This is a genomic window from Ruegeria sp. HKCCA5839 (assembly GCF_013035585.1).
Taxonomy (GTDB): Bacteria; Pseudomonadota; Alphaproteobacteria; order Rhodobacterales; family Rhodobacteraceae; genus Ruegeria.
The window spans coordinates 399,057-842,543 of the sequence record NZ_WQIE01000002.1 but is presented as its reverse complement, the minus strand read 5'-3'; the positions used below and the strand labels follow the sequence as shown (position 1 = coordinate 842,543).

Below are 443,487 nucleotides of genomic sequence, written 5' to 3'. Positions count from 1 at the left end.
CCCACGGATGTCTGCCAAAGTAGACCAAGCATCTCTGGATCGACCATGCCGTCAACTCCGCCTGTTAAGGCGGCTCCACGAAGCATGAAACCAACAACCGTTGCGGCGAGAGCGAGCCACCCTAAGGCCTTAGCTTGGCGCTTTATCCCGAGGTTTTTCGGTGCGACAACGCCGGAATAGAGGCAACTAACAATTACAAGCCCGGTGGACCCCGTAAAGCCGATGTAGAGCCCCAGCTTTGCGAGGATCGTGGCAATACCCCAAATGTCTGGCATGCTCATTCCACGGTAAAGGAAAACTCGCCCTGCATGGCATGACCGTCTTCACCTAAACCACGCCATTCGATGACATAGGTGCCGGTTCCATTGCTCGGCAGAGGGATCGTGAACTCCTGACCAAAACTTGTCTGGTCGCCCAAATCAAGGCTTACTGCCGAGTGTTCTTTATGGGCCATCTCTATCCGTGTCAGCCGGATGTCCTTAGAGAAGTTGAGGCTAATTTCAGCGGGCACAGTAGTTATTGTGGCTCCGTTGGCAGGGGTTGTTTCTTCGACCTTGGAATGCGCCAGTACGCCGCAGGGAAGAGCAGCCATGAGTGCGAGCGTTATTATCTTTTTCATGGTTCTGCCCTCAATTTATCCCGTTGGCACGTCGAATTTCACGAATGTACGCGATCACCGGATAGGTTCGCAGTTTCCGCAGCAAACTGAGACTGGTTCGAATTAGTCTGACAGCACCCGTTATACGTCCGTCAGACAATGGCCCGGAGATCATCACTCTGCTTCTCTAAGTATTGTACAGTCTTACCTCGAAGAACGTCATATGAAATGACGATGCTGCAAAGCGCAGCGAAGAAACACCACACCGAAGGTAGAACAAACAATTCATAACCGAAGAGCGTGACGAGAAACGACGCTGTAAGCGCTAGGCCAAACTTGAAAGCGGTGGGGTTCGATGAGGCTGCTAGCGCAGTACATGCAGTAAAGAAGTAAATGTATTGGATGTTTGGGATAAGGGTCATACCTTGTAGGTACAAAATATGCCCTCCCCATTCATCGCTAGAGGTGGGAAGTACGGGGTTATTGATTGCGTTTAGCATTAGGTAAGTTCCCACAGCCAAACCACCAATGATAAGTCCACCGAATAAGTGTTTACGCCACTTTCGCTTTTCGATCAGAAAACCTGCAGTTGGGCCAGCAACAGGCCAATAGAAAAACGCGAAAAAAATGAAGCCATAGTTTACTATCGATAAAAGTCTCAAAGACAATTGGTCGGATATCCCGAGCCAGACCAAACCCTCAAGACTTTGTTGTAAACCGAAAACTAACGGAAAAGATGACAGGAATATCAGGCCACGCCCCAACTTCTGTCTGCATGCAGAAATCATGGTAGCTGCACCGGCAACGGACAATATTCCCCCAGCGACAAAACTTGCCGTAGCTGAAAAGCACATCTTTAACTCCATTCAGTACATATATCTCTAGCCAGCATCATATGTCGGTGATTGTAGCAGCCAAGCTTTTCATCTCACTATAGTTTAGGTGTTATCTACACCGTATTCGCTGAATACGAACGACAAGCCCAAGCTAGAACTACATCGTTTGGATCAGAAACGGAGTTGTAGAAGCAGTATATTGGAACCAGCCCCTGACTTCGCGCTCGCGAAATAAGTGTCTGAATCTGGGAGGAAGGAGAGGTCTCCGACAGTTTCAAGGCGCTGTATTCTTCGGAAGGGCGATACAACCTCTTTGCCTGTACTCTCCACCCGATACCACTTTGCTCGCTCTTATCGATGAACCAAAACTCCCAATCAGCACCGAGTTGTTTCTCCTGAAATTTAATGAAACTAACGACCCCTATGTCGAGCGGATGCCGAGCCTTGAGTTCAAGCAAAATAGTCTCGGTTATGGTCTCCTCGTTAAAGGGTGAGTTGAGCAAGAAGCTACGTTCTAATTGAGACTAGGTCCATTTCGATAAATCCTGAAAGGAAACGCAAAGGCTCACACTTACTCTCCACCATCCTGATCTTGTGTGAAGTAGTTCCAGGACTGCTGCAGAGCCTGACCAATACTTCTCCCTGCATCTTTGAGCGGCTCCGTAGTTTCAAGTATCACGCTGGCGCCACCTGTTGCCAAAGCCATCGCCCCTGAAACGCAGAGTTTGCCTGCTTGTTGACCAGCGCCTGCTACAAACGCCTCTTTGAATTGCGTAAACAGGGTCTTTCCTTGTTCTCCTGCTTGTGGCTCTGGCGGCTGGATTTCAGCAAGTGCCTGTTGCGCTTGCTCACGCTCTTCGGCACTCAAAACCGACAAACATAGTAGTAGGTATTTTTCGCCGGAAAGCTGAAGTATCGCCGAGTTAAATGAACCATCCACGATCCCAAACTCAGAGCGAACAAGCTTCTCTGCGTAGCCGCGCAAGACAGCGTCATCGAGCTGGATTTTGACCATGCCATGATCACTTGGTAGCACTTCCGCCCGCTTCAGCTCCGCGCGGAGACTAGAATTCAGATAGTCTTCACTCCTGGCCTCGCGGAACGACACCTCGTCTCTCAGTCCGCGGATCTTGCGCTTTGTTGTGCGAAGCATGAGAGCCGCGTCAAAGTCCGACTTGGCATGAAAACCTGAAAGGTGTTTTTGGAGCAACTGAATCAGTAGCAGATCAACCTCTCGCTTCGACAAGGCTCCGAAACCAACCGCCGTATACCGATCAAGAAAATCGCGCGCGAATGCCACTGCACTGGCAGAATTGTCTTCCTTAAACATTTCCCCTCCAAAGTTTACTCAAATAAATTCAGGACAGTAAGTCGTAGTCTAGCTATGCCACAGTTGAATTTACATCCGAAGACTTCGGTTTGCAGCGCTAATCTTACAGCGTCGGCACAGTAGCATTTCCAGAAATAGCTTAGAACGACAAGAAAAAGCTGTTTTTGAAATATGAACACTTGGGGCCGAGAAGGCGCTGACCGAGCTTAAGTTGGAGCGTGATTGGATCATCGTGGATCGGGCTGCCAGCAATCAAAGACGCGATAGACCAACTAAAATATGAAATTTTTAAGAGACGCGCGAGTGTGGGAGTGGACACTACATCCGAAGGTGCAAATTTTTTCCCCACCCCCCCAAATGAATTACCCCCCGGGGTGCTAAACACGAGGGGCCATTTATGCTCTAAACGCTGATCGCACACTTGAACGATTGCCCTTACCGTTGACCAACTTGGGGGTGTCCTTTGCGGCATTAGGCCAATCGATAGCCGCGTCGATTTGTTCGATCCTGTCGAAAACGCCGTCGGTGGACCGAAGCAGAGCTTTCGCTATACCATCAATCGTGGTTCTAGTTACGGGGTGCATGCCCTGCAGACCGCCGTTGTCACAAAACAGAGAGTTGTCTAAAGCGCCCGCCAGACCACGCGCTTCCATAGCAAGGCCCAGTGTATCGTCACAGATTTCTTTGGGAGATTCTTTTGTCATCTTACTTCCTTTCCAAACGGTCCTGAGAAACCAAGTGGTGGGAAAGATGGCGGGACAATCAATCCGTTTTTCGGATTAATACTTTTAAATCATACTCCTAAGGTCTTGGGTTTGGTGGAGCCTAGGGGAAACGCCGCCGAACGCCTAATGCACTGATAGTAAACACTATTGTAGTGTGTTGGTTTGCAGTGTGTCTCACCATAGTGTCACACATAGAAATGCACAACCTGCTGCGTTGAACTGTGAATGTCCAAACACACACCAGACTACTGTCTCCTATTGGTGCGGAAGGTTGCGGCTGGTCTGCATTTGCTGAACATCCTCGGGCCAAGTGGAGCGTATGTAGGCCAGCACGTCCCATATGTCTTCGTCAGTCAGGGTGCTTTCAAAGCCGGGCATGCCACTGTTGAAGTCTTTAATGCCACGTGCTGCCAATGCGTCTGCTCCACCTAGTTTGGTATACTCAAACAGTAGCTGGTTATCATGGTGCCATGTGTGCCCTGTCACGTCGTGTGGTGGTGCAGGCAACACTCCGTCATCGTCGGGTGTCTGCCAGTTGGGTTGGCCTTCCAGATTAGCTCCATGGCAAGAGGCACAGTGTTCTGCGTAGAGTTCCTGCCCACTCGCTAGGTCTCTGTCAATCAACTCATGATCCGCAGCGACGCTAGTACCAATGCTGCATATAGCGAGTGCACACAGATGTTTGGTCATCTCTACCTACCTTAACTCGGAAGTGTTAGTACGCTGGTGAGTGTCGCCGTTGCCGCCAAAACCACTAATACGACTATTGCCTCGACCTCGATAGATCGAGCGAGGTGTCGCGCTGCTTTAGCCTCTCCTCTTTGCATGGACGGAACAAATCGGAGCTTGTTCGCTGCGGCGAGGATCAACAACAGCCCCACAAGGAACACTTTGAACAACAGTGCCCGCCCGTAGCCAGTGAACAAGAGCCCTTGGAGATTGCCGATAAGTAACCAAGCAATCCATAGGCCCGCACCGATTAAAGCCAGCACAACCAATGCAGCAGTTTGCCCAAACCTATGACCTAGTTCAGCTGCATCTGTCAGGTGTTCAGGCATGAGAGCCATACTCCGCAGCGGGCTAAAGATGCCCACCCAGAAGGCTACACATAGCAGGTGCAACAGGAGCAAGAGTTGGACGCCAAAACTCACTAGTTCGGGCACGTGCCCGATCTGTGCAAAGGACCACAAAGCCACTGTGCCACCCAACAATGCGATCCATAGACCAAAGCGAGGAACAGACAGTCCCACAAGGATCATCACTGCGCCGATAAGGCGGTAGACAAGGACGTCGCCCACGGATGTCTGCCAAAGTAGACCAAGCATCTCTGGATCGACCATGCCGTCAACTCCGCCTGTTAAGGCGGCTCCACGAAGCATGAAGCCAATTACCGTTGCGGCGAGAGCAAGGCACGCTAAGGCCCTAGCTTGGCGCTTCATTACCCGGTGTATCGGTGCGACAAAGCCGGAATAGAAGCAGCTAACAATCATAAGCCCGGTGGAGCCCGCAAAGCCGATGTAGAGCCCCAGCTTTGCGAAGACCGATGCAATACCCCAAATATCTGGCATGCTCATTCCACGGTAAAGGAAAACTCGCCCTGCATCGCATGGCCGTCTTCACCTAAGCCTCGCCATTCAATGACATAGGTGCCCGTTCCATTGCTCGGCAGTGGGATCGTGAACTCCTGACCAAAACTTGTCTGCTCGCCCAAATCTAGGCTTACTGCCGAGTGTTCTTCATGGGCCATTTCTATCCGTGTCAGCCGGATGTCCTTAGAAAAGTTGAGACCAATTTCAGCGGGCACAGTGGTTATTGTGGCTCCGTCGGCAGGGGTTGTTTCTTCGACCTTGGAATGCGCCAGCACGCCGCTGGGAAGAGCAACCATGAGTGCGAGCGTTATGATCTTTTTCATGGTCCTGTCCTCAATTTATCCCGTTGGCACGTTGAATTTCACGAATGTACGCGATCACCATAGCAACGTCACCTCGCGTCAGATCTTCTACTGGCGGCATGTCTCCAAACTGCCAATGGTGGCTTCTTACACCTTGTGAAACCGCCCGCTGAAAGGCTTCATCGGCATGGTGGCTGGGTTCGTATATTTTGTGGATCAGAGGCGGTCCTGCGCCTTCAACACCGACCGCATTGACGCCGTGGCAGGAGGCGCAGGAGACCTCAAAGACACGCTGGCCGACTGCGGCATTACCCTCTATGGGCGGCATCTGAATTGCGACCATAGCATCGCCTTCAAGTGGTTCCTGAGGTGCGGCCTCTTCGATTGAACCGGGCCGAAGAGTTATGAAAGCGGCGACGGCAGCGACGGTGCATGCGCCGACTAGTAAGTAACTTTTTTTCATGGATTGGTCCTGACATTTTGGAAGCTGGTAGTGCTGCGACACATCGCGAATAGCCGCACGTGCCGTTCGCTTACGTCCGCAAGGATTTACGCTGCTTCAAAGGTCAGGGGGCCTGTAAGGGCTGTCTGGTTCATTCAGCTTGGATTGGGCTTTAATCTGGAACTCAAGATCAATATCACGTTGATCCTGCTCGGCTTCACGGTTGTGGGAGAGCAATACAACTGCGTGGCAGATAAAGGGATTGCACTCTCCGGTTCCTGAACTCTCCGGGTCATGATGATGACTTGGAACCGAGACGTCACCGCTGCTCTTTGCCACTGCAGAGTGTTCAGTAGGTAGCACATGGTCCTCACAGTGAAGGCCAACGCAACCATTTGATAACGCGTCAGCGATGCCGCCAAGGCTAGTCAAGATGACCAGAACGCTAGCCAATAGCACAAGTGAGTATCGCCGGATGACCATGGTGCTGGACGCTACTGCACGGGAGCGCCCGTGACAACGCTATACGGTTCATCTCTCGTTAGAAGGTCTCTCTTCTGCAGTCTACAGTACATAGGATTGGCTAGTATCAGCTATGCTTTCCTTTACCCAGTGCAGTCTCTTTGTGGTTGGGAGGCTGCTATAGTCAGTGGGTCCTTAGTTGTGGTTTTTAACCGGATGCAATGATGTTAGGTGATGTAAAACAAATAGATATGCTGTTCTAGTTAGGTGTATATACCAAGTATACTAATCTTCATGCTGATACTGGCTAACCATCCAGCGCACTAATCATTGTGGTGTATAGAGCTACTGTTGGTGTGATGTGCTTTTTGTATATATAAGTACTATACAATATTCGACACCTATTACTGATGAATATCTAGTGCCGATACAGCTAGCATGTATTCTATGTAGAGCTATTGGTATATTATATGTATATACTATCCGGTGCGCTAAATTAAGTATATATGTGTACAATGCTATGCAGTAGTCATATTGTTTGTATATACTAATGATATAGTAATGCTGTATTTTTACTCATTAGGTATAATCTGGAACATAACCTTGCAGAGGCAGACAGATCACACATTCGGAAACGTATATCTGTCCTCAATCTTGTAGTAGTCCAACGGGGCAAACGGATGAAGAATGCAAAAACATGAACGCATCCGTTTATTGGTTCACAAGAGGGAGGGTTAAGCAAAGCATGAGTGTTTCCGTTTCTTCCCTCATAAGAGGAAGGGGCTAGCAATCCCCGAATTGAACCTTAGAACATTGCCGAATTGCAAAGAAGACAGATTGTCCGGCACAAGCGTAAATCTGTTCAGGTTCAGATTGGCACCTGTCCAGCCCGCCAACATCAGGGGTAGCAGCGGTTAGCTTTGGTATGCATTGAGTATCCGGTACACCGATGCGCGGCTGATACCGAGGTCTTGAGCAATCTTGGTGGCGCCGATGCCTTCACCTGCCAGAACAAGCACCTCGTCCGACTTTGCCAATGCGGTTGGTTTGCGCCCTTTGTACTTTCCGGCAGCTTTGGCCTTGGCAATTCCTTCACGCTGACGTTCCAGCATAATCTCACGCTCAAACTCGGCCACGCTTCCCAACAGGTTCAACATCAGTTTGCCTTGGGCAGTGGAAGTGTCGAGACTTAACCCCAAGATCGTTAGGTGCGCCCCAACGGCGTCAAGCTGGCTGCGGATTTCCATCAGGTGGGCCATAGAGCGCGCCAGACGGTCCAGTTTGGTGACGACTAGGTGATCGCCCTCTCGGATGAAGTTGAGCGCCTCTGTGAGCTTCTCACGCGCTCTCACATCCACTGAGGATACCTGTTCGGTGAATACCTTCTCGCAACCGGCCTTCTCAAGTTCACGGAGTTGAGCATCAAGCCCAGCCGTTTGATCCAAAGTGGAAGTCCTAGCATAGCCAACAAGCATGATCTGTTCCGTCTCTCAAAGTCTTAGATATTGAGACACATACTGTCTCAAAAAGCAAAGTCAATATCTGTGAGACACAATTTGCAGGTGTGCCAGATGTGTCGCTGGAGCAGGGTCTATTGAGGCGGGGGACTTGTGGTTCCTTCCCTGGCCAAAGGCAGCATCTTGACCAAAGAATGGCATATCGAGAGCCGGAATGTTGCACGGGAATAGTTGCATTGCGGGTGCTCCCTCCCCCCCCCGCGGGGGGGCATTGCTGAAGGCTGTTGTTAGATATCACCTCAAAAAAATTTGCAGGTTTTCTGCGTTGCGGGAGTGCTCCTTCGCAAGACCAAAGCAACAGTGCAGGTTAAATAGTGGGGGATTTCCAGGCCTGGAATAGATAAAAAAGTATCCTGGATGATATTTTTTTATTTTTTCGGGTTGATAAAAGTATCCAGGATAGTTTATCAGCTAAACCAGGGTATGAAAATAGTAGCAAAAAATATGGAAGGTTTTAGTATGCATCCATCTCGCGAAGGTCTGCCGCAACCACTGTCGAAGCATGAGGCACTTGATGACCTTGATGATCTCGACGCATCGGGCAGCATTCAAGAAACACCGTTTAACGTTTTTATTGGGCATAATTTGGGACACAGAGTGTTCACTATGTCTGTGAAATTCAAAGATTTCCACGACTTGTCCGAGGTAGCAAACGATCGCGAGGCAGGACCGGTCGCGCAAAGGCCGCTTGATGTCAATCATGCGAGAAACTTGGCCAAGTACATGCTGCGCGGTTTGGTGTCGGCAGCAGCTATACGTCGTGAAATACAAGGCAAGGAACGGACGGACGCTTTTGAAGCTATCCTGAATGCATTGGGCAACCAGCCCTACTTCTCCCTCCAGCCAATAGTGTGCAACGTACGAAACATTCCATTTGGCGGAAAAGGGCAAGGCAGCATACGCGGCATTCGTCTCGAAACGTTGAGTGGGGAGACTGCTGCATTCAAAGTCTTTCTTTCTGAGAAGCACGTACTATGGGTAGTTGATGGCCAACACCGGAGAGCAGCCGCTGAAATGGTCATGAATTTTATTCAGATAGTCAGGCAGACCGGCAAGTACCCAGCTAAGGTTCCCGTCTTATTTCCCGACAAAGGCCGAGAGGTGACGACGGAAGAAATGGATGTTTGGAACGAGACCTTTGACGCCGCGAGGTCCTATGCGACCCTTACTGTGGAGGTTCACTTAGGCCTTGATATTGCGCAGGAGCGCCAGTTGTTTCACGACCTCAACAAACTCGGCAAAAAAATCAATACTAGCCAGGCTCTCCAGTTCGACAGTTCAAATCCCGTTACACAGTTCATAAAATCGCAGGTCATTGCGAACGGGTTGGTCCAAGTCAACGATACTGAGATCAAAGACTGGACTAAAGATACGGGCGAGTTGCCTATGAAAGATGTTGTGGCTGTAAGTTCGCTTGCATTTTTGAATAAATCGAATGCGTCAGGGGCCACACCTGCGGTAGTAGAGCCGCGGCAAGAAGTTGTTGGAAAACTCTGGTCAGCAATTTCAGACATAGAAGGTTTTGGTGAAGAACGATCAAAAGAAAAGACGGTCGCAGCTCAGCCTGTCGTCCTGAAGGCTTTAGCAAAGCTCGCTTATGATCTGAACTTCAATAACAGGCGCCCAGATGCTGGTCCGGCGCTGTTCGAACAGATTATAGACCGGTTAGAGAAAGTCGACTTCTCTCACAGCAACCCGATTTGGCGTTACTACGAGTTGTCTGACGAAGAACGTGAACGCTTTGGCCTTTCCGATCTGTACCTTTGGCTTCCGGCAACGGAAGGTACCGCAAATCGAGACATCGGGTCTTACCAAGCTGGTTTCATGCGTTTTGGTGCCAAGCACAATGATATCTTCCCAATAATCGCTGACATGATCCGTTGGCAAACTGGTCTGCCGAGCAGGCACTCTCATGAGCCCGAACGCGACTTACTTTCTGAAGCATGACAAGCATCCTGGCTCGCTGCAAACGGATATTAAGTGGCGAGCCAGGCCCAATCTAAAATATGAATGAGCACTAAGTGCGTTGGAGCAGGACATTGTTTTACCTGGATTTTATTGACGAAGATGTTGAATGCTTTCGAGCGATATCCACATCGGCAAGTTGGGAGCCTTGGCTCAAGAGGACTATACCAAGCGACTGGGACGCAACAGTTAAACGTCGTTTGGTTTCAAACCTAAAACACACCTTAGCGGGCCTGGAAATGAAGGCGGGTTTGATTGTACCCCAAGAAGTTGCGCGTTGTGCAGGTCGGCACTCCGTATTGTTCGAACCGTATTTTCAGGTGCTAACCTTTGAGTTCTGCGTAGGTACATTCTCTGTCTGCGAAGGGATTGGTTCTTCACTTTATTTGTCGACAACTGGCGGTGACGCCGAACGACGGGTTTACGTGAGTGATTGGAAGTCTGCACTGGTGCAACATTTTGACGCGAAAGGTCGCGCGTGTTTGGATGAAAACGTCGGAAGAGTAAAAGCAATCCGAGATAAAATGCACCAGGATAAACTGGGCGCAAGAGAGAACATCGACTGGCACGAATTTGGCTACGAAGGGGCTTTTGTTCCAGCTAAACGTGTTTTGGAATGCTTGCTTCGAACTAACGGCGATCGAGTGCCATCGACTTCAAATCTCGGCTAAGACGTTGAGGTTGCTGTCCTTCAATCTGCAAACGTAACCTAGTTTACGTGATTGAAAATTGCTCCACATCGAACTTGGACTGACGTAGGGAATAGCCGTCTTTCAAATAAACCCGATGCGTTACGCCCTGTCGCTCGTGGCCTATGATGAATTGTATGCGTTCAGTTGCTACGTCCGCGCGAGCTAGCCTAGTTGCGAAGGTGTGACGCAACCCATGAAAAACATGAGCGTCCGACTTGATGCCAAGGCTAGTGGTGAAGGTTCGATTGAACCACTTGCTGAGTTTGTCACCGTAGCCATGTTTTAAGCTATAGGTATAGTCTGGGAATAGCCTATTCTGGTCCACTAAGCCGCGATTAGAAATGAACTCCATTAGGCCAAGCTCAATTAGCTTCGAATGTATCGGAACGCTGCGGTGAGCGGCATCACTCTTGAGCCGCTTTTTATTCTCGCCGTCCTCAGTAATGTCAAACAGCCATATGCCCTTTTCTTGCCTAATGTCGCTCAACTCTAGTTGACACACCTCGTTCAATCGAGCGCCGCTGAACATAGCTATAAGCGTTGCCCACCGGTGGCTCTCTTTCCTGTAAAACTTGCTTTCCGGTTCAGTTAGCGCCTTGTAGGCTTTGCTTAACGCATCTTGCGTGTAAGCTTTTCTTTCTTTGGCTTGCCCGCCTTTTTTCCCAATAGTTAGCCCTTGAAACAATGCCTCTGTAGCGCAGCCATGTGCCTCTGCCCACGCCCAAAAGTTCTTGTAAGTACTCAGGTAGCTGTTCACCGTGGCATTGCTGATCCTAGGAATATCTTTGACGTCTATGGCCTCACGCAGTGTCAGCCCTTGCGTCGCAGCAGCTTTCGACCTGTTGGCTGGCAATGTCAGAATAGCGTTCTTGAGTTCTGCCGCTTGCTGTTTGCCGATTTGGTTCATTTCGCAATTTGCACCAAACCACTCAACTGCAATCGCCAATCCAGCCCGGCGTTTCTGAACTGTTCCGGGTGTCCAGTTCGCGATCTTTGCTTGCTCGGTGAAATAGGCTTCTACAGCTTGAGAAAGCGTGGGGCCGTCGTGCTTAGGTGGCGGCGCTGGATCGCGTGCCTCAGTGGTTACCTCTGGGGCTAAGAAATCGTATTTCTCAAAGGTCTTGTCGTGTTCCAGTAGGGCCTTGGTTAGTGCCAATTGAGCTTTCTTGATTTCACCTAAGATCAAAAAGGCTTCTTCTTGTGTCTTCGGTTGCCCGACCCCGGTACCGTTACATAACTTATCTAGTTCTGAGCGGGCATAGTCTCTGCCAAGCATGTCCCAATAGTCTTCATTAACCGCCTCATGAAGTCGGATGGTGTCAGCGATGCGTTCTTTCTCTAGTTCGGTATAGGGGCCGAGTTCATCCCTACGTGCCTTTGCCTTCTTTAATACTTCCGTGAAGTGCTCATGCACCTTTTTGCGTAGTTCGCCGTAGTTCATGCCCGAATGTTCTATGTGCTTTGTTATTGTGTCGCCGCACACTGCAAGACGCCGTGCCAGAGTACCAGCCTCTTTAGGGCACCTTGTACGCAATGACACTCGAAGGGTCCTACGTGTGGTGCATATTCTATTGTGGTGTTTTGGTCTTGTGTCAGGCAGTGGCCAGCGGAAGTAATAGATGCCGTGTCGGGACAGTGAGAGATACGCATGCAGCTTCATTTTGTGTCACACCTGTGTGTCACACCGCTCTAATGCTTGCTATCTAGTTGTATTGTTAGGTTTTGGTGGAGCCTAGGGGAGTCGAACCCCTGACCTCTTGCATGCCATGCAAGCGCTCTCCCAACTGAGCTAAGGCCCCATGCAGGTACCGCCGTTGCGGTGGACGGACGTTTAGGAGACGTCGCGGGCGAGTGCAAGAGTAAATCGCGAGATTGGCGAAAATCTTTCACTCGATCCTGCAAACAAAGAGGACGGGGCGAACAGGTCGCCCCTGACCGGATCAGGACTCGTCTTCTGACGACATATCGGTGATATCGTCCAACGAGACGTTGTCGTCCTCATCGTCTTCCAGCAGATCATCGTCCAGTTCGACATCGACGTTATCGTCGTCATCATCCAGCACAATATCGTCTTCCGACGACGCCTCACGCGCTTTGACCGAGGCTGCATCTTCCGCGTCAGCGGCAATCATGCGGCTTTTGCCGGTTTCCAGTTCGACGATCTCACCCGTGTAGGGGCTGACGATCGGGTCCTTGTTCAGGTCGTAAAACCGTTTGCCAGTGGTCGGGCAAACACGCTTTACGCCCCATTCTTCCTTGGGCATATCAAATCCCCTTGATATCAGGTGAATCCTATAAATGATTCAGGTCACCTGCCATAACAGGCGGGGACTGTCAAAGCCTTTACGCAAAGGGAAATCGACTATGGGGCATCATGCGCTGCCCGGAACACCTCCGGTGCCTCTGACATTGCGGAAATCGGCCCGCGCGCGGCGCATCTCGCTGCGGATTTCCCAGTTGGATGGGCGGGTTACACTGACCTACCCCCATGGTGTGGCCGAGACCGAAGCGCTGAGTTTCGCACAGCAGAAAGAAGGGTGGATCCGACAGCATCTGCAGGACCAGCCCGACCCTGCTCTGGTGCAAATCGGACAGTTGATCCCGATCGAAGGGGCCGAGCGACGAATCGTGCACGCAACCGGTCGCAGGGTAGCGCTGACTGCACATGAAGTGGCCTTGCCAGAGGGCTCGGAAGGGCGGCGTCTGGCGCGGTTTCTAAAAGAACTGGCGCGGGATCGATTGACCGAAGCCTGCGACGACTATGCCGCCATATTGGGTCGGTCTTACACGACACTGACACTGCGCGACACGCGGTCTCGCTGGGGATCGTGCAGTTCTGTGGGCGGGCTGATGTTCTCGTGGCGGCTGATCCTGGCGCCCTCCGACGTCCTGCATTATGTGGCCGCGCATGAGGTGGCGCATTTGGCTGAGATGAACCATTCCCCGGCGTTCTGGGCGCAGGTCGAAAATATCTTTGGGCCCTGCAAGGCGCAACGCCGCTGGCTGCGCGAAAACGGTGCGGCCCTTCATCGGTATCGCTTTGAGTGATCCGGCTGTTGACCCGCGAGAGTTTTGTGATCACATAGGGAAATGAACACCCCGCGCACCTCTGACTCTCAGCCCGCAACCCATGACCGGGTGTATCGCGCATTGCGGTCGCGCATCATGCATGGCGAGATCGCACCCGGACACGCCCTGACCCTGCGCGGGATCGGCAAAGAATTCGACGTGTCGATGACACCGGCCCGCGAAGCTGTGCGCCGACTGGCCGCCGAGGGCGCGTTGTCATTATCCACGTCGGGGCGTGTCTCGACGCCCGAGCTTAGCAATGACCGTATCGAAGAACTGGCCGCCTTGCGCGCGTTGCTTGAGGTTGAACTGGCCAGTCGCGCCCTGCCCCGCGCCCACATTGCGCTGATCGACCGGCTGCAAAGCATTAACCTGAACGTGGCTGAAATGGTCACCAAGCGCGACGCGGTTGGCTATATCCGCTCCAATCTGGAGTTTCACCGCACGTTGTACCTGCGTGCGCAAGCGCCGGCGATGCTAGCTATGGCCGAGACGGTTTGGCTGCAATTGGGGCCCACGATGCGCGCTCTATATGGACGCCTGCGAAGAACCGAACCCCCGCGCTATCACAAACTGATCATTGCGGCGCTAAAAGCGGGTGACGAACCGGGGCTGCGGCTTGCAGTGCGATCCGACGTGACCCAAGGCTTGCGTATGCTGGTCAGCTGAGCAGAGACCCGCCCATTACAAAAACCTGAACCTCAACAGCCGACAGGTTCTGGCTCGGATTCAAAGACTGCGCTAGTATATGGGCAATCATCAAAACAGAGCAGTCACCGAACATGATTAAACGACGGACATTTTCCATCGGGCTTGGGGCGTCTTTTGTCGCCGCCTGTACCGGAGGCACACCTTCGAATAGCCAGGCCCCATCGCGCATGCGTGCCGTTCCCAATCCGGGCTATGACGCGTGGGTCGCCAGTTTCAAGGGGCGCGCGGCGTCGCAAGGGATCTCGCAGGCCACAATAGACCGCGCTTTCCAAGGCGCCGGCTACCTGCCCGGAGTGATCGAGCGTGACCGTAATCAGGTCGAGTTCAAGCGCTCGCTTGAGGATTATTTGGCCATCGCAGCCTCGGATGAGCGTATCAGCACCGGTCAGGCGATGCTGCAAAAATACAATCGAACGCTCAGCCAGATTGAACAGCAATATGGCGTCGACAAAGAGGTTGTCGTGGCTGTTTGGGGGTTAGAGAGCCGATACGGTGCGCGGCGCGGTGACGTGCAGGTCGTTTCGGCACTGTCGACGCTCGCCTATGACGGCAGGCGCGGGCAATTTTTTGAAAGCCAGTTAATCGCCGCCATGAAGATCATTCAGAACGGCGACACCACGCCTGACAAGATGACCGGCAGTTGGGCCGGGGCGATGGGCCATACGCAGTTCATCCCGACCTCATACCTGGCCTATGCGGTGGATTTCACCGGCGACGGGCGGCGCGATATCTGGTCGGATGACCCGACAGATTCGCTGGCTTCAACCGCCGCCTATCTGTCGCGCGCGGGTTGGGTACGCGGGCAGCCTTGGGGCGGCGAAGCTGGCACGGTGTCAGGCACTCCGGTCGCCGTATTGCAACCGCAAACACCGGGCCCGCGCATCGCTGTGTTTCGCAACTTTCAGGTGATCAAACGGTATAACAACTCAGACAGCTATGCGATTGGTGTCGGCCATCTGTCCGATCGCATCGCAGGCGGCGCACCGTTTCAGGCCTCATTCGGTCCCGATGCCACAGGGCTGACGCTGGATGACCGAAAGGCTCTGCAACGCCGCCTGACCGCAGCAGGCTATGACACGCAAGGCGCAGACGGTGTGATAGGGAACAATACGAAATCCGCAATCTCGGCCTATCAGCGTGCCAACGGGCTGCCCGTGACCGGAGAGCCCTCGGTTGCTTTGTTGCGGCGATTGGGTGGCTAATGCTTAGGCCGCCAAGCCTTTTGAGCCGATATCCAGGAATTTTTGGCGGCGGTCTTTAATAAGGGCCGCCGCATCCTTCCCGTCCAGATCTTTCAGCATCGAGGCAATGGCCTTGCGCACCGATGTCATCGCCGCCAGTGGGTCGCGATGCGCGCCACCCTTGGGCTCGTTGATGATGCGGTCGCACACACCCAGTTTGTACAAATCCTGCGCTGTCAGGCGCAGCGCTTCAGCCGCTTCGCGCATCTTTTCAGCGTCTTTCCAAAGAATCGAGGCGCAGCCTTCTGGCGAAATCACCGAATAGACCGAGTGCTCCAGCATCGCGACCCGATTGGCTGTTGCAAAGGCAACCGCGCCGCCTGATCCACCCTCACCGATGATGACCGAGACCAGCGGGACACCGATCTTCAGGCACATCTCGGTCGAGCGCGCGATGGCCTCGGATTGCCCACGCTCCTCAGCGCCTTTGCCCGGATAGGCCCCTGCAGTGTCGATCAGAGTGATCACCGGCAGACCAAACCGCCCAGCCATTTCCATCAGGCGTACAGCCTTGCGATACCCTTCCGGGCGCGCCATGCCGAAATTGCGTTCGATCCGCGATTTGGTGTCCGAGCCCTTTTCATGGCCAATCACCATCACAGGCCGATCTTCGAACCGCGCCAAACCACCGATCACCGCCAGGTCATCCGCAAAGTTCCGGTCGCCTGCCAGCGGTGTGAACTCGGTAAACAGCGCATCCACATAGTCATTACAATGGGGGCGCTCGGGGTGCCGCGCCACCTGACATTTCCGCCACGGGGTAAGGTCAGCATAAAGCTCATCCAGCAGCTTGGCCGCCTTGGCATCCAGCGCCGCGGCCTCTTCGGCCACATCCATTTCCTCATTGGCACGGGCCAGCGCGCGCAGCTCTTCAGCTTTGCCTTCGATCTCGGCCAATGGTTTTTCGAAATCCAGATACTGGGTCATGACGCCTCTCAACGCGGAATTTCCCTGCTATATGACCTGACGTTGCGCAGGATGCAACTCAGCAAGATTTGTGGAGCGTGGTCATGCGATCCAGAACAGGCAAGGAACAGGAAGGATGCCAAATGGCAAACGGCTATGAGAAACGGGTGCTGCGAGTGTTGTCGTATATCTATGACAACCCTGCTGGTGATCTGTCGCTGGATGCCTTGGCCGACGTCGCCGCGATGTCGCGGTTTCACTGGCACCGGGTGTTTCGCGCGCTGACAGGCGAGACCTGTGCACAGGCGGTGCGCCGGATCCGTTTGCACCGCGCGGCCTGTTGGCTGGTTCAAACGAACACGGCGGTCGACAAGGTGGCGGCAGATATTGGCTATCCTAACCTGAAATCCTTTGCGCGGGCCTTTTCCGAGGCCTATGGCAGCAGCCCGGTTGCGTTCCGCAAATCTGGGCAATTTCTGCCCGCCAATCCACATTTCAGAACCGGAGAATACCCAATGCATCCTGTAGAAACACGGACCGAACCTGCCCGGCGCGTTGTCGCCTTGCCCCACAAAGGCAGCTACGCCGAGATCGGAAAGAAATTCGAGGCCTTCGGTGCCTTGTGCGAGGCGCGTCAGCTTTGGCCGCAAGTTGGCCCGGTGATCGGCCTATACCTCGACAGCCCTGACGCTGTACCCGAAGACCAACTGCGCAGTTATGCCGGGGCAGAGTTTCGCGGTGACGCCACGCCTGAAGGGATGGAAAATCTTGAAATCCCAGGTGGAAAGACGGCCGTTCTGACCTTCAAAGGCCCCTATTCAGGGCTGCACGCGGCGTATCACAGCCTGTTTGGCAATTGGTTGCCGAAATCAGGCGAAGAACCTGCCGATCAGCCGTGCTATGAGATCTATCTAAACGATCCGCGCGAGACCGCGCCCGAGGATTTGTTGACCGAGATCTGCCTGCCTTTGAAATAACTCAGGTCGGCCAAAGGACTGGATAGAGCGACGCGATCAGCAAAACCGCCATGGCCCAATTGAAGATCACCAACCGGCGCGGGTTCGTAAGCACCCGCGCCATTTGCTGCCCCAGGATGGTCCAGGCGCTGACCGAAGGCAGGTTGATCGCACCAAAGACCAAGGCCACAATCAACACGGCATAAAATGTCTGATCCGGCGTGTAAGCAGTTGTCGCAGTCAGCGCCATGGCCCAGGCCTTGGGGTTCACCCACTGAAAACTCGCAGCCTGCAGGAAAGTCATCGGTTTGCCCGCTGCGCCGCCCGACTGTACAGGTGCTGCATGGGCAATCTTCCAGGCCAGATACACAAGATACACGACCGAAGCGACCTTCAGCACCGTGTAGCTGACCGGAAACCGGTCAAAGACCTGAACCAGCCCCGCCCCCACCAGAACCACCATCAGGGTAAAGCCGATGCCGATCCCCAGCATATGCGGCACGCTCAGCCGAAAGCCGAAATTCGCGCCCGAGGCCATCAGCATGAGGTTGTTGGGCCCCGGCGTGATCGACGAGACAAAGGCAAAGGTCATCAAGGCAAAGAGCAGATCATATGTCATGCGGTGCATAATCTCTTGGGTGCAGGCAAATGAAATTGCCTTTTCATGCACAGATCTCTAAACCTCACAATCAATGACCAAGTTTGACGATCTAAACCGCAGAATATTGCACGAGCTTTCGCGCGACGGGCGGATCAGCAATCAGGATCTCGCCCATCGCGTGGGCCTGTCGCCCTCTGCCTGCCTGCGTCGGGTGCAGGAGCTGGAGCGGGCAGGCGTGATCTCGGGCTATCGCGCGGTTCTGAACCCGGTGGCGCTTGGTGTCGGCTTTACCGCCTATATCGGCGTCGGACTGGGCGAGCACACCAAAGCCGCGCAGGAAGGGTTTGAACGGGCCTTGCAAAATGCGCCCGAGGTTGTCGAATGCCATAACATTACCGGCACAATCGAATACCTGCTGCGCGTTGAATGTGCGGATATGTCGGCCTACAAAACCTTCCATACCGATGTGTTGGGGACCCTGCCCCATGTCACCTCAATCACTACCTATGTGGTGATGGATTCACCCAAAGACCTGCGCGCATAACGGAAAAACTGTGAATTTAATCATCTTGCGAGGTTAAAATTCACAGCTTAGTGTCATCTGAAAATAGCAGCCTTATCGTTGAAAAACACCAAAAGAGGCGCACAGTCAGGGAGACCAAAGATGAACTACGCACGGATGGGAGCAATCGCGACCTGCGTTGCCTTATTGGCCGGAGCGGCCTTTGCAGCACCGCTCAAGCTGCAACCCGCCAGCCCACAACCCTCGAACCCGAAGGCAGGTCTGGACGTCAAATATGCCTGGGAAGGCAACCCGCCACGCAAAATCCAGAATTTGGCCAAGGTAGAGCATCTGCTTAAGAAAGCTCAGCCTGGCCCTCCGTTGAGAGGGCTGGACTACCGAGAAACCAATGATGGTGATCCAGTATTGACCTACGACAAGGCATACAATGTGGCTGCAGAAATCACCGGATATATCCGCTTTGACGCACCCGGTATTTACGAGCTGGAAACCTGGTCAAATGATGGCATTGATGCATGGATCGGTGGACAACAAGTTGGGTATCTCAACAATCGGCAGCCATGCGATCGCAACCAGCGGACGGAAGTGGAAGTTCCCCAAGCGGGTTGGTACCCACTGCATATCAAGTATTTTCAGAAGTACGTCGCGTCTTGTCTAATGATGAAATGGGGCAAGCAAGGCGAGCGGCTTACCTGGACGCCAAACGATGTCTTTGGCCGGTAGAATGGACAAAAGGCGCTCGACCGAGCGCCTTTTTTGATCAGCCCCCGGCGGCAATCAATTCGGCCTGCGTCACGATCACCTCGGCCTGTTTGATTGAGGCGATATCGACAAGGCGACCTTTGTAGACGGTCGCGCCCTCCCCGTTGGCTTTGGCCTGTTCCATCGCCGCCAAAATCTCGCGCGCCTCAGACACCGCTTCGTCTGACGGGGTGAACACCTGATTGGCCAGAGCGATCTGTTTCGGATGAATCGCCCATTTTCCAACCATCCCTAATGTCGCCGAACGTTTGGCCTGCGCGATATAACCTTCGTCATCCGAGAAATCGCCAAACGGGCCATCAACAGGCAGAACGCCATGGGTACGGCAGGCGGCCACGATAGCAGCTTGCGCCCAATGCCACGGGTCCGACCAGTGTTTCTCGCCCTCGCGCAACATGTAATAGTTCTCTTGCGTGCCACCGATCCCAGTCGTTTGCATGCCCATTGAGGCCGCAAAATCCGCGGCACCCAAGCTCATCGCTTGCAAACGGGGGGACGCGGCAGCGATCTCTTCAACATGGGCGATACCGGCCGCGGATTCGATGATGACTTCAAAGGAGATAGGCTTGGTGCGTCCCTTGGCGCGCTCGATTGCAGTGACAAGCGCATCAACTGCGTAGACATCCGCAGCGCACCCCACTTTGGGGATCATGATCTGATCGAGACTGTCACCGGCCTGCTCGAGCACATCCACCACATCGCGGTACCAATAGGGTGTGTCCAACCCGTTGATCCGCACCGACATGTATTTCGAGCCCCAATCAACCGTATTGAGCGCTTCGATCACATTGGCGCGGGCCGCGTCTTTGTCGGATGGCGCGACCGAGTCTTCCAGATCAAGGTTGATCACATCCGCTGCCGAGGCCGCCATTTTGGGAAAGAGTTTGGTGTTTGATCCCGGGCCAAACAGCTGGCAGCGATTAGGTCGCGCCGGAGCGCTGGGTTGGATACGGAAACTCATCTGGGCCTCGTGCAAGCAATGAAATTACGATTTCGTCACTCGATTGGGTATTAAATTACCAAGACATGCGCAACCACCATTGTGCGACTGCGGCAATGCGCCTGCAGCAAAAGTGGCGAACGGAGCCACTTGAGGGTGATGAAAGTTTGATCACTTTGAAAACTTCGAAGAATTTCGCGTTTATTTTCCGAAAAGCAGGAAATTTTCCCACTCCTCCGGTCAAAGCCCGGGCAAATAGCGAAGCCTTCGTTGAGCCGCTTCTTTACCTTGTCCCGGAATCAAAGGAGTGCAGCGCGATGATCGAGACACCGTATCTGTTGTTTTTGGGCGATGCGCCCGACATGTTGGCGGCCAAAGTGGCAATTGGCATTAGGGACTGGCGTCCGGAAAACGCTGTGGGTCAGTTGCGGATGGAAGGTTGCCAAGCCGATCTTGGCTTGACCGACATGACATTGGCCGAAGCCAAAGAGGCCGGAGCCAAAACTCTGGTCATCGGTGTGGCCAACCGTGGTGGCATCATCAGCGAAGCCTGGAAAGAGGTTTTGATCGCCGCGCTTGAGATGGGATATGATCTGGCCTCGGGCCTGCACAACCTGCTGCGCGACGAAGGCGATCTGGTGGCCGCAGCACAAACCCATGGTGGCACTTTGCATGATGTGCGGGTTCCGACCGTTGGTTATCCGATCGCCAATGGCAAAAAACGCAGCGGCAAACGCTGTCTGGCCGTAGGTACCGACTGTTCAGCGGGCAAGATGTACACCGCGATGTCGATGGATGCCGAAATGCGCAAGCGTGGAATGAAATCGACCTTCCGCGCCACAGGCCAGACAGGCATTCTGATCACTGGGCAAGGGGTGCCTCTGGACGCAGTGATCGCGGATTTCATGGCAGGCTCTGTCGAATATCTGACGCCTGAAAACGATGCGGATCACTGGGATCATATCGAGGGTCAGGGCTCATTGTTCCATGTGTCCTATTCCGGCGTGACCATGGCGCTGATCCATGGCGGCCAGCCTGATGCGCTGATCCTGTGTCATGAACCCACGCGGACGCATATGCGCGGCCTGCCCGAATATTCGTTGCCGACTCTGGCACAGCTGCGCGACACGGCGCTGCCGCTGGCGCGCGTCGCAAATCCCGATTGCCAGGTTGCCGGTGTTTCAATCAACACACAGCATCTGAGCGAGGACGCGGCGAAAGACTATATCGCCAAGGTCGAGGCCGAGATGGGCCTGCCCGCGACAGACCCCTATCGCTTTGGCGCTGGTAAACTGGTGGACGCGCTGGCCGCGTTGTGATCTGAACGGCGCGCTGGTTGGTGGGTGTTGATCCGCCTCCGGCGGCCGTATTTGGAACGAGAAGAAGGACGGGGTGCGTGCAGGTAGAAGTCTCTCGCGATGTGTTTCAGCTGGCGCAGGTGTTCACCATCTCGCGCGGATCCCGGACCGAGGCAAAGGTGCTGACGGTTCGGATCTCGGACGGGGAACATCAGGGCTGGGGCGAATGCGTGCCCTATTCGCGCTATGCTGAGACGCTGGAGTCGGTCGAGGCCGAGATAGCCGCCCTTCCCGCAGAATTCACACGGCAGTCGTTGATCGACCTTCTGCCCGCTGGCGCGGCGCGGAATGCGGTGGATTGCGCCCTTTGGGATCTGGAATGCAAACGCGCAGGGAAACGCGCCTGGGACTTGGCCGGGCTTACGGTACCGGGCCCTGAAATCACGGCTTATACTTTGTCCTTGGATACGCCAGACGCGATGCGGGCACAGGCCACTGCCAATGCCCATCGCCCGCTGCTGAAGATCAAGCTGGGCACCCCCGACGACATGCCGCGTCTTGAGGCAGTGCGCGCGGGTGCTCCGAAATCCACGATCATCGTTGACGCAAACGAAGGTTGGTCCGCCGACGTCTATACCGACCTGGCCCCGCATCTGGTGCGTCTGGGCGTGGCGCTTGTAGAACAGCCCCTGCCCGCCGGGGAAGATGACGCGCTGATCGGGATGGAGCGTCCGGTGCCTGTCTGTGCCGACGAATCCTGCCATGACCGCGCCAGCCTGCCCGCGCTGAAAGGCAAATATGACGTGGTGAATATCAAGCTGGACAAGACCGGTGGCTTGACCGAGGCTTTGGCCCTGCGTCAGGCGGCGCTGGCCGAGGGCTACAAGATCATGGTGGGCTGCATGGTCGGCAGCTCTTTGGCGATGGCGCCTGCAACACTGCTGGCACAGGGCGCGATGGTCACAGACCTTGACGGCCCGCTTCTGTTGGCCGAAGACCGCTCTACCCCGCTGAGATTTGATGAAGCAGGGGTCCACCCGCCTGCGGCCACACTTTGGGGCTGACCCAAGCCTTCGAGACGAAAAGGAACAAGCATGACCCGCACCGTTTACGTAAATGGCGAATACCTGCCCGAGACCGAGGCCAAGGTTTCGATCTTTGACCGCGGCTTCCTGATGGCGGACGCCGTCTATGAGGTGACAAGCGTTCTGGACGGCAAGCTGATCGACTTTGAAGGTCACGCGGTGCGCCTGAAACGCTCGCTCGACGAATTGCAGATGGCCGAGCCGTGCGGCAAGGACGAGTTGCTGGAGATTCACCGGAAGCTGGTGGACCTGAACGAGATCGACGAGGGGTTGGTGTACCTGCAAGTGTCGCGTGGCAGCGATGGCGACCGGGATTTTGTGTTTCCCTCTGCGGATACCAAGCCAACGCTGGTTCTGTTTACCCAAAACAAACCCGGCCTGGCCGACAGCCCGGCATCGAAGAAAGGCGCCAAGATCATATCGATCGACGACATCCGCTGGGGGCGTCGGGATATCAAGACCGTGCAACTGCTCTATCCATCGATGGGCAAGATGATGGCCAAGGCCGCGGGCTGCGATGACGCCTGGATGATCGAAGATGGCTATGTGACAGAAGGCACCAGCAACAACGCCTATTTCGTGAAAAACGGCAAGATCGTCACGCGCCCGCTGTCAACTGACATCCTGCATGGGATCACTCGCAAGGCCGTGCTGCGGATGGCGCAAGAAGCGCAGATGGAAATCGAAGAGCGCCTGTTCACCATCGACGAGGCGAAAGAGGCAGATGAAGCCTTTACCACCTCGGCCAGTGCCTTTGTCATGCCTGTAATCGAAATCGACGGCGTCGCGCTGGGGGATGGCACCCCGGGGCCGATTGCCAAGCGACTGCGTGAGATCTATCTGGACGAAAGCCGCAAGGCAGCGATCTAATTTAGAAGCCCGCCTAATTGGCGGGCTTTTTGTTGCAGCCGTTAGCTTTCTTTGCCGACATTCTCTTCGAAGGCCACTTTGAAGGCTGCCTGTTTGTCCGGGCTCGCCTCGGTCTGATAATTGGCTTTCCAGTCATCCATGGTCATGCCGTAGAAAATCTGACGTGCTTCGTCCTTGCCCATCTCGATACCTTTTTCGTTCGCCGCTTCCTGATACCAGCGCGACAGGCAGTTGCGGCAGAACCCGGCCAGATTCATCATGTCGATGTTCTGGACGTCCGTGCGATCCTCCATCAGATGCTTTTGCAACCGCCGAAACGCGGCAGCCTGAAGTTCGATTTCCGTTTGCTTGTCCATGGTCCGGCTCCGATTGCGTGGCGTATTCTGTTGGAGGTAGCAACCAAAGGCCCACGTTTCAACTGACCTATAGTCCGCTGCGCCCAAGCGCGTCTTGCAGGATCACGGCCAATCGCTCGGCCCACTCCCGCTGGCCCGCGTGGTCCGCGATCAGATCATTGCGCAGCTCGATCAGGACATTGGGAATGCCGTGTTTGGTGCAATGTCGATCTATGGCATCACCAGGCAGGACCCCTGCATAGGGTTCATTCACTCCGACACACAGGTCATTTTCTTGCTGCAACCGCGCAATCAAAGGGGCCGAGAACCTTTCGTCCGGTGTATGCAACACCCCAATATGCCAGGGGCGCGGTTCGCGCCCGCGCAATTGGCGGGTGAAAGAATGCATCGAGACCAGAACGGTGCCGGGCCGAGCCAATAACTGGCCCAAGGCCGTGTCATAGGGCCGATAACACAGGTTCAGACGACGCGCGCGCTCGGCCGTATCCGCATGTCTGTTTCCTGGAATGATCGAGCCGTCATATAGCTTCATAAGCAGGGTCGGATCGTCTTCGCCCCGGTTGGGATCAATGACCAAGCGCGAGAAATTTGCGGCCACGACAGGCGCGTTCAACATTTCGCCCAGATGCTTTGAGACTTCATAGGCGCCGACGTCATAAGCAATGTGGCGCTCCATGTCTTCCCGCGGCAAGCCCAGATCGCCCTCGCAGATTTCGGGCGGGACGGTATTGGTGGCGTGATCGCAGCTTATCAACCAGCGCGACGGACGGTCAGCGCCGTGAACGAAGAACGGAGAATATGTCATGAGCCTGTTGTCTAGTTTGCCGCAGGTGTAGGACAGTTGCTTCAGAAAGGGAATTGCGCAATAAGCAGCTGAAACACTGTTTGCGGTAACATTTGGGACATGAGGAGAGCAATACCTATGCGACGCCTGAGAAGTGTGAAAATCGTGGCGACGCTGGGACCGGCGTCGAATGATTACGATACCATTCGCGCCCTGCATGAGGCGGGTGCGGATGTCTTCCGCCTGAACATGAGCCACGGCAGCCATGACGAGATTCGCGAACGGCATCGCATCATTCGTCAGATCGAAAAGGATCTGGACAGTCCGATTGCAATTCTGGCCGACCTTCAAGGGCCCAAGCTGCGGGTTGGCGTCTTTGCCAATGACGCGGAAGAGCTGGAGGAAGGTGCAAGCTTCCGTCTGGATCTTGATCCCGAACCCGGCGACGCATCGCGCGTTTGCCTGCCCCACCGCGAGATTTTCGTGGCGCTTGAACCTGGTGCCCGCCTTTTGGTCAATGACGGCAAGATTCGCCTGATCGTTCAGGAGTGCGGCGAAGATTTCGCAAATTGTACCGTCGAAGTTGGCGGCACGATCTCGAACCGCAAGGGTGTCAACGTGCCTGACGTTGTTCTTCCCTTGGCGGCCCTGTCGGAAAAAGATCGGGACGACCTTGAATTCGTTTGCCAACTCGGCGTCGATTGGCTGGCTCTCAGCTTTGTGCAGCGCGCCAAGGACGTGTTCGAAGCGCGCGCATTGGCCGACGGGCGCGCGGCGATCCTGTCCAAGATTGAAAAGCCCGCAGCGGTCGAAGACTTTGCCGCTATCCTTGATGCCTCTGACGGGATCATGGTGGCCCGTGGCGATCTGGGTGTTGAACTGCCAGTATCCGCTGTTCCACCGATCCAGAAACGCTTGGTGCGCCAGTGCCGAAGTGCGGCAAAACCGGTGATTGTGGCAACTCAGATGTTGGAGAGCATGATCGACAGCCCGATGCCCACGCGCGCCGAGGTTTCGGACGTCGCAACGGCGATCTATGAAGGCACAGACGCCATCATGCTCAGCGCTGAATCTGCTGCTGGGTCGTACCCGATCGAGGCGGTTCAGACGATGAACAAGGTCGCGATAGAGGTCGAGGCCGACCCTACGTATGAACAGATCATTGCCTCCTCTCGCTCCGCGAAGGGCACGACAATTGCTGATGGCATCGTAGCGGCGGCCCGTGAGATCGCTGAGAAAACCGACATCAAGGCAATCTGCTGTTTCACCCAAAGCGGCACAACTGCTTCGCTGACAGCGCGGGAAAGGCCCGGTGTTCCGATCATCGCCATGACATCTCAACGCACTACCGCCCGCAGATTGTGCCTCAGCTGGGGCTGTAACTGTGTGATGACACCGGTGCTGGAACGGTTCAAAGGTGCAGTGGTGAACGCAGCCCGCGCAGCGCGCGCCGGTGGGTTCGCCACCGAAACCGATCAGATCGTTGTCACTGCGGGTGTTCCATTCAATGTTCCCGGAACAACCAACATTCTACGCGTGGCACCTTGTGATGAACGCCTGATCTACAGCACTGACCCGGAATAGCCACAAGCCTTCTTTTCAGATCAGATCTTCCTGACGCAGGAAAAACCCAAGCTCGCCCTGTCCGAGTTTGGGTTTTTGCATTTGGTTCAAGCCGCTCAGTGCCTAAAAAATAAACAAAATTTGACCGCCAAACACGAGTTTGGCACAATGCGACACATCTTCAGGTGGACAGTCTTGAAGGTATTTCTACGAGCAGTCTCAAATTAGTTCCAAAATCCGGCTGCTCGGCCGGGGGCACGGGCCCCGGAAAAACAAACAAAAAAGGAAGTCGAGATGACAACAAAAATTGTCATAGGGTTGGACGGGACACCATCCGGAGAACGCGCGATCGCCTTTGCCAAAGATCTGGCAGAGCGTATCGGAACTTGCGAGCTTCTGGTGGCCTACGTGATCGAATGGTCCCCATTTACATTTCAGACACCAGAGGAGAACGCACAGCGTCACAAACGGCGTGAGGAAGAGATTGAACTGGCCACTACGCGGGTGATTACACCAGCAGTAGACGCTTTGGGCGCCGCAGGTTTCACCGCCCGCGGCATCGTGCGCCACGGTGACGTTGCAGAAACTCTGAACAAAATCACTGTCGAAAACGGCGCTTCTCAGATCGTTGTTGGTCGCGCATCCGCAGATGGGATCAAAAAACGCCTGTTTGGCAGTTCGACCCAGTATCTGGTGATGCACGCAGATGTTCCAGTAACAGTCGTCAATTGATGGGGGCGAACATGAACTTTATCAACAAAATTGGCGTCTTGCTGGCGATGATCTTCACGTCCAGCGCCGCCGCTGCGCAAGACGCACCAGGGCTGGACGAACGTATCAACCAGGCTTTTGCCGACTTCACCGGGCCATTTGTCAGCTTCATTTTCGCACCGTTCCCAGGGACAGGGTTCCCATGGATCGTGGGGTGGCTGGTGATTGCGGCGACAGTGTTCACGCTGTATTTCGCGTTCGTGCAGCTGCGGTTCTTCAGCCATGCGATCAGCCTTGTGAAAGGTGATTACTCTGACCCCAATGACGCTGGTGAGGTCAGCCACTTTCAGGCACTGGCCACCGCGCTGTCGGGTACAGTGGGTCTTGGCAACATCGCTGGTGTGGCGGTTGCCGTTGGTATCGGCGGGCCGGGGGCGACCTTCTGGATGATCGTCGCGGGCCTTCTGGGCATGGCGTCGAAATTCACCGAATGTACGTTGGGCGTGAAATACCGCAATGAATACGAAGATGGCACCGTCTCGGGCGGACCGATGTATTACATGTCCAAAGGGTTCAACGAGCTTGGTCTGCCAGGCGGCAAGATCCTGGCGGTCCTGTTCTCGATCTTCTGTATCCTGGGCGCTTTGGGCGGGGGCAACATGTTCCAGGCCAATCAGGCCCATGCTCAGATCGCAGGAATTACCGGGGACTACCCGGGCTGGATCACCGGTTTGGTCTTTGCGGGTATCGTCTTTGCGGTGATCGTCGGTGGCTTGAAATCCATCGCGCGCGTGACCGAGAAAGTCGTGCCGTTCATGGGCGTGATGTATGTGCTGGCCGCGCTGGTTATCATCATCATGCATGCAGATCAGATCGGCTGGGCCTTTGGTCAGATATTCGCCGGGGCCTTCACCGGGCTGGGCGTTGCTGGCGGCATGGTTGGCGCGCTGATCCAGGGCTTCCGCCGGGCTGCTTTCTCGAACGAGGCTGGCGTTGGCTCTGCGGCCATCGCGCACTCGGCTGTGCGGACCAAAGAACCGATCACCGAAGGCTTTGTCTCGCTACTGGAACCGTTCATCGACACTGTGGTGATCTGTACCATGACTGCGCTGGTGATCATCATCACCCAACAGCTGATCATCGACCCAGAAACCGGCAAATACATGCTGAACGAAGCAGGTACCGCAATCGCGACTGTAGACGGCAATTCGGGCGTCAGCCTGACCTCGGCCGCCTTCGCAAGCGCCTTTAGCTGGTTCCCCTATGTTCTGGCCATCGCCGTGGTTCTATTTGCCTTCTCGACCATGATCAGTTGGTCCTATTACGGCCTCAAGGCCTGGACCTATCTGTTCGGCGAAGGACAGACCACCGAGTTGGTCTTCAAGGTCATCTTCTGCGTCTTCGTGGTGATCGGTGCGGCGGCCAATCTTGGCCCGGTTATCGACTTCTCGGATGCGGCGATCTTTGCCATGGCGGTTGTGAACGTCTTTGCGCTCTACTTCCTGATGAAAGTGGTGCGGCAAGAGTTGGCCTCCTATGCTGAACGTCTGAAAAGCGGTGAGATCCGCAAGTTCGGCCATTAAGCCAAATCACCGGGGCGGCACTTGTCGCCCCGGTGCCGGGGCCACCCTGCGAAAAACGCAGATTCTGGTCGCTCCCCCCTTGCCAGCTTGATCAAACTTGCGTAAACGGCGCCTCTGATCGCGTGACCGGCCGAGATGGCATGCCGAGTCGCGTTTGGAACCGAACCCGGAAAAGGAGACGGAAATGCCTAAGATGAAGACGAAATCGAGCGCCAAGAAGCGCTTTAAGGTGACTGCGACCGGTAAGGTCATGTCGGCCCAGGCCGGCAAGCGTCACGGCATGATCAAGCGGACCAAGAAATTCATCCGCGACGCCCGTGGCACCACCACCCTGTCCGCCCCCGACGCCAAGATCGTCAAGGGCTACATGCCCTACGACCGCTAAGAGGAGATACCGATATGTCCCGCGTTAAAGGTGGAACCGTAACTCACGCCCGTCACAAGAAGATCATCAAAGCCGCAAAAGGCTATTATGGTCGCCGCAAGAACACGTTCAAAGTTGCGTCTCAGGCCGTCGACAAGGCCAACCAGTATGCAACCCGTGACCGCAAGAACCGTAAGCGCAACTTCCGCGCACTGTGGATCCAGCGGATCAACGCAGCTGTACGTTCGCATGACGAGGCTTTGACATATTCCCGCTTCATCAACGGCCTGAACCTGGCCGGTATCGAAGTGGACCGCAAAGTTCTGGCTGATCTGGCCGTGCACGAACCGGAAGCGTTCGGCGCGATCGTTGCCAAAGCTCAGGCTGCTCTGGCCGCCTGATCCTCTTTCGAGAGACAGTGAAAGAAAGGCCGTTCCTTCGGGAACGGCCTTTTTCTTTGCGACTGAGCGAAATAGTGAAAGCTAGGCTTTGCGCTGCTCAGCCATCCAGGCCTCAAGATCTGCAATCTGCTCTTCGCTCAGCCGCAAGCCCAGCTTGTTGCGCCGCCAGACGATATCCTCTGCGTGGCGCGCATATTCCTTGGCCATCAGCCAGTTGACCTCTGCCTCGGTCAATGTCGCGCCAAAGTCGCGCCCCAGATCCTCAGCCGACTTGGCGTCGCCCAGCACGGCCTGTGCCTCGGTGCCATAGGCTCGGATCAGGCGACCGGCCCAATAGTCGCTGAGGAACGGATAATCCGTCTTCACCTGCGCGGTCAGATTGGAAACGCCATCCACCGGAAAATCCCCACCGGGCAAAGCCACACCCGCCGTCCAAGGGCCACTGACGTTTGGCAAATGCTCGGCGATATGCTCCAGCGCGCTTTCGGCGAGGCGCCGGTAAGTGGTGATCTTGCCGCCAAAGATATTCAGCATCGGCGCACCGGTGCTGGTATCCACTTTCAGCGTATAATCCCGCGTCGCCGCGGTGGCACTGCTGGCCCCGTCATCATAAAGCGGTCGAACACCGGAATAGGTCCAGACCACGTCATCTTGCGTCAGGTCCTGCTTGAAATATTGGTTGGCAAAGCTCAGCAGGTAATCCCGCTCTTCCGGGGTGCATGTCGGTTTGACAGAGGGGTCGCTGTGTTCGGCGTCGGTGGTTCCGATCAGCGTGAAATCTGTCTCGTACGGGATCGCGAAAATGATGCGCCCGTCAGTGCCCTGCAGGAAGTAGCACTTGTCATGGTCAAACAGACGCTTGGTCACAATGTGGCTGCCCCGCACCAGCCGAACACCTTCGCGTGAGTTGACGCGCACTTTGGTCTGGATAATATCGCCGACCCAGGGCCCACCGCCATTCACCAACATGCGCGCATGGTGCGTTTGTGTCTGCCCGGTTTCGGTATCGCGCGTTTCGATGCGCCAAATACCGTCTTCGCTTTCCGCCGACAACACCTGTGTTCCGACCAGAATACGCGCTCCACGGGCTTCGGCATCGCGTGCGTTCAAAACAACCAAGCGGCTGTCTTCGACCCAACAATCGGAATACTCATAAGCCTTCTCAAAGCGATCCTCCAAAGGCACGCCCTCTGGCCCAGATCTCAGATCAACGGTTTTGGTCCCTGGCAGCACCTCGCGCCCGCCCAGATTGTCATACATGAACAAACCCAAACGGATCAGCCAGGCTGGTCTGCGCCCCTTCATCCACGGCATCACGGTGTTGAGCAGTTTGGACGTCGGCGTATCCGACTCGAACCGCATATCCTTATGGTAAGGCAGCACAAATCGCATCGGCCAGCTGATATGCGGCATCGCTTTCAGCAACACTTCCCGCTCGATCAGCGCCTCACGGACAAGGCGAAACTCAAAATACTCAAGATACCGCAAACCGCCATGGAACAGCTTGGTCGAAGCAGACGAGGTGGCCGAGGCCAAATCGTTCATCTCAGCCAGTGTCACGCTCAGGCCACGCCCCGCCGCATCACGCGCGATGCCGCACCCATTAATGCCGCCACCTATGATGAAAAGGTCCGAAACTTCGATGCTTTCCGAATGTGCCACCTTTGTCTCCTTTTCAGCGCGCTTGCACGCCTTTAACTGCGGTTTTCGTTCTTTTGCAAGAATTGTTTTTCGATATTTTTCGTTTCTGGTCTTTTTGGGTGAAACTTCGCCAAACCACGTAACTTTTCGCGCGGTATCTTGGAAAACCGAAAGAACTTGGTTGCCTTTTCCGGCGTATCCAGCAAATTTGAGCACGTAGGCTTGTTTCCGAGTTTCGTCGTGAAAGACACCAAATGACCCAGACTTTTCGCCATCCCGAAATCCTCGACATCGCACGACGAGACGGAAAGGTAACAGTCGAAGGTCTGGCGTCTCACTTCGGCGTAACGCTTCAAACGATCCGCCGCGACTTGACGGATTTGGCGGAAGCTGGCCGCCTTGAACGCGTTCATGGCGGCGCGGTCCTAAGTTCTGGAACGACAAACATCGGTTACGAGGAACGTCGCGCGCTGCATCGTGACTCCAAGCGCGCCATCGCACGCGCCTGCGCTGCCGAGATCCCAAATAACGCATCGCTGTTTTTGAACATCGGAACCTCTACCGAAGCTGTCGCAGAGGAGCTGCGGTATCATCAGAACCTTTTGGTTGTAACAAACAATATGAACGTCGCGAACATACTGGCCGACAGCCCAGGCTGCGAAATCATCGTGACCGGGGGTACTCTGCGTCGGTCAGACGGCGGGCTTGTCGGAAACCTTGCGGCTGAAACAATCCGACAATTCAAGTTTGATCTGGCCGTTATCGGCTGTTCGGCTTTGGACCACGAAGGCGACCTGTTGGATTTTGACATTCAGGAAGTCAGTGTCAGCCAAACCATCTTGCGGCAATCCCGTTCGACCTTTCTGGTGGTTGACCAAACAAAGCTGTCCCGAAGCGCTCCGGCGCGCATTGCATCGCTTGCCGATATTGATGTCGTCTTTACAGATCACGCATTCCCTCAGGACCTGTCGCAATCTTGCGAAACCTGGGGCACCAAGCTGGTTATCGCAACCGCCTAAATACCGGCCAAAGCACAAGACAATGCTGCGTTTTAACTATTTAAAGCGGGCTTCCGGAACGCTCAGTCTGATATGAGACACCTTTTGGTTTGAGCGTCAGAGGGTCAGTCCAAGCTGACTATCGCAACTAAGCTTTGCAAAGCCCGATAAAACGACCAAACTGGCCCCCAAGAATAAGCCAATCTGACTTTTCCATATGCCCGAACATACGGCACTTTGTTCTTTGCAGCCCGAGAAACCACGATGCCGACACGCCGAACCTTTCTAAATCAAGCTGGCGCCGCTACTGCGTTTGCCTTCGCGGCACCGGCAGTTCGGGCGCAGACCAGGACAACGGACCTGGACATCGCAATTGTGGGCGGCGGGGTGGCTGGACTGTTTTGTGCAATGCGATTGAGCGAAGCACCCAACACAAGAGTAGGCGTTTTTGAAGCGACCGATCGGATAGGAGGACGCCTCCTTTCGCTGCATTTCCCCGACTTGACCTCTCAAACGGCCGAAATCGGTGGTATGCGGTTGCGCCACACAGACAAACACGCGCTCAAAGTCGTTGATGAAATGATCGGGCGCGAGAAACTACAGGACTTTGCCTACCCGATCACGGGCTATTACCTGCGCGGGCAGCACTTCTCAAAGCTTTCTGAAGCTACGTCCGTTCCTTACGGGTTGTCTGATCGGGAACGCGCAGTCATCGCGCGCGGAGATGACCTTCTGACGCACGTGATTGACGACTTAAACAAGAGAGCGAGCGAAGGCACTCTGTCTCTGAAGGACACGGGGTTGTGGGAACTCTTGCTTCAACAGCGTAGTCGCGAGACCTATGATTTCGTGCGCGACGTGCTGGGTTACAACTCTCCTTTGTCCAATTGGGACAGCAAAACAGCAATCAGTTGGTTTGAACGCGACTTCGCGTACAAAACCAAGTACTTCAAACTGGATCATGGTCTCGAACAAATCCCCAAAGCTCTTGCCAGAGCCTACGTGTCGAACGGGGGGAAGGTTCATCTGGGACATAAACTGGTCAACCTCAGGCGGCGGCCTGATGCGGGTTTTGATCTGACCTTCCAGACGGAAGCTGGGCAAACGAGCCTGTCGGCCGCGCGGGTGATCCTGGCAATTCCGCCAATTGCCTTTCCATCCTTGATCAATACCGAAGTGTTTTCTGGCGACACCCGTTTTGCACGCGCCGTGAAGAGTGTTCACAAAGTGCCACTGGCCAAGGTGCATCTTGCGTTTGATCAGGATTGGTGGACGCCCCGAAACCTTTCTGTCGGGCGCGTCATCACGGATTTGCCGGCAAGACAGATTTATCGCTGGGGTGTAGACGACCTGTCAGGCCATGCTTTGTTGATGGCGAGCTATCACGATGGTGAGATGATCGAGTATTGGGAGGCCTTGTCCCAAGGGTCGACTTTCGGTGCACCGGATTGGATTGATCGGGCGACCGGACCTGACGGAGACCCCATTGCGCCATCAATGCGCCAACTTCTGCCAGCGTCCGACCGGCTTGTGAAAGAGGTTTGGAGCCAGGTCCGCAAATCCCATAATTTGAGTGATGACTTGCCCAATCCTGTTGCCGCCACCTACCAGAACTGGGGGCGCGAACCCTGGGGTGCTGCCTATCACCTGTGGGGAATTGGGGCGGATCCGAAAGAGATCATCAGCTACATGCAAGAGCCCGTTCCGGGCATGCACATTTGCAATGAAGCGTGGTCTGTCTCTCAGGGTTGGACAAATGGGGCCATGCAATCGGCCGACAGCTTGCTTGTCACGAAATTCAAAATAGACCCGTTTGTATAGGTCAGCTTAATCGGCTTTTGAGGTCAAAGAGTTGTTCGGTAGCAGCTCAGGGTTAAGCAGTCTGTTTCCAGGAGTCCCGCGCATCAATCGCGAAGTATGAGTAGATGAGAACCATCAGTGACGCGAATGCAGCCAGCCAAAATACCGCCGCATGTGACGACGTCACCGCCAGCGCTGTGCTAGACAACGCCATGCCGACGGTCCCCCCAATCAATTGGCTTGAAAGTACAATCCCGCCCGCCTGTCCCTGCATATTCGGAGGGACCGACATTGTGACAGCACGCTGCGACGGTACAAACATCAGCGAAACGGCGGCACCAAACAAAACAAACCCAACGAAAACAACGGGCGTCGTCTTAAGCATCATTCCAACCGCGACCAGGCAGAGACCGACAGTGATGGACACCAACCCAGCAAGTGCAGGCCAGCGGGTACCGCGCTCGTCAGATAACTTACCGGCAATTGGCGCAAAAAAGGTTGTGGGTATGACAGCTGGCAGCAAAGCCAATCCGGCCCAGAATGGCCCCCAGTCTTCAACCGTTTGCAGGTACATCGACCCAAAAACAAAGGTGGCAATCTTTCCATATTGGGCGACACCGACAATTAGGTTCGAGGCTGTGAAGGTCGGATTCTGGAAAAGAGCCACCGCGACCAATGGATCTCTGCGCCGGTTCTCAACAAATACGAATACCGCAAGTGCGAGAACGCCAGTGATCAGGGCAGCGCGCACATTGCCTTGTTGCCATCCAACGTCAGGCCCCTGCATTATTCCGAATACCAAAAGCGAAAGCCCGAATACCAACAGAACCATACCTGTCAAATCGAAACGCTCTTTGATGTGTCTTGGAGGATCGCGCCATAACCGCCAAACCACAAAGGCGACGCATGTAACGACCACTGGATTGATCCAGAAGATCCACCGCCAGGAGAGACCGGAAGTAAGCGCACCGCCGACCAAGGGGCCGGCTGCCAGGAAACATGTTCCGATCGCTCCATAGATACCCAAAGCTTTGCCGCGCTCGGCCCCATCAAATGACAAGGCTATCAATGTCAGAGACAACGGAAAGATTGCGGCGGCGCCAACGCCCTGAATGCCACGCGCTATAAGCAGTGTTAGCCCGTTTGGAGCAAATCCAGAAACAACTGAAGCCACTCCAAAAACAAAAAGCCCTGCGGTCAAAAGCCCCCGAATTCCAACTATGTCCCCAATTCGACCCGTAGCCGCTGCCAAACAGGCCAATGTCAGAAGATAGATATTGACCACCCAATGAGCAGATATCTCTGAAAGTCCCAGTTCTTGGCGTATTGTTGGAAGCGCGACGCCAACCGCAGTTTCGTCCAACAAGATCACCCCGAGAATTGCGCCCATCGCACCCAGAAGCCACCAACGATCAGTGTTGCCAGTTCCCAATCCAAATCGCTCCTACAAAACTCTGCGCGACGCGTCGGTCGGTCCAGAGTAATCATAATACATGATTGAAGGAGTTGCGTCACAAACCGCTTACCCACCATACGCTGTTGGCGCGCATTCGTTGGAAAAGCGGTTTCACCGACTGCGTGGCAGAGCTGCCTCGCTCGACGCCCGCTCTGCAATTTTCTGGTCTCGCAAGCCCTGTGTGATATCCATGTTGAAATGTGATCAGGAACTGAGGGCAAGTTGTGCCGGACTCACAGGATAACGTCTATAGACAAAACCTTCGAGCCGAACTTGCGCGCGCGCATGACCGCGAGGCCGCGACGCGCGAAATCCTGACTGTCATAAGCCAAAGCCGCGACGATGAGACACCAGTTTTTCAGACAATCGTAGAAAACGCCGCGCGGTTGTGTAGTGCTCCGATGACCTTTGTGGTTTTGATCAATGAGGACCATACCGAGTGGAAAATAGCTGCTGCCACGGGGGAAGCGACTAATATGATGAAGGTCGGCAACGTCTTTCAAGTCGGCCGAGAATTCGCGCCTTACAAAAGCGTCAAAACACGCCGGATCGTCGAAGAACCTGACATACGTGAGACGGAGTTCTACAAATCCAGGCATGTGGATGCGATAAAATTGGTGGACGTCGATGGTATCCTGTCGCGTGTGTTTGTCCCGCTTGTTTCGCAGGGTAAATCTCTCGGCAATCTGGTTCTGCTGCGACGAGAGGTCGGCAAATTCGCACCTGACGACCTGCTTTTGGTCGAGAACTTCGCCACCGAAGCCGTCATCGCCATCGAAAACGCGCGACAGTTTAGAGCCTTGGAAAAGCTGAATGCAGAACTTGGAGACCGCGTTGAGAAACAGGTGGGCGAAATTGAGCGAATGGGCCGCCTTAAACGCTTCCTTCCCACCGCTGTCGCCGACACGGTGATCTCTTCAGGCTCTGAGACCATGCTGAAGAGCCATCGCGCGCTTTTAGGCGTTATTTTCTGTGACATTCGTGGGTTCACCGCGTTTTGCGAAACTGCGGAACCTGAAGAAACCATCGAGGTGCTGCAGACCTATCACGAGGAAATGGGGAAGTTGATCAACGCGCATGGTGCGGGCGTCGACCACCGCATGGGCGACGGGATCATGGTGCTGTTCAACGACCCGTTGCCCTGCGACGACCCTGCCGGGGATGCGGTTCGGCTCGCGGTTGCGATGCGGGCGAAAATGGTTGAGTTGTCTCAGCGATGGAAACGACTTGGTCACAGGCTTGGGTTTGGCGTGGGCGTATCGCTCGGATATGCAACCGTAGGCATGGTCGGTTACGAAGATCGATCAGACTATACCGCCTCGGGCACCGCGATTAATGTGGCGGCACGACTCTGCGATATGGCCGAGGACGGCGAGATATTACTCAGCACCCGCGCGGCGATCGCTGTGGAAAACGAATTCAAGTCAGTCTCAGCAGGAGAGGTCAAGCTAAAGGGTATCCGCGAACCGGTTGAGGTTTTTCGAATGGTTCAGGGAACTTAGGGTAATGTAACGGGCATGGGGGAAAGCAATACTGATGGCTGCTTTGGGCTCAATTGCGGATCCTGAAGCAATCGCAGCATCAATTGATGAGCCCGCCCCAGCCTGAGCATAGGTTCGGCCCAGAGCCAAGCTCGCGTCCCCTCGTTCAATACTGCAATTGCAACTGCGTTTCTACTGATCACTTCGAGCGCGCGAACTCGAAACATCGCAACCCTATGATCCGGAGGGCGAAGCAACGCATGTCGTCGCAAACCAAGGTTCGGCCACTCTTTAGTTAGCCGGTCACCGAACTGTATGGTTGAACAAAGACGCAATTGCCGCTGATGCGATGCGTGTTCGCGTGTCGTCAGCCCGGCTGGTCAGCATGATCGGAACTTGCGCCCCCAATACGATTCCCGCAGCCTCAGCACCGGCAAGGTACATGAGCTGCTTTGCGATCATGTTCCCAGCCTCAAGGTCCGGCGCAACCAGCACATCTGCCTGACCGGCCACATTGGACTTGATGCCTTTGGTGCTGACGGCCTGCATAGAAACAGCATTGTCGAAGGCCAATGGCCCATCCAGAATACCGCCCGTGATTTGGTCGCGATCCGCCATCTTGCACAAGGCACCTGCCTCGACCGTGGATTGCAGCCTGGGCGTGATGGTTTCAACGGCGGACAGTATTGCCACCTTTGGGAGTTCAATGCCTATGGCGCAGGCCAGGTCGATGGCGTTCTGGACCATGTCAGCTTTTGTCTGCAGGTCAGGCGCAATATTGATGGCCGCATCCGTGATAAGCAGAGGCTTGGAATAGGTCGGAACGTCCATGACATAGACGTGGCTCATCCTGCGTTCACTGCGCAAGCCTTGGGTTTTGGATACGACCGCCGACATGACTTCGTCTGTGTGAAGCGCGCCCTTCATCATTGCGCCTACCCGCCCCTCTCGTGCCAATTGCACAGCCTGTTCCGCCGACGCGTGGCTGTGCGGCGCGTCGATGATTTCCAGACCTGCAATGTCTAATCCAACAGAGTCAGCCACGTCGTGGATCCGATCCCGTGGACCGACGAGAATTGGTTCCAACACTCCCAACTCACGGGCGGACAGCGCGCCTTCAAGCGAGCTTGCGTCGCAAGGATGAACCACCGCCGTGGGCAAGGTGGGTAAGCGCTGTGCTGCACTCAGCAAGCGGTCATAGGTTGCTCCTCTGCGATGCAAAACAAGATCGGGCATGGTAACGCGCGGCCTGCGGATTTTTTTGGCCGGTGCAATCACGATCGCCTGACCTACGATGACTGGCTTGTCGTCTCCGTTGGTACAGAGACAGTCCAGGATCACACGCTTTCTGTCTTCCTGTTTCTCTGCAACGGTTACCCGCACCGTGACCGTATCTCCGATGCCCACAGGTTTCAGGAATTTCAGGGATTGATCCAGATAGATGGTCCCCGGTCCAGGCAGCTGCGTGCCCAATACATTCGATATCAGCGCACCGCCCCACATGCCGTGCCCAATTACTTTGTGGAAAATCTCATCCTGGGCGAATTCCTCGTCGACATGGGCCGGGTTCACATCTCCTGAGACGACTGCAAATGCGTCAATATCCTGCGCAGTCAGCGTGCGTGACAATTCGGCTGTGTCACCGACACTAAGTTCATCAAACGGGCGATTTTCGATATAGCCGATGCCAGCGCCACGGTCAGACGACATGATGTCCCCCATCGATGTAAGCCGTATTTCCACTAACCGAGCGAGCAAAATCCGACACAAGGCAGACCGCCATAGCACCAATCTCTTCAATTGTTGTCAGGCGATGCAGCGGTGCGTGCTGTTTGGCATCTTCGATCAACTCGTCAAAATGGTCGATGCCCGAGGCCGCCCGTGTTTCAAGAGGACCGGGCGACAGCGCGTTCACCCGAATATTGCGCGGACCAAGTTCGACCGACAGATAACGCGCCGTAGCTTCCAGCGCGGCTTTCACCGGCCCCATGACGTTGTAATGATCGACCACCTTTTCGGCGCCATGGTACGACACAGTCAGGATCGTACCACCTTCTCTCATTAGCGGTTCAGCTTGTTTTTGCAAGCCTGATCAGCGAATGGACCGATACGTCCATCGCCACCCCAAACCCTTCGCGCGAACAGTCCACAACGCGCCCGTGCAGATCGTCACGTGGACAGTAGGCAATCGAGTGGATCAGAAAGTCCAGTCGCCCCCATTGCTTGCGGATCGCATCGAAGACTGCCTCGATCTGGTTGGCGTCGGTGACGTCCAGTGGCTCTACGATATCAGCAGCAACCGCATCGATAACGGGCTGAACAAAGCGCAGCGCTTTCTCAGACTGATAGATCATGGCAATGTCAGCCCCTGCTGTGCGACAGGCCATCACATATCCCGCAGCAATGGACTTGTCATTGGCCACTCCGACCACGAGGCCTTTTTTGCCCTTCAGAAAACCTGTTTCCGCCAGAATGTTTTACTCCATCAAGACATAGGTGCCTGGCGCTTCGTTCAGCACCGTTTTCAATTCAGGCGGGTTCTGCCGCCCGCTCGACTGCTCGGACAACCACCGTGTCCATGAAGGCCACCAGCTGCCCTCTTGCAGATCCGCCACTTCAAGCCAGTCTTCAGGAGTCAATGTTCAGTCCTGATCGCGGGTCGTGTGCTGTCGGAAAACCGACCATTCGCAACTAAGATATGGAGGTTTCGAGACGCAAAGAAAAAATGCTCTCGTACTCCGAAATGGAAACGTTTGATTTCGAAACTAGGCCTACCAATTACACCTTAACGAGGCCTACAGTGTTGCGAGCTCAGGATGCAGATAGGCCTCAGGGTACGACATTGGCTTGAGTGGACCATTGGGCACCACGCAATTCCAACTGCGACCGAAATAACCCTGGCGGCAGTGTACAAGAGACCCTGCTTCGGCAATTCCGGGCAACGCGTATACACGGCATAGCCACCGCCACAAGTATGGGTAATCCAGGATTCGGGCACCATTAAGTTTCATTCGCACATAGTAGACCGGATCGTGACGATAGAGAGTTGGGAACAGGCGAAGATCTGCTTCTGAAAAGTGGTTGCCTGTCAAATACGGCCTGCCATCTGAGAGATGCTCCTCCAAATATTCGAGTGTCTCGAAATAGGCTTCAAAAGCTGTTTCATAGATCGTTTGATCAGACGAAAACCCGGCCTTGTAGGCACCATTGTTAATCGCTGTATATATCCGTTCGTTCAGGTCTTGAATTTGATGACGCGGCACTTCGTCTGGGTAAAGGCTAACGCGTTCAGCTGCCGGGATTGTGCTGCCAAGTGAATCCGCCGCAGCGTCCAGCATTCGGACAATTTCAGCGCTTTCGTTGTTAACAATGCGCCCTTGTATCTTGTCATACAGGATTGGAAGGGATTGCTCTTCAGAGCCTTCGGCACGATAGATCTCTTTGGCAAGGCGAAATCCTTTGCCGGTGCCGGTCTCGCTCGTGCATTCTGGCAAAGTCTCACCTGTGAGCGATGCAATCCGATCAGGTGCAAACTCCCATAGGTTTGGCGCCTCTAGATCGTCGTCACCGGTTCGGTTTGGAAATGCAACGTCCATGGTGATGCTGTTTTGAAGGCCCAACACATTTCGCGCCAGCGTCACTCTGTGACACCACGGGCAATTCAGGGCTACGAACAGGTGATAGCGATCAGGTTCTGCCGGAAACACTGGATCGCCAATGGCGTGGCGAAAGCCGCTAATACCGCGCACGAATTCACCCCGTGCGCGGCGCTTGTTGATATCAGTTTGGTCTTCTTCGGTAGATGCATCCGTCATAACTTCAGCATCATCCTCTGAGCCGGTGATGCAAGATGATTGGCACGGCCAATTCCTCTTCATCGCTGAGATGCCGTTTCAGGAACGCTTCAATCGTATCGCTCGTCGCATGGAGCTGTCCGGCTTCGTCGTAAGCTTGCACCTCATCAAGTGCGGACAGCTTGATCACACGGTTCGCCGTCCGGGTAAAGTCACTCAGCACCTTATCCAGATCGGAGTGATCCTGCTCCAGCAACTCAAGCCCCGCATCAAAACGAGGGTCCGCAGCAGAGATTTCAGGGAAATAGCTGTGGTCTTCCCAACCGTGATGACCATGCAGGTTCCCAACCAGATTGCCGCCATAGTAGGAAAGCCGTCCTGCATAGTCGTCAAACCCCATGTCGCTGTTCAACAGCTTCTCTGTATCCAATCGAATACGTTCTGCGACGCGGCGGAACATCTCATGCGCACCGAGCCAATGCTTGGTTTTTTCTTTGAAACCCGGATGGGCTTCCCAGCTGTCGCGGGGGTATTGGTCCAAGAGAAACCGCATTTCTTGAGGCATGTCATCTTGGCGAATGGTATATGTATCGAGCATCGGTTGTCTCCTTTCAGGCCAAAGATGGGAGGTCGGGCAACTGCTCGCCACTAGCGAGAACGCACAGTCACTATGCGTCAGCGAACCCCCGCAAATCCGATACCGTACAAACCGGCTATCGCGCGGTTCAAGGTTTTGACGTCGTGTCGGGTGAACCCGGACAAGCCGTCACGGGAGAAAAAACGGTAGGGGCGCTGGATCGGCCCAAAACTTACGACACGCATCGCTCAAGAGCGCGGACGGTACTGCTAGCGCAGCGCATGTGCGGCGGTTCAGCCGCCCAAAAACAAAATTCGTGATGGGATCGCCCTTGCTGTCTTGCTCGCTCCGAGCCGCAGATTTCAGAGAACGCGCATGCAATTCGGTGTCAAAGTTTCCACCTTTAGGGCTCGCTCCAGATTTGCCGGTTCCGTTCCCAAATTTTCTCACCTATCAAGCAATCATAAGTATCGGTCGAATTGAATTGCGCATATCTGAAGTATTCGAGCACGGTCGTCGACGCGATCTCCAGCACCAGTTTTCGGCGGACGGCCTCTGCGAAGTCCTGCCAGTCAAGAACCGGAATGACAAAAGAACCTGGCCCGCCCGTCACGCAATTCTCGTAGTACACATCGAGGTCGTCGAGATGCCATCGGCTGCCCAAACCTTCCCGGGTCATAAGCGGCAATCCGTTTATGGTGATCGACTTTGAAAGCACTGTTTTAAGGGCTCGAAGTACCGGGCGCCCCTGATTGTTAGGCCCGTCGCCAGAAACGTCGATCACCTTGCGCAGACCTTCGAATTCGTTCTCTTCGATCATCGCCGCACCAAAGATCAGCGCTTCAGAAATTGAAGTTCTGCGCAGAGCGGGATCGAAACGCGTGGTAAGAGCGCGCGCGAAGCCTTCAAGATCAGCGCGCGTTTCCACAAGTCGCCAATCAACGACCACTTCTTGCGTGCCGGCCCACTCGACATATGTCAAAGCTATCCTTTGCAACAGGCCCGACCGAACGGCCGCGAAGACCTCGTCAGACTGCAAGGCTGCCGCATAGCCCTGTCTCTGAATCTCGAGTTCCCGCTCGGTCATCGACCGAGAGACGTCGACGAGAAGAACAAGCTCTAGATCAACCTCCGTCGCCTGTGAAACGGCAGGCGCGGCCAAGAGAAAAGTGGATGCGAAAATGGTCAGGAATATCTTTCGTAGCATCCCTTAACGGGTGGTGCGCTGGGCCCTCAAGTCAAGCCACAAACGCATGATGATGTGGTTGGTTGATGAGAAAAAGCGGCGAAGCTTAGGGCGGACGTTTGCCATACCAAACATCAAGGCCAATCACGGAAAAACAACGTTTTCAGTCGCATAGATCCAATAAACTGTCCATCGACGCTTGCGCAGCCTCTTCGCTTTCACAGGACACCACGACAGCCCATTTGCCGCCCGCGAAGGCCACCAAACTGTTCTTTTTCGCTCGCCTCTATGCGGCCATCCGCGTTTGCAGCCAGAATCAGTGCGCGCACAAATCAACGACGATTTCTTCCTGCTCAAACGATGCGTGGTTTACTCCCGAGCACGCCGCCCAAAACTCCCCCCCTGACGCTGGCGTTCGGGAAGCTGAGCCGCCGTAGGGCGCACCGCGACCCGAAACGCTCCCTCCCGATGCGCCGCCTGACCGGGACATCACACCCCCAACACTCTGTGCAATCGCGATACCAACTGCAGCCCCCGCAAGTGTCTTGACCGAACTCATTGTCATGAATTCTCTGAAAGCTTCGCGAATAAACTCGTATTTCGAATGCTTAATTCGTCGAGCCAGTTTAGTTCACCGGATGCCAGTCTTCTGACGGATCAAAGCTTGTCATGGCTGCCGCCTTTTCCAACGTGTCCTCACCCAAAACGGCTTCGTAGACGATACCGTTTTCCGAAACCATAAAGCTGTGTACCCCCGTCTCTCCGAACTCTGCCGGGACGGCCAGAAGGGCGTGACCTGCTACCATGTGCCCATTGACGAAATAGTCCATAGCACCACCGGGTGCCGCATCTGTCTGTTCTGTTAAGATGCGAAAATAGTATCCCGAATAGGGCTCGGGTGGGTGATCGGTTTCACCGTCACTGTACCCAAAGGCCGAGGCGCGCGCAAAAAGCTCTCCCAAAAGCGTGCCTTCATCTGCCCAGAACAATCCATCTCGTTGATCCGCAGAGGTTGAGATGATCTGGCTCGCAAATTCCCTGACCCCGTCACCGTCCTGATCCTGCGCCCGGAAATCGGCCTGAACTTCGACATAGGCCTCCATCAATTCGATCACGTCCAGCTCATTGCGGCCAATTTCGCGCAGGCGTACTTCTTCGCGACCTGCGTCGTTGTCAAACGACCATGACGTGGCCGTCTTTGCGATGGGGACTGGGAAAAGCCACCCTTCCTCGCCAAGCGCGATCAGGACAGAGCCATCGTCTTGCGGTACAAGCCGATACCCTTCTCTGTAAAGCGACAGCAGGGCCAATTTGTTGATCTTGTCTTCGATCGGGTCTCCATCTGAAAGATAATCCGCAGCTTCCGACCCAAAGACGGCTAAAACGGCACCCTCTTCCGGGCTATTTAGCGCCGCAACCATCGCCTCAAGCGCCTCTTGCGGAGAGCCATACGCAGCAGGGTCCGCTTTAGCCGGACCGCAGAAAAGCGCGGCGATTACAGCTGTTTTGAATAGAATCCGTGTCATCTCTTATCCCCTCCGCTTGGCTTTTTTACCGCTGGCCTTACCCCGTTGCGAAGCTTTGCGTGCCTTTTGCCCGCTGGATTTCTTCTGGGTCGCCTTGGGCTTTTTTACCGCCTTGGGTTTAGAGGCCTTGTTGACGGGGGACTTGGCCGCCGAAGGTTTCTTAACTGCTGGTTTTTTGGCCGGATCTTTAACCGCTTTGCTTGGCGTCGGCCTGTTTACCTTGGGCTTGCCTCCATCCTTCATGGTTTTTCGAACTGCTTCGGTTTTGGCTTGTGAACCAGGTCGCGAAATATCCGGCGCTCCAGATGTCTGGGACAGCTTGCTCCGCAACGCGTCCGCGTTGCTGTCACTTTTATTTATCGGCAGCTTGGTTTTGCCACCATCGTCTTTTCTGGAACTAATCTTGTCCCGCGCCTGATCTTTCTTTCTATCATCCGGCGTCCAGCCTGTATTGGAGCGATTGATGTTCCCATTGCCGATATTGTTTCCGCTCCCGATATTGACGTCTCTGTCGATATTCACGTTGCGATCAACGTCCAGATCAATATTTGGGTTTCGGTAAATCGGGCCTCCTCCCCATCCACCGCAATTCCGGCATCCCCAGTAATCATTCCAATCGTCATCATCATCGAAAATGGCGTCAATCACGGCAAAGGTTCCGAACGCTACTGCACCGGTAACGATAGCATCGCCTACAACGTTGCTATTGTTGTCTGCGTAAACGACCTGAGGGTCGTACTGCGGGACATAGACAACTTCGGGATCGGCGGGTTGAATAATGACATCTTCGTCCTGCGTGACTTCTACGACCTGTTCGTCTCCGGAAACCAGAGCCCCATTGTTGATCGCCTGGGTTCGCATCGTCTGGACGGCAGCCATCACGTCGTCGCTTTGGGCAAGCATCGCGTCGCCCATCGTCTCAGTCCATTCGATGTGAGCAGCCATATCCTCAATCACTTCGGGGAAAGCGACGGCCAGAACCTCTACGCTTTCGTCCCATTCTTCAGCCTCAACAGCAGCTTGGATGATCTCAGGCTCTTCACCGTCAAGACTGGTAAGCAATCGATCGCTTTTGATCACCTCCATCGGGCTGGTCGCTGCAACAAGGATCTGAATCAAAAGCGTATCGGGAAACAAGGCAATTGGGGCGACAAGATTTTCCAGCTCGGCCTGAGTCAGAAGGTCGTCGTCTGAGACAGCGTCAACAGTACCATCCTGTTCAGTTTGTGCCCCCGCAAGTGTTGGTGCAAAAACCAAAACCGCGGGCATTATCCAACGAACTATACGGACCATAATCTCCCCCTTACAATGCCAACTATCCGAGGCGCTATTCATTACGAGCGCACCGGGAAAACTTATCCCGATATTCGAATTCACTTATTTCTTGCATGTTGTCGTGGGAGGAACGGCTGTGTAAAGAGCCTTTAATCCAAACGGCTATTTTCGATGGGTATTGGAGGCTTAAGCCGGTGCGAAAACCCTTGTGGGAAGATTATCTAGATAGTCGAAAGCCGTGCCCTGTTCTACAGCGACCAGGCCTGTCCAAGACCGAAAAAAGCCCAAGCGCCGGAACCTCAGTTCAAAGAATCACATATGGCCGGTTGCCGTTGGTGTGAATGTAGAGATCGGCCCTTACTGTGTAAGATAAATCTCGACTGCCTCAGACAACAACACAGAGGTGGCAGAAGTCTCGTTCAGAACAACTGGTGTTACGGCGGAGTTGGCTGCGCCAAGTCGCAACATGTGCTTTCCAGGCAGTTCCGTATCCTGCGACCTCAGATGAAACCAATACTTATCCAGTTGATCAGCCGCTCATCTAGCTCTCGTCGCCGCTATGTTTGCAGAGCGAGCACCAAAAGAAAATGCGATCCAAGCAGAAGAGTAGTAGCGGCAAAGCTCATTGGAGTTGCGGCGACTGAAGTATAATACTCTCTCTTTCACGAAGATGCACTTGGGTGAAATGGTCTCCGACATGGTCTATGGCTCCAACGTTCTGTTGAAAGTTGGAGTGAAACCAAGGGCTTACCTGAGGAAATGGTGCCGGGGGCGGAGTGTAATAGATCACACTACTTTATGTAATTATTCATTTTTTTTGTTCCTAGATTTACTGAATACCCCCAATGATACCCCCAATCTGTAAAGGACAGTATTCGGTTTCGCGAACCATTCTTGCTGAGACCTTCCAATTACGAATTTTGACGTCCAAGCGTTGGACAATACCGGACAGGGCGAGCTCAAACCGGACAACTCATTACTATTAAACCTTTATTTCAATTGAAGCTCTTGGAAGGTGTTGGACCAAGCCAGAGAATGTTTGACGTACATTCCCTACTAATCCCCTACTAACGCCACCCCTTCGTTGGCCGAACAGGAGTTTTGATGGGTAGCTTCCATAGTCCGGCCCGGTGCGCGGTTTTTTGACACTCAGGATGTTTGAGCCTAACCATGGTCCTATAATTCGTTTGAAATAGAATTTGGGTGTCTCTGCCATGTTTCGACTGCTTGCTTTAGTTTTAGCGATTTCACTGCTGCCGCATCTGAGTTTTGCCGAATGCAGCGATGCAAAGTTGACTGCTGCCGATGAAGAACTTCTTGGAGCCATTGCCAAAAAAGAAAAAGCCGCAAGCTCGGTCCAAAATATTCTTGCTTGGGCGCCTGTTGTAAACGTACTTACCGCCGGAGGATCTCTAGAGGCGTTTTTTTCAGCGAGCACCCATGATTTTGAATCACAAGCCAATGCGATCGTTTCGATGAACAAGATTAAGGCATGCTCAATCAGCACAGATCTTGAGTTGTATCTTTTTGATTTCTCAGGCGACGATCCTGAGCAATGCCGGCAGAGGTTTTTTGAGCGGCTCAATGAGATGTATTCAAAAAGCTGCTGAGCGGGTCCGAGTTAGCGGCCGCAAGGTACACCTAGCGACCTTAACGGGATAACCGGGTTTCGCGAAAAGTGTTCGGTATGCCACAACGGATCGCCCGGTTTCTCTTCTCGAAGGTTCGTAGTGAGTAGTGGAAAGACAATCTCGATTCCTTGGGCAAGGTCGGCAATCTTGTTTCCGGACAAAGCTGCGAAAGCCATTTCGAGCTCGCCTTCAGGTATAATCAGACAATGGCCTGCTATGTCAGAAAAAATATCAGTTGAGATCTGCGTGGCACTGAAGATCACATAGCGCCGTGTTTCAAAAGACAATTTGGGTTCACTTGACCCGATGCGCCCCAGAGCAAAAAGGAAATCGGCGGCGTCTGTGTCATCTGGGTTTTCGCGCACATATTTGAGCAGATCAGACACCTCTTGTATCATGTTTTGGCCGGCAATGTTTGCGGCGTCAAGCAGCGCGGACCCCTCGCGTGTAATCTGCAAACCTTCTTGGCAATCGTTTTGCATCGCGGACCGGCTTGGCAGACCTTCGAGCTGCACAAGGCACCTAAGAAGTTGGGTCGCGCTGGGGTTTGCGATCTGATGGCGCACCTTGTAATCGACCTTCCCAATCGGTGGCGTGACCACCGATAGCAACTGGAAGATCGCCTCGCAGCCGGGATCTGTGTTTGAATTACCCAGTTCGCCGATGAGTCCGACGCACGACTCCACGGTACGCCGCAATTTTATTGACCCATCACCAATAAAGACAGTAAATCCCTCGTCGTCGACGCTTATCGCTTTGATTTTGTTCGAAACGTCTGTGCTAGCGCTCAGTAACTCCGCAAGTGGTTTTCCCTGGCTTATCAGGTCGTCAAGCGTTTGAGCATCAACCGTCCATTCGTGGCTTGAAGCAAGCGCCTGATCCAAAGTGAAAATCATGACGTTCGATCCAGTCACGTTTGACGCCCATCCACCAAGCTGCTTTTTGTTTGCCGCGCCGGAGCACTGAACTCTGGAAGCCAATTGAGCCAGAGCGTCAAGACTTGGATCAGTGTTCAAACCGTCTGCACGCGTGAATTCAAAGTCGCAGTGGCGGGTCATCGCTTTAACCTTACCGTCCGTGAGGGACGCGAGAGCCATTGAATGCGTCTCATCCTCGAAACTTTGACGGCAAGGCTCCCCTATTGATAGGGCAAGTGACACAAGTGACTCGCTGACCGACCCACTCAGGGCGCTGATGCAGTTCAATGGCCACAAGTCGTGCCGGTGCAGCTTGAACCCACCGTTTGGCCCTGCATCGCTTGCGGCCAACACGTCTTTACCAAAGCCCAGAATCACAATTCGCTCCACCACCTCAAGTGAAGAACTGGCTATCGCCGCGGACAATACCTGCACCATTTCGTCGGAGGATCCGGCGCACGAAATGGCTTCCCCATTTGGTTTGACCGTATCGATTTGGGTCGCTTCACGGTTCTCTGTTGGGTGCGCCTGCAGGGCAATGCCTTGGGCCTGAAGGCTTTGACACAGAAAGTAAGCAGCATCGTCGACTGAGCGAATTTCGGCGCGTCCTTTGCCTGATGCCACAGCGTCCAAAAGTTGCGCGATACCAGGCCCGTGCGCGCGTGACACTGTGTCCGGGTTCAAGATTATCATGGGCTGTGGGGCGTGGTCCGCATCATACAGGCGCGGCGCACGCACGTGTTCTCCAGTAGCGATGAGCGTCTGGGTGATTTTATCAGAGTGTCGGGCGAGGAGTTCGAATTCCCCATCGTGCGGTAGATCATCAGCGCGATGCAAAATGGCGTCCCAAAGGTCGGTTTCGTTTACAGGTGCGCCTACCTCTAGCTCGTTCACCTTAGCAAGAAAGGATGACACCACGAAGTCGACACCCACCAAAAACGTCCCGTCTGCCATACGACACGCTGCTAGTTGATCAGCCGTGTCGCCGATGATCTTAGGGCAGGGAACAGTCGAGTGGCTCCACTTGGCGATCTCGCGCACCAATGTTGGAAGCCCAGAATTCTCAAGGGCGACGTTGATTTCCATAGGACCTTGGCAAAACACGTTGACACCATCAGTCCCCACGATCCGATTGCCGCCAACGAGTAAAGTGCCAGAAACAGTGGTTTGGTCCCTTATGGCCGCCAAACTTCGTGCTGCCGACTTCCCGGCCTTTGGGCTTACATACGACGTAAGCCCAAGACATTGCCTGAGGGCGACAGAGGATATCGCTCGCAATTCAGAAAATCGTTGGAATGCCTCTTCAGTGTCTGTGTCATTTTGAAGCTCCGCGATGAGGCGCAACGGCGCATTGTCAACCGCAACACCCAAGTCACCAGTGCTTTGGAATCTAAGCACCGGCTCGTCGGAGATTATGGATTGTTCGACGTCGTCACTTACTGACAACAAACGGGTCAAAGTTGCGAGTCGCTCGGGCTCAATGCAAGCAGTAGATGCCTCCGCTGCAACGGGAACCGGTTGCGGCAAGCCCACGCCGAAACCATCTGGATAGAACTCAAGATCCGCCAATTTCAATACGTTTGGATTATCATCGCAGATGGGGCTTACTCCGACCACAGGTACGGCGGTCTCTGCCGCCTTAAGCACGACCAAGGCGTGGTTTTCTTCAACCTCATCTAGTTTTGCCATCAAAGCGCTTAACAGCGTCTCTGGCGCGTCCGAAACGGCAATGGGCGCAAATGTCGTGAAGACGCGGGTCTCGCGCGCACCCTCTAGGGCATACCAAGTCTTGACCCTGCCCGCGGACCCGCAACTGGCGACTTTTGAAAACGCGAGCAAGAGGATGTCGCGTTGGATCACATCGTTGTCCGGGCCAAATGTCTGGCCAAACAGATCACAGATCAGAAAGCTGTCCGCTTTTTGCAATCGATGGAACAAAGGCTCCAGCTTGCTGAGCGTTGAAGTGCCTAGTCTGGCGGGAAGGTGTCCGACTTGCGCCCCTGTGCTTAGTCGATACACGGGCACATCCGCAATATGGTTGGGATCGTCGGCAGCGAATACTCGGAAAAACAGATCTCCCAAAGCTGCGATATGTGGAATCGCTTCGGCATTTTCTGGCAAAAGTGATTTTGCAATCGACTGCGCCGCAACAGGGTGGGGCGCGATGCTGCCAAAGGTTTCCACTTTGGCCAAGGATTGATTATCAACATCAAAGATAATGTGGATTCCGGGCGAGTCCTCAGCGATCAAAAGACGCTCATCTAAACGCTTGAAGATTGTACCGGGCCGGATGCTTTTTTTGCGCGACGCTGCAGCCAGTGCCCGGAGAGTTTTGTCGCGGTCAACGTCTGTGGGGACCCAAAATGTGACATTGCCAATTTTCAATTCCACCAATGGTGCTGGGGATACCTTCGCAGTGGTGTGAAGCGAGGCCAAGAAGGTTTGCCCACTCAGGTCGGCAATTCGTATGGATGGGGCTGGCTGAATCGCCCGCGTTTCATCGATTGGTGAAGTGCTTGTGTCGTCGGCGGGATCAGGGTCAAAGCGGTCAAAGTATAGACCGATATCGACCCCCGTGCCGTCGCCGCCAAGTTGTGATGACACCTGAATGAACCCAAAGGTCTCGTGATCGCAGGTTTGTCGTGAGATCGCGTAGATTTCCTTTGCAACACGGGTCCATGCTTCGCTTGTGGCAAAGATCGCTCTTTGATCTGCGACGACATCTGAACCGAGCGATATGTGCAGCGGACCAGCAATGCAACGCCAGCCGAGTCCGCCGTTTGGGTTTGGCAGGTAAGCCGCGAAAAGCGCTTCAAAGCGATTAGATGGCTGTCCGCCACCTGCCCCGTTTGAGACTTCTTCCGCGATCTTCCATCCGATCAGCAACTGGCGAGGGTCGGTATCATCTGACTCTTCATGCTTTTTCAGGGCGTTTCTTCCTAAATCATCGACGATTTTCCTGAAACCGCCGCCAGATATCGCGCGCGGGGCAATTTCAACCAAACGGGCGCGAAGTTGATTGCGAAACCGGGTGTCAGAAATTGGATCGATTTTTAACGACCCGTCCTGGCAGGCTTCGCCCGCACAGGGAAGCGAAACCACGTTTAGTCCGCCTTCAGTAGTTTCAACGATGAATAGTCCAGCGCCAGAACCTGAACCCGCTGTCACAAAGTGACCTTTGCATTCTCTCGGGAAGTTTGTTAAATCAAGAGCCTGGCCAATCTGGCTCAGCAACTGGGGCACAAGATCCAGCGGCAGGTCGTCGCCGCAGATTGCCCCAACGATAGTTTGATCCCGGCCGGCACCACCTGAAAGGTCAAAGAGCGTTTGGACCCGATCATTGCTTGACGTGACCAAGCTGACGCTTGGGTCAAGAGCGTCGGGCAAACGCGCGATAGCGCTCGTTTCAGCGGCGCGTAGTTCAATTTCTGGCCAAGGACCGCGGTGGTCTGGTCCAGGAATCTCTGTGAAAGTTCCGGCGAGTTGTATGATCTCGGCGGCCAGTGAAGGCAGGAGGGAGCCGGCGTTTCTCCAAGCGTCTTTTACCAACGCAGCGTGAAGTTTTCCCCCTGACTCTACAGGCAGGTTCATCAGGCGATCTGCGCCGGTCTTTCTCGTCTCAACCAGAACGGAAAGTCCACCATCGCGACGTTTTAGTGCGGTAAACTCGATGCCGTCGCGAGCCAGTACGACGATTTCTAGTACTGAGGCAACCCCAGGATCCACTAGGTCGACGTCTTCGCCAAGGCCGGAAATCTCGGCCGAGCGAATTGAATCTGCTTCGCCGAATAACAGTACGACCACGTCAGAGTCTTGTCGCTGAGCAGCCCAATTCTTTTGCGAAACAATGTTAGGTGGAAGGGTCAGGCCCGAAAAGCTCGCTGGGGGGAGTGCTTCTGTGGGGAAATCAAACCTTTCAAAGAATGCCGAAATATAGGAAATCGGCAGCGGATCTCCGTCAGCAAATACTGCCCCGTCTTGAAAGCCATTTGTACCGACGCGCGAAATAGCAAGTACACCAGTCTGCTGTTCATTGAGTATCGCGAATGCAATGCCACCTTCACATTCTTGGCCTAGTCTAATCGCTGTGCGCGGCTCGAACTCTTTTCGATCAATGTCGATCGTCTGAGACAGTTTGCCAATAGTCAACCGAGCAGATTTCTCGCAACCCGCACCGGTTGCCAACTCCGCGAGTCCACCAAATGGAAGACGAACATCGAACCCTGGGATGTTTCTTGAAAGCTGGGAGCGAAACGGTTCAAGAATTTCGTGCACGTATCTTTCTTCCCCGTCACTTGGATCGACAGCCTTTCTCCACACGTATTTTTTCTGACCACCGAAGTAAGCACGGAGGCAATCTGTTCGGTCAATAAGGTTATTGCCCGACCTGCTGCTCTTGTCCGAATTGTCAGTGACCATCGGGTCGCTGCATATGTCAGTATTGGCGGGATGCCCATTTGCGTCTTTGCCGAACCCAGTCTCGAATACTTTAGAGTATTTTTCCGATAGTTCTGCGACCAAGGCGTCGATCATTTCTTTGGACGTTTGGTCGCTGGTGGTCGTTTTGACCGCCTCTCGGATTAGGCGAAGTTCGCCAGGCCCGACAACCGCCGTGGTTCGGTTATCTATCCGTGCAACCCAAACTAGTGGCGCTGGCGCAGGTTGAGCGGCAAATTCAGATAGGATGTCGTTAACGTTTGCAGCGTCACCTGTAAAGCTGTCATCCACCAAAACTGTGGCCTTGTGGGCCGGTGCGTCCGCTGGCGCAAACACCACTGCAACGCTAGTGCCAGCGCCGGTTGGATAGGTGAACGCGGCACCGCTATTGTTGAGCTCAACTAGCGTCATGTCTTTCTGAAAAGGCAATCCTTGATCTGCGGCAATATCTTTAGCCAGCACGGCAAGACTTGGGACCCGATCATGCCAATCACTATTGGCTAGCGTGTTCGGCATTTCGACGGAGCCGTTGCCGGAGGTACTGTTCCAATGCATCCGCGCCCGATCCTGGCCAATCAAAGTCAGAACAGCGAGAGTGCCTTCGGCATCAAAGCCCAATGATTTGACGTCAACGATTTCGTCGGCAAACGTGTCGTTTAAAGCGCTGCTGAGCGCTGCGTCGCCGACGCCCGTGGTAACACCTGGACCGGCGTCAACTTTCGACCCGACGCCTACTCCAGCTAGCACGAGATGGGGGAGCTCGCCTTCGGCTTCTTCCAATTCGAAGAATGCCATTCGTGAACGATCACTCGAAGACCCGACGTGAAGAGTCTGCCCTTTGGTAAGGCATCCACCGCGGAACAGATTGTTGGCGTATGTAATTGGTGCAGGGACAGAGCCTTGGACCTGACATTCCGTGTCAGAAATTCTTACGAGTCGCAAAAACTGCCCAATTCCATCGGAAGGGCGAGTTGTTGGTATAGCGTCGACTGGCGGTGCTTCGCCATTCTTTGGTAGCGGCGGCTTGTTCGCTGCATCAGCGAGTTCTGAAGGTGGTGTCACGCCTTGCGGCGCCGGTGGCGGCGGCGGAGCCATACGTTCGCTGACCTCTTCCGAGCGAAATATGATCGGATGTTTCTCAATGTTAACTACCTGCGATTCTGGGTGCTCGCGAAGGAATTCCCACCGATTTCCTTCCCAACTGCTTAGAATTCGGCCGCTTGACATCCAAGCCGCGCGTCCGCTTGCAAGGTCGGCAAAATTGGCATCTCCATTGGAACGATCGATGGTACGTTGGACAACGACAACACCGTTGCTGCATGCATTTAATCCACCCAAAATGTGGTCCAAGTCACTTTGCGCACCAGTTCCGTTTCCAATCCAAGCGGTAAAGTTTTCGCGGGTGACCAATGGGTCGAAGATTAGAAACGTTCGTGGGGTTTTCGCGGTACCGCCCGCGGCAGTCACAGCACAACGCGCACCCTCAACATTCCGCGTGTCGGATATGATTGAAGACACCAAAATGCGTCCTTCAGAGAGAAGAGCAGAGATACGCGGTTGGCCGTCTCGAGTGGTGTCAAAGCTACCAATTTGTAGCAAGGGGCGAGCCCCGATCGGTAATGGATCTCCGTCCGGATCCAAGGGGATCAGATCGGGGAAGGCCGCCGGAGCCCGCGACATCGCTTCGAGGAATGGAACGACGATCGATGCGTTGGCTGGCTCTAGTAGTGAATTTCCATTGCTTCCAAACCGACAAAGCTCGGCATAACCCGCTGTGCCTTCTTCTGCGCCGCTGAATGCAAACAAAGCGTTCGTTTGCGAGCCTTCGGTGCATTCCGCAATAGTCTGTGTGCTTACAGCGCGCCAACGATGGATGTAGCTTTCTCTGGTGAAAACGAGCCCGTTGCCAGAACCATCATAAATGGGCTTCAGCAAGTCAAAGGTTGCCTTCGGTTGATTGGGAATCCGCGCAATTAGTGAAACACTGTTACCGCCTTCCATCAACCTGACGTCAGTTGTTGACGACCCGTTTTGAGTTGAGTCAATAAACTCGATTGACATGGAACCTGGTGGGTTAAGAAGAGTGCTAGTTTTCGCTCCTGTACCTCTTTCGTCTTCGGCGGCCTCGGACGCTTTGACCCCACCTGGTGTACTTTCGGACGCGGCCTCTCCGTCAGATGCCTCCTCTCCGTCAGATGCTTCCGAACCTTCGCTGGACTTTAGCCCGTCGCCGCCGTCGCTCCCAAAATCTGCGATCGGATTGATGGTGACATTGCCCTTGAGAATCGCCTCAAGGGCAATGTCCAGATTCTCAAAATCCGGGGTCAATAGCGCTTCGATCAGTTTCGCCAGGTAACCTGGTGTGAGGGCGTCTAGTCCAGGAACGACAACAGAAATACGAAAGCCCAGAATTGTAAAACCAGCTCGCAGGTAATCTGGCCTGGCACGTGCGTCAACACCTCCCAAAGTCCATCCCCCAATTTTGGCACCACCTCCAAAAAAGCCTTCGGGCCGCCTGAACTCAATATCCGATCGAAACTCTCCAGAGGCTTCAAAAAAACCAAACAAATTAAACTGTGGGCGTACCAGAATTCCACCGTCCTCGCCGCTAGTAAACCGGACCTCGACAAGTTGGTCACTTACTGGAACGCGGAAAATTTGAAGAACATCTTGCGTCCTGGCCATCGCGGGATTGTTGCCTTGAATGCGCATTTCCGAAGTGTAGTTGATGATGTCTGATAGCACGCCACCTAAGGAGAGGACGCTGTCAAACGTGACTTCCGCAAGGTCCAAAGTTGCCTCGGCGCTGCCAAGTGACAGGAATGCGAGAAGGACTAAGTTTCCACGAACTTTCATGACTGGCCTATTGAAACCGATCTCGGCGCTGCCACGAATGTTGACAAGCGCTGAAGCCGTGCATTCTGCCAAAGTTACGGATGTATAGACGACCAGTCTTTCTGATCCGATCGTTCCGCCGGTTGGGCAAATTGTGAACGGCGTCACCGGTATCTGAACGCCAGGAGGAAACCCAAGTGTAAATTCGTTGGGTCCGTCTACGTCTAGACCAGACCCACTGATCAGAACATCGGGTACCGAAACGGTAAAAACACCGGCGATGTCCGCCGCGCTGGATACGCGAATTTTCTCTGGCAATCGACCGGACCCTAGTTCCGGCTCGACCGTGACCTTTGTGATAACGACTGGGATTGCGCCCCCAAGCAAATCATTGATTGCATCCGCCACTTGGGCACCCAGTTGCCCTTCAATACTCTCACTCACTTTGAAGTCAAAGAAACGATCATCAAATAGGTTGATTCCCAATTCGGCTTTACCAAGCTGATCTATCGCAAACTCTGGCATTGAGAGATTGAAAAAGATTGCTACCGATCCTGATGAAGGATCGGTCGTCTTGATAGCTTCGTTAATACCGCCATTTTGAAGATCGAGACTGGCGGACACGGGTCCAATTTCGAATTGGTCCCGCGGAAAAACCTCGCGCAGTTGATCGACGGCCAATTGGGTAATTGTCGCCCTAAGAATAGTCTCTCCATCCGCAATGTTACACGACGGGTTCGGGTTTTCGAGATCAATCGTACAATCGACCAAAAATGGTGCTTCCACATCAAACTGGTCCAAGCGGAACGTGAAGGGTGCCGCAAAAACCAGATCGCGGTCGTGAAGGCGCAAGCTGGCGGTTCCATTCGTGTAGGAAACATACGGCATAAGGTCGCTGATGTTCGTTGCAATCCTATCAGCGAGCCGGTTCAGATCGTTGGCGCAGTCTGGGCAATCGATCAAGAACGCGGGGTCTGCAAAGTCTGTGCCGTCGAATTTGGACTCGGCGACAAGGCCGATTTTCGTTCCAAAGATACTTAGGTCATCGTTGCGCAAGCGGACGCCGCTAAAGTCGTCCGCAGCGCTCGGGTCATCCCCCAGAAGCCGAATAAAATCAGCGCATGCTAAGACCGGGTCTGAATGACTAGGTAAGAGCGCCTGGCATTTGGCGACTTCGATTGGCCAACCCAGGGCCAGACCCGCTAATTCAGCCAGCAACGCGTCAACATCGGCAAAGAGTTGGGTCGCCATACAAGCTGCTTGCGACGTGGCCAAGTTTTCAAGTTGGCGCTGCAGTTCACCTTCTTCGGCCTCTTCTAGCGCGACACGTCCGTCAAAGTGCAATCTGGTTCTAAACCGTTGATCGTCTATGCTTGGCGGCTCGCAGTCGTCAAACAAGGGACCAATGCTTGCGACGTAGTCTCCCAAAGGAAGGTCGAACTCAAAGCCAATGCTACAGGTCTCAGGATTGTCCGGAATACCCTCATTCTCGAATGGTGTCCCATCACAGAAAAGATCAACCTGGTCGACCAAGTTGTTAAACTCTCGACCCAGTTCATCCAGCATGTCTTGCGGAAGCAGGGGGGCAAATAGCGACTCAAGACAGTTGTCGTGATCCCTTATGTCCCAACCGTCTCTATCGCGTTGCAACCTGACCTCAGAACACCGCCCCGGCAGCGCTGGCAGGCGCACGTCACATTTCCTCAGCTCAAAATCGACATCCGAGGCTCTCACGAGCCGCTCGGAATCGCATTCCCAATTTATTGCTATCGGTCCAGCCTCGTGCACCTGTAATTCCGCCGGTCGATTGACACCAATATCGAACGGCCAGCGCGCCCAGTTGCACGATTCATGCACCAGATCGTATGAAGTCTTGATTTCGGGTGTGACCTTAAGGCGCTCAAACATCGCGACCGCCATGCCAAGGCGCGCAGGCTCACAGTCGCCTAGGTCATTCAGCCCTAACGTTTCCCTCGCTTGATCTAGGAAGTCTGGGTCCAACAGAGCCTGGATCGTGAAATCTTGCAACTCTGGTTGTGATTGAATGACCAGCCCATGCTTTTGCAAAGTAAACGCGGTAATTTCAAGGCTTCCAGGCAAACTCTTTGCGATCAGGAGTTCAAGATTCTGGAAGAGTTGTTCATTTGCTAATGCGTCAGAGCGCAACGTCACGGATTCATCGTTCAGATCGATCTCAACTGCAATCTGATCAACGCCACTAAATAATTCTAGGTGCTCGGGCGCGCTGGGAGTGGCCCGCCCGAAATCCAGCTCCAACTCAACAATTCCGCCCAGATCGTCATCTTGAAACGAAACCAATGCTTGAAGGTCTAATGCTGGAACTGAAACCACTACCGGCTGTGCGACAGGGGTGAAAATCACCTCTCCTTGTTGCCAACAAGCTCGCCCGAGCCGTCCTTCAATTGGTGCACCTTGCTTCAAAGAAACTTCGACGCAATTTGAAAACGTGGGAATCTTTGTCAGCAACAACATATCGTTATCTGGAGTGAGGTCCAAATTGCGGCGAAGAACTTTGTCAACGTCGACTGACAGCGATAGTTTCCTTTCTAGATCGCCGCCGGCATAAGGAACCAAGACTGACGCGTGACCTTTTATGTCATCAAGCGACAGCGGCCCAGAAATGTCCGGTGCATCCACATTTTTCAGCAGTTTCTCGACATCGACCTTGGCCAGTACGCCATGGTTTCGCAGATCGAAATCCAAACCAACGGAACTTGCAACACCTTCGGCCTCGGCCAAAGCTGCCTTCGCGAGAGTAATTTGTTCCTCAATTTCTTCGGTCGCATCTTTCATGCCAAGTCCGTCAAGGCCGTCGCTAATGGCCTGCACAATGTATCTCACTGCCTGTTCAATCAGCCAGTCGCGCAAAGCAGCCTCAAGCTCGTCGGGTGGTAAAAGCAACGAAATACAGTCGTTGCTCGCCGACGCGTTTACCCCGTATGGAACTGACAGACAGAGCGTATCGACATCGGTCAAATCGACACGCACTTCGACTATTCCGTCGCTCAGTTCCGGACCGATTGTGTCGCCATACTCGTCCAGGATCTTGTTGAGTGCCGACGCAATCTCAAAGCCATCGTCAATTGCAGCGCCCGCAAGGAACTCTATGAGCGACCGAACCCATTCTTCGTCGACCTCGGGTTCGGTGATCTCGAGCGTCCCGTCGATGTCTTCCGCCACCTTCTCAGCGACGATCTTGGCTACCGCTTCTGCTGCTGCAGTGTCGCCCGAGGCCATTAAGGCTATAACATCGCCAAGCTCTGTCGCGACTGTTGTTAGATCAAGTTCTATCGCCGCGCTTATTGGACCAAGCTCGAAGTGATTGAGCATCCGCAGGAACTCTTGCTCACGTTCCTCATTGCTAGTGGAATTTGCGATTTGGGCCTCGGTAGATTGGACCAGGGTCAGACGGCAGAGTCGCGCCGTTGCGCCAGTATGCAACAGCATTTTGTCGCCCTCTCGCGCTAGCTTTGGCTCTGATAATCCAAGATCCAAACCAATGCTGCCCGGTGTTTCAGGACACCCTACAATCGATACGCTTCCTTCGGGGGGCGAAAATGAGGCCAATTGTTCTAAGCCCAAAAGCGCTTGGGCGAGAAGGATTTCACGTGATCTTGCCCGCTGTTCTTCTGCGAGGGAGGCCACCCCGCCGTCCTGAAGCGCCACCAGGATGCCACGCACCAGTTCAACAACTTCCGCCTCAACTTGTGCTTCACCCTCCTGCTCAAGCTGATCCAACCAGAACTCAAGGTTTTCGTACTCGCTGGGTAGCCGTTCGATTGCCGAACACACCTGCAAGCCTTCTGAGGACATATCCAGAAGTTTGGGAATATCTGACCCAGGTACGGCATCGCTTAGAAACGACTGGGTCGCCGGTCCCAACTTTGAGGATGTTTGGCACAAAGCCTGTGCAACTGCGATCGGATCGGGTGCCGAAGCCTCTGCAATTTCTGCCAGGGACACAAGGTCAGAAAGGCCATTTTGCAGCGTCTCACCGCATCGCTCAGCAAGACCCACCAGGGTTTGTGCTGCAGTACGAAGTCTATCTGAATTAACGTCGGATCGTTTGGGCTCATTTTCGGCGGCAGAGGCGTGACCGAGCCCTGTGAATCGAGCGTTCCCCATAGAGGGGATCCTGCAGTCTTCAATACCGTTTTCGAAGTCTTCTTCTATTTGGGAAGCAATGCGAAGAACATATTCAAGTGCTTGCCGCTGCTCTTCCAAAAGGGCCCTAATTTGGTCAATTCGGAGTCCTCCTTGAGGTGTGCTCTCTTCCGCGTCGCCAGTTTCGATCCCGATGTCAGAATATGAAAGAATGGAGCCCAAGTCTTTTTTAATGGGTGCAAGCGCATCCAAGACATCTTGGTCGATGAGGTCGTTTGTGGTATCCGCCACCTCGCCGCGCAAGGTATCCACCGCTGCATCCAATCTTACAGCAACACCGTCCTGCAACCATTGCGAGACTGAAGCGGCTGCAAGCAACGCTGCATCCTTGTCATTCGCGATTTGCAAGAGGGGTTGAAAGGCTGGATCGAATGAAACCAACGCACCGACAACCGCTGCGACGTCTTGGCGACGAAGCAGAGCATCGAGTCTTGAATGGACGAAGTTACGCGCGTTCTCTTCCAGCTTCTCGCCTTCTCGCTGAACGAGTTCTAAATATTCGCGCCCAATCCGATCAAGCACAAGAAGGGCAGGAAGGCCGGTTTCGTCCCACCAAGCATCGGCATCTGTATCAATCAAAGCGGCAGACTTTAGGTCAGCAATAACAGAACGAAGCGCAGCCTCATAGGCGACCGAAAAAGCGTCGGCAGTTTTTGTCAGACGGCCGACGGTCGCGATCAGTTGGTCGCCCAGTTCTTCGGCGCCAGCGAGATCGTTGTTGCAGTCTGAGTCATTTAAGATGCGTGACGATCCCGGCCCGCATAAAAGGACAATGACGGCTTCTTGAAAGGCCAAAGCCTCTGGAGGGATCGCACTGGTCAACACGCTTTGAAGGGCGCCGGTACTATTATCTAGGTTTTCCGCTTGCTCGGACATCCCGTTGCGAACGAATTCTAGAACATCTGGGCCGGCCAATCCCTCTATACCAAGCGCACTGGCTAGTGTAGCCATCGCACTCAATTCACTATGTAGATTATCCAAGGCAGACTGGAAAGAGCGATCCGAAGCCGTGGTGGTTCCAGCTACTGTCGATTGCGCTGATGTCTGTTGCGCAACTGTAAGAAACAGCGCGCTAGCTACCGCCACCGAAACTAGTTTTTTCCGGAAGTTTGTAATTGAGATCAAGCGTACCATCTCTAATCCCCGTAGTGAAATCCAAACCGTTCTCGGCATCGTCACAAAGTGCACCGTCAGAGTTTACTAATATTGACAGTGGGGACGGCGCAGACTGCCGTATGTTTGTTGATCGTCCCTCACCTGTTTGGCGTTCGGCCTCGCGCAATCGGCCAACAGTAACATTTTTTTGGTTTTCACAAGCGTTATGCGCGGTCCTCAATGCATAAATGATGGTTACGAAGTCGTCATCGTCTCCTACGATATCAGCAATGTTGTGGAGTCTGGGCCGTAGCATAGCATTCGAAACGCCCACAAACTTATTGCCTTCAACGAATAGTTTTGCAGAAACCAAATCGAGCGAATTTGCTTCAGAAATTTGTCCATTGGCGCCAACAAAGTAACCGGATTTCGCTCCGGTTTTTCGTGGCGCAAGGACTTGCGATCCAATGTTTTCAATATTTCGAAGCTCAAAGTCCAAATATACGCGTGAAACGTCAACGTTGGGACCACCAATGATATGAAACTCCGCGAACACGAACGGTACTTGATCTTCACTCGGGCTTTCGGTGCGCAAGAAAACAAGAAGCGCGGCCAACACAATCATTGCGCCAAACACCCCAAATAGAAGGTCAAGCATTGAGAGGATGGAAGCCCCCTGCCGTCTGCGCGCGGCGTAACTCATCGGCCAATCCGTTTGTAGGTTTGGCCGTCGTCTGAAAGTATGAACTTGATCTCAGTGGGACACGCTTCTGGGCGCCCGATAGTAGCGTATCCGTCAGTCACATATGTGTATTCGCAGGACACCGCAGTTGGAGGAGTGATTACCACGCAGTCCGGTCTTTCCTGGCCTGAACCCCGTTCTGCCCAAACTGAGAGCGAAACTTCCCGACTATTGAATGAGGAAGTAAAAAGAATATCGGCTGTATGACCCAAAGCAAAAAAGAAATCATTACTTGTAGCCTGGCAATGCTTGGCAGTCGGCCGCTCATGCTCCATTGCCAAGTCAAACTCTTGCCCTCCAGCTTGGGAGAAAAACAGAGTTAGGAGACCAATAAAATTGGGTGCAGTTTGACCATGCGATTCCGCGGGCGTTAATGATTGCTCTCCTGGTTGATCCGAAGGTTCAAGCTGTTCAAAAATAAGTTTCGCCTGCTTTGGAACCTCGCTGGCCATATATAGCATTATGACTATTGCTCCACCGAGCCCGCATGTGACCGTGTCCAGCATTGACAAAGAAAATACTTCAGTGTGACGGCGGCGATAGCTCATTCCAGCTCCTCGCCTTCATCAAATAAATGCAGTTTGAAACCGGAAAGTTTTTGGGAGAGTGCGTCTTGTCTTTTGATCACTGCATTGGCTTGCTCGATGATGTCGCAATCTCGACCATATTCCATGTCTTGCAGTTGGGTAACCAAATGCTCTCGGACCATCGTGGCAACCCAATCAACTGTAGCGGAAAGCCACGTCTCGATCTGCATCTTTCGTGCCATTAGGAATGCCAAAAGCAAGAGTGCGAAAGCCGTTGTGTCAAATGCCGTTCCCAGCGCATCAACGACGGCGCCGAATTCATTTTGGTCGACACCACCACTAAAAATGGCCCTTGCGCGTATCAGAGATGTACTAATTCCATAAATCGTTCCGAGAAACCCGACCGTCGGCAAGAGCCACACGACGTAGTCAGGCACTGAGAACTGACGGTATACATCCTCTCGAAGGGAGTCGGCGCGTTTTGTGCTTCGATCGACGACTTGGTCACGGTGGTAGCGTAGCTGTGCCTCGCCTGCTAGTTCGGCAATATAGTTGACCGTCAATTGCCAAAGACTGTCTCTCAAAAGCCTTTGGTTTTTTTGAGACCCGCGCATCTCTTGAAGATCTTCAACATATTTGTTGAACGGCTCATCAATCTGTTTTGGTTCGTTGTTATTTCCCTCCTCTTTTTTCAGTTCGGAGTTTAGTTTGTTTGGGTGCTTTACGGACAGTCCAGCATTGCCAGTGACGGCAACAATGCCGCGGGGGAATATTTGAGCTTCCTCCTTCGCTGGGCCGCGACCCAATGCCAATCGACCTTCAGTCAGTTCCAGGTCCATGCGAGCTCGACCGACTAAGCGCCATCCAAGTATGAACACAAAGATCGAGATTTTTTGAATCAACCCGACGTCAGGAGAAATGGCTGCAAGCAGATGTTTGGGAGCTTCCGGTATAGTCAACGGGATGTAGGACTTTTTGCTATTCTTGTCGCGCCAAACGCACAGTTTTCCCGTGTCACTTTCATCTTCTTGCCACAAGAGCCTCAACGCCAAAGGTGTGCCAAAACGGGTCCAATCCGAGTATTCTGGTTCTGGGTCTGCCGGCGCACTATTTATTTTTGCTAGACACGTCACAGGAACTGTTCCCGCTACACGCGCAGCATATCCAGTCGCAACTTCCGCGAGACCGTCTTTCTGAACGTTCTCGAGCGACCGAACAAACTGATTGGGCACTGCAAAAATCAGATACAAAACAATCCAGCACGCGACAGTAAGAAAAGCAGTCCATCGAACCTCCCGCCGAAAGTCATAACGTAGCGCAAGACTGGATAGAATTTTGTCATAGTGCTCCTGCATCGTCTCAATTTGTTCGGCTAAAGGTGTCTTCAGACTATCCCGTTTGTTCCACCATGACCCATTGGATTCCCACTTCTCTGCAAACGCCTCGGCGTCGATTGGAACATCTGCGCTTGTTTCTTGATGTTTGAGCGCAATCGCCCGATCCTCAACCAATCCTTCTACACGGCGGAATTCCCGTTGAATTTCATTCTGATCGCGTTCGAGTTGTTTGAATTCCGTTTCGTTTTCGTGCGACGCGCCTGAAGGGTCCAAAACAAGATTCTTGGACTCTGCTTCAATTTCATTGTCACGGGCGGTTAATATTCTCCGCGCAGCGACTAATGCCTCAATCATCTGCTCGACAGCAACTTTTTGGTTAGACATTTGTTCCCAGTTCGCGGTTTCTTCGGTGGGAGAATCCTTGGCTCGTTTACCCAGAATTCAACTTTCGCTGTTCGTTGAGTATTTTCAGTGAACGCAAAGCGCCAAGGTTTCTATTCGACTGCAATTTCTATGTTGACATATTGTTTTAGAAACTAACGCTTCCGGCCACGTTTCTTGTGTTCAAACCTCCAAACGAAATAAGCGACCATACATTGGCACCATCGGCGGGGTTACGTGTGAAGAGTTGAACGACATCCCCGCCATCCAATTGTGCGTAGGCCTCAAACGCTGGAAAGCTGCCAATGGTCATTTGGAAGTCGAGTTTCTTGTTGCTCGTGTCGAACAAAAAACTACCAGCATAGTAGATGTTGGGTGATGCAAAAACATGCGGGTTGTTTGCTTGACCCTCAAGTGTCACTTGTATCGCCCCATCAGCCTGCGCCGGAGTGCCCCAGAACATTTGATCTTTGCCCGCTGACTTGGCTGGGTTTTTGGCTGTTCCATCTGCACACCAATAGACATGCGTTGGTCCGGTGACATGCGATGGTGCTTCGGTGAGATTTCCATCAGAGAAGTTGACCGTGATAGACGATGTCAAGCGGGCGCTAGCCGCTGGATCAGATGAAAACAGTCTATGGTCAGTTGCGAAGCAGACACTAGCATCCGTGGGGTCCGGAATCATGAACTCTCCTTGGTGGCCTGGGCGAGGTCGGACGTAGCCAGGATTCGTTGGGTGTTCTTTAGGAATAAACGCCTTCACCCAAATTTTCAGTTCGGTCGCCGCCGCTCCGAACGAAGTAAGCATCATGAAACATAACGCTACAAATAGAAGTTCACCCAGCTTGGAAGCATATCGCCATAATCTAAGTATATTAATCACAGTATTGTCCCTCAAAATTGTCCGTAAGAAGAAATCTCTCTAAAAGTGTAGACCTTCGAATCGGGATCCTGCAAGTTGTGATTTTGTTTCGACTGAGTCGCCCGAGATCCCCTTATCCTTAAGTGAAAACGGCTTTGGGTTCTCGGAGGTTTCAGCATATTCGACACTCAGTGGTTCATTGTCGCGCGTGGCCACCCCACCCTATGACCGGCGATCTACTGTGCCCACGCCCTTTGGGCTCGCCCTTCGATGGATCTAAGGCGCTTTGACGGACTCACTGAAACAGTGGTGACTGCCATTTTCGACGAAAGACTATTCTTAAAGTGGCCGATCATCTTGTTCCGTGCTCACGCATGCGCGCGTTCGATCAAACCGGACGAAGTATGATAACATCTTGAAAATGATTGCTTTTTCACGATATCGTGCTTAGGTTGAGTTGAGGCCAAAAGGAGGTCTCAATGCCTACTCTTCGTTTTACAAAACGCTCTGTTGCAGAGCTTCCCCATCCCGCTGTCGGACAAAAACTATATCGCGATGAGATCCTTCGCGGCTTCGGTGTGCGAATAGGATCAAAGTCCAAAGTGTTTTTTGTTGAAGGTCAGGTTCAGTCCTTTGCGTTGTGGCTTACGCGCGAAAATGGAGATGCCAAACAACTGGCAGCCGACGAAATTGCGCAGGAACTACCCAAGTATATTACAAATGTGGTTCAGGAGCGGTTCGATGACTCAGCCTTCTTACGAGCGGAAGCACTTACAGTCTTAGTTTCAGCGTGCGAGGACGTGCATATCGGAAACGATGCTAAAGAGTGGTTGGCCAGTTTCGTCTACCATGCGACTTAGCCGAAAAATGCCGCAAATCGCCAGTAATTGCCTGAAATAAAAAGCTAAATTCTTGATGTTGGTGCCGCTGAAGGGACTCGAACCCCCGACCCCATCATTACGAATTTTGAAGTCCAGAGATTGGACGTGGCTTGCTCAAATCGCCTCGAGTTGGATAACACGTTACGATTGCTTGACTATTTCCGGCCCGAGTTTTGGATGGAGTTGGACGGCACTAGAGACCGTTTGACGAACATTCCCTACTAATCCCCTACTAGAGCAGCCCACCCCCATCAACGGGACGTCAATTTGAGGCCGGCTGGTCGCCCCTGGTTCGAACGAGTTGGACGGCTGTTTTGAGCTTCAGAGCGAGTAGCGCGAATATGGTACTCACCGTTTCCATGACCTCAGCAGTGCACACTTATGGCCCGCAAGGGATTTGCGCGTGGAAACGCAGAGTAGTGCAAAGTCGAGCACATCGCGGAGCGCCCGGATGGGACTAATCTCGTTCCCACCCGAAGGTGAAGAGGTGACGTTTGGAGCCGGTGCCCTTAAAGCAACTATAGCCCTGGCAAACTATGCCCAGGGCGAAGGGGTGGTCAGCAGCAGTCCCTTTTTGGGCCCAAATTACAGTGACCCCTGCTCCCGCATCTTTTGCGCATCTTCGATTGATTTTGAGATCGCTACGTCCCCGGGAGCCTAAGGCAAGTGATATTTTGGATTTCGTTGCGCCGTCCAGAGTCCAGGCCCTTGGATTTGGGGGATTTGGTCTCTAAGAAGTTAGAATAGACAAAGAACTTGGGCTGGGCGAGTGGGAAATACGTGCGTACTATTGGGTTCTGGCAGGGCCGCACAAGACATTTGCTCTGCCCTCGTCACCTCGGGCGAAACTGTCGATTTTGCATGTTGGCGAAGCGCAATCGAAGACCACCGGGGAAGAGCGACCGTGCCATGGTCTGTAACGATCAAGAACCTGGATGAATTCTCAAAACAGTTCCTGGAATTGGGCGCTGATCAAATTTGCCTGATTGGTCGTGTCCCACCGCGTGATTTTCGAAATCCAACCAAGTCTGGAAGTCTAAAGGCGCTTATGAGCGACGGGGCAACGATGCCGCGAATTCTGCGAAGGTTAGACGGACATTTGCGCGCCGCTGGGCTAAGTTTCGTAAATTTGTCGCGCGTGTTTCCGAGGTTTTCAGTTGATGCACTGGTTTCCCGGGAGACGAATGAAATCGAGAAGGATGTATTTTTAAGGGTCCAGCAGACTGCAAACAATGCGGCAGGCGAATTCATTCCAGACTCTGCTGTTGCTCTTTCGGACGGCAAAGTTGTCACTGAAGGGGAAGGGGGAATGGATGCCTTGATTGACCAGATCGCAATCGAGCCTCAGCTGTCGCCTCCAGCAGCCTTGGTCAGAGCTTGCCCTACTGGTCTAGCGGGCGTACTACCCTCGGTGATTGGCCCTCAGACCATTCAAAAATGCGCCAATGCAGGGATTCAAACCATAATTCTTGATGTGAACAGCACCGTTGTTGCTGAGCGAGATAGATTTGAGGTAGCCATGTCCCAGTCAAAAATTGAGATAGTGTCGGGTTAGCTGTCTGAAGGTCTAGGCGGTTGCGGCAACTGACTGATCTGGATCATTGTTTACTGCCTTCGTATCATCAGCCCCTTCAACCGCAATTCTCGCTAGCCACGCTCGGATATTTTCCGCCTTCGATTGGGTAGTCGGCGTGAATCCGTTCTCCATACTCGCTGAATACGACGAGATGTATCCTTCCGCATCTCGTTGGCAGAGAATGTATGTGTCCGGCAGGTCGAGAACACACGGCACAACGAATACTTGGGAACCGCGCAATGTGCCCCGTGCATATCTGACAACCCGATCAATTTCGTGATGCCTGACAATAATAACTAAGGTGGTTTCATTCGACTTGATCAATTCATCAACATCGCGTTTGCAGTCTTCATACTTGTCCAGAAAATCAACCCAATCAGTGCAAAGAAACCACGACTCACCCTGCGTGGTTACCGATTGTCCGGAACTCGGCTGTTCTATAATAGCGTCTGCAAGTTCCGTGAAATGAGCCCGGATCACCGTGGACACGTCCTTGCACGCAACGTCACCAAGCGAACACTGGTGATCATATAACCTCCGCATCGAAACTACGTCGAAAAAGTCGTCCGGGCCATTGATGGCGACGGTGACTGATTGCCGTGGTCGTTCAACAATTTTGCTCAGCTTGGAAACCGAAAGATTTAGTTGCTTTAGGACGATTTGATCGCGCGTGCTCATTATCTTTGCCACCCCCGTTGGCCGACCGCCACCTCTTGGATGCACCCAACCGAAACTTCAATCGGCTGGTGCATGACGCCCGCGCCCTTGTCGAGGTTACCCACTTCAATCGTCCTTTGTCCAGAAACGGCAGCAATTTCGTATTTCTGCCAAGTTTCGTTGATTAATGGTGTCTTTTGGCAGGGATTGTCGATGGCGGCAACCAGAAACCGGCGCACGGTTGATCGACAAATCTGCTTCTTGACTGATTCTGTCATATTCAACCGGCTTGATGGCAAAAAAATGAAATAATCTCAGAGACACTTGGGCACGATTGTACTTTTTTGCTTTGTTCTGCACATTTTTGATGATTTTTGTTCTTTTCTGTACTAAATGGTGGTCGGGGCCGCCGTCCAAAGCTGACCCCTACCAAACCCAACGAAGCTAAGTGCCGCTAATTTTGGATGTTTCACACTAGCACAACGGAACACTCCATCAAACGGTCGGATCAAGCTTCCTAAATGAAGGAACTAAGAAATGTGTGAAAACCCTTGTAACTTCGACGACTGCGAAGGCCCGTGTACAGACGGCTTCAAAGTCGAACTTTTCACAGCGCAGGCTGACGAGTTCATCGCCAAAGGGCTCGAACAACTTAACTTCGAGACACTGTCCGATGTTGTTGAAGCCGGCTTGCCTAACGCTCATGAAGTTGAGCCCGTCGTCGTCCAAGACTTTCGCAACCTCAAAGCGAACGAAGTAAGCCAAATGGAGGAGCAATACTTCGGCCCACATGCCAACGTGCACTTTGTCGTTATGAACCCGACAGACGCGCCAAGCTCTGGGCATCCACTTTTGGAAATCTGCACCCAGTTGCAGGATCATCTTCCGCTTTCGTATCCGGTCGAACATCCGATGGAAAAGCACCCAGAGGCATTGTCGCGCTTTGGCAATCCTGACGGCACGTTGAAGATCTACGACTTGGACACAAAGGACGGATCCAATGGTTATCGCGAACAAGCCGAAACTTCCGAAGAGTTCCTGGCGCACAACGATGGTTTAGGTTACGCAGGTGCTGTTGAAGCTGTCGCACTTTATGCGGATTCAGCGCCCGTCACTGGCGGATATACGTTCTTCTCGAACTTTGTTCACAAAGCGCTCTATTTGGCCGGCACGGATGAGAAAGCGTTTCGCTCGTTGTTCTTGCCTGACGCAATGACAGCGCTCCGCCCGCGTGGCAAAGGGGCAATTCGCGTCAAGACGCCGATCTGCTTCATCAACGAACAGGACCAGCCTCAGGTGTTTTTCCGGGTTCAAACCGGTGAGTATCAGATCTCGTGGCGAAAGGACGTCCCAGCGTTGCAGCGTGGTATTTCCTTCTTGAATGAGATGGCAAAGCCTTTTGCGGCCGGGTCGACATTTGTGCACCTCATGCGCAAGGGCCAAGGGAGCATTGCAAGAAACGGATTTGTGGTTCACGGGCGCACTGCCTTTTTGAATGGCGCGGCGCCAGACGAAAAGCGCATTCTCGCCCGCAAGTGGTTCATGACCGCAAAGCGCCACACCCAGTACAAGCATGTTCCAGGGATGCACATCAAAAAGACGTACGCATCAATTTATCCTGAACTCTTCGGGGAAGCGCGGTTGTATGGCGACTGGAACTATCGGCTGAACGAAGATCGCAATGTAAAGAACTTCGCAGCGTAGAAGCACAAATCCAGTAGATGCCAAATCGAAGGGCGTCGTCAGATTGGCGGCGCCCTTCCTGCAATGGGCAACCGGCACCTGAAACAAAGCCATCACACCCGCTACTCAAGCGCACGATATTCCGGTGGCCCATGCGTCGCACTGTTTTACCCCGACGTTCCAGGAATCCCCGATCAGGCAAGCAATTACCGGTATCATTGGGATGGGGAACGCGTGCCTCAGGTCGCCGATCGATCCGCATGCGGCGTATTTCTCATACTTCTCCCGCCGTCGCGACCTGCCTACAAGCCGATAAGGTCCAGTATGTAAAGCGCTCACTCAGGCAGTCACTATTCCGACAGAACTGTCTGAATTTGTTATCGACTGATGCCGGAACTTGGCATGATTTCTTTGAATGAGATTGAAAGACCTCTGTTTATGGGTTGCGACCTTCCGATGTATAGTCTGACGAACTAGAAGTCTCGGAGCACAATTGTGACTATTGCGGTAGCGTGGACAAGGAACATCTCAGGATGTGAGGAACTGGTTCTTGTTTCTGACAGTAGGCTATCTGGCGACGGTCGGTCTTTTGACGCTTGTCCCAAGGTAATCACGCTTCCTAGAGACGACTGTGCCGTAGCCTTCGCAGGCTACTCTGGGCACGGCTTACCACCCTTTGCCTGTGCCGAAATGCCGTAGTCAGTCAGCTTCGCTTCGCCGTTCTCGCCCAGCAAGATGTTCTGTGGCTTGATGTCGTTGTGGTAGATATCCAGCTCATGCAGGTACTCCAGCCCTCGGAGGGTATCGATTATGATGCGTACCGCATCGCCCAGGGGAATGAAGTTCCCGGAATTGACCAATCCTAGAGCCGACCCGTTGGGCAGGTAGTCCATGGATAATGTGACCACCTGTTTGCCCTTGAAATTTACAACGTCAGCCCCGTGAACCTTGACCAGGTTATCATGGTCCATCTTATGGCCGACTCTCGCCTCCTGAAGCTCGCTGTGGATCGACGTTGTGGACGGGTCCAGAAGCTTAACTGCGAAGTCTTGGTCCAAGGCATCGTCATGCGCCAACCAAACTTCACCAAAGTTTCCACCACCGAGCTTTGACTTCAATGTGTGCTTATAGACGTTGTCACCAGGGTCAGCGTTGAACTTGCTCGCCATGTCTCACTCCCGCCCCGAGTAAGCTGCAAGAATGGCGTCGGCCATGTGGTCGTTCCAGTACACCGGGGTGGCACCGACACGCGCTTCAGCGTGCTCTTTTGCCTGGGCTTTTCTGGAGGCTAGCGACGCGTAGATCTTAACTTCGACCGGCTTCTGGTTTTCTGCCGCGACCACTTGGGCAACTGCGTCCAGGTACGCAATGCTGTTTCGTAAGTTCCTTTTGCCTCGGCTTTCTTTAACGGCACCAGAACATCACGTGCAGTTATCTGCGCTATGGGCATTGATCCAATTTCTGCGCACAGCGTATCGTGAAGCCAACTTGTTTTAGAGAGGGTTGCCGACGCCCTTCCTTCTTTGCGCTTTTTCTCCAAAAGATCCGATGCTAACCGCGAAAAGGTAGCATAATGCTCAGCTACCTGTTCTGCTTTCTTCTTTTTAAATACTGCCGATGGGTCCTGGTTGACCGCTAGCAATGATCGAGCCTCATCGCGCTTAGATCGGGCCTGCTTCAATGAAACATCCGGGTATTTACCCAAAGCCAGCAGTTTCTCCTTGCCCAACCAGCGATACTTGAAGCGCCACAGTTTAGATCCATTAGGCTTTGTGAGTAGGAATAACCCGTCAAAGTCGGCTGTCTTGAAAGGTTTGTCCTTCGGCTTCAGCGCTCGAATCTTTGCGTCACTTAGAACCGACATGGGGGTACCTCTTTTCTCGATCGAAACGGTACCCCAGATTGATACCCCCTTTTGGGGTACACTCGGCTGGACCACCTGGGACGATGCCGGACATAAATCACGACGATATCCAGCAAAAACAAGCTAGTATCAAACGATTTCGGAAACAACAGGAAGATATTGTGGTGCCCGGGGGCGGAATCGAACCACCGACACGAGGATTTTCAAGCCAAAGTTTTTGAATATAATTCAATCACTTACCGGCGATCTCCGCGTCAAACCCCCAGCGAAAGATCAGGCACTTACCCCAATATTGTCAAACCGTATCCAAGGGCTGACAGGCGCTGACAAATTTGCGGGAGGGCGTTATGTCTGACACATTACCGTTCTGCAAAATTAAACTCCAATATCTGCTAGAAATGGTCACGGATCACGACCTTGATGACAACGCGCTGCGTGTGGCCCTCTATCTTGCTCTGGCCCATGCTGATCACGAAACAGGTGAAAGTCACCCTTCCTTTGAAACCATTGGTGCGGCTATCGGCAAACATGCGAAATCGGTAAAACGTGCGCTGAACAAGGTTGAAACGGCTGGCTACATGACCATTGAGCGCGGCACGAATAAGGGTAAATCATCTCGCTATCGCCCGACAGAGACCGCTCTTAAACGCGCTACAATTCGTCGTCGTGAGGGGGACAAGATTGTCCCGTTGTCACGCGCCAAAGGGGGGCATTCTTGTCCGCAAAGCCGGACAGGTTTGTCCAGCAAAGGGGGACAGGATCGCCCCCCGAATAGAAAACAAGAACTTAGAAAAGAACATGGGCGCGGGTCCGCGCCGGATTTGCCTGATGAAGGGCAATCCGGCGTTCCCCACGATCGACATCAACTGACATTCGTTCCAAGGGGTATCTGTTTCGTTCGAGATTGGGATGACAGGCTTTCCCGCGAAGGCATGCCTCCTCTGGAACGTCTTGTGCCGTCCGTGCGCCACGGCCAACACTTGGGATTTTGGTTGCCTGCCCGAACACCCGCGCCACTGGGGAGCGCAACATGGGAGGTGCAGAAGAATGCTTTGGAAAGGCTAGTCCGTTCTGCGCACGATTGGAGGGAAAATGCTGCTCTTGATACGGTCTCAGGAACAGCGTTTGTACCGATTTCAGTCTGCACTTCCAGGGCGCAAAATGGGTGAAGATTGGAGGCAATTTCATCCCATCCCGCAGAGCCATAAAAATAAGGGAAAAAATGGCGGAGGAAGATGGCAAGAAATAGGGATGATTACTTCACATGGATTTTCACCCCAAAATGCGCGAAAATCACCGCCTTCAGTTACTGTAAAGCCCCCCTTAACTCTCCGCGCGCACCAACCTTGACTTGTACGTACATTGTACGCTAACTTAGCGCAGTAAGGAGATCACCATGATTCAGGTTCAGGACACCACATCGGCCCTGCGTGAGCCGAAGTCACATCGCAAGGATTTGCGTCTCAAACCATCCGTTTTGGATGCGATTGAACGCGCCTCACTGGCTGTTGGGATGGACGCCAGCACTTTTATCACATCGGTCGCGTATCGTGCCGCGCAGGACATCGAAGCCGCGCAGCACAGGAGCGTTTTGCCCACGAAAGCGTTCGAAGCTTTTGCGGACGCCATTGACCAACCCGCCCAGCCAAATGCCGCACTGGCCGATCTGTTCGCCAAACGACGTGAGCTGATCGCAGATGACTAACCCGAAATTTCGAGTTGAGCGGTTCGACAAGGCCTCGCATGATCGCGGGGCTTTTTCTTGTGGCGTGGCCGGGATGGATCGCTGGTTCAAGGAAAGCATCACCGATCAGATCAAAGCCAACCGCCTGCGGGTCTGGTGCGCTGCGGACGCCGAGGGGCGCGTGGTTGGCTTTTACGGCCTGTCAGCCCATTCGGTGGAGGCGGAGGCATCTCCGGCCCTTTCCAGACGTCGAGAGCGCCATCCGATCCCGGCTATCTACCTGGCGGCGCTGGCAACAGACTTGACCGTGCAGGGACAAGGGCTAGGCGGGGCGCTCATGGCCGATGCTTTGGCAAAGGCGCTGGAGGTGTCCGAAACCATCGGCGCGGCGGCAGTGATACTGGATGTGTTTGAAGACGAACGCTTTGAGCAACGCATGGCGTTTTATACAAAACTAGGATTTCGCCCGTTGAACCCAGCGGATGATCCGAAACGACTGTTTTTGCCGATAAAAGCAGTGCTTGAGAACTCCATTTGACTAAATACAACGTGAATCGGAAATCATGATCCGAGCTCAATTTCGGGTGTTTCCCCCCAATCAGCTTAAAGCCGAGGACGTGCCCTGATAGCTAACTGAAAATGTTGGAGTGGTCAGAAGGTTTTTTAGGGAGAAACAGAAATTCGCCCTGCGGCAATCCGCAACATGTCCGCGATTTCCACGAAGGGTGCGCATGCGGAGAAATCAGTCATTCGGGCACCCGCGATAGATGACTGCTCTGCGGGACAAAGTGTGAATTCGCGGCGCTTGCACTAATGGCAGCTTGGTGTGCTTCGCTGACGTCAGAACAAGCGCGAAAACCTTTTTATTTTTTACTTGGATTGAAATACGTTTAAAGACTACACAAAGACAATGGACCTTTGTTCCGACTTACTTGGCGGGTCTGCCCCCAGGCGCGTGTCGGGATGCCCACTGTCCGAGACCGGCAGAACAGTCCACACGCCAGAGGGGCATCAATGCCAAGTTCGGTGTGAATTACGGCGTTGGCGCCATCAATGTCCATCGGCTCAGCTTTTCGACTTAACACCAATGTATTCCGGCAGAAAGCGCGGTGGCAATGGCCCTTTGTTGCGGCCGCCCTGCTGCATCTGCTCCCAGCCATGAGACAAGACGCCAACCGAGCGGGAGAGACAGAACAGACCACGAGAGAGCGGGGGTGGAAAACCCAGCTCACAAAAGATAACAGCTGTGGCCCCATCGATATTCATCGCGATCTCAGTGCCGCGCTTGCGTCCGATTTCCGCCTGAACCGCCTCACCGATGTCGGCAAACCGCCCATCCACCGTACCAGACTTTGCGGCCTCACGTACCAATGCTATCAACCGCGGTGCGCGGGGATCGACGGGCTTGTGGAAACGGTGGCCAAAGCCGGAGACAATCTTGCCATTTTCCGCACGCCAAGCGGCGATACCGTCGCGGACGGCAGCTTCCTGTTCAGCGCCGTCATCGATCCGTTTGGCGACGTCGAAATATAGTTCGGCGCATTGTTCACCGGCGCCGCCATGCACGTCACCCAGCATGTTGACCCCAGTGGCAATGACGTTGTTGAGCCCCAGCCCGCAGGTCGCGGCCATACGGGCAGCGGCAATTGACGGCGCCTGCGGGCCATGATCCACGCCCGCCACCAGCGCACATTCAAAAAGTGCCGCCTGTTCTGGCGTGGGCATATCGCCCCGCACCATGAGCCAAATCATCTGAGCAAAACTAACAGAACCTATAAGGTCCTGGATCGGGTGACCGCGGAAGGCGATCCGCCCTGGCGCCATGTCGATTATTGCGGTGCGCCACCAGTGGCGAATGTCATCGGCATCTTTGCGATCTGAGGGGGTCGTCATATCGCGCCATCCTTTGCCAGTTTTTCAATGTCATCCGGTGTAAGCCCCAACTCACTCCAGATTTCAGTGTTGTGCTGCCCCAATGTGGGCGGTGGCGCATCGACGGTGGGCGCACTGCCGTCCAGTTTGATCCCGGTCGTGGCGACCTGAATGTCTCGTCCGACGCCGGGGACGTTTTCAAACTGGCCGAGGAATCCGCGGTCTGCAACCTGCGGCATTTCCAGTACTTCCGGTACTGTCAAAACCGCTCCCGAGGGCACGCCGATACTATTGAGCTCCTTGGCCCAGTCGCGCGGTGGTCGGGTCTTTAACACGGCCTCAAGCTCTGTTTTCAGAGCCAGCCTGTTGCGTTTGCGATCCTCACGCGTGGCATATTCAGGACGTTCGCGCAGCGCGGCCAAACCCAGGTGGTCAGTCAGAAGCTCCCATTGCTGGTCCTTGTTGGCGGCGATGTTGATCAACCCGCCCTCGGCCTCAAACGCGCCGGAAGGCGCCGAAGTGGGATTCTCATTGCCGTTGGCGGTCGGATTGACGCCTGCGATCAGATAGTTCGACACCACCCAGCCCATTGTCGCCAGCACCGATTCCAGCATCGAAACATCAATGAACGTACCGCGCGGATTGGCGTTTAGAGCAGATGATATCGCAAAGGCTGCGGTGATACCGCCCACGGTGTCTGCCACCGGATATCCAACCCGCAATGGCGCGCTTTCGCCACCGCCAGTGATCGACATCACACCCGAGGTGCCCTGGATGATCTGATCATAGGCCGGGCGGTGAACCCACGGGCCCTCTTGGCCAAAGCCGGAGATGGCACAGTAGATCAGCGTCGGATTGACCTCCTTTAGGGTCTCGTAGCCCACGCCGAGGCGCGTCATGACGCCGGGCCGAAAGTTTTCCACCACGACATCTGCCGTTTCGACGAGTTTTAGAAAAATCTCCCGGCCCCGTGCGTTCTTCAGGTTGACTGTGACCGATTTCTTTCCCGCGTTCTGGGCCAGAAAGGACACGCCCATGTTGGCCTTGTTCAGCTCTGGGTCGGCCCCCAGTTGGCGGGCGAGATCGCCCCGCCCAGCGGCCTCAACCTTGACAACTTCGGCCCCCAAATGCGCCAGGTGGTGACAGCAGAACGGACCGGCCAGCACATTGGTCAGATCAAGAATGCGAATGCCCTTCAAAGGTGCCTGCGTCATTGTCCGCGCCCCTCGTGTACAACCTTTGCTGCGGTGAAAAACTCGCGGCAATAGCTGCCTTTTTCCGGCGCGCCATAAGAGGATCCTTTTCGGCCTGTAAAAGGCGCGTGAAAATCCATACCTGCGGTGGGCAGATTGACCTGTATCATACCTGCCTCAGCGTGCTGCGAGAAATGGTCGATCTTGGTCGCATCCCGCGTGACGATGCCCGCAGACAATCCAAATTCGCAGTCGTTGGCGGTGGCAAGGGCAGCATCATAGTCCGGCACACGCAATACAGCAGCGATAGGTCCAAAGATTTCGTCACGCGCCACGGCTGCCTGTGGTGACACATCGGTAAACAGGGCCGGAGCAAGGTAATGTCCGGGCGTATTCAATCTGACATCGCTGCCTCCTGCGGCAAGTGTTGCGCCGTCAGCCACAGCACCCTCGATGTAGCTTTTGTCAATGGCCAACTGCGCCTCACTGGCCACCGGGCCAATTTGCGTGTCCGGCGCGCGCGCATCACCGACCCTGAGATCTTTCATTGCCGCACAAAGACGGTCAACAAATGCGTCGTGAATACCGTCAGTGACGATCAGGCGGGAAGAAGCCGTGCATCGTTGGCCGGTTGAGAAAAAGCTACCCTGTAAAGCGCAGTGAACCGCCAGGTCCAGATCCGCATCATCCAGCACAATCAATGGGTTCTTTCCCCCCATTTCAAGCTGCATTTTGGCTCCGCGGGCGAACAGCGCCGCCCCCATATTGCGACCGACAGGTGTGGAGCCGGTGAACGTGACCCCAGAAACTTTGGGGTGGGTCACGATCGCCTCCCCGACCTCACGGCCTTTGCCCATCACAAGGTTGAACACACCCTCGGGCAGGCCCGCACGGGCAATGATGTCGGACAACATCCAGGCCGATCCGGGCACCAGTTCGGCAGGTTTGAATACGACCGTATTGCCATAGGCCAGAGCGGGTGCAATTTTCCATGCCGGGATCGCCAGCGGGAAATTCCAGGGCGTGATCACGCCCACAACGCCAATGGGCTCGCGCACAACCTTAAGCGACACAGCTTCGCGCAGAGATTGGTAAGCGTCGCCCGTAGCACGATACGCCTCAGCCGCGAAATATTTGAACAAATGCCCGGCGCGATGTGCTTCGGCCTTGGCCTCGGACAGGGTTTTGCCCTCTTCGCGGGCCAGCATGTCGCCCAGCTCGTCCACACGGGCAAGGATTTCCGACCCGATGCGGTCCAGTGCTTCGAACCGGACCAGTGGCGATGTCGCACGCCATTTCGGAAGGGCGGCAGCGGCGGCCTCGATCGCCTGGGCGGCCTGGTTGGCGCTAGCCTGCGCATAATCCCCGATTGTGTCATTCAGGTCGGATGGGTTGAGGTTTGGAACAGCACCACTGCCAGCGGCCCATGTTCCGGCGATATAGTTGGGAAAGGGGTCTGTAGTCATAGCTCTTCCTCAAGAACTGGTCGCCACCCGATATCTTCATGCCGGTGGTCGACAGTGTTCACGTAAAAAAAGGTCGGGCCATGATAGCCCCGGCATACCCGCCCATCGGCTCGATTGGCGACGGGTTCGGCGGTCCAGCTGACCGCCCCGAACCAGTTCCACAGACTGTTATGGGTGGAATTCAGATGATCCGGGCTAAGCGGTGCTGCACTATTGGCCGGGTCCGGCTGAGGCGCGCTCGCTACCGCAGCGCCGCCCACCAACGTATCCCATTCATTGGGCCCGGTCGCACCCTGATAGGGGTCATCGTGGGGCGTATCACCGCCAGTAAGCAACCGGCAGCGAAACTGCCTGCCATCAATCGACACCTCTGTGCCAAAGACATACCCGACATCGTCCAGATCCTGCCAGCTGATGCGGCTCATTAGCATCCGGTCGGCCACCAGATACCGGGTGCCTCCCTGTTGAAACACATGCCAGTTCAGGCGTTTGGTCGGGTCTTTGGGGCTGTCCGTGAGCGCCCAGTTGTCCCAATCCGGGTCACGTTCAAATTCCGGGAGGTTACCGGGTTGCAGACCCTCGTAAGGGCAAAGCGCTGAAAGATCCGTGATCCAGGGCCGGGTTGCCGGGGCAAGGATCTGTCCGTCATGTGATAGCCCACCCAGTTGCCGGGTGCCGAAATATTTCATCATAGCTCCTACACCGGTCGCGTGCGAAAACGGCGCAGGACCCGGAACAGCATTTCCGCCGCAAGGAACTCCGTGCGCTCTGAAGGATCAAGCGGAGGTGAGACCTCGACAATATCCAACCCGCCCAAGGGGGCCTCGGCCAACCCATCCAGCAGGTCGTAGTACTGACGCGGTGTAATGCCGCTATGCACGATGGAGCCTGTGCCGGGAAGGTAACCGGCGTCCATCGCATCAATGTCAATCGACAGATAGAGCTCATCGCATCCCTGCATGGCGTGGGCAAAGGCCTGACGCATCACCTCGGCCGCGCCCAGTTTTTGCACATCGCCAGCTGAAAACACCCGCCCCCCCTGTTCTTCGATCAGGGCCAGATCGCCGCCATCAACCCAGCCCGTGATGCCGACCCAGACCATATTGGACACATCAATGTTGGGCAGTTCAGAAACCCTGCGGGCATTGGTTGCGTGGTTGTGGCTGCCCCATGCGCCCAGCCTGTCGGAGAAATCCAGATGACCGTCGATCTGGATATACCCAAAACGCGCGTTTGGTGCGCGTTTGGCCAGCCCACGGGAATACCCCAGACAGGCTGGAAAACTGTTATAATGATCGCCGCCCAGTGCCAGAGGGATCGCGCCTGCAACGGTCAGCGCTTCGGTCATTGCGGCGATGGCCTGTGTCGTTGCATCAACGTCTTGCGCTGTGATCTCTGCGTCCCCGCAATCGATCAACCAATCGGTTGCGGGCACAGTACGGCGGCTTGTGTCAGGATCAAAACTGGCCCCCTGCGGACGAATGGATTGCAGAAGAGTTGTCGCCCTGCGCAATGCTTCGGGGCCGAACCTGGTGCCAAGACGGCTGGAATGTGTCCAGTCGCTCGGCATGCCCACCACGCCGATCTGGTCCGCACTGACGTCGGCCACGTCGCGTAAAGGCCCATCAAACAGCCGATATCCCGGTTGAGTCAGAGGTGGGTGGAACGTTGTAATCGCTGCAGTCATGTCAGTACATTTTCCTTGGAAGTAAGGCGACCCGGATGATCAATCCCAAATCCGAGGCGCGCATAGATAAATGCCAGAAGAGCCGTGACCATAAGTCGTTGGCCAACCTTCACCACACCCATTCCGGGCCTGTTCGGGTTCAGACCGGTCAACATGATGGCGCTGACCTCGTGCTGTCCCAAAAGCTCAAGCCATTGCACCACGGTCTCAAGATCGCAGCCCCCCAACCGGGGCCGGTCACACAACGCGCTGAGCGATGTTTCAAACACGGAAAGATCAAACCGCACAAACAGCGGCTTTGAGACATCCCGCCATTTGGAAAATGCTGCAAGCTGCGCGGCAGTATCCGGGTTGCAGGCCGTGCCCCCGCCGTTTGGCAAGGGCGCTATCTGAAAATCGCGCGCATCATTTGGCGTGCCGCCAAGCTGCGCTGTCTGACACTCAGGGAGCGCGCTTTGCACTGTCTCGGACAGGCAATCCGACCCACCCAATATGACGGCGCAGGCACCATTGCGGCTGATCTGACGGGTTGCCGCCCCCAATGCCGCGTGGATCGCGTCCTCAGACCCCGGCGAAATATCTCCGAGGTCACAGAGCCGCTGGTGCAGACCGTCGGTACTGATATCCTGACGTGCATCAATATCAACCGGGTGGCTGAATTGCGGGTTTGCGTGCCAGCCGAAATAGACCGAGGTTTCACGCAAGGCGCGCGGCGCCAGCGATTGCCCGGCATGTGGCGCGCTGGTGTCTTCGAACGGGACGCCCAGCACCGCCAGATCGCCGGGCCTGACATCACGGATTGCTTTGGTCTGAGCGCGCATGAACGACAGATGCCCTGCCATGCGCGGCAATGGGGCCGAACGTAAAGGCATCAGCCTGCTCCTTTCTCAAGGCGCTCAGTCACCGCCTGCAAGATTGCCTGTGCAGCGTGGGTCTCAGTGTGGCCACGACTATCCAAGGCCGGGGCAAGCCCAAAAACTGCGGCGGCGATGACATTGCCTGGGGTGGCGTCGATTTGCGCGATTATCTGTGCGGGCGACAGCCCGGCCAAGTGACGCGGTCGCGATATCCAATTGGCCGCAAGCTCTTGCAAATCCACGGACAGGACGACCGGTTGCGTGTGGGACGGATCGCCCGCAATGCCCTCTGTGGCCGAAACCACAGGAACGTCCGCACCCGTGATCTTTTGTGCCGCGATGCCAAGCGCTTCCAGACCGCTGGAATCGCCGCCAACCAGAACCATGCGTGCGCCGGTTTCCAGAACCGCCTCGCATTGCGAGATCACTGCGGGAAAATGCTTGTCCGGCTCAAGCGGGAATACATTCACATCCCCCAGATCAATGGCCTTCGCGGGTGCCGTTCCAGGCCGGTAGGCGTATCGCAACTGCCGCGCGAGGTAGCGTTGCTCTGGCGTTGGTCGGTCGAGATTGTCACAAAAATATCCTGCTATCGCGACCTGCCCAGGCACGAGATCCTCCAGATCGCCAACAGGTACGCCCAAAAAGCTGGGGATCGCATCAAACTGTATCTGCGCCACATCACCCATGACGCAATGCCGCGTTCAGGGTTTCAATGGCCGCCAGTTCCGACATGCCCCGCGTGTCGCGGGCAGGCGCAAGGCCAGTGATCACGATCGCTTGCCAGCGACAGGACATGGCCCCGATGACAGACACAAGCGTTTCGGGTTTCATCCCGCCGGGATTAAGGCCGACGCACCCTGCTGCATGCCCCAGATCAATGACCGATATGTCGATCCAGAGAACCGCACGCTCGGGCATATCAACAGTGTCGGCGCGCCCTTCATCCAACTGCCGGGCGGTGCGCCAGACCATCGCGCGCTGGCTGATCTGGTCCCAGACATAGGCGGGTTGCCCACCGTTCAACCCCACCCAGATTGTGTTTGCTGGTCGCGCCGCGATATCCTGTCGGGCCAGTGGCATGGCCGCGACAACCGGCAGATCAGGCAAGGCCCCCAGCACTGTCGAGGCAACATCTGACGCGCCCCCCAGAACAACCGGCACAACGTCGTGATCCACCATTTGTGTCACGAGCTGTTTCAATGCGCCGGACCAATCGCCCAACAGGTCCAGATTTCCCAGATCCCGGCCACTCACAGGCAGATCGGTTCCAAGCTGCCCGGTCATCCTGCGCAACGCATCCGGTGCCAAAGCGGCGCCGGAACGCGGTCCGCGATCGACGTCGCTTGGAACACCCAAAACCCCGACATCGCCTGCCTCGCATTGCGCAACCTCGCCAAATGGCAGACCAGCAAATCCATCTATCATCAATCGTTTCTGCGCGTTATTCATTGCCGGATGCTTTCATTGATTGCGATTTCCAATTGCGTCCGAACTGGCTACAAACAGTCACGGTATTACGTCGAAAGGTCTGCCTATGCCCGACAAGCCCCGATCCTCGGACACAACAGGTGGTGTCGAAGCGGTAGAACGTGCATTGCGTGTTCTGGACTGCTTTGAGCCCGGAGATACGGGGCTTTCTCTGAAAGAGGTTGCGGACCGCAGTGGTGTCAACAAAGCGACAATCCTGCGCCTGAGCGTCTCGCTTGAGAAATTTGGCCATATCACCCGCGACGCCGAAGGCCTGTTTCACCTCGGGCCGTCTTTGTGGCGCCTGGGATCCGTGTTTCGTCAAAACCTGCGCATGGGGCCTATTGTACGCCCGGTGCTGGCGGAGCTGGTGAAGGCGACGGGAGAGAGCGCGTCGTTTTACGTGCAACGCGGCAACTCCGGCGTTTGCCTCTACCGTGTCAATTCGCCCAGGCTTGCGCGCGATCATGTCCAGGAGGGCGAGATCATTCCGCTGAGCATGGGCGCGTCGGGCCAGGTTCTGGACGCCTATTCCATCGGGCAAGGCAAAAAGGCCAGCAGCATCCGCAAGGCGGGGTATTATCTCAGCCTTGGCGAACGTGATCCGGACGTTGCCGGGTTGTCTGTTCCGGTTCTGGGGCTCGAGGACGAACTGGTGGGTGCCGTCAGCCTGTCGGGTCTGCGCGTGCGCTTTGGCGAGGATGCCGTCGAAGGCTACCGCGCGGCAGTCCTTGAGGCCGCCCGTCAGATCCGGGTTGAGTTTGGCGAAAGATAAGGAACGCATTAATGTGCCCTGTCCTTTCCCCGCCCGATCAACTGAACCCCAATGAGCGCCGTGATTGACACGACAATCAGGCAGGTCGAGATCGCGGCAATGGTCGGATCAAGCTGATCGCGCAGCGAGTTGAACATGCGGCGGGTAATCGTGGCATTCTCTCCGCCCGAGACCAGCATCGAAATCACCACCTCATCCAGCGATGTGATGAAGGCCAGAAAGGCCCCGGTCTGGATCGAGAATTTGACTTGGGGTACTGTTATTGTCCACAGCGCGTAAGCTCGGGACGCACCCAGGCTGCGCGCCGCCAGCTCCTGATCGAAGTCATAGTTCTGCAAACCCGACATCACGGTCACGATTACAAACGGCAGCGCCAGCGCGGTATGGGCGATCACAATACCGGTCAGCGTGTAATTGAGCCCCAGCTTGGCATAAAGGCTGAACACGCCGACGGCGATCAGGATTACCGGCACCACAATGGGCATGATCACGAGGATCTGCGCAGTGTTCCTGATCCGTGGGGTGGAGCAATGCAGCCCATAGGCACAAAGAGAGCCTAAAGGCGTCGCGATCGCCGTGGTCAACACTGCCGCGATCAGAGAGGTCTTCGTGGCGCTCATCCATTCCGCAGAGGTGAAATAGGCCGTGTACCAGCGGAACGAGAACGACGTTGGCGGGAACTCCAGAAATGAGGCCCCCGAAAACGACATCGGGATCACGATCAGCGTGGGCAGGATCAGAAAAAACAGCACCGCGATACCGACCACCGTCAGCCACAGACCGTCAATTTTACGTTGTCCGACTTGTTCCATTTTCAGATCCTCAGCGCATGAAGAGTTTGTCGAGGCCGAACACACGGTTCATCAGCCAGATCATCGCCAGTGCCAGCAGCAGCAGGACAACGCCCAATGCGGATGCAGCCCCCCAATTGGAATAGACTGTGATCGTGCTTTCGATCCGTTGCGCCAGCATCTGCACGCGGCCACCGCCGAGCAAAGCAGGCGTTACGAAAAACCCAAGTGACAGGATGAAGACCAGCACGATGCCGGCAAAAAGGCCCGGCAGCGACATCGGGAAAAACACCCGCCAGAATGCCCCACGCGGCGTAGAGCCTAGCCCCACAGCGGCCCGAACCAGGTCGGTGTCAATGTTGCGCATGGTGGCGTAGAGCGGCAAAACCAGAAACGGCAGCATGATATGCACCATGCCAATGATGGACCCCGTGAGGTTGTGCGCCAGTTGCAGCGGTTCCTCGATGATGCCGAGCGACATCAGCGACGAATTGATGATCCCGTTGCGCTGCAACAGCACCAGCCAGGCGTAGGTCCGCACCAGAACCGACGTCCAGAACGGGACCAGTACGAAAACCATTAAAATGGCAGCCATTCTATTCGGCATCCTGGTCAGCCAGTAGCACAGCGGATATCCGAGCAGGACACAAATAGCCGTCACGGAAATGCTGATCTGAAAGGTGACAACAAAGGTCCGCCGATAAAGCGCGCTATTGAAAATGCGCGCATAGTTCTCGCCGCTCAGTTCACCTGCCGCGTTGTAAAACGAGAGCGAAGACAGCCAGAAAATCGGCAGAAACACGACAATCAGAATTGCGAGAACCGCAGGCATCGAAAGCCCCAAAAACGTCAGACGCTCGCGGCGTTCTTCGGATTTGAGCGTGCTTGCGTTCTGAAGCGTCTGAGCGTCCCCAAAGGGCTCGGCGATGCTCATGATACATGCTCCGGTACGATGATTGTATCTTCGGGATGCAGGGCAAGGCCAATCTGCTCTCCCTTGGAGGGCAGACCAGTTTGGCCCGCGCGATTGGCAGGGACGCGTACATTGATCTCGCCAGCGCTTTCGTGCTGCACGAGAACCAGCACGCTGTCGCCTTGATAAATGATGTCGTTAACCCGGCCGGACAAATCATTGGCTGTTTCAGGCACCGCACCCGAAGTGACCTCGAGCAATTCGGGCCGGATCACCAAGCGATGGCCACCGCTCCCCGGAGCAATGGGCAAGTCGGATTTCAGCACGCGTTCGCCAAGATGCACCGTGCTATTGGCCACGTTCACCGGCGCCGAAATGGATTCACCTATAAAATCCGCCACAAAGAAACTTTGAGGCTGGCGATACAACCGTTCAGGTGTTTCGACCTGCTCGATCCGCCCATGATTGACCACCGCAATCCTGTCTGACATCGTCAGGGCTTCGCGCTGGTCATGGGTGACATAAACAACCGTTGCATCCAATTTTTGATGGAGCGCCTTCAATTCAATTTGCATGTGCTCGCGCAGCTTTTTGTCGAGCGCGGACAGGGGCTCATCCATCAGGATGATCTGCGGCTCGAAAACCATGGCGCGGGCCAGAGCCACACGCTGTCTTTGGCCGCCGGACAATTGGGTGATGCGCCGATCCCCATAGCCGCCCAGCTGTACGGTATCCAGCGCACGCTCGGCGCGGGTCTTTTGATCGCTTTTGGAAACTCCGCGGATTTTCAACGGATAGGCTACGTTTTCAGCCACCGTCATGAATGGAAACAACGCATAGCTTTGAAAAACCATGCCAAGGCCGCGTTTGTGCGGCGGCGTTGCAATCATTTCGCGTTCGCCAAACCGGATCGACCCGCCATCAGGACGCACAAATCCGGCCAGCGCCATCAGGAGCGTCGTTTTGCCGGAGCCCGACGGCCCAAGCAGTGTCAGAAATTCGCCTGCAGCGATATTCAGCGATACATCATCGAGCGCTTTGACTGATCCGTAGGCTTTGCACAGGCTGGATATGTCGATGGGAAGGGATTGGGTAGCAGAGGACATGCTAGCTCCTGACTTGAAAAGTGGGCGCAGTGCCAAATGCGCTGCGCCCAGATGGATTATTGCTGGATCAGAGTGTCGAACTCTTCAGTCAACTCACCCAGCTGGCCGATGTAGAAGTTCGGATCGACCAGAAGCTGCTTGCCGTAGTTGTCGGGATGGGTGTTGACCTTAACCGCCATCTCTCCCGAGATAATACCAGTGTCAAACGCACCGGTGTTCACCGGGCCCAGCGGCATCGTGACCGCCAGCCGTGCCTGCGCTTCGGCACTCAGCAGCTCATTGATCAGGCGCATGGCGTTGTCTTTGTTCGGGGCACCTTTGGGCACCAGCAGACAGTCGACATCCATCGTCCCTCCATCGAAGGCATAGGCGACTTCAATGCCGGATGCGATCACGCTTTCCACGCGGTTATGGCCCATGTGGATCACGTCCACCTCTCCATCACGCAGCAGCTGCGCGGACTGCGACCCGCCACGATACCAAACGGTGACCTCTGGTGCGATCTCTCCCAGTTTGGCCCAGGCGCGCGCTTTGCCTTCGTCCGTGGCCAATGTGTCGTAGATATCGGCCATCGGCACACCGTCGGCCATAAGGGCGGCCTCAAGGTTGTAGTTCACCTTGCCGTGCATGCCGCGCTTGCCTGGGAAGTTTTCCAGATCCCAAAACTCTGCCCAGTTGGACGGACCATTGTCGCCAAAGGCATCCTTGCGATACGCAATCACCTTGGTGAAGTTGATGAAGCCGATATAGTTTTCGTGGATCAGCTCTTCGGGGATGCCCGTTGTGTCGACAATCGAGTAATCAATCGGCTCAAGGCTGCCCTCACGGCTGAGTGTTTCACACGAGGGCAAGTCCTGCTCGGTCACATCCCAGGCGACGGCACCCGCTGTGATCTGTGCGCGCACGTCCTGAATACCGTTTGTGGTATCTTCCTTGACCGTGACATTCAGCGCGCCGGCGGCAGGTTCCAGCATGGCGCTGCGCAATGCGTCCTGAAAGGACCCGCCCCAGGATGCAAACACCACCTCGCCCTCGGCGAAGGCTGGCGCAGCCATTGCCAGGCTGCCGGCAACGAGGCTGGTCGCAAGCGACAGTTTTCTCTCTACTTTTTTCATGTCAGTTTCTCCCTTGATATTCTCTCGTTATTTGGTTGGGTTTTTCGTGGTGAACGCCGTGGTTGACCTGCAATGTCTCTTCCATCCAGTCGGCGATCAGTTGCGGCCGTTCGTACATGATGAAATGGCCGGTATTCGGCACCAGCTTGATCACCGCCCCGGGAACCCGCGCGCGCAAGGCATCCAGCCAAAGCGATGCGGGGTGGGTCGTCGCCGATCGGCGAACTTCGTGTTCGTCCAGCGACGTTGATTGCAGGATTGTGACCGGGCAGGTGAGCCGGTCGATGGCCGGAACAAATTTATCGCGATCCCATGCAGCCATCGCATGGTAATACGCCTTCAAAACGTCTGCCGGATATTGCGCAGCCCGGTTCACAATATCACGTTTTTGATCTGGATCGAGGTTGTTGACCATCATCCCACCGACTGCCGCCTCCGCCCATCCTTTCTGACCAAGCTGCTCTGCCAGACGCGCAACGGCTTCTTCGGGGTCTTCAGGAACGTTGCTGCCATCCAGCAAAAGAAGATGAGAGACGCGTCCTGGCCAAGTCGCAGCCAGTTCAATGGCAATCCGGGCACCCATGCTGTGCCCGACAAGGGCAAAGCGATCAAAACCCAGATCATTTGCCTGGGCAATCACATGGGCCGCGCAGTCGCTGAGACTGATCGCTCCCTCCAACGACACGGCATCAGGACTTCCGGGAAGCCTGGCAAGGCCAATGTGGACACTGTCCGGCAGAAGCGAGGAGACGTCGCTCCAGTCTTGCCATCCGCACCCCCAGCCGTGAACGAAAAGGACGTTCAAAGGTTCTGCCGGATCGGATGAAGGACTGGAGCGCATCAATTTGGACCTACTGCTGAACCAGAGTGTCAAACCGCTCTTGCAGTTCTGCGAAGTTTTCGACGTAAAAGCTCGCGTCAATGACCACCTGGGTCTTCATATTGTCAGGGGCGGCATTGTTTTTGGCTGCCAGTTCGGGCGAGATCAGCCCGGTTTCAAATGCATGCGCATTCACAGGGCCGTAGGAGATGGCCACCGCCATGCGCGCCTGCGCTTCGGCCGACAGCATCTCATTGAGAACCCGCATGGCGTTTTCGTGATTTGGCGCGCCCTTGGGCACCAATAAGCAGTCCGCATCGGTCGTGGCCTGGTTCCAGGTATACCCAACCGTAATTGCATCGGCATTCAGCGCTTCTGCGCGGCCGTTGCCGATATGAATGAAGTCAATCTCTTCATCTGCCATCAACTGCGCCGCTTGCGACCCACCCCGATACCAGACCGTGATATCGGGCGCGATCTCCTCAAGCTTGGCAAAGGCCCGGTCTACGCCGCCTTCACTCCGCAAAACGGTGTTTACATCCGCCGGGTCGACACCATCCGCCATCAATGCCGCTTCCAGCGCATGCGACACCGAGTTGAACATCGCGCGCGTTCCGGGAAAGGCTTCGGTGTTCCAGAAATCCGCCCAGGACTGTGGGCCGTTCTCACCAAACTTCTCTGCTTGCCAGCCGATGACCAGTGAATAGGTCAGCATGCCAACCCACTCGCTGTCCACAAGACTGGACGGCATGCCATCGGTCGAGACCACGCCATAGTCGATGGGTTCCAGCGCCCCCTCTTGCTTCAAACGGGCGCAGTCGGACAACGCCTGTTCGGTGATGTCCCAGGCAACCGCACCCGCGGTGATCTGCGCACGCACGTCTTGAATGCCGTTTGTCGTGTCTTCCTTGATGGTAAGACCCAGCTTTTTCGCCGCTGGGTCCAGCATGGACTCCCGAAGCGCATCTTGGAATGAACCTCCCCAGGACGAAAACACCACCTCGCCTTCGGCGAAGGCAGACGTGGCAATGACCAGACTACCGGCTGCGAGACCCGCAGTGAGCGTCAATTTTCCGTTATCTTTCATCATGTCAGGCTCCTCCCTAACTGTTGGTTGGCTTGCGGGTCCGCGACATGGGCGATCCCATCTTTTATCACCTTGATGTTTCATGCAGCAAAACGACGTTTCATTTCTACTAGTGCTGATACTGGAACTGGTCAAGGATTCTTTTGACAGAGCAGGAGTCAAACCCCGCGCTTTCGGAGCCTCAGAGCCGAGCGAAACGTCGTATTTCGCGCTTATGCGCTGTGTTCATCTCGTTTCGATCTTGCGCATATGGCATCGGAAGCGATCTTTGCCTGTCCCCAAGTTCATTGCCGCCGCGTGAAACTTTTGGGGGATTGAGCGGAACGTAATCTCTCACTCGCAAACCGTTGATCCGCAGATTTGAATGGCAGCTTCTAACAGTTCACGTCCCTTGATCCTGGCCGCAGCATTGGTCAATTTGGGCTCTTTCCGGACGTTAGCTGCGTTTTGCACCAAGGTCCGGTTCAGTATCGTTACTGCTTGAAACAATTCTCTCTGTGCCAGGTTACAAACTCTGCCCTTGGCCGGTTGGCGAGGCGGTCCGGCACCAAGATCTTGCCGGACGCGTTGATCATCGATGTCACGGCCTGAATGTCGTTGCTCTGACGTGAAACCAGAATGGTCAGGTCGTCTGCCAATCCAACGAGACCGCGATCAAACATCCAGTGTGCAGTCCCGGACAGGGCGAGCCCGTTGCTAACGATGTCGGGACCGTCATGCTCTACAGGCCTGATATGAGCGGCTTCCACTTCAGCTCGGCCACCGCCATTGATCAGACGTAGACCGGTGATGGCGCAGCGTTCGCCGTAGGCGCGCAGGACGTTCTTTCTGAAGTTGCGGTCGCGAACCGCGCGATTGGTCAGCTGGTTGACTCGTTCCCGAGCAGGCATGTGTTGGAAAGGTGTTTGAGCATCTTGAAACCCTGGCATTTGCATCGTGTCGCCCACGCGAGGCAGGATGTCCTCATCTCGTCCAAGGCCACGTTCGACTATTCGGGCAAAGTCTTCAGCTGAAAGGGTTCTTACTGCGGCTTGCGCACGCCCGGATATCTTACCTTGATCGTTCAGCAATCCTCTTTCGATGATTGAATTCTCGTCCCGGAATGAAACTGGGTCGCCGAAATCAAGATACGTTCCCGGCTCAATCACGGCCAAGAACATGTCCGGTTTCCTAGGATCCGGAATGATCTCCTGGACCTTGGCGACAGCAAAGTACCCTTTGGTCTCTTTGACTTTGCTTGGCTCCAGGTAGACGATCCAATCCCCTTCGCACTGTTGGGCACGTGAGAGGTATTGCTTCGGAAACTGATACCGCTGCGAGGGAATGTCGTCGTAGATCGAGTCGCTGCGGTGGATGAAGACGCCGAAAGCCATCGGTTCACCCGCGTTGGAGACGTTCCAGTTTTCGATCGGCCGCGCGTAGGGTCAGCACCGCACCTGTCAAAAATGGAAGTGCCAAGCCAGCTGCGGCGATCGCAAAAATCTGGATGGCAGCAAAAACCGAGTATTCGGCAGACTGTTGTGCCAATAATAGTCGACCCAAGCCAATCAAGTAGAACACGCTGGTTCCCAGGAAGATCAGGTAAAGCAGCCCAAAGGGTTCAATCACCTCGCGGCGAGTGCGCTCCAAGACCGAATGCCGCAACATGTTCCAGCGTTTGCTTGCCTTGTTCACCAGATTACTCCCTTACCAACTCGATCCATGTGTGCACGTCATCGTCACTGACTTCACGGCCTTCGACGTGTGACTGATACCAGCGAGCTACGATTGCTCCGCGTTTCTCGCTCTTAATTTTGATGTTTTCGTCTGTGAGGTGTTGATCGAGCGAAATCTCGATCCTCTTTAGCGCGTCAAAGTCATGAGCTGCTCTGACAGATTTTGTGCCCAATAGGATCCATGCTGCGTCTACATCGAATTTATCGGCAATCGCGACCAAGGCTTCTACAGGCATGCCGCGTTGGCCCTTTTCGTAGCTGTGATAGGCGCGGTGTGAGACGCCGATCGCGTCCGCCATGGCGGTTTGTGTCAAGCCGACTTCGTTGCGCGCGATCGCAAGTCGAGCACCCATTGCCGAGAAGACAGCCTTTAAATCCCGCACCATGCAAGGTTCCCATTGACCCGACTGTCAATTTGAGCGAAACTGCACAAAATGACAGTAAAATTTAGATAATGCTATCTGAACACGTCAGAAGGTGCGGAACAAGCGATTCCATTCATATTTAGTGTACGAGGCTGAAATTGAACCAAGAACGTCTACTCTCTCCAAAGCAACTTGGAAGCATGGTCGGGTTGAGCGCGGCGCAAATTCGCGCTCTGATGAATGATGGCAGGTTGGAGTTCGTTGAAATCTCGGCAAAAACCAAAATGCTTACTATGAGCGGATGGGAAAGGTTTCGGAAGAAGGCCACAAAGGTCAAATCGACTGATGACTTGATGTCGAATCATGGGTGCGGGGAAAGGAAGTGACATGGGTACGACCAATCTCAACATCAGCGTGATCGACAAGCGGATGCTCAAACAATCAGAAGCGGCCAGCTATACGGGCCTGCCAATAAAGCACTTCAAGACTGCATGCCCTGTGCGACCCGTTGAACTTAAGCAAGGGACGCTTCTTTGGGATCGCCGCGATATCGATCTTTGGATTGATGATGTGAAATCCGGGTTGGTCACAGATACCCGCGAAACCATCCTGGATCGACTAGGATGACCCAAATTCGTGTCAAAGGGTTCAAGATTTTCAAGGATCGGCATGGAAAACCCAGATGCTACCACCGCGAAACAGGGCATAAGATTGATCTAGCCCAGTCGCCCATCGGCTCCGCCGAGTTTTTTGCGGAATGCGAGACAATTCGTTCAATAGCCGAGGCTCAAAAGGCGAAAGCCCCAAAGGCCGGAACCCTTGGCGGGCTGATCCATTCCTACTTTGCGACCGAGCACTTCCAGAACCTCGCCGAAGCCACCCGGCGCGACTACCGCAAATGCGCTGACTTCCTTGAGCCGATCAAAGGCACACCGATTCATGTGATAGACACCCCGTTGATTGCAGGCGTCCACGACAAGGCCGCGAAGAAGATCGGCTGGCGGCGGGCGAACATGGTCAGGACGCTACTGAGCGAGGTGTTTCGCTACAACATCCCGAAGGGTCTGATCTCCGCCAACTTCGCGAAGGACGTCATTCCGAAACGCCGCCCGCGCGACCGCGCCTATGCTAACCGCCCCTGGACAATAGAAGAACGCGATATTGCCTTGGGCAAAGCCAAGCCTCATGTGCGTGTTGCGCTTGCTTTGATGATGAACACTGGCCTCGATCCGTCCGACGCGCTTCGCTTGCGGAAGGATCAGGTCGATGGCGGCACCATCTGGGGCGTACGCGGCAAGACAGGCGAAGAGGTTGCGATTCCGGTCAGCCCGACGCTGCAAGCAGCCCTTGACCGCATGCCGGACCATAACGCCGAGACTGTGCTTTCCAATTCGCGCGGCGAAGCTTGGACCTACAACGGCTTCTCAACTGTTTGGCACCGTTTCAAATCCGCCCTTGAGAATGAAGGCCTTATCGAAAAAGGCCTGACCCTCAAGGGTCTGCGGCACACGGTCGCCACGACTTTGCGCGAGGCGGGGCTGGATGAACGCCGCATCGCGGACCTTCTGGGGCAGAAAACACCGTCCATGGCGCGGCACTATTCCCGGTCTGCAAACCTTGCCGAAAAGAACCGTGAAACCATGGCGGCACTGGAAAAAGAAAACGAAAGGCGCGCGAAGATTGTCAAACCTTCGCCGAAAAGCGTCAAACCTGACCAAAGCTAGGATGAAGGATGAGCGGTAAACTCAATCATATCAGAGAGTTAAATGGTGCCCGGGGGCGGAATCGAACCACCGACACGAGGATTTTCAATCCACTGCTCTACCCCTGAGCTACCCGGGCACGGGAACGGTGTTTGCCGTTGGGTGGACGCGTTCTATGATTTGCCACGGGGAGTGTCCAGAGGCTTTTTTACATTTTTTCAGTGTGGTCCTGTCACTGGCGGAACTTGTGCTTCGGGCTCAGCATCAAGGTCTTCTTCGCGTTGCGACGGCACTGCGTAGGAACCGTTCAGCCATTTGGCCAGATCGATATCCGCGCAGCGTTTTGAGCAGAAGGGGCGGAACTTCTGAACCGTGTCTTCTTGGCAGATCGGGCAGCTCATTTCAGGGTCTCTGCAAGGGGGGCTCTGCCCCGTTTTCGATGCAGTTCAAAATGGCCGAGCGGTGTCCAGCCTGCAAGCGTTGTCTCGTCCGGGTCAGAGCGGAACGCAGCTTTCAAGGCCGCTTCGAACCCGCGCCTATCTTTCTTGGGCATGGGTGCCAGGTCCAGCGTGATCTGACCGGCCAACCCGCGCACGCGCAAGGCACGCGGGAGAGCCTTGGCGCAGGCGAAATTGGCCTTGGTACCTGCGGCCAGTGATGTATCAGCACCGGTGTTCACGTCCACGGCGATCAGGGCGCGGGTGGGCTCAATGTACAATGTCCCCGCACCTGGGAGCGGTTCGGTGATGCCACGCGCCACGTCCAGCGCATCCAGAACCCCGTGGGTTTCGAACCCGCCAGCCTTGGTTTCCACATCTGCCGGATAGGTCCAGTCGCGCCACGCCAGAAGATGGGGGCCATCGCCTTCGCTGAGCAGTTCGGGTTCGGTTCCGGCGTCACCCATCACCTGCTCGGCCTGGGCCAGCATGGCCGAGATATCTTCGGCGATTTCGTCGTCATCCGCGCTGGCACAGCACGAGCGCAAGATCAGGCCATAAGCGCTGCCGTCCATCTGCGCGTGGGCAATCTCAAGCAAGCGGTCCCGCGCGTCGTCATCCTTGATGCTGCGTGAAATATTCAGGCCGGGCGCGTCGGGTGTGACGATGGCATAGCGGCTTTTGAACAGGATACGATTGGTCACCGGGATGGCCTTGCCCGGCTCGGCATATCCGCTGACCTGAACCAAAAGCAGGGCACCCGGGGCCAGTCCTTTGACCTGACGCAAAAAAGCGGGGCCGTCAGGGGTGGTTAGGAACATGCCGCCTTGCCCTTTGACCGGGCGATCCGCGCGGGCGCGGTAGATCGTGCCGGGGGCGGGCGCATCCGCTTCGATCAGGAAGTCGTCGAGCTTGCCGTCAACCATCAGGGCCGCAGCTTCGCGTCCCTGAATATGGTCCAAAACGATTGTGCGACCTTTCATGATGCCTCGCGATACAGAGGATATCCGATGCCTTGCAACAGCGCTGCTGTTTCGGACAAAGGCAGCCCGACAATGCCGGTGAACGAGCCTGAGATCCACGGGATGAACGCGCCTGCAGGGCCTTGAATCGCGTAAGCGCCGGCTTTGCCCCGCCAATCATTGGTTGCCAGATAGGCGTTGATTTCAACATCCGACAGGCGTTTGACTTTGACCTGAGACACGACATCGCGCTGCAAAACGCGGTCTCCGCGTCGCACTGCGACCGATGTGATCACACGGTGACGGCGGCCAGAGAGCGCGTGCAGGAACTCAGCTGCTTCGCCTGCGTTTTCAGGTTTGCCGAGGATGCGGCGCCCCAAGGCAACCGTGGTATCGGCGCATAGGGTGATATCGTCGGGGGCGGCCTCAACCGCCTGCACCTTTTCCCGCGTGATGCGGTTGCAATAGGGCAGAGGCAATTCGGCCTTCAGTGGCGTTTCGTCAATGTCGGGCGGGCGAATGGCATCCGGCTGCACGCCAAGCTGCGCCAGCAGGTCCAGCCGCCTTGGGCTGCCCGATCCAAGAACAAACGCCATAAGTTCAGAACGTTACTTAAAGCGATAGTTGATCCGACCCTTGGTCAGATCATAAGGGGTCATCTCGACCTGTACCTTGTCGCCAGCCAGAACACGGATGCGGTTCTTGCGCATCTTGCCTGCCGTATGTGCGATGATCTCATGGCCGTTTTCCAGCTCGACCCGAAACGTCGCATTCGGCAGGAGTTCCTTCACGACACCGGGAAATTCGAGCGTATCTTCCTTGGCCATGTTGTCTCCATCTTTGCGTTGCACTCGCAGAATCTGCGAGGATGTGCGCCTAAATGGGCCTATTTGCCCCTTATTTCAAGGGCGGAATCACCTCAACGAGGAGATTGTGACCGATTCGACTCGGGGCTGTTGCTCGTCCCAATGGGTGCGGTTCAGCACATGCCCGTCGGCGCGAACCTGAGAAATCGCCGAGAGATCAACCTCGGCATAGGTCCATCCCGGCTGGTTCAATTGTCCTTGGGCCAACACGCCGGTTTCGGGGAAACCTTTGTCAGGTGGACCAAAGACACCGCCCGCACCGGTATTCATATCCACGGCCTCGGACCAGTCATTGTCGCCCACCAACGAGGCCATGACCGTCACGCATTGGTTTTCCAACGCCCGGGCCATGGCGCCGATCCGAACGCGCCAATAGCCCGATAGCGCTTCGGTGCAGGACGGAACAAGGATCAGATCAGCCTCGCTCAGCGCGCGACCCAGCAAGGGAAACTCGCTGTCATAGCAGATTAGGATGCCGATCCTGCCCAGCGCGGTATCGAACAGCTTCAGCGGACCGCCGGGAGCGATGTCCCAGGTCTCGCGCTCGAACCGGGTCATGATCTGCTTGTCCTGATGATCCTGCGCGCCCTCGGGCGTATACAGAACCGCGCGGTTCACAGGCCGACCGGGTCCGTCCAGCACTGGGGCTGAAGCCCCCAAAATGTGAACCTTATGCTCTTGAGCAAGGCGCTGGTGCAGCACCTCTGCTGCCTCCATCCGATCCGAAACCGCGCGGATTGAGCGTTCGAGATCCCCAGCCGCTTCCGCGCCGTCCAGCGTCGAAAGCTCCATCGCGCCGTATTCGGGAAAGACAAGCAACCCGGCCCCCTGCCCTGCGGCCTCAGAAACCCAGCGGTGCAACTTGTCTTCGTACTGTGCCCAGCTGTCCAGCCAGGTCAGATCATAAGCAGCAGTTGCGATTTTCATTGCCCGGCCTTTCCCAAATACACCGGGACAGTAAAGAACGACGCCGCGCGCTGTACAAGTTGATTGCGGTTCCGCGCGACGTCATCGGTGCAGCATTGTTAAAGCCGCAGGGTGGGAATCAAACCCAGGCAAACTCGTCAGCTGCGCCAAGCAACTGGGTTATCGGGTCTTCGACGAGATCGGCAAAGCTGTCTACAGCCCCGTTCCCAGCGCCCTCAAAGACAAGAACGGTTCCGGTGTCCAGCGTTACAATCACATCGAACCCATCGTCCTGAAAGGTTGAGATTGCATCCAAATCATCCACCAAACCCGGGGCGCCATTATCGTCCAGATCCGAAAACACCAGAATGTCTTTTGATTTCTGGAAATCCCCCAGCGTTTTGGTTCCCTGGTCCAAGGACGATTTGAAGATGAAAGAGTCAGCGTGCTTGCCACCGAACAACCAGTCATCGCCCAACCCGGCATCCAGCTTATCTTTGCCGGCACCGCCTACCAAAGTGTCGCTGTTGTCACTGCCATAAAGAACATCGTGCCCCGAGCCACCGTCCAGCAAGTTGTTGTTCCCGCCATTGGCAACAAGTTTGTCATTGCCCGCACGCCCCAAGAGCGTGTTCTTTCCGTCAGATCCAGCAGCGATTGTGGCCTTTAGCACATCATCTCCGCTGCCACCGTCGAGGTGGTTGAAGGCCTCTGCCAAGGCTGAGGGATCAAAGGCATTTGTTGCAGATGCATAGGCGATTATTTTGTCGTTCCCGCTCTGTCCGAAGAGAGTGTTTTCGACCACCGAGCTTTCATCATAGAACTCAGCCGTGATCTCGGCACGAATCTTGTCGTTCCCGGAACCACCTGAGACATTGTTCGACGCGTCGACGCGAAGCGTGGCAAGAGTATCTATCGAGACTTTGATCTTGTCAGAGCCAGACCCACCGTGAATGTCGTTGTGGGCGATTGCATCTCCTTCAAACGACAAGGCCAGAGATGTAGCCGTAATCCGGTCTTCCCCTGACCCACCGCGCATCTTGTTCGTGACGTCGGTCAAAAAGTTTTCACCATCGGTGACTTGGTTCGCTTCGAGAATATCTTTCCCCGCACCGCCGTAGACTTCGTTCAAACCGACAGGTGTCGCCACATTCGAGTCTGTCGTTACAAGAGCTATGATGTGGTCATTCCCACTGCCCCCGTATAGGTAGTTTGCCGCCAACTCGCTACTGTTTGCGGTAGCAGAAGCACTCACTTCGATCTGGTCGTCGCCCTGACCACCCCAAACCGTGTTGATGGAGGTTGCTGCGCCACCGAAAAAGCTACTAGAGATTGTGACCCGAACCACATCATCGCCCGAGCCAGCATGGACCGTGTTGTGCCCGACGCCATCAAAGAACGTGGCGCGAATGTCGATCTGGTCGTCGCCACGCCCGCCGGAGACGTAGTTTTCCAATTGTTGCACACCGCCAAATGCGCTCACGTTCACGGTGATAATGTCGTCGCCTTTTCCCCCCGAAGAATGCGTGTTGATGAAATCGACAAAGGTAAAACTGGGATCTGCTATGGTGGTTTTCAGCACATCGGCCCCAGTACCCCCGCTTTGCTTCGTATTGATATTAAACGGGGTTACGCCGCTATCTACCAACGTAATATGCGTAGTCAGCTTATCTTCACCGGCACCACCGTGAAGGGCGGTATCGTTGAACATACTTGAAAGGTGGTCATTTCCTCGGAAGCCGAAAACCCCGGTTCCTGCGTTTGGCGCCGCCAGGGTATCGTTCTTGGCTGTGCCGAAGATAAAGTTGGTAAAAGTGGAAGTATTTGCCCACGGGGCAATTGTTTTACGAAACATAACATAATTCCAAAACAAGAAAAATTACACGACTAACAGGAAACAAACTTACAACGGTTTAGGGAAAACTCAAAACCGAAATCAAACCTGAGATGCGTTGGCGCACGCAGATTGCGTCAAAGATCGCGGATCCAAAACTGCAGTGGCTTTAACGTCTCGCTGTCGTGTCCGACATCTTTCCACGAAAAATTCGCGATCACGCCCGGCAAAGGCTCGTATCCGCGCGCGCGCCAAAATGCGTCAAGCGGGCGATAGTCGTCAGGCCGCTCTGGGTGGTCTTCAGGGCGCTGAACCGCACAAAAGGCGCATTTTCTGAAACCGTTTTCGCGGGCATGCGCCTCGCGTAGATCAAAGAATGTGTGGCCCACGCCCTGTCCGCGGTAGTCGGACAGTAATACCGACTCGGCACAGTAGAATATGTCAGACAGATCAAGGCCGGTGCCCTCAAACGCCGCAGCAAAATCATCGGCGTGATCAGCCAGAGGGGCACCGGTAGAAGCGCCAACCAGGATTGGGCCATCAAAAGCACCCACGACTATGGCTTTGTCACTGTCCCGGTAGGATTGCAGATAGGTCCGCTCGTAAGCCAGATCGCCATCGTACAGGTAAGGCCAATCGCGAAACACTTCGATCCGCAGCTTCGCGACATCATCCAAGACCGCCTCAAGCGCGGTTCCTGTCAAGGCGCGAACCTCCGAGATCTCAGCCATTTGCAACCTGCCTGGTCCAGTCGGCCAGATTGTAAAAGGTCGTCACACGGGTGATCTTGCCGTCTTGGAGATCAAAGAACGATCCGGCGGGCAGGCAGTAGCTTTGGCCATTTGCCTCAGGCAGCCCGTCATCGGTTTCAAGATAGGTTCCGTTGACGATGAATTCGGCGGCGGCCCGGGTGCCGCCCTGGGCCTCAAACACCACGATATCAGTCAGGTGTTCGCGATAGCAGCGGTTCATATGGGCGCAGAAATCCGCAAATTTTTCCTTGCCGACACGTACCTGACCTTCATTCACATGATGTGCCACATCATCCGACAGACACGCCAGCATTCCGGCAACATCGCCTGCATTGAATGCCTCGAAATAGGTTTTCACAGTCTGGTTCATGATCACTCCGTCGGTGGGCCCCAACGTTTGCTAAGATGTTGAATGATTTGATCCCGTGTTTGCCGGTAATGATGCAGCTTTTGCTCGCGGGTCTCACCCATCCCTGTCGGGTCCATGATTGGCCAATACTCGACATCCAGGTGGAAGATCCGGGTCAGTTCCAACGCCCGGCGTTGGCTTGCAGGCGAAAGCGCAACGATCAGATCAAACGAGCTTAGATCATCGCCCCATTCTTGCATCTCGTCGAACGAGCGCGAGCGGTGACGCGACAGCTCGACCCCGATCTCGTGGCAGACCGAAATACAGAAGCCGTCGATCTCAAGGTCGTTATGAACACCGGCAGATTGCACATAGGTACCGGTGCCATAGAATTTCTTCATGATACCTTCGGCCATGGGGGACCGAACCGAATTGTGGTCGCAACAGAACAGAAGGGACTGTGGCAGAGGCGTCACCCGTCATCCCCCAAAGTGCAACACGCAAATCAACGTGAACAGGCGGCGGGCGGTATCTGTATCAACCTCGGCCTTTCCTTCCAGCCGTTCTTGCAAAACGCGGCTGCCTTCGTTGTGGATACCGCGCCGGGCCATATCGATGGTTTCGATCTGGCTGGGGGGCAAGTTCTTGACCGCGTTGAAATAGCTTTCACAGATCTGAAAATAGTCTTTTACCACCTGCCGGAAGGGCCCAAGAGACAGATGGAACTCTGCTGCTTTTTCTTCCGCCTCGGTCGCAATGTCGAAAACCAGTCGCTTGTCGCGGATCGAGAGCTGCACGTGATACGGCCCATCCGGGATCGCCCGATCATCGCGCGCCGGTAGGGTAAAGGTGTTGTCCTCGAGCAGGTCATAGATGGCAACCTTGCGCTCCTGCTCGATCTCGGGGGTCGGCGGGGGAAGGTTACTGTCGTCCAGTTCGATATGCGAGATTCGGGTCATGTGTGCTGCGATCTATTCAATTCGGCTAAGACCTATATCAACCCCATCAGATGGGCAACGGACAGTCAGACGCACCGGATGCATCACAGCAAACACTGAAGGCGCGCTTCGACCTTACAACTGCGCTAAGTGACAACCCCCTCAAAGCCCAAGGTCTTTCCGCAAGGTTTCCGCCTTTCCTCAAGCCGCCATCACTGCTGATTCAACCGCTCGAGCCGCGCGAGGACGGATAATCCATGGGCTTCCAGGCTTTCCGATGCAGCCAGCGTTGCGGCTGACGGGCCAACACGGCGCAAGGCTTCGGGTGTCATCTGGCTGATCGTCGTGCGTTTGAGGAAATCCATCACGCTCAACCCCGAAGAAAACCGCGCTGAGCGGGCCGTCGGCAGCACGTGATTTGGCCCACCAACATAGTCGCCAATGGCTTCGGGCGTGTATTGCCCCAGAAAAATAGCACCCGCGTGCACCGTTTTGGTGCTCAGCGCCTGTGCGTCGGCCACGCAGAGTTCCAGATGCTCAGGCGCAATCCGGTTTGACAGGCTTGCGGCCTCGTCGAGATCGCGAACCGTGATCACTGCGCCAAAGTCGCGCCAACTGGCCCCGGCGATGGCGCGGCGTTCCAGGGTTTGAAGACGCGCCTCGACCGCCTGCGCCACGGCGCGGCCAAACTCCGCATCATCCGTAATCAGGATCGATTGCGCGCTTTCGTCATGCTCGGCCTGGCTGAGCAGATCCAAAGCAATCCAATCCGGGTTGTTGTCTTTGTCAGCGATCACCAAAATCTCAGACGGGCCTGCGATCATGTCGATCCCGACCTTGCCGAAAACCCGGCGTTTCGCAGCCGCAACAAAGGCGTTGCCGGGCCCGGTGATCTTGTCCACCGGCGCGATTGTCTGAGTACCATAGGCCAGCGCCGCGATAGCCTGTGCGCCGCCGATGCGATAGACCTCATCAACGCCTGAGAGCTTTGCCGCCAGCAAAACCAACGGGTTGATCTGACCATCCGGCGTTGGAACAGCGATAGCCAAGCGCTGCACACCGGCAACCTTGGCCGGGATCGCGTTCATCAACACCGAAGACGGGTAGGACGCCAATCCGCCAGGCACATAAAGGCCTGCAGCCGAAATCGCCGACCACCGCCACCCCAGTGTTGCGCCAGCCTCATCCACCCACTGTTGATCCGATGGCATCTGACGTTCGTGATAGGCCCGGATCCGTTCAGCCGCCAGTTCCAGTGCGGCGCGTTCGTCATCCGATACGCTGTCCATGGCCGCGTCGATCTCTGATGCGCTAAAGGCCATCGTTTCCGGTGTCAGCTCCAGCCGATCAAACTTGGCCGTCAATTCCAGCACCGCCGCATCACCCCGCACCCGGACATCTTCGATGATCTTAGAGACAACAGCATCGACATCCGGGCTGTCTTCACGCTTTGCACCAAGCAGCGCGGTGAAACCCGTCTCAAAGTCGGGCGAGGTCGTGTCTAAGAAAACGGGCATGATCGGGCTCTCCAGGGCGTTTCAACGGGTCTTATCGCCCAGCCCGCATGCCCTCAACCCTTACTCGGCTGACTGCAGCGATTTGCGCATCGGGAATTGCGAGATACCATGCCAAGCCTCGGGTGCAGCGGATTGGGTCCAGCCGTAGCGCAGATAAAACGCCCTCGCGGTCTGCGTTGCGACAAGACCGGCCTCAGAGCATCCCTGCCCGATCAGCTCTTCTTCCAGCCTCTGCAGCAGGGCCTGACCAACGCCAAGCCGGACATGCGTAGGATTGACATAGAGCAAGGTCACAAAATCGCGGTCTTTCAACCCGCCCACGGCAGCGATCTGACCAGTGCGCTCTGCCACCCAGATCTCAGCGCCCGAATGCAGCCAGTTGCGAACCGATTCCGGATCTTTGTTCCGGGTCCAAAGCGCAAGAAGATCGGCGTTGTTTCCATGATCCGCAACACAAAGTTGCGTTATCGACCGGATGAGTGTCTGGCTGATCCCGAAAGCGTCGAACACGGTGGCACGACGTATTGCCAACCCTGCCTTGGGCCGGGAAAATGCGCCAGCTTTGCCGCGCTTATTCTGGATGGTGCGGGGCGTGACCCGATGGCGCCCGATACGGCCGGGTAACGTCCTTCAGCGTTGCGTCCAAGGCCTCGGTCCGCAAACGGATCGCACCGTCGCCAGCCAGGGTCAGCATGATTTGACCCGCGCCGTCTTCACCTGCCTCGAAATCGACCGACAAGAGCGACAGGATCATGTCCTTGTCGCGCTGGTCTATTCCTTGGCTGGATACAGACAGCACATCATCGAATACCAAGACCGATTGCACCCGTTCAAATGGGCGATTGCGCTGCGCGGCAGCGTCTTTGTCCTCCCAGCGGAACCGGTTCAACAGCAACGCAAACCGGCGCTCGGACGGGCGCCAGGTCATTTCGGTGACAGGAAACACCGCATCCTGCACAAGTGTCGAGATCACCTGAAGGTCATCGCTGTCTTGCGCACCCAGATTAAGCGGGGCCTCGCGGCCATCATCAAAACTTGCGTCACTCATCAGCCTTTTATCCGTTCTATCTTGGCCCCTACGCCTTCCAGCTTGCGCACCACATGCTCATAGCCGCGATCCAGATGATAAACACGGTTTACCCGAGTTTCACCCTCTGCCGCCAGACCGGCCAGGATCAACGACACCGATGCGCGCAAATCGGTGGCCATCACCGGCGCACCTTTGAGCTTGTCGACCCCGGTTACGGTGGCCGTCCCGCCCTGTACATCGATCTGAGCCCCCATGCGGATCAGTTCAGGCGCATGCATGAAACGGTTCTCAAAAATGCGCTCTTCAAGAACAGAAACGCCGTCCGCCGTGCACATCAGGGCCATCATCTGCGCCTGCAGGTCTGTCGGAAAGCCCGGGAACGGCTCGGTCACAACATCCACCGCATTCACGCGCCCGTTCTTGCGGGTCACTTTCAACCCCTGTTCGGTTTCGCTGACAGCGATCCCGGCGTCATCCAGCTTGGCCGCAAAGGACTCGACCAAAGCCATGCCCCCCCCCAACAGCTCGACCTCTCCGCCGCAAATGGCTGGAGCCAGCATATAGGTGCCCAGTTCGATCCGGTCAGTCACCACCTGATGCGTTGCACCGTGCAATCGATCAACGCCCTGGATCTCGATGATCGAGGTACCCTCACCCGCAATCTGCGCGCCCATCTTGCGCAGGCATTCCACCAGATCGACGATCTCAGGCTCACGCGCTGCGTTTTTCAACACGGTCGTTCCCTTGGCCAAGGTGGCGGCCATGACGATGTTTTCCGTCGCACCCACGGAGGCAAACCGCAACTCATGCACTCCGCCCTTCAGACCACCCGGTGCTTTCGCGTGCAAATACCCGTCTTTCAGGTCAATCTCGGCGCCCAGCGCCTCAAGCCCTTCGATATGTAAGTCCATCGGTCGCGCACCAATGGCACAGCCGCCGGGCAGAGACACAACGGCTTGCCCCAGCCGCGCCAGCATCGGGCCCAGCACAAGGTTCGAGGCCCGCATCTTGCGCACGATCTCATAATCCGCCGTGTGGCTGGTCAATGCGTGGCTAGACATCGCCAGAACCTGCCCGTCCTGCAAGGCCGACACCTCGGCCCCCAAGGACTGCAACAACAGCGTCATTGTCTTGATGTCACTCAGCCGCGGCGCGTTGGTCAGCGTCAGCGGTTCTTCGCTGAGCAAGGTCGCCGGCATCAGCGTCAAACACGCATTCTTTGCCCCGGCAATCGGAATCTGCCCGTTCAGCGGGCCATTGCCCGTCACCAGAATCGAATCCATCTGCTCTTAGTCCTTGTCCTGCTCCGGCCTTGCCTCCGAGGTCGCCCGCGCCTTGGCCTGCGCCTTGCGTCGCGCCAGATTGGCCTTCAATGCGGCCTTCAACCTGTCTTCGCGTGCATCCCCGGATTTGCCCTGTTTTTTTGGTGAGTTTTTGTCTGCCATTGTCTTTCTCTACAGCAGACACAAAAAACCGTCCAGACACCCTTGCGCCGCGTTTCGTTTGAGTCTAATCACCCGCCCACAGCGCTGCTGTAGCTCAGAGGTAGAGCACTCCCTTGGTAAGGGAGAGGTCGAGAGTTCAATTCTCTCCAGCAGCACCATAAAATCAATAATTTACGAGATTTACTCTGCTGGCACCACATAAGTGGCGACCACATGGCGACCATGCCTTAGCAAAATACGTCCGTTGTTAACGTCGCATGGTCGGGGCCTTGCCTTCATAGACGAGCTCCACCCCCCGCCCCTTGGCACCCCTTCAGCTGATCGAACGCAAGCCTGTGAGCCTCTCACACTTTCTGTGACGCGTTTTTCCAAGACTACTTTTATTGGGGTAGGTCCACTATCTGTTGGTTGGAGCCCGTCGAACTAGAGTTTTGGGTTCGAGTATCCCTTCGCACCAATAGCGGACGTTCAGGAAATTTGATTTTATGTCCGCATTGCGGACAAAGCTTCCGATAAGTCAGTTTGTCGGGATGTGTGACAACGGCCCAGAGCGGACTTTTAAGTAGCGCGCCGAGAATGGCGGCTTCGAAAGCCACAGCGAACAAGCAAGCTGCCCAACCCGGACGATGTGCGCCGCTACTCGGTGTGTCACACCGCACGGATCTCGAGTTACTCGCGACCGACGTCGCGCCTACCTTGGTGGCGAGTGTGTGAAAGGCACTGCGGGTATTGAACGAAACGGGCGTTGCGTTGTTCGAACGTTGGCTTTGGCAACTGGCAAGAAGGTCAGACGGGCCTTAACGTGGCGCAACACGTCAGACACCGAGACTACGGACCAGAAATGAAATCCGAGATTCCAAAACACAGCGCAATCTGGGGACAGATCATTGTCGGTGAGTTGAAGAAAACAGGCCTTTCCGAGCGGGATATCCGAAAGGAGTTCGGGATAACCAGATCTCAACTCGAAGACCCGGATGCTCGCTGGTCCTTCGACAAGACTGCCTGGTTGTTTGAAAAGGCGAGCGCTTTGACCAGGGACGACCTTGTCGGATACCGCCTGGCACAGTCGCCGGACCTGGTCAGGAAGGCCGGGTTGCTCGCCTATGTCGGCGTTTCGGCACCTACCGTTGGCGGTTACCTTCGAAACATCACCCGTTTTCAGCGCGTGATCGGTGACGCGAGCAAGACGGCCATGGAAGAAGGCCCGGAAACCACCCGGCTGACCTGGCACTACGATGTGCCAGCAAGCATTCCGACCGGGCAATATGCCGAGTTTGGAGCCGTTGGCACGGTCTTCGCCCTGCGGGACTACTCCAATCGGCAAATCCGTCCGACGCATGTTCGGTTCGCGCATCAGCGGCTGACCGGCACCGAGGCCCTCGACAGGTTCTTTGGCTGCAATGTCCTGTTTGGTGCCGCGGAGAACAGCATTGCCTTCAAGGCGGCTGATATGGATGTGCCGCTGTTGACGGCCGACGACAACTTGCAGCGGACGCTTTCGGTCATTTGCGAGAACACGCTGGCTCGGATGCCGCAGACACCCAACAGTGTGGCCCGGGTTGTTGAGAGGCAGATCACGGCGCGTCTTGCAGCCGGCACGGCCCAGCAGGACGCAATTGCGGCGGAACTTGGGATGAGCGCCCGAACGCTGGCCCGCCGACTGACCGACGAGGGCACGAGCTTCGCAGCGGTCGTCGCCAATCTGCGAAAGGCTCTGGCCCGGGACTATCTGCTCAACAGCACGCTTCCGCTCACCGAGATCGCCTATCTTCTCGGATATAGCGACGCCAGTACCTTCAGCACGGCATTCCGAAGATGGTACGGACAGCCCCCCAGCGACTTCAGGGAGCAGCCAGCAACAGAAGCGCCCCTGGCATAGGGCGAACGATCTGAGTAGAGGCCGGACTGCTCGGATCATAGGCCCGCACTTTCACGTTTCTCCGTCTTCCTGAACCACCCTGACGCAACAAACCCGGCAGGCATGAGGCCTAACGGGTTTGAAGCAGATGCCGGATCTCTCCAGCGTCGGTTGGAAGGGGTAAACCGTTCCGGTTGTCTCGTTGCGGGATCAGCGCTTGTGCTTGTTGCCACCCTTCTTGCGATCGTCCTTGCGATCTTGACGATCCCGGTCTTCGGCGATCTTGCCACCGAGCGCACCGGCGGCTGCGCCGAGGGCCAGGCCGTCCTTGGCGTCGCCGCCGGTGATTTCGGTCAGCACGGCGCCGGCCACAGCGCCCTTGAGGGCTTTCTCACCGATGTCACCGGCATTGGCGGCCATCGGGGCAGCGAGGGCGAGTGAGGCGGCAAGGGCGGCGAATACGGTGTTCTTGAGGGTGTTTGTCATCGGTTCCAACCTTTCTGACGGTGGCGACCTCCGTGGCCGCCTTCTGTGGAAAGATCTAAGCGAACCGCCATGCCCCCGCTTGAGAGCATCCGACAGCTTCATTGGAATGGCTGACATTGCAGAGCAACAAGCCAAATTCGACGGTTGTTCTGCCGTCAAGACTTTCGCCTGACGCAATGCCAATCATCCAAGGGGTCGCCTCCTTGGCCGCGATGGCTGCATGGGCCGTTCCGGCGCAGGCACGACACTCCCAACCAGACGGCATTCTATCCGCCGCTACTCAGGTCAAAGATTGATCCGCAGCCTCAAGCCGAAAACGGTCGTGTCCTGATCGTTGAAGCCCGGGTTGATCATGTGCTGGACGTCCGCCGTCAGGGCGACATTGTCCGACAGGTCCAACCGATAGAAGGCCTCCATTGTGGTCTGGGTGTCGAGCGTTTCATCTACCGGGTCCGCAACGGTCGCGCCAAACCCAAAGAGGTCGTCATAGAGGCCCGGCCGCCATAGAAGTCCAGCGTTGGCTGCGCGTCGGGCGATCGGCGCCTCACCCTCCGACCAGCCGAGGCGTCCGTAGATCATGAATTCCTCGTTGATCGTGTGGTTGGCAGACAGGATCGCCCCGTAGCTCTCCGGCACGCCTGCCTCGGTGCGTTCATCGACGTGAAATACCCCGAGGTGAACGTTGGTTAGAAAGCGCTTCGAGCGTTCGGGCGTCCATCCGATCTCGGCGTATTTGTAGAACTCGGGGCCACCGGGAAACCACTCGACATCGGTCAGCGAGCCGTTTGCATCCGACAGGACACCGAGGGCATAGATCTGGTCGGTCAGGAAACCGCCCCCCGCAATGCCGAAGCCGGGATCGGGGATCGGCAGGACCGGGCTGAACAGGATCGAGAAATTGGAGAAAGTCGTGCGTGGGTTCACGTAGCCGAGGATGTCCGAGTAGTCTCCCGGATCGATCCGGCCGGCCACGAAACCGGCCTTCCCGCCAGCGAGCGTCTGGGACCAGTAGGCGACGGAGAGGGTCGTGTCGGTGTCACTGAATGTCGTTGCGTTGACGCCCGCATAGCCGATTTCCCCGGCAAGCCCGCTTGGCGCGATGTCCGTGCCGAGCAGATGGCGGTTCTCCAATGTGAAGACCAATTGCCCGGGATTTTCGCCGCCGCGATTGAGCAGCGTCCACTGGCCCAGAATGCGCGCCTGGCCCAAGGCGGCCTCGTCGATATCGGTCAGGCTCTCGGTCGCGGACTGGTAATAGGCCTGGTAGTCGAAGGAGAGGTTCAGGCCGGTGCGTTCGGCAAAGCGTTGCCGCGATGCCTCCAAGGGGTCCAATGCCGCATCCAGCCCCGGCCAGCGAGAGTCCTGCAACCGCCGCACTCGGTCTTGTTCCAGTTGGGCCTGCGTGGATGCCGGGCCACCGAGCGAGACCGCTGCGGCGGCCTCCAGGGCGGACGTTGGCCGGCTTTCCTGCGCCAAGGCTCCGGTTGATAACCAGAAGCCAGCGACGATGACCGTACCGAGAAGCCTTGCCTGTCCCATATGAGGTCTCTCTTGTTGCTCTTGATTCTTCTTCGGCCCGCTCATGCAAGTATCGCCAGTACGACATCCCGGCCTGTCCAGAGGACGAAGGCCGAAAGCGTAGCCGTGATCATGGCAGGCACACCGTCTTTCCAAGTGTCCCAGATCAGATGACAACCGATTGCGCCAAGCGACGTGCCCAGAAGGGCAGCGGCCCCGAGCGGCCCGAGCAAGCTGCCTTGAAACCAGATCGCCACCGCCCCGAAAAGCTCGACACCACCGACAAGCGCCATGATCTGACGGTTCAGCCCGTATTTGACGAACATCGCCAGTTGCGTTTCGAAGATGAGCTTCTGCCAGCCAAGGATCTTGATCGAACTGGCGAAGAGAAAGAAGGCGGACAGCAGGCCAATGGCAACTATTTGCATAATACGACTCCGCCGACACACACAGGGCTGAAGTTCATTTGATGTTCCCTTCTGGATCGTCCCGAGTGTGCAGTCCGGTTACTTGAGATCGTCCTGCGCCTTGATCTCCGGCACACGGGCGAGGGCTTCGGCCATGTCGGCGCTGCTCAGCAACTCGATCATCTGGTAATCCTCCAGCAACCCGTCACCGAGACGGCTGACATAGAAGGCCTGGATGAAGGTGGGGTCGTCCGGCAGGGCGACGGTGATGTAGTTCTTCCCGTTCCCAAGCCCCCAATAGTAGCTCAAAAGCTCGCCGCCGAGCGCCTCGATCCCACCCTTCACCGAGGCCGCGCGGTCCCCGGGATTGGCGATCTGCATCTCCCAGGCGGCGCTGTTGGATGCGCCGATAAACAGGAAGGTGCGCATGTCTTTTGTGTCCTGCGCCGCTGCAACTGTCGCAGAGACGCAAAGGGCTGTCGAAAGAAGGATCCTGTTCATCTTGCCACCCGGAATTGCTTCGATGTTGTGGTCAGTACAGCATGGCTGCCCTGACCGTTCTTGTGGGTTCAATGCCCCGGAGCTCCGGGAATGGAGTGTTCCAGCTCGGCAGGGCGGAGCGGGAACTCGGAATGCTCATCCTCTGGCGTTTCGATGTCGGCGTGCCAGGTGAATTCCTTGTCCCCGAGGTCCAGATCGATCTCGCCCCCTTCGATGACCGGGTAACGGATCGGCTGCCCGGGCCGCAGGTCGATATTAGCGACACCGTCGTCGATAATGACCTGCCCGCTCACCAGAACGTAGGGGATTCCCTTGGTGAAGGAGCCGTTCATGCCCTTCTTCATCGATGATGTTTCGGTGATCGTGTCGGGGTCGAAGATCGTGATATCCGCGATCATGCCTTCCTGCATCCGGCCGCGTTCCTGCATCGCCTTCAGGCCCACCTTGGAAAAGTACTTCGCGGGAATGTAGGAGGCGTTGTTCACCATCTCCATCAGCGCGATGCCCTGTTCACGGGCCTCGCGGAACACGATGCCATAGGTGCCGGCATTGCGCGGGTGCCCCCCGTACTCCGTGAAATCGGCCTCGATCGGCAGCGGTTCGCCATCGACGGTGAAGCCGACGATGTCGTTGGCGATCGCAATATCCTTCATGTGGATCCAGCGCTCCAGGTCTGCTTCGGGGCGGACTGTGATGAAAATCGGCTTGCTCGGATCCTCCTTCTGCTGCCGGAAGAACTCCTCGTCGGACTCGTAGAGTTCGCCGGTGCTGGTATCGAAGATATCGCGGGTCGGAACGATATTGTTCGCCTCGATCTTGTCCGGCAGCAGTTGCGGTGTCGCGATGTTCGGATTGCCGGTGATGGCCGGGTAGTATTCCGCGAAGATGGTCATTCCGCGCATTTGCAGGCGGCGCGCAAGCTCGTAGATTTCTTCCCACCCCTGGTTCTGGATGTGGGAAAGGATCAGGGCCCCGTCGAGCGCAACGGCGTTTGCGATCACCTCGTTTGCGCCCAGGGAATAGTAGAGCGGCAGGCTCTCGGTCGGACCGAAACGGGTATGGGCGCCAAAGAAGCGGTCATACTTCTTCGCCATTTTCTGAAGCGCGAAAATCTCCTTCGGATAGGTGTTGTATCCCATGTATCCCACCGTCGTGTTGACGGTGATCGCCCCGGCGCGAAGACCCTTTTCATACATGGTCATGACTTCGACGAGCTGATCCGCAGTCGGAATATCCAGCGCCCAGCTGGCATGTCCGTCTTCTTCCTCGGCTGCACCGCGTGACTTGAGGATGTAGGTCGGATCGGATGCCAGCTCGACTGAAACCCCATCCATCACGACACGCCGGATCTCCTCGTGCCCCATCCCGGAACCGAAGTTGAGAAAGGAATTGCCCTCGTACTTGTCGTAGAACAGGTCGGCATCCGCCACGCCGCTCTCGGTATCGAGGATCGTCGTCGTGCCATCATGGGCCATCATCTTCTGATCGAAGCCGCCAAAGGAATGCGAATGGGTGTTGATGAATCCCGGCGCGACTACATGCCCGGAAACGTCGATCTCGCGCTTGCCCGTCAAGGCATCTTCGGTGATCGCGGTGATCCTGTCGCCGGTCACGCAGACATTGCGCACGGCATCAAGATTGGTTTCCGGGTCCATGACGCGGCCGTTGAGAAGCGCGACGTCGCACTCCTGAGCAACCGCCATCGAACTGCAGAGGGCCATGAGAGTGGCAAGAGTGAGGTGTTTCACGGTCAGTCCTTCCGGGATGATTGCGTCGGGCAAAAAAACGCGGGGCGGACGAGGGAGACCGCCCCGCGCTCTCCTCAGTCCAGCGTGTTCTTGTAGATCACGCCGTCCTTCATGATGAGCTTCAGGTTGGGATCAGGATCGGCCAGAAGAAGGATGTCTTCGAGCGGGTTGCCATCGACCAGCAGGAGATCCGCGTAAGCGCCTTCCTCGACCACGCCGAGCGGGCCGTCTTGATACGGATTGTTCAAGCCCGTAAGCCGGTTCATGCGGGCGCCGTTCGATGTGGCCATGCGCAGAATGTCGAAGGGTTTGAACTTGGCCTCGTGCAGGTATTTGAACTCGTCGTTCATCTTCTTGTCCTGCTCAAGCGTCTGGTCCCAGTTGTTGATGAGATCGGTGCCCAGAGTGTAGAGGTCGATCATGCCCGGTGTCGTCTGGATCACCTCGATCATGTTGGCGGCGGCGTCACGGACACTCTTCCATTTGGCGAACGAGGCTGGCGTGTAGAAGGCTTCCGCCTGTTCGGTCGTCACCGAGTAGACCGGGGCTACCGCCGTCGCGAACATGATCTGCTTTTCGACCATGATCTCGGCGGCCTCCTTGGTCAGGAACGGGATGTGCTCAACGGTCTTTGCACCGTTGTCGATACAGTTGCGGATCGCCTGCTCGGTGAACACGTGGCAGGTGACGTAGGTGCCCCATTGCTCGGCGGTCTTGACCGCCATCTGGATCTCGTCCGCCTGGTACTGAAGCGAATGCAGCGGGTCGAACTCGGACGTGACCCCACCGCTGACCATGACCTTGATCTGGGTTGCCCCGCGCCGCAGGTTCTCGCGCACCGCCATGCGGATCTGCTCCGGGCCATCCGCGATGAAGCTCATGTCCGTGTCGACCCAATGCGATGGGCCTTGCCCCGACAGGGTTGGATGCCGGTCGTTCAGCTTGCGGAAATCGGCATGGCCCGATGTCTGCGTGATGAAGGCCTCCGAGGAATAGATCCTCGGGCCGGGGAACATACCGGTATCGATGATCCGCGCGATGGACTTTGCCGGTCCGCCGAGGTCACGAACCGTCGTGAACCCGTTCATCAGGATGCGCTCGGACCGGATCGTTGCAACGCCACCAAGATGGAAGGGCGTGATGTTCTGGCGCAACCCGTCACTGAGCGGGTTGAACACCAGCAAATGCACGTGCTGGTCATGCATCCCCGGCATGAGCGTGCGCCCGCCGCCGTCAATCATGGTTGCGTTGGGCGCTTCGATCCCGTCCGTCGAAATTTCCTTGATCAGGTTGCCTTCGACCAGAACGCTGGCGTTTTCGATCCGCGCCTCGTTCACGCCGTCAAAAACATGGACATTGGTGAACAGGGTCTGCGGCAGCGCTTCGTCCTGCGCAGAGGACATGCCGGCAGCGAGCGACACCACGCCCGCCAGTAATGTGGACTTGAAAAGATGCTTCATAAGTTTGCCCTTCCGCAATGTTGACGGCGGGGCCAGCGCCCCGCCGAAAGTTCAGTTCAACGTGTTCTTGTAGAACTTGCCGTCCTTCATGATGACGCGAATGCTCGGCACGTCCTGCCCGCGTGGCTCGGCATCGAACCATGTATCGACAGCGCCGATGGCAGTGATGTCTTCGAGCGGGTTTCCGTCAACGATGAGGATATCGGCATAGGCACCTTCCTCGATCACGCCGAGCTTGCCTTCGGGATAGGGGTTTCCGCGTCCCGTCAGTGCGGCCAGTTCGCCGCCATTCGAGGTCATCATCTGCAAGGCCCAGAGGTTGCCGAACTCACGCGCCATGAAAGCCTTGGTGAAGTCCATCGACTGCCGGTACGGCACACCGGTCAGCAGCACGTAGTCGGAATCGAACACCATCTTCGGCTTGTACTTCCGCACCAGATCAAACAACTGCTCGCTGTTTTTCCGCAACCAGAGGAACTTCGCCGTCGGCGGGAAGGTCGGATCCTGGTGCATCGGATGCTCAAGCGCCTCGGGCGCCAACGCGGTCAGGTTGGGCGAGAAGAACGCTTCCTTCTCTACCAGCTTCTGCATCGTCGGTTCCGTTATGGTCAGGCCGTGATCCACCACTTTGACCCCGAGATCGAGCGCGCGCGACAGGTCGCTATCCATGAAGACATGCATGGCGACATAGGAATCCATGTCCCCGGCCACCTCGACGGCAGCGGCGATTTCTTCGTCTGTAAAGGCGGACTGGTAGATCGGGTCCTTGATGGAGGTCACACCACCACTGACCATGATCTTGAGGTAGTTGGCCCCAAGCGCAAAGTTCCGCCGCGCGCCGTGGAGCACTTCGGCAGGGCCGTCGACAAGCCGCGTGATCTCCAGCCGTTCAAGATTGCTTTCGTTCTTGCGTTGCCCGGCGATCCCCCAGTCGCCATGACCACCGGTCTGGCTGAGGCAGGCGCCGGACGAGTATATCCGCGGGCCCGGAAGCGAACCCTCGTCGATTACCGCACGAAGTCCACCATGTGCACCGCACATGTCGCGCACGGTTGTGAAGCCCATCGCCAGCATTTCCTGCGCAAAGGCCGCAGAACGTGCGCCGATCTCCTCCCATGTCGTGTCCTGAAGGCCCGGGATCGTGCCATCCTTGTACATATTCACATGCACATGGCTGTCGATCAGTCCCGGCATCAAGGTGCGTCCGCCGCCGTCGATCACATTGACCTCGACCTCTTTGGTCTCGATACCGCGTTCGGTCTGGATGGTGAAAGAATAGCCGTCGATACCGCCAACAGGATCGGGCAGGCGCTTGCTTCCGCCCGTTCGAACTTCGACTTCCCACGTGCCGGATTCGGGAATGTCCTCTGCAATCTTGTGAATCTTGTTCTTGACGACGAGCACGTCGACATCTTTCAAGCCGTCATTCACCCCGTCGAAGACCATCACGTTCTTGAACAGCGTGACCTCCGAGGGAATGTTGGGGATATCCTGCGCAATGGCAGGCGTCGTGAGCGCAATTGCCATTGACATGGCCGGCAGCAACGCCTTCAGGTTGAGTGTTGTCATTCGGTGTCCTCCCAGGGGTCGGTCTTCCTGCGGACCGATCCTCCCACTATGCACATGTGCCCCGAGATTCTTTTGACCCGCTGATCCCGTGGTGCATTTTTCTGACCCGATCCGGTCAATTTCAGCCAATTTCTGCTTGGCCGTCAGGCGCCCGCGCCCGTAGCGTGTCGGAGAGCGAAAGGGTGATGTGGATGCCGCAAGGAGAACAAAAGGACGGTTTGTCCCTCGTACGTGCTACGGTCCTCGGCCCCGTCGTAGCGATGATGCGGCGGCTCGATGCGGATCCGGCCTTTGCGCTCGGGCTGCATGGATTGAGCGAGGAACAGGTCCTGAACCCGGCCGAGTTCATCCCGCATGACACGGTCTATGCGGCGCTGGCCTCCATCGCCGACATCACCCGGCCGGATATCTGCGCCTTGGCGGGACAACAGACAGACCTGTTGAAGTTCCTGCCGCGTGGGGCGCTCCTCGGCCAGTCGGTGACCCTTGGCGATTTCTTCACCCGGTTCACCCAGATCGTCTCGAAGGAAAGCAACGCGGTGTCCTTCCGGCTCCTGATCGAGGAGGAACACGCCTACTTCACCACCAGTCGCAATTTCGAACCCGAGGTGTCGCCGGGCCATTCGGACGCCTTTCTCGTCGGGATCTGGATCTCCCTGCTGCACCGTGTTCTCGATTTCCGATGGGATCCAACCCAGGTTGTTCTGCGCCTCTGCGATCCGACCCTGCTGCCGGAGCAGTTTCATGGCGTGCGGGGCATCAAGTGCAACAACAGGGGATTCTCCATCCGCTTTCCGGCGGCCTGGCTGTCGCTTCCAATCAACCCCGAACTCCTCGTGAACCACGACAATGATATCGAAGAACCGGTTCAGGTCGATGTGCCCCTGGACTACCTCGAAGGCTTCGAAATTCTCGTGCGATCAAGGCTGTCCGATCCGGCGCTGACGGTGAGCGAGGCCGCCCGGATGTGCAGCATCACCACCAAGGTGCTGAACAAGCGCTTGTCCTCCTACGGAACAACGGCGTCCAAGGTGATCAACCGGCTGCGGATGGAAAAGGCCTCCGAACTGCTCACCACATCTGATCATTCGATCAAGGAGATCGCCCAATTGGTCGGCTTGTCCGAAACATCGGCACTCACCCGAGCCTTCACGCGGAACTTCGGCATATCCCCGAAAGATTGGCGCAATAAGGAGGCACAAGAGGCCCAAATTGCCGGAGCGCCTGCAGATTAGCCTGACCCCGCTGCGACTTCTCGACTACCGCAATCTCTTGGAACCTCGGTCGCCAATGGTAATGCCGAAGAGATGCATGAACCGGCGAGCCCTTCGCGGGGAGCAATCGATGGGAAAGGAGACCTCCATGCTATCCGCAGCGAACTCCCGCTTGCCGCCCAAAACGACAAATGCTGCGCCCATAGCCTAAGTCGCCTTTGGGCTCGAACCGGTCATTCGCTGCAACTTGCTTGAACTTCTACTTTGCGGACCAATTCGCCATTCGTTGCACAGCAGAGTTCGGCTGCCTTCTTACCGTTTATCGATGTGAAGATTTCATCCATGTGTCACATGTGTTTCTAAAAAGGCACGAATACCTGCAGCGCGCGTACGTTGCCGCCATGGAAACTTGATTTGGCGCAAGGTCATAAGCTTTTGTCCGGATATAACAAGCGGATGCAACGCGTTGACACTATTACCGACACTGATTCTATTGGCCTGATATGACAGTTAAAGTATTGGAAAATCTTGCAGGTGAGGTAGTGCCTCACAGCTTCTGCTTCCCGCCGCAAGCAGAACAAAGAAAAAATAAGGCACCAACATGAGAAACAGCGCACCGCACGAAAACCCTGATGTCGTAGACCTCGTCGCCAGCAAGGTCGAGGAGTTGCGCAAACGCCTCGTGGATGGCTCGCGCCGCAATCCACTGATCAATGTCCCTTTTCGCGCCGGCAGTGCCTCACACGTGCGCGTGGTGGATGAGTTGCCGGATATCCTGCGCCATAAGCTGACCAACCGCGGCCGCATGCGCCTGGTACCCCTCCCGGATTTTGATGAAGAGCGTCCTGACGAAAAGACAGAAACCTTCCTGTCCGCGCTCTCTGAAAAACGCCGGACAGATGAAGAATTCTTAGCAGCTCTTGAGGCGCTTGATCCGGAAGAGAAAGGTTTCGCGGAAGCGGAGCTCAGTCTCGAACGCGATCTCAAAGACCAGATCCGGGACGACCTGGGGCTACCGCCACGTCAGAGCAAGGAAAAGCCTAATCTCGAAGCCCATGCAAAGGCGCATGGCATCCGTCCGGAATACGACCTGCCCCTGCCTGATGATATGCATGAAGACGGGCGGCACGATGACAATGACATCCAAACACTTCTCGCCCCTGACCGCCTGACCCGTTTCGGAAAGGGATTAAGGGAGCGGGCGCATGCTTATGAGCGGGAGACCGGCGTCAATGTGCTGCAAACAGCCATTGGCCTGCTGGAATGGCGCCCACCCCATGAGAACACGAATTTTGTCAGTCCCCTCATGCTGGTAGAAAGTGCGATTGAGCGGCAGCAAACCCCGCGAGGGCCGGAGTTTTACATTCGTGGCACGGAGCAGGCGGTTTTCAACATGAGCCTTGCACTGAAGCTAAAGAACGAACACGGCATTGATCTCGACCTGGAAGAGGACGAGGGCGCAGAGGATTTGTTTACTCGGATTACAGAACTCGCGCCACCCGGGTTTCACTGGAAGGTGCGCCGCGAAGTGGTCATCGGGATTTTCCCGTCCTCGAAAATTGCGATGTACCATGACCTCAATCCAACGAACAAATCGGTAGCGGACAACCCGCTTGTCGCCCGGCTTCTCGGCACAACGGCCATTGGCGATGGCAGCTATGCCGAAGAACATGACGTCGATGCCCCCGAGATCGAGCGCCAAGCGCCGTATCTTGTGATGGATGCGGATGCTTCTCAGTATTCTGCCATGATCGACGTGGCCTCGGGCGAAAGTACCTCCATCGAAGGACCGCCCGGATCCGGCAAATCACAGACCATCGTCAACATCATTGCCAGTGCCATGGCGCAGGGCAAGAAAGTCCTCTTCGTGGCCGAGAAACTAACCGCGCTCGATGTGGTGCGCAACCGCATGCAGCATGTGGGGCTTGGCGAATTTATTCTGCCGCTGCAGGCGGGGCGTTCCGCCACGGAGCGCGTTTATGAAAGCCTTGAGGAGCGGCTGGAGGCCCGAGCGTGCGGTAACAATATTGAAACCCGTTATGATCAGAACCGGTCGCACTTCCAAACGCGACGTTCCGAGCTGCAATCCTATGTCGACGCGATATCTGCGCCGTTCGGATCTGAAACGGTGCATGACGTCCTGGGGCATGCGATTTCCAAGAACGATGTTCTGAAAGCCCTGCCCCGCAATGTGCGCCGCATGGATGTCCCGGGCATCAAATCGATGGGACCGGACCACAAGCAGACCCTGATCGGTCGTATGGCTGAACTCGGGTCGCGCCTGTCTGACCTGGCCGGAGCATCGCCAGTGTGGCGTGAGGCGCAGAAACAGGTTTTCAGCCGCGACGACGCCGATGACATGGCCGAAATGGCCGGGGAGCTTGCTGCGGATGTCAGCAGTCTTGACGCGGATCTAGCCGCTTCGCCGGCGGCACCGCTCTTTGCCAATGGTCTCACTGAAGACGGTATTGCTGCGATTCTGCCGCTTTTGAAGGTGGCCGAGCCGCATGAGGATCTTCTAGGCCCTGAGGTCACCGATGCCTTGCTGGCCTCTGGCTCCCGTCGCGCCTTGGAGGACCGTGTGGCCCTCGGCGAAGAAGTCCTGTCGGAAGGGCTCAGGCTGTCCGAAGCGGTAACCGACGCCGATGCCCCAAATCTTGGGCGACGCTTGGAGGCAGCTGTGGCCTTCCTTAAGTCGGAGGGACTTGACCGGTTGGATCCCGAGGCGCTTGAGGCGCGGATTGCAACAGCACGTGAAAGCCTTGCGACGCTTGAAGCCCCTTTGGCCGAGCTTGCGCGCCTGCCGCAGGCATGGGTCGCTCTTGATCAGCCCGTGACATCCGTGAAATTGCTGTTGCAGGAAATGGCAAAGCTCGATGCCTCGGCGCGCAAGGAAATACTGACCCTACCGGCTGGTGCAGACAGCAGTATCGGCATTGTGCGCCAGCGTGCAGAGGAGCTCAAAACACGACTGAACGACTTTCAGCACAAGATGCCGTCCTTGTCTGCGCGTTCTGCAACTCGCAGCGACATTAACAGGCTGGGCACCGCCGCGGATACGCTTGAGGCCACCGGCATGTTCGGCCGCATGGGCAAAGCCTATAAAGCTGCGCTGAAGACCGAGACGGACATGCTCGGACTTGCCTCCAAGACTTCGAGAGAAAGTCGCGTGGCGGACATGCGCGCAGCGCGGGATTTGCTGGAAGACATTCTGAGCTTTGAGAGAGATCAGGCTGCGGTTATGGCGCTAGGGCTTTCATTCAAAGGGATCGATACCGATTTTGATCGCCTCGCGCATCTCAGCCGGTTGAAAACGCTTGCCAATGAGCGCCTGCAGGGTCGGATGGATATCGCCGAGCAATTGACGCAGATCGATATGGCGGACTTCCCCGCCCTTTTGGGAACAGAAAGAACTGCGGATTTTGATGAGAGGCTCACACCGACCGAGCTGACAGAGGCCAATACTAAGGCAACAACACTAAAAGAGGCGAGTGAACGCGCGCTCAGCGCTATGAAAGATCATGCCGGGTTGTTTAAAAAGCCGGCGATAACCGCAGAGGACGTCCGCCGTCTGATCGATACGTTGACTCGGATGCGGGACGCCCGGGCTGATCTTGACGGCTTTGATGGAGACAGAGAGGTGCCAGAGGTGCTCCGGCGCCAACCATTGCCCGTTCTGAAGGCCTTGACGAGCCTTTTCGGAGAGGTCTCCAAGTCGGATAACCCGGCACACGCGGCCTCGGTTCTTCGATCCGGTCAGATTGCGGATATTGAAAAAGCGCTCACCGGCTTTGTGCCACGCGTCGCGCGCCTCAAACAGGCAGCGGAGGCTTTTGCGGACTACTTGGAGCTTCCGTACAGCTGGAGGGACCTGACGGTCTTGCGCGGCCAGATTGCGGATCTCGAGCTGGCACGCGACACATCCACCGCCTTTATAGACTGCTCCCGCGCGCAGCGGCTTGAAGAGGACTTGCGTAAGGAAGGGTACGGTACCTACGTGACCTGGCTGAAGGAGACGGAAACGCCGCCTGTCACGCCTGAAGAGGCAGCTGCGGCAATCCTGGCCAAATCCGCCGCCGATCTCGCAATTTCGGAGGCGGGTGATGTGCTGCGGCTTGCCGACGGCACGGATCTCGCCCGCATTCGGGCGGACATTGCGGAGAAGGACCGCCGCCTGATCCAGATGTCGCAATCCGTGGTACGCAACACAATTTTGCGTGGTGCCAAGCCTCCTGCCGGCAATGGAGTGGGGCGCAAATCGACCTATACGGACATGGCCCTGATTTTCAATGAGCGGTCAAAAAAGCGAAATCGCATCGGGGCACGCGCCCTGACCAAACGCGCCGGACGCGCCCTTCTGGAATTAAAGCCCTGTTGGATGATGTCGCCTCTGGCAGTGGCGCAGTATTTGCATGATGATCTGCAGTTCGATCTCGTGGTCATTGATGAGGCCTCGCAGATGACCCCGGAAAATGCGATCGGCGCCTTGCGGCGTGCAACCCAGGCGGTTGTTGTCGGGGATACCAAGCAGCTGCCGCCCACGAATTTTTTCAACAAGATGCTGGACGACTCAGAGCTCGACGACGATTTGCGCGAGGACAGTGAAAGTGTTCTGGATATGGCGAATAATTCGTTTTCGCCAATCCGGCAGTTGCGCTGGCATTACCGCTCAAAGCACTCCGGCCTTATCCAGTTTTCCAATGAATGGATGTATGACGGCAAGCTGACGATCTTCCCGAGTGCCAATGAGGCGGATCCGGAACTCGGCGTGCATCTGCAGGAGACAGGCGGTCTTTACAAATCGGGCACTAATGACATTGAAGCGCAGGCCGTCATTCGCGCGGTTGTGCGTCATATGGAGACATCACCGGACAAATCGCTCGGTGTCTGTACCATGAACACTGACCAGAAAAACCTGCTGATCGAGGCATTCGAGCGGGAGCGCGACCGCAATCCCAAGGTTCAGGCCTATGTGCGCGAATGGGAAGAGCGCGACGATGCGCTGGAAGAGTTCTTTATCAAGAACCTCGAGACGATACAGGGCGACGAGCGTGACGTAATGTTCATATCGACGCTTTACGGGCCTGAGCAAAAGGACGGCACAGTTCATCAGCGCTTTGGTCCAATCAACAGCGCTCACGGGCACCGGCGTCTTAATGTCCTATTCAGTCGAGCCAAGCAGAAAATCGTGACCTTCACCTCCATGAAACCGTCTGACATTCGCGCGGATGACAGCAAAGCCAAGGGAGTGCGCATGTTCCGGGCCTGGCTGGAGTATTGTGCGACAGGCCATATTGCCGAGGACACAGCCCGCGGGGGCGAGGTGGAAAGCCCCTTTGAGGCGCACGTGGCGCGGGTGATTGAACAGATGGGATTTGAGGCTGTACCGCAAGTCGGTGTCGCGGGCTTCCGCGTGGATCTAGGCATACGTCATCCCGAATGGCCATACGGGTTTTTGATGGGCGTCGAATGTGACGGGGCGACCTATCACAGTTCGACCTCGGCGCGGGACCGCGACCGGCTGCGCGAGGATATCCTGCGCAGCCGCGGCTGGGATTTGCACAGAATCTGGTCAACGGACTGGTTTACCAACCAAGAAGGCGAGACCAGCAGGATCAAAGAGGTTTTAACCACGCGCCTGGATGCCCTTAAAAAAGAGCATTCGAAAAAGCCCCAATTAAGGCTTGCTGACATAGCGCCTGAGCGACCGCCTGCGCAGGAGAGCCCACCTACCTTGCCGCCCGCGGCGGACACGACACCTCGGCCTCTGCAGCCAGATCTGCCGGATCTGATTGAAAAGGAGGTCCCTGCTCTGGCGCCACAGATCGAAATGCGTCTTTCAGATTACGCGCAAGCGGGATCGAGGGTTCGAGTGCTGAAACTCGACGATGAGAAAGAGATGTCCTTCGTACTCAGCGACAAAAAGAATGCGCCGGTTGAGGGGATTGTGGGAACCAACACGCCGCTTGGAGAAGCGCTTATTGATGCGGCTGCCGGGGATCGAATCGAGTACCAAGTCGGCCCGCACATCAAGGCAGTTGAGGTCCTGAGCGTGGAATCGGCCGCCTAATTTCAGGGTGGAGCGTTGCGCGCCGGGACGGAATGGTCCTGGTTACGTCATCCGGTCTCGGGCTGACGGAAAAGTCATTCAACCAGGGCACCCACGTGCAGAGTTAGATCGCGATCCCGGAGCAAACCCAGAACGATGCTAAAAGTCGCGCCTGGCACCGCGCAGGTTATGAAAGCGTAGGCTGGAAACCGTACTTGCCGTTGGATCGGTGTCGAATTTAACCCTCAGCGTCGTTCATGCCCCAATTCGATACGAACGGGTAGTTGCACTACCTTTCAGGAAAACCATGCTGCTCAAGATACGCAGGTGAGGCACACGGCACACGCGGATTGTCCATCAGCTTACGGGCGACAAGGGAAGAGTCGGGTATCCGTAGGTTTCACCGGTCTTGCCAGTGAAAACAAAGATAAGCGGATAAGCCGAGATTGGCGCAATACCGCTCTGACGTTGTCCACCATATTTATCGTGGATGTCGCGAAGTCGGCTATATTCTCAACCGATCTCAAATGGCATCGATACGCTCCCGAAAAACAAGGTCTTGAGAAGCAAACAGATATACCTTCTTAGTGAATATGCGCACTCGAAAAAGGTCCAATAAGATGAACTTTATGGTAGCTTACTTGTGCAGACAACTTCTGAGATCGCGAATTGATCGAGTTTAGGTTTTCCCCGTCGAAGTACCCCCACCTGCAATGCACCGCCACCAGCAAACGCAGTGGCGAACGCTGCAAGCGGTGCCGCCGTCCTGGATGGACCGTGTGCCGAATGCATGGCGCCGGAGGGCGCACCAAGTCTGCGCGTCAAAAGCCTGAACCTCCTACAGGACCTACCAATGAGCGGAACCGGATGGTCAAGATGGGACGACGGCTTGCACGCGTTGCAGCCCGCGATGTTCCACAAGAGGTTAGAAGGGAATTTGCTCAGAACTGGGCTGAGCTGGTGCCACGATCGGACCATGAAAGGTTTCTACTCGCACTGTGGGCGCGTATTGAAGGTCGCCTCGACACACGCGCCTGGATCTATGCGCGGAGGCAAGTCGGCCTCTTGGACGAGCGTTAGTTTCTTGCAGAGTGGCGCTCGGCGGAAGCAGGAAGAAGTTGATTTTGGGGAGCCTGAACGGCTGAGTGGATACGTTCAAGGCGTACGTGCCGCCCCTTTTGGCACATCTCCGACGTTTTCGCGCATTCCCAACTTGAAGGGGAAGCGTCTAGCGACCCTCCCAGTTAGGGGAAATGCTGCGCCATAGCGTCGGCGTCGGAGTGTCGGAGTTTCTATATGTAGAACTAATACTACTCCGACGATCATTCTTCAGGGGGCGTGGGTCCGATCACGATCCTTTTCACCCTGTCCCGTCCATTGGCCGCAGGATCGCGTTGTAGTTCGACTGCGATCCACCCTGCTTTCTCCATCGCCTTGATGACGGCCTTCACGTCGTGCGTGCCATTGGACAAATCCTCGATGACGGTTTTCAGGTTCGGCTTTGCCTGCGGCGCAGCTTTGATAAACTCCTGTTCTATCCGAGGGCGAAGGAAGTGCCAAAGGGTCAGATCGACAACGCGAATGAGGTCTGGCGGGGTCCAAGCTTTGCACGCCCCAACGGTTTCAGTTTTTCCGTCAGCGCATTCAACGGATTGTCCAAATACAGTGTAGTAGAAACGATACCCCTCTTGGCCCATGTTGGTTTTCATAACGGTGGCCATTCGGACGCTGTCGAGTTCTCTGCGTGGTTCCGTGCTATCAACAGCGTTTTCCCATTGGGTTTTGATCTTCTCTGATAATTTATCAATTATGATCGTGCATCGTGATGCGTCCACGAGTTCGCCGCCGTGTTTAACATCGTGCTGCGTGATCGGCCCTTTTGAGTTTGGCTTTCGGGCGTGGCTTATGAGGATGATTGCAATATTGAGTTCAACCGCGAGTGCGGCAAAATCTCGGATCAAGAGGTTCATAGCCTCGTTGGTCATCTGTGTTCCGCCGTAGAGAACGGCAATTGGATCGACAATGACCACTCCTGCATTCGTCTGTTGGATGAGAGAGGAGAGCTTAGCGCGAATGATCGGATCGACCGCGATATCTTTTCCATTGTTCCAGAGGTATTGGAGGCCTTGCCCGGTATTGAAATGGAAAATCCTGCTTAGCATATCTGCTCCTATGACGTGCAGATCGTGCTTTGGATTGCCGTAAATCTGGTTTGCCTTTCGTATCGCGTAAGCAGTTCGGTCGTTGAAATCTTGATCGTCCTCGAGCCCGAGAAAGAGGCATGGGCAACCTTCGACAACATCTGGCCCGATGAGTGCCCTGTCGATGGTGATGCCAGCGGCGAGGGTATGCGCGAGTGTCGATTTGGACATACCGCCATGTGATGCAATGACAGTCACTTTTCCTCGCGCGCAGATTTCGCCGAGGATGCGAGACAGTCCGCGCGCCGGTTTTTTACCTTCTTGGATGAGCGTTTGTTTGAGCTGGGTGATGTCGATTGCGGCGCGTTCGGCCTCAATCTTTTTCCTTTGCTCCTCCTTTCGTGCCTTGCCTGCGGCTTCGGCATTTTGGACTTCTGAGGCGATTGTCTCGGCCCATCCGTGGTCTGTAAACTCGAACTCGAACACCGCGTCATTTGGACCGTGCATTGTGATACGACTTTCGTCGCCCGTAAGCTCCCAATCATCAGGGTAAAGATCGTTTTCGATGGCATCGATGAGGATCTTGAGTGCTTCTTCAGCGAGGAACATTACTCTTTCCCTCGTTCGCGTTTCATACGGATCAACCAGCGGATTATTGATGGATTGAGAGTTTTCGAGTCTCAGGCTGCTCTGTCATCAATCACATCGCCGGTTGGCAGCCGGTCCACCCAGCTCAGAATATCTGCGCCGCGGTACCGGATTTTGCGCACACCGATACGGACAAACTGAGGACCGATGCGGTTGGCGCGCCAACGCCTAACCGAATGAACCGACACCCCGCAGAGTGCTGCTACATCATGGTCGGCATAAAGATGATCAGGCTGTATCGTCATAGTTCTTGCTCCTGGGCGGGAGCAGGAAAATTCGGCAATCTGCACCGCCCCATAAGTTAAGGGTTGGTGAGGGTGCCGATTGGCCTCATACAAGCTATAGGAATGACAATAACGCCGCATAAGTAGTAGTCAACGGGTCAAGGCGCGCAAAGCAATGCGTTGAGATTGCAATGGGTTTACCAGAACGCACTTGGGCTCGCCGAACACAAAGGTTTTTAGTTTTCCTTGCCATTCGGTAGCGAGGTAGGTCTCTTTTATGTACCTAGAGGATCAGGTGGACGGGCATTCCGGGAATGGATTTCCCAGCTGAACTGTGATCACCTTCCCAGCTGCCACCAAAGTCACTTGCATTCTTCGAGTTCGGAAAGCATTCCCTCCCACCGGCTCTGGGCTTCAATCCTTCGTTCAAGGATCGTGGATTTGTCGTAGATCCCAGAAAGACCGGGGCGCTTGTGCGCGATCATGCGTTCTGCGGTGTCGAAGTCGATACCGAGTTCGGTCAAGCCAGTGCGAAAAGTTCGGCGCAGGCCGTGAATAGAGAGGCGGGCGTCTTCGTATGCTTTGCGGACCGGGATTATCCGCTTGGACCAACCCGACATGGCTACGTCGGGTTTTCGAGCGCTGGGGAAGACCAGCGTATCTGTCTTGCCTGGTTTTGCGCCTGTCAGTTTGGCCAAGTCTTTGAGCAAAGCACGGGACAAGTCTCCGAGCGGGACCGAGTGTTCGGTTCCGGTCTTAGTCCGGTTTGCAGTGATCGTCCAAATCGTGAGTTTTGCGTCAAGCTCCGTCCAGCGCATATGTGCGATTTCGTTGCGGCGCTGACCAGTCAGAAGGGTGAAGCGCAGGTAGGCTTGGAAGATCGGATCGGGAGAGGCGCTGAGGGCCTTCAGGAAACGCACGATCTGGTCAGTGGAAGTCATTGTCCATTGATCGCCTGAGAGCCGTTGCGCGCGCGTCTGGCGCGGTCTGCGGTAGCCCGAGAGAGGCGAGACAGGTATATGCCCCTTGTCTGTGGCGTAGTTCAGGAAGCCGGTGGCGTTCTTGCGGAAGTAGGCCGCAGCGCCAGGTCGACCAGATTTCTCGATACTATCGATTATAGCAGTCAGGTCGAGGCGGGACAGATCGCCAATGGGTCGGGCGCGGTGCGGGTGAAGGTTTTTACGCAGCGACTGCATCATGTCCTTGGTGCGCACGATCTGGCGCGCGATCAGGTCCTGTTCGTAAAGAGCTAGAAGCTGGGCAGTATGGATTGCACCGGTTTGAGGGGCGCGAGGGTCGATCCCTTTGCGCAGATCGAGGACGTGAGCACGTGCAAGGTAGCGCGCCTGCTTGAGTGTGATCGTGCGGGTGTCTCCGATCTTGATCTGAACGCGCTTGGCTGTGCGACCGGTCCCGAGTCGCGAGCGTAGGATGTAGACCTTAGCATCGGTGCCGACGCGCAATGCGAGACCCGGAACATCGGTGTCGTTGATTTCGTATCTTTGGTTGCGGGCTTTGGCCGAGCGGACCTTAGATTCAGTCAGGGTCCGGCGCTGGGCGCTTGGTTTCGGGCTGATTGGTAGAATCTTGAGGGTATATTGCGACATGAACTATTTTCCTCACTGGCGACCACATGGCGACCACCGTCATGCATACCCATCATAACAAGACATAACTCGCCACGGCCAAATATAAAAGATTTCAATTGTTTCTAGTTACTCAGCGCGACATAGTGCATGTTAGAGCACTCCCTTGGTAAGGGAGAGGTCGAGAGTTCAATTCTCTCCAGCAGCACCATAAACATCATTATTTATCAGCTACTTACCTTTACGACTTCCGCTGGACTCCCTTCGCAACTTGTCGAAAAATACGAGAACTTTCGGACAACAAAGACAAGGTTTCGTACAAATCCCGTACAGCGAAGGTACAGTGTTCACGCAATGCCCTGCAGAGACAATGCGAATCTTGCCCATACCGATTTCCAGTATCTCCGATGACTACTGCATATACATCCACTGCGATGATGTCCGCTGTAACCACGGTGCGAGCTTCCGGCCAAGCGACCTGGTTGATAGGCTGGGCGGTGTTGTAACCCTACGCAGCGTTTTGGGTAAAGCCCGGTGTACCAATTGCGGCAGGCACCCGGTCAGCATCAAACAGATATATGGACGGCAGAGCGGGTGGTGAGGCTTCTAACTGAGGCCCTAGGAGCTCAACTTCTTTATCCTCAGAATGTGGCGCACCATGTCTTCCGCTCCCCACATTGATTGAAACGGAACATAGACTCCGTTTTCAAAAACGCCACCTTTCAGAAACTCGGCTTCCCCGGCGTTCTCTTTCGCCGATACGATTGCAATCGAGAGACCCATCAAGAAGCTTGGGTTAAAATTCCACACGTCTCCGATTGCTGTGACACCGAGATCGTTTTCGAACGACATCCTGGGGTCGAGCTCTCCATCCTGAATTAACGGGTTGCGCGCGAATTTCCAAATGGCTTGCGCTAGAGTAGCGCCCCCGTAATTGGACCCAATAACAATTGTTCCGAAGCCTATTCTGGAAATGATATCCTCTTGGTCTGTAATCAGCGAGCGCACGCGGTTTCCAACAAAAGGTTCTTTTGGGTATCTCTTTTTCGCAGTTGCATCTAGAGCCTGGAACATTGCTGTCGCCGCAGACTCATAGTCTTTTTTTTCCATGTCTTCTTGAGACTTGACGATTCTGCGACCAATCGCACTCAAAACGAGCCTCCTACTCTTCCGAATTCCAACGAGCCGCGAGCCGCGAGCCGCGAGCCGCGAGCCGCGAGCCGCGAGCCGCGAGCCGCAAAAGCATTACACTTAGGCCAAAAATCAATAGCAGATGTGCGGGAAAACCGCCGCCCAATCGACCGACCAAATATGCAAACAGAACCAAAGTAAGGGCAAGGGTGTTGTCTAACCTGCCCCCAGGTATCGCCGTTTGCGCGGCCCAAAACCCAGATAACCAGCTCCGCACGTTTTTGCTCCTTTGTGTGTAGTCAAGAGTCCGCATTGAGCCCATTCTCACCAATTCTGCGCATTGAATGAATGTCCGCAAGCGAAGGAATTGCGCGGTTAGGTTTGGAGGAATCTTAGTCCTTTGGCACCCACCCAGGCGGACGGCAGAGGATGTTCACGATCTGGCGAGGGCTCTTCGCTTGACCAATATCCTTAATGAGATCGGGCCACTCTGAGAACCATACTTTGATTGGATTCCGACTGTCGAAGTCGCGCTTCAGGCCATAGCGAGGCGTTTCTTCCTCGGATTGGAAGGTTCCCCACAGGCGATCCCATACGATCAGAATGCCGCCGTAGTTCCTGTCGAGATACTTGTCGTCACAGCCGTGGTGAACGCGATGATGAGACGGCGTATTCAGGACCGATTCAAAGGGTCCGAGCTTTCCAATCAATTCCGTATGCAGCCATGTCTGGTAAGCCAGCACGGCAATAACACCAAAGATTATTGCTTCAGGCGCAAATCCCATGAACGCCAACGGCAAATGGGCGATCAGCGACCAGACACCTTCCAGCGGGCCAAAGCGGACACCAGTGACTATGTTCATGTCTCGCGAGGAATGATGGACAGCATGTTGCGTCCAAAGGATACGGACCTCATGGGCAATCCGGTGTTCCCAGTAATAGGTGATATCTGCCAACAGAATGACGAGACCCAGGCTCCACCACGTGACAGGTATTCCCCATGGCAAGCTCTGAGAAATCACCCAATAGAGCCCATACGCCCCGGTCAGTATGAACGTCTCGACGATCAGATATGGGATTTGGGTCGACGCGCTTGCCAACATCTCGCCGAAAGTTTTGGCTTTTAAGTTACCTTTAAAGGCCATCTCAGCAATTTCGATCAGCAGTATTGCAGCGCCGATCAGAAAGAACATGTCGTCAACTTGTGATGTGAGGGCTTCTATACTCATGAAGAACTTCCCTTCAAACCGTTTGAAAAAGTGCGCCAAGCAAGTTCTGCGGCTTGCTTCGGCGTCGCTTCGCCAGACCGCACAAGAGACCAGGCAGCGTAGGTTAGGTTCTCGTACGCTTCGACGATCCAAGCGGACGGAAGGTGTGGATCAAACGCGCCTTCGCGTTTCGCTTCCTCAATGTCCCGTCGAAGTGCATCAAGGCTTTCCTGGTATGCAGCCGCAACCGCGGGATCGGTATCTATGCCTTCGTTGGCCAGAAACCACTGGCGATTTGCCAGAGGTACGATAGCGAACAAAGACAATTGAAAACCTTCTTCGTAGGATTCTGCATTTTCCGTCGCTTTATCAATCGCTTCGCTCAACTCTGCGAGAGCGGTCAGCGCAAGCGAGCGCATCAGTTCAGTTCTGCTTGAAAAATACCTGTGAAGTGTCGCACGCCCTACACCGGCGCGTTTTGCGACATCGCCAAGTGATGCGGCTTGGTTCTTCGAGTACACGTCGAAAGCAGCTTCGACTATGGCGTCGCGCGTCTTGGGTCGAATTTTACTCATGAGACAGATATGTCTCATTTGAGACATGATTTCAATACCGCAGCATAGAGAAATCACGCTGATAAGACTTGTCGAAACGACTTAGCTGACGTTCGATGACCCGCGATAACAGACTTTCGCTAGATCACCTTGAACGACAAGAAAGTCCGCATAGCCGACATCGCCTCCTTTGTGTGTCGTCAAAAGTCTGCTTTTAGCCCAACTTGAACCTTAGTCGGCCCGTAGCGAACGTCCGGTATTCGCAAAACTCTAAAAACTCGATGAATGCGTGTTCAACGAGAACCAGGGTTTCGAGAGGCTGTTTCGCGTGCATTTTGCGGCGAAGTTCTTTCTGTCTGCCAGACACGTGCCCGGAACTCTCAGAAACCATCGTTTTCGCTTCACTAGACAGATTCAACTGTGCCAATGTCGGAATTGGCTCACATCCGGGCTATGAGCCACGGAGAATTTGAGATGGTTATTGGACTGCTTTACTTATTCGCGATTCTAATTTTCACAGGCTACTTAGCATGGCTGTTTGTGAGACGTCCTAAGTACACACACGAGCGTTTTGCATTCACCTTCATTAGCTCGCTCACATTCTTTGCAGCAGCTTCGATTATCCCCTTGTTTGCAGGTGAATCCCTACTTGTAGCGCTTTTTAGAGGTGGATCCGACTCAAAGCTGTCCTGCCCCTTGCTCCACGCGTCTAACAAGTCAGCGCGACTGATTTGCCCCGCACTACGGTAAGGCCGATCCGCAAAAATGGGGACATCGGAACTTACTCCGTGTAAAGTCATAGTGTCGTCCGTTAGCGTGGCGCGATCAGCGGTTTCAATAAAAAGATAACTCTCGGCTTCTGATGCATTGTTGGTGGCTTGTGCGATTGCAGAGACTGCGAGAGCACTCAATATAGTTGCTGCTCCGAAAAGCTTGGCCGAAACTCTCATAGTTACCTCCAGAGTTGGGATGGTCGTTATGTATGAAGTTGAATCTAGATGCCGGCTCGCACAGTTGGTGCCAGATACGTGAAGTGGAAACGTGGCGCTGTTCAGCTTTCTTCTCGCCCCAATTTTCCTGGCAAGTATACAACTAATCAAGAATACGCTTTTTCCTTTTGGTATCCATGAAACTGGGAAACAAAACGACACGGATGGCTCACTGGTTACCAATTTAAGGCGCATGGCTCACGTGCCAGACGTTTCAAGTTTGGTGGCTTGCAATTCCACAGATCGATCTAGTGGTAGCAATGCACCGCACTCACGTGGCGCAGCGAATTTGCCGGAACAAACTCACATACTTGCGCGCCAATGCGAACTATCACGATGGCAGCTATCGCTCGCACTACCAAGCTTTGCTTTGCGGCAAGCTACCTAAGGGAAGAGGAAGTAATTTGACGTTGTTTGGTAGAGTGAATCAGAAATTCTCTAAGCGTCTGGAACGCCGCGTAGAGGATCGGGATCATCAAAAGACCTAAGGTACTGTCAACAATCATGCCAAAGAGTACAGGATAGCCAATAGATACGCGTGCCGCAGCTCCCGCGCCGCTGGACAATACAAGGGGCAATACGCCGATGATGAAGCACAGACCCGTCATGGTGACCGGGCGAAACCGGATTTCTGCCGCTCTCAGGGCGGCTTCACGGATACTGGTTCCGGACAACCTTTCTTGATTGGCGAATTCAACGACCATGATGGCTTTCTTGGCAGCCAATCCGATTAGCAACACCATTCCAATCTGAGCAAAAATGTTGCTCGTGATAAACGGGAAATAGGCAATGGGTACAAGCGCGCCTAATAATGCAAATATGGCTGAGGTGATAATCGACAGCGGCAGTATCCAGCTCTCATACAAAACAACAAGAAACAGGTAAGCCAAAACCAAGGCCGACAGCATGATGAAGGGGACCATGCCTTGAGACTTGACCTCTTGCTGGGTCACGCCCGACCATTCGATGCGAAAGCCGTCGGGCAGCGTTTTGTCAGCGATCTCTTGCATAGCCTGGATGCCCACGCCCGAACTGACACCATCTGCCAACTGCGCGCTGACAGAGGCCGCCGTGAACAGGTTGTATCGCGGGATCGCATCCGGTGCGAGAACTGGTTCGCTGCTCACGAAGTTTCGCAAAGGCAGAGACTCACCAGCGCTGTTTTTGACGTAGATATTGTCCACATCATCCAGCGTTTGCCGAAACCGCGCGTCAGCCGAGATGACGACCCAATAGACCCGTTCCGACAGAATGAAATTATCCACGAAGAAGGTGCTGAGATTGGCCTGCAATGCGGTGAAGATGTCCGAAACGCTTACGCCCAGCGTTTCAGCGCGATCCCGATCCACGGACAATCGGTATTGCGGGGTCTGACCGGAAAAGCTGCCATGGGCGCGAACGAATTCTGGCGCGGCGTTCAGGGCTGTGACGAAGGCATTCATGACGGAGTCAAGCTGCGCGCCATCGCCCTTTTCAAGATCCAAAAGCTCGACCGAGATACCACCCGTCGATCCAAGCCCGTGGATGGTTGGGAAGGGAAACACATAGCTTTCGGCCTCGGGCAGAGTGGCCAGTTTATGGTCCAGATCCTGCATAATCGCATCCCAATGCAAATCCGGGCTGGTGCGTTCGTCCCACGGCTTGAGAGTGATGATGGCCATTCCGGCATTGGAGCGGACGCCCGTCAGCATGCTGGCGCCGGACACTGTTGTCACGGTGTCCACGCCGGGCGCTTTTTCGATCACCTCGCCGGCTTTGGCCATAAAGGCCTGGGTTCGCTGTAGGGAAGCACCATCTGGCAGCGCCATGGCGGCCAGCAAAACACCGTTGTCCTCTTGCGGGATCAAACCGGTAGGAACGGTTTTGAAGAGGTAAATGGTAGCCCCGACAGAAGCGACAAAGACAAGCAGCGAGAACGCGATGTACCTCAACATCAGCGAGACAAGCCGCATGTATTGTCGCCTGATCCAAAACACCGCCGCAGGCACAAACTGCAAGGGGCCAATTGGTTTCAATCCTGCTTTCAGTACCATGGCACAAAGCACTGGGGCCAGGGTCAGTGCGTTCACGGCAGACAGCACAAAAGCGAAGATGATTGTCGCGGCGAACTGGTAATAGATCGTTCCCGTCACTCCGGGAAAGAAACACACCGGAACAAATACGGCCGCCAGCACAAAAGTGGTCGCGATGATCGGGCGATTGACCTGTGACATCGCCTTGAGCGTGGCGTCGCGCGGCTCAAGCCCCTCATCGGTCATGATCCGTTCGGCGTTTTCGATGATGATAATGGCGTCATCGACCACCAAAGTGATGGCTAGAACCAAAGCAAACAGCGTGATCATGTTTGCGCTGAACCCAATCGCATAGATCAGCGCGACTGCTCCCAGCAAAGAAACCGGGATTGCAATCGCGGGAACGACTGTCGCTCGGAAACTGGCCAGAAAGAAAAACGTGACTGCGATCACCAAGCCTGCTGTTAGCGCCAGAGTTTTCAGAATGTCTTCGATCGAAACACGCACAGCATCTGTTACGTCATAGGTGATCTCATATGAGACACCTTCGGGAAATTTCTTCGAAAGCTCACCCATCAGGTTGTGGATGTTATCCGAAATCTCTAGCGCGTTGGCCGTGCTTTCCTGATGCACCGCAATCGCCGCCGTATCCTTGCCGTTCAGTAGCGAGGACCCGGCATAGGTGGCTGAACCAAGCTCAATCCGTGCCACATCCTCCAGTCGGGTGACCGATCCATCGTCGCCCGTTGAAATGATGATCCGGCCGAACTCTTCAGCGTCCCGCAGTAGACCCTCGGCGCGTAGCTTGAACTGAAAATCTGTGCGGGCATCGCCAAATGGCGGGGCTCCGACTTGTCCGGCGGCTGCTACAACATTTTGGCTTTCAATCGCATCGGCAATCTCTGACGCGGTGATATTCAGCGCGGCCATACGAACCGGGTTGATCCAGACCCGCATACTGTATTCCAACTGGCCGAATTGCGAGACCCCACCCACCCCTTGCAGGCGCTGCAGTGGATCATGCAGGAAATCGGCCGCGTAATTGCTGAGGTACAACTCATCTCGTGACCCGTCAGGAGATGTGAGGTTGATCACCAGGATCATATTTCCGGATTGTTTGGTAACCTCGATCCCCTGCTGTTGCACAATGGATGGCAACTCGGCACTGGCTAGGGCGATGCGGTTTTGCACCTCCACCGCCGCAACATTGGGGTCGGATCCCAAGTCGAACGAAACACTCAGGTCATAGCTGCCATCATTCGAGCTTTTGGACTGCATGTACAGCATGCCGTCGATCCCGTTCACGCGTTCCTCAATGGGTGTGGCCACGGATTCCTGAATGACTTGCGCATCCGCGCCCGGGTATGTCGCTGTCACATATATCTGCGGAGGTGTAATGTTCGGATATTCCGAGATGGGCATGAGCCGGACGCAGACCGCGCCAAAAAGAACCATTAAAATCGCGATGACAGCAGCGAAATGCGGGCGATTGATGAAGTAGTGAGAGATCAAGTCAAGCCCTAACTCTGACTATCGACCGCTTTTACGACCAACCCGTCGTGAATTTTCTGCAGCCCTTGCACGACAACTCGATCGCCGTCTTTCAGGCCAGAGTTCACTTGGGTTCTGGTTGCGGTCTGAGTGCCGATTTCGATATCAGTTCGGTGAATCGTGTTTTTGTCATCCGCGACAAACACAAAATAGCCCTGCTTGTCGAACTGAACTGCATTGCGCGGCACGGTCAAAACCTTGGTGTCGTCCGAGCCACTGAGCGTGACGATGACAAACTGACCAGGAATGAGAAGCCCTTCGGGATTTGAGAATGTGGCCCTTAGCTCGATTGTATCGGTATCCTGACTGACGCTGTCGCCCACATAGGTTACCTTGCCTTCCGTACCGTAAGTCTGACCGTCGGCTAATGTAATCTGCGTTGCCAGTTTGATGCCCTGCGGCGAAATCGATCCATTGCGTCGTTCACGCAGCAATACGGTTTCACTAACAAAAAAGCTCACCAGCATGGGATCAACGCTTGTGACCGTTGCTAGAACACCGCTGTCGGAATCCACGATGTTGCCCGCATCGACTACAGACAACCCGATGCGTCCATCCAGTGGGCTGATGATCTCTGTATGATCCAGATCGATCTGCGCTATTTCAAGTTCGGCCTGTGCCTCATCCACTGAGGCTTGGGCCTCGTCAAACGTCGCCTTGGCTGTGTCCAGAACGGACTGGGGAACATCACCTTTGTCGAATAATGTCTGTTGCCGGTCGAGTTCCGTTTTGGCGCTGAGCGCAGAAGCCTGAGCGCTTTTCAAAGTAGCCTGAGCGGCATCAACACTTGCCGCGTATTTCCTTTTCTCGATGCGGAACAGCACGTCGCCCTTTTTGACAGCCCCACCTTCGGTGAAGTTGACCTCTTGCAGGACACCATCCACTCTAGCCTGAAGGTCGACACTTTGATCAGCGACGACACGACCCACAAATTCATCCTGTTTCTGCAAATCCTGCCGTGTTGCGGGAGCAACAACGACACTGGGTGCCGACGGGTCAGACTGCGCAGCTGCGGGACCCACCAAACCGATGGCGAACAAAGTGCAGAGTAGCTGGTTCGTTATCGTCATGCGATGCTCGCTTATCCGCAATTTGATGGCTGCAAGACTACTATTCATGGCCCTTCAAATCGGCGCAACGGAAATTTAGCCTGCACGATTGATCGAATTGACGGGACTCTACAACATATACCACTTATGGCAGTCCACCATCTGGCCCGGTATAGGGGGGACGCCAAGAAAAGCTGTCGATGAACATAATCACATTGTCCATCGCCTGAACCTCATCCCCCTGAATTGTATCGTAGCTGTATGAAACTTTTTCACCGTCGACCGTCGGGGATGATATCTCGATGATCAATACATGAGACTCCTCATCAATCTCACCCGACAAAGCTGCATTTGGCGGGTCAACGTCAAAGCTGTTTTCACCTTGGCTCCAAATATCAAAGAAGTGATCTCGGCTGATGACACCGGCGCTGCGGTACGGTCGGTCAGAAAACACCGACACCTCTTCGTCGACACCGTACAGAACGAGTTTCCCATCTTGGAGCTCAGCTTTTGTGGCGGTTTCAACAAACAAGTAGGTCTTGTTATCTGCTTCTTCGGCCAGAGCAAGTGGTGCAGCCAAAGCGCTGATTCCGGCCAGAACAAGACGTATCTTTTTCACTGTCTTTCTCCTTGGTCCATCATGTCAGTCAGGCGTGAACGGTGCCAGATATCCGGCGGCCAACCCGGGAAGTATTTAGTCCAATTGGTGGAGGTTTCTTATTTCCCTCAAAAAATGTATTTGAAATCATAGCCTTCGGACCAAACAGCGGATTCAACCGGCGTCGGGCCAGATTAATTGTTTTTCTCAATCTGATTGAGAACCCAACACTCCAGAATCTGCATCCAGCTGAATTGTATTGCCGCCACCTGTGAACGCATCTGCCGCAAGATCCCACCCACCTTCGATATCTGCCCACGGACTCTCATCGATAACGAGATAGCTTTGCTCAAGGGCAGGTACTGCGGAACCTTGCAGGATGGTGTAGGAAAAAGTCAGTGTGTCACCAGATTGCCGAGGGTCCGATAGTTCGACGACCAGCGCGACAGGTTTGCCATCCGCTTGGCCCATCAGCGCAGCGTTTGGTGGGTCGTCAGCAAAACTATCCTGCCCTTCACTCCAGACTTTGAGCAGTTCGGAACTTGGTATGACCCCAGCGGCGCGGTGCGGGCGATCTGCAAATACGATCATGTTCGCGTCCGGGTTTTCAAGTGTCAGGATCCCGTTGTGCAGCGTTGCCACGCTGGCGTGCTGAACAAAAAGAAAGCTGGCTTGGTCTTTCGTTTGTTCAGCAGATGCAGAAGCCGCAATAACCCCCGCTGCCAGAGTGGTGGCAATGCCTGTGCTCAAGATGCCTGCCTTAGTCATGCCTATTCCCTTTTCGACGCGCAAAGTGCTTCAAACGCTATATGACGTGGCTGCGGCACCCCTTTACGAAGGGCACCGCGATAGGTGAGCGCACTCAAATATCTCAGTTCGACGAAACGCCCTGCGAAAGAATACCCATACCCACATCGCCGTTCAGCTGTGTCGATTGTCCCGCGTCCCCGGTGGAAACGGCTGCCAGATCTGCCATGGTTTTGTAAAACTCCGCGAACGGGTTGTCGTCGATCACCAAATAGCTCTGTTCTATGGATTGGACCTCAGTACCTTCCAACACGGTGTAATCGAAGACCAAGTTTCCGTCTTTCCTCTTTGGGTTGGTCAGTTCAACGATTATTGAAACAGGTTGGCCTGCGGATTGCCCGACAAGCGCTGCATTCGGCGGGTCCTCGGCAAAGCTGTTTTGCCCTTTGCCCCAGATCTTGATCAATTCCGAGCTTGGTACCGCAACTGCAAGGCGGTGCGGACGATCCGCAAAAACGATCATATTTTCGTCTGCGTCATGAAGCGTCAACGTGCCGTCATCCAGAGATGCGGAGGGCGCATGTTGAACGAAAAAGAAGGTTTCCTGAGCAGGTTTTTCTTCTGCAGTTGCAATTGCAGGTGCCAGTCCGAAAACAAGTGCAGCAAGCGAACTCCGGAGCGCCTTGAGTGCCTGTTTCATAGGGTTTCCATCCTATTCAAATTTTCTGTTGGTTTGTTTGCAGTCCGCTCAACCTTCGCCAGAGGGTACTCAACTAAGCTCTCGTCCACGCATCGCACCAAACTTTGCATCTCCGAAAAGAGAGTAACCATTTCCCCTTAGCGACCCTTCAAGCCAGCAAACAACACAACGCCGATTAACTATGCGGTATCAGCTTGAACTTTTTGACTCACGTGCCTGACGTCTCAAGTTCGCTGTCACAGAGTGCCACTAACCGAACCAAGGATCGTCGTCGCTGCGGCAATGAACCGAGCCGACCATGCTACCTCCGCGACGACGCTCTGAGATGCGGGCGCGGTCACAATACCCCGCGGCATTGTGGATATTGAGAACCAGCGGAAAGTCAGCGGGTGCGAATTGCGGTGAGACTTAGCGCAAATGGCGCTCGCTGGACGTTTTATTCGGAGGCTCTAGCGCACTAAATTGCACGATGGTTAGATGTGTGTGCTACGTCGAAGGTCCCACTCGTTCTTGCCAACGCGCCCAGGTTCTCAAAGAAGCCTTTGTTTGGTTTGATTGAGCTTTCTCTGGTCAGAGTTGGATGCAGGTGGGTCGAATTACGACTAGCATCTACGTTGTCCGGTTCGATGTATTCGGAGCCCAAGATATCGCCCGGTTTACAGTTGTACCGGCGCCGGAAACTTCGAACAAAGCTTGACGTGTCGAGATAGCCCAAACGAGTTGCGACAGATGTGACCGCCCCTCGTGTTGGCTGACTACTGGCAAGCGTGTCACGTGCGTATTCCAGGCGGAGGTTGGCCAAATAGGCCTGCAATCCGCCATCTGCGCGAAACAGGCGATACAGCGTCGATCGCGACATTCCTACAGCGGCGCACATCTCGTCAACGTTCAAAGGCAGCGAGAGCGATCGCGAGAAAATGTATTGTTCTGCGCGAATACGCTTGGCTCTTTCGGTATGCAGGTCTTCCGAATTGATTTCCTCGCGATCCGTAATCGCGGCGACGAGCAGAGACGCGAACAGGTTGATCGCTGAAGCATTGCCTGTTTCCGGTTTGTGCGAAATTTCGTTCGCCAGATGTAGGAAATTGGCGATCATCAACCGTCCGACTGGTGTACTATTGTCAAAATGCGTCATCGGTCGCAGAGGATGGCGCGTGACTTGAAGGGCCGATTTCCTGAGGGCAAGATACGTGACCTTAGAGCGGTCGCAGTAGCAATATCGGGTCGCAGACAAGTCCATTACAGTGAGAGAGCCAGGTGCCACCCGGGTGGTTTCTCCGTTCACTTTTGCGACCGTGTGCCCCTCATTCTGGTAACGGATCACGACGCAATCGAACTCGTGATTATTGCCTACGAGTTCCGCCGGAGACATGGCCAATTGGCAGAACACGGCGTCTTCCAACTGACGAGACGACACGCTGAGTTCCAGATTCCGACGAGAAACCAAGGGTCTTCCCACGCGCCAAAAGTCCGCCATGAAATCGTCCCACGCATCCCGACGCGCCTTTTCCGGGAGCATCGAGATATTCAGGTCTGGTTCGAGGCCATTCATCTTCGAACTCGTTTCCGCATCGGTTGAGCTAACATACTTGTTCGCATCATACTATCTTAAGGTTGAGCCGATCAACGTGGACTCATTCTAAAATTTACTTCGTAGAGCATCTCCGCCAAAACCTCCAACTTTCAAGCAATGAGGCGAAGGATTGCTAAAAGTTGTCGGGTCTTGTCTGGTTCCTATGCTTCGACACTGCTTTTTCTACTAGCGGAAGATCCGTTTTGACAGTGTCTTACCAAAAAATACGGTGCCCTACGAATTTCCGGTTTCGCAGGCCGCACGATAGCAATTCCGAGCATTTTCCCGCAACTCGAGATTTGAATTCGCTCGCGGCGAAATGATGGTTTGGGATTCACCTAGGTTTGTCATGATGAAGGACTGCTATAGGGGATTTCGCCGCAGCGCAGAAAGCAATCCGCTGCGGGAGCGAGGATTTTCTGCGTCAGCATTCGCCGTGCTGTCAAAAGGCAGCAAAGTCCGCATAGCGGTCGTTCACGCCTGGTGTAGCGAACGGCTTCTTCGAGCCCATTTGCCCGATGCTGTGCTTTGCACATTTTGAAGCGATGTGTCGAAAGCCGTCTTTGTTTCACATCTGGATAGAAACCTTGGAATGATAGCCCCGTGAATACCGCATGTTTCGGGTCGAAGTGCCAATTCAGTGTGGGTAGTTTCACACTGAACAATCACAGGATTTCCCGATGCACGGACGCGACGCACTCTTCCCGGATTTTGATCAGTTAACGGATGCGGAAAACGCGTTGATTGAACGTTTGAGCCAGGCACGCCGCAACTATGCCAGTCGCAACGCCACCTCGGCTGAGTTGACGCCTGACTGGTTGGAAGAGCTGCAGTCCAAACGGTTTGACCAAGCAGAAGACCTTGAACCGCTGATGGACTGGGTGATTGATGCGCTCGACACTGGCAGCGTGCAGATGACGCATCCGGGGTATCTCGGCATGTTCAATCCGGCACCTACGTTTGCCGCAGAATGTGCGGATCGGATTGCATCAGCCTTCAATCCGCAAATCTGTGTGTATTCTCATGCGCCTGCTGCTGTCGAAATCGAACAACATGTCATCAATGAACTGGCCCGGCGCGCCGGGCTTCCCAAGGGGGCCGGGGGGCATTTCACCAGTGGTGGGGCCGAGGCCAATTCGACGGCTGTTTTATGTGCCTTGCAGGCCAAATGCCCGGAGTACAGCGACAAGGGCATCTATGCGTTCGGTGGTCAGCCGACGATTTACGTCTCGAAGGAAAGCCACCTTGCATGGTTGAAGATGGCGCATTCAGCGGGCATTGGACGTGACGCCGTTCGATTGATCGCGACCGACGGTCAAGGGCAGATGGACGCGGGTTGTCTGGCGGCCGCCATTGATGAGGATCTGAAAAGCGGATGCGTCCCGGTCCTGATCGTGGCCACGGCTGGCACTACGAATGCCGGGATGATCGACCCACTCAAGGATTGCAGCACTCTGGCGCAAGAACATGACATGTGGTTTCACGTCGATGCGGCCTGGGGTGGCGCGATGATTGCCAGCACGGCAGGACGGTCGGTGTTGAATGGCATTGAACAGGCGGATTCAATCACGATTGACGCCCATAAATGGTTCGCCACCACGATGGGGGCTGGCATGTTCCTGACCTCACGCCCCGACATACCGGCCCAAGTTTTCCGGATTTCGGCCAGCTACATGCCGGAAAGCGAGGCGGCCAAGGATTTCTATGTGAATTCCAACCAGTGGTCGCGCCGCTTCGTGGGGTTGCGCCTGTTCCTCGCCCTTGGTGCTGCCGGATGGGACGGCTACGGAGACCATGTTGAACGCTCAATTCGCCTGACCAACCGGTTCACGGAAAACCTTAGAAAGGCAGGTTGGACGGAGGCAAACCGGTCTCTCATGGGGGTGAGTTGCATGGTTCCGCCGGAAGGGAACGACGCTGTACAACGTTATGTCGATGCAGTTCATGAAGATGGCCGGTTCTGGATTTCCAAGGCGGTGTTCGAGGGAAAACCGGTTTTGCGGGCCTGCGTTACCAATGGACGCACGGATGAAGCGACCATTGATCAGTTGACGGCTTTCCTGACGACACTTTGAGGCAAGGAAATGCGCGCCCGCCGCAAGTACCGCGGGCACCTATCCAATTGGTCAACCGGCGCGCAGATGCGTAGTTGTCATGTCGATCAACAGCCGCCCCGTGTCGCCGCGAACATCGGTGCGAATGACAATGAGCTTGCCGCCGCGTTTGACCGTTGTGGAGGTTGCAATCAAATCGCCCGCCTTTTCGTTACCCGACAAGACCGTATGAAGATCAACGGCGAGCGGGAAACCCGACCCGTCTTCACCAATGCTGTCCAGGTCGCCGATGGCACACAAGGTTGCTGCGATATCGGCAAACCAGATCAGGGCGCCAGCGTGCATCGTCCCAAACGGATTCTTTGCGGCTTCGGTTACCGGCATTCTGGCAACCACGCGTTCCGGCTCGCGGCTTTCGATGGTAAAGCCGATTTCGCCCTTCCACTTGTTCTCAGCCAGTTTTTGTCTGATGTTCGTTTCCATACTCTCAACTTTCAGTGGCAAGAGCATGCTCGCATCTGAAAAACCTGAATTCGACCCAGAACTTGCGCATTTGGCCTTACCGGGGCGTGGTGATGAAAAGCGCTGCAACCGGACATTCGAGCCACTGCCGTGAAGGTCCGGAAGGTCCGCGAAGCAGACATTGAACAAAGTAGCGACGAATGACCGTTTTGCGGACAGAGCTGCCTGATGCTGGCGCAGCGAAAATTGTCTTATTTGCTCGACGATATCGCCGAACTACTTCTTTCAGCGTAACAGAGTTTACCGAGAGCGGACGCTCACAGCCGCCAAAAAGCTTGAAATCCAATCCTGTCATTCGCCGCGCCTTTGCCCATTGTTAAAATCGCGGGCACGGACAACGAAGATGGTACTGTGCGGGCGCCGTCTGGAGTTTCGTAGTCTCGACCGAAATGTTGCACTTTAGGACGATGACGTGGCACCATCCGCACGATCGTAGTGAAGAGAGATCCCATGAGAATTTCATTGATGGCCAGCGCGGTACTGTGCCTTACCGCTGTTAACCCTGTTAACGCCGAGGATGCTCCACGTCTTGTTTTGCAGCTGACTGTTGATGCACTTCGAGGTGATTTGCCGACCAAGTACTTGGACAATCTTGGCGAAGGTGGCCTTAGGCATCTGCTGGAAACTGGGGTGCACTACGTCGATGCGCATCACTGCCACGCCAATACGGAGACCGTTGTAGGACATGCCACTTTGGCGACGGGCGCGACGCCAGCGGTTCACGGAATGATCGGCAATGTCTGGTTTGATAGATCGTTGGACCGCGTTGTGTACAACGTAGAGGACGACACTGCGCCACTGCTTGATGAAGCCGCAGGCGTGAATGAAGACATTGAAATCGATCCGACACAAGCTGCAGCGGGAACAGATGGTAGATCACCCCGCGCGATGTTGGTTACGACAATCTCTGATGAATTAAGCGCATCTACAGCCGGAGCGGCAAAAGTCTTTGGCGTTTCGATCAAGGACCGCGGCGCAATCACAATGGCTGGGCAAAGTGGCAAGGCTTTTTGGTTCTCAAAATCTGCGAACCGCTTTGTCACCAGCTCTTACTACTACGATGCCTATCCCGACTGGGTCACGGCTTGGAACGACCAGGCACCGACTGCATTCTATCAAGGCGCGACTTGGGAGCTGATGCACCCTCGGGAAGCATATATCTTTGGCGATCGAGATGACCAACCTTGGGAAACAGATGTCGCTGGGTTCGGGATCACATTTCCTCACTACTACAGCGTGTCTCAGATCAGTTTCGATCCGCTTGACAACCCGTATTTCACAACTTTCCTTACGCTCAGCCCAGCCGGTGATGAGTTGACAGCGCAGTTTGCCAAACATTTGATTGATGCGGAAGCAATCGGTAAGGACGACGTTACAGACTACTTGGCCATCAGTTTTTCGTCGGTCGATTACGTCAACCATGTCTTCGGGCCGTCCAGTCTTGAAGCCGAGGACACGATTTTCAGGTTGGATCAAACGCTTTCGGACCTTCTAGCGTTTATCGACGAACGTATTGGGTTGGAGAATGTTTTGATCGTTCTGTCTGCGGATCACGGAACGACGGATGCACCCGGCTATTTGGAAAGCGTTGGCATTCAAACAGGCCTCGTGGCTCCGGATACTTGGGACCCAACCGAACAAATTACGCGTTTGAAACAGCGTTTTGAGATCACTGGTCCGTTGCTGGCGGGATACGCCCATCCCTATCTCAATATTGATCCCGAGGTTCTGGCGCGCCCCGACATTGATTTGAACGCTCTTGAGGCTGCCATTGCCGAGGAATTATTGTCTTTTCCGGATGTGGCCTTCGCCATCCCGGCTACTGCCATCGAAGCGAACCGACTGCCCGATACTGAAATCATGAAATTGATCAGAAACAACCATAACCCCGCGCGTTCTGGCAATATCTACGTTGTTTTCAAACCTGGCTGGTTTATTGCAGATTTTGATGGCCTTTCAGTGACCTCGACACATGGTTCGCCTTGGAGAGGCGACACCCATGTGCCCATCTTGTTTTCCGGCCCAGGCATTGAGCCGCAACGCGTCGCGCGCCGAGTGTGCACAACATCCATAGCATCTACTCTGTCCGCCTTGCTGAGCACAGCGCGCCCAAATGGCGCAAGCGGCGAAGTGCTTCAAGAAGTCGTGCGTTAGAGAACTAGAATTTTTGCATTGATTGGTGCCATTGCGTTTACGCATGGAGACCTCTGAGTCAGCATTTTCGGTGCCTCGCCGCATAAAGCTCAGAATAGACGAAATCATTGGTTGGTGGGCAATGTCTGCTTATCGTGCTCGGTCGAAACTCAACGGCTGTATCGTAGAACGGCTGCTTCGAGCCCGTATGAGACCTCAAAATGCCTGCGCAATGTCTTTCGTTAGTGTTTGGTATACAGGATAGCCATCTCTGGTTACGCTGAACATTATGTTGACGGTATTGATTGCGGAGAGTTGGGAGCTTGGGAACAGACGCAACAGATTTCTACGAGGGTTTTTCCGAGCCACTTTTTTCTTTCCCGGTGCTGGTTCTACTTATTTTGATCTTACTACCAGTAGCAGCATTCTTGGGCTTCCGCTTTGGAGTGCTGGAGCACGGGAGATTGGGGTACGACAAAGTTCCTGCGGACAAAATCCCGGGCGGTACATCTCTAGGCGCGATGTTGGCACTATTGGGGCTTTTGCTTGGTTTCGCATTCAGTTCGTCGATCAACTGGCGTGAGGCACGAAAATCGGCACTCATTGAGGAAGCGGCTGATATCGGATCCGCGTTCTTGAGCGCCGATCTGTTGGCGACTGAAGCACGCGATCAACTGCAACCAGTTATTTTGGCGTATGCGGAAACAAGAATTGCTGGCCCGCAAGACATAAAGACGAAGCAGTCATTCGACGCTTTTCTAGTGCGCACACGCGAGGCGCAAGCGCAAATCTGGCCAGCTACGTTGCAGGCTTTGTCAAAAGAGGAGTCAGAGCCGATAAAAGCGCTTGTCGCACGCAGCGTGATGAACATGTTCGACGCTCATACGCGTCGCATTGCGGCAGCGGGAGAGCACATTCCGAAACCAGCAATGATTATGATCGTTGCTGCCGCAATCGTCGCCATTGCGATTGTCGGCAACAGATCGGCCTTGCAAGGACGCCCGTTGACGTGGCGCACGTTTACCTTCGCAGGTGTTCTTTCAATCGTGATACTTGTGATTTTTGACCTCGCCCGCTCACTAGAAGGCAGTATGCGCGAAAACTACGATCCAATGCTTGAGGTGATTTACGACATGGATGTCGCGCTGGCGCAGAGAAACGGGGGCACCTAGACGCCTATCTTTACGAAACACTCAGATATCACCCACGAGCTTGAAACGAACGGATACATGGGCGACCTGCTCAAGCGTAACCAGCCATAATTGTCATAAATCAAAGCGGTGAAGAAAAAGGCTCCGTTAAATTAGAACCTGATTGGAGATCTGATACAGGGGTACAACGCGATGAAAAAGGCGTTTCTAAGGGGAGTTGGTCTGACGTTTATATTTGCCGGTGCGACATTTGCCCAAGGCTATTCCGGTGAACTTGCCATCAATCCTGAAGATGTCCGACTTGGCCAGCGAGGCTATTCGCCTTTCGTCGATCAGTCTTTTCCCAACAGAGTGTTCTGGGGCGACACCCACCTGCATACGTCATATTCGACCGATGCTGGCATGGTCGGAAATGCGCTTGGGCCGGATGAAGCCTTCCGTTTTGCGCGAGGTGAAAAGGTCAGAGCATCCGTTGGCGAATATGCGCAACTTGTGCGCCCTCTTGATTTTCTGGTTGTCGCTGACCATGCCGAGAACCTCGGTCTCGCGCCGATGATTGCAGAGTCAAACCCCCAGCTTTTGGCCAACTCATGGGGCCGACAGGTGCACGAGCTTGTCAAAGCCGGCAACTCGGTTGCAGCTTACGTTCAATGGGGTGAGTCAATGATGGCCAACGCCGATCCACTCGATGATGATGATCTGACCCGCACCTTCTACAACCGGATTGTGGACATCGCTGAACGGTACAATCAGCCTGGCGTCTTCACCTCGCTTCACGGGTTTGAATGGACATCTGTCACCAACGCCAACAACCTGCACCGCGTTGTCATGTTCCGGGATGATGCGGACAAGGTCGCCGATGTTGTCCCATTCTCCAACTATGACAGCTCCGATCCGGAAGACCTCTGGGACTGGATGGACGCCTATGAGACGCGAACTGGCGGCAAGGTGATGGCCTTCGCGCATAACGGCAACCTCTCGAACGGTTTGATGTTCAACGACGTGCGGGAGAACGGCGAGCCCATCGACGCGGAATATGCCGAGCGTCGGATGCGGTGGGAGCCGCTCTACGAGGTTACGCAAATCAAGGGCGATGGGGAGACCCATCCAATGCTTTCGCCGAACGACGAGTTCGCTGACTACGGCACGTGGGATCGGGGTAACTTTGGGACTGAACTCAAGACACCCGAGATGCTGCCTCGCGAGTACGCGCGCTCAGCTTTGGCGCGGGGGCTCGCCTATGAATAAGGCATCGGGGTCAACCCATTCAAGTTTGGCATGATTGGCGCAACTGACAGCCACACATCATTGGCCACGGCGCGTGAGGACAATTTCTTCGGAAAGGCTTCTCCAGGTGAGCCAGGTACCGGCGAAGAACGTTATCTTGAAAACATCATTCAGCCCGACTTCCTCGGCGATGAAATAGCCGTAAGACACTACGAGGTGATTTCCTCCGGCCTCGCCGCAGCTTGGGCGCGTGAAAATACACGCGAAGCGATCTGGGACGCATTTAAGCGCAAGGAAGTCTACGCCACGACGGGTCCGCGGATGACCGTTCGTGTCTTTGCTGGATGGGACTTTGAACCCGAAGAGGTTCATCGCCCGGACTTCGCCGTGGAAGGCTATGCGCGCGGTGTGCCGATGGGGGCTGACCTCTTCACGGGACCAGAGGGTACTGCGCCCAGCTTCATGGTCCGTGCGTTGCGTGATCCCGACGGCGCGAACCTTGACCGTATCCAGATTGTCAAAGGCTGGGTCGATGCAGACGGCGCACCTCAGACCAAGGTTTTCGACGCCAACTGGGCGGGAGACCGTGCGCCGGATGCAGAAGGCAAACTGCCACCGGTTGGCAACACCGTGAATGGTGCGGACTACACCAACGCGATCGGGTCTGCCGCACTTGCTGCGCACTGGGTGGACCCGGAGTTCGATCCGGCGCAACGCGCTTACTACTATGTCCGCGTTCTCGAAATCCCCACCCCCACATGGCTGGCTCACGACGAGGCGTATTACGGTGACCTCAACCTTCCGGACGATGCTGTCATGGTCCATCAGGAGCGCGCTTACACGTCTCCCATTTGGTACACCCCAGGTCAGTAGGGTCAGTTTGGTATGAGAAAAACATCATTGGTTCGTTTGGCTAAGGCCGCCTCGCTGGCGCCCTTCATGGTGCTAAGTGGTCTGTTGTTTACGGCACAAACGGCGTGGGCTCAGGCTTTGGATGATACGCTTGATGCGCTCTTGGACAGTCGTGAAATCCCGATCACGGCAGACAACTTTGTTCGGGCTGCGAATGATCTTGAGCTGCGAAAATACGTGGAGCTTGCGGGTGGGATAAACCGTTTCTTTCACTTCCGCGAGCCGACACCGGTGGAAAACCAGCCAACAATCCGGATGAACCGCGACACGCTCTACAGTACAGCGGTCGTTGACATCAGTGAGGGTGCGACACTCAACCTTCCCGATGTCGGTGATCGCTACATGACGGCCATGATCGTCAATCAGGATCACTACATCAACGACGTGTTCTTCGGGGGAGGAACCTATACGCTGGACATGGAGACCTTCGATACACCCTATGTGATCGTCTACTTGCGTGTTCTTGTCGATGCCGCCGACGCGGACGACGTGGCAGCCGTCAATATGATACAGGATGCCATGTCTATCGAGGCCAATGCGTCCAATCCCTTTGTTGCGCCGAACTACGATGAGGAAGCGTTTGAAGCCGTGGTCGCACAACTCCTGCCGCTCGGCGCACTAGGCTTTGTACCAGACAGTTCACGCATGTTTGGCACACGTGACAACGTCCACCCGATACGTCACATGCTGGGCACGATTGCCGGTTGGGGCGGACTGCCGGAGACGGAAGCCTTTTACCCTGCATTTTTTCCTGGTCTGCCTGTCGGCGCGTACAAGATCGAAGTGCCTCACGACGTGCCGGTAGACGCTTTCTGGTCGGTCAGTATGTACAATGCCGACGGTTTCTATGAGCCGAATACGTTGGGCGCGTACAGCACCAATTCCGTCACCGGCGCGCAGAATGCTGATGGAAGCATGACCATCCATCTTGGAGACTGCCACGACGGGCGGGTGAATTGCCTGCCCATCACCGAAGGCTGGAACTATGTGGTGCGCCTGTATCGCCCACGTCAGGAGGTCCTAGATGGAAGCTGGACTTTTCCCGCCGCGCAACCTGTGAACTGAGAAGGAAGCCAATGATGTTGAAAAAATTGTTTCCGATTGCGCTGCTGGCCCCATCTCTGGGTGTCGCCGAACCAGTGACGCTGGGCACCTTTGTCCGGGCGGAGACGGATCATATGTTCCGTGCCAACATGGCCGCTTTTGACGTGGGTATTGGGGAATTGATTCACGTTCGCAAACCGACGACCCCTGACAATCAACCAGTTATCCGGATGAACCAGGACACACTCTACTCCGGAATCGTCCTAGACCTGTCCGATCCGGTTGAATTTACTCTGCCTGATCTGGGCGAGCGATACATCTCGATGCATGTGATCAATCAGGATCACTACATGTTCGTAGAAACCGCGCCTGGGACCTACAAGCTGACCGAAGAAAACGTTGGTACCCGTTTCGGCTATGTCACTGTGCGGATCTTCATGGACGCCAACGACCCTGAGGATGTGGCAGAGGCTCATGCCGCTCAGGACAGTCTTATCTTGACTGGAGGTGGAGTGGGTCCGTTCGAGGCACCAGATTGGGATCTGGATGATTTGACACAGGCGCGCATGGCCTTAAGCAACCTTGCCGAGCTCGGATTCAGCAGCTTCTACTCGTTTGGCACCGAAGAAGAGACCAGGCCCATCGATCATTTGGTTGGAACCGCTGCCGGCTGGGGCGGACTACCGAGAACGGCTGCGCTCTATGAAATCGACGGCGTCGATGCAAATGATGGCGAAACACCGCATTCGGTGACGGTAAATGAAGTCCCGGTTAACGCGTTCTGGTCTATTACAATCTACAATGCCGACGGATATCTGGAAGCAAACGATCTCGGTCGAAACAGTCTCAACAACGTTACAGCAGAAGCGAATGCCGACGGTAGCATCACCATCAATTTTGGAGCTTGCGAAGATGGGCGCGTGAATTGCATACCGATCACATCAGGCTGGAACTACACTGTTCGGCTTTATGAACCTCGTGAAGAGATCTTGAACGGGAATTGGTCCTTTCCTGCTATCGAGCCGTCTGAGTAAGAGGGCACTTAAGCTGGTTTTTAGGTGGCTGCTGTGCGCAACGTAGGCACTAACGGAGCCTGCTCTACAACCGCTTGATACCCAAGTGTGCGCTCAAGGCAGGGCAGAATGTAGTGGTGATCCAAATACACGCGCCGTCATGATCTGGGATGACAGACAGCGCGGGCCATAGTCTGGTCATGGGACTGCCCAGACTATCTGGAACGCGTATTTGGGCAAGCGAAGTCAGCCAGATTGGTGTGGCCACTGCTTCAAGACAGTGTTGTCCAAATTGGTAACCAACCACCTTCATAGTTTGCCCCTACCTTCAAAAGCAGGATTGCGAGATCTAATACTCACGCAAACATAGATCGCGCGATAAAAATATTTTTCCCGCGCGTAAAAATACTTGAATTATTGCATATTTGATTCAAGTATTCGAATGCGTGGCAAATTTGTATTACCTCTGTTGCTCATGCATTCGCCAGTGTTGTCTGGTTTGCCTCTTGGTGATGTGGAGTGAGTGGCGTCGCCAAGAGGGCATCATTTGTTTGAATGGCACTCTTTAGAAGAGCTCGAGGTTACGATTGCATAGCAAACTATGGGCCCTGCCGAGCAAATGATTGTATCGTCTACAAAGTGGACATCCAGCGTGATCGAGGGAATAGCTGCTCCTAGCCCAAACAAGAAATGCCTGTATTAAGCTTTCGCGGAAACAGCAATCTTTGCAAATCCATTGTTTCGTGTAGCGCTATCGCATCCGTGTCACGCACGCAGAATTGCATACAGTTCTTCGAGTGCTAATCAAAAGCGGTATGTCACACCGATAACCGGCCCCGACTGACTGAATGTAAAGTCGTTGCCGTTGATCTCGTGATCGAGCGTGATGTAGCGATATCCGCCTCTAATCATCCAGCTTTCGTTTATTGAGTAATCCGCGGTCAACAATACTTGCCAGGTCTCGCTGTCGCTGCTGAATCCGCCATAATCTAAAAACGCCGTGCCGGTCCACCTGTCTGAGAATTTAAACCGAGCACGGGCTCCGACAACAGGGTCAGTCCAGTCTGCGTCCACAGTGGTTGTACGTCCTGGCAACGCTCCGGGTGACAGCGAGAACCGGGTTTCTGTACTAAACCACCTGAAACCTCCTGCAACGTCTAACCGTAAAGTTGGATCTTCATAGATCCGGTAACCAACATATCCGCTCAGAAACTGCGTCTTGAGCGACGTGTCCAGCCCGGAAAATGCGGTGCCAGGCGTGTCATCTCCGAAAGAAAGGTCGGTGTAGTTGTAGTCAGCTAGCAAGCTCCACCGTCCATTTCTGGCTGCAATTGTACCCATAAACGCAAGGTCCAAATTGCTTAGCGCGTCCGAAAAACTGAGCGTCGCATCGATGTTGCCTCGTGGAGTGTCCAGCGACGTTTCGGTTTCTGGCATGAACAGGTATATTGTGGCTTCGAAACTCCAGTCGCTGGAATGCGCTGCCATAGGTGCCGCCAAAAATACCAAGTTTAAGAGTGCGGTTCTCCATGTGGGAAGCCGTTGCATTATACCCTCCAAACAAACATCGACTGCAAGGACATTCGACAGCGAAGGCCCGAACTTGCATTCCAGCATTCTGATGTGAATGAGATCTATAGCATTGATCTGAGTCAATAAGATCCGCGCTCTGTGCAGTACCGAAAGGGCATGTCATTCAGATAGAGTCAAGGTCAGCTTAGTTTTACTGATCTTGGACAGAATAGCTGTTCAAACGTTCCATTGGCTCTTGTTTTGAGGGAAAATCCGCTCGGTACGCGCAGCCACTATTGGTAAATTAGCAAGCCCCGCATAAAACGTCGGATGACCGGTGTGAGCCCAAAGCGGTCACCTTATCTTTCGAGCTTACGGCGGATTGGTTGACCTGAGTCAGCGTCTATTTTGAGTTCACCATCACCAACAACTAACATGCCGTTTACGAGAACGGCTTGCACCCCAACAGCGGGTTGGTTTGCGTTTTCGTAGGTGGCTAGGTCTGATACGGTCGTAGGGTCAAAGACGACAATGTCAGCATCCATTCCAACTTGCAGCCGCCCCTTCCTCCTCATTTGTGGAACGAATTCCTCAAGCGTTTGAGCTGGCATCAAGGACATCTTGCGAATTGCTTCCTTGAGCGACAGCAAACCCCGTTCGCGCACATATGACCGAAGGATTTTGGTGAATGCTCCAGCCGACCGCGGGTGACTGAATACATTTTCGGGAAGTGGCCAATCACTCCCTTCATAGTTCAGAACTGACCCGCTTTCGTCGAAGTAGGACCAAAACACAGCATCCGAGGCGATCATGACTGCTGGGTGGGTAACGGACGCATCCAATAGCGCAAGCGCTTCCGGATCGTTCTCGTCCAGGAAATGCCATGTGACAAAGGTGCCAGGCTCGTTGTCCTGGTAATCGGCGAGTTCTTGTTCTGTCATGCGATCTGAGCCAAGTTGAAAGTTCTGTGCCGTAGAGCTCATGCGTTCTCGCCATCCGTCTCCTGAGAACATCGCGGCTCCTACAACGGTGTTCGCTGCACCATAAGGATAGGCCTCTACCGTGACGTTAATGCCTTGAGCCTGCGCACGTTCAACCAAATCAAGGGTGGCGTGGACGTCTTCCAATGAAGAACTGTTGATATGACAGATATGCATGTGTGCGCCTGTAAGCGCGGCGTTCGCAATCAATTCTTTTATTGCCTCAAAAGACCCCTGAGGTTCCAAATTCGATGCGTACCGCACGTGCGTATACGTGGCCACGCCATAGTCAGCGGCCATATTTGCCAAAGCAAAGTATTCTTTTTGTCCGTATCCAGGCGCGTATCCTGCATTAACGCCTATTCCCAATGCCCCCTCTTTCAATCCTTGCTCTACTAAGTCCAACAACTCCGCCATACGAAGCGGATCAGCGATTTCTGTTTTCCAATCGTCGAACCTCTGCGCATCTTGAAAATAGGATAGTTCGGCAGCAGGCCCTTCACCTGTAAATGCAGCTATTCGGCCAAACGTCCAAGCCGCAGACGCCCCATAGTTCAGTGGCGTCTGTTGCCGTTCCATTTCAGCATACCAATCTGCAATAGGTAGGATACCGGACTCCAACTCCAGAACAGTTGTAACGCCTTGCATCGCCTGCATACGCATGTCGCCCAAGTTCATGCCGTGTGCATGCAAATCGATGAACCCTGGCGCTACAACAAGATCAGTTGCATTGATCTCCAACGAACCTTCTATGGCGAACTCGGAGATTGCGGATATCTCGCCGCCGTTGATCCCGAGATTTCGGATGGCGTCCAATCCTGTCTCAGGATCGATGACCCGCCCGTTCATTATGACTATATCGTAATCCTGCGCCGAGCAGGTCGTGGCAATGGCCACAAAAATTGCAGAAACGAATGTGCGGTACATGACCTGATCCTCCCTGTCCCCAGCGTAAGGCGATGAAGGAACAGATCAATTTAATATTTTGCCTAAGTCTGCTTTGTCTGCTTTCCGCCCTGAGTAGCCCTCTGAGCAAATGCACCAATGTCAGCCTGGAACCCAAAGCTAGATCCAGCCGCAGTGGCAGAGAGCTAGTCACTGGTGCTTAAGTACTAACTTGACGGTCAAGTTGGCTATGTCGAAGCAAGAGTGATAATGGGAGCTACGGTTTTTGTGACAACACCTGACCTCGACTTGTAAACGAGATCCCTTGAGTGCCGCTTCCACCGACCATGATTGCTTCAACGATGGGGGGTAGTACCGGTATTTCTGCCGACCAAGTAACTATGAAGTTCGCACCAATCCCGTCGCCGACACTACCAATAGGTACAAGCGCATTCATCGACCCAAATGGCATCAGTTGGACGGGCTCATTTATGAGAGTTTCCAGAAGCTGCCCCGCTCTGTCATAATATTCGATGCGCTCAACTTTGATCTCTGATTGCAGATTAATGTTGTGCACAACGAGTGTAGACGCGAGCGGTTCGCTGCGCCCCTCCTGCGTAAAAACTCGCGAATAGGAAGGAACATAGATGACTTGAGATGTTACACTCTCCGAAACTTGTGCGAGTGAAAGGCTTGGTACTGTCATCAACGAGACCAAAACCATTGAGAATGACCAGAAATATCTGCGGGAGAAAGACTTCATGTAGGCGAATGCTCCGTTTCTTCTGTCGTCAAAATGAGCATACGGATGACAAGATTCGGCGCAAGAATATGTCCGCTTTGTCCGCATAGCAGTCATTCAAGCCGAGTGCTGCGAATAGCTGCTTTGAGCCCAAAGCGGCCCTAATTTGCCCCTCGGAAATAAGCGCCCACCTTTACATTAACGCGTCCAGAATGTCTTAAACGCAGCTTGCAATTCAGGCACCGCATCGTCGCGCGTAAGAAACTTTCTAATTGGCATCATCTCCCAACACTGTCCCTCTTCGCCAAATTCGATTATCGAAACAACGTCCGGAGAAACCATACAAACAAAAAAGGCAACTTCGCGTTTCGGCAGATTAGCAGCTGCTTGGGCGATAAAGGTTGCTTCGTAAACAACTGAGCTCTTCGACAAACATACGCCGAACTCCTCCTGTGTTTCCCGCAACGCGCAATCTAGCGCAGTTTCGCCAGCTTCGCGAACACCCCCAGGTAAGTCCCACTGGTTAGGATTAGGAATGTGATCGAAGTTGTCTCTCAGGTAGGTTACTACCGTGTCATTACAAATGACGGCTATCTTCGCACCTTGCAGATTGGTCGCTTCCGCAACGCTCATTTTAGCTCCGACGAGTGAAATCTCCACTTTACGACTTGAAGTCTTATCGTTGCTTTGACGGTTATTGCAAGGAGTTGGAATGAGAGTGAGTTTGAGTAGGATCAGCCTATCGATCTGCAATCGCAAATATCGTTCCAAAGAAAGTTATGCAATTTGAACTTGTGCGGCGGCAAGTTCCGCAGAGCAAATGTTCAGGTTGCATCCCGGCGCTTTGCAGCAAGGAACGTCAGCTTTATCCGCATAGCGTGTCCAACCCCGGGTAGACCGCGACGTCCTTGTCGATGTCACCAATAGTGATGTGGCCTTTGTCCTCACCTTCGTACTTGACCAATCGTGCAGCCATTTCCGGATGTTGTGCATCTGGTGCGTCGCACTCGAAAACACGCTCTTCCGCGAAGGCGGCAATCGGTAGAAAAATGAGGAAAAGTGGCGAGAATTTCATTTGGAGCTCGGTCCATTGCTTATGTGGCATTTCAGCCGCGCATATTGACCGTTTCGGGCGGGAATTTGTCTAAATTCAGGCGGTTATACGTTGAATTTTTCTGTTACACGGCAGAACGCTTCTCCACTCAGATACCGAGCGGATCGTAGAAATAGAAACAGGCACACTGATGCGCAGAGCGCTTTAGACAAAGCGCCGTCTTTGGCTGTCTCAACTCGATGAATGCGACACCTAAAACACGGAAATCAAAACGCTCGCAGCTCCTGCGAAACCGGCAAATGCCGCCACGCTTGCTAAGGTAATACAAATTATTTCCACTGCCGTGAGTTTCATTTCGAACCTCGCCTATGCCTCGCGACCGAAATAGATCAACATGCACGTATCGCAAAGTGAGCTAAAACTAACGTAGCGGAAAGTTGCTGCGCATACGGCGTGTATTCGCTCAAACCTCTGACTGAGCGATTCCTCCCCGGTCGTTGAGATACGAATTGAACCTTGACCTGTGGCACATGCGCATCATCACTCGTTCCGCCAATGAGAAAAGGGCGTACTCGCATCGAGTACGCCCCAGTGACAGGGAGGACAGTGAAAAAAACTCGCGCTCGCAACACAACATGAGCGCTAACTCTTTAACTGCATCCAATTTGAACGAGTTTGCGCATGCGTTCAGTGAAGCGGATTACATAGCGCTGACTTTTTTGACGAACGGAAAAATTCGCCAATTTGTGGCTTACCACGATACCACCCGAGCAAGAACCTGCGACGCAATACTGTAACCCGCTGTTTTTGATGGCGATCCCTGAAGGACTCGAACCCTCAACCTGCTGATTAGAAGTCAGCTGCTCTATCCAGTTGAGCTAAGGGACCGCTGCGCCCTTCTTGCGGTTTTTACGATCCGGGTTCAAGAGCCAAGCGCATGAAGGCGCTGTTTGGGTCTGGGGCATAGCCATAGATCGGGTCACAATAGGAATATCCCAAGGCTGCGTACAGCTTACGCGCAGCGTCGTATTCGGGCAGATGCGCCGCCCCGGTTTCTAAAACCAGTGCTGAAAGGCCTTCTCGCTGCGCAAGATCAGCCAAGTGGGTCATCATGATCCGGGCCAGCCCACGCCCCCGCGCCGCTGCGATCACATGTACGGATTTCACCTCGGCCGTTCCATCTGGCAGGGTTTTCAACGCGCCGCACCCCAAAGCTGTATTGCCCTCATAAAGCGCCCAAAAACGGATACCCGGCTCGCGCAAAGCTTCTACATCCAAGGTGTGATTGGATGTCTGCGGTGTTGCGTCCCAGCTATGGGCCAGATGGGCCTGGATGATGGGGCGAAGATCCTCGGATCCCGGATCAGCTTCGCGAATGTCGATCACTTAGTGCGTCCAAGGGTTGCGGCGGTCCGTTGCGAAATTCTCACCATACCCGCGCGGGCGCAGGTTCGGTTTGCGCTTATGCGGCTCGCTGACCTGCACCTCGATACCATTGTCCTTAGCGTAATCCAGCGCCTCTTCTTTGGTCTCGAATTTCAGGCGCACCTGAGTCTGAGTATCGTTGGACGACGTCCACCCCATCAGCGGATCTACCTCGCGCGAGGATGCAGGGGCATATTCCAGAACCCACTTGCGGGTCTTGGCCATCCCCGAGGTCATCGCGTTTCGCGAAGGCTGGTAAATCCGTGCGCGCATGTCGCCTCTCCGTACTCACTTGGCTGACCTGTTTATGCGTCAGCGGAAGCCTCGGGACAAGATGTCAATTGTCACAACTGGTCACGAGCGCTGATGTCAAAAACTGTCATGAGCTGCGCGTATCAAGGGCGTAGAATTTCGAAACATCGACCAAGATAGTCATTCATGCACACAGTCTCAGATCCCGGAAACAGACCTGAAATCCGATCCGCCCTTGCAGCCGGACAAAATAAGAACAAATGTAAGGGCCTGACTCGGAGCCCAACCATGCCCTATGCCCATTCCGACAAAACCCAACTGACCGCCGAAGACGTGCGTGCCCGCCTGAAACTGGAAGGCGGCAAGCAGTTCGTCATGCAGACCGAATTCAACCCTGCAGGTGATCAGCCGTCAGCGATCAAGGAACTGACGGGCGGTGTTCTGGCTGGCGAGCGCGATCAGGTTCTGCTGGGGGCGACGGGTACCGGCAAGACCTTTACCATGGCCAAGGTGATCGAAGAAACTCAGCGCCCGGCGATCATCCTGGCCCCCAACAAGACGCTGGCGGCACAGCTTTACGGAGAGTTCAAGGGCTTTTTCCCCGACAATTCCGTCGAGTATTTCGTCTCGTATTATGACTATTACCAGCCCGAAGCCTATGTGCCGCGCAGCGATACCTATATCGAGAAAGAATCCCAGATCAACGAACAGATCGACAGGATGCGCCACTCGGCCACACGGGCTCTGTTAGAGAGGGACGATGTGATCATCGTAGCCTCGGTCTCATGCATCTACGGCATCGGCTCGGTCGAAACCTATGGGGCGATGACGCAGGACCTGAAGGTGGGCAAAGACTATGACCAACGGCAAGTGATGGCCGATCTGGTCGCCCAGCAATACCGCCGCAACGATCAGGCGTTTCAGCGCGGCTCGTTCCGGGTACGCGGGGACAGCTTGGAAATCTGGCCTGCCCACCTTGAGGACCGCGCCTGGAAGCTGTCTTTCTTTGGTGAGGAACTGGAACAGATCACCGAGTTTGACCCCCTGACAGGGGAAAAGACCGACACGATGGAGCATATCCGTGTCTATGCCAATTCCCACTACGTGACGCCCAAACCCACGATGCAGCAGGCGATCTTCGGGATCAAAAAGGAACTGCGGATCCGGCTGGATCAACTGGTGGGCGAAGGCAAACTGCTGGAAGCGCAGCGACTTGAACAGCGCACCAATTTCGACCTTGAGATGCTTGAGGCCACCGGCGTTTGCAACGGGATCGAAAACTATTCGCGCTATCTGACCGGCCGCGCGCCGGGCGAGCCACCCCCGACCCTGTTCGAGTTCATACCAGACAACGCCATTGTCTTTGCCGATGAAAGCCATGTCAGCGTGCCGCAGATCGGTGGCATGTACCGGGGCGACTATCGCCGCAAATTCACCCTGGCCGAACACGGGTTCCGCCTGCCCTCCTGCATGGACAACCGCCCGCTGAAGTTCGAGGAATGGGACGCCATGCGACCGCAATCCGTCTTTGTCTCGGCCACCCCGGCTGCGTGGGAGCTGGACCAGTCAGGCGGCGTCTTCACCGAACAGGTGATCCGCCCCACCGGGCTTTTGGACCCCGAGGTTGAAATCCGCCCTGTCAGCATGCAGGTCGATGACCTGCTGGACGAGGTCCGCAAAGTGGCCGCCGATGGTTTCCGCACGCTGGTCACAACTCTGACCAAACGGATGGCCGAGGATCTGACCGAATACCTGCACGAACAGGGCATCAAGGTGCGCTACATGCATTCCGATATCGACACGATCGAACGCATCGAAATCCTGCGCGACCTGCGTTTGGGCGCGTTTGACGTGCTGGTCGGCATCAACCTGCTGCGAGAGGGCCTCGATATCCCCGAATGCGGGCTGGTCGCCATTCTGGATGCGGACAAAGAGGGGTTCCTGCGATCCGAGACCTCACTGATCCAGACCATCGGCCGCGCCGCGCGCAACGCCGAGGGCCGGGTGATCATGTATGCCGACAAGATCACCGGCAGCATGGAGCGCGCTTTGGGGGAAACCAACCGCCGCCGCGCCAAACAGATCGCCTATAACGAAGAACACGGCATCACGCCCGAGACAGTAAAGAAGAATGTCGAAGACGTACTGGCCGGGCTTTACGAAGGCGATGTCGACATGAACCGCGTCACCGCGACCATCGACAAACCGATGCACGGCGCGAATTTGGAAGCGCATCTGGACGGCCTGCGCGAGCAAATGCGCAAAGCCGCAGAGAACCTGGAATTCGAAGAGGCCGCCAACATCCGCGACGAGATCAAACGTTTGGAAGCGGTCGATCTGGCCGTCGCCGACGACCCCATGGCGCGCCAATGGGCGGTCGAGAAGGCCTCAGAGGACGCGGTGAAATCGCGCGGACGGTCAACGGCTGGCAGGCCGGGGCAGCGGGGCGGGAATGTGAAAAGGCGGAAGCGGTAGACTGACAACGGCTTAATTCAAAGATGCTGCGCTCGATGTCATTTGATTCAGTCGCCTTGCCTAACTGGATTCTGTAGCTAGTTTCAGGCTATGCGAGCCGTTCTGTTATTAATGATCCTTAGCACCCCCGCCTACGCGTGGGATGTAACCGTTGGTCAAATTTGCACCCTCTCACACGAGTCCGAAGCGTCAACAATATTTCTTACCTACGATCCGTCAGAACCGCTTTATTCAATCACCGTGACCCAAACGAACTCCGTTTGGACACAGACGCCATGGTTCGCGATGCGTTTCGAGGGCTCGTCACCGATCGAGATTGCTACATCCCGCCACGTTCTTTCGGATGGCGCAACCTCTTTGACGGTTACGAATACGGGTTTCGGAAACGTGCTTAATGGGTTGGAATACAACCAAAAAGCTTACGCATTCACGCAGGATCAGGTGACCAAATTCTCGCTGGTCGGCGCTGCGGAACCGGTGAGGGTTTTCCGCGAATGCGCGGGAGCTCAGCTGTCCTAAGTCAGTTGAGATTCCTAGAATCCAGATAGATTTCGACGAACGCTTTTCATTTCGTTTGGAATTAATCTCAGACGCTAGAAACGCTGTGACCCGAGCGAGTTTTTCTCGCTCGGGTACGTGTTCATCCCTTATCCCAATGCGCAATCACATCGAATCCGACTGGTGACGGCGGGCCTTCCATGAACTCGGCGAAATAGCCCCATAGTTCGGCCACTTTGGGCGCGTTTGCATTCGATGTTGCTTCGCTCTCGACCACCGAGATCACATAGCCAGAGCCATCTTCGTTCATAACATTGGTGAAACTATGTATCCCGGGCATGCCCATAATCTCGGATTTCAGTTCATTCATTTTTGCCGTCGCCGCCTCACGCGAACCAGGCTTCATTTTGTATTGAGTAATCCGTGCAAACATAACTTTCCTCCCTCGTCTGGCGAAATTGCCCTAGGGCGCTGCCGGAACGGCTTCGCCTCGTGAAAGTTAGCACGGCAGCATTAAATCTCGTATTGATACTTGAAGATTCAGCGTTTTTTCAACCTTATGCCTGAACCAATTTTGGGCACCGACACTTCAAGGTTGCAGCCCAGCGCCCTCTCCGCCACGTTTGACATCACAATTTGTGATTCCAAACGCTGCCATGACGAACCCCAACACCCTGCCCAGCACGCATGAGGTCCAAAGCGCCATTCATAAGGTGCGCGGTACCCGTGTGGTTTTGGCCGAGGATCTGGCGCTGTTCTACGGAAAGTCCGTCAGCGCCTTCAATCAGGCCGTATCGCGCAACAAGGACCTGTTCGAGGGTTACCGCTTTCAACTGACCGATGCTGAGGTCGCCGGTTTGCAATCACAGAATGTGATTTCAAAACCGAAAGGTCGCGGTGGGCGGAGGGTTAACCCGTGGGTCTATACGGATTACGGCGTGGCCATCGCCTCAGCCCTGTTCAAAGACCCGCGCGCCATCAAGATCACACGGATGATCACCGAAGCCTTTGTCGACGGCGCAAACGCGCTGGCTGAAACCCCGCGCAGCGTGCCGGAAATTCTACCGCCCGAGGGAGCTCCCGCGCCGCTGCTGCCAAATGGTGAACAACTGCGCATGCTGGCCGAAAACATCCTCGATTCCGGCCAGCAGAGCCTTGTCGATTATATCGCCAACCCAACCACCAAGCGGAAGCAAGCGGTGGCGGTGATCATGAAGACACTGGCCGAAACAGCAGGGGAAGAAGTGCGCACCCAACAGGAGCGTCTGCGCCTGAGCATCGCCGAACGATTGGCGACCGGAGATTATGTCGATGATGCGGATCGCAGGGGCCTGTTAGACTTGCTGAACGCGATGAAGGCCTAACCCTCGTTATTTCTCCGGGGTGATGAATTTAGCGCTGCCAACAGATCGGGGAGCTGGAGCTTGTGTGCTCACCGGCTTCAGGACTTCGGCGGTCAGAGGAACCTGAGCGTGAAAGACCGACGGGCATGAGACACCGTCGCCATCGGGATCATATTTCTTGTGATACCCGGGCTCACCCTCGCGGAAATGCCCAAATCCAATAGCGGCAACAGCATCGCATCCGGCCATGGCGACCAGATGGATAATCGCCTCATGTCGTTCGAAACTGGTGGCGCGTGGATAGATCGCCAACACAAGCATGGCCGTGGTCAGCGGAAGCGCCACGATCATCAGAAGGATACGCAAGGGCGACAATGCCTTCCTGCGCAGCCTTTCCGCCTTGGCATGCCGCCGTTTGGCGGCTGGCCCAAGTTTTCGTGATGTCTTTGGTTCCGGGGCCGCTGTCATGACCCAACCGGTACAGCCCGGATGTGGCAACTCTAAGGCACAGCTTGCGAAACCACTGCCTTGGCGTCTAAGCGACTGTGTCAGCGCACCACATGAACCGCACATTTCGCGTGCCGGACAACATGCGCTGCAGTTGAGCCAAGCAAAAGGTCCTGCATACCCGGCCGGTGCGAGGCCATGATAATCAGGTCGGGCTTATTGGCTTCGACCCAGTCCAGAATGGTCCGCCCGGAATGCCCTTCAACCACTTCGCCTTTTGCATTCGGCAACTGCGCCGCCAGCGTGTCCAGTTCGACCTTTACCGCCTTGCGCGCTTCGGTCAGATATTCCGAGGGCACATAGGTGATCGCATAGTCAGGAATATGTTCGACAACATGCAAAAGCGTGACCTTCGCATCCGGTGTGGCCAGAACCTGCGCCAGCTTCAAAGGGCCTGACGTGTCGCGTTCGGCGTCGAATGAAATCGGAACGAGGATATTGTGATACATGGGCTGCGCCTCCTTCATTGCGCCGCCACGATGCATCTTTTGCCGAATTTCAGCTTTGATTCAGGTCAGAAAGTCAAAAGGTTTCGGCCACATCGTACATGACCGGTTCAAAGCTTTTGCACAGCTCGTTGATCTTCCGGTTCCGCTCGCGCATCTCGGGTGTCCTGAGCATCGCAAGGAAATCGTCACGATTGACCCATTGGGAATAGTTCGCGATACGCGTTTGGGCATCATTCACATGCAGCCCAGCGGATATGAAACCGGGTTGTTTCGAGATGAAGGACGCATAAGCATCGGTCAACGCCTCGAGCAAATCCTGGCAGGTGCCGGGCGTCATCTCGAAGGTTGTGATCACTGTCTGACAGCTGGCGTCTTTTGAGATTTTGGGCATCTGGATCCTCCTCTTGGCTGATCTCAGCCTAGCACAGCTTTGCAAACAACGATGTGTTTCCGACGGAAATATCGCATCGCAATGGAAATTTCTCGAAATCGAAACCTTTACTAACGATGCGTTAACCATGCTTGGTGATGCTGCACGAATGTGTCGTTTTGTGTCTCTTCTATTAGTATGTCTAGCGCTATGCGGTCCCGCCTGGTCAGGCGCCTGGCTGCGCGAGAAAGGAACAGCATTTACAGCGTTTTCAGCTACGGCATTTAAGGAAGACCACGGCATCTACTCCTACAAGACCAGTTTCTACTCGGAATGGGGTCTGCGGCCAAAACTGACCATAGGTTTGGATGCAGAAGAGAGGCACGACTATTATGGACACGCGCTGGTTTTCGCCCGCTTTCCCCTGGCGGATTTCAACGCGAAAGGCCGTCTGGCTGGCGAGATCGGCGTTGGCGCCCACCATGAGGGGCTGCGCGCGTGGGCCTTGTACAAAGCAACGCTGTCCTACGGAAAAGGCTTTGACTCAGCTTTTGGGAACGGTTGGATCGCAATCGATTCAGCGCTTGAATACCGTCACCATTTAGATCTGTTCCGTAAACTGGATTTCACCGTCGGGCTGTCCTCGAAACGTCGGTTCGACCCGCTCTTGCAGATCGAAACCACATATATTTCGGGGCAACCTCTTTATTGGGCTGCGAGACCTTCGCTGATGTACCGCCCAAAGTCGGGGAAGCAGACCTGGATTATTGGCATCGAAGCAAACGCAGTTCAAAATCGGCCAGGACTGAAATTCGCTCTATGGCAAACCTACTGAAAGGCTGGCCATTCTGTAAGGCGGCCAACCTCAACTTGCTCTATTGCTCGACACGCATGGTTACCGAGACCGTCCCGCGGACTGCTTCGGGCCACTGTAATTTCACGTTGTTTCCCGAAGATCCCTGCGCCAATTCCACATATGGCGAATAGAAAGTATCCGCATTCAAATTATTTCTCATGCGGCTCAATGAAACAACCGAGTCACAACTCCGCGCTTTGCCCCCGAAAGGCAACCGACCACCAGAACCAATGGTCCACCCCTTGGCGTTTGAGCTCTGAACATGTCTGATCCTCAGCGGGTTCGCACAAAAAGTAGTAATCCCATGGAATGTGTTGTTATCAAAAGTAACGTTCGCATAGCGGTCTTTGTTTAGATTGGCGAATGTCGTATCGACGCTATCAACCCGAGAGATACCGCCTGCGTTTGACCTGAAAGTATTCCCGGTAACGGTCAACCCGTTCAGGAAATGTCCTGAACCATAAGGTCGCACGACGATATAGCTGAACCATGGCGCTACATCGCTGCAATAAAAGACATTGTCCGTAATACTCAACGCACTGAACGAAAAGCTTGAACTAAAGTTTGGATTGGCATCACGTTCGTTTGTCCATTGGATGAAGCAATTGTCGACATAGTTCTCTGCGACGGATGAGCTGTTATAAGCACCGATCAACACGAGCCCCGCGTTGCGAACGCCATTTGGTACTGAATCGCCTTGAAAGAAGTGGTTGCCCAGAACAAGGTTATTGCTGCCACCCAGCACGGCGAAATGGTGGAATCGATTGGCCCGGTTGTGGCGCAGCTTCACGTCGTTGCCATTGGAATTGACCGCAATCGAAGTTCTGTCCGCAACATCCTCGCCTTCTTCGCTGGACAGAAACTGGCACCCGTCGATCAGCATACCCTGGCACCCCGAACCGATCGAGGTGATGCCGCGATCCATGGGACGGCTGACAAAGCAGTCTTTCAAAGCAAAGGTATTACCCGTCGGCGCCAGACGGATCGCGCTGCATCGGCTGTTACACTGGAACTCGATGCTTTCCATGTTGAACTTCTGCACCATGCTGAAGCCGCTGAAATCCAACAGGTACTTGAAATCTGTGAACGTAAAGGTTTGGGTCCCAGCCGCGTTGTAGATGGGGGCGCTCAGCGTGATCTGAGCCGCGCCAACATTCTTGTCCCGCACATAGATCTCGCGCCCTACACCGCTGCCGGTGACCAGTGATCCCACTGGAATATTCGCCACATTGGCCACGTTGGAAAAGCGCAAGGGATCACTTGTCGAATAGGTCGCGACCGAAGAGTAGACATCGGTATCCCATGGGTATCCCATGCGGAACTGCTTTTGACGTCAAACTGCCCGTTGCGAATGTCCCGACGTGTGGCATAGCTGTCGCGGTTGGGGACAGCGGCCTGCATATCAATGGGTTCGCTCACCGAAATCTTGCGCCCGCCTAAATCCAACGAGTCATGGTCGGAGTTGTTCAAAAGCGCCTGAAACGCCTTTTTGAACGCCAGCGTCTCGTCCCCGAAGGCCGAGATATAGGTGGGCAGATCAAAGCTCTTTGTCAGCAGCAACATTGTCTCAGGCGCCATGGCCACGGTGCCATCGAACACCGCCTCGGAATTCAGGCTGACGTCCTGCCCCAGGAAATAAACACCTTGGGGCACATAGACCTTACGGCCATTCCCCGCCTGATCCGCGGCCTCGAACGCGGCGGCATCATCTGCTACACCGTCGCCGATTGCACCGAAATCGCGCACATCGACGATACCGATCATGTCGCGCAGGAATACGCTGGTTGCATCGGTGATCTCAATATCATCCACCCGCACAACCGCGCCATTTGTGCCTTCGATATCGATGCCAAAATGCCCATAAATCGCGGTGGGCCCCCAGGGCATATCCACACCCCGCACGGTAGCCGGTACCAACGATTGCCGTGATCTCATGCACCGTCCCATAACCGCTGAGCTGCGTGGCCGGCCCCTGCTGCACAACTCCTGCAACGTTGACATCCCCGGCGGCCCCAGCCCAACCCGCAATCCGGACCTGCGGCAGCGGGCCACTGATCGCTTTGACCCGCGCCTTGATCTGCAAATAGCACCCAGGCTGCAATGGCGTCTGTCCCATATAGCGCAGCTGCTGGGTCGGGTTGGTTTTGAAGATTTCCAGGCACCCGGCGAAATCCGCATCAGAGGGCACAAACGCCCCGCTACCCGATCCGTCATAGGTCGGGGTACCCGGCGTCCCGTCGCCGCTGGACCACACCCCCAGGCCATTTGCAAAAGCAGGTGGCATGAACACGATGCCGTCGGTGATTGCCTTGTTCATAGAAATCCCTTTCCCAATCGCGCCAAGCGCAGGCGCGCCAAACCATTTGCCCGGGGCATGCCCGGACGCGTTGGTTTGAGTAAAGGAAAGGAGTTAACTGCCGCTCTGCCCACCGTGACGGTGGTGTTGCGTCAAGCGGCGGGGTCGGCATTCCCCAAAAGCTGAACCCCGTTGATCTTCCAGCCGTTTTCTCTCTGGATCATCTGATAATCCAGCAGGTGAACCTGCCCCGAGCCATCGGTGATCATGACCTTCTGCCAGAGCGTACCCGAGATTTCACGCAGCTCCAAAAACCGCACATCGGCAGGCCGCCAAACCATCGGATAGCCGTTGCGCACCATGGCGCCAAAGTTCTCGGGCGTTTGGAACAGTCTTTGAATATTCGGGCTGGCGAAGGTGAAGGCGGTGGCAAAGTCATCCGCCTTGAACGCCTGTATCTGGGCCGCGATATTCGCCTCGATCTCATCACTCTGGGCCAAGGCCGCGGATGTCAGTCCTCCGCTCAGGAAAACGGCTAGCAATAGGTTTCGCATGGGGCTACCTCCTGCATCAACAGTAGCCCCATGCGACCCCAGGTCAAATTAGACCAGCTCTCCGGCCAAGGCTTTGTCTATCAGCGCGATGGTCTCGGGCACACCATAGAGCGCGATGAACCCCCCAAACCTTGGTCCTTGTGAGGCCCCCAACAGCACCTCGTAGAGTGCCGTGAACCAACCCCGCAACGGATCAAACCGATCGCGCCCCACGGCATAAACCACCGATTGCAGCGCCTCGTCCTCAATCGGTCCATCATAGGCTTCCAGTGCCGCTTTAAGCGCCTCCAGTGCCTCGCGTTCTTGATCTGTTGGCGCACGGTGTTTGCGCGTCGGTTTGACGAAATCGTTGAAGTAACGCACGGCAAACCCTGCGGCCTGATCCAGATCGGGATGCGTTTCGGCTGTGGCTTCAAGTGCATAGCGACGGATAAAGCCCCACAGCGCTTCTTTGTCTTCCGCCCCTGAAACAGAGGCAAGATTCAACAGCATCGCAAAGGGAACGATCAGCGTCGATTCAGGTACATCACCACCATGAATATGCCATACCGGGTTGTTCAATTGAGCTTTCAGGTCCTGGCCCGGATAGGCCCGCAGTTGCTGATGATATTCATCATAGGCCTTCGGGATCACATCGAAATGCATCCGCTTCGCCGTCTTCGGCTTTTGGTACATGAAATAAGCCAGCGACTCGGTCGGCGCATAGGTCAGCCATTCGTCAATCGACACACCGTTGCCGGACGACTTTGAAATCTTCTGACCATTCTCATCCAGAAACAGCTCATAGCTGAAATGCTCGGGGGCACGGCCACCCAAGGCTCGGCAAATGGCGTCATAGATCTTTTCGTTTGTCGCGTGTTCCTTGCCATACATCTCGAAATCCACGCCCAGCGCAGCCCAGCGCGCACCGAAATCCGGCTTCCACTGCAACTTGACGTTGCCACCGGTGACGGGAACGGTCCACTCTTTGCCGGTCTCGTCGTCGAAGGTCACTGTATAGGTCTCGGCACAGACCTTCTTCATCGGCACATACATCACCCGACCGCTTTCGGGGTGCAACGGCAGGAAGATCGAATAGGTCTGCTGGCGCTCCTCGCGCAGGCTTTTCAGCATGATCGCCATGATCTCGTCATAGCGTTCAACCGCGCGCTTGAGGATCTCGTCGAACTGACCAGACTCATAGAACTCCTTGGCCGAGTAGAACTCATACTCGAACCCAAAAGTGTCCAGAAACCGGCGCAACATCGCGTTGTTATGCGCGCCAAAGCTGTCGTATTCGCCAAACGGATCCGGCACAGATGTCAGTGGGCGCTGCAAATGCTGTTCCAAAACCTCGGGATTTGGCACGTTGCTTGGTACTTTGCGCATCCCGTCCAGATCATCCGAGAAACAGATCAGCTTGGTCGGAATATCCGACAACGCCTCGAACGCGCGCTTGACCATCGTGGTCCGCGCGACCTCACCAAACGTCCCGATATGGGGCAGGCCCGAGGGGCCATATCCGGTTTCAAACAGCACATATCCCTTCTCGGGCGCATCCTGCTGATAGCGTTTGAGCAACCGGCGCGCCTCTTCGAAAGGCCAGGCCTTAGACGACATCGCGGTTTCACGCAGTTCAGACATAGTTTCAGCTCCAAAGGGATAAGCGCCGATTGCCCCGTGCAACCGACCGCGCCCCTCCTATTGTGCTGGCGCAGCATGAGTCAATAAAGCGTCCACAAAATAGCCGGTAAACACCGCAAAACATCGATTTTCATTAGGTGATAAACCATAGGGGGGATAGGGTCTGGAAAATGTCGGACCAGTATCAAAGAAAACTCACTTCGATCTTTGCTGCGGATGTCGTCGGGTATTCCGCCATGATGGCCGAAGACGAAACCGGAACCATCAACGCTGTTCGGGCGCTCAAAAACGATCTGATCGAACCGATTGTACAAAGCCATTCCGGACGGATCGTCAAAACAATGGGTGATGGGTTCCTGATAGATTTCCCGTCGGTCGTGGACAGTGTCCAGGCAGGAATTGCGCTTCAAAACAAATTGTCAGACGCCGAGGGCGAGCCTCTGAACGACAAAAGTATCGCGCTTCGGATTGGCATCCACCTGGGCGATATTGTAATCGACGACGGCGATATTTTCGGCGACGGCGTCAATATCGCCGCGCGTATCGAACCGTTGGCCCAATCCGGAGGCATCAGTCTTTCAGACGAAGCCTATCGTCAGGTTCGGGACAAGGTTGACGTCACATGGGCCGACGGGGGCGAGCATACCGTCAAGAACATGAACCGCCCCATTCGCGTTTGGCATTGGGAAAACGGAAAAACCCTGCCCGCGAAAGACCCCGAGTTGAACTTACCGGATCTTCCTTCGGTCGCGGTGCTGCCCTTCGACAACATGTCCAGCGATGGCGAGCAAGACTATTTCGCTGACGGGCTGACCGAAGATCTCATTACCGACCTGTCAAAAATCTCAGGCCTGTTTGTTGTCGCGCGCAACTCGACATTTGTCTTCAAAGGGCAAGCCATCGACATTCCGACCATTGGTCGGCGACTTGGGGTGGCAAATGTGATTGAAGGCAGTGTGCGCAAGCTTGGTCAACGGGTCAGAATCAATGTCCAGTTGATCGATGCCAAAACAGGCGGCCACGTTTGGGCAGATCGCTATGACGGAACTCTGGATGAGGTATTCGAGTTGCAGGATCTGGTTTGCAACGCCGTGGTCGACGCTATGTCGGTAAAGCTGTCAAAGTCTGAAACCAAACGGCTGGGTACAATTCACACCACTGATATTGATGCCTACGAGCTGTTCGTGAAGGCAAAATCTACGCCCTACCCGCCAATCCCGGCCCGTATGGCCGCTGCCAATGAATTGTTTAAACAAACCGTCCAGAAAGCCCCCGACTTTGCCGGCGGTTATGCCGGTCAGGCTTGGATTGTTGGGTTTGGCGCCTTGTGGGGACATGAGGATCCGCAACCGATTGGCCTGCGCGCCGAAGCTCTGGCATATAAGGCCATATCGCTTGACCCCGAGTTTGGGTGGTCGCAAACCGTCCTCAGCCTGGCCTTGCTTGCGCAACGCAGGTTTGACGAAGCGCAACAAGCTGCAGAAAAAGGTCTTTTGCTGCTGCCCGGCGATGCGGACGCCCATGTGTTTTCTGCCATTGTCAACGGAATGCGTGGGAACTTCGCCGCTGCGGTTGACGCTGCCGAAGCTGCGTTCCGTTTAAGCCCGAATTTCGTGAACGGGCCCTATTTGAACGTGATTGCCCACGCAAATTTCATGGCAGGAAACCATCACGCCGCACTTGCCGCATATGAACAGAATGTCTCCCGGGGTGGACCGGTAGGACCGCCTGCTTTGTGCTGGGCTGCGGCCTGCTATCATGCGACCGGCCAAGCAGACAAAGCCAGCATGACCCTACAGGATTTGACGGCAGGGTTTCCACAGTTCCGTCTGTCGAACTGGAACTTCATCAAGCTGATCGAAACGGAGCACACACGCCGGGTGATCGAATCCTCGTTTAGGGACGCTGGCCTGCCGTTCTGACAGGCGAAAGGTCGCAAACGAAAACAAGCTGTTGAACCTGCCAGCGCCGCCCCATATCGTGCGGATGCAAAATTTGGATGCAGGACCAGCACTATGCCCGAACAGAACACTCACTCCTTGTCCCCGCAAGACTGCCTTGTGGCAATCATGGTCGCCGTTTCTGTCTCGGATGAGAAAATTCGAACCGCAGAACTGGTCAAGATCGAAGCAGCCGTGAACCTGCTACCGGTTTTTGCGGATTACGACATAGACCGCACGCGTCGCGTGTCGCAGATCGTGTTTGATCTGTTCGAACAAGAAGACGGGTTGGACGCTCTGTTCGGATTGATCCGGGAGAACTTGCCCGACCGTTTGAATGAAACAGCATATGCTTTGGCATGCGATGTGGCAGCCGCAGACGGATCTTTGGCCGAGACAGAATTACGATTGCTGGAAGAAATCCGTTACGAGTTGAACGTCGATCGCCTGAACGCCGCCGCTATCGAGCGTGGCGCCCGCGCGCGTCACGTCGTCTGATCCGCCCGCGCACGAACTCTAGCTACCGTACAAAGCGCCCCACCGCTCGATCAAAGCCCGTTGCATCTTTCGCGACCGACTGTTCCAACTGCGCGCTCCGCTGGGGCGTTCGCGTTGCGATCGTGGGATTGTGGCGCGATGTTCGACATCGGCCGTGAATATGGCAAAGGCCAGTTCCGAGCCACCCGCAGTGGTCAAAAACCCTCCAAGACCCGACACAAAGTTCAACGTCCCGGTTTTGGCATCCACCTTGATCGGATGATCCCGCACCACGCGCCCCTGACGATCCGTCAACACAAATGGCTTCAGCAACGGTCGCAAAGCCCCTGTTTTCCGGGCAATGACCAAAGCAGCGACCAGGTCTCCGGGGGCCATCCGCGACATATCACCAAGACCCGAATGATCGACCATTGCGATCCGATCGACACCATAGGTCTCAGCCGCCCAACGGTTCATCTCCTGCGCCGAATCCCGCAAGTTGCGAATATCGGCGCCGCGTTCAATCGAAGCCGCCATGCCAACCATTTCTGCAGTGAGATTGGTCGAGTATTTCAGCATTCCCCTCAGAATGCTCTCAAGCGGATCACTTTGATGAACCACGAGAACCTTGCCGCTGGGCATTTCGCGCGTGATTTGTGCGTCTTTCAGAACAATACCGTTCGCCCGAGCCAAAGTGCGGAAAACATCGCCAGCATACCGACCTGGCTTTCGAACGGGTAACCAGCGCGCACCTTCCGCACCCAAAGCCGCGCGTGCGACGCTCCATCGGTCCTGTCGTGCGCTGCGGCTGTAGGTGTAGATCGGTGTTTTCCGAGGCTCGACGCGCATCGTCGCCATGTCCACATCCGGGCGGTACTTGGCACTGCGCGCATCCATGGTCACCGCATATGTACTACCGCTGCGTTTCCACTCAAAATGTACTCTGTTGAAGTTCAGTGAAATCCCGCTGATCGATGGGCTATACCCGACATGATCCGGCTGTTCAGGATCGATGCTGAAGACATAGGGCAAAGCACCAACATAGACCTTAAGGGCACCGCGAACCTCAGTAATACCCGCCTCGCGCAGAGCAGTGGCCATTTTGGCCAGGTCATCAGTGTCCAGCAAAGGATCACCACCGCCGACAAGGACAAGGTCACCGTTGAGAATACCATTTTCAATGGCTCCGGTCGCCAGCAGCTGAGTTTCAAACCGATGGTCCGGCCCCAAAACGTCAAGTGAGTATAGCGCAGTCAGCGCCTTGGCAACGCTGGCCGGAGGCAGACCCATGTCGCCCCCCATTTCTTCAAGTTGGACACCGGTCGAGACGTCAGCCACCGCAAAGACCACATCCCCTTTCAACCCCGCCGCCTGCACGATCCGCTCTGCACCCGAAGGCTGCGCGCCTCGCAAAACCGGCCGCAATGACACAAGCGGCGCGTCGGCAAGAGCCGGAGCAGAGATCGCCATCGACCCAAGCCCGGTTAGAAATAATCGGCGTGACAGATGTTGAACCATGAAGAGATTAAAATCCCAGCGCTGAATCTCAGACAACAGTCGAAATTCAATATCAGCGAAAGGGGGCTATTCCGGCAACACTCCATCCTGCCAGATGCCGCGATTGCGAAGATCCGTTGAACTCAAGTTGATCATCGGAACGTTTACAAAACACCAGGCGGGGGCTTCGGCACGGCCCAGCAGGTGGCGCGCCTGCCCATCCACCCGGTATTTCGCATAGACCCGCGCTGCAGGCGACATACGGGCCGAAATCCGATCCCCGGGGCGCGCCACGACGCCAACCGGCACGCTGTCCATGATCAGCCGCCAATCCTTCCACTTGTGGAACTGCGCCAGATTATCTGCCCCCATCAGCCACACGAACTTTACCTGCGGGTAAAGTTTGCGCAGCGCGGCCAGGGTATCCGCCGTTGCCCGCGTCCCGGTGAGGGCTTCGATATCAGTGACCTCTACATCAGGGTGCTGCATTACTTCCTTTGCAGCGCGCAATCGCTGCGAAAGTGGCGCAGGCCCCCTCTGCTTCAGGGGGTTTCCAGGCGACACAAGCCACCATACGCGGTCCAGCCCAAAGGCTTTCATCGCCTCAAGCGTGACATGCACATGTCCGCGATGCGGCGGGTCAAAGGACCCTCCGAACAGCCCGATGACCTGCCCGGGTGCGGCGTATGGGATGTCAAATCGTTCCATCCCCCGCTGATGTTCAGAACTCTTGCGGCTTGTCAATCGACTGGTTGAACCGGATCACCTAACCGGGCCTGCCCTGGCTTCAGAACCTCAGCACACCAGCCGCCATGTCCGCGCACCGCAGAATACCCGCCCTCGCCCAACGCCTCCTCCATCCGGCTGCAAGGCGCGCAAATGGTGGTGACCCGCAATACCGCTTGTCCCACCCGCACCTCTCGCCCCTTAAGCGCCGACAGATTGATCCCCGAGACCACCAAATTGCGCCGCAACACATCGGGTGCCACCGCTCCTCGCCCCAAATACCCGCCAATTGCACTCAAATGCTCGTGCTGGATCAACGTCACTGCCCGTTTGCCCGCACGCGCCCGGTCGCCCTCGATCCCATCGGTCAGAATCATCGCGGCCTCCACAACCTGCATCCCTGCCCGGCGTTCGAGCCTCAGACCGATCCATTCGATACGACCCGGCTGTGCCCAACCTGCGATAAGCTCTGACAGCGACATTTACTACTCCAACTGCAAACCGATTGACGACCAAACCAAGTTCTGTTGATCTGCCCGTGTCAGGCCGCCCCTCAAGACCGTGGGCAACCACATTCTGCGGGGTTTCCCCGTGGCTTACGACCTGACTGCATACATTCGGCGCATGACCCAGGCTTGCCGTTGGCAAGGACAGGTCATGCCGAACAGAGATATGGTTGAGGGGCGGTTCTGATCAGACCAAAGCTATTAAAAAGATGCATTTACAACAAGCCATTCGGTCCCTTGCGGCTTCACTCTCTCAGGCGCAGTGGACCTATTTTGACACAAAACTGATCCTACAGCAGCGCCTGCCACCCAGACTGCGAAACCTGGCGCCAAGCTTGGCCCGCAGGCTGGTGTCTGCCCTGCCGCAACCCTATGCGCCATCCGCAAGGACAATCGCTCAAACATTGGCGAGCTTTCCTGAAACGGGGCAGATTGCACGATATACTGAACCCCGCAAGCTTGTTGCGCCGTTTCCGATCGCGCCTCAGAAATTTGCCCCCATCGACATCTTTCGGTCGCTCAACCTGCCTGACCTGTCCAGTTGCGATGAACTGGCTGAATGGCTTGCAATCCCTCCGATCCAATTGGTGCGCTTTGCCGACCTGAACGGGCTGTCAAATCGAACCAAGAATGCGTTTGCCCCTCACTACCGGTTCCATATCATTCCAAAACGCGACGGCACATCGCGCCTGATCGAGGAACCCAAGCCCGCCCTCAAACGTCTGCAAAGACGCATTCTGCGATCCATACTGAACCAAGTTCCCACCAGTCCCCACGCCTTTGGATTTGTGCAAGATCGAACCTGCATTCAGGCTGCGGCGCGTCATTGCGGTGAACCCGTGGTGGTTTCGTTCGACCTGAAGAACTACTTCACATCCATCACCTATCCACGCATCTTCGGCGTATTTCGATGCTTAGGATACCCCGCCGACGTCGCCCGACACCTGACCGGCCTGGTCACCTTGGTGATCCCGGCACATGTTCGCGCCCAATTGGGGCGAATTGGCCATCACGACCTGCGCCGCCGACATCTTCCTCAAGGCGCACCGACATCGCCCGCACTTGCGAACCTATGCAGTTATAACCTGGATCGACGCCTTGCTGGGCTCGCACAGAGCCTTGATGCGACCTATACGCGATATGCCGACGATCTCACCTTTTCCGGTGAAACCCACATTGCGCGAACCCTGTGCAGCGTGGTCCCGGATATCATCCGAGACGAAAGGTTCACGACCAACCCAGACAAAACGCGCGTCATGCCAAGCCATACATCTCAGGTCGTGACCGGGATCGTCGTCAATCACCATGTCAACATCACCCGCAAAGACTTCGACCGGCTCAAAGCACGCATCCATCGCCTTAGGTCGCAGGGCAAAGACGACCTGGAAACACTCCAGCATCTGGACGGCCAAATCGCATGGGTGGAACAAGTCAATCCACTTAAGGGTGCAAAGCTGCGCCAGCGCTTCGAACACGCATTGTCTTTGACCTGACCAACTCCATTGCCCCCACCAACCGCATCCGCTATCACACCGGCCAATTCAATTTCCCCGACCCAGAGGACGCGACATGGCCGCCTATCAATATGTCTACCACATGCAGGGTGTCTCAAAGACCTATCCCGGTGGCAAAAAGTGTTTTGAAAACATCCACCTGAGCTTTCTGCCCGGCGTGAAAATCGGTGTCGTCGGCGTCAACGGCGCGGGTAAATCGACCCTGATGAAAATCATGGCCGGGCTCGACAAGGATTTCACCGGTGAGGCTTGGGCGGCCGAAGGCGCCAAGGTCGGATATCTGCCGCAGGAACCGCAGCTCGATGAATCCCTGACCGTCCGCGAAAACGTGATGCTGGGCGTGGCTGAGAAAAAGGCCATCCTGGATCGCTATAACGATCTGGCCATGAACTATTCCGACGAAACCGCGGATGAGATGGCCAAGCTGCAAGATGAGATCGACAGCCAGAACCTGTGGGATCTCGACAGCCAGATCGATGTCTCGATGGAGGCGCTGCGCTGCCCGCCGGACGATGCCAATATCGCCAACCTCTCGGGCGGTGAGAAACGCCGCGTGGCGCTCTGTAAGCTGCTGCTAGAAGCGCCCGACATGCTGCTGCTCGACGAACCGACCAACCACCTGGATGCCGAGACCATTGCCTGGCTGCAACAGCACCTGATCGACTACAAAGGCACCATCCTGATCGTCACCCACGACCGCTATTTCCTGGACGACATCACCGGCTGGATCCTCGAACTCGACCGGGGCCGCGGCATCCCCTACGAGGGCAACTACTCCTCGTGGCTGGAACAAAAGGCCAAACGGCTCGAGCAGGAAGCCCGCGAGGACAAGTCCAAGCAGAAAACCCTGCAACGCGAGTTGGACTGGATGCGTCAGGGCCAGAAGGCCCGTCAGGCCAAGTCCAAAGCCCGGATCAACGCCTATAACGAACTGGCCGAACAGTCCGAACGCGAAAAGCTGACCCGCGCCCAGATCGTCATCCCCAACGGCCAGCGCCTTGGTGGCAAGGTGATAGAGGTCGAAGGCCTATCGAAACACATGGGCGACAAACAACTGATCGAAGGGCTGGACTTTGCCCTGCCCCCCGGCGGCATCGTCGGCGTCATCGGCCCTAACGGTGCGGGTAAATCGACCCTGTTCAAAATGCTCACCGGACAGGAACAGCCCGACAGCGGCACCATCACGCTGGGCGACACCGTACAGCTGTCTTACGTGGACCAGTCCCGCGACGACCTGAAAGACAACGACACCGTGTGGGAGGCAATCACCGGCGGGGCCGAGATCATCCAACTGGGTGACGCCCAGGTCAATTCCCGCGCCTATTGCTCGTCGTTTAATTTCAAGGGTGGCGACCAGCAGAAAAAGGTCTCGTTGCTGTCAGGGGGTGAACGCAACCGTGTCCACATGGCCCGCCTGCTGAAAGAAGGCGGCAACGTCCTGCTGCTCGACGAACCGACCAACGATCTGGACGTCGAAACCCTGCGTGCACTGGAAGACGCACTTGTCGATTTCGCAGGCTGCGCCGTTGTGATTTCCCACGACCGCTTCTTCCTCGACCGGATCTGCACGCATATCCTGGCATTTGAGGGCGACGCCCATGTGGAGTGGTTCGAGGGCAATTTCGAGGATTACGAAGAGGACAAAAAGCGCCGTCTGGGACCAGACGCGCTGGAGCCCAAGCGATTGAAGCATAAGAAGTTCGTTCGATAAATCGCAACGCGATTTTCGGACGGGCGCGAGGCAGCGTCCGCATAGCGGGCGCGTTCGCGCTCCATAGCTTTGAGTGCAAGCTTGGCATCGATTGCACACTCGCTAACGATACTCGAACTATTCTTGTGACGTTGGGCGGTCTTCTGTCTGCCCTTTCAACGACAGTTTAGCATTGACCGTGGCTACAAGCGTAGGACGGGTTATCCGCGTGTGTCCTCTTCCACCAATCCACCCGAGATTACCCAACCAGCGCGGGCGCCACCGTTAGCCAGTGAATACGACCAATCGGGCGGGAGTCTCGCCGAAGCATGTTCAAGTGATCTGAACAAAAAAGACGCACCTCATCGGTCCCGCCCAACCCCAACCCGTTTTGAGGTAGAACCCCGCCACTCTTCCATATAGTATTAACGAGATACGTTCCCGAAACGGGGCGGCAACCGATTAAGCACAAGACATTCTCGCGATGAGTGGAACCCTAAAAAAGTGTTCAACCCGTTGGATGCGCAGCGCGCAGAAGAAGGTTGCGCTTGTGCGCTCTCAGATTCAGCCGGAACGGCGTCTGAAGCATCGGGTGATTGTGGCCAGCAATGGGCGCGCGGGCAGCACGTTGACCTATTCGGCCTTGATGGAAGGTCTGAACAAGACCGACCCTCGGCCTGTCAAACGGGCACGGTTTGTGCCTCGGCTGGCCCATGCCGAACACTCAGCACCCTGCCTGTTCAAGACGCATGATTTCCCCGCAGCCCTGGGCGCCTGGCCCGAGACCACGCGGGCGGTGTTCTGCTTTGGCGACACGCAGGATTCGGCGCTGTCGGTCTATTCCGCCAAGTCGCGCTACGGCGACGAATGGGTTACGGAACATTTTGAGCATCTTCAGGCCACCGGCAACTTTGACGAGTTGTTCGAACGCGATGTGCTGCAACAGGCGCGTCAGGTCAAGGAATGGGCCATCTTCGAACAGGTGCCCGTCCTGTGCGTTCACTATGATGCACTGTGGGATCATGAAGAGACGATCTCGGACTTCACCGGGATCGCCTTCAAGGCCCCGCCCAGACGCGCGCGCGTCGCCAAGGACATCCCATCGGATCTCAGACAAGCGGCCGAGCGGCTTTATGGGCCGATTGATGCGCTGATCAACCAGCTTCCCAAGTGCTTTGTGGCCGGGCCGCAATACAAAGGTTTGGTCAGCAAACTACCCTCCTGAAGCCTGCGGAAATTTGCTGGGGCGTTCATAAGCTACTCTTGCGTCAGACCATTTGGAGTGACATACCAATGGGGCTTACGTTTTTCTATTTCGACCTACTGTCTCCTATCACGGCGCTCAGTCACTCGATCCAGACCGACGACGCCAGGCTGCCGCAACCCCGTGGGCAGCATCAATCAGGAGACAACGGATATGCCCGCAGGCACCGTTAAATGGTTTAACACCACCAAAGGCTACGGCTTTATCGCGCCCGAAGACGGCGGCAAAGACATCTTTGTCCACATCTCGGCCGTCGAACGTTCGGGTCTGACCGGACTGGCCGACAACCAAAAAGTCACGTACGAACTGCGCTCGGGCCGTGATGGCCGCGAAAGCGCGGACAATATCGAGCTTGCATAAGCTCTGAAAGGGCAGGGTATTTCCCTGCCCTTTGCACCGGCAACACATGTCAGAAAGAACATGTGAAATTTGAATACGCCCTAAAATTGACCAATTGTGCTATCATACTTTCGGTAAAGTTTTGATTGTAATGGTTAATTGATGAGGCCTGCCATGTTCACGCGCCGCACGTTCCTTGCCGCGACGGCGAGTTCCAGCCTTCTGCCCACATTCGCTCAGGCAAAGAAGGCCGTCGAATACGACCCGACACCGCAATTTGTTCGCATCAAAAAGCAGTTCCTGCCGGGGCAATTGCTTGTCGTTCCGCGCTCATTCTATCTGTATTTCGTGACCGAGCCGCGCAAAGCGATCCGGTACGGGTGCGGTGTTGGACGGGCCGGGTTAGAGTTCACCGGATCCGCCACGATCGACGTCAAGAAAGAGTGGCCGACCTGGCGGCCCACTCAAGAGATGATCGAGCGTGAGCCGATCACCTACGCCCGTTTCAAGGACAATGACTATGTTCAACCCGGTGGCAGCGACAACCCTCTTGGCGCGCGCGCGCTCTATCTGTTCCAGAATGGGGTCGACACCTATTTTCGAATCCATGGCACAACACAGCCGCAGACCATTGGGCACGCTGCGTCAAACGGATGTATTCGTATGCTGAACGAGCATGTGATCGACCTTTATCAGCGTGTTCCACTAGGTACGGTTGTCACCGTAGTCTAATCCTGGGCCTTGGCCACAAGCTCCAACACGTGCGGGCCCAGCCCCTCGACGATCTGGGTTACGCCGCTTGTATTTGGGTGAATGCCGTCACTTTGCATCAGATGGCGCGCGGCCTGTAAATCCTGCCCGTTCGGGAAACCCTGAAAAAAATTCGGCGCGTATAGCGTGCCGAATGCCTTGGCCAGCTCAGGGTAAATCCCATCGAAGGCCCGCTTGTATGCAGCCCCGTAGTTTGACGGAGCTTCCAGCCCCACCAACAGGACCTCGACATCAGCAGCGCGCGCGGCCTTGAGGATCTTGCCCAGGTTCAAACGCGCGTATTCGGGATCAAGCCCCCGCAGCAGATCATTCCCGCCCAAAGCCACGATCATCGCGTCCACATCTGGCGTGAGCGTCCAATCCACCCGCACAGCTCCTCCGGCTGTGGTATCCCCAGACACGCCTGCGTTGATCAGGCGCACATTCGCCCCCTGCGCCAGCAGCCAGCGTTCCATCTGCGGCACAAAACCGTGCTGAATCGGCAGCCCATAACCTTGGGTCAGGGAATCGCCCAAAGCGGCAACAACAATGGTTTCCGCTTTGGCGGCAAGACCACACAGGACGAAAATGAATGACACCAAGACCTTGCGTATCAGCTGCATCGCGCCATATCCCACATTATCGCTCTCCTTTCCGGACCGACCATGACCGAACCTGTACTTGCCCTTCAAAATGCATCACTGTCCCTGGATGGCAATGCCGGGCGCGTGGATATTCTACGCGATATCTCACTGACCGTTAACCATGGAGACTCCGTAGGCCTGATCGGGCCATCCGGTTCGGGCAAATCCTCACTCTTGATGTTGATGGGCGGCTTGGAGCAGGCGACAAGTGGAACGATTACCGCGTTGGGGCAAGATCTGACGTCACTGTCCGAAGACGCACTCGCCCGCTTTCGCCGTGATGCGATGGGCGTGGTGTTTCAGAACTTCCACCTGATCCCGACGATGACCGCGCTGGAAAACGTGGCAACCCCATTGGAACTGGCGGGGCACACCGACGCCTTCGCCCGCGCCGAGGCCGAGTTGGATGCGGTTGGCCTTGCTCACCGCCGAGACCACTACCCCGCACAGCTATCGGGTGGAGAGCAACAGCGTGTGGCGCTGGCGCGTGCGTCTGCCCCAAGACCAAAGATATTGCTGGCCGACGAGCCGACGGGCAATCTCGACGCCGCCAATGGACAGGCCATCGTCGATCTCTTGTTCGGCCTGCGCGACCGCCATGGCGCGACCTTGGTGCTTGTCACCCACAGTCACAGCCTGGCGCAAAAATGCGATCGAGTGATCCGGCTGCGCGATGGTAATATCTCGGAAGACGCCTTGAATGAGGCCGCTGAATGAGCCTGAAACAGGCCAGCAGGCTGGCACGGCGCGAGCTGCGGGGTGGCCTGCTGGGGTTTCGTGTGTTTCTGGCCTGCCTTGCCCTGGGTGTCGCCGCCATCGCTGCAGTAGGCTCGGTCCGGCAGGCGATACAGACCGGGTTGGCCCAAGAGGGCGCTGCTCTACTCGGCGGCGATGCCGAGCTGGAATTCACCTATCGCTATGCCTCGGACGAAGAACGCGCCTGGATGACGACAAACGCGCAAACGGTGTCCGAGGTGGTCGACTTCCGTTCTATGGCGGTGAAAGACCCCGACGGGGTACCGAAACGCGCGCTAACGCAGGTCAAATCGGTCGATGACGCCTATCCGCTGATAGGTGTGCCGGTCTTGGAGCCCAACATTTCGTTGGCCGATGCACTGGACGGCGCGGATGGCCTGCCCGGTGCGGTCATGGATCCGACGCTCATCGCACAGCTGCAGTTATCTGTCGGTGACAGGTTTGCGCTAGGCACCCAAAGCTTTGTGCTTTCTGCAGCCCTGATCCACGAACCGGATGGGGCTGCTGACGGGTTTGCCCTTGGGCCCCGCACTCTGGTGCGCACGAGCGACCTGCAAAACTCAGGCCTGTTATCTGCGGGCACTCTGTTCTCGACCAAATACCGCCTTGATCTGCCCAGCGACGCGGATCTTGCCCAGGTTTCGCGCGACGCAGAGCAAAGCTTTGACGGCACCGGAATGCGTTGGACCGACGCGCGCAACGGTGCCCCGGGGATTACCGAGTTTGTCGCCCGTCTCAGCGCGTTCCTGGTTCTGGTTGGTCTTTCTGGCCTTGCCGTGGGCGGCATCGGCGTGTCCGCCGCTGTGCGGGCTTATCTGACGCAAAAGACCGAGACAATTGCGACCCTGCGCACTTTGGGCGCCGACCGTGCCACGGTATTCCAGACCTATATGATCCAGATTGGCATCCTGTCGGTTGTCGGCATTGTTGTCGGGCTTGTGCTGGGGAGTGGCATCCCGTTGATGCTGGCCCCCATCATTGAAAGCCAACTCCCCGTCCCTGCGGTCTTTGCGCTCTATGTCGGCCCTTTGGGCGAGGCCGCGCTTTACGGCTTGCTTACCGCGTTCCTCTTCACCCTCTGGCCTTTGGCACGAACCGAAGAGGTACGCGCCGCGACCCTGTTTCGGGATGCGTTGACCACCACACGCGGCCTGCCGCGTCTGCCCTATCTGGCAGCCACAGGGCTTGGTTTGGCCGTACTTGTCGCCGCAGCCGCATGGTTCAGCGGCTCGCCCCGTTTGACCCTATGGACAGCAGGTGGCTTGGCCGGCGCACTGTTGCTGCTGTCCCTGGCCGCCGTTGCAATCCGGTGGCTAGCGCGCCGCGCCGCCCCTCTGGCGCGCGGTTGGCCTGCGTTGCGTTGGGCGCTGTCCGCCATTTCCGATGCCCGTGAAGGGGCCGCGTCCGTTGTTCTATCTCTTGGCCTTGGGCTTTCGGTTCTGGCCGCCGTGGGCCAGATCGATGGCACCTTACGCAATGCGATCACGGGCAATCTGCCAGACGTTGCACCGTCGTTCTTTTTCGTCGACATCCAGAAAGACCAGATGCCCGGCTTTACCGCGCGCCTCGACAGTGATCCCGCGGTAACGCGGCTGGAAAGCGCCCCAATGCTGCGCGGCGTGATCACCCAGATCAACGGTGCCCCGGCGCGCGACGTCGCCGGTGACCATTGGGTTCTGGATGGCGACCGTGGAGTCACCTATTCCGAACAACCGCCCGAAACCACGCGCATCACCCGAGGCTCATGGTGGCCCGAGAATTACGACGGTGCGCCACAGATAAGCTTTGCGGCAGAAGAGGCCGAAGAAATGGGGCTCGAACCCGGTGACGAGCTGACAGTTAACATCCTGGGCCGCGATATCATCGCCGAGATTACATCATTGCGCGAGGTTGACTTTTCGACCGCAGGCATGGGCTTTGTCATGTCCATGAACCCGGCCGCTTTGGCCGGGGCGCCACACAGCTTCATCGCCACTGTCTATGCAGAAGAACAGGCCGAGGCGGCGATCCTCAGCGATTTGACCGGTCGGTACCCCAATATCACAGCGATCCGTGTCCGGGACGCAATCGACCGTGTCTCAAACCTGCTCGCTGGTCTGGCTGCAGCAACATCCTATGGCGCAGGGGTATCCATCCTGACAGGGTTTTTGGTTCTGATCGGAGCCGCAGCAGCCGGTGAACCCGCGCGACGCTACGAAGCTTCGATCCTGAAAACCCTCGGCGCGAACAGACGCCAAATCCTCGCCAGCTTCGCGCTACGGGCGGTTTTGCTGGGAACAGCCGCCGGATGCGTCGCACTGACCACCGGAATCCTCGGGGGATGGGCGGTTGCGCGCTTTATCTTCGAGGTTGACTATGCCGTCATCTGGCCTTCGGCTTTGGGGATCATTTTCGCAGGTATCGCGGTCACGCTGGCAGCAGGTCTTGGCTTCGCCCTGCGCCCTCTGTCGGTCCGCCCGGCGCGTATTCTGCGGGCCAGCGACTAAGCGCTGTGGGCGCAGGCCAAAGGTTGCAAAATCTTCAATAAAGGCGCGTTGTCACAAACCAGCGCGTCCAGCGTAATGTGGTCTAGCGATGCGTAAAAAGCCTGCGCCGCATCTTGCAGCGCAAGGCGCAATCGGCACGCGGCAGTCAGTGGGCAAGTATTGTCCGCATCTGCAAAGCACTCAGCAATCGGCAGCTCACCTTCCACGTCGCGAAAAACAGCTCCAATCCGGATTTGATCCGCAGCTTTGGCCAAGGTCATGCCACCATTCCGGCCGCGCTGCGTGGCAAGATACCCCAACTGCGCCAGCTGATTGATAACCTGAGCCAGATGGTTCTCCGAGACATTACAGACCTCTGCAATCTCGGATTTTGTCACCAATCGGCCTGGATGCGCTGCACAATACATCAGCAAACGCACAGCGATATTGGTCCGTTTAGTAATCCGCATGAGGCCCTCCCGATTTTCTCGATGCTGCGTTATTGCATGATCGGGAAAAAACCGGTTTGACATACATCAATCGGCTTTAAAGGACAGAACAGCGCATGGCAGACCCCTATTTCTTTGGCTACGGCAGCCTGGTGAACCTGGCCACGCATGACTTCCCCGACCCGCGCCCTGCCTCTCTTAAAGGCTGGCGGCGTGTTTGGCGGCACACCGACCTGAGGCCCGTTGCGTTCCTGACGGTCGAACGTGACCCCTCCACCGAAATCGAAGGTATGGTCGCCCATGTTCCCCGCAATGATTGGGCAGCCCTGGATGCGCGCGAATGGGCTTACGATCGTGTTCCCGCGACACAGGCTGTTTCACACCCTCTGCGACACGAGGTCGAAATCGCGGTCTATGCCGTGCCTGAATCCCGACAGAACGTGCCAAGCGATACTCATCCGCTGCTGCTCAGCTATATTGATGTGGTGGTCCAAGGATATCTGCGAGCGTTTGGCCCTGAAGGCGCAGACCGGTTCTTTGCCACAACAGATGGCTGGGATGCGCCAATCCTGAACGATCGCGCCGAACCGCGATATCCGCGCCACCAGCAACTCAAACCAGACGAAACCGACTTCGTGGATCAGCGCCTGCACCAACTCTCGGTCCGGCTTTTACAACCCAGCTAGAGAGCCAAGGCTAAAAGCTCCCTCAGCTTCTTCTGTTCAAAAATACCTCTGCCGGAGGCATGTGCCGACAGGCACATTCTCCTAGCCGCGCGCGCGGATGACTTGCAGCAACGGCAACAGTGTCGCCATCTCAGGCCCCCGCTCCATCCCGGTCAACGCCTTGCGCAGCGGCATGAACAGTCCCTTACCTTTTCGACCTGTGGCCTCTTTCACAGCTTTGGTCCAAGTCCCCCAAGTGTCACCATCGAACGGGCCGTCCGGTAGCAGATCCATTGCCTCGGCAATAAACGCGCGATCCTCGTCATCGATCAACGGCTCAGCCCCATCGCGACACAGATCCCACCATGCCTTGAGATCCCCCAGAGTTGTGATGTTCTCACGCGCCATGGTCCAGAACGGCTCTGCCAGATCAGCCGGAACACCTGCGTCCGCGACAGCCTCGGACACGTCGGCCAAGGGCAGCGATTGCAAATGCTTGGCCGTCAGCGGGAACAAATCCTGTACGTCAAACTTGGTCGGTGCCGCACCAAAGCGGCCGATATCGAACCCGTCAATCAGTTCAGACATGTCCGCGCGCAGCTCGACCGGATCGGACGAGCCCAACCGCGCCATCAGGCTCAGCAAGGCCATCGGCTGCACACCCTGTTCGCGCAGATCGCGCAGCGCCAGAGTACCCAGACGTTTTGACAACGCTTCCCCCTGCGGGCCCGTCAACAAAGAATGGTGCGCAAAGCGCGGGCAGGTTCCGCCCAGCGCCTCGATGATCTGGATCTGTGTCGCCGTGTTGGTCACATGATCTGATCCCCGCACAACATCCGTGACCCCCATTTCGGTGTCATCGACGACCGACGCAATCGTATAAAGAACCTGCCCATCACCCCGGATCAGAACCGGATCCGAGACCGAGGCCGCATCGATGGAGATATCGCCCAGAATCCCGTCGTTCCATTCAATCCGCTCATGATCCAGCTTGAACCGCCAGACGCCATTGCCACGCTCGGCGCGCAAGGCGTCTTTTTCGGCCTCACTCAAGCTCAGCGCAGCACGGTCATAGACCGGGGGTTTGCCCATATTCAGCTGCTTCTTGCGTTTCAGGTCCAACTCGGTTGGCGTCTCAAATGCTTCATAAAACCGGCCAATCTCGCGCAGCTTGTCCGCCGCCTCGGCATAGCGGTCCAAACGGTCAGACTGACGCTCAACACGGTCCCAATGCAGGCCCAACCACTCCAGATCCTGCTTGATCGCATCGACATATTCTTCTTTCGACCGCTCAGGATCGGTATCGTCAATGCGTAGAATGAATGTCCCGCCCGCCTTACGGGCGATCAAGTAATTCATCAAAGCGGTACGCAGGTTGCCCACATGGATATAGCCGGTGGGCGACGGGGCGAAACGGGTGGTGGTCATGGAGTTCTCCTGTTGGCGCGGCTCTTGTCACAAAGCCGCGTTTTTGTCCAGCAGGGGTTTCATTCACCCCAGGTAGTCAGAACCCGCGAGATCGCGAAGTGATCAAAAATGAACACGTAATGTTCATCCGTGCAGGCCGAAGACCGGGCTATACACTGGCGCATGGCCCACTTTGGGCTAGCTCGTACTGGACGACCTGACAGGGAGACGACGACATGGCCATTAACTTGACACGCAGAGCGGCCCTGGGTGCCGCAGCAGCCCTTCCATTTGCGTCAGCGGCAACACCGCTGTTGGCAGCCGGGGCCCAGACCAAGGCGAACACCACTATTGCCAGATCATTCCAGCTTGGCGACTTCACAGTCACGACCCTGCTGGACGGCAGCTTGCCGCGCGACGGAGCAAAGGAAATCTTTGGCGGCGGCGCATCTGACGAAGAGTTTGCAAAAGTATCCGCCGAAAACTTCATCTCGCCCGACGTGGCACAGTTCTTCTTCACACCGACATTGGTGCACACCGGATCAGAGCTGGTTCTGTTTGACACAGGGCTCGGACAAGGTGGCATTCAGGCTGCGCTGGCAGATGCTGGCGTTTCGCCCGACCAGATCGACGTTGTTGTCATCACCCATATGCACCCTGACCACATTGGTGGCATGACGACAAATGACGCAGCAACTTTCCCCAACGCGCGCTATGTCACAGCGGCACAGGAATATGACTTTTGGGCAGCCCAAGAGGCCGGAAACCGCGTGGGCGATCTGGTTGCCGCCAAAGTAACACCGCTGGCCGAGAAGATGACGTTTGTCGAAGATGGCGGCGATGTCGCGTCCGGCATCACCGCGATGTCCGCCTTTGGACATACACCGGGCCATACGGTCTTTCACCTCGAAAGCAACGGTCAACGTTTGATCCTGACAGGTGACCTGGCAAACCACTATATCTGGTCCTTCGCACATCCCGAGTGGGAAGTGCGCTTTGACATGGACAAGGCCGCTGCCACAGAATCGCGCCGCAAGGTCCTGGGCATGCTGGCCGCCGATAAAGTGCCCATGGTCGGCTATCACATGCCCTTCCCTGGTGCAGGCTTTGTAGAAACTCGCGGCGACGGCTTCCGCTTTGTGCCCGTCAGCTATCAGATGATGGGCTAAGCTTCCGCGGTATTGGACCGGCACTGCCGTTCTTTCAGGAGGTTTTGTGACATTGTACAAAACCTCCTAACCCACCCGGTGAACCACGTCTAAACAGCGATTTCGCCAAAGCTAGAAACCGTCGCTTTTGACTTTTCTGCTTTGTCAGAGCAAGAACACGTCGTCGATGTAGAATTCATCCCCGACACCCGCTTCTACGGTGAATTGAACCACGTCGGTCGCGTTTGTGAATTCCAAAACTCCATTGGCATCCAAGTCGGCATCCGTGACAGTAACCGAACCCAGAACATTTCCGCTTTCATCAGCGAAATAGAAGTTCGCTTCTTCACCCGGATCAAGCCCAACGATTGTCATGCCGCCCAGGTCAAAGGCCTCATTGTCCTTGTGCTTGAAATTCATTTCATGCGTGGTTCCGTCAAGGTCGGTCCAAACACGAAATTCATCGTCGCCATCGAGGTCATAGTCGTGGTTGCCACCCGCAGACAGATCTCGTTCTTCGAACCAGTTCGTGGCATTGGTTAGCTGGCTTATCCAATATTCTCCATTTGGACCATCCTGGTAGATATGCCCCAGAATTGCCGAGGCGAACGGGTCGTAAAGTGGCACCATCGACTCAAAGGTTACATCGCCCGGTGGTGCAGGATACGTGACCTGAAAAGTCACGTCGCCATAAGCCGTGGCTCCATTGCTATCGCTCGCCTCATACCAAAAAGACACGGTTGGCGAGGTGCCGTCGTTCGACTGATAGACACCGTTCGGGTCCCAAGTCACGGTTCCGTCTGCCAACACTGTCAAAATCGATCCATCATTCAGCAGGCCGCCATTGCTGTAGTATGATAGTGGCTCACCATCAGGGATCAGGTCGTAGTCGTTGATCCCATCGCCATTCAAATCAAGCTGAATGTCATCGATTGCAGAAAGTGTCAGACCTTCACCCAGGTTCCCACCCTCGATGTAGTCGTTGGCAAGTACATTGACGGTTATTGTCGAAGCATTATCGACAGAGGCAAAATCACCCTGCGTGATAATCTCCCCGGCTTGAGGAACAACTTCGATATTCACGCTCGCCACATTGGTAATATAGTCAACGTCGCCCGAACCATCGTTGGCAAACACTTCGTAGGCAACCACGACTTCTTTGGCTTTCTTTCCGTTGCCTTGGATCTCGGTAATCTCGTTGATTGTATAGTCCGTCTCGCTGTTGGCGAAATACAAGACTGTATCAATTCCGCTACCGCCATCGATGATGTCACTGCCTGCGCTTCCGATGATCAGATCTGCACCATCACCACCATTGATAATGTCGTCACCGTCACCACCGTTCAGAGTATCGTTTCCGGCTCCGCCTTCGATGGTATCGTTCCCTGATCCACCGTCGATCTCATCGTCACCGTCAAGGCCCCAAATGACGTCGTCCAATGGTGTGGCACTCAGGGGAGATGAGGTGGGCGTAATGACGTCGGCGCTATCTGTGCCAACGATCGCTCCGGGTGGTGGAGCTACGGTATCTTGGTTCTTCCCCCCACCGTTGCTGTTAGGCTTCGGCATTTTTCTTCTCCAATCCAGACACGAGCCGCCTCAGCCTAAAAATCTGGCAGATCGGCGACTATGCAGAGAGGAAACCACAATAAAGGCGTAAGTAGGTCGGATTCTCGCCTTTTTGTGCCCATTGTCCTGTGCAGAGAGCGGATAAATTCGGAATCAGAGCTTTGTTTCTAAAAATTCGAATATGATCTTACTTTGTTCTTTCACGTCCAAAACTGCGAAACAGCCTAACACTGCCAAGGGTTTCAACTAGTATCCCGGCTTCGGCCGCACTTTTGACCCATCCGTAAAACGGGATAAGCGAAAGGCGGTCGGGTCCACGCAGGGTTTCGACCGCGTGACCATCTCGGCCATCAAACGCCCTGCGCCAGGTCCTATTCCAAAGCCGTGTCCGGAAAACCCGGTGGCGATAAACAGACCCGGCAAGTCATCTACATCCGAAATAACCGGGATGGCGTCCGGGGTGACATCAATCATCCCGGCCCAGCTTTCGACGACCTCGGTAGACTGCAATTCTGGAAACGCACGGCGGGCATTGTCCCAAGATTTTCTGAGCAATTTTTGCGACGGTTCAGGATCCAGCACGCGACATTTCTCAAACGGTGTCACGTCACTTGGTAACCACGTCCTGTCCTCGCCCGCTTCAATACGCCAGCGTTTAGAAAGGCGAAAGCGCAGCGAGCGCCATTCCTGCGCGAAGGCCGGCATAAACGCGCGCGCCAGACGGAAACTGTCAGGCACGATATCCACCGTGTTCTGGTTGCCCATCGCGATGGTGAACCCACCATCTGCACGCCTGCGAATGGCAAAATCATCCGACCACAAAGCCGTCTCGGGGCCAGCATCGACCGGAGCCGTTCGCAATACAGTGTTCAGCACCTTCAACTGAGGCAGCGCGATCCCCGCATTTCCCGCAAACAGGCGCGACCACGCCCCACCGGCCAATACCACTTGGGCGCAGGCAACACGGCCCCGCTCTGTAAATACCCCGCTCACGCGCCCATCCTGCGTGTCGATGCTGCGCACCGCGCAATTGGTCATCACGGTGGCGCCATTGGCGCGCGCGGCCTCGGCAATCGCAGGTGCGGCCCATTGCGGTTCGGCCCGCCCGTCCTGCGGGGTATAGAGCCCCGAAGACAGTCCAAGCGTGTTGCCTGGCAGCAAATCCTCAAGTTCAGGCCCCAAAACCATGCGGGCCCCTGTGCCCAGCCCTTCCAGGTTTCGCAGCCAGCGGTTCAATTGGCTTTCCACTTTGGTTGTCGCTGCGCCAAACACTATGCCAGACTGTACATATCCGGTATTGCGCCCAATGCGCGTGTCCAGGTTTTCCCAAATACGGATGGATTCCAGCATCAGCGGGATTTCACGAGGGTCACGCATGGCCAGACGCACCCAGCCCCAATTGCGCGAACTTTGCTCGCCCGCGATCCGTCCCTTCTCGCACAGCAAAACAGAACGTCCTCGCCGGGCCAGTTCGAACGCGGTACTGACCCCGATTATTCCACCGCCGATCACGACCACCTCGACCGATTTCGGCAGGTTGAGATCTGATTCTACTGGGGAAGGTCTGGGACCAGGCATCGACCGCTCGAACTGTTTGCTTGGGCCGACATCAGGCCTCAGGACATCGGCACTGACAATCCGAAAAACAAAGGTGGCCTGCAATACAAGCCACCTGTGGCGCAATCGCCATGCGCAATTCTAAATTTCGTCAGCAAAAACCGTTACGCGGCACCCGACAGATGCGCCCAAGTCTGGCGCAACAGATGCTTGACGCCATTTTCCTCGGCTGCGGGCTCTTCATCGATGATTTCATCCACCTCTTCCTGCGCCGCTAGCTCGGGCAGGTCACGGCCGGGCTCTGGTTCCAGATCGCCCTCGGACCCGAGATCGCTGATGAGGCTTGAAATTGCCGCGTCAACTTTTCGCTCGTCCAGTTCCTGACCGGGCGACTTCATCATCTTCATGCGCGACGGCGCATGCAAAGGCTTGTCGTATTCATTAAACATATCGACCACCAACACTCTGTACATCAGCACCCAAAAACACAGGCGCTTGGTTTCCCAATGCAACGACGCAAATTCACAGGCCAACATCGGCTCGACATCCACATCGCGTCACGATTGCCAAACATAAGGCAAACCCCGGCCATAAATGTGTCAAAAAAAGGACAAGCTGGCAAGCAAAACAGAAGAAAACGACGGCTAGACCGCTGATAATAATAAACAATCCAGAAGCCAGATTAGGATTGTCCACAAGAGGTGAACGATCAACGAATTCTTACCGCTTTTACCGCGACTCAGCGGTCACGCCAGCGATTAACAATCGGGTATCTGCGGTCCAGCCAGAAGGCTCTGGGCGACAGTCGCGTCCCCGGTGCAGACTGAAAACGCTTGTATTCGCTGATATAGATCAGATGTTCGACCCGCCGCGCGACATCGGCATCAAATCCGGCGGCAACACAGTCGGCGATCGAGCCATCCTGATCCACCAATATGTCCAGTATACCGTCCAAAACCGGATAGTCAGGCAAGCTGTCGGAATCCTTTTGATCCTCACGCAGCTCGGCACTTGGCGGTTTGTCAATAATGGAGGGTCGAATTACTTCTCCGCCCGGTCCTTGCATCCAGTCACGATGGTTGGCGTTTCGCCAGCGGCAGGTCTCAAAAACCCGGGTCTTATAGAGGTCCTTGATCGGGTTATAGCCACCGTTCATGTCGCCATAGATCGTGGCATAGCCCACCGCAATCTCGGACTTGTTGCCTGTGGTCAGCAACATGTCGCCAAACTTGTTCGATATCGCCATCAGCAGCAGCCCGCGCAACCGCGACTGGATGTTCTCTTCGGTCAGATCCTCGTCACGCCCGACAAACAATGGCGCCAGTGTGTTTGTGATCGCCGCCCGCCCTTCGGAGATCGGCACAAAGTCGTATTGCACACCCAGCGCTTTGGCCAAGGCTTCGGCATCATCCAGCGACGACTGGCTGGTATATTCCGAAGGCAACATGACACAGCGCACATTCTCGGCCCCGATCGCGTCAACGGCGATTGTGGCAACCAGGGCCGAGTCGACCCCGCCCGACAACCCCAGAACCGCGGATTTGAACCCGGTCTTGCTCATATAGTCGCGCAACGACTCGACCATGGCGCGGTAATCCTGCTCCCACACATCGGGTTGCGGAACAATCTCGGCCGGAATAATGCACCAGCCTTCCTCGCCGCGCTCCAGATCGACATGGGTGATGGCGGTGTCAAAGACAGGCATCCGGAACGCCAATTCTCCACCCGGGTTCAGGCCAAAGGTTGCCCCGTCAAAGACCTGATCGTCTTGCCCGCCCACCATGTTCAGATAGATCAGCGGCAGATCGGTTTCGACAACGCGCGAAACCATGTGGTTCAACCGAATGTCGTATTTGTCGCGAAAATAGGGCGATCCATTGGGGATCAGCAGAAACTCAGCACCGGTCTCAACCAAAGTCTCGGATACATCTTCGTGCCAGCCATCCTCGCAAACCGGGCTGCCGATCCGGAAGTTGCCAACTGAATAAGGCCCGCCCAGCGGACCCGCATCATACAGGCGCACCTCATCAAATACCGTTTCATTTGGCAAATGGTGTTTCAGCACCTTGCTGGCGATCCGACCGCCTTTCAGGATGAGATAGGCGTTATACAGTTTCCCATCTTCCGCCCAGGGCCCACCGATTGCCAGGGCCGGACCATCGGCACAGGATGCCGCCAGATCCTCGACAGCGCGCATGGCGGCCAGATGAAAAGAGGGTTTGGCGATCAGATCCTGCGTATTGTAGCCGGTGATGAACATTTCGGGCAGCGCCACAAGGTTGGCCCCCGCGTCACGCCCCTTTTGCCAGGCATCCTTCGCTTGGGCAGCGTTACCATCAATATCGCCGACGCACGGGTTCAATTGCGCCAGTGTGATGCGGAAACGGTCGGCCATCGATGCCCTCTTATGTTCATCGTTTCCATCGCATTTAGCAGATCGGGCGGCGAGGAAAAGCCAAATGCTGCAAAAGCCGTTGCCCTGCGTTCAGCGGTGGCCTAGTTTTGCGCCAGTTGTGTGGGAACCTTAGAACAGGGCAAACCAGTTAGTACCATGAGTGTAATCCGTAATATCCTTGCTATCTCCGCCCTCAGCCTTTCGGCGCAGCTTGCCTCTGCGCAAGACGGGCAAATCATCACCAAGGATGACGAGGTTGGCGGTGTCTATGAAGGCACTTTCCAAAACGGCCTGCGGCATGGCACCGGAACGTATCGATTGCCCAGTGGGTTTGAATATACCGGTGAGTGGGTCGAAGGCGAGATTCAGGGCCAGGGCACGGCCCGCTATGCGGATGGGTCGATCTATGAAGGCACGTTTGTCAAAGGCCAACCCGAGGGTCTTGGCAAGATCACATTTGCCAATGGCGGCACCTATGAGGGCGAATGGCGCGACGGCGCGATCAACGGCAACGGCATCGCACAATACACCAACGGTATGCGCTATGAAGGCGGCTTTCGTGACGCTCAGCGCCACGGCGAAGGCGTTCTGACCGACCAGAAGGGTTATGTCTATGATGGGGGCTGGGTCGACGGGGTGAAAGAAGGGTTTGCCAAAATCACCTATGCCGATGGTGGCACTTATGAAGGCGACATGAAGGCCGGCCAGCGCCACGGCAAAGGCACGGTGACCGTACCCGACAGCATGACCTATACCGGTGATTGGCTGGAAGATCAGATCACAGGCACCGGCAAACAGGTGCTGTCCAATGGTGACGTGTACGAAGGCGAGCTGATCAACGGTCGCCGACACGGCAAAGGCAAGGAAACCTATGCCAATGGTACCGTTTATGAGGGCGATTTTGTTGACGACCTGCGCCATGGTCAGGGCACCCTGACCGGGGCGGATGGCTACAGCTATACTGGCGCCTGGGTGAATGGCCATATCGAAGGATTGGGTGAGATCACCTATCCTGATGGCGCGGTCTACACCGGGGATCTGCTCGACGATCTGCCCCATGGCAAAGGCCGGACCACATATCCCAATGGGACCTCTTATGATGGCGAATGGATTGCCGGAGTGTTCGAAGGCACGGGTACCGCGACTTATTCCAACGGCACTATCTACACCGGTCAGTTCAAGAACGCGCAATATCACGGTACCGGAAAACTGACCCATCCGAACGGTTATCAATACGAAGGCGACTGGGTGGAAGGTGTTCGCTCTGGGACGGGAAAAACCACATTCGCCGATGGCTCGGTCTATGAAGGTGACTTCAACAATGGCGAGCGGCACGGCAAAGGCACGCTCACCACGCCCAACGGTTTCAAATATGAAGGCGACTGGCGCGAGGGCGCGATCAACGGTATCGGCACGGCGACTTATGCCACCGGCGATGTCTATGTCGGCAGCTTTGTCGACAACAAACGTCAGGGTGACGGAACGATGACCTATGCCAATGGTGTGGTGGAATCCGGCACGTTCGAAAACGGTGTTTTTGTCGAAGGCTCTGGCACCACCGAGCCTGCAGCACAAGACGAGCCGACAGAGAGCCCCGCGGAAGACACAAGCTCGGACGGCTAAGCGTCTCTCACCACGGGATAGGCTTACCGGCCCAATCGAAAAACCCGCCGGACTGATCCGGTGTCAGGCTCTCGATTACACGCAACAGGTTTTCGGCAGCCTCTGCCGGTTCGACCGCTGGATGGCGGCCCAGGAATTTTTGCGTGAACTTGGTTTTGACCGTACCGGGGTGCAACGCCACACAAACACCTTTGGGATGGGTGCGTTTCAGCTCAATCGCTGCAGTGTGGACGATCTGGTTCACTGCCGCCTTGGCCGCGCGATAGCTGACCCAACCGCCCAGCCCATTATCTCCGATCGACCCGACTCGCGCCGACAGCACCGCAAACACCGAAGGCCGGTCACGCGGCAACAAACGGGTGGCGTGTTTCAAAACCAAAGCCGGTCCAACCGCATTCAGCGCAAACTGGTCCATCATGGCTTGCGCCGTGACTGCGCGCAGCGACTTTTCGGGCACGGCGCCATCGATCTCAAGCGCCCCCATTGCCACCAGCACCAGATCGAATGGGCCAGCGATGCGGTCCAGAATGGGCTCGGCCAAGTCGGGCCGGGTCAAATCCAAACCGTGTTCCGACCGCGACAACCGGGTAACCGCAACCCCTGAGGATTCAAGTCGGGTGCAGACCGCCTGCCCGATCCCGCCGCTGGCTCCTATGATCAATGCTGTGCTCATGTCCCTCAAGCTAGAGGCCCAACCACCAAGATCAACGCGGGCCATCGAATACCTGGCACCGACATCGGCATCATTTTCCCACTTTTCATTCCGACCCTTCGTTGTATAAGGTCGTCCTCATGATCGACCGCGCAGATATCACACTTGCCGACACCGCCCTTCGCGGTGCATCGCTGCGTGGCCTACTGATCCTAATCCGCCTCTGAGCGTGCCATCCGGCGCGCCCGCTCAGAGGAGGACGCCAGCGCGCCATAGGCTTTAGGACAGAAGAAGAAAGAGAATCCCATGACCAACGTGACCGACCAAGACCGCGTCTTGATCTTCGATACCACTTTGCGCGACGGCGAACAAAGCCCCGGCGCGACCATGACCCATGATGAAAAGCTGGAAATCGCCGAACTGCTGGATGACATGGGCGTCGATATCATCGAGGCTGGCTTCCCCATCGCCTCGGAAGGTGATTTCAAGGCCGTGTCCGAGATTGCAGAACGGTCCAAAAACAGCCGCATCTGCGGACTGGCTCGCGCCAATTTCGCCGATATTGACCGCTGCTGGGAGGCGGTGAAGCACGCCAAGAAGAACCGCATTCACACCTTTATCGGCACCTCGCCGCTGCACCGTGCGATCCCGAACCTGACCATGGATGAGATGGCCGACAAGATCCACGAAACGGTCAGCCATGCGCGCAACCTGTGTGAAAACGTCCAATGGTCGCCCATGGATGCAACCCGTACGGAATGGGATTACCTCTGCCGTGTGATCGAGATTGCGATCAAGGCGGGGGCGACCACGATCAATATTCCCGACACTGTGGGCTATACCGCTCCGGTGGAAAGTGCCGACCTGATCAAGCGCCTGATCGAGACTGTTCCGGGCGCTGATGAGGTGGTCTTTGCCACCCATTGCCACAATGACCTCGGCATGGCGACCGCGAATTCTCTGGCGGCCGTCGCGGGTGGAGCGCGTCAGATCGAATGCACGATCAATGGCCTGGGTGAGCGCGCAGGCAATACTGCGCTGGAAGAGGTGGTGATGGCCCTGCGTACGCGCAACGATATCATGCCGTGGCACACGGGTATCGACACCACCAAGATCATGCATATCTCACGCCGTGTGGCGACCGTGGCTGGCTTTCCGGTGCAGTTCAACAAAGCCATCGTCGGCAAGAACGCCTTTGCCCATGAAAGCGGTATCCACCAGGACGGGATGCTGAAAAACCGCGAGAATTTCGAGATCATGCGCCCCGAAGACATCGGTCTCTCAGGCACCTCGTTGCCCTTGGGCAAGCATTCGGGCCGCGCCGCGCTGCGCGACAAGCTGGAAACACTGGGTTATGAGGTCGGGGACAATCAGCTCAAGGACATCTTTGTGCGGTTCAAGGATCTGGCCGACCGCAAGAAAGAGGTCTTTGACGACGACCTGATCGCTCTGATGACGTTGGACGATGACGAGGCGAACGATCACCTCCACCTGGTGTCGATGAAAGTCACCTGTGGCACTGGGGGCCAAGCGGAATCAACCGTCGAACTGGAAGTGGATGGTAAGGATGTGATCGCTACCGAGCATGGTGACGGCCCCGTTGATGCGACCTTCAAGGCGGTGCGGGCGATCTATCCGAACAAAGCGCATCTGCAGCTCTATCAGGTGCACGCTGTCACCGAAGGCACAGATGCGCAAGCAACAGTGTCGGTACGTCTGGAAGAGGACGGCATGATCGCCACCGGACAATCGGCCAACACCGACACGGTGGTTGCCTCGGCCAAAGCCTATATCCACGCCCTGAACCGCCTGATCATGCGCCGCGAAAAAGCGGGCCCCGGGGCGGACACGCGCGAGATCAGCTACAAAGACCTGACCTGATCGCCGCTGGCTGGCAGGGCTCCCGCACCCGCGGCTGTCCGGCTACGCCGAACATCCTGGCGGCTTTGGGCCCGGCACCGCGCTTTCGCGCGGTGCCGGGCCCAACTCGTTTGACAGCATCTCTGATGCTGGCAAACGGGGCGGGAGCTTCTGTGGGTCACAATTTCTGAAACAACGTTGTCAGGCGCGCGGCTTCGTCTTCGATGCCAAAGGGTGCGTTCAGAAAGAACATACCAGACCCGACCATGCGGTGGCCTTCGCGCGCGGGAGGGAAGCGGACTTCATGACAGAATGCTTTCGGAAACCCTTGCGCCTTCAGTGCTGCAACCATTGGCTTATGCCGACCATCAGTCAAAACGGGATACCAAAGCGCGATGATACCCACATTCCATTTCCGGTGCAGTTTGGCGATCAGTTTGGGCAGACGCTCGTAATCCGCCTTCACCTCATAGCTTGGATCAATCAACATCATTCCGCGCCGAGGCGTCGGCGGTAGCAAGGACTGTGCAAGCTCAAACCCGTCCTGCGGATAGGTTTTTGCCCCGAATGCAGAGGTCGCAAGCTCCAAGGCCGCATATTCCCGCGGATGCAGCTCGGCAAAGTGCAGGCTGTCATGCTCCCGCAACACATGAGCCGCAATCAAAGGCGATCCAGGATAGGCCAAGGCCCCATGGCTCGCCTGCACGCGGCGCAATACATCCGACATCGGGTGACCAGGGCCAAACCACCCCTCGCGCTGCGCCCTCAGAATTCCGGCCTGCGCCTCACCTGTCCGAACCGCCTCTGCCGCATCCAACTGATACAATCCACGCCCCGAATGGGTCTCGACATAGCTGATTGGCTTGTCCTTTTGCGTCAGATACCGCAGCGTCCACGCCAATAATGCGTGCTTTTGTACATCAGCCAGATTTCCAGCGTGGTAAATATGTTGATATGAGAGCATTTTGCCTTCTAAAGTCCGTATCAATAAGGCGGAAAGGTGCTGATTGTCGCGGAATCAACCCTTTTACCGGGCGGGTTCGCACCCTATAAGGCATCCGTCCCGGAACCGTCGAGTCGCGGGCAGATTATAAGAACGTACAAGCAGGATCAGGGACATATGGGATTCTTTGGCAATCTGGGCGGTCTGTTTACAGCAGATATGGCCATCGACCTAGGGACAGCGAACACGCTGGTCTATGTCAAGGGACGCGGGGTCATCCTGTCGGAGCCCTCGGTGGTTGCCTATCACGTCAAAGACGGTGTCAAAAAGGTCCTGGCCGTTGGCGAAGATGCCAAGCTGATGCTGGGCCGCACACCCGGTTCAATCGAAGCTATCCGCCCGATGCGTGAAGGTGTCATCGCCGATTTCGACACCGCCGAAGAGATGATCAAGCACTTTATCCGCAAGGTGCACAAACGCTCGACCTTCTCGAAGCCCAAGATCATCGTCTGCGTCCCCCACGGGGCCACCCCGGTTGAAAAACGCGCGATCCGTCAATCCGTGCTGTCTGCCGGAGCACGCCGCGCCGGTCTGATTGCGGAACCGATTGCCGCTGCGATTGGCGCGGGCATGCCGATCACTGACCCGACCGGCAACATGGTCGTGGATATCGGCGGCGGTACCACTGAGGTTGCTGTTCTGTCACTGGGTGACATCGTCTATGCGCGCTCGGTGCGTGTGGGTGGTGACCGGATGGATGAGGCAATCATCTCGTATCTGCGCCGACAGCAGAACCTGCTGGTGGGTGAGTCCACTGCTGAGCGGATCAAAACCACCATCGGCACCGCACGGATGCCCGACGATGGCCGGGGCCAATCAATGCAGATCCGGGGTCGCGACCTGTTGAACGGTGTGCCCAAGGAAATCGAAATCAGTCAGGCGCAGGTGGCCGAGGCCCTTTCGGAACCTGTTCAGGCAATTTGCGAAGCGGTGATGACCGCTCTGGAAACCACTCCGCCAGATCTCGCCGCTGACATCGTTGACCGTGGCGTGATGCTGACAGGTGGCGGTGCTTTGCTGGGTGATCTGGATCTGGCACTGCGCGAACAGACCGGCTTGGCCGTGTCGATTGCCGATGAAAGCCTGAACTGCGTGGCCTTGGGCACCGGCAAGGCTTTGGAATACGAAAAACAACTGCGCCACGCGATTGACTACGAAAGCTAAGGCGCGCACCCTTCTTAGGGTAAAAGACGGATACGAGCAGCACGGGAAGGTAACCTGTGGCAAAGGACCGTTCACAGCGCGACGAATACACAACCCCTCTGCGCAGATTGCTTACGGGTCTTGTTGTGTTGTGCCTGCTGGGAATTTTCCTGATCTGGCGGATCGACAGCCCGCGGGTCGAGCGGTTTCGGGCTCAGGTTGTTGATGCCGTGGTCCCGTCGATGGAATGGGCCATGGTCCCGGTCACCGGGCTGGTCAATCTGTTCAGAGACTTCCAAAGCTACCAACGGCTCAGCGAACAAAACCGCGAACTGCGCAGTGAGCTGCGCCTGATGCGCGCCTGGAAAGAAGCCGCGCTGCAGTTGGAGCAGGAAAACGCGCGCCTGCTGGACCTCAACAATGTACGGCTTGACCCGCGCCTGACCTATGTCACGGGCGTTGTCATGGCTGATAGCGGATCCCCCTTCCGCCAGTCGGTTCTGCTGAATGTTGGTGAGCGCGATGGCATCGTCGATGGATGGGCAACGATGGACGGGATCGGTGTTGTCGGTCGGATTTCCGGCGTCGGACCGGATACGGCACGGGTTATCCTGCTGACTGATGCATCCAGCGCCATTCCGGCGACCATTCAACCCTCTGGGCAAACCGCGTTGGTGACCGGCGACAATACCTCAGCCCCGGTGATCGAATTTCTGGAGAACCGCGAACTGGTACGTCCCGGAGATCGCGTTGTGACCTCGGGCGATGGTGGCGTGTTCCCGGGTGGGTTGCTGATTGGTCAGATCACGGCTGATCCGGGTGGGCGATTGCGCGTGCGCCTGTCAGCCGATTTTGAACGGCTGGAATTCCTGCGTGTCCTTCGGTTTCAATCCGCCCCGGCGATCCGCGACCCGGGCGGGCTTGTTGGCCCGCAGCACCCCGAAGCCGCTCTGACACAGCCGGAGGCCGGCGATGGATAGACCGGTTTCACAGCTTTGGGGCAAACGCTGCCTTTATCTGGGCCTGGCATTGGCGATCATGTTCCTGCACCTGTTACCGCTGGATACGAAACCTGATCGAGGGCCGTTTCCCGATTTTTTGATCGCACTGACCTTTGCTTGGGTGATGCGCAGACCCGAATTTGTACCAATCGTCAGCGTCGCTGCAGTCATGCTGATGGCTGATCTTCTTCTCCAACGCCCGCCCGGCCTGCTGGCCGCTTTGGTTGTGCTTGGCACCGGTTATCTGCGCAACGCGGCACCGGGGATGCGAGATGCCGGGTTTCTTGCTGAGTGGAGTACAGTTGCGGCTGTGATCACTGCAATTTTTGTTCTGAACCGGATGATCCTTGCTATTCTGTCGGTGCAACAAGCTGCGTTAGGTCCTGTGGCGATACAAGTGATGCTGACAATCGCGATTTATCCGATCATCGTTCTGCTGAGCCAGAGCGCCTTTGGCGTACGCAGATTCTCGGCCGCGGATACGGGCGCGATAGGAGCACGGGGATGAAGCGGCCAACGCAGAAATCAGAAGGCCGCGCCTACAAACGCCTGCCGCGCCGTGCCCTGGTGCTGGGTGGGCTGCAAGCCATATTCATCGGCGGGCTGGCCGCGCGCATGCGGTACATGCAGGTGGATCAAGCCGACGAATACCGCCTGCTGGCCGAGGAAAACCGGATCAATATTCGCCTGATCCCACCAACCCGGGGCCGAATTTACGACCGCAACGGGCAGATCATCGGGCAGAACTCCCCCTCTTACCGCATTGTCATCGTGCGCGAAGATGCCGGTGATATCGACAAGGTCATCGCCAAGCTCTCGGAACTGATCCCGCTGACACAGGAAGAGATCGACCGCGCCAAGACCGAAATGCGCCGCTCGGCCCCGTTCCTGCCTGTGACACTGGCGGACCAGGTCACGTGGGAAGACATTTCGAAAGTGGCCGTGAACGCCCCGGCCCTGCCCGGCGTGATCCCCGAGGTCGGCTCGACTCGGCAATACCCGCGCTATGAGGATTTTGCTCATGTGGTGGGTTATGTTGGCCCGGTCAGCGACTATGACCTGAGCCAGATCGAAGATCCCGAACCGGTGTTGCGCATCCCGCGCTTTCAGATCGGCAAAGTGGGACTAGAGGCCAAACAGGAAGGATCGTTGCGCGGCAAAGCAGGTGCTAAGCGGGTCGAAGTCAACGCGACCGGGCGAGTGATGCGCGAGTTGGACCGGCAAGAGGGTATTGCAGGCGCCGATCTGCAACTTTCGGTCGATGCCGACCTGCAGCAATACGCACAGGCGCGGTTGGCGGGTGAAAGCGCCGCTGCGGTGGTAATCGATTGCGAAACCGGCGACATTCGGGCCATCAGCTCGGCCCCCAGCTTTGATCCGAACCTGTTTGTGCGCGGGATTTCGGTGGCAGACTACCGCGTACTGACCAACGACAAATATCGACCTCTGGCGAACAAAACCGTGCAAGGCACTTATCCGCCCGGCTCCACCTTCAAGATGATCACCGCGCTGGCGGCGCTAGAGGCGGGTGTTATTGCACCCTCCAGCACCGTTTACTGCCCGGGCCACCTGAAGGTTGGCAGCCGCCGCTTTCACTGCTGGAAACGCGGCGGTCACGGAACGGTTGATCTGGAAACCTCGCTGAAACGCAGTTGCGACGTCTACTACTACGACGTCGCCCTGCGTGTGGGTATCGACAAGATATCGGACATGGCCCGCACCTTCGGGTTGGGTGTGAAACATGACATCCCGATGTCGGCGGTGGCCGCTGGGCTGGCCCCCAATCAGGAATGGAAACAACGTGTCCATGGGCAGGACTGGCTGGTGGGCGACACCGCCAATGCCTCGATCGGCCAAGGCTTCATGCTGGCCTCGCCGCTGCAATTGGCGGTGATGACGGCGCGGATTGCCACCGGTCGCGCAGTGTCTCCGCGCCTGGTGCGGTCGGTCAACGGGGTCGAAGAACCGTCGGGCGCGGGCGAACCCCTGGCGGTGAACCGCAACAATCTGGAACAGGTTCGCCACGCGATGTGGACAGTTTCGAACGACCGACGCGGCACCGCCTATCGTAGCCGTATCATTGCTGATGATTTTCGTATGGCCGGTAAGACCGGTACCAGCCAGGTGCGAAACATCACCAAGGCCGAGCGCGCCGCAGGCGTGATCCGCAACGAAGACCTTCCATGGGAGCGCCGCGACCACGCGCTGTTTGTCAGCTTTGCACCCTACGACAAACCGAAATACGCCATTGCAGTTGTTGTCGAGCACGGTGGTGGTGGTTCAAAAGCCGCGGCCCCTGTTGCCCGCGACATCATGCTCCAAGCGCTCTATAACGGAACGCCCCCGCTCGAAGCCTATCCCGCCGCAGATCGCGAACGCATCAAAGAGCAGCAGATCCAGCTTGAGGGCGACCCCCGCCCCAAAGCGCGTCCTGACGCGAAGGACCGCGCATGAGCTATCTTGAAAGTACCGTCAAATCCACACCATCGGGATTTCGCAAAATCCTGTATCTGAACTGGCCCCTGACCCTGTTGCTGATCAGCGTTGCAAGTGCCGGTTTTCTGATGCTGTTCTCGGTCGCAGGCGGGTCATGGACCCCTTGGGCCGAACCTCAGATGGAGCGTTTCGGGCTTGGCCTGACAGTGATGTTCATCGTCGCCATGGTGCCCATCTGGTTCTGGTGCAACATGTCGGTACTGGCCTATCTGGGATCAATCGCACTGCTGGTCTTTGTGGAGCTGTTCGGCACGGTCGGCATGGGCGCGCAGCGCTGGATCGACCTGGGCTTCATGCGTCTGCAACCGTCCGAGTTGATGAAGGTTACGCTGGTGATGCTGTTGGCCGCCTATTACGATTGGCTTCCATCACAGAAAACCTCGCGCCCGATCTGGGTGATCATCCCGGTGCTTCTGATCCTGATCCCGACCTTCATGGTGCTGCGCCAACCTGATCTGGGCACGTCTATCCTGTTGCTTGCAGCTGGTGGGGGGCTGATGTTTCTGGCTGGCGTCCACTGGGCCTATTTCGCGGCGGTGATCGCGGCAGGCGTCGGGCTTATCGCAACCGTGTTCAACAGCCGAGGCACGGAATGGCAATTGCTCAAAGACTATCAGTTCCGGCGCATTGATACGTTTCTGGATCCGTCGACCGACCCTCTGGGCGCGGGCTATCATATCACCCAGTCAAAGATCGCCCTGGGATCAGGTGGATGGAACGGGCGCGGTTTCATGCAAGGCACCCAGTCGCGCCTGAACTTCCTGCCGGAAAAGCACACCGATTTTATCTTCACCACTTTGGCAGAAGAGTTCGGCTTTGTAGGCGGGATCACCTTGCTGGTCCTTTATGCGCTGATCCTGATCTTCTGCATGGTTACAGCGTTGTCGACAAAGGATCGCTTCTCGTCTCTGGTCACCCTTGGGATCGCGCTGAACTTCTTCCTGTTCTTCGCTGTCAACATGTCCATGGTGATGGGGCTGGCGCCGGTCGTAGGCGTCCCGCTGCCAATGGTCAGTTATGGTGGTTCGGCCATGCTGGTGCTAATGGCCGCCTTCGGCATCGTGCAGAGCGCACATATCCACCGACCTCGCTAACTCAGAGGCTTTAGATGACCGTCAACATCCTGTTTTCCGCGCGCCCAGCCTTATGGCCGGTCTATGAACCCCTGCTTCGTCAAAATCTGTCGGACGTAGGGCTGGAATTTCATCTGTCGACGGATATCCCGCCGGATCAGGTCGATTATGTCATTTATGCCCCCAATAGCGGATTGGGCGATTTCACACCGTACACGCGGCTCAAGGCTGTACTCAGCCTGTGGGCCGGAGTGGAATGCATTGCTGACAATGAAACCCTGACCGTACCACTGGCCCGCATGGTCGATCACGGATTGACCCAGGGCATGACCGAATGGGTCGTTGGCCATGTGCTGCGCTATCATCTCGGGATGGACCAGCACATCACAACGCAGGATGGCACATGGGAGCCAGACCCACCGCCGCTGGCCTCAGAACGGACGGTCGGCATTTTGGGGCTGGGCACATTGGGCACCGCGTCGGCCTGCGCCTTGAACAGCCTGGGCTTTGACGTCATCGGCTGGAGCCGCTCGGCCAAAGAGATCGCAGGGATCACATGTTTGCACGGGCCTGAAGGCTTACGAGAAACTCTTTCGCAAGCAGAAATCCTGGTTCTGCTGCTGCCCGACACAGCTGCAACTGAGAATACGTTAAACACTCAGACCCTTGCGCTGATGCCCAAAGGTGCCAATATCATCAATCCGGGGCGCGGCCCTTTGATCGATGATGAGGCGCTGTTGGCCGCGTTGAATGCAGGCCAGATCGGACACGCGACGCTAGATGTCTTCCGTGTCGAGCCCCTGCCCACCGATCACACCTTTTGGGCGCACCCCAATGTGACGGTCACGCCTCATATCGCATCCGAGACCCGGCCGCCGACAGCGGCTCAGGTCATTGTTGAAAATATCCGGCGTGGTGAGGCGGGAGAGCCCTTGCTGCACCTCGTAGACCGCACTCTGGGCTATTAGGCCGCGATCAGACCCCGGCCTTTCAGCAAAGCCTCAACGCCCGGCAAACGCCCACGGAAGGCTAGGTACAAATCCTCGGCTTCGCGCGAGCCACCGGTTGACAGGATATTGTCCTCCAGAGCCTTTGCCCGTTCAGCATCAAACGCGCCACCTGCTTCCTCAAAGGCTGCGAAAGCATCCGCATCCATCACCTCGGACCACATGTAGGAATAATAGCCCGAGCTATAGCCATCGCCCGCAAAAACATGGGCAAAATGCGGTGTGGCGTGCCGCATCCCGATTGCGTGTGGCATACCCAATTCGGCCAGCACCTCGGCCTGTTTTACCATCGGATCCGCCGGAGCAGCGCCATCGTGGAAGGCCAGATCAACAAGGGCCGAGGCGACGTATTCGACGGTCTGGAACCCCTGATCGAAATTGGCCGCGTTCAACACCTTCTCCAGCATCTCTTGCGGCATGGGTTCGCCTGTTTCCGCATGTGTCGCGTATTCGGCCAGAACTTCCGGTACTTCCAGCCAATGCTCATAAAGCTGGCTTGGCAGCTCAACAAAGTCCCGCGCCACAGAGGTACCGGAGATGCTTTCATAGGTTACGTTCGACAACATCTGGTGCAAAGCGTGGCCGAACTCGTGAAACAAAGTGCGGGCGTCATCATAAGACAGTAAAGCCGGATCACCTTTGGCAAAGTTGCAGACGTTGATCACGACCGGCGCCTGCACCTTCGGGAATTTCGCCTGCGCCCGCATCGCGCTGCACCACGCGCCCGACCGTTTTGAGCCCCGCGCAAAATAATCCCCGATGAACACGGCCACATGCTGGCCATTGCGGGTCACCTCCCACGCGCGGCAATCGGGGTGATAGAGCGGCACATCCAAGGGGGCAAATTCCAGCCCGAACAAGCGGTTCGCACAGGCAAATGACGCCTCGATCATGCGATCCAGCTGCAAATAGGGCTTCAAAGCCGCCTCATCCAAATCATGCTCGGCCTTGCGGCGTTTTTCGGCGTAGTAGCGCCAGTCCCACGCCTCGAGCGGGCCGTTGACACCGTCGTCCTGCATCATCTCGGTCAGAACCTCGGCATCCGCATCGGCCTGGGCCTTGGCCGGCTCCCACACCTGCATCAACAGATCCCGCACACGGTCCGGTGTGCGTGCCATCTCGGTTTCAAGTTTGTAGCCGGCAAAGCTGTCATAGCCCAAAAGCTGGGCGCGTTCCTGGCGCAGTGTCAGGATCTCAGCAGCGATTTCGCGATTGTCCGTCTCTCCGCCATTGGCCCCGCGGGCCGTCCAGGCCCGATAAGCCTTTTCCCGCAGGTCGCGGCGGGGTGAGAATTGCAAAAACGGCACGATGATCGAGCGCGACAGGGTCACCACCGGCCCGTCTGCATCCTTTTCCTTGCCCGCCGCGCGCGCGGCATCGACGACGAATTCGGGCAGGCCTTCCAGGTCCCCCTCGCTCAGGCCCATGTACCAATCACGCTCATCGGCCAGCAGGTTCTGGGTGAAGCTTGTCCCCAATGTGGCCAGACGCGACTTGATCTCTTGCATCCTTGCATCCGCATCGCCTTGCAGCGCCGCTCCTGCCCGCACAAATCCCCGATGGGACAGCATCAGCACACGGGACTGTTCTTCGGTCAAATCCAAACCGTCACGCCTGTCCCACAGGTCTGCGACACGGCTGAACAGCGCCTTGTTCGACGAAATCCCCGCAAAATGCGCCGCCAGCTTGGGTGAAAACGCGCGCTGGAGCTCTTCACGTTTCGGGTTGCTGTCAGCCCCGGCCACTGTGAAGAACACCGACAAGACCTTGTTCAGATCTTCACCCGCTGCCTCCAAGGCCTCAACCGTGTTGGCAAAACTCGGCGCCTCGGTATTCGTGGCAATCGCATCAATCTCGGCATTATGCGCCGCCAGCGCCTGATCCAATGCGGGCGCAAAATCATCGTCTGAAATCTGCACAAAAGGTGCAAGTTCGAACGGGGTGGTCCAATCAGACAGGATCGAGTTGGTCATTGATATCTCCTTTGCCAGTCAAGCTAGGGAGGGCGGGCGCGATGGTCCAGTGGTTGAGCTTGGAAAACTCACTGGTAGGGAAGGAGAGGATGCGTCTTGGCGGTGTCGGACCGGGCCGCGCGCCTTTGGCATGCGGCAATTGATTTAGGGGTGCGATCCCGCGCAGATCGGGCAGTCGGGGTTTTGCGACAGGGTGATCTTGCGACTTTCCCCGTAGAGCGCGTCATAGATCAGCATTTCGCCACGCAGGGCTTGCCCCGCACCCGTGATCACCTTGATCGCCTCGACCGCCATCATTGACCCAACAACACCGGGCAAGGGGCCGATGACGCCAGCTTCTGCACAGGAGGGTGCCAGACCAGCGGCTGGCGCCTCGGGGAAGATGCACTGATAGCAGGGGCCGCCATTGGCGGGATCAAAAACGCTCAACTGTCCTTCCCACTGAGACAGAGCGCCGGATATCAGCGGTTTCCCCAGTGCAACGGCTGTGCGGTTGGCCAAATAGCGCGTGTCGAAATTGTCTGTGCCGTCAAGGATCAGGTCAAAGTCCTGGAATAGTTCGGTCGCAATGTCCGCGCTCAGGCGACGGTGATAAGGGCGCACTAGGACGTTCGGATTTTGCGCCTCCATCGCCTGCTGGGCCGAGAAGACCTTGGGGATGCCAATATCGGCGTCGCGGTGGATGACCTGACGTTGCAGATTGGCGTTCTCGACTACATCGTCGTCGATTACCCCGATGGTCCCCACTCCTGCGGCAGCCAGATACTGCAACGCTGGCGCGCCCAGCCCGCCTGCGCCGATCACCAGAACGCGCGCTTGTTTCAGGCGTTTCTGCCCCGGGCCGCCCAACTCTCGCAATACGATGTGGCGGGCATAGCGGTCGAGTTCGGTTTCGCTAAAGGTACCTTGGGGTTTTGGCATGATCTGTTCCGGTTCTGCTGTTGCTCGGGAGCGCAGCGCCTTTACAACCTGTCCATAGCCGACCGCCAAAGCCGCAAAGCCAGCCAGCATCAGCCAAAGGGCCGCCGACCCGCCTGTAGCCTGACGCAAAGGATGCCCATCCGGCAGCACCAACTGCGCCAGGATCACGCCGATCAAAAGCACCGAGACCGAAACGATGCGCGCCGTGCGAGAGACACCGGCCAAATAGCCGATGCCCCAAAGACCTGCCGCCATAAGCAAAACCAGCAGCATCAGGCGCGTCCCGTCGACCCAAAGCCGCCAGCACCACGTTCGGTTTCGTCCAAGCTATCAACCAGCTCGAACGAGGCCTGCACGACCGGGGCGACCACCAGCTGAGCGATACGCTCGCCATGGGTGATCTCAAAACTCTCCTGCCCCGCGTTCAGCACGATGACACCCAGCGGGCCGCGATAATCACTATCGATCGTCCCCGGCGTGTTGGGCAGAGTGATGCCGTGTTTCAGCGCCAGCCCCGAACGCGGACGCACCTGTATCTCGAACCCTTGTGGGATTTCGACCCGCAGACCCGTCGGGATCAACGCGCGTGCGCCGGGTTCAAGCCGCACCGATGTTGCGTCAGGCAGGTTGGCACGCACATCAGCACCTGCCGCACCCTCGGTTTCGTAAGACGGCAGAGGAATGCTGGGATCAGCACCCTCATCACGGATGACACGGATAGATACCATGCTGGGTCCTTTGTTCTGTGTTTGTCAGCTCAGCGCCTCGGCAATCCGAAGTGCAAGACGGCGCGCAACCTCATCCTTGCTCATGCGGGGCCAATCTTCGGCGCCGGTATCGGAAATCAGCACGACCGCATTCTCGGACCCGCCCATGATCCCGGTTGACGGGCTGACATCATTGGCCACGATCCAGTCACAGCCCTTTCGGTCGCGTTTGGACGTTGCATTTTGGACCAAGTCATCGGTTTCCGCTGCAAAACCGACAACAAGTGTTGGACGCCCCTGCTCCATACGGGCCACTTGCTTGAGAATGTCTGGATTTTCGGCAAATTCCAGAACCGGCAGGCCATCCCGGCTTTTCTTCAACTTGCGATCCGAGGCTGAGGACACACGCCAATCGGCGACGGCTGCTGCAAAAACCCCGGCATCAACCGGTAGCGCAGCGTCGACCGCGTCGGCCATCTGTTGGGCCGTTTCAACCGGGACAACCTGAACGCCCTGCGGTGGAGGCACGTCTGCCGGACCCGTCACAAAAACAACCTCGGCACCCAGCGCCGCCAAGGCAGCAGCCACCGCGCTGCCCTGTGCCCCGGAGGACCGGTTGGCGATATAACGAACGGGATCGATGGGTTCATGCGTCGGGCCAGAGGTCACCAGAACCCGTTTGCCTTTCAGCGGCCCGTCACCCAGCGCGGCTTCGATGGCTGACACTATCTCAAGCGGTTCGGACATGCGACCGGCGCCGAATTCTCCGCACGCCATGTCGCCTTCATTCGGGCCCACAAAGCGGATGCCATCCGCCTGCAACTGCGCCAGATTGCGCTGCGTGGCGGGATGATCCCACATGCGGACATTCATGGCAGGTGCGCACAAAACGGTGGTATCGGTGGCCATCAGCAGGGTGGAGGCCAAGTCATTGGCCAAGCCTCCGGCCATCTTCCCCATCAGATCTGCTGTCGCTGGGGCCACCACAATCAAATCAGCGGATCGAGACAGTTGGATATGACCCATCTCGGCCTCATCCGTCAGATCAAAGAGGTCACGGTAAACCTTCTCTCCGGCCAGAGCGGAGACGGACAGAGGTGTCACAAACTCTTCGGCTGCACGGGTCAGAACAGGAGTTACGGCAGCGCCACGTTCTTTCAGGCGCCGGATCAGATCCAGCGATTTATAGGCCGCGATCCCGCCGCCGATAATCAGCAGGATACGTTTGGATGCCAGCATGTTCAGCCCTTCCTGTCCCGGTCAGCGCCAAGCTTAGGCAAGGCGGGCAGACAGTTCCAGCGGTTAATTGCTGGTTTCAAAGGCTTTGCACGGGTCTTCCCGCTCGGGTGCCGGGCTGTCGATGACCGCGTCAAATTCCCCGGTGATCGCGCCATCTTCGGACTGCCCCAGGGCAAAGACTTTCAGGCCCGGACGCAAGCGCGCCAGATAGGTTGGTATCCCCCAATCCTTGCGCGCATGTCCGTTACCCGTGATCACGGCAATCGGCCCTCCGGTCTCTGCTTCAGCCCGCAGGATCGCGCGTGCCAGCACCGCATCGCGCAGCCTTTGAATGGCCACCATCTGCGGCATGGCTTCGGCAGGAAGAGCATTGCAATGCGCCGCCATCTGTTCAGCTTCACGTGCGGCTTGCTCTGCTGCAGATAGGGGGATGGTGAGTCCAAACCGTGCCGCATCAGCTCCTAAAGCCGTCGCAGCCCCACGCTCCATCGCAGCACGGGCGGCTGATCGTGGCACCATGGCACCATAGACCGGAGCACGCGTCGCCTGAAACAAAGGGTAATACATGCTAAGCGGCGGCCAGCCGGATTCAGCCCAGCGCAAGATACGGGACAGTTCATCGGGGTTTGAGACCGCGGTTTGCGCAAGCCGCTGCGCGCCTTCCTCGGTTACCATTTCCCAGACAACCGCAGACGGATCAATCGCCTCTAATGCCTCTTTCTGGACATAGTGGTGGTCAGGATTGTCGTGGATTTCACCCAGAATGACGACATCCGCAGATTGCATCTCTGCGATGATCTCATCAGGTATCAGATCCGCTGCAACAGTCGCGCGACTTGCACCAAGGCACGCAACTGCGGCAACCACCAGAATCGCAAAAGTTCTCATGCGAGGAAGTGTTGCACCTCGCGCGATTGGGCTTCAAGGTTCTTACGCATTTTTGAAAAAGCTGCTGCCTCAAGCTGACGGACCCGCTCTTTGGACAGGCTCAACTCTTGCCCCAGACTTTCAAGGGTGCGTGCCGGCTCGCGCAGCTTGCGTTCACGGATGATAAACCGCTCGCGATCATTCAAAGCGTTCATCGCCGCCAGCAACCATTCGCGCAATTGCTCGGTATCGTGGCTGTTCTCGACGGTCTCGGCGGCTTGCTCACGCTCATCCTCAAGCGCGTCAATCCACTCGCGCCCGTCCTCATCCGCCGATTGCACCGCATTCAGCGAAAAATCCGAGCCCGACAGGCGACCTTCCATCATCTCGACATCGCGCAGTGGCACGCCAATCTCGGTGGCGATCAACTGATGCAATTGATGGCGATCCAGCTCTACCCCTTCGGTGGCGGCCTCACGCTCAAGCCGCGCCTGCACGCGCCGCATGTTGAAGAACAGCGATTTCTGCGATGAGGTCGAACCGGTCCGTACCATCGACCAGTTGCGCATTACATAGTCCTGAATACTGGCTTTGATCCACCACACGGCGTAGGTGGAAAACCGCACCCCGCGATCAGGATCGAACTTGTCGGCGGCCTTCATTAAACCCAGCCCGGCCTCTTGGATCAGATCGTTCATCGGCGCGCCATAGCGTTTGAACTTGGCGGCCATGGAAATCGCCAGACGCATATAGGCGGTGATCAGACGATGCAGCGCTTTTTCATCGCGGTCATCGCGCCATGCATAGGCCAGTTTCAACTCTGTCTCGGCATCAAGCAATTCGGCCTTCATCGCCTGCCGGGACATCGAAAAATCGTTTGCATTGTCCAAAGCCATGCAAATCTCCCTTTTTTACATAGGCGTTGGCCGGGCTTGCCTTGCCGACCTGGTGTCGATACGCAGGACATCACCGGTTGGATCACCAGAAAGGTATGATTTATGCGTCCCGATTTAACCTTAGTCTTGGGGGGCGCTGCATCAGGAAAGTCCGAGTTTTCCGAACAACTTGTTGTTTCGTCTGGAAAAAACAGAGTTTACCTTGCGTCATCACAAGTGTTTGATGACGAGATGCGCCAGAAAGTCGAGCGACATATTGTCCAGCGCGGTGCGGGTTGGACCACGATAGAAGCTCCGTTCGATCTGGGCCCGGCCCTTTGTGATTTGACCGCCGATGATGCCTGTTTAATCGATTGTGCCACGATGTGGCTGACCAACCATCTGCTGGCGGAACATGATTTGCAGGCCCAGCAATACGCTCTGTTGCAAGCCCTGCGCGATTGCGCCGCACAGGTTGTCATCGTCTCGAACGAGGTCGGGCATGGTATTGTGCCAGACAACGCCCTGTCCCGCAGGTTTCGCGAGGCACAAGGCCGCTTGAACATCGCGCTGGCCGCGCAGGCAGATTTGGTTGTTCAGATCACCGCCGGTCTGCCGCTGGTGCTGAAAGGGCAATTGCCGTGACGCGGCTGCATTTGGTGCGCCACGGGCCGACCCATGCGAAAACAATGGTGGGGTGGTCCGATCTACCCGCAGACCTGAGCGACACCGCAGCCATCGTGCGCCTTCACGAACACTTGCCCGCGCAGGCCCTTGTGATTTCGTCCGACCTGACCCGCGCGGCAGACACCGCGTCGGTCATACAGGGGCAACGCCAGCGATTGGCTCATCGGGCTGACCTGCGCGAGATCAACTTCGGCACGTGGGAGCTGCGCGGCTTCAAAGAAATAGAAGCCGAGGATCCCGAACTGGCCTTTGCCTATTGGGACAACCCCGGTGACGTCCGTCCACCCGGGGGCGAAAGCTGGAACGAAGTGCGCGCGCGCGTCGATGCGGCCGTTGACGCGTTGATTGCCCAGTTCAGCGCTCAGGACCTAATCATCGTGGCGCATTTCGGGGTGATCCTGACACAGCTGCAACGCGCGCTGGATTTGACTGCTTATGAAGCGTTCAGCCATCGCATCGACAACCTCTCGGTCACCGAGGTGACCCATCATGGCGACCGTTGGTCCGTGGGACGGATCAATCACCGCCCGTGATCAGGCAGCGCACAAATCACTGATTTACGGATAACGACCCAGACGCCATCGTGGCGCCATGACTTATGATTTGTTTATCGGAGACCGCCTGTTTTCCAGCTGGTCGATGCGCGGCTGGTTGATGTTGGAAAAGTTCGGCCTGCCTTATCGAAGCCATATGATCGGCCTCTATTCTGGAACCATGGAGGAAGACATGAAGCCCCTCGCGCCGGCACGGCTGGTTCCCACCTTGCGCCTGCCCGACGGAACTGTCGTGGGCGAAAGTCTGGCTATGGCGGAAACACTTGCCGAACGCCATCCCGATGCAGGCCTCTGGCCCAGTGCCCCCGCAGCACGCGCAACAGCCCGCTGGTTATGTGCCGAGATGACAGCCGGTTTTTCTGCCTTGCGGGGTGAATGCCCGATGCAATTGAAACACTGCTGGCACGGGTTCAAAGCATCCCCAGAAACGCTGAAGGATTTACGGCGCGTTGAAGAGCTTTGGGCTCATGCCCGAACGGTTTCGGGCAGCGATACCGGCCCACTGTTCGGCGACTATTCTCTGGCGGATGTTTTTTATACCCCGGTCGCGGCACGGATCATCGGGTATGATCTGCCGGTGTCTTCTGACAATAAGGACTATTGCCTGTTCCTTCTGGCCGACACCGCGGTGCGGCAATGGCGCGCAATGGGTCTGACGGTCGATTATGATCCCTTCCCCTATCCACAGGATCTGTCGCATCAACCTTGGCCGGTCGGCGGTACGTCAAAAGCAAAACCGGTGTCGCAGGGCCCGTCGCGCAATACGCATTGCCCTTATTCGGGCGACCCAGTGCGCGACTTTCTGGAACTGGACGGTCAGGTCTGGGGCTTCTGCAATCCGTTCTGCCGCGACAAAACCGTCGCAGACCCCGAGGCCTGGCCAAAATTCACCGCGATGATGGCCAAACATTAACCATTCTTAAACCGCGCCCATGGCAGCAACGACCTGTTAACCACGAAACAGGATCGCCATGGTCGCCTTTGCTCATACAGTTGCCTTTCAGGGGGTCGATGCCCGCCCGGTTGAGGTGCAGTGCGCCGTATCCCCCGGGCTGCCTGCCTTTTCCATCGTGGGCCTGCCGGACAAGGCCGTATCCGAGGCACGCGACCGGGTACGCAGCGCGCTCAGCGCGATGGCGATTGCGTTGCCGTCCAAACGGATCACCATCAACCTGTCACCGGCGGATCTACCAAAAGAAGGCAGCCATTTTGATCTGCCGATTGCAGTTGCCTTGCTGTCCGCGCTTGAGATCATTCCCCGTGACGCCGCCGAAGGTGCCGTTTCGCTGGGCGAGCTTTCGCTGGACGGATCGCTCGTGCCCGTAGTGGGGGCTCTGCCCGCCGCGATGACGGCCGCTGCCGAAGACCGCACGCTGCTCTGCCCCCGCGCTTCCAGCGCCGAGGCGGCGTGGGTCGACGCGACGCAGGTAATCGGTGCGGGTTCCTTGGGCGATGTGGTGCGCCACTTCACCGGACAATCGCCGCTGGCCGCTGCGACACCCGGAGAGGTCACATTGGACACCAGCCCGCGTGATCTGCGAGACGTCAAAGGGCAGGAACGCGCCAAGCGCGCGCTAGAGATCGCCGCCGCCGGGCGGCATCACCTGATCATGATCGGCACACCGGGGTCGGGCAAATCCATGCTGGCGGCACGCCTGCCGGGCATCCTGCCGCCCCTAACCCCGACCGAGGCGCTGGAAACCTCGATGATCCAATCCCTCTGCGGCCTGTTGGACGAAGGCGGTATCAGCCGCACCCGCCCGTTTCGCGAGCCCCATCATACCGCCTCGATGGCGGCAATCGTTGGCGGTGGAAAAGGTGCAAAACCGGGCGAGATATCATTGGCGCATAACGGCGTTCTGTTCATGGACGAGTTCCCCGAATTCCCCCGCACCGTACTGGAAACCCTGCGCCAACCGATCAAAACCGGAGAGGTGATGGTGGCCCGTGCCAATGCCCATGTGAAATATCCCTGCCGGTTCATGCTGGTTGCCGCCGCCAACCCCTGCAAATGCGGCTATCTCACCGATCCCGCCCGCGCCTGTTCCCGCGTTCCGGGATGCGGAGAAGACTATCTGGGGCGCATTTCGGGCCCCTTGATGGACCGGTTCGATTTGCGGATCGAGGTTCCTCCGGTCGCCTTCACCGATCTGGATCTGCCACCGTCTGGCGACAGCTCAACCGCCGTTGCGGCCCGCGTGGACGCAGCGCGGCAGATACAGGCAGACCGATTCAAAGACACACCCGATACCCGCCAAAACGCGGATGTGGAGGGGAAACTGCTGGAAGAAATCGCCGCGCCTGATCCCGAAGGCAAAGACTTGTTGTTGAAAGCCGCCGAACGCTATGGCCTGTCGGCCCGCGCCTTTCACCGCATCCTGCGCGTGGCGCGCACGATTGCGGATCTGGCCGGTGAGGATGAAATCCGCCGCCCGCATGTGGCCGAGGCGCTGAGTTTTCGCATCAGCGCCAAGGTGGCGGGTTAAATCTTGGCCTCGATCGCCTGCCAGATCTTTTCGGCGATGTTCACGCCATCAAAGCGTTCCAGCTCCTGAATGCCGGTGGGTGAGGTCACGTTGATCTCGGTCAGATAATCACCAATCACGTCGATGCCGACAAAGATCTGACCTTTTTCCTTCAACAAAGGCCCGATGGCCGCGCAGATCTCTTTATCGCGTTCGGTCAGACCGATTTTTTCGGGGCGCCCACCCACATGCATGTTCGACCGCGTTTCGCCTTTGGCTGGCACCCGATTGATCGCGCCAACCGCTTCGCCACCGACCAGAATGACGCGTTTGTCGCCATTGCTGACATCCGGCAGGAATTTCTGAACGATCAGGGGTTCACGCGAAAACCCGGTGAAGAGCTCATGCAATGAGGTCAGGTTGCGATCATTGGTATCCAGCCGAAACACACCCGCGCCCCCGTTGCCATAAAGCGGTTTGAGGATGATATCGCCGTGCTTTTCCTTGAACGCTTTGATGGTCTGCAAGTCACGCGCGATGGTGGTAGGCGGCGTCATCTCAGGGAAGTCCAGCACCAGCAGCTTCTCGGGATAATTCCGCACCCAAAACGGATCGTTCACCACCAGCGCCTTGCCTTTGAGCCGGTCCAGAAGGTGGGTCGAGGTGATGTAGTGCATGTCAAAAGGCGGGTCTTGCCGCAGCCAGATCACGTCGAAATCGGCCAGATCAACCTCACGCTCGGGGCCCAATACAGCAGGATCACCCGGCACGCGCTGAACCGTCATGTCCTGTCCGCGCGCGGTAATGCGACCTTCCTGATAGGCGAGCTGATCGGGTCCGTAGAAAAACAGAGTATGCCCACGGGCCTGCGCCTCTTCGGCCAGACGGAATGAGCTGTCGGCGTTGATATCCACGGCCCCGATCGGGTCCATCTGAAAGGCAATTTTCATGGCGCGTCCCTCGTATTTACGCCTGATACATGGCGTAGCAGCGCCCCAGGTTCAATGGCGATTTCAATGGCGATCAAACCTGTCCGAAGGCATTTTCAATAATTTGAACCGCGCCCGAGGCGTCAACAAGCGCCGCGTCAAACCGCGCATTGGTCAGCTGCCCGGCCGGTTCGGTTTCCAGAAACTGCGCTGCCGATGCGTAAATACGTGCCATTTGGCGCTTACTGATACGGGCCGCAGCGGCGTCAAAGCTGTGGCTTTTCTTGACCTCGATAAAGACCAGACCTTCGCTGTCGCGCGCGATCAGATCAATCTCACCCCCGGCACCGCGCCAGCGGTGGTGGAGGATCCGGTATCCGCGCCGCGCATAGTCATCGGCCACCGACATCTCTGCCGATTGGCCCGCGTGATAGGCGAGTGTGCCGCGCGTGGATCGTGTGGCCAATTCATCCCTTTCCCAGCTTCAGCGCCTTTTGATATATCGGGCGGCGCGGCAACTTGTACATCTGCGCCACCAAATCCGCCGCATCGCGCACCGAGTGGCTTTCCAAAGCGTCTTTCAACGCTTGATCTACGTCAGATTCGTTAACGCTTGGCGAATGGCTGCGGTCGACCAGCAAGACCACCTCACCCTTGACGGTGGTGGATTCATAATCCGAGGCCAATTGCGCAAGCGTTCCGCGCCGCACTTCTTCGAACTTTTTCGTCAACTCACGACACATGGCAACCTGCCGATCCCCGCCAAGCACATCGGCCATGTCCGAGAGGCAAGCCGCCAACCGCTTGGGCGATTCGTAAAAGACCAGCGTGCCGGGGATATCGCGCAGCGCCTCGATACGCGCTTTGCGGGCACCGGTCGAATTGGGCAAAAACCCGGCAAAGAAAAACGCATCTGTGGGCAAGCCCGCAAGCGTCAGCGCCGTCAACGCAGCCGACGGCCCGGGCGCGCAGGTGACCATGAACCCCGCCTCGGACGCCTGCCGTCCAAGGTCGTACCCCGGGTCAGCGATCAGGGGCATCCCGGCTTCGGACGCATAGGCAACGGACTTGCCGTCGCGTAGTGCATCAAGGATTTTCTCGCGCGCGCCTGCGCCGCTGTGATCGTGATAGGCTTGGATCCGCCGACCTTCCAGCGGGATGCCGTGGATCTCCATCAACCGGCGCAAACTGCGGGTGTCTTCTGCGGCGACTACATCTGCCGAGGCCAGTACGTCCAAAGCCCTCAGCGTGATATCGCGCGCCGTTCCAATCGGCGTGGCCACAAAATACAGCCCGGCGTTCAATTTGGTTTTTACAAAATTCAAAGCTGGACCCTCACAGCGTGACGTTTATTATCGCGGCGCAATAGTATAGCAGCGTGCCAAGCCGCCGATCAGGGAGTTCTCATTTAGATGTTTACCGTTTGCAACCCCGTACGCAAGCTGGCGCGTTTCGCGACCGTTCTGGCCGCCGCAGCCGTGCTGGCCGCCTGTGAACCCGGTGGATTTGGTGGAGGTCCGTCGATCAATACCTCCGAGCCTGTGCCCGTTGCTTTGCTGGTTCCAAGCGGCTCACCCCAATCCGGTGATGCAGAGCTTGCCCGCAGTCTTGAGAATGCCGCGCGTCTGGCCATGTCGGATCTGCCAAATGTGCTAATCGATCTGCGGGTCTATGATACTGCAGGCAGCGCCAATACAGCCGCGGCAGTGGCGCAGCAGGCTGTTGCCGACGGTGCCAAGATCATTCTGGGGCCCGTCTACGCCCAGGCTGCGAACTCGGCAGGCCTGGCTGTTTTGAACAACAACGTCAATGTGCTGTCCTTCTCGAACAACACCAGCATCGCGGGTGGCAACGTTTATGTTCTGGGCCCAACCTTCCAGAACACCGCCGACCGTCTGGTCAGCTATGCAGGCCGCCAGGGCAAGTCGAGCGCTGTCATTGTCAGCAGCAACGACGCCGCTGGTCAGCAAGCGCAGTCGGCAATTGCCTCGGCTTTAGGCAGCAGCCCGGTGGCCAATGCGGGGACGGTTAATTTCGAACGTTCGCAGCAAGGTGTGATCGACTCGATCCCAACAGTCAAAGCGACTGTAGACGCCAACAACGCCGACGCGATGTTCCTAACCGCCACAACGGCGGGGGCCCTGCCGCTGTTCTCGCAACTGCTGCCGGAAGCAGGTGTATCACCGGCCACCACGCAGTATATCGGCCTGACTCGCTGGGATATCCCCGCGCAGACACTTGAATTGCCCGGTGTGCAAGGCGGATGGTTCGCTCTACCCGACCCTGCCAAGGCGCAAGCCTATCGCCAGCGGTACAACAACACCTATGGCGAGGCACCGCATCCAATCAGCGGGTTGGCTTATGACGGCATCGCTGCTATCGGCGCACTGGTCAGCCAGGGGAATTCCAACGCACTGTCCGGCGCCGCCCTGACCCAAGGGGCCGGCTTTCAAGGTGTCGGAGGCATCTTCCGCCTGCTGCCCAACGGAACAAACCAACGCGGCCTCGCGGTCGCGACAATTCAGAACAAACAGGTGGTTGTGATTGACCCTGCCCCACAAAGCTTCTCTGGCGCCGGATTCTGATTGGGCCCTTCGGATCGCTCCCCCGCTGGGGGAGCTGATTTGCCCGGCAGACGAAATCTTCGACAGCGCCGCGGTCAGCACTCAGCTTGCCAACGCATTCGAGACCATCACGGATAACACCGCATTACGTGCCGAAACGGTGCGCATTCTGCGGGACACCCAAAAAACAGGACGCAAAGCTATAGCAGAGGCTTTTGCCGAACGTCCTTTTGATGCCCGACCGCTGACCCGCTCATACGCCTATCTTACCGACCAACTGGTCTGCGTCGCCATGCAGGTATCCAGCGAAAAGCTGCACCCGCTGGCCACACCCACGCGCGGAGAGCGGATCGCAGTGATGGCGGTGGGCGGCTATGGTCGTGGCGAAATGGCCCCAGCTTCGGATGTCGATCTGTTGTTCCTGACGCCCTACAAGATCACCGCCTGGGCCGAGAGCGTCATCGAATCCATGCTGTACATCCTTTGGGATCTGCGGCTCAAGGTTGGCCATTCCTCACGCACGATCAAGGATTGCCTGCGCCTTGGGGCCGAGGATTTCACGATCCGCACGGCGATGCTGGAACACCGACAACTGGCAGGCGACAGCGCCCTGGCGCAAGAGCTGGACACCCGGCTGCAAGAAGATCTGTTCAAAGGTTCTGAAAAGCAGTTCATCGAGGCCAAACTACAAGAACGCGAAGCGCGGCACCTCAAGCAGGGCCAACGCTATGTCGTCGAACCGAACGTCAAAGAGGGCAAAGGCGGGCTGCGCGACCTGCAATCGCTCTACTGGATCGCCAAATACATCTACGGCGTACAGGACGTGGCTGAATTGGTACCGCTCGGCCTGTTTGCCGCCGAGGAGTTTCGGGGCTTTGTCCAGGCCGAAGAATTCCTTTGGGCGGTCCGGTCTCATCTTCATTTGGTCACTGGCCGGGCAACTGAACAACTGACCTTCGACCTGCAGGTCGAAGTGGCCGAGCGCATGGGGTACAAAGACCGCGCCGGGCGCCGCGGCGTCGAAATCTTTATGCAGCGCTATTTCCGCGAAGCCACAAGCGTGGGCGAGTTGACCCGGATCTTCCTGACCAAGCTGGAAGCTGCTCATGTCAAAAGCGCGCCTCTGCTTGAACGGATCTTCCGCCGCCGCCCGCGGGTCAAGGACGGGTACAAGGTTGTACACGGGCGTCTGGACGTTGCAGATCCAGACACGTTCCTGACCGACAAGCTGAATATGCTGCGCCTGTTCGAAGAAGGTCTGCGCACCGGAATGCTGATCCACCCGGACGCGATGCGCCTGGTCTCGGCCAATCTGGATCTGATCGACGAAGATATGCGCAACGACAAGGAAGCGCAGCGTATCTTTCTGGATCTGATGCTGAAGCACGGAAACCCCGAGCGCGCATTGCGGCGCATGAACGAATTGGGTGTTCTGTCGACCTTCCTGCCCGAGTTCGAGCCCATCGTCGCGATGATGCAGTTCAACATGTATCACAGCTATACGGTGGACGAGCACATCATTCAGTGCATCACACATCTGGCCCGAATTGAACGTGGTGAGCTGATCGAAGCTTTGCCTTTGGCGTCATCGATCCTGAAAAACGGCGTGAACCGCAAGGTTCTCTATGTCGCTTTGTTGCTGCATGACATCGCAAAAGGCCGCCCCGAGGATCATTCAATCCTGGGCGCCCAGATCGCGCGGAAGGTGGCGCCACGCTTAGGGCTCGGCAAGTCCGAGTGCAAAACGGTGGAATGGCTGGTGCGTTATCATTTGCTGATGTCGGACATGGCACAGAAACGCGACATCTCGGACCCGCGTACAATCCGCGATTTTGCTAAGGCGGTGAAAACCGTCAAACGTCTGGATCTGCTGACGGTCCTGACCGTCTGCGATATTCGCGGCGTCGGGCCAAACACTTGGAACAACTGGAAAGCCACGTTGTTGCGCGCACTTCATGCCGAAACCAAGCGCGCGCTTGAAACCGGTATGGAAGACCTCAACCGCGCCAATCGTGGAGCTGAGGCGAAAAAGGCGCTGCGAGCCCAACTTGCAGATTGGCCCAAGGCGGACCTCAAGACCGAAACCGGGCGGCATTACGATCCCTATTGGCAGGGCCTCAACACCGCGACCCAGGTCGAATTTGCCGAGATGCTGCGCGCATTGGAAACCAGCGGAGACCCCGGCGCGATGGAGATCCGCCTGCATCCCGACGAGGATCGCGACGCTACCCGTGCCTGTTTCGCCATGGCAGACCATCCGGGCATTTTCGCGCGCATTGCGGGGGCTTTGGCGCTTGTTGGGGCCAATGTGGTGGATGCTCGCAGCTATACGACCAAAGATGGTTACGTGGCTGACGCGTTCTGGCTGCAGGATGCGCAGGGCCGGCCGTTCGAGGCTGATCGCCTGCCGCGTCTGACCAAGATGATCAGCCGAACGCTGAAAGGCGAGGTCGTGGCGCAAGAGGCGCTCAAATCCCGCGACAAGATCAAGAAGCGCGAAAAAGCTTTTAACGTTCCCACGCATATCACTTTCGACAATGAAGGGTCCGAGATCTATACGTTGATCGAGGTCGATACCCGCGATCGCCCTGGTCTGCTCTATGACCTGACGCGCGCGTTGGCGGCATCAAATGTCTACATCGCCAATGCAGTGATCGCCACCTACGGCGAACAGGTGGTCGATACATTCTATGTCAAAGACATGTTTGGCCTGAAATACCACTCGGAAAGCAAACAGCGCGCCTTGGAAAGCCGGTTGCGCAAGGCCATTGCCGACGGCGCCGAGCGCGCCGCGTCATGAAACAGATCCGTCTGTTCTCGGGCCTGTTCACAGTCGGGTTCTGGACGCTTGCCAGCCGTATCCTTGGTTTTGTTCGAGAGATCCTGCTAACCGCCTATATCGGACCCGGACCGGTGATGGATGCCTTTGTCGCAGCCTTCCGCTTGCCCAACATGTTCCGCCGGTTCTTTGCCGAAGGCGCTTTCAACGCGGCTTTTGTGCCGATGTTTTCCAAGCGGCTGGAAGGGGGCGAGGATGCGCAGGGCTTTGCCCAAGATGCGTTCAACCTGCTGGCCGTCGCGGTTCTGGCGCTGGTTGGGCTGGCCATGGTGTTCATGCCAGCCCTGGTCTGGATCACCGCCGAGGGGTTTTATGGCGACGAACGCTTCGACCTTGCGGTTGACTACAGCTATGTGGTGTTTCCCTACATCCTGTTCATGGCTTTGGCGGCGCTGTTTTCCGGGGTGCTGAACGCGACAGGCCGGTTTGCCGCAGCGGCAGCAGCCCCCGTCTTGTTGAACATATTCGCCTGCTCGGCCCTCGTTTTCGGGGCGATATCGGGGGGCGAAGTCATTCGTTGGCTGATCGCCGTCATTCCCGTTGCCGGGGTTGCCCAATTGGCGCTGGTCTGGGTTGCAACCGAACGCGCCGGGGTCATAATCCGCCCCGGGCTGCCAAAACTCAGCCCGGAAATGCGCCATATGGTCCGCGTTGCTGTGCCTGCCGCTCTGGCGATGGGGGTCACTCAGGTTAATTTGGTGGTCGGGCAATTGGTGGCATCCAAGACCGAAAAAGCCGTGAGCTGGCTTTTTGCCGCTGACCGTCTCTATCAATTGCCGCTGGGTGTGGTGGGGATTGCGGTCAGTATCGTATTGCTGCCCGACCTGTCGCGCCGTTTGCGCGCAGATGACAAGGACGGCGCTCGCAACGCGTTTTCCCGCGCGGGCGAATTCACCTTGCTGCTGACCATTCCTTCGACCGTGGCTTTTGTCATCATCCCGCAACCGTTGGTGTCGGTCCTGTTTGAACGTGGCCAGTTCAGCACCGAGGATACAATCGCAACCGCAATGGCCGTGGCAATTTACGGCATCGGGCTGCCTGCCTTCATGCTGCAGAAACTGCTTCAGCCATTGTTCTTTGCCCGCGAAGATACCAAATCGCCGTTTCGCTATGCGGTGGTGGCCATGGTGGTCAATGCGGTGCTGGCGTTCGGGCTCTTCCCGCTGGTGGGCTGGATCGCCCCGGCAATTGCGGCCTCGGCTGCGGGTTGGGCGATGGTGCTGTTGCTGGCCATTGGCGCGCGCCGCATGGGTGAGGAGGCCCGATTTGATGAGCGTTTCAAACGCAGGATCTGGCGGATCATGGCGGCATCAGCCGGAATGGGTGTGGTGCTTTACGCCGCGATCGAACTATTCGGCTGGGCATTCCAGCTAGAGGGTTGGCGCTATTTGGCCCTGATTTTGCTGATCATGATTGCGGCGCTGGCCTATTTCATCCTTGGCCATCTGCTCAAGGCGTTCCAATTGTCCGAGTTCAAACGCGCCTTGCGACGGTCGTAATCACTCGCGACGGATGCGGCTTACGATCCGGGACCAGCCGCCCGGTGCCAGAAAGAAGGACGAACCAAACCCCGTAGCGAAACCGCCCAGGTCAGCGACCCAGTCCGACGTCCCCCCAAACAGCAAACCAAATACAAGCTGAATGCCCATCAGCATCGCAATCAGGCTGAACGCCCGCGACTGGTTTTCTCCGATCAAAGACAATCTGCGCCACAACAGCCAGGTAAACGCGCCGATCAACCCATAGACCGGCGGGAACCCTCCGACCAAGGGATAGGCCGGGTCCAACAGCAGCACATAGGCCAAAGCGCCGCCCACACCGGACAGCACAAAGATCACCAGCATCTGCACGCCACCAAAAACCTCGGCCACCATCTTACCCATGGCCAGTAAAAACACGGACACAAAAATGGCCTGAGTGAAGCTGCCCGAGACAAACGGATAGGTGACAAAGCGCATCACATAGTCCAGCGGCCAGCGCCCGTTTTGCACCATCCAGTTGAAGACATTGGGCGAAAACGAATATTTCTCAAGCGCCAGCAGCCGCCATCCGACAGCTTCGGGTCCGCCGATCAATCCGCGTGCACCAAGTGTAAAGGCCAACTCGATCCCCATGATACACAAAAACAGCGCCACAACGGCGGGTGGCAAGGGGTTCACGGCGTGTACATTGTGGTCACTGCTCATTGGGCGGCCCTTTGCGGCTGTTGACGTCCCTTGACCTCATGGGTAAGCGACGGGGGCTGATTTTTCCAGACGGGAGTTTCCTTCGATGACCGAGACCCAGTTCACGCCGCGCGTGTTTTCGGGCATCCAGCCTTCGGGCGGGTTGACCCTGGGCAACTATTTGGGCGCGATGAAACGCTTTGTGGACATGCAGGGCGCCGATTTCGAAACCATCTATTGCATGGTTGACCTGCACGCGATCACCACCTGGCAAGATCCAGCAGCATTGATGCACAACACCCGTGAACTGTGTGCCGGTTTCATCGCAGCAGGCATCGATCCAGAACAATCGATCCTGTTCAACCAAAGCCAGGTACCTGAACACGCCCAACTCGGATGGATCTTTAACTGTGTCGCCCGCATGGGCTGGATGCAGCGCATGACCCAGTGGAAGGACAAGGCCGGCAAGAACCAGCAGAACGCCTCGCTGGGCCTGTTTGCCTATCCGTCGCTGATGGCCGCAGATATCCTGATCTATCACGCGACACACGTTCCAGTGGGTGAAGACCAAAAGCAGCATCTAGAGCTGACCCGCGACATTGCGATCAAATTCAACAACGATTTCGGCGTTGATTTCTTTCCCATCACCGAGCCGGTGATCGAAGGGGCTGCCACCCGTGTCATGAGCTTACGTGACGGGTCCAAGAAGATGTCCAAATCCGACCCCTCAGATATGAGCCGCATCAACATGACCGATGATGCTGACACGATTGCCAAGAAGATCCGCAAGGCCAAAACTGACCCGGATGCTTTGCCTTCCGAGCTAAAGGGGCTGGACGACCGTCCCGAGGCGCGCAATCTGGTCAACATCTACGCGGCCCTCAGCGACAAGTCTGCTGCGCAGGTGCTGGCCGAGGTGGGTGGCAAGCAATTCGGGGAGTTCAAACCGATGCTGGCCGAGCTGGCGGTCGAGAAACTGTCTCCGATCTCGTCGGAAATGGCGCGCCTGATGGGTGACCAGTCCGAGATTGATCGCATCCTGGCGCGCGGGGCAGAACGCGCGAGAGAGATCACCGCACCGATCCTGCGCCAGACCTATGAGATCGTTGGAATGGTCGGCGCGGGTTCCGATTAAGCCGCGCTGACAATCCGCTGGACCTCTGCGTGATGCCCTCCTAGTTTGGCCCAAACTGTGGAGGGCATCATGGCAGTCGGAAAGAATATCCGCACCTATTTCGAAGGTCAGTGGCACGATGGCGACGCACCGATTATGCGCGCCGCGGATCATGGCGCGTGGCTGGGCTCGTCAGTCTTTGATGGGGCGCGGTATTTCGATGGCATGGCTCCGGATCTCGATGCCCATTGTGCGCGGGTGAACCGGTCAGCCGAAGCTTTGATGCTGAACCCGACCGTGACACCCGAGCAAATGGTCGAGATCGTGCGCGAAGGCCTTCAATCCTATGCACCAGACGCCGCAGTCTACATCCGCCCAATGTATTGGGGTATCGACGGCGACATCACGGCAATTGTCCCGCAAAGTGATACAACCGGATTTGCCATCTGTCTGGAAGAGATCCCGATGGCACCCGAGGCTGCCTCCGTCACGCTGACAACCACCCGGTTCCGCCGTCCGGTCTTGGAATCTTCGGTGGTCAATGCCAAGGCCGGATGTCTTTACCCCAACAATGCGAGAATGCTGAAAGAGGCGCGGTCCAAGGGGTTTTCGAACGCGCTGGTGACGGATGCAATGGGCAACGTCGCCGAAACAGCAACCGCAAACATCTTCATGGTTCGCGACGGAGAGGTGTTCACCCCTGTCCCCAATGGCACGTTTCTGGCCGGGATCACCCGCGCGCGACATATGAAGAACCTGCGCAGCGATGGCGTCAAGGTCCACGAAACAGTGCTGAGTTTCGATGATTTCCACGCAGCAGACGAAGTATTCATGACGGGGAACATGAACAAGGTGACACCGGTAACTGCCTTGGATGAAACGCAATATCAGGTTGGCCCCATTGCTCGCCGCGCCCGCGAGATGTATTGGGATTGGGCTGCAAGTGCCGGTTAACCCAAACCGCTCTGGTTGCCAGCCTGTTCAGCTTCGGGCATGATCTGGGAAAAAGAAAGAGGACAATAATGCGCAAGTTTCTGGTTGTTCTGGATGACAGTCGCGAATGCCTGAACGCGATGCGCTTTGCGGCGATGCGTGCGGCCCATACCGGCGGTGGCGTCACTATCCTTTCGGTCATCCCCCCAGACGAATTCAATCACTGGATCGGCGTGGCCGAAGTGATGCGCGAAGAGGCGCGCGAACGTATCCATGCCCATTACGAGGTCTTTGCAAAATGGATGCGTGACAAGCAAAAGGTTGAACCTGTGCTTGCGATCCGCGAAGGCGACCCGGTGGCTGAGATCATTGCACATGTGCAATCAGATCCGGAAATCGGTGTGCTGGTTCTTGGTGCGGGGACCGACAAGAAGGGCCCCGGCCCTCTGATCACGCAGTTGACCAAGAATTCGGGCAGCTTGCCGATCCCGATCACCATCGTTCCCGGTGACCTGAGCAAGGAAAAGCTGGAAGAAATCACCTGAGGGATCACCATGGGTGCGCAGCTTGAATTCTGGTTCGATTTCGCGTCCACCTACTCCTATCTCAGCGCGATGAGGATTGAAGATGAGGCCGCCCGGTGCGGGGTGTCAGTGTCTTGGCACCCTTTTCTTCTGGGGCCGATCTTTGCCGATCAGGGCTGGGCAACATCGCCCTTCAACCTTTACCCGGCCAAAGGGCGCTATATGTGGCGCGATATGGAGAGGTTGTGCGATGAACGCGGCCTTCCCCTGCACCGCCCGGAACCGTTTCCGCAGAACAGCCTGAAAGCCGCACGGTTGGCATTGGCCGTCGATGCCCAGACGGATCGTGCAGCGTTTTGCCGGGCCGTTTTTTCGGCCGAATTTGGCGAAGGCCACGATATTTCTCAGGACAGCGTGTTGACTGAATGCCTGCGAAAGGCGGATTTACCTGCCGAAAGCCTCGCGCTGGCGGCCGACCCCGCGATAAAAGCCGCCTTGTTTGAACAGGGCGCGCGGGCCAAGGCCTTGGACCTGTTTGGTGCGCCCAGTTTCGTGGTCGAGAGCGAGGTATTTTGGGGTGATGACAGGTTGGACGCTGCCCTGTCATATGCCAGCGCACTTTAGAACGATTCCAATTCTTGACTTCCTTGCCCCTCGGGCGCATATCTGAACCAACAGAAACGGAGCCGCGCCATGTTCATCCAAACCGAATCCACACCAAACCCGGCCACGCTGAAATTCCTGCCCGGACAGACGGTTCTGGACGCAGGCACGGCTGATTTTCCGACCCCCGAAGCTGCCGAAAAATCACCGCTAGCGCAGCGTATTTTTGGCGTAAATGGCGTAACGGGCGTGTTCTTTGGCAATGATTTTGTCACAGTGACCAAGACCGACGACGTGCAGTGGGATCACATCAAACCGGCGATCCTTGGCGCGGTGATGGAGCACTACCAATCCGGTCAGCCAGTGATGGGCGAGGATGCCCAAACCGCCTCGGGCCATGCTGAACATACCGGCGAGGATGCCGAAGTCGTCAACCAAATCAAAGATTTGCTTGACAGCCGCGTGCGTCCGGCGGTCGCGCAAGACGGGGGTGACATCACCTTTCACGGGTTCGACCGCGGTGTGGTTTACCTGCATATGCAAGGGGCCTGCGCGGGCTGCCCGTCTTCAACCCTGACGTTGAAAATGGGCATCGAGAACCTGCTGCGCCACTACATCCCCGAAGTGACCGAGGTACGCCCGGTTGCCGTCTGAACCCATAATACTGGCATTCGACACATCGGCCGCGCATTGCGCGGCCGCTTTGTTGCGGGGCGACGACATTCAATCAGCGCGGGTCGAGGCGATGACCCGGGGGCAGGCCGAACGGTTGATGCCTCTGCTGGAGGAGTTGTTGACGGACAGCAACTGCGCTTGGTCGGATCTGGATGCAATCGGTGTCGGAACCGGGCCCGGCAATTTCACGGGTATTCGTATCTCGGTCTCGGCTGCGCGTGGTCTTGCACTGGGGCTGGGCGTTCCTGCGATTGGCGTCACTGGGTTCGAGGCTCTGTCCCGCCTGGCCCCGCAGGATCAGCTTGCCGCGATCCCCGCCCCACGCGAACAGATTTATGTGCACCCAACGGGGCAAGACCCGCAGCTCATACCGCAAGACGCGGCTGCAAAGCTTGGTCAATTATTCATTTGTGATGACCCCAAAGATCATGTCCGCGCGATTGCGCATATAGCGGCGCAGCGCGCCTCGGATCCGGCGTCACCCCCTGCTCCGCTCTATATTCGCGCAGCCGATGCGGCCCCATCAAAAGACCGTCCACCGGTTCTGTTGGACGAATGACGCCGCAAGAGATGGCCGATACCCATGCCGCTGCCTTCGTCACAGCGCGCGCCTGGGCAGCAGACGAATTTGCCGACCTGGGCGCCAACCGGTTTACACATATTTTGGGCGACCCTCGGTGTTTTGCTGTGTTCACAGTAATCGCGGACGAGGCGGAACTGCTGACCATCGCGACTCACCCCAGGTTTCAACGTCAGGGTTTGGCGCGACATTGCATGACCCATTGGCAGGCCAGAGCCGCAAAATTGGGCGCGACACGGGCTTTTCTGGAAGTGGCAGCAGATAATTCCGCTGCGTTCGCGCTTTATGCGGCAAGCGGTTACCGCGAATGCGGCGTAAGAAAAGACTATTATTTACGCGACCATGGGCCCAAGATCGATGCGATTTTGATGGAAAATCAGCTGATTTGACCCGTTATCGTGATTTTTTTGACCATTCGGGCAAAAAACCAGTTGATAGTCTCTGTTGCAAACCGGATAAATTCTCTTCATCACAATAGATATGCTCGCTCTGAGTGGGTGACCGGGGTTGTTGCGGCCCTGGACCAACGACAAAAACCAACGGGAGTAAAAAATGACCCTGATGAAATCTTTGATGGGTGCCGCCGCTGCTGTCGCTTTGACCGCAGGTGCCGCATTGGCTGAACCTGCGCTGATCTTCGACCTTGGTGGCAAGTTCGACAAATCTTTCAACGAAGCGGCTCATAATGGCGCACAGCGTTGGGCCGATGAGACCGGTGGGACATACCGCGAAATCGAGCTGCAGTCCGAAGCGCAGCGCGAGCAAGCTCTGCGCCGCTTTGCTGAGGCCGGCGCAAACCCGATCATCACAATGGGCTTTGCCATGGCGGATCCGCTGTCTGCTGTTGCAGGCGACTATCCGGACACAAAATTCGTTGCGGTTGACGTGACCTGGCTGGACGCGCCGAACATCCGCCAGATCGGTTTTGCCGAACATGAAGGATCGTACCTGGTTGGCATGATGGCCGCGATGGCGTCTGAATCAGGCACAGTCGGCTTTATCGGCGGCATGGATATTCCGCTGATCCGTCACTTTGGTTGCGGCTATGCACAAGGCGCCAAAGCTGTGAACCCTGACGTCGAAGTTGTTGCCAACATGACCGGCACCACCCCGGCGGCCTGGAACGATCCGGTTAAGGGCTCGGAACTGACCAAAGCGCAGATCAGCCAGGGCGCTGACGTGATCTATGCGGCTGCGGGCGGCACCGGTGTTGGTGTTCTGCAAACTGCAGCCGACGAAGGCATCCTGTCGATCGGTGTGGACAGCAACCAGAATCACCTGCACCCAGGCAAAGTTCTGACCTCGATGCTGAAACGCGTAGACGTTGCCGTTTATGACGCGATGAAAGCCGGTGAAAACCTTGAAACCGGTGTCTTCGCAATGGGTCTGGCCGAAGAAGGCGTGGGCGTTGCGATGGATGAAAACAACGCGCCGTTGGTCAGCGACGAGATGAAAGGTGCCGTCGACAAGGCGCGCCAGGACATCATCGACGGCAACGTGACTGTTGTCAGCTACTACGAAAACGACAGCTGTCCTGCTCTGCAGTTCTGATGTCTATTCAGATGGGACGGGGGATCACCTCCGTCCCATTTACGTTTTGCTGCGTTGCCATACGCAGGCACCCCTTCGGCAATTGAGGACAAGACATGACCGTCCCCGCCATTGAGCTCAAAGGGATTTCCAAAGCCTTTGGGCCGGTTCAGGCCAACAAGGACATCTCGATCAGCGTCGCCCCCGGCACGATCCACGGGATCATCGGTGAAAACGGTGCGGGCAAATCCACGCTGATGAGCATCCTCTATGGGTTTTACAAAGCCGATAAAGGTGAGATTTGGATCAACGGCACCAAAACCGACATCCCTGACAGCCAGGCGGCAATCGCCTCGGGCATCGGGATGGTATTCCAGCATTTCAAACTGGTCGAAAACTTTACCGTTCTGGAAAACATCGTGCTGGGAGCGGAAGATGGCGGGCTTTTGGCCCCCTCTCTGGCCAAGGCCCGTAAGGAACTGAAAGAGCTTGAGCAGGAATACGAACTGTTCGTCGATCCAGACAAGCGCATCGACGAGATTGGTGTCGGCATGCAACAGCGGGTCGAGATCCTGAAGGCGCTGTATCGTCGGGCCGAGATTTTGATTCTGGACGAACCCACCGGTGTTCTGACCCCGGCCGAGGCCGATCAGCTATTCCGTATCCTCGACCGCTTGCGCGCCGAAGGGAAAACGATCATCGTGATCACGCACAAGCTGCGCGAGATCATGGAGAACACTGACACCGTCTCGGTCATGCGACGCGGTGAGATGACGGCCACCGTCAAGACCTCTGAGACCAGCCCTGAAGAGCTGGCCGAGTTGATGGTGGGCCGCAAGGTTCTGTTGCAGGTCGATAAAGCCCCGGCAAAGCCCGGCAAACCCATTCTTGAGGTCGAAAACCTGCGTGTCTTCGATCAAGCGGGTGTCGAGCGTGTGAAAGGCATCGACCTGACCGTGCGCGCAGGCGAAATCGTCGGGATTGCAGGCGTTGCGGGCAATGGTCAGTCCGAGTTGCTTGAGGTTCTGGGCGGTATGCGCCCGGGCCAGGGGGCTATTAAACTGAACGGCACGCCCTTGGCGCTCAGCGGGGCGGGATCAGACGGCCAGGCGCGCCGCGCGCAGCATATCGCTCATGTGCCCGAAGACCGGCAGCGCGAGGGTCTGGTGATGGACTTCCACGCTTGGGAAAACGTGGCCTTTGGCTATCACCGCGACCCGGCATATCAGCGCGGGATGTTCATGAACAACGCCGCTTTGCGGGCGGACACCGAAGCCAAAATCGAAAAGTTCGACGTGCGCCCACCCGATCCTTGGCTTGCAGCCAAGAGCTTTTCCGGTGGCAACCAGCAAAAGATCGTGGTTGCCCGAGAGATCGAGCGCAACCCAGACCTGTTGCTGGTCGGGCAGCCAACGCGTGGCGTCGATATCGGAGCGATTGAATTCATTCACAAACAAATCGTCGCCCTGCGCGATCAGGGCAAGGCAATCCTGCTGGTCTCGGTCGAGCTGGAAGAGATCTTCTCGCTCTCGGATCGGATCGCGGTGATGTTTGATGGACATATCATGGGCGAACGTTTGCCTCATGAAACCGATGAAAAAGAGCTGGGCCTATTGATGGCCGGTGTTGCGGGAGAGGCCGCGTGAACCATGGATAAAATGCCCAAATGGGCCGATGTCGTGCTGATCCCTCTGATCAGCCTGATCTTGGCCACGATCCTGTCGGCACTGGTCATTCTTGCCATCGGAGAAGACCCGATCGAGGCCGTGAACCTGATGGTGACCGGCGCTCTGGGGTCCACTTATGGCTGGGGCTACACGCTTTATTACGCGACCAACTTCATCTTTACCGGGCTGGCTGTTGCCGTGGCCTTTCACGCACGGCTGTTCAATATCGGTGGTGAAGGTCAGGCGATGTTGGGCGGGCTTGGCGTTGCGATTGTCTGTCTGTCGGTACAATGGCCGCATTGGACCATCGCTTTGCTGGCTGCCTCGGCCGCGGCGATGGTCTTTGGAGCGGCCTGGGCGGCCATCCCGGCCTATCTTCAGGCCAAGCGCGGCAGCCATATCGTGATCACCACAATCATGTTCAACTTTATCGCCGCCGCCCTGCTGAACTACATGTTGGTCAACATCATGCGCCCGCAGGGCTCGCAGGATCCGGCAACTGCGCGGTTCCCCGAGGCCGTGCATCTGCCCACGTTCCAATCCATGTTCTCGACCGCCGAAAACGTGATGTTCCGCGGTGCGCCCGCCAACGTGACCTTTTTCATCGCTTTGCTTGCCTGTGTGGTGGTCTGGGCGCTGATCTGGCGCACCCGTCTGGGCTATGAAATCCGTGCCTATGGCAAGACCGAAACCGGCGCCGTTTACGCTGGCATTTCGCCCGTTCGGATCACCATCATTGCCATGCTGATCTCTGGCGCACTGGCGGGTCTCATGGCTATCAACAACGTCATGGGCGAGGCGGAACGGTTGGTGCTGAACTCTACCGAAGGTGCTGGTTTCATCGGCATCGCGGTGGCGCTGATGGGGCGGTCGCATCCGTTTGGCGTGTTGCTGGCTGCGCTGCTATTCGGGTTCTTGTACCAAGGCGGTGCCGAATTGGCGCTGTGGACGTCGATCCCACGTGAATTGATCGTGGTGATCCAGGCGCTGGTCATCCTGTTCACCGGCGCGCTCGACAACATGGTCCGCATGCCGCTTGAAAAACTGTTCCTGGGTATGCGTCAGGGGGCCAAGTGATGGAGTTCTTTGTCACCCTCGTACAGGTACTCGATTCAACCATTCGCCTGGCCACGCCGCTGCTGCTCGCCTGTCTGGCGGGGCTTTATTCGGAGCGCGCTGGCATTTTCGACATCGGGCTTGAAGGCAAGATGTTGATGGCCGCATTCTTTTCCGCTGGTGTTGCCGCTGTGACCGGTTCGGTCTGGCTGGGCCTGTTGGCCGGAATCGCGGCCTCATTGCTGTTGTCGGGCCTGCACGGATTGGCCTCGATCACGTTCCGGGGCAACCAATTGATCTCGGGCGTCGCGATCAACTTTCTGGCCTCAGGTCTGACTGTTCTGATCGCGCAGAGCTGGTTCCAACAAGGTGGACGCACGCCCTCGCTTTTTGGTGAAGGACGGTTCGAGCCTATTGAGTTTCCGTTTGCCGAAGCTCTGAGCGGTGTGCCAATTTTGGGACCTATCTATGCCGAATTAATCTCCGGGCATTCGATCCTGGTCTATGTGGCCTTTCTGATGGTCCCGGCGACCTGGTGGATCCTTTATCGCACCCGCTTTGGCCTGCGTCTGCGTGCCGTGGGTGAAAACCCGGCCGCCGTCGATACAGCCGGTGTTTCGGTGGTTGGCTTGCGATTTGCAGCCGTTGCTATCTGCGGCATCCTTTGCGGAATTGCGGGCGCCTATCTTGCAACTGCATTGCAGGCGGGCTTTGTGAAAGAAATGACCGCAGGTCGCGGCTTTATCGCCCTGGCCGCCCTGATCTTTGCCAAGTGGCGTCCCTGGCATGCCATGTGGGCCTGTCTGTTGTTCGGTTTGCTGCAAGCCATTGCACTCCGGTTCCAGAATATCGATCTGGGTGGCGTGGTGATTCCGGTGCAGGTCATGGACGCCCTGCCCTATATCCTGACAGTGGTTATTCTGGCTGGTTTTGTCGGCAAAGCCATTCCGCCACGTGCCGGGGGCGAACCCTACGTAAAAGAGCGGTAATGAGTCCAGTTCAGGACTGATCTTCAGTCCTGTTCGCTGCAAAGCGGCATACAGAGTTGATTTTGTGTGCCGCAAGCGCTCTAAGGGGGCACAGACGTGCTTCGCCACAGTTTCGCAGCATTCGAAATGCCCTGCCTTTTGCTTCTGAACCGGAACAGTCTGACAGGTCTGACTGTCGCGCGCATCGTCTTTTAAGTTTGAAATCCGCAACGGTTTTGTCGCATTCCGCGACGGCACCAGTTCCCGTTAGAAGAAACCATGCAAATCTACCTTCCTATTGCCGAAGTCTCCGTAAATGCTTTCCTGTTGTTGGGCTTAGGCGGCATGGTCGGGATTTTATCGGGGATGTTCGGCGTCGGCGGTGGCTTTTTGATGACGCCGCTTTTGTTCTTTATCGGCATCCCTCCGGCAGTGGCGGTTGCGACCGAGGCGAACCAGATTGTTGCCTCGTCCTTCTCCGGCGTTCTGGCCCATTTCCGGCGACGAACCGTTGACTTGAAAATGGGAACCGTCCTGCTTTTGGGCGGCCTGACCGGCGCGGCTTTGGGTGTTGTTGTCTTCAACTACCTCAAAAGCCTGGGGCAGGTCGATTTGCTGGTGCGGCTTTGCTATGTCGTCTTCCTGGGCGTGATCGGCAGCCTAATGTTTGTCGAAAGCCTGAACGCCATCCGCAAGACGCGCAAAGGCGCAACGCCTGCCAAACGGCGTCAGCGCGGGTGGATCCATGCCCTGCCCTTCAAGATGCGGTTTCGGACCTCTGGTCTTTATATCTCGGTCATTCCGCCACTGGTCGTGGGTCTGCTGGTAGGTGTGCTTTCAGCCATCATGGGTGTTGGCGGTGGCTTTATCATGGTTCCCGCGATGATCTATCTGCTGGGTATGCCAACCAAAGTTGTTGTGGGTACATCCCTGTTCCAGATCATCTTCGTCACAGCCTTTACAACAATGCTGCATGCCACCACCAACTTTACAGTGGATGTGGTGCTGGCTGTGCTTTTGCTGGTTGGTGGCGTGATCGGTGCTCAAATCGGTACCGTGATCGGTGCCAAACTGCCCGCTGAACAGTTGCGGGTGATGCTGGCCGCTCTGGTTTTGGCTGTGTGCATCAAGCTGGGCCTAGACCTTCTTTTGCAACCGACCGAGCTCTATTCGCTCGGTACTGCAGGAGGGCACTAAGCATGTATCGTCTGATCGCCGCCCTATGCCTGTTCTGCTTGCCCGCAGCCGCCGCCCAAGAAGAGGTTGTGCTGGGTCTGAGCCAAGACCGCGTGTCCATCACTGCGGACTTCGACGGATCTGAAATCCTGATTTTCGGCGCTGTCAAACGTGAAGCGCCGATCCCCGAAGGACCACCGCTTGAAGTTGTGGTCACTGTCGCCGGCCCGTCCGAGCCTGTTATCGTGCGCCGGAAAGAACGGAAGTTCGGTATCTGGGTCAATGCCGACAGTATCGAAGTTGATTCAGCGCCCAGCTTTTATGCTGTTGCAACCTCAGCCCCGTTTCACGACTCGCTGACCAACACCGAAGACTTGCGATACAAAATCTCAGTTGAACGTGCCATCCGTTCCGTTGGTGCCGACATGAATGTGGAAGGTGCTCAGGATTTCGCAGCTGCTGTTATCCGAATTCGCGAGAACGAAGGGCTTTATTCCATCCTTGAAGACACCGTTGCAGTTGACGAACAAACTTTGTTTCGAACGTCAATTCAAATGCCCGCAGACCTGACCGAAGGCGACTATGCGGCGCGTATTTTCCTGACTCGCGGTGGCAAAGTCGTATCGACGTTTGAAACCTCGATCGACGTCCGCAAAGTGGGTTTGGAGCGCTTCTTATACAACATGTCACGCCAGCAACCCATCTGGTACGGGCTTATGTCCCTCGTGATCGCGATTGCCGCTGGTTGGGGTGCATCGACCGTGTTCCGCCTGCTGCGCGAAAACTGACCAAGGTTTTCGCGCGCGCGTTGGCATTAAAGCTCCTCGGCTTCCAACGTAAGCGAAGCCGCTGGAACCTTGCGCAGGTCGTCCACACGCAGCGGGTGCGTCGGCTTGGACAGCCGGTTACGCACAACCCAGATCAACCTGTCCTGCGCGCGCGTGATGGCCACATAGGCCAATCGCTTCCACAAAGGCTGCCCGGCCTCAGACCGCCCCATGCGCGCCGCTGCATAGATATCGGGCGCGAACACCTGAACCGTATCCCATTGGGAGCCCTGCGCTTTGTGGATCGTCACCGCCGCCCCGTGCAGAAAAGTTGCGCCCATGCGCGCGGCATAGGGAATAAAGGGCTCTTCCTCATCCGGTTTTTCGATCTGAACAATAGACGCCGCGCTAACCTGTGGGTCTTCTGCCCCCATGACATGCAGCCGCGAAAACCCTGGCTTGCGACCGGGGCCCAGATAGATGACCTGAGCTCCTTTGATCAGCCCGCGCGCTTCTAGATCCAGCCGTTTCTTGCGGTGCTTCAACGGCAGCTCGATCCCGTCGCAAATCAGCGGTTCACCTTCCAAAAGCTCGGTTTCAGGCGCACCGTGGACGTGACGAAACGCCTGGATCAGACGAATACGTGTTGCATTGCGCCAGACCAGAACCGGGCTACGGGCCATCAAGTCAACTTCGACCCGCTGACCCCAGACAACACGGTCATCCTTGCGGGCCGTGTCTTCGACCAAGCGCTCGAATTCCTCGAACCCCATTGCCGGGTCTGCCAAAGCGTGGGCCAAATCCAGAATCGGGTTGTCAGCAGTTTGACGATGCACCCGGTGTAGTGTCAGCTTACGCGGCTCGGGCAAACCCTCGAATACCATAGAGCCGGATTGATTAACCGGTGCCAACTGCGCCGGATCCCCGAACAACAAGAGCGTTGGAAAGATCTCTTTCAGATCTTCGAATTGGCGATCGTCCAGCATGGAAGCTTCGTCGACAAAGCCGATATCCAACGGCTCTTCGCGGCGTTTCCAGCCGGTGATGAAATCCGAACCACGCAGCCCGGCTGCCGCCAAAGCGCCTGGGATGGACTTGTTATTTGCGTAAAACGCCTCTGCCCGGTTCAAAGCTTCGTCGGTCAAACCCTCGATCTCGGGACGTTCTTCGTTACCCGCCAGCCATTCGGCAATACGCTCATATTCGGGGTCGTAGACTGGTGTGTACAAAATGCGGTGGATGGTTGTCGCGGGCACACCGCGTAGACGCAAAACACTGGCGGCTTTGTTGGTCGGTGCCAGAATAGCCAAGCTGCGTTTGTCGCGAGATTTCCGGCTTTCGAAGTCGCCCGACACCAGATTGACACCGGTTTCAGCCAATGCCTTGTAAAGCTCGGCCAGTAGTAGTGTTTTGCCTGACCCCGCCTTGCCAATCACGGCCATCACGCCGGATTTCCCAGCCCCTGGCAGCTTTAGCAGCGCGTCATCTTCCAGATCCACACCCGCACTTCGCAGCATTTCTGAAATGCTGTCATAGGCGGCGGCCTGGTCTTCGGAAAAGGTAACCTGGGGCAAGGACATGGCGCGACCCTACAGGGCCGCACCGCTATCGACCAGATGCCGATTTCGCTTTTCTGTGCCTTCAGGCAGACAAGGCGAACCGGTGTTGATTTGCTGCCCCAAAGGCGGTCTTGAACCACAGGCGCGACAGCTCACGCGGGATACCCGCTCGGGCAGCGACGCGATTGCAGTCTTCGGCGGAATAAGGCCACAAACCAACCGAGATCTGATCACGACCCGCCCCTTGCGAACCCAACACAACGCGAGACGATCCGATCATGCGGTAAATCCGGATCATACGCGCATCAAAGACACCTGCAATATGGGTCAACCCAAACCCTTCCATGATCTCACCACCGCTTAGCATTATGGCCCCAGCCGTGTGCGGATTGGCAGTGCGCGACAGGCAAAAGCGAGTGACCTCCCAAATCAGCGGGCTGCGAATCGGGCTGCCTCCGGTCAGGTGGCCAAAGACCTCATTTACCATGACGGGCCCGGTTGTCGGCAGAACCCGCATCGACCCGCCATGCGAGCCATCCGGCTCTTCCCAAATCACATAAAGCGGGTTCAGATCATCATATTGATCCCGTTCTTCCCCTTTTTCATTGACCGAAACGTCCCACCCTAGGCGGGTCTTGAACTGATCGGCACGGTCGCGAAACATCCCCTCGGCCAGCACCGGATATTTGTGCAATTCATCTGCATATACATAACGCAGCATGACGTATTCCCCTTGTCGTCCATGTCTGGAACAAAAGGAGTACGTAAGCTTGGTAAATTAACCATTTGGGCACCGTTCGGTGGTTAAACGACTATTAAACCTCTGGTCAGCGCGGTGGCAATCGCATGGGTCGTATTCTGCGCGCCCAGCTTTGATCGTGCGCTTTCGATATAAGCGCGCAGAGTATGTTCTGAGATTGAAAGCGAATGCGCGACCTGTGCCCGGCTGTATCCAAGCGCCAGCAAAGTCATCGCATCGATTTCGCGCGGAGACAGGTTGCGCGGTGTATCTGGCTGCCGCTCTCGGGCAAATTCCAAGGCCTTACGGTTGATGAAATGGGCAATCAGGATCAGATCGCAGCGATAATCACTGATAAAGCTCTCCCATTCCTCATCGCTGCAACTGTGATTAACGGTGAAAAGGGCAAATTGCCCATTAGGTCCGCGCAACGGGACGGAATAGCCTTGATTACCAACACCATGTTCGCGCGCATCCTGCAAAAACGCCTTTGCGGCCTTGCCTGACCAATCCAACTGTTTCCAGTCGACCGGGTGAAATCGTTGAAAACATCCCAGAATGACGGGATCGATACGGTGATAGTTGCGGGCTCTGTAGCGATCACCCCAAGCCTCGGAGTAGGTGAAAAACCCATATTGGTCACCAGCCCCATCAACCCAGTGATAGATAATATGGTCAAGCTTAAGATTGTCCCGCAGGCGGATCGACGCTTCGGTAAGCTCTTCAAGCGTGCTGGTGTTTTCCAAATCCTCTGGGATCTGGCTCAAGTCGAATTTTCTTCCCATTCGTGGGCGTCCGCGCCTCTTCCTGCATGGACGATATCTCGGCCGCAGCGATCAGCCGTGTATCATTCAGCTGTTCGGCAAGCGCGGTCATACCATTTGCCACCGCAAAGGCGTTGAGATCCGACAACACGTCCAATATCCACTCATTCTGCGCCATCAAGGTGTCCCCGAAATAGTTAACGAAGGGTTAACACAACCATAACATGTATGAGTTAATTCGGCATATTCACTGCTTTCTACTCCCCAAAAATAGTGGGTCATCAAAAAACAAGCTGTTGAAATCGCATCTATTGTGAAAACTGTTGACCGGCCCGCCGCGACAGTCCTCGTCGCAGCGGGCCCAAGGCATGGCCCACGCGCTACCCGCGGCCTCCGGCAGCCAGCACTTCTTCCAGCGTGCGCATTCCGGTTTGTGGCGCTTGCACCAGAACCGACATATTGCCCGGCTTATGCTCGTTCCGCATCATCTTCATATGCGCCTCGGGCAAGTCCTTCCAGGTAAAGACCTCGGACATACACGGATCCAAACGGCGCTCTACCATCAGTTGGTTTGCCGCCGAAGCCTGTTTCAGATGGGCAAAATGCGAACCTTGCAGGCGCTTTTGGTGCATCCACATATAACGCACGTCAAAGGTCAGGTTATAACCCGTAGTGCCGGCGCAGATCACAACCATGCCTCCCTTTTTCACCACGAATGTGGAAACGGGGAAAGTGCTCTCACCGGGGTGTTCGAACACCATGTCGACATTCACGCCTTTACCGGTAATGTCCCAGATCGCCTTGCCGAACTTGCGGGCTTCTTTGAACCATTCGGCATATTCGGGGGTGTTCACCGTCGGCAGTTGCCCCCAACAATTGAAATCCTTGCGGTTCAGAACACCCTTTGCGCCCAGATCCATCACAAAGTCACGTTTGCTTTCGTCCGAGATCACACCGATGGCATTTGCACCCGCAGTATTGATTAACTGGATCGCATAGGAACCCAAACCACCCGAAGCGCCCCAGACCAGAACGTTTTGGCCGGGTTTCAGATCATGCGGCTCGTGCCCGAACAGCATCCGATAGGCCGTCGCAAGCGTCAGAGTGTAACAGGCGCTCTCTTCCCAGGTCAGGTGTTTGGGACGTGGCATAAGCTGCTGGGCCTGCACATTAGTAAACTGTGCAAACGAGCCGTCCGGCGTCTCGTACCCCCAGATCCGCTGGCTGGGAGAATACATCGGGTCACCGCCGTTGCAGTATTCGTCATCGCCGTCGTCCTGGTTGCAATGGATCACAACCTCATCGCCCACTTTCCAGCGTTTGACCTTGTCGCCAACTGCCCAGACGATACCCGATGCGTCAGAACCCGCGATGTGAAACGGCTGACCGTGGCCATCAAAGGGGCTGATCGGTGTGCCCAGAGACGCCCATACGCCGTTGTAATTGACACCCGCCGCCATCACCAGAACCAGCACCTCATGACTGTCCAGCTTCGGGACATCCACGACCTCTAGCTGCATCGCCGTGTCAGGATTGCCATGGCGCTCACGCCGAATGGCCCATGCATACATTTGTTTGGGCACATATCCCATCGGGGGGATTTCACCCATCTCATAGAGGTCTTTTTCCGGCGCCTCGTACGACGCGATGCCGCTGTCGATGTCCAAAGCCATGCTGGCCTCCTTACATTTTCACCTATTGCCGCGATGCAGAATCGCGCCTTGTGAGACTGGAATATGGATCGCAAAGTAATTTTGCAACCGTTTTTGCCGTCTATTTTGAAATTTTATAACCCTGCGGCCGCAGAAATTCACTCTGCAACTGCAGCATCCGGTCTGGAATTGGTGGTTGCGGCTGATTCTGCGTAGTAGGTAAGCAGGTCTTTTCGCCGGCCCGAGGACCGCAAAACACCACCGTCTCGCACAAGGATGTTGCGCTCAATCAATTGCTCGACAGCGTCGTGAACAGCTTGTTCCGCATTTTGCAGCGTATCCAGCCCTGCCATGGCCGAGACACGCTGGAACAAATCGGCCTCTTTGACTTCGCCATCCTGATGAACGATGTGACATACGGCTGGAAGCGGCGCGAAAGGAACGGCTGATTTGATGCGGGTCATAAGCTCGCGCGCAAGATCGGTGGTCAGGTCGCGACCCGCGTGCTCTCGGAACTCGTGCAACGAGATCGGGCGCCCATAGCGTACTGCAGCGATTCCGAACCTTTTATAGCGCCCAATTAAGCGTCTCCAGATCTGCTTTAGCGTCCACCGTGTGATCACCCCGATCCGTGCATGGAACCGACGCTCCGAGCCAAGCGCGGCGGTTGTCAGAATTGTATCTTCAAGCACCCGGTCGTAATTCAGCGCGACCGGCACAAAGACCACGTCGCGGTCTTGCACTTCGGTCGCGTCGATCATGTATTTCAACAATCCAAGCTTGGGGCGCCCAAGCCGCCCTGTCAGGCTAAGACCGCCTTCGGGGAACATCGCCTGGGTGACGCCTGCTTCGGTCGCAAGGCGAACATAGCTGGCCAACACTTGCCGATAGAGGTCGCTGCCCGACTTTCGCCTTATGAAATAGGCCCCCATGGCACGGATCAAACGGCTAAGCGGCCAAACCCGTGCCCATTCGCCAACCGCGTAAGACAGTGCCGAACGTTGCGCCGCCAGGTAGGTGACAAGCACGTAATCCATATTGCTGCGATGGTTCATGACAAAGACAACCGTCGCGTTGGGGTCGATCGTGTTGATGGCTTTTTCGTCCTGATAGCTGAGCCGGACGTCATAAAACGCGTTACTCAGCATGCGCGCCATTCGGATCGCAAAACTGAAATAGGCAAAGGCAGAAAACGAGGGCACGATCTCGCGCGCATAGCGCCGCGCGGTTTCTGAGGCCACGGCTTCGGGCACATGCTCTTGCTGCGCATAGGCCTGAACGGCCTTGCTGACCTGCGGGTCATAGCGCAGCCGCTGAATCATGTCGTGGCGCCCAGCCAGCTTGAACGGCTGGATCGGGCGTTGCAGCCGGGTATTCAGCCGCGCTACCGCGCGTTCAAGCCGTCTGCGAAAGAACCATCGCACCGAGGGAAATAGGAAATGGGAGGCGAAGGTGACCGCGGCAAACACCAGGATCAGCACAAAGAGCCAAATCGGAAGTTCCACGGTCCGAGTCATGGCGCAACAGTGCCATCAAACGCTGCGACCCACAATCTGAAGAAACACGGCATATGCCGCAACGCAGCGAATTGACATGTTCCGAAAATTACGGTTTAGAAGCATCAAGCGTAATTTTGTTACCCAGACGATCACGAGGTCTCACCCATGACGCAATCGCAGAAAGATCGCCCCTGGCTTATCCGGACCTATGCGGGTCATTCAACCGCACAGGCATCGAATGCCCTGTACCGCAGCAACCTGGCCAAAGGCCAAACGGGCCTGTCGGTGGCTTTCGATCTGCCAACACAAACCGGCTATGACAGTGATCATACGCTTGCGCGCGGAGAGGTGGGCAAGGTGGGCGTACCGATTTGTCATCTGGGCGACATGCGGGTGCTGTTCGACCAAATTCCGCTCGAACAGATGAACACCTCGATGACCATCAATGCCACTGCGCCTTGGCTTTTAGCACTCTATATAGCTGCCGCCGAGGAACAGGGCGCGGATGTGGCTCAACTGCAAGGCACCGTGCAGAACGACCTGATCAAGGAGTACCTAAGCCGAGGCACGTATGTATGCCCGCCGAAACCGTCGCTGAAGATGATCGCGGATGTGGCTGAATATTGCTATTCCAACGTGCCGAAGTGGAACCCGATGAACGTGTGTTCCTATCACCTGCAAGAAGCCGGTGCGACGCCCGAACAGGAACTGGCTTATGCGCTGGCCACCGCAATCGCAGTATTGGACGAACTGCGCCCACGTGTCCCTGCCGAAGATTTCCCTGCGCTCTGCGGTCGGATCTCGTTTTTTGTGAATGCGGGCATCCGCTTTGTTACCGAAATGTGCAAAATGCGTGCCTTTGTGGATCTTTGGGATGAAATCCTGCAACAACGATATGGGGTCGAGAACCCCAAGTTCCGCAGGTTCCGCTATGGCGTTCAAGTCAACTCGCTGGGGCTGACTGAACAGCAGCCGGAAAACAACGTCTACCGCATCCTGATCGAGATGCTTGCGGTGACGCTTTCGAAAAATGCACGCGCGCGCGCGGTACAACTGCCCGCCTGGAATGAGGCTTTGGGTCTGCCGCGCCCTTGGGATCAGCAATGGTCGATGCGGATGCAACAGATCCTGGCTTATGAGACCGACCTTCTGGAATATGGCGACCTGTTCGACGGCAATGCCGTGGTCGATGCCAAGGTCGAAGACCTGAAAGAAGGCGCACGGGCTGAACTGGCCAATCTCGAGTCGATGGGAGGCGCGGTGGCCTCGATCGAATACATGAAATCCCGGCTGGTAGATTCGAACGCGGAACGTCTGAACCGCATCGAACGGAACGAAACCGTTGTGGTCGGTGTGAACAAATGGACCGAGGGCGAGGCCTCACCCCTTCAGACCGAAGATGGTGGCATAATGGTTGTCGACCCTGCCGTAGAACAGGAGCAGATCAACCGATTGAATGCCTGGCGGTCCGAACGCGACAGCGCGGCGGTTGCCAAAGCGCTGGCCGATCTGCGGGAAACCGCGCAGGCGGGTGGCAATGTCATGCAACCCTCGATCGCGGCGGCCAAAGCCGGGGTAACAACGGGTGAGTGGGCGGAAGAGATGCGTAAGGTCTATGGCACCTATCGGGGGCCAACCGGCGTTTCCGGCTCGGTCTCTAACAAAACCGAAGGGCTGGAAGATCTGCGCGCCGCCGTTGACTCCGTCAGCGACAGGCTGGGACGCCGTCTTAAGTTTCTGGTCGGCAAACCGGGACTCGACGGACATTCCAATGGCGCAGAACAGATCGCCTTCAGGGCCCGCGATTGCGGTATGGATATCAGCTATGAGGGCATTCGCCTGACACCCGAGGAAATCGTCGCTGCCGCGCGCGAAGACGATGCCCATGTGATCGGCTTGTCGATTCTGTCAGGAAGCCACCTGCCTCTGGTCCAAGATGTCATGACCCAGCTTGCCGAAGCAGGGCTCAACCACATTCCGGTTGTTGTTGGCGGCATTATCCCAGACGAAGATGCCGAGGCTTTGCGCGCCATGGGCGTGGCCAAGATATACACACCCAAGAACTTTGAGCTGAATGCTATTATGGGTGATATCATTACCTTGGCCGATCCAAAGGACATGGCAGCAGAATAACCCATATTCCATGTGAGAAACTTGGATTTTATTCCCCTTGAAAAGGGAATAAACGGGTCCAGAATTGCAAGATCCCGATGCCGCCGTATTGGGAATTAACAATCTGGAGAATAAAAATGGCAATCGATCTTGAAAAAATGTCGCGTAAGGAATTGCTGGAATTACGCAATAAGGTCGACAAAGCGCTGAAAACCGCCGAGTTGCGCGACCGGAAAGAAGCATTGAAGGCCGCTGAAAAAGCTGCCGCCGAGTTTGGATTTGCTTTATCCGAACTGGCGCCCGGCACGGGGAAAGCCGTTAAATCCGCTGCCAAATATCGCAATCCGAAGGATGCCGCACAGACCTGGTCGGGTCGTGGACGCAAGCCGCAATGGGTCCATGATGCGTTGAAATCGGGTGCTGGTCTTGCGGATCTGGAAATCTGACAAAAGGCGGATCGGGTTATGACAATTCATATCGGTGCTGAAAAAGGCGAAATTGCCGAAACGGTTTTATTGCCCGGTGACCCTTATCGGGCGAAATGGGCGGCTGAGACGTTTCTGAACGACGTCAAACAAATCAATAACGTTCGGGGCATGCTGGGCTTTACCGGAACGTGGAACGGAAACCCGGTTACAATTCAGGGCAGCGGCATGGGAATGCCGTCCCTTTCAATCTACGTGAACGAATTGATCCGGGATTATGGCGCAAAGACCCTGATCCGTATTGGCTCGTGCGGGGGAATGCAAGACAGCGTAAAGCTCCGCGATGTCATTCTGGCGATGACAGCGAGCACGCTTAGCACCCCGTCGCGCGGGATCATGAAAGAGCTGAATTTTGCCCCTTGCGCTGATTGGAGCCTGCTGCACACCGCAGCCCAAGCCGCGCAGGCCAAAGGCACGCCAACCCATGTGGGCGGCATTTATTCGTCGGACGTATTCTATGACGAACGCCCTGATCTGAACGAACAGATGGTGCGCCATGGTATTCTTGGGGTCGAGATGGAAGCCGCCGAACTCTATATCCTTGCGGCGCGTCACAAGTGTCGGGCTCTGGCTGTGCTCACCGTATCAGATCACCTGCTGACCGGCGAGGCACTGCCCTCGTCTGATCGCGAGCGCAGTTTCGGAGATATGGTCGAAATCGCACTGCAAGCCGCGTTTCCCAATAGCTAAGTTGGCCGGGGCACCCTGCCCCGCCTATCGACCATGGCTGCGGTCATATCCGTTGGGTGGAGGGCTGTCCCAACCAGCCACTTCTCCTTCTGCCGGCGCGAAGATTTCGACCAGCAATGGATAACACGCAGCCGTATCCGAGGAATGCTCACTCGAACAATCGCCGCCGGGGCAGGCGCTGAGATTCCCCAGCAGGTCAATTTCGGCAAAGAATTCAAGGTAGTCCCCGGGCCGCACCGGCGAGGCCTTCATGAAATATTGCCCCGTATCCCGCGTGAACCCGGTGCACATGAAGACGTTCAGGACATCGTGCACGGCAGGCTCGGCCTGATCCAAAGGGATGTCCAAGTGATCGGCCAAGGCACGCGTCAGGTTCGAATGGCAGCAATGATGGTACTGCGTGTCCGACAACAAATTCCCCGTGTACGGATCACAGCGCGTGCCGATTACATCGTGCACAGACCCGCCAAAACCATCGATACCATACCAACCCAACGTATCCGCAGTGATCGTGGCCATTGGACGCAAATGGGGAAAGCTTGACCACATCCTCTCACCCGTCGTCAGATGCGTCCCATGCAGCGCGCGGGTTTTGCCTGAATAAAATCGCTCAGACAAATCGCTCAGGTTCCACAGGTTCAGGTCTCCCACTTGCGGACCCTCGACCGAGGTGATGCGAAAGAAATGACCGGCCGGAACTTCAAAACAGCGCGCGTCGCGCGGCGGCACCAAAACCTCATCCGTCTTGATGGCCCGCTGGCGTATGTCATGCATCCAGCCCAGATCGGGTTTTGGAAGTGAGCTATTCGGATAGCAGATCACCGGGGCAACCGCACGGCGGGCTTCGGCGTCTTCTGGAACGAGGGCTGCAGGCATTAGATCGGTCATGGCCGACAGAGTGGCGCAGAACAGTAGCGCCGCAAAGCGCTAATTAGCGATCTTTTTTCTGTGCACAGGTAAGCGGCTGATCCTTTGCGGCCACGACAGCGCCACAAAAACTGCAATGCCAAGTGCCATGGCATTTATCCTGCCGCCACCGGCAATCGCGCGTCAGCGAAGTCGTGCGCGAACGCCAGATAAAATAGGCAAATACCCCAGCGGCCAATATGAGCAAAAGAACGGGCATGGTTTTGAATCGCGGATTGGCCTGACTTTTTCAAGGTCACGCACACTATCGGTTGGCCTTGGCTGTTCAAACCTGCCCTCCTTTGGTCAAAGGAAGGCAGTGTTCAGCCACAAAGCAACGGTTTGATCTTACGCGCCAATCAGACTGCGCGCTCAACCATCATCTTTTTGATCTCGGCAATCGCCTTGGCCGGGTTCAGACCTTTCGGGCAGGTCTTGGCGCAGTTCATGATCGTGTGGCAGCGATAGAGCTTGAACGGATCTTCCAACTCATCAAGACGCTCACCCGTCGCCTCATCCCGGCTGTCGATGATCCAGCGATAGGCGTGCAGCAATGCGGCGGGCCCCAAATAACGGTCGCCATTCCACCAATAGCTCGGGCAAGAGGTCGAGCAACTGGCGCACATTACGCATTCATAAAGACCGTCCAGCTTCTTGCGGTCTTCGATCGACTGTTTCCACTCTTTCGCCGGGCGGTTGGTCTTGGTTTCCAGCCACGGCATGATGCTGGCATGTTGGGCATAGAAATGCGTCAGGTCAGGGATCAGGTCCTTGACCACCGGCATATGCGGCAGAGGATAGATCTTCACGTCGCCCTTGATCTCATCCATCCCGTAGATACAGGCCAGCGTGTTTATCCCGTCGATATTCATCGCACACGACCCGCAGATGCCCTCACGGCAAGAGCGGCGGAAAGTCAGCGTTGGGTCAATCTCATTCTTGATCTTGATCAGCGCGTCCAAAACCATCGGGCCGCAACTGTCCATATCAACGAAATAGGTGTCGACCCGCGGGTTCTGCCCGTCATCGGGATTCCAGCGATAAATCTGGAACTTGCGCACATTTGTGGCGCCTTCGGGCTTGGGCCAGGTTTTGCCGGTGGTAATCCGGGAATTCTTGGGAAGGGTCAGTTGTACCATTTCTTACCTCGCTGAGCGCTTGAATACCGATACACTCTGAACCGCGCAAAGCCAACCATTTTGCCTTGAAAACAGAGGAAAAACTGGATCAAAACTCCTTTACAAATACCCTCCCGAGGATGAAACCTGTTAACAAAAGTCAACAGCAGAATTTCATATGCCCACCAAAGCGCTGAACATTCCCTACGGCACCAAGAATCCGTATCAAAACATGATGTACAGCGCCTGTGGCCCCGCGTTTTCACTTGCTGCGATGAACCCGATCGACTTCTCAGTTTTTGCCGAGCCTGAATTTCAGGCAGAGCATGGAATTATACATATCCAATGGGATGACAGATTGTTTCCGGTTTCGAGCGAAACGGGAAACAACCCCAACTTCGCCAAAGCCGTCGACGGGCTTAACCAGTTCAAAGAAAATGGTGGTAAGATCATCTGGACGATTCACAATCGGGCCGCACATGCAACGCCGGAAGGCAGCGAAGCGTTTCATGCGATGCGACGAAAGCTATCGGAGTTGGTGCATCTGATCCATGTACATACCGCTCATGCACGCGCGCATATGATCACAAACTATGCCACTCCACCCGAAAAGATTAGGGTCATTCCCCATCCAAGCTATCTGGGAGTTTATGAGTCAGCCGCAACCACACTTGCGCGCCCCTTAAGCAACCGCGACCAGACCCGTTTCCTGACATTTGGCACGATGCGCGGAAACCGCGAATTGGACAAGTTGCATGTCGCGGCTGCAAAACTTACCCATCGAGGATATGATTTTCATCTTTCGGTCGTTGGGCGTGTCTTTCGCTCGGGTCGTCGGATGGCACGTCGCCTGGCCGCGATCCCGAATGTGCAAGTGATCGACAGACGGGTAGAAGACGATGAGATACCCCAACTGTTTTCTCAGGCTCATGCCTATGTTTTGCCGTCCACGCAGACATTTACCTCTGGGACAGCAATGCTTGCGCAAACCTATGGGTTACCTCTGATCGCCCCAGATATCGAACCGCATCAGCAGACAATTCCCGACGATTGTCGCGACTTGTTATATCCCGCGCAGAATGACAGAGGGCTTATCCGCATGATGCGGCGCGTGATGCAAATGAGCGATCTGGAGCTCAACCAAAAACGAAAAATTTGTTTCGATTTCGCGCAAATGAGGAAACCTGTGCATATGAGCGAACTGCTAACTACCGCACTGGAAGATCTTCAAAATGTATGACCGCTTTCGATCTCGCATTTCAGAATTGTATGACCTTCTAAATCTGACGGAGCGTATCCGCATCGCGGATATTGGCGCAAATCCGATGCGACATGATGCACCCTATCGCGATCTACTCGCGTCTGGACTCTGTCAAGTGATCGGCTTTGAACCTCAGCAAGATACTATGAAGGAGTTGATCCACAACAAAAGCCAGAATGAAGAGTATCACAACGCAGCAATCGGTGATGGGACCGCGGCGACTTTGAATTTGTACAAAGGGACAGGTCTAACTTCATTCTTGGAAATAAGACAGGACACGCTTTACCACCTAAGAGGTTTGCGTCGCGCAGCCAAACAGGTTGGAGAATTGGAATTGGAGACGCAACGCCTTGATGAAATCGAAGATCTGGGGCGTGTTGACTTTCTCAAAATCGATATTCAAGGCTCGGAACTTTCTGTCTTTCAATCAGCGATTGAGACGCTGCAAAATGTGGCTGCGGTTCAAACTGAGGTGTCGTTTTTCCCTCTCTATGAAAAGCAGCCTAGCTTTGGAGCTATCGACATATTCATGCGAAACGCTGGCTTCGTACCACATAGCTTTGCACATATTGAAAACAGACTTGTCGTTTCCAAATGGTCCGGTTTGCTGAAAGATTTCAAACCGGCCCAAATGCTGGATGGTGATATTATCTACCTCCGAGATTTGTCGGAGCCGGATCCCATCGACACCCAAATGCTAAAGAACCTGACCATTCTCTCGGAAGGAGTATTCGATTTCAGCGACGTCAGCCTGAAATGCCTCGACATATTGCTTCAGCGTGAAGCGGTCTCGGAACTATCGGTTCAAAACTATGTCGATGCCCATATTGCGGGTCATAACTAAAGGCGAACACGTTCGTCTTTGCATTGCGGCGGGTCTCTCTCGTGGCCCGCCTCAAAGATTCTTAGAACGTACGGGCCTTGGGCGCGATCCGTTTCAGGCTGATGCCGCCTTCGTCTTCAGTTGTCAGCGGATCCGTAATCACAGGGCGATAGCTGAGTTCGACCTTGTTACCTTCAACCCGGCTGACCGTGTGCACGCGCCAGTTTTCATCGTCACGCTCGGTAAAGTCCTCATGCGCATGGGCACCACGCGATTCCTTGCGGGCCTCGGCACCGACGATGGTGGCCAGTGCGCTTGGCATCAGGTTGGTCAGCTCCAGCGATTCCATCAGGTCGCTGTTCCAGACAAGGCTGCGATCCGATACTTTCAGATCGTCCATTTTGGCCGCAATCGCGGTCATCTTTTCGACCCCTTCCGCCATGGTTTTGGCGGTGCGGAACACGGCAGCGTCTTCTTGCATAGTGCGCTGCATCTCAAGCCGCAGATCGGCAGTTGGAACTGCGCCGCTTGCATTGCGGACGGCGTCAAACCGGTCAAAGGCTTTGTCAACCGAGGCCTGATTCAGCTCGGGGTTCGATGCGGTCGGATCCACAACTTTGCCTGCGCGGATCGCAGCAGCGCGGCCAAAGACCACCAGGTCGATCAACGAGTTTGACCCCAACCGGTTCGCCCCGTGGACCGAGGCACAGCCAGCCTCACCCACAGCCATCAGGCCGGGGACTACAGCGGTCGGGTTATCGGCGGTGGGGTTCAGAACCTCACCCCAATAGTTGGTCGGGATACCGCCCATGTTGTAATGCACAGTCGGCAGAACCGGGATCGGTTCCTTGGTGACATCAACCCCGGCAAACACGCGCGCCGATTCCGAAATGCCCGGCAGGCGTTCGGCCAAGGCTTCGGCAGGCAGGTGGCTGAGGTTAAGATGGATGTGATCGCCATTGTCACCATGACCACGCCCCTCGCGGATCTCCATCGTCATCGAGCGCGAGACATAGTCGCGCGGCGCAAGGTCTTTGTACTGAGGCGCATAGCGCTCCATGAAGCGTTCGCCTTCAGAGTTGGTCAGATACCCGCCCTCACCGCGTGCGCCTTCGGTGATCAGACAACCCGATCCATAGATGCCGGTCGGGTGGAACTGCACAAACTCCATATCCTGAAGCGCAAGGCCCGCACGCGCCACCATGCCACCACCATCACCGGTGCAGGTATGGGCCGAGGTGGCGCTGAAATAGGCCCGGCCATAGCCGCCGGTTGCCAGAACCACCATCTTGGCGTTGAACACATGCATCGTGCCATCGTCCAGCTTCCAGCAGACAACGCCCTGACACTGCCCGTCATCGGACATGATCAGGTCAATGGCGAAGTATTCGATGTAAAACTCGGCGTTATTCTTCAGCGACTGACCATAAAGCGTGTGCAGGATCGCGTGGCCGGTGCGGTCGGCGGCAGCGCATGTCCGCTGCACCGCAGGACCTTCCCCAAACTCGGTAGTGTGGCCGCCAAAGGGGCGCTGATAGATCTTGCCCTCTTCGGTGCGGCTGAAGGGCACGCCATAATGCTCCAGCTCATAGACCGCCTTGGGGGCTTCACGCGCCAGATACTCCATTGCGTCGGTATCGCCCAACCAGTCCGAACCCTTGACCGTGTCGTACATATGCCATTGCCAGTGATCCGGGCCCATGTTGGACAGCGAAGCGGCAATGCCGCCCTGCGCCGCAACCGTATGCGAGCGCGTCGGGAAAACTTTGGTCACACAGGCGGTGCGCAACCCTTGTTCAGCCATGCCCAGAGTGGCGCGCAGACCTGCACCGCCAGCGCCAACAACGACCACGTCATATTCATGCGTTTCGTATTCGTATGCAGCCATTTCTTTCAGCTCCGGGAATTAAAGGGCAATGCGCGCGATGGCGAAAAGGCCAGCGGCGGCGGCACCGTAAGACAGGCAGGTCACCAGAATGATCAGGACCTTCTCCATCGTGCCGTGAACGTAGTCTTCGATCAGCACCTGCGCGCCTTCGGCAAAGTGCTTGAACCCGACCAGCAAGGTCAGAGCCGCCACAATCGCCGGGAATGGCCGCGCGTAATAGTCCAGCACAACGTCAAAAGGCTGACCCAGGATCGGACCAAAGGTAAAGATGAACAGGGGCACGAGGATCAGCAGAGCAACCGAGCTGACTTTCATGCTCCAGAAATGAGCGGTGCCCGATTTGGCAGAACCCAGGCCAGTCGCGCGCTTGCGGTCTGTCAGATAACGCATGAAAGCCTCCTTTACGCGACGATGAGCAGGGTCAGAAGGGTCAGCACAACCGACCCGATGATAACGGCCCAACCCAGCTTGTAGGCAGTGGGCAAATCCAACCCAAGGGCATTATCCCAGATCAGATGCCGGACGCCGGCAAGCGTATGATACCAGATCCCCCAAAGCGACAGCGTCATGATCAGATCACCCAGAACCGACGTCAGCCACCAATTCGCGCGAGCAAACGCCTCGGGCGATGTCGCCGCCGCCAAGAACCACCAAACGATCAGAAGGGCGGCCAACAGCATGGCGTTTCCTGTGATGCGGGTCAGAATGGATGTGACCGACGTCAGCTGCGGACGATAGATCGACAGATGCGGCGAAAGCGGGCGATTGCCCCGATTTACATCGGCCATGGCGGCTCCTTTTCGGTTGGCTACGGACGGTTTTACTGTTTTTTGCACCTCTGTCACGTGCTGCGCGTGCAAAAACCGCCAAAATCAAGCCAATTTGACAGATTATTTCGTTTCGTGATCACACCAGATGACGTCGTGATCACAGAGCTGCTCCAACCCGGTGTATCTTAGTGTTTTCAACATGCAAGCGATGTGATCACGAATCCCAGAAACACCTATTTCAGACCAGCAGTTTGCTGCGTCACTTCGCGCAAAAGCTTTTTTCGAATTTTCTCGGGGTAATCAGCAAAGCCAGAGGCCGAAACGACAAATGCCCCCTCTCCTACGATTACATTCTCAAAGAAATAGGCTGTGAGGTCTGGCTCGCTTTCCTCGATGGCAATCGCATTGACGGTTACGCCGTGAGCGCGCATCAAGCCATGCGTGTCTGTCGGCTCAACACCTTCGTTCGAAATCCCGTCACCCGAAATATCAATCAAATGCCGCGAGCAGTCGGACACCTCGTCGAAACTGGTCAGCGTCGTTTCCAGCGCCTCACCAATCGCCGTCGAGAAGTTTCGCCATATCCGAGGATCCGCTGCCACCTGATCTGCAAAGCGTTCGACCGCGGTAAAGCTGTCGATCTTCGTCCAGGGGATGGTGACTTGTTGGCGAGACGCACCGGTCCACTGCACCAGCATCAGACGCGCCTGCCCACGCACCAGCGCCTCGGACACAATGGGGTCGCGCAAACCGGCGGCCAACCCATCCATTTGAATGCGGTATTCCTCGGAATCCACTGACCCTGACACATCCACCGCCAAGGCCAAAGCAAGATCGCAGGCCCAAGCCGGAGGGCTCAGGCAGAGGCAAGTGACAAAGGCGCGCGCAAACAGCATTGCGCCAAGCTAGCACGGTTTTGCCCGCAGGCGATCACATCACCGTCAGATTGGCATCAACGCCCAATAGTCCAGATCCAGCAGCACATCGGCTTTGTACTTTCCCTCCGGCCCGCGCAGTTCAAACGGTGCACCGCCTTTGGTGGCCACAAGCCGCAGGCGCAGGGCCCCCACGCCAGGAACGCCAGTTTCTGCCTTATCCAGAACCTCGGACCACGCCTTGATCGTATCGCCGGCGAAACAGGGGTTGGCATGGGCACCACCGTTCAATCCGACGATCATCTGCGCATTGGCGAGCCCGTTGAACGACAAAGCCCGCGCCATCGAGATCACATGCCCGCCATAGATCAACCGACCCTCGGGCCGGAACGTCAGGTCGAAATGCACCTTGGCCGTATTCTGCCACAGGCGCGTGGCCAACATATGTTCGGCCTCTTCCACGGTGACACCATCCACGTGATCGATGGTCTCGCCGACCTCATAGTCGCCCCAACGATGGGGTTCGCCAGCCAGGGCGAAATCATAGTCCGAAAAATCCAACCCCTGCGGGATCACCAGATCATCGATGGACAGCGCCTGTTTCAAATCCGGCACGACGGTATCTGGCGCTGGAGTATCCAGGTTCGACTTACGAACCATGACCCATCGGACATAGTCGAGCACAACCTCATCCCGCTGGTTCAGCCCTTTGGTCCGAACCCACACCACACCCGTTTTTCCGTTCGAATTCTGCTTGACCCCGATCACCTCAGAAACCGAACGCAGCGTGTCACCCGGATAAACCGGCTTCAACCAACGCCCCTCGGCATAGCCAAGATTGGCAACCGCGTTCAATGAGACATCCGGCACGGTCTTGCCAAACACCACATGAAAGGCCGCCAGATCATCAACCGGGCTTTGTGGCAAACCACTGGCCTGCGCAAACGTGTCCGAGGAATAGAGCGCGTGACGCGCGGGATAGAGCGCGTGGTACAAAGCGCGCTCTCCTGTGGTCACAGTGCGCGGCACGGCGTGGTGCAACACTTGCCCCACTTCATAATCCTCAAAGAACCGGCCCGGGTTGGTTTTGGCCATTATTGCTGCCCCAGTTTCATATCCGGCTCATAGTCGCCCTCAATCTCTTTTGTGACCGCCTGCGCACAGCGCATCTGGCTGGTCGCGGGATCAAAGGCGTAAGCGGGCGAGCCGTGCAAGTCCCAGCCCTTGGCCAACGCGTCCGAGACCTTGTGGCAGAAGGCCGAGGAATCCTCGGACGTCAATAGGCGGTAGAGTTTTGCCATGAGTTCAATTCCTTACGAGGTAAAGGGGGATGGGCCGACCAGCCCGTGAATATATCCAATGACGCCCAGCAGAACGATCGACGCGACAAAGAACATCGCATCTTTGCCATAAGTGCCAGGCTCGGATGGGGTCCATTCGGGTTCGGACTTGTTGATCACGATGACCTCGACCACCGCCCAGGCCAGCAATCCGCCGAACAGGATGATCGACGCCAGATCACCATTCACCAGCAGATGCGCAAAGGCCCAAAGCTTGAACCCGCCCAACATCGGGTGGCGCACACCGTTCAATAGCCGCCCCTTGGTGCCTGCAGGGCTCATCAGAAAGATCGCAATCAGAACCAGCAGATTGTTGATATGCACCATGAAGGTCGGTGGTGCCCAGACATGGATGAAATCGGTCATCCGATAGCCAAAGATCATCAGCAGAATCGACACGACCAGCGCAAGCGCCACCGCGCCTTTGCCCGCATTCCCCATCGACGCGCGCTGGTCCGGCATCACACGTTTGAACAAATGCGCCGCCCACCACAGCGCCACACCCAGAATCAGAAGTAGAAAGCCCATGCTGGCTTACCCCGCTTGCAAAGCTAATATCGCCTCTGCTTTTGCCAGAATTTCGCGTGCAGTTACAACGTGCAGGTTTTCGACGATCTTGCCGTCCACAACCGCAACCCCCTGTCCTTGGGCTTCGGTTTCCTCAAACGCCACGATTTGCCGACGCGCCAGATCGATCTCGGCCTCGGACGGCGCGAAGGCTGCATTGGTCACCTCAATCTGCGCCGGGTGGATCAGAGTTTTGCCGTCAAACCCCATATCGCGCCCCTGCGCACATTCCGCGGCCAGCCCTTCGGTGTCTTTGAATGCGTTATAGACCCCATCAACAATGATTAGCCCTTCGGCCTTGGCTGCCAGCAGGCACAGGCCCAGCGAGGTCATCAAGGGTAGGCGATCTGGACGGAACCGGGTCTGAAGCTCTTTGGCCAGATCATTTGTGCCCATGACAAAGCCCGCCATCAGCGGGTGCGCTGCGATTTCGGCCGCGCTCAACATGCCACGCGGCGTCTCCATCATCGCCCAGATCGGCAAATCCCCGGTGATCGCGGCCAATGCGTCAACATCTGACGCCGCATTCACCTTGGGCAACAACACCACATCGGCATCCATATCGCGCACCGCTTGGGCATCCGCCTGCCCCCAAGGCGTGTCCAGCCCGTTGATTCGCACGATTTTGACACGTGCGCCATATCCCCCGACCGACAGCGCTTGTTTCAGTGTCTCGCGCGCGTTCTCTTTTTCGTCGGCTGCCACAGCATCCTCAAGGTCAAAGATGATCGCATCCACCGGCAACGACCGCGCCTTGTCCAACGCGCGCTCTTTCGAGCCAGGGATATAAAGAACCGACCGATAGGGGCGCTGACGAGGATCCATGGCGTTCTCCTTGAAATATTGTTGCGCGGAATGAGCCATTTTTTTCAATTTAGTTCAAGCCCAAAATCGCCGCGGCGCAGCAATTGCTGTTTCCAAGAGCGCAACGCGCGTTGGTTTAACCCGATTTAGGCGTCCTCTCTTCAGGTTAACGACACGGGTTATTTGGGGATTCAAATGAACAAGATGATGAAAGCGACTATGGGGATGGGGTTGTTGGTAATGACCGCCCAGCAATTGAATGCACAACCTCGCCAATGTGCACCGCGTGCTGATGTGGTGCAGCAACTGGAAGAAAACTACGGAGAGACGCGCCGGGGTCTTGGCCTTGCCCGGCAAGGCGCGGTGATGGAGGTCTTTGCCTCCAGCACGAGCGGTAGTTGGACCATTACCGTGACTCTTCCCGATGGCCGGACCCGCCTGATTGCGTCTGGTGAAAGCTATGAACCTCTGACCGAAGCGCTTCCACCCAACACCTAGGTCAACGCGTCCCAAATCAGCTTGCTGCCTGTGATGGTCAGCAAGACATAGGTGATCCCAAAGAACAGGCGTTCGGACATCATTACGTGCGCCCGAACGCCCAGCCAGGCCCCAAAAATCGCGAAGGGGGTCAGCAACAGGTCGGCCAAGGCCGTGTGCCAGGTGAACAGGCCCAAATAGGCATAGGGTATGAACTTCGCGATGTTGATAACCCAGAAGACAAGAACTGTTGAGGCCTGAAACTCGGTCTTCGACAGGCGCTGCGACAGCAGATACACAGCGGCGGGTGGACCACCAGCGTGACTGACAAAGCTGGTGAAGCCCGCCACAAGCCCGGCAACCACCCCGGCAATAGGTGGTAAACGATGGGCAAATCCTCGGATCCAGCCTTTGCTCTGCGCGATGTGCCAGATCACAAATCCGACCGAAATCGCTCCGATCAGCAAACGCAACAGATCATCATCTGTGGCGCGATACAGCCATGCGCCCAATGCGACACCCGGTACTGCGCCCAGGATCAGAAGCCACGAATCTCGCCAGCTCCAGCGCCTCCAATAGGGGCCCAAAGTGGCCACATCAATCACCATGAGGATCGGCAGCATCAACGCCAACGCCTGCCCCGGTGTCAGGATCAGCGCCAGAATCGATGAGGACGCAAAGGCAACACCCGAGCCGAACCCACCCTTCGAGATGCCCGCAAAGATCACCGCCGGGATCGCTACGGCAAAAAACATCAGGTTCATCTCGAACATTTTATTTCCCGGAAATAGACATGAGTCACAGGCGGTTTAGCGCAACCGGCCAGGGGCGCGCAAACAGTATGCGGTGGCATGCCGCGCCGCAGAACACTTGCACGACGCCGCATTTACGACTAGCAAAACCGCGATTTCAAAACCCATCGGAGATATTCCAAATGGCCAGACCCAAGATCGCGCTGATCGGCGCAGGTCAGATCGGCGGTACGCTCGCCCACCTCGCAGCAATGAAAGAACTGGGTGATGTTGTCCTGTTCGACATCGCCGAAGGCACCCCGGAAGGCAAGGCGCTGGATATCGCCGAATCCGGCCCGTCGGAAGGTTTCGACGCCAAGCTCAAAGGCACCCAGTCCTACGAGGATATCGCAGGCGCCGACGTCTGCATCGTCACCGCAGGTGTTCCGCGCAAACCCGGTATGAGCCGTGACGATTTGCTGGGCATCAACCTCAAGGTCATGAAGTCGGTGGGCGAAGGCATCGCCGCCAACGCGCCCGATGCATTTGTCATCTGCATCACCAACCCGCTGGACGCGATGGTTTGGGCCCTGCGCGAATTCTCGGGCCTGCCCCACAACAAGGTCTGCGGCATGGCTGGCGTTCTTGACTCGGGCCGTTTCGCTCATTTCCTGTCGGAAGAGTTCAACGTGTCCATGCGCGACGTCACCGCCTTTGTTCTGGGTGGTCACGGTGACACCATGGTTCCATCGGTGCGCTATTCTACCGTGGCCGGCATCCCTCTGCCCGATCTGGTCGAGATGGGCTGGACCACGCAGGAGAAACTGGACGCAATCGTTCAACGCACCCGCGACGGCGGTGCCGAGATCGTTGGCCTGCTGAAAACCGGCTCGGCCTTCTATGCGCCCGCGACATCGGCCATCGAAATGGCCGAGGCCTATCTGAAAGACCAAAAACGCGTCCTGCCCTGCGCTGCCTATTGCGACGGCGAGTTGGGTGTCAAAGGCATGTATGTGGGCGTCCCCACAGTGATCGGCGCTGGTGGTGTCGAGCGTGTGGTCAACATCAAGCTCAACGAAGAGGAGCAAGCTGGTTTCGACAACTCGGTCAATGCGGTCAAAGGCCTGATCGAGGCCTGCAAGGGCATCGACAGCTCGCTGGCATAAGGTCAGTTTGACACTCAGAACACCGGCTCTCAACATGGGCCGGTGCTCAATCAAAGACCTTCGGTCTCAAAATTGTGGGCTAGTCGCCTGTTGGAGCAAACCCCGCAAACACCTTTTTCGAAACTGTTTTCCTGGTTCCGCGTGGTGAATCGAATCAAGCTCAACCTACGCAGCTAAATTTGTGATCACACCCCAAAATGCTGTGATCACAAATAGTGAAAATCTTCGTGAAAAAGCTCTTCAACGTCAAAAAAGCCTTTAACCTTGCCCGCTAGACACCCCTATAACAGGGGAATTACAGTCAGACGGGACAAATTCGATGAACATTCACGAATATCAGGCCAAAGCGCTTCTTCGCAGCTATGGCGCTCCGGTCTCCGACGGTCGCGCCGTTCTGCGCGCCGAGGAAGCCAAAACCGCAGCCGGTGAGTTGGATGGACCCTTGTGGGTTGTCAAAGCACAGATCCATGCGGGCGGACGCGGGAAAGGCTCATTCAAAGAGGCTGACGCAGGTGAAAAGGGCGGTGTCCGTCTGACCAAATCGGTGGAAGAAGCCGCCGAAGAAGCCAAAAAGATGCTGGGCCGGACGCTGGTCACGCATCAGACCGGCCCCGCAGGCAAGCAGGTCAACCGCATCTATATCGAAGCCGGTTCTGGCATCGAGCGCGAGCTTTATCTGGCCCTGCTGGTCGATCGTCAGACCAGCCGCATCTCGTTCGTCTGCTCGACCGAAGGCGGCATGGACATCGAAGAGGTGGCTGCTGCCACGCCCGAGAAAATCCTGTCCTTCTCGGTTGATCCGGCCACAGGGTATCAACCCTATCACGGTCGCCGCATTGCCTTTTCCTTGGGCCTGCAGGGCGCACAGATCAAACAATGCGTCAAGCTGATGAGCCAGCTTTATACAGCCTTTGTCGAAAAAGACATGGAGATGCTGGAAATCAACCCGCTGATCGTCTCGGACAGCGGTGACCTCAAGGTGCTGGATGCCAAGGTCGGTTTCGACGGCAACGCGGTCTACCGCCACCCTGACATCGCCGAACTGCGCGACGAGACCGAAGAAGACCCCAAAGAGTTGGAAGCCTCGAAATACGACCTGAACTATATCGCTCTGGATGGTGAGATCGGGTGCATGGTCAATGGCGCCGGTCTGGCGATGGCGACGATGGACATCATTAAGCTTTACGGAGCCGAGCCTGCCAACTTCCTCGACGTCGGTGGTGGTGCGACCAAAGAGAAAGTAACCGAAGCGTTTAAGATCATCACCTCGGACGAAAACGTCAAAGGCATCCTGGTCAACATCTTCGGCGGCATCATGCGCTGTGACGTCATCGCCGAGGGCGTTGTCGCCGCCGTGAAAGAGGTCGGCCTGAAAGTGCCTCTGGTCGTGCGTCTAGAAGGCACGAATGTCGAGAAAGGCAAAGAGATCATCAACACCTCTGGCCTCGACGTGATCGCAGCGGACAACCTGAAAGACGGTGCCGAGAAGATCGTGAAGGCGGTTAAGGGTTGATGGTAAGGCCAGTCTTGGTTCTGAGCTTTTTGACAATGGCAAGCTGCGCCGAAGAAGCCGGCAAAGGCAATGCGGTTAGCACGGAAGCTAATTTTTCGCGCGATCCAATTGTGTTCGACTGCCCTGAAGGCCCGGACGTGGATGCGATGAGCAAACAATCGACCGCCACAGGCCGCCCGGTATCTTGCGACGACGGTGAGTTCACTTGGACCATCGATGCTCAACAAGAAGCCACCTAGCCTAATGTACTGAACCCGCCGTATGGCGAGTGAAACGACAATTTGTAAGGAGACGCCCCAAAATGGCAGTCCTCATCGACGAAAATACCAAAGTGATCTGTCAGGGCTTTACCGGCTCGCAGGGCACATTCCACTCGGAACAGGCCATCGCCTATGGCACCAAGATGGTCGGCGGTGTGACCCCCGGCAAAGGCGGGATGACCCATCTTGACCTGCCCGTGTTCAACTCGGTTCACGAGGCCAAGCATGTGACCGAGGCCAATGCCTCGGTGATCTATGTGCCGCCTCCTTTCGCGGCAGACTCGATCCTAGAGGCAATTGATGCCGAGATGGAGGTGATCGTAGCGATCACCGAAGGCATCCCGGTTCTGGATATGATGAAGGTGAAACGCGCGCTGGAAGGCAGCAAGTCGCGCCTGATCGGGCCGAACTGCCCCGGTGTCATCACGCCCGACGCCTGCAAGATCGGCATCATGCCCGGCCACATCCACAAACGCGGCTCGGTCGGTGTTGTGTCGCGTTCGGGCACGCTGACCTATGAGGCCGTCAAGCAGACCACCGATGTGGGTCTGGGCCAATCCACCTGCGTGGGTATCGGCGGCGACCCGATCAAAGGCACCGAGCATATCGACGTGCTGGAATGGTTCCTGGCCGATGACGAAACCCACTCGATCATCATGATCGGTGAGATTGGTGGCTCGGCAGAGGAAGAAGCCGCGCAGTTCCTGGCGGATGAAGCCAAGAAGGGCCGCAAAAAGCCGGTCGCCGGATTCATCGCAGGCCGCACCGCCCCTCCGGGCCGCCGCATGGGCCACGCGGGCGCGATTGTCGCTGGTGGCAAAGGCGGTGCAGAGGACAAGATCGAAGCCATGCGCTCAGCTGGTATCGTGGTGGCCGAAAGCCCGGCGACACTGGGTGAGGCTGTGCTGGAAGCGATTGGGTAAAATGCAGCGGACGCTGATCTCTCAATTGAGGGCAGTGTTCTGCACGAAGGCGGGTGATAAACACTCGCCTTCAACAGCCCGTTCACCTGTGGGCAGTGCCCCCAAATTTGGCAATCGGAAGAGAAGCCAACGCTTGTTTTCAGTCGTGGCTTTTTTGTTCGCCCTAAATATCACTGCAGTCGAGGCTCAAGAATGCAAGGAGGTCTTCTTTCTTTGGGATTCAGAAGGCCAGCTCCACAAAATGAAAGATTGTAGCTACGTTCGCGTCGAACCTGCTGATAACATGTCAAAGGTGTTTAAGCGGAAGGGTAGGTACCAATTTCGTTTTGATGCGATAGATAGCCCAAAAGTAGAGAACATCGTTCAACGAGTTGGAAGCCTGTGTAAACAAATGGGTCGCGACGAAAGCGTTATGAAACTGCTTCCTCGCTCTAACACGAGTTATAGAGTTTTCTTCTCCTGCGCCCCAGGTGAGAGTTAAGAGCCCGATTATGACCTTCTCAGACGCCATCCGCACCTGTTTCTCTAAGTTCTTCACCTTCTCGGGTCGTGCCTCGCGACCCGAATATTGGTTCTTTTTCCTGTTCATCTTTATCTGGAACATCATCGCCGGGATCATCGACTGGCAGTTTTTCACGCAGGTTTCGACCTCGCAAACCGACAGCAGCACAAGCGTTACGGCCACGTCCAGCCAACCGGTGCAATCCATCGTTGGCCTGATCGTCTTTTTCCCGCATCTGGCCGTCGCGTGGCGGCGGATGCATGATACAGGGCGCAGCGGGCTTTTTGCCCTTCTGCCGATCCTGTTGATCCTCGGGGCCTTTGCAGTCTTGATTTTCGGCATCGGCCTTGCCTCAAGTTTCCAGCACGGCGGCAGCCTGGACATCCTGTTCACGCGCGCCACGTTGCTGATCGTCATTCCGACACTGATCGTCCTTTTTGTGTCGCCCCTTCTGGTTCTGTGGTGGCTGACCCGCCCCAGTCAGCCAGGCCCCAATAAATACGGTCCCAACCCATATGAGGTACTCCCATGACCGAACATACGCCCAACACTGCCTTTCATGCCTCTAGCTTCATGCAAGGCCACAATGCCGAATATCTGGAGCAGCTTTACGCCCAGTACACCAAGAACCCGGGCGCGGTAGATGCGGCCTGGGCCGAGTTCTTCAAGGCGATGGGCGATGCCACGCCAGATGTGCAGCGCGAGGCTGAAGGCCCGTCCTGGGCGCGGACCGACTGGCCGCCAATGCCCGCCGATGACCTGACGGGCGCGCTGACCGGGGAATGGGCCGAGATCGACGCCAAGGCAGCGGGCAAAAAGATCAAGGACAAAGCCGCGGACAAGGGTGTTGAGGTCAGCGACGATCAGATCAAACGCGCGGTTCTGGACAGTCTGCGCGCGCTGATGCTGATCCGGGCCTATCGGATCCGGGGCCATCTGGCCGCCGATCTGGACCCGTTGGGGATGCGTGCGGCCAGCACTCACCCCGAGCTGGATCCGAAAACCTATGGGTTCACCGAAGCGGATATGGATCGTCCGATCTTTATCGACAACGTTTTGGGCCTTCAGGTCGCCTCGATGCGGCAGATCGTCGAGATCGTAAAGCGGACCTATTGCGGCACTTTCGCGCTTCAATACATGCATATCTCGAACCCCGAAGAGGCCGCCTGGCTGAAAGAGCGGATCGAGGGCTATGGCAAGGAAATCGCCTTCACCAAGGAAGGCCGCAAGGCAATCCTGAACAAGATGGTCGAGGCTGAGGGATTCGAGAAGTTCCTGCATGTCAAATACATGGGCACCAAGCGGTTCGGTCTCGATGGCGGTGAAGCGCTGATCCCGGCGATGGAGCAGATCATCAAGCGTGGCGGTGCGCTGGGGCTGAGCGACATCGTTATCGGGATGCCGCACCGGGGGCGTCTGAATATTCTGGCTAACGTGATGGGCAAGCCATACCGCGCGATTTTCAACGAGTTTCAGGGTGGCAGCTTCAAACCCGAAGACGTCGATGGCTCGGGCGATGTGAAGTATCACCTGGGCGCGTCCAGCGACCGCGAGTTTGATGGCAACAGTGTCCACCTGTCGCTGACCGCCAACCCCTCGCACCTTGAGGCGGTGAACCCGGTGGTGCTGGGTAAGGTCCGTGCCAAGCAGGATCAGTTGAACGACACCGACCGCACGCGTGTGATGGGCATCCTGCTGCACGGCGATGCGGCCTTTGCGGGTCAGGGTGTGGTGGCCGAAGGCTTTGGCCTTTCGGGACTGCGCGGGCATAAAACCGGCGGCACGATGCATATCGTGGTGAACAACCAGATCGGCTTTACCACTGCACCGCACTTTTCACGCTCGAGCCCGTACCCAACGGATATCGCGCTGATGGTCGAGGCGCCGATCTTCCACGTTAATGGCGATGATCCCGAGGCTGTGGTTCATGCGGCGAAAGTGGCAACCGAGTTCCGTCAGAAGTTCCACAAGGACGTGGTGATCGACATCTTCTGCTATCGCCGCTTTGGTCACAACGAGGGCGACGAGCCCATGTTCACCAACCCGGTCATGTACAAGCGGATCAAGACGCATAAGACCACGCTGTCCTTGTATACCGAACGGCTGGTCAAGGATGGCCTGATCCCCGAAGGCGAGATCGAGGATATGAAAGCCGCGTTCCAGGCGCATCTGAATGATGAGTTTGAGGCAGGCAAAGACTATAAGCCGAACAAGGCCGATTGGCTGGATGGTCGCTGGTCACATCTGGACAAGAACAAGGACGAATACGTCCGCGGTGAAACCGCGATCTCGCCCGAGACGCTTGCCGAAGTCGGCAACGCTCTGACCCGCGCGCCTGACGGCTTTGCGCTGCACAAGACCGTTGGCCGCCTGCTTGAGCACAAAAAGAAGATGTTCGAAACCGGCACCGGGTTTGATTGGGCCACCGGCGAAGCGCTGGCCTTTGGCTCGCTACTGACAGAGGGCTATCCGGTACGTCTGTCGGGGCAGGACGCCACGCGCGGGACGTTCAGCCAGCGCCATTCAGGCTTTGTGCATCAGGAAACAGAGGAGCGTTATTATCCGCTGAACAATATCCGCCCCGGCCAATCGCACTACGAAGTGATCGACTCGATGCTCAGCGAATATGCCGTTCTGGGCTTTGAGTATGGTTACTCATTGGCCGAACCCAACGCCCTGACCCTGTGGGAAGCGCAGTTTGGTGACTTCGCCAACGGCGCGCAGATCATGTTCGATCAGTTCATCAGCTCGGGCGAAAGCAAATGGCTGCGGATGTCCGGTCTGGTCACGCTGCTGCCACACGGGTTCGAAGGCCAGGGCCCCGAACACTCATCTGCGCGGCTGGAGCGGTTCCTGCAGATGTGCGGTCAGGACAACTGGATCGTGGCGAACTGTACGACGCCTGCGAACTATTTCCACATCCTGCGCCGTCAGTTGCACCGCACATTCCGTAAGCCGCTGATCATGGTCACACCGAAATCGTTGCTGCGCCATAAGCTCGCGGTCAGCACAGCTGATCAGTTCACCACCGGGTCCAGCTTCCACCGGGTGTTGTGGGATGACGCTCAGCACGGCAACTCTGACACCAAACTGGTGGCCGACGACAAGATCAAACGGGTCGTTCTGTGCTCGGGCAAGGTCTACTACGATCTGCTGGAAGAGCGCGACGCGCGCGGAATTGATGACGTCTATCTACTGCGGATCGAGCAATACTATCCGTTCCCGGCACATTCCCTGATCAACGAACTTGAGCGGTTCAAAGGGGCCGAGATGGTCTGGTGTCAGGAAGAGCCCAAGAACCAGGGCGCGTGGACCTTTATCGAGCCCAATATCGAATGGGTCCTGACCCGTATCGGGGCTAAACACACTCGCCCGGTCTATGCCGGACGCGCAACCTCGGCCTCGCCCGCCACGGGTCTGGCCAGCCAACACAAAGCCCAACAAGAAGCGCTGGTGAACGAAGCGCTGAGCATTGAAGGAAAGTAATGATGTCCATTGAAGTTCGTGTTCCCACTTTGGGCGAGTCGGTCACCGAGGCGACGGTTGCAACCTGGTTCAAGAAACCCGGCGATGCGGTCGCCGTGGATGAAATGCTGTGTGAGCTGGAAACCGACAAGGTAACGGTCGAGGTCCCCTCACCCGCCGCTGGCGTGATGGGCGAAATCGTCGCTGCCGAAGGCGAAACCGTTGGTGTGGATGCACTGCTGGCGACAATTGCCGCCGGCGAAGGTGCAGCACCCGCGCCCGCCGCCCCAGCTGCTGAAGCCCCGGCAGCAGCCCCGGCTGCCTCAGGCGGTTCAGTCGATGTCATGGTGCCCACTCTGGGTGAATCTGTGACCGAAGCGACCGTTTCCACTTGGTTCAAACAGGTCGGCGACAGTGTCGCGCAGGATGAGATGCTGTGCGAGCTTGAAACAGACAAGGTTTCGGTCGAAGTTCCGGCCCCCGCCGCGGGCGTTCTGGCCGAAATCACGGCCCCCGAGGGTACGACTGTGGACGCTACAGCCAAGCTGGCGGTGATCTCTGGCTCGGCGACCGGGGCAGCCCCTGCACCTGCGGCAGCCGCCGCAGCACCGGCTGCGGCAAGCACAGGCAAAGACGTAGCCAACGCTCCGTCCGCTGAAAAAGCCATGGCCGAGGCCGGGCTGTCAGCGGATCAGGTCACCGGCACCGGGCGCGATGGCCGCATCATGAAAGAAGATGTGGCCAAAGCCGTCGCCGCAGCAGCGGCCCCGGCACCTGCAGCAACCCCTGCCCCTGCGGCCCAGGCGCCACGTGCGCCAGTTGCCGCCGAAGATGCCTCGCGCGAGGAACGGGTCCGCATGACCCGTCTGCGCCAGACCATCGCCAAGCGCCTGAAAGACGCGCAGAACACTGCCGCGATCCTGACCACCTACAATGAGGTGGACATGACCGAGGTAATGGCGCTGCGCAACCAGTACAAAGACCAGTTCGAAAAGAAACACGGTGTGCGTCTGGGCTTTATGTCCTTCTTTACCAAGGCCTGCTGTCACGCGCTGAAAGAAGTGCCCGAAGTGAATGCCGAGATCGATGGCAACGACATCGTCTACAAGAACTTCGTGCATATGGGCGTGGCCGCCGGTACGCCACAAGGGCTGGTGGTTCCGGTGATCCGTGATGCAGATAGCATGTCCTTTGCTGCAATCGAAAAGGCCATCGCCGAAAAAGGCAAACGCGCGCGCGACGGCAAGCTGTCGATGGCCGAGATGCAGGGCGGTACCTTCACCATCTCAAACGGGGGTGTCTATGGCTCGCTGATGTCCTCACCAATCCTGAACCCGCCGCAATCGGGTATTTTGGGGATGCACAAGATCCAGGACCGTCCGATGGTTATCAACGGAGAGATCAAGATCCGCCCAATGATGTATCTGGCTCTGTCCTACGACCACCGGATCGTCGACGGCAAAGGCGCGGTCACCTTCCTTGTGCGCGTCAAAGAAGCGCTCGAAGATCCACGCCGCCTGCTGATGGACCTGTGACCATGGCGACCCATGTTCTGTGGCAAGCCGATGTGGCGGATTTCGATGTCTGGCTGAAAGTGTTCCGCGAAGACAAAAAGATGAGAGAGGCCGCGGGGATCCGCGACCTCCATATCTGGCAGGACCCCGCGCAAAAAGACCACGCGGTTGCGCTGTTCGAAATCACCAATCTGAACCGGGCCGAGAATTTCCTGCAATCCGAAGAACTGGCGATGCATCACGAACGCGGCGGTGTGGCCCATATTCAAATCAAGGTGTTGGAGCCTGTCTAGGCAAGCGGGCCGCCCCTCACCTTTTCTAAAATACTCCGGGGGACGCCCGGATCGGGCCTGGGGCAAAGCCCCCTTCCCCGAAAACCCATAAAGGACCTGAGATATGGCAAATTATGACGTCATCGTAATCGGAGCCGGCCCGGGCGGCTATGTCTGTGCCATCCGCTGTGCCCAACTGGGCCTGAAAACCGCCGTTGTCGAAGGGCGTGAGACGCTGGGTGGCACCTGCCTGAACGTCGGCTGTATCCCGTCCAAGGCGCTGCTGCATGCCAGTCATCAATTGCACGAGGCCGAGCATAACTTTGCCAAGATGGGCCTGAAGGGCAAAAGCCCCTCGGTCGATTGGAAGCAGATGCAGGCCTATAAGGATGAGGTCATCGAAGGCAACACCAAGGGCATCGAGTTTCTGTTCAAGAAGAACAAGATCGACTGGCTGAAAGGCTGGGGCTCGATCCCTGCTGCGGGTCAGGTCAAAGTGGGGGACGAGGTTCACGAGACCAAGAACATCATCATTGCCTCGGGCTCTGAACCTGCATCGCTGCCCGGGGTCGAGGTGGACGAAAAGGTTGTTGTCACATCGACCGGCGCGCTGTCGCTGGGCAAAGTCCCGAAAAAGATGGTGGTGATTGGCGCCGGTGTCATTGGGTTGGAACTGGGCTCTGTCTATAGCCGCTTGGGCGCTGAGGTCACGGTGATCGAATACCTCAAAGAGATCACACCAGGCATGGACCCGGAGGTGCAAAAGACCTTCCAACGGATCCTCAAGAAACAGGGGCTGACTTTCGTTATGGGTGCTGCGGTGCAAAAGACCGAAGCTACAAAGACCAAGGCCAAGGTCACCTATAAGCTGCTGAAAGATGACAGCGAGCATGTGATCGATGCCGATACCGTGCTGGTCGCTACCGGGCGCAAGCCTTACTCCGATGGTCTGGGACTGGACACTCTGGGCGTCGAGATGACGCCGCGCGGTCAGATCAAAGTGGGCAGCGATTGGCAAACCAACGTGCCCGGCATCTACGCCATTGGCGATGTGACCGAAGGCCCGATGCTGGCGCACAAAGCCGAAGACGAAGGCATGGCCGCCGCTGAGCAGGTCGCGGGCAAACATGGCCACGTGAACTATGGCGTCATTCCCGGTGTGATCTACACCTGGCCCGAGGTCGCCAATGTGGGCGAAACCGAAGCCACGCTGAAAGAGCAGGGCCGCGCCTATAAGGTCGGCAAGTTCATGTTCATGGGCAATGGGCGCGCCAAGGCGAATTTCGCATCAGACGGGTTTGTCAAAATCCTGGCTGACAAGGAAACGGATCGCATCCTTGGTGCGCATATCATCGGTCCGGCCGCCGGAGACCTGATCCACGAGGTGTGTGTGGCCATGGAATTTGGCGCATCCGCCGAAGATCTGGCGCTGACCTGCCACGCGCATCCCACCTATTCCGAGGCCGTGCGCGAGGCTGCCTTGGCCTGTGGCGACGGCCCGATCCACAGCTAAGACCAAAGCCCCGGCGGCGATCACGCGGCTGGGGTCAACCACGCCTTCAGGTAGATGTCTAACCTGTCCTGAAAGCGCTCTGACCCGTGCAGGGCACAGAAGGTCAGTGCCATGGCCTGAATTGCAAAGGCCTGCACCCCTTCGGCCAGCAATTCCGACGTCACATCGCGACGTGCAGGGACCGTGTTCAGCCAGGTCTCCACGACACGGACATAGCGTTCGAAACAACGGGCGATAGGCCCAATTTCGGTGATAGCCGCGGCTCCTGAATACCGGATCAACAGATCGAACACGTACCGCTCGGATGTCATGAAGTCATGCACCGGAGCCAGGGCTTGAATAAGTTCGGTAACTGAACCAGGCTCAGGATCTTGTTCAACCTGATCAAAGATCGCGGCCAGCTTTTCGCCGATCAGGTGTGCCATCAAAGCGTCTTTGTCCTGGAAATGCGCAAAGAACGTACCTTTGGCGACTCCCGCAGATTTTACCACATCTTCAACACGTAAAGCCTCGTACCCGCCTTGGCTTACAAGTTCAGTCGCCGCATCCAGTAGCCGGGCACGGGTCTTGAGCGTTCTTTTTTGAACAGTCTTTTGCATTGCCCCAGATTGCATGTTTTTTGACCGTGGTCAAATTTAATATTGACCGCGGTCACTTTTGGATTCTAGTAAATGACCACGGTCATTTTTTGGAGAATCACCATGCCGCGTAAAAAGATCCTGATCCTTGACGGTCATCCCGCAGAAAGCAGCTTGTCCCGGACATTCGCGCAAACCTACGCAGACGCCGCACGTCAAAACGGCCACGACGTTCGCATGATTCACTTGTGCGACTTGCAGTTCGACCAAGATTTCGGCCAGGGCAGTTACGACGACTTCAAACCCCTAGAGCCTGCACTTGAGAAGGTCTTGCAGGACTTTGAGTGGAGCGATCATCTGGTTCTGACCACGCCCATGTGGTGGGGCGGTCTTCCGGCGAAACTCAAGGGGCTGATCGACCGCATGTTCATTCCGGGGCGCACTTTTGACACGCGCAATACAACCAAGCTTGGTTTCCCGGCACCGATTCTGACGGGTCGTACCGCGCGGGTTATCCTGACATCCGACACGCCGGGTTGGTTCATGCGACTGGTGTATCGCCAAGCCCTGATCCGTCAGGTCCGAGATCAGGTGCTGGGGTTTGTCGGCTTCAAACCCACACGGTTCACCTATTTTGCGGGGGCCAGCTATCCCAAGCCCGGACATGTCGACCGATGGATCAGCAAGGTCGCAAAGATCGGTGCGGCGGCTGTCTGACAGCTATGGGCACCTACCACATTGTCTTGGCGGCGCGCGGTCCCCAGTCTTTGTCATATTGCGCGCCACCCTCTTCCCCGGATGAGGCTTCGGCCAGCATCTGACCTACGCTGGGCAAGTTTGCGCTTTCATCCTCTGCGGACCAGGTGCCGGAGCGCATCAACGCGCGGGCGCATTGCGAGTAGATCTCGGTGATCGAAATCACGATGACCGTTGCGGGATGTTTTCCGTTCTTGTCAAACCGCGCGCGCAAAGCCTCGTCCGCGGTCACTCGAGCCGATCCGTTCACGCGCACAACATTGTTCGAGCCTGGCACCATAAACATCAGTGAAACCCTGGGGTCGCGGACTATATTGCGCAGGCTATCCAACCGGTTGTTCCCGCGCCAATCCGGCAAGGCCAGCGTTTTCGGGTCAAGTTCCAAAACAACCGGGCCATCATCGCCCCTGGGACTGCCATCAACGCCTTCCGGTCCTACGGTACTGAGGATGCACAGCCGTGAGGACATGATCCACTGACGATAGAGCGGCGTCAGATGATCAACGACCTTGCGCAACGACGGTGCCCCCGGGGCACCATAAAGAGCGGTCAGCGCCTCGATATCTTCAATGAACTCCATCCGGATCAAACCCCACTTCGCGCATCAAACTGTTCGAGCGTGTCTCGACCATCTCTTCCAAACGTTTCAGGAATAAGTCTTTTGGAACACCGGGCTCGATCGGATCAAGAAAATCGACAATCGCCAGCCCCGGTTTGCGCAGGATCCCGGTGCGCGGCCAGAACACGCCCGCGTTGGTCGCCACGGGGATACAGGGAAACGCAAGACCCTCGTACAGCACCGCCGTGCCCACTTTATATGGCTTCTTTACGCCCGGCGCGACCCGCGTGCCCTGCGGGTAGATCACCAACTGCCCGGGCTCGCTGAACTCTTTGGCCACATCTTTGACCATCTTCGCCACAGCTGCGCCTTTGCGCCCGCGATTGACGGGGATGCAGCCCAGGCGTTTCGCATAAAGACCGATGATCGGTGTCCACAGCAGCTCTCGCTTCATGATGAACTTGCCATGCGGCACCGCGTTGAAGATCATTATGATGTCCAGAAACGACTGGTGCTTGGCCCCCACAACAACTTCGCCGGTTGGAACACTGCCGCGCACTTCGCATCTGATGCCAACCATCCAGCGCGCCATCCACATGGTTGTTCGTGCATAGGTCTTGCAGGCCCGCAACGCGCCTTGTTTGGCAAACAGCGCATAGGGCGCAAAGACGATGCCCAGGATAAGCATCCAGGCATAGATCACGATCATGAAGATCAGTGACCGGATCCATTGAAAGGCCGTGGCCATCACGAAAGCTCCTTCAACTTGCGCCGCGCGGCGGCCCATGTGGCCACAAAGGCAACGGCTGCGCCCAACAGGGGGATCAGAGCGGGCAGCAGCCATCCGATGCCCTGAAAGCCCAGCCCAGTCAGGAAACCACCTGCATCCGAGGCCTCGGGCAGCAACAAAACACCGGACATCCCGAACAGTGTCCCAACCGCAGCCCCAAACAGAGCGCGCAGGGTGAAGCGGCGTACAAAGGCACCTGCGATGAACCTGTCCCGCGCGCCGATCTGACGCAAAACCTCGATGATCTGCGCATTGGCCGCAAGGGAAGCGTTGGCCGCAAGCGTGATCATCGCCGCGGTGGCCCCGCCGATCAGCAGGATCGAGATCCAACCAAGGCGCCTCAGTGACACCGCAGCCTCGACCAAAGGTTCACGCCAACGGGAATGGTCATCCAGCACGGCACCCGGCACCTCTGCACCCAATCGCAGGCGCAGACCGGTGGCGTCCAGGCCCGGCTCTCCCTCGACGATTTCGATCAGCTGCGGCACTGGCAAACTGTCAAGCGGCAGATCAGGCCCGAACCAGGGGGCAAGCAGGGCAACCTGCTCTTCCGTGGTCAGGGCACGGGCAGACGCCACGCCTGGCGTCTGGCTCAGCACGGCCAAGGCGGCCTCGGTCTGCGCGGCACGCTGATCTGCCGGCGCGTTGATCCGCAGTGTAGCAGCACCTGCCAGTTCCGAGGCCCAACGATCGGCCAATCGGCCAGAGGCCAGCGATAGCGCCAGCGCAAAAACCGCCAGAAACGCCATCGCGCCAGAGACGAACAGGGTCAGTTGAGCAGTATAACCGGTGGGCGGCACCACACGGTCGGCGCTGCGGTCGCGTTGCAGCAGGGCGCGCAGGTCATCCTTGATCATAGATCCGCTCCTGCCAGTTGCAGCCCATGCTGCGAAATTCGCAGAACGCGCGCCTGAACCTGACTTTTGGCGGCGCGGATCAGGCTGAGGTCATGGGTGGCGATCAGAACGGTCTTGCCCATCCGGTTCAATTCGACCAACAGACGCAGCAACCGCTGCGACATTTCCCAGTCGACATTGCCCGTCGGCTCATCCGCCAGAACGACATCCGGTGACAGGATCACAGCCCGTGCCAAAGCGGCGCGCTGGCGTTCACCACCCGACAGCTCGGGCGGGTACGCATCGCGACGCGTGCCAAGGCCAACCCAATCCAAAAGCTCGCCAAGATTTGCATCTTCCGTCTCGGCGGCACGCCCTGACACCATCAGCGGTAAGGCCACGTTTTCGGCCACGGTCAGGTGGTCCAGAAACCGACAATCCTGATGCACTACGCCGACCCTTCGACGCAACAAGGCCATCTGATCCCGATCCTGCCGGGCGACATCGTCGCCGAAGACAGACAGTCGCCCAGAGCTTGCCTGCAACGCGCCGTAGCAGAGCTTGAGAAAGGTGGTTTTACCAGCGCCGGAGGGCCCCGTTAGAAAATGGAACGAGCCGGGCTGCAATTGCAGCGTAACATCGCTCAGCAACTCACCATCACCATAGCTGTAGCTGAGATTTTCCAGCTCGATCACAGCTGTCCCCTTTATCTTTTATGCACTGTGTCTTGCCCGAGAGTTGCGACGGTTTCAATGCTTCATCGGTTCCATTTTGGATACAGTTGCACCCCCTGATCGAAAACACGCTTTGCGGTAGCCTCGTATCGGAATATAAGTTTTGAAAAAAGGATGACCGGCCAGTAGGCGGGCCAGGAGGCAGAATGCGGATTACATGCCCGAATTGCGGTGCCCAATATGAAGTCCCTGACGAGGTTATTCCCGAGGGCGGGCGCGACGTGCAGTGTTCAAACTGTGAAAAAACGTGGTTTCAGGGAAAGAGCGACGAGATAGAGGTGCCAGAGGCCGCCGAAGACACGGTCGTGACCCCAAAGCCCGAGCCTATTCCCGAGCCCGAGGCCGAACCGGCCGCGTCCGAGGCCACAACCGACGTTCCGGCAGAACCCGAACCGGTTGCAGAAGCAAAGCCCGAGACCAAGAAGTCCAGCAATCTGGACCCTTCAATCAGCAGCATTCTGCAGGAAGAAGCCGCGCGCGAGTCGGAGTTGCGAGCCAAAGAAGGTGGAAGCTTGGAAAGCCAGCCGGACTTCGCTCTGGATCCCCCACCGGTTCCAGCGAAAGTGGCGCCAAAACGGCCACCGGCGACTCAGACCGCAAGCGATGCCGGCAAGAAAAAAGAGCTGCCAGATGTCGAAGCGATCAATTCCGGGCTGCGCAGCGCGACGGTCGGCGATCTGAACGACGCGCCACCGGTGGCACGCAAATCCAACGGGTTTCTGCGGGGTTTTGCGCTGATTGTCATCATCGGTGTGATCCTGCTGCTGATCTACAGCAACGCCAACCAGATCAGCGAGGCGGTACCGCAAGCGGATCCCGTGTTGCAATCTTATGTGTCCATTGTCGATCAGGCCCGTTTGTGGTTGCAAGCGCAATCAGACGCGGGCGCAGCGCAGAACTGACCCTTCGGGTCAGAACCGCTCCAACAGCCGTTTGAGATAGTCTAGCTCGACTTGGGGCCGATCCGTATCGCCGGTACGGCGGCGGATTTCGTCCAGCAACTCGCGGGCGCGGCGATAGACGTCTTCGCCCTGCAACAGATTCTCATCGGTCGAGATTGATCCATTGGCGCCAGCATTCCGGCCCAAGGGGTCACGACTGTTGGCTTGTGCCTCCCCTTCCTGCGTGCCCTGTCCCGGTTGGTTCTGCTGGTTCTGAGCCATCGCCTCGCCCAAGGATCGCATACCTTCCCGCAGCGCTTCCATCGCCTCGGACTGGCGGTCAATCGCTTCGGCCAGATCATCCCCGCGCAAAGCGTCTTCGGCCTGATCCATGGCGCGACCGGCCCGATCCAGCGCATCCCGCGCGGCGTCACCTTCAGGCGTACCACCACCGGGCAGGCCCTGTTGCTGACGGCTCAACTCGTTGCGCAAAGCTTGCTGACGATCCGCCAGCGATTGCTGCTGGCCGGATTGGCCCTCACCTTCGCCATCAGGCGTTCCCTGGCCTTGGCCTTCGTGGCTTTCGCCCCGGCCTGAGCCGCCATTGCGCCCTTCATTGCCCTGACTGTCACCAGCCTGCGCACCGGGATTGAACTGTTCTTGCAGATCACGAAAAGCCTGATCACTGAGCCCCTGCTGTTCACGCAGCGTCTCGGCCAGTCCTTCCATGGCCTGCTGGCCCTCAGATTGACCACCCTGGCCCTGGCCTTGGGTGACGCGCATGTTTTCCATCATCTGCTGGAACTCCTCCAGCGCCTGCTGCGCCTCGGCCATACGGCCCTGTTCCATCAGTTCCTGAATGCGATCCATCATGCGTTGCAGATCGTCTTGTGACATCTGCATCGATTCACCGTTTTGACCTTGCTGCGGCTCGCCACCCTCACCGTTTTCCTGCGCCAGGCGTTGAAGTTGTTGCAGATAGTCCTGCGTGGCCTCGCGCAGCTCCTGCATCAACTCGGCAATCTCTTCGTCGCTTGCCCCGTTCTGCATCGCTTCGGTCAGGCGTTCCTGCGCCCGCCGCATCCGTTCCAGCGCATCCGCAAGTGTGCCATCTTCGATCAGAATCGCCAGGTCCCATAGCGCCTGTGCAATCTCTTCCTGCTGCTTGTCCTTCAACCCGTATTTGTCGAACGCCTCAAGCCGGCGCAGGGTCACGCGCAGGCGCAGATAGGCCGTCTCGGACCGGAAGACGCCATCGGGCAGATGGGACACGGCGCGCAACACCTGCGACACGCGCAGTGCGTTTTCCTTGGACCACAGCAAGTCACGGCGCTGTTCGATGATCGCTGCTGCAAGCGGGTCAAAGAACCTGCGTGCGGGCAGATCGGTCTGGTAGATCTCGGATGTCGCCACCTGCTCTGCAGCGTCCTGCGCCGAGAGCGTGATCTTGACCGGCAAATGCGCCCAGGGATGTTCCGAGAAATCTTCGATCAGGTCTTCGGTGAATTCACTGCGATCTCCGGTGATCGGCATCGGCAGGTCAACGGATATCAACTCGCGCGGTTCCGGGTCGGTGGCCAGACCATAGCGGCGGTCGACATTGTCCAAATCCAGCTCAATCCGGGCCGTGCCCGAGATCACACCGTAATCATCCGCCGCATCAAAGGGCAGTTTCATCTGACCGCCTGCCTCGGCCTCGGCCCGACCCGAAACTGCGATCTGCGGAGCAGTGTCGGCAACGATCTGAACCGCCCATTCCTGAGCAGCAGGACCTTCGATCTTCAACTGGCCCGAGGTTTCGGCCACAAAATCCTGTTCCGGCTCGGTCGCCAGTTCGGCCCCGGTGGGTGATGTCGTCTCGGTCAGTGTATGGGCACCGACCTCACCATAGAACCGCAAGGTGATGCGGCTGCCTTGCGGCACCACCAGCGACGGACCACTTTGATCGGCCAGATAGAGCGTCGGCAATCCGGTATAGCGCGGGGGCTCGACCCAGCCCTCCCATGTCGCTCCCGGCCCGGCCTGTGCCGTACCCGGCGCCATCTCGGCCACGGACCCAATCCGCCAGAATGATCCGAACACCAGACCCACTACCAAGGCCAGCATCGCCGCATAGCGTAGGGCAAACGGGTCGCGCGAGGCGAGCCGAAGGTCAGGCGAAACAGGTTCGGCCTGGGCTGCGCGTGCTGCCATGCGGGCCTGATGGGCCTGCCACAGGGCAACGGAATCTGCGTCCATCGCACCAATCGCCTGATCATCCAGCAGCGCCTGTATAGGACGGCCCGGCAATGTCTCATCCAAACGGATCAAAGCTTCGGCCCGGGACGGTATGTGAACGCGCCGGACCCCGTAAACAGCTGTCACAACCAATGCGACAACCGCCACCACGGCGGCGCCCCAAACGGTTTCGACAGCGACAAGATCGTGCAGGCCCAGCAACAAAGCGGCCATAACCAGCATCGGTACCGAGAAGAACGGCCAGAAGGCGCGCAAAACCTGCTCGGCCAGCAAACCCGCGTGGGTCAGCCACAAGGACAGTCTAGGAACGGGCAGCTTCGAGTTGTCGCGCAAGGCGGGCCTCCTGATTGGGCCCGCGCGACCACCGCGTCAAAGCCACGTAGGTATGGTATCGCGGTTTATGATTTCGTCAAAGCTTGGGCGTTCACGAATTACGGCAAATTGATCCCCGTTCACCAAAACTTCGGGGATCAGAGGGCGCGTATTGTATTCGCTGGACATTACCGCGCCATATGCGCCTGCGCTGCGAAAGGCGATCAGATCACCGGATTGCAAGGGCGGCATATTACGCTGCTTGGCAAAAGTGTCACCGGATTCGCAAACCGGGCCAACGATGTCATAGGGCTGTGGCTCGACACCAGCCTCAGGTTCCTGAACCGCAATAATGTCGTGATGCGCTTCATACATTGCGGGTCGGATCAAATCGTTCATAGCCCCGTCAATGATCAGAAAATCGCGGCCTTCACCGGACTTCACATAGATCACCTTGCTGACCATCAAACCAGCATTGCCCGCAATCAGTCGCCCCGGTTCAATCTCGATCTCGCACCCCAAATGTCCAAGCGTTTTCTTGACCATAGCACCGTATTCAACCGGCAACGGTGGTGCCTCGTTCGAGCGGGTATAGGGAATGCCCAGCCCGCCACCCAAATCCAAACGGCGGATATTGTGGCCCTCGGCACGCAACTGCGCGGTCAGATCGGCGACTTTGTTATAGGCCAGCTCGAACGGGGCCAGATCGGTCAATTGCGACCCGATATGAACGTCGATCCCGATCACCTCAAGTCCCGGAAGGCTGGCCGCGCGGGCATAGACCTCGGACGCGCGTGAGATCGGAATACCAAACTTGTTCTCGGATTTACCCGTGGCAATCTTGGCGTGGGTTTTCGCATCCACATCAGGATTCACCCGCACGGTAATCGGCGCGATTACGCCCAATTCCTGGGCAACCGCATTGATCACTTCCATCTCGGGCTCGGATTCCACGTTGAACTGACGAATTCCACCGGTCAGCGCCGTGCGAATCTCATCTGCCGTTTTACCAACGCCCGAGAAAACGATCTTGTCGCCGGGCACACCAGCCGCCTTGGCACGCATGTACTCACCGCCCGAGACGACATCCATCCCCGCCCCCACCTGCGCCAGCGTCTTCAGGATCGCCTGATTGCTGGCCGCTTTCATCGCATAGCAGACAAGGTGGTCCGTGCCTTCCAATGCGTCGTCAAACAGCTTGAAATGACGCTGCAACGTCGCTGTCGAATAGACATAGAACGGCGTTCCGACCGCGGCTGCGATCTCGGAAATCGGGACATCCTCGGCGAAAAGCGCGCCGTCGCGGTAGAGAAAATGATCCATAAAGCGCGCTTAGACCAAAAAAGGCCTGTGGATCAATGGAGTCTGGCGGATTTACACGCCGAACAAAGTCAAAAGGACGTTGAGCCACCCACACGCCCATATCCCGAGATCGAGATACCCGAAGACTTGGGCTCGGGCGTCGGCTCGGGGCGCGGCTGAGACGTAGGTTCACAAGCGGCCAAAGCCGCAAGCAGAAGAAACGGGGTCCATAATTTCATGATATCTTCTTTTCTAAAGGCCTCAGAACCCGACAAACAGGCTTATCGGGCCGCGTGTCGCGCCAACGCCAGCCGCCACATAGGTCCCGCTGGAGCCTACGCCAACGCTGGCATTCATTGTCGGTTGCAGCGGTTCACCATCTGCGCCGCAGCCTGCCAACACCGCACAGGTAGCTACCAAGATCGTTGCGCGCAGCAGAGTCATCAGACCATCGCTTTCCATCTTTGAACCTGGGCCCGCACTTGATCCGGTGCGGTGCCACCGTAGGACTGACGCGAGTTTACCGAATTTTCGACCGTAAGAACAGAATAGACATCTTCAGTGATGTCACCATGGACCGATTGCATATCGGCAAGGCTCAGATCAGGCAGGTCACAGCCTTTGTTTTCGGCCATCGCAACCAACGAGCCGGTGACATGGTGCGCATCCCGAAACGGCAGCCCGGGCACACGCACCAGCCAATCGGCCAGGTCCGTCGCGGTCGAAAAGCCTGACCCTGCAGCAGCGGCAAGACTGTCGCGATTGGCAGTCATGTCCTTGACCATGCCTTCCATCGCCGCCAGCGCCAGCATCCAGTTGTCGGCGGCATCAAATACCTGCTCTTTGTCTTCCTGCATGTCTTTGGAATAGGCCAAGGGCAGGCCCTTCATCACCATCATCAGCGCAGTATTGGCGCCAAAGATGCGCCCCACCTTGGCCCGGATCAACTCGGCCGCATCCGGGTTTTTCTTTTGTGGCATGATCGAGGATCCAGTGGAAAAGCGATCAGACAAGGTGACAAAGCGGAACTGGGCCGAGGACCAGATCACCAGCTCTTCGGCAAAGCGCGACAGGTGGACAGCGCAGATTGACGCGGTGGACAGGAATTCCAGCGCGAAATCGCGGTCGCTGACGGCGTCCAACGAGTTGGCGGCAGGTCGATCAAAACCAAGCGCCTTGGCCGTCATATCGCGGTCGATGGGGAATGAGGTTCCGGCCAGCGCCGCAGCACCCAAGGGGGACTCGTTCATCCTGGCGCGCGCATCGCGGACGCGCGACAGATCGCGGCCAAACATCTCGACATAGGCCATCATATGATGCCCCCAAGTGACCGGCTGCGCGGTTTGTAGATGGGTAAAGCCCGGCATCACCCAATCGGCCCCGGCCTCGGCCTGCGCCAAAAGCGCACGGATCAAAGCCAGCAAACCCGTTTCAGCCGCATCCAGCTGATCACGCACCCACAGTTTGAAATCGGTAGCGACCTGATCGTTGCGCGATCGGCCTGTGTGCAAGCGGCCTGCGGGCTCTCCGATAACCTCTTTCAGGCGCGCTTCGACGTTCATGTGGATGTCTTCCAGTGCGGCCGAGAACTGAAACTCACCCTTCTGGATTTCTGACAAAACGGTGAGCAGCCCTTCCCGAATGGCCTCGGCATCACTATCACTTATGACGCCTGTCGCAGCCAGCATGGCGGCATGGGCGCGCGAGCCTGCAATGTCCTGGGCTGCCATCCGCTGATCGAACCAGATCGAGGCGTTGATCGCCTCCATGATCGCGTCTGGACCGGCGGCAAAGCGGCCGCCCCACATCTGGTTCGAGGATTGATCGGTCATGAATGAAAACCCGGAGTTGATATGCGCCTGTTACGTCTGATCCCCCTTTATATGGCCCTTGCGTTGGGTGCAAACGCAGCTTTGGCAACGGATGCCGAAACGCTGGCACCCTTGCGGGATGGCTCTCTGAAACGGCTGATCTTGCATAGCGAACCCAAAGAGGCCAAGACCATCGAGTTCCAATTGGAAGATGACGGCGGCGTTGGCACGCTGGAAGACTATGCCGGCAAATACGTGCTGGTGAATTTCTGGGCCACTTGGTGTGCGCCTTGTCGCAAAGAGATGCCTCAGATTGCCGAGCTGCAAGAGGAATTTGGCGGCGACAAGTTCGAGGTTCTGACCCTGGCCACAGGCCGCAACTCTCCTGCCGGGATCAAGAAATTTTTTGACGACAATGGCATCACGGGCTTACCGCGCCACCAAGACCCAAGCTCGTCCGCCGCGCGTGAATTCGGTGTCGTTGCCCTGCCGATCACTGTGATCCTGAACCCCGAAGGCCAGGAAATTGCACGTTTGATCGGAGACGCGGAATGGAATTCCGACAGCGCCAAAGCGATCATCTCGACCTTGGTGGGCGCCGAAAGCTGACCCCTGCGGTCAACGTGAGACACGGAACCTTCGGGCGCCTGCAACGCCCGAGGGTAGTTTCATTTAGTCGGGCTTGGGCCATTTTATGCCCTGATTTCAAGCTTTCGGCACCAAACCGCTCAAGAAAGCGGCACCTGCGTCGGCAGAACCCAAAGCCGAAGCGACCCATATTGAAACGCCGATATTGGTTGCCACATGGATAACAGAAGACCGAAGCACCCGAGGACCGCATGACCCGTATCACATCCATCTCGACCTATATCGGCCTGCTGGGCCTTGTTTTGTCGATGGTTGCCGCTTTGGCAGAAACGGTGTCGCCCGGGGCTTTGCTTTTTGGCTTTATCCTGATGCTGACCGGTATGTTTGGCGCGATTATCGGCGCTGCGGCCTCGTGGTCCTTTGAGCGCGCCCGATCAAACTGACCAATATTCTGAAACGTCTTAACCGCAGATTCATCTGTTTGCCCTGAAATCATGACCAACAGGGTTTGGCCATGACTGAAGGATCGTCACGGATATGCGGAACAAGAGGCTTGCAGACCTGCCGGAAGGTGCGGACAGCCCGCTGAACGCTGCGGTTTCGGCGCGGGATCGTTCGGCGGTTCAGATGGCGACCGAAGCGGTGAAACACAAGCAATGCAAGCTGGCGTTTCAGCCGGTCATGCAATCGCGCCCACCCCAGGGCGTCGCCTTTTACGAGGGGTTCATCCGCGTGTTGGATGAAACCGGGCGCGCCATTCCCGCGCGTGAGTTCATGCCGCAGGTTGAAAACACACCTGTGGGTCGCGATCTGGATTGCGTCGCGCTGGAAATGGGTATGCGGACTTTGATCCGAAACCCCGGCATCCGCCTGTCGATCAACATGTCCGCCCGTTCGATTGGCTATGCGCGCTGGTCGCGCCTACTTGAGAAATTTCTCAAACGCGACGCGACACTGGGTGAGCGGTTGATCCTTGAGATCTCGGAAAGCTCGGCGATGCAGGTGCCGGAACTGGTGGTCGATTTCATGGATCGGCTGCAATCGCGGGGCATCGCCTTTGCTTTGGACGATTTTGGCGCCAGCAATTTCAGCTTTCGCCATTTTCGCGAGTTTCTTTTTGACGCGGCCAAGATCGACGGACAGTTCATTCGTGGCATCAGCCGCGACCCCGACAACCAGGCATTGGTGCGCGCACTGATCGCAGTCGCACGCGAGTTTGAGATCCTGGTAACCGCCGAATCGGTCGAAACACCCGAAGATGCCGAATTTCTTGTCGCCAATGGGGTCGACTGCCTTCAGGGGTTTCTGTTTGGCGCACCGACAGTCTCTCCGCCCTGGATCGGGAAAACCAAAGCAAAAACCGGAACTTGATGCCTGTTTTCAGTGATCTGCCCAAATCAAACTTACGCTGAGACAAGCTGTCCGTTGCTGCAATTGCAGCATTGGGGTATTTCAGGCAGAGTTGAGCGGGGGAACATGAGGCGCTCTGACTCTGGCAGAGCGAAGCTTTGCAACTTGCGCCGTCAGATTTCCCACAGGACCATGACGGTAAAGGACTGATCAAATGACCAACGTAGTAATCGCATCCGCCGCACGCACAGGCGTCGGCAGCTTTAGCGGTTCGTTTGCGAACACCCCTGCACATGACCTGGGCGCCGCCGTACTCGAAGCGGTTGTCGAGCGCGCCGGGATCGACAAAGGCGAAGTCAGCGAAACCATCATGGGTCAGGTTCTGACCGCGGCTCAGGGCCAGAACCCTGCACGTCAGGCGCATATCAATGCGGGCCTGCCGCAGGAAAGCGCGGCCTGGGGCATCAACCAGGTCTGCGGCTCGGGCCTGCGCGCTGTTGCGCTGGGTGCGCAGCATATCCAACTCGGGGATGCTGACATCGTGGCCGCCGGTGGCCAGGAAAACATGACCCTGTCGCCCCACGCTGCCGCCCTGCGCGCCGGTCACAAGATGGGCGACATGAAATACATCGACACGATGATCCGTGACGGCCTGTGGGACGCATTCAACGGCTACCACATGGGCCAGACCGCCGAAAACGTTGCCGAGAAATGGCAGATCAGCCGCGATATGCAGGACGAATTCGCCGTAGCCTCGCAGAACAAGGCAGAAGCAGCTCAGAAGGCCGGTAAATTCGACGACGAGATCGTGCCCTTCACCATCAAGACCCGCAAGGGCGACATCGTGATGGACAAGGACGAATACATCCGCCACGGCGCGACCATCGAAGCCATGGGCAAACTGCGCCCAGCCTTCACCAAAGAGGGTTCGGTTACGGCCGCCAACGCGTCAGGCCTGAATGATGGCGCGGCCGCGACGCTGCTAATGTCGGCTGAAAACGCTGAAAAACGCGGGATCGAGCCTCTGGCCCGGATTGCATCGTACGCAACGGCTGGTCTGGACCCGTCTATCATGGGTGTTGGCCCGATCTATGCGTCCCGCAAGGCACTTGAGAAAGCGGGCTGGTCGGTTGACGACCTGGACCTGGTTGAAGCCAACGAAGCTTTCGCCGCGCAAGCCTGTGCCGTCAACAAGGACATGGGCTGGGACCCTTCGATCGTAAACGTCAACGGTGGCGCCATCGCCATTGGTCACCCAATCGGGGCATCCGGCTGCCGCGTTCTGAACACGTTGCTGTTCGAAATGAAGCGCCGCGATGCCAAAAAGGGTCTGGCCACCCTCTGCATCGGTGGCGGCATGGGTGTTGCGCTCTGCGTGGAGCGCGACTGAGTGCTTTGACATTTCAGCAGAAAAGGCGCCCCGGTGGCGCCTTTTTTGTTACACTCAGATAACAGCTTGGGCTGCGACACTATTTACTGCGTGAAACGCCACCTTCACACAGAAGCAATATTGCGCACGCTCGCCCTTGGAAGTAACCAAATTACCAGGTCGACTAAAATTGGAGGAGTCATCAATGGCACGTACAGCACTCGTAACCGGAGGGTCTCGCGGCATCGGCGCAGCAATTTCCAAGGCGCTCAAAGCCGAAGGATACAAGGTTGCGGCGACCTATGCGGGGAACGATGAAGCGGCGGCAAATTTCACCGAAGAAACCGGCATCGCCACCTATAAGTGGAACGTCGCTGATTATGACGAATCCAAAGCGGGCATCGAAAAGGTCGAGGCCGAGGTCGGCCCGATTGATATCGTGGTCGCCAATGCAGGCATCACGCGCGACGCACCGTTCCACAAGATGACACCCGAGCAATGGCATCAGGTGATCGACACCAACCTGACTGGCGTGTTCAACACCGTTCATCCGGTATGGCCCGGCATGCGCGAACGTAAGTTCGGGCGGGTCATCGTCATCAGCTCGATAAACGGCCAGAAAGGGCAATTCGCACAGGTGAACTATGCCGCGACCAAAGCGGGTGATCTGGGTATCGTGAAATCTCTGGCCCAAGAAGGCGCGCGTGCCGGTATCACCGCCAACGCAATCTGCCCCGGCTATATCGCCACCGAGATGGTGATGGCTGTGCCCGAAAAAGTTCGCGAATCGATCATTGGTCAAATCCCCGCGGGTCGTCTGGGTGAACCGGAAGAGATTGCGCGCTGTGTGGCTTTCCTGGCCTCAGATGATTCTCAGTTCATCAACGGTTCGACGATTTCGGCGAACGGTGCACAGTTCTTTGTCTAAGCCAAGCCGAGCTTGAAACGAATTGGGCCGGCCCCAAACAGGCCGGCCCTTGTGCATCCCGTAAGAACGCGCGCGCTGCGTTCAGCGGAAACTAAATACTTTCTTCAGCATCGCAATAATTGCCGTGCCCCGTGCTTCATGTGCGCGGTGAAAGGCGCGGCGGGCGGCTGGATTTGTGGTCATCTCGATCATCTTCGCGGTCCTTTCAGAACAGTTTCATTTGACTTGATCTGAATATGACCCTTAATTTCGAAAGCGACAAACGAGTAATTCTCGCAGTTCAGTTAAGAAAAATTTGACCGTATGCCAGACAGTTTACCCCCGCTCACAGCCCTACGCGCCTTTGACGCTGCCGCCCGGCACATGTCTTTCGCCAAGGCCGCCGACGAGTTGCACGTGACCCCTGCTGCGCTGTCTTTTCAGATAAAATCGCTTGAGGAGCATTTAGGCCGTCCCCTGTTTCGCCGCCTGAACCGAGCCGTCGAGCTGACCGAAGCCGGTCGAACCCTTGCACCCGGTGCAGCAGACGGGTTCGCTACTCTTCAGGCCGCATGGCAAGCGTTACGCCGACAAGGAGACGACACCAGCCTGACCGTGACAGCCGGACCCGCCCTGACCGCCAAGTGGCTTGCCCCGCGCCTCTACGAATTCGCACGCGCACATCCGGAAATCGATTTGAAATTCTCGGCGACTTTGCGAAATATGGACCTTGAACGGGATGACGTCGATGTTGCCATCCGGTTCGGCTATGGGCCTGACGAAGAGCTCTATTCTCTGCCGGTTCGCAAAGAGTGGCTGACCCCGGTGATGACCCCCGAACTGGCCGAGCAGTATCCAACAGTTGAAAGCTTGCAAGAAGCGCCGCTGATCCACGACGATTCGATCGCATTTCTGAAACCCCCCGCAAACTGGGCGACATGGTTCCGCGCGGTGGGCGTAGATTTTGAGCCCAAACACGGCGCCAGTTTCTCACATGCCGATCACACGATTGATGCGGCTGTAGCGGGTATGGGTGTCGCGCTTGGGCGACGTTCGATGATCATCAAGGACCTGACCGAGGGGCTGTTGGTCGCCCCTTTCAAAGTTGCGATTGAAACACAGGGGCGATTTCGCTTTCTCTGTCTGCCAGGTGCCGAAAAACGACCTCAGATCGCAGCATTCAGGGATTGGTTTGTCGCAGAGATCGAAAAGACCGCACATATCTCGGACGCGTTTCAGATCATCCCGGTCGAGGACATTGCCGCATGACTCGATCCCGCGCGACAAGTATCGGTTTTGTTGCCGTACTTCTGTGGTCTCTGCTTGCCCTGTTTACAGTTGGGTCAGCACCAACCCCGCCTTTGTTGCTGAACGCGATCTGCTTCAGCCTTGGTGGGACGTTGGGGCTGATCTGGACATGGCGTACGGGCGGCATCGCGCAACTGCGCACGGTCCGGTGGCCCATCTACATCTTCGGAACAGTCGGACTGTTTGGCTATCACGCGCTATATTTCTCGGCGTTGCGGATGGCGCCAGCGGCCGAGGCCGGGCTAATTGCCTACCTCTGGCCGCTGCTGATCGTTTTGCTTTCGGGCCTGCTGCCAGGTGAGCATCTGCGCGCAGGACACCTGATTGGCGCCTGTCTGGGCTTTGCGGGGGCTGCACTGATCATCTTGGGTGGAGGTGGAGCAGGCTTTCAATCGGATCACCTGCCCGGCTATGGCCTGGCCCTGCTGTGCGCTTTGACATGGTCGGGCTATTCCGTTTTGTCCCGCCGTTTGGGCGATACGCCCACAAATTCTGTCGCAGTGTTTTGCGTGCTAACTGCTATTGCCTCTTGGATACTGCATTTCACGCTTGAGGACACGATCTGGCCCGACACCGCCCTCAGCTGGGCCTCTGTTCTTGCTCTTGGGCTCGGACCAGTTGGGCTTGCGTTTTACGTCTGGGATATCGGGGTCAAACAGGGCGACATTCAGATGCTTGGAACCAGCTCTTATGCTGCACCGCTATTGTCGACTCTGGTTCTGATCCTGGCCGGGATCGCCACCCCAAGCTGGGGTCTGGCGATCGCGGCGGTTTTGATTACCGGTGGCGCGGTACTTGCAGCCCGCGCCAGCTTTGCGAATTAGGCCGACAGGCGCTCGATCTCTTCTTTCAGTTTCAATTTCTGCTTTTTGAGCTGGGCGATGTGGAGATCGTCGATGCCTGGCGAGCGCTGAGCTTGTTCTACTTCAAGACCGAGAGTTTCGTGTTTTTTCTTCAGTTCCGTCAGATGTGCGCTAACGCTCATGGCGATCCTCCTTGGTGGGTATACAAATAGTACGTGTGAAGTTGACCACATCAATTCAACCCTGTCACGCCGCAGCTGCACAGAATCTGTCACAAATCCTAGGAATTCGGCTGATCAATGCCGACTAGGGATCAAACCCGGCCAAGCTTGCACCGTTGCGCAGCACCGCGCTCAGTTCGGGGGCATAACTATCACCGTCCCGCTCGTGCCGAACGCCTTGATGCAGAATCACCGGTGGATGCAGCTTGAAAGCGGCCCGCCCGCCCTTGCGCGCGCGCAGGATCACAAGTTCGGCATCGCGACCAACCCGCGCCGCCAGAGGCAGAATCTCGACCGAGCCCAGATGGCCCGTGCAGGCCACCAGCATGTCCGGAAGCCGGTCAGCTTTCTGGATCATGCTTAAATAGCCTTTTGGGGCCAGCCGCTTTGCCGCGACCTCAACCCATAGGGCAAGCGGCGTCTGTTCGCCCAAAGCGATGCTGCGCCCGGTGTCTCGCGCTGTGCTGTGCGCGCCTGGTTTGTAATAGGGCGGGTTTGCAATCACGTGATCGAATTGCTTTTGCCGCAGATCGGCGGGCATTGCTGTCAGGTCTGCCTGGACAACATCCAGATCAACCGCGTTCTCTTGTGCATTCCTGCGCGCCAAATGCGCGTATTCTTCCTGCAATTCGACCCCGGTGAGCTGCAATCCGGGCACCCGCGCCGACAGGCACAAAATGGCCGCTCCTGCGCCGCAGCCAAGCTCCAGCACCGACTGCCCCGGTGACGCGGGGACCGATGCGGCCAGAAGAACAGGATCAACTCCGGCACGATAACCTGCCTTGGGTTGCCACAGCCGAACACGACCACCCAGAAAGTCATTGCAGGTCAGATCGCTTTCATCACGCGCCGTCATCGACCCAAAGGGATGTCATTGTCGTGCATCACACGTTCTGCCCGGGTCAGATCATCGGCACGCACCATCAGCCGGCGAGGGAAGATTCCAATGCCGCCTTCGAGGATGCTCATATTTACGTCCATCTGAAAGCAGTCTATATCCTCGCCCTCAAGGAGAGCGGATGCAAAAGCCAGAATTGTTGGATCGGTGCTGCGCAAAAGTTCTTTCATGGGGATGGATGTAAGGGCAAGGCAAGGCGGAAGTCGAGCCTTGTATCAGGAGTGTGATGAATATCAGCACGATCTCGAAACCGCATGAGCGACTGGCCGGAATTCTGACCGAGGAAATGGCGGCGGTAAATGTATTGATCCGCACGCGGATGGCCTCGGATCACGCCCCGCGCATTCCCGAAGTGACAGCACATCTGGTCGAAGCTGGTGGCAAGCGGCTGCGTCCGATGCTCACTTTGGCAGCGGCCAACCTGTTTGGTTATGCCGGCGACCACCATGTGCGGCTGGCGGCGACGGTTGAGTTTATTCACACAGCCACGTTGCTGCACGACGATGTAGTGGACGAAAGCGGTCAGCGCCGCGGTCGGCCTACAGCGAACCTGCTCTGGGACAACAAATCCAGCGTGTTGGTGGGTGACTACCTGTTTTCGCGCAGTTTTCAGTTGATGGTCGAAACCGGATCCCTGCGGGTTCTGGACATTCTCTCCAACGCATCGGCCACCATTGCCGAAGGCGAAGTGCTGCAAATGACCGCCGCAACGGATCTGCGCACGGATGAATCGGTTTATCTGCAAGTTGTGCGCGGCAAGACCGCGGCCCTGTTTTCTGCGGCCACCGAAGTGGGCGCTGTGATCGCCGGGGCATCGGACGCGCAGGTTCAGGCCTTGTTCGACTATGGGGATGCATTGGGCATCGCGTTCCAGATTGCCGACGACCTGCTGGATTATCAGGGCGACAGCAAGGCGACGGGCAAAAACGTTGGCGATGATTTCCGTGAACGCAAATTGACCTTGCCGGTGATCAAAGCCGTCGCACAGGCCACACCTGAAGAACGCGCTTTCTGGCAACGCACCATCGAGAAGGGCCGCCAGGAAGATGGCGATCTGGATCAAGCTCTGGCGCTGATGCACAAATACGGCACGTTGGACGCCACCCGCGCCGACGCGTTTGGATGGGCAACCAAGGCCAAAGCTGCGCTGGAAGGCCTACCCGATCACGAGTTGCGCGACCTGCTGCGCGACCTGGCCGATTACGTGGTCTCGCGCCTTAACTGAGCGTTGTCGCCCGCACCCACCAGTCCGGCTGGGCCGCGCCGATCTCATAGGCCGCAAAATGCGCCGCTTTCATCGTCGGATAGAGTGCAAAGCAGGTTGAACCCGATCCCGACATGCGGGCCAGCAAAACATCGCGAGTGTCGCCCAGCGCGTCCAGCACATCGATGATCTGCGGCGCAACCGAGCATGCCGGGATTTGTAGGTCATTACGCTGGGTGCTCAGCCATTCGGCGCAGGTGGTGACACTGTCGAAAACGTCAATGTCGGCTGGCATGGCCGGGTTGTCCTTGCGATCCAGCGCCTGAAAAACCGGCCCGGTGGGCACCGAAACACCGGGGTTGACCAGCAGCGCTGGCAAAGGCGGCAAGACGGCTGGGCTCAAGTCCTCTCCGATACCTTGCATCCGCGTGGCCTTGCCCCGACCACAGACTGGAACATCGGCACCCAGTGACAGCGCCACAGCTGTATCTGCGCCCCCAAGTGCCCGCAAGGTTGCCGCCGCATCCGAAGAACCACCCCCGATGCCGCCACCATGGGGCAGTGCCTTATTCAGGGTAATTTGCCCCGTCCAATCCACGGCCTGTGCAGCACGCCACACAAGGTTGCGATCGTCGGTCGGAACGCCTTGGGCAAACTCACCGCTGACCTCGATCGACAGAGCTGGACCAGGGTGAAAGGTCAGGTGATCCCCAACATCGGCAAAAACAACCAAAGAATCCAACAGGTGATACCCGTCCGAGCGCTGGCCGGTCACATGCAGTGTCAGGTTGATCTTGGCCGGCGCGAAGGCCTCAGCCGTCATTGGCTACTTTCAACGGGTCAGCGCCTTCTTCTTCCAGAACCACGTCCAGACCAACCTCTAGCTTGCGCCGAATGCGGTCCGGGTCGGCTTCGCCATCGCTGTCTTCGGGGTCAATGAAGGACAAGGCGCGCTTCCATTGGAATTCAGCCTCGCGATAGCGGCCAACCGCCCAATAGACATCGCCCAAATGGTCATGCACGACCGGATCAACGGCCATCAACTCGGCCGCGCGTTCCATATGTTCGACCGCTTCATCATAGCGTCCAAGACGGAACAAGACCCATCCCAAACTGTCTACGATATACCCGCTGTCTGGTCGTGCCGCGACCGCGCGTTCGATCATGTCCAGCGCCTCATCCAGCTTTTCCCGCCGCTCCACAAGAGAATATCCCAGGTAATTGAGCACCTGCGGCTGATCCGGGTTCAGTTCAAGCGCTTTGCGAAAATCGGCCTCGGCCTTGTCCCAGTCCTTGAGACGCTCATGGGAAATCCCGCGCGCATAGTGCAAGAACCAGCTCGCATCGGCCCCTTGCGCCGTCAGATCAATCGCCGTGTCGTATGAGGTGACAGCTGCGGCATAGTTTTCCTGTTGCCGCTGCAAATCTGCCAGAGCCACATGCACGGCAGGCAAACCCGGCTGTTGAACAGCAAGGCTTTCCAGAACTTCGACCGCAGCATCCTCTTTGCCAGACCGGCGCAGAACTTCAGCCCGACCAAGCTCGGCCACGTGGTAATCCAGACTGTCGACAGGAACCTGTCGATAGGCCTCGACCGCCAGGTCAAACTGACCCAGGTTTTCCAGCAACTCGGCGCTCATCAAAACAGCATCAATATGATCGGGACGCAGGTAGCTGGCGATGCGGGTATAAAGCAGAACATAGTCTTGCGCCGCCTCGTTGTTCAACGCTGCACCGACCGAATGGAATACTTCGGCTACGCCATCCTTGACGTTGCCAACATGGGTGAACGGAAGCGTTTCGCCCGCTGAAAGCCGCGCCTTGTAGTCATCGATAAAAGGGTCGCTCCCTGCCGAAAATACGTCTTCGATGAATTGCAACGCGTCATCGTTACGATCCAATTGCGAAAGCACTTCGACCCTAGAAAGCGCGGCCCGGCGCGACAGACGCGACGCTGCTGCATCGCCCTCAGAGAACACTTCTTCTGCGCCCTCAAAGTCCCCGACCGAGGCCAGCGCAAGAGCCTTATGGTACATCGCGAACGCGCGCAGACCCTCTTGCTCGGCAACGGTATCGAACTGCTCCATCGCCTTGGTCATAGCGCCCTGACCGATCTGCACCCAGGCAATCATCAAGCCATCGACCAGCGGACCAATGCCTTGGCTTTCCGGATCAAGCGCCAGAAACTCCTCGAATTGCTCGTTTGCGATCATCGTGGCCGCGATGGTCATACTCGCAGCCTGAGCCTGCCCATCATATTCGGCCACCGTCTCAGCGATGGGCAATGCGCCCTCGATATTGCCCAGCGCAATCCGCGCTAACAACACGCTTTCCAGAAGTCGGCGATCTTCGGGGTTTGAACGTAAAGCGCGCGAATAGTAACGCTCAGCCGCTTTGTAGTCGCTTTCGTAGATCGCTTGCCGACCGGCAAGATAAGAGCCCGCGCCGACATCCGCTAAACCAGGAAGCGCAACAGAAGAAGAAAGAACCACAGCAAGCGCTGTGCGACGGATCAAGGAAAACACCGGAAAACTGCCTTGTTGCCTATTATCAGGAACAAGCTAGGGCCTCTGACCTCCAGAGGCAATGGCCGGACCATCACGACCCCGCCATTGTCTGCATTTCTGCCTACATATTGGGGTAGTTCGGCCCGTCGCCGCCTTGTGGCGTTGTCCAGGTGATATTCTGGCTGGGATCCTTGATGTCACATGTTTTGCAGTGCACGCAATTCTGAAAGTTGATGACAAAACGCGGCCCGTTTTCGTCCTCGACCACCTCATAGACCCCTGCCGGGCAATAACGCTGCGCTGGCTCGTCAAACTCGGGCAGGTTCACATTGACCGGGATATCCGGGTCGGCCAGCCGCAAGTGACACGGCTGGCTTTCCTCATGGTTGGTCGCCGCGAAGGATACGTTGGTCAGACGGTCGAATGACAGCACTCCATCGGGCTTGGGATAGTCGATCGGTTGATGCTTGCTGGCATCTTCGGTCGATTCAGCATCGTTCTTGCCGTGACCCAGGGTGCCCAACAGCGAAAAGCCAAGCGTGTTGGTCCACATGTCCATTCCACCCAGCGCAAGACTGGCAGTCAGACCGTATTTCGACCAAAGCGGCTTGACGTTGCGCACTTTCTTCAGATCGCTGCCGATCGCGCCGTCCCGTACGTCGGTCTCATAGGCGGTCAGTTCGTCGCCCGAGCGTTCAGCTTTGATCGCGTCATAAGCAGCCTCGGCTGCGGCCTTGCCAGACAGCATCGCATTGTGGTTGCCCTTGATACGCGGCACGTTCACCATACCCGCCGAACAGCCCAACAGTGCAACACCCGGAGCCACCAGCTTGGGCATCGACTGATACCCACCCTCGGTGATCGCTCGGGCACCATAGGCCACGCGTTTGCCGCCTTTCAAAAGCTGAGCCACCATCGGATGATGCTTGAAGCGCTGGAATTCCATATAGGGGTAGAGATAGGGGTTCTTGTAGTTCAGATGCACCACGAACCCGACATAGACCTGATTGTTTTCAAGATGATAGATGAAAGATCCGCCACCTGCATTGCTGCCCAGCGGCCAGCCCATGGTGTGGGTGACCGAACCTTCCTTGTGCTTTTCGGGGTCGATCTCCCAGATCTCTTTCATGCCAACGCCGTATTTCTGCGGCTCTTTCCCGGCTGACAGATCGTATTTGGCGATGACCTCTTTGGACAGCGATCCGCGCACACCTTCGGACAGGAACACATACTTGCCGTGCAGCTCCATCCCGGGCTCGGTATTGGGGCCATACGATCCGTCAGGCTCCAGGCCAAACACACCGGCGACAACGCCTTTGACTTCGCCATTGTCGCCATAGACCAGCTCGGAACAGGCCATGCCTGGGAATATTTCGACGCCCAGCGCTTCGGCTTGCTCGGCCATCCAGCGGCAAACATTGCCCATCGAGACGATGTAGTTGCCATGGTTGTTCATCAACGGTGGCATGGGCGCGTTTGGGATGCGCAGCTGACCCGCTTCGCCCAGCATGTAGAAGTTGTCATCCTTGACCGGAACGTTCAGCGGTGCGCCTTTTTCTTTCCAATCGGGGATCAACGCATCCAGACCACAGGGATCAAGCACCGCACCCGACAGGATATGCGCGCCGACTTCCGACCCTTTTTCCAGAACCACGACATTCAGGTCAGCATCCAGCTGTTTCAAACGGATGGCCGCAGACAGACCCGCGGGGCCTGCACCCACGATCACCACGTCATATTCCATCGCTTCGCGTTCAATCTCGGCCATCGCGGGCTCCTTCGCTAACTTTCCGAATTGACGCTTTTCGCGTTCCGTCGGCGCAATTTTGTTTCACGGGTGATTACATGGTAGGAAAGACCTTGGTCAATCGAAACACGGCGTAACAGCGCCTCTAATCGTCACTTCTGCTTTCCGGTGCATCGCCCATTAGGTATCTGGGACCGCTGCCATGGGATTTGGCGCGATCATCAGGGTTGTAAAGCGCGCATTTGGGCAAGCTGAGACAGCCACACCCGATGCAGCCATCCAAATTGTCGCGCAGCCGGATCAGCGTATCGATTCGCGCGTCCAGATGCGCGCGCAAACCAACGCTGATTTTCTTCCAATCCTGCGGTGTTGGCGTGCGATTGCCCGGCAAGCCGGACAGGACCTCGCGGATTTCCGGCAAGGTCAGACCGAACTGCTGCGCGATCATGACGAAACTCAACCGCCGAATATCCGCACGTTGATACCTGCGTTGACCACCTGCATTGCGCCAAGGCGCAATCAAACCCTGTGCCTCGTAATAGCGGATAGCCGAAACTGCCAATCCGGTTCGACGCGCCAACGCGCCAATTGCAAGCCCTTCGTAAGCTGCCATGAGACCTCGCAAGAATTTCCTTGACCTAAAGTTAGGTTTAGAAATTATCGTGAGTCGGGACAAGCCCTAATTGAAGGAGATCCCATGATGGCAACGCTTGAACACACCAACATCACAGTCCGCGATCCCCAGGCAACCGCAGCTTGGATGCAGGATGTCTTTGGCTGGAAAACCCGCTGGGAAGGCCCCGCGATATCGGGTGGATTCACGGTTCATGTGGGTGGGCCCCACACCTATCTGGCGCTTTACACGCCCGACAGTCCCAAACCATCCAACGAAAGCAGCTATGACGTTGTCGGCGGGCTGAACCATGTGGGTGTTCTGGTTGAGGATCTGGATGCTGCCGAAGCAAGCGTGCGCAAAGCCGGATTCGAACCTCATAACCATGCCGATTATGAACCGGGTCGTCGGTTCTACTTCCGTGATGACAATGGGATCGAGTTTGAGTTGGTGCAATATGATTGAGATGCTCTGGCTAACCACCCCCTCTGATCGATGGAGCAAAGGCCCCCGCAAAGACATGAACCGCCGGCGTGGCGAAACCCGCTCCAAACGGCGCAAAGTCGCGAATTTACCGGCGGGGGGCGTCTGAACCCTTGCAATTCCCATTTCATTTGGGTCAGGTATTCTTCAACCAACACTTCGCCCCGACGCTTTTGTGCGGCGGGGCGACTCAATTTTACGTGGACGTTAATCAGTATGGAAAAGATCCCAATGACGCCTGCGGGCTTTGGCGCGCTAGAAGCAGAGCTGAAGAACCTGAAATCGGTCGAACGCCCGGCCATCATCGCCGCCATCGCCTCGGCGCGAGAGCTTGGTGATCTGAAAGAGAATGCCGAATACCACTCTGCCCGCGAAAAGCAGGGCTTTATCGAAGGCCGCATCAAAGAACTCGAAGGCATTCTGTCACTGGCTGATGTCATCGACCCCAGCAAGCTGTCCGGCTCTGTCAAGTTTGGCGCCAAGGTCACGCTGGTCGATGAAGACACCGATGAAGAAAAGACCTGGCAGATCGTCGGAGAATACGAAGCCAATATCGAAAAGGGCTTGTTGAACATTAAATCGCCAATTGCCCGCGCGCTGATTGGCAAGGACGAAGGCGACAGTGTCGAGGTTCGAACTCCGGGTGGGGTCCGGTCCTATGAAATTCTGAGTGTCGATTACGCCTGACCGGAGGGGCGATCATGTCAGAGCCATCACCTGATCACGACGCCAACAGACCGACATCGCTGGGCATCTATGATCGTCCGGGGGAGCCGAAAGTAACCGGGATCGAGATCACTGCGGTGGCGCTCAGCCTGGCTTGGCTTTTGATTGCCATTGTCTTTCTTGTCTTGCCCAGCAACCAGCAAGGTGGCGGTGTGATCGTCATCTTTCTGGCCGTGTTCATGCCTGTGGCGATGATCTGGGTGGCGGCTGTTGCGATGCGCACCAGCCGCATCATGCGCGAGGAAAGCGCCCGTCTTCAGACCGCGATAGATGCCATTCGCAACACCTATGTCACGCAGCAGCAAAGGGCCGCCAGCACCTATGCACCGATGGTGTCCAAAAGGCTGGAAGACATCGCACAAACAGCCCAAAATGCAGAGACCCCCCCTGCGACGTTTTCCTCTCACCGCGCCGAACCGGCCCGCCCGCTTTCAGCCCCGGCCTCTCGCAACGATCAGACAACGCTGGAACTGGGCGTACCCGCCGAGGCTATGTCGCCGCCCCTGCCAAAGGACGTTTTTATCCGCGCGTTGAACTTCCCCGAAACCCAAGACGACGCGCTGGGGTTCGATGCGCTGCGGCTGGCGCTCAAGGACCGGCAGGCCTCGCAGCTTGTGCAGGCCTCGGAAGACATCCTGACTTTGTTAAGCCAAGAGGGGATTTACATGGACGACCTGCGCCCGGATATGGCGCGGCCCGAAGTGTGGCGGCAATTCGCCCAGGGCGCGCGCGGGCGTGCCATTGCTTCGCTGGGTGGCATTCGCGACCGCTCGTCTCTGGCACTGACCTCTGCGCGGATGAAACAAGACCCGATCTTTCGGGATGCGGCGCATCACTTCCTGCGCAAGTTCGATCATATGATCGTCGATTTCGAGCCCAACGCCTCGGATGCAGAGCTGACCGCATTGGGTGACACGCGGACCGCGCGGGCCTTTATGTTGCTAGGCCGTGTGGCCGGGACGTTCGATTAAAGTCCGAAACTGCCAAAGGGTATAAAGCGCACCGGATCGCCAGGCTGAATATGCTGCGCGCCATCGCCAAGCTCGACTAGTCCTTCGGCCCAGCTGAGCCCGCTGATCCGGCCAGACCCTTCCGAATGAAACACTTCGACGCGCCCGTCCCGCAAACGCGCGCGAAGGTATTCCCGGCGTCCCGGCTTTTTGCGCTTTTCAAACCCAGCAGGCACATCAAACCCTTGTGGCACCTTCCACCCCTCACCCGCCATCAACCCCAGCGCAGGACGGGCAAAAATCAGGGTGCAGACCATGGCTGCCACGGGATTCCCTGGCAGGCCAAATACAGGGGTGCCGCTCCACATGCCCAAGGCCAATGGACGACCGGGTTTCAACGCTATCCGCCATTCTTGCATCGCACCTGCCTGACGCAACAGGGCCGAGACATGATCTTCGTCGCCCGCCGACGCGCCGCCACTGGTCAGGATCACATCGGCCTTATCAGAGGCCTGATCCAACCGGGCGCGCAACATCTCGCGATCATCGGCGACGCGGCCCATGTCGACCGGCTGAAACCCCATGCGCGCCATCATGGACAGCAACATCGGGCGATTGGCGTCAAAGATCTGCCCGGGCCCTGCCGGGTCGCCGGGTTCAATCAACTCATCCCCGGTCGACAGGACAGCAACACGCAAAGGGGCTTGCGCTGCCACCTCGGCCACGCCCACAGCGGACAACAACGCAAGATCCGCCGGAGCCAGACGGCGCCCCTTGGACAGCGCCAACGCGCCTTGCGCCACGTCCTCGCCTGCTTTGCGGGTGTTGGCGCCCTGCTTCAGCGGCCCGTGAAAGGCGATATGACCGTCCTGAACGGTAACATCCTCTTCCAGGATCACCGTGTCCACTCCCTCGGGCAGGGCCGCACCGGTCAAAATCCGCAACGCGTGACCTTCGGGGACCGCTCCGTCAAACGGGATACCCGCCGCCGCGCGTCCGGGGGTCAGGGGCAATACGTGGCTCCCCTCGGACATGGCCCCCGCAAACCCATAGCCGTCCACTGCCGTATTGGGCTGCGGCGGATTGGACCGTTGTGCCACAACGTCCTCGGCCAGCACCCGGCCAATCGCGTCCTGCAAAGCGACGGTTTCGGGCGCGGTGACAGGGCGCAAGCGGTCCTTCAGCAAGGCCAGAGCCTCATCAACCGGCGTCCAATTGACCCCGGCGGGCAAGGCGAAACAGTCATTCCTGAGTGGCGGCGGAGCGATATCCGGCTTTTGTTGTGACACCCCTAAAATCCACCCTTCCTCTGCCGCGCTGACATCAAGTGCCTGCGCCAATTCCTGTTCCGACATCGCCGCCAGCCACAGTGCAACCTGTTCAACCTGCCAGGCGTCCTTGATCCGACTATCCGGTGCTGCGCCCAGTTTCAACGAAGGCCAGATTTCCACGAAGGCCACCGGTCTGTCCAGCGGATGGAACGGCCAAACCGCCACCTGCCCCTCGAATGCACGGCGCAAACGGTTGAGCACGGGCAACCCCATCATCACCTGTCCACCCACCGCCCCGGCACCCCCCATCTGCCAGCATGTGAAACTGCCCTTGGCCTCGGGCATCAGTTCTACCCGGCGTCGTTCGGGAAACGGGTTGTGATAGTTTGACCTGGTTTTTGGCAACCCGTCGATCTTACGCTGCAACCCGTTGAACCAGAACGGCCCTTTGCCCCCGAACCTCAGGTTGATCTGGCCCGCCAGATCGAAACGGTTATTGGCCGTGGGTGTGTCCTGAATATGGGTTTCAAACCAGTCCCAAAGACGCAGCGGATCATCCGATCCGGTCAACGCCTGGGCAAAGCCTTTGGGATAGCCAAAAGGGAAATCGAACCCCAAACACAAGCGTCGCCCGGCCCGGATCTCGGCGTCAATCAGACTGTGCAACCAGCGTTCTGCGATCTGGCGGTTTCGATGATAGACCGGCTCTTCGGCGCACCCGCCTCGCACAACACAAGACCAGATTGCATCTTTGCGGGGTCTTGGGCCAGTGTCATTTCCACCAGACCAATCGACCATCGCAAAGCTGTCAAATCCGGTCACAAACCGACCTCGTGCAGGATGAAATCTGCAATCGCGGCCGTATCGTTCAAATCGAAAACCGGACGATCCAGAGACAGCGGCACGTCGCTGGCAACAGCGCGGATCGTGTCATTGCCCGTTGCAATCAGGGCGTTGCCCGGTTCTTGCCGAAACGCCTCGATCTTGGGATGTGCCTCTCGTTTGTATCCTTCGATCAACACCAGATCGACCGGAGATAGGCGAGCCAGAAGATCCGACAGTCGTGGCTCCTCGGCCCCGCGCAGTTCTTGCATCAGCGCCACGCGCTGACCCGAGGCCAATAGCACTTCGTTCGCGCCTGCTGTGCGATGGCGATAACTGTCACGGCCCGGCTGATCGACGTCAAAGCTGTGATGCGCGTGCTTCACGGTCGAGACCGAGAAACCACGATCGGTGATCTCGGCCACCAACCGCTCCATCAACCCGGTCTTGCCCGCATTCTTCCAGCCGGTGACGCCATAGACTCTCATGCCAGCCTCAACAGTTCTTGCGCGCGGGTCAGGTCGTCGGGCGTGTTCACATTAAAAAACGGATCAAAGGGTTCAGCAGGGAACAATGCCTCGCGCCCCTGATGCTTGTCCGTCCACAGCACCACCTTGCGCAGACCGTCTTGCAATTCAGCCCGCAAATCATCGCGCAACGCCACGGGCCAGAGCCCAAAGGTCGGGTGCCGGTTGACCCGCTTGCCGCCGCCGGATTTCAGCACCTCGTTGCTCGAACGCGGTGTGGTCGCCAGAACCAAAGGATAATCCTGCCACTCAGCCGCGTGTTGCAGACGCGCCACCAGATCATGCGGAAAGAATGGCGTATCCGCTGCAGCGGTGACGATACTGTCGGCCCCCTGCCCTGCCGCCCAATCCAACCCAGCCAAAACCCCGGCCAAAGGCCCTGCAAAGCCCTCTATCGTGTCCGGCACAACAGGCAGCCCAAGATCTGCAAACCGCGCCGGATCACCATTGGCATTCAGTGCAAGCCCGCCCACTTGCGGCGCCAGGCGTTCAACAACATAGGACAACAGGCTCTGCCCGCCGATCTGCAACAGACCCTTGTCACCGCCACCCATACGCGTCGCCAAACCGCCCGCCAGTATCACGCCCAGAGGTTTTCCCATTCCCGTCCCTTGTTTCATTCGCCGCAGCGGAACAACCTTTGAGGCTTTGTAGATCGAACTCAGTTCAATTGAAACGCGGTTGGAAACAGATGGTGTAGGACAAACAACCAAAGTATCAGCGTTCCGACAGACAAAAAGGATGTCATGGACACGATATGGGCCGCCAGTTTGGGCTCTTGATCATAGTGTTTGGCCAAAAGGAAAACGTTTTTCGCGGTGGGCACCGCCGATGACACGGTTGCCGCGATGGTCCACAGCGGATCGAGGCCAATCAGATGCGCCGCCAGCAGGACCAGCCCCGGTGCAACGATCAGCTTTGCACCCGTCAGGAACAGAAGCAGCGGCCCGGTCTGGACAATGGTACGCACGCTTGTCGTAAATCCGATGGCAAACAGCGCAACAGCCGCCAAAGCCTGGCTGAGCAGTTCAAGATAGTCCGAGACGGCGTTCGAGAAACCAAGCCCGGTCGCGGAATAGGCAACACCCAACAAAGTTGCCGCGATAATAGGGTTCTTCAGGACATTCAGAATGATTTTGTAGATTGGCGTCCTAACCCCCGCTTTGTGACCTGCGGTGGTTTCAAGCGTTGTGGTCATGATCAACAGCAATATGGCCACGACCAGATTGGCCAGCACAGCCGGCAACGCGCCTTTGGACCCAAATATCGCATGCAAGATCGGCAGGGCCACCAGCGCCGTGTTCGAAGCCACGGCAGCAAACGCCGCGACAGTAGCCGATCCGGCGTGAAAACCCGTCATGCCTTTGAGAATGAGAAACAAAACCACAAACAGCGCCAGCAGAGTCCCGCCATAGGCGATGTAGAAGCCATAGTTCAGAAGGTTGGCGAACTCTTCCTGACCAATCAGATAAAACATGATGGCCGGGATCAGGACAAAGACCGCGAATTGTACCAATGCATCTGACGTATCTTCGCTCAGCAGCTTGGTCCAGGAAAAGACATATCCCGTCACGATGACTGCAAAAACAGGGGCTATGAGGTTGATGAGTTCCATATTCACCCGGGCAAAATGCGCCCGCTTTGCTGTTCGTATTAACGCGGCTTAACGAACATCTATCAGAAACGGCTGAGATTCCTAACCACTGCTGTCAGATGATGGAAACTCAGGACTGCGCGCTTTTTCGTTTGTGTTTCTTATCTTCATGCGGAACAGTTGCCGGATCCACATCGCGCACCAAACGGTCCTCACCCGACAGGCAGACAAACCGCTGCCCCCGCATCCGGCCAATCAGGGTCAGCCCGACCTCACGCGCAATCTCGACGCCCCAGGCGGTAAAGCCCGAGCGGGAGGCCAGCACAGGAATGCCCATCATCGCCGTTTTGATCACCATCTCGGAGGTCAGACGCCCGGTCGTGTACAGGATCTTATCCGCAGCGCTTTCCCCTTCGGACAGCATCCAGCCAGCAATCTTATCAACCGCGTTATGGCGGCCCACATCCTCCATATAGACCAACGGCCGGTTTTCGTGGCACAGGACGGTGCCATGAATGGCCCCGGCCTCAAGATAAAGCGATGGGGTGCGGTTGATCTTGGCGGCCAGATCATACAGCCACGAGGTGCGCACCGACACCTGCGGCAGGCGCACATCCTCAAGCCCCTCCATCATGTCGCCAAAGACCGTTCCCACCGCGCAGCCACTGGTGCGGGTCTTTTTCTTCAGCTTGTCCTCATATGAGGTCTGCCGCGCTGTGCGCACAACAACGGTTTCCAGGTCATCATCATAGTCGACCCGGGTGATCTGATCATCCGTCAGCAGCATGCCCTGATTGCGCAGAAAGCCCAGCGCCAGATATTCGGGATAGTCGCCAATGGTCATGGCTGTCACGATTTCCTGAGAGTTGAGGAAAATCGTCAGCGGGCGTTCCTCAACCACGGAAATCTGGCTGACATCACCGTTCTGATCCACACCTTCGACCGCGCGGGTCAGGCGAGCCGCCCTTGGATCTGGTGCGATCACATAGTCTGACAGGTCAAGCTCCGTGGCCAATTGCAACCCCTCCCCAAGACGGCTACTGCTGCTCTTGGCACCATAGGATCTCACCATGGCAATCACCACAAGCAAGTCATATTTCTGGACGGGTTTTCGCGAAGGTCTGCCCTTTGTGATCGTCGTTGGCCCGTTCGGAATGCTGTTTGGTGTATTCGCAACCGAGGCCGGGTTGAACATCGCGCAAACCATTGCCTTCTCTGCCACCGTCTTTGCCGGTGCGGCCCAGTTTACCGCGTTGCAATTGCTGCAGGACAATACACCCACAGTGATTATTCTGGCCTCTGCGTTGGCGGTTAATTTGCGGGTGGCGATGTATTCGGCCTCGCTGACCCCGTATCTGGGGGCCGCACCACTTTGGCAAAGGGCCTGCGCCGCGTATCTGATCGTGGATCAATCCTATGCCTGCTCGATCGTCCGGTTCGAGGCAGAGCCCGAACTGACCACAAAACAGCGTATGGCCTATTTCGTCGGATGCGTCAGCCCGGTGGCTCCGATCTGGATTCTGATGACCTATCTGGGGGCGGTTTTGGGTGCTCAGATCCCTGACAGCTGGGCGCTGGACTTTGCGTTGCCGATTGCCTTTCTGGCGATGATCGGACCGATGATGCGCACGCTGCCTCATGTGATAGCCGCCCTTGTTGCGATTGTTGTCGCGCTGCTTACCGTTCAGGTTCCGGCCAATCTGGGCCTGCTGATCGCCGGAGTCGCTGGCATGATGGCAGGCGCGCAGGCCGAACTGGCGCTGGAGAGGCACAAGCGATGACAACGGTAAGTGCAACAACCATCTGGATCCTGATCATCGGCCTTGCGATTGGCAGCTTTGCGCTGCGTTTTACCTTTATCGGGCTTGTCGGTGACCGCCCGATACCATCCTGGCTGTTGCGGCATCTGCGTTATACCGCCGTGGCGATCATTCCAGCTTTGATCGCGCCGCTGGTGGTGTGGCCCGCAGCGACCGACGGCCAGCCTGATCTGCCACGCATGGCCGCAGCAGCCGTGGCTTTGACAGTCGGCTTGGTCACAAAAAACGTGCTGACAGCGATCTTTTCCGGGGCCGCTGTGCTCTATGCGTTGCTTTACTTAATTGGTTGAAGCCCCATCCAACGCGTTCAATTGCGCGTTGTTGGCTGCAAGACCTTTTTGCAAATCCGCGTCATCGTTTTCGCGATATTCAGCTGTCTGAACACCGGGCAAAGCGCCAAACTGCTCGGACAGCTTGACCGGATAAAAAGTGGTGCTGATCCCTTCGAACCCGGGCACCTGCTGAAGCAATTGCGAGGTTGCATTCGCACAGAACGCACCCGCAACCGGCCCGGATTGCTTGGCCAGTTGCAATGCGATTTCTGCCTGCTGTGGCGTAACTTCAATCGTCTGGATACGGGCGTAATGCGTTTCGCGCGCATGACTGCTGCGATAAGCCCGTTCGACATTTGGCGTTATTCCGTAGAGCACATCATCCTTGATCGGCACAACATCCGCGCGGAACGAACCTGCCGGGTCAAAGATCACACGCTCGCTACCGCTGATCATCAACGAGGTATGCGCACCCGATCCGTTGCGCGTGCTGATCATGGTATAGAGCGTCAAAGTCGAGGGCCCTGGGTCGCGATAAGACCTGGCAACGATCTCGGCCTGCTCCGCCTGCGGGCGTTGCGACCCGGCGCAGCTTGCCAACACCGCAAGTATCAGACAAGCAGTCAGAACCCTGAACACAGGTGTCACCTCAAAGAAAGCTTAAGACGCAAACACCGCCAGGAACAGGCACAGGAGGGCGATGACCACAACGCACCACGTTGTGAATTTGATGAAGCCATCGAAAGTTTTGGTTTGGACGGTGATATCCATCTCGCCGTGCTTGTGTTCAGCCATGATCTAAAGATTCCCAATTCGCGTGTTTACGAGGTTGGATAATGCAATTTTCAGCCCCTGTCACCACGTCATTCGCGCGCACCTTCACGTGATGGAAAAACCGAGCATCCCGGGTATCCGAACCCCCAACGCCAGGGCAGACCACTGCACGGACCACCACCAAAACGCACCGCCAAGAACATGGCTTCTGCCGTGATGGAATGAACCTGCCCGATCTGATCCTCCGTCATATCGTACCGCTCGGCATAGTCAGAAGCGAATTCCTGACCATGTGTCTTCACGCAGGACCGTAAAGCTTCATCAGCGTTCAAACGCGCCTTGAAACTGTCTTCTGCTGTAAGCGCGCCTCCTGCTGAATGGTAGGCTTTGTCATGCGTAATACAGCAGTATTCCCAAGGCGGATGCGCTTCATAGAGCGCACTGAATTTGGGAAAGGTATCAGCCACAAGGCGCCAACTGCTGGAGAGGCCACCAGAACATCCATCGGTCTCAAACGGGGTCAGATCGGCGTCACCCCGTTGATCCATCAAAGCGCGATGCGCCGGCATCTCAATGCTGCTCATGATGTCTTGCGCCTGCACAGGGGACGCGCAGACCAACAGAAGGCACAGACTGTTACGGATTGTCATCACGCATCGCCTGAGTATCGACAGACAGTCCAAAACTTGTGGCCAACCACAAGAGCAGTCGTTCGCCCGGGCCCATCTCAGCCCGCGCCTGCAACACCGCGTTTGCCATGGCCGGACGGTCGGTGATCAGGCCGTCAACGCCCATAGATGCCATGGCCGACATTTGCAGCGGATCATTGACCGTCCAGACATAGATGTCCTTGCCCGCCTCATGGACCTTACGGATCAATCCCGGCGACACAGTCGCCGCGTTCACCGCAACAAAATCCCCTTCCAACCCCGAAAGATCGCCCACAGCCGTCGCTGCCAATACTCCCGCCCGCCAATCCGGGCGCAGCTTTTTCATCTTTTGGACTGCGGGGTATTTGAGAGACATGGTCGAGATACTGTCCTGCATCTCCATTTCTTCCACAATGCCCACCACGCGGTTTTCCAATTCGACGTCGTGGCCGTAATATTTCAGCTCAATAATCACATTGGCCCGCCCCTTCGCGGCCTCCAAAACCGCGCGCAGGGTTGGGGTGCGTTCCGCGGCGTATTCCGGATCGAACCAACTGCCGATGTCGATCTCGGCCACATCCGGCATGGTCGCGTCCCAGACCTTGAGGTTGACGCCGCCCAGCTTCATGAAATCACTGTCATGGGCCACGATCACTTCGCCATCTGCGGTTTCCTGAACGTCGATCTCGACCCAATCGGCCCCGTCTTCGATTGCTTTGAACACCGAAGCCATCGTGTTTTCAGGCCTCAGCGCTGCGGCCCCCCGGTGGCCAATGACCTCGGCATGATCCGGCGCCTGCACACGCTCTAACAGCGCCTGCCCCGACCACAAACCGATCAGCAAAGCCACAGCGGCAATTGCTACCGTGACAAGAACGGGCCGTCGCACATGACTGCGGGGTTCGGGATGTGGCAGAGATGCGGTCTCGGGCTCGAAAAACCTGTCTAGAAGGACCGCCAAGGCCCCAAGTGCCAGCGCCGCCAAGACAAGCCCCGCCAGCGACCAAAGACCTGCCACCAAAAGGCCAATGCTCAGGGCGACACGCAGATTTGTACCCTCGCTAAGTGGGACCAGAGCGAAGGCCAGCCCTGCAACAAAGGCAATGGCTGCACCAATCGCCAAGCGCATGGCCAGCCACAAGACCAGCTCGATTTTCAACCGCCCCCGCTTTCCCTCCATCCGCTGCTGGCTCACGACAAATGCGCTGGCCGGGGGCGTGCCTTCAAACAGCACAAGATGCAGACCCAAAGCCCAGCCTGACAGACGTCTGACCAGAACCCAGGCCAGAGCCAGCACCACGATCCCGATCAGGACAACAGCAATCCAGAAGGCCGGGGGGTGAAACGTGAGGTAGTAGTTGATGTCAAACTCCGTCAGGGTCCACCACGCGATCAGGCCAGCAACCGCCACAAACGGAACCGCGATCACCAAAATCCGCAGGATCAACCGTGCGGCGAAGCCAAACAGGGAAGGTAAGCGTGAGGTGATCAGCGAAATGGCGGAACTACAGGCGCGCCAAGGGTCAGGTTCCCCCATACGCAGCGATGCGGCCATTACAGCAAAGACAAAGACCTCGGCCAACAAAAACAGGCTGAGCACAACAATCGCCGCGACGAACCCGATCGGAGACAAAAGAAACATCGCGATGGCCTGATCGGTCAAAGCAGATTGATCCGACAGCGAGACCGCAAAATTGACGGCAACGGCCATGGCAGGTGCGATCAATGCCACCAACAGCAAGCGCACCGCGATGTAGATCGGCAGGAAAACACGACGTCGGGCCCAGGATCCGGCATATGCACTTGTAACGGCTGAGAAATATGACACGCGAGGTTCTCCTGAATGATCCACTCATTCAAGGCTGCGATTGCGTGAATTGCAAGGGTTCTGAGTCAGCTTTCTCCCAGATCGGCCGCAAGCCGGAAGCCGATACGGTTGGCCGGTTTATCCTCAACCGATTTGGGCAGCGCACGCAGCATGACATTCAGCTGAGTGACATGCTGAACCAATTGCGTTTTCGCACCCCCGCCATCTGAACCATAGAAGGTGACGATATCAGGCTCGAAAAACCCCATCCCCTCGATCCGCATCACGCCCGCTTCGCCGCCGGTGAATCCCATGGCGACCTCATGATCGGCATCCAGTGCTTTTTCGAAATTCTGGATATACATGATCAGCCGCTCATAGGCCCATTGCGCAGGGCTTTTCGCCTCGACAGGCTTCTGCAATGGCTTGGGCAGGTCTTTGGCACCAGACTTGGCGTCGGAATTGGCATGTACTTCGTAACAGCGCGGCAGGGCCGCCGCTTCGGCAGCTTCGGCTGACGTCTCGATTTCATCCTGCATGACGCTATTCCTTGCGCTGGTACATCCACGCACCATCATCCCGACGGGTTCTGGTAACCGCACCAATGTGGAAGAGATGATTCATATGTGCAACTGCCTCGACCATCGCCAGACCATATTCACCCTCTTTAATCGGACGCTTGAACAAAGGTGGAAAGCAATCGGCAGCGGTTCTCGGCTGATCCAATTCGCCCAGCAAACGCGCCAGCGCACCGTGGTGATTGTCAATCAGTTGCCGCATCCGGATCGGCAAACCGGTGAAGGGCAGTTTATGTCCGCCAAGAACCAGATGCTCGGGTCGGGCAAGCGATTGCAGGCGCTCGCAGGCCTCGAGCCAACCGGAAACGGGGTCGGCCATCGGTTCGGTTGCATACACCCCAAGGTTGGGACTGATCGAACTGAGAATCTGGTCGCCGCTGATCACCAGATCGTCGTCGCGGCTCCAGAAGGTTGCGTGTTCGGGCGAATGGCCGTTGCCGATATGGACATCCCAATCGCGCCCGCCCATGCGGATCACGTCATCCTGTTTGATCCGTGTGTAGCCCAGCGGCATCGGAAAGACGCCATCCGCAAAGTTGAACGGTCGGTCCGCCATGCGCTTGGCCAGAATATCCGGCGCCATGCCCGCGCTGCGATAGAAGTTTAGCGTCTCTTCCGGCCAGGTTTCTTGCACATCCAGCGTCAACATCCGCGCAAACAACCAGGCCGTCCGGGTCGCGACCAACTCGGCCCCGTGTTCGGATTGAAACCACCCTGCATTGCCGACGTGGTCGGGATGGTGATGGGTCACAACAACCCGGCGCACGGGCTTTCCGCGCAATGGCCCCGCCATGACGTTTTCCCAGATCGTGCGCGACTTTTTGGAAGAAAGGCCGGTATCGATGATCGTCCAGCTGTCGCCATCATCCAACGCGTAGACGTTCACATGGTCCAGCGCCATTGGCAAAGGCAGGCGGATCCACAGCACGCCGTCGGCAATTTCGATGCTTTCTCCCGGTGCCGGAGGCTCCGACCAAGGGTAGCGGATGCTCTCGGGCCGATCACCGTCCATCAGCTGGCCAGCTCATCAACGCTGAGCGCATAGAGATCCTCGGCCCCTTTCTGCGCCTGCGCCAACAGCCCTGAATATTCGGGCAGTAGCGCACTGATGTAATAGCGCGCCAGTTTCGCGCGGGGCCCTTCCGGGTCCGCCAAGGCAGCGGACAGGTGGTAATGCCCGCCCAAAACGCGCGCAAAAGCTGCCAGATAAGCCGTCGCCCCGGCAAAACGGGTGTTCATGTCCGTCTGCGACACCAGCCATTCGGTGGTTTCACGCAAGGATTCCGTGGCTTCCCAAACCGGGCCGGCCAGATCCGGCAGGGCGGCACGGGCCTTTTCCGCCTGCTCTTCGATCTCGTCCAGCAAGTTCGAGGCCGCCTCGCCCCCATCCATCATTTTGCGCGCCACAAGGTCCATCGCCTGAATGCCGTTGGTGCCCTCATAGATCGCTGTCACGCGGACGTCGCGGTAATACTGGGCCGCGCCGGTTTCTTCGATAAAGCCCATACCGCCGTGGACTTGCACACCGGTCTCGGCCACCCGCATCCCGGTTTGCGTACCAAAGGCCTTTCCGATCGGCGTCAACAGCGCAGCGCGGGCCGCCCAATCTGCATCACCCGTGGCTTGGGCCATGTCGATCGCAGCCGCATTGGCCAGCAGGATCGACCGCGCCGCAAATACATCGGCGCGCATATCCATCAGCATCCGCCGCACATCCGCATGGTCAATGATGGTGCCCGAGGGTGTCTTGCCCTGCTTACGCTCCAGCGCATAGGCCAGCGCGTGTTGATAGGCGCCTTCGGCCACGCCAACCCCTTCGCCACCCACCCCAAGACGGGCGTTGTTCATCATGGTGAACATGGCCGCCATACCGCCATGTTCCGGCCCAATCAGCCAGCCTTTGGCCCCGTCATATTGCATCACACAAGTGGGTGAACCATGCAGGCCCATCTTGTGTTCCAACGAGACCACTTTCAGATCGTTTGCCACACCGGGATTGCCGTTCTCATCCGGGATGTATTTCGGCACCAGAAACAGCGATATGCCCTTGGTACCCGGCACCCCGTCCGGCAGACGAGCCAGGACCAGGTGGCAGACATTTTCGGTAAAATCGTTATCACCCCAGGAAATATAGATCTTCTGTCCCGAGATCGCATAGGTCCCGTCGCCATTCGGCTCGGCCTTTGACGTCAAAGCACCCACATCCGACCCGGCCTGCGGCTCGGTCAGGTTCATGGTCCCCGACCATTCACCCGCCATCATCTTGGGCAGATACAGCGCCTTCAGCTCGTCACTGGCATGATGCTCCAGTGCTTCGATCTGGCCTTGTGTCATCAGCGGCGCCAGTTGCAGCGACAGGCAGGCCGCGCTCATCATCTCATTCACGGCGGTGGTCACGGTCATCGGCAGACCCATACCGCCATATTCGGGATCACCGCTCATCCCGACCCAGCCACCTTCGGCAATGGCTTTCCAACCATCCGCGTAACCGGGGGATGTGCGCAACACACCGTTTTCCAGATGCGCAGGGTGCAAATCGCCCGGGCGCTGCAAGGGGGCCAGAACCTCTTCGCACAGCTTGCCCGCTTCGGTCAGGATCGCGCTGACGACATCCGGGCTCGCATCCGAGAATTTCTCGGTCGCTGCGATCTGGTCGTAGCCGATCACATGGTTCAACAGAAATTCATAATCAGACAATGGGGCGCGATAGGTCATGGCTTCCCTCGGATTTGGTGCTGGCTGGCCTTGGAATTTCCAAGCCACGCCTGTATGCATCTGGGCTTTCAGGATTACCTACCCGCCCGGGCCACGCAATCAACCAAAACGCCGCGTCACAAGTGATGAAACTGTTTCAAACCAAATATCTGTCCGCTGACACTGCGGGGTTGGCGCAGGCCGCTGACCTGCTGCGCCAAGGTCAGCTCGTCGCGTTTCCAACAGAAACGGTCTACGGGCTTGGCGGCGACGCGCGAAACGGAAAGGCGGTTGCGGCCATTTATGAGGCCAAGGGGCGGCCCAGCTTCAACCCCTTGATCGCTCATGTGGCGTCGGTAAAGGCAGCGCAGCGTTTCGTCGAATGGTCCGATCAGGCGCAAAGTCTGGCCGATGCATTCTGGCCTGGTCCCTTGACCTTGGTGTTGCCTTTGCGCCCGGGCCACGGGGTATCATCCCTCGTCACGGCAGGGCTGGACACATTGGCCGTCCGCGTTCCGGCGCACCCCATTGCACGTTCGCTGTTGGAGGCCGTCGACGGACCGGTGGCCGCGCCTTCGGCCAACCCATCGGGTCGGATCAGCCCGACAACCGCAGGCCATGTGAAGTCGGGCTTGGATGGTCGGATCGCCGCCATCCTCGATGCGGGACCCTGCGGAGTAGGGCTGGAATCCACCATCGTCGGGCTCGCGGGTGAGCCTTCGCTTTTGCGACCGGGTGGCGTGGCTTTGGAAGAGGTCGAACACGCACTGGGTACACGGCTGCATATTCATCAATCAGGTGATCTTTTGACCGCGCCGGGTCAGCTGCAATCCCATTATGCGCCGAACGCGCCGGTCAGACTGAATGCTGAGGCTGGTGTTGGGGATGAGGTCGTTTTGGGTTTTGGCCCGGTAGACTGTACCCTCAACCTTTCCCAAAGCAGTGATCTGGTCGAAGCTGCGGCCAACCTTTTTGCGATGTTGCACGATTTGGACAAATCTCACCGTCCGATTGCCGTGTCACCAATCCCCGACCATGGGCTTGGCGCTGCGATCAATGACCGGCTGCGCCGGGCTGCGGCCCCCAGGACCTAAGCGCGCCCCGCGCTGGCTGAAAGCGTCAGCGGGTCAACGCCCAACGTGGCCAGCGCGGCTTCCCACTTCTCGTCATCCGGCAGGTCAAAGACCAGTTTCGGATCGGACTCGGTGGTCAACCAGCCGTTCATCGCGATCTCATCTTCCAGCTGGCCCGGACCCCATCCGGAATAGCCCAGTGCAACAAGCGCATTGAGCGGCCCACGCCCCGAGGCCAGATCTTCCAGCACGTCCAACGTTGCGGTCATGCTGAAATCGCCGCAAATCTGCATCGAATGCAAATTTGCCTCATAGTCAGATGAATGCAGCACAAAACCGCGCGACATCTCGACCGGACCTCCGAAATGCACCAGACGCTCACCCACAACCGGAATCCGACACGGAATATTGAGTTGCTCCAGAAGCACTTTGGTTCGCAGGTCCGACGGCTTGTTGATGATCAGCCCCATAGCGCCATCTTCGGCATGGCTGCAGATATAGACCACCGAATGCTCAAAGCGCGGGTCACCCATTCCAGGCATCGCAATCAACAGTTTTCCGGTCAGGTCCATGAGGCAAGGTCTCTTGTCATCCGTCCGAACCAACAATGACCCGGTCCGGCAGGGATTGGCAAGGGATCAGCGCATGTTCTGTGGGTATTCGGACGCATTTCATTCCTATGAACGGAACGTGACTTGGCAACCCGCACGACTATGCCCATTTAATAGGGCATGATGATGTATTGGACACCTGCTGCCGCCCTGCTGGCTGGCCTTACTTTTGCTGCGCCGACATTTGGTCAGAGCGCGAACGGACTTGCGCAACTTGACATTCTGGATGGTGGCCGTTCAGCGGACGGATCGTATCAGGGCGCATTGCGGGTGACCCTGCAGGATGGCTGGAAGACATATTGGCGCGCACCGGGCGATGCCGGGATACCACCGCATTTTGATTGGGGGCCGTCCTCGAATGTCGGTGAGGTTTCGATCACCTGGCCTTCACCGGATGTGTTTGACCAAAACGGATACCAGTCTATCGGCTATGAAGGCGAACTAGTCCTGCCGGTGACAATCACTCCGAAAAACCCTGCTCAGCCGGTTCGGCTGCAAGGCAGCGTTGACATTGGCGTCTGCAAGGATGTCTGTGTGCCCGAGCGGCTGGACTTCGACCATGTTCTGGATGCCGAGGCCGGGCGCAATCCGACCATTGCTGCGGCGCTGGCAGAACGTCCCTTCTCACCGGCCGAGGCGGGGGTATCCGGCGCGGCCTGTCACTTGTCGCCCACAAATGACGGGATGCAGATCGAAGCGCGGATCACCATGCCACCCGCCGGTGGTGACGAGGTTACGGTCATCGAACCGGGCAATCCGATCCTTTGGGCCTCTCAAACCGTGACTGAGCGGCAGGGCGACACGCTGATCGCCCGGTCCGAGGTCATCAATGCCTCGGGCGAGCCTTTTGCGCTGAACCGTTCCGATATTCGCATCACGGTTCTTGGCGCGCATCATGCCGTTGATATCATCGGGTGCAGCGCGGGCTGACCGCATGACACAACTTCCCCGAATCGGCGCTTTGGCCGTTGTTCTGTACGAAAACCAGGTGCTGTTGGTCCAGCGCAGCAAGCAGCCCGATGCCGGGCTGTGGGGCTTCCCTGGTGGCCATGTTGAATGGGGCGAAACGGTTCTTGAGGCGGCTGCACGGGAATTGCTGGAAGAAACTTCCATCATCGCACAGCCCCTGTCCTACCTGGACAATCTCGACTTGTTGCGCCGCGACTCTCAAGGGCAGGTAAACTCGCATTACCTGCTTGTGGGTGTGGCCTGCCGCTATGTCTCGGGCACACCTCAGGCCGGTGATGACGCCTTGGATGCAAGCTGGTTTCCGGTCGAACGCATCTTGCAAGGCGATCTGAGCATGAGCGCGCGTGTGCCCGAGCTTTTGTCCACCGCTCTAAGGGCTGATTAAGTGCCCGCGCGGCCCGACAACCGACCATAAAGCAGCCCGGAAAGGGTAACGCTGACCAGCAAGATCAGCGCCGCACCCGCCGCAAACACCCCAAATCCCATGCGCAGCAGGGCCATCCCGTCTTCGTCCCCGTAAAACTGGACCAAAGAGGCGAGCGGTGCGCCAGACACAACGGGCCAGACCATCGCCACCGCCAGCCAAACCGCCAAGGCAGCACCTGTCGCCACAACCGACCCCTGCACTACTCGATCAGGCGCGCGCAACGCGCGGCGCATCGCGGTCATCGGGCGCGCGACATCGTTGAGGATCGCCAGCAAGGCCGGAACCAGCAGCAACACAAGCAACATGCCAAAGCCCAGACCATAGACCAGAGTGATCACGGTCGGTTTGAGGAATTGCGCCTGTTGCGAGCCTTCGTAAAGCAGCGGTGTCAGACCAAGCACGGTGGTCAATGTGGTCAGCATCACTGGACGCAGCCGGTCTGCGGTCCCTTCGATGATCGACGGCACCAGCCCGCGTTCCTGCTGGTACCCGTCAATGGTCGTTACCAGAACAATCGAGTCGTTGATGATAATCCCTGTCATGCCAAGCAGGCCGACAACGGTGAACATGCTTAGCGGAACATCCCAGATGTAATGGCCCCAGATCGTGCCCACCAGGCCAAAAGGAATGATCGACATGACCACCAGCGGACGGGTCCAGCTTGCAAAGACCCAGGCCAAAACAAGGTAGATGCCGGTCAGACACAGGATAAGCCCCGCCCCGGCTTCGGCCAGAAACTCGTTTTCCTGTTCGCTCAGCCCTGCCATGCGCCATTCAACCTGACGTTCCGCCGCGATGGTGGGCAGGATTTCTTCCTGCATGGCGCGGGCAATCTCGGCGGCTTGGGCTGGATCGTCCTCGGAAATGTCCCCGTTCACGGAAATCACCCGCAACCCGTTTTCGCGCCGCACCGTTGAAAAGCCCGATTTCCGCTCGACCGAGACGATGTCGGCCAAAGGCACGTAAACCCCATCTGGTGTGCGCATCAGCGTGCGTTCCAGGAAATCGGCTGTCAGTTCGCCTTCGGGCAGTTCAACCCGGATTTCTGCGCTACGTGGTCCGTCGGGATAGGTCGCGGCCTCGATCCCGTTCAAGCGATCACGCAGCACGCGGCCCAGTGTTTCGATACGGAAGCCCAGTGCCTGTCCCTGAGGGGTCAGGTCCAGTATGAACTCTTCTTTGTCATAGGCCAGATTATCCTCAAGCGCCGAGACCTCGGGGTATTTTGCCAGTTCGGCCTGCAAATCCTCGGAGGCGGATTTCAGAGTGTTCACGTCCGCCCCAAAGAATTGCACATCTATGGCGTCACCGCCGGGGCCGGACCGCCAGCCTCGGAAGCTGAGCAGTTCGACCTTGGGATGGCGTGGCACGGTATCTTGCAGCTCACCCACGAATTCAAAGCTGGAATAGGGGCGCAAGTCTGCGTCGATCAACTCAATCGAAATCCCGCCCAGCAAGTCTGCATCCTTGCCATCGGCGGCGGAGAGACCAAACCCGGCCGATCCGCCAACCTCGGCCAGCACATAGTCAATCGGGTTTCTGCCATGGCGTTCTTCATAGACCGCACCCAGCTCTTCGGTGGCGCGCTGCACCATGCGCATCATTTCCAGGGTATCCGCGCGCGTCGCGCCCTCGACCATGATGAAATTGCCAGTGACCGAGCCACGCTCGGGTGCGTTGAAGAACCGCCAGTTCACGTCACCCCGAATGAACAGGGCCGCTTGGCTGGCCAGGATCACAACCATGATCGCCACAACCACATAGCGCGCCCGGATCACCAGCCCGATCAACGGACGGAACAGCGTGTCGCGCACCCAGCGGAAACCGCGATTGACCACACGGTTGGGCCAGTCATACCAATGTTCCTTGGCCGAATGCGCAATCGCGTGGGCCATGTGGTTGGGCAGGATCAGAAAGCACTCGATCAGTGAGGCAATCAGAACCGCAATGACCGTAAAGGGAATGTCGCGGATCAACTCGCCAAAGCGCCCGCCCACCAAGGTCAGGCCAAAGAAGGCGATCACCGTGGTCAGGGTGGCGGCAAAGACCGGCATGGCCATGCGCCGCGCAGCTCGTTCGGCGGCGACCATCGGCGGCTCGCCCAACCGGCGCGCGCGGAAATCTGCGTGTTCACCCACCACGATCGCGTCATCGACCACGATGCCCAAAGTGATGATCAAACCAAACAGAGAGACCATGTTGATCGACAGCCCGCCCAGATACATGAACGCAACCGCTGCGGACATGGCGACTGGAATGCCAACGGCAACCCAAAACGCGATCCGCGCGTTGAGGAACAGAAACAGCAGACAGACCACCAACCCCAGTCCGACCAGGCCATTATCAACCAGGATATCCAGACGGTCCGTGATGGCCTGCGCTCGCGTGCGGATCAGTTCGATCGAGATGCCTTCGGGCAGGCTGGCCTGCATTTCGGTCACAACATCCTCGACCGTCCTTTGGATGCCGATTGCGTCGCCAAGATTCGACCGATCCACGCGGATCGACATTGCCGGGTTTTCACCAACAAAGTAGCTGCGGTCGCGGGTCACACCTTCAACCCGGATATCGGCCAAATCGCCAATCACCAGTTTGGAGCCATCTGGGAAATTGCGAAGCGGTATGCGCTCAATCTCTTCGGGGGTGCGTTTTTCAACACCGGTGCGGATCCGCGCATTGGCGCCGGTGACATCGCCTGCCGGGCTTGCGGTCACTTCGGCGGCAATGGCCGCCGCGATCTCGGACAGGGTGATATCATTGGCAATCAACTGGACGGTGGGCACTTCGACCACCACACGCGGTGCTGCGATGCCCCGGATCGTGGTTCGGGTTACACCAGCAGCAAACAGACGGTTGATCAGTTCATCTGTCAGATTGGCCAGCTGTTCCGGCTCGGTCGGTCCTGTGATCACGACATCCGTCACACGGTCACGCCAAGCCCCACGCCGGATCGTTGGCTCATCCGCATCCTCGGGCAGCTCGGTCACGCTGTCCACTGCGGTTCGGACCTCTTCAACAGCGCGTGACATGTCCCAATTGGGTTCGAATTCAAGCCGAACCCGGGCCGAGCCCTCGCGTGAGGTCGATTCCGTGCTAGCCACACCTTCAACCGCCAGCAATGCAGGCTCCAGAAGCTGAACTATGCCGTTATCGACATCCTCAGGGCCTGCCCCATCCCAAGTGACATTCACATCGACGCGTTCAAGGATGACGTCCGGAAAGAACTGCGCACGCATGTTGGGAATGGCCGCAGCGCCCAACACAAGCATCACCAGAAGCAGAAGGTTGGCCACGGTCCGGTGGCGCGTGAAATAGCTGAGGATACCGCCCGCAGCGTCCGGAATATCGCGCATCATGGTATCTAGCCCCCGGCTCGGGCTTCAAGCCGCTGCACCAGGGATGCGGGAACGCTGGCTTGGCTGAGTTGCCCCAGAAGCCGCTGCTTTACCGCCTCGGGCATCCTGCCGCTAGATTCGACCAAAGCCACCAGTTCAGCCCGGCGCTCGTCGGACAGCTCCAGCATCTCGGGTACCGAGGCCGCTTCGGCCTCTTGCCGCAAGGGTCTGACACGGACACCAGAACCCAGCAAAGGCGTGCGGCCGATGACGACCTCTCGGCCTGCCAGGCCCTCGCCGCGCAGCAAAACTTCATCGCCTTGTCGGCGGATCAACTCAACCGCCAGGGGCTCTAACCGGTCGTCGCCAGCCAGAACCAACACGTTTCCGGTTGCATCCAACACTGATGACGGCAGGCGCACCACGTTGTCCAAAGGCAGTTCTTCCACCGAGACGGTAACGAAATCGCCCGGCTTGAAGCCCGCTGCCTCGTCCAGCCTTGCAAACAGCAAACGCCCGGTCTGCCCTTCACCCGCCGATCCGCTGTCGCGGCTGATCCGGCCTGTGGCCACCAGATCCGTCCCGGTAACATCCAGCGACACGGTGACAGGCGCCTTTATCAAGTCGCCATTCTGGTCCAGCAGACGCACAAACTGCGCGGTTGAGACCCGGAATGCGACCTCAAGCGCGTTTGGGTCCACCAGTTCGGCCAGTTTTTCGTTGGCCGAGACCAACCGCCCTTCGACCAGAGTCACCTCGGTCAGCGTGCCCGCAAACCCGGCATAAACCGTCATGTCGTTCAGATCGCGTTCTGCCGCTTCCAAGGCAATCACTGCCCGAGACAACAACGTTGTCGCCTGATCCACGCGCGATTCCGCTTGCGCCAATGCGATCCGGCTGGACAGAACCGCCTGATTGGCCGAGGTCAGGGCCAGCTCGGCCTCCTCCACCGAGGCCGCAGCCCCGACACCACGATCCAACAGGTCCTGCTGACGCTGCAAGGCCCGTCCGCGCAATTCAACCTGTGCCTCTGCGGCGCGCAATTCATCTTGCGCCAACAACAATGAACGCTCGGCGTCGCGTTCTTCGAACTGGGCATCCAGCAGATCAGATTTGGCGCGATCCAGTGCAGATTGCGCATCTGCCGGGTCCAGCTCGACCAGCATTTCACCTGCGTCGACCGAACCGCCATCCTGGAAATCTTCGGCCAGCGAGACCACGCGCCCACCCAGCGCCGCGCGCAATTCCAGGCGACGGCGGCTTTGAACCTGCCCGAAGGCCTCAAGATAAGGTGTGACCGTCTCTGGCTCGGCCGTGCGCACGCTGACCGCAAAAACCCTCTCACGGGCCTGCGGCGGTTGGTTTTCGCGTGAAACGACATCCTGAACCGCGCCCGAGATCAGCTGAGCGGCCACAAGCAGCAGCCCCAGCGTCAAAAACGCCAGGAACACGCCCACAAGACTTTGCCTTAGAAATCGCATCAGTCAGTTCACTCCGGTTGCGCGCCGCTGCCTGTTACAGATGTTAGCCGGGCAATCGCATCTGCCAAGCCACAATGACTTGATCCAGTGTTCAACGCAGTACCAGACTACTTCCGTCGCAAGTGTTCGTCCAATCTGGGCATTATTTCCACAAAATTGCAGGGGCGGTGCCGGTAATCGAACTGTTTTTCCAAAATAGCGTCCCAGGCGTCTTTGCAAGCCCCGGGGCTGCCCGGTAGTGCAAACAGGTAGGTTCCGCCGGCCACGCCACCCGTGGCCCTTGATTGGACCGCAGAGGTTCCGATCTTTTCCATCGAGACGATAGTGAACACGGTGCCAAAGGCGTCGATCTCTTTTTCGTACACATCCCTGTGTGCCTCGACCGTGACATCCCGCCCGGTTAGCCCGGTACCTCCGGTCGACAAGACAACATCAATCTGGGGATCCGCGACCCAGGCACGCAGTTGATCGGCAATCTGGTCACGCTCATCCTGGATGATCTTGCGGTCTGCCACCACATGGCCTGCCTTTTCGATCCGGTCCACCAGCGTTTGTCCCGAGCGGTCCTCGGCCAGAGATCTTGTGTCCGAGACCGTCAGCACCGCGATGCGAATGGGAATGAATTCAAGTGTTTCGTCGATACGCGACATGCGAGGTTACGCCCTTTCCAGAATGGCAAGCCGGAGCGCTAGTGCCGCGAAAATGCTGCCCGTGATCCAGCCAAGAATTCGAGAGGCACGCGGATTACCGACCAACATGCGCCCAGTGCCACCGGCAAAGATGCCCACAAATCCGTTCACGACAAAGCCGCCCCCGGCGATGATCACGCCAAAGATCAGAAACTGCATCAAAACCGAACCTGCGGATGGGTCAACAAACTGGGGGATAAACGCCAGCACAAACAGAATGACCTTTGGATTGGTCAGGTTCACCAGCATCCCATCCCGAAAGGCGCGGCTCATGGGGGCAGCCGGTGTTTCGGGGGCAACGGCGCCGTTGCGAAACGCGCCCCATGCGAGGAACAGCAGATAGCCCACGCCGAACCAGCGAATGACGTCAAAGAGCCAGGGCAAGGTTGCAACCGCGGCGCCCAAACCCAGCCCAGCAAGAAGCACATGCAGCATCACGCCCGTCGAAACCCCGGCGCTGGCGGCAAGGGCGGGGCGTGGGCCCGATCTCAGACCCTGACCGAAACAGAACATCATATCGGCACCGGGCGTCAGTCCAAGCACAAGGGCCGCCGGAATGAAAGTCAGCAAAGTCGCTGTTTCGATCATGATCCCACCTCGAACCAATTCACTGTAGGACCAAGATTTGCCAGCTGGGTCTGGCCCAGATGGCCGCGATAACCCCAGCTATCATGGATATGTCCAAACACTGCCAACCCAGGCTGTATCCGCTCGATCGCATCGCGCACAGCTATCGACCCTACCGACTGGCCCATCGAGGTTTCATCCCCATAGCCCTTGGGCGGAGAGTGCACGATCAAGACATCTGCGGAAACGCACCGAGCCAGCAGTTCAGTGGCAGCGCCTTCGGAAAGGTCGCAAGACCACTCTCCGAACGGTGTTTCCGGGACACCGTAACCAAGGCCGAAAAGACGCAGACCGTCTAGCTCCATGCCTGACCCATGCAGGACGTGAACACCTTCCGGCACCGTATCAGACAACTCCTCGGCGCTTTCGGCATTGCCCGGTACCAGATCCGCCGCCTCACTGGCCGCAACCAGATCGGCAGCCCGGCTGCGCGCCATGTGCAGATCGGAAAAAGCCAGAATTTTCATGCCCCACCTCGCAATCGCGCTTTCAACTCCAGCAGATCGGCCCAGGCCTGTCGTTTCATTTGCGGCTGACGCAGCAGATAGGCCGGATGGAACATCGGGATGACAGGCAGATCCAGCGCCTGGTCCCAATTGCCGCGCAACCGGGTAATACCGCGTTTGCCCAGCAGCGCCTGACAGCTGATATTGCCCATCACAACAAGCATCTCAGGCTTGGCCAGGGCAACGTGACGCTCCAGAAACGGGGTCATCATGCCGATCTCTTCCGGTTTGGGATCTCTGTTTTGAGGCGGCCGCCAGGGCAGCACATTGGTGATATAAACGTTCTGCGCCCGGTCCAGATCAATCGCAGCCAGCATCCGATCCAACAATTGCCCGGCACGACCCACAAAGGGTTTGCCCTCACGATCTTCGTCGCGCCCCGGCGCCTCGCCGATAATCATGACCTTTGCCCCCGGGACACCATCGGCAAACACCAACTGCCGCGCGCCGCGTTTCAGCTCGCAATAGGCGAACGCGTCCATGGCTTCGCGCAGGGCTTCAAGCGAGTTCGCGCCGCTTGCGGCCGCCTTGGCCTCCGCAACAGGATCTACTGCCTCGGGCTTGGCAGGCGTCGCAGGTTCAGCCACCGGGGACCTGGGTTTGGGGGACGTGTTAGGCAGGTCATAGCGGTTGATCGGCTCGTCCCCGATCGACTCGGTCACGCCAAGTTCGATCTGCCAGTCCAGCAGCGCGCGTGTCGCATAATAATCCAAGCCCGATTCCATGCGGCTAATTTACCTGCATCCCGGCTGAGGGAAAGCGAATAGACCTTGCCTTGATACCCGGACCTGTTGACCATGGACGCCGTTATGTTCCAGATCCTGCGCCTTTTGCTGATCGGGTCGCTGCTGACATTGGCCAGCGGGCCCGAGGTTTTAGCCCAGCTGCTGGGTCGCGACAGCCAGTGCCGTGCCGGACAGTTCCAATGTGGGCGGTCGTGCTGTTCCCCCGGTGAGCGGTGCAGTTTCGACGGAAACTGCATCCCTCTGGGCCACACCTATTGCGGTGGTGGACGCACGTGCGGACCGTTCGAGCGTTGTCTTGCAGGCGGTGCGCGCTGCGCTCCTGCCGGGGCCAACGCCTGTAACTCGCGCCTTGACTGTCCGGGTGGCAGCACCTGCAACGCCCGTGGCGAATGCGAGCGCATCCGGCCTGAATTTGACCCCACGCCGGCCCCGCGCACGCGCTGTGACGATGGGCTGACCTGTGCGCGGGGCTCGACCTGTCTGCCCGGTGGCGGATGCTCGCGCCCGGGGTGGTTCTTGTGCGAAGAAACCGGATCACAATGCCGCCCGGGCTTCAAATGCTCGGCCCATCAAGGGTGCGTACCTGTCAAAGCTGTCGATTGCGGCTATGGCAAATGGTGTAAACCGGGTGAGCAATGCCTGCCCGATGGCGGCTGCGAGAAACTGCCGGACGGCATCGATCCCTAGCTTGCTTTGAACTGCGCAGCTTTCTATAAGCGGCCCGATTGTCCGTCAGGAGCCCGCCCATGCGTTTCGCCCATCGTCACCTTCTTGGGATCGAGCATCTGTCGCAATCCGATATCACCGCTATTCTTGATCTGGCCGAGACCTATGTCGACATGAACCGCCAGTCGACAAAGCGCTCGGACGTGTTGTCAGGGCTGACACAGATCAACATGTTCTTCGAAAACTCAACCCGAACGCAGGCCAGCTTTGAACTTGCGGGCAAACGCCTGGGGGCGGATGTGATGAACATGGCGATGCAAGCCAGTTCGATCAAAAAGGGCGAGACGCTGATCGACACGGCGATGACGCTGAACGCAATGCATCCCGATCTGTTGGTGGTGCGGCATCCGCATTCGGGCGCGGTGGACCTGCTGGCGCAAAAAGTGAATTGCGCGGTGTTGAATGCGGGCGATGGGCGGCATGAGCACCCAACACAGGCCTTGCTGGACGCGCTGACCATTCGCCGCGCCAAAGGACGGCTGCATCGGTTGAACATCGCGATCTGCGGCGATGTCGCGCACTCGCGCGTGGCGCGGTCGAACCTGATCCTGCTGGGCAAGATGGAAAATCGCATCCGCCTGATCGGCCCGCCCACACTGGTGCCAGGCCAATTCGCCGAATTTGGCGCGGAAATCTATGACGACATGAACGAGGGACTTCAGGGCGTCGACGTAGTCATGATGCTGCGCCTTCAGAAAGAGCGAATGGATGGCGGATTCATCCCCTCGGAACGCGAATACTACCACCGCTATGGGCTGAACGCCGAAAAGCTGGCGCTGGCCAAGTCCGATGCCATTGTCATGCATCCCGGACCGATGAACCGTGGGGTTGAGATTGACGGCACGCTGGCGGATGACATCAACCGATCCGTCATTCAGGAACAGGTCGAGATGGGTGTCGCCGTGCGTATGGCGGCGATGGACCTGCTGGCCCGCAATTTGCGAGACGCCGCATGAGCCCTTTGAAGGTTGCCCCCAAAGAACGCGGAGTGCTTCGCATGTTCGCGCTGGATATGCCGCCCGAAGAAGCCAAATTCCAACGCGAACTTGGTGCGGCCGATCAGATGCTGGGGATCGTGGGGCTGGCGGCAGATCAGATCGATGTTTTCCCGGTCTCCGACCTCGAAGACATGGGGCTTTATGGCTATCTGCACGAAGGCTGCGGCGTTTCGCTGGATCAGCTGGACCGGACTGCGCTTGAGGCCGTCAAGGGCTGGGTCATGGTTGTCCGCAGCGCGGCCTTTGGTGGCCGCGCCCTGCGTCTTGAACCGGACCCAAGGGTGCATTTGGTCGGGCTTTATACCGAAGAGGCGACCAACTGGACCGGTGGCAAGATCGAAACCGAAAGCGCCAAGCCGTTTTCGGCCCCGCAAGCAGCCTCTTCAGATCAAAGCCCGCAACGCCTTGGATCTGCGGTTCTGGCAGTGCTTGCTTTGCTGATTATCGGAGGCGCCCTTTGGCTGATACTGTGACCTTTGCTCCGGACAAATCGGCCTATATCCGTACCTATGCCTGGCTGGCGGCGGTGGCGATGGCTGGTGCGATGATTGTGCTGTGGGTGGTCGGCAACCCCTATGTCTGGACCGGCGCGCCCGCGGGTCTGGCGGCGGTGGGGATCCGGGCGTGGTATCTGGCCTCGGAAGATCTGGCCGCGGTGTGGGAGATGTCGGACACCACCCTAACGGGTCCTGGCCCGCGCACTGTCGCGCTGACCCAGATTGCTGAGGTCAAAGCATTGGGCAGCTTTGTCCAGGTCATCACCAAAACTGGCGACAAGCACCTGATCAAATACCAGGCCAACCCCGCCGCGACCAAAGCCGCCATCGAAAGGGCAATGCGATGACAGCCAGCAATCTAGATTGGTGGCGCCGTCAATTACCGGAAGACGCGCAAATCATTTGGTCGGGCAGGCCCTATCAGGGGTTTTTTCCACCTCATGTCCGCTGGGCATATGGCATTTTATGTGTTTGCCTGTGCCTGGCCTGGATCGCCAGCCCCTGGTACGCAGATACTGTGCGGGACTATTGGAAAATCGTTGGCTGTACGGTGCTGTTGGCCTTCTACATGTGGTGGGATCGATTCCTTCGGTCACGACGCGTTTACGTTGTGACCGACAATAATGTTTGGTGGCTGAGCGAAGTCTTCCCGGCCAAAAGCCTTTCTATTCACCCCAATCTCAGCTTTTACCGAAGCGGCCAGAACATCGTGTTTTCTCGGCTTAGATTCCTCGTATTCGAGTACCTGACTGACCCAGACGCTGCACTGGCGGCCTTAACAAAAGCCCGAGAATCGACGTCATGACCACCCATTTCTTCATCAACGCCCGCCTGATCGACCCCGAGGCCGGAACGGAAGCGCCCGGTTGGCTACAAGTGGCCGATGGCCGGATCGCCGCAAAAGGCGATGGCACCGTCCCTGTGGGCGATCATAAGGTCATCGACTGTCAGGGCCATTGTCTGGCCCCGGGCATCGTCGATATCGGCGTCAAAGTCTGTGAGCCCGGCGAACGGCACAAAGAAAGCTATAAATCCGCCGGTCTTGCCGCCGCTGCTGGGGGAGTGACCACTATGGTCACGCGCCCCGATACGCTGCCTGCCGTGGACACGCCTGAAACGCTGGAATTCGCCACTCGGCGCGCGCAGGCAGATGCGCCAGTGAACGTGCTGCCCATGGCTGCCCTGACCAAGGGCCGCGAAGGTCGCGAGATGACCGAGATCGGTTTTCTGATGGATGCAGGCGCTGTGGCCTTTACCGATTGCGACCATGTTGTCAGCAACACCAAGGTGTTTTCCCGCGCGTTGACCTACGCGCGATCCTGCGGCGCGTTGGTGATCGCGCACCCGCAAGAACCGGGCCTCAGCACCGGGGCTGCCGCCACCAGCGGCAAATTCGCCGCCCTGCGTGGGCTGCCCGCTGTGTCGCCCATGGCCGAACGTATGGGTCTGGACCGGGACATCGCGCTTTTGGAAATGACAGGTGCGGCCTACCATGCCGACCAGATCACCACCGCCCGCGCCCTGCCGGCGCTGGAGCGCGCCAAGCGCAACGGATTGGACATCACCGCCGGTACATCGATCCACCATCTGACACTGAACGAGCTGGATGTGGCCGACTATCGCACCTTCTTCAAGGTGAAGCCGCCGCTGCGGTCGGAAGACGACCGACAAGCGGTGATCGAGGCCGTGCGGACCGGATTGATCGACACGATCAGTTCCATGCACACGCCGCAAGACGAAGAAAGCAAGCGCCTGCCGTTTGAAGAGGCGGCCTCGGGTGCGGTGGCGTTGGAAACGCTGCTTCCAGCAGCGCTGCGACTTTATCATGCCGAGCAGTTGGATCTGCCGACCCTGTTTCGTGCTATGGCTCTGAACCCCGCCAAACGGCTGGGGTTGGAGAGCGGACGCCTGACCGCAGGCGCTCCGGCAGATTTGGTTCTGTTCGACCCGGATATACCATTCGTGCTGGATCGTTTCGCGCTGAAATCGAAATCGCAGAATACCCCGTTTGACGGCCAGCGGATGCAGGGTAAGGTCACCGCGACCTATGTGGCAGGAAACGAAGTCTACCGGAGAGCCTGATGCCCGTATTTGACAGCACCACAGAGCAGCTGATCCTGTGGGCGGCTATCGGGTATCTGATGGGCTCGATCCCTTTTGGCATGGTCATCGCCAAGGTGATGGGTCTGGGAAACCTGCGCAACATCGGCTCAGGCAATATCGGTGCCACCAATGTTTTGCGCACCGGCAACAAGAGTGCCGCAGCGCTGACGCTGATCTTCGATGGGGCCAAGGGGGCCGTGGCGGTTCTGCTGGCGCGCGCTTTGGCTGGCGAAGACGCGATGCAAATCGCGGCGCTGGCCGCATTTCTGGGTCATTGCTTCCCGGTCTGGCTGGGGTTTAAGGGCGGTAAAGGCGTGGCCACCTTTCTGGGGTTGTGGCTGGCTTTGGACTGGCGCGTGGGCATCGCCTGTTGCCTGACCTGGCTGGTGGCCGCAGCGATCTGGAGAATTTCCTCGCTGGGCGCTTTGGCCGCCGCTGCTTTGTCGACCACGTGGATCATGGTGTTTTCCGACGGATCGACCTTTGGTCTGGGGCTTATCCTGACAGTATTGGTTTATGCCCGGCACAGCGCCAACCTTGCGCGGATCAAGGCTGGGACGGAACCCAAGATCGGGAAATCTTGACCAGACAAGACGCGTTTCTGAGCGCCTTTTTTGCTCTGCCGCTTGGGACGTTCATCGGCCATGTGAAAGGGCGGCAGTATGCCGTGTCCCGGTCAGAGTTAGTTGGCGGCAAATCCCACAAGCTTGTCGCGCATGAGCTGGGCGGCACCGACTATATCAGCCTGAACCTCTATCTCACTCAGTCCAGCGGCGCGCTGCTACGCCCGTGTGAAATGTCGCCAGACAAAGTGATAAGCTTCGTTCTTTCCCTGCGCCCGAATGTGCGAAAATGATTGCTGATTGTTCGTCAACGCACAGTCACAATTCATTGAATTGAACGTGAACGCGCCGTCTCCCAATTGGGTTTGCATGGCAGCCAATTACCGGTGCCACGTAAAACAAATCCGGGTCGCCCGGGCAAAATTCAGGTGCTTCAAAGCGGCCCTGTTCACGAAAGGTGAAACCATGAACAAGATCAAATCCCTCATCGGCGGTGTCGCACTGTCCGTCGCAATCGCAAGCTCTGCTCTGGCTGCTGGTGTTGAGCTGAACGCAAGCTCAACCGGTCTGGCGCTGCAAGGCTATGACCCGGTTGCATACTTCACAGTTGGTGAGCCGACAAAAGGTGACTACCGCATCACAGCACTGCACAACGACGCGCTGTATCGCTTTGCCAACGAAGAAAACAAAGCCGCGTTCGAAGCAAACCCTGAGGCGTATCTGCCCGCCTATGGCGGTTACTGCGCGTTTGGTACTGCGATGGGCTTCAAGTTTGACGGCGACCCGAACTACTGGAAGATCGTTGACAACAAACTGTACCTGAACCTGTCGAAAGACATCCAGGAACGCTGGGAAGGCGATATCCCGGGCTTTAACGAGCGTGCGGATGCCAACTGGAAAGACATCGCGTACAAGACCCCAGCGGAACTGCAAGAGCAGTAAGCCATTCGGCAAACCTCAGATTGATCGAGCCCGGCAGTAATGCCGGGCTCAGCCGTTTTAGGGTTCAAGAACCGTGCTGCCCGTAGTTTGGCGTGCTTCCAATACCCGATGCGCCTCGGCCACCTGATCCAGCGGGAACTGCTGATCGACGTGGATCTTGACCTCGCGACCGTCCACCTTGTTGAACAACCTGCGCGCCATCGCCTGACAGGTCTTGTGATCGGAAATATGGGTGAACAATGTTGGCCGCGTCAGCCGCAAAGAGCCCCGCTGCGCCAGCATCCCCAGATCAACAGGCGGAACTGGACCGGAGGCATTTCCGAACGAAATCATCATGCCCAGCGGTTTTAGGCAATCCAGTGACCCTTCAAACGTGTCCGCACCCACCGAGTCCATCACTGCATCCACACCTTTCCCACCCGTGATTTCGGCGACGCGTTCAACGAAGTTCTCTGTTCGGTAATTGATGCAGTGCGCCGCGCCATTGAACTGCGCCATGCTGCATTTCTCGTCTGTTCCGGCTGTCCCGATCAGGGTGATGCCTTCGGACTTGGCCCATTGGCAGGCAATCAACCCGACGCCACCTGCTGCGGCATGAAACAGAACCGTGTCGCCCCGCTTGAGGGGTGTGGTCCGGTGAAACAGATATTCCACCGTCAGACCTTTCAGCATCATGGCTGCCGCGGTGCGGAAAGAGATGCTTTCCGGCAAAGGACAAACCTGCGCGGCGGGCATGACCCGCGCTTGTGCGTAGGCACCGGGGGGTGCCGCAGCATAGGCCGCGCGTTGTCCGGGTTGCAGATGCGTCACGTCCTCGCCAACAGCCTCGATCACACCGGCGGCTTCCATGCCCAGCGCGTGGGGCAGCTCGAGCGGATAGAGCCCGCTGCGCTGATAGACGTCGATAAAGTTCAGACCGCAGGCATGGTGCCGAATGCGCACCTCGCCCGGGCCCGGATCACCCACAGGCCTGTCTTCGACCTGTAACACCTCGGGGCCGCCGGTTTCATGGATGACCACTGTTCGCGCCGTTTGCTGCATGCTGCTCTCCCTTTGGTTTGCTGCAAAGCTATCACGGCTGCGAAACAGGGCAATGCATTCAATTGATCAACCGGCCACCTCAAGAACGATTTTGCCAATATGGCCCGAGCTTTCCAAACGTTCGTGGGCTGCTGCTGCCTTGGACAGGTCAAAGCTGCTGTCCATAACCGGCGCGATCTTGCCCGCTTCAAGCAAAGGCCAAACGGCTTCGTGCAAGTTCTGGGCGATCCGGGCCTTGGCCAGATCACTTTGCGGGCGCAGGGTGCTGCCAGTCAGGGTCAAACGTTTGACCATCATCAGGGCAAAATTTACCTCGACAACCGGACCTTGCAGAAAGGCGATCTGCACAAGACGACCATCTTCAGCCAGAGCTTTGATGTTGCGCGGGATATAGTCACCGCCGACCATATCCAGGATCAGGTCAACACCGCCTTCCGCGCGCATCGCGGCCACGAAATCCTCATCCCGGTAGTTGATCGCCTTCTCTGCCCCAAGCTTGACACAAGCCTCACATTTTTCGTCGGATCCGGCCGTGGCAAAGACGCGGGCCCCAAAAGCGTTGGCCAATTGAATGGCCGTGGTGCCGATGCCGCTGGAGCCTCCATGCACCAAAAACCGTTCGCCCGCTTTCAATCCGCCACGCGTGAACACATTGGACCAGACCGTAAAGAAGGTTTCGGGCAGGCACGCAGCCTCTTTCAAGCCCATGCCTTTGGGCACCGGTAGACAATGCGCGGCTGGAGTGGCCACATATTCGGCATATCCGCCACCGGGCAGCAACGCACAGACCTGATCACCGATCGCCAGACCTTCGACCCCGGCGCCCAGTGCCACAACCTCACCCGAGGCTTCAAGCCCTGGCAGGTCACTCGCCCCCGGAGGCGGATCGTATACTCCCGCCCTCTGTAGCGCGTCTGGGCGGTTCACTCCGGCATAGGCAACTTTCAGAACCACCTGACCATGGGCCGGTTCCGGCATGGGGCGTTCGGTGACTTGCAACACATCCGGCCCACCGGGCTTTGTAATTTCAACAGCGCGCATCATCTGGGTCATGGGCAGATCTCCTTTGCCCAATGCCTAGCAGGCCGCACAGCGAAGGCCCAGCCGTTCTGATCACTTTCGCGGGTTCAACATCCCCGGCAGATCCGTACGCATCCGCATCGGAGCCTTGACCTGACCGGCCAGCCAATTCGGCACCGCAAGAAACGGCTTGAACAAAGGATTGCCCTGAACCTGCGCCTTGAGCTTTTCGAACTGCATCACGCCTTCGATCCGCCGATCCAGGAACTCCCAGGTCTTTTGATGATCCGGGCTGTCGTCACCCAGCCAGAAGAGAACGGTGGACGAATACACGCCGGACAGGGTGGCGCGTTTGGTATACCAGTTCACATCGTCCGAGGTATCGCCCAGCGCGTCCCAGATCTTGTCGCATGTGCCCCAGATTGCCTTGGCCCCATCCGCCGCATGGGTCGGCAGCGCAAACAGGGTCACACCACGGCGCACCGCCTCTTTGTCTTGAACCGCTTGCAGCCGAAAGCGAACGGCAGCCGCGATCTTGTCGCGAAACTTGAGGCCGCTCAGATCTTCGGTCGTGATGCGCTCCAGCATCAATTCATCCCCGCGTGCATGGTAGGCCAGCGCCAGATCGACCGCGCCCCGCGGACAGACCGCGCGCGCCAGCGTGTCTTCTATATCGCAATCAGCAATAGCCGCACGAAAGCTGGCTTCAGACCATCCATCAAACGGGACATGGTTCAAGATGGCATCAAGCAATTGGTTTTTGGCGTCTTCGTAAGTCACGGTCATGGCGTTTCTCCGGGTTCCAAGGCCAGTACTAGACAAGTTAGGAGCGCTTTGCTATACGGCCACCTCCTGCAAATCCTTGCAACTCTATCTAGAAAGGTGGTGACAACCACATGCAGGTTAGTGTTCGCGACAACAATGTCGATCAGGCGCTTCGTGCCCTGAAGAAAAAGCTGCAGCGCGAAGGCGTGTTCCGTGAAATGAAGCTTAAGCAACATTTCGAGAAACCGTCCGAGAAAAAAGCGCGTGAGAAAGCTGAAGCGATCCGCCGTGCCCGTAAACTGGCACGCAAGAAAGCCCAGCGCGAAGGTCTGCTCTAAGAGTTACCTCTGGCTCGTCCAGCTTTGGATGACACTATTTGACGACCCCCGAGGCCCCGCCCGGGGGTTTGTCGTTTTTAGACGGAATTCTTGCAACAACAGAGATTGGCCGCAAATTTCCTATATTATCACAGGCTTGCGGTTCTTTCTCTGAGGCTACCTCGCACATGGTCGGCGATTTTTGACCTCAATTGGTTCAACTTTTGGTAGTATTTTGCCGAGAATCTTTTGCGGCAAAATTGTGACTGCTCTCTGCCAAATTCTCGCCACTAATGTCTCCTCAAAATAACACAACGCACCTGGAGGCAGAATCATGTCCGTCGCAAGTAATCTTGAAAGGCAAATGCTGACGCTTATCAACACAGAGCGCGCAGCCCATGGCCTGAGCCCTGTCAAACTGGAACTGCGGTTGAACAAGGCTGCCGAAGACCACAGCACGTGGATGCTGAACCAAGACATTTTCAGCCATACCGGGGTTGGCGGGTCAGCACCTTGGGATCGCATGGAAGATGCCGGATTCGGTTTTTCAGGTAGCTGGCGCGCAACAGAAAACATAGCGTGGCAAAGTATCCGGGGCGCTCCAGGGCTGTCTGACGACGTCGTCGACCTGCACAATGCGCTTATGAACAGTCCGGGACATCGTGCCAATATCCTCGATCCGAATGTGACCGTAGTTGGCATCGGTATCGAAGTTGGTGACTTCAATGGCTGGAACGCCATCATGGTGACCCAGAACTTCGCCCGCACGTCGGCCCCCGTGCAACTGGACACAGGCGCTACCCCTCCCCCTCCGTCTGCTCCCGCTCCTGCGCCGTCAGATCCGGTCGCATCGCCTGTCGATCCCGCACCTACAGACCCCGATCCAGTAGAGAAATTTGTTGTTGCGGGCAGGGTTGGCAGTAATTCTGATGACTGGTTCACGCTGAAACCTAACCAAGCCGGCGTCCTGAAGGGACGCGATGGCGATGACCGATTGGTCGGTGCAAAAGGTCAGGACAAATTGTTGGGCCAACAAGGTGATGACGCGTTGTACGGTCGGCAGGGCGCCGATCGCCTCAAAGGCGCCAACGGAAATGACTCGCTCTTCGGCGGTGGTGGTAACGACATCCTCAAAGGGGGCGCCCACAACGACCGACTTGTCGGCGGTGGCGGCAAAGACAAACTGGCTGGTGGTGGCGGAAATGACGTCATGACCGGAGGCCGCGGGGCCGACCAATTTGTCTTTTCACCAGGCATCGATCTTGTGACCGACTTCCAGGGATCGGATGTGATCATCCTCAGGAACGTTCAAACGATCAAAGGCTATTATGACCTGTTCAAGAACCACATCTCGCAATCTGGCGACGACGTCGTTATCGAGGACGGCAAGGGCAACGCGCTTATCCTGGAAGACACGTTGATCGCCGATTTGGACAAAGACAACTTCCTCATTTGAACTGTCGAATGATTAGCCGAGAATTACACCCCGATGTCTCGGGGTGTTTTTTCTAGTAGATCTTCGGCACGTGCAATTCATCCGGCAAGATGCGCCGTTCATATTCCGGATTATAGCGGCGGTCCGGTAGAGTGACCTTTTCCTGGGGCACGTCCTCATAGGGGATTTTGGTCAGAATGTGTTCGATACAATTCAGGCGCTCTCGTTTCTTGTCGTTGCCCTCGACAATATACCAAGGAGCTTCCGGGATATTGGTGCGGAAGAACATGTCTTCTTTCGCCTTGGTATAGGCTTCCCACCGAATGCGGGATTCCAGATCCATCGGCGACAGTTTCCACTGTTTCATCGGATCGTGAATCCGCATGAGGAAGCGCAATTGCTGTTCTTCGTCGGTGATCGAGAACCAGTATTTCAACAAGATGATTCCGGATCGAACCAGCATGCGTTCAAATTCAGGAACGTCCTGAAAAAACTGTTCAACCTGATCATCAGTCGCAAAGCCCATCACGCGTTCAACGCCTGCGCGATTGTACCAGGATCGGTCAAAAAAGACGATTTCGCCCGCGGCGGGCAAATGTGGGACATAGCGCTGGAAATACCACTGGCTTTGCTCCCGACGGCTGGGCGCGGGCAAGGCAACAACCCGGGCCACGCGCGGATTTAGACGTTGGGTGATCCGCTTGATCACACCGCCCTTTCCGGCACTGTCGCGCCCTTCAAACAAGATGCACACCTTGGCACCGGTGTGCTGCACCCAGTCCTGAACTTTGATCAATTCCGCTTGCAACCGTAGCAGATTCTGAAAATAGACTTTCCGATCCAGCATCTCGGGATGCTGCTCGCGATAGATCTTCCGTATCTCCATCGACAGCATCGGTTCGCTGAATTCGATCTCGATATCTTCGTCAAACGTATCCTCAAGCTCGGCCTCCAGCCAATCTTTCGGAGCGTTGTCGTTATCCTGTGCCAAGGTCTTTTCCTTTTCTTCCGTCGGGTTTGGACCGTATCGGGGCTGTGTAACCTGAAAATGTCATTCGACTGAGATACAGGTTCAAATTGGTTGATATTCTATCAGCCTCGCCTCGATAGTCGAATTTGAACTGAAGCTGCCCGGGATACAAGCAACGGAACACCCAGATTGCGCCGGGTTGCACTGTTTGCTTGCTTTTTCCGCATCGTTCCTTGCATCAAACAAAGCATAGCGGAGGATATCTTGGCGTTCTTTCTGAGCTTGCTACCACAGATCTGGCCCTGGCTGGTCATCGCGGCCGCCCAGATCACTGCGTTGGGCGGGCGGCGCGAACTGGGCTTGGGAATGATCGCCATCCTCGGGGCATATGCGCTCAGCATTGGGGCGCTGTCGCTCTCGGCAACACTTATCATCGCTTTAGGAATGGCTGGTGCCGCTGTACTTCCACGATTGGGTGGTCGTCTGGCTGTGCTCGGGCATCTTGCGTTTGTCGTATGGAGCGTGGCGTTGGGCGCGCATCTGGTGCCTGGCGTGCAGAACTTGCTGATACTGGATCAGGTCACGGCGGGACCGGACAGCGGGATGTTCACGCTTTACCTGAACCTGGACAAGCCCATGGTGTTCTTTGCGGCGCTGCTTGCATGGCCCGCTATCCTGCACACGCGGACCGAATTCAATCCTGCCCCCCTGTTTCTGGGCCTCGCTCTGCTGCCCGTGCTTTTTGCCATTGGGGTCTGGAGTGGTGCCGTGCGTCAGGAAATCGCGCTGCCCGAATGGTGGCTGCTGTTTGCCTTTTCAAACCTGTTTCTGACTTGTCTGACGGAAGAGGCGTTCTTTCGCGGTTATCTGCAATCCGCCCTGTCAGCGCGCTTTGGTTCCTTGGTCGGTCTGATGCTAGCCAGCCTGCTTTTCGGATTGGCACATGCGCCCGGAGGTTTGGAGCTCGTCGTTTTCGCAAGTATTCTGGGACTGGCCTGCGGGTTGGGATATGCTGCGACGGGTCGCCTGTGGGTGCCGACGCTCATGCATTTCGGCTTCAATTTCGCCCATCTGTCACTGTTCACGTATCCCGGACCGGTCTGATCAAACCGGCAGCGCCGTGGTCTTGAACACCGTCCGCAGTGCAAACGAGCTTTGCATCTGTGCCACACCCGGCAACCGCGAGAGGTATTGGCGGTGAATTCGGGCGAAGTCCTCGGTGTTTTCGGCAACAACTTTCAGAATATAGTCGGCGGTTCCTGCCATAAGGTGGCATTCCAGAACGTCAGGTATGCGGGCGACACTTTTCTCGAAAGCTTCCAGTACTTCTTCCGCCTGCCCCTGCAAGGTGATCTCGACAAATACGGTTGTCGGCACCCCCATTTTTCGCGCGTTCAGCAGAGCCACATAGTCGCGGATATAGCCCTCGCTTTCCAGCCGCTGAACGCGGCGATGGCAGGCAGAGGGCGACAGATTCGCCTTCTCGGACAATTCTGCATTCGACATCCGCCCTTTGACCTGCAAGGCGGCCAGAATCTTTCGATCAGTTGCGTCGAGGCTCATTGTCGCACAATCCTTGCAGCTTTACTTCAGTTCTTCGAATATTTTCCTGTATTTTTGAACTCGCGCAAGCAGAGTTTCACAAAAATTGCACGATAAACCGCCCATAATTTAGGCAGTTTATGAATGGAGATCCCCATGAAAGTCGGTTGCCCCAAGGAAATCAAACCGCAGGAGTTTCGTGTCGGCATGACGCCAAACGCGGCGGGCGAAGCTGTGGCGCGCGGCCACGAAGTGATCATCGAAAGCGGTGCCGGACTGGGCGCAGGTTTCGACAATGACGCCTATGTTGCTGCTGGGGCCCGCATCGTCGATACGGCGGAAGAGGTGTTCGCGACCGCTGACATGATCGTCAAAGTCAAGGAACCGCAGGCGGTAGAGCGCAAGATGCTACGCGAGGGTCAGCTGCTGTTTACCTACCTGCACCTGGCACCCGACCCGGATCAGACCCATGATCTGCTTGCGTCGGGTTGCACGGCAATTGCCTATGAAACGGTTACGGATGCCTCAGGTGGCCTGCCGCTCTTGGCTCCGATGTCCGAGGTTGCCGGGCGTCTGGCCCCACAAGTCGGGTCATGGACCCTGCAAAAAGCCAATGGTGGGCGCGGCGTGCTGATGGGCGGTGTGCCCGGTGTTGGACCGGCGAAGGTTGTTGTTATCGGCGGCGGTGTTGTGGGGACACATGCGGCCAAGATCGCAGCCGGAATGGGGGCCGATGTTACGGTACTCGATCGGTCCCTGCCGCGTCTGCGGTATCTAGACGATGTCTTTGGTGCACAATTCAAGAACCGCTATTCGACCGCCGGGGCCACAGCCGAGTTGATTGCCGATGCCGATATGGTGATCGGTGCGGTGCTGATCCCTGGAGCAGCCGCGCCAAAACTGGTCTCGCGCGCGCAATTGTCGACAATGAAACCGGGCGCCGTTCTGGTGGATGTGGCCATTGACCAGGGCGGATGTTTTGAAACCTCAAGGGCAACGACCCACGCGGATCCGATCTATGAGGTCGACGGGATCATGCATTATTGCGTAGCCAATATGCCGGGTGCCGTGGCCCGCACGTCGACCATTGCTCTGGGCAACGCCACCATGCCGTTCATGCTGTCACTGGCAGACAAAGGCTGGAAGCAAGCCTGTCAGGATGATCCGCACCTGTTGGAAGGTCTGAATGTACACGCGGGGCAACTGACCTATTATGCAGTCGGTAAAGCCTTGGGGATCGACGTCGTGTCCCCGAACCTGGTGATCAAGCCGTAACACTCCCGCCGCTGAACGCTTCCACTGGCGTGGAAGCGCTACAGCGTTGGGCCAAGCGCCGCGCCAAGGGCGCGGCGCGGTTGCGCAAAACGGAAATACCACGCACATAAGCGCCAAGCGTCAGCGCGGCGCTGGGCCCAACCGGAAAAGGGTATTTCCAATACCCGTATGACGGGCGGGAGCTTACCCCTGTTTTTGTATTTCGACCGAATGCGGATAAGGGATCGACACACCTTTGGCATCAAAGGCCTCTTTCACCGCTTTGGTCAGTTCAAATTTCACGTCCCAATAGTCCGCAGCCGCGCACCAAAGCCGGGCGGTCAGATCAACCGAACTGTCCCCCAGATTGGTCACCCGCACCCAGGGTTCCGGATCGTCATGGATCCGTTCATCTGCCTTGGCGATATCCAGGATGATCTGCATCGCCTCATCGGCGCTATCGCCATAATCGATGCCAAAAACCAGATCGACGCGGCGCGTATCATGAGCAGAGTAGTTGGTGATGACCGACCCCCAGGCCTGACCATTGGGCACAATGATCTGCACATTGTCGGGTGTTACAAGTTCGGTCGTGAACAGATTGAGGTCTTTCACCGTCCCCGCAGTGCCACCGATATCCACAAACTGACCCAGCTTATAGGGTCGGAAAACCACCAGCATCACGCCAGCCGCCAGATCGCTCAAAGTACCCTGAAGCGCCAGACCGATGGCCAGCGACGCAGCACCCAATATAGCAACAATGCTTGTCGCCTGGATCCCGAAGATGCCCAGGACAGCCACAAGCACGATGGCCAGCAAGGCCCATTTCACGATGCTCGCGACAAAATTCCCTAATGTTGGATCGATTTGTGGCGTCGCGTTGATCCGTCTCCGAACCATGCCGCTAATGGCGCCTGCCAGTGTCCAACCGACAACCAAAACAATCAGCGCTTTTATTGCACTCAAGATAAGAGGCCCAAATGCGCCCACCTGTGCTGAGATCTCTTCCACCTGCATCTCCTCTGTCCAAACAAGCGAACCGCGCCCCGAGGCGCGGTTGTCTGCGGAAAGTCTGATCTATCGGAACACTTTTTTCTAGGGGAGTGATTGCGCATTTGGTCCCCTTTGTTCTTTAGCAAACATTCAGTGACCGATCATGCACAGAGTTGCGCCTGACGCGGCCCGCGAATCTTGCCAATCTACGCAGTAGACAAGCACACCAGGAGCAGACCAGATGAAAGACCTTTCAAGTTTCCCGATTATGGCCAGATGGCCTGCCAAAGACCCTTCGGTCTTACAGCTTTACTCCTACCCCACGCCAAACGGAGTCAAAGCTTCGATCATGTTGGAAGAAACCGGCCTTCCCTATGAGGCGCATCTGGTCACTTTGGCAGACTCTGATGTCAAAAGCCCCGAGTTCCTGTCTCTGAACCCCAACAACAAGATCCCTGCGATTATCGACCCTAACGGCCCGGACGGACAGTCCATCGGCCTTTTCGAAAGCGGTGCGATTCTGCTCTATCTGGCGGACAAGACAGGACAGTTCATAGGGCAAACGGCCGGGGATAAACACCGAATAACCCAATGGCTTATGTTCCAGATGGGTGGTGTGGGCCCGATGTTCGGCCAGCTTGGATATTTCCACAAATTTGCAGGCAACCAGATTGAAGATCCCCGCCCGCGTGAACGCTATATCAACGAGGCCAAGCGCCTTTTGAACGTTTTGAACACACAGCTGGCAGATCAAGATTGGATTGCCGGAGAGTATTCAATCGCGGACATGGCTCTGGCACCCTGGCTGAATGCGCTTGAGTATTACGGGACCAAAGACCTGGTTGAATGGGACAGCTACAGCAATCTGACGGCCTATCTCGACCGGTTCATGGACCGCCCTGCGGTCCAGCGGGGCAAATTGATCCCGGCGCAAAGCTAAAGAAAACCGAGGCGAGGGGCGCGCGCTCAGCGTCCCTGGCCGTGTTCACCTCGGAAGCTTTCCGGTCAGTACATAGCGCAGGATTTCAACAACTTGTGCAGGCTCTTCGGCCACCGCCAAAGCCGCAGCATCTACTTCTTTCAGCGCGTGCTGATGATCTGGGCCGTGCAGAACGATCAGCGATTTTCCGAGGGCCGCCGCATAGCCCGCATCAAACGCAGCATTCCACTGCTTGTATTTGTCACCAAACCGAACCACCACAACATCGGCATCAGCAATGCCTTTGCGGGTGCGGATCGCGTTCACCATCGCGCCCTTGTGGTCGTGCCAATACTTGTTGGTCTCGGCGCCGAGAATGGCAACCCCGCAATCGTCGCTGGCCCCGTGATCGGTGACCGGGCTGTTGAAAGTCACATCCAAACCCTCTGCGCCATCAATGATTTGATCACGCCAATCGGTGTGGATTTCTCCGGACAGGTATACGTTCAGGCCCATGTCATTCTCCGCTATTGCATCAGGCCCTGTTTAAAGCGTGCCCGTGCAAAGCCCAATGCGGAAACGACCTTTTGGTTGTACCTTTGTCACGTTTTGCGGGCGACCAGATACCGGGACGGAGGTGTCGCGGGGAAATTCCCGCTTTCGATGATCTCGAACCCGGCGTTTTCGATGGCCGACTCGAGCGTCTTGATATCCAGCTGATTGACAAAGGGCGCTTTGCCCAAAAGCTGCATCACCGGCAGCAACAGCTTCAACAGACCGAATTTGAACCCCAGACCGCCTTGGGCAAGACACGGCGTCTTTGAAATGAACAATCCGCCGGGCTTCACAACCTCATGTATCTGCGCAAGCGTGGCTTCCAGATCCTCCACCAGATGTAGAAGGTTGAAGGCCATTGCCACGTCGTAAGACCAATTCGGAGGGTGGCTCGCATCCGCCTCGACAAAAGCGACATTCTCGATCTCTTGTTCGGCGGCTAGTCTGCGGCCAACGGCCAACATCCCGGGGGACACATCGCTGGCTGTAATCGTGTCAACGTAGCCAGATAGACGCAGGGCCGTGCGCCCTGTGCCACAACCCAGTTCCAACACGTTGTCTTCCTTCTTCAGGTAGGAAACGGTTCTGTCCAGCGTGTGCTCATAGGCGGCCATATCCCGTATCGGCGAACGGGAATACTTTTCGGCCAAACCATCCCAAAACTTTGCTGCAGTGGTCATAAGAGGGGTCTCCTTTGAGCACACGATACCTATACACTGATCGAATATGAATTGCTCAAATTCGCAGAACACCTATACGTAAATGTATGGCTGGATTTGATTGGAACCACATTCGCGCGTTTCTCGCGACAGCTGAGACCGGGTCATTGTCCGCCGCCGCGCGCAAATTGGGGCAAACGCAGCCAACGCTCAGCCGTCAGGTGGCGGCGCTTGAGGATGACCTGGGTGTGATGCTGTTCGAACGCGTGGGCCGAACGCTTGAAATCACTCAGGCCGGGATCGAGCTCTTGGACCACACCAAAGCGATGGGTGAGGCCGCTGATCGTATCGCGCTGACCGCATCCGGGCAGTCCACGTCAATCGAAGGCCTTGTGCGCATCACGGCCAGCGACGTGATGTCCGCCTATATTCTGCCGGAGGTGTTAAAGATCCTGCGCTCCGAAGCCCCGCGCCTGCGAATCGAAGTGATCGCCTCGAACGACATACGTGACCTGATGCGGCGCGAGGCCGATATCGCAATCCGCCATGTCCGGCCCGAACAACCGGATCTGATTGCCAAGCTGATCCAGGATGCCACCGGATACTTCTATGCCGCGACCGATTACTTGGATCGAATGGGGCGACCGAAATCCAAATCGGATCTGGCAGATCATGAATTCATAAGTTTCGGCGACACAGATCAGATGATCGGCTATTTCAAACCGCTCGGTATACCCGTCGACCACGACAACTTTCGGCTCGGGTCACAAAACGGGATTGTTGCCTGGGAATACGCCAAACACGGGTTCGGGATCGCGCCAATGTCCGAGCATGTGGGCGACATGACCCCAGGGATGGAGCGCGTTTTGCCAGATATGGACCCGTTTCAGTTCCCTATCTGGCTGACCACGCATCGTGAGTTGCACACCAGTCGGCGTATCCGGTTGGTTTTTGACGTGCTGAGCGCGTTTTTCTCGAAATGAAAAGCGCGCTGATCACTCTCTGTTCCAATGGGTTCAGCCGCGCAGCACGCCACCTGTGGCTTTGCTCACTTTGGCGATGATCTTTTCGGCCACAGCCTCGATGTCTTTTTCTTTCAGCGTGGAGTCTGTCGGCTGCAGGCGCACGGTGATGGCCAAGGATTTCTTGCCCTCACCCAGGTTGCCACCGATGAACTCGTCAAAGACACGCACATCTTCGATCAAGGCTTTGTCGGCGCCTGCGGCGGCGTTCACCAGCGTCAACGCCTCGACGCCCTCATCAACGACAAAAGCAAAGTCACGCTCGACCGCTTGCAGATCGCGCAGTTCCAGCGCAGCGCGGGTGGCACCGGATTTACGCGGCATCGGGACTTCATCCGGCCAGATTGTGAAGGCCATAGCCGGGCCTTTGATGTCCATCGCCTGAAGGATACGCGGGTGCAATTCGCCAAAGACGCCCAAAACCTTCTTGGGGCCGAGACAAATCTTTCCATGACGCCCGGGATGCCACCATGCTTCACCATCGCGCAGGATCTGGACCTTGGCCGGAGCGCCAATGGCCGCCAGAACCGCCTCGGCATCGGCCTTTGCGTCGAACAGGTCGACCGCGCGTGACGCGCCCTGAACATCTTTGGGCCCGTTGCGCCCCACCAACAGGCCCGCAATCTGGGTTTTCTGGTCCCCTGGTTCGCCATCGTGAAAAACCGGGCCAACTTCGAACAGCGCCATATCGGCATAGCCGCGCGCCTGATTGCGCGCTGCGGCCTGCAACAGTCCGGGCAGCAGATCCGGGCGCATGTGGCTCATCTCGGATGAGATCGGGTTTTCCAGCTGCGTCGCCTCATCGCCGCCGCCGAACAGGGCGGCCGAGGCTTGATCAATGAAGGTGTAAGACACGCATTCATTATAGCCCAACGCCGCGCAGGTGCGCCGCGCCATCGACTGTCGCCGCTGGGTCGGGGTCATCACCGGTTTCGGAATGCCATCGCTCACGCGCGGCAGCGGCTTGCCTTCCAGCTTGGTCAGCGACGCAATCCGCGCGACCTCTTCCACCAGATCCGCCTCACCCATCACATCGGGCCGCCAGCTGGGTACATGGGCCATGTCACCGTCCAGACGGAACCCAAGACGGGTCAGTGTCTGGCGTTGATCGCTTTCGGGAATGTCCATCCCGACCAGAGACTGCACGCGCTCGGCATCCAGCTTATAGGCCCGCGCATGGTTCAGCGCTTTGCCTGCCTCAACCACGTTCGAAACCTCACCGCCGCAGATATCCAGGATCATCTGCGTCGCCTGCTCCAACCCTTCGCGGGTGTATTCCGGGTCAACACCGCGTTCAAAGCGATAGCGGGCGTCCGAGTTGATTTTCAGCGCCCGGCCCGTCAGAGCAATCTGCACGTGATCCCAGAACGCGCTTTCGAGAAAGACGTTCACAGTGTCTTCGGTACAGCCGGTTTCCTCACCGCCCATAATGCCCGCGATCGATTCCGGGCCCTTGTCGTCTGAGATCACCATCATGCCGGGCTGAAGGGTGTATTCCTTCTCATCCAGCGCCACCAGCGTTTCGCCACCTTTGGCGCGATGCACCCGCAGATTGCCCTGCACCTTGTCGGCATCAAACACATGCAGCGGGCGGTTGTGATCGAAGGTCATATAGTTGGTGATATCCACCAAAGCCGAGATCGGACGCAGGCCAATGGCCTTCAACTGATCCTGCAACCACTGAGGGCTGGGGCCGTTCTTGACACCCCGGATCAAACGCCCGGTGAAATGTGGGCAGCCGTCCAGTGTGTCTTCATCAATCGAAACCTTGATCGGGCTTTCGAAATCCCCCGGTACCGGCGCATAGTCGCGCTGTTTCAGCGTTCCGATGCCGCGTGCCGCCAAGTCGCGCGCGATGCCCTCAACGCCCAGTGCGTCCGGGCGGTTCGGCGTAATCGCAATCTCGATCATCGGGTCAACCTTGGACGGGTCGTTCTCGGCCAGCCAGTCGACAAACTGATCGCCAACCTCGCCCGAGGGCAGCTCGATGATGCCGTCATGTTCGTCCGACAGCTCCAACTCACGTTCCGAGGCCATCATGCCGAAGCTTTCGACACCCCGAATCTTGCCAACATTGATGGTGATATCCAGACCGGGGATATACATGCCCGGCTTGCAGACCACGACAGTGATGCCTGCGCGCGCATTGGGCGCACCGCAGATGATCTGCAAATCGCCTTCGTCGGTCGCGACGGTGCACACACGCAGCTTGTCCGCATCCGGGTGTTTCTCGGCCTGTTTCACATGGCCCAGCGTAAAGCCCGCCAGCCGGTCCGCCGGGTTCACGATTTCTTCGACCTCAAGACCAAGGTCGGTCAGCGCCTCGGCGATCTCATCAACCGAAGCATCCGTGTCGAGGTGGTCTTTCAACCAGGACAGAGTGAATTTCATTGCAGCGGGCCTTTTTGGGCAAACATCCGATTGGCACAGGCAATGGCAAAGATTGCACCAAGGTGCAAGCGCTGCGCGTCACGGATAGGTGGGGGTGCGGCCCAAAAGTTCGTCCAACTGCCGTCCGATCCAGCCATGGGGGATGAAATGCCCGCCGGGATGGGTGTCCAGCACCACCTGCCCTTGCGCGCAATCCGTCCATTCCACACGGCTGAGGGTCAGGAACGGCTCGACATTCCAATCCCCGCGCGGCGTTGCACCGTTACAGCTGTATTTCGCACGCCAGAGCGCCACCGGATAGGTCGTATCCCCGCCCGGGCCAAAGGGAAAATCCATCACCGTATCATCCAGCCCGTGTACGTGGCGCGCCTCGGCCGGGGCTTCGGGGCAGGATTCGGTTTGCGGGATCGAGCCCGCAACGCCCAGCAACGCCGCAACGTCATTGCCGGACTGGCAAACATAGCGCCACGCCATCGCGCCGCCAAAGGAATAGCCCGAGACAAAGACGCGTTCGGGATCAATCGGATAGCGCTTGGCCACATCCTCCAGCACCGCATCGGCAAAAGGCACGTCATCGGTGTCAGAGGTCCAGAAATTCCAAGTCTTGCGCAGCCCGTTCGGGGCCACCAGCAACACGCCCCGCAGCTTGGTCGCACCCGCGATACGTTCGTGATTGACGACTACATTGCCCTGCCGCGCCCAGCCGTGGAAATGCATCAGCACCGGCAGAGGCGTCTCGCCGTCCCAGCCCTCGGGCTCCAGCACATGGTACGAGCGGTCGCCCAGTTCACAGGCCGTATCGCCATGGCAATCGGTGTTCCAGGGGCCCATGGCCAGGGCGGGGGTTGCTGTCAGCAGCAGCAAGCAAAGCAGTCGATAGATCATGAGGCGACCCTACCCAGACCGCTCCAGATGTCACGTCAAAAGCTTGTGCGTGTCTGTAACAAGCCGCGCTATCGCCAGACCGCGGGGTGGCGAAGCTTGGGCTGAGTTAGGCACTTTATGCCAGCCAAGTCCGCGCTCTGTCCGAGCGTTGCGCTGGTGGAGAAAAATCGCCAGCCCGTGCGGGCGGTGTCGTCCATTGGGCTTGAACCAATGGCGCCGCAATGAACGACCGATAGCGCGGCGGCCTATCGGCCTTGTTCCGTGCTGACTACTTTCGGAAACCCTTCAAGAGCTTTCGTGTTTTCTGGAGCTGCTCATACTGGTCTTGGCGAATGGTTGTTTCCTTCATCCAGACTTTCCCAGCGATCTGTAAAAAGTGGAGTACAGGCAGCAAGACGAAGGCGCTAAACAAATAGCCGAACAATTCCCCGCCGAACCCAAAAGCCAGAAGCATCGCAACAAAACAGAGCGCGAACAATCCGATAATTTGCCACAACCGAATACCTTTAGCACGTCGATTGCACCAATCCACATAACGCGCCAAGTACACGCCCAGTAGGTGCACCTATCTACTCAAACCACCATGCAAATTCGGCATATCCAGCGCTGCGAACCCGTAGTGCCTCAGCCAGCGCAGATCGCTATCAAAGAAGGCCCGCAAATCAGGGATGCCGTATTTCAGCATCGCCAGACGGTCGATCCCAATCCCGAACGCAAAGCCCTGATAGACGTCAGGATCGATCCCACCGGCGGCGATTACCTTGGGGTGGACCATGCCCGAGCCCAGGATCTCCATCCAGTCGTCGCCCTCGCCGATCTTCAGCTGACCGTTATCCCAGGAACAGCGGATATCAACCTCAGCCGACGGCTCGGTGAAGGGGAAGTGTGAGGCGCGGAAGCGCAGTTCGACGTCATCGACCTCGAAAAACGCTTTCACAAACTCTTCCAGAACCCATTTCAGGTTCGCCATCGAGATGTCTTTGTCGATGGCCAGCCCTTCGACCTGATGGAACATCGGTGTGTGGGTCTGGTCATAGTCGGCACGATAGACGCCACCCGGACAGATCACGCGGATCGGCGCGCCCTGTTTCTCCATCGACCGGATCTGCACCGGCGAGGTATGGGTGCGCAGCACATGTGGCGGGCGGTTGTCGCCTTCGGCGCGGTGCATATAGAACGTGTCCATCTCGGCCCGCGCGGGGTGGTGGCCGGGAATGTTCAACGCGTCGAAATTGTACCAGTCGGTTTCGATCCGCGGCCCTTCGGCCACCGAAAAGCCCAGTTCGGCAAAGATCGCAGTCAGCTCCTCAGTCGCCTGGCTGATCGGGTGGATCGAGCCCTGACGGCGCGGGCGGGTCGGCAGGGTGACGTCCAGCCATTCGGTGCGCAGTCTTTCATCCAAAGCGGCATCAGCGAGGGCTGCCTTCTTTGCCGACAGCGCCGAGTTGATCTCATCTTTCAAAGCATTCAGCGCGGGGCCAGCCACCTGCCGTTCCTCGGGCGTCATCTTGCCCAGCTCGCGCATTTTCAGCGCGACCTCACCCTTTTTGCCAACGGCTGCAAGGCGGATTGCTTCAAGCGCGTCTTCATCGCCCGCATCCGCGATCTGCCCCAGATATTTTGCCTTAAGATCGTCCATGACGTATTCCGAAACCGGCCTGTTCAATTTGGTCGAGAACCTGCTATCGGCCAACGCCTGTGAATGCAACCCGGCGCAGACGGCTCAGTAACTGTATTCAGGATAAATCCGGGTCAGATCACCGTTCCAGTCGCCGTGATAATGTTCAAGCAGCTCATCCGCCGGAACCTGACCGGTTTCGATACTGTCTTTCAGCGCGTTCAGGAAATGGGTCTCATCCTGCACCAATCCCCCGGCACCGGGGCGTGCGCGGGCTTTCAACCCCGCATCGGCAATACTGACCACTTCGCGAGCCAGATCGTGCATGTTGAGGCCACCCACCTGCGCCTGCAGACCATGGGTCGCGGCCTGAACGCGCAGCTCCTCGCGGGTTTCCGCATCCCAACCTTTGACCAGATCCCAGGCTGCATCCAGCGCACCCTGATCATAGGTCAAACCAACCCAAAAGGCCGGCAAGGCGCACAGGCGGCGCCACGGGCCACCATCTGCGCCGCGCATCTCCATGAACTTCTTGATCCGCGCTTCAGGGAAAGCGGTGGTCAGGTGATCGGCCCAGTCGCTCAGCGTAGGTGTCTCGCCGGGTAAAGCGGGCAGTTTACCCTCAAGGAAATCCCGGAAGGACTGACCCAACGCGTCGATATATTTCCCGTCGCGATAGACGAAATACATGGGCACATCCAACGCGTATTCGACCCAGCGTTCGAACCCGAAACCGTCTTCGAAAACAAAGGGCAGCATCCCGGTGCGCGCATCATCCAGATGCCGCCAGATATAGCTGCGCCAGCTTTTCTGACCGTTGGGCTTGCCTTCAAAGAACGGCGAATTGGCAAAGAGAGCGGTTGCCACCGGCTGCAAAGCCAACGCAACGCGCAGTTTCTGCACCATGTCGGCCTCGGACCCGAAGTCGATATTGACCTGAACGGTGCAGGTCCGGCGCATCATGGCACGGCCCATAGTGCCGACTTTCTCCATATAGTCGTTCATCAGCAGATAACGCCCTTTGGGCATCAACGGCATGTCTTCATGAGACCAGATCGGTGCTGCGCCCAGCCCGATAAAGCCCACACCGATCTTGTCCGAGATGTCTTTGACATCGCGCAGATGGGCGTTCACCTCGTCACAGGTCTCATGGATCGTTTCCAGCGGCGCGCCAGACAGCTCCAGCTGACCACCAGGTTCCAACGAGACATTGGCCCCGTCTTTCTGCAGGCCGATCAGCTTGCCGTTTTCTTCCAGCGGCTCCCAGCTGTGCAAGTCGCGCAGGCCCTGCAATACCGCCAGAATCGAGCGTTTGCCCTCATAGGGCAGCGGCTTGAGCGTATCCTTGCAATAGCCGAACTTCTCGTGCTCGGTGCCGATGCGCCAATCTTGCTTGGGCTTGCACCCCGATTCCAGATATTCGGCCAGTTGTTCATGGCGTTCGATCGGACCGCCGCCGGACTGAGGGATGGACATGAACCGTGCTCCGATCCTGCTGTGTCTGTCTTTGGGCCAGTGGTGGGCTCAAATGAACCAAGTGTCAATGGAGGGTCAAATGGGGTGGGCGCGATGGCCTGCGTTCCCAAATGATCACCGGATGCAACGCGCCGCCGTTCAATTCCGACAACATTTGCTCGGTTTTCAGCCCCGGCAGGCTGGAAAACACATCGAACAGAGCTTCGGCCCCTTCAGCATTCACAGGAATGTGAACCGTCGGCTGACCGTCTTGTTCGAGAATCCAATGGGCCGGACTGAAGGTGGGATCCAGCGCCAGCCTTTCGATTTCGCGTGCTGCGATGATGCCTCCGTTGAGCGGACCCAGATAGGTGATCTGGCCTTCATCTATTGTGACAACGCCCGGCCCACCGGCACCGGTGCGAAAGCGCACGCGTTGAAAACCGATGACCGCAAGAGCAATCGCGACTGCAACCAAGACCCAGCCCAACCAACCCAACAAACCACCGGGACCGGAAATCCAGCTGAGGCCAACGATCAGGACAACCCCGGCTGCCAGAACTTCGCGCCAGCGCCACAAGGCCATTTTGGCTTCGGGTCGAATAAAACTCATGTCATCACCTGTTCTGGATTCTGCAACAGGGCAATCCGGTACCAGCCCACCTGCTGAAACCCGATTGCCTCATAGACGCGGGCAGCGGGCGGGTTGTTGGCAAACAATATAGCCCAGCGCGCACCTTGGGATCGGGCCCTTTTCATCAGGGCAAGCGTGACCTGACGGCCCAATCCACGTGTCCTGTCGTGGCGCGGCACAAATACTCCGCCAACCTGGATTTGATCTGCGACAGATGCGTTGACCGCCGCCATTGCAACCGGCTTGTCCTGCTCCAAAAGAACGATGGTACGCTGCCCTTGCAATTCGGATTGGAACCGAGCCACGGCCATGGTCTGTGCCTCTTCCCCATTCGCTTGCCCGGTATCGGCAAAATAGTCGGCGAACCATGCTTCGATCAAAGGTGCATCTGTCGGTATCAGAGTCCGCGCCGGAGCTGCGCAATCTGGCGCTTTCTGAAGGTCAATCCGATAGAGTGGCTCGTCATCGAACAATCGATAATCCGCGCCACCAAGACCCAATGCGTCGAGTGTAAGCTGAACCTGTGGCGCCACTCCGGTCATGCCCAACACCGTTTCGCCCGCAATCGCCTTGGCAAAACCCGCAGCGGCTTCGGGCTCGCATCCGGGCAGCTGAGCCATCAGGTAACCCTTTTTTGTCAAGCCAAAGACACCTTCGATCTGACCCGTGCCCCAGATGAAATACCGGGAGGAGTGTTCAGAGGCACCAAACCCGACCCCGTGCTGCGACAGGTTGCTGCGCAGAAACATCGACGTCTCGGGATACTGCGATAGGTAATCTTCAAGCGCAGGTGCATCCGCGGGTACTGCTTCGCGGATCATGCCCAATCTCCCAAAGCCTGCTGCCATAAGGTCATCGCCGCCACTGCGGCTGTGTCAGCGCGTAGGATGCGCGGGCCCAGACTGACCACATGGGCAAAAGGCAAGCCGGTCAGCCGCGAGCGTTCAAGGTCGGAAAACCCGCCTTCCGGCCCGATCAGAATGGCCCAGGGCTGGCCTTTCTCGCGCGCGGCGAGGCGTAGGGCCGAACCCGCCTCGGCCTCATCGCAGAACATCAACTGGCGGCCTGCGGGCCATGTGTCAAGAAGGCGATCCAACCGTTCCAGCGCAGCCACCTCGGGCACATAGGTGCCACCGCATTGCTCGGCAGCTTCAACCGCGTGCGCCTGCAAGCGATCTTGGCGGATGCGTTCCGAATTGGTGAACTCAGTCTGTACGGGCAGGATGCGCGCAGCGCCCATTTCCGCCGCTTTTTCAACGATAAAATCGGTGCGCGCTTTCTTGATTGGCGCAAACAGCAACCAAAGATCCGGTGGCAATTGCAGCGGCTTGGTTTGCGTTTGGCACGTCAAAAGGCCAGCGCGCTTTCCAGCCTCGGCAACCTCGGTCAGCCATTCACCGTCTTTTCCGTTGAACACCGAAACCGAGGCACCCACGGTCAGACGCATCACCCCAAACAGGTAATGCGCCTGGTCACGCGACAAAGGAACGGATTGCCCTGCCCCAAGTGGCTGATCTACATACAGTCTGACTTTTGCACTCATGAGGCCTTACATATGCAAGGCAATGCCCCAACACCAGATGGTCAAGTCGCTGATGCGGTGCCCGACAATTGGGTTGACCGATACGCCCCTGCGTTCAGCCGCCCCTATCTGCGGCTCAGCCGGGCGGACCGGCCCATCGGGACATGGTTATTGCTGATCCCATGCTGGTGGGGCTTGGCACTGGCCATTCTCAGCGACGGCGCGGCACGGTTCGAGGACATCTGGATCGCCATTGGCTGCGCCATCGGAGCCTTCCTGATGCGCGGCGCGGGCTGTACCTGGAACGATATCACTGACCGCGAGTTTGACGGACAGGTCGAACGCACACGGTCGCGTCCCATCCCTTCGGGGCAGGTGAGTGTACGTCAGGCGGTGATCTGGATGGTGCTGCAATGTCTGCTGGCGCTGGGTGTATTGCTGACCTTCAATCAGGCCGCCATTGCCATGGGCGTGCTGTCCCTGTTGCCGGTTACGCTCTATCCGTTTGCCAAACGCTTTACCTGGTGGCCGCAGGTGTTTTTGGGCCTGGCCTTCAACTGGGGCGCATTGTTGGCCTGGGCGGCGCATACCGGAACGGTCGGATCCCCGGCGATCATGCTGTATCTGTCGGGCATCGCCTGGACACTGTTCTACGACACGATCTATGCCCATCAGGACGCCGAAGATGATGAGCTTGTCGGCATCAAATCCACCGCACGCCTTTTCGGAACGGATACCGCCAAGTGGCTCAAGTACTTTCTGGTGGCAACGGTGACGTGCATGGCGCTGGCGGTCATTGATGCAGGGTTGAACGTGGCTTCGGGCCCTGCCCTGTTTTTGGCGCTGGCCGGGCCTTGGGCCATGGGCTGGCATCTGGCCTGGCAATTGCGCGGCCTGGACATCGAAGACAACGACAAACTGCTGCAACTGTTTCGCGCCAATCGCGACACCGGCCTAATTCCGCTGATCTTCTTCTGCATTGCCCTGCTGCTTTGATTGCACCCCGACGCGCGTGGATATATGAGTGCGGTCCATCCGTTAGGGGGAGACTCGGTTCATCACATGCGACTGCCGTATTTCATCGTTGCGATTGTGATATTCGCGCTATCCGCGGCTCTGTCATATGTCGGGGCCGGATACGCGGTCACCAAGATCGAGGAAGAATCCGAATTTGCCGTTCGTCGCGCCCTGAACCTGGACGGTCACGATTGGGCCGAGGTGCAATCTGACGGGTTGCGCGTTGTTCTGACCGGGACCGCCCCCGATGAAGCAACCCGTTTTGCCGCCCTGACCTCTGCAGGGCGCGAGGTCGACACTTCGCGCGTCATAGACGAAATGGAAGTCGAACCCACTGCCGATCTGACCCCGCCACGCTTTTCCGCCGAAATCCTGCGCAATGACAGCGGCATCTCGATCATCGGGCTTGTCCCCGGTGCTATGGCGCGTGGCGATCTGGTCGAACGGCTGAATGCGGTGGCCCCCGGCACATCCGTGTCCGACCTTATGGAAAGCGCTGACTATCCGGTGCCCAAAGGCTGGGACGAGGCCATCGACTATGCGGTTTCATCCCTGATCCGTTTGCCGCGTGCCAAGATTTCGGCCAGCCCCGGTCTGGTCAGGATCACCGCGATTGCAGAAAGCCAACGCGAGAAGGACCGGCTTGAACAGGAACTCACGCGTGCCGCGCCGCCCAGCTTGCGGCTGGGCCTGTCAATCTCGGCTCCACGCCCTGTCATCACGCCTTTCACCCTTCGCTTTCTGATCGACGACAATGGCGCAAGGTTCGACGCCTGTTCAGCCCAGGACGAGGTTGCGCGCGATGCGATTGTTCAGGCAGCGCAAAACGCGGGTATGGATGAAACCTATAGCTGCACGATCGGGCTGGGCGTGCCCTCGCCCAATTGGGCCTTGGCCAGCGTGCAAAGCATAAACGCGGTGAAAGAACTGGGCCGGGGCTCGGTCACCCTGTCCGACGCTGACATCACCCTGATCGCAGCCAAGGGCACAAACCCCGCCCAGTTCGACCGCGTGGTGGGCGAGCTGGAAAACGCGCTGCCATCGGTCTTTGCCCTGCATGCCGTTCTTCCCGAGCCCGAGGTCGAAGAGCAAGTCGGCCCACCCGAGTTTTCCGCCACGCGCAGCCCCGAAGGCCTGGTTCAGCTGCGCGGTCGGGTCGGTGATGAAACCCTGCGCGACATGACCGACAGCTTTTCGCGCGCAGCCTTTGGCTTTGAACAGGTCCATACGGCCACCCGCATCGCACCTGATTTGCCGCCAGACTGGCCCATCCGCGTGTTGGCCGGGCTCGAGGCATTGGCTCAATTGAATAACGGTGCGCTGACGGTGACGCCCGACACCCTGGATCTATCCGGCATAACCCACGACCAAGGAGCCCGGGCACGAATCGCGGGCCTGCTTTCAGAAAAACTGGGCGATGCTCAGGACTTCACCCTGTCGATCACCTATGTCGAGCCGCCAAAGCCCGAAGACGCTCTGCCCGACCCCGAGCTCTGTGAAGCACAGATCGCCGAAGTTCAGACTGGTGCGAAGATCGCCTTTGAACCGGGATCGGCCACCATTTCCGAAACCTCGCGCGATACCGTTAATCAGATTGCGGATATCCTGCGCGAATGCGGCCCGATCCGGTTGGAAATTCAGGGCCATACCGACAGTCAGGGCCGGGAAGAAATGAACCAGCAGCTCAGCCAGGCCCGGGCGCAATCGATCCTGAACGAGCTGCGCGGGCGGCGTATCCCGACCTCCAGCTATTCTGCGGTCGGTTATGGTGAAACTCAGCCCATCGCCGACAACGACACCGAAGAAGGGCGGGAAGAGAACCGGCGGATCGAATTCCGGCTGATCCGGCCCGAATCCATCGAATCGACCGAAACCGCGCTAGAGGCGATGGAGGCAGACACCGACGCCCCGGAAGAGACTACCGAGGACGCGGATCCGGATGCAGGAGATCAATAAGTGAACCGCCAAGAATTCATCATCGCCACCGCCGTCATCCTGTTTGCCGCCTTTTGCATGGGTTGGTTCGCCAACTGGCTGGCCCACCGCCTGTCCCGCGTCCGGCAAAGCGACGTGGCCGATCTGGACCGCATGAGCCAGGAGTTGCACGAAGCCGAAGAAACCCGCGATCAGGCGATCACGTATTTGCAACAACGCGAGGCGGAACTGTCCAACCAGCTCAGCCAGGTCGAAGCCGAACTGGCCGCCGCCATGGAAGGCCTGCGTACTACACGCCAAGAGGCCGAAGAACTGCGCGAACGTCTGAACAACGCGGATTGACCGCGTCTACCACCGGCTCAGCGCGTCTTCGTCCTCGTCTTTGGCGGCGACCCATTCAGCGCCTGCGCGTGTGATTTCCTTTTTCCAGAACGGTGCGCGGGATTTGAGGTAATCCATCAGGAACTCTGCCGCCTCAAACGCGTCCTTGCGGTGGGGTGAGGCTGTCGCGACCATCATGATTCGGTCACCTGGGGCCAGTCGTCCGTGGCGGTGGATGATCAGAACGTCCCCCAAAGACCACCGCGCCATCGCATCCTCAGCAATCTTGGTCAGCGCGCGTTCGGTCATGCCGGGATAGTGCTCGATTTCCATCACATCCATGTCGCCCGAAGCCAGATCACGCACGACGCCGGTGAAGGTCACGATAGCTCCGTTTGCGTTATCGCCCGCGGCGAAGGCATTTGCCTCGGCCCCCAGATCGAACGGGGCTTCCTGAACCGCGATACGCATCAGATCAACCGCCCGTCATGGGTGGGAAGAACGCAACCTCGCGGACGCCAGCCAGGGGCGCATCAAAGTCCGACAGCTCCTGATCCAGTGCCACACGCAGGGCCGAAAGATCGGCAAAGGCCGCAGCATAGCGATCTTCGCGGGCGCTGAGTTCAGCCACCAGATCACCTACCGTGGCTGCCTGTGTTTCGATCCGTTCTTTCGGCAGGCCGATCCGTTCGCGTACCCAGGCAAAATACAGCACGTCCATCCCTAGCTCTCCTTCAGATGCGGCAAGGCCTTACGTAGGTAATCATAGCCGGTGATCAATGTCAGAGCTGCCGCCAGTAAGAGCAGCCACAGACCGATCTGGCCCGACCAATACATGCCGTTGGCGTTCCAACGCAATCCGTTCACATCCTCGACCTGACCGGACAGAACTTGTTCGACCAGCGCGGCATCCATACCAAAGCTGGCCATAACTGCGTAATGTTCAAAAATGCCCTGCGAGAATAGCACAGCGATGGCCACCATCTGCGTGGTGGTTTTCCATTTTGCCAATTTCGTGACCTTCAGCGTGCCCGCCACATCCCCCAGATATTCCCGCAGGCCCGAGACAAAGACCTCACGAAACAGGATCACTGTCGCGGGCAGAACCAGCCATGGGGTCCAGCTGTCTTGCGAATAGCCAACGATGATCATCAGCGCGATGACCACCATGGCTTTGTCGGCAATAGGGTCCAGCATGGCGCCGATCTTGGTTTCCTGTTTCCACGCCCGCGCAAGATATCCATCGAACCAATCGGTGATCGCGGCAGTCAGAAACAGGATCAGAGCGAACCAATCGGCATAAGGCCGAGTGAAATACAAAAACATCACGGCCAGACCGGGCGCGGCCAGCAAACGCAAAACGGTCAGGATATTCGGCAAGTTCCACTTCATAGGGCGAACTCTACATCGGCGGGATTGGACAGGAAAGCCACGCAAGCAAAAATCTGCACCAATCCCAGACGCTTGGTCCATGCTGTCGGAACAGCCAAGCACATCCATTTGCCCCTTGGCGTCGGATCGAATTGGCGTCAGATTGCCGTCGAACTGGTGGCAAGGCAAAACCGTTGAACATGACCCCCAATATTCAGACCGACGCACGTTCAAACCTGATCGGCAGTGCGTGGATGATTGGCGCGATGGCCTGCTTTGCTTTGGAAGACGCATTCCTCAAAGCAGCCGCGACCGCGCTGCCGATCTGGCAAATCCTGGTGTTATTCGGCACAGGTGGAGCGGTCATTTTTGCATGTGTTGCCGGTGCGCGCGGGACGCGGTTGTTCCAATCAGATGTGATGTCACGCGCTATGAAAATTCGCGCCGTGTTCGAGATTCTGGGTCGGCTGTTCTACGTGCTGGCCATAACGCTGACGCCGTTATCCTCGGCCACCGTAATCCTGCAGGCCACACCGCTTGTCGTTGTTGCAAGCGCGGCGCTGTTGTTTGGCGAAACCGTTGGTTGGCGACGGTGGAGCGCCATTTTCGTTGGCCTTATCGGTGTCGTTGTCATCATCCAGCCAACCGGCGACAGTTTCACCTTGTTGTCGTTGCTGGCCGTCCTGGGAATGTTGGGCTTTGCCGGACGAGATCTGGCCAGCCGCGCAGCACCGGCCAGCCTTGGAACCGAGGTGCTGGGGTTTTACGGTTTTGTCTGCGTCATCATCGCTGGGTTGGCCTTTCGCTTTTGGGAACAGGTGCCAGCCGCACCGTTAGAGATCTATACCAGCATATCTCTGGCCTGTGCCGTTGGTCTTGGCACGATCGCATATTCATCTTTGATGAAAGCGATGCGCACGGGTGAAGTTTCTGCCGTGACACCCTTTCGCTATTCCCGACTTTTGTTTGGCGTTGCGTTGGGCGTGATCTTCTTTGGCGAACGGCTGGACCAAACCATGTGGCTGGGCAGCGGTTTGATTGTCGCATCGGGGCTTTACATCCTTTGGCGCGGGCGGCGCGCCTAGCCCTTGTCATGGAAAAAGTCGTAAACCTTCTGCGCCAGCCCGGCTGATATCCCCTCGACCGCTTTCAGATCTGCCAGATTGGCCCGGCTGACCGCCTTGGCGCTTCCGAAATGCGCCAGCAGAGCGCGTTTGCGCGCCGCGCCGACGCCCGGGATTTCGTCTAACGGTGTCGCCCCAACTGCCTTGGCGCGCTTAGCGCGGTGGGTGCCGATGGCGAACCTATGGGCTTCGTCCCGCAGGCGCTGAACGAAATACAACACCGGATCATTGCGTTTCAACGCAAACGGTCGCTGACCAATGCGGTGGAATTCTTCTTTGCCGTGATCTCGGTCGATGCCTTTGGCTACGCCGACCATCGGGATGTCTTCGACGCCATGCTCCACCATGATCTCATGCACGGCACTGACCTGACCGGCCCCACCGTCGATCAGCAACAGATCGGGCCACAGCCCCTTGTCACGATCCGGGTCCTCCTTTTGCAGGCGCGTGAACCGGCGGGTCAGAACCTCTTTCATCATGCCGAAATCGTCGCCCGGTGTCAGGTCATCGCCCCGGATGTTGAACTTGCGATAGGTGTTTTTCATAAACCCTTCCGGGCCAGCCACGATCATACCGCCCACGGCGTTGGTGCCTTGGATGTGCGAGTTGTCATACACTTCGATCCGGCTTGGCGGGCTGTCGAGGTCAAAGGCCTCGGCCACCCCGCGCAACAGCTTGGCCTGCGTCGCACTTTCCGACATGCGCCGTGCCAGAGACTCGCGCGCGTTACGCAGAGCACCAGCCACCAGTTCCTGTTTCTCGCCACGTTGCGGCACAAGGATCTCAACCTTGCGTCCGGCTTTTTCGCTCAGCGCGTCTTGCATCAGATCCGCGTTTTCGATCCCGTCTGACAGGATCAATTGCCGCGGCGGCTCCTTGTTGTCGTAGAACTGGCCAAGGAAGGCCTCCATCACTTCGGCAGGTGACACATCCGGCCCGACGCGCGGATAGAAATCCTTGTTCCCCCAGTTCTGATTCGCCCGGATAAAGAAGACCTGCACACAGGCCTGTCCACTGTCCATATAGAGGCCGATCACATCCGCCTCGGCCACGCCGCGCGGATTGATGCCCTGGCTGGTCTGCACTTGCGTCAGCGCACGGATGCGGTCGCGCAAACCTGCTGCGCGCTCGAACTCCATCGCCTCAGACGCGACCATCATCTGCTCGGCCAGATCCTCTTGTACCTTGGTCGACCGGCCCGACAGGAACCGTTCCGCATCGCGGACGCTTTCACGGTAGTCCTCCTCCGAGATCAGCCCGACACAGGGCCCTGAACAGCGTTTGATCTGATAGAGCAGGCACGGCCGCGTGCGGCTGTCGAACATGGAATCCGAGCAGTTTCGCAGCAGGAATGCCTTTTGCAACTGGTTCAGCGTCCGGTTCACCGCACCCGCGCTGGCGAAGGGACCGAAATAGGCGCCCTTTTCCTTCTTGGCTCCGCGATGTTTCTTGATCTGTGGAAAGGCGTGATCCTTGGCAACCAGTATGTTGGGGAAGCTTTTGTCATCCCGCAGCAGCACGTTGTATTTCGGCTTGAGCTGCTTGATCAGATTCTGTTCCAGCAGCAGCGCCTCGGTCTCGGTCCGGGTGGTGAGAAACATCATCGATGCGGTCGCAGCGATCATCTTTTCGATCCGCCCTGAATGACCGGGCCGCGTGTAATTCGACACCCGAGCCTTCAGATTGCGCGCCTTGCCAACGTAAAGAACCCGGCTGTCGGCATCCAGCATTCGGTACACACCTGGCGAGCTGTCCAGGGTTTTCACATAACGCTGAATGCGGGCATAGCCAGTCTGGGGGGAATCGCTCTGGGTAGTCATGTTACTGGGATATGATTCTCTGCATGTGGCTGCAATCTTGTGCCGTTTAGATCAAGAGTAAACAAATCCACGACTTCTGTGGATAAGTGTGCAGATAACTTTGTAAGCTTTGGGATTTTCCCTTGATTTATGACCTGTTCGCCGATTTGCTCAAAAAATAAGCACAAATGTAAGCCATTGATTTAATGCAAAACTTTTTCACCTTCCGAACAAGTGTATGAAAAAAAAGACAAATTTGTAACGCGTTTGTAACAGAACCGAGAGCGGTGCAAAACTTCGGTCCCCAAACGCTATTCGACACCCATGACATCCGGAGTTTGCCAGCCCAGATGCTGGCCTCCGTCCACGCAAATAAGCTGTCCTGTGACTGCTGGAGCGTCCAGAAAATAGCCCAGCGCAGCGGTTATGTCCGAGGGATTCGCTCCACGCTCGAGGATGGTATTTTCGCGCTGCGACTTGAAATGGATCTCGCTCTGTCGGTGGCCTTGCAAGGTTGGGCCCGGACCGATTGCATTGACCCGAATGGCTGGTGTCAGGGCCTGCGCAGACGTACGGGTCAGCGCCCACAGCCCCATCTTGGCAATGGTGTAGGTCATGAATTCGGGCGTCAACTTACGAACACGCATGTCGACCATGTTGACGATAAGACCGGTTGCCACCGGCTCGTTCATCTCATCTGTTTCCGGCTTCAGCCCTTGCCGGGCCATTGCCTGTGTCAGCACAAAGGGAGCGCGCAAGTTGCTGTCGATGTGCCGGTCCCAGCTTTCACGCGTCGCGGTCTGAATATTGTCGTACTCAAAGATCGATGCGTTGTTCACCAAACAGGTGATTGGACCGCCCAGGGCTTCGGACGCTTGCGGCAGCAACTGAGCGATCTGTCCCTCATCCAAAAGATCCGCCTGCAAGGCAGTTGATGATCGACCCAATGCTCGGATTTCAGCAACGGTTTCGTACGCCTCGTCCGTTGATGTTGCATAGTGGACCGCCACATCCATTCCTCGACGCGCCAAATAGAGCGCCATGGCCCGACCGAGCCGTTTTCCGGCGCCAGTCACCAATGCTCGGGTCATCGCAGATCTCCGTAATCAGGCTAGAAGGATAACGATATAGCCTGCATATAGCGCGGTCAGAACCAAGCCCCAAGTGCGTGTGATATCTTGTTTGAAGAACACAAAGGGCAGCAACAGAAGCGAGGCCCCAAGCATGACCCAAAGGTCAAAGTGCAAGAATTCTGGGTCCACCGGGATCCGACCAAACAGCGTTGCAATGCCGATAATGGCCAGCAGGTTGAACATGTTCGAGCCGATGACATTGCCCAACGCCACATCCGCCTGACGACGCAAAGCGGCCATGACCGTTGTCGCCAATTCGGGCAGTGACGTACCGATTGCAACCAAGGTCAGGCCAATCACAGTCTCGCTGACACCATACACCCGGGCGATCACGGTTGCGTTTTCCACCAACAGATGCGCCCCGACGGGCAAACCGATCAGACCCAGAACCAGATAAACCGACAGCTTCCAATAGGGCATGTTTGGATCGGCCTCATCCAGACCTTCCAACTCATCATCATCCGCGCAGGCTTCGCCACAGGCTTTGCGATGGGCATGAGCTTCGCGAAATGCGTTTGCCAGCACCAGCCCCAAGGCCAGCAGCAAAACCGCGCCGCTAAGCAGCGTAAACACGCCACAAAACGCCAGAGCAATGAACAGTACCGTCGCAAGCAACATGAACACATAGTTCTTGCGACTGTCGCACTCACTGGTGTGCAGCGTCGCCAACAAGGCCGGCAGGCCCAATACAAGAAGGATATTCGCGGTGTTCGAGCCGACAACATTGCCCAAAGCAATGCCGGGCGCGTTTTCCTGAACCGCACTGATCGCGATCAACAGCTCTGGTGCAGATGTCCCGAACGCGACAATCGTCAGGCTGACAATCAGCGCAGGCACTCCAAGGCGCAGGCTCAGATTCACCGCGCCGCGCACCAGCGCGTCTCCTGCCAACAACAGGATCAACAGCCCAAGGCCTGAAAACAGCCACGCCGTCATCCGCGGCCTCCCTTTTCACAGGCGCAGGGGCCTTTGCCAATTCGAAACCGACCGCATCGAGGGCATTTGGCCGTGCTCAGCCGCTTTTGCCCCGGAAACCGTAGCTTGCCGAACATCGCCAACACGCCCATGCCAATCAAGAAAAAGGTGACCGCCTTGATGATCACGTCACAAACCGAAACGCGCGTAGGCCGCCCGCTCCTCAAGGCCTGCTATCGCGTCTTGTGCCAGCGACGCACCCAAACGCGACAAAAGCGGCTTGCGCTGCCCATAGCGGCGGAACTTGACCTTATCGCCAAAACGCTCCTGCATCTTGGGTTTCAAATGACCAATCCCGTCGATCAAACCCAGTTCCTGCGCCCGCCGCGCCAGCCAGACCTCGCCGGTAAAAAGTTCCGCGCTTTGGTCCAGCTTATCCCCGCGCCGCGCCTTGACGTGGTCGATGAAGTTGCCGTGGATGTCATTCAGCAAACCCGTCAGACGTGCGACATCCTCTTTCTTTTCAGGCGCGAAGGGATCGAGCATCGATTTGGATTTGCCTGCCGTATGCACCCGGCGTTCAAACCCCTGACGCGCCAGAAAGACATGGGCCCCAAAGCCCGACGAAATCACACCGATCGATCCCAGGACCGAGCTGTTATCCGCCCAGATCTCATCAGCGGCCGCGGCCAGCCAATACCCGCCCGAGGCGGCCACATCTTCTACAAACGCAATGACGGGCACATCCAACTCTTCCGACAAGCGCCGAATCCGCGCCCCGATCAAAGAACTTTGCACAGGCGATCCGCCCGGAGAGTTCACTTCAAGCGCCACAGCAGCGGGCTTGCCCTTGCGAAACGCCTTTTCCAAAACCGGCGCAAGCGACGCATCACTCATCGAATTGCGGCCAGCCATTCCGATGGCACCGGACAAACGAACCACGGCCACGCAGGGCTGTTTTTTGAGAAATGGCAGGCTGAACGTCATGGGTGCCGATGTAGAGTGCCCCAAGTCCTTAAACAAGGGAACGCCGCTGGCATATTCACCCCCTCAAGAAAAATAGCACTCATCATGGGTAAAAATGCAACGCTCAACTGCGGATACGCCAGCCTGTTTTGAAGATCCAGCCTATGATGCCAAGGCACAGACCCGTGAACCCAAGGATCGCCAGAAGGCTGAACACAATCGGTACATCCGCCAACCCATAGAACGACCAGCGAAAGCCGGAAACCAGGTAGACTACCGGGTTAAACAGGGTGATCGTCTGCCAAACTGGTGGAAGCATTGAAATCGAATAAAATGTCCCGCCGAGGAACACCAGCGGTGTCACAACCAACTGCGGAACCAGAGACATCTGTTCGAAATTGCTGGCCCAGATCCCGACAATGAACCCCAGCAATGAGAAACTGAGACAGGTCAGCACCAAAAAGGTTACCATGGCGATGGGATGCTCGACCCTTATTTCCACAAAGAACGTGGCCGTCACCAGAATAACGACCCCAACAAAAAGCGCCTTGGTGGCCGCCGCGCCGACATAGCCGATCACGATCTCGATGAAATTCACCGGGGCCGAAAGCAGCTCATAGATCGTCCCCAGGAACTTTGGGAAATAGATCCCAAAGGACGCGTTCGAGATCGAGAGCGTCACCACGGACAACATGATCAGCCCGGGCACGATGAAAGCCCCGTAAGACACGCCTTCCACCTGCTCGATCCGGCTTCCGATTGCGGTGCCGAAGACAACAAAATAAAGCGACGTCGAGAGTACGGGGGAAATGAAGCTCTGCGCCAATGTCCGAAAGAACCGTGTCATTTCAAAACGGTAAATGGCAGCAATTGCGGACCAGTTCATGCTGCCTCTCCCGAGACGAGGTTAACAAAGATCTCTTCAAGGCTGGATTGCCGTGTTTGCACATCCCGCAACACCAGGCCTGCTTGCGCCACATCATTCAACAGGGTGGTGATCCCCGTGCGCTCGGCATTTGTGTCGTAGGTATAGATCAACGCATCCCCTGCTGGGCTCAACACCAGGTCATGCGTGGCCAAGCTTTCGGGAATTGCTGAGATCGCTTCGGTTAACATTACCTCGATCTGTTTTTTCCCCATCTGAGCCATGAGGCTGTTTTTGTCCTGCACCAACAACAGCTCACCTTTGTCGATGACCCCGATACGATCTGCGATCGCTTCAGCCTCTTCGATGTAATGAGTCGTCAAAATGATAGTGACGCCGCTTTGCTTCAGCTCGGCCACGATCTCCCACATGTCCTTGCGCAGTTCGACATCCACGCCCGCTGTTGGTTCGTCCAGAAACAAGACCCGAGGCTCATGCGCCAGCGCCTTGGCGATCAGCACCCGGCGCTTCATACCCCCCGACAATTCCTTGATCGCGTTCTTGCGTTTGTCCCACAGGGAGAGTTTGGTCAGAATTTCTTCGATCCGAGCATCATCTCGGCCATGGCCAAACAACCCACGCGAAAAGCGCACTGTATTCGAAACCTTTTCGAACGGTTCTAGCGCGATTTCCTGTGGCACCAGACCGATCATCTTGCGCGCTGCGCGAAAGTCGTTTTCGATATCATACCCGCCGACCGTAACGGTGCCTGATGTGGGTGTTGTTATACCGCAAACTGTTGAGATCAGGGTTGTTTTACCAGCACCGTTTGGTCCAAGCAAAGCAAGGATTTCACCTTCTTCGATCTCCAGTGACACACCTTTCAGTGCTTGGAAACCATCGTCGTAAGATTTCCGCAGGTCCTTGATGGACAGAATTGTTGCCATGTCTTCCCTCGTTCTGGCCCGGACCCTATCGCGAAGGTCTCGGACGGAACAGGCCAAAATGATCCATGTCGAGCCCGAGGCCCAACACGACCGCAAGCCTCCCCTTGTCAAACCCTGCCTCAGCGCCCAGCCTGGCAGCTGGGAGGACGAGAATGCTGAACGGTATACGTTTGATCGAGATTGAGGCCTTGGGTCCAGGTCCATTCGCTGCGATGCAACTGGCTGATATGGGCGCCGACGTCATTACCATCCACCGCAAGGGCGGCACCAACGCGGCTGGCCTGACCGACCAGCACATTCTGGATCGCGGCAAACGGTCGATTGCGCTCGACCTCAAGAGCCCTGACGATCTTGCAATCGCCAGACGCCTGATCGCAACCGCAGATTCGCTAATCGAAGGGTTCCGCCCCGGTGTGATGGAAAAGCTGGGGCTCGGACCCGCCGCATGCCTGAAGATGAACCCGAAACTGGTCTATGGGCGCATGACAGGCTGGGGACAAGACAGCGCTTTATCTGAGCGCGCAGGGCATGACCTGAACTATATCGCCCTCTCGGGGGCGCTGTGGTACGGGTCGCAGCCCGGGCAAATCCCCCAAACCCCACCAACCCTGGTCGGCGATATCGGAGGCGGCGCGATGTACCTTGTCGCAGGCATCCTCGCCGGACTCTTACAGGCCCAAAAAACCGGTCAAGGTACGGTGGTCGATGCCGCAATCTATGACGGTTCTGCCCATATGATGAATCTACTGATGAGTTTGGCGCAAAGCGGCAACCTGTCTGAAACCCGCGGTGAAAGCCTTCTGGACGGTCCCCATTGGAGCCGATGCTACCGATGCGCCGACGGTGGCTTCCTGTCCGTCCAATGCCTCGAGCCCAAATTCTATGCCTGTTTTCTAGAGGTTTTGAACCTGTCCAACGACCCGGATTTCACCGCTCAGTACGACCGCACCCTTTGGCCTGATCAGAGCGCGCGCCTAACTCGGCTTTTCGCCACCAAACCCCGCGACCACTGGGCAGATCTGTTTGAGGGAACCGATGCTTGCGTCGCCCCTGTTCTCAGCCCGCGCGAAGCCCAAGCGCACCCGATGAACCAGACGCGTCAGACCTGGATGACTGAAAACGGCGTCCCACAAGCCGCCGCGGCCCCGCGCTTTTCAACCTATGACTGGCATCTCAAACCCAGCCCGACCCGTGGTGCACACTCTGCCGAAATTCTGGCAGAGCTTGAAGAAAAGGACCGATCCGCCTCTTCATCTGGCCTCTCAACCCCCGGGGATTGAGAGGACCAAAGACCAAAAACAGGCTGGCCCCTTCCCTTTTGTCTAGCTGCCGCGCACGGTGTCGATCATCAGCTGTACATTGTCAGGATCCGCATCCGGCGTGATCCCGTGACCCAAGTTGAAAATATGCGGGCCCTTGCCAAACGCCTCAACAATGTGGCGCGTCTCGTCCACCAGGGCCTGACCGCCCGTCACCATATGGTGAGAGGCCAGATTGCCCTGCACGCAGCCATCGACCTGCACATGTTCCGCCGCCCATTCGGGCGACACGGAATTGTCCAGCGCCACACAATCCACACCCGTGGTTCTGGCAAAGCCCACATAGCCTTCACCCGCCTCACGCGGGAAGCCGATCACGGGCACCTCTGGATGCCGCGCCTTGATCGCCTGGGTGATCACCCGGCAGGGCTCGACCGCATATTTGCGGAAATCGTCACCCTTAAGTGATCCGGCCCAGCTGTCGAAGATTTTGACCACCTCGGCACCTGCCTCGATCTGCGCCGAGAGATATTCGATCGTGGCTGCTGTGATCCGATCCAGCAAAGCCTCGAACAGCGCCACGTTTTCTTCACGCAACGCATGGGCAGGCCCCTGATCCGGTGTGCCGCGCCCCGCGATCATATAGGTCGCCACGGTCCATGGTGCCCCGGCAAAACCGATCAGCGTGGTCTCAGCCGGCAACTCAGATGCCAGAATGCGTACCGTTTCATAGACGGGCGACAGGGTTGCGTGGATCTCATCGACCGGTTTCAGAGCATCAAATTCGGATTGCTGCGTGATCGTGGACAGGCGCGGGCCTTCTCCGGTGACGAACCAAAGTTCGGCGCCCAAAGCCTGCGGCACTAGGAGAATATCGGCAAACAGGATAGCGGCATCAAAGCCGTAGCGTCGGATTGGCTGCAAGGTCACTTCGGCTGCAAGCTCGGGGTTGTAACACAGCGACAGAAAATCCCCGGCCTGCGCCCGCGTGGCCCGGTATTCGGGCAGGTAGCGGCCCGCTTGTCGCATCATCCAGATCGGGGGCACATCCTGAACCTCGCCAGCCAGCGCCCGCAATATCGTTTTTGATTTGGTCATCCCTGCCCCCGAACTGAGTATTGCACATCACGGGTCGGGCCTCAGTGGCAATTTGTCAAGCACTGGCCCCATTGTCAGGGCAAAGTGACGCGACTAAAGCTTGATCCATGACACTGATCCTACCCGATCCCGCTTCGCCGTTGAAAATTGGCACCCGAGGCTCGCCGCTGGCGCTGGCACAGGCCCACGAAACACGCGATCGGCTGAGCGCCGCGTTTGATCTGCCAGACGACGCCTTTGAGATCGTGGTCATCAAAACCACTGGTGACAACCGCGCGATGATCGATGCGGACCGGCCGTTGAAAGAGATCGGGAACAAGGGTCTTTTCACCAAGGAAATCGAAGAGGCCATGTTGCGCGGCGACATTGATATCGCCGTGCATTCCACCAAGGATATGCCGGTCGAACAGCCCGAGGGTCTGGAACTGGATACGTTTCTGCCTCGCGAAGATGTGCGCGATGCTTTCATCTCACCGCGCTTGGGTGCGATCCAGGATCTGCCCAACGGTGCAACAGTTGGGACCTCTTCGTTGCGCCGCCGGGCGCAACTGCTGAACCGTCGCCCCGACCTGAATGTTGTCGAGTTTCGTGGCAATGTGCAGACGCGCCTGAAAAAGCTGGCCGATGGTGTTGCCGATTGTACGTTCCTGGCTATGGCCGGGCTGCGCCGACTAAAGATGGATGACCTTCCCGCCACAGCAATCTCGCCCGACGAAATGCTGCCCGCGATTGCGCAGGGCACAATCGGGATCGAACGTCGCACAGACGATAAACGCGCAGCCGAGATGCTTTCTGCGATCCACCACCCCGAAACAGGTTATCGCCTGAGCGCCGAACGCAACTTGCTGGCCGGGCTTGACGGATCTTGCGAAACCCCAATCGCTGGCCTTGCTGAACTGCGCGCGGGCCAATTGACCTTGCGTGGCGAAGTCCTGCGCCCGAATGGATCAGAAGCGATTTCCGAACAGATCAGCGGGCCCATCGAAGACGCCGCCCAAATGGGCCAGCACCTGGCGGCGACGCTGTTGAGCAAGGCCGGTCCAAACTTTTTCGATTGGCGATAGAAATAATTTTAACCATCTGTGAACTTCGTCACTGAAGAGCTGTCACATTTCGTGCAATCTGGGATTGTACCAGCCAGGAAGTGTTGTCTGTCTCAGAATATCGAGAGTTTAGACCGGTTTTGTTTTAGTAGGTAATCGAGGGGGCGAGGCAGGCCACCCGGGCCTGGCACGGCGGGTCGCTGCACTACGGTTGCAGTGACCCGTTCTATTTTCGTCTGGCTTTCCGGTTTGTCATGTTCTTACCGCTGTTGTGGCTGAACACTAGCTTTTCAACCGACGCTTTAGACCGGAAGTCTGCCGTCCGATTGGGAACGCCATTATAGAATTGGAACAAGCCAGGCTCGACTTTTTGTCCAAGGCTTTGACATTCAGAACAGATTTCACGAATTATCTGACGTGGTGCACGCACACGTATGGCATCAATCAACTGCTGGTGCGCGTTGGCCAGCGCGACAAATTCAGCTGAACCCTTCGTCTTGTTATCACCGACCAGAATGTAGACAGCTTCCGGCTCGCTTTTTCCTTTCAGGTCGATATAGCCGGCTTCCAGCATTGCCAAACGGTCTCCGACCTTGCGCCGGATCTCGGTGGAAAGCAAAATATCATAGTCAACATGACGACAGTTCTGTTCGATACGCGCAGCGACGTTCACAACATCACCTATAACGGTATAGTTGAATCGCTTTTGCGACCCGATATTTCCGACACAGGCGAAACCTGCTGCGCACCCGGTCGCCAATGCTATTGGTGGATTGTTCTTCATTATGGGTGAGGCGTTGAACCTGGCCAGAGCCTGACGCATCAGCAATGCGGCCTGCGCGGCGCGCAACGGGTGATCGGGCACCGGTAGGGGCGCGTTCCAAAACGCCATCACTGCATCACCGATAAATTTGTCTATTGTTCCCCGCTCGACCAAAATCTGATCGCCAATCTCTGAGAACAACGCGTTCAGGATCGCCACAAGATCGGTGGCCGACACGGCCTCGGACAAGGGTGTAAATCCCCTAATGTCGGAAAACATCACCGTTATGTCCTGCGTCTCGCCACCCAATTGCAGGCTGTGGCCGCTGCTTTCCAGCTCGTCCAGAATTTCCGGGGCGACGTAGTGCGAGAAGGTTTGCCGGATCATCCGTTTTTCACGCTCGGATGAGATGAACTGATACCCTACAAGCAGGCCAAAATTCGCCATCCCCCCAATTAGAGGGAAGGTGGCATCAAACAGCACAGCCTGATTCTGAAACGCCATCCAACTGATTGCCATCACGGCAGCGGCCGCCACGCCACCCGCGATGAAAGACGCCACCGCGCCAAAGCGGGACATAACCACCGTGACAACGACCCCAAGCGCGACAAACGCAACCAGTTCCAACGCCGAGGTTACATCGGTTCGATGCAGCATATCGCCCAACAGGATCTGTTCTATGATCTGCGCGTGGATCGAAACACCAGGAACCGACTCGCCCAACGCCGTCTCGCGCATATCAAAAAGCCCGGCGGCAGAAGTACCGACCAGAATGATGCGACCTTCGATCTGATCGCGCAAAGCGGGATCGTCCTCTGTTTGCATCACATCATGGGCAGACAGATACAGACGCGGATCATCGCGCCGATAGCGCACCCAGATCTCACCGTTCTCGGTCGTCGGTAAGGTGAAATCCCCCAAGCCAACACCCAACATGATTCCGACTTCATCCATTGCTCCGTCGGCAAACAAGACAGGCTCACCCAGCGCGACCCTCAGCGCTTCCAGTCCGAGACCGGGTAAAACACCGTCGGGACCCGACCACAGAACTGGCACTTTGCGAACGACACCCAACCCACCCAATGGTGAAACATTGACGCCTCCGATCCCCGCAGCATGATCTGCCAGAGGTGGGGCGAGCGTTGTCCAATGGGGTGTCGAGAAAAGCCCGACACTTGGCTGCTCGCCAATTTCGACCAGGCCCATTTTGGGCACAACGCCCTTGCCTCCATCGGTGAGCCGAGCAGCTACACCAAGAACGACGGGAAGCTGCTCCATCTTTTCGGCAAATACCCGATCGTTGTCCAATCGCGCGGTTGAGTCCTTGAGGCTCAAAACACCCGCAAGGGCCGGGTCTTTGATCAGCCGAGAGGGCGAATACCGATCAGGTTCGGCAAACAGCATGTCAAAGGCAACCGCAGCGGCGCCGTAGTCGCTCAACCGATCTACCAGCTCTCCCAATTGGGTTCGGGGCCATGGCCATTGCCCCGACCGAGCCAAAGACTTTTCATCGATGTCGAGCACTCGCACCGGTAAATCCGGTGTAAATTCACGAGGTGAAAGGCGCTGTAGAATATCAAAGTAGGTCAGGCGCATTGCGCGAACTGGGTAAGGATCCATCACGCGAATGAAGCAGCCAAACAATATCAACCCCAACCCCACCAGCTGGAAAGCCAGACGACGGGCATTTCGTTTTTTGATATTCGGGGTCAACTTCGCCTCCGATCCGAGACATCTGCCGGGATGTTCCCTTTAGCCCGGCTCACTGATTGCTTCACTACCTAGTATTTCCGCTCCCAATTCGCGCAATTCATCGGCCTCGCTCTTGCGCGGCTCTCCCTCTCGTTCCTCACTTTTTTCCTCACGCGGTTCTTCGCGAGGTTCTTCTCGCGGCTCTTCGACAGTTTCTGGCTGAACTGGCTGAGGCTGCGGTGGCGCTGGCGGGTTGGCTTTCCGCGGTGTTCTTGCGGCACTTTTGACCTGCCTCGCCTGCTCTCGCGGTGGCGGTGGTGCTTGCTTAAAGTCGGATTTCGGTCGCACCCTCCTCAGGGCCGTTTGCTCGCCTGAGCAACCTTCGACTTCAACGCGCAGAGAGCTTTGCAGTTGAGCTTGCGATTGAATGAACGGGAAGCCTTGCTTCAGAGCCGCATCATATTGCGCCTGATCCACAGGTCGACCGACACCGCCACCTCGCCCCGTTGCAAACAGGCTGCACACGCGCCCTGTTGCACGGCAAGAACCACCCGCGCTGCAGATCTGAACATTGCCTTGCAAAACAACCATCGCGCTTTGGGAGCTCGACGCGACCCAGATATCAAAGATTGTACCACGCACCGCCATGGTCGCTGTAGGGGTCTTGATCTCGTAGGCGCGCTTTCGGCTTTTCCCCGAAATAAAGCGAAAGCTTCCGCCAAGGGCCTGAACGGTGAAGTTTTTGGCTTTTTGCCTGCCACGCAACATCGTTACATCAAGAACCATCTGAGCATTTGGGCCGATGGCGATTTTGGTTTCGTCTACAAAAACCAACTGAACCAACCCGTTGCGATCCGTAGAGATCGCATCGCCCGGAGAAACTTCCATTCCTTTTCGTAAGGTTTCAGAGGCACCCGAACGCGTGATCTTCGCGCCCTGCTTTACCTCAATTACAGTGCCGATATTCGCCAAAAGTTGCGACGGCAAGAACGAAAGAAAACAAAAAACAAGAAACACTTGTACCCAAGTCAAACGCAGCCCCTTCCCCCAAAAGGATCTTTATTGGCGCTTCGCGCCGCTGCCCTGTTGCCCCAGCAAGTCTTTTTTAAGTTCACAAAATATCCCCAAATATGCGCTAAAACATATACAAAAAGCAAGGGCACGCGCCGGCTGAGCAAAAGCCTGTGCATTTTCGTTGCTTCGTTTTTCCTCTATACCCTTCGCGTCCAGCCACCGTGTCAGCAACTTGGGCACCATAGTCGGACAGAAAAATTCACCTGCGCCGGAAAATCGCCTTGTGTCCGGGGGACAGGCAAGGATATACCCGCCGGCGGAGACGTGGCCGAGTGGTCGAAGGCGCTCCCCTGCTAAGGGAGTAGGCGGGAAACCGTCTCGAGGGTTCGAATCCCTTCGTCTCCGCCACCAACCTATTTCAGTGGATTGGGGTGGCCTGTCTACCATGCACTATTCTATTAAATAATAGGGGATCATGAAGTTATAGAGATACGGGTCGACCAGGTGATCGGATCAAAGAACCCGCGTTACCTGCTGCACTAAGGGAAAGAGGAGTTTGGTAGCGCGGGGTGCCTCAAACAAAGGATAGCCGGAAAGTAGGCCAATTCTCGACGCTGGGTAAGTGCCAGATGGACGCAAGGCTATTTCCGAAAACTCAATTGTGACCAACCGGACCGCCCATTTCCGGTGCGATCGGCAAGGGATGGTCTGGTGGCTCGACACCGTGCCGTTCTAACCATTCCAAAACTTCACCGCATTGCGACTAAAGGGATGGTGCGTTGCGGTATTCATGCAGCATCTCCAACCGGCATTTCAGATCGAAGGGAATTGTTCTAGGCCATCTGCGCATGACGTATGTTCATATTGTGTTCTCAGGCAAGTAAAGACAAACTGTTGCCCAATTCCTTAACTATACCGCTGCAATGCAGGTACCCAGACACATAAGAAAATGGACTTCGCTTATCTTTTTTAGCGGATTGGCGACCGCCTTCTGGGTCGGAATGCATTTCGGGGTTGACCACACCGGGTGCAGGTCAAACCATTGCTTTATCCAAACGCTTCAAGAATGGGTGGATGACGGTTATCGGCCCTATGTCATCGTCGGTCTATATCTGACCGCAATGTTCAGCTTTCTGTGGGATCATCTTTGAGACACTTGCAACGGCCGTTGGGCAGACCATACATAACGCAATCGAACGAAAGGCTAATGTGCGATGGACGGGTTAGTTAGTTTGTTATTTCTCATCGTCTTAGGCGTTTTTGTGATCTGGCTTTATATCCTTCCGATCACAATGGCAGGACAACGCAACCGATCCGGTTTGATATGGTTTTTGATTGGTCTAGTCGGATCGCCATTGTTGGCAATTCTATTGCTGCTGGCTTTGGGTGACGCACCAGAACAACCTACGATTTGACGGAAGCCAAAAAGCGGCGACAAAATGTGTTGTTGTCTAGGGTTTGCGCCATTAGCGATTAACTGTTTAGTGCCTGCTCTCAGCTCAGAGCAGTCGCTCACTGCGTTCCGTTTGAATGAACGCTCTGCGGACATTGCTGCCATTGACTTTGGTTTTCCGAATGTCCGCTTGCAAAACGGTACTTGTCGTACTAGCTCTCTTTCACGTGCTGCACGAACGCAGGGCGATGGAGAATTTATGTCTACGATTGCGGCCCGCCGCTAAGGTCCACCTGATTGGACCAACTTGAACCAGAAGACTTCTGCGCGAGATGCCGGAAGCCTGTTCTGCTGACATAAACTCAAGAGACAATCCGTTGAATATCTCAAAACACGAACAGCGTGTTTTGCACGTTCTGGCGCAAGGTGGAGCCATCCATTTTGAGCGTATGGCGAACGGCAAAGTGCGCGAAGTCTCATGCTTCACCCGCGACGGCCACGTATTGGCTGCTTGCTCGCTGAAGCTCTTTGACCGCCTGAAGAAACGGCGGTTCATCAAATCTGAAAACGGACGACCCTACCGCGCCACAAGGCTCGGCATTCGCTCCGTGAACCCTCAGTACGACAACCGATAAGGATAAACAGAAAATGACAAACCCAATCATTAAAGCGACTTCAACCGACGACATTGCAGGACTTCAGGCAGTGCTGGATGGGACAGAGCTTTTCCCGAGCGAAATGCTCCCAGACATGCTAGCCCCATCACTGGCAGGCGAAACAGAAGCCTTTTGGCTGACCTGCCATAGCGACGGAGAAGCTGTAGGCCTGTGCTACACTGCGCTCGAGGAACTCGCCGATGGGACGTGGAACATGCTCGCCCTCGCGGTGCGCCCTGATTTGCAAGGCAAACGGCTGGGGGCGGCACTGGTACATGCGGCCGAGCAGCACCTAAAGGACAAGGGGCAACGCATCTTGATTGTAGAAACGTCCGGCACGGACGACTTTGCATTGACGCGCAAGTTCTACGCTCAGAATGGCTATGAAGAAGAAGCACGTATCCGCGACTTTTGGGCCGATGGCGACGACAAAGTGATCTTCCGCAAAGCGCTTTAAACGGCAAAGCCCTCCGCCATTGTTGTGGCGGGGGCACTTCGTAGCCGACATTCGCTACGATGCAACAACTCGGTACGTTTGGGCTCGGTGCCCTCGTTCGCTGCATCTGGCGTTAACGACAGCTACGCGGACTTTTCTGTCATTCAGAGCGTGTTGCACAAGGTCAGCTTTACCCAGGAAAGCCGCTAGGGGTTGAAAGTAACCAACTCAACCTAGCGCTCGGCAATCCATCAATTAGTCTTCGCGATCAGCTTCAATGAAGTTCCTGTTGGGCTTCATACAATGACCACTCTCCTGGCAAACCTTTGAGTGGTTGCTTTTCGATGAATGCAAGCTCGAGTTTGGAGCCAACGACCAGATCTTTCACTGTGCCTGAAACCCGTATCTGGCTCGGTAATGCAGTGTCCAAAATTCGCGCGGCAATGTGAACTGCCAAGCCCCCAATATCACCGCCACGTCGCTCACATTCTCCAGTGTGGATACCGGCCTTCACTTTTAACTTGGTCTTGGCCAAGTCAGAGTTTATTGCGTGAGCACATTGAATGGCACGCGTCGGTCCTTTGAAAGCGGTGATGAACCCATCCCCCGTAGTGTTGATTTCAGAACCATCGTAGATTTCCAGCTGTCGACGCACGATCTCATCATGTTGGTCTAACAAGGCACGCCATTGGTCGTCACCCAAACTGGCGGCCAGTTCTGTGGAACCTGCGATATCTGTCATCAATATCGTCAGTAGCACCCGCTCGCTCGGAGTGACGGTTTTTTGCCCCGTCGCAAACTCTTCGATTTCGTTTATCACCCGGTCCTGATCTCCATACCAGACCAGGTGATCAACGCCGGGAACGAATTTCAAAACTGAATTGGGAATAAGGTCGGCCACAAATCGCGCCTCATCTTTTGGGTGCCAGACATCATTTTCGCGATTAACTATGAGCGTGGGAGCATCGATAAGTGGTAAGACTTCTCGAATGTCGAGCTCCGCGTTTAATCGTGTTATCAGCTCGGCAGTCTTTGGACTTGCTGAATTGCGCATGTAGCCGCCCCACCACTCACATGCCTCAGCATCTTTTGCCATACTTGGCGCGGCTTCATCGAGCCCAAATGCACTTCCCCAGTTTTCGCGCAGATAGCTGATCGTATTTTCGGTAGCCTGCAGCGTCGGCGCCCAAGGGTAGTCAGGTGCCCAACTACCTTTGGCTGATGTTCCACTCAGAATGACAGCTCGTGTGCGCTCAGGGTAAGTAGCTGCGAATAGTGCACTTATGTTGGCGCCTTCTGATACACCAAGTAATACTGCCTGATCTGAACCAATGGCATCGAGCACAGCGGTGATGTCCTCAATGCGTTGCTCCAGCGTCGGAAAGCCAACATTGCGCTCAGAAAGACCGGTCCCTCGCTTGTCATAGAAAATTAATCGGCAAAACCGGCTGAGTTTGGACAGAAAATTCGCATAGTGCGAGCTTTGCCAAGCATATTCGATGTTAGTAAGCCAACCTTGGCTATACACGACATCTATAGGTCCATCGCCAATCACCTGATACGCGATGGCAATGTCGTCTGCGAATGCGTACTGAGTTTGCGGTTGCTTCATTGTCCGATAAAATGGGCTCTCTGGGCTCATACCAACGTCCGAGCCCACCAGCTCAATTCATGCCAGACAAAACCAATCGGATCAACTTCCTGCTTCGGCCGCCCTGCTTTGTTCGACTGATAGCGGACTTTTGGTTCAGTTTGCAGCACCCGTAACTTTGGGCTCGAAGCAGACCTTCGCTGCAATTAAGTCGAACGACTGCAATGCGGGACAAAGTTGCCGTTTATTGCCACTGGCAATTGCTTTGTGAAATCGCAGAAGTTGCAGTTGCGCAAGCATAACAAAATGCTTGTCGCACTGCCTTTGTGAGTTACTGCTCCGGTGAATACCAAATTGGCGAGGTCCATGCTCGTTCCTGGATCCAAATTGCAACATCCTCAAGGAGCGGCAGGCCGTGGCGTACTGCGTCATACGTTGTCCAGCGTGGAGTAGGAATTTCGATTACGCGCATGTAGTACAGCGCATGTTGGTCAGGATCAAAATCGTCGTCTGTCCAATGACCAAACAACTCCGCAGCTCCGATGGCATTACTGTAAGTAGCAGTTTCAGGATCAACCGTATTGCCAACGGGAGGCAGCTTGCCATTCACATCCGGCACGCGATCTCCTGACCACACTACATCTATGATACGTTCTTGCGGCGCTCCGCCTTCATCGACCCAACCCTTGATGATCTGTACGCGATCGAGATTGGCTCCAATCGGATCTTTTATTGCGTGCACCGCAAAAGTAGGTGGGCCGTTCAAAGCTGTCAAAGAACCGCCCATCGGCACGCCGTTGGCATAGCCGTCCATTACAAGCTTTACGGGATCGTTATTGCTTTGCAGCATCGCACCGCCAAAGAAACGAGGCTGTATGCGAGGGCCTGATGTGGCGAAGGTTTCTCGGCTTTGCATCGCGTCAAATATTGCACCACGCGTGTTCTTGGGTGCCCAGACGCCTGCGAGCGAACCAGGGTTGGCGTCGGGGCCAAGCAACCAGCCGTCTATCTCGCCATCGCGACGTTGCTCGATAGTACCATCAGCAACACCGTGACTTCCATTATAGGTCGCCTCATCGACATCGCTTGGGGTGCCATTGTGATTGTCGGTGCCTCCGATGAAACCAAGTTTCCAAGGGTTCGCACCTAGCTTTTGCGCATAGTCGAGCCCTTTAGTCGCAGCCCAACGGACGAAGCCATCGTTGCGGAAGAAACGTTCACTGAATGTTGCGATACTCTCAGCATTCTCGAAGTTCGCAAATTCGTCGTCAGGCGACAAACCGGGATGTGTTTCGGAATTACCTTTGATCTGCATCATCTCGATCAACGGTTCCCACTTGGCGCGGCGCTGGGCATATTCGTATGTGATCGGATTTCCGGCATTGTCGATCGGTTCAAACATCAAGCCTTTACTTCCGTTGGAATTGTGTGGGATGGCCAACAATGTAGAGCCCTCAGCTTCTTGCTGCTCCATCCACGCCCAGAGTTCTTCCTCATTTGTAGTATCAAGCGCGCTAAGCGGGATGTCCGGCACTTTGTTGTCTCGGAATATCACGTTGCGATGCATGTTTCCGGCATTGGGGGCAGACGTCCATTCGAATGCGATAAGACTGGTAAAAGTCCCTGGCTCGTAATGCGCCTCTGCAGCCCCCACGACATAGTCTTCCCAAGCGGTTGCAGTTGTTTCAAGTCCAGCAAAAAAGGGCGGATGCTCAGGCTCGCCAGATCGCATGTTGCTTATTACATATTTCACGAACCATGCGCGTTGCGTTTCTATGTCCGACAAACCGCGCAGCTCAGTAAGGGCTTCTTGGTAATGCCCTGAAGCAGATGGGATCTGCGTTGACAACATCTCTCCAAGAAACTCTGCATGATCGGAAACGGCCGCAAAATCCAGAGGTCGACCAATTCTGCGCTGCACATTGTTTACCGAGACAGGTTGGCCCTTCGCGAAGCGATATGCGTCCGAAGGTGTCAGGCGTGCGCCTCCAATGTAGGCATCAAGGGAAAACGAAGTATGTACATGAGTTTCACCGAAGTAAGCGTTCTTGAGCGGGTTTTCCGGCACCATGGCCTCGAGCGCGCTCCAATCATCTTGTGCCATAGCGGGAATTGCTGAGGTCAGAAACAGGAGTGACAATGCGTGCAATGACTTTCTTTTCATCAAAATTCCCTTCCAATCTCTATCTACCGACTATGGTATCGAACGATGGCTCCAAGCAATGCCGGTTAGTTTACAGGTGTCGGTGCACTTTTTCAGCTTGTTGTACGTGATAAAAGAGAACACTAATACATAGGCAGCTGCTTTGGGCTCAAAGCAGTCGTTGGCCGCAATCTGTTTGATTGTCTGCTAAACTATTTTTCCAACATTTTGCCATATAACGCCTTGCTCTGTGCCTCGCTTGAAATCGATCGCTCTGTGGTATCTATCGTGGTATTAATTCGACAGATATAATTTTATTATATATTTAACATAGGCTTGAAGGATTTATTATACTGACTTCGTTTCCGCCATAAAACATTGATAAGTAACGAATATTTTTTCTTGCTGCACCGCAGAAATTCCGGGACGCCGCTCCCTCTTTTACCAAAATCTGCAAAAAGCGGAGAAAAATAATTTCCTATAAACAAGTAGTTACATCCACTCCGATTCACGGTCTAAAAAATTGGCACAAAATCGGCACAGCTTTGAGACTTCGTTTCCGTCAATGCTGCGGCGCAGAATAACCCCGCATTATGGTTCTTCGAGAACCGCAATCAATGGCCTAAGACTTCAGGGTGAACCCACTGGGACCCACAACAAATGGAAACGCTACTCTCTTTGGTAGCTGTATGTTGTATCAGAGCATACAAATGATAAGAGTCTCACCGTGAGACACGGTGTGGTCGAATCAATTTTAAGGAGAAGGCGGTGGCTCGGTACACGCTAAAGCCCTTTCCGCGACTAAGGAAACTAAAATGCCATTTGAAATTGAATTTTTGCCCGTAGGGGAAGGTAACGGAGATGCCATCTGCGTGCGTTACTCTACCAATGGATCGGATTTTGTTATTCATGTCGTCGACGCGGGTTACGTCAATACAGGTCAGACTGTCGTGGACCATATCAAAAAGTACTATGATGAACCCGATTTCATTGACCACCTAGTTGTCACTCACCCTGATCGAGATCACTTGGGTGGAGTCAAAACAGTCCTGGAGAACTTTGATGTTGGTTCGCTTCGCATGAACCGTCCGTGGCTATACGCGGAGCAGGTATTAGATAACTTCCATGGGCGCTACACATTGCAAGGATTGGAAAATGCCCTTCGCGAAGCTTTTCCAGTGCTCGCAGAACTGGAAAGAACAGCACTACAGCGCGGTGTCAAAATTGATGAAGCATTTGCTGGGCATGACATCGGAGCGTTCAAAGTGCTGGCTCCGCTAAAAGATCGCTATTTGGCTTCCATTTCCGAATTCGATCAGACGCCGACTTCCTATCAAGACGTCCAATCTCAAGGAATTCTAGCGATGGCATCTCAGGCCGGTCGCCGGTTCGTAGAAAAAGCTAAACAGTTCTTTAGTGAAACATGGAACGAAGAGAAGCTGGAAGAAAACCCAGATCCTACCTCCACGCTGAACGAAACAAGCATCGTACAGTATGCGATAATTGACGATCGAGCAGTCTTATTGACCGCGGACTCTGGTCCAATTGGACTAAACGAGGCAGCAGGTGTGGCCGAATACTTAAACATCAAGCGCCCATTGAATTTCATCCAAATTCCCCATCACGGAAGTCGAAGAAATGTAACTCCATCGGTATTGGATCAATGGTTGGGTGAGATGGTCGAGCAAGGCACGCATAGAGGAAGCTCGTTCTGCAGCGTAACCTTTGAAAATCAAACGATGTTCAGCTTCCAGTGTCTGAAAGCTCGCACGAAAAAAATGGCGGGAAGTGGTTTTTCTGTGCAAATTTGGCACAAAATTGGCACAACAACCAACATAATTTCCGGTAAGGTGTTGTTTTTGTTTGTGAAAATGGAAACGGATTCTGCCCTGCTAAGGGAGTAGGCGGGAAACCGTCTCGAGGGTTTGAATCCCTTTTTCTCCGCCATCAAACTCAATTTATTTATTTTAAATCAATATATTAATAGTATATGCCTTATATTCACCCCCCATTTTATCCTCCATTGTTAACTTGAGTGTTGGGATTGGGGGCGGGTCAAACAATAGGCCATTTAGGAGTGAGACCGCGTGGATAGGCAAAATTCCGTATGGTACAAATTAAAGGTTTGCAAAACTCCAAGCCCGCTTTCCCATTCTATGCAGTCACCTGACCAAAAGACTCAGATGACTGCTTTGAGCCCAATCAAGTCGTTGTTGCGAAACGCAGTATTTGTTGAAAAGGCGCGAAGCGCCGGTTTTTGGCACTCATATCCTGTTGGGTAAATTGGCTCCGCAGATTGTGCGAAACGCTGCACGAAAGATCGAAGAACGCCGAACCCGCCCCGTGCAGATAATCTGCTTCAAGCCCAAGTAGTTTAGCATCAAAACGCTGAAAGTAGGGACCGCATTGCTCCACCTGCGCAGAAGCTAGTCCAGAGTGCAGATTTTGGCTGACCGCTTGAATATTCGGGTCTGTGGAAGTGCATGTGTCTGCATTGCGGCCTTGTAGGAGCGGCTTTCATTCACAGACTCACACAGCGCGCTGAGCTTGGGTCGTGAGCCAAAGAGAGACTGTTTGTTGGCGTGCCACTCGGTCAGCATTGTGACGTAAAAATCCAGTGCGGTCAGACCGCGCGTCATGAAGTACGGATCGCCCGCAATTGCATCTTCCATCACATCGAAAAAGGCGTCGTAATCAACAGCTGCTTTTGCGCCGACCTCCTCGATCGCTTTGCTGCTCTCCGCATAGCGCTCAGGGTGCCCGAGGCGCGCTGCCGTCATGTAGCCTGAGGTCGTCATGACATTCAACCAAAACAGAATTTCTCCACGATTATCATCGCCGGGCACTGGAGTGATCCCGGATTTAGGGTACATCTCGCCTAATAGCGTCACAATCGCGGCAGTCTCTCCAATCGTTTTGCCATCTGCGTAGCCGAGCGCTGGTATCCGGCCGGTTGGGTTTAGACGCAGGAAATCTGGGGTCCGATGTGCGTCTGCGCCCATGTCCACGTAGATCAGTCGATATTCTGCACCGATTTCTTCAAGGACTGACTGCACCACAATCGAGCCTGCCAGATATTCCCAATAGAGCGTGAACATACCCCATCTTCCCCATGTTTCTGTTTTTCATGGCGACATCCTGTGCGCCAATGCTCAGTATGGGTGGGTTCGATTACTTTGCACGCGTGATTTCATTTGGCCCCACTAAAGGAAATCTTTAGGGTGTCGACATGCATCTTTCTCATTTGAACGCGTTGCGCGCGCTGGAGGCTACATTGCGACATGGGAGCTTTTCACTGGCCGCCAACGAACTTGGAATTACTCCGGCTGCAGTTGGGCAAAGGGTTCGGTCTCTAGAACTTTACCTCGGAAAAAGTCTGTTCATTCGCTCCAGCTCGGGCATCGAGCCAACTGAGGATGCATTGCGGATTCGGGAATTGTTGGAAGGCGGCTTTGCAAGGCTTGCCGAGGCATTTGAGCAACTGAAGCCGAACGACGCGGCTGGCCGTCTACGCATTACCCTGCCGGAGTCCTTTTCGGAAAACTGGTTGGCACCAATGCTTGCGGAATTCCAACATCAATACCCGGATGCAGACTTATACTTGGACCCATCCAATCGCGATATTGACTTGGTGAGAGAGGACTATGATCTTGCGATCAGATACGGACCCACCCGTGACACTGTATTGGAAGAACGCGTGCTTTTCGGTGATTTTGTTGCCCCTGTATGCTCGCCCGCTTTTGCAGACCAGCAAGGGCTGGGTCCGGATGTGCGATCGCTAAACGGTGTACCGCTCATCCACGTCACCAATCGCACCAAGGACCCGGGATGGCTTGACTTCCAAGCATGGGGCGATGCCTTTGGGTTTGACCGCGATCATCTAAAACACGGTGTACGCATCTCGAAAACAGGTTCAGGGCTTCAAGCGGCGGCAGCGGGTCAGGGGCTGGCGCTTTGCGGGATTGTAGAAGCATTTCACGCGTTAAAAGCAGGATCGCTCATTCTGCCATTCGGACCGTCAAGGATATGCCAGACAAAGTACGCCTATCGTCTCCTATGGGCGCGATCCCGAGCGAAATCTAATCTGCGGGCGTTATTCGTCGAATGGATCACAGACAGATCAGACCGTTTCGTCAGTGAGTTAGACGCATACCTCGCTTCCCAAGGCTCAAGAGCGTCCGGGTAGTGGCCGCATTGCCTGCCGGTTCAACTGATCGCCGCAACACACTCTTGGAACTTCTCTGCGGGTGAGAAGTAATTCAAGGTCTTTCTGGGTCTTTCGTTGAGTTCGCGGGCGACGGTATCGAGATGCTCTTGGGTGTGCACGGAGAGGTCCGTGCCTTTCGGGAAGTACTGGCGTAGGAGACGGTTGGTGTTCTCGTTGGTGCCGCGTTGCCACGGGCTGTGGGGATCGCAGAAGTAGATGTCGAGATCGGTCGCCAAGGTCAGGCTCTTGTGATCGGCCAGTTCCTTGCCTCGGTCCCATGTCAGCGTCTGGCGAAGTTCTCTGGGCAAATGCTGGACCTGTGCGGTAAGTGCAGCCACGACAGTCTGCGTTTCTTTCCCGCCTACCTTGGCAAGCATGACATAGCGGGTGCGCCGTTCCACCAACGTCGCGATGAAGCTGTTCTTTGAACCCGCTATGAGATCGCCTTCCCAGTGGCCAGGGATGGCGCGGTCCTCGACGGCGGCCGGACGTTCCCGGATCGAGATTGCATCCTTGATTTGACCAAGCCCATCGCGCTTCAGGCTCGCATGACGGGATCGACGGATGGCACGTGTTGCGCGCAGATGGGCCAGCAGCTCTTTCTTCAACACACCGCGGGCCTGGATAAACAAGCTTCTATAGATCGTCTCGTGGGACACGCGCGCGCCTTCGTCGTTGGGATGCTCGCGCTTCAACCAACCTGCAATTTGCTGAGGTGACCACTTGCGCACGAGTTTCTCTGCTATTGTCTGACAGAGCTGCGGCTGCCCCGCCAGCTTGCAAGGCTTTGGCCGCTTGGCCCGATCCCAGGCCGCCAGGTCTGCGCTGGCCGCGCGATAGACGCATCGACCGCCATTGCGACGCACCTCCCGGCTGATTGTTGAAGGCGCTCGACGAAGCTGACGCGCAATGGAACGAAACGACAGCTTGGCTTTCAGGCCCCGAGAGATCTCTTCGCGTTCCGCCAGCGTCATTGCCAATCGCGAGCGCCGCCTCTCAGGCGGGCGGATACCACCTGTCCGTGCCAGTAGCGGATAGATTGACGATGAGTTCCGATCGAACAACCGACCGATCGAGCTCATCGACTCTCCGCGTTGCCAGCGATCCCAGATTTCCGCCTTTTGTTGGTCCGTAAAATAAATCCGACGTCGATAAGCCATTCAAACACTCCATCTTTGCTCTCAAAGTGAAGTGTTGCGGCGATCCATTGAGACCGCCCCGCAAACCGGTCATTGCGGGAAGCGGAATGCTGCGAGATGCACGAATGTCTGGTTTGGTGAAGCTGCATTGGGGCGCTCGATGATGCGACCAAGGTCCGCCTTGGGCCGCCCTCAACGAAGCCTGGCGGTGCAAGTTTTGAGATGGCGCGCTTGCTCCAAGGTCGGCATAGAGCCCAACGCGGACCTTTTTTGCCCGAGAGCCTCATTTTATAGATATAAAACGATAAGTTGCAGTTTGCCGGAATACACGATTTACTTGCTGTCAGCCCCCATAACGGCGGCAAACATGAATGGTCAACGTAATGGCGAAAAACATGGATGCCCACAAACAACAAGCTGGGAAATCACAACCGTTTCTCGTATTTGATAACGTGAAAAAAACTTACGACCAGAAGAACTTGGTCGTAAAGGGTTTCGATATGCAAGTCGAAGAAGGAGAGTTCATCACTCTTCTTGGTCCCTCAGGCTCCGGCAAAACAACTGTTCTGATGATGCTAGCAGGCTTTGAGAGCGTTACCTCAGGCGACATCGCAATAAAGGGGCAGTCGATCAATCGTATTGCACCCTATCGTCGAAATATCGGGATGGTGTTTCAAAACTACGCGCTGTTTCCGCATATGACAGTGGCGGAGAACTTAGCCTACCCGCTTTCGGTTCGGAAAGTGGCAAAGGCTGAAATAGATTCCAGAGTGGTTGCCTCGCTTAAGCTCGTAGAGTTGGACGGGTTTGGCGGACGTTATCCCGGCCAGCTCTCTGGTGGTCAAAGACAACGCGTGGCCTTGGCAAGATCGATGATTTTTGAGCCGACGCTTATCCTTATGGATGAACCGCTGGGTGCGTTGGACAAGAAGCTGCGCGAACAAATGCAGTATGAGATCTCGCGCCTGCACGAGCAATTGGGTGTTACGGTCATATACGTGACGCATGATCAATCCGAGGCGCTGTCGATGTCCAACCGGATCGCTGTTTTTAACGACGGCGTCGTACAGCAATGCGCCCCGCCCGCGGAACTCTACGAGCGGCCCTCAAATGCGTTCGTGGCCGAGTTCATTGGCGAGAATAATTTTATCGATGGCCACGTTCAGTCGATCTCAGGCGATCAGGCCAAAGTCGTTACGCCGGGCGGCGAAACCGTGGTTGCTATGGCCGGCCAGGGGTTGACCGAGAATTCCGGTTGTCGTGTGTCGGTACGACCCGAGAAGCTGTTCATACACCCGACATCGCATGATCACGACAACGAGGTGACCGCGGCGTTCATAACGCGCATCTATGTGGGCGATTTCATCCGTTATTATTTCAGGCTGGCAAACGGTTCAGAGATTATTGTCAAAGTCCTGAACGATTTGTCCGCCCCTGAGTTTTCAGAAGGCCAGGACGGGCGTCTGATGTGGCTGACTTCGGATTGCATTGCGTTCCCTGTATGAGGTTGCGCGAAGTAATGAAAGGGAAAGCGGGACCCAAAGCTTCTCGCGACAACAGGAGGTGAATGTGATTAAAAATTCTGGATTGCTTACATATGCTGCTGCACTGGCAATGGTTTCATCGGGAGCCATGGCACAAGATCTGACCGTGACGTCGTTTGGTGGCGCTTACGGGGCGGCACAACAGAAACACATGATCGACCCATATATGGCCGACAGCGGCGTCAACGTTTTGTTTGAAGACTACGGCGGCGGCGTCGCCGAAATGAAAGCGCAAAGCGAATCCGGCAACATCCAATGGGATGTTGTTGATATCGAGGTGATCGACCTAGAGCGTGCTTGCTCGGAAGGGTATTTGGAAGTCATCGATCATTCGATTTTGCCACCGGGCGACGACGGCACACCCGCTGCCGAGGACTTTATTCCCGAGGCATTGCACGAATGTGGCGTCGGGAACATCGTTTGGACCATTATTTTCGCATACAACAACGATGCGTATTCCGACGGCCCTACAACGATCGAAGACTTCTTCAATACGGAAGCGTTCCCCGGCAAGCGCGGCCTGCGCAAACGTCCGCAGGTAAACATGGAATGGGCCCTTCTGGCCGATGGCGTGGCGCCAGACGAGGTCTATGACGTTCTATCCACCGATGAAGGTCAGGCACGAGCCTTCGCGAAGCTCGACACAATCAAAGACGATATCGTTTGGTATGATAGCTGGTCACAAGCACCTGTTCTTCTGAACGACGGTGGTGCCCAGATGGTGCAGTCCGCCAATGGTCGTATCTTCGCCGCCATCAAGGAAGAAAACGCCCCCTTCACAATGGTTTGGGATAGCCATGTCTATGACCTTGATGTTTGGTCGGTCATGAAAGGCACTGATAAGCTCGATACTGCGCTTGAGTTCGTCAAATTCGCAACTCAAACCGTGCCTCTGTCAGGTATGCAAGACGTGGCTTACGGCCCAACGCGCAAGTCTGCTCAGGCGCTTTTGCCGGATGACGTCAAGCAGGATCTGCCGACAGCACATCTTGACGAAGGTGTCAAAGCAGACGGCATCTTCTGGGCCGACTACGGTGAGTCACTAGGGGAAAAGTTCAACGAGTGGCTGCTTCAATAATCTAAGAGCACCAACCTGCGCCGTTCAATCGGCGCAGGTTCATCGACCGGAGACGAACAATTGCCCGAAGCCACCAGCGTCACCCCAGATGGGTTGAGCCGCGAAGATGCCCGTAACGCTGCGCGTGAATACCGGTCACGGCGTTGGAGAGCTTTTCTGTTCGTTGTGCCCCTTCTGGCTTTTATTGGGTTCTCATTTGTCGCACCTATAGCCTCGATGCTGTACCGCGGTGTCTATAATCCGACTGTTGCCAGCCTCGTACCCGAGACGCTCGAAAAACTGCCAAGCTGGCAAGGCGAGGAACGTCCAAGCGACGAGATTCTTAGCACCTTCGCCCTTGATTTAAAGAGGCTCGCCAACGATCGCACTTCTGGTCAACTGGCGGAAGAAGTGAATCGTGCCCTTCCCGGGTCCTCCAGCGTCATCAAATCCTCCGCTCGCAAGCTGCGTCGTGTTGATGACAGCGAGCTAGCCAATAATGGCGCCGCGATCCTGATCGATGCTAACGCCAAATGGGCAGAACCAGAGATCTGGCAAGCACTAAAAAAGACCGGTCAGGTCTATACCGCCGGATACTACCTGACTGCGCTCGACCTCGAGAACGACCCTGACGGCGGCATCCAACGCCGCGAGACGCAGATTTACGTCAAACTCTATGGCAAGACGCTTCGGATGGCGCTGATCATAACGATTTTGACTGTTATTCTTGGTTACCCGCTAGCCTATTTCATGGCCAACAGCTCCAGCGGAACGGCGAACCTCCTGATGGTGTTTGTCCTGTTGCCTTTCTGGACCTCGCTTCTTGTGCGAACCACCGCATGGATCGCACTGTTACAAACAAACGGAGTGGTTAATTCCACCCTGCTTGCCCTGGGTCTGACCGATGCGCCGCTTGAGATGTTGTATACGCAATTCTCGACCATCATTGCGATGACGCATATCCTGTTGCCCTTCATGATCCTGCCGCTTTATTCGGTCATGCGTGGCATTGATCCCAGTTACATGCGCGCGGCAATGTCGATGGGCAGCCCACCGATCCCGGCCTTCCTTCGCATTTACCTTCCGATGAGCTTGCCGGGCCTGTCAGCGGGCGCGTTGTTGGTTTTCATAATTTCAGTGGGCTACTACATCACTCCGGCATTGGTTGGGGGCACCGATGGCCAGATGATCTCGAACATCATCGCCTTTCACATGCAGCAATCCAACAACTGGGAGCTTGCAGCCGCCCTTGGCTCGCTTCTGTTGTTCTTAATCCTTGCGCTCTACTGGCTCTATGACCGGTTCGTGGGCGCGGGCAACATCAAACTGGGTTAGAGCGATGCGGAAGTTCCCAGAGTATTTTACCTTTTGGCACATAGCTGGACATTATAGTCTGCGTTTCTCAGCTTACCTGGTACTCGTTTTTCTGATGTTGCCAATTTTAGTTATTGTGCCCCTGTCTTTCAATGCAGAACCATTCTTTACGTTCACTGAAGGTATGCTTTCGCTAGACCCGGATGCCTTTTCCCTGCGCTGGTACCAGGCCATCGCACAGGATCAGAAATGGACGCTTGCCATCTGGAATAGTTTTGTCGTGGGCATCGCCGCTGCGATCTTAGCAACAGGATTGGGAACACTTGCGGCGGTTGGTCTCGCGTCGCCTTGGATGCCATTTAAGCGCTTGATCACTGCGCTTCTTCTCTCGCCCATGATCGTGCCATTAATCATCATCGCTGCCGGCATGTTCTTTTTCTATACAAGCTTTAATTTGGTCAGCACCTACCCTGGCCTAATAATTGCTCATGCAGCCCTTGGCGTACCGTTCGTTATCATCACTGTCACCGCAACACTGACTGGCTTTGATCGTTCACTATTCAGCGCTGGCCTTAGTCTAGGAGCTTCGCCAACTAAAGTGTTTTTCGATGTGGTTATTCCGATCATCCGGCCCGGTGTCATCTCTGGAGGACTGTTTGCTTTCGTAACTTCATTTGATGAAGTAGTCTTGGTGTTGTTTTTGGCGGGTCCAGAACAAAGAACAATCCCTCGCCAGATGTTTTCAGGGCTACGCGAGCAGATAAATCCAACGATCCTCGCGGTAGCAACGCTTTTGGTGCTGCTATCCATAGCTCTCTTAGCAACACTTGAATTGCTGCGACGTAGATCCGAGCGTCTTAGAGGTACTTCTGACTAACTGCACCGGATTTAAGAAACTGGATTACTTCAGCCACGAAGAATGTTGACGATTCATCATCATCAAAAGAGTGAGCTTTTCTTAACCCAAAATTGATGCGCCAAAAATTGGTGATTTGTCCTCCGAGCCGGCGCTCGAAGGGCGATTGAACACTGATGTGCGGTTAGCAGACACAAATGGCGCGTTTGTCCGCAGAGCGGAACTCCAGTTGGTTTTCAAAAATGCCCGCTTTCGGAAGAAGCAGACATTCAAGCCGCTGAAACTGGGGCGACGCTACGTGTTGTCTGCTTTCAGCGAGACCGGACGTTCAGAAAAATAGGCTCTAGGTCCGAGTTGCGGACAAAGCCGCCGTTCAGTTGCTCTCGCGAAACAAGAACCACGCATCGATTTCGGTGCCGTCCGGAAGCTTGCAAATCCCTGTTTGCCCGTCATCGCCATTGCGGATTTCGTAAGCACCACCAATCTCAATGCAGTAAGTGGCTGCTGGATTTGCCAGCGACCCGACGATGTCAGACTGACAGGAATGCGAAAGCAACGGACATGGTAGAATTGCGAATAATTCGGTCCCAGTGAAAATGATAGAATCCCTGGCTGGCGCACTTCTAGAGTATGGTCTTAACTTGGTGGTTTCCAATTGGCCTGTCTCATAGCGTTGCCAAGGTCTTTCCCGTATTGCGGATTTGCAAAAAGCCTCTCAAACAGCGCATCCACGCGACTGTCAGGCCACTCGCGTGACAGTTGTTCCGATAGCGTCTTAGCTTCCACCTTATTCCCCAGCATCTGATGTGACGCCATGAGGTAAGCAACGGATACAGGTCCGACAGGGCCGCCTTTTTCTGTTGCTCTCTCAAAGGCCGACACGGCACCTTCATAGTCCTTCATATGGAACTTTGCAGATCCCATCGCGTTCTGAAACACATAGCCTCGCTCTAGCTCGATTGTTGAGAGTGCTTCCTCGCTAATTTCCACAACTTGTTCAAATGAACCGGAATAGAGCAGGACAAGCGACACGAACTCCAAAACATGAACGTCGTGCGGTGCCAAACGCTGCGCTCTTTGCGCAAATTCCATGGCCTCAGGCCAGTTTCCCGTGGCAAACTTGACCCAGGCAATTGCGGACTGGCTCCAACCCGTTTCCGGGGCCAACTCAATGGCCCTGTTGGCCTGCACGTTGGCGTAGTTCAACATTTCTTTGCCCAGGTCGGCATCAGGTGTCAGCACGGCAATAGTTGCAGCTACTTGGGCCGCACCTGCATGGCCGCCGAAATAGCTGTCGTCGTTTTCAATTGCGCCTTTGAAAATGGTCAACGCCGCTTCAAGGCGCGCAGGTTCCAAGGCGGGAAAGATCAGATCGCGACCAGTATTTGCCAGATTGACAGCCTGCAGTCGCATTGGGGATGCATCAAAAATCGCGCCACGCTCATCACGGCTTAGCCCATCTACCGACAAATCAGCCGGCACATCCTGCTTCGTCGAGTTCACACGATAGGCAACCGCAAAACAGCCTAGAATGATAATCCCCACAACCCCAACACCTGGCCGAGCCCATGCGCGCTCACTGATTTCCAGCTTTGAGAACTCGGGCTGAGCGGTTTCGGAGCCGCTTTTTGAAATTCGAGGTGCGTAACCACCCTTTGGCAGCTCAAACACCGTCTTTTCGTCAAGCCCGTCCGCGGCGTAATACTCGGCAAGCTTGCGGCGCAAGCGACCAGCGTCCACCCGCACGACATTTTCGCGGCGCTCTATCTCGTCCACTGAGCCACCATAGACATCCATTGCAATTGTCTTGGCGCGAATTTGATCTGCCCTTCCGTTGAGAGTTTCCTCAACAACATACACGAGAAAGTCCTGTAGTCGCAGTGACCCTTCGAAGGTCGAGGAGTTTACAAGCCGCTGAAGCGCTGCCCGCACATCCTTGGTGTCGGGCTTTTCCTGATCATCTGTCGCTGGGGGCGTTCTGTCGGATAATACCATTTTTTCAGCGAGTTACATCCATCGTTACACCGTATTATGCCCCGATAAACCTATTGTGAAAAGTGAATTCGTTGTTCGCTTTGGAAACATGCTGCTCCATCGAATGAGCTGTCCAAATGAAGTGTAACGCAGTTGATAATCTGTTTCCCAATCAGGAGGCCGCGATAGCGGACCTGAGGCGGGTGGACACGGTTTTCGATGAAATTTGCCGAGACTATCAGCTTCTCAGTGACGAGTACCTCTCTTTGAGCGCTGAGCCTGGAAGTCAGTCTTACCAGTTTGCCTGCGACATCCGCGAAACTTTGGATGGTCTTCGGGACGAAATTGCCCGGTCACTGAGGCGTGCCGGGAAGACGTAGTTCAAAAGGGGAAGGGATACCGATGAAATCAGTCTCAAAACAAGTCGCGGCCATAGTGTTGATGGCTGGCGCGAGCTTTGCTCAGGAAACGCCTATCATACACGATGGTGAGTTCGAGTATCTCCGCGCACAGTTTGGGGAGCAATGGGACGTACAGGATATGGAGATAGATGCTCGACTTGCCGAGATCCGTGACGCGAATGGGGGGCAACCGCCTAATTTTCTCTACATTCTGATTGACGATGTGAGCTTCGGTCAGATGGGTAACCGGACAATGAACTACGTCACAGGTTTCGACACGCCCAACATCAACGACTTTGCCACGCAAGGTATGTCTTTGATGAGAATGTACACCGAGCCATCTTGCACACCGACACGAACGGCAATGTTGACCGGTCGCCATCCGGTACGTGCCGGTGTGGAGGAGGTCAAAGTTGCGTTGGTTGGCGAAGGTCTTGCGGCCCAGGAAGTCACGATTGCCGAAATTCTAAAGGAACAAGGTTACAACACCGCGCACGTTGGGAAATGGCATCAGGGCGATATTGAGCAGGCCTATCCGCATAATCAGGGTTTTGACTGGGCGGCATTCCCCTTGCATCAGCAGGTTCAACTCAGCCTGATGACACGCGACGCGATGGTTGCCAACAATATGCTTGGCTTCCATCCGTCCGGACAGTCCAACCAATTCCAGTTGGATGAGCGATTTAAGCCCTACGGTTTAGTAACCGGCGTTGAAGGGGAAGCAGGTGGCCCTGCTCGCGAAGTAGACATGGCGCCGGGCGAAGAATGGACACAAGCCAAATACGAAGAAATGAACCTGCGCTATCAGCGTCAGGCACTGGAACAGCTAGACCGCCTCGCCTCGCAGAATGATCCATTCTTCATGCAATATTGGCCACTTTATCCGCTGAATTTTGCTTATCCGGATCAGGCTGTTTCCCGCAATGGTGGCTTCCATGCCGACAAGTTGCAGGTTTTGGACGGCTGGATAGGCGAGGTTCTGGCAAAGCTAGATGAAACTGGCAAGGCAGACAACACCGTCGTCATGATCATGGCTGACAATGGCTTGATGTATCACTACGAAGGAACGTCCGGTCTGAACCAGTTGATTTATCGCGGCGGCAAGACGCAGCACCTTGAAGGCGGAGTGCGAACTGACGCGTTCATCCGCTGGCCCGGCGCAATTGAGCCAGGCAGTGCGGCAGGTGACATCGTACATGTATCTGACCTGTTCACCACGTTCGCGCGGATCGCAGGCGCAACTGACCGCATCCCTCGCGACCGCGTGATCGACGGCATTGACCAGACGGCGCTGTTACTTGAAGGTGAAGGTAACTCGCGTCGCGACTACGTCTATGTGTATGAAGGGCCCGTGTTGCGTTCAGTCGTGAAGCAAGAGTTCAAAATGCATTTGCCAGCCCCCGGTCAGCCCGGAGCTGCGGCCCCCGTTTTCAATGTCTATCGCGACCCACGTGAAGCACATCCGCTTGTCGGATATTCATTGTGGTCCGGTGCATCATTCCAAGACATGGTCAAGCGCCATCAGAAAACCATTGCAAAGCACCCGCATCTGCCGCTGGGCAAGGGTGTGCCGTATGAAGGTATTGAGAACCTTCGTCCCGAAAGCGAGTTGACCCGAGAAATCTTCTCCAGCTGGCAATGATGAAGGTAGACGGCGGCGAGAACCTGTCGCCGTCTCACCTGACCCTCCAACTTCTCTCAGGTGTATGATGTCACGCAACTTACATTGTCTTGTTCCACTGATCTGTGCATTGCTCGTGGTAGGCTCTGCTTCCGAAGCTGACGAAAACGCGTCAAATCCATTGGCTGCGGTTAACAACACCGACATTCGATATCAGTACTTTGATCTTGGAGGGGATGCAGACCGTCGGGATACCTTTGTCGATGGTGCATACATGTTACGCCCCGATCTGAAACTAAAATACGAGCTCCACTTCAATTCAACGAATGCTACTGGCGAAAGGTTCAAAGGGTTCGAAAAGACAAGCTTCAAGCTGATCTACTTTCCCTCACAGAAACCCTTGGATGACACCTGGAGCGTGAAGTCCGCACTTGGTTTGGAGTGGATCCTCGATTTTGGTGACCCCGACGAAGGCATCGGCACCGGGTCGGATCAGATAGCCCCATTTGGTGGGTTCGCATTTGCAAACACTAATACTGGGCTGACTCTGATCCCTCTGGTCCAGCACTTTGCATCTTACAATGGACCAACTGATGTCAGCCAAACCGCGATGCGCCTAATTGCACTTCAGCCATTTGGTGAAGGGTATTGGATCAAAGCAGATATAAAAGCGCCCTATGATTGGGAGAATGACGCCTGGCCCGCGACCGCAGAATTCCAGTTCGGAAAGAACCTGAGCCCTGGAGTGGCGCTCTATGCAGACGTGCTGATCGGAATTGGTGCTGATCGCCCCTATGACCAAGGCGCCGGAATTGGACTCAGATTCAATTATTAGGTCGTAATTTCCTTAAAACTGCGGTCGCGCCCTGTACCGCATCTCAATACGCCATGGTACTTGCGACAAGCCTTATGGCTCTGCCAGCGATCATCGTGGTCGCCTTTGGGCTCGAAGGCGACATCTGAGTCATTTCGTCAGATGACGGGTTTGGAACAAGAAGCCGACATTGAATGACTGCGATCACTCAGAAATCAGTTCATCGATATCTTTTTCCATCCGCACCAAATCGTTGATCGCCTTGCGCATCTCTTCCCATTCTCGCGTCCGCATCCCGTGTTTGTAAGCCGGGTTGGCCTTGCCGGGGCCGTGGCCGCCGCGGGCACCATGGAACCGGCACACCGTCCACCCTTTTACTGCGGGGCCTTTGCATCGCTCTCCAGTTCGTTTTGACTTTGCCGTGCATCTTGGCGCTGCATGTGCCTTGCTCATGGGGTTGGCGTCACTTTTCATATGCGCCCCTCCCCCGGGTCTCAACGTTACCGACAATGGCCTGCCCGCCATCTTCTACGTTGACGTGCTGTACGGTAACCGTCTGCTTTCCACCATTTCGGTATTTGCGGAGCGCCTCAACCTGAGACGTGTAGGTTCGAGCAAGCTTGTTGTATGCCCGTTCGTGCGCCTCGAACTGAGGGAGTTGCTCGGCATTCGCCATGCGGCCACCTTGTCGGATCAAAGCGACGTGCGTGGTTGCCATTTGCACCGCCAGCATGCGTTCGACACCGTCGCGCGGCGCGATTTCTCGGACGATCGCGGGCATAAATCCCCGCATGTCTGTGGTGCCGTCTTCGACTTCAGTAGGCTTGAGGGTCATGTATCCCTGAAGGAAGAGGCCTTCGTTAACGGCAGGGCTCTCGCTGCCGAAGATCTTTTTCATTGCGTCCTCGCCATGCTGTGCAACGTGCAAAACGCCGTCTTCGTCATGGCTGAAACTGAACAGGTCGTGTTTTGGCGGTCGGTCTTTCTCGATCTCATTCATCGTCTGCTCTCCAGTAATTGACGAAAGTGACGGAAGTGACGCTTCCGCCTATGTAGGACGTATCTGAGATTCATGTGAGATCTCGCGCGTACGTCGCATAAAGGGAAAAGCGTCACTTCCGTCACTTTCGTCACCCGAATTTCAATTTGAGGTGTAGAAACCCGCGACCCGTGTTGCGCCGCGTGCTCACAAATTGCCGGCTCTTCATCTCTTTTTGCAGCGTGCGCTGTGTCCAGGGCTGCAGGCCTTGCTGCTCACACCATTGCCCGAAGCGCTGATGCAACGCGCTGTTCGTGACGAAGCTGCCGGTGTCGACGTCGGTCTCGTCTTCGAGGAACTGGCCGAGAATATCCTCGTCGTGGAAATATGCGTTGGACGCTGCGGTGATGCAATCCGGCACATCGAGCCCGCGCTGCTGCCATTGTAGCGCTCCGTCGATCGCCCACCGCAGAATGGCTGGCGCTTCAGAGCGCAGTTTATCCGGCAGCGTCTTGTCGCGTTTCTCGGGTGGGATCGTCACAGTGAACGGCACCAGCACGACACGTGCTCGAATTGCTTCGTCGATGCCAGCAAAAGACGGCATGTTGTTTCCGGCGATGAAGAGCGTCAGCTGCGGATCGAAGTCGAGATAATCCTGCTTCATCAGGCGTGCAGTCAGTTTATCGCCACCGGTCAGATCCTTGATCGTTGCTTCATCCCAGCTTTTGCCCTTTGGCAGCTCAGAGCCGACGACGAGACGCGCGCCTTGTAGTCCCGCGATACCAGTGGAGTGCTGCTCAAACCTAGAGTTAAGGAAAATCGACGCCGGGGCGCGACGCGCATAGTCGCCGAAGAGATCGAAGAGCGTATTAAGAAACACAGGTTTGCCGTTCCGGCCGGTGCCGTAGAGAAACAGCATCTTATGCTCGCTGGTGATGCCCGTCAGCGCATAACCGGCCGCACGCTGTATGAAAGAAATTACCTCCGTGTCGCCGTCAAAAACGTCACGCAGAAACTGCAACCAAAGCGACGGTTCTGTACCATCGGGAGCTGGTGCCACGGCGGTTTGCTTGGTGATCATGTTGTCCCGGCGTGCCGCGCGCATTTCGCCTGTGCTTAAGTCGACGGTTCCGCCCGGGGTGCCAAGCAGCATTCGGGCTTCGTCGAAATTGTCAGGGCTGGCTGCGCTTGCGGGGTTTGAGCGGGCAAAATCCGCGACGGCGGCAACGGTGGTTTTTCCACGAATGATGTCGGCCTGTTTTTCTGCCCGCTTGCGCTGACCGTTACTCTCGGCTTGCTCGATTAGCTCTTCCGCACGCTGTCGCAAGAATTTCCGCGTCAGTGTCATATGCTGCAGCCGATCATCGATGGCCCAGTGCGTGCCAGTCCAGAACAGCCACTTGTTCCAGGCTGCAACGTAGCGCGCATCCTCATTCCATCCGCTCTCCCCGAGCGCGATGGCGAGGGTATCGTGGCTCAGGTCGAGGGATTTAGTCGCATCCGGGTAAGTCTGACCACCGGATTTTTCCAAAGGCCGATTGCCAAGAATCCTACGCCAGATTCCCTTGTTTTCAGCGTCACCGACAGCCTGTTTCAGCAAGGCCAGTGCGGGTGCGATGGAGGTGATGCTGTGCGGCTTGTTGGACGAGTTCCAAACTCTAGTGGCGTCCCCGGCCGAGCAATCGCCATCGACATATTTCATCGAAAAGCCGACGAAGTCATCGCGTAACGCGTCGCCGAAACCTACACGCAACGATACGGCCAGCTTTACCCAATCTTCTCGACCCAAGGTGTTCGGGGCGGCTGCAAGCAACGCGCGCGTCGCTTCCAATGTTTCGGCATCCGTCGCTTGAGTATGGCCGCCATCGATGACTGCGAATTTTGGCGCTGGTGAAGTTTGGCCCTGTGTTGTGGCCGCCTTTGCCAAGACAGCGTCACGATAAGCGTCGATCGGGAAGTCGGGCAAGTCTTGGGCCTCAAGGGCGGCCGATAGGTTTCGGCCCTCGTAGGTATATGCCGCTCCGCTGGTCATGTTTGACCCGGGTGCAATGATGTATCCGCCATCGCCGCGTGTATCGACATGACTGGCAGCCTTCTTGCTGGAAGTCGGCACGCCATCAACATGATTGAAAATGAACTGCACGCCACCTGATTGAGTGCGCACTTTCACCGCGCCCGGATGCGACAATGACAATTGCTCGATCTGATCTTCGCCAATGGCTTCTCCGGTTTCCTTGTCGATATCGCCATCTATGACGGACAGCCCTGAGATTTTCCCAGTTGGCAAACCGACGACCGCGCCCGGATGGAGTTGCCACCATTGATCAATGGTGGCGACGTCGGTCGTGGCATCCTTGAAGCCGCGTGACGTGTAAGGTGCTTTGGCTTTCTTTGTGCCGCGATCTTCTTCCAGACAGGGGAACACGGGCAGACCTGCTCCGGCGAGCCTTCTGGCAAGCACATGGTTGCCAGCTGGTTCGGGCTGTTGAGAAAGAGGCATAACGGCCGTCATATCGCCCGCTCCGCATCATTTTCCGCCTCATCGTACGGATTTTGTTCAGCCTCAAACTGCTCGGCTAGGGTTATAGCCGCGGACGGATTGCCCAACGTTTTGGCCCTCATGGCGGCTTCTCTAAAGCCTTTAGGAACGCACCCCATGCGAAGATCCCAAAGCGGACAGCTTGTTTGCACGCATTTGCGCACCTCTTTTGGATCCAGAGCACAATCCAGGCACTTTGCTCGGATTGCCTGAAGCCCGACGAGAAATAATCTGTCAAAAAAATCTTCTGCCGGTATGTCTCGCGGATCGCGGCCAATGAGTTGACCACCGTCGCTTGCAAACGGAGAGACTTCGAGGAGCGGGTTTTCGGATGGATGTCTCATGCGGCAGTGCTTTCGCGGCCGTTCATCCAGGCGAGGATTTCGCTTTCGCGCCACGCCACCGCTCTCTTGCCAAGCCGAACTGGCTTTGGAAAGTCCGGGTCATGATGCGGGTTGCGCGGATCCATCTTGGCGTAGATCGATGACCGCGAAAGACCTGTCATCTCCTCCACCATCGGACGGCGCTGGAAGCGCTCGTGTGTCTGTATACTGCTCTGTGCCATGTCGCATGTCCTTGTGCTAGTTCGGTACATGCTGAACAGATTAGCTATGTGGTGTAGTCGAAATAGACGACACGAATTAGATAGCGTTTCGATACGGTGTTGGGATTATCATTGACGCCGCGGTTTGCGACCCGGTGTTTTGAGTTCAGGCCGTTCTTCACGGGCCAAGGCCCAAGCAGTTTGAAAACTGCGAAAGGATACGTCAGGTGCAACTATCTCTTTATAGTCCAATCTCATGTGCTTTTCGCCGGCATCAAATAGTCGAACAACGGCGTCGGAAATAGCCTTCGGGGATTGGTCTAGACTTGCAGAACTAACTTGATTTCCGCCATTCTTGGCTACTGTTAAGCACTCTTCTGACAGCAACACGGGCAATCCGAAAAACGGCCCGTATCTTACGCGGAGGTAATTTTCATCCCAGGTTTCCAGAGGAACACCCCAACCGTCGACATGCAACCCAGACCCAACAGTGCCATCAAATAAATCTACGTAACGATTGCATTCTTCAGGTTGGTCTTCAGACTCATCGCGAACAAGATCTCTTGAAGCCTTCGCTACTGCTCCATTCGACAACAATACACCAACCTCTTTGGCGTTAGCGCAAATCTCCCAAACCTCTCCGCAAGTTCCTGATCGAGTAAGTAGCGACCTATCGGCTCCACCAACTCCATGTATTTTGAGTTGTTCGCCATGCTCTCGAACTCGTCGCCTTGACACTGTCAATGACACTTCACGCAGCGGTGTCCAGCCGTCCACATAAAACATCAACCGATCCTCGCAACTTTCGCTTCTCTTTCGGACAAGAATGCTGCCCAGCTCTCCATCATCTTGCGCCGCTTCTCAAATAAGTCAGAACGGGCATATGCCGCTTCGGCTTTATCTCTGATGGTATGCGCGAGTGCCGCTTCGGAAACCTCGCGTGGGAAATTCGTGCGTTCTTGCGCCCATGTCATGAACGATGTGCGGAACCCGTGAACATGCGCATCATAGCCCAGTTCTCGTGTCAGCTTGGAAAGCGTGTTGTCTGATAACGGCCGCCCCACCTTTGTCGCCGGGAAGACCAGACCGGACCCGTCATCAAGCTGCTTTGCCTGTTCCAAAATAACTAAAGCACGTGGCGAAAAGGGCACCCGATGTTCCTTCTTTGCTTTCATGCGATCTGCGGGGATCGTCCAAATAGCATTTTCCAGATTGATCTCGTCCCATTTCGCAAGTCGCGCTTCGCCGGATCGAGTCGCTGTCAGAATAATAAGTTCCAAAGCCAGCTTGGTTGACAGTAATGCGCCCGAAGACCTCACCGCTTCGAGGAAACCAGCAACTTCGTTGTAGTGGATCGACTTGCGGTGCTGTTGCGTCTTGTCTTGGCGCGGCAGCGCGGATCCGATGTTCTGCGCGGGGTTGTCTTGACGCCAACCTTGAGCGATCGCCCATTTCAATACAGTTCCGATGCGTTGACGCACACGTCGCGCAGTCTCGGGTTTTTCCAACCAGATTGGCTGCAAGACTGCCAGAACATCTGCCGTGCTGACCTCTGAAACCCTGATGCGTCCCATGCGCGGAAACGCATACGTTTGTAGTGTCGCGAGGAACTGTGCAGCGTGTTTTTTGTTCCGCCATGATGGTTCGTGTATTTCGTGCACCTTGCGTGTTGCTGCTTCGAACGTCAGCACAGATTGAGCTTCTCGCTTCGCACGCAACGGATCGCCACCCGAGCGGGCGATCTTGCGGTTTTCGAGTGCTACCTCACGGGCTTCAGCAAGAGGTACGAGCCCCAACGGGCCTAGTCCCAACTCCGTGCGCTTGCCTTTGATGACGATACGTTGCACCCAACGTTTTGCACCGCTTTTGTCAACGCGGAGAATTAAACCGTGGCCATCGTTATATTTCCCCGGTTCAGATACAGTGCGAACAAACGCAGCAGACAGAGCTTTCTCGGGATGCTTGCCGCTTTTCAGCCGTTGCTCGTTTATGGTGCCGGTTTCGTCCGCCATATCGTCCCCCATTAATTTCTGGAATATGAGGGATTGTGCTGGAACCCGCAAGAACCAAACAGCTATATATAAAAGGTTATTTGAAGTTTATCGGAATTAGTTGGATCACAAGTCGGCAGACTTCGTCTCCGCCACCAACCTAACGTACCGGGTCAGGTCGCGCTGCATCTTGGGGCAAAGCTTCGGGTGTTTCTAACCCAAAAATGTCGAAAGCGCATTGCGCTCTAGCAGATCCTGAACCAACGGGTTCGGGAAGCGGCGGCGGAGGGTTATGGCGTAGAATGCTTCTTTGATGCGGGGATGATCTGAGGCTTCTTTCAACCGGCCGGAATTCAACTCGTCCGTAACCACGATGGGTGCGACAAGGGCGAGGCCGATATCTTCGCGCGCCAACAAGCGCATCATCGCCATATCGTCAACCTCGGCCGCGATTTGCGGTCGGACGGATAGACGGCTTGCCATGGCGTCAAAAGCAGTGCGGACGCTGCTGTCGGTTGTCGGCAAGATGAAAGGCTGTTCTGCCAACAATTCGGCAATCGCACGGTCAGGGTTCAAACGCTCGGGTGTGCCCACAATGCTCACTTCCTGCTCACCAATCTGGTGCGTTTCGAAAGGTGTGAGGCTGTCATCCGGCGGGGGGCGGTTCATCAAAACCAGATCAAGGTTCAGGGTCTCTAACCCTTCCAGCAACTCTGTCGGACTGCCGGATCGCAGGATCACCTCGACATCGATCCGCGACAGGATCGGCCTGAGAAAACCGATCTGAAAGTTGCGCGACAGCGTCGCTAGGGCACCGACGCGCAGCGCTTTTCGATCCTGGAACGAACCGGTGAGGGTCGCGACAAGCTCTTGCCCTGTCGAGAAAATCGCATCCGCATGGTCTAATGCGATCCGCCCGGCCTCGGTCAGGTGCAACTGCCGCCCGCGCCGTTCAAACAGATCGTGGCCAAGACGTTCTTCCAATTGCTTGATCTGCACCGAAAGGGCGGATTGCGACAGGTTCAACCGCTGCGCTGTTCGGGTCAGGTTCCCGTCATGCGCCACGGCCCAGAAGTATCGCAGGTGGTGATAGTTCAGCGGCATATCGTTCACAATAATAGAACATAAATTCAAGAACAATGAATTTTTATTGTCAGAACATCTGCCCTAGATGAGGCGAAAGGCGTCCGACCACTGGAAATCAAGGAACCTGTCCATGGCTTACCTCTTTTTACCGTTGCTCAGCCCGTTGCTGCTGATATCCGCCGCGATTTACGCAGCACAACATCCCGGCAAACGCCCCGGCCTGGTGCCGGTATTGACCGAAGCCGCAGCCTTTGCGGCATTCTTGTTGGCGGCTTTGGCGGCCGCTCTGTTGGTGATGAACGGGTCCGGCACATCGGCCCTGATCGGGTTCTTCGGCTTTGGGCTTTCTGTGCGTCTGGACGCGGTAAGCGCAATCATGTTGGTGCTGGTCAGCTTTATCGGATGGATCGTGCTGCGGTATTCCAAGACCTACATGGACGGGGAAGAGCAACAGGGCGCTTTCACAAGCTGGATGGCGGCAACACTGGCCGCGGTTCTGCTTCTGGTCATGTCCGGCAACCTGTTTCAGCTGTTCGCGGCCTGGGTCGCCACCAGCCTGCTGCTGAACCGGCTTTTGCTGTTTTATCCAGAACGTGCAACCGCCCAACGCGCGGCGCGCAAGAAAGCCGTGGTTGCGCGGTTGAGCGAGGGCGCATTGGCGGCAGCATTCATCCTGCTGATCAGCGCCACTGGTACCAGCAATATCGAGACAATCATTACGACCGCCCAAGCCAATTGGATGACCATGCTGGCCGTGTTGTTGATCGCTGTCGCAGCCGTGTTGGCCTCGGCGCAGTTCCCATTGCACGGATGGCTGACCGAAGTGATGGAGGCTCCAACACCCGTCTCGGCCCTGCTGCATGCGGGCGTCATCAATGCGGGCGGGTTCTTGTTGATCCGCTTTGCCGATGTGATGCTGCTGGCCCCCGGCGTGATGGCGCTGCTGGTCATGCTGGGCGGGTTCACCGCGTTGTTCGGGGGCCTGGTCATGTTGACCCAACCGGCGGTGAAAACGTCGCTCGCCTGGTCAACGATTGCTCAGATGGGATTCATGGTCATGCAATGTGGTCTGGCGCTGTTTCCGCTGGCCTTGCTGCATATCGTGGCCCATTCGCTCTATAAGGCGCATGCGTTCCTCAGTTCTGGCGAAGCCGTACGCAACGTGGCCGCAATCCGTCGTCCAGGGCCGATTGCCATTCCCAGCGCGCGCAATGTTCTGCAGGCTTTCATTGTCGCGATCCTCATCTATGGCATCGTCGGGCTGATCGTCGGTTTTGACGGCAAGTCAATTCAGGCCATTGCCCTAGGCGTGATCCTGATCTTTGGTGTTGCTTACCTGCTGGCGCAGGGATTTGCAGATGCGGCCCCGCGTGAGCTGATGCAGCGGACAGCGGTCTACGCCCTTGTGACTTCCGTCAGCTATTTTGTGCTGCAGGTCATCGCACAGCACCTGACAGCCGGAGCGCTGCCCGCAACGCCAAGCCCCGGCCCGCTGGAATGGGCGCTGATCGTGCTGGCTCTGGTCAGTTTTGGCTGCGTAGGCGTGGTGCAATCTACCTTCCCACTATGGGCTTCGCATCCTGCAGCTGCGGGCCTGCGCGTTCACCTGACCAACGGACTTTATGCCAACGCAATCTTCGACAAGCTGCTGGACGGATGGTCCAAGCGGTCGGTTGCCTGAGAGGAGTTTTCCATGTTTGCCAAACTCGAAGTCTACCCCGCCGAGCTGCTGGAGCTTGTGTCCGAGGCCAATGAAGCCGCCAAAGCGATCCCGCCGCTATTCCCTTTGTCTGCCAATGTCGCCGTGAACCCGTTTCTGGGCCAATCGGGCGAGCCGCTTGCCGTAACCGCCGCGCGTCTTGTGCGGACCGCAGGTACACGGATCATGCCGGACCGCGGGCATTGGGCCGAACAGGTCAAGGCCAACGCGATCACCGAAACTGATCTGAGCGACGCGCTTGAAGCTGCGGCCACGCGATTCAATGCGCCAAGCTTGCAGGACATCAAAGACGCGTTAGAGGTTGAAACTCCGGAGCCACAAGCTCTGCCGACGGTGGCTGAACTGGCGGCGGATGTATCCGGCATCGACTGGCCGGGCTTGATCGAAGATCGCATCGGCGCATGGGCAGCCAGCCATTTCGACCAAGGTCAGGCGCTTTGGCAGCAAGCCAAAACCGGCGGCACCTTTCATTCCTGGCGCGAGTTCGCCTCACGCGATCTGACGCCGGAAATCCAGGGGCTCAGCGGGTTCTGCGCCTTTGTCGCGGGCACCAACCGGTCTCATTGGCGCGCAATGGGCCGGGCGTCCGAACGGCTGGGCGTTGACACACATGCGGCAAAAACTGCCTTCCACCGTTGGCTCATGACGTTGGGTGGCTGGGCGCAATATGGTCGGTATTTCCTGTGGCAAGCAGATCTGGACGGTCAACAGGACAGCACCGTAACCGAGCTTTTGGCCATTCGAATGGTGTTTGATGAGGCCCTCTTCGATCTCTACAAAGATCAGATTTCCACCCGTTGGGACGAAGTGATCGAGGCGCACAAAGCGCCGGTCACTCCAACCAAGGATCTTGTGATCGACGCGGTGCTGCAAGACGCATCCGAGCGGGCGCAGCAGCGTGTGCTCGCGCAAACGCTGCTTGGTAGCAATCCGCGTGAAGCCCAGGCGCGGCCCGAACTTCAGGCCGCATTTTGCATCGACGTTCGGTCTGAAGTGTTCCGGCGGGCCTTGGAAGCGCAGGATGCCAAGATTGAAACCATCGGGTTTGCTGGGTTCTTTGGTCTGGCCAGCGCCCACAAGGCTGCCGGGTCGGACGTGACCGAAATGCGCGGCCCAGTGTTGCTGCAGGCTGGTGTGACTTCTTGCGCCGCCGAGCACAAAGCAGACGACCTCAGCCGCCGGTACACGGCGCGTGCCAAACGGGCTTGGGGCCGGTTCAAACTGGCCGCCGTGTCATCCTTTGCCTTTGTCGAAGCTTCCGGACCTCTTTATGCAGGTAAACTGGTGCGAGACTCCCTTGGACTGAACGCGGCATCCAAGACCGATCCTGCGCCCGCGCTGGACCCTTCGATTGATCTTGAGACCCGGGTTGGCATGGCCAAAACTGTGCTTTCAGCGATGTCTCTGACCAAAGAATTCGCACCCGTCGTCCTGTTGGCCGGTCATGGCGCAGACGTCACCAACAACCCCCATGAAAGTGCGCTGCAATGCGGGGCTTGCGGAGGATACGCCGGAGACGTGAACGCGCGCCTTCTGGCCGGGCTGTTAAACGACCGCGACGTTCAAAACGGGCTGCGCGATCATGGCATCGACATTCCGTCAGACACGGTGTTCCTGCCTGCCCTGCACCACACGACCACTGATCACATCACGCTTTATGAACAAGACCTGCCAAGCAGAAAGAAGACCCATGAATTGACGCAGGTTAAGTCGTGGCTGGAAGCTGCCGGAAATCTGGCACGCGCCGAGCGCACCAAACGTCTGCCGCGCGCAAACGGGGCCGCGACGCTGCTCCACCGCGCGCGCGACTGGGCCGAAACGCGGCCCGAATGGGGCCTGGCTGGTTGCCGCGCATTTGTCGCCGCCCCGCGCACGCGCACCGATGGCGCTGATCTTTCCGGTCAAGCGTTCCTGCACAATTACGATTGGCATCGCGACGACGAATTCAAGGTGCTAGAACTGATCATGACCGCGCCAGTTGTCGTTGCCAGTTGGATCAGCCTGCAATACTTCGGCTCAACCGTGGCACCCAATCTGTTCGGTGGTGGCAACAAATTGCTGCATAACGTGGTTGGTGGCATCGGCGTACTGGAGGGTAACAACGGGGCGCCGCGTCCCGGATTGCCGTGGCAGTCTGTCCATGACGGGACCGGCTATCAGCATGACCCCCTTCGCCTGTCTGTGATCATCGAAGCCCCGCGTGAAGCCATGACAGACATCCTGGCGCGCCATTCTGGCGTGCGCGAGTTGTTCGACAATGGCTGGCTTCACCTGATCGCTATGGATGAGGAAGGTAAGCTTGCCTGGCGATATTCCGGAGACCTGAAGTGGGAGCGCTTCACTGGCTCTGATAGCGCACCAAGCGCAATCGCGGCCGAGTAACCATTGATCCGTACCTGCCATCACAAAAGAGGCGACGAGTAACAACGTCGCCTCGTTTGATCTTTGGTCTCGATTGTTTCGCACACGCCGCTAGTAGATCCGGGTTCAAATCTGGTTGGGGCCAAATTCAAGCACAGTCAGGACAATACCAGCATCGTTCGAACCGAACTAAAGGGCATTGGTGTTTTCCATCTTGGACAGCTACGAGCACAATCGACCGGAATGTTCTCCTTTCAGGACGACCCAAACGGTCTCGTCCGCGATCGGGAAAAATTTCCTAATATCTCGTGAAAAGCCGTCGCCGAATAACAGAAGTGGCTTTTATATATTCTGATTTATCAATATGGTCGAAGTTTGAAGATCCCGGTCAGGCAGCTGACGACATATTCGCACCGCTGAAAGAACCTCTCCTGCCTGGCAATGCTATATGTTCACGTCTCGTATGTAGCTGCGGCATAGGGATCGCATTTCGAAAACAGAAAACCAGGAGCTAAGTGATGCGCAGTTTGAGAAAACCAACAGGGATCGCATTAGGGCTTTCATTGGCGACATTGGCGTCTGCGCCCGTTTCGGCTCAGCAATCTGATTGGAGCTACGAGGCTTCGGTTTACCTCTTCATGCCTGAGACGGACGTTTCACTGGACACCCGGCTGGGGACGGTGGACGGCAGCCTGAGCTTTTCCGACGCGCTGGAAAATTTGGACTTTGCCTTTATGGGAGCATTCTCGGCCACAAATGGGCGCTGGTTGGTTTTGGCAGATTACAGCTATACCGATTTGTCTTTCAGCAACGACACACCCGGCCCGGCCACATCGGGTTTGGACACGTCGTTCACCACGCAATACCTTAGTGGCTATATCGGCTATCGCGCCTATGACGCGCCCGGTGTTCAGATCGATGCGGTCGGCGGGTTCCGGTGGTTCAGTACGGACACCGTGTTCCAATTGCAGCCCGGGACGGCCCCGGGACGCAGAGCAACCGCAGATGACAGCTGGACCGACCCGATTGTCGGCGCTCGCGCGCGCGTACAATTCTCTGATAAATGGTCGGGCACCGGGTTCTTTGACTACGGCGGCTTTCGCAGTGGCAGTGAAACTTGGCAGGTTCTGCTGACAGCGGACTATGCGATAAACGAACGCTGGCTGATCCGCGGTGGTTATAGATACATCTCGTTCGATCACGAAATCAGTGGGAACGACTTTACGTTCGAGCAGTCGGGGCCACTGTTGGGGGTCACATATCGGTTCTGAAATCGGGCGCAGACCAAGATCAATCGATCTTGTTTCGCTGCATCTGTGGTGTGATACCGAAATTCGCGCGGTAGACGCGCGAAAAATGGCCCGGGTTTTCAAAGCCGCAGGCGATGGCCACATCAGTGACCGAGGCCTCGGATTGCAAAAGCAGGTTGCGGGCGCGATCCAGTCGCATTTCCATAAAGTACTTTTTGGGAGACGCGTTCAGGTATTTCCCGAACAACCGCTCTAGTTGACGGGTGGAAATACCCAGATCTGCAGCAATCTCGGACGGAGAAATTGGGTTCTCGATCCGGGCCTGCATAGTCTGAATCGCTTTGGCCAGATGCGCATTGCGCATCCCATTGCGCGACTGTAGCGAGACGCGTTGTTCGGCTGTGGCGTTGCGCACGGCGTTATAGACCATCTGGTCGGCGACAGCGACCGCAAGGTCCCCGCCATGATCCTGTTCGATCAGATGCAACATCAGATCAGCTGTCGCCGTGCCGCCCGACGCGGTGATGTGCTTTTCGTCGGCCACAAACACACTGCGCACCAGATTCACCTCGGGAAAGGCTTCCATGAAACTGTCGTGATATTCCCAATGGATCGCAGCCTGCATTTCGTCCAGAAACCCGGCCTCGGCCAACAGCCAGGCCCCCGAACACAAAGCCCCGATATTTGCCCCACGGACGCGCTCGCGACGCAGGGCCGCAAGCAACGGGCGGCTGACATGATCGCGCATGTTGATGCCCGACAGCACAAACAGCCGATCGCTTTTTCCAATCGCATCCAACCCACCCTGCACCAACGTCACAGTGCCGTTCGAACAGGTTGCTGTTTCTCCATTCTCGGACACAAAAGCCCATTCATACAGGTCTTGGCCACTGACCAGGTTGGCGATGCGCAACGGCTCGACGGCGCAGGAAAACGCGAGGTGCGAAAACTCTTCCACCAGCAAGAACACAAATCGCTGTGTCCGGGACATTGACGCACCTCTTTCTGACATCACATGCGATCCTTACGCTATTTCGAGAATACGAAATCAATCCAGTCCAAAATAACATCATCCTAATGAGTTGTTCTAAGGCCTTATTGTCTTGCAGATTCTTTGCTTGCGGACATGACTCTTCGCGACTTGCGACGTGTCGGTTTCTGTACCGAGGGGTGCGTTTTATGCGAAACCTTTTGCAATCAATGCACTCACAATCAGGCAACGCCGGGACACTGCGATATTGCGCGGGTTCGCACGGCACGTGATTGCAACCCCGAACAGCCGGAAATGGGAGACCAGATGCAGGCTGCATGACGAAGCGCAGATTATCCTGACAGACGAACTCAATTCCATCCGGTATGAGGACATAAATGACCCCCGTGTTCAAATTTGAAGGGATCTACACCCCTCTGGTGACCCCGTATCACGACGATGGCAGCGTCAATTGGGAAGCCCTGTCCGAAGTGATCGAATACCTGATCGCAAATGGTGTGCACGGGCTGATCTCGGGCGGGTCAACCGGCGAGAACTATTCTCAACCCGTTGCCGAACGGCTTGAACTGGCTCGCTTCACGCATGAGCGCCTAAGCGGCCGTCTGCCTCTGGTGGTGGGCACGGGCGCAATGATGACGCCGGATTCAGTGGCGCTTGCCGCAGGCGCGCGCGAGATCGGCGCCGACGCAATCCTGCTGGCCAGTCCGGCCTATTCGGTGCCAACCGATCGCGAAAACGCGCTGAATGCGCTTGAGATTGACAAAGCCGCTGACCTGCCGGTCATGCTTTACAATTACCCGCATCGCACCGGAACGATGATGGGTGAGGAATTCCTGGACCGCGTCGGCCGCAGCCGGAATTTCTGCGGCATCAAGGAAAGCTCGGGCGACATAAACCGGGTTCATCTGCTGGCCCGCGACTATCCTCATATCCAACTGGGATGCGGTATGGATGATCAGGCGCTGGAGTTCTTTGCCTGGGGCGCGCCGTTCTGGGTCTGTGGTGGGTCAAACTTTCTGCCGGCCGAGCATGTGGCGCTGTATCAGGCCTGCGTTATCGAAGGCGACTTTGCCAAAGGGCGCCGCATCATGAGCGCGATGATGCCTCTGATGCATGTGCTGGAACAGGGCGGAAAGTTCATCCAAACCATCAAACATGGCGTGACTATGAACGGGTTCGATACCGGCGGAATGCGGCCCCCGCTGCGGGGGCTGAACAAGGACGACAAGCGGGCTTTGGAACAGGTCACACGCGTGTTGAAACGCAAAATCGCCGATATCGTGGCAGAAGGGTAAGACACATGGATCTGCTGACACAGGACGAATACAAATCCATCGCCGCCGGTCTGGACCTGCCAACCGGCGCTTTCATCGACGGCGGCTTCCGTCCGGCGATTTCGGGCAAGACCTTTGCCACCGTGAACCCCGCGACTGGCGAGAAACTGACCGACATTGCGGCTTGTGATGCGCAGGACGTGGATTTTGCTGTCGAAAAGGCCCGTGAAGCCTTTGAAGATGGTCGCTGGTCCAGGTTGCACCCTTCTGACCGCAAGGACATCCTGATCCGTCTGTGCAAACTGATGAACCGAAACGCGCGCGAACTTGCGGTGATGGAGAGCATCGACAGCGGCAAGACAATCTTTGATTGCGAAACCGTCGATGTGCCCGAGACGATCCACTGTCTGAAATGGCACGCCGAGGCGATCGACAAGATCTATGATCAGGTCTCGCCCGCATCGGACAACCATATCGCGATGGTTGTGCGCGAGCCGATCGGTGTGGTAGGCCTCGTGCTGCCGTGGAATTTTCCGCTGCTGATGCTGGCTTGGAAGATCGGCCCGGCTTTGGCGGCGGGTTGCTCTGTGGTGGTGAAGCCAGCGGCCGAAACCACCCTGACCGCGCTGCGAGTCGCCGAACTGGCGATGGAAGCGGGCCTGCCACGTGGCGTTCTCAACATCGTGCCCGGCGGCGGTGCGGATGTGGGCGAGCCGATTGGGCGCCATATGAACATCGACATGGTCTCGTTCACCGGCTCAACCGTGACCGGCAAGAAGTTCCTGACCTATTCGGCTGAATCAAACGCAAAGGAAGTCGTGCTTGAAATGGGCGGTAAGAACCCCGCTATTGTCATGGACGATGCCGAGAACCTGGACCGAGTGGCCCAGCATTTGGTCAATGGTGCGTTCTGGAACATGGGCCAGAACTGCTCGGCCAGCTCTCGGTTGATCGTCCACAAAGATGTGAAAGCCGAGCTGCTGGATCGTATCGCGCACCATGCCAAACAATGGAATATCGGTGATCCGTTGAATCCTGAAACCCGCATGGGCGCGCTGGTGTCGGAAGGTCATTACACCAAGGTCTGTGGCTATCTTGAACAGGCCGAGAACATCGTCATCGGCGGCAAGGCCCAGAACGGTTATGTCGAGGCGACTGTTGTCGAAGTTGCAGACAACAGCAGCACATTGGCGCGCGAAGAGATCTTTGGCCCGGTGCTTTCGGTGATCGAAATTTCGAGCTTTGACGAGGCGATATCGGTCGCGAATGACACCAATTACGGCCTCTGCGCATCAATCTTCACCGCCAACGCCAAACGAGCCCTTCGTGGCGCCCGTGCCTTGCGCGCGGGGACAGTGACTGTGAATTCATTTGGCGAAGGCGATATATCGACGCCGTTTGGCGGCTACAAACAGTCGGGTTTCGGCGGCCGCGACAACTCGGTTCACGCCCATGATCAGTACACGGAATTGAAAACCATCTGGATTGATCTGTCCGACGACGCCGATGAGGCCGTGAATTGACGCAACACATTGCAAAACATCTGCCATCCCATCGCGGCGTCGCCGCCTGGAACGCCATATTGGGGCCACAGCCTCAGGCGGTGCAGTTGGACAGTGATATCACGGCCGATTTCGTAGTGATCGGCGCAGGGTTTGCAGGCCTTTCTGCGGCACGCAGGCTGTCGCAATTGCAACCCGGTGCGCGTATTGCAGTGTTGGAGGCCGGGCGCATTGCCGAAGGCGCCGCAGGACGTAACTCGGGCTTCATGATCGATTTGCCCCATGATCTGGCCTCGGACGACTATGCAAGCACTGGCGATGATCGAAAGATGATCGAACTGAACCGGCAGGCCATCGCCTTTGCACAGCAAGCGGTCGAAGACTTTGATATCGACAGCGACTTTTTTGATCCGGTCGGCAAAGTGAACGGTGCCGCCAGTGAAAGCGCTGAGGCACGTAACAAAAGCTATGCCCGGCACCTGAAAACCTTGAACGAAAACAGCGAAATGCTGGACCCGCAACAAATGCACGAGATGACTGGATCCCGGCACTACATCTCGGGGCTCTACACCCCTGGAACGGTGATGCTGCAGCCTGCGGGATACATCAGGGGATTGGCCAAAGGGCTGACCGATGATGGCGTTCAGATCTTTGAAAACAGCGCTGTGACCCGGTTTTTGCGCGAGGGTTCCACCTGGCGGGTCGAGACGCAGAAAGGTGCTATAGCGGCCCCGAAACTGATTCTGACAGTGAACGGCCACTTGGAAAGTTTCGGGTTTAAGAAAGACCGTTTGATGCAGCTGTTTCTGTTTGCGGTCATGACACCCGTGCTGAACAGCGACACGCTTGGCAAACTTGGCGGTCAGCCTCGGTGGGGCGTGACGCCTTCAGATCCAATGGGCACAACCATGCGCCGGATCGACACGCGGCAGGGTGGCAACCGGATTGTTACCCGGACCTGCGCGGCGTTGCGTCCGCGCATGGCCGCAACGCCGCGCGACATGAGCCGGGCAGCGCAAGTCATGCAGCGTAAATTCGACCAGCGGTTTCCGAAATTGGCAGGCATCCAGATGGAATATCAGTGGGCCGGACACCTGTGTCTGAGCCTAAATGGCGTCTCGGTCACGCAAGAACTGGAAAATGGTGTATACTCCGGCTGTGTTCAGAACGGATTGGGCACGGCAAGAGGCACTTTGACTGGGATCGCCGCCGCGGAATCGGCCTGTGGGCACAGCTCGGAGATTACACGGTATTTTTCAGCCGAGCCTCAACCCAAGCGCCTGCCACCGCAACCGTTTCGCGAAATCGGTGCGAACCTGGTTTTGCGATGGAAGGAATGGAAGGCTTCAGAGGACTAGAATTTGCGATACCGCCAATAACAACAGCCACGCAATGGCGATCCAATTCGACACGGGAGGAAACAAATGTCGATAAAGGAACCATTCACGGACCTTGAGATAGACACGGCTGATGCCGGGTTCTATGAAAACTACAGCGTCCCCATCGCACTGATCAGCAAAGGTATCATGGTTGCACTGGTGTTATGGGCCTTGGTCTTTCCGGCCAACGCCAACAGCACCCTGGGCAGTTGGAACAGTCGGTTGCTGGAAGTGTTCAACAGCTTCTATGTCCTCATTGTCGGGCTGTTCTTTTTCTTTCTGGCAATTGTTGCCATCCTGCCCTCGACCGGTAGGCGGGTCATGGGGACCCCAGGCGAAAAGCCCGAGTTTTCGAACTTTTCGTGGTTTTCGATGATGTTCGGTGCAGGCCTGGGTGTGGGCCTGATGGTTTTTGCCACTGCCGAGCCACTGGGGCTCTGGGGATCAAATCCCGTGGTAGTGTCCGGCGCGGTCGAAGGCAATTCGCCCGAAGCGCTGCAATCGGCATACCGTTTCACCTATTTGCACTACGGTTTCCACGCTTGGGCGATCTATGTGGTGACCGGTCTGTCGCTGGCCTATTACGCCTATACCCGTGACATGCCGCTGACCATTCGGTCGGCGCTGACGCCTCTGTTCGGGCGCCTGTTGAACGGGTTTTTGGGTCACGTGGTCGATGTGTTGGGCGTTGTTGCGACGATCCTGGGCGTCTCGGTCACCATCGGGTACGGCGTCAGCCAGTTCATCGACGGGCTTTATGCAATCACCGGTATGCAGTGGGTCATGGATCTGGGCGGAGAAGTTCCGACCCCATCCAAGGTCGGGCTGATCACTGGTCTGGTCGTCATCATGGGTCTGTCGATCATATCAGCTGTGTCCGGCGTGGGACGTGGTGTGAAATACCTGTCGAACCTCAACCTTGTCCTGTCGATCATCTTGCTGGGTACATTTGTCATCTTCGGCTCATTTGTCTTCGCCATGACCACCTATGGCACAGCAATGGTCGACTATATCCTGCACTTCCTGTCTCTCAGCTTTAATGCCTATGGCCCGCTCTCTGCCGAAGCCTTTGCCGCGGCGCTGCCAGCCGAAGCGCAGGGACACGCGGATGCCTTGATCGGTGGTGCAACCAACGCCTGGGGCAGCTTTGATGGCTTCAAAAGCGGGTTGGAAGGCGCAGCCGCAGAGCTGGATGAGGCCACCCTGGCCGCAGCCTATGCTGCAGGTGAACAAGGCCGTCAGTTTGGCTGGCAAGCCGGTTGGACCACGTTCTACTGGGCCTGGTGGATCGCGTTCTCGCCCTTCGTAGGCCTGTTCCTGGCCCGCATCTCAAAGGGCCGTTCGGTCCGCGAGTTCATCCTGGGCTGCGTATTCGCTCCGGCTCTGGTGTGCTTTGCCTGGATGACCGTTCTGGGTGGTACCGCGATAGATCTGGAGCTGGCAGGCGCAGCCGAAGGTGCGATCATCGGCGCATCGAACACCAGCAAACTGTTCGTGACCCTGTCTTACATGATCGATGGCGGGCTTCTGTCAATGCTGAACGTTATGTGTGTGATCCTGATCATGACATTCCTGGTGACCTCGGCGGATTCAGGCATTCTGGTGATGAACACCATCATGTCGGGCGGCAGCCAGGAAACCGGTATCAAGCACCGCATCATTTGGGGGTTGATCCTAACCGCTGTGATCGGCGCGCTGATCCTGGCGGCAGGAGACAACAACCCGATGGACGCCCTGCGCAACGCGATGATCATCGGCGCGCTGCCCTTCACAATGGTGATGGGCCTGATGTGCGTCTCATTGGCCAAAGCCCTTTACCGCGACGGCCTGCGCGACAAACACCAGGCAAGCAGCACGCAAGCCGCCGAATAAGCGGTTCGTCATAGTGATGAACAAACGCCGCCCCGAAAGGGCGGCGTATTTTGTTAGTACGATCCTTTAGGGTAAGCTGAGCTTGGCCATCCGACCGCCGTCGACGGTATAGACCTGACCGGTGACAAATCCGGCATCAGGTGATGCGAGAAACGCCACCAATGCGGCGACTTCTTCAGGGATACCTGTGCGTGCGATAGGGTGCACTTTTGCAATATCCCGCCGGAACGCGTCCGGGTCTTCCATACTTTCAATGAAATCGAGATTGAGATCCGTATCGATCCAGCCAGGCGCCACAGCGTTGCACCGTATTCCTTCAGCCCCATGATCCACAGCGACCGCTCGGGTTAGCCCATGTAACCCCGCCTTGGAAGCACCATAGGCCGCATGTCCTGGATTACTGACCAAACCTTCGATCGAACCGGTGTTGACGATGTTCCCTTTCGTTTTCCTTAGGAGTGGCAAGGCTGCTTTGATCAACAGAAAGGGAGCTGTCAGGTTCACCGCAAGGGTCCGGTTCCAATCTTCAAGGCTCATGTCTTCTACACTCGCCTCCTGCATCATACCGGCATTGTTCACCAATACATCCAACCGCCCAGCCTGCGCAGTGACGGCATCAATCAATTTTCTTGGGGTTTCGGGATCTGAGAAATCGGCCGGCACCCATTGGAACTCGGGATCCTCGCTGCGCTGCGCTGTTATCACCATCGCACCTTCGTCCTGTAGCCGGTGCGCTATGGCTTGCCCAATTCCGCTGCTACCACCAGTCACCAGCACCACTTTGCCTTCAAACCGTTTCATGAGACCGGCTTTCCCCCGTTGACCTCAACCAAAGCTCCGCAAACGTATCGCGATGCGTCGGAGACAAGAAACAGGACGACATCAGCGATGTCTTCCGGCTCTGCTACGCGACCCAGTGGTACGGTTTGCCCCAGTTCTGCTATGGCACACTCGGGATCAAAGCCGCGTTTGACAAAGCCGGACCGCAACATTGGCGTGTTAACCTCATTCGGGCATACCGCGTTTATGCGTACTCCTTGATGCGCATGGTCCATGCCCATGCACTGAGTCAATGACGCTATGGCCGCTTTGGTCATGCAATACACCGCGTGGTTAGGCCCAGGGCGCAGCCCCCAACAGGACGCTGTGTTTACAATCGTTCCGCCGCCAGAATCTACCATTAGTGGTATTGCCGCCCGGCAGATGCGAAACGGGGCCTCGACGTTGACACCCAAAGACAGGGCCCAATCGGCGTCGGATGTGTCTGTAACAGACCCACGTGTGATAACGCCTGCATTGTTGATCACAATATCCAATCCGCCTATCGCCTCTGCAGCAGCCAGAGGCAGAGCATCAGCGTAGCTCGGGTCTAACAAGTCACCGAGCAATTTCGCCTCGGCATCGATACTGTCCAAATTCCGATCCGCAACAGCGACGAGCGCCCCGGCGGCACGCAGCCTTTGAACAATTGCCCCTCCTATTCCACCGGCGGCACCAGTGACCAAGGCTTTCTTACCCATCAATTCCATAAGCATGCTCCGATACGTCAGAAAAGCGCCCACTTGGTTACCCAAGCGGGCCAGTCGGGGAAACATCCGTCAATAGGTCTGGTTCAGTTCCTCAGCGGCTGGAATCTCGCGCTCGCGGCGGGCGATATAGTCTAGCAGCTCTTCGTTTTTGGCCTCGTCAAGCTTGGGCTCTTCGTACTCCGCCAGCAGTTTACGGGCGTGTTTCAAGGCACGCTCGGTGATTTCGACCTCGCCTTCTGCGGTCCATTGTTCAATCGAGTTGTTGTCGAAAAGCTCGGGCATGAAAAACGCGGTCTGGAAATTTTCCTGCGTGTGGGGATGACCAAGATAGTGGCCGCCCGGCCCCACATCTGGCACCGCGGACAGAGCCTGATCGAAATCACCCCATTTCGGACCCTCGGCCATGCGATAGGCCATGGCACATTGTTCTGCATCCACCACGAATTTCGCGACAGAACAATGCATCCCGGCCTCGTTCCAACCTGCCGAATGCCAGATGTAATGCGCCCCTGCGTGAATAACCGCCTGCAACGTGGTGGCGGATTCGTAGCCGGCCTGTGCGTCAAAGGTCTTTGCACCGCCCAGCGTGTTTGATGTGCGCCAGGGCACGTCATAGAACCGCGCCATCTGCCCGATCATGAAATTCATCAGACTGATCTCGGGCGTTCCGGCCATGGGGGCACCGGATTTCATCGAAACCGTCGATAGGTAATGCCCCCAGATCGCCGGACAGCCCTTGCGCACCACTTGCGTATAGGCCAGTGCCGAAAGGGCTTCGGCAGTCAGTTGCGCCACGGTTGCGGGCACGGATGCTGGCGTGTTCGCGCCACCCAAGACAAAGGGAGAGCACAAGACCGGCTGGTTGCGGCGACAAAACGCGCGCATTGCGCCCAGCATGGTTTCATCCCAGACCAGCGGGCTGTTGCCATTGCAATTGCCGGTGGTCACCGGATGGCTGTCGATGAACTCATCGCCAAACAGGATGGCGCACATGTCCATCACATCTTCAGCGTTCTTGGGCGAGGTGGTCATCCCCATGAACATCTTGTCCGAATATTTCATCGACGAATAGGTGATCCGCAAATGCCGCTGGCTGATCGGATGATCATAAGGCTCGACGATATGGTGGGCCGAGCTGTGTAGCGCTGGCATCATGTGCGACAGCTTGTGGAACATCGCCAGATCTTCCAGCAGCGGGTTGCGCCGGACATCCTCCAGATCACGCAGGAACGGTGCCCCGGTCATGGGCACAAAAACCGCGTGCTTGCCGCCCAATCGGACGTTCTTTTTGGGATCGCGCGCGTGATAGGTGAACTGTGCCGGGATCGTCGAGATCAACGCGCGCACCAGGTCGCGGTCAAGAAAGACCAACTCATCCACAACCTTGGCACCCGCTTTCCGCCAGTCTTCCAGAGCAATCGGGTCACGAAACTGAACGCCAACATTTTCAAGGATATCCATGGCCGCAGCGTCGATCCGTTCAACCTGGCTGCCATTCATCACTTCGCAATAGGGAATGGCATTGGTCAGGCCCGGCAGCATGTCAAACTTTGGTGCGGTGCGCAGCGCACGGCGGGCGGAACGTCCGCCCGAGCGGGCGCGGGGCTGGGTCTGGACTGTCATTTGCGATCTCCACGGTTTCGATCACACTGCCCGACAGCACAGGACCGCTGCTTGACGATTCACGAATTTCCGTTGCAGGAAGCGACATTGGCGCAATTTGCCATGCTCACAGACCCCAAAAGGCGTTGGGTCAGTCTGCGCTGTTGATGGCGGCGATCACCGCTTTGGCCAGCGGTAACGAAGAATATTCCGCTTCAGCGGGTGTCAGACCCAGGCGAATGATCGCCATATCATGCGAGGGGAACACACCGACCGATTGACCGTCATGTCCACGCAGCCAGACCGAGCCCGCAAGCGTCGGGTCGGAACCGGTGTGCAACCAGATATGACCTTTTCCATACCTGCCGTCTGAAGCAGCCACGGGTTCTGCCATCCAATCCGTAAAGCCCAGGGGCAGGATCTGCTGGTCATTCCAAACGCCCTTTTGCAACAGAAACTGCGCGAACCGCGCCCAATCCCGCGCGGTGGCGTACATGTAGCTTGAGCCGACGAAAACATCCTGAGCGTCGGTTTCCAGCACGACCGAACGCATGCCCAAAGGCTCGAACAAAGCTTCGCGGGCATAGGCCAGATCGTCCTGACCCGCTGCGTCCTGCCAGACGCGGGACAGCAAGGTTGAGGTACCCGAGGAATAGTAAAACTCCGTTCCGGTTGGCGCGTCCAGACTTCGCGCTGACGCAAATCTCGTCATGTCATCGCTTAGGTACAGCATCCGCGTCACGTCTGACACGTCGCCATAATCCTCGTTCCATTGCAAACCACTGCTCATGGCCAACATGTCGGCAACCGTAATGTCCTTGCGCGCGTCGGCGGCCCAATCCGGGTAGCTTTCAGTCAGGTTATCCGTCAGGACCATTTGGCCCGATTGGATCAGCGTCCCGATCAAGGCTGCTGTTACGGTTTTTGTCATCGACCAGCCCAGCAAAGGCGTGTCGGCATCGAACCCCGCGCCATAGACCTCGCCAACGATACGACCGTCTTTGACCACAACAACGGTGCGCATGCCTTCGCCCAGCAAGTCCGGGTTGGACAGAACCGCCGCAAGCGCTGGATTGTCCGGCAGGCTTGCCGCATTGCCCTGAGGCCAAACTGCATCCGTTGGCAAAGGGTCGGCTTGCGGCAGGCTGGCATCGCTCAGCACCGCGGTATGGACATTGGTACACCCCAACCCCTCGCGGTGGTACGAGCGTGCCGGGGCTAGAAACCCAAACAGATGGGCTTGCACGCTTTGCGCTTGCGGGTCGACCTTGACCGAGACATAGCGCAACAAAGGGTGGCCAGGGGCTTGAACGTCGAGCGCCAGCACCTCTTGCGCGTCGCGCCCTGCGATGAACACATTCGAGCAAACGATTTTGGCCGAATAATTCGTGCCCACCTTCAGCAATGCAGGTGGCGCAATCCAGAGGTACCCGATTAGACCCAAACAGAGCAGACCCGCGATACCGGCAACGTATTTCAACACTTTTCCCATGAGAGGTCTTTGCAAACCCGTTGGTTTGCACCTTCAACCTGCTTGTTCCTGTCGGGATTGACCTAACCGCCAATTTCCCGATCACGCCAGCCTTCCGTTGCGTAGCTGTCTGGATCCAGCCCGGACGCGCTGCACAAAACCTGCACGATTCTTTCTGCATTTATGTGAACACAACTCGGCAAAGCTGCAATCAGACCCGTCACCCTGTCTGCATATCAATAACGAAGGAGACAGGTCATGCAGCAAACACTGACGGTTTACGGCGTACCGGACAGAGTAAAGATGGACGCGTGGTGGTTGGACGGAGCTGATGGCCCCGATCAGCCACCACGCGACAAGGGCGCGCTTTTGGCGTCGCTTCATGCAAGACACGCCATTGTCCTACTGGCGATATTGGTCACTCTGGCAGATTGGTTGTTTTGGGAACAGCCCATCGGGGTTTCCATGGCCGTGTTTATGCTCACATTTTCTGCGGCGATTCTGGCGATGAAACCCAAACGGCCAAGTTCCGTGGAATGGGTTTTGGCTATGGGCTTTGCCATCCTGTGCAACCTGCCTCTGATCATAGAATTGCAATTCCTGTCAGTCTTGTTCAGCTTAGTCGGCGTGGTCTGCCTGGCGGTTTGGGCGGTGCGGGGTCACGATCTTACGGGCTGGCGTGTCATTCGCGCAGCAGCACGACTTTCGACCATGGGCGTAACCCTGTTGGGCCGTGCTGCAATCCGGGGGGCCTGCGCGGCCGAGGTAGGCTCCAGCGCCCGCAAGCAAGCGCCAACCCTGGTGTTGCCACTAATGATGGGCACCGTATTTATCGTCCTTCTGACGCTCGCCAATCCGCTGCTTGAAGACTTTTTCGAACAGTTGGACCCGGGCATCCTGTTTGATCCCGTCTTTTGGCAGAGGCTTTTCTTTTGGAGCTTTGTGGCCTCGTTGATCTGGCCCTATCTGAACCTTGAAACTGCGCTGCCGAACCGGGCAGCGCGGGCGAAAACCCAACCCAAAGCGGGCCCGCATCGCATTTCTTACCTGATCAATCCCGGCTCGGTTCGCAATTCGCTGTTGCTGTTCAACCTTCTGTTTCTGTTTCAAACAGGTATGGATCTGATCATCCTCAGCGGGGGGCTAACCCTGCCAGATGGCATGACATATGCGTCATACGCCCATCGCGGCGCTTATCCTTTGGTTGCAACGGCCCTGCTGGCGGGCGGGTTTGTTTTGGTGACGCATAGAATGATCGCCGAAGATAGGATCATGCGGGGTTTGGTTTACCTCTGGCTGGCCCAGAACATGATACTCGTCGTGACAGCGGCCATTCGGTTGAACCTCTATGTCGAAACCTATGCTCTGACGCATCTGCGGGTGGCCGCCTTCATCTGGATGGCGCTTGTGCTGAGCGGTCTGGTGCTGACCATCATCCAAATTCACCGTGGTCATGACACAGGCTGGCTGCTGCGCCGGAACTTTGTCGCACTGACCTGCACGCTTTATGCCTGCTGCTTTGTGAATTTTGCCGGACTGATCGCAAGCTACAACCTCAACCACACCAACAGCCTCGACCATCGCGACACCTATTATCTGTGCAACCTGGGCCCTAATTCATTTCCCGCGATCCACGCCTATGAGTCGGAACATGACGAACAAGTCTGTGGTGCCTATTGGACGGAACGGTTCACCCCGAAGCCCTTAGCGAACTGGCGTGAATGGGGGTTTCGGAACTGGCGCATCCGAGCCTATTATCAGCGGAATTCCTAAGGACCACCTGCCCATGCCCGCACGCATTCTAGTTGTCGACGATGATCCCGATATCCTCGAGGTGACCCGGTTTGCAGTTGAAAAGGCCGGGTTCGGAACAGCCTTCGCCAGCGACGGGCTGGCCGCGATCAGCGCGTATCAGACGGAAAAGCCGGATCTGATTGTTTTGGATATCGGGTTGCCCGAAAAAGACGGGCTCGAGGTCTGCCGCGAGATCCGCAAATCCTCGGACGTGCCGATCCTGTTTCTGACCGCCCGAGATGATGAGATCGACCGGATCATCGGGCTTGAGATCGGCGCGGATGACTACCTGACCAAGCCGTTTTCGCCGCGCGAATTGGTGGCCCGGATCAAGGCCATTCTAAAGCGCAGCACGCCGGCACCTGCTCTGGACGAGCCCGTGCTGCGCCAGGGCGGGCTGGAGTTACAGGCCGAGCGTCACCTGTGCCAATTCAACGGATCCGATATTCCGCTGACAGGTTCAGAGTTCCGCCTGCTTGCCACGCTGATGACGCGGCCCGACCATGTTCTGTCACGGTCGGCGCTGATCGACGCGCTTTATGGGTACAACATCCACGTCTCGGATCGGACCATCGACAGCCACATCCGCAACGTGCGGGCTAAACTGGCGCAGGCGGGGTGCGCTGACGCGATCGTTACGGTGCACGGGGTCGGCCTCAGGATGGGTCCATGCAAGCAGGGCTGACGCGCAAATGGCGGCCCAGATTGTGGGCCGTTGTCCTGACCGTTCTGGCCATCGTACTATGCTTGCCCTTTGCAGGCCTGTTCCTGTTTCGCTTTTACGACAGCCAACTGGTGCAACAGACCGAGGAAAGCCTGCTGTCACAAGCTTCGGTCCTGTCCGCAACCTATGCCGAGCTTTATGCCAATGCGGTAGGCGTTCCCCCGCCTGAACTGAAATCCACCTCGGCCGAATATGCGGTGTTTCCGTCAATATCGATCAACCGTGAAACCGTTCTGCCCCCGCGCCCTGATCCGCAAAAGGCGCAAACACGCCCCGGCGCGGCCTATGAGAAGATCGCCCCGCAACTGACCCGCATCGCCAACGCGGCGCAGGCCGAAACTCTGGCGGGATACCGGTTTCTGGACACATCTGGAACGGTCTTTGCCGGAACAGCTGAGATCGGGCAGGATCTGGGGCATGTCTATGAGGTGCGCCAAGCGCTGGAGGGCGAGGTCGTTTCCGTGGCCCGCACCCGCCTGCGCGGATACCGTGAACCGGTGCTTTACACGCTCAGCCGTGGTGCGCGGGTACGCGTCTTTGTGGCAATGCCAATCTTTGTGGATCAAAAGCTGATCGGAGCGGTTTACCTCAGCCGAACGCCCAACCACATCTTTCGTTTCCTGTATGGCGAACGCTTCAACCTGGCCAAAGCCGCCGCTTTTGTAGCGCTATCAACCGCGTTGATCGGCTATGTGTTCTGGCGCTTTATCACGCGTCCGTTGCAACAGTTGATCCTGCGGACGCGCTCGGCAGGTCAGACCGGGCAAAGCTGGGAACCGCCCGAGAAACTGGGCACACGCGAAATCGCCGATCTGGGGCAAAGCTTCCAAACGCTGACCCAACGATTGCAAGGCAAGCAAGACGCGCTGAAAACCTATACCGCCCATGTCACGCACGAGTTGAAATCCCCTCTAACGGCCCTCAAAGGTGCCACCGAGCTGTTGCGTGACGGGGATATCTCGGGCGATCAGAAACACAAGCTTTTGGATACGGTCGACAAAAGCAGCCAGCGGATTGAGGACCTGTTGGCCAATATGCGCGCCTTTAGCCTGGCAGACCAACAGGCCATGGCAGGAGTCAGTGACCTGGGCTGCGTGTTGCCCCGTCTGAAACAAGCCTTCCCCGGGCTGGACATCCTGATCGAAAACGGTGCGCTGCCGATCCCTGTTCAGGCAGAGACATTGTCCATCATGCTCACTCATCTGCTTGAAAACGCGATGCAACACGCTGCGCAACGGGTTACTGTAGCGGCGCGGTCGGAAGGGTCTGAAACGATCATCGACATTACTGATGACGGCTCTGGCATAAGCGCAGGGAACATCGATAAAATCATGGAGCCGTTTTTTACCACGCGCCGTGACAGCGGGGGCACAGGCATGGGGTTGAACATCGTCAAAGCAACGACCGAAGCGTTGGGTGGAACATTGACCGTTCAGCCTAGCGTAACGGGTGCCTGTTTTCAGATAAGGCTTGGCTAGGTCAATACCGGGCCGTTTTCAGCGAAAAAGCGCTCTTTGACATCTAAGACTCGTCCAGGGAAATCTGGCCATATTGCCAAAGACAGAAACCTGCTGCACGATCATTAAGCGCGCACCCGATATGCGGCACGTTTGCAGCCCATTGTTGCTGCCGAGCTTTGACCCGGATTCAATTCAGACATAGGGACAAGTTTCGTCACACAGGCGTTGCAAAAAGCCTTCAGTAAGGCACGTCGACCAATACTTTTGAAAGGTGAACCATGTCTCTTTCCAACCGCTCTTCACTCTCGCGCCGCCAGTTTTTGGTGGGCTCTACCGCTGGTGTTGCTGCCATTACTTTGCACCCGTTCTCGGCTGCTGCAGCAAATAACCAAGCGCATCTGCGGATCATGGAGACCACGGATATTCACGTCCATGTCTTCCCCTATGATTACTACGCCGACAAGCCCCGTGACACGGTCGGGCTGTCCCGCACAGCGTCCATTATCAACCAGATCCGTTCCGAGGCGACAAATTCTCTGCTGGTCGATAACGGTGACTTCCTTCAAGGCAACCCGATGGGCGACTACATCGCCTATGAGCGCGGCATGAAAGAGGGTGACAGCCACCCGATTATCACCGCCTTCAACACAGTCGGCTATGATGCGGCAACATTGGGCAATCACGAGTTCAACTACGGCCTCGACTTTCTGGACAAAGCTTTGGCCGGGGCCGAATTCCCGGTTGTTCTGGCAAACATCGCAAAGGAAAAGGGCGCAGACCCGCGCGGTGACAAGACACTTGTGAAACCTTATGCGGTTCTCGACCGCGAAATCGAAATGGGGGACGGAGCCAAGCACCCCATCAAGATCGGCGTCATCGGCTTCACACCGCCCCAAGTTATGAACTGGGACCGCAAGCACCTGGAAGGCAATGTCGAAGCCCGCGATATCGTGGAAACGGCCAAAGCCTATGTCCCCGAAATGAAGGAACAAGGCTGTGACCTGATCATTGCGCTGTCGCATTCAGGGATCGGTGAAGCCGATCATTCCGAGGGTATGGAAAACGCCTCGGTTGTTCTTGCGGGTGTCGACGGAATCGACGCGCTTGTCACCGGCCACAATCACCTGGTCTTCCCCTCGCCGACATTCGCAGATCGCCCTGGCATCGACGTGGAAAAAGGCACCCTGATGGGCAAACCCGCCGTGATGGGCGGGTTCTGGGGCTCGCATCTTGGCTTGCTGGACCTGCTGCTGGAACGCGATGGAAATGAATGGCGCGTGGTCACCACCACATCCGAGGCGCGCCCGATTTCCAAGCGTAACGAGGATCGATCAATCACCGCGCTGGTCGAGGATCAGCAGGAGGTGCTGGATTCGGTCGCAAAAGACCATGAGGAAACTCTGGCCTATGTCCGTCGCGCCGTCGGCAAAACAGCAGCCCCTCTGCACAGCTATTTCGCTCTTGTGGCCGATGACCCATCCGTACAGATCGTTTCGATCGCCCAGAAATGGTATGTCGAAGAGATGCTCAAAGGAACTGAGCACGAAGGTCTGCCCATCCTGTCTGCAGCCGCACCGTTCAAAGCCGGTGGCCGCGGCGGGCCCGAATACTACACCGACGTCCCGGTTGGGGATGTTGCCATCAAGAACGTGGCCGACCTTTACCTCTACCCCAACACTGTGCGAGCGGTCCGCGTGAACGGTGCCCAGGTCCGGGGTTGGCTGGAACGTTCGGCTGGCATGTTCAATCAGGTCGAAGCAGGTTCGAAAGACGCAATTCTGCTGAATCCCGAGTTCCCGTCATACAATTTTGACGTGATGGACGGGGTGACCTATCAGATCGACCTGTCCCAGCCGTCGCGCTTTGGCCCCAAAGGCGAAGAAGTGAACCCCGATGCGGCGCGGATCGTGGATCTGGCGTTCAATGGCCAGCCCATCACTGATGACATGGAGTTCATTATCGCCACCAACAACTATCGTGCGTCAGGCGGTGGATCCTTCCCCGGAGCCATGGGTGATACGGTGGTATTCGAAGCACCCGATACCAACCGCGATGTCATCGTGCGCTATATCGTTGAAAAGGGAACAATTGACCCCAAAGCCGACGCTAACTGGTCTTTTGCACCCCTCGAAGACACAACGGTCCTGTTCGAGACCGGCCCGAAAGCGCGCGATTACATGAATGATGTAAACGGTGTCACCATCGAAGATGCCGGCGAAGGCGCCGACGGCTTTGCTGCGTTCCGCATCAAGCTTTGATGCGGAACTTTTACTCGCCACCTGGGAACGGGTGGCGAGTACCCATTTGGCTTGCATAAACGGCTGTGCCAATCCAACGCGCTATCGGTGTGCGCAGGCATAGCGCTACGCCAACAACACTGACAACATTCAGCAATAATCGATTTTGTCGCCATAGTATTGCGCACGGATTGCAGTATTTACTGACAGTTTTGACCTGTTCAAAAATCTCTTTCAATTGCCGGCAGTTACGGTGCAAATCCCTCAACTATAGTCGTTTTTCTCAATCAAAGCCCCACTTTGATTAGCCCAACGAACCCCCTGTCGGAAGGTCGCGGCTTGCTGAAAAAAGTCGAGGAACCAATTCACCGAATTTCGTGCAGAGCATCGAAAACCCTTTTTTAGTACCGTCTTGTTCTGAGTACAGAAACCTCGATCCGCATTGGCACCGAAATGGTCAGGCCCGCCCTGTCGTGAAATTCCTATAAGCCGATGGCGACATTCCAGTCCATTTGCGGAAGGCCCTCGAAAACGCGGTAGGGTCTGCGTAGCCAAGTCGCAGCGCAGTCTCACCAACGGATTTCCCTGCCGGACCCAACAGCTTCTTTGCCTCTTCCAATTTGATGCCAGATATGACCTGAGAGGCGGATTGCCCGTAAGGGGCCAGCCGATTGTTCAATGTCTCGCGGTGGAACCCGCATAGGCGCGCCAGTTCGTCTACACCAAATCCCGGCTCGCCAAGATGAATCCGGATCAGGCTCTGAAGCCCGGTTAAGAAATCTTGCGGTGCGTGCAGGTCAGGGTCGGTGTTTGTCAGGTCTGAGGGGTTTTCCAGTGCGTCCGGGTGCAACTGGCGGCTAAGCCAGATAGAAGGAAACCGGATCGAAAAACCCTGTGGGCTGCATTTGATGGCTTGGACACCATGAAAGTGCCTGGGCAGCACGTCAGGTTCGCTTACCCGTAAAATGATCTGGCTTGGGTCCCACCTGAAATCCATAACCCGGTGCAATAACGATATCCAAATGCTTGCCAGAAATGCGTCGGTCTGCCCTGGCGAAACCGAAATCTTGAATTTCCGCTTGGCGCTGAAATAAGCGTGCTCGTTTTCCACAAGCAGCGATTGCGTGACCGCATTGGATTCTTTCGAGACAGCTTGAGTGTAGCGCGTGAAGAAGTCGCCCAGCGTCAATGCTGCGGCCAAAGTGTCACCAAGAGGCAGGAACCGGACAAGGTCAATTGATTGACCGACTTGCGCGCAGAAGTCTGGTGAAGTTGAGTCAGCAACGGCTTGATGGATTTTATAGATCGTCTCGTGTGGCAGGAAATTCTGGCGATCCATCACTTGGGACTCGCTCACGCCCAAAGGGTTCAGAACAGAATCCGGTTCTACACCGGCGCCACGCAAAGCGGCGACCACAGGCGCAGCAACCGATGCCCTGACCAGCGGCAAGGTCTTCTTGGTATTTTGCTCAAATACGTCCATGTCGCCCTCAGATATCATGGATTTCACGACAGAAAGACAGCAAACACACAAAAAAGGCGCCGAGAACTTGCAGAATGCCAAATCTTTTTGGCACAGCCTGTCATGCTGTCAGGCAATATCCGGCGATCATTCTAAAATCACATTCAGTAATCTACATCTGTGATTCGTATTTGGAGGGCTCAATGACGCCGAAATTCAAACGCTTGGTGGCCACCACGGCTTTTTCTGCAAGCCTTGTAATCGCGGGCCACGGTTTTGCGCAGGAAGAGAGCTTTCCCATCCTCTTTACAAACGTGCACGTGTTCAACGGCGTCGATGAACAGCGAATTGAAAACGCAAACGTTCTGGTCGTGGACAACCTGATCGCAGAAGTATCGTCGGAACCCTTGGCCGTTGCCAATGCCCAGATCATTGATGGTGGTGGTCGCACTCTGATGCCGGGCCTGATCGACGCACATGTACATATGACGGTCACGGAACCGGTGGCGGACCTGCGCGATAACTTCGACTGGATGTACTGGGGTGCAGTTTCGACGATTGAAGCCGAGAAAATGCTGCTACGGGGTTTCACCACTGTTCGGGATGCAGGTGGTCCTGCAATTGGTCTGCAAAAAGCGATTGATCGGGGTAAGGCCGTTGGCCCGCGTATCTACGCCTCTGGGCCTGTGATCTCGCAAACCTCGGGGCATGGAGAACATCGTGTCTACACCGAGCCCCACCCCAACTTCATGGGGGCGCAACCATCCTTCTTTAACCAGCACTTGGAGTTCCTGGCCGATGGCGTGCCGGAAACACTGCGAGCGACCCGCGAAGCCCTGCGCCTTGGAGCTGTCCAGATCAAGGTGATGGCTGGCGGAGGGGTCTCCTCTCAGGTTGATCCGTTACACACCGTTCAAGGTCTGCCGGAAGAGCTTGAGGCTTCTGTCCGGGCCGCTGCCGATTGGGGAACCTATGTAATGGTTCACGCCTATACGGACGAATCCATCGTGCGCTCGATTGAGGCAGGTGCGATCAGCATTGAACATGGACAACTGATGACCGAAGTCGGGGCTCAAGCGATCAAGGACGCGGATGCCTGGATTGTTCCGTTCTATTCTCTTCTGGGGATCGACGAGCAAACCATTGTTACTGCACTTGGGCCTGGGTCCGCCGAAAAATTCCTCAGCGTGCAAGCGGGCGCGCGAAAACAGATGCAACTGATTAAAGATTTCGGGATCGAGAACGTGGCTTTCTCGACGGACATTATCGGCGATCCCGTCGCGCTGACCAAGCAGAACGATGAGTTCAAGTATCGGCTGGAGGCATGGACTTCACACGAAATCCTGCAACAAGCCACGTCAAAATCGGCCGCACTTCTGGCACTTTCAGGAAAACTCAACCCCTACACAGCAGGCCCGCTGGGTGTGATCGAACAGGGCGCATACGCCGATCTGCTGCTTGTTGAAGGAAACCCGGTAGAAGATGCCGAGATTCTGGTCGACTACACCAACAACATCGACCTCATCATGAAAGATGGCGTGATCTACAAGAATACACTCGATTGAGTGTCGCGCGGGGTGAATTTACCTCGACATCCCGCGCCCCCTTAGCTTGACAAATGGGAGTACTGACACGTGAAAACACTGGCCTCACTGACAGCAATCGCTGGATTTGTTTCCTTGGCGACAAGCGGCGCGTTGGCGCAGGACGCGCTCCCGCAAACCTTGTTCACCAATGTGCATATCTTTGACGGAATTAGTGAAGAGCGGATCGAAAACGCGAATGTGCTGGTTGAAGGCAATCTCATAAAGACAGTCTCGACTGACGGTATTGATGCACCCGATGCGACGCTTGTTGACGGGGGCGGGCGCACGCTGATGCCAGGATTGATTGACAGTCACGTGCATCTCTACGCTACAGGTCTCGTGCAATCCTTCTCGGGTCTTCAGGCCGCCAAATGGGATCAGATCGGGGCCACAGCGGCTGAAAATGCCCGCGACTATCTCTACGATGGTTATACCACGGTGCGGGATACCGGCGGTATGGGATCAGGTCTGCGTGAACTGATAGACAAGGGGATTGTAGACGGGCCACGTATCTATGCGTCAGGCGCCGCCATCGGCCCGACATCCGGGCATGGTGACTGGCGAAACCCCGAGCAGCGAACCTTCAACATGGGGTCGGACGACGTCGCCAATACGTTCAACCTGTCCTATATTGCTGATGGTGCCGAAGAAATCCGGAAGGCATCGCGGCTTAACTTCGCGCACGGGGCGAGTTTCCTGAAACTGATGGCCGGGGGCGGTGTGTCATCCGAGCTCGACCCGCTCTGGTCCGTTGCCTATAACGTTGATGAGATTTCGACAGCGGTCGAGGCTGCGTCGTTCTTTGATACCTATGTGACTGTCCACGCATATACGGACGAAACGGTCACAATGGCTCTGGACGCTGGCGTCAAGTCACTGGAGCACGCTCAGATGGTGAGCGAGGAGACCGTCAAACGCATTGCGGATGAAGGTATCTTCTGGGCCCTGAATGTGGCTGGAATGGATCCCGCGCTGCTCGACCATCCGAATTTCTCGATGCCGACGGTGAAACCGAAGCTGGAAGAATATCTCGTCGGCTCAGAAAACGTCATTGAGTACATCAAGAAATACAAACCCAAGATCGTGCATAACGTCGACACCGTGCTGTCCACCATAGGGTTTGGCCGCGCACACCGGGACTTTGAAAAGTACTATTTCGCTGAATTGCTGGGGAACCACGCTTTCCTGGTTGCAGCGACCTCGACTGGCGGTGAACTCGCCCAACTGACAGGACGGCGGAACCCTTATCCCAACAAACTGGGCGTGATCGAAGATGGGGCCTATGCCGACATCCTGATCGTCGACGGAAACCCGCTGGAGGATTTGTCGGTTCTTGGCGCAAATCCGAAGTGGTTTGATGCACCTGCGCGTGATCGAGGGTTCGAGACCATTCGTGTGATCATGAAAGACGGCGTCTTCTACAAGAATACACTCGAATGAGCAGAGTATGCGGAAAACTGGCCCCTGCGCCTTGCGCAGTCGATACTGAACAAGAGAGCGACCCATGAACAAGGTAATCGCAGCAACTCTTTGCGCAGTTGGGATTGGTGTTTCCGGAGCAGCAGCGGAGGAGTCTCACAGCCGATACTATCTGGGGATCGGGGAACCAAACCCCGATGCCTGGCAAATCATGATCGACAATCCGACCGACCGGGAAAAGGATATGGGTGCAGCGCTCGCCGCAATAGGCGGTGAGATGATCAGCTATTTCTGGGGACTGGCCGATGGCAAGAACTATATCACTGTCCGTATCCCGGACGATCCGGGCATGGTGCAGGCCATGTATATCTCGCGTCTAAGCCAAGGGGTTCTGAAAGACTACACCTTCATCGAACTGATGACGAGCGCGGATATGGTTGAAGCCCTGAAGCGCGTGCCGGAATTTTCAACTCCGGTTGAATGAAGCCGGAAAGCAAAGGAACAATCTATGAAGATCGCATACGGAATTCTTGCAGCCTTAGCAGCTGTGCTTTTCATACTTGGAGGCAGCGATGCCTATGCCAAAGACAACAAGGGTAAAAAGCTGAACAAGGGGGGCAAGAACGGTGATGTCAGCATTCAGATAGAAGACAAACCCGGCAAAGGCCCAAAGGCTGTGCCACCTGGACAGATCAAGCGCTACACACGCGGTGCCAAGCTCCCATCTGACCTGGAGTTCGAAGATATTGGGGACCTTTCCAAATGGAAGCTGGGGGAGCCGGGCAAAGGAAACCGCTACATTCTGGTCGATGACGAAGTGCTCGAAGTTACGAATGACCTGTCTACCGTGGTCGATGCGGTCGGCATCGTCGGTGATCTTCTCAACTAGACGAAAGTACGATGTTTCAGGGCAAGAACTACCTCGTTTGTCCTGATGCTGGCCGGGGCGATCATTTTGTGAACCCCGGCCCAAGTTCAAAACCCGGATCCGAGGCGCTACGATGATGAAGGCCCTTCTTGTTCTTTTTGCGCTTGCTACTTTTTCGTCAGCACGCGCCCTACTCGCGCAGGAAAACGGTGCAGCAGACGTCCCGCAAACAATACATTTTGAGGGCTATGTGCAGCCCAGTCGCGAAGCAGAACTGTCGCCCTTGGTGGACAACGTGGTCACCCGAATAGCGTTTCATGCAGGTCAATACGTTCATGAGGGCGATCTACTGTTCGAGTTTGGCAAAAAGGGTCCCTTCATCGAAATGCGGCTCAGCGAAACAGCTCTGAAGGATGCGAAAGCCCAACGCATGCTCGCGGATGCGGAATTGGGACGGAAAACGGAGCTTTATCTGAAAGACCTGATACCGGAAGCAGAGTTGCAACTTGCTCAGGTGAACCGCGATCTTGCTGAAATCGCAGCGGAAAGGGCCGGCCTCGCTTATGAAGGCGCACAGCTCGCCTATAGCTTCACCGAGTTACATGCGCCTTTTTCGGGGATTATCAGCCAACCGCAAGTCAAGCAGTACCAGTATCTGAGCACCGAACGACGGGGGGACGAAACGCTGGCGATCCTGTCAGACATCGACCCGGTCTACGTGGTCGTCAAAGTGCCCTACGAGGAATTCATCAAACGGAGTCAGATATTTGAATCAGATGCCGAGGCGTTTGAGGGGCTCAGCCTGTCTTTGCAGATGCCAGACGGACAATTGTACCCCTACGAGGGACATTACTTTGGTGGGGCATTCACGGTTAATCCCAAAACGCAGCTCATGGATATTTGGGCCGAGTTCCCGAACCCCGATTTGCTGCTTCGACCAGGAGCAAAAGTCACCGTCATTTCGAGTCTGAGGAACTGAATGATGACCCGTCGGAGTAAGCGGCCTGTTGTCCAGTCCTGCCTATGATTGAGGAGCATATGACAATGCGTTTTTCTTTTGCAGTTATCGCCGCGTGCTTATTGGCATTGCCGGCTCATTCGGAAGTTAAACGTATCGAATGGGCAGACTTGATCGATGAAACTGCTCAAAACTACGAAGATCCATTCGTCGAATTGACGGGCAAACAGCTTAACGCGCTTCGCAAATTGGTCCGTTTACGCGCGCAGCTAGAGAAAGGCGGGGCAACGCCAGAACAGCTGGGCCAGATTCAAGTGGATATCGAGGCGACTGAAACAACCCTAGCTGAGGAAGGCGTTGATGCGGACTGGCTGATTTCCCAACGCTGGGTTGTGATGGAAAGACGTCAGAAGGCGGGCACGGCCGCCAACGTCGACATCGATGGCGTGACCATTTCATTGGGGGGATTCGTGATCCCGGCCCCCCGTGACGAAGATGGTTCCCAAATGGCATATATCGTGCCTGAACGTGGAATGTGCAGCCACGTGCCACCTCCGCCACCAAACCAGATGGTGCGTTTGCGCCTCAGCGATTCCTGGGCGCCCTCGACAGTCTACGAGCCCATCGTTGTAACAGGTCAAATCAGGATCGACCCGACGCAGAAGGAAATGCTGGTTGTTGATGGTCCCGTCCTCATGAATGCTGCGTTCACTTTGGAGGTCGATGACGTGCAGACTTTTGGACCAAACCAGACTTCCGAGGAAGCGACAACCAACAGGGCAAGTGTGCTGACTGGAAGGATCAAAGCGACTGGCGGGGCAACCAGAGACGATTAGTGGCACGTCCTCCTTGAGCTAAGCACGGTTGAGAACACACGTTCGGCCCGCTGAGTTTAATATCTGCTCGTGAGAGACGGAACGGCGAACGCGGCAGCAAGATCATAAGTCCCAGCGAACGCATCCTCGTTCCTTTTCGCAAACATTAAGATAATTCGCTAATTAACGCCCAAAGAAATCGGCGACGGCTGCTCGAACAAATTTGCGTTGGTCTTGTCGCAGGTGATCCGTTTGACAGTGCCAACAATCCATTGATTATGTGCGCATGACCAAAGCTCAACGACCGCCAAAGCCAAAACCCATTCCTTACATTCCAGAGCCGGACCGCTATGAGCGGATGATCTATCGGCGATGCGGGCGGTCGGGTGTGAAGCTTCCTGTTGTCAGCTTGGGCCTGTGGCATAATTTCGGTGCGGATTCGACGCACGAAAACAAGCGCGCCATGTGTCGGACCGCGTTTGATCATGGGATCACTCACTTTGATCTGGCGAACAATTACGGTCCGCCACCCGGTTCAGCGGAAGAGGCATTTGGCGAGATCCTCAAAACGGATTTCGCGGGTTACAGGGATGAACTGATCATTTCCTCGAAGGCCGGCTACGACATGTGGCCGGGGCCCTACGGCGAATGGGGGTCGCGCAAATACCTCATTGCGTCCTGTGATCAATCACTCGCGCGAATGGGGCTTGATTACGTCGACATCTTTTATTCCCACCGTTTCGACCCCGACACCCCGCTCGAAGAGACGATGGGCGCCTTGGATCATATCGTGCGGTCGGGCCGCGCGCTCTACGCGGGTATTTCGAGCTACAACTCCCAACGCACACGCGAGGCGGTGAAGATTCTCAACGACCTTGGGACACCTTGTCTGATTCACCAGCCTTCTTACAATTTGCTCAACCGGTGGGTGGAGCGGGACGGTTTGCTCGATACGCTGGGCGATCTTGGGGTAGGATCGATTGCATTCACGCCACTGGCACAAGGCATTCTGACGTCAAAATATCTGCGCCAAATTCCGGATGGCAGCCGTGCCACGCAAGGAAAGTCGTTGCTCGATGGCATGATCAACGAGCGGTCCCTGGCAAGTGTCCGTGCTCTGAACGACATGGCCGAAGCACGTGGTCAGACTCTGGCGCAAATGGCTCTGGCCTGGGTGCTTCGGGGCGGACGGGTGACGACCGCTCTGATTGGTGCGTCCCGGCCGGAACAGATCGTAGATTGCGCGGGCGTCGTTGATAATCTCGACTTCAGCGCCGACGAGTTGCAAAAGATCGATGAAATCAGTTCGGAAGAAGATATCAATTTGTGGGCGCGGTCGTCAGAGACAGAATGACCATCTTTGAACGTTCGCAAAACTGAGGGCCTTTGGAGCATACGATCTTTGGCAGGTCGAACGTTTGTAGTGCGACCAACCAGCTATCAAGAGCGGTCGGCCCAGAGCTACCTTTCTCATGGTTGGTCGATGCTGCAGTCGCACCCCGTATCGCTGACACTCGTCGGACTTGCTCTTGTTCAATGCTGTTAGTTTTCTGTAGCGTGCGACAAAGCGGACATCGCAGTTCGCCACACAAATGGCTGCATCGCTCTCCTCGCTGTAGCAGCCAAAACAAAAAAAGCGGGGATCGAACCTTCCCAGCGTCTACGGGTGCAGAGCGCTATCCGGATCTACAACCCAAGCTGCAAGACATTCTGGGCGCTGCGGACCCAGGCACTGTGCAGCTTACCGACATCGATTCTAATGCGGTGGACCGTAGGAGCTGTCGCGCAAGCGTCGGATCCAAAGATGAGCAAGCGAAGCTTGAAACCTTTTCAAGCCTCACTTGAATTGAAGATGCAGCTCGGGAAACAGCTCTTGAATTCGGTTCGATAGTCCTTGTAGGGCGCTGCCAACTGCGCCACGCGGGCCGAAGTGTTATTCCAGATGCGCCGTCGCCTCGATTTCGACTTTCGCACGATCCTCGACCAAACCCGCTACGACCACCATCGACATCGCCGGGAAGTGCTTTCCAAACACCTCGCGATAGGCTTGCCCGACCTCTTTTTGCGCTTCGAGGTATTCTGATTTGTCGGTCACAAACCACGTCAGACGCGTCACGTCCTCAACCCGCCCGCCTGCCGTCTCTACAATGGTACGGATGTTCAAAAGAGCCTGACGCATCTGATCGATGAAGCCATCTCCGACAAATCTCTTTTCGGCATCCCATCCGATCTGACCGCCAATGTGCAAGGTGCCGTCCTTGGTCAACACACCGTTTGCGTACCCCAAGGCGGGCAACCAACCTTCTGGTTGAACGACTTTATGTGGCATCAAGCTTCTCTTTTTCTTGTTCGAGTTTCTTTGCGACGTGCGGCGGCCACTTGTCTGGACGCCCATGTGCGTCGACATTGACCAGCGTTCCGGTGGTCTCAAATCGCAGTGCCTCGCCCGCATGTCCGGTCATTTTGTAGCGCGCCGATGTGCGCCCCAGGTGGACAATGCGTAAACGCAGCGTCAGGTGATCGCCGTGGCGGCTTGGTGCCGCGAAACGTGTTTCGATCTGCGCCGTCGGGACCGCACCGGTTTTGTGCAGCGCCTCAAATGGGTGGTCCAAGACCTCGTCGAAGAACGCCTCGACGCAGTCGTTCATCATTTCAAAGTACCGTGGAAAGAAAACGATACCCGCAGGGTCACAATGTTTGAAAAGGACCTTTTGATGCATTTCGAATGCCATCACACCCCCACGTACTCATGAGTGATTTCCGGTGTCAGCTCGGTCATCTTCCCCGTCCAAACGGTATGCCCGCGGGCAAGGATCATCGCGCGGTCCGATACGGCCGAGAGTTCCCTGAGCGATTTATCGATCAATAGGATGGCCATGCCCGTCTCTGTCTTGATCCGGTTGATCGCGGCCCAGATTTCCTGGCGTACGATAGGGGCCAGGCCCTCTGTGGCTTCGTCAAGGATCAAAAGCTGCGGGTTGGTCATCAGCGCGCGACCGATGGCCAGCATCTGTTGTTCGCCACCCGAAAGCGACGCAGCCCGTTGGTGGCGCCGTTCGCCTAAGCGTGGGAAAAGGCCATCCACACCCTTCAAATCCCAAGGACCAGAGCGGGCGGCGGCAACAAGGTTTTCCTGAACCGTCAGATCTTTGAAACATCGTCGGCCCTCGGGGACCAGGCCGATCCCCAAACGAGCGACCTTGTAGCTTGGCAGCGCGTGCAGATCGTGCCCGGCAAACTGCAAACCGCCCTGCGACGGAATCATCCGGCAAATCGCCTTGACCGTCGTGGACTTTCCCATGCCGTTGCGGCCCATCAGGGCCAACACCTCGCCTGCGGCCAATTCCAGATCCACACCGAACAAAGCGGGGACCGGGCCATAGGCAGCTTTGAGATCATGAACGCGCAGCAAGCTCATGCCTCTTCTCCCAGATAGGCCTCTTTGACCTCTTTCGAGGCGCGGATTTCGTCGACCGTGCCGGTGGCGATCACGCGCCCGTAGACCAGCACAGAGATCCGGTCGGCCAGTGCAAAAACCGCATCCATGTCGTGTTCAACGAGCAGGATTGGCGCCTCCTCGCGCAGCCCATCCAGGAATGTGGTCATGGTCTTGGAGCCTTCGGTGCCAAGCCCCGCCATTGGTTCGTCCATAACAAAGGCTTTGGGGCCCAGCGTGAGCGCCACGGCGACTTCTAACTGGCGGCGTTGCCCGTGGCTGAGGTTGGCGGTGACCTGTTCAGCGTCGTCTGACAAGCCCACCCGGTCGAGGGCCGCCATGGCACGGTCCAGAAGGTCGGTGCGCCGCGCAGCCGATCGCCAGAACTGCCAGGGACGGCCCGACTGGCCAAGCGCACCCAAGAGCGCGTTTTCCAGAACCGTATCCTCCATCGCCAGCGCGGAGATCTGGAAGGTCCGGCCCAGCCCTGCCTGCGCGCGGGCAGCTGTGCTCAACCCCGAGACATCGCGGCCCGACAGGTGAACAGACCCCGCATCAGGTTGCAGCCCACCGCAGATCTGCGCGATCAGCGTCGATTTGCCCGCACCGTTGGGGCCGATGATGGCGTGGATTTCACCAGGGCGTAGATCAATAGAAACATCATCCGTGGCCTTCAGCGCGCCAAAGCTCTTGTGCAGATTGCGGGTTTCGAGGACAGCTTCAGACATGCGGCCCCGCCTTTCCGGTCAGAATGCCGACCACTCCGCCCCGCGCAAAGAGCACGATCAGAAGCAGGATCACCCCAAGCCAGACGTGCCAAAAATCGGTGAACGCGCCAAGGAAGTGCTCGAGTGTTACAAACAGTGCTGCTCCGATGACAGGCCCCATCAGTCGTCCTACTCCGCCGATGATGATCAGAACGATCAACTCGCCGGACAGCTGCCACGAAAACATTGTGGGACTGACAAAACGGTTGAGATCAGCAAACAGCGCGCCCGCCAGCCCCGTAATCGCCCCCGAGATCACGAAGGCCAGCAATTTCAATCGCATCGGATTGAGCCCCACCGTCTCGACTCGCGCTGGACTTTGGCGGGCCGCGTTCAGCGCCAGACCAAAGGGTGACTTGCGTAGCTTCCAGTGGACAAAGAGCGCCGCGCAAAGGGCCGCAAAGCACAACCCAAAGAACTGGATAGGGACCAGGGTGTTCAGGCCGGGGAAGCCATTTCGCACGTAGATCGACAAACCGTCCTCGCCGCCGTACGCACTCCACGAGATGGAGAAGAAGAAGAACATCTGGCCGAAGGCCAGCGTGATCATGATGAAGTAGACACCCGTCGTGCGCAGCGAGAGAAGGCCGATGACAAAGGCAGCCAGGGCCGAAACGATGATCGCCGTCAGCCATATGATCGGCATGGACTTGGTCCCGGCGATGGTGAACATCCCCAGCTCAAGCGGGGTAAAGGTCTGGGTGTGATGGGCCAGAATGCCCATTGCATAGCCGCCAAGCCCGAAAAAGGCCGCATGGCCAAGGCTGACCAATCCACCGATCCCAAGCGCAATGTTAAGACCAACGGCAGCGAGCGCCAACAACACAGCGCGGGTGGCCAACGTAATGGTAAAGGGCTCGTCCGCGCTCAGCGCCCAAAGCGGTACCACAAGAAAACCCGCAAGAACGATCCAGTTGATATAGCTTTCCCGGATCATGCTCGCGCTCCGAAAAGGCCGGTCGGTCGCCAAATCAACACGAGGCTCATCAATACATAGACTGCCATGGATGCTAGGGCCGACCCAGTCTGTGTGGCCGCACCGGTCTCCATGAAGAGTTTGAACAACTGTGGCAGGAATATACCGCCAAGAGTGTCGGTCAAACCCACAAGGATCGCGCCAATAAAGGCGCCCTTGATCGATCCGATCCCACCGATCACGATCACGACAAACGCCAGGATCAACACCGGCTCACCCATGCCGACTTGTACAGATTGAATTGCCCCCACAAGCGCGCCCGCGAGCCCCGCAAGAGCAGCACCCAGAGCAAAGACGATTGTGTACAACTTCGAGATATCGACACCGAGAGCGGCGATCATTTCGCGGTCATTTTCGCCTGCGCGGATTTGAATGCCGATCCGTGTCCGCGCCGTTAGCCACCAAAGGCCAATCGCGACCGATAAACCGACACCAATCAACACGAGACGGTACAGCGGGTATTGGATGCCTCCCGGCAAACGAATTGGCCCGGACAGATAACTTGGCACGTCAAGGAACAGGGGGAACGAGCCAAAGATCCATCTGGTTCCCTCTGAGAAAATCAAAATCAAGGCGAAGGTGGCAAGAACCTGATCCAGGTGCGGCGCCTTATAGAGCCTTCGGATCACGACTATCTCGACAATGGCGCCCGCCAACGCTGCAGCGGCAAGTGCTGCCACCAATGCCAACAGGAAAGATCCCGTGGCGCCGGCCACCGCGGCTGCCGCAAAGGCACCGACCATGTAAAGCGACCCATGGGCCAGATTGATCAGCCCCATGACCCCAAAGATCAGGGTCAACCCGGCTGCCATCAAGAACAGCATAATGCCGAACTGCAGGCCGTTCAGGATCTGTTCGATAATCAAGATAGTGGACATGATACGATTTCCGTCCCGGACTTGATCCGGGATCCTTGGGCAGTGGAAAGCGGTGGCCCCGGGTCAGCCCCGGGGCCTTGCCTGACTACATCTTGCAGTCGCCAGCATAGGCGTCTGCGTGGTTTTCCAACGCGGCGCCCAACAGCTTGTTGGTAAAGACATCTCCTTCCTGCACAACTTCGCGGGCATAGATGGTCTGTATCGGGTGATGGTTTGGACCGAAGACAAAGTCGCCACGGGTGCTATCGAAATCGGCCGCGCGCAGGGCCTCGCGAAAAGCATCCGCGTCATCGGGGCTGGCCACGTCCAGCGCCGACAGGATCAGGTTGGCTGTGTCGAACCCCTGGCTGGCATAGAGCGAAGGAAGACGGCCATACTCTGCCTGAAAACTCTCGACAAAAGCCGCGTTGGTCGCGTTGTCGAGATCCTTGTTCCACTGCGAGGTGTTCACGACCCCCAAAGCCGCGCCGCCGACGGCCTGCAGAATGCCTTGGTCAAAGCTGAAGGCTGGCCCCACAACCGGTAGGTCCACGCCGCTGTCGGCGTATTGCTTGAGAAAAGAGATCCCCATGCCGCCGGGCAGGAAGAAGAACACACTATCGGCCCCTGAGGCACGGATCTGCGCGATCTCGGCCGCATAGTCAGTTTGACCAAGCTCGGTATAAAGTTCGCCCGCCAACTCGCCTTCAAAGAACCGTTTATAGCCCGTGAGTGCGTCTTTACCCGCCGGATAATTCGGCGCGAGGATAAAGCTGTTGCCATAGCCCGCACTGTTGGCATAGGCCCCAGCGGCCTCATGCAGGTTGTCGTTTTGCCACGCCACGTTGAAGTAATTCGGATGGCAGCCCTGTCCCGCCAAAGCCGATGGTCCGGCGTTCGGTGAAAGATAGAACACCCCCTGTGCCGTCGCAGCCGGCACCACGGCCATCGCGAGGTTGGACCAGATGATGCCGGTCATGATATCGACCTTCTCTGATTGGATCATCTTGTCCGACAATTGCACTGCGATGTCAGGCTTGCGCTGGTCATCTTCGATCACGACTTCCACGTCGTCACGGCCCGATTGTGAAATTGCCAGCATAAAGCCATCGCGTACGTCGATGCCCAGCCCGGCACCCCCGCCCGAAAGCGTGGTTATCATGCCAATCTTGGTGTCGGCCACAACAGGTCCCGCAAGAGCTGTCGCTGCCAGCGCAGCAACTAGTACCTTTTTCATATCTTTTTCCTTCCTGTTTTGGTTCAGAATGCCGAAAATGTTAGTGTTGTGAGTGTACGTTCGATGCCCTCTATGGGGCTGATGTTATCGTTGATGAAACGCCCGATATCTTGTCCTTCAGGGACGTAGATTTTCAGAAGAAGGTCAAAATCGCCACTGGTTGAGTACATTTCGGAGTGAACTTCCTTCAACAAGATCGCATCTGCGACGGCGTAGGTCTTGCCGGGTTTGCAACGGATTTGAACGAATAGGCAGGCCATCTTGAACTCCTTTTTATCCCTTCAGTTTAAAACGCTGAATCTTCCCAGTCGCGGTTTTCGGCAACGCTGCACAGAAAACTAAAGATCTTGGATATTTAAAAGGGGCGATAGTCGCCTTCACATGTTCTTGCAAAATCTGCGTGATCTCTTCTCCTGGTGAAAAGCCATCCGCCAAGACAACATGCGCTTCGACGATGTGTCCGCGATCGGTGTCGGGCACACCGATGACAGCGCATTCAGATACCGCCTGATGAGACAAAAGGGCCGCCTCGACCTCGGGACCCGCGATGTTGTAGCCCGAGGATACGATCATGTCGTCGTTGCGCGCGGCAAAGTGGAAATAGCCGTTTTCGTCCCGCGAAAAGCTGTCGCCGGTGATGTTCCAACCGTCCTTGACATAAGCGCCTTGCCGGTCCCCACGCAGATAGCGGCAACCGGTTGGGCCACGGACTGCCAGGCGGCCCACTTCGCCATCTGGCACTGGATTGCCTACTGCGTCCACGACTTTGGCTTCGTACCCTGAAACCGGTTTGCCTGTGCATCCCGGGCGGTGATCGTCGAAACGGTTGGAGATGAAGATGTGCAACATCTCGGTGGCGCCAATTCCGTCAAGCATTGGCTTGCCGGTCTTCGCAATCCACTCATCATAGACCGGGGCGGGCAGAGTTTCGCCCGCTGATACCGCAGCGCGCAGTGACGACAAATCCGCGCCTTCATCCATTGCGCGCAACATGACACGATACGCTGTGGGCGCTGTGAACGAAACGGTCGCTTTATATTTCTGGATGATCTCGATCATATTGGGCGGGGTCGCTTGTTCCAGAAGGGTTGCCGTCGCACCGAAACGCAGCGGAAATATCGCCAGACCTCCGAGCCCAAAAGTGAAGGCAAGGGGCGGTGAACCGACAAATACATCATCCGGAACCACGCCTAGGACTTCTTTGGCATAGCCATCTGCGATGATCAGCAAATCCCGGTGGAAATGCATGGTCGCCTTAGGTGTACCGGTGGAACCGGAAGTGAATCCCAAAAGGGCCACATCGTCGCGACCGGTTCGCACGGCGTCGAAGTGTACTGGCTTCTCCAACGCCAACCGATCCAGCTCTGCATCGTGGTTTGAAGTGCCGTCAAACCCCATCACGCGCAGGCTGAGGCACGCACCTGCACAAAGCTCCATCTCGTCCATGAGGCGTGTGTCGCACAATGCGTAGGTGATTTCGGCCAGCTCGACATATTTCTGCAACTCACCAGCGCGCAGCATGGGCATGGTGTTTACCACCACCGCACCCGCCTTCGTCGCGGCCAGCCAACAAGCCACCATTGCCGGGTTGTTGGCCGACCGGATGAGCACACGGTTACCCGGTTCCACACCCAAATCCTCAACCAGCACATGGGCCAGTCGGTTGGTCCAGTCGGTCAGTTCCTTGTACGTGCGCTGGCGACCGTTTCCGATTAGGGCGGTGTGATCGCCAAAGCCTTTGGCAACCATAGCATCGGTCAACTCGACGGCTGCATTCAGCCTCTCTGGATAGGAAAACCCGTCAAGATTGAACTCCGGCCATTGATCTGCCGGAGGTAGATTGTCGCGCGTGAAAGTGTCGATATGCGCGGAGGGTCCCAACATCACGTACCTCCTCTCGCTGCACTCAAAGTCTCGCGCGCGATGATCACCTTCTGAACATCGCTTGCACCTTCATAAATTCGAAGCGCCCGAATTTCGCGGTACAGCGTTTCGACCGGCGTCCCGCTACGCACACCGTCGCCGCCAAAGAGCTGCACTGCCTTGTCGATAACCTGTTGCGCCTGATCCGTCGCAAAAAGCTTGGCCATAGCGGCTTCGCGCGTGATCCTTGGCGCGCCCGCATCACGGGTCCAGGCGGCGCGATAGATCAATAGCGCTGCCGCATCAATATCCACGGCCATATCCGCGATATGACCTTGAACCATCTGTAAATCGAATAATGGAGATCCCTGGACGTGCCGCGAGGTGACACGACCAAGGGCTTCATCAAGCGCTCGGCGGGCAAAACCCAATGCCGCCGCAGCTACGGTCGCCCGAAAAACGTCCAGCACGGACATCGCAATCTTGAACCCCTGCCCCGGCGCGCCGATCATCGCGCTCGCTGGTACGCGGCAATCGGTGAAGCGCAGCGTGGCCAGCGGGTGTGGGGCGATCGACTCCAGTCGCTCGACCACCTCAAATCCGGTCAAATCGGGGGTAACGATAAAGGCCGACATCCCCTTGGCACGCGGTGCCTCGCTGGTGCGGGCGAACAGCGAATAGACATCGGCAATCCCCCCATTCGATATCCAAGTCTTTTCCCCGTTCAGAACAAAGTCACCCCCGTCGCGCGTGGCCGTCATCGTATTGGCAGCCACATCCGAGCCAGAACCCGGTTCCGTCAAGGCAAAGGCCGAGATCGCCTGCCCGGCGCGGGTTTTAGGCAACCACGCCGCCTTTTGAGCCTCGGTTCCAAACAGGGTGATCGCGCCGGTGCCGAGGCCCTGCATCGCGAAGGCGAAATCCGCAAGCCCGTCGTGACGGGCCAGAATTTCACGCGCAAGACAAAGCTTGCGGACATCGAAAGCACCATCCTCGCTACTTGTCGGGCCAAGCGCACCAGCTTCGCCAAGCGCTGCCACCAACTGACGGCAGGCGGCATCGGTGTCTGTATGGTCAACGACCAGCGCGCCGGCCACGTCCTCGACATGGCGGGCCCAATCGCGGTGGCTGTCATCGAAAAAGGGCCAATGGAGAAAGCTCTGATCCGCCATCAGTCGCCCTCGAACACCGGTTTTTCTTTGGCGACAAAGGCATTGTAAGCGCGTCGGAAATCGTTGCCTTGCATACAGATAGCCTGCGCCTGTGCCTCGGCTTCGATGGCCTGATCAAGGCTCATGTTCCATTCCTGAGCCAACATGGTTTTGGTCATACCATTGGCAAAGGTCGGGCCAGCAGCGATCCGCTCTGCCAACGCCAGAGCGTCAGTCTCTAATGCATCCGCTGAACTGATAGAGTTGAAGAAACCCAAGCGTTCGCCTTCTTCGGCACGCAGGGTACGACCTGTATAAAGCAACTCAGCCGCGCGACCCTGACCAATGATTCGGGGCAGCATCGCGCAGGCCCCCATATCGCAGCCCGCAAGACCCACGCGATTGAACAGAAACGCTACTTTCGCGTCCGGACCTGCAATGCGCATGTCCGATGACATAGCCATGATCGCCCCGGCCCCAGCGCAGACCCCGTCCACGGCCGCGATCACAGGCTTTCCGCAATGAATCATTGCTTTGACCAGATCGCCCGTCATACGCGTGAAGGCCAAAAGATCTTTCATCGACATCTTGGTGAGCGGACCAATGATGTCGTGCACATCGCCGCCGGATGAAAAGTTGCCGCCGTTTGGCAGGATCACGACTGCATGCACATCGTCAGAATAGGCCAGCGCGCGGAACCAGTCGCGCATCTCAGCATAGCTGTCGAAGGTGAAAGGATTCTTGCGTTCGGGTCGGTCATGAGCGATGCGCGCAATGCCATTTTCGATGTCGCAACGGAAGTGTTTTGTCTCGCTCAGGGTCACGACGCGTCATCCTCTGTTCGTGCCTTTTCCAAAAGCCGAGACAGTGTCTCTGCTTCGTCCAGCGACAGCCCGCCAAGCAATTCGTCGACCCAAGCCTCATGGTGCTCAGCCAAAGTGTCAAAGGCCTGCTTCCCTTTTGGGGTCAGCCGCGCCAATTGCGCTCGACGATCTCCGGGGATCGCGACGCGCAGCGCCAATCCTTCTTCGGTCAGGCGGTCGACAATGCCGGTCACATTGCCGTTGGACACTTTCAGATACCCGGACAGATCGCTCATCTTCAGCCCATCTGGATGGCGCGACAGAGCCGCAAGCACGTCAAAACGCGGCAGGGTCGTGTCGTGTCCGTCGCGTAATCGCCGGCGCAACTCTGCCTCGATCCCGGCTGATAGTTTCAATAGCCGAAGCCAAAGCCGCAGCCGCGTTTTTGAGATTGGTTCTGGGATGGTTTTTGATTTTGCCTTCATATTTCACCTCCCGACATCGCAAGCGCATGGCCGTTGATGGACTTCGCTCCATCGGATGCAAGAAATAGAGCTGTTTCCGCCACCTCTGCGGGGGTCACAAGACGTCCTTGAGGGTTTGCAGAGGTCACCATTTTTGTGGCCTTTTCGCGGTCCACGTCGAACCGGGACATCAACCCTGTGATCGCGGTCTCTGCTAGATCGGTGTCTGTGAAGCCGGGACAGATCGCATTGCAGGTTATCCCGTCTTTGGCCGCATCAAGCGCAACCGCGCGGACCAAACCCAACACTCCGTGTTTTGCTGCGGTGTAGGCGGGGACTGATGGATTGCCCTTCAATGATGCGGTCGAGGCAATGGCAATCAAACGCCCGCCCGCGGACATGTCGCGCAAGGCTGCGCGGAAAGTCAGGAACGTGCCCGTCAGATTAACGGCCAGCGTGGTGTTCCAGTCTTCAAGCGAGGTTTCTCGGATTTTCACCGCAGAGCCACCACCGGCGTTCGCGATGACCACCTGAAAGGGTTTTTCAAAAAGCGCATTCACCTGCGCCTCGTTCGTGACGTCGGCTTCGACATGAGCCATTTTGCGCCCCTGCGCGGCGGCCTCGAGAACGGATGCCCGGCGTCCGGTGATCGTGACAGCGTCTCCCGCATCGGCAAATGCATGAGCAATAGCCTTGCCAATCCCGGTACCGCCGCCTGTCACCAGAACCCGCCTCATGCCTTTGTCACCTCAGCGTCTCGGTCGGCAAGTCGCCAGACCTGGTCACGTCCCGCAAGGTAAGGAAGCGGCCAGTCAGGTGCTGCGCGGTCGCCGATTTTGACGCCTTCACGCAGTGTCCAATACGGGTCAGCCAAATGCGGGCGTCCGACAGCCACCAGATCAGCCCGACCAGCCAACAAGATCGAGTTGGCGTGATCCGCCTCGTAGATATTGCCGACCGCCATGGTCTTCAGGCCTGTCTCATTGCGGATGCGATCGCTGAAGGGGGTCTGGAACATGCGGCCATAGACAGGCTTGGCGTCAATGCTTGTCTGTCCAGCCGAGACATCAATCAAATCAGCACCGGCCCCTGCAAACGCCTGAGCGATTGCAACAGCCTCTTCTGGCGTCACGCCCTGCGGACCCAACCAGTCGTTCGCCGAAATGCGCACCGACATTGGTTTGCGCTCGGGCCAGACCGCGCGCATTGCGCGGAAGACTTCAAGCGGCCACCGCAGACGGTTTTCAAGTGTGCCGCCGTAATCGTCAGTCCGGACGTTCGACACCGGCGAAATGAAGGACGAAAGCAGATAGCCGTGAGCCGCGTGCAGTTCGATCATGTCGAACCCTGCGCGTTCGGCCATTTCTGCCGATGCAACGAACTGGGCTGTGATTTCGTGCATTTCGTCACGCGTGATTTCGCGCGGAGTCGCGTTGTCTTTGGACCATGGGATAGCGGAGGCGCTGACGATATTCCAATTGCCTGCAGGCAATGGCGCATCCATCTGTTCCCAGCCCAACTGGGTCGAGCCCTTGCGACCGGAATGCCCTATCTGACAGCAAATTTTGGCGTCCGTCTCGGCATGGACGAAGGCCGTCAACCGCGCCCACGCGACCTCATGATCGGGCGCATAAAGCCCTGGACAGCCCGGTGTGATCCGCCCCTCTGCCGAGACGCAGGTCATTTCGGTGAACACCAAACCCGCGCCACCCTTTGCGCGCTCGCCATAATGCACCAGATGCCAATCTGTTGGGCAGCCATCAACAGCCTTGTATTGCGCCATCGGCGAGACCACGACACGCGACTTCAGAGACAAATCTCGCAATTTGAACGGCGCAAACATCGGCGTTCGCACAGGTGCGTCACCGGAAACACCAGATTGGTGCATGAACCAGCGCTCGGCACGTTCCAGCCAATCCTTGTCGCGTTCGCGCAGGTTCTCGTGGCTGATCCGCTGCGACCGGGTCAGCATGGAATAGTTCAGTTGCACGGGGTCGAGCACAAAGTATCGCTCTACCGTCTCGAACCATTCCATCGAATTGCGCGCGGCAGATTGCAGACGCAATACCTCCAGTCGCCGGTCTTCTTCGTACCGCGCAAAGGCGGTCTCCATATCGCGCTCGGCCTGCAACAAATCCGCAAGTGCAATCGCCGATTCCAGCGCTAGCTTGGTGCCCGACCCGATCGAAAAATGCGCCGTGGCTGCCGCATCGCCCAACAGCACGACATTGTCCTTATGCCACCGTTCGCACATCACCCGGGGGAAGCGCAGCCATGCCGAGCCGCGGATGTGATTTGCATTGGTCATCAACGGGTGCCCACCCAGGTGATCTTTGAAGATCTCCTCACAGATCGCGATGCTTTCCTGCTGACTCAGATCGGCAAACCCATAGGCGTCGAACGTCTCTTGCGTGCATTCCACAATGAACGTCGCGGTGTCTTCGTCGAACTGATAGGCGTGCGCCCATACCCAGCCCTTGTCAGTTTCTTCAAAAATGAAGGTGAAGGCATCATCGAACCTTTGATGGGTGCCAAGCCAGACAAACTGGCAGTGGCGCACGTCAATCTCTGGTTTGAATGTGTCCGCAAAATGTGCCCGAGTCTTTGAATTCAACCCGTCGCAGGCAACGACAAGGTCGTAGTCCTTGGCGTAGGTTTCGACACATTCAACCTCTGCCTCGAACTGCAGATCGACACCCAGTTCGCGCGCCCGGTCCTGCAACAGAAGCAGCAGCTTCTTGCGCCCAATGCCGCAAAACCCGTGGCCTGATGAAACCAGATGCTCGCCCTTATAACGCAGGGCTACATCGTCCCAATAGGCAAAATTCGCGCGGATGGCTGCAGCGCTTTTGGCGTCATTTTCAGCGAGGTTGTCGAGAGTTTCATCCGAAAGAACAACGCCCCAACCGAAAGTGTCATCGGCTTTGTTGCGCTCGAACACAGTGATCTCAAAACTCGGATCACGCAGCTTCATTGAAATTGCAAAGTAGAGGCCCGCAGGTCCACCACCTAAGCACGCAATTCGCATCTTCGTCGCCTTTTTCTCTCTGAAGGTAGCTTTCTCCATCTCCTATTTTATTTCAAGTATAAAATTTCAAACTTAAATTTTTCATGCTTATAGATCCTGGTTCGAACGACGCCAGCAAGCGAGAACCGCAATGCCAGACTCAACCAACAGCCCGGAAGTCGCCCGCGCCAAGCCGTTTGCGCTGGATTGGTCACACACGTTTGGTCTGAATGATCGACGGACAGAGGAAGAGCGGATGGTGCACGACACGGTGCAGATCTCCCTTTAGATGGCCGATTTCCTGTTCATGGCAAAACAACGTTGTCCAGCCGCCAAGCGTTTGCACTGGCGATTGATCCTACCTGCGAATTGGCGTTGTGGCTCGTGCTACAATCTGTGGTTGTACTTGCGATGGCGCTTAAGGGCGCATAACACTTTTGGCCAAAGTCCGGTTTGTGAACTCAACCGCAGCGATGGCAAACCGAGTTCAATGGCGTTCAAGAACGGTGCTGCATGTATCAACATCAGAAACTCGGGTTCGACGCTATTTGTACAAGGCGCGGCAACCCCTAATCAGGAAGACCAAGCGCAACTGAAGCCTCTTCCGTAAGGGCTCGAAATTCAGTGTGACTCCTCGGAACGAGAGCCATTGCTTTTGATTTACTGAACCCCGGGTTTCTGCGTTTCGTTTCTTTTAGCCACTGCGACACTCCTTCGTCATTGCCAACCAAACGGTTTGTCATCGCCGCAAACATCGCGTGGCCCGCGTGCGCACCAGGCGTCAGCGCGGTTCGTTGCGCCCACTGAACGGCAGCATCATAGTCCTTTGCAGCAAGTGCGATCCACATCTTGTTGCAAAGCATGCCGCCACGCAGCGGGTCAAGCGGGCTAAGAGCAATGGCAAGGTCAGTCATTTCGTTTCCGCCAGCGTAATCCGATGTGAAAACCTTTGCCCAACTGGAAGCGTAACGGCCAAATGCGTAATTCGGGCTTTCAAGGACCGCCCGGTCAAACCACGGTTTACTCGCCTCTGTATCTCCTGTCAGCCACAGGCTTCGGCCCATCACAACATTCGAAAACGGGTCGCGCGGTTGCAAAAGCACACTTTCTTCGGCGCTACGCCTGGCAGCCAGTCGGTCCGCGGCAAGGTCTGACGAGTAGCCCAGAAACACGCGTTGAAAAGTGGTGAACGAAATCCCAGCATGCGCGCGCGCCAATGTTGGCTCTAAATCTACGGCGCGTTCGAACATCTTTCGGGCTATTTCCGTATCTGCCTTGTTGAACCGATACATGTGACGAATTCCAAGATGCAAGGAAGACCAGGCATCCAGGTTTTCTGCGTCATCCACATCTAGAAGCCGCGCCTCATGTTCCGGCAGCTCAAACTCGGAAATATTGAGCACAGCCCCGGCAATTTCGGTTCGCAAACGTTGCACCTCGTCAATCGGGGCCTCTTTACGAATTGCCCAGACAACCTCACCAGTGCGGGTATCGGCCATTTCAACATCTACATAAAGGCGACCCGCCAACGCCTCGACCATTCCAGAGATGCAGTATTGTGCACCGAGTAGCGACTTCACATCTTGAAATTCAATCGTCTGTCCACGAAACCTGAATGACGATCCGTGTGCAATGACCCGTAGCCAACGCACACTGGAGAGCGATCTGATCAACTCGCGCGGGATCGCATCTGCCAATGATCTTCCGACCTCTGGGTCGCCAATCGCCGAAAACGGCAGCACTGCAATACATGGTGGCGCCGCAACTGTTTTCTGATCGCTTGTTCCCGACGCTTCCTGCGTTTTAGCGCTTTCTATCGATACCAATTTTGCGGGTGCCACAAAGCGAAACCCTTGGCCGCGCAATGTACGGATGTATTTCTGAGCGCTCCCATCATCGCCCAATGCCTGACGCAGCGATTTTATGCGGCCAAGGATCGTCCAATCCGAAACAACGCGTCCAAACCAGACGCGTTGGACAATCTCATCCTTGGAAACCACCCGATGGCGGTTTTCGAGCAAAAGAACCAACAGATCGAAAACTTGCGGCTCAAGCGCGACAGCGGTCGAACCACAACGAAGCTCGCGGGTTTCGGTATCTAAACTAAAGGCATCGAACTCGTATCGCATTCTCGATCCGCCCCCTCGGTCTTGCCATTTTATCCCAAGCGAAGCCTCAAATATAGATTCCCAATCATCTCCCAAAAATCTCCCAATTGACTTCAAGCAGCGCAGGCGATGGCGCGGTAGATCCATCGCATTCGGGCGATCCGCCCATTCAAGACAGAGATTGGAGAAAGACATGTCCCATCAAGAAACAAGATTGTCCGGAAGTCGGCCGACTTCAGGAGCAAAAGACGTTGCTGAGGATTATTTCAACGCAGCGATGCGCGCGTTCAACATATATCGGGGCGATCCCGTCGAGCTCGCTGACCAGGCGATCGAAGCCGCACCGGATTTCGCCATGCCGTATATTCTAAAAGCCTATCTGTTCGGGTTGGCAACCGAGCCTGAAGCAGCCGCTGAGGCACGCACCATATTGGCGAAGGTGCGCCCTCTTGCGAAATCTGACGTGGAGAGATCTCATGTTTCGGCGCTGAACGCGCTTCTGTCAAACAATTGGACAGAGGCTGCCGTCAGGCTGGACCGCCATAACATGGAATTTCCACATGACATCCTGGGTCTGCAAGCCGGTCACCTGATGGACTTTTACCGTGCCAATGCGCGCGACATGCGTGATCGGATCGCCCGGGTTCTACCAAAGTGGTCAGAGGATCAACCGGGGTATTCCATCTTGCTTGGAATGTATTCGTTTGGACTGGAAGAGACCGGAGATTATGCCCGCGCTGAAGCCTTTGGTCGCGAAGCAGTCGAACGCGATCCATTGGACTGTTGGGCGCAGCATGCCGTCGCGCATGTTCTGGAAATGCAAGGTCGTGCTGAAGAAGGCATCGCGTGGATGGCATCTCGGGAGCCTCATTGGTCGGGTAACGACAACTTCTTCAAGGTCCATAACTGGTGGCACAAGGCGCTGTATCACCTCGACCTTGGCCAAACCGACGAGGCGATCAACCTGTATGATGCGCGCATAAGAGACGGGAAAAGCGAAGTCGCATTGGATCTGGTCGATGCTTCGGCTTTGCTGTGGCGCTTGCATCTGGAAGATCACGACATTTCAGACCGATGGTCAGATGTCGCGGTCTGTTGGGACAACCACGCTGACGGCAAACTGTACCCATTTAATGATTGGCATGCAGCGATGGCCTATCTCGGCTCTGGCCGCGATGACGAAGTTGATCGGATCCTCAATCAGTATCGCAATTCACCCGCTGGTGGTGATGAGACATCGCGTTGGGCCGCTGCAACAGGACTGCCTCTGATCGAAGGGTTCCGGGCGTTCTGGGAGGGGCGTTACGCGGACGCGACCGAAGCGCTCCATGGTGCGCGGTTTATCGCAAACTCTTTCGGTGGCAGTCACGCGCAGCGAGACATCATCGATTGGACATTGACCGAAGCCGCAGTGCGTTCAGGCAATCGAAATGCGGCTGAGGCCCTGGCAAATGAGCGGCTGGCAGTAAAGCCGCATAGCCCCATCAACAAGCGCTTCTTGGGTCGCGCCGTAGAGCAACCAAACAACGCCGTGTCCGTCGCTTGATTGCCACGACCGGAAAGAAACTGACGCGGGCGCGGCACGTTCGCGTCAGACCATCTGATTGGAAGGACAAACTATGAGAATTGATATCCGCCATGTAGAAGCACAAGATGTTTCGGACATCAAAGGCATTCTAACTGATGAATCAGTGATGCTGGGCACGATGCGATTGCCACATGTTGCAAACGCCAATGTCGAAGCGCGCATCAAGTCGGGACCAGGTGACTACAAACTGGTGGCAGAAGTTGATGGATGCGTTGTTGGCATCTGCTTTATGTCGACTGAACCGAACGTACCGCGCCACAACCACGTGGGCCAAATTGACCTGCTTGCAGTGCGCGAAGATTTCCAAGGCAACGGAATAGCCAAAGCGCTGCTGGGTGCAATGCTGGATTTGTGTGATAACTGGTTGCAGCTTGAGCGAACTGGTCTTTTGGTCTGGTCGGACAACACCCACGCCTTGGAACTTTATGAGGCGTTTGGGTTCGAGAAAGAAGGCGTAATTCGCCGATACGCACGTCGTCCGGGCGGGTTTGCCGACGCTGTCATGATGGGTCGATTGTCGGACCGGGTATCGGCTGCAAGTGTGCGTACAAGCAATCACGTGGTGCACGCGCCGTGAAGGTCCTCCTACCAAGCAGAACCAACGCATCGAAGTAAGCCACCCCTTCGCCACCCAAAGGTTAACAAGAGACCCGAGACCCTGTAGGTTTATTTCGAAAACGTAGCGGCTATTGGAGCGGATTCAGAATGGTGCGACAGTTCCCATTCGAAGGTGACAAGACCTTTCTGGTTTATGCTGGCACTGGCACCGACCTGATATTCAATCATGGTGTTGAGTTGCCCGGTTTCGCATCGTTTCCATTGCTGGAAGAACCCGGTACCAGGGCGATATTGGCCAGTCAGATGCAGGCTCTTGTCGATCTCGCCGGTGAAATGCGCGTCGGGTGCATCCTCGACGCGCCCACATGGATGGCAAACGCCGACCGGGCAGCACCTTTGGGGTACGACGCCGAACGGCTTGTTGAAGTAAACAAAGATGCGGTCAGTCTAATGGAGGACATACGCCAAGCTGCCGCGCGCGACGATGTACTGGTGTCGGCTTGTATTGGCCCGCGCTATGATCCTTACGCAGACATACCACCGGTATCCATCGAAGACGCACGGCAATACCACGCCGCTCAAATGCACAGCCTGAAAGACACCAGCGTGGACCTGGTCACCGCATATACATTCAACCGGCCAAGCGAAGCAGCGGGATGCATCCTCGCCGCACGAGACGCCGACCTACCGATCATCATGTCTTTGGTTGTCGAAACAGACGGATGCCTTGCAGACGGTACCAAACTTGTGGACGGAATTGATCAGATCGACGCGGCAACCGACGCGGCTTCGCTGTTTTTTATGGTCAACTGCGCTCATCCGACCCACTTCGCCGGAACGCTTGGCAATCACCCCCGACTTAGAGGTCTGGTGGCAAATGCTTCAAGTTGCTCGCATGCGGAACTTGACGAAGCCGATGAGCTGGACGAAGGCGATCCAATTGAACTTGGGAAACAAATTGCCGCGATTGCGCAGCAGAACCCATCGATACATATTTTTGGAGGGTGCTGTGGCACCGACATGCGTCACCTGAAATCGATGGCCAGCGAATTGGTGTAGCCAACTTGGTTCGATCTTAGCGTTAGCGCTGAGATCTGACGTGATCCCTAGCCTTCTTTCCACAACCTGTTTTGTGCGGCTCCTAACTGCCGCTCATCTTCAAGATACAGTGTTTTTTTGGCAGTACCTGAATCCAGCCATCCGCCGAGCATTCGCAGCAAATGCTGAGTCGAAGCTTTGATATGCTCACAGCAATGCAAAAGACGGACCAAGAGCCCGCCTTCGCCTCAAGCATCGCGAGCACTTAAGTCAGCGCGGCGATGTTCTTGAGGCCGAGTTCATAGGTCTTGCCGAGCATACGATCCATGAAGAGACCGAAAATCCGGAAAACTGGATTGAAACCCATGTCCGAGGTCAGGGTCCATGTCACGAGAGCGCCGTTGCCGGTCGCTATGGCTTCGATCGTTTGCACCGGTTTGCCCATCGCACCTAGATCGATGAGGTGCGTGACCCTCGTCGCGGTAACATCGGTCACAGTCTGGGTGCCTTTGCCCTCCTTTCCTTCGAAACGGAAGCCGGAACCAACACCTTCGGCAGGACCAAAGGGCGTGATTTTCAGGTCAGGGTCCGTGGTGCGGTAGGGGTTGAACGTCTGGAAGCCCTCAGTGCTCGCGACTCGGGCGACGACATCTTCGGGGCGCATTGCGACGTCCGCGCGGCGGGTGACGACGACATTGCGTGGCAACATGAGTGCGATCAGGGTGAATGCTGCGATGAGGGCGGCGATAGTGTAAACGATGCTCATTGGTTTGGTCCTCTTGGTCTGGCGTTTGAGAGAAGCTTTTTTCTCTCTTCTGCCCACACGACGAAAACCAAATCGGCCAATCGACACCTCACGACATTTTTTTTCGCAGACCCGCGATTTGTTTCTCGAGCCAGAGTTTCGATGGGTGATCTGTGCACAGGCTGTGGGCTTTGGCGTAAGCCTCCGCAGCCTTCGCAGTCTGTCCCAATTCCGCGAGGCACTGCGCTCGTACCGCATGAAACGGCTGGTAATCGTTCAGCCGGTCGTAGTTAATCAAGTCCAGGATCTTAAGACCTTCTGCAGGGCCCGCGTCTTCGGCCACGACTGCGGCACGGCTAACCGCTCCGCCGATGGATGGATAGGAGTGCATCAATCCAGCATAAAGCTGCGACAACGCTCGCCAGTCAGTTTTTCCCGTAACGGATCGGGCAGCATGAACGGATTGGATGGCGGCCTCTAATTGGAACCGTCCTGGGACGCTGTGCGGTGGGCGCTTGAGCGAGGCTTGGGCCAACACGCTCGCTGAACGGTCGATGAGCTGTTTGTCCCAAAGCTCGACATCCTGTTCCGGCACAGGGACCAGAACGCCGTCACGCAAGCGGGCGTCGCGCCGCGCTTCAACGAACCCGATCAAAGCAGTGAGGCTAAGCGCCTCGGGGTTTTCCGGAGCCAGTTCTGAGAGGATATTAGACAGGAAGAAGGCCTCATGGCTGAGCTCGCCATCACCTTCAAGCCAGTCGACGGAATATGCACCATAGACCGCCTCAAGAACCGAAACCATCCGTTCGGGATATGCCTTTGGGTCTGGCACGACAAACGGAATACCTGCGGATTTGATCTTTTTCTTCACCCGCACCAGCCGTTGCGCCATTGTTGCAGGCTTTACCAGAAAGGCGTGAGCGATCTGTTCGGCTTCCAACCCAAGTACGGTCTGCAGCATCAAAGGCGCGCGGATGGCCTCGTCAATCGCAGGATGCGCGCAGACGAACATCAACTTCAGGCGCTCATCCAGTTCCACCTCTTCGGGTTCGATTGCTGTTGCGTCGGCCATGTCGTTTGCCTCGTCTGTAACGACCAGACGGGCATCTCGGCGCGCCTGATCGATGCGTCTGTTCTTGGCCACTGTCAAAAGCCAGGCCTCGGGTTTGTCAGGAATGCCGCAGTCAGGCCATGTTTTGAGGGCGGTCACGAAAGCATCGGAAAGGGCGTCTTCAGCGGCGATGATATCGCCAGTGCGGCTGGCCAGCATCGCAATCAGTTTGCCGTAGGCGGCGCGAGCGACACCTTCTGCCCGCGCCTGTGCTTCCGTCCGGCTCACACGCTGCCCATCGCGGAAGCGCGAATTTCGAGCTTGCCGTAGTGAACATGGGGGCACTTCTCCGCCCATTTCATCGCCTCGTCGAGGTTGGGGACGTCGATGGCGAAATAGCCGCCAAGAGTTTCCTTGGTCTCGGCGAACGGCCCATCCTGAACCCGTTTTTCCCCGCCTGCCAGCGTCACCGTGGTGGCAGTGTCTGCGGGGTGGAGCCAGTCGGTCTCGATAAAGACGCCGGCCTCTTGCAGGGCGCTGATGTACTGCCCATAGATTTCTTTCGCCTTTGCCCAATCCTCTTCGGTCATGTCGGTAGCCTTTGTAGGGTCAGAATAAAGAAGAAAAGTGTAACGCATTGTTTTGGTTTCCTTGTTGGTGATGAAATTTAAAAACAGCATCAATGATGTTGGCAAGACCGCGCTCAAACCTAAGGTCGCGCAAACCGTTCATGACAAGCCCCATTGCGCGGGCCACCGGGGCCCTACCCGATCGAACTTGGTGCGGCATTACTTGTGTGGTTAAAGCGTGCAGCAAAACCGCAGGCCATGCAGGTGGCGGTGTTCTTGAAGTTCATAGATCTGTCCTTTCGATGTGTTTGCGAAGAGCTTTTTTGCCGCTTCACACACACGACGGACGAACAACGCGCAAATCGACACCAAACAGAAAAAAGTTCAGAAAATTCTGAAGCGGGCCTTTCCACTGTTCGGCGGTTTCGCGCGAACGGCTGGTGTCAGCTGTTCGTGAAATACAAGAAAGGGACGAAAAACGGGCGTTCGTTCTGGCGACGAACCTAAAGTGTGGCAGCATAAGTTAGTGAGGGCGCGTCAGAGACGAGGAACCTCGCTGTCGGTATCGGTCAATTGCAATAGCCCTGCTCGATCCGACAGAACCGTCATCGCCGCGCTGTGAAGGTCATCTGTTGCCGCCGCACATGCGTCTGCTACCAGTCGGACAGTGCGCCCGTCGTCATTCGCCTCGATGGCAGTTCCTAGAACACAGCAATCCGTAGCGACGCCGCACATAACCAGTTCGGCGTTCGGCGGCACCAGCGGTGAGGCTTCGTGCCATTTGGCGAAGCGGTGGCTGGCCACAGACGGGCTTCCGTACCAGCGCTGGTCAAGCTCCCAAAGCGGTCGACTTTGAGGGTCCAACGCGAACTGGTGCTTTGCGTAGTAGGACCGCCAACTTCCGTCAGGGTCACGCGGTGGCACAAAGCGGGTGAACAGCACGCGATCGCCAAAGGCATCTACCAGACGCGCAACTTTCGCGGCGCAGTCTTCGTAGCCTGGCACGAACCAGGGACTTTCCGGTTTGCCGAACGCGGGTTGCATGTCGATCACAAGAAGCCACGGGTTTGCGGTCATCGACTTACCTCCAAAGAGTTCCAGAAGTCCCCGAACGCGCCCTGAAAAAGGGATAACGCCGGAAGGAGTGCGCCCCAGGTATAGAAACTATCCGTGTCCGCCTGATCGTTGATCTGTCCGTCCACAGCGCTGTAGTTTTCACCGCACTTTCGGTCGGCCCAGTGTGTGTTGAACATATCCAGGCTCTTTTCGGCCAGCGCACTGGCCTCGTCCAGCCGTTCGTATCGCATAAGCCCTTGATGCACCCAGAAATTCAAAGGTGCCCATACCCGCCCACGCCAATACGTGTTGTCTTTGTACGCTGGTTGGTCGCGCGGCGCAGAAGGCAATGTATACGTCCCGCCGAACTTGGTATCAGGTCGGAAGTATAGCGCCACGAGCGCTTCGACCTGATCTTCTCGCGCAGCACCAGCTACCATTGGAAAGAAAGACGTAGGTGCCAAAGCCTCGACGAATTTTCCGCTGGTCAGGCGATTGGCGAATACCGAACGGTTGTCGTCCCAAAGAAACTCTTTGATCTGAGCCTTGTGCCGCGCTGTCCGGTCAGACAACTCGGTAAAGTCTTCAGAGTGGCACAACAACTCCGCCATCGCAGCCAAAACTTCACCGTCGAGTGCCAGAAGGGAATTGAGCCCGACGTCGGCCGATTGCATAAGCCCTGTCTCAGGATCGAACTCTGCTTCGTCATGAACCGCCATGTTGTCCATCGCCGACTCGTTTCTGGCGGCCAGCTTGGTGCCTTTATAAAGCCCGTCGCCCGGGCCTTTACTGGTGCCATAGGCAACCAGTCCGGTATCCGCCAGCGCCCGATTGCGCCACCACCACCGATGGTTGGCCATCAGTTTCGGATAGGCCCATTTCAGAAACGCAAGGTCGCCTGTTGCCCGATAGATCGCCCAGATCACGTAAGACGCCATTGGCAGCTGTGAGCGATCCAGCCAGGCGTCATTGCCGGTCACGAGACAGGGGAAGTTACCCGCTTCGGTCTGATGGGAAAAGACGGCTTCGACGTTTTCTCGTGATTTCGTTGGATCGAGCAGCGACCACAAGAGTCCATGGAACAGGATATCGTTCAACCAAACGCCGAACCCACCAAACTTCTTTGCACTCCAATTGCGTGTGAGCGCTGTGTAGGGGCGTTTGTTCACCGGATCGAAGACATGGTTCCAAGCGAGGACATCGTGGACGGCCTGCAAAGCGCTTTCTACCTTCGGAGACGGGGCCGACTTTACGCGCTCAGATTCACCAATGACGAGTTTGATCGACATCTCAGGCGTCTCATCCAGATTGAAACGCAGGGCCAGAAATTTGCCTTTGGTGCTGCGGGACCCCAAATAGAAATACCCGTTGGTTTCAAGCTCGTCGATCAACCCAGCGGCATTGTCATGGGCGGTGACCAATAGCGGGCGATGCTTGCATTTGGCACTAAAGGCGCTGCCTTCCATCGTGATCGCACCCGTCTCGGGGTCGAAATCAAAGGCCGCACCTGACGGGGCGCTCAGACACAGGCAAACCCAATACCGCAGGCCCAATTCCCCGTTCGAGCGGCAGATCCAGGACAAATCCAAAGCATCGCCATACCTGTCGCAGGTCCAGTCAAGTTCTGTATCTTCAAACGAGGTAGTGAACTCGATCAGCCCATTACGGATACCGCGATGCCCGTATCGAATTTGATCACCCGGAGGAAGGTCTGTGGCGGATTCGGCCCGATCGGAATACAGCACCGTTGTCAGCTGCAGCCCGGTTTCGAGATGAGAAAACTCTGCCGGACGCTCAGCCGTCCATGTTCCCCAGCCAAAGGCATCACCGATCATGGCTCGCTTCCGATTGGCGTCAGCTGCGCGGTTTTCCATGTCAGCCAGACCGGGGAACCATCCTCAGCATGTGGCATATCCCGATCAAGTGCGATGGCCTTCATTCGACGTCCGTCGCTCAACTCGACGACACAGGTCGTCATCGCGCCAGCAAACACTCGTTGCACCATCTGGGCCTGAAGGCTGCCGATACCGTCGCCACTAGGTTTCTCCTGGGCAAGCGACAGGTTTTCGGGCCGGATTGCAAAGGATTGAGCCGTCTCGGACCCTTCCGGTAAAGCGATCAGGGACCCATCAGTCAGTCGCAGGCCACCGCCTTCGCGGGTGCCGTCAAAGACATTGGCCTCACCCAGGAATTCGGCGGCAAAAGTGCTTGCCGGGCGATCATAAACGTCGCGAGGCGGGCCTGCCTGCACCATCCGACCATCCTTCAGGATGCCGATCTTGTCAGCAAGCGTCAGCGCCTCGTCCTGATCGTGGGTGACAAAGATCGTCGTGATACCGATCTCGCGCTGGATGCGTTTCAACTCGATCTGCATGTCGACGCGAAGCGCCTTGTCCAGCGCAGAAAGTGGCTCGTCCAACAGCAATACCCGCGGATTGGTCACGAAGGCGCGGGCAAGGGCCACACGCTGCCTCTGGCCACCCGAAAGCTCGCTGGGCTTGCGATGCGCCAGATCCGAAAGCCGTACAAGCTCCAGCGCTTCGCCAACGCGCCTGGTCTCTTCCGAGGCGCCAACCCTTCGAACGCGCAGCCCAAAACCGATGTTGTCAGCCACGGTCATGTTGGGAAAAAGCGCATAGCTCTGAAACATCATGCCGATATCGCGTTTTTCAACAGGGACGCGATCCACTTTCTCGCCACCGATCCGAATATGCCCGCTATCCGACAGGATAAAACCGGCGATGGTGCGCAGAAGCGTGGTTTTCCCGCTGCCAGAAGGGCCCAGCAGCGCGAAGAACCCACCATCTGGGAAGTCCATCGACACGTTGTCGAGCGCTTTCATCGGGCCAAAAGACTTTGTGACGTTCTCCACGACAACCTCGGCCATCAGCGGTCTCCTCCGAAGTTCGAAAAACGGGCCGCCAGCAGCATGATCGCCATGGAGATGACAATGATGATGGTCGAAACGGCGTTGATCTCGGGTGTGAAACCCTTGCGAATAGAAGTGTAAATCAGCACAGGTAGCGTCGCGTCGCCGGGCTCGGACAGGAAATAGGACACGACAAACTGGTCAAAGCTGACGGCGAAGGCAAAGAGACCACCGGCGATGATGCCCGGAAGAATCCAGGGCACTGTGACGCGCATGGTGACTGTCCAGGACGACGCCCCAAGGGATCGCGCAGCTTCCTCCAACGTTGGATCGAATGTTGCCAACCGAGCTGAAACCACCACGATTACGTAAGGCAATGCCAGAGCCACATGGCCGATCAGCACCGAGGGCGTGCCACGCCCTAGCCCGATGCCGAAGAAGAAGATCAGCATTGCCGTCCCCGTAATCAGCCAGGGGATCGCTATGGGTGGGAACAAAAGAACCTGTAACACCCGTTTGCCCGGAAAGCTGTAGCGGAACAGTGCGATCGAGGCTGCCGTGCCCAGCGTCGTCGCGATCACCGTAGTGGCGATGGCGATCAGCACCGAACGGATGGCGGCTGTCTTGATCGCGTCATTGCTTGCCAAAGCTTCGTACCAATCCAGAGAAAACTTGAACGGCAGTTGATAGAATTGGGATTCGTTGAAAGACATCATCGCCATGATGAGGATCGGTGCGTACAGAAAGACTAGGATCAGAACCAGCCAGATGCGTCCCAAAACACCCATCACGTGCGTGCCTTCCGCAAGATCGGGCTTGAAAGCGCAAGGATCACCAGCACCACAGCAAGCAGTATGAAGGAAAGTGCAGCGCCCAAGGGCCAGTTGAATACGGCTGTGAACTGATCCTCGATCACGGTCCCATAGTAAGTACCGAAGCGCCCTCCGAGAATGCGGGGTTCCATGAACGAGCCCACAACGGGCACGAAGATCAGCACCGCGCCCGCCAAGAGGCCGGGCATCGACAGGGGCAGAATGATCCGCCACAGGATCGTCAGGCGTTTGGCACCCATCGACCGCGCGGCCTCGATCAACGAATTGTCGATGGCCTGCAGCGCCAGATAGGAGGTCAGAATCACATAGGGCAAATAGCTGTGCACCAACCCGATCACCACTGCCGTGGGCGTGAACAT

The 443,487-nt window shown here is 56.5% G+C and carries 412 protein-coding genes, 5 tRNA genes and 4 pseudogenes (1 of these 421 cut by a window edge); 168 read left to right on the top strand and 253 right to left on the bottom strand.

Annotation, left to right across the window (positions count from 1 at the left end; translation table 11 throughout):
• From GOV38_RS22220 to GOV38_RS09570, 11 genes and pseudogenes are all read right to left on the bottom strand, one after another.
• Positions 1-275 (bottom strand): annotated as a pseudogene (locus GOV38_RS22220) (copper-binding protein); the annotation flags it as partial.
• Positions 276-277: 2 nt separating this feature from the next.
• Complete coding sequence (locus tag GOV38_RS09610; RefSeq protein WP_171208843.1) at positions 278-619, bottom strand: copper resistance CopC family protein; 342 nt, start codon at positions 617-619, stop codon at positions 278-280.
• Positions 620-750: 131 nt separating this feature from the next.
• Positions 751-1,452, bottom strand: a complete 702-nt coding sequence (locus tag GOV38_RS09605; protein ID WP_217352080.1) for a DUF6629 family protein — start codon at positions 1,450-1,452, stop codon at positions 751-753.
• A gap of 95 nt (positions 1,453-1,547) precedes the next feature.
• Positions 1,548-1,940, bottom strand: a pseudogene (locus GOV38_RS22565) (DUF6615 family protein); the annotation flags it as partial.
• Positions 1,941-2,005: 65 nt separating this feature from the next.
• Positions 2,006-2,764, bottom strand: coding sequence for a hypothetical protein (locus GOV38_RS09600; protein WP_171208845.1), 759 nt, complete (start codon positions 2,762-2,764; stop codon positions 2,006-2,008).
• A gap of 395 nt (positions 2,765-3,159) precedes the next feature.
• Positions 3,160-3,468, bottom strand: a complete 309-nt coding sequence (locus GOV38_RS09595) for a hypothetical protein (protein ID WP_171208846.1) — start codon at positions 3,466-3,468, stop codon at positions 3,160-3,162.
• A 276-nt stretch (positions 3,469-3,744) separates the two neighbouring features.
• Positions 3,745-4,179 carry a c-type cytochrome gene (locus GOV38_RS09590; protein WP_171212999.1) on the bottom strand — a complete coding sequence of 145 codons (435 nt, stop codon included), beginning with the start codon at positions 4,177-4,179 and terminating at the stop codon, positions 3,745-3,747.
• An 11-nt stretch (positions 4,180-4,190) separates the two neighbouring features.
• The gene (locus GOV38_RS09585; protein WP_171212998.1) at positions 4,191-5,057 is read right to left on the bottom strand and encodes a copper resistance D family protein; all 867 of its coding nucleotides are present in this window, start codon (positions 5,055-5,057) and stop codon (positions 4,191-4,193) included.
• Between the two features lie 2 nt (positions 5,058-5,059).
• The gene (locus GOV38_RS09580) at positions 5,060-5,401 is read right to left on the bottom strand and encodes a copper resistance CopC family protein (protein WP_171212997.1); all 342 of its coding nucleotides are present in this window, start codon (positions 5,399-5,401) and stop codon (positions 5,060-5,062) included.
• A gap of 10 nt (positions 5,402-5,411) precedes the next feature.
• Positions 5,412-5,843: a cytochrome c gene (locus tag GOV38_RS09575; RefSeq protein WP_171212996.1), complete on the bottom strand. Its 432-nt coding sequence runs from the start codon at positions 5,841-5,843 to the stop codon at positions 5,412-5,414.
• 1,355 nt (positions 5,844-7,198) lie between these two features.
• Positions 7,199-7,759 carry a recombinase family protein gene (locus GOV38_RS09570; protein ID WP_171212995.1) on the bottom strand — a complete coding sequence of 187 codons (561 nt, stop codon included), beginning with the start codon at positions 7,757-7,759 and terminating at the stop codon, positions 7,199-7,201.
• A gap of 399 nt (positions 7,760-8,158) precedes the next feature.
• Here GOV38_RS09570 and GOV38_RS09565 point away from each other — a divergent pair, with 399 nt between their 5' ends.
• Positions 8,159-9,748, top strand: a complete 1,590-nt coding sequence (locus GOV38_RS09565; protein WP_171212994.1) for a DNA sulfur modification protein DndB — start codon at positions 8,159-8,161, stop codon at positions 9,746-9,748.
• 92 nt (positions 9,749-9,840) lie between these two features.
• Positions 9,841-10,437, top strand: a complete 597-nt coding sequence (locus GOV38_RS09560; RefSeq protein WP_217352079.1) for a hypothetical protein — start codon at positions 9,841-9,843, stop codon at positions 10,435-10,437.
• Positions 10,438-10,480: 43 nt separating this feature from the next.
• Here the strand turns inward: GOV38_RS09560 and GOV38_RS09555 are convergent, their stop codons facing one another.
• The 3 genes from GOV38_RS09555 to GOV38_RS09545 form a co-directional block, all read right to left on the bottom strand.
• Complete coding sequence (locus tag GOV38_RS09555; RefSeq protein WP_171212993.1) at positions 10,481-11,899, bottom strand: site-specific integrase; 1,419 nt, start codon at positions 11,897-11,899, stop codon at positions 10,481-10,483.
• A gap of 282 nt (positions 11,900-12,181) precedes the next feature.
• Positions 12,182-12,257 (bottom strand) — tRNA-Ala (locus GOV38_RS09550).
• A 141-nt stretch (positions 12,258-12,398) separates the two neighbouring features.
• Positions 12,399-12,722, bottom strand: coding sequence for a TIGR02300 family protein (locus tag GOV38_RS09545; protein WP_171100023.1), 324 nt, complete (start codon positions 12,720-12,722; stop codon positions 12,399-12,401).
• Positions 12,723-12,822: 100 nt separating this feature from the next.
• Between GOV38_RS09545 and GOV38_RS09540 the strand changes: the two genes are divergently transcribed.
• The 3 genes from GOV38_RS09540 (at position 12,823) to GOV38_RS09530 (ending at position 15,440) form a co-directional block, all read left to right on the top strand.
• Positions 12,823-13,506, top strand: coding sequence for a M48 family metallopeptidase (locus tag GOV38_RS09540; RefSeq protein ID WP_254430546.1), 684 nt, complete (start codon positions 12,823-12,825; stop codon positions 13,504-13,506).
• A 42-nt stretch (positions 13,507-13,548) separates the two neighbouring features.
• Entirely contained in the window at positions 13,549-14,196 is a 648-nt protein-coding gene (locus GOV38_RS09535) for a GntR family transcriptional regulator (protein ID WP_171100027.1), read from the top strand.
• Positions 14,197-14,309: 113 nt separating this feature from the next.
• Positions 14,310-15,440: a lytic murein transglycosylase gene (locus GOV38_RS09530; protein WP_171208848.1), complete on the top strand. Its 1,131-nt coding sequence runs from the start codon at positions 14,310-14,312 to the stop codon at positions 15,438-15,440.
• 3 nt (positions 15,441-15,443) lie between these two features.
• On the opposite strand, the gene GOV38_RS09525 is transcribed toward GOV38_RS09530, so the two are convergent.
• Positions 15,444-16,406: an acetyl-CoA carboxylase carboxyltransferase subunit alpha gene (locus GOV38_RS09525; RefSeq protein WP_171100031.1), complete on the bottom strand. Its 963-nt coding sequence runs from the start codon at positions 16,404-16,406 to the stop codon at positions 15,444-15,446.
• A gap of 122 nt (positions 16,407-16,528) precedes the next feature.
• Between GOV38_RS09525 and GOV38_RS09520 the strand changes: the two genes are divergently transcribed.
• Positions 16,529-17,362 carry a GyrI-like domain-containing protein gene (locus GOV38_RS09520; RefSeq protein WP_171209046.1) on the top strand — a complete coding sequence of 278 codons (834 nt, stop codon included), beginning with the start codon at positions 16,529-16,531 and terminating at the stop codon, positions 17,360-17,362.
• Between the two features lies 1 nt (position 17,363).
• On the opposite strand, the gene GOV38_RS09515 is transcribed toward GOV38_RS09520, so the two are convergent.
• Entirely contained in the window at positions 17,364-17,960 is a 597-nt protein-coding gene (locus tag GOV38_RS09515; protein ID WP_171208849.1) for a LysE family translocator, read from the bottom strand.
• A 73-nt stretch (positions 17,961-18,033) separates the two neighbouring features.
• On the opposite strand from GOV38_RS09515, the gene GOV38_RS09510 reads away from it, so the two are divergent.
• Positions 18,034-18,486 carry an Lrp/AsnC family transcriptional regulator gene (locus tag GOV38_RS09510; RefSeq protein ID WP_171100035.1) on the top strand — a complete coding sequence of 151 codons (453 nt, stop codon included), beginning with the start codon at positions 18,034-18,036 and terminating at the stop codon, positions 18,484-18,486.
• Between the two features lie 120 nt (positions 18,487-18,606).
• Complete coding sequence (locus GOV38_RS09505) at positions 18,607-19,188, top strand: PA14 domain-containing protein (RefSeq protein ID WP_171100036.1); 582 nt, start codon at positions 18,607-18,609, stop codon at positions 19,186-19,188.
• A 37-nt stretch (positions 19,189-19,225) separates the two neighbouring features.
• On the opposite strand, the gene GOV38_RS09500 is transcribed toward GOV38_RS09505, so the two are convergent.
• Positions 19,226-20,188, bottom strand: a complete 963-nt coding sequence (locus GOV38_RS09500; protein ID WP_171208850.1) for an L-malyl-CoA/beta-methylmalyl-CoA lyase — start codon at positions 20,186-20,188, stop codon at positions 19,226-19,228.
• A 296-nt stretch (positions 20,189-20,484) separates the two neighbouring features.
• Here GOV38_RS09500 and dgcN point away from each other — a divergent pair, with 296 nt between their 5' ends.
• The 3 genes from dgcN (at position 20,485) to GOV38_RS09485 (ending at position 23,420) form a co-directional block, all read left to right on the top strand.
• On the top strand, positions 20,485-21,486 hold the full coding sequence (gene dgcN, locus GOV38_RS09495; protein ID WP_171131292.1) for an N-acetyltransferase DgcN: 1,002 nt from the start codon (positions 20,485-20,487) through the stop codon (positions 21,484-21,486).
• A 77-nt stretch (positions 21,487-21,563) separates the two neighbouring features.
• On the top strand, positions 21,564-22,529 hold the full coding sequence (dgcA, locus tag GOV38_RS09490) for an N-acetyl-D-Glu racemase DgcA (RefSeq protein ID WP_171208851.1): 966 nt from the start codon (positions 21,564-21,566) through the stop codon (positions 22,527-22,529).
• Between the two features lie 30 nt (positions 22,530-22,559).
• Positions 22,560-23,420 (top strand): D-amino-acid transaminase, encoded by an 861-nt coding sequence (locus GOV38_RS09485; RefSeq protein ID WP_171131296.1) that lies wholly within the window; start codon positions 22,560-22,562, stop codon positions 23,418-23,420.
• A 41-nt stretch (positions 23,421-23,461) separates the two neighbouring features.
• Here the strand turns inward: GOV38_RS09485 and GOV38_RS09480 are convergent, their stop codons facing one another.
• Both GOV38_RS09480 and GOV38_RS09475 read right to left on the bottom strand, forming a co-directional pair.
• Positions 23,462-23,776 (bottom strand): DUF1244 domain-containing protein, encoded by a 315-nt coding sequence (locus GOV38_RS09480; RefSeq protein ID WP_171131299.1) that lies wholly within the window; start codon positions 23,774-23,776, stop codon positions 23,462-23,464.
• 67 nt (positions 23,777-23,843) lie between these two features.
• Complete coding sequence (locus tag GOV38_RS09475; RefSeq protein WP_171208852.1) at positions 23,844-24,581, bottom strand: N-formylglutamate amidohydrolase; 738 nt, start codon at positions 24,579-24,581, stop codon at positions 23,844-23,846.
• 117 nt (positions 24,582-24,698) lie between these two features.
• Here GOV38_RS09475 and pyk point away from each other — a divergent pair, with 117 nt between their 5' ends.
• The 5 genes from pyk (at position 24,699) to rplT (ending at position 29,182) form a co-directional block, all read left to right on the top strand.
• Positions 24,699-26,144: a pyruvate kinase gene (pyk, locus tag GOV38_RS09470; protein ID WP_171100050.1), complete on the top strand. Its 1,446-nt coding sequence runs from the start codon at positions 24,699-24,701 to the stop codon at positions 26,142-26,144.
• Positions 26,145-26,417: 273 nt separating this feature from the next.
• Positions 26,418-26,855 (top strand): universal stress protein, encoded by a 438-nt coding sequence (locus GOV38_RS09465; RefSeq protein WP_171100052.1) that lies wholly within the window; start codon positions 26,418-26,420, stop codon positions 26,853-26,855.
• Positions 26,856-26,866: 11 nt separating this feature from the next.
• A complete protein-coding gene (locus tag GOV38_RS09460; protein WP_171208853.1) occupies positions 26,867-28,417 on the top strand; it encodes a sodium:alanine symporter family protein in 1,551 nt (516 codons plus the stop codon).
• Between the two features lie 184 nt (positions 28,418-28,601).
• On the top strand, positions 28,602-28,802 hold the full coding sequence (rpmI, locus tag GOV38_RS09455) for a 50S ribosomal protein L35 (protein ID WP_039523697.1): 201 nt from the start codon (positions 28,602-28,604) through the stop codon (positions 28,800-28,802).
• A gap of 14 nt (positions 28,803-28,816) precedes the next feature.
• Positions 28,817-29,182 carry a 50S ribosomal protein L20 gene (gene rplT, locus GOV38_RS09450; protein WP_171131306.1) on the top strand — a complete coding sequence of 122 codons (366 nt, stop codon included), beginning with the start codon at positions 28,817-28,819 and terminating at the stop codon, positions 29,180-29,182.
• Between the two features lie 81 nt (positions 29,183-29,263).
• On the opposite strand, the gene glpD is transcribed toward rplT, so the two are convergent.
• Entirely contained in the window at positions 29,264-30,844 is a 1,581-nt protein-coding gene (gene glpD, locus GOV38_RS09445) for a glycerol-3-phosphate dehydrogenase (RefSeq protein ID WP_171208854.1), read from the bottom strand.
• A 233-nt stretch (positions 30,845-31,077) separates the two neighbouring features.
• Here glpD and GOV38_RS09440 point away from each other — a divergent pair, with 233 nt between their 5' ends.
• Positions 31,078-31,842: a DeoR/GlpR family DNA-binding transcription regulator gene (locus GOV38_RS09440; RefSeq protein WP_171131310.1), complete on the top strand. Its 765-nt coding sequence runs from the start codon at positions 31,078-31,080 to the stop codon at positions 31,840-31,842.
• Between the two features lie 243 nt (positions 31,843-32,085).
• On the top strand, positions 32,086-33,642 hold the full coding sequence (locus GOV38_RS09435; RefSeq protein WP_171212992.1) for an NAD(P)/FAD-dependent oxidoreductase: 1,557 nt from the start codon (positions 32,086-32,088) through the stop codon (positions 33,640-33,642).
• A 52-nt stretch (positions 33,643-33,694) separates the two neighbouring features.
• Here GOV38_RS09435 and GOV38_RS09430 read toward each other — a convergent pair whose 3' ends face one another.
• On the bottom strand, positions 33,695-35,011 hold the full coding sequence (locus GOV38_RS09430; RefSeq protein ID WP_254430562.1) for an MFS transporter: 1,317 nt from the start codon (positions 35,009-35,011) through the stop codon (positions 33,695-33,697).
• A 290-nt stretch (positions 35,012-35,301) separates the two neighbouring features.
• On the opposite strand from GOV38_RS09430, the gene GOV38_RS09425 reads away from it, so the two are divergent.
• Positions 35,302-36,579 carry an adenylate/guanylate cyclase domain-containing protein gene (locus GOV38_RS09425; RefSeq protein WP_171208858.1) on the top strand — a complete coding sequence of 426 codons (1,278 nt, stop codon included), beginning with the start codon at positions 35,302-35,304 and terminating at the stop codon, positions 36,577-36,579.
• A gap of 282 nt (positions 36,580-36,861) precedes the next feature.
• Here GOV38_RS09425 and GOV38_RS09420 read toward each other — a convergent pair whose 3' ends face one another.
• The 8 genes and pseudogenes from GOV38_RS09420 to GOV38_RS09385 all read right to left on the bottom strand — a co-directional run bounded on the left by GOV38_RS09420 (position 36,862) and on the right by GOV38_RS09385 (position 44,934).
• Positions 36,862-38,268 (bottom strand): bifunctional enoyl-CoA hydratase/phosphate acetyltransferase, encoded by a 1,407-nt coding sequence (locus GOV38_RS09420; RefSeq protein ID WP_171212991.1) that lies wholly within the window; start codon positions 38,266-38,268, stop codon positions 36,862-36,864.
• Positions 38,258-39,011 (bottom strand): annotated as a pseudogene (gene fabI, locus GOV38_RS09415) (enoyl-ACP reductase FabI). The gene GOV38_RS09420 and the pseudogene fabI overlap by 11 nt, the downstream one beginning before the upstream one ends.
• A gap of 24 nt (positions 39,012-39,035) precedes the next feature.
• Complete coding sequence (locus GOV38_RS09410) at positions 39,036-39,197, bottom strand: hypothetical protein (RefSeq protein WP_171208860.1); 162 nt, start codon at positions 39,195-39,197, stop codon at positions 39,036-39,038.
• Positions 39,198-39,353: 156 nt separating this feature from the next.
• A complete protein-coding gene (locus GOV38_RS09405; RefSeq protein ID WP_171208861.1) occupies positions 39,354-40,373 on the bottom strand; it encodes a glutathione S-transferase C-terminal domain-containing protein in 1,020 nt (339 codons plus the stop codon).
• Positions 40,374-40,383: 10 nt separating this feature from the next.
• Positions 40,384-40,950 carry a hemerythrin domain-containing protein gene (locus GOV38_RS09400; RefSeq protein ID WP_171208862.1) on the bottom strand — a complete coding sequence of 189 codons (567 nt, stop codon included), beginning with the start codon at positions 40,948-40,950 and terminating at the stop codon, positions 40,384-40,386.
• 382 nt (positions 40,951-41,332) lie between these two features.
• Positions 41,333-42,136 carry a DUF1194 domain-containing protein gene (locus GOV38_RS09395; protein ID WP_171208863.1) on the bottom strand — a complete coding sequence of 268 codons (804 nt, stop codon included), beginning with the start codon at positions 42,134-42,136 and terminating at the stop codon, positions 41,333-41,335.
• A 605-nt stretch (positions 42,137-42,741) separates the two neighbouring features.
• Positions 42,742-43,641 (bottom strand): DUF2950 family protein, encoded by a 900-nt coding sequence (locus GOV38_RS09390; RefSeq protein ID WP_171208864.1) that lies wholly within the window; start codon positions 43,639-43,641, stop codon positions 42,742-42,744.
• Between the two features lie 3 nt (positions 43,642-43,644).
• Positions 43,645-44,934 carry a DUF3300 domain-containing protein gene (locus GOV38_RS09385; protein WP_171208865.1) on the bottom strand — a complete coding sequence of 430 codons (1,290 nt, stop codon included), beginning with the start codon at positions 44,932-44,934 and terminating at the stop codon, positions 43,645-43,647.
• A 1,196-nt stretch (positions 44,935-46,130) separates the two neighbouring features.
• Between GOV38_RS09385 and GOV38_RS09380 the strand changes: the two genes are divergently transcribed.
• The gene (locus GOV38_RS09380) at positions 46,131-46,526 is read left to right on the top strand and encodes a hypothetical protein (protein WP_171208866.1); all 396 of its coding nucleotides are present in this window, start codon (positions 46,131-46,133) and stop codon (positions 46,524-46,526) included.
• An 11-nt stretch (positions 46,527-46,537) separates the two neighbouring features.
• Here GOV38_RS09380 and GOV38_RS09375 read toward each other — a convergent pair whose 3' ends face one another.
• From GOV38_RS09375 to GOV38_RS09355, 5 genes are all read right to left on the bottom strand, one after another.
• Positions 46,538-60,055 carry a hypothetical protein gene (locus tag GOV38_RS09375; RefSeq protein WP_171208867.1) on the bottom strand — a complete coding sequence of 4,506 codons (13,518 nt, stop codon included), beginning with the start codon at positions 60,053-60,055 and terminating at the stop codon, positions 46,538-46,540.
• The gene (locus tag GOV38_RS09370) at positions 59,994-60,719 is read right to left on the bottom strand and encodes a hypothetical protein (RefSeq protein WP_171208868.1); all 726 of its coding nucleotides are present in this window, start codon (positions 60,717-60,719) and stop codon (positions 59,994-59,996) included. Before GOV38_RS09370 ends, GOV38_RS09375 begins: the two co-directional genes overlap by 62 nt.
• Positions 60,716-61,306, bottom strand: coding sequence for a hypothetical protein (locus GOV38_RS09365; protein ID WP_171208869.1), 591 nt, complete (start codon positions 61,304-61,306; stop codon positions 60,716-60,718). Before GOV38_RS09365 ends, GOV38_RS09370 begins: the two co-directional genes overlap by 4 nt.
• Positions 61,303-63,006, bottom strand: a complete 1,704-nt coding sequence (locus GOV38_RS09360; protein WP_171212990.1) for a MotA/TolQ/ExbB proton channel family protein — start codon at positions 63,004-63,006, stop codon at positions 61,303-61,305. The genes GOV38_RS09365 and GOV38_RS09360 overlap by 4 nt, the downstream gene beginning before the upstream one ends.
• Before the next feature lie 145 nt (positions 63,007-63,151).
• Positions 63,152-63,886, bottom strand: a complete 735-nt coding sequence (locus GOV38_RS09355; protein ID WP_171208871.1) for a hypothetical protein — start codon at positions 63,884-63,886, stop codon at positions 63,152-63,154.
• Positions 63,887-64,344: 458 nt separating this feature from the next.
• Between GOV38_RS09355 and GOV38_RS09350 the strand changes: the two genes are divergently transcribed.
• Positions 64,345-64,725 (top strand): hypothetical protein, encoded by a 381-nt coding sequence (locus tag GOV38_RS09350; RefSeq protein WP_171208872.1) that lies wholly within the window; start codon positions 64,345-64,347, stop codon positions 64,723-64,725.
• Between the two features lie 925 nt (positions 64,726-65,650).
• Entirely contained in the window at positions 65,651-66,301 is a 651-nt protein-coding gene (locus GOV38_RS09345; protein ID WP_171208873.1) for a hypothetical protein, read from the top strand.
• A gap of 12 nt (positions 66,302-66,313) precedes the next feature.
• Here GOV38_RS09345 and GOV38_RS09340 read toward each other — a convergent pair whose 3' ends face one another.
• Both GOV38_RS09340 and GOV38_RS09335 read right to left on the bottom strand, forming a co-directional pair.
• Positions 66,314-67,000, bottom strand: coding sequence for a hypothetical protein (locus GOV38_RS09340; RefSeq protein WP_171208874.1), 687 nt, complete (start codon positions 66,998-67,000; stop codon positions 66,314-66,316).
• Positions 67,000-67,257, bottom strand: a complete 258-nt coding sequence (locus GOV38_RS09335; protein WP_171208875.1) for a hypothetical protein — start codon at positions 67,255-67,257, stop codon at positions 67,000-67,002. Before GOV38_RS09335 ends, GOV38_RS09340 begins: the two co-directional genes overlap by 1 nt.
• A 259-nt stretch (positions 67,258-67,516) precedes the next feature.
• Between GOV38_RS09335 and GOV38_RS09330 the strand changes: the two genes are divergently transcribed.
• Positions 67,517-68,683, top strand: a complete 1,167-nt coding sequence (locus GOV38_RS09330; RefSeq protein WP_171208876.1) for a TauD/TfdA family dioxygenase — start codon at positions 67,517-67,519, stop codon at positions 68,681-68,683.
• A 629-nt stretch (positions 68,684-69,312) separates the two neighbouring features.
• On the opposite strand, the gene GOV38_RS09325 is transcribed toward GOV38_RS09330, so the two are convergent.
• Both GOV38_RS09325 and GOV38_RS09320 read right to left on the bottom strand, forming a co-directional pair.
• Positions 69,313-69,831 (bottom strand): protein kinase, encoded by a 519-nt coding sequence (locus GOV38_RS09325; RefSeq protein ID WP_171208877.1) that lies wholly within the window; start codon positions 69,829-69,831, stop codon positions 69,313-69,315.
• A 119-nt stretch (positions 69,832-69,950) separates the two neighbouring features.
• Positions 69,951-70,526, bottom strand: a complete 576-nt coding sequence (locus tag GOV38_RS09320; protein ID WP_171208878.1) for an integrase arm-type DNA-binding domain-containing protein — start codon at positions 70,524-70,526, stop codon at positions 69,951-69,953.
• 347 nt (positions 70,527-70,873) lie between these two features.
• Here GOV38_RS09320 and GOV38_RS09315 point away from each other — a divergent pair, with 347 nt between their 5' ends.
• The 3 genes from GOV38_RS09315 (at position 70,874) to GOV38_RS09305 (ending at position 72,748) form a co-directional block, all read left to right on the top strand.
• On the top strand, positions 70,874-71,695 hold the full coding sequence (locus GOV38_RS09315; protein WP_171101216.1) for a helix-turn-helix domain-containing protein: 822 nt from the start codon (positions 70,874-70,876) through the stop codon (positions 71,693-71,695).
• Positions 71,696-71,922: 227 nt separating this feature from the next.
• Entirely contained in the window at positions 71,923-72,231 is a 309-nt protein-coding gene (locus GOV38_RS09310; RefSeq protein WP_171101214.1) for a DUF1778 domain-containing protein, read from the top strand.
• A complete protein-coding gene (locus GOV38_RS09305) occupies positions 72,224-72,748 on the top strand; it encodes a GNAT family N-acetyltransferase (protein WP_171101212.1) in 525 nt (174 codons plus the stop codon). The genes GOV38_RS09310 and GOV38_RS09305 overlap by 8 nt, the downstream gene beginning before the upstream one ends.
• Positions 72,749-73,275: 527 nt before the next feature.
• Here GOV38_RS09305 and GOV38_RS09300 read toward each other — a convergent pair.
• Genes GOV38_RS09300 through GOV38_RS09265 form a run of 8 tightly spaced genes read right to left on the bottom strand, consistent with a single transcriptional unit; the run spans position 73,276 to position 80,737 of the window.
• Positions 73,276-74,103, bottom strand: coding sequence for a citryl-CoA lyase (locus GOV38_RS09300; protein WP_171101210.1), 828 nt, complete (start codon positions 74,101-74,103; stop codon positions 73,276-73,278).
• Positions 74,100-75,296, bottom strand: coding sequence for a CaiB/BaiF CoA-transferase family protein (locus GOV38_RS09295; RefSeq protein WP_171101208.1), 1,197 nt, complete (start codon positions 75,294-75,296; stop codon positions 74,100-74,102). The genes GOV38_RS09300 and GOV38_RS09295 overlap by 4 nt, the downstream gene beginning before the upstream one ends.
• The gene (locus tag GOV38_RS09290; protein ID WP_171101206.1) at positions 75,293-76,741 is read right to left on the bottom strand and encodes an aldehyde dehydrogenase family protein; all 1,449 of its coding nucleotides are present in this window, start codon (positions 76,739-76,741) and stop codon (positions 75,293-75,295) included. The genes GOV38_RS09295 and GOV38_RS09290 overlap by 4 nt, the downstream gene beginning before the upstream one ends.
• Positions 76,738-77,433, bottom strand: coding sequence for a hypothetical protein (locus GOV38_RS09285; RefSeq protein WP_217352078.1), 696 nt, complete (start codon positions 77,431-77,433; stop codon positions 76,738-76,740). Before GOV38_RS09285 ends, GOV38_RS09290 begins: the two co-directional genes overlap by 4 nt.
• Before the next feature lie 5 nt (positions 77,434-77,438).
• Positions 77,439-78,428 (bottom strand): agmatinase family protein, encoded by a 990-nt coding sequence (locus GOV38_RS09280; protein ID WP_171101202.1) that lies wholly within the window; start codon positions 78,426-78,428, stop codon positions 77,439-77,441.
• Complete coding sequence (locus GOV38_RS09275) at positions 78,425-79,300, bottom strand: arginase family protein (protein ID WP_171101200.1); 876 nt, start codon at positions 79,298-79,300, stop codon at positions 78,425-78,427. The genes GOV38_RS09280 and GOV38_RS09275 overlap by 4 nt, the downstream gene beginning before the upstream one ends.
• The gene (locus tag GOV38_RS09270) at positions 79,300-79,974 is read right to left on the bottom strand and encodes a hypothetical protein (protein ID WP_171208879.1); all 675 of its coding nucleotides are present in this window, start codon (positions 79,972-79,974) and stop codon (positions 79,300-79,302) included. The genes GOV38_RS09275 and GOV38_RS09270 overlap by 1 nt, the downstream gene beginning before the upstream one ends.
• A complete protein-coding gene (locus GOV38_RS09265; protein WP_171101196.1) occupies positions 79,967-80,737 on the bottom strand; it encodes an arginase family protein in 771 nt (256 codons plus the stop codon). The genes GOV38_RS09270 and GOV38_RS09265 overlap by 8 nt, the downstream gene beginning before the upstream one ends.
• An 85-nt stretch (positions 80,738-80,822) precedes the next feature.
• Between GOV38_RS09265 and GOV38_RS09260 the strand changes: the two genes are divergently transcribed.
• Positions 80,823-81,530, top strand: coding sequence for an IclR family transcriptional regulator (locus GOV38_RS09260; protein ID WP_171101194.1), 708 nt, complete (start codon positions 80,823-80,825; stop codon positions 81,528-81,530).
• A gap of 8 nt (positions 81,531-81,538) precedes the next feature.
• On the opposite strand, the gene GOV38_RS09255 is transcribed toward GOV38_RS09260, so the two are convergent.
• From GOV38_RS09255 to GOV38_RS09215, 9 genes are all read right to left on the bottom strand, one after another.
• Positions 81,539-82,342, bottom strand: a complete 804-nt coding sequence (locus GOV38_RS09255; RefSeq protein WP_171101191.1) for an ABC transporter permease — start codon at positions 82,340-82,342, stop codon at positions 81,539-81,541.
• A gap of 10 nt (positions 82,343-82,352) precedes the next feature.
• Positions 82,353-83,255, bottom strand: coding sequence for an ABC transporter permease (locus GOV38_RS09250; protein WP_171101189.1), 903 nt, complete (start codon positions 83,253-83,255; stop codon positions 82,353-82,355).
• Positions 83,252-84,340 (bottom strand): ABC transporter ATP-binding protein, encoded by a 1,089-nt coding sequence (locus GOV38_RS09245; RefSeq protein WP_171101187.1) that lies wholly within the window; start codon positions 84,338-84,340, stop codon positions 83,252-83,254. Before GOV38_RS09245 ends, GOV38_RS09250 begins: the two co-directional genes overlap by 4 nt.
• A gap of 56 nt (positions 84,341-84,396) precedes the next feature.
• Complete coding sequence (locus GOV38_RS09240) at positions 84,397-85,455, bottom strand: ABC transporter substrate-binding protein (RefSeq protein ID WP_170361253.1); 1,059 nt, start codon at positions 85,453-85,455, stop codon at positions 84,397-84,399.
• Position 85,456: 1 nt separating this feature from the next.
• Positions 85,457-86,296 (bottom strand): alpha/beta fold hydrolase, encoded by an 840-nt coding sequence (locus tag GOV38_RS09235; protein WP_171212989.1) that lies wholly within the window; start codon positions 86,294-86,296, stop codon positions 85,457-85,459.
• Positions 86,297-86,306: 10 nt separating this feature from the next.
• Positions 86,307-87,365 carry an ABC transporter substrate-binding protein gene (locus GOV38_RS09230; RefSeq protein WP_171208880.1) on the bottom strand — a complete coding sequence of 353 codons (1,059 nt, stop codon included), beginning with the start codon at positions 87,363-87,365 and terminating at the stop codon, positions 86,307-86,309.
• Positions 87,366-87,835: 470 nt separating this feature from the next.
• The gene (locus GOV38_RS09225; protein WP_171101181.1) at positions 87,836-88,735 is read right to left on the bottom strand and encodes an HNH endonuclease; all 900 of its coding nucleotides are present in this window, start codon (positions 88,733-88,735) and stop codon (positions 87,836-87,838) included.
• 4 nt (positions 88,736-88,739) lie between these two features.
• Positions 88,740-89,036 carry a hypothetical protein gene (locus GOV38_RS09220; protein ID WP_171101179.1) on the bottom strand — a complete coding sequence of 99 codons (297 nt, stop codon included), beginning with the start codon at positions 89,034-89,036 and terminating at the stop codon, positions 88,740-88,742.
• 4 nt (positions 89,037-89,040) lie between these two features.
• A complete protein-coding gene (locus GOV38_RS09215; protein ID WP_051588083.1) occupies positions 89,041-89,463 on the bottom strand; it encodes a helix-turn-helix domain-containing protein in 423 nt (140 codons plus the stop codon).
• 366 nt (positions 89,464-89,829) lie between these two features.
• Between GOV38_RS09215 and GOV38_RS09210 the strand changes: the two genes are divergently transcribed.
• Both GOV38_RS09210 and GOV38_RS09205 read left to right on the top strand, forming a co-directional pair.
• Positions 89,830-90,069, top strand: coding sequence for a hypothetical protein (locus tag GOV38_RS09210; protein ID WP_035257715.1), 240 nt, complete (start codon positions 89,830-89,832; stop codon positions 90,067-90,069).
• Entirely contained in the window at positions 90,066-91,166 is a 1,101-nt protein-coding gene (locus GOV38_RS09205) for a tyrosine-type recombinase/integrase (RefSeq protein WP_171101177.1), read from the top strand. Before GOV38_RS09210 ends, GOV38_RS09205 begins: the two co-directional genes overlap by 4 nt.
• 43 nt (positions 91,167-91,209) lie before the next feature.
• Here GOV38_RS09205 and GOV38_RS09200 read toward each other — a convergent pair.
• The 16 genes from GOV38_RS09200 to GOV38_RS09125 form a co-directional block, all read right to left on the bottom strand.
• Positions 91,210-91,284, bottom strand: a tRNA-Phe gene (locus tag GOV38_RS09200).
• A gap of 79 nt (positions 91,285-91,363) precedes the next feature.
• Positions 91,364-91,546, bottom strand: coding sequence for a DNA gyrase inhibitor YacG (locus GOV38_RS09195; RefSeq protein ID WP_171101176.1), 183 nt, complete (start codon positions 91,544-91,546; stop codon positions 91,364-91,366).
• Entirely contained in the window at positions 91,543-92,565 is a 1,023-nt protein-coding gene (locus tag GOV38_RS09190) for a ribonuclease E/G (protein WP_171212988.1), read from the bottom strand. The genes GOV38_RS09195 and GOV38_RS09190 overlap by 4 nt, the downstream gene beginning before the upstream one ends.
• On the bottom strand, positions 92,562-93,140 hold the full coding sequence (locus GOV38_RS09185; RefSeq protein ID WP_171208882.1) for a nucleoside triphosphate pyrophosphatase: 579 nt from the start codon (positions 93,138-93,140) through the stop codon (positions 92,562-92,564). Before GOV38_RS09185 ends, GOV38_RS09190 begins: the two co-directional genes overlap by 4 nt.
• 12 nt (positions 93,141-93,152) lie before the next feature.
• Positions 93,153-93,371 carry a translation initiation factor IF-1 gene (gene infA, locus GOV38_RS09180; RefSeq protein WP_005978431.1) on the bottom strand — a complete coding sequence of 73 codons (219 nt, stop codon included), beginning with the start codon at positions 93,369-93,371 and terminating at the stop codon, positions 93,153-93,155.
• An 87-nt stretch (positions 93,372-93,458) separates the two neighbouring features.
• On the bottom strand, positions 93,459-94,337 hold the full coding sequence (locus GOV38_RS09175) for a carbon-nitrogen hydrolase family protein (protein WP_171208883.1): 879 nt from the start codon (positions 94,335-94,337) through the stop codon (positions 93,459-93,461).
• A gap of 118 nt (positions 94,338-94,455) precedes the next feature.
• A complete protein-coding gene (locus GOV38_RS09170; protein ID WP_171208884.1) occupies positions 94,456-96,171 on the bottom strand; it encodes a calcium-binding protein in 1,716 nt (571 codons plus the stop codon).
• Between the two features lie 116 nt (positions 96,172-96,287).
• Positions 96,288-96,881, bottom strand: coding sequence for a GNAT family N-acetyltransferase (locus GOV38_RS09165; protein WP_171208885.1), 594 nt, complete (start codon positions 96,879-96,881; stop codon positions 96,288-96,290).
• On the bottom strand, positions 96,874-97,272 hold the full coding sequence (locus GOV38_RS09160; protein ID WP_171208886.1) for a ketosteroid isomerase-related protein: 399 nt from the start codon (positions 97,270-97,272) through the stop codon (positions 96,874-96,876). Before GOV38_RS09160 ends, GOV38_RS09165 begins: the two co-directional genes overlap by 8 nt.
• Before the next feature lie 2 nt (positions 97,273-97,274).
• A complete protein-coding gene (locus GOV38_RS09155; protein WP_171101162.1) occupies positions 97,275-97,727 on the bottom strand; it encodes a low molecular weight phosphatase family protein in 453 nt (150 codons plus the stop codon).
• Between the two features lie 3 nt (positions 97,728-97,730).
• On the bottom strand, positions 97,731-98,210 hold the full coding sequence (locus tag GOV38_RS09150; protein ID WP_171101160.1) for a UPF0262 family protein: 480 nt from the start codon (positions 98,208-98,210) through the stop codon (positions 97,731-97,733).
• A gap of 191 nt (positions 98,211-98,401) precedes the next feature.
• A complete protein-coding gene (hisD, locus tag GOV38_RS09145; protein ID WP_171208887.1) occupies positions 98,402-99,706 on the bottom strand; it encodes a histidinol dehydrogenase in 1,305 nt (434 codons plus the stop codon).
• Between the two features lie 60 nt (positions 99,707-99,766).
• Complete coding sequence (locus GOV38_RS09140; protein WP_174838686.1) at positions 99,767-100,237, bottom strand: GNAT family N-acetyltransferase; 471 nt, start codon at positions 100,235-100,237, stop codon at positions 99,767-99,769.
• Positions 100,238-100,277: 40 nt separating this feature from the next.
• Positions 100,278-100,754, bottom strand: coding sequence for a DUF2948 family protein (locus GOV38_RS09135; protein WP_171208888.1), 477 nt, complete (start codon positions 100,752-100,754; stop codon positions 100,278-100,280).
• Positions 100,754-102,019, bottom strand: coding sequence for a UDP-N-acetylglucosamine 1-carboxyvinyltransferase (murA, locus tag GOV38_RS09130; RefSeq protein WP_171208889.1), 1,266 nt, complete (start codon positions 102,017-102,019; stop codon positions 100,754-100,756). The genes GOV38_RS09135 and murA overlap by 1 nt, the downstream gene beginning before the upstream one ends.
• A 6-nt stretch (positions 102,020-102,025) precedes the next feature.
• Positions 102,026-102,181 carry a hypothetical protein gene (locus GOV38_RS09125; protein WP_171101152.1) on the bottom strand — a complete coding sequence of 52 codons (156 nt, stop codon included), beginning with the start codon at positions 102,179-102,181 and terminating at the stop codon, positions 102,026-102,028.
• A gap of 83 nt (positions 102,182-102,264) precedes the next feature.
• Between GOV38_RS09125 and GOV38_RS09120 the strand changes: the two genes are divergently transcribed.
• Positions 102,265-102,339, top strand: a tRNA-Thr gene (locus GOV38_RS09120).
• 683 nt (positions 102,340-103,022) lie between these two features.
• The gene (locus GOV38_RS09115; protein ID WP_170342831.1) at positions 103,023-104,060 is read left to right on the top strand and encodes an AraC family transcriptional regulator; all 1,038 of its coding nucleotides are present in this window, start codon (positions 103,023-103,025) and stop codon (positions 104,058-104,060) included.
• Between the two features lie 189 nt (positions 104,061-104,249).
• Here the strand turns inward: GOV38_RS09115 and GOV38_RS09110 are convergent, their stop codons facing one another.
• The 7 genes from GOV38_RS09110 to GOV38_RS09080 form a co-directional block, all read right to left on the bottom strand.
• Positions 104,250-104,525, bottom strand: coding sequence for a glycine zipper domain-containing protein (locus GOV38_RS09110; RefSeq protein WP_170343544.1), 276 nt, complete (start codon positions 104,523-104,525; stop codon positions 104,250-104,252).
• A 285-nt stretch (positions 104,526-104,810) separates the two neighbouring features.
• Positions 104,811-106,109, bottom strand: coding sequence for a carbohydrate porin (locus GOV38_RS09105; protein WP_171208890.1), 1,299 nt, complete (start codon positions 106,107-106,109; stop codon positions 104,811-104,813).
• Positions 106,106-106,471, bottom strand: a complete 366-nt coding sequence (locus GOV38_RS09100) for a DoxX family protein (RefSeq protein WP_170342826.1) — start codon at positions 106,469-106,471, stop codon at positions 106,106-106,108. Before GOV38_RS09100 ends, GOV38_RS09105 begins: the two co-directional genes overlap by 4 nt.
• A gap of 78 nt (positions 106,472-106,549) precedes the next feature.
• A complete protein-coding gene (locus GOV38_RS09095; RefSeq protein ID WP_171208891.1) occupies positions 106,550-106,951 on the bottom strand; it encodes a hypothetical protein in 402 nt (133 codons plus the stop codon).
• Between the two features lie 68 nt (positions 106,952-107,019).
• On the bottom strand, positions 107,020-108,699 hold the full coding sequence (locus GOV38_RS09090) for a hypothetical protein (RefSeq protein WP_170392031.1): 1,680 nt from the start codon (positions 108,697-108,699) through the stop codon (positions 107,020-107,022).
• Between the two features lie 74 nt (positions 108,700-108,773).
• Positions 108,774-110,159 (bottom strand): amidohydrolase family protein, encoded by a 1,386-nt coding sequence (locus GOV38_RS09085; protein WP_171208892.1) that lies wholly within the window; start codon positions 110,157-110,159, stop codon positions 108,774-108,776.
• A gap of 51 nt (positions 110,160-110,210) precedes the next feature.
• Entirely contained in the window at positions 110,211-111,728 is a 1,518-nt protein-coding gene (locus GOV38_RS09080) for an amidohydrolase family protein (RefSeq protein WP_170343540.1), read from the bottom strand.
• 191 nt (positions 111,729-111,919) lie between these two features.
• On the opposite strand from GOV38_RS09080, the gene GOV38_RS09075 reads away from it, so the two are divergent.
• Both GOV38_RS09075 and GOV38_RS09070 read left to right on the top strand, forming a co-directional pair.
• A complete protein-coding gene (locus GOV38_RS09075) occupies positions 111,920-112,963 on the top strand; it encodes an AraC family transcriptional regulator (RefSeq protein ID WP_170357385.1) in 1,044 nt (347 codons plus the stop codon).
• A gap of 580 nt (positions 112,964-113,543) precedes the next feature.
• The gene (locus GOV38_RS09070; RefSeq protein ID WP_171208893.1) at positions 113,544-119,012 is read left to right on the top strand and encodes a DUF4011 domain-containing protein; all 5,469 of its coding nucleotides are present in this window, start codon (positions 113,544-113,546) and stop codon (positions 119,010-119,012) included.
• A gap of 1,301 nt (positions 119,013-120,313) precedes the next feature.
• On the opposite strand, the gene GOV38_RS09065 is transcribed toward GOV38_RS09070, so the two are convergent.
• The 12 genes from GOV38_RS09065 to GOV38_RS09010 form a co-directional block, all read right to left on the bottom strand.
• A complete protein-coding gene (locus GOV38_RS09065; RefSeq protein ID WP_171208894.1) occupies positions 120,314-121,741 on the bottom strand; it encodes an AAA family ATPase in 1,428 nt (475 codons plus the stop codon).
• 71 nt (positions 121,742-121,812) lie between these two features.
• The gene (locus GOV38_RS09060; RefSeq protein WP_171208895.1) at positions 121,813-122,025 is read right to left on the bottom strand and encodes an AlpA family transcriptional regulator; all 213 of its coding nucleotides are present in this window, start codon (positions 122,023-122,025) and stop codon (positions 121,813-121,815) included.
• Between the two features lie 341 nt (positions 122,026-122,366).
• Positions 122,367-123,611: a site-specific integrase gene (locus tag GOV38_RS09055; RefSeq protein WP_171208896.1), complete on the bottom strand. Its 1,245-nt coding sequence runs from the start codon at positions 123,609-123,611 to the stop codon at positions 122,367-122,369.
• Positions 123,612-124,208: 597 nt separating this feature from the next.
• A complete protein-coding gene (locus GOV38_RS09050; RefSeq protein WP_171208897.1) occupies positions 124,209-124,742 on the bottom strand; it encodes a hypothetical protein in 534 nt (177 codons plus the stop codon).
• A 371-nt stretch (positions 124,743-125,113) separates the two neighbouring features.
• Positions 125,114-125,950 (bottom strand): sterol desaturase family protein, encoded by an 837-nt coding sequence (locus GOV38_RS09045; protein WP_171208898.1) that lies wholly within the window; start codon positions 125,948-125,950, stop codon positions 125,114-125,116.
• The gene (locus GOV38_RS09040; RefSeq protein ID WP_171208899.1) at positions 125,947-126,504 is read right to left on the bottom strand and encodes a TetR/AcrR family transcriptional regulator; all 558 of its coding nucleotides are present in this window, start codon (positions 126,502-126,504) and stop codon (positions 125,947-125,949) included. Before GOV38_RS09040 ends, GOV38_RS09045 begins: the two co-directional genes overlap by 4 nt.
• A 1,348-nt stretch (positions 126,505-127,852) precedes the next feature.
• Positions 127,853-130,996 carry an efflux RND transporter permease subunit gene (locus GOV38_RS09035; protein ID WP_171212987.1) on the bottom strand — a complete coding sequence of 1,048 codons (3,144 nt, stop codon included), beginning with the start codon at positions 130,994-130,996 and terminating at the stop codon, positions 127,853-127,855.
• Between the two features lie 8 nt (positions 130,997-131,004).
• Positions 131,005-132,105, bottom strand: coding sequence for an efflux RND transporter periplasmic adaptor subunit (locus GOV38_RS09030; RefSeq protein ID WP_171208901.1), 1,101 nt, complete (start codon positions 132,103-132,105; stop codon positions 131,005-131,007).
• A gap of 124 nt (positions 132,106-132,229) precedes the next feature.
• Complete coding sequence (locus GOV38_RS09025) at positions 132,230-132,703, bottom strand: hypothetical protein (protein ID WP_171208902.1); 474 nt, start codon at positions 132,701-132,703, stop codon at positions 132,230-132,232.
• Between the two features lie 186 nt (positions 132,704-132,889).
• Positions 132,890-133,450: a hypothetical protein gene (locus tag GOV38_RS09020; protein ID WP_171208903.1), complete on the bottom strand. Its 561-nt coding sequence runs from the start codon at positions 133,448-133,450 to the stop codon at positions 132,890-132,892.
• Between the two features lie 103 nt (positions 133,451-133,553).
• On the bottom strand, positions 133,554-134,129 hold the full coding sequence (locus GOV38_RS09015; RefSeq protein WP_170624451.1) for a hypothetical protein: 576 nt from the start codon (positions 134,127-134,129) through the stop codon (positions 133,554-133,556).
• A gap of 457 nt (positions 134,130-134,586) precedes the next feature.
• Positions 134,587-135,681: an AraC family transcriptional regulator gene (locus GOV38_RS09010; RefSeq protein ID WP_171208904.1), complete on the bottom strand. Its 1,095-nt coding sequence runs from the start codon at positions 135,679-135,681 to the stop codon at positions 134,587-134,589.
• 701 nt (positions 135,682-136,382) lie between these two features.
• Here GOV38_RS09010 and GOV38_RS09005 point away from each other — a divergent pair.
• Positions 136,383-137,777: a pyridoxal-dependent decarboxylase gene (locus GOV38_RS09005; protein WP_171208905.1), complete on the top strand. Its 1,395-nt coding sequence runs from the start codon at positions 136,383-136,385 to the stop codon at positions 137,775-137,777.
• A 51-nt stretch (positions 137,778-137,828) separates the two neighbouring features.
• On the opposite strand, the gene GOV38_RS09000 is transcribed toward GOV38_RS09005, so the two are convergent.
• Complete coding sequence (locus tag GOV38_RS09000) at positions 137,829-138,239, bottom strand: PaaI family thioesterase (protein ID WP_170335427.1); 411 nt, start codon at positions 138,237-138,239, stop codon at positions 137,829-137,831.
• Between the two features lie 489 nt (positions 138,240-138,728).
• Here GOV38_RS09000 and GOV38_RS08995 point away from each other — a divergent pair, with 489 nt between their 5' ends.
• The 5 genes and pseudogenes from GOV38_RS08995 (at position 138,729) to GOV38_RS08975 (ending at position 145,779) form a co-directional block, all read left to right on the top strand.
• On the top strand, positions 138,729-140,432 hold the full coding sequence (locus GOV38_RS08995; protein WP_171208906.1) for an alkaline phosphatase family protein: 1,704 nt from the start codon (positions 138,729-138,731) through the stop codon (positions 140,430-140,432).
• A 302-nt stretch (positions 140,433-140,734) separates the two neighbouring features.
• Positions 140,735-141,583, top strand: coding sequence for a hypothetical protein (locus tag GOV38_RS08990; RefSeq protein ID WP_171208907.1), 849 nt, complete (start codon positions 140,735-140,737; stop codon positions 141,581-141,583).
• Positions 141,584-141,754: 171 nt separating this feature from the next.
• Positions 141,755-143,662: pseudogene (locus GOV38_RS22285) on the top strand (DUF3604 domain-containing protein).
• Between the two features lie 12 nt (positions 143,663-143,674).
• Positions 143,675-144,766, top strand: a complete 1,092-nt coding sequence (locus GOV38_RS08980) for a DUF1214 domain-containing protein (RefSeq protein ID WP_217352075.1) — start codon at positions 143,675-143,677, stop codon at positions 144,764-144,766.
• A gap of 14 nt (positions 144,767-144,780) precedes the next feature.
• Positions 144,781-145,779, top strand: coding sequence for a DUF1214 domain-containing protein (locus GOV38_RS08975; RefSeq protein WP_171208908.1), 999 nt, complete (start codon positions 144,781-144,783; stop codon positions 145,777-145,779).
• A 783-nt stretch (positions 145,780-146,562) separates the two neighbouring features.
• On the opposite strand, the gene GOV38_RS08970 is transcribed toward GOV38_RS08975, so the two are convergent.
• The 8 genes from GOV38_RS08970 to GOV38_RS08935 form a co-directional block, all read right to left on the bottom strand.
• Complete coding sequence (locus GOV38_RS08970) at positions 146,563-147,306, bottom strand: outer membrane beta-barrel protein (protein WP_171208909.1); 744 nt, start codon at positions 147,304-147,306, stop codon at positions 146,563-146,565.
• 323 nt (positions 147,307-147,629) lie between these two features.
• The gene (locus GOV38_RS08965) at positions 147,630-149,177 is read right to left on the bottom strand and encodes an amidohydrolase family protein (protein WP_171208910.1); all 1,548 of its coding nucleotides are present in this window, start codon (positions 149,175-149,177) and stop codon (positions 147,630-147,632) included.
• Between the two features lie 235 nt (positions 149,178-149,412).
• Positions 149,413-149,898, bottom strand: a complete 486-nt coding sequence (locus GOV38_RS08960) for a DUF3124 domain-containing protein (RefSeq protein ID WP_171208911.1) — start codon at positions 149,896-149,898, stop codon at positions 149,413-149,415.
• A 177-nt stretch (positions 149,899-150,075) separates the two neighbouring features.
• On the bottom strand, positions 150,076-150,510 hold the full coding sequence (locus GOV38_RS08955) for an NUDIX domain-containing protein (protein WP_171208912.1): 435 nt from the start codon (positions 150,508-150,510) through the stop codon (positions 150,076-150,078).
• 232 nt (positions 150,511-150,742) lie between these two features.
• Complete coding sequence (locus GOV38_RS08950; protein WP_171208913.1) at positions 150,743-150,952, bottom strand: hypothetical protein; 210 nt, start codon at positions 150,950-150,952, stop codon at positions 150,743-150,745.
• Between the two features lie 790 nt (positions 150,953-151,742).
• A tRNA-Arg gene (locus tag GOV38_RS08945) sits at positions 151,743-151,819 on the bottom strand.
• Between the two features lie 21 nt (positions 151,820-151,840).
• Entirely contained in the window at positions 151,841-152,317 is a 477-nt protein-coding gene (locus GOV38_RS08940) for a GNAT family N-acetyltransferase (RefSeq protein ID WP_171208914.1), read from the bottom strand.
• A complete protein-coding gene (locus tag GOV38_RS08935) occupies positions 152,318-152,629 on the bottom strand; it encodes an ETC complex I subunit (protein ID WP_171101126.1) in 312 nt (103 codons plus the stop codon).
• A gap of 267 nt (positions 152,630-152,896) precedes the next feature.
• On the opposite strand from GOV38_RS08935, the gene uvrB reads away from it, so the two are divergent.
• Positions 152,897-155,083: an excinuclease ABC subunit UvrB gene (gene uvrB / locus GOV38_RS08930; protein WP_171212986.1), complete on the top strand. Its 2,187-nt coding sequence runs from the start codon at positions 152,897-152,899 to the stop codon at positions 155,081-155,083.
• Positions 155,084-155,723: 640 nt separating this feature from the next.
• Here the strand turns inward: uvrB and GOV38_RS08925 are convergent.
• Entirely contained in the window at positions 155,724-156,014 is a 291-nt protein-coding gene (locus tag GOV38_RS08925) for a hypothetical protein (protein WP_171208916.1), read from the bottom strand.
• Positions 156,015-156,237: 223 nt separating this feature from the next.
• Here GOV38_RS08925 and GOV38_RS08920 point away from each other — a divergent pair, with 223 nt between their 5' ends.
• Positions 156,238-156,945 (top strand): ORF6N domain-containing protein, encoded by a 708-nt coding sequence (locus GOV38_RS08920; RefSeq protein WP_171208917.1) that lies wholly within the window; start codon positions 156,238-156,240, stop codon positions 156,943-156,945.
• 6 nt (positions 156,946-156,951) lie between these two features.
• Here the strand turns inward: GOV38_RS08920 and GOV38_RS08915 are convergent, their stop codons facing one another.
• From GOV38_RS08915 to GOV38_RS08905, 3 genes are all read right to left on the bottom strand, one after another.
• On the bottom strand, positions 156,952-157,392 hold the full coding sequence (locus GOV38_RS08915; RefSeq protein WP_254430547.1) for an excalibur calcium-binding domain-containing protein: 441 nt from the start codon (positions 157,390-157,392) through the stop codon (positions 156,952-156,954).
• Positions 157,393-157,472: 80 nt separating this feature from the next.
• Positions 157,473-157,880, bottom strand: coding sequence for a universal stress protein (locus GOV38_RS08910; protein ID WP_171101116.1), 408 nt, complete (start codon positions 157,878-157,880; stop codon positions 157,473-157,475).
• A 73-nt stretch (positions 157,881-157,953) separates the two neighbouring features.
• Positions 157,954-158,271, bottom strand: a complete 318-nt coding sequence (locus GOV38_RS08905; RefSeq protein WP_171101114.1) for an antibiotic biosynthesis monooxygenase — start codon at positions 158,269-158,271, stop codon at positions 157,954-157,956.
• A gap of 13 nt (positions 158,272-158,284) precedes the next feature.
• Between GOV38_RS08905 and GOV38_RS08900 the strand changes: the two genes are divergently transcribed.
• The gene (locus GOV38_RS08900; protein WP_254430548.1) at positions 158,285-159,085 is read left to right on the top strand and encodes a hypothetical protein; all 801 of its coding nucleotides are present in this window, start codon (positions 158,285-158,287) and stop codon (positions 159,083-159,085) included.
• Positions 159,086-159,125: 40 nt separating this feature from the next.
• On the opposite strand, the gene GOV38_RS22560 is transcribed toward GOV38_RS08900, so the two are convergent.
• From GOV38_RS22560 to GOV38_RS08885, 5 genes are all read right to left on the bottom strand, one after another.
• Positions 159,126-160,343, bottom strand: a complete 1,218-nt coding sequence (locus GOV38_RS22560; protein WP_371810521.1) for a hypothetical protein — start codon at positions 160,341-160,343, stop codon at positions 159,126-159,128.
• Positions 160,289-160,993, bottom strand: coding sequence for a glycosyl hydrolase family 28-related protein (locus tag GOV38_RS22555; protein WP_371808517.1), 705 nt, complete (start codon positions 160,991-160,993; stop codon positions 160,289-160,291). Before GOV38_RS22555 ends, GOV38_RS22560 begins: the two co-directional genes overlap by 55 nt.
• Complete coding sequence (locus GOV38_RS22550; RefSeq protein ID WP_371808518.1) at positions 160,911-161,423, bottom strand: hypothetical protein; 513 nt, start codon at positions 161,421-161,423, stop codon at positions 160,911-160,913. The genes GOV38_RS22555 and GOV38_RS22550 overlap by 83 nt, the downstream gene beginning before the upstream one ends.
• 131 nt (positions 161,424-161,554) lie before the next feature.
• Entirely contained in the window at positions 161,555-161,956 is a 402-nt protein-coding gene (locus tag GOV38_RS08890) for a DUF4864 domain-containing protein (protein WP_171208918.1), read from the bottom strand.
• A 48-nt stretch (positions 161,957-162,004) separates the two neighbouring features.
• A complete protein-coding gene (locus GOV38_RS08885; RefSeq protein WP_171208919.1) occupies positions 162,005-163,579 on the bottom strand; it encodes a lysine--tRNA ligase in 1,575 nt (524 codons plus the stop codon).
• A 170-nt stretch (positions 163,580-163,749) separates the two neighbouring features.
• Between GOV38_RS08885 and GOV38_RS08880 the strand changes: the two genes are divergently transcribed.
• Positions 163,750-165,501 carry an adenylate/guanylate cyclase domain-containing protein gene (locus GOV38_RS08880; RefSeq protein WP_171208920.1) on the top strand — a complete coding sequence of 584 codons (1,752 nt, stop codon included), beginning with the start codon at positions 163,750-163,752 and terminating at the stop codon, positions 165,499-165,501.
• 93 nt (positions 165,502-165,594) lie between these two features.
• The gene (locus tag GOV38_RS08875) at positions 165,595-166,017 is read left to right on the top strand and encodes a tellurite resistance TerB family protein (protein WP_171208921.1); all 423 of its coding nucleotides are present in this window, start codon (positions 165,595-165,597) and stop codon (positions 166,015-166,017) included.
• 18 nt (positions 166,018-166,035) lie between these two features.
• Here the strand turns inward: GOV38_RS08875 and dacB are convergent, their stop codons facing one another.
• The 3 genes from dacB to GOV38_RS08860 form a co-directional block, all read right to left on the bottom strand.
• Positions 166,036-167,514 carry a D-alanyl-D-alanine carboxypeptidase/D-alanyl-D-alanine-endopeptidase gene (gene dacB, locus GOV38_RS08870; RefSeq protein WP_171209051.1) on the bottom strand — a complete coding sequence of 493 codons (1,479 nt, stop codon included), beginning with the start codon at positions 167,512-167,514 and terminating at the stop codon, positions 166,036-166,038.
• A gap of 66 nt (positions 167,515-167,580) precedes the next feature.
• Positions 167,581-168,201, bottom strand: coding sequence for a nicotinate-nucleotide adenylyltransferase (locus GOV38_RS08865; protein WP_171101103.1), 621 nt, complete (start codon positions 168,199-168,201; stop codon positions 167,581-167,583).
• 32 nt (positions 168,202-168,233) lie between these two features.
• Positions 168,234-168,701, bottom strand: coding sequence for an MOSC domain-containing protein (locus GOV38_RS08860; protein WP_171208922.1), 468 nt, complete (start codon positions 168,699-168,701; stop codon positions 168,234-168,236).
• Between the two features lie 233 nt (positions 168,702-168,934).
• On the opposite strand from GOV38_RS08860, the gene GOV38_RS08855 reads away from it, so the two are divergent.
• The 5 genes from GOV38_RS08855 (at position 168,935) to GOV38_RS08835 (ending at position 174,264) form a co-directional block, all read left to right on the top strand.
• Positions 168,935-170,218 (top strand): reverse transcriptase family protein, encoded by a 1,284-nt coding sequence (locus GOV38_RS08855; protein WP_171208923.1) that lies wholly within the window; start codon positions 168,935-168,937, stop codon positions 170,216-170,218.
• Positions 170,219-170,294: 76 nt separating this feature from the next.
• Entirely contained in the window at positions 170,295-171,950 is a 1,656-nt protein-coding gene (gene ettA / locus GOV38_RS08850; protein ID WP_171130773.1) for an energy-dependent translational throttle protein EttA, read from the top strand.
• Between the two features lie 463 nt (positions 171,951-172,413).
• Positions 172,414-173,154, top strand: coding sequence for a hypothetical protein (locus GOV38_RS08845; protein WP_171208924.1), 741 nt, complete (start codon positions 172,414-172,416; stop codon positions 173,152-173,154).
• 192 nt (positions 173,155-173,346) lie between these two features.
• Positions 173,347-173,553 carry a cold-shock protein gene (locus tag GOV38_RS08840; protein WP_170378838.1) on the top strand — a complete coding sequence of 69 codons (207 nt, stop codon included), beginning with the start codon at positions 173,347-173,349 and terminating at the stop codon, positions 173,551-173,553.
• Between the two features lie 153 nt (positions 173,554-173,706).
• Complete coding sequence (locus tag GOV38_RS08835; RefSeq protein ID WP_171101092.1) at positions 173,707-174,264, top strand: L,D-transpeptidase; 558 nt, start codon at positions 173,707-173,709, stop codon at positions 174,262-174,264.
• On the opposite strand, the gene GOV38_RS08830 is transcribed toward GOV38_RS08835, so the two are convergent.
• Positions 174,261-174,905 (bottom strand): arylesterase, encoded by a 645-nt coding sequence (locus tag GOV38_RS08830; protein ID WP_171208925.1) that lies wholly within the window; start codon positions 174,903-174,905, stop codon positions 174,261-174,263. The two genes, GOV38_RS08835 and GOV38_RS08830, sit on opposite strands and share 4 nt — an antisense overlap.
• Before the next feature lie 42 nt (positions 174,906-174,947).
• On the opposite strand from GOV38_RS08830, the gene GOV38_RS08825 reads away from it, so the two are divergent.
• Positions 174,948-175,643: an ABC transporter ATP-binding protein gene (locus tag GOV38_RS08825; protein WP_171208926.1), complete on the top strand. Its 696-nt coding sequence runs from the start codon at positions 174,948-174,950 to the stop codon at positions 175,641-175,643.
• The gene (locus GOV38_RS08820; protein WP_171208927.1) at positions 175,640-178,168 is read left to right on the top strand and encodes an ABC transporter permease; all 2,529 of its coding nucleotides are present in this window, start codon (positions 175,640-175,642) and stop codon (positions 178,166-178,168) included. Before GOV38_RS08825 ends, GOV38_RS08820 begins: the two co-directional genes overlap by 4 nt.
• On the opposite strand, the gene GOV38_RS08815 is transcribed toward GOV38_RS08820, so the two are convergent.
• On the bottom strand, positions 178,165-178,617 hold the full coding sequence (locus GOV38_RS08815) for an Rrf2 family transcriptional regulator (RefSeq protein ID WP_171101084.1): 453 nt from the start codon (positions 178,615-178,617) through the stop codon (positions 178,165-178,167). The two genes, GOV38_RS08820 and GOV38_RS08815, sit on opposite strands and share 4 nt — an antisense overlap.
• A 95-nt stretch (positions 178,618-178,712) precedes the next feature.
• On the opposite strand from GOV38_RS08815, the gene GOV38_RS08810 reads away from it, so the two are divergent.
• Positions 178,713-179,282, top strand: coding sequence for a gamma-glutamylcyclotransferase family protein (locus GOV38_RS08810; RefSeq protein ID WP_171208928.1), 570 nt, complete (start codon positions 178,713-178,715; stop codon positions 179,280-179,282).
• 81 nt (positions 179,283-179,363) lie between these two features.
• Here the strand turns inward: GOV38_RS08810 and gltX are convergent, their stop codons facing one another.
• Entirely contained in the window at positions 179,364-180,689 is a 1,326-nt protein-coding gene (gene gltX / locus GOV38_RS08805) for a glutamate--tRNA ligase (protein WP_171208929.1), read from the bottom strand.
• A gap of 215 nt (positions 180,690-180,904) precedes the next feature.
• On the opposite strand from gltX, the gene GOV38_RS08800 reads away from it, so the two are divergent.
• On the top strand, positions 180,905-181,837 hold the full coding sequence (locus GOV38_RS08800) for an MBL fold metallo-hydrolase (protein WP_171101078.1): 933 nt from the start codon (positions 180,905-180,907) through the stop codon (positions 181,835-181,837).
• 144 nt (positions 181,838-181,981) lie between these two features.
• Here the strand turns inward: GOV38_RS08800 and GOV38_RS08795 are convergent, their stop codons facing one another.
• From GOV38_RS08795 to GOV38_RS08780, 4 genes are all read right to left on the bottom strand, one after another.
• A complete protein-coding gene (locus GOV38_RS08795; RefSeq protein ID WP_171208930.1) occupies positions 181,982-183,385 on the bottom strand; it encodes a calcium-binding protein in 1,404 nt (467 codons plus the stop codon).
• Between the two features lie 246 nt (positions 183,386-183,631).
• Positions 183,632-184,963 (bottom strand): FAD-binding oxidoreductase, encoded by a 1,332-nt coding sequence (locus GOV38_RS08790; protein WP_171208931.1) that lies wholly within the window; start codon positions 184,961-184,963, stop codon positions 183,632-183,634.
• Between the two features lie 143 nt (positions 184,964-185,106).
• Positions 185,107-185,391 carry a hypothetical protein gene (locus GOV38_RS08785; protein WP_171212985.1) on the bottom strand — a complete coding sequence of 95 codons (285 nt, stop codon included), beginning with the start codon at positions 185,389-185,391 and terminating at the stop codon, positions 185,107-185,109.
• Positions 185,392-185,681: 290 nt separating this feature from the next.
• A complete protein-coding gene (locus GOV38_RS08780; RefSeq protein ID WP_171208933.1) occupies positions 185,682-187,337 on the bottom strand; it encodes an NAD+ synthase in 1,656 nt (551 codons plus the stop codon).
• Positions 187,338-187,493: 156 nt separating this feature from the next.
• Here GOV38_RS08780 and GOV38_RS08775 point away from each other — a divergent pair, with 156 nt between their 5' ends.
• Positions 187,494-188,960 (top strand): MORN repeat-containing protein, encoded by a 1,467-nt coding sequence (locus GOV38_RS08775; RefSeq protein ID WP_171101068.1) that lies wholly within the window; start codon positions 187,494-187,496, stop codon positions 188,958-188,960.
• A gap of 7 nt (positions 188,961-188,967) precedes the next feature.
• Here GOV38_RS08775 and GOV38_RS08770 read toward each other — a convergent pair whose 3' ends face one another.
• Entirely contained in the window at positions 188,968-189,633 is a 666-nt protein-coding gene (locus GOV38_RS08770) for an SDR family NAD(P)-dependent oxidoreductase (RefSeq protein WP_171208934.1), read from the bottom strand.
• Between the two features lie 285 nt (positions 189,634-189,918).
• Between GOV38_RS08770 and GOV38_RS08765 the strand changes: the two genes are divergently transcribed.
• Positions 189,919-191,493 carry a 2-isopropylmalate synthase gene (locus tag GOV38_RS08765; protein ID WP_171208935.1) on the top strand — a complete coding sequence of 525 codons (1,575 nt, stop codon included), beginning with the start codon at positions 189,919-189,921 and terminating at the stop codon, positions 191,491-191,493.
• A 157-nt stretch (positions 191,494-191,650) separates the two neighbouring features.
• Here the strand turns inward: GOV38_RS08765 and GOV38_RS08760 are convergent, their stop codons facing one another.
• Positions 191,651-192,436, bottom strand: a complete 786-nt coding sequence (locus GOV38_RS08760; protein WP_171208936.1) for a 23S rRNA (adenine(2030)-N(6))-methyltransferase RlmJ — start codon at positions 192,434-192,436, stop codon at positions 191,651-191,653.
• A 156-nt stretch (positions 192,437-192,592) separates the two neighbouring features.
• Here GOV38_RS08760 and GOV38_RS08755 point away from each other — a divergent pair, with 156 nt between their 5' ends.
• Genes GOV38_RS08755 through GOV38_RS08730 form a run of 6 tightly spaced genes read left to right on the top strand, consistent with a single transcriptional unit; the run spans position 192,593 to position 199,156 of the window.
• Positions 192,593-193,639 carry a rod shape-determining protein gene (locus GOV38_RS08755; protein ID WP_171101059.1) on the top strand — a complete coding sequence of 349 codons (1,047 nt, stop codon included), beginning with the start codon at positions 192,593-192,595 and terminating at the stop codon, positions 193,637-193,639.
• A 56-nt stretch (positions 193,640-193,695) separates the two neighbouring features.
• Positions 193,696-194,598, top strand: coding sequence for a rod shape-determining protein MreC (gene mreC / locus GOV38_RS08750; protein WP_171208937.1), 903 nt, complete (start codon positions 193,696-193,698; stop codon positions 194,596-194,598).
• Positions 194,591-195,127: a rod shape-determining protein MreD gene (locus GOV38_RS08745; protein ID WP_171208938.1), complete on the top strand. Its 537-nt coding sequence runs from the start codon at positions 194,591-194,593 to the stop codon at positions 195,125-195,127. Before mreC ends, GOV38_RS08745 begins: the two co-directional genes overlap by 8 nt.
• Positions 195,124-197,073 (top strand): penicillin-binding protein 2, encoded by a 1,950-nt coding sequence (gene mrdA / locus GOV38_RS08740; protein WP_171208939.1) that lies wholly within the window; start codon positions 195,124-195,126, stop codon positions 197,071-197,073. The genes GOV38_RS08745 and mrdA overlap by 4 nt, the downstream gene beginning before the upstream one ends.
• Positions 197,070-198,209, top strand: a complete 1,140-nt coding sequence (gene rodA / locus GOV38_RS08735; protein ID WP_171212984.1) for a rod shape-determining protein RodA — start codon at positions 197,070-197,072, stop codon at positions 198,207-198,209. The genes mrdA and rodA overlap by 4 nt, the downstream gene beginning before the upstream one ends.
• Before the next feature lie 14 nt (positions 198,210-198,223).
• Positions 198,224-199,156 (top strand): glyoxylate/hydroxypyruvate reductase A, encoded by a 933-nt coding sequence (locus GOV38_RS08730; RefSeq protein ID WP_171208940.1) that lies wholly within the window; start codon positions 198,224-198,226, stop codon positions 199,154-199,156.
• Here GOV38_RS08730 and GOV38_RS08725 read toward each other — a convergent pair.
• The 6 genes from GOV38_RS08725 to GOV38_RS08700 form a co-directional block, all read right to left on the bottom strand.
• The gene (locus GOV38_RS08725) at positions 199,153-201,168 is read right to left on the bottom strand and encodes a M3 family metallopeptidase (protein ID WP_171208941.1); all 2,016 of its coding nucleotides are present in this window, start codon (positions 201,166-201,168) and stop codon (positions 199,153-199,155) included. The two genes, GOV38_RS08730 and GOV38_RS08725, sit on opposite strands and share 4 nt — an antisense overlap.
• Positions 201,169-201,312: 144 nt before the next feature.
• Entirely contained in the window at positions 201,313-202,362 is a 1,050-nt protein-coding gene (locus GOV38_RS08720) for a molybdopterin-synthase adenylyltransferase MoeB (protein ID WP_171208942.1), read from the bottom strand.
• On the bottom strand, positions 202,362-202,817 hold the full coding sequence (gene dut, locus GOV38_RS08715) for a dUTP diphosphatase (protein ID WP_171101042.1): 456 nt from the start codon (positions 202,815-202,817) through the stop codon (positions 202,362-202,364). The genes GOV38_RS08720 and dut overlap by 1 nt, the downstream gene beginning before the upstream one ends.
• A 24-nt stretch (positions 202,818-202,841) precedes the next feature.
• On the bottom strand, positions 202,842-204,035 hold the full coding sequence (gene coaBC, locus GOV38_RS08710; RefSeq protein ID WP_171208943.1) for a bifunctional phosphopantothenoylcysteine decarboxylase/phosphopantothenate--cysteine ligase CoaBC: 1,194 nt from the start codon (positions 204,033-204,035) through the stop codon (positions 202,842-202,844).
• 63 nt (positions 204,036-204,098) lie between these two features.
• Positions 204,099-204,923 (bottom strand): ChaN family lipoprotein, encoded by an 825-nt coding sequence (locus tag GOV38_RS08705; protein ID WP_171208944.1) that lies wholly within the window; start codon positions 204,921-204,923, stop codon positions 204,099-204,101.
• Positions 204,920-205,798 carry an RNA polymerase factor sigma-32 gene (locus tag GOV38_RS08700; RefSeq protein WP_171101036.1) on the bottom strand — a complete coding sequence of 293 codons (879 nt, stop codon included), beginning with the start codon at positions 205,796-205,798 and terminating at the stop codon, positions 204,920-204,922. The genes GOV38_RS08705 and GOV38_RS08700 overlap by 4 nt, the downstream gene beginning before the upstream one ends.
• A 102-nt stretch (positions 205,799-205,900) precedes the next feature.
• Between GOV38_RS08700 and cobU the strand changes: the two genes are divergently transcribed.
• Genes cobU through GOV38_RS08680 form a run of 4 tightly spaced genes read left to right on the top strand, consistent with a single transcriptional unit; the run spans position 205,901 to position 209,504 of the window.
• The gene (cobU, locus tag GOV38_RS08695) at positions 205,901-206,422 is read left to right on the top strand and encodes a bifunctional adenosylcobinamide kinase/adenosylcobinamide-phosphate guanylyltransferase (protein ID WP_171208945.1); all 522 of its coding nucleotides are present in this window, start codon (positions 205,901-205,903) and stop codon (positions 206,420-206,422) included.
• Positions 206,419-206,997, top strand: a complete 579-nt coding sequence (locus GOV38_RS08690; protein WP_171208946.1) for a histidine phosphatase family protein — start codon at positions 206,419-206,421, stop codon at positions 206,995-206,997. The genes cobU and GOV38_RS08690 overlap by 4 nt, the downstream gene beginning before the upstream one ends.
• A gap of 58 nt (positions 206,998-207,055) precedes the next feature.
• On the top strand, positions 207,056-207,931 hold the full coding sequence (locus GOV38_RS08685) for a glutathione S-transferase (RefSeq protein WP_171208947.1): 876 nt from the start codon (positions 207,056-207,058) through the stop codon (positions 207,929-207,931).
• Positions 207,932-207,989: 58 nt separating this feature from the next.
• A complete protein-coding gene (locus GOV38_RS08680; RefSeq protein WP_171208948.1) occupies positions 207,990-209,504 on the top strand; it encodes a YifB family Mg chelatase-like AAA ATPase in 1,515 nt (504 codons plus the stop codon).
• Here the strand turns inward: GOV38_RS08680 and gshB are convergent.
• The 3 genes from gshB to rsmI form a co-directional block, all read right to left on the bottom strand.
• Positions 209,501-210,433 (bottom strand): glutathione synthase, encoded by a 933-nt coding sequence (gene gshB, locus GOV38_RS08675; RefSeq protein WP_171212983.1) that lies wholly within the window; start codon positions 210,431-210,433, stop codon positions 209,501-209,503. The two genes, GOV38_RS08680 and gshB, sit on opposite strands and share 4 nt — an antisense overlap.
• A gap of 73 nt (positions 210,434-210,506) precedes the next feature.
• Positions 210,507-210,878 carry a YraN family protein gene (locus tag GOV38_RS08670; protein WP_254430549.1) on the bottom strand — a complete coding sequence of 124 codons (372 nt, stop codon included), beginning with the start codon at positions 210,876-210,878 and terminating at the stop codon, positions 210,507-210,509.
• Position 210,879: 1 nt separating this feature from the next.
• Positions 210,880-211,737 carry a 16S rRNA (cytidine(1402)-2'-O)-methyltransferase gene (gene rsmI / locus GOV38_RS08665; protein ID WP_171208950.1) on the bottom strand — a complete coding sequence of 286 codons (858 nt, stop codon included), beginning with the start codon at positions 211,735-211,737 and terminating at the stop codon, positions 210,880-210,882.
• A gap of 87 nt (positions 211,738-211,824) precedes the next feature.
• Between rsmI and GOV38_RS08660 the strand changes: the two genes are divergently transcribed.
• From GOV38_RS08660 to murJ, 3 genes are read left to right on the top strand one after another with little or no spacing between them, the layout of a single operon-like run.
• Positions 211,825-212,997: a penicillin-binding protein activator gene (locus GOV38_RS08660; protein WP_171130830.1), complete on the top strand. Its 1,173-nt coding sequence runs from the start codon at positions 211,825-211,827 to the stop codon at positions 212,995-212,997.
• The gene (locus tag GOV38_RS08655; RefSeq protein ID WP_171208951.1) at positions 212,957-215,776 is read left to right on the top strand and encodes a [protein-PII] uridylyltransferase; all 2,820 of its coding nucleotides are present in this window, start codon (positions 212,957-212,959) and stop codon (positions 215,774-215,776) included. Before GOV38_RS08660 ends, GOV38_RS08655 begins: the two co-directional genes overlap by 41 nt.
• Complete coding sequence (murJ, locus tag GOV38_RS08650) at positions 215,773-217,314, top strand: murein biosynthesis integral membrane protein MurJ (RefSeq protein ID WP_171208952.1); 1,542 nt, start codon at positions 215,773-215,775, stop codon at positions 217,312-217,314. The genes GOV38_RS08655 and murJ overlap by 4 nt, the downstream gene beginning before the upstream one ends.
• On the opposite strand, the gene GOV38_RS08645 is transcribed toward murJ, so the two are convergent.
• On the bottom strand, positions 217,315-218,001 hold the full coding sequence (locus GOV38_RS08645; protein WP_171208953.1) for a rhomboid family intramembrane serine protease: 687 nt from the start codon (positions 217,999-218,001) through the stop codon (positions 217,315-217,317).
• An 85-nt stretch (positions 218,002-218,086) separates the two neighbouring features.
• On the opposite strand from GOV38_RS08645, the gene trpS reads away from it, so the two are divergent.
• The 13 genes from trpS (at position 218,087) to GOV38_RS08580 (ending at position 229,594) form a co-directional block, all read left to right on the top strand.
• The gene (gene trpS, locus GOV38_RS08640) at positions 218,087-219,115 is read left to right on the top strand and encodes a tryptophan--tRNA ligase (protein WP_171130839.1); all 1,029 of its coding nucleotides are present in this window, start codon (positions 218,087-218,089) and stop codon (positions 219,113-219,115) included.
• A gap of 69 nt (positions 219,116-219,184) precedes the next feature.
• Positions 219,185-220,048: a branched-chain amino acid aminotransferase gene (locus GOV38_RS08635; RefSeq protein ID WP_171208954.1), complete on the top strand. Its 864-nt coding sequence runs from the start codon at positions 219,185-219,187 to the stop codon at positions 220,046-220,048.
• 68 nt (positions 220,049-220,116) lie between these two features.
• Positions 220,117-220,572, top strand: a complete 456-nt coding sequence (locus GOV38_RS08630) for a universal stress protein (RefSeq protein ID WP_171101011.1) — start codon at positions 220,117-220,119, stop codon at positions 220,570-220,572.
• Between the two features lie 9 nt (positions 220,573-220,581).
• Positions 220,582-221,175, top strand: coding sequence for a 2-hydroxychromene-2-carboxylate isomerase (locus tag GOV38_RS08625; protein WP_171208955.1), 594 nt, complete (start codon positions 220,582-220,584; stop codon positions 221,173-221,175).
• Between the two features lie 69 nt (positions 221,176-221,244).
• Complete coding sequence (locus tag GOV38_RS08620) at positions 221,245-221,808, top strand: NifU family protein (protein ID WP_171208956.1); 564 nt, start codon at positions 221,245-221,247, stop codon at positions 221,806-221,808.
• Complete coding sequence (tsaB, locus tag GOV38_RS08615; protein ID WP_171208957.1) at positions 221,798-222,388, top strand: tRNA (adenosine(37)-N6)-threonylcarbamoyltransferase complex dimerization subunit type 1 TsaB; 591 nt, start codon at positions 221,798-221,800, stop codon at positions 222,386-222,388. Before GOV38_RS08620 ends, tsaB begins: the two co-directional genes overlap by 11 nt.
• Complete coding sequence (locus tag GOV38_RS08610; RefSeq protein ID WP_171208958.1) at positions 222,385-222,798, top strand: GNAT family N-acetyltransferase; 414 nt, start codon at positions 222,385-222,387, stop codon at positions 222,796-222,798. Before tsaB ends, GOV38_RS08610 begins: the two co-directional genes overlap by 4 nt.
• Positions 222,799-222,961: 163 nt before the next feature.
• Entirely contained in the window at positions 222,962-223,960 is a 999-nt protein-coding gene (locus GOV38_RS08605) for a BMP family protein (protein WP_171101001.1), read from the top strand.
• Between the two features lie 95 nt (positions 223,961-224,055).
• The gene (locus GOV38_RS08600) at positions 224,056-225,585 is read left to right on the top strand and encodes an ABC transporter ATP-binding protein (protein ID WP_171130855.1); all 1,530 of its coding nucleotides are present in this window, start codon (positions 224,056-224,058) and stop codon (positions 225,583-225,585) included.
• Between the two features lie 3 nt (positions 225,586-225,588).
• Positions 225,589-226,683, top strand: a complete 1,095-nt coding sequence (locus GOV38_RS08595; RefSeq protein ID WP_171100998.1) for an ABC transporter permease — start codon at positions 225,589-225,591, stop codon at positions 226,681-226,683.
• Positions 226,683-227,651 (top strand): ABC transporter permease, encoded by a 969-nt coding sequence (locus tag GOV38_RS08590; RefSeq protein ID WP_171100996.1) that lies wholly within the window; start codon positions 226,683-226,685, stop codon positions 227,649-227,651. The genes GOV38_RS08595 and GOV38_RS08590 overlap by 1 nt, the downstream gene beginning before the upstream one ends.
• A 258-nt stretch (positions 227,652-227,909) precedes the next feature.
• Positions 227,910-228,827 carry a sulfite exporter TauE/SafE family protein gene (locus GOV38_RS08585; RefSeq protein ID WP_171100994.1) on the top strand — a complete coding sequence of 306 codons (918 nt, stop codon included), beginning with the start codon at positions 227,910-227,912 and terminating at the stop codon, positions 228,825-228,827.
• A 2-nt stretch (positions 228,828-228,829) separates the two neighbouring features.
• Positions 228,830-229,594 (top strand): TIGR02186 family protein, encoded by a 765-nt coding sequence (locus GOV38_RS08580; protein WP_171130857.1) that lies wholly within the window; start codon positions 228,830-228,832, stop codon positions 229,592-229,594.
• A 26-nt stretch (positions 229,595-229,620) separates the two neighbouring features.
• On the opposite strand, the gene GOV38_RS08575 is transcribed toward GOV38_RS08580, so the two are convergent.
• The 6 genes from GOV38_RS08575 to GOV38_RS08550 form a co-directional block, all read right to left on the bottom strand.
• Positions 229,621-231,153 carry an ATP-dependent RecD-like DNA helicase gene (locus tag GOV38_RS08575; RefSeq protein WP_171208960.1) on the bottom strand — a complete coding sequence of 511 codons (1,533 nt, stop codon included), beginning with the start codon at positions 231,151-231,153 and terminating at the stop codon, positions 229,621-229,623.
• 61 nt (positions 231,154-231,214) lie between these two features.
• The gene (locus GOV38_RS08570) at positions 231,215-231,853 is read right to left on the bottom strand and encodes an acyl-homoserine-lactone synthase (protein ID WP_171208961.1); all 639 of its coding nucleotides are present in this window, start codon (positions 231,851-231,853) and stop codon (positions 231,215-231,217) included.
• Between the two features lie 83 nt (positions 231,854-231,936).
• Entirely contained in the window at positions 231,937-232,656 is a 720-nt protein-coding gene (locus GOV38_RS08565; protein WP_171130863.1) for a LuxR family transcriptional regulator, read from the bottom strand.
• On the bottom strand, positions 232,595-232,813 hold the full coding sequence (locus GOV38_RS08560; protein ID WP_171100726.1) for a hypothetical protein: 219 nt from the start codon (positions 232,811-232,813) through the stop codon (positions 232,595-232,597). The genes GOV38_RS08565 and GOV38_RS08560 overlap by 62 nt, the downstream gene beginning before the upstream one ends.
• Before the next feature lie 202 nt (positions 232,814-233,015).
• Positions 233,016-234,308, bottom strand: a complete 1,293-nt coding sequence (ccrA, locus tag GOV38_RS08555) for a crotonyl-CoA carboxylase/reductase (protein ID WP_171100986.1) — start codon at positions 234,306-234,308, stop codon at positions 233,016-233,018.
• Positions 234,309-234,445: 137 nt separating this feature from the next.
• Positions 234,446-235,804 carry a 1-acyl-sn-glycerol-3-phosphate acyltransferase gene (locus tag GOV38_RS08550; protein ID WP_171208962.1) on the bottom strand — a complete coding sequence of 453 codons (1,359 nt, stop codon included), beginning with the start codon at positions 235,802-235,804 and terminating at the stop codon, positions 234,446-234,448.
• Positions 235,805-235,951: 147 nt separating this feature from the next.
• Here GOV38_RS08550 and GOV38_RS08545 point away from each other — a divergent pair, with 147 nt between their 5' ends.
• The 3 genes from GOV38_RS08545 to deoD all read left to right on the top strand — a co-directional run bounded on the left by GOV38_RS08545 (position 235,952) and on the right by deoD (position 239,073).
• The gene (locus GOV38_RS08545) at positions 235,952-237,919 is read left to right on the top strand and encodes a protein meaA (RefSeq protein WP_171208963.1); all 1,968 of its coding nucleotides are present in this window, start codon (positions 235,952-235,954) and stop codon (positions 237,917-237,919) included.
• A 116-nt stretch (positions 237,920-238,035) separates the two neighbouring features.
• Positions 238,036-238,344, top strand: coding sequence for an H-NS family nucleoid-associated regulatory protein (locus GOV38_RS08540; protein WP_171130872.1), 309 nt, complete (start codon positions 238,036-238,038; stop codon positions 238,342-238,344).
• A gap of 18 nt (positions 238,345-238,362) precedes the next feature.
• Entirely contained in the window at positions 238,363-239,073 is a 711-nt protein-coding gene (gene deoD / locus GOV38_RS08535; protein ID WP_171208964.1) for a purine-nucleoside phosphorylase, read from the top strand.
• Between the two features lie 24 nt (positions 239,074-239,097).
• Here the strand turns inward: deoD and GOV38_RS08530 are convergent, their stop codons facing one another.
• Positions 239,098-239,949: a DUF1989 domain-containing protein gene (locus GOV38_RS08530; protein WP_254430550.1), complete on the bottom strand. Its 852-nt coding sequence runs from the start codon at positions 239,947-239,949 to the stop codon at positions 239,098-239,100.
• 389 nt (positions 239,950-240,338) lie between these two features.
• Positions 240,339-241,118: a succinate dehydrogenase iron-sulfur subunit gene (locus tag GOV38_RS08525; RefSeq protein WP_170414955.1), complete on the bottom strand. Its 780-nt coding sequence runs from the start codon at positions 241,116-241,118 to the stop codon at positions 240,339-240,341.
• A 157-nt stretch (positions 241,119-241,275) separates the two neighbouring features.
• Here GOV38_RS08525 and GOV38_RS08520 point away from each other — a divergent pair, with 157 nt between their 5' ends.
• Entirely contained in the window at positions 241,276-242,337 is a 1,062-nt protein-coding gene (locus GOV38_RS08520) for a glycosyltransferase family 4 protein (protein WP_171208966.1), read from the top strand.
• Complete coding sequence (locus GOV38_RS08515) at positions 242,330-243,202, top strand: FkbM family methyltransferase (protein ID WP_171208967.1); 873 nt, start codon at positions 242,330-242,332, stop codon at positions 243,200-243,202. Before GOV38_RS08520 ends, GOV38_RS08515 begins: the two co-directional genes overlap by 8 nt.
• A gap of 61 nt (positions 243,203-243,263) precedes the next feature.
• Here GOV38_RS08515 and sdhA read toward each other — a convergent pair whose 3' ends face one another.
• The 8 genes from sdhA to GOV38_RS08475 all read right to left on the bottom strand — a co-directional run bounded on the left by sdhA (position 243,264) and on the right by GOV38_RS08475 (position 249,446).
• Entirely contained in the window at positions 243,264-245,069 is a 1,806-nt protein-coding gene (sdhA, locus tag GOV38_RS08510; RefSeq protein WP_171100971.1) for a succinate dehydrogenase flavoprotein subunit, read from the bottom strand.
• Positions 245,070-245,087: 18 nt separating this feature from the next.
• Positions 245,088-245,459 carry a succinate dehydrogenase, hydrophobic membrane anchor protein gene (gene sdhD, locus GOV38_RS08505; RefSeq protein WP_171208968.1) on the bottom strand — a complete coding sequence of 124 codons (372 nt, stop codon included), beginning with the start codon at positions 245,457-245,459 and terminating at the stop codon, positions 245,088-245,090.
• 11 nt (positions 245,460-245,470) lie between these two features.
• Positions 245,471-245,857, bottom strand: a complete 387-nt coding sequence (gene sdhC / locus GOV38_RS08500; protein WP_171100967.1) for a succinate dehydrogenase, cytochrome b556 subunit — start codon at positions 245,855-245,857, stop codon at positions 245,471-245,473.
• A 215-nt stretch (positions 245,858-246,072) separates the two neighbouring features.
• Positions 246,073-246,735, bottom strand: coding sequence for a DUF1194 domain-containing protein (locus GOV38_RS08495; RefSeq protein ID WP_171100965.1), 663 nt, complete (start codon positions 246,733-246,735; stop codon positions 246,073-246,075).
• 45 nt (positions 246,736-246,780) lie between these two features.
• Positions 246,781-247,809 carry a MaoC family dehydratase gene (locus GOV38_RS08490; RefSeq protein WP_171212982.1) on the bottom strand — a complete coding sequence of 343 codons (1,029 nt, stop codon included), beginning with the start codon at positions 247,807-247,809 and terminating at the stop codon, positions 246,781-246,783.
• The gene (locus GOV38_RS08485; RefSeq protein ID WP_171100961.1) at positions 247,809-248,015 is read right to left on the bottom strand and encodes a DUF1737 domain-containing protein; all 207 of its coding nucleotides are present in this window, start codon (positions 248,013-248,015) and stop codon (positions 247,809-247,811) included. The genes GOV38_RS08490 and GOV38_RS08485 overlap by 1 nt, the downstream gene beginning before the upstream one ends.
• Before the next feature lie 12 nt (positions 248,016-248,027).
• On the bottom strand, positions 248,028-248,582 hold the full coding sequence (locus GOV38_RS08480) for an NnrU family protein (protein ID WP_171208970.1): 555 nt from the start codon (positions 248,580-248,582) through the stop codon (positions 248,028-248,030).
• Positions 248,583-248,588: 6 nt separating this feature from the next.
• Positions 248,589-249,446: a CoA ester lyase gene (locus GOV38_RS08475; protein ID WP_171208971.1), complete on the bottom strand. Its 858-nt coding sequence runs from the start codon at positions 249,444-249,446 to the stop codon at positions 248,589-248,591.
• 183 nt (positions 249,447-249,629) lie between these two features.
• Here GOV38_RS08475 and GOV38_RS08470 point away from each other — a divergent pair, with 183 nt between their 5' ends.
• Positions 249,630-249,923, top strand: a complete 294-nt coding sequence (locus GOV38_RS08470) for a hypothetical protein (protein WP_254430564.1) — start codon at positions 249,630-249,632, stop codon at positions 249,921-249,923.
• On the opposite strand, the gene GOV38_RS08465 is transcribed toward GOV38_RS08470, so the two are convergent.
• Entirely contained in the window at positions 249,920-250,675 is a 756-nt protein-coding gene (locus GOV38_RS08465; protein WP_171208973.1) for a sulfite exporter TauE/SafE family protein, read from the bottom strand. The genes GOV38_RS08470 and GOV38_RS08465 overlap by 4 nt on opposite strands.
• A 161-nt stretch (positions 250,676-250,836) precedes the next feature.
• Here GOV38_RS08465 and mdh point away from each other — a divergent pair, with 161 nt between their 5' ends.
• The 9 genes from mdh (at position 250,837) to lpdA (ending at position 261,761) form a co-directional block, all read left to right on the top strand.
• Positions 250,837-251,799, top strand: a complete 963-nt coding sequence (gene mdh, locus GOV38_RS08460) for a malate dehydrogenase (RefSeq protein ID WP_171100951.1) — start codon at positions 250,837-250,839, stop codon at positions 251,797-251,799.
• Positions 251,800-252,118: 319 nt separating this feature from the next.
• Complete coding sequence (gene sucC, locus GOV38_RS08455) at positions 252,119-253,312, top strand: ADP-forming succinate--CoA ligase subunit beta (protein WP_171208974.1); 1,194 nt, start codon at positions 252,119-252,121, stop codon at positions 253,310-253,312.
• Positions 253,313-253,347: 35 nt separating this feature from the next.
• Entirely contained in the window at positions 253,348-253,551 is a 204-nt protein-coding gene (locus tag GOV38_RS08450; RefSeq protein ID WP_171208975.1) for a hypothetical protein, read from the top strand.
• A gap of 62 nt (positions 253,552-253,613) precedes the next feature.
• Positions 253,614-254,495, top strand: coding sequence for a succinate--CoA ligase subunit alpha (gene sucD / locus GOV38_RS08445; RefSeq protein WP_170462664.1), 882 nt, complete (start codon positions 253,614-253,616; stop codon positions 254,493-254,495).
• Between the two features lie 491 nt (positions 254,496-254,986).
• Positions 254,987-255,529 (top strand): DUF805 domain-containing protein, encoded by a 543-nt coding sequence (locus GOV38_RS08440; RefSeq protein WP_171208976.1) that lies wholly within the window; start codon positions 254,987-254,989, stop codon positions 255,527-255,529.
• Complete coding sequence (locus tag GOV38_RS08435) at positions 255,526-258,483, top strand: 2-oxoglutarate dehydrogenase E1 component (RefSeq protein ID WP_171208977.1); 2,958 nt, start codon at positions 255,526-255,528, stop codon at positions 258,481-258,483. Before GOV38_RS08440 ends, GOV38_RS08435 begins: the two co-directional genes overlap by 4 nt.
• 2 nt (positions 258,484-258,485) lie before the next feature.
• Positions 258,486-259,997 carry a 2-oxoglutarate dehydrogenase complex dihydrolipoyllysine-residue succinyltransferase gene (odhB, locus tag GOV38_RS08430; protein ID WP_171208978.1) on the top strand — a complete coding sequence of 504 codons (1,512 nt, stop codon included), beginning with the start codon at positions 258,486-258,488 and terminating at the stop codon, positions 259,995-259,997.
• Positions 259,998-259,999: 2 nt separating this feature from the next.
• Positions 260,000-260,269, top strand: a complete 270-nt coding sequence (locus tag GOV38_RS08425) for a hypothetical protein (RefSeq protein ID WP_171100940.1) — start codon at positions 260,000-260,002, stop codon at positions 260,267-260,269.
• A 103-nt stretch (positions 260,270-260,372) separates the two neighbouring features.
• Positions 260,373-261,761, top strand: a complete 1,389-nt coding sequence (lpdA, locus tag GOV38_RS08420; protein WP_171208979.1) for a dihydrolipoyl dehydrogenase — start codon at positions 260,373-260,375, stop codon at positions 261,759-261,761.
• A gap of 20 nt (positions 261,762-261,781) precedes the next feature.
• Here the strand turns inward: lpdA and GOV38_RS08415 are convergent, their stop codons facing one another.
• Positions 261,782-262,360: a TetR/AcrR family transcriptional regulator gene (locus GOV38_RS08415; RefSeq protein WP_171208980.1), complete on the bottom strand. Its 579-nt coding sequence runs from the start codon at positions 262,358-262,360 to the stop codon at positions 261,782-261,784.
• A 102-nt stretch (positions 262,361-262,462) separates the two neighbouring features.
• Between GOV38_RS08415 and GOV38_RS08410 the strand changes: the two genes are divergently transcribed.
• A complete protein-coding gene (locus GOV38_RS08410) occupies positions 262,463-263,056 on the top strand; it encodes an NAD(P)H-dependent oxidoreductase (RefSeq protein WP_171100933.1) in 594 nt (197 codons plus the stop codon).
• Positions 263,057-263,069: 13 nt separating this feature from the next.
• On the opposite strand, the gene GOV38_RS08405 is transcribed toward GOV38_RS08410, so the two are convergent.
• From GOV38_RS08405 to GOV38_RS08390, 4 genes are read right to left on the bottom strand one after another with little or no spacing between them, the layout of a single operon-like run.
• The gene (locus GOV38_RS08405; RefSeq protein WP_171208981.1) at positions 263,070-263,675 is read right to left on the bottom strand and encodes a pyridoxamine 5'-phosphate oxidase family protein; all 606 of its coding nucleotides are present in this window, start codon (positions 263,673-263,675) and stop codon (positions 263,070-263,072) included.
• Positions 263,662-264,402 carry a 1-acyl-sn-glycerol-3-phosphate acyltransferase gene (locus GOV38_RS08400; RefSeq protein WP_171100929.1) on the bottom strand — a complete coding sequence of 247 codons (741 nt, stop codon included), beginning with the start codon at positions 264,400-264,402 and terminating at the stop codon, positions 263,662-263,664. The genes GOV38_RS08405 and GOV38_RS08400 overlap by 14 nt, the downstream gene beginning before the upstream one ends.
• Entirely contained in the window at positions 264,402-265,301 is a 900-nt protein-coding gene (locus tag GOV38_RS08395) for an ABC transporter permease (RefSeq protein WP_171130915.1), read from the bottom strand. Before GOV38_RS08395 ends, GOV38_RS08400 begins: the two co-directional genes overlap by 1 nt.
• Positions 265,298-265,975, bottom strand: coding sequence for an ATP-binding cassette domain-containing protein (locus GOV38_RS08390; protein WP_171208982.1), 678 nt, complete (start codon positions 265,973-265,975; stop codon positions 265,298-265,300). Before GOV38_RS08390 ends, GOV38_RS08395 begins: the two co-directional genes overlap by 4 nt.
• Positions 265,976-266,160: 185 nt before the next feature.
• Here GOV38_RS08390 and GOV38_RS08385 point away from each other — a divergent pair, with 185 nt between their 5' ends.
• The gene (locus GOV38_RS08385) at positions 266,161-266,916 is read left to right on the top strand and encodes a zinc-ribbon domain-containing protein (protein ID WP_171208983.1); all 756 of its coding nucleotides are present in this window, start codon (positions 266,161-266,163) and stop codon (positions 266,914-266,916) included.
• A gap of 9 nt (positions 266,917-266,925) precedes the next feature.
• On the opposite strand, the gene GOV38_RS08380 is transcribed toward GOV38_RS08385, so the two are convergent.
• The 5 genes from GOV38_RS08380 to argH form a co-directional block, all read right to left on the bottom strand.
• A complete protein-coding gene (locus GOV38_RS08380) occupies positions 266,926-269,466 on the bottom strand; it encodes a TIGR02302 family protein (RefSeq protein ID WP_171208984.1) in 2,541 nt (846 codons plus the stop codon).
• 36 nt (positions 269,467-269,502) lie between these two features.
• Positions 269,503-270,768, bottom strand: coding sequence for a diaminopimelate decarboxylase (gene lysA, locus GOV38_RS08375; RefSeq protein WP_171100918.1), 1,266 nt, complete (start codon positions 270,766-270,768; stop codon positions 269,503-269,505).
• A 68-nt stretch (positions 270,769-270,836) separates the two neighbouring features.
• The gene (locus tag GOV38_RS08370; RefSeq protein WP_171100916.1) at positions 270,837-270,986 is read right to left on the bottom strand and encodes a hypothetical protein; all 150 of its coding nucleotides are present in this window, start codon (positions 270,984-270,986) and stop codon (positions 270,837-270,839) included.
• A gap of 22 nt (positions 270,987-271,008) precedes the next feature.
• The gene (locus GOV38_RS08365) at positions 271,009-271,209 is read right to left on the bottom strand and encodes an argininosuccinate lyase (protein WP_254453166.1); all 201 of its coding nucleotides are present in this window, start codon (positions 271,207-271,209) and stop codon (positions 271,009-271,011) included.
• Positions 271,191-272,579, bottom strand: coding sequence for an argininosuccinate lyase (gene argH, locus GOV38_RS08360; protein ID WP_171208985.1), 1,389 nt, complete (start codon positions 272,577-272,579; stop codon positions 271,191-271,193). Before argH ends, GOV38_RS08365 begins: the two co-directional genes overlap by 19 nt.
• Before the next feature lie 21 nt (positions 272,580-272,600).
• Between argH and GOV38_RS08355 the strand changes: the two genes are divergently transcribed.
• The 7 genes from GOV38_RS08355 (at position 272,601) to GOV38_RS08325 (ending at position 278,904) form a co-directional block, all read left to right on the top strand.
• Positions 272,601-273,167, top strand: coding sequence for a TlpA disulfide reductase family protein (locus GOV38_RS08355; protein WP_171208986.1), 567 nt, complete (start codon positions 272,601-272,603; stop codon positions 273,165-273,167).
• A 230-nt stretch (positions 273,168-273,397) separates the two neighbouring features.
• Complete coding sequence (locus tag GOV38_RS08350) at positions 273,398-273,589, top strand: hypothetical protein (RefSeq protein ID WP_171208987.1); 192 nt, start codon at positions 273,398-273,400, stop codon at positions 273,587-273,589.
• A 94-nt stretch (positions 273,590-273,683) separates the two neighbouring features.
• Positions 273,684-274,517, top strand: a complete 834-nt coding sequence (locus tag GOV38_RS08345) for an EAL domain-containing protein (protein ID WP_171208988.1) — start codon at positions 273,684-273,686, stop codon at positions 274,515-274,517.
• 193 nt (positions 274,518-274,710) lie between these two features.
• Positions 274,711-275,886 (top strand): acetyl-CoA C-acetyltransferase, encoded by a 1,176-nt coding sequence (locus GOV38_RS08340; protein ID WP_171100906.1) that lies wholly within the window; start codon positions 274,711-274,713, stop codon positions 275,884-275,886.
• 184 nt (positions 275,887-276,070) lie between these two features.
• Positions 276,071-276,793, top strand: coding sequence for an acetoacetyl-CoA reductase (gene phbB, locus GOV38_RS08335; protein ID WP_171208989.1), 723 nt, complete (start codon positions 276,071-276,073; stop codon positions 276,791-276,793).
• Between the two features lie 303 nt (positions 276,794-277,096).
• Positions 277,097-278,041, top strand: coding sequence for a transcriptional regulator GcvA (locus tag GOV38_RS08330; protein WP_171208990.1), 945 nt, complete (start codon positions 277,097-277,099; stop codon positions 278,039-278,041).
• Positions 278,038-278,904, top strand: a complete 867-nt coding sequence (locus GOV38_RS08325) for a DMT family transporter (protein ID WP_171208991.1) — start codon at positions 278,038-278,040, stop codon at positions 278,902-278,904. The genes GOV38_RS08330 and GOV38_RS08325 overlap by 4 nt, the downstream gene beginning before the upstream one ends.
• Here GOV38_RS08325 and GOV38_RS08320 read toward each other — a convergent pair.
• The 3 genes from GOV38_RS08320 to GOV38_RS08310 all read right to left on the bottom strand — a co-directional run bounded on the left by GOV38_RS08320 (position 278,901) and on the right by GOV38_RS08310 (position 280,172).
• Positions 278,901-279,065: a YdcH family protein gene (locus tag GOV38_RS08320; protein WP_170350663.1), complete on the bottom strand. Its 165-nt coding sequence runs from the start codon at positions 279,063-279,065 to the stop codon at positions 278,901-278,903. The genes GOV38_RS08325 and GOV38_RS08320 overlap by 4 nt on opposite strands.
• 124 nt (positions 279,066-279,189) lie before the next feature.
• Positions 279,190-279,960, bottom strand: a complete 771-nt coding sequence (locus tag GOV38_RS08315; protein WP_171208992.1) for a tRNA1(Val) (adenine(37)-N6)-methyltransferase — start codon at positions 279,958-279,960, stop codon at positions 279,190-279,192.
• Positions 279,957-280,172: a DUF2007 domain-containing protein gene (locus tag GOV38_RS08310; RefSeq protein WP_170353555.1), complete on the bottom strand. Its 216-nt coding sequence runs from the start codon at positions 280,170-280,172 to the stop codon at positions 279,957-279,959. Before GOV38_RS08310 ends, GOV38_RS08315 begins: the two co-directional genes overlap by 4 nt.
• Positions 280,173-280,228: 56 nt before the next feature.
• On the opposite strand from GOV38_RS08310, the gene GOV38_RS08305 reads away from it, so the two are divergent.
• Positions 280,229-281,227, top strand: coding sequence for a polyprenyl synthetase family protein (locus GOV38_RS08305; protein WP_171208993.1), 999 nt, complete (start codon positions 280,229-280,231; stop codon positions 281,225-281,227).
• Here GOV38_RS08305 and GOV38_RS08300 read toward each other — a convergent pair.
• From GOV38_RS08300 to soxR, 4 genes are all read right to left on the bottom strand, one after another.
• Entirely contained in the window at positions 281,220-282,029 is an 810-nt protein-coding gene (locus tag GOV38_RS08300; protein WP_171208994.1) for a 4-(cytidine 5'-diphospho)-2-C-methyl-D-erythritol kinase, read from the bottom strand. The two genes, GOV38_RS08305 and GOV38_RS08300, sit on opposite strands and share 8 nt — an antisense overlap.
• On the bottom strand, positions 282,019-283,731 hold the full coding sequence (locus GOV38_RS08295; RefSeq protein ID WP_171208995.1) for a tetratricopeptide repeat protein: 1,713 nt from the start codon (positions 283,729-283,731) through the stop codon (positions 282,019-282,021). The genes GOV38_RS08300 and GOV38_RS08295 overlap by 11 nt, the downstream gene beginning before the upstream one ends.
• A gap of 103 nt (positions 283,732-283,834) precedes the next feature.
• Positions 283,835-285,481 carry an electron transfer flavoprotein-ubiquinone oxidoreductase gene (locus tag GOV38_RS08290; protein ID WP_171208996.1) on the bottom strand — a complete coding sequence of 549 codons (1,647 nt, stop codon included), beginning with the start codon at positions 285,479-285,481 and terminating at the stop codon, positions 283,835-283,837.
• Positions 285,482-285,605: 124 nt separating this feature from the next.
• Positions 285,606-286,073, bottom strand: a complete 468-nt coding sequence (soxR, locus tag GOV38_RS08285; RefSeq protein WP_171208997.1) for a redox-sensitive transcriptional activator SoxR — start codon at positions 286,071-286,073, stop codon at positions 285,606-285,608.
• A gap of 84 nt (positions 286,074-286,157) precedes the next feature.
• Here soxR and GOV38_RS08280 point away from each other — a divergent pair, with 84 nt between their 5' ends.
• From GOV38_RS08280 to GOV38_RS08270, 3 genes are all read left to right on the top strand, one after another.
• Complete coding sequence (locus GOV38_RS08280) at positions 286,158-286,538, top strand: VOC family protein (protein WP_171100889.1); 381 nt, start codon at positions 286,158-286,160, stop codon at positions 286,536-286,538.
• Positions 286,539-286,772: 234 nt separating this feature from the next.
• Positions 286,773-287,243: a transcription elongation factor GreA gene (greA, locus tag GOV38_RS08275; RefSeq protein ID WP_171100886.1), complete on the top strand. Its 471-nt coding sequence runs from the start codon at positions 286,773-286,775 to the stop codon at positions 287,241-287,243.
• A gap of 14 nt (positions 287,244-287,257) precedes the next feature.
• Complete coding sequence (locus GOV38_RS08270) at positions 287,258-288,253, top strand: hypothetical protein (protein ID WP_171208998.1); 996 nt, start codon at positions 287,258-287,260, stop codon at positions 288,251-288,253.
• Here GOV38_RS08270 and glp read toward each other — a convergent pair.
• The 5 genes from glp to GOV38_RS08245 form a co-directional block, all read right to left on the bottom strand.
• Entirely contained in the window at positions 288,250-290,325 is a 2,076-nt protein-coding gene (glp, locus tag GOV38_RS08265) for a gephyrin-like molybdotransferase Glp (RefSeq protein WP_371808519.1), read from the bottom strand. The two genes, GOV38_RS08270 and glp, sit on opposite strands and share 4 nt — an antisense overlap.
• Entirely contained in the window at positions 290,322-290,813 is a 492-nt protein-coding gene (gene mobB, locus GOV38_RS08260) for a molybdopterin-guanine dinucleotide biosynthesis protein B (protein ID WP_171130950.1), read from the bottom strand. The genes glp and mobB overlap by 4 nt, the downstream gene beginning before the upstream one ends.
• On the bottom strand, positions 290,810-291,454 hold the full coding sequence (mobA, locus tag GOV38_RS08255; protein ID WP_171208999.1) for a molybdenum cofactor guanylyltransferase MobA: 645 nt from the start codon (positions 291,452-291,454) through the stop codon (positions 290,810-290,812). The genes mobB and mobA overlap by 4 nt, the downstream gene beginning before the upstream one ends.
• A gap of 59 nt (positions 291,455-291,513) precedes the next feature.
• Entirely contained in the window at positions 291,514-292,467 is a 954-nt protein-coding gene (locus tag GOV38_RS08250; RefSeq protein ID WP_171209000.1) for an AEC family transporter, read from the bottom strand.
• Positions 292,468-292,576: 109 nt separating this feature from the next.
• Positions 292,577-293,518, bottom strand: a complete 942-nt coding sequence (locus tag GOV38_RS08245; RefSeq protein WP_371808471.1) for a formate dehydrogenase accessory sulfurtransferase FdhD — start codon at positions 293,516-293,518, stop codon at positions 292,577-292,579.
• Here GOV38_RS08245 and GOV38_RS08240 point away from each other — a divergent pair.
• Together GOV38_RS08240 and GOV38_RS08235 are read left to right on the top strand one after the other, a co-directional pair.
• Positions 293,517-294,227 (top strand): AzlC family ABC transporter permease, encoded by a 711-nt coding sequence (locus GOV38_RS08240; RefSeq protein ID WP_171130957.1) that lies wholly within the window; start codon positions 293,517-293,519, stop codon positions 294,225-294,227. The two genes, GOV38_RS08245 and GOV38_RS08240, sit on opposite strands and share 2 nt — an antisense overlap.
• Positions 294,224-294,556: an AzlD domain-containing protein gene (locus tag GOV38_RS08235; protein WP_171209001.1), complete on the top strand. Its 333-nt coding sequence runs from the start codon at positions 294,224-294,226 to the stop codon at positions 294,554-294,556. Before GOV38_RS08240 ends, GOV38_RS08235 begins: the two co-directional genes overlap by 4 nt.
• Here GOV38_RS08235 and GOV38_RS08230 read toward each other — a convergent pair.
• From GOV38_RS08230 to GOV38_RS08200, 7 genes are all read right to left on the bottom strand, one after another.
• Positions 294,545-295,177: a hypothetical protein gene (locus GOV38_RS08230; protein ID WP_171209002.1), complete on the bottom strand. Its 633-nt coding sequence runs from the start codon at positions 295,175-295,177 to the stop codon at positions 294,545-294,547. The two genes, GOV38_RS08235 and GOV38_RS08230, sit on opposite strands and share 12 nt — an antisense overlap.
• Positions 295,178-295,198: 21 nt before the next feature.
• Entirely contained in the window at positions 295,199-295,333 is a 135-nt protein-coding gene (locus GOV38_RS08225) for an aa3-type cytochrome c oxidase subunit IV (RefSeq protein WP_171100870.1), read from the bottom strand.
• A 68-nt stretch (positions 295,334-295,401) separates the two neighbouring features.
• On the bottom strand, positions 295,402-295,962 hold the full coding sequence (locus tag GOV38_RS08220) for a hypothetical protein (RefSeq protein WP_171209003.1): 561 nt from the start codon (positions 295,960-295,962) through the stop codon (positions 295,402-295,404).
• Positions 295,949-297,790 (bottom strand): glycerophosphodiester phosphodiesterase family protein, encoded by a 1,842-nt coding sequence (locus GOV38_RS08215; RefSeq protein WP_171209004.1) that lies wholly within the window; start codon positions 297,788-297,790, stop codon positions 295,949-295,951. The genes GOV38_RS08220 and GOV38_RS08215 overlap by 14 nt, the downstream gene beginning before the upstream one ends.
• 65 nt (positions 297,791-297,855) lie before the next feature.
• On the bottom strand, positions 297,856-298,308 hold the full coding sequence (locus GOV38_RS08210) for a DUF6173 family protein (protein ID WP_171100864.1): 453 nt from the start codon (positions 298,306-298,308) through the stop codon (positions 297,856-297,858).
• A 4-nt stretch (positions 298,309-298,312) separates the two neighbouring features.
• Positions 298,313-299,359 carry an MBL fold metallo-hydrolase gene (locus tag GOV38_RS08205; RefSeq protein WP_171209005.1) on the bottom strand — a complete coding sequence of 349 codons (1,047 nt, stop codon included), beginning with the start codon at positions 299,357-299,359 and terminating at the stop codon, positions 298,313-298,315.
• On the bottom strand, positions 299,359-301,062 hold the full coding sequence (locus tag GOV38_RS08200; protein ID WP_171209006.1) for an acyl-CoA dehydrogenase: 1,704 nt from the start codon (positions 301,060-301,062) through the stop codon (positions 299,359-299,361). Before GOV38_RS08200 ends, GOV38_RS08205 begins: the two co-directional genes overlap by 1 nt.
• 125 nt (positions 301,063-301,187) lie before the next feature.
• Here GOV38_RS08200 and GOV38_RS08195 point away from each other — a divergent pair, with 125 nt between their 5' ends.
• Positions 301,188-302,135 carry an L-threonylcarbamoyladenylate synthase gene (locus GOV38_RS08195; RefSeq protein WP_171209007.1) on the top strand — a complete coding sequence of 316 codons (948 nt, stop codon included), beginning with the start codon at positions 301,188-301,190 and terminating at the stop codon, positions 302,133-302,135.
• Here the strand turns inward: GOV38_RS08195 and GOV38_RS08190 are convergent.
• On the bottom strand, positions 302,132-302,686 hold the full coding sequence (locus GOV38_RS08190) for a YqgE/AlgH family protein (protein WP_171100855.1): 555 nt from the start codon (positions 302,684-302,686) through the stop codon (positions 302,132-302,134). The two genes, GOV38_RS08195 and GOV38_RS08190, sit on opposite strands and share 4 nt — an antisense overlap.
• Positions 302,687-302,851: 165 nt before the next feature.
• Here GOV38_RS08190 and GOV38_RS08185 point away from each other — a divergent pair, with 165 nt between their 5' ends.
• Positions 302,852-303,655, top strand: a complete 804-nt coding sequence (locus tag GOV38_RS08185) for a protein-disulfide reductase DsbD domain-containing protein (RefSeq protein WP_371808520.1) — start codon at positions 302,852-302,854, stop codon at positions 303,653-303,655.
• Between the two features lie 4 nt (positions 303,656-303,659).
• Complete coding sequence (locus tag GOV38_RS08180) at positions 303,660-304,079, top strand: NUDIX hydrolase (RefSeq protein ID WP_171209009.1); 420 nt, start codon at positions 303,660-303,662, stop codon at positions 304,077-304,079.
• Here GOV38_RS08180 and GOV38_RS08175 read toward each other — a convergent pair.
• The 6 genes from GOV38_RS08175 to GOV38_RS08150 form a co-directional block, all read right to left on the bottom strand.
• Positions 304,076-307,477: an efflux RND transporter permease subunit gene (locus GOV38_RS08175; protein WP_171209010.1), complete on the bottom strand. Its 3,402-nt coding sequence runs from the start codon at positions 307,475-307,477 to the stop codon at positions 304,076-304,078. The genes GOV38_RS08180 and GOV38_RS08175 overlap by 4 nt on opposite strands.
• Positions 307,478-307,482: 5 nt before the next feature.
• Positions 307,483-308,937, bottom strand: a complete 1,455-nt coding sequence (locus tag GOV38_RS08170; RefSeq protein ID WP_171100847.1) for an efflux RND transporter periplasmic adaptor subunit — start codon at positions 308,935-308,937, stop codon at positions 307,483-307,485.
• Between the two features lie 107 nt (positions 308,938-309,044).
• The gene (moaB, locus tag GOV38_RS08165) at positions 309,045-309,587 is read right to left on the bottom strand and encodes a molybdenum cofactor biosynthesis protein B (protein ID WP_171209011.1); all 543 of its coding nucleotides are present in this window, start codon (positions 309,585-309,587) and stop codon (positions 309,045-309,047) included.
• Positions 309,588-309,593: 6 nt separating this feature from the next.
• Positions 309,594-310,214, bottom strand: a complete 621-nt coding sequence (locus GOV38_RS08160) for a LysE family translocator (RefSeq protein ID WP_171100843.1) — start codon at positions 310,212-310,214, stop codon at positions 309,594-309,596.
• Complete coding sequence (locus tag GOV38_RS08155) at positions 310,211-310,720, bottom strand: serine/threonine protein phosphatase (protein WP_171212981.1); 510 nt, start codon at positions 310,718-310,720, stop codon at positions 310,211-310,213. Before GOV38_RS08155 ends, GOV38_RS08160 begins: the two co-directional genes overlap by 4 nt.
• Positions 310,717-311,484, bottom strand: coding sequence for a uracil-DNA glycosylase family protein (locus tag GOV38_RS08150; protein WP_171209013.1), 768 nt, complete (start codon positions 311,482-311,484; stop codon positions 310,717-310,719). Before GOV38_RS08150 ends, GOV38_RS08155 begins: the two co-directional genes overlap by 4 nt.
• Positions 311,485-311,556: 72 nt before the next feature.
• On the opposite strand from GOV38_RS08150, the gene GOV38_RS08145 reads away from it, so the two are divergent.
• From GOV38_RS08145 to GOV38_RS08105, 9 genes are all read left to right on the top strand, one after another.
• The gene (locus GOV38_RS08145) at positions 311,557-312,192 is read left to right on the top strand and encodes a scavenger receptor class F, member 2 (RefSeq protein WP_171209014.1); all 636 of its coding nucleotides are present in this window, start codon (positions 311,557-311,559) and stop codon (positions 312,190-312,192) included.
• A gap of 59 nt (positions 312,193-312,251) precedes the next feature.
• Entirely contained in the window at positions 312,252-313,187 is a 936-nt protein-coding gene (locus tag GOV38_RS08140) for an aspartate carbamoyltransferase catalytic subunit (protein WP_171209015.1), read from the top strand.
• Positions 313,184-313,702 (top strand): hypothetical protein, encoded by a 519-nt coding sequence (locus tag GOV38_RS08135; RefSeq protein WP_171209016.1) that lies wholly within the window; start codon positions 313,184-313,186, stop codon positions 313,700-313,702. Before GOV38_RS08140 ends, GOV38_RS08135 begins: the two co-directional genes overlap by 4 nt.
• On the top strand, positions 313,687-314,073 hold the full coding sequence (locus GOV38_RS08130; protein ID WP_174838691.1) for a hypothetical protein: 387 nt from the start codon (positions 313,687-313,689) through the stop codon (positions 314,071-314,073). Before GOV38_RS08135 ends, GOV38_RS08130 begins: the two co-directional genes overlap by 16 nt.
• On the top strand, positions 314,070-314,531 hold the full coding sequence (locus tag GOV38_RS08125) for a hypothetical protein (RefSeq protein WP_171209017.1): 462 nt from the start codon (positions 314,070-314,072) through the stop codon (positions 314,529-314,531). Before GOV38_RS08130 ends, GOV38_RS08125 begins: the two co-directional genes overlap by 4 nt.
• The gene (gene pyrC / locus GOV38_RS08120) at positions 314,528-315,808 is read left to right on the top strand and encodes a dihydroorotase (RefSeq protein ID WP_171209018.1); all 1,281 of its coding nucleotides are present in this window, start codon (positions 314,528-314,530) and stop codon (positions 315,806-315,808) included. Before GOV38_RS08125 ends, pyrC begins: the two co-directional genes overlap by 4 nt.
• Positions 315,808-316,413, top strand: coding sequence for a glycerol-3-phosphate 1-O-acyltransferase PlsY (plsY, locus tag GOV38_RS08115; RefSeq protein ID WP_171209019.1), 606 nt, complete (start codon positions 315,808-315,810; stop codon positions 316,411-316,413). Before pyrC ends, plsY begins: the two co-directional genes overlap by 1 nt.
• The gene (locus tag GOV38_RS08110) at positions 316,410-316,685 is read left to right on the top strand and encodes a hypothetical protein (RefSeq protein ID WP_171209020.1); all 276 of its coding nucleotides are present in this window, start codon (positions 316,410-316,412) and stop codon (positions 316,683-316,685) included. The genes plsY and GOV38_RS08110 overlap by 4 nt, the downstream gene beginning before the upstream one ends.
• Positions 316,686-316,857: 172 nt before the next feature.
• Positions 316,858-317,334: a YHS domain-containing (seleno)protein gene (locus GOV38_RS08105; RefSeq protein ID WP_171100822.1), complete on the top strand. Its 477-nt coding sequence runs from the start codon at positions 316,858-316,860 to the stop codon at positions 317,332-317,334.
• Between the two features lie 57 nt (positions 317,335-317,391).
• Here GOV38_RS08105 and GOV38_RS08100 read toward each other — a convergent pair whose 3' ends face one another.
• From GOV38_RS08100 to GOV38_RS08090, 3 genes are all read right to left on the bottom strand, one after another.
• Positions 317,392-318,375, bottom strand: coding sequence for a quinone oxidoreductase (locus GOV38_RS08100; RefSeq protein ID WP_171209021.1), 984 nt, complete (start codon positions 318,373-318,375; stop codon positions 317,392-317,394).
• A gap of 66 nt (positions 318,376-318,441) precedes the next feature.
• A complete protein-coding gene (locus GOV38_RS08095) occupies positions 318,442-319,428 on the bottom strand; it encodes an NAD(P)H-quinone oxidoreductase (RefSeq protein ID WP_171209022.1) in 987 nt (328 codons plus the stop codon).
• Between the two features lie 60 nt (positions 319,429-319,488).
• Positions 319,489-320,181 (bottom strand): COQ9 family protein, encoded by a 693-nt coding sequence (locus GOV38_RS08090; protein WP_171100817.1) that lies wholly within the window; start codon positions 320,179-320,181, stop codon positions 319,489-319,491.
• Between the two features lie 110 nt (positions 320,182-320,291).
• Here GOV38_RS08090 and rpsU point away from each other — a divergent pair, with 110 nt between their 5' ends.
• Positions 320,292-320,498: a 30S ribosomal protein S21 gene (rpsU, locus tag GOV38_RS08085; RefSeq protein ID WP_005614280.1), complete on the top strand. Its 207-nt coding sequence runs from the start codon at positions 320,292-320,294 to the stop codon at positions 320,496-320,498.
• 313 nt (positions 320,499-320,811) lie between these two features.
• A complete protein-coding gene (locus GOV38_RS08080; RefSeq protein ID WP_171209023.1) occupies positions 320,812-321,933 on the top strand; it encodes a CAP domain-containing protein in 1,122 nt (373 codons plus the stop codon).
• A 52-nt stretch (positions 321,934-321,985) separates the two neighbouring features.
• Here the strand turns inward: GOV38_RS08080 and ppk2 are convergent, their stop codons facing one another.
• Complete coding sequence (gene ppk2, locus GOV38_RS08075; protein WP_171100815.1) at positions 321,986-322,903, bottom strand: polyphosphate kinase 2; 918 nt, start codon at positions 322,901-322,903, stop codon at positions 321,986-321,988.
• Between the two features lie 243 nt (positions 322,904-323,146).
• On the opposite strand from ppk2, the gene GOV38_RS08070 reads away from it, so the two are divergent.
• A complete protein-coding gene (locus GOV38_RS08070; protein ID WP_171209024.1) occupies positions 323,147-323,986 on the top strand; it encodes a CPBP family intramembrane glutamic endopeptidase in 840 nt (279 codons plus the stop codon).
• Here GOV38_RS08070 and GOV38_RS08065 read toward each other — a convergent pair whose 3' ends face one another.
• The gene (locus GOV38_RS08065) at positions 323,987-324,445 is read right to left on the bottom strand and encodes an Lrp/AsnC family transcriptional regulator (protein WP_171100812.1); all 459 of its coding nucleotides are present in this window, start codon (positions 324,443-324,445) and stop codon (positions 323,987-323,989) included. It lies immediately after the preceding gene.
• Between the two features lie 135 nt (positions 324,446-324,580).
• On the opposite strand from GOV38_RS08065, the gene ald reads away from it, so the two are divergent.
• Positions 324,581-325,699 (top strand): alanine dehydrogenase, encoded by a 1,119-nt coding sequence (ald, locus tag GOV38_RS08060; protein WP_171209025.1) that lies wholly within the window; start codon positions 324,581-324,583, stop codon positions 325,697-325,699.
• A 183-nt stretch (positions 325,700-325,882) separates the two neighbouring features.
• Here ald and GOV38_RS08055 read toward each other — a convergent pair whose 3' ends face one another.
• Positions 325,883-326,695 (bottom strand): mechanosensitive ion channel family protein, encoded by an 813-nt coding sequence (locus GOV38_RS08055; protein WP_174838693.1) that lies wholly within the window; start codon positions 326,693-326,695, stop codon positions 325,883-325,885.
• 217 nt (positions 326,696-326,912) lie between these two features.
• On the opposite strand from GOV38_RS08055, the gene GOV38_RS08050 reads away from it, so the two are divergent.
• Positions 326,913-327,611 carry a glutathione S-transferase family protein gene (locus GOV38_RS08050; RefSeq protein WP_171131014.1) on the top strand — a complete coding sequence of 233 codons (699 nt, stop codon included), beginning with the start codon at positions 326,913-326,915 and terminating at the stop codon, positions 327,609-327,611.
• Positions 327,612-327,656: 45 nt separating this feature from the next.
• On the opposite strand, the gene GOV38_RS08045 is transcribed toward GOV38_RS08050, so the two are convergent.
• Together GOV38_RS08045 and GOV38_RS08040 are read right to left on the bottom strand one after the other, a co-directional pair.
• The gene (locus tag GOV38_RS08045; RefSeq protein WP_171100804.1) at positions 327,657-328,106 is read right to left on the bottom strand and encodes a YtoQ family protein; all 450 of its coding nucleotides are present in this window, start codon (positions 328,104-328,106) and stop codon (positions 327,657-327,659) included.
• Positions 328,107-328,192: 86 nt separating this feature from the next.
• The gene (locus GOV38_RS08040) at positions 328,193-328,825 is read right to left on the bottom strand and encodes a class I SAM-dependent methyltransferase (RefSeq protein ID WP_171100802.1); all 633 of its coding nucleotides are present in this window, start codon (positions 328,823-328,825) and stop codon (positions 328,193-328,195) included.
• Between the two features lie 86 nt (positions 328,826-328,911).
• On the opposite strand from GOV38_RS08040, the gene GOV38_RS08035 reads away from it, so the two are divergent.
• Positions 328,912-329,787 carry a LysR family transcriptional regulator gene (locus GOV38_RS08035; RefSeq protein ID WP_171209027.1) on the top strand — a complete coding sequence of 292 codons (876 nt, stop codon included), beginning with the start codon at positions 328,912-328,914 and terminating at the stop codon, positions 329,785-329,787.
• 33 nt (positions 329,788-329,820) lie between these two features.
• On the opposite strand, the gene pheT is transcribed toward GOV38_RS08035, so the two are convergent.
• The 7 genes from pheT to GOV38_RS08000 all read right to left on the bottom strand — a co-directional run bounded on the left by pheT (position 329,821) and on the right by GOV38_RS08000 (position 338,352).
• The gene (gene pheT / locus GOV38_RS08030; protein ID WP_171209028.1) at positions 329,821-332,217 is read right to left on the bottom strand and encodes a phenylalanine--tRNA ligase subunit beta; all 2,397 of its coding nucleotides are present in this window, start codon (positions 332,215-332,217) and stop codon (positions 329,821-329,823) included.
• A gap of 78 nt (positions 332,218-332,295) precedes the next feature.
• Positions 332,296-333,102, bottom strand: coding sequence for a PHB depolymerase family esterase (locus GOV38_RS08025; RefSeq protein WP_171209029.1), 807 nt, complete (start codon positions 333,100-333,102; stop codon positions 332,296-332,298).
• A gap of 565 nt (positions 333,103-333,667) precedes the next feature.
• Positions 333,668-334,741 carry a phenylalanine--tRNA ligase subunit alpha gene (gene pheS, locus GOV38_RS08020; RefSeq protein WP_171131026.1) on the bottom strand — a complete coding sequence of 358 codons (1,074 nt, stop codon included), beginning with the start codon at positions 334,739-334,741 and terminating at the stop codon, positions 333,668-333,670.
• An 84-nt stretch (positions 334,742-334,825) separates the two neighbouring features.
• Positions 334,826-336,196, bottom strand: a complete 1,371-nt coding sequence (locus GOV38_RS08015; RefSeq protein ID WP_171209030.1) for a glutamate--cysteine ligase — start codon at positions 336,194-336,196, stop codon at positions 334,826-334,828.
• A 64-nt stretch (positions 336,197-336,260) separates the two neighbouring features.
• Positions 336,261-336,788: a hypothetical protein gene (locus GOV38_RS08010; RefSeq protein ID WP_171131030.1), complete on the bottom strand. Its 528-nt coding sequence runs from the start codon at positions 336,786-336,788 to the stop codon at positions 336,261-336,263.
• Positions 336,785-337,630, bottom strand: a complete 846-nt coding sequence (locus GOV38_RS08005) for a GNAT family N-acetyltransferase (RefSeq protein ID WP_171209031.1) — start codon at positions 337,628-337,630, stop codon at positions 336,785-336,787. Before GOV38_RS08005 ends, GOV38_RS08010 begins: the two co-directional genes overlap by 4 nt.
• Positions 337,627-338,352 (bottom strand): 16S rRNA (uracil(1498)-N(3))-methyltransferase, encoded by a 726-nt coding sequence (locus GOV38_RS08000; RefSeq protein WP_171209032.1) that lies wholly within the window; start codon positions 338,350-338,352, stop codon positions 337,627-337,629. Before GOV38_RS08000 ends, GOV38_RS08005 begins: the two co-directional genes overlap by 4 nt.
• A 12-nt stretch (positions 338,353-338,364) precedes the next feature.
• On the opposite strand from GOV38_RS08000, the gene ubiA reads away from it, so the two are divergent.
• The 3 genes from ubiA to GOV38_RS07985 all read left to right on the top strand — a co-directional run bounded on the left by ubiA (position 338,365) and on the right by GOV38_RS07985 (position 341,625).
• Positions 338,365-339,327, top strand: coding sequence for a 4-hydroxybenzoate octaprenyltransferase (ubiA, locus tag GOV38_RS07995; RefSeq protein ID WP_171209033.1), 963 nt, complete (start codon positions 338,365-338,367; stop codon positions 339,325-339,327).
• 66 nt (positions 339,328-339,393) lie between these two features.
• Positions 339,394-341,304: an OmpA family protein gene (locus GOV38_RS07990; protein ID WP_171209034.1), complete on the top strand. Its 1,911-nt coding sequence runs from the start codon at positions 339,394-339,396 to the stop codon at positions 341,302-341,304.
• Positions 341,305-341,625: a hypothetical protein gene (locus GOV38_RS07985; RefSeq protein ID WP_171100779.1), complete on the top strand. Its 321-nt coding sequence runs from the start codon at positions 341,305-341,307 to the stop codon at positions 341,623-341,625. It begins immediately after the preceding gene.
• A gap of 6 nt (positions 341,626-341,631) precedes the next feature.
• Here the strand turns inward: GOV38_RS07985 and GOV38_RS07980 are convergent, their stop codons facing one another.
• Genes GOV38_RS07980 through pgsA form a run of 3 tightly spaced genes read right to left on the bottom strand, consistent with a single transcriptional unit; the run spans position 341,632 to position 342,996 of the window.
• Positions 341,632-342,075: a molybdenum cofactor biosynthesis protein MoaE gene (locus tag GOV38_RS07980; RefSeq protein WP_171209035.1), complete on the bottom strand. Its 444-nt coding sequence runs from the start codon at positions 342,073-342,075 to the stop codon at positions 341,632-341,634.
• 4 nt (positions 342,076-342,079) lie between these two features.
• Positions 342,080-342,325 carry a molybdopterin converting factor subunit 1 gene (gene moaD, locus GOV38_RS07975; RefSeq protein WP_171100775.1) on the bottom strand — a complete coding sequence of 82 codons (246 nt, stop codon included), beginning with the start codon at positions 342,323-342,325 and terminating at the stop codon, positions 342,080-342,082.
• Between the two features lie 2 nt (positions 342,326-342,327).
• Complete coding sequence (gene pgsA, locus GOV38_RS07970) at positions 342,328-342,996, bottom strand: CDP-diacylglycerol--glycerol-3-phosphate 3-phosphatidyltransferase (protein WP_171100773.1); 669 nt, start codon at positions 342,994-342,996, stop codon at positions 342,328-342,330.
• 179 nt (positions 342,997-343,175) lie between these two features.
• Here pgsA and GOV38_RS07965 point away from each other — a divergent pair, with 179 nt between their 5' ends.
• A complete protein-coding gene (locus tag GOV38_RS07965; protein WP_171209036.1) occupies positions 343,176-344,060 on the top strand; it encodes a DMT family transporter in 885 nt (294 codons plus the stop codon).
• Here GOV38_RS07965 and uvrC read toward each other — a convergent pair.
• The 6 genes from uvrC to GOV38_RS07935 all read right to left on the bottom strand — a co-directional run bounded on the left by uvrC (position 344,057) and on the right by GOV38_RS07935 (position 350,724).
• Complete coding sequence (uvrC, locus tag GOV38_RS07960; RefSeq protein ID WP_171209037.1) at positions 344,057-345,919, bottom strand: excinuclease ABC subunit UvrC; 1,863 nt, start codon at positions 345,917-345,919, stop codon at positions 344,057-344,059. The genes GOV38_RS07965 and uvrC overlap by 4 nt on opposite strands.
• A 290-nt stretch (positions 345,920-346,209) precedes the next feature.
• Positions 346,210-346,989 (bottom strand): SDR family oxidoreductase, encoded by a 780-nt coding sequence (locus tag GOV38_RS07955; protein ID WP_171209038.1) that lies wholly within the window; start codon positions 346,987-346,989, stop codon positions 346,210-346,212.
• Between the two features lie 15 nt (positions 346,990-347,004).
• Positions 347,005-347,967, bottom strand: coding sequence for a calcium/sodium antiporter (locus GOV38_RS07950; protein ID WP_171100765.1), 963 nt, complete (start codon positions 347,965-347,967; stop codon positions 347,005-347,007).
• Positions 347,968-348,135: 168 nt separating this feature from the next.
• Positions 348,136-348,933 carry a S49 family peptidase gene (locus tag GOV38_RS07945; protein ID WP_171209039.1) on the bottom strand — a complete coding sequence of 266 codons (798 nt, stop codon included), beginning with the start codon at positions 348,931-348,933 and terminating at the stop codon, positions 348,136-348,138.
• Positions 348,934-349,036: 103 nt separating this feature from the next.
• Positions 349,037-349,798, bottom strand: a complete 762-nt coding sequence (locus tag GOV38_RS07940; RefSeq protein WP_171100761.1) for an ABC transporter permease — start codon at positions 349,796-349,798, stop codon at positions 349,037-349,039.
• Positions 349,795-350,724 carry an ABC transporter ATP-binding protein gene (locus tag GOV38_RS07935; protein WP_171209040.1) on the bottom strand — a complete coding sequence of 310 codons (930 nt, stop codon included), beginning with the start codon at positions 350,722-350,724 and terminating at the stop codon, positions 349,795-349,797. Before GOV38_RS07935 ends, GOV38_RS07940 begins: the two co-directional genes overlap by 4 nt.
• 152 nt (positions 350,725-350,876) lie before the next feature.
• Between GOV38_RS07935 and GOV38_RS07930 the strand changes: the two genes are divergently transcribed.
• Positions 350,877-352,004, top strand: coding sequence for a CaiB/BaiF CoA-transferase family protein (locus tag GOV38_RS07930; RefSeq protein ID WP_171209041.1), 1,128 nt, complete (start codon positions 350,877-350,879; stop codon positions 352,002-352,004).
• Positions 352,005-352,046: 42 nt separating this feature from the next.
• Here the strand turns inward: GOV38_RS07930 and hemE are convergent, their stop codons facing one another.
• Positions 352,047-353,081 (bottom strand): uroporphyrinogen decarboxylase, encoded by a 1,035-nt coding sequence (gene hemE / locus GOV38_RS07925; protein ID WP_171209042.1) that lies wholly within the window; start codon positions 353,079-353,081, stop codon positions 352,047-352,049.
• Positions 353,082-353,188: 107 nt separating this feature from the next.
• Here hemE and hemC point away from each other — a divergent pair, with 107 nt between their 5' ends.
• Complete coding sequence (gene hemC, locus GOV38_RS07920; protein WP_171209043.1) at positions 353,189-354,145, top strand: hydroxymethylbilane synthase; 957 nt, start codon at positions 353,189-353,191, stop codon at positions 354,143-354,145.
• Positions 354,146-354,350: 205 nt separating this feature from the next.
• Here the strand turns inward: hemC and GOV38_RS07915 are convergent, their stop codons facing one another.
• The gene (locus GOV38_RS07915; RefSeq protein WP_254430551.1) at positions 354,351-356,600 is read right to left on the bottom strand and encodes a CHASE2 domain-containing protein; all 2,250 of its coding nucleotides are present in this window, start codon (positions 356,598-356,600) and stop codon (positions 354,351-354,353) included.
• Positions 356,601-356,639: 39 nt separating this feature from the next.
• Positions 356,640-357,467: a FecR domain-containing protein gene (locus GOV38_RS07910; RefSeq protein WP_254430552.1), complete on the bottom strand. Its 828-nt coding sequence runs from the start codon at positions 357,465-357,467 to the stop codon at positions 356,640-356,642.
• Positions 357,468-357,911: 444 nt separating this feature from the next.
• On the opposite strand from GOV38_RS07910, the gene GOV38_RS07905 reads away from it, so the two are divergent.
• From GOV38_RS07905 to GOV38_RS07895, 3 genes are all read left to right on the top strand, one after another.
• Positions 357,912-358,001, top strand: a tRNA-Ser gene (locus GOV38_RS07905).
• Between the two features lie 1,317 nt (positions 358,002-359,318).
• Positions 359,319-359,621, top strand: a complete 303-nt coding sequence (locus GOV38_RS07900; RefSeq protein ID WP_371808553.1) for a YjhX family toxin — start codon at positions 359,319-359,321, stop codon at positions 359,619-359,621.
• A gap of 13 nt (positions 359,622-359,634) precedes the next feature.
• Positions 359,635-360,099, top strand: a complete 465-nt coding sequence (locus tag GOV38_RS07895; protein ID WP_174838960.1) for a GNAT family N-acetyltransferase — start codon at positions 359,635-359,637, stop codon at positions 360,097-360,099.
• Between the two features lie 253 nt (positions 360,100-360,352).
• On the opposite strand, the gene GOV38_RS07890 is transcribed toward GOV38_RS07895, so the two are convergent.
• Both GOV38_RS07890 and GOV38_RS07885 read right to left on the bottom strand, forming a co-directional pair.
• Complete coding sequence (locus tag GOV38_RS07890; protein ID WP_217352074.1) at positions 360,353-361,720, bottom strand: adenylate/guanylate cyclase domain-containing protein; 1,368 nt, start codon at positions 361,718-361,720, stop codon at positions 360,353-360,355.
• A 280-nt stretch (positions 361,721-362,000) separates the two neighbouring features.
• Positions 362,001-363,833 carry a DUF3604 domain-containing protein gene (locus GOV38_RS07885; protein WP_171208738.1) on the bottom strand — a complete coding sequence of 611 codons (1,833 nt, stop codon included), beginning with the start codon at positions 363,831-363,833 and terminating at the stop codon, positions 362,001-362,003.
• 794 nt (positions 363,834-364,627) lie between these two features.
• On the opposite strand from GOV38_RS07885, the gene GOV38_RS07880 reads away from it, so the two are divergent.
• Positions 364,628-365,716, top strand: a complete 1,089-nt coding sequence (locus GOV38_RS07880) for an MBL fold metallo-hydrolase (RefSeq protein WP_171208737.1) — start codon at positions 364,628-364,630, stop codon at positions 365,714-365,716.
• Between the two features lie 522 nt (positions 365,717-366,238).
• Here GOV38_RS07880 and GOV38_RS07870 read toward each other — a convergent pair.
• Entirely contained in the window at positions 366,239-366,910 is a 672-nt protein-coding gene (locus GOV38_RS07870) for a glutathione S-transferase family protein (RefSeq protein WP_171103607.1), read from the bottom strand.
• A 131-nt stretch (positions 366,911-367,041) separates the two neighbouring features.
• On the opposite strand from GOV38_RS07870, the gene GOV38_RS07865 reads away from it, so the two are divergent.
• On the top strand, positions 367,042-367,998 hold the full coding sequence (locus GOV38_RS07865; RefSeq protein ID WP_171208736.1) for a LysR substrate-binding domain-containing protein: 957 nt from the start codon (positions 367,042-367,044) through the stop codon (positions 367,996-367,998).
• 20 nt (positions 367,999-368,018) lie between these two features.
• Here GOV38_RS07865 and GOV38_RS07860 read toward each other — a convergent pair whose 3' ends face one another.
• Positions 368,019-369,179, bottom strand: a complete 1,161-nt coding sequence (locus GOV38_RS07860) for an IS30 family transposase (protein ID WP_171208735.1) — start codon at positions 369,177-369,179, stop codon at positions 368,019-368,021.
• A 350-nt stretch (positions 369,180-369,529) separates the two neighbouring features.
• Here GOV38_RS07860 and GOV38_RS07855 point away from each other — a divergent pair, with 350 nt between their 5' ends.
• From GOV38_RS07855 to GOV38_RS07840, 4 genes are all read left to right on the top strand, one after another.
• Positions 369,530-370,663, top strand: coding sequence for an ABC transporter ATP-binding protein (locus GOV38_RS07855; RefSeq protein WP_371731882.1), 1,134 nt, complete (start codon positions 369,530-369,532; stop codon positions 370,661-370,663).
• Positions 370,664-370,790: 127 nt separating this feature from the next.
• Entirely contained in the window at positions 370,791-371,780 is a 990-nt protein-coding gene (locus tag GOV38_RS07850; RefSeq protein ID WP_245223352.1) for an ABC transporter substrate-binding protein, read from the top strand.
• Between the two features lie 60 nt (positions 371,781-371,840).
• Positions 371,841-373,094 (top strand): ABC transporter permease, encoded by a 1,254-nt coding sequence (locus GOV38_RS07845; protein ID WP_254430518.1) that lies wholly within the window; start codon positions 371,841-371,843, stop codon positions 373,092-373,094.
• A gap of 4 nt (positions 373,095-373,098) precedes the next feature.
• The gene (locus GOV38_RS07840) at positions 373,099-373,950 is read left to right on the top strand and encodes an ABC transporter permease (RefSeq protein ID WP_171103639.1); all 852 of its coding nucleotides are present in this window, start codon (positions 373,099-373,101) and stop codon (positions 373,948-373,950) included.
• A 352-nt stretch (positions 373,951-374,302) separates the two neighbouring features.
• On the opposite strand, the gene GOV38_RS07835 is transcribed toward GOV38_RS07840, so the two are convergent.
• On the bottom strand, positions 374,303-374,485 hold the full coding sequence (locus tag GOV38_RS07835) for a DUF333 domain-containing protein (protein WP_174838674.1): 183 nt from the start codon (positions 374,483-374,485) through the stop codon (positions 374,303-374,305).
• 80 nt (positions 374,486-374,565) lie between these two features.
• On the bottom strand, positions 374,566-375,924 hold the full coding sequence (locus GOV38_RS07830) for a tetratricopeptide repeat protein (RefSeq protein WP_171208734.1): 1,359 nt from the start codon (positions 375,922-375,924) through the stop codon (positions 374,566-374,568).
• 381 nt (positions 375,925-376,305) lie between these two features.
• Between GOV38_RS07830 and GOV38_RS07825 the strand changes: the two genes are divergently transcribed.
• Positions 376,306-377,946 carry a sulfatase-like hydrolase/transferase gene (locus GOV38_RS07825; RefSeq protein ID WP_171208733.1) on the top strand — a complete coding sequence of 547 codons (1,641 nt, stop codon included), beginning with the start codon at positions 376,306-376,308 and terminating at the stop codon, positions 377,944-377,946.
• A 64-nt stretch (positions 377,947-378,010) separates the two neighbouring features.
• A complete protein-coding gene (locus tag GOV38_RS07820; RefSeq protein WP_171208732.1) occupies positions 378,011-378,760 on the top strand; it encodes a hypothetical protein in 750 nt (249 codons plus the stop codon).
• A 183-nt stretch (positions 378,761-378,943) separates the two neighbouring features.
• Here GOV38_RS07820 and GOV38_RS07815 read toward each other — a convergent pair whose 3' ends face one another.
• The 8 genes from GOV38_RS07815 to GOV38_RS07780 form a co-directional block, all read right to left on the bottom strand.
• Positions 378,944-379,213, bottom strand: a complete 270-nt coding sequence (locus tag GOV38_RS07815) for a hypothetical protein (protein ID WP_171208731.1) — start codon at positions 379,211-379,213, stop codon at positions 378,944-378,946.
• The gene (locus GOV38_RS07810; RefSeq protein WP_171208730.1) at positions 379,203-379,739 is read right to left on the bottom strand and encodes a hypothetical protein; all 537 of its coding nucleotides are present in this window, start codon (positions 379,737-379,739) and stop codon (positions 379,203-379,205) included. The genes GOV38_RS07815 and GOV38_RS07810 overlap by 11 nt, the downstream gene beginning before the upstream one ends.
• Before the next feature lie 130 nt (positions 379,740-379,869).
• Positions 379,870-382,230 (bottom strand): phage/plasmid primase, P4 family, encoded by a 2,361-nt coding sequence (locus GOV38_RS07805; protein WP_171208729.1) that lies wholly within the window; start codon positions 382,228-382,230, stop codon positions 379,870-379,872.
• Positions 382,227-382,601, bottom strand: coding sequence for a hypothetical protein (locus GOV38_RS07800; RefSeq protein WP_171208384.1), 375 nt, complete (start codon positions 382,599-382,601; stop codon positions 382,227-382,229). The genes GOV38_RS07805 and GOV38_RS07800 overlap by 4 nt, the downstream gene beginning before the upstream one ends.
• A complete protein-coding gene (locus GOV38_RS07795; RefSeq protein ID WP_171208728.1) occupies positions 382,598-382,822 on the bottom strand; it encodes an AlpA family transcriptional regulator in 225 nt (74 codons plus the stop codon). Before GOV38_RS07795 ends, GOV38_RS07800 begins: the two co-directional genes overlap by 4 nt.
• 108 nt (positions 382,823-382,930) lie before the next feature.
• A complete protein-coding gene (locus tag GOV38_RS07790; protein WP_171208727.1) occupies positions 382,931-383,587 on the bottom strand; it encodes a hypothetical protein in 657 nt (218 codons plus the stop codon).
• Positions 383,587-384,813: an integrase arm-type DNA-binding domain-containing protein gene (locus GOV38_RS07785; protein ID WP_171208726.1), complete on the bottom strand. Its 1,227-nt coding sequence runs from the start codon at positions 384,811-384,813 to the stop codon at positions 383,587-383,589. Before GOV38_RS07785 ends, GOV38_RS07790 begins: the two co-directional genes overlap by 1 nt.
• 192 nt (positions 384,814-385,005) lie before the next feature.
• The gene (locus GOV38_RS07780; protein ID WP_171208725.1) at positions 385,006-385,896 is read right to left on the bottom strand and encodes a LysR family transcriptional regulator; all 891 of its coding nucleotides are present in this window, start codon (positions 385,894-385,896) and stop codon (positions 385,006-385,008) included.
• Positions 385,897-386,008: 112 nt separating this feature from the next.
• On the opposite strand from GOV38_RS07780, the gene GOV38_RS07775 reads away from it, so the two are divergent.
• The 3 genes from GOV38_RS07775 to GOV38_RS07765 all read left to right on the top strand — a co-directional run bounded on the left by GOV38_RS07775 (position 386,009) and on the right by GOV38_RS07765 (position 391,230).
• Positions 386,009-387,559, top strand: coding sequence for a proton-conducting transporter membrane subunit (locus tag GOV38_RS07775; RefSeq protein WP_171208724.1), 1,551 nt, complete (start codon positions 386,009-386,011; stop codon positions 387,557-387,559).
• 12 nt (positions 387,560-387,571) lie between these two features.
• The gene (locus GOV38_RS07770) at positions 387,572-389,980 is read left to right on the top strand and encodes a YbcC family protein (RefSeq protein WP_171208723.1); all 2,409 of its coding nucleotides are present in this window, start codon (positions 387,572-387,574) and stop codon (positions 389,978-389,980) included.
• Between the two features lie 497 nt (positions 389,981-390,477).
• Complete coding sequence (locus tag GOV38_RS07765; RefSeq protein WP_254430517.1) at positions 390,478-391,230, top strand: outer membrane protein; 753 nt, start codon at positions 390,478-390,480, stop codon at positions 391,228-391,230.
• Positions 391,231-391,249: 19 nt separating this feature from the next.
• Here GOV38_RS07765 and GOV38_RS07760 read toward each other — a convergent pair whose 3' ends face one another.
• Positions 391,250-392,200, bottom strand: a complete 951-nt coding sequence (locus tag GOV38_RS07760) for a GlxA family transcriptional regulator (protein ID WP_171098047.1) — start codon at positions 392,198-392,200, stop codon at positions 391,250-391,252.
• A gap of 377 nt (positions 392,201-392,577) precedes the next feature.
• On the opposite strand from GOV38_RS07760, the gene GOV38_RS07755 reads away from it, so the two are divergent.
• The 4 genes from GOV38_RS07755 (at position 392,578) to GOV38_RS07740 (ending at position 398,227) form a co-directional block, all read left to right on the top strand.
• A complete protein-coding gene (locus GOV38_RS07755) occupies positions 392,578-393,495 on the top strand; it encodes a dihydrodipicolinate synthase family protein (protein WP_171131079.1) in 918 nt (305 codons plus the stop codon).
• A gap of 5 nt (positions 393,496-393,500) precedes the next feature.
• On the top strand, positions 393,501-394,997 hold the full coding sequence (locus GOV38_RS07750) for an aldehyde dehydrogenase (RefSeq protein WP_171208722.1): 1,497 nt from the start codon (positions 393,501-393,503) through the stop codon (positions 394,995-394,997).
• A complete protein-coding gene (locus tag GOV38_RS07745; protein WP_171208721.1) occupies positions 394,994-396,334 on the top strand; it encodes an FAD-binding oxidoreductase in 1,341 nt (446 codons plus the stop codon). Before GOV38_RS07750 ends, GOV38_RS07745 begins: the two co-directional genes overlap by 4 nt.
• A gap of 66 nt (positions 396,335-396,400) precedes the next feature.
• Entirely contained in the window at positions 396,401-398,227 is a 1,827-nt protein-coding gene (locus tag GOV38_RS07740; RefSeq protein ID WP_171098038.1) for a BCCT family transporter, read from the top strand.
• Between the two features lie 66 nt (positions 398,228-398,293).
• Here GOV38_RS07740 and GOV38_RS07735 read toward each other — a convergent pair whose 3' ends face one another.
• The 4 genes from GOV38_RS07735 to GOV38_RS07720 form a co-directional block, all read right to left on the bottom strand.
• Positions 398,294-399,028 carry an SDR family NAD(P)-dependent oxidoreductase gene (locus GOV38_RS07735; RefSeq protein ID WP_171208720.1) on the bottom strand — a complete coding sequence of 245 codons (735 nt, stop codon included), beginning with the start codon at positions 399,026-399,028 and terminating at the stop codon, positions 398,294-398,296.
• On the bottom strand, positions 399,025-399,756 hold the full coding sequence (locus GOV38_RS07730) for an SDR family NAD(P)-dependent oxidoreductase (RefSeq protein WP_171098033.1): 732 nt from the start codon (positions 399,754-399,756) through the stop codon (positions 399,025-399,027). The genes GOV38_RS07735 and GOV38_RS07730 overlap by 4 nt, the downstream gene beginning before the upstream one ends.
• Positions 399,757-399,825: 69 nt before the next feature.
• Positions 399,826-401,379 (bottom strand): trimethylamine methyltransferase family protein, encoded by a 1,554-nt coding sequence (locus GOV38_RS07725; protein WP_171208719.1) that lies wholly within the window; start codon positions 401,377-401,379, stop codon positions 399,826-399,828.
• A gap of 130 nt (positions 401,380-401,509) precedes the next feature.
• Positions 401,510-402,850: a serine hydrolase gene (locus GOV38_RS07720; RefSeq protein WP_171208718.1), complete on the bottom strand. Its 1,341-nt coding sequence runs from the start codon at positions 402,848-402,850 to the stop codon at positions 401,510-401,512.
• A 237-nt stretch (positions 402,851-403,087) separates the two neighbouring features.
• Here GOV38_RS07720 and GOV38_RS07715 point away from each other — a divergent pair, with 237 nt between their 5' ends.
• From GOV38_RS07715 to GOV38_RS07700, 4 genes are all read left to right on the top strand, one after another.
• Positions 403,088-404,602 carry a DUF4173 domain-containing protein gene (locus GOV38_RS07715; protein ID WP_171208717.1) on the top strand — a complete coding sequence of 505 codons (1,515 nt, stop codon included), beginning with the start codon at positions 403,088-403,090 and terminating at the stop codon, positions 404,600-404,602.
• 13 nt (positions 404,603-404,615) lie between these two features.
• Positions 404,616-405,308, top strand: coding sequence for a response regulator transcription factor (locus GOV38_RS07710; RefSeq protein ID WP_171208716.1), 693 nt, complete (start codon positions 404,616-404,618; stop codon positions 405,306-405,308).
• A complete protein-coding gene (locus GOV38_RS07705; protein ID WP_171208715.1) occupies positions 405,293-406,825 on the top strand; it encodes an ATP-binding protein in 1,533 nt (510 codons plus the stop codon). The genes GOV38_RS07710 and GOV38_RS07705 overlap by 16 nt, the downstream gene beginning before the upstream one ends.
• 260 nt (positions 406,826-407,085) lie before the next feature.
• Complete coding sequence (locus tag GOV38_RS07700) at positions 407,086-409,065, top strand: bifunctional 2',3'-cyclic-nucleotide 2'-phosphodiesterase/3'-nucleotidase (RefSeq protein WP_171208714.1); 1,980 nt, start codon at positions 407,086-407,088, stop codon at positions 409,063-409,065.
• 436 nt (positions 409,066-409,501) lie between these two features.
• Here GOV38_RS07700 and GOV38_RS07695 read toward each other — a convergent pair whose 3' ends face one another.
• Positions 409,502-410,527 (bottom strand): AraC family transcriptional regulator, encoded by a 1,026-nt coding sequence (locus GOV38_RS07695; RefSeq protein ID WP_171208713.1) that lies wholly within the window; start codon positions 410,525-410,527, stop codon positions 409,502-409,504.
• 182 nt (positions 410,528-410,709) lie between these two features.
• On the opposite strand from GOV38_RS07695, the gene GOV38_RS07690 reads away from it, so the two are divergent.
• The 7 genes from GOV38_RS07690 (at position 410,710) to mgrA (ending at position 417,506) form a co-directional block, all read left to right on the top strand.
• Positions 410,710-412,071 (top strand): amidohydrolase family protein, encoded by a 1,362-nt coding sequence (locus GOV38_RS07690; protein ID WP_171208712.1) that lies wholly within the window; start codon positions 410,710-410,712, stop codon positions 412,069-412,071.
• Positions 412,072-412,140: 69 nt separating this feature from the next.
• Positions 412,141-413,532, top strand: coding sequence for an amidohydrolase family protein (locus tag GOV38_RS07685; RefSeq protein WP_171208711.1), 1,392 nt, complete (start codon positions 412,141-412,143; stop codon positions 413,530-413,532).
• A 64-nt stretch (positions 413,533-413,596) separates the two neighbouring features.
• Positions 413,597-413,995, top strand: a complete 399-nt coding sequence (locus tag GOV38_RS07680; RefSeq protein ID WP_171208710.1) for a hypothetical protein — start codon at positions 413,597-413,599, stop codon at positions 413,993-413,995.
• Between the two features lie 24 nt (positions 413,996-414,019).
• Positions 414,020-414,400, top strand: a complete 381-nt coding sequence (locus GOV38_RS07675; RefSeq protein ID WP_171208709.1) for a hypothetical protein — start codon at positions 414,020-414,022, stop codon at positions 414,398-414,400.
• Between the two features lie 112 nt (positions 414,401-414,512).
• Positions 414,513-415,358, top strand: a complete 846-nt coding sequence (locus GOV38_RS07670) for an efflux RND transporter periplasmic adaptor subunit (RefSeq protein ID WP_171208708.1) — start codon at positions 414,513-414,515, stop codon at positions 415,356-415,358.
• A gap of 65 nt (positions 415,359-415,423) precedes the next feature.
• A complete protein-coding gene (locus GOV38_RS07665) occupies positions 415,424-416,173 on the top strand; it encodes a DUF3299 domain-containing protein (protein WP_171208707.1) in 750 nt (249 codons plus the stop codon).
• 265 nt (positions 416,174-416,438) lie between these two features.
• Positions 416,439-417,506 (top strand): L-glyceraldehyde 3-phosphate reductase, encoded by a 1,068-nt coding sequence (gene mgrA / locus GOV38_RS07660; RefSeq protein ID WP_174838628.1) that lies wholly within the window; start codon positions 416,439-416,441, stop codon positions 417,504-417,506.
• A 579-nt stretch (positions 417,507-418,085) separates the two neighbouring features.
• Here mgrA and GOV38_RS07655 read toward each other — a convergent pair.
• The 14 genes from GOV38_RS07655 to GOV38_RS07590 form a co-directional block, all read right to left on the bottom strand.
• Positions 418,086-418,481: a RidA family protein gene (locus GOV38_RS07655; protein WP_171208706.1), complete on the bottom strand. Its 396-nt coding sequence runs from the start codon at positions 418,479-418,481 to the stop codon at positions 418,086-418,088.
• Complete coding sequence (locus GOV38_RS07650; RefSeq protein ID WP_256368653.1) at positions 418,471-418,872, bottom strand: thioesterase family protein; 402 nt, start codon at positions 418,870-418,872, stop codon at positions 418,471-418,473. Before GOV38_RS07650 ends, GOV38_RS07655 begins: the two co-directional genes overlap by 11 nt.
• Positions 418,873-418,883: 11 nt before the next feature.
• On the bottom strand, positions 418,884-419,570 hold the full coding sequence (locus tag GOV38_RS07645) for an ABC transporter ATP-binding protein (protein ID WP_171131116.1): 687 nt from the start codon (positions 419,568-419,570) through the stop codon (positions 418,884-418,886).
• Positions 419,567-420,316: an ABC transporter ATP-binding protein gene (locus GOV38_RS07640; RefSeq protein WP_171208705.1), complete on the bottom strand. Its 750-nt coding sequence runs from the start codon at positions 420,314-420,316 to the stop codon at positions 419,567-419,569. Before GOV38_RS07640 ends, GOV38_RS07645 begins: the two co-directional genes overlap by 4 nt.
• Positions 420,309-421,292, bottom strand: a complete 984-nt coding sequence (locus GOV38_RS07635; protein WP_171208704.1) for a branched-chain amino acid ABC transporter permease — start codon at positions 421,290-421,292, stop codon at positions 420,309-420,311. The genes GOV38_RS07640 and GOV38_RS07635 overlap by 8 nt, the downstream gene beginning before the upstream one ends.
• Positions 421,289-422,209, bottom strand: coding sequence for a branched-chain amino acid ABC transporter permease (locus tag GOV38_RS07630; protein WP_171208703.1), 921 nt, complete (start codon positions 422,207-422,209; stop codon positions 421,289-421,291). Before GOV38_RS07630 ends, GOV38_RS07635 begins: the two co-directional genes overlap by 4 nt.
• Positions 422,210-422,294: 85 nt before the next feature.
• Positions 422,295-423,425, bottom strand: coding sequence for an ABC transporter substrate-binding protein (locus GOV38_RS07625; RefSeq protein ID WP_171131125.1), 1,131 nt, complete (start codon positions 423,423-423,425; stop codon positions 422,295-422,297).
• 23 nt (positions 423,426-423,448) lie between these two features.
• Positions 423,449-423,685 (bottom strand): Lrp/AsnC ligand binding domain-containing protein, encoded by a 237-nt coding sequence (locus GOV38_RS07620; RefSeq protein ID WP_171097995.1) that lies wholly within the window; start codon positions 423,683-423,685, stop codon positions 423,449-423,451.
• A gap of 13 nt (positions 423,686-423,698) precedes the next feature.
• Positions 423,699-425,309 carry an AMP-binding protein gene (locus tag GOV38_RS07615; protein WP_171208702.1) on the bottom strand — a complete coding sequence of 537 codons (1,611 nt, stop codon included), beginning with the start codon at positions 425,307-425,309 and terminating at the stop codon, positions 423,699-423,701.
• Positions 425,309-426,460, bottom strand: a complete 1,152-nt coding sequence (locus GOV38_RS07610; RefSeq protein WP_171208701.1) for an acyl-CoA dehydrogenase family protein — start codon at positions 426,458-426,460, stop codon at positions 425,309-425,311. Before GOV38_RS07610 ends, GOV38_RS07615 begins: the two co-directional genes overlap by 1 nt.
• Positions 426,460-427,263 (bottom strand): enoyl-CoA hydratase family protein, encoded by an 804-nt coding sequence (locus GOV38_RS07605; protein WP_171208700.1) that lies wholly within the window; start codon positions 427,261-427,263, stop codon positions 426,460-426,462. The genes GOV38_RS07610 and GOV38_RS07605 overlap by 1 nt, the downstream gene beginning before the upstream one ends.
• Entirely contained in the window at positions 427,260-427,727 is a 468-nt protein-coding gene (locus tag GOV38_RS07600) for a MarR family winged helix-turn-helix transcriptional regulator (protein ID WP_171131133.1), read from the bottom strand. The genes GOV38_RS07605 and GOV38_RS07600 overlap by 4 nt, the downstream gene beginning before the upstream one ends.
• The gene (locus tag GOV38_RS07595) at positions 427,724-428,443 is read right to left on the bottom strand and encodes an SDR family NAD(P)-dependent oxidoreductase (RefSeq protein WP_171208699.1); all 720 of its coding nucleotides are present in this window, start codon (positions 428,441-428,443) and stop codon (positions 427,724-427,726) included. Before GOV38_RS07595 ends, GOV38_RS07600 begins: the two co-directional genes overlap by 4 nt.
• The gene (locus tag GOV38_RS07590; RefSeq protein WP_171208698.1) at positions 428,440-430,734 is read right to left on the bottom strand and encodes a bifunctional salicylyl-CoA 5-hydroxylase/oxidoreductase; all 2,295 of its coding nucleotides are present in this window, start codon (positions 430,732-430,734) and stop codon (positions 428,440-428,442) included. Before GOV38_RS07590 ends, GOV38_RS07595 begins: the two co-directional genes overlap by 4 nt.
• A gap of 130 nt (positions 430,735-430,864) precedes the next feature.
• Between GOV38_RS07590 and GOV38_RS07585 the strand changes: the two genes are divergently transcribed.
• Positions 430,865-431,002 carry a hypothetical protein gene (locus GOV38_RS07585; RefSeq protein ID WP_171208697.1) on the top strand — a complete coding sequence of 46 codons (138 nt, stop codon included), beginning with the start codon at positions 430,865-430,867 and terminating at the stop codon, positions 431,000-431,002.
• 280 nt (positions 431,003-431,282) lie between these two features.
• Here GOV38_RS07585 and GOV38_RS07580 read toward each other — a convergent pair whose 3' ends face one another.
• Entirely contained in the window at positions 431,283-432,842 is a 1,560-nt protein-coding gene (locus tag GOV38_RS07580; RefSeq protein WP_171208696.1) for a winged helix-turn-helix domain-containing protein, read from the bottom strand.
• Positions 432,843-433,014: 172 nt separating this feature from the next.
• Here GOV38_RS07580 and GOV38_RS07575 point away from each other — a divergent pair, with 172 nt between their 5' ends.
• The 3 genes from GOV38_RS07575 to GOV38_RS07565 all read left to right on the top strand — a co-directional run bounded on the left by GOV38_RS07575 (position 433,015) and on the right by GOV38_RS07565 (position 436,026).
• Entirely contained in the window at positions 433,015-434,367 is a 1,353-nt protein-coding gene (locus GOV38_RS07575) for a tetratricopeptide repeat protein (RefSeq protein WP_217352073.1), read from the top strand.
• A gap of 73 nt (positions 434,368-434,440) precedes the next feature.
• Positions 434,441-434,986, top strand: a complete 546-nt coding sequence (locus GOV38_RS07570) for a GNAT family N-acetyltransferase (RefSeq protein WP_171208695.1) — start codon at positions 434,441-434,443, stop codon at positions 434,984-434,986.
• Between the two features lie 128 nt (positions 434,987-435,114).
• Positions 435,115-436,026, top strand: coding sequence for a homocysteine S-methyltransferase family protein (locus GOV38_RS07565; protein WP_171208694.1), 912 nt, complete (start codon positions 435,115-435,117; stop codon positions 436,024-436,026).
• A gap of 244 nt (positions 436,027-436,270) precedes the next feature.
• On the opposite strand, the gene GOV38_RS07560 is transcribed toward GOV38_RS07565, so the two are convergent.
• From GOV38_RS07560 to GOV38_RS07525, 8 genes are all read right to left on the bottom strand, one after another.
• Positions 436,271-436,771, bottom strand: a complete 501-nt coding sequence (locus GOV38_RS07560; RefSeq protein WP_171208693.1) for an SRPBCC family protein — start codon at positions 436,769-436,771, stop codon at positions 436,271-436,273.
• A gap of 88 nt (positions 436,772-436,859) precedes the next feature.
• Positions 436,860-438,089 (bottom strand): DUF6596 domain-containing protein, encoded by a 1,230-nt coding sequence (locus GOV38_RS07555; RefSeq protein WP_217352072.1) that lies wholly within the window; start codon positions 438,087-438,089, stop codon positions 436,860-436,862.
• Positions 438,086-438,496 carry a YciI family protein gene (locus tag GOV38_RS07550; protein WP_217352071.1) on the bottom strand — a complete coding sequence of 137 codons (411 nt, stop codon included), beginning with the start codon at positions 438,494-438,496 and terminating at the stop codon, positions 438,086-438,088. The genes GOV38_RS07555 and GOV38_RS07550 overlap by 4 nt, the downstream gene beginning before the upstream one ends.
• A gap of 411 nt (positions 438,497-438,907) precedes the next feature.
• Positions 438,908-439,447, bottom strand: coding sequence for a cysteine hydrolase family protein (locus GOV38_RS07545; RefSeq protein WP_171208691.1), 540 nt, complete (start codon positions 439,445-439,447; stop codon positions 438,908-438,910).
• Entirely contained in the window at positions 439,444-441,261 is a 1,818-nt protein-coding gene (locus GOV38_RS07540; RefSeq protein WP_171208690.1) for a trehalase family glycosidase, read from the bottom strand. Before GOV38_RS07540 ends, GOV38_RS07545 begins: the two co-directional genes overlap by 4 nt.
• Positions 441,258-442,313 carry an ABC transporter ATP-binding protein gene (locus tag GOV38_RS07535; protein WP_171208689.1) on the bottom strand — a complete coding sequence of 352 codons (1,056 nt, stop codon included), beginning with the start codon at positions 442,311-442,313 and terminating at the stop codon, positions 441,258-441,260. The genes GOV38_RS07540 and GOV38_RS07535 overlap by 4 nt, the downstream gene beginning before the upstream one ends.
• Positions 442,313-443,083, bottom strand: a complete 771-nt coding sequence (locus tag GOV38_RS07530) for an ABC transporter permease (RefSeq protein ID WP_171208688.1) — start codon at positions 443,081-443,083, stop codon at positions 442,313-442,315. Before GOV38_RS07530 ends, GOV38_RS07535 begins: the two co-directional genes overlap by 1 nt.
• Positions 443,083-443,487, bottom strand: the final stretch of a protein-coding gene (locus tag GOV38_RS07525; protein ID WP_371808512.1) for an ABC transporter permease. The gene runs 459 nt beyond the window's last position; 405 of the gene's 864 nt are visible here — the last part of the coding sequence; its start codon lies beyond the right edge, outside the window; it ends in the stop codon at positions 443,083-443,085. Before GOV38_RS07525 ends, GOV38_RS07530 begins: the two co-directional genes overlap by 1 nt.

Coding starts and splice junctions, on each gene's coding strand:
- GOV38_RS08140 (WP_171209015.1), top strand. CDS start 312,252: ATGCGTTTCGCCCATCGTCACCTTCTTGGGATCGAGCATCTGTCGCAA.
- GOV38_RS08065 (WP_171100812.1), bottom strand. CDS start 324,445: ATGAGCCTCGACGCAACTGATCGAAAGATTCTGGCCGCCTTGCAGGTC.
- GOV38_RS09040 (WP_171208899.1), bottom strand. CDS start 126,504: ATGAGTAAAATTCGACCCAAGACGCGCGACGCCATAGTCGAAGCTGCT.
- GOV38_RS09255 (WP_171101191.1), bottom strand. CDS start 82,342: ATGGAACAAGTCGGACAACGTAAAATTGACGGTCTGTGGCTGACGGTG.
- GOV38_RS09275 (WP_171101200.1), bottom strand. CDS start 79,300: ATGCCTTTACGTTCGGCCCCATTGCCGCGCATGGCAGGGCATCTGTCG.
- GOV38_RS08435 (WP_171208977.1), top strand. CDS start 255,526: ATGACCGAACATACGCCCAACACTGCCTTTCATGCCTCTAGCTTCATG.
- GOV38_RS09475 (WP_171208852.1), bottom strand. CDS start 24,581: ATGACATATTCTCCGTTCTTCGTTCACGGCGCTGACCGTCCGTCGCGC.
- GOV38_RS07725 (WP_171208719.1), bottom strand. CDS start 401,379: ATGACAGTCCAGACCCAGCCCCGCGCCCGCTCGGGCGGACGTTCCGCC.
- gltX (WP_171208929.1), bottom strand. CDS start 180,689: ATGACCACCACCCGTTTCGCCCCGTCGCCCACCGGCTATATCCATGTG.
- GOV38_RS08545 (WP_171208963.1), top strand. CDS start 235,952: ATGACGCAATCGCAGAAAGATCGCCCCTGGCTTATCCGGACCTATGCG.
- GOV38_RS08475 (WP_171208971.1), bottom strand. CDS start 249,446: ATGGATCCTCGTCAGCGCCCCTATCGGTCGGTTCTTTATATCCCTGGC.
- GOV38_RS08560 (WP_171100726.1), bottom strand. CDS start 232,813: ATGGCGCAGAATGAGTGGATATTGGACGTGTTGTCGGATCTCAACGCC.
- GOV38_RS09515 (WP_171208849.1), bottom strand. CDS start 17,960: ATGACATATGATCTGCTCTTTGCCTTGATGACCTTTGCCTTTGTCTCG.
- GOV38_RS08290 (WP_171208996.1), bottom strand. CDS start 285,481: ATGGCCGAGATTGAACGCGAAGCGATGGAATATGACGTGGTGATCGTG.
- odhB (WP_171208978.1), top strand. CDS start 258,486: ATGTCCATTGAAGTTCGTGTTCCCACTTTGGGCGAGTCGGTCACCGAG.
- GOV38_RS07740 (WP_171098038.1), top strand. CDS start 396,401: ATGTCGATAAAGGAACCATTCACGGACCTTGAGATAGACACGGCTGAT.
- GOV38_RS09570 (WP_171212995.1), bottom strand. CDS start 7,759: ATGCTTGTTGGCTATGCTAGGACTTCCACTTTGGATCAAACGGCTGGG.
- GOV38_RS08925 (WP_171208916.1), bottom strand. CDS start 156,014: ATGTTTGCACGGATTACTCAATACAAAATGAAGCCTGGTTCGCGTGAG.
- GOV38_RS08625 (WP_171208955.1), top strand. CDS start 220,582: ATGGGTGCGCAGCTTGAATTCTGGTTCGATTTCGCGTCCACCTACTCC.
- GOV38_RS07880 (WP_171208737.1), top strand. CDS start 364,628: ATGCCATTTGAAATTGAATTTTTGCCCGTAGGGGAAGGTAACGGAGAT.
- GOV38_RS09500 (WP_171208850.1), bottom strand. CDS start 20,188: ATGAGTTTCCGTATCCAACCCAGCGCTCCGGCGCGACCTAATCGCTGC.
- GOV38_RS07895 (WP_174838960.1), top strand. CDS start 359,635: ATGACAAACCCAATCATTAAAGCGACTTCAACCGACGACATTGCAGGA.
- GOV38_RS08570 (WP_171208961.1), bottom strand. CDS start 231,853: ATGCTGCGTTATGTATATGCAGATGAATTGCACAAATATCCGGTGCTG.
- GOV38_RS07790 (WP_171208727.1), bottom strand. CDS start 383,587: ATGTTTTATGTGGACGGCTGGACACCGCTGCGTGAAGTGTCATTGACA.
- GOV38_RS09360 (WP_171212990.1), bottom strand. CDS start 63,006: ATGTCTAACCAAAAAGTTGCTGTCGAGCAGATGATTGAGGCATTAGTC.
- GOV38_RS09565 (WP_171212994.1), top strand. CDS start 8,159: ATGATATTTTTTTATTTTTTCGGGTTGATAAAAGTATCCAGGATAGTT.
- GOV38_RS07810 (WP_171208730.1), bottom strand. CDS start 379,739: ATGAATGAGATCGAGAAAGACCGACCGCCAAAACACGACCTGTTCAGT.
- GOV38_RS09160 (WP_171208886.1), bottom strand. CDS start 97,272: ATGAACCAGACTGTGAAAACCTATTTCGAGGCATTCAATGCAGGCGAT.
- uvrC (WP_171209037.1), bottom strand. CDS start 345,919: ATGACTACCCAGAGCGATTCCCCCCAGACTGGCTATGCCCGCATTCAG.
- GOV38_RS08515 (WP_171208967.1), top strand. CDS start 242,330: ATGTATGACCGCTTTCGATCTCGCATTTCAGAATTGTATGACCTTCTA.
- GOV38_RS08315 (WP_171208992.1), bottom strand. CDS start 279,960: ATGACGGCGCGTGATGAAAGCGATCTGACCTGCAATGACTTTCTGGGT.
- GOV38_RS09610 (WP_171208843.1), bottom strand. CDS start 619: ATGAAAAAGATAATAACGCTCGCACTCATGGCTGCTCTTCCCTGCGGC.
- GOV38_RS07800 (WP_171208384.1), bottom strand. CDS start 382,601: ATGAGACATCCATCCGAAAACCCGCTCCTCGAAGTCTCTCCGTTTGCA.
- GOV38_RS08080 (WP_171209023.1), top strand. CDS start 320,812: ATGTCCGTCGCAAGTAATCTTGAAAGGCAAATGCTGACGCTTATCAAC.
- GOV38_RS07850 (WP_245223352.1), top strand. CDS start 370,791: ATGGCACAAGATCTGACCGTGACGTCGTTTGGTGGCGCTTACGGGGCG.
- GOV38_RS09175 (WP_171208883.1), bottom strand. CDS start 94,337: ATGAAAATCGCAACTGCTGCTTATGATCTGACCTGGCTGGACAGCTGG.
- GOV38_RS07990 (WP_171209034.1), top strand. CDS start 339,394: ATGCGACTGCCGTATTTCATCGTTGCGATTGTGATATTCGCGCTATCC.
- GOV38_RS08860 (WP_171208922.1), bottom strand. CDS start 168,701: ATGTCGCTGTCAGAGCTTATCGCAGGTTGGGCACAGCCGGGTCGTATC.
- GOV38_RS08630 (WP_171101011.1), top strand. CDS start 220,117: ATGCGCAAGTTTCTGGTTGTTCTGGATGACAGTCGCGAATGCCTGAAC.
- GOV38_RS08580 (WP_171130857.1), top strand. CDS start 228,830: ATGTATCGTCTGATCGCCGCCCTATGCCTGTTCTGCTTGCCCGCAGCC.
- GOV38_RS08705 (WP_171208944.1), bottom strand. CDS start 204,923: ATGAGAACTTTTGCGATTCTGGTGGTTGCCGCAGTTGCGTGCCTTGGT.
- GOV38_RS08875 (WP_171208921.1), top strand. CDS start 165,595: ATGCCCGAACAGAACACTCACTCCTTGTCCCCGCAAGACTGCCTTGTG.
- GOV38_RS07980 (WP_171209035.1), bottom strand. CDS start 342,075: ATGCGTATCGCGGTTCAGGAAGCCCCGTTCGATCTGGGGGCCGAGGCA.
- dut (WP_171101042.1), bottom strand. CDS start 202,817: ATGGTATCTATCCGTGTCATCCGTGATGAGGGTGCTGATCCCAGCATT.
- GOV38_RS09235 (WP_171212989.1), bottom strand. CDS start 86,296: ATGCGCTCCAGTCCTTCATCCGATCCGGCAGAACCTTTGAACGTCCTT.
- GOV38_RS07665 (WP_171208707.1), top strand. CDS start 415,424: ATGCGTTTTTCTTTTGCAGTTATCGCCGCGTGCTTATTGGCATTGCCG.
- GOV38_RS07545 (WP_171208691.1), bottom strand. CDS start 439,447: ATGACCGCAAACCCGTGGCTTCTTGTGATCGACATGCAACCCGCGTTC.
- GOV38_RS08915 (WP_254430547.1), bottom strand. CDS start 157,392: ATGACAGCGGCCCCGGAACCAAAGACATCACGAAAACTTGGGCCAGCC.
- GOV38_RS07560 (WP_171208693.1), bottom strand. CDS start 436,771: ATGAGCATCGTTTACACTATCGCCGCCCTCATCGCAGCATTCACCCTG.
- GOV38_RS07595 (WP_171208699.1), bottom strand. CDS start 428,443: ATGAGGCGGGTTCTGGTGACAGGCGGCGGTACCGGGATTGGCAAGGCT.
- GOV38_RS07900 (WP_371808553.1), top strand. CDS start 359,319: ATGCCGGAAGCCTGTTCTGCTGACATAAACTCAAGAGACAATCCGTTG.
- GOV38_RS08550 (WP_171208962.1), bottom strand. CDS start 235,804: ATGACTCGGACCGTGGAACTTCCGATTTGGCTCTTTGTGCTGATCCTG.
- GOV38_RS08105 (WP_171100822.1), top strand. CDS start 316,858: ATGAACAAGATCAAATCCCTCATCGGCGGTGTCGCACTGTCCGTCGCA.
- rodA (WP_171212984.1), top strand. CDS start 197,070: ATGAGCTATCTTGAAAGTACCGTCAAATCCACACCATCGGGATTTCGC.
- GOV38_RS08440 (WP_171208976.1), top strand. CDS start 254,987: ATGACCTTCTCAGACGCCATCCGCACCTGTTTCTCTAAGTTCTTCACC.
- GOV38_RS07655 (WP_171208706.1), bottom strand. CDS start 418,481: ATGCCACATAAAGTCGTTCAACCAGAAGGTTGGTTGCCCGCCTTGGGG.
- GOV38_RS08490 (WP_171212982.1), bottom strand. CDS start 247,809: ATGGCCAAAACCAACCCGGGCCGGTTCTTTGAGGATTATGAAGTGGGG.
- GOV38_RS08955 (WP_171208912.1), bottom strand. CDS start 150,510: ATGAGCGTTGCGGAAGCGACCAATCTGCAAGGTGCGAAGATAGCCGTC.
- pheS (WP_171131026.1), bottom strand. CDS start 334,741: ATGGACGATCTTAAGGCAAAATATCTGGGGCAGATCGCGGATGCGGGC.
- GOV38_RS07840 (WP_171103639.1), top strand. CDS start 373,099: ATGCGGAAGTTCCCAGAGTATTTTACCTTTTGGCACATAGCTGGACAT.
- GOV38_RS08520 (WP_171208966.1), top strand. CDS start 241,276: ATGCCCACCAAAGCGCTGAACATTCCCTACGGCACCAAGAATCCGTAT.
- GOV38_RS08905 (WP_171101114.1), bottom strand. CDS start 158,271: ATGCCCAAAATCTCAAAAGACGCCAGCTGTCAGACAGTGATCACAACC.
- GOV38_RS09010 (WP_171208904.1), bottom strand. CDS start 135,681: ATGAATGGCCTCGAACCAGACCTGAATATCTCGATGCTCCCGGAAAAG.
- GOV38_RS08370 (WP_171100916.1), bottom strand. CDS start 270,986: ATGAAATTATGGACCCCGTTTCTTCTGCTTGCGGCTTTGGCCGCTTGT.
- GOV38_RS09390 (WP_171208864.1), bottom strand. CDS start 43,641: ATGACACGGATTCTATTCAAAACAGCTGTAATCGCCGCGCTTTTCTGC.
- GOV38_RS09525 (WP_171100031.1), bottom strand. CDS start 16,406: ATGACCCAGTATCTGGATTTCGAAAAACCATTGGCCGAGATCGAAGGC.
- GOV38_RS07710 (WP_171208716.1), top strand. CDS start 404,616: ATGCCCGCACGCATTCTAGTTGTCGACGATGATCCCGATATCCTCGAG.
- GOV38_RS08815 (WP_171101084.1), bottom strand. CDS start 178,617: ATGCGGATTACTAAACGGACCAATATCGCTGTGCGTTTGCTGATGTAT.
- GOV38_RS09260 (WP_171101194.1), top strand. CDS start 80,823: ATGCCCGACAAGCCCCGATCCTCGGACACAACAGGTGGTGTCGAAGCG.
- hemE (WP_171209042.1), bottom strand. CDS start 353,081: ATGACCAAATCAAAAACGATATTGCGGGCGCTGGCTGGCGAGGTTCAG.
- GOV38_RS08225 (WP_171100870.1), bottom strand. CDS start 295,333: ATGGCTGAACACAAGCACGGCGAGATGGATATCACCGTCCAAACCAAA.
- GOV38_RS08040 (WP_171100802.1), bottom strand. CDS start 328,825: ATGACCACTGCAGCAAAGTTTTGGGATGGTTTGGCCGAAAAGTATTCC.
- GOV38_RS08950 (WP_171208913.1), bottom strand. CDS start 150,952: ATGAAATTCTCGCCACTTTTCCTCATTTTTCTACCGATTGCCGCCTTC.
- GOV38_RS08180 (WP_171209009.1), top strand. CDS start 303,660: ATGACACAACTTCCCCGAATCGGCGCTTTGGCCGTTGTTCTGTACGAA.
- GOV38_RS09365 (WP_171208869.1), bottom strand. CDS start 61,306: ATGAGCTATCGCCGCCGTCACACTGAAGTATTTTCTTTGTCAATGCTG.
- GOV38_RS08585 (WP_171100994.1), top strand. CDS start 227,910: ATGCAAATCTACCTTCCTATTGCCGAAGTCTCCGTAAATGCTTTCCTG.
- GOV38_RS08055 (WP_174838693.1), bottom strand. CDS start 326,695: ATGCAGGTGGAAGAGATCTCAGCACAGGTGGGCGCATTTGGGCCTCTT.
- GOV38_RS07540 (WP_171208690.1), bottom strand. CDS start 441,261: ATGATCGGTGATGCCTTTGGCTGGGGAACATGGACGGCTGAGCGTCCG.
- GOV38_RS08280 (WP_171100889.1), top strand. CDS start 286,158: ATGATGGCAACGCTTGAACACACCAACATCACAGTCCGCGATCCCCAG.
- GOV38_RS08575 (WP_171208960.1), bottom strand. CDS start 231,153: ATGTCCTTGCCCCAGGTTACCTTTTCCGAAGACCAGGCCGCCGCCTAT.
- phbB (WP_171208989.1), top strand. CDS start 276,071: ATGGCACGTACAGCACTCGTAACCGGAGGGTCTCGCGGCATCGGCGCA.
- GOV38_RS08205 (WP_171209005.1), bottom strand. CDS start 299,359: ATGGACGGTGATCGGCCCGAGAGCATCCGCTACCCTTGGTCGGAGCCT.
- GOV38_RS08010 (WP_171131030.1), bottom strand. CDS start 336,788: ATGAGTTTTATTCGACCCGAAGCCAAAATGGCCTTGTGGCGCTGGCGC.
- GOV38_RS09310 (WP_171101214.1), top strand. CDS start 71,923: ATGATTCAGGTTCAGGACACCACATCGGCCCTGCGTGAGCCGAAGTCA.
- GOV38_RS08095 (WP_171209022.1), bottom strand. CDS start 319,428: ATGACCCAGATGATGCGCGCTGTTGAAATTACAAAGCCCGGTGGGCCG.
- GOV38_RS08760 (WP_171208936.1), bottom strand. CDS start 192,436: ATGCTCTCATATCAACATATTTACCACGCTGGAAATCTGGCTGATGTA.
- GOV38_RS07625 (WP_171131125.1), bottom strand. CDS start 423,425: ATGAAAAAGGTACTAGTTGCTGCGCTGGCAGCGACAGCTCTTGCGGGA.
- GOV38_RS07615 (WP_171208702.1), bottom strand. CDS start 425,309: ATGTTGGGACCCTCCGCGCATATCGACACTTTCACGCGCGACAATCTA.
- GOV38_RS09005 (WP_171208905.1), top strand. CDS start 136,383: ATGCACGGACGCGACGCACTCTTCCCGGATTTTGATCAGTTAACGGAT.
- GOV38_RS09545 (WP_171100023.1), bottom strand. CDS start 12,722: ATGCCCAAGGAAGAATGGGGCGTAAAGCGTGTTTGCCCGACCACTGGC.
- GOV38_RS08250 (WP_171209000.1), bottom strand. CDS start 292,467: ATGGAACTCATCAACCTCATAGCCCCTGTTTTTGCAGTCATCGTGACG.
- GOV38_RS08190 (WP_171100855.1), bottom strand. CDS start 302,686: ATGGACCTGACCGGAAAACTGTTGATTGCGATGCCTGGAATGGGTGAC.
- GOV38_RS08910 (WP_171101116.1), bottom strand. CDS start 157,880: ATGTATCACAATATCCTCGTTCCGATTTCATTCGACGCCGAACGCGAC.
- GOV38_RS08485 (WP_171100961.1), bottom strand. CDS start 248,015: ATGGCAAAACTCTACCGCCTATTGACGTCCGAGGATTCCTCGGCCTTC.
- GOV38_RS08660 (WP_171130830.1), top strand. CDS start 211,825: ATGTTTACCGTTTGCAACCCCGTACGCAAGCTGGCGCGTTTCGCGACC.
- uvrB (WP_171212986.1), top strand. CDS start 152,897: ATGCCCTATGCCCATTCCGACAAAACCCAACTGACCGCCGAAGACGTG.
- GOV38_RS08935 (WP_171101126.1), bottom strand. CDS start 152,629: ATGCGCGCACGGATTTACCAGCCTTCGCGAAACGCGATGACCTCGGGG.
- GOV38_RS08845 (WP_171208924.1), top strand. CDS start 172,414: ATGAGTGGAACCCTAAAAAAGTGTTCAACCCGTTGGATGCGCAGCGCG.
- GOV38_RS09430 (WP_254430562.1), bottom strand. CDS start 35,011: ATGGGCGCAATTCTCGGGGTGATCTTGTTGGACGAAACTGCGGTTGGC.
- GOV38_RS08965 (WP_171208910.1), bottom strand. CDS start 149,177: ATGTACCGCACATTCGTTTCTGCAATTTTTGTGGCCATTGCCACGACC.
- GOV38_RS08240 (WP_171130957.1), top strand. CDS start 293,517: ATGGCAATCACCACAAGCAAGTCATATTTCTGGACGGGTTTTCGCGAA.
- GOV38_RS09335 (WP_171208875.1), bottom strand. CDS start 67,257: ATGACAGAATCAGTCAAGAAGCAGATTTGTCGATCAACCGTGCGCCGG.
- GOV38_RS08245 (WP_371808471.1), bottom strand. CDS start 293,518: ATGGTGAGATCCTATGGTGCCAAGAGCAGCAGTAGCCGTCTTGGGGAG.
- GOV38_RS08150 (WP_171209013.1), bottom strand. CDS start 311,484: ATGGAATCGGGCTTGGATTATTATGCGACACGCGCGCTGCTGGACTGG.
- infA (WP_005978431.1), bottom strand. CDS start 93,371: ATGGCCAAGGAAGATACGCTCGAATTTCCCGGTGTCGTGAAGGAACTC.
- GOV38_RS08160 (WP_171100843.1), bottom strand. CDS start 310,214: ATGATCGAAACAGCGACTTTGCTGACTTTCATTCCGGCGGCCCTTGTG.
- GOV38_RS09595 (WP_171208846.1), bottom strand. CDS start 3,468: ATGACAAAAGAATCTCCCAAAGAAATCTGTGACGATACACTGGGCCTT.
- GOV38_RS08720 (WP_171208942.1), bottom strand. CDS start 202,362: ATGCTGCTGGTTTTGCTTATGGCGGCAGGTCTTTGGGGCATCGGCTAT.
- GOV38_RS08785 (WP_171212985.1), bottom strand. CDS start 185,391: ATGTTTAATGAATACGACAAGCCTTTGCATGCGCCGTCGCGCATGAAG.
- GOV38_RS07730 (WP_171098033.1), bottom strand. CDS start 399,756: ATGGAATTGATGGGTAAGAAAGCCTTGGTCACTGGTGCCGCCGGTGGA.
- moaD (WP_171100775.1), bottom strand. CDS start 342,325: ATGGACGTGCTGTATTTTGCCTGGGTACGCGAACGGATCGGCCTGCCG.
- coaBC (WP_171208943.1), bottom strand. CDS start 204,035: ATGCTGGCATCCAAACGTATCCTGCTGATTATCGGCGGCGGGATCGCG.
- GOV38_RS07620 (WP_171097995.1), bottom strand. CDS start 423,685: ATGGCCTGCCTATTCGTTCAAATCCGTTGCAAACCCGGCAAGACCTAC.
- GOV38_RS08800 (WP_171101078.1), top strand. CDS start 180,905: ATGGCCATTAACTTGACACGCAGAGCGGCCCTGGGTGCCGCAGCAGCC.
- GOV38_RS07705 (WP_171208715.1), top strand. CDS start 405,293: ATGCAAGCAGGGCTGACGCGCAAATGGCGGCCCAGATTGTGGGCCGTT.
- GOV38_RS09065 (WP_171208894.1), bottom strand. CDS start 121,741: ATGTTCCTCGCTGAAGAAGCACTCAAGATCCTCATCGATGCCATCGAA.
- GOV38_RS08635 (WP_171208954.1), top strand. CDS start 219,185: ATGGCAGTCGGAAAGAATATCCGCACCTATTTCGAAGGTCAGTGGCAC.
- GOV38_RS08450 (WP_171208975.1), top strand. CDS start 253,348: ATGGCAAGCTGCGCCGAAGAAGCCGGCAAAGGCAATGCGGTTAGCACG.
- GOV38_RS08410 (WP_171100933.1), top strand. CDS start 262,463: ATGCCGCGTAAAAAGATCCTGATCCTTGACGGTCATCCCGCAGAAAGC.
- GOV38_RS09585 (WP_171212998.1), bottom strand. CDS start 5,057: ATGCCAGATATTTGGGGTATTGCATCGGTCTTCGCAAAGCTGGGGCTC.
- hemC (WP_171209043.1), top strand. CDS start 353,189: ATGACACTGATCCTACCCGATCCCGCTTCGCCGTTGAAAATTGGCACC.
- GOV38_RS07830 (WP_171208734.1), bottom strand. CDS start 375,924: ATGGTATTATCCGACAGAACGCCCCCAGCGACAGATGATCAGGAAAAG.
- GOV38_RS08050 (WP_171131014.1), top strand. CDS start 326,913: ATGAAAGACCTTTCAAGTTTCCCGATTATGGCCAGATGGCCTGCCAAA.
- pyrC (WP_171209018.1), top strand. CDS start 314,528: ATGACCACCCATTTCTTCATCAACGCCCGCCTGATCGACCCCGAGGCC.
- GOV38_RS09165 (WP_171208885.1), bottom strand. CDS start 96,881: ATGGCTGAGATCTCGGAGGTTCGCGCCTTGACAGGAACCGCGCTTGAG.
- GOV38_RS09215 (WP_051588083.1), bottom strand. CDS start 89,463: ATGGTGCGGGATTTAAAGGCTGTCTTCTCGGCAATGGGTGCTCGACTT.
- GOV38_RS07950 (WP_171100765.1), bottom strand. CDS start 347,967: ATGACGGCGTGGCTGTTTTCAGGCCTTGGGCTGTTGATCCTGTTGTTG.
- GOV38_RS09020 (WP_171208903.1), bottom strand. CDS start 133,450: ATGACTAAGGCAGGCATCTTGAGCACAGGCATTGCCACCACTCTGGCA.
- GOV38_RS07750 (WP_171208722.1), top strand. CDS start 393,501: ATGGATCTGCTGACACAGGACGAATACAAATCCATCGCCGCCGGTCTG.
- GOV38_RS08995 (WP_171208906.1), top strand. CDS start 138,729: ATGAGAATTTCATTGATGGCCAGCGCGGTACTGTGCCTTACCGCTGTT.
- GOV38_RS08730 (WP_171208940.1), top strand. CDS start 198,224: ATGACCGTCAACATCCTGTTTTCCGCGCGCCCAGCCTTATGGCCGGTC.
- GOV38_RS08755 (WP_171101059.1), top strand. CDS start 192,593: ATGGGATTCTTTGGCAATCTGGGCGGTCTGTTTACAGCAGATATGGCC.
- GOV38_RS09000 (WP_170335427.1), bottom strand. CDS start 138,239: ATGGAAACGAACATCAGACAAAAACTGGCTGAGAACAAGTGGAAGGGC.
- GOV38_RS07600 (WP_171131133.1), bottom strand. CDS start 427,727: ATGAAGGCAAAATCAAAAACCATCCCAGAACCAATCTCAAAAACGCGG.
- GOV38_RS08725 (WP_171208941.1), bottom strand. CDS start 201,168: ATGACCAACTCGATCCTGTCTGATTGGACCACCCCGTTCGAACTTGCA.
- moaB (WP_171209011.1), bottom strand. CDS start 309,587: ATGTCGCGTATCGACGAAACACTTGAATTCATTCCCATTCGCATCGCG.
- GOV38_RS09435 (WP_171212992.1), top strand. CDS start 32,086: ATGCCGACACGCCGAACCTTTCTAAATCAAGCTGGCGCCGCTACTGCG.
- GOV38_RS08680 (WP_171208948.1), top strand. CDS start 207,990: ATGGTCGCCTTTGCTCATACAGTTGCCTTTCAGGGGGTCGATGCCCGC.
- GOV38_RS09015 (WP_170624451.1), bottom strand. CDS start 134,129: ATGAAACAGGCACTCAAGGCGCTCCGGAGTTCGCTTGCTGCACTTGTT.
- GOV38_RS07860 (WP_171208735.1), bottom strand. CDS start 369,179: ATGGCTTATCGACGTCGGATTTATTTTACGGACCAACAAAAGGCGGAA.
- GOV38_RS07780 (WP_171208725.1), bottom strand. CDS start 385,896: ATGCCGCTGAACTATCACCACCTGCGATACTTCTGGGCCGTGGCGCAT.
- GOV38_RS08765 (WP_171208935.1), top strand. CDS start 189,919: ATGACCAACGTGACCGACCAAGACCGCGTCTTGATCTTCGATACCACT.
- GOV38_RS09535 (WP_171100027.1), top strand. CDS start 13,549: ATGAACACCCCGCGCACCTCTGACTCTCAGCCCGCAACCCATGACCGG.
- GOV38_RS07585 (WP_171208697.1), top strand. CDS start 430,865: ATGCCAGACTCAACCAACAGCCCGGAAGTCGCCCGCGCCAAGCCGTTT.
- GOV38_RS09210 (WP_035257715.1), top strand. CDS start 89,830: ATGGGTACGACCAATCTCAACATCAGCGTGATCGACAAGCGGATGCTC.
- GOV38_RS08220 (WP_171209003.1), bottom strand. CDS start 295,962: ATGACAATCCGTAACAGTCTGTGCCTTCTGTTGGTCTGCGCGTCCCCT.
- GOV38_RS09045 (WP_171208898.1), bottom strand. CDS start 125,950: ATGAGTATAGAAGCCCTCACATCACAAGTTGACGACATGTTCTTTCTG.
- GOV38_RS09190 (WP_171212988.1), bottom strand. CDS start 92,565: ATGAAAGGTCGCACAATCGTTTTGGACCATATTCAGGGACGCGAAGCT.
- GOV38_RS08770 (WP_171208934.1), bottom strand. CDS start 189,633: ATGAGCACAGCATTGATCATAGGAGCCAGCGGCGGGATCGGGCAGGCG.
- GOV38_RS07640 (WP_171208705.1), bottom strand. CDS start 420,316: ATGTCTGAAGCTGTCCTCGAAACCCGCAATCTGCACAAGAGCTTTGGC.
- GOV38_RS08970 (WP_171208909.1), bottom strand. CDS start 147,306: ATGCAACGGCTTCCCACATGGAGAACCGCACTCTTAAACTTGGTATTT.
- GOV38_RS08235 (WP_171209001.1), top strand. CDS start 294,224: ATGACAACGGTAAGTGCAACAACCATCTGGATCCTGATCATCGGCCTT.
- GOV38_RS09195 (WP_171101176.1), bottom strand. CDS start 91,546: ATGAGCTGCCCGATCTGCCAAGAAGACACGGTTCAGAAGTTCCGCCCC.
- GOV38_RS09385 (WP_171208865.1), bottom strand. CDS start 44,934: ATGGTCCGTATAGTTCGTTGGATAATGCCCGCGGTTTTGGTTTTTGCA.
- deoD (WP_171208964.1), top strand. CDS start 238,363: ATGACAATTCATATCGGTGCTGAAAAAGGCGAAATTGCCGAAACGGTT.
- GOV38_RS08045 (WP_171100804.1), bottom strand. CDS start 328,106: ATGGGCCTGAACGTATACCTGTCCGGAGAAATCCACACCGATTGGCGT.
- GOV38_RS07565 (WP_171208694.1), top strand. CDS start 435,115: ATGGTGCGACAGTTCCCATTCGAAGGTGACAAGACCTTTCTGGTTTAT.
- GOV38_RS07580 (WP_171208696.1), bottom strand. CDS start 432,842: ATGCGATACGAGTTCGATGCCTTTAGTTTAGATACCGAAACCCGCGAG.
- GOV38_RS08595 (WP_171100998.1), top strand. CDS start 225,589: ATGGATAAAATGCCCAAATGGGCCGATGTCGTGCTGATCCCTCTGATC.
- pheT (WP_171209028.1), bottom strand. CDS start 332,217: ATGAAATTCACTCTGTCCTGGTTGAAAGACCACCTCGACACGGATGCT.
- GOV38_RS08355 (WP_171208986.1), top strand. CDS start 272,601: ATGCGCCTGTTACGTCTGATCCCCCTTTATATGGCCCTTGCGTTGGGT.
- GOV38_RS08005 (WP_171209031.1), bottom strand. CDS start 337,630: ATGATCCGCGAAGCAGTACCCGCGGATGCACCTGCGCTTGAAGATTAC.
- GOV38_RS09480 (WP_171131299.1), bottom strand. CDS start 23,776: ATGGACAAGCAAACGGAAATCGAACTTCAGGCTGCCGCGTTTCGGCGG.
- GOV38_RS08775 (WP_171101068.1), top strand. CDS start 187,494: ATGAGTGTAATCCGTAATATCCTTGCTATCTCCGCCCTCAGCCTTTCG.
- GOV38_RS08310 (WP_170353555.1), bottom strand. CDS start 280,172: ATGAAAGAACTTTTGCGCAGCACCGATCCAACAATTCTGGCTTTTGCA.
- GOV38_RS09405 (WP_171208861.1), bottom strand. CDS start 40,373: ATGACGGATGCATCTACCGAAGAAGACCAAACTGATATCAACAAGCGC.
- GOV38_RS08405 (WP_171208981.1), bottom strand. CDS start 263,675: ATGGAGTTCATTGAAGATATCGAGGCGCTGACCGCTCTTTATGGTGCC.
- GOV38_RS08200 (WP_171209006.1), bottom strand. CDS start 301,062: ATGACCTATCGCGCCCCATTGTCTGATTATGAATTTCTGTTGAACCAT.
- argH (WP_171208985.1), bottom strand. CDS start 272,579: ATGACCGATCAATCCTCGAACCAGATGTGGGGCGGCCGCTTTGCCGCC.
- GOV38_RS09290 (WP_171101206.1), bottom strand. CDS start 76,741: ATGACTACAGACCCCTTTCCCAACTATATCGCCGGAACATGGGCCGCT.
- GOV38_RS09245 (WP_171101187.1), bottom strand. CDS start 84,340: ATGTCCTCTGCTACCCAATCCCTTCCCATCGACATATCCAGCCTGTGC.
- GOV38_RS08350 (WP_171208987.1), top strand. CDS start 273,398: ATGACCCGTATCACATCCATCTCGACCTATATCGGCCTGCTGGGCCTT.
- GOV38_RS09575 (WP_171212996.1), bottom strand. CDS start 5,843: ATGAAAAAAAGTTACTTACTAGTCGGCGCATGCACCGTCGCTGCCGTC.
- GOV38_RS08015 (WP_171209030.1), bottom strand. CDS start 336,196: ATGTCCATCCCTCAGTCCGGCGGCGGTCCGATCGAACGCCATGAACAA.
- GOV38_RS09380 (WP_171208866.1), top strand. CDS start 46,131: ATGTTTCGACTGCTTGCTTTAGTTTTAGCGATTTCACTGCTGCCGCAT.
- murA (WP_171208889.1), bottom strand. CDS start 102,019: ATGGATTCGATTCTGGTGACGGGCAATGGCCCGCTGAACGGGCAGATT.
- GOV38_RS09280 (WP_171101202.1), bottom strand. CDS start 78,428: ATGACTGCAGCGATTACAACGTTCCACCCACCTCTGACTCAACCGGGA.
- GOV38_RS08565 (WP_171130863.1), bottom strand. CDS start 232,656: ATGGGAAGAAAATTCGACTTGAGCCAGATCCCAGAGGATTTGGAAAAC.
- GOV38_RS07715 (WP_171208717.1), top strand. CDS start 403,088: ATGCAGCAAACACTGACGGTTTACGGCGTACCGGACAGAGTAAAGATG.
- GOV38_RS09080 (WP_170343540.1), bottom strand. CDS start 111,728: ATGACAACACTCAACCTGAAGGCGTTGCTGCCGGCCATGTCAATGGCA.
- GOV38_RS07535 (WP_171208689.1), bottom strand. CDS start 442,313: ATGGCCGAGGTTGTCGTGGAGAACGTCACAAAGTCTTTTGGCCCGATG.
- GOV38_RS07890 (WP_217352074.1), bottom strand. CDS start 361,720: ATGAGCCCAGAGAGCCCATTTTATCGGACAATGAAGCAACCGCAAACT.
- pyk (WP_171100050.1), top strand. CDS start 24,699: ATGCGACGCCTGAGAAGTGTGAAAATCGTGGCGACGCTGGGACCGGCG.
- GOV38_RS08540 (WP_171130872.1), top strand. CDS start 238,036: ATGGCAATCGATCTTGAAAAAATGTCGCGTAAGGAATTGCTGGAATTA.
- GOV38_RS07955 (WP_171209038.1), bottom strand. CDS start 346,989: ATGACCCGAGCATTGGTGACTGGCGCCGGAAAACGGCTCGGTCGGGCC.
- GOV38_RS08780 (WP_171208933.1), bottom strand. CDS start 187,337: ATGGCCGACCGTTTCCGCATCACACTGGCGCAATTGAACCCGTGCGTC.
- GOV38_RS08320 (WP_170350663.1), bottom strand. CDS start 279,065: ATGAGCGTTAGCGCACATCTGACGGAACTGAAGAAAAAACACGAAACT.
- GOV38_RS08700 (WP_171101036.1), bottom strand. CDS start 205,798: ATGGCTTTGGACAATGCAAACGATTTTTCGATGTCCCGGCAGGCGATG.
- GOV38_RS08880 (WP_171208920.1), top strand. CDS start 163,750: ATGTCGGACCAGTATCAAAGAAAACTCACTTCGATCTTTGCTGCGGAT.
- GOV38_RS08170 (WP_171100847.1), bottom strand. CDS start 308,937: ATGCGATTTCTAAGGCAAAGTCTTGTGGGCGTGTTCCTGGCGTTTTTG.
- GOV38_RS08325 (WP_171208991.1), top strand. CDS start 278,038: ATGACTCGATCCCGCGCGACAAGTATCGGTTTTGTTGCCGTACTTCTG.
- GOV38_RS07720 (WP_171208718.1), bottom strand. CDS start 402,850: ATGGGAAAAGTGTTGAAATACGTTGCCGGTATCGCGGGTCTGCTCTGT.
- murJ (WP_171208952.1), top strand. CDS start 215,773: ATGAAACAGATCCGTCTGTTCTCGGGCCTGTTCACAGTCGGGTTCTGG.
- GOV38_RS08035 (WP_171209027.1), top strand. CDS start 328,912: ATGGCTGGATTTGATTGGAACCACATTCGCGCGTTTCTCGCGACAGCT.
- GOV38_RS08345 (WP_171208988.1), top strand. CDS start 273,684: ATGCGGAACAAGAGGCTTGCAGACCTGCCGGAAGGTGCGGACAGCCCG.
- GOV38_RS08135 (WP_171209016.1), top strand. CDS start 313,184: ATGAGCCCTTTGAAGGTTGCCCCCAAAGAACGCGGAGTGCTTCGCATG.
- GOV38_RS09070 (WP_171208893.1), top strand. CDS start 113,544: ATGAGAAACAGCGCACCGCACGAAAACCCTGATGTCGTAGACCTCGTC.
- rplT (WP_171131306.1), top strand. CDS start 28,817: ATGTCCCGCGTTAAAGGTGGAACCGTAACTCACGCCCGTCACAAGAAG.
- GOV38_RS08610 (WP_171208958.1), top strand. CDS start 222,385: ATGACGCCGCAAGAGATGGCCGATACCCATGCCGCTGCCTTCGTCACA.
- GOV38_RS07630 (WP_171208703.1), bottom strand. CDS start 422,209: ATGTCCACTATCTTGATTATCGAACAGATCCTGAACGGCCTGCAGTTC.
- GOV38_RS08400 (WP_171100929.1), bottom strand. CDS start 264,402: ATGGCCACGGCCTTTCAATGGATCCGGTCACTGATCTTCATGATCGTG.
- ubiA (WP_171209033.1), top strand. CDS start 338,365: ATGCAAGGCAATGCCCCAACACCAGATGGTCAAGTCGCTGATGCGGTG.
- GOV38_RS09095 (WP_171208891.1), bottom strand. CDS start 106,951: ATGAACAGGATCCTTCTTTCGACAGCCCTTTGCGTCTCTGCGACAGTT.
- GOV38_RS07870 (WP_171103607.1), bottom strand. CDS start 366,910: ATGTTCACGCTCTATTGGGAATATCTGGCAGGCTCGATTGTGGTGCAG.
- GOV38_RS08525 (WP_170414955.1), bottom strand. CDS start 241,118: ATGGTACAACTGACCCTTCCCAAGAATTCCCGGATTACCACCGGCAAA.
- GOV38_RS09420 (WP_171212991.1), bottom strand. CDS start 38,268: ATGTCGTCTGACCGTGGCGCTGGCATCGGCTATATCGAAAATCGCCCG.
- lysA (WP_171100918.1), bottom strand. CDS start 270,768: ATGGATCATTTTCTCTACCGCGACGGCGCGCTTTTCGCCGAGGATGTC.
- GOV38_RS08890 (WP_171208918.1), bottom strand. CDS start 161,956: ATGCGAAACCTATTGCTAGCCGTTTTCCTGAGCGGAGGACTGACATCC.
- GOV38_RS07695 (WP_171208713.1), bottom strand. CDS start 410,527: ATGGACGTATTTGAGCAAAATACCAAGAAGACCTTGCCGCTGGTCAGG.
- GOV38_RS08980 (WP_217352075.1), top strand. CDS start 143,675: ATGAGAAAAACATCATTGGTTCGTTTGGCTAAGGCCGCCTCGCTGGCG.
- GOV38_RS07610 (WP_171208701.1), bottom strand. CDS start 426,460: ATGGCGGATCAGAGCTTTCTCCATTGGCCCTTTTTCGATGACAGCCAC.
- GOV38_RS09185 (WP_171208882.1), bottom strand. CDS start 93,140: ATGGCGTTTGTTCTTGGATCGGGCAGCCCAAGGCGGCTGGACCTGCTG.
- GOV38_RS09350 (WP_171208872.1), top strand. CDS start 64,345: ATGCCTACTCTTCGTTTTACAAAACGCTCTGTTGCAGAGCTTCCCCAT.
- GOV38_RS08745 (WP_171208938.1), top strand. CDS start 194,591: ATGGATAGACCGGTTTCACAGCTTTGGGGCAAACGCTGCCTTTATCTG.
- GOV38_RS08395 (WP_171130915.1), bottom strand. CDS start 265,301: ATGATCAAGGATGACCTGCGCGCCCTGCTGCAACGCGACCGCAGCGCC.
- GOV38_RS08365 (WP_254453166.1), bottom strand. CDS start 271,209: ATGGAAAGCGATGGTCTGATGACTCTGCTGCGCGCAACGATCTTGGTA.
- GOV38_RS08865 (WP_171101103.1), bottom strand. CDS start 168,201: ATGGAACGATTTGACATCCCATACGCCGCACCCGGGCAGGTCATCGGG.
- GOV38_RS09395 (WP_171208863.1), bottom strand. CDS start 42,136: ATGCTACGAAAGATATTCCTGACCATTTTCGCATCCACTTTTCTCTTG.
- GOV38_RS09150 (WP_171101160.1), bottom strand. CDS start 98,210: ATGACCCGAATCTCGCATATCGAACTGGACGACAGTAACCTTCCCCCG.
- GOV38_RS08685 (WP_171208947.1), top strand. CDS start 207,056: ATGACTTATGATTTGTTTATCGGAGACCGCCTGTTTTCCAGCTGGTCG.
- trpS (WP_171130839.1), top strand. CDS start 218,087: ATGACCGAGACCCAGTTCACGCCGCGCGTGTTTTCGGGCATCCAGCCT.
- GOV38_RS09085 (WP_171208892.1), bottom strand. CDS start 110,159: ATGAAGCATCTTTTCAAGTCCACATTACTGGCGGGCGTGGTGTCGCTC.
- GOV38_RS09375 (WP_171208867.1), bottom strand. CDS start 60,055: ATGGTACGCTTGATCTCAATTACAAACTTCCGGAAAAAACTAGTTTCG.
- dgcN (WP_171131292.1), top strand. CDS start 20,485: ATGATCGAGACACCGTATCTGTTGTTTTTGGGCGATGCGCCCGACATG.
- GOV38_RS07755 (WP_171131079.1), top strand. CDS start 392,578: ATGACCCCCGTGTTCAAATTTGAAGGGATCTACACCCCTCTGGTGACC.
- GOV38_RS07795 (WP_171208728.1), bottom strand. CDS start 382,822: ATGGCACAGAGCAGTATACAGACACACGAGCGCTTCCAGCGCCGTCCG.
- mdh (WP_171100951.1), top strand. CDS start 250,837: ATGGCCAGACCCAAGATCGCGCTGATCGGCGCAGGTCAGATCGGCGGT.
- ccrA (WP_171100986.1), bottom strand. CDS start 234,308: ATGGCTTTGGACATCGACAGCGGCATCGCGTCGTACGAGGCGCCGGAA.
- GOV38_RS08975 (WP_171208908.1), top strand. CDS start 144,781: ATGTTGAAAAAATTGTTTCCGATTGCGCTGCTGGCCCCATCTCTGGGT.
- cobU (WP_171208945.1), top strand. CDS start 205,901: ATGCGTCCCGATTTAACCTTAGTCTTGGGGGGCGCTGCATCAGGAAAG.
- GOV38_RS07775 (WP_171208724.1), top strand. CDS start 386,009: ATGGCTTACCTCTTTTTACCGTTGCTCAGCCCGTTGCTGCTGATATCC.
- soxR (WP_171208997.1), bottom strand. CDS start 286,073: ATGGCAGCTTACGAAGGGCTTGCAATTGGCGCGTTGGCGCGTCGAACC.
- GOV38_RS09590 (WP_171212999.1), bottom strand. CDS start 4,179: ATGACCAAACATCTGTGTGCACTCGCTATATGCAGCATTGGTACTAGC.
- GOV38_RS09170 (WP_171208884.1), bottom strand. CDS start 96,171: ATGTTTCGTAAAACAATTGCCCCGTGGGCAAATACTTCCACTTTTACC.
- GOV38_RS08185 (WP_371808520.1), top strand. CDS start 302,852: ATGTATTGGACACCTGCTGCCGCCCTGCTGGCTGGCCTTACTTTTGCT.
- GOV38_RS09520 (WP_171209046.1), top strand. CDS start 16,529: ATGGCAAACGGCTATGAGAAACGGGTGCTGCGAGTGTTGTCGTATATC.
- GOV38_RS08270 (WP_171208998.1), top strand. CDS start 287,258: ATGTCAGAGCCATCACCTGATCACGACGCCAACAGACCGACATCGCTG.
- GOV38_RS08620 (WP_171208956.1), top strand. CDS start 221,245: ATGTTCATCCAAACCGAATCCACACCAAACCCGGCCACGCTGAAATTC.
- GOV38_RS09270 (WP_171208879.1), bottom strand. CDS start 79,974: ATGGGTGATGTGGCGCAGATACAGTTTGATGCGATCCCCAGCTTTTTG.
- GOV38_RS08000 (WP_171209032.1), bottom strand. CDS start 338,352: ATGAGTGCAAAAGTCAGACTGTATGTAGATCAGCCACTTGGGGCAGGG.
- GOV38_RS07965 (WP_171209036.1), top strand. CDS start 343,176: ATGACCCCCAATATTCAGACCGACGCACGTTCAAACCTGATCGGCAGT.
- GOV38_RS08645 (WP_171208953.1), bottom strand. CDS start 218,001: ATGAGCAGTGACCACAATGTACACGCCGTGAACCCCTTGCCACCCGCC.
- GOV38_RS08810 (WP_171208928.1), top strand. CDS start 178,713: ATGGCAGACCCCTATTTCTTTGGCTACGGCAGCCTGGTGAACCTGGCC.
- GOV38_RS07945 (WP_171209039.1), bottom strand. CDS start 348,933: ATGACGTTCAGCCTGCCATTTCTCAAAAAACAGCCCTGCGTGGCCGTG.
- GOV38_RS08920 (WP_171208917.1), top strand. CDS start 156,238: ATGACGAACCCCAACACCCTGCCCAGCACGCATGAGGTCCAAAGCGCC.
- GOV38_RS08960 (WP_171208911.1), bottom strand. CDS start 149,898: ATGAAGTCTTTCTCCCGCAGATATTTCTGGTCATTCTCAATGGTTTTG.
- GOV38_RS07590 (WP_171208698.1), bottom strand. CDS start 430,734: ATGCGAATTGCGTGCTTAGGTGGTGGACCTGCGGGCCTCTACTTTGCA.
- GOV38_RS09240 (WP_170361253.1), bottom strand. CDS start 85,455: ATGAAAAAAGTAGAGAGAAAACTGTCGCTTGCGACCAGCCTCGTTGCC.
- GOV38_RS09230 (WP_171208880.1), bottom strand. CDS start 87,365: ATGATGAAAGATAACGGAAAATTGACGCTCACTGCGGGTCTCGCAGCC.
- GOV38_RS08600 (WP_171130855.1), top strand. CDS start 224,056: ATGACCGTCCCCGCCATTGAGCTCAAAGGGATTTCCAAAGCCTTTGGG.
- GOV38_RS08830 (WP_171208925.1), bottom strand. CDS start 174,905: ATGCAGCTGATACGCAAGGTCTTGGTGTCATTCATTTTCGTCCTGTGT.
- GOV38_RS07530 (WP_171208688.1), bottom strand. CDS start 443,083: ATGGGTGTTTTGGGACGCATCTGGCTGGTTCTGATCCTAGTCTTTCTG.
- GOV38_RS09540 (WP_254430546.1), top strand. CDS start 12,823: ATGGGGCATCATGCGCTGCCCGGAACACCTCCGGTGCCTCTGACATTG.
- GOV38_RS08300 (WP_171208994.1), bottom strand. CDS start 282,029: ATGACGGCTGAGGCCTTCGCGCCGGCCAAGATCAACCTGACACTGCAT.
- GOV38_RS09285 (WP_217352078.1), bottom strand. CDS start 77,433: ATGATGAAATATTTCGGCACCCGGCAACTGGGTGGGCTATCACATGAC.
- GOV38_RS09315 (WP_171101216.1), top strand. CDS start 70,874: ATGTCTGACACATTACCGTTCTGCAAAATTAAACTCCAATATCTGCTA.
- GOV38_RS07650 (WP_256368653.1), bottom strand. CDS start 418,872: ATGCATCAAAAGGTCCTTTTCAAACATTGTGACCCTGCGGGTATCGTT.
- GOV38_RS07855 (WP_371731882.1), top strand. CDS start 369,530: ATGGTCAACGTAATGGCGAAAAACATGGATGCCCACAAACAACAAGCT.
- rpsU (WP_005614280.1), top strand. CDS start 320,292: ATGCAGGTTAGTGTTCGCGACAACAATGTCGATCAGGCGCTTCGTGCC.
- GOV38_RS08795 (WP_171208930.1), bottom strand. CDS start 183,385: ATGCCGAAGCCTAACAGCAACGGTGGGGGGAAGAACCAAGATACCGTA.
- GOV38_RS08330 (WP_171208990.1), top strand. CDS start 277,097: ATGCCAGACAGTTTACCCCCGCTCACAGCCCTACGCGCCTTTGACGCT.
- GOV38_RS07930 (WP_171209041.1), top strand. CDS start 350,877: ATGCTGAACGGTATACGTTTGATCGAGATTGAGGCCTTGGGTCCAGGT.
- GOV38_RS09250 (WP_171101189.1), bottom strand. CDS start 83,255: ATGAGCATCGCCGAGCCCTTTGGGGACGCTCAGACGCTTCAGAACGCA.
- GOV38_RS08605 (WP_171101001.1), top strand. CDS start 222,962: ATGACCCTGATGAAATCTTTGATGGGTGCCGCCGCTGCTGTCGCTTTG.
- mrdA (WP_171208939.1), top strand. CDS start 195,124: ATGAAGCGGCCAACGCAGAAATCAGAAGGCCGCGCCTACAAACGCCTG.
- GOV38_RS09460 (WP_171208853.1), top strand. CDS start 26,867: ATGAACTTTATCAACAAAATTGGCGTCTTGCTGGCGATGATCTTCACG.
- greA (WP_171100886.1), top strand. CDS start 286,773: ATGGAAAAGATCCCAATGACGCCTGCGGGCTTTGGCGCGCTAGAAGCA.
- GOV38_RS09100 (WP_170342826.1), bottom strand. CDS start 106,471: ATGCAAATAGTTGCCATTGGCCTGCTGTCCGCCTTCTTTCTCTTCGCC.
- plsY (WP_171209019.1), top strand. CDS start 315,808: ATGCCCGTATTTGACAGCACCACAGAGCAGCTGATCCTGTGGGCGGCT.
- GOV38_RS08835 (WP_171101092.1), top strand. CDS start 173,707: ATGTTCACGCGCCGCACGTTCCTTGCCGCGACGGCGAGTTCCAGCCTT.
- GOV38_RS08590 (WP_171100996.1), top strand. CDS start 226,683: ATGGAGTTCTTTGTCACCCTCGTACAGGTACTCGATTCAACCATTCGC.
- GOV38_RS07645 (WP_171131116.1), bottom strand. CDS start 419,570: ATGAGCTTGCTGCGCGTTCATGATCTCAAAGCTGCCTATGGCCCGGTC.
- GOV38_RS09600 (WP_171208845.1), bottom strand. CDS start 2,764: ATGTTTAAGGAAGACAATTCTGCCAGTGCAGTGGCATTCGCGCGCGAT.
- GOV38_RS09400 (WP_171208862.1), bottom strand. CDS start 40,950: ATGCTCGATACATATACCATTCGCCAAGATGACATGCCTCAAGAAATG.
- GOV38_RS08305 (WP_171208993.1), top strand. CDS start 280,229: ATGAATATCAGCACGATCTCGAAACCGCATGAGCGACTGGCCGGAATT.
- GOV38_RS09105 (WP_171208890.1), bottom strand. CDS start 106,109: ATGAGCGGGCCGAAGAAGAATCAAGAGCAACAAGAGAGACCTCATATG.
- GOV38_RS09605 (WP_217352080.1), bottom strand. CDS start 1,452: ATGTGCTTTTCAGCTACGGCAAGTTTTGTCGCTGGGGGAATATTGTCC.
- GOV38_RS22555 (WP_371808517.1), bottom strand. CDS start 160,993: ATGCCCTGGGGGCCCACCGCGATTTATGGGCATTTTGGCATCGATATC.
- mobA (WP_171208999.1), bottom strand. CDS start 291,454: ATGGGAAAACCTCTGGGCGTGATACTGGCGGGCGGTTTGGCGACGCGT.
- GOV38_RS08385 (WP_171208983.1), top strand. CDS start 266,161: ATGCGGATTACATGCCCGAATTGCGGTGCCCAATATGAAGTCCCTGAC.
- gshB (WP_171212983.1), bottom strand. CDS start 210,433: ATGAAAATTGCCTTTCAGATGGACCCGATCGGGGCCGTGGATATCAAC.
- GOV38_RS08820 (WP_171208927.1), top strand. CDS start 175,640: ATGAGCCTGAAACAGGCCAGCAGGCTGGCACGGCGCGAGCTGCGGGGT.
- GOV38_RS09330 (WP_171208876.1), top strand. CDS start 67,517: ATGTGTGAAAACCCTTGTAACTTCGACGACTGCGAAGGCCCGTGTACA.
- GOV38_RS08145 (WP_171209014.1), top strand. CDS start 311,557: ATGGACGCCGTTATGTTCCAGATCCTGCGCCTTTTGCTGATCGGGTCG.
- GOV38_RS07940 (WP_171100761.1), bottom strand. CDS start 349,798: ATGAACTGGTCCGCAATTGCTGCCATTTACCGTTTTGAAATGACACGG.
- GOV38_RS08210 (WP_171100864.1), bottom strand. CDS start 298,308: ATGCAGGATGAAATCGAGACGTCAGCCGAAGCTGCCGAAGCGGCGGCC.
- GOV38_RS09325 (WP_171208877.1), bottom strand. CDS start 69,831: ATGGCGAGCAAGTTCAACGCTGACCCTGGTGACAACGTCTATAAGCAC.
- GOV38_RS09055 (WP_171208896.1), bottom strand. CDS start 123,611: ATGTCGCAATATACCCTCAAGATTCTACCAATCAGCCCGAAACCAAGC.
- GOV38_RS08125 (WP_171209017.1), top strand. CDS start 314,070: ATGACAGCCAGCAATCTAGATTGGTGGCGCCGTCAATTACCGGAAGAC.
- GOV38_RS07690 (WP_171208712.1), top strand. CDS start 410,710: ATGACGCCGAAATTCAAACGCTTGGTGGCCACCACGGCTTTTTCTGCA.
- GOV38_RS08530 (WP_254430550.1), bottom strand. CDS start 239,949: ATGCCTGCAGCCCTCGTTCCAGAAGACGCCGAAGCCCGCCGTGCGGTT.
- GOV38_RS08340 (WP_171100906.1), top strand. CDS start 274,711: ATGACCAACGTAGTAATCGCATCCGCCGCACGCACAGGCGTCGGCAGC.
- GOV38_RS07570 (WP_171208695.1), top strand. CDS start 434,441: ATGAGAATTGATATCCGCCATGTAGAAGCACAAGATGTTTCGGACATC.
- GOV38_RS08790 (WP_171208931.1), bottom strand. CDS start 184,963: ATGCCTGGTCCCAGACCTTCCCCAGTAGAATCAGATCTCAACCTGCCG.
- GOV38_RS09555 (WP_171212993.1), bottom strand. CDS start 11,899: ATGAACTACGGCGAACTACGCAAAAAGGTGCATGAGCACTTCACGGAA.
- GOV38_RS08495 (WP_171100965.1), bottom strand. CDS start 246,735: ATGCTGTTTGCGCGCGCCTTTGTCACTTGCCTCTGCCTGAGCCCTCCG.
- GOV38_RS09370 (WP_171208868.1), bottom strand. CDS start 60,719: ATGAGTTACGCCGCGCGCAGACGGCAGGGGGCTTCCATCCTCTCAATG.
- GOV38_RS08840 (WP_170378838.1), top strand. CDS start 173,347: ATGCCCGCAGGCACCGTTAAATGGTTTAACACCACCAAAGGCTACGGC.
- dacB (WP_171209051.1), bottom strand. CDS start 167,514: ATGGTTCAACATCTGTCACGCCGATTATTTCTAACCGGGCTTGGGTCG.
- GOV38_RS09510 (WP_171100035.1), top strand. CDS start 18,034: ATGACCAAGTTTGACGATCTAAACCGCAGAATATTGCACGAGCTTTCG.
- GOV38_RS07910 (WP_254430552.1), bottom strand. CDS start 357,467: ATGGAAGTTTCTCCGGGCGATGCGATCTCTACGGATCGCAACGGGTTG.
- GOV38_RS09265 (WP_171101196.1), bottom strand. CDS start 80,737: ATGAATAACGCGCAGAAACGATTGATGATAGATGGATTTGCTGGTCTG.
- GOV38_RS09485 (WP_171131296.1), top strand. CDS start 22,560: ATGACCCGCACCGTTTACGTAAATGGCGAATACCTGCCCGAGACCGAG.
- GOV38_RS09205 (WP_171101177.1), top strand. CDS start 90,066: ATGACCCAAATTCGTGTCAAAGGGTTCAAGATTTTCAAGGATCGGCAT.
- GOV38_RS07825 (WP_171208733.1), top strand. CDS start 376,306: ATGAAATCAGTCTCAAAACAAGTCGCGGCCATAGTGTTGATGGCTGGC.
- GOV38_RS07785 (WP_171208726.1), bottom strand. CDS start 384,813: ATGGCGGACGAAACCGGCACCATAAACGAGCAACGGCTGAAAAGCGGC.
- GOV38_RS08025 (WP_171209029.1), bottom strand. CDS start 333,102: ATGATCTATCGACTGCTTTGCTTGCTGCTGCTGACAGCAACCCCCGCC.
- GOV38_RS08465 (WP_171208973.1), bottom strand. CDS start 250,675: ATGTTCGAGATGAACCTGATGTTTTTTGCCGTAGCGATCCCGGCGGTG.
- GOV38_RS09135 (WP_171208888.1), bottom strand. CDS start 100,754: ATGAGTGACGCAAGTTTTGATGATGGCCGCGAGGCCCCGCTTAATCTG.
- GOV38_RS07675 (WP_171208709.1), top strand. CDS start 414,020: ATGAAGATCGCATACGGAATTCTTGCAGCCTTAGCAGCTGTGCTTTTC.
- GOV38_RS07885 (WP_171208738.1), bottom strand. CDS start 363,833: ATGAAAAGAAAGTCATTGCACGCATTGTCACTCCTGTTTCTGACCTCA.
- GOV38_RS09060 (WP_171208895.1), bottom strand. CDS start 122,025: ATGACGATACAGCCTGATCATCTTTATGCCGACCATGATGTAGCAGCA.
- GOV38_RS09530 (WP_171208848.1), top strand. CDS start 14,310: ATGATTAAACGACGGACATTTTCCATCGGGCTTGGGGCGTCTTTTGTC.
- GOV38_RS09465 (WP_171100052.1), top strand. CDS start 26,418: ATGACAACAAAAATTGTCATAGGGTTGGACGGGACACCATCCGGAGAA.
- GOV38_RS09115 (WP_170342831.1), top strand. CDS start 103,023: ATGAAATCCGAGATTCCAAAACACAGCGCAATCTGGGGACAGATCATT.
- sucC (WP_171208974.1), top strand. CDS start 252,119: ATGAACATTCACGAATATCAGGCCAAAGCGCTTCTTCGCAGCTATGGC.
- GOV38_RS07680 (WP_171208710.1), top strand. CDS start 413,597: ATGAACAAGGTAATCGCAGCAACTCTTTGCGCAGTTGGGATTGGTGTT.
- GOV38_RS08480 (WP_171208970.1), bottom strand. CDS start 248,582: ATGGGCTTTCTACTTCTGATTCTGGGTGTGGCGCTGTGGTGGGCGGCG.
- GOV38_RS07815 (WP_171208731.1), bottom strand. CDS start 379,213: ATGAAAAGTGACGCCAACCCCATGAGCAAGGCACATGCAGCGCCAAGA.
- sucD (WP_170462664.1), top strand. CDS start 253,614: ATGGCAGTCCTCATCGACGAAAATACCAAAGTGATCTGTCAGGGCTTT.
- GOV38_RS09580 (WP_171212997.1), bottom strand. CDS start 5,401: ATGAAAAAGATCATAACGCTCGCACTCATGGTTGCTCTTCCCAGCGGC.
- GOV38_RS08470 (WP_254430564.1), top strand. CDS start 249,630: ATGATGAAAGCGACTATGGGGATGGGGTTGTTGGTAATGACCGCCCAG.
- GOV38_RS07575 (WP_217352073.1), top strand. CDS start 433,015: ATGTCCCATCAAGAAACAAGATTGTCCGGAAGTCGGCCGACTTCAGGA.
- GOV38_RS09030 (WP_171208901.1), bottom strand. CDS start 132,105: ATGACGATAACGAACCAGCTACTCTGCACTTTGTTCGCCATCGGTTTG.
- GOV38_RS09320 (WP_171208878.1), bottom strand. CDS start 70,526: ATGTCGGTTCTAAGTGACGCAAAGATTCGAGCGCTGAAGCCGAAGGAC.
- ettA (WP_171130773.1), top strand. CDS start 170,295: ATGGCCGCCTATCAATATGTCTACCACATGCAGGGTGTCTCAAAGACC.
- GOV38_RS09110 (WP_170343544.1), bottom strand. CDS start 104,525: ATGACAAACACCCTCAAGAACACCGTATTCGCCGCCCTTGCCGCCTCA.
- GOV38_RS08885 (WP_171208919.1), bottom strand. CDS start 163,579: ATGTCTGAACTGCGTGAAACCGCGATGTCGTCTAAGGCCTGGCCTTTC.
- GOV38_RS08825 (WP_171208926.1), top strand. CDS start 174,948: ATGACCGAACCTGTACTTGCCCTTCAAAATGCATCACTGTCCCTGGAT.
- GOV38_RS22550 (WP_371808518.1), bottom strand. CDS start 161,423: ATGAACAAGGCAATCACCGACGGCATCGTGTTCATGCCACCTGCTTTT.
- lpdA (WP_171208979.1), top strand. CDS start 260,373: ATGGCAAATTATGACGTCATCGTAATCGGAGCCGGCCCGGGCGGCTAT.
- GOV38_RS09440 (WP_171131310.1), top strand. CDS start 31,078: ATGACCCAGACTTTTCGCCATCCCGAAATCCTCGACATCGCACGACGA.
- GOV38_RS09305 (WP_171101212.1), top strand. CDS start 72,224: ATGACTAACCCGAAATTTCGAGTTGAGCGGTTCGACAAGGCCTCGCAT.
- GOV38_RS07700 (WP_171208714.1), top strand. CDS start 407,086: ATGTCTCTTTCCAACCGCTCTTCACTCTCGCGCCGCCAGTTTTTGGTG.
- GOV38_RS09340 (WP_171208874.1), bottom strand. CDS start 67,000: ATGAGCACGCGCGATCAAATCGTCCTAAAGCAACTAAATCTTTCGGTT.
- GOV38_RS07770 (WP_171208723.1), top strand. CDS start 387,572: ATGTTTGCCAAACTCGAAGTCTACCCCGCCGAGCTGCTGGAGCTTGTG.
- sdhD (WP_171208968.1), bottom strand. CDS start 245,459: ATGCGTTATCTGACAGACCGCAAGCGCGCGACTGGCCTGGGTTCTGCC.
- GOV38_RS08425 (WP_171100940.1), top strand. CDS start 260,000: ATGGCGACCCATGTTCTGTGGCAAGCCGATGTGGCGGATTTCGATGTC.
- GOV38_RS07635 (WP_171208704.1), bottom strand. CDS start 421,292: ATGATCCGGGAAAGCTATATCAACTGGATCGTTCTTGCGGGTTTTCTT.
- GOV38_RS08415 (WP_171208980.1), bottom strand. CDS start 262,360: ATGCAAAAGACTGTTCAAAAAAGAACGCTCAAGACCCGTGCCCGGCTA.
- sdhA (WP_171100971.1), bottom strand. CDS start 245,069: ATGGCTGCATACGAATACGAAACGCATGAATATGACGTGGTCGTTGTT.
- GOV38_RS08100 (WP_171209021.1), bottom strand. CDS start 318,375: ATGCAGCAAACGGCGCGAACAGTGGTCATCCATGAAACCGGCGGCCCC.
- pgsA (WP_171100773.1), bottom strand. CDS start 342,996: ATGAAGTGGAACTTGCCGAATATCCTGACCGTTTTGCGTTTGCTGGCC.
- GOV38_RS07865 (WP_171208736.1), top strand. CDS start 367,042: ATGCATCTTTCTCATTTGAACGCGTTGCGCGCGCTGGAGGCTACATTG.
- GOV38_RS08195 (WP_171209007.1), top strand. CDS start 301,188: ATGAAACTGTTTCAAACCAAATATCTGTCCGCTGACACTGCGGGGTTG.
- GOV38_RS09075 (WP_170357385.1), top strand. CDS start 111,920: ATGCCGCAAGGAGAACAAAAGGACGGTTTGTCCCTCGTACGTGCTACG.
- GOV38_RS07670 (WP_171208708.1), top strand. CDS start 414,513: ATGATGAAGGCCCTTCTTGTTCTTTTTGCGCTTGCTACTTTTTCGTCA.
- GOV38_RS08155 (WP_171212981.1), bottom strand. CDS start 310,720: ATGAAAATTCTGGCTTTTTCCGATCTGCACATGGCGCGCAGCCGGGCT.
- GOV38_RS08175 (WP_171209010.1), bottom strand. CDS start 307,477: ATGATGCGCGATATTCCGGACGCTGCGGGCGGTATCCTCAGCTATTTC.
- mobB (WP_171130950.1), bottom strand. CDS start 290,813: ATGAGAGTCTATGGCGTCACCGGCTGGAAGAATGCGGGCAAGACCGGG.
- hisD (WP_171208887.1), bottom strand. CDS start 99,706: ATGCCCGTTTTCTTAGACACGACCTCGCCCGACTTTGAGACGGGTTTC.
- GOV38_RS07820 (WP_171208732.1), top strand. CDS start 378,011: ATGATGTCACGCAACTTACATTGTCTTGTTCCACTGATCTGTGCATTG.
- rpmI (WP_039523697.1), top strand. CDS start 28,602: ATGCCTAAGATGAAGACGAAATCGAGCGCCAAGAAGCGCTTTAAGGTG.
- sdhC (WP_171100967.1), bottom strand. CDS start 245,857: ATGGCCGATGTAAATCGGGGCAATCGCCCGCTTTCGCCGCATCTGTCG.
- GOV38_RS09300 (WP_171101210.1), bottom strand. CDS start 74,103: ATGACGACCCCCTCAGATCGCAAAGATGCCGATGACATTCGCCACTGG.
- GOV38_RS09225 (WP_171101181.1), bottom strand. CDS start 88,735: ATGGCTTTCGGCGTCTTCATCCACCGCAGCGACTCGATCTACGACGAC.
- GOV38_RS08090 (WP_171100817.1), bottom strand. CDS start 320,181: ATGACCGTGACTTACGAAGACGCCAAAAACCAATTGCTTGATGCCATC.
- GOV38_RS07765 (WP_254430517.1), top strand. CDS start 390,478: ATGCGCAGTTTGAGAAAACCAACAGGGATCGCATTAGGGCTTTCATTG.
- GOV38_RS09505 (WP_171100036.1), top strand. CDS start 18,607: ATGAACTACGCACGGATGGGAGCAATCGCGACCTGCGTTGCCTTATTG.
- mgrA (WP_174838628.1), top strand. CDS start 416,439: ATGACCAAAGCTCAACGACCGCCAAAGCCAAAACCCATTCCTTACATT.
- GOV38_RS09295 (WP_171101208.1), bottom strand. CDS start 75,296: ATGACGCAGGCACCTTTGAAGGGCATTCGCATTCTTGATCTGACCAAT.
- GOV38_RS07735 (WP_171208720.1), bottom strand. CDS start 399,028: ATGAAACGGTTTGAAGGCAAAGTGGTGCTGGTGACTGGTGGTAGCAGC.
- GOV38_RS09125 (WP_171101152.1), bottom strand. CDS start 102,181: ATGGCAGACAAAAACTCACCAAAAAAACAGGGCAAATCCGGGGATGCA.
- GOV38_RS07760 (WP_171098047.1), bottom strand. CDS start 392,200: ATGTCCCGGACACAGCGATTTGTGTTCTTGCTGGTGGAAGAGTTTTCG.
- GOV38_RS07935 (WP_171209040.1), bottom strand. CDS start 350,724: ATGGCAACAATTCTGTCCATCAAGGACCTGCGGAAATCTTACGACGAT.
- GOV38_RS07805 (WP_171208729.1), bottom strand. CDS start 382,230: ATGACGGCCGTTATGCCTCTTTCTCAACAGCCCGAACCAGCTGGCAAC.
- ald (WP_171209025.1), top strand. CDS start 324,581: ATGAAAGTCGGTTGCCCCAAGGAAATCAAACCGCAGGAGTTTCGTGTC.
- GOV38_RS08855 (WP_171208923.1), top strand. CDS start 168,935: ATGCATTTACAACAAGCCATTCGGTCCCTTGCGGCTTCACTCTCTCAG.